The sequence below is a fragment of the Streptomyces sp. NPDC002773 genome (assembly GCF_040295605.1).
Classification (GTDB): domain Bacteria; phylum Actinomycetota; class Actinomycetes; order Streptomycetales; family Streptomycetaceae; genus Streptomyces.
Genome location: NZ_JBEOVO010000001.1, coordinates 227,751 through 588,115, shown reverse-complemented (window position 1 = coordinate 588,115; position 360,365 = coordinate 227,751). Strand labels below are relative to the sequence as shown.

The following is a 360,365-nucleotide window of genomic DNA, read 5'->3' as shown; positions in this document are numbered from 1 at the left end:
CCGGCCGTGCCCGCCCCGGGGGACCGGGCCCGCCCCCCCCGGTCCCGGCACGTGGGGCCCCCCCCCCCCCCGCGGGCGTGGGGGGAGGGGTGGGGGAATCTCCCTCTTCAAGCGGCGCCGCACCCGCCCCGCACCCACCCCCACCTCCACCCCCCTCGTCCTCACCGAAGGCCTCGCCGTCCGCCGCGGCCGCGTAGAGGCCCTCCGCAAGGTGGACCTCCAGGTCCAGGCGGGCGAGACCGTCGCCCTCATGGGCCGTAACGGCGCCGGAAAGTCCACCCTCCTCTCCACCCTCGTGGGGATGATCGCCCCGACCTCCGGCACCGTCCGCGTCGCGGGCCTGGCCCCGCACGACACCGACCCCCGCGAGCTGATCCGCCAGGTCGGCCTGGTCCCGCAGGAGCCGAGGGATCTGCTGTACGCGGACACCGTCGCCGCCGAATGCGCGGCGGCCGACGCGGACGCGGGCGCGGCGCCGGGGACCTGCCGGGCGCTGGTGTCGGAGCTGCTGCCCGGGGTGGCGGACGACACGCACCCCCGGGACCTGTCCGAGGGGCAGCGCCTGGCACTCGCGCTCGCCGTCGTCCTGACCGGCCGCCCGCCCCTGCTCCTCCTGGACGAGCCGACGCGCGGTCTGGACTACGCGGCGAAGGCCCGCCTGGTCTCCCATCTCCGGTCCCTGGCGGCGGACGGGCACGCGATCGTGCTGGCCACGCACGACGTGGAGCTGGCGGCCGAGCTCGCGCACCGGGTGGTGATCATCGCGGACGGCGAGGTGGTGGCGGACGGTCCGACGGCCGAGGTCGTCGTCTCCTCGCCCGCGTTCTCGCCGCAGGTGGCGAAGATCCTCGCCCCGCAGCCGTGGCTCACGGTCGAGCAGGTCCAGGAGGCGCTGTGAGTGCCCGTCCCGTCAGGCTGGGACCACGCTCCGTGACGGCGCTGGTCCTGGTCTCCTTCATCGGGCTCGTCGCCTTCTGCTGGCCCCTCTTCGCCGACGCCGGCTCCGCCGTCACCTCGCACGCCGGGGACGCTCCGTGGCTGTTCGCGGTGATGCTGCCGCTGCTCGTCGCCGTGGTCGTGGCGACGATCGCCGACTGCGGGATGGACGCGAAGGCGGTGGCGATGCTGGGGGTGCTCGCCGCTGTCGGCGCGGCCCTGCGGCCGCTGGGGGCGGGGACGGCCGGCCTTGAGCCGATGTTCTTCCTGATGGTGCTGAGCGGGCGGGTGCTCGGGCCGGGCTTCGGGTTCGTCCTGGGGGCGGTGACGATGTTCGCGTCGGCCCTGCTCACGGGCGGGGTGGGGCCGTGGATGCCGTTCCAGATGCTGTCGATGGGCTGGTTCACGATGGGGGCCGGTCTGCTGCCGGGGGCGGCGGGAGCCCGGCGGAGGCTCCGGGGCAGGGGTGAGCTGCTGATGCTCTCCGCTTACGGGTTCGTGGCGGCGTTCGCGTACGGGACGATCATGAATCTGCAGGGCTGGGTGCTGCTCCAGGGCCTGAGCAGCGGGATCTCGTTCCAGCCGGGCGCGCCGCTCCAGGAGAACCTGGTCCGTTTCCTCGCCTATGTGGTGGCGACCTCCCTCGGCTGGGACCTGGGCCGCGCCGTCCTGACCGTCGTCCTCACCCTCACCATCGGCGGCACGCTCCTGAAGGCGCTGCGGCGGGCCACACGGCGGGCGAACTTCGAGGCCCAGGTCACATTCAGGGGTCCGGAGAGGCCCTCCACGGGTGAGGCGCCCCACAGGACCTACGTCACGTACGACGCGGAATAGTAGACGGGTGGAACCTACCCAAACCACCCATCGCGGGGCATGACCTGCGAAAACCCCGCAGACGCACCCCGCGGGACCTTCCTCCCGGGTCCGAACCTTCCTCGTACAGGGGGTCGTTGCATCGCCGTTCCAGCCCTGCTTCTCTGGAGGACGTCGCCAGGCAGCCGGTGCTCACCACAGCGCCTCGGACGGCCGGTTCCCCCCAGTTCCCGGGTCCCCCGGGCTCTGGTTCCGGCTTGCCGAAACCGCCTGACGCACCCATGTCCCCAACGTTAGGTCGAAACCTTGATCCGCTCGCTCACCACTCGTGTCTCTGCCCGCAAGAAGTCCTTCGCCGCCACCGCAGCCGTGCTGCTCGGCGCGTCGGGTGCGGTGCTCGGCACGACGGGCTCGGCTTCCGCCGCCAGCCCGCAGGAGCTTGCCCGTGACATCGTCCCGGCTTCGCAGTACGCGGCGTTCAGCAAGATCGTCGAGCACGAGTCGCACTGGAACCACACCGCGACCAACTCCTCCAGCGGCGCCTACGGCCTCGTCCAGGCCCTGCCGGCCTCGAAGATGTCCTCGGCCGGTTCCGACTGGAAGACCAACCCCGCCACCCAGATCAAGTGGGGTCTCGACTACATGAACGAGCGCTACGGCTCCCCGAACGCCGCTTGGGCGTTCTGGCAGGCCAACGGCTGGTACTAAGAGTCACCGCCGGAAAACCGCGCTTTCGCAAGGCCCCGCCTCCCGCACAGGGAGGGCGGGGCCTGCGGCGTTTCCGGGCCCGGGGCCCTGGGCCCCAGCCCACAGCCACCCCTACAACCGCTGAATGATCGTCCCGGTCGCCACCGCCCCGCCCGCACACATCGTGATGAGCGCGAACTCCTTGTCCGCCCGCTCCAGCTCGTGCAGGGCGGTCGCGATGAGACGCGCCCCGGTCGCGCCGACGGGGTGGCCGAGGGCGATGGCGCCGCCGTTGACGTTGACCTTCTCCAGGCCGTCCAGGTCCCGTTCGAAGACCTGCGCCCAGCTCAGCACCACCGAGGCGAAGGCCTCGTTGATCTCGACGAGGTCGATGTCCCTGAGCGACATCCCCGCCTTGCCGAGCACCGCGCGCGTGGCGTCGATCGGCCCGTCGAGGTGGAAGTGCGGGTCGGCGCCGACGAGGGCCTGAGCGACGATCCGGGCGCGGGGGCGGAGTTTGAGGGCGCGGGCCATGCGCTTGGAGGCCCACATCAGCGCGGCGGCGCCGTCGGAGATCTGGGAGGAGTTCCCGGCGGTGTGGACGGCGGTCGGCATGACGGGCTTGAGCCGGGCGAGGCCCTCCATGGTGGTGTCGCGCAGGCCCTCGTCGCGGTCGACGAGCCGCCACATGCCCTGCCCGGCGGCCTGCTCCTCCTCGGTGGTGGGGACCTGGACGGCGAAGGTCTCGCGCTTGAAGCGTTCCTCGGCCCAGGCGTGCGCGGCGCGTTCCTGCGAGAGGAGGCCGAGGGCGTCGACGCGTTCGCGGGTGAGGCCGCGGTGGCGGGCGATGCGTTCGGCGGCCTCGAACTGGTTGGGGAGGTCGACGTTCCACTCGTCGGGGAAGGGCTTGCCGGGCCCGTGCTTGGAGCCGGAGCCGAGCGGCACGCGGGACATGGCCTCGACGCCGCAGCTGATCCCGACGTCGATGACGCCGGCCGCGATCATGTTGGCGACCATGTGGCTCGCCTGCTGCGAGGAGCCGCACTGGCAGTCGACGGTGGTGGCGGCCGTCTCGTAGGGGAGGCCCATGGTGAGCCAGGCGGTGCGCGCCGGGTTCATGGACTGTTCGCCGGCGTGGGTGACCGTACCGCCGACGATCTGTTCGACGCAGTCGGCGTGGATGCCGGTGCGGCCGAGGAGTTCGCGGTAGGTCTCGCCCAGGAGGTAGGCGGGATGGAGGTTGGCGAGCGCGCCTCCGCGCTTGCCGATGGGGGTGCGTACGGCTTCGACGATGACGGGTTCCGCGGCCATGGGCTCGTCCTCTCCTCGACCGGACGGGGCGTCCCGGCAGCCCGTCGGTCGGCGTCACGGGGAACTAGTACGCGTTCTAGTTCTCTGTGCAGTCTTATGACTGCTACCGCGGGTACGCAAGGGTCCGGGACGCAACAGTTCCCGTTCCGGCCCTTGCTACTTGTGGAACTCGTTACTAACTTCACCGACGACTCCTGACGGCCCATCAGATGTGGAGTGTGTTGCCGATGCCCTGCCCCCATCTTCCCGAAGGGCTTCTCCCCGAAGGGCTTCTCCCGAAAGGGTTCGACGCCACCGACCCCGATCTGCTCCGCGACCGCATCCCCTTCCCGGAGTTCGCCCGGCTGCGGCAGACCGCGCCCGTGTGGTGGTGCCCCCAGCCGCCCGGCGTCACGGGCTTCGAGGACGACGGGTACTGGGCCGTCACGCGCCACGCGGACGTCAAGTACGTCTCCACCCACCCCGAACTGTTCTCCTCGTACGAGAACACGGCCGTCATCCGCTTCAACGAGCACATCACGCGGGACCAGATCGAGGTCCAGAAGCTGATCATGCTCAACATGGACCCGCCCGAGCACACCCGCGTCCGCCAGATCGTCCAGCGCGGCTTCACCCCCCGCGCGATCCGCAACCTAGAGACCGCGCTGCGCGACCGCGCCCACGCCATCGTCGAGGAGGCGAAACGCGGCGCGGACGCCGCCGCCGACGGCACCTTCGACTTCGTCACCAAGGTCGCCGTCGAGCTCCCCCTCCAGGCCATCGCCGAACTCATCGGCGTCCCCCAGGAGGACCGCTCCCGGATCTTCGACTGGTCGAACAAGATGGTGGCGTACGACGACCCCGAGTACGCCATCACCGAGGAGATCGGCGCCGAGGCCGCCATGGAACTCATCGGCTACTCGATGAACATGGCCGCCGCCCGCAAACAGTGCCCCGCCACCGACATCGTCAGCCAACTCGTCGCCGCCGAGGGCCAGGGCAACCTCTCCTCCGACGAGTTCGGCTTCTTCGTCCTGCTGCTCGCCGTCGCCGGCAACGAGACCACCCGCAACGCCATCAGCCACGGCATGCATGCCTTCCTCACCCATCCCGACGAGTGGGAGCGCTTCAAGCGGGAGCGGCCGGCGACCACCGCCGAGGAGATCGTGCGCTGGGCGACCCCCGTCGTCTCCTTCCAGCGGACCGCGACCCAGAACACCGAACTCGGCGGACAGAAGATCGCCAAGGGCGACCGGGTCGGGCTGTTCTACTCCTCCGCCAACAACGACCCCGAGGTCTTCACCGACCCCGAGCGCTTCGACATCACCCGCGACCCCAACCCGCACCTCGGGTTCGGCGGCGGCGGACCCCACTTCTGCCTGGGCAAGTCCCTCGCGATCAAGGAGATCGAGCTGATCTTCAACGCGGTCGCGGACGCCCTGCCCGACCTCACGCTCGCCGGCGAACCGCGCAGGCTGCGGGCCGCCTGGCTGAACGGCGTGAAGGAGCTCAGGGTCCGCGCGTCAGCCTGACGGGCGCGGCGGTGCACCGCGTGGCACGAAACCCGTTGGCGGAACCACGGCGGCCACTGCTACGTTCCCGGAGGCCGTGCAAGAGAGCGAGGAGGTGGTACCCGTGAACGTATCGACATGGGTGCTCTCCTCCGGGGTCACGGTCGGGCGATAGGTCGTCCGGGAGCGCCGTTCACTGGCACTCCCGAAAGGCACGACCGTGCGATTCACTTCTGAACGGCGTCTCGACGACGCCGTCCTCGAGCGCGAATTCACCCTCGGCGAGATCCCCGGCATCCTGTGGACGCCCGGATCCGCGACCACCTCCGCACCGGCGCCGCTGATCCTGCTCAGCCCCCCTCCTCTCGGGCTGCGCACGATGTACCCCCGACTGGTGACCCGAGCCCGGCACTCCGCGGCGGACGGCTTCGCCACGGCCACCATCGAGCTCCCCGGAAGCGGCGACCGGCCCCGCCTGCCCGCCGCCGAGCAGGCCGTCGCCGACCTGCGCCGGGCTTTGGAGACCGGCGAGCCGGTCAGCGACGAGATCATCGACGCCCTCATCCTCCCCCTGGTCGACAGGGCGGTCCCGGAATGGCAAGCCGCCCTGGACGCCCTCCTGTCGCTGCCCGAGATCGGCGGCCCGGTCGGGTACTCGGGGGGCGTGATCTCCATCGCGACCCGGCTGGCGGTGGTCGAGCCGCGCATCTCGGCCGCTGTTCTGTTCGCCGGGAGTTTCGTCCCTCGCACCATGTTCGAGGAGGCCCGCCGGGTCACCATTCCTCTGCACGTCCTGCTGCAGTGGGACGACGAAGGGAACGACCGGCAGACGGCCCTGGACCTGTTCGACGCCTTCGGCTCCAAGGAGAAGACGCTGCACGCCAATATGGGCGGGCACACCGGCGTCCCGCAGTTCGCGGGGGACGCCGCGGCCCAGTTCTTCACCCGGCACCTGAAGTGACACCGGGCGGTCAGGCCACCAGCAGACGGTAGCCGTGCACGGGCCGGAACCGGATCCGCACCCGGTGCGTCCCACCCCGCATGCGGGGGACCCACAGAATTCTGACCACCATCGTCACGCTGCTCGCGCTGCAGCTCGGCTCGCTCGTCGCACCGGCGTACGCCTGCGGCTGCGGCGCCATGATTCCGTCCCGGTCCGAGCGCATCGGCGTCGACCGGGAGGAGTCGGCCGTCCGCTGGGACGGGCGCACCGAGACCGTCGTCATGCGCTTCGCCGTCCACGGCAACGCCCGGAACGCCGCCTGGATCATGCCGGTGCCGAGCCGGGCCGGCGTGACCCTCGGCGATCCGGAACTCTTCGACGCGCTCGAACGGCTCACCGAGCCCGAGCAGCGCGACCGCTTCTACTTCTGGCCACGCGAGGACGACTGGCCGTTCGACCACGACTACGGCGACGGGGCCGGGGCGCCACCGCCGGGCAAGGGCGCCGGTGTCGGCGTCGTCGGCCGCGAGCGGCTCGGCCCCTTCGACGTCGCCCGGCTGACCGCCACCGACCCCGAGGCCCTCGGCGACTGGCTGCGGGCCAACGGCTTCGAGCTGCCCGACCGGCTGACCGGCGCCCTCCAGCCGTACGTGGAGCGGAAGTGGGAGTACGTCGCCGTCCGTCTCGCGCCCCAGGAGAAGGACGCCGTCCTCCAGGGCGAGCTGACGCCCCTGCGCATCACCTTCGCGTCGCCCGAACTCGTCTACCCCATGCGCCTCTCCCGCCTCGCGGCGAACCCCCAGACGCTCGGGCTCTACGTCCTGGCCGACCACCGGATGGAGCCCCGCTCCTCCATCGGCGGCGACCGCCCCGAGGTGACCTTCGCCGGCCGGATCGAACGCCCGGAGGGCGCCGTGTCCGGGCTGGCCGGGGAGCGGCCGGTCCATCTGACGGCCCTGGAGCAGGAGTTCCCGAACCCGGCCCTGATCGACGACGACCACCATCTGCGGACCGTCGCCGACACCCCGTACCGCCGGGTCGAGTACACCGACCGGCTCCTCACCGTCGGCGGCGGCATCCCCGTGTGGCTCCTGACGGTGGGCGGCGGTCTGCTGCTCGTCGCGGGCACGGCGCTGCTGGTCGTACGGGCGGCAAGGCGCCGCGCCGCGACCGGCACCGGTGTACGTTCGGCCGCATGACGAACCCTCAGTGGACCGCAGTCGACCAGTACTTCGCCGAAACGATCGCCCCTGCCGACGACGCCCTCACGGCCACACTCGCCGACTCCACGGCGGCCGGGCTGCCCGAGATCGCCGTCGCCCCCAACCAGGGCAAGCTGCTCCACCTGCTCGCCGCGACGCAGGGCGCCCGGAACATCCTGGAGATCGGCACCCTCGGCGGCTACAGCACGATCTGGCTGGCCCGCGCCCTGCCCGCCGACGGGCGGCTGATCACCCTGGAGTACGACCCCGCCCACGCGGAGGTCGCCCGCGCCAACGTCGCCCGGGCCGGCCTGGACAAGATCGTCGAGGTCCGCACGGGCGCGGCCCTGGACAGCCTGCCGGGCCTTGAGGCGGAGGGCGCGGGCCCGTTCGACCTGGTCTTCATCGACGCCGACAAGGTCAACAACCCGCGCTATGTGGAGTGGGCCCTGAAGCTCTCCCGGCCCGGCACGATGATCATCGTCGACAACGTGGTGCGCGGCGGGAAGATCACCACCCCGGACCCGGCCGACCCGGCGATCACCGGCACCCGCGAACTGTTCGACCTCGTCGCCCGCGAACCCCGCCTGGACGCGACGGCGTTGCAGACGGTCGGCACGAAGGGCTACGACGGCCTGCTGCTCGCCCGCGTCGTCAGCTGACGGGCCGCGCCGCGCTCGCCCGTACGCTGACCGGCCTTCCGCTTGCCCGCGCCGTCAGCCGGCCGGCCGCGCACTCGCCACGCCGTCAGCCGGCGCCGCCGCCCGCCCGCCCGCCGCGTCGTCAGCCGGCCGGCCGCCCGCTCGCCCGCCAGCCCGTGAACAACGGCACCTCCCCCGTACCGTCGAGGACGACCACCCCGAAAGGCCGGTCGAAGGCGATCCGCTCCACCACCTCACGGCGGGGGCGGGCGGCGCTGCGGGTCATGGCGACCTGGGTGACGGCGGCCGCCTCGACCCCCTCCTCGGCGATCTCGACGACCGCCTCCTGCACGACCTTGGCGATGTACAGGTCCGCCGGGGAAAGGCCCGAGAAGTCAGCCCCGGGCCGCAACGCCCGGGTGAGGCCGAGCGCGGCCAGCTGCTCGTTCGCGTCGGTCTTCGTACGGAGGGTGAAGCGCGGCAGGGCGAGGTCGGCGGAGTCGGCGGCGAGCGGCTGCCGCGCACGTGGCCCGGCCCAGGCGGCGGGCACCACGTCGCCGGGCCCGGCCCCGGGGCCCCCGAGCACGAACCGCACGCGCAGACCCCCGTCCTCCTCCCCCGCACAGGGCAACTCCACGACGGTGACCCCGTCCACGTACCAGACCCACCCGGCCGGGATCCGCTGCCGCATGGTCGGTACGGGCCGGGTGGCGCCGTCCCCGTCGGTGAACGGCTCGTCGCGGGTGAGGTGCCCGGGGAAGGCGGTCAGCCAGGAGGCCTTCAGGGCGAGGGCGTTGAGCAGGACCAGGTCCTCGGACCCGTCGAGTGCGAGCGGCAGCCGCGCGATCCGCCCGCCGGTGGCGGCCCGCACCCAGGCGTCGAGCTCCTCCTGGGCGTCGGGGACGTCCCCGAGGGACATGTCGTCCGTCGCCCCGAAGACGTCGTCGGGCAGCGCGGACCAGACCGCCCCGGGCAGCAGCCCGAACGTCACGTCGGGCAGCCCCCGCCGAAACGCCTCCCGGATCGGCACCGCGCTCCACACCCCGGTCCCCACCGCGACCCCACCGGCCCCACCGGCACCCCCGAGCCACCGCCCGACCCCGGTCACGGCCTCCCCGGCCGCCTCCCCCTCGACCCCGAGCAACTCCCGCAGCTCGTCGGCGGTCGCCCCCCGAGCCCCCGAGGCGACGGCCCCGAGCGCCAGCCACAACCCGACGGGCGACACGACGAAGTCCCCGCCCCCGAGCCGGGGCAGCCAGCGAGCGGCGAGGGTCCGTACCGCGTCGGCCCCGGCTGCCCACTCAAAGCCGACCATGCCCTGCCTCCTGTCCTGGGTGCCTTCATGAGCATCTTGACCGCTCCCCTGCCCGGATACGCGGGGATTCCTGGCCCGGCAGCCTCCCGGCCCGGCAGGCGGGAAGAAAATGCGTCGACAGCGCCCCTCGGCACTGGCAAGGTGACTGTCCGTGACGAGTAGTGAACTGTGGACCCGTGCGACCGCCGACCGCTACGACGCCGAGGAGACCGAACTGTCCTCGGCTGCCGTTCTCGGACCGACTCTCGATTTCCTCGCCAAGCTCGCCGGAGACGGCCGGGCACTGGAGTTCGCCATCGGAACCGGACGCGTGGGAGTCCCGCTCCGCGAACGCGGCGTGCCGGTCGTGGGCATCGAACTGTCCGAGCACATGGCAGCGGTGCTGCGGCGCAAGGTCGACGAGAACACGCTCCCTGTCGTCATCGGGGACATGGCCACCACCGTCGTTCCCGGCGAGTTCACCCTGGTCTATCTCGTCTACAACACCATCACGAATCTGCTCACGCAGGACGAGCAGGTCGAGTGCTTCCGCAACGCCGCACGGCATCTGGAGCCCGGCGGCCGATTCGTCATCGAGCTGGGTGTGCCGCCGCTGCGGTTCCTGCCGCCCGGCCAGGTCGCGGTGCCGTTCGATGTCTCCGAGCGGCATCTCGGCTTCGACACCTTCGACCTGGTCGAGCAGATTCTTGTCTCGCACCACTTCACCCGCGACGGCGACGACGACGGCGAGGACGGCCGCTACCGCCGCGCGAACTCCCGGCACCGGTACGCCTGGCCTGCGGAGCTCGACCTGATGGCACGGCTCGCCGGGCTCGAGCCGGAGCGTCGCGTCGCGGACTGGGACGGGTCTCCGTTCACCCAGGACTCCGCGAAGCACATCTCCGTGTGGCGCAAGCCGGCCTGAGGTCGGCCACCGGTCGGGAGTACTCAGTCCCGGTCCTGACACCGCCCCGACGGGTGGATGTAGGAGACTGCAGGCGCATGATCAAGGCTCGGTGCAGCGCCAGGCCTGTGCTACCGGAGAGGTGTCGTGTGCCCAGCATCGTAAAGATCAACGTCCTGACCGTTCCTGCCGAGCAGCGTGAGGTGCTTGAGCAGCGTTTCGCCTCTCGGGCCGGGGCCGTCGAAGGGTCCGACGGTTTCGAGTGGTTCGAGCTGCTGCGGCCCCTTGAGGGCACCGACCAGTACCTGGTGTACACCCGGTGGCGCAGTGAGGAGGACTTCCAGGCCTGGATGAACGGTTCCATGAAGGCCGCGCACCAGGGCGGCGGCGAGGCTGGTGGCGAGCGGCCGAAGCCCGCCGCGTCCGGGTCCACGCTGTGGTCCTTCGAGGTCGTCCAGCAGGCGTCCCCGAAGAACTGAGCTGCGCCCCAGGTCACGCGCGCCGCACAATGGCGCGCATGACCTGGACTTTCTCCCCCGAGCGCGTCGACACCCCGGAGGCGACCTCGCTGCGCCGCGACTACTACGACGACGTCGCCAGCCGCTACTGGAAGCGCCCCGCGACCGGGACGGAGATCGATGACGGGCTCACGAACGACGGGGTCGAGCTGCTGACCCCGCCGACCGGGCGGTTCCTGGTCGCGCGGTACGAGGGCAAGCCGGCCGGCTGCGGCGGAGTGCTCCTGCTCGACGAGGAGCGCGCCGAGCTGACCCGGGTCTTCCTGCGCCACGCCTTCCGTGGCCTGGGCGGAGCCGGGGCCCTGATCGGCGAGTTGGAGGACGCGGCACGGGGCCTCGGCGCGCGCCGGATGGTCCTCAACACCCGCCTTGACCTCGTCGAGGCGCGCGCCCTGTACACACGGCACGGATACGCGGAGATACCGGCGTACTGCTCCGGGCCGTACATGGACATCTGGTACGGCAAGGAGCTCTGACCCCCCGATCCCGCCCCGGCCGGCGTGCGAGTCGACGCGCGGCGAGCACACCGTCGGCGTGCGTCAGGCGTGGTGGTCGCGGGGCGGGTCCGGGTTGTGCGGGCGTTCCCCGTCCGAGCCGCACAGCTCCGCCGTCAACTCCTCCACCAGCTGCACGAGGTCGGTGGGCCGGTCCGGTCCCCACCAGTCGCCGAGGAGTTCGGCGAGGGACTCCTCCCGCGCCTTCGCCAGCTTCGTCGCCGCCTGTACGCCCTCCTCGGTGAGGATCAGCTGCAGCCCCTCCCTGGTGACCAGACGGCGCTCCTCCACCTGCCGGGACGCCTCCGTGATCGCCCGCAGCGGTACGGGCACGGTCTCGGCGAGCCGAGCGGGTTCGACGGTGCCGTGGCGGCGGACCCGGAGCAGCAGCCAGCTCGCGGCGGGCAGCAGGTCGAGCCCGGCGCGGGCGGTGATCTTCTCGTAGATCGCCTTGCGTCCCTCGCGGGAGCCGAGGACGGACAGGGCACGGGCGCACTCGTCGTACGAGGAGCGTTCGACGGGGTTGGACGCGAGCGTCTGGCTGGTGTCGGGCGCGGTGACGGAGGCCCGCAGCTTGTCCTCCTTGAGGAACCAGGCGACGACGAAGGCCACGAGGACGACGGGCGCCGCGTACAGGAAGACGTCGGTGATGGAGGTGGCGTACGCGTGGAGGACGGAGGGGCGCAGCTCGGCCGGCAGCTCGGTGAGGGTGCGCGGGTCGGCGGCGACCTGGTCGGGGCCGATGCCGGGCGGCAGGTCCTGCCCGGAGGCGGCGGCTCCGGCGAACACGTCGTCGAGCTTGCGGGTGAGCCGGTTGGTGAAGATCGTGCCGAAGACGGCGACGCCGAAGGAGGCTCCGATGGAGCGGAAGAAGGTCGCTCCCGAGGTGGCGACGCCGAGGTCCTCGTACGAGACGGCGTTCTGCACGACCAGGACGAGGACCTGCATGACGAGGCCGAGTCCGGCGCCGAAGACGAAGAAGTAGACGCTCATCTCCCAGGTGGAGCTGGTCTCCGTGAGCTCGTTGAGCAGGAGCAGTCCGAGGGCGGTGAGGGCGGTGCCGGTGATCGGGAAGACCTTCCAGCGGCCCGTGCGGGAGACGATCTGGCCGGAGGCGGTCGAGGTGATCAGCATGCCGGCGACCATGGGCAGCATGTGGACGCCGGACATGGTCGGGGTGACGCCCTGGACGACCTGGAGGAAGGTCGGCAGATAGGTCATGGCGCCGAACATCGCGAAGCCGATGACGAAGCTGATGACCGAGACGAGGCTGAAGGTCCGGATCCGGAAGAGTTTGAGGGGGAGGACGGGTTCGGCTGCCCGTCGTTCGACCCGGACGAACCAGACGAGGAGTACGGCTCCGAGGACGGCGAGGCCGATGATCTGCGCCGATCCCCACGCCCAGGTGGTGCCGCCGAGTGAGGCCACGAGGACCAGGCAGGTGGCGACGGAGGCGATGAGGAAGGTGCCGAGGTAGTCGATGGTGTGGCGGGTGGAACGTACCGGGATGTGCAGCACGGCGGCGATCACGAAGAGGGCGACGATCCCGATCGGCAGGTTGATGTAGAAGACCCAGCGCCAGGAGAGGTGCTCGGTGAAGAGGCCTCCGAGCAGCGGGCCGAGGACGCTGGTGGCGCCGAAGACGGCGCCGAACAGGCCCTGGTACTTGCCGCGCTCCCGGGGGGACACGAGGTCGCCGACGATCGCCATCGAGAGGACCATGAGGCCGCCGCCGCCGAGGCCCTGAATCGCGCGGAAGGCGATGAGCTGCGGCATGTTCTGGGCGATGCCGCAGAGGGCGGAGCCGATGAGGAAGAGGACGATGGCCGCCTGGAAGAGCTTCTTGCGCCCGTACTGGTCGCCGAGCTTGCCCCAGAGCGGGGTCGCGGCCGTGGACGCCAGCATGTAGGCGGTGACCACCCAGGAGAGGTGCTCCATGCCGCCGAGTTCGCTGACGATCGTCGGCAGCGCGGTCGAGACGATGGTCTGGTCGAGCGCGGCGAGCAGCATGCCGAGCAGCAGGGCGCCGATCGCGACGAGGACGGTGCGGTGGCTCCGCCCCTGCCCCGGCGCGGGGGCGCCGCCGCCGAGCTGGGAGGGGCTTGTTTCCTGGGCCATGGGCGTCTCCTCGGGCGGCTCGTCGGGCGTCCCGCCGGACGACCCATGGGACGACCTCTCCATCCTGGTCCGATTGTCCGGTTATGGCCTCCGGAGGGGCACGGCTGTTCGCCCGCCGGTACGGGACGGGCTGCATAATCGCTCGCAGTTGTCTCGGGGAGGGGACCCATCATGACCGGACGCATCTGTCCTGAATGCGGTGTACACAGACCTGGCTGCGCCTGCGCCCGGGCGGAGGTCGCGGCGGCCGAGGATTTCGATCCGCTACGGATCAGGCCGTACGTGACGCTGGATTCTTCGGGGAATCCGCCGGGGGATTCGCCGGGCGGTTCATCGGGGGATTCGCTGGGGGGCGGGATCTCGTCGTACGGGGACGGCTCGTCGTACGGGAGCGGCTCGTCGTACGGGGACGGCTCGTCGGACGGCGACGACGATCCGCCGACCGCCCAGCTGGCGGTGATCCGGCCGGCCGAGGGTGCCGTCGCCGCGCCTGGACCGGGGGCGTACGCGGCGGGGGCGTACGGCGCGGAGTCGTTTGGCGACCCCTCCGAGACCATGCCGCTGCTGCTACGCGGCGTCGGGGACGTGCCGCCGCCGCTCGGTCAGGAGCGGGAGGGGGGTCGGGGGCGCCGGCGGGGCATGGTGGTCGCGGCGGTGGCCGCCGTCGCCGTGGCGGGCACGGCGGCCCTGGCTGCGGCCGTGCTCGGCGGGAGCGAGGCCGAGGACCGGGCGGCGGTACCCGAGGTGACCACGAGCGCGTCCCTGAACATCGCCGTGTCCGAGGAGCCGTCCCCGTCCCCGTCCTCCTCGTCGGCGAGCCCGGAGCCGACCTCGTCCTCCCCCACCCCGCGCCGGACGTCCGCGTCGCCGACGCCCACCCCCTCCGCGAGCCGCACCACCGCGTCGCCCAGCGCCTCGGCGCGTACGACGGGCGCCGCGGCGCCCCCGTCGGCGTCACCCTCGGCGGCTCCGACGACCGCACCGCCGACGACGGCTCCGGTCACGACGGCACCCCCGGCGGCCTCGCCGGAGGACGGCGGGGAAGAGGAGGAGGCGACCCTGAGCGTCGGCTCCACCGGGCACGAGGTGCGCGAGCTCCAGCGGCGACTGTCCGCCGTGTACGCCTACCGCGGCCGGATCGACGGGAAGTACGACGACGACGTCCGGGAGGCGGTGGCCGAATATCAGGACTGGAAGTACATCCGGAGCGATCCGGAGGGCGTGTACGGCCCTGACACGCGCCGCGCTCTGGAGGGCGAGACCTCCGACGACTGAGGCCCCTGGACCCGGCCTGCGGACCGGCTGTCCGAACCGGCTGTGCGGACGGCTGCGCAGACAACTGTGCGGACCGGCTGGCCAAGACCGCCCTCGGTTTTGTATCGTAGAAAAACAAAGTGGCCCCGCCCGCGAAACCCTGACCGGTGGGCGGGACCGCTTCGTTCTCCGCGCCACCCCCTCTGGAGACCCGATGGCTGCCACCACCCCGGCAACGCTCACCGCCCGCGCCCTCCTCCTCGACATGGACGGCACCCTCGTCAACTCGGACGCCGTCGTCGAGCGCTGCTGGCGGCGCTGGGCGGAACGGCAGGGCCTCGACACGGACGCCGTGCTCCGGGTGGTCCACGGCCGCCAGGGGTACGCGACGATGGCCGTCCTCCTCCCGGACCGGCCCATGGAGGAGAACTACGCCGACAACCGGGTCATGCTCGCCGAGGAGACCGCCGACCTCGACGGCGTCGTGCCCGTCCCCGGCGCCCCCGCCTTCATGGCCGCGCTCGCGACGCTTCCGCACGCCCTGGTGACCTCGGCGGACGAGGCCCTCGCACAGGCACGGATGGGCGCCGCGGCGCTGCCGATGCCGGAGACCCGGGTCACCGCCGAGTGCGTCGGGGCCAGCAAGCCCGACCCCGAGGGCTTCCTCAAGGGCGCGGCCGAGCTGGGCTTCGACCCGGCGGACTGCGTCGTCTTCGAGGACTCCGAGGCCGGCATCCAGGCGGGCCGCGCGGCCGGCATGCGGATCGTGGGCGTGGGCCCGCGGGCGGCGGCCTTCGCGCCGGACGTGCACGTCGCCGACCTCACGCAGCTGCGGGTCGAGGCCGCCGCCGACGGATCGATCCTCCTGACGGTCCTCCCGTAGGACCTCACCCCTGGTAGGGCCTCACCACCAGGCGGCAGCTTCACAGACGACGAGACCCCGGGCCCGGGAAGGGCCCGGGGTCTCGTCGTACAGCCTCGCCGCACAACCTCGTCGTACGGGACCGTCGTACAGGACCGCCGTACAGCCTCGTCGTACACGAACCTCGGAGCGCCGGGCGGAACCTGGCGCTCCATCAGGACACGTCACACCCCTTGATGTGACGTGTCCATGTCGCCACTCTGTTACCTGGCGCACCCCCCACCGAAACCTGGCGCCGCCACGATGACCGGGCCACCGCCCGGCACCCAGCGGGGACAGCAACCAGCCAAGGTCCCCCCACCTCAAGGGAGTTCACATGCCCATCCGCATGATCTACGCGCGTCGACTCGCCGTTCTCGCCACCTCCGCCGCCCTCACCGTCACCGGCCTCCTCGCCACCGCCCCGGCCGCCCAGGCCGCGATGCCCACCCCCGTCAGCGCCGCCACGGCGCGCACCTACCTGGCCTCCCTCACCGTGAAGGCGGAAGGTTCCTCCACCGGCTACAGCCGGGATCTGTTCCCGCACTGGATCACCCAGTCCGGCGCCTGCAACACCCGCGAGACCGTCCTCAAGCGCGACGGCGTGAACGTCGTCACGGACTCCAGCTGCGCCTCCGTCAGCGGCAGCTGGTACTCCGAGTACGACGGCGCCACCTGGACCGTCGCCTCCGACCTCGACATCGACCACGTCGTCGCCCTCTCCGAGGCGTGGCGCTCGGGCGCCAGCTCCTGGACCACCTCGCAGCGCCAGGCCTTCGCGAACGACCTGACCCGCCCGCAGCTCATAGCCGTGACGGACAACGTCAACCAGTCGAAGGGCGACCTCGACCCGGCGGAGTGGCTGCCCTCCAGGACCGCCTACCGCTGTACGTACGCCCGCGCCTGGGTGCACGTGAAGTACCACTGGAACCTCAGCATCGACTCGGCCGAGAAGAGCGCCCTCCAGTCGGTGCTCAACGGCTGCTGAGCACAGGACTTCTGAGGGCGCGTCAGCATCGGCCGCCGGGGAGTGGGCCTCGCCGCACACTCCCCGGGAGCCGAATGTTGAACTTGCAAGTACTAGTGAGGGGTGCCTAACCTACGGCTATCGGTTTCCGTCCCCACAGGCCGAAGGAGTCCCCCCATGAACACCAACCCGACCGCCGAAAGCCGTACGAGCAGCCTCGCCGGCCGTCTGAACGAGGCCCAGCCGTACGCCCTCGGTCTCTTCCGCATCGTCATCGGCCTGCTCTTCGCCTGCCACGGCGCCGCCTCGCTCTTCGGCGTCCTCGGCGGCAGCGCCGTCCCGGCCGGCACCTGGCCGAACTGGTACGCGGCGGTGATACAGCTCGTCGCCGGCGGCCTGGTCCTGGCGGGCCTCGGCACCCGCAGCGCCGCCTTCCTCGCCTCGGGCTCGATGGCGTACGCGTACTTCACGGTCCACCAGCCGGAGTCCCTCTTCCCGATGCAGAACGGCGGCGAGACCCCCGCCCTGTTCTGCTGGTCCTTCGCCCTGCTCGTGTTCACGGGCCCGGGCGCGCTGGCCCTCGACCGGCTCTTCGGGAGCCGGGGCGGCGCGGGCACGACGCCGCGCGAGACGGGCGGGGACCGCGAGGAGCAGGGCGCGTCGCCGGTCGCGGCCTGAGCCCTCGCCGTACGGGCTGCGAGGGCTGCCCTCCCCGTACGGGCCGTGAAGGCTGCACAAGGCCCCCACCCGGGCGGCGGCGTGTCGCCCCCGCGTAGGCTCTGGCCCTGTGAATCTGCTCGACAGCCTGGGATCGCTGCGGTCGCTCACTGCCGGCCCTTGGATCTACCCGGTGGTGGCGACGTCGATCCTGCTCGATGTCTTCCTGCCCGTGCTGCCGAGCGGCTTCCTGGTGGTCACCGCCGCGACGGCGGCGGCGACGGCCACCGCGGCCACCCCCGACGTACCGTCGCTCCTCCCCCTGCTCCTCTGCGCGGCCACGGCCTCGGTCCTCGGCGACTTCCTGGCGTACCGGCTCGCGCGGCGGGGCGGCGCCAGGCTCGACCGGGCGATCGCCCGGTCGAGGCGCCTGTCCGTGGCGCAGGAACGTCTCGGCACCGCGCTGACGCGGGGCGGCGGCCTGCTCGTGGTCCTCGCGCGCTTCGCCCCGGCGGGCCGGTCCGTGGTCTCGCTCGGCGCGGGCGCGGCGAAGCGACGGGTGGAGGAGTTCCTGCCGTGGTCGGCGCTCGCGGGCGTGACCTGGGCCTCGTACAGCGTGGGGCTCGGCTGGCTCGGCGGTCAGTGGCTGGGCGCGACCTGGTTCAGCGCGGGGGTGTCGACCCTCGCGCTCTTCCTGGCGGGCGGTCTCGCCGCCTACCTCATACGGCGTCCGGCTGCGGCTCCCGCTCCTGCCTCCTGACACCGGGGTGCGCGCCGCGCACCTCCAGGTCGTCGAGGAGTCTCGCGGTCGCGTCGGCGATCTCGTCCACGGCCCGCTCGAAGACCTCGCGGTTGTGGGCGGCGGGGGCGCGGAACCCGGAGACCTTGCGGACGTACTGCAGGGCGGCGGCGCGGATGTCGTCCTCGGACGCCTCCTCGGGCAGCGCGGGCGGTCGGAGAGTCTTGATGCTGCGGCACATGCCTCCAGTGTGGCGCGCGCCACTGACAACGGCCGGAAACGGCCGCCTCGCCGCCCTCCCGCAACCGTCTCCCGCCCTCCCACGGCCGTATCCCCGCCCTCCTCCCCCGGCCGTCTCAGGCCCCGAGCCCTCGTCGGCTACGCGCGTTGATCTCGGCGGCGCGGGCCCGCAGCTCGCGCAGGGGCGTGGCGAGCTGTACGTCGGCGGGCTCGGCCTCCCACTCGCCGCTGGCGCCGCCGGGGTGGACGGGCCGGATCAGAAAGCGCCCGGAGACGCTCTCCACATAGAAACCGACGCGCCCGGTGGCGGTGTCGCGGACGAGGTCACCGACCTCGGGCAATGGCTGCACGTGTCCCCTCCGTCCCGGTCACCTGAAGCATGGGGACCCCCAGAGAAGCCCCGCGCTCCCGCCCTGTCAACGTATCTCTAGAGATGTCCCCCGATGGATGGATCGACCGGGCGGGGCGGCGTACACGTGTGCACCCTCGCCTCGGGGTGCGCCGTAGGGTGTCCCGCAGATGAAGGGAGTGGTCCACCCGTGACTGACCAGGACAGCGTTCGCCGCCCCAAGTACCAGCGCATCGCTGATGAGTTGAGGACGGCGATCCACTCGGGCGCGTTCGCGCCCGGCGACCGGCTCCCGGGCGAGAACGACCTCATGACGACGTACGCGGTGGCCCGGATGACGGCGCGGCAGGCGCTCTCCGTGCTGCGCGGCGAGGGTCTCGCCGAGGCCCGCAAGGGCGCCGGGGTCTTCGTCCGCGTCTTCCGGCCGCTGCGCCGGCGGGGCATCCCCCGGCTGTCCGGCGAGCAGTGGGGCAACGGGCGTTCGGTCTGGTCGGCGGACGTGGAGGACCGGGACCTGGTCGTCGACCAGGTCGAGGTGGGCGAGACGGAGGCCGGCGCGCGGGTCGCGGGGTCGCTGGGCCTTACGGCGGACGCGCCCGTCTGCGTGCGCAGCCGCCGCTTCGTCCTGGACGGCAAGCCGGTGCTGCTCTCCGTCTCGTACCTCTCCGCCGAGCTGGTGCGCGGGACGCCGATCACCGAGGCGGACACGGGGCCGGGCGGGACCTACGCGCGGCTCGCCGAGCTGGGCCACCGGCCGGTGCGGTTCCGTGAGGAGATCCGCTGCCGGATGCCGTCGGCGGACGAGGCGGACCGGCTGGCCCTGGGGTTCGGGACGCCGGTGGTCCTCATCGGGCGGACGGCGTTCACGGAGCGGGGGACGGCCGTGGAACTCAACGAGATGACGCTGGACTCGTCGTCGTACGTCCTGGAGTACGACTTCGACGCGTGACCTCGAACCGGCGTCCGGGATCGGCGTGGGCGACCTCCCCGGGGAACTCCGACGCGGCCCGCGCGACGGCGTCCTCCGGCCGAAGACCCGACCCGACATGGGTCACGACGAGGCGGCGCGCGCCGGCCAGGGCCGCGCTCCGGCCGGCCTGCTCGGCGGAGTGATGACCGGGCGTGCCACCGTCCGCCTCACATACGAACAGGTCGCAGTCCCGGGCCAGTTCGACGAGCGGAGGGCAGGGTTCGCAGTCGCCGGAGTAGGCGAGCGAGCGCCCGGCCCCGTCCTCCACGCGCAGCGCGAAGGACGGCGGGCCGTGGGTGACGGACCGGGACCGCAGGGTGAGCCCCCCGATCGGTACGACGTGCCCGTCGTGCAACTCCTCCACGGCGAACGCCCGCTCCACGGGGCTGCGGTCGGGGCCGTTGGTGAGGAACGCGGCGAGCCGGTCGGCGATGCCGGGCGGCCCGAACAGGGGCACCGGCAGCGGAACCTCCAGGTCCGCGTACAGCAGCGCGTAGAAGGCGGTGAGGAGGTCGGCGGAGTGGTCGGCGTGCAGATGGGAGATCCACACGGCGTCGACGTCACCGAGAGCGACGTACCGCTGGAGCTCGGCGAGGGTCCCGCTCCCGGCGTCGACCCAGACACGGGCCCCGCCGCCCTCGACGAGCAGGCCCGAACAGGCGTTGCCGGGGCGGGCGAAGGGCGTGGCGGAGCCGAGGACGGTGAGACTCAGGGACTCGTCGAACATAAGACAATCCTAAACAAGCCTCCGCCAACTCCTCGGATTCTGTGCGTGCGAGGTGAAGGGCGTGCATATTCTGTGTGCTCGTCGGGCCCCATCGGCGGGCGCCCGACAGAAACTGAGGGACATTCATGCTTCGCGCACGCACGTTCGCGGCCGTGACCGCGGCCGCCGCCTCCGGCATCCTGCTGCTGCCCACGCAGGCGCAGGCCGCCGGCTCTGTGCACCTGTACAAGATCTACTACGACAGCCCCGGCGCGGACTACCGCTCGAACACGAGCCTCAACGCCGAGTACGTGCAGATACGCAACACGACCGGGGCGGCGGTCAACCTCCGCGGCTGGACGCTCACGGACGTGGCGAACCACAAGTACACCTTCGGCAACTACGTCCTCGGCAAGGGCCAGATCGTGACGGTCCGCACGGGCCGCGGCACGAACACCGCCGCGAACGTCTACCAGAACCGCGCCGCGTACGTCTGGAACAACGACCGCGACACGGCGACGCTGAAGAAGTCGAACGGCACGCGGGTCGACGTGTGCTCGTACAACTCGACGCGGGTCGACTACGCCTGGTGCTGACCCCGCACGGCAGGTGACAAGGACGGGCCCCGGAAAACCTCCGGGGCCCGCTCACGCTAGCGCGGGCTGGGCCCAGTACTCGGACCCGGATCAGCACCCGGACCCGGGCTCGACTCCGGTGACACCCGCGGCGAAGGTATCCCCTGCGGCGGCTGCTGCACGTCGGTGCCGACCTGCCCGCCGAGCGTCATCACGTTCAGGGTCGCGGAGTTCTCGTTGGCGATGGCCTTCTCGACCCGGGCGACCAGCGTCGAGAACGCGTCCCGCTTCGACAACTGGTGGTACGGCCCCACCTTGGCCTCGAAGTAGACCCGCTCGTGCCCGAGGAGCTGCTCGGTCGACCGGTAGTTCTTCCACTGCTCCCGGTACCGGTAGACGCTCTCCAGCGACACCGCCGCGACGACGACCACACTGAGCACCGTGGCCGTGACCCGCGCGAAAGCCAGATCCAGGTTCACGAACACCGGCACGAGCGCCGCACCGACGACGGACACGGTCCGCATCCGCAGATGCATCGCCTTCATCCGGGTCGCCTTGGCGTCGTACCACTCCTGGTACTGCGAGAGCCGCGTCTCGATGTACCGCTGCGGCGTCATCTCACCACCGCGCACCCCGGCTTCGGGCGCGTCCCCCACCTCATCCATACGGGGAGTACACCGCCCCACCAACCCCCCGTCAACCGAACCAGGACACTCACCCGAGCGCGTGCCGAGGCCAGGGGAGAAAGCTGCGCCATGATGGTCCGCGTGAGTGAAGAGACTACGTTTGAGGCCGTATCAGGCCAGTACCAAGAGTTCATGAAACTGCCGTTTCCTCCCCGACTGGCTGGAGCGGACCGGGCCGGCTTCGACCTGGTGATGCTGGACTCGGACACCGCAGGCTGCGTTTTCACATGGATCAAGAACGGCGGCGAACTCGAAGCGCGGAGTCGAAGCACTCTGCTCCGCTGCATCGCCCGCCTGGACCGGGTCATACCTGTGCTCGGCGAAGCGGACGCCCCTGAGTACTGGCACCACCTGCGCGAGATGGCTCAACTCGTCGCGGATTCCCCACACGTGGCCACCGAATGAGATGACCCCTCGGCTCAGCCAAACGAACAAGGCCCAGGCCCCCGGTTCAGCACCGGTGACCTGGGCCTTTGTCTATCTACCTGCTGGTGGGCGCGGACGGTTTCGAACCGCCGACATCTGCTTTGTAAGCCTGGCGCTGATCACGTAATCGCTTGGCTGGCCAGCAGGCGTAGAACGATGATGTTCGCCCTGCGCTTGCCCGTACCGCTGCGGGCCGTGATTGACCGTAGCTGGCTGCTCGATCTGGCACTGATCTGGCACGGACCCTGGAGCCGCCACCCTGCCTTGCCAGTTCGTCCACTCACTCTCTGCTTCCACCCTTGCCCTGTCGGCTCAAATAATAGTAAGGCGTACGTAACCATTACTGTCCGTCACCGTTGACGTCAGACCCGGATGCCAGCTCCTGCGGTAGCCGACAGCCGGGCTCCATCACCGTCCAGGGCGGTGAGGTCCTGAGTGAGGCGAATCAGGGCGACCCGTCCCTACTTAGGAGCCAAGCCAGCAGTCTCCGCATGGGCCCGAACACAGAACATAGGAGTGTGAAGGCCGGCGCGTGGTTGACGGCTCACTCACTCAGTACCTGGTCAGCGGGGGGGACGAAGCATGTGCACTGGAGCGGCTTGACAGTGATCATGACTTGATCAGGTCGCGATACGTTAGGGTGGCGCGGTGAACCATGAGCTTCCTGTAATCAGTCTCTTCTCCGGTGCTGGAGGCCTCGACTGCGCTGTTGAGAGCTGTGCTGAACCACCACTGGTGCAGGACGGCTCCGGATCGCCGCTGAGCGTTGCCGTCGCCACCGACTATGAACAGACGGCTCTGGACACGCTAACGGCCAACTTCCCGCACACCAAGACCGTGTGCGGGGACATCCAAAAGATCTCGACCGCAGAGTTGCTGGAAGTAGGCGGGCTGAAGGCTGGGGATCCGACCCTGGTCATCGGCGGCCCTCCTTGCACCCCTTTTAGCAAGTCCGGTTTTTGGATCGAAGAGAAGCGTAATAGCGCTGACCCTAATGCCTCACTCCTCGACGAATACGTTCGCGTAGTACGCGAAAGTCGGCCCGAAGCTTTCATCTTGGAGAACGTACAAGGCCTGACATATAAGACTCACAAGGCCCAGTTCGATCGGCTTATTTCGGGACTCAGGGATGCCGGTTATAATCCGAGCTTCCAGGTGCTCCTTGCAGCGGAGTACGGAGTCCCGCAGCTTCGTAGGCGAGTTTTCGTAGTTGGGCGACGCGACGGAAAGGCTTTTCACTTCCCAAAGACCACGCACTCTGGCGAGTCCGAGAGGGATCGGGTGATTGATCGCACTAAGATCCCATTCACGAGCCTTCGTCAGGCCTTTGCGGGACTTCCTGAACTCCCCGACCCGGGAGAGATCGTTGAGGGAACATACGCAGACCTCGCCGCGGAAGTCCCTCCAGGCCAGAACTATTTGTGGCACACCGATCGGTATGGCGGCCGTAATGAGTTCAAGTGGCGTAGCCGCTATTGGACCTTCCTTTTGAAGTCGGACCCAGACCGCCCGTCTACAACACTGCAAGCTCAACCAGGTCCGTGGGTCGGCCCGTTCCATTGGGAGAACGTCAAGAACGCAAATGGGGAACAGCGGGCTCGCAGATTTCGCGTTGCCGAGATGAAGCGAATCATGACTTTCCCTGATGAGTTCGTTTTCACCGGCGGGAAGCGAGAGGTGCAGCGGCAAATTGGTAACGCTGTCCCGGTGGAGCTGGGGAAGGTCGTCGTGCGCGCCCTAATGGAGCAGCTCGGACATCTTGATTCCGACGGCAGCAAGTTTTCTAACCAGACTGACCATGAGCAGCTTGAACTGATCTAGAGCTATATGGGGGGGCAGTGGGTATAACCATCGTAAAGGCCGAAGCAGAGAAGATTTTGCAGGCGGCGCACGATATAGCTAGCTCGGACGTAGCGGATCCCTTGGAGGATTGGACGCTTCTTGCGACATCACTGCGCGAAGCAGATGCTCCGAGAACGTACACTGCTGCACTCGTAACAGCACTGCTCGCACGTTCATGCGATGCGCGCGTTGATCCTTTGTCCATCAAAGAGAAGTACGACGAGCGAGCCTTCTCTCTACGCAACCTTTGCCACAGCGTAGTCGTCCCGATTTCCATTAAACTCGGATTCGACCTGGGCGCAACAGGCCGCGAACCCATAAACAATCAACCATTCTTTCGATACGACCATTACAGCGAGATCGTCAGAGTTAGAGCCAAGGCGCGTCCCTACCTTGATCGACTAAGTAACGCTCTCACTAAAGTAGATGAAGAGAATTTTTCCACGGAAGATGCCTTCCGTGCACTTGCTGCTGTCCTGACAGTGTGCATCGCCGTAGCGAAAAAGAAGCGTATCGTCCCAGTTGGAAGTGCCATTGTCGAGGCGAGCCTGATTGCCGAGACGCAAAATTTTGTCACCACTGGCTACGATATTCCACGTAAGCTCCAGGCCTGCGTTGCCGCCGGTCTCGACATGGCTTACGAGGAAGTCATTTCTCGAAGGATCAACGACCCCTCCCGTGATCTTCCCGGTGATGTCCAAGTCATATTGGACGGCGAGCCCCTGTTGACCGTAGAAGTGCGGGGGAAAAGTGTGACAGGGGAAGGTCTCGAGCAGTTCGTTCGCAGCGCAGCGGATGCCGGCTTCCGTCGAGTCGCTCTCATGGTTGACGCGGCATCACATGTATCGCTCATGTCAGCCAACGAAGCAACAGTGGAACTCGAACGAGAGTATGGCTGCATTATAAAGGTAAATGAGAGTACATCGAGTTTTCTGCGTGATGTATTTGTGTGGTCGCCTCGAGACACCCATTCGATTCTGTCGACCTTTCCCGAGGCAATGTATCGACGGATGACAGAGATCGAGGTACGGGAATCCGAGATAGAACGTTGGATCAAGCTATTCCCTGATACTTAACCTTGGCCCTGAAGCAAGCTTAAGGCTTTGTAGATGTCTAAGGCACCCCTCGCTGAGGATTGCATCGATGAATTAAGGGATGCCCATAGATGCCAACTCGGCAAATCCGCAGGCCGTCTAGGGGTGCCCGCCAGCGACTTGAAGCGTTGACGCAGAGGATGAGGGAGGATGAGGCGGCGGCAGCAAGAGGCCGCACGCCTCAGAGTACACGCCGAAGAATTCTCGCTTTCGCCGTCCTAAAAATCTCAAGAGAGTCACGTAGGATGCTGCCAAGCTGCGGCGGAATCGGTATCCGACGAACCTCCTCCGTCGACCGATTTCGAAACCGTAGTGGTCGTGGGTCTCGCCAGAGTCTGCACGCTGTCTTCCTGCACTCGGGCGCGTACGGTGAAGCAGTATCACACCCCAGCCGGACGCGGACAGCTTGGGATCTGACTCAGCGAGGCCCACGCCCTCAGTAGAGCCGTAACCACTTTAAGTCGTCATGAGCGGCACGATACCTCTGTGCATCGAGGTTCTAGCTAGCGCTGCCGCCCATTAACCCAGCTCTCATCCCGTCTGCCGTCGACCCACACGTACGTGGAGCGGGCACGGGCCCTGGCGTCCAGGTGGAGCGCGCCACTGTACGAACGACCTGGACGCCAGGGCCCGTGTCTGCTCGGCTTTGCCTGGGTCGACGGCAGACGGGATGGGAGCCCCTACCGCAACAACCCACAGCCGGCGCCCGCCTACGGAGCCCCCTCCATCCCGGAGTCGGAGCGCCCTCGCCGGAGGCATCATTTTGAACCTGCGGCTGCCCTGCTGCGTCGCGCTTCGCATAGTCCATCGAGCTGTCCACCCTGGTACGTGATGGATTCTCGACTGCCTGCTGCACGTGGCGGCCCCGCCGTAAAGGCGGCGCGCTCCCGCGCAGTGCGCGGGCCTTGATGAAGTAGAGAAAGTCTCACCGCACCTGCGCCCTGTCCCCGCCACCGGGTGCCCCACTAGTGTTGTGCCGGTCGGCACAACAGACGCAAGGGGGCGTGCTCACAGGATGGGACCGAAGTCGGAGCGGGTGTACCGCACGATTTGCGAATGGATCGCCGCGGGCAAGTACCCCCCAGGCTCCAAGATCCCTTCCGAGCGCACGCTCGCCCAGGATCTGGAGATCGGACGGACACAGCTTCGGCAGGTGCTCGCCAAGCTCGTCTCCGAGGGCGTCATTGAGGTTCACGATCGCAGCTCGTACCGCGTGCCGAACCGCACCGTAAGCGTCCAGGCACCGACAGATCTTGAGCCGTGGCAGATTCACGGTGAACGCACTCTCTACGACAACCGATGGGTGAAGCTCGAACTCGTCGATGTCGAGCCGCCTGGTGTTGAGCGGTTCGAGCATCACGTAGTCCGTCTCCAGCACGTCGCCATCGCTGCCGTCATCGACGATCAAGACCGCGTCCTCATGCTCTGGCGCTACCGCTTCGTCCCGAAGTCGTTCGGTTGGGAGCTTCCCGGTGGAATCGTGGACGCGGGAGAGTCTCCCTCTGCGACGGCACTCCGCGAGGTAGAGGAAGAGACCGGCTGGCGACCGGATGCCCTTGAGCACGTCGTGACGTACCAGCCCATGGTGGGCATGGTCGACTCCCCGCACGAGATTTTCGTGGGCAATGGCGCGACGCTTGTTGGTGAACCGACCGACCTTGAAGAAGCCGGCCACGTCGCTTGGGTGCCACTCGCAGACATCCCTGAGCTGATGGCCCGCGGGGAACTGGTGGGGTCTGGGACGCTCGTCGCGCTCCTTCACGTGCTGGCGTCCCGCACGGCGAAGAAATCCACTACAGGCGCTGCGTAAGCTGCTCGATTCGCCGGCGCTGGCGTACCGACCCGGTGCGGTTCGCAAGCAGGCGAGCCTGGCGGAGCTGATCGAGAGCCTGGTCATACTCGCCACGTGCCAGGTGGGCTTGCGCAAGATCGGATCGGAGACCTGCCGACGCTCGTATGGACGTCGGATCGATCGCGTCAAGAGCCTCGTAGAGACTCTGCATCGCCTCGTCATCGCCGATCAGGGCTAGCGCGTTGCCTCGCCACCGTGTCAGGTGTCCGTGATTAAGGAAGATGCTAAGCATGTCCGGGTCCCGCGCCTCCTCGCCCTGGGGAAGGTGCCGCATCGCCCTGTCCAGTGCACGACGACAATCGTCGGGCAACCCTGCCTTGGCACAGATCTCAGCTTCCGCCGCGTAGAGCCAAGCGGTGAGCCTCGGCGACATCGCCGCGCCGCCGGCTCGCTGAGCATTTCGGATCAGTTCGACTGCCGTCTCTGGACGACCGGCATCACAAAGTACGTATGCCTGCTCAGCCATCGCGTGAGCGAGATACATCGGCTCATCGGCTTCCTTGGCGGCGTGTTTCCCCAGCTCGTAGTGCCGCCATGCCCGTTCAATGGCTCCTACATCGAGGGCCTGCCATGCAGCCAGGGTTGCGGCTCCAGCCAGTGCGCGAGCCACTGGACGCCTCGTCTCCGGTAGCACAGCAAACGTGAGGGCGTCCTTCAAGGGTCGCTAGGTGCCCTGTCATCTGGTCGACGAGACCGGCGGCTCCCATCTGCCGGTCCATGGTTCGCAACAGTTCCGTCTGGTCCATGAACGTGTTGACCATGGTGAGGCTTACGTTCCGAGCCGCATCAATACGGCTCACGAGTTCGTCATAGCCGTTCGCCTCGATGGAGGGGACAGCGATACCGGCGGCCCCGCCCTGCAACTCATCGTCGGTGACCCCAAGTAGCACACGGATGATCTTCGCGTAGCGCTCCGATATGGATCGCCGGCCGTTCTCCCACTCGGACACATAGACACGCAGGCTGGCGGTCGAGGCGACTGCGAGCATGTGCTGCTTCGCATGTCGCTCGATCTCGCGAACCAGACGCTCTTGTGACCACTCTCGCGCGTTCCTTGCTGCCTTCAGCCCATTCGTCACGTGCACCGCCCTGCATGTGAAGCCTGATCCGTAGCGTCAGCATGCCGCACGTTGACGCAGGTCGTGAGGGGTTAACCAGTCAGCTGTTAACTCCTGTCAGCTACCGGTCTGTTGAGCCAAAGGGTTCTCTAGAGGCAAGGCAGACAAGCGGGTTGAAAAGTCACCCCGACCGAACCACTTGACATCTGGTGCGCACCAGATACAACCTACTGGTGCGCACCAGTTGAGGAACAGAGGCCCGCAGGGCCTCCCAACCGGCCGACGACAACTCGCGGGAGCGGCGCCCTACCGCCAAGCAAGTACGCCGCTCCCACCCCTCCGAAAGGGAGTTCCATCATGCGTCAGATCCCCGTCAACACCTCCACGGCCATGGTGATGGTGGCTCAGCCCCCGGCCCCGAAGATCGCGAACCGGCAGACCGGAGAGGTCGCCACCGACCGCGAGACCGGCGCCACGATGATGACGATCGACGTCATGTTCGTCATGGACGGCAACGCCGAGATCCTGAACCTGACCGTCCCCGAGACCGGCATCTCCGGCGAGCTGACCATGGGCACCCCGGTCGCCCTGACCGGCGTCGTCGCCCGGCCCTGGGAGAACGAGTTCAACGGCCAGAAGCGCCACGGCATCAGCTTCCGCGCCGTCGCCGTCACCTCCCTCGCCGCCACGAAGGCGGCCTGACCATGACCGCGTTAATGGTCGTCCTCGCCCTGGTCGCCACGGTCGCGCTGCTGCTGCGGTGGCAGCGTCCGGCCTGGTACTGGATGTCCTTCGGCATCGGCTTCGCGATCATGCGGGTCCTGGTCCGGTACTCGTCCGTCATGGACGCGTGCGGGCTGACCGTCCCGCCCCCGCGCTGGCGCCTCACCCTGGCCCGCCTCACCGGCCGGCCGATTCCGGAATCTCGGTCCCCCCGGATTCTGCGGCTGCGGCCGACGCGGACGGGCCTGGTGCTTCGGGTGAAACTCCGCCCGGGTCAGGACGCGTTCGTCATGGCGCGGCTCAAGCTCGGACGCTCCACCGTCTACGACCTGATCCGTTCGCGCCGTCTGGTCTCCATCACCATCGGCCGGTCGCGCCGCGTCCCCGCCGACGCCGTCCGGGACTTCATCGACAACCAGATTGAGAAGGACGCCTGATGGCCACTCAGCGCAAGCGCAACCCGAACGGCGCCGGCACCATCACCCAGCGGAAGGACGGCCGCTACCAGGCCGCCGTCTACGTCCTCCAGCCCGACGGCACACGCGCCCGCAAGTTCGCGTACGGCAAGACCTGGGCCGAGTGCGACGCCAAGCGCCGCGCGCTCCTCGACAAGGTCGACAACGGCGTCCCCGTGCCGACCCGTTCGATGAAACTCTCCGAGTGGCTGCCGTACTGGCTCGACAACATCGTCAAGCCGCGCCGGAAAAAGACCACCGCCGCCAAGTACGAGGTTCACATCCGGCTCTATCTCGTTCCGATGATCGTCTCCAAGCGGCTGGAGTCCCTCAGCGTCGCCGATGTCCGCCGCTTCCTCGTCCAGCTGGAGAAGAAATCCAGCGCCGCCACAGCCAAGGAGTCGCACCGCGTCCTGCGTACGGCCCTCACCGCGGCCTGTCGTGAGGAGCTGGTTACCCGGAACGTCGCGTCGCTCGTCGAGCCCCCCACCGTCACCGCGCGGGAACTCTCCCCCTGGTCCTTGGACGAGACCCTCGACTTCCTCGCCGCCGCCCGGAAGGACCCGCTGTATGCCGCCTTCGTGCTCGCCATCGCCCTCGGCTTCCGCCGCGGTGAGGTCGTGGGCCTTCGCTGGGAGAACGTTGACCTCGACAAGCGAGAGATCCGGGACAGGACGCAGCGTCAGAGGGTCGGCGGTGAGGTGTACGAGGACGATCCCAAGGGTCGCCGGCGCAAGCAGACGCTTCCGCTCCCCGCCATCTGCGTCGCGCCCCTGCGGTGGCGGCGTCTCAAGCAGGATGCTGCCCGCGAGCGTGCCGGGGAGAAGTGGACGGAGACCGGGTACGTCTTCACCACCCGCACCGGCCAGCCCATCGAGCCGCGCAACCTCTACCGCTCGTTCACCCGCGTCGCGAAGAACGCCGGCCTCCGGGTCGTTCGGCTGCACGATGCCCGGCACGGCACGGCGACGCTCCTCACCGCCGCCAGCGTCCCGCCCCGCGTCGTGATGGAGATCCTTGGGCACAGCCAGATCGCGGTGACGATGAACGTGTACACCCACGTCGTCCAGGACACGCAGCGCGAGGCCGTGAGTCACATGGACCGGCTGCTCAGGAGCCGTCCCCGATCGTGATCGGCCGCTCGCGTTGATGTCAGAAGTAGATGTCAAAGGCCCCCAGCCATGATCGGCTGGGGGCCTTTGCACTGGTGGGCGCGGACGGTTTCGAACCGCCGACATCTGCTTTGTAAGAGCAGCGCTCTACCCCTGAGCTACGCACCCGTGGAAGAGGCAACAGCCTACATGGCGCACCGGTGGGTCCTGCAAACGGATACCCGTGCCCTCGGCGGGGTGCGGAGGGTGATTCGATCATTACCTGGGGCGACGGCAGGCGACGGCGTCGTCCTCGGGGCGAACTGACCGGCCCGTGTGCGCGTCCCTACCGGGTGGGAGAATGAACCAGACCGGGCACGGCGGACACAGCACGGGAGAGGTACGTGGCGGCGAGCGACGCGAGGGGGGCGAGCGGCGTTCGGCGTCGTGACGCGCCGAGCCGGGGAGAGACGCGTACGGGGACGGGGCCCGGCGGGGCCGGGACGGTGCTCCGGCCGAAGAGCGGAGGCTCGGTTTCCGGGGTGCGGCTCGCTCTCGCGTTGCCCCTGCTGCTCGGCGCCCTGCTGCCGCACGCCTTCGCCGGCGGGGGGACCCGTCGCTGGTTCGGTGGGCGGGGGGAGGGGCAGCGGGCCGAGGCCCAGGCCGCCAAGGACGCCGCCGCCTCCGCGTTCTACGAGCTCGACACCGCCCAGCGCGGACTGCGGATCTCCGTCGAGACCATCACCGCCGTCGACAGCTCCCCCGAGGCGCGCCGCGCCGTCGAGGGCTTCGAAGCCCTCGGGCGCCGTATCGACGAGGTCAGCCTCATCTACATCAGCGCCGTCGACGCCCATGACCTCGACCGCGACGAGCTCGACGCGGCGACGGCCGGCCGGGCCCGCGCCGAACTGACCCGCGCCAAGGACGAACTGGACCGGGTCAAGGGCGAGCTCGACCGGTACGAGCAGGGCCTCGGGCCGCTCCTCGACCGTGCCGAGACACAGCTCGCCCGCCTCGCCCCCGCCGTCGAGCGCGCCCGGCAAGCGCTGCGCGGCGCGAGCGGCGCCCTCGACGCCGTACGGGAGAGCGGGCTGCGCGCCGACGACCTCGCGCTGCGGCTCGCCCAGCTCGGGCCCGAGCTGACCCGGCTCAACGAGGGCGCGGGCCGGCACGGCGTCCCCGAGACCCTCCAGCGCGCCGACCGGGTCCTGCGCGACGCCGAAGCCGTACGGGCCGAGGCGGAGCGTCTGCCCGAGCGGGCCGCCGAGATCGACCGGCGCCTCGTGTCCCTCCGTACCCGCACCGAGGCGCTCACCACCCGCGCCGGGGGCGTCGAGCCGGTCCTCTCGGAGCTGCGGCGGCGTTTCACCGCGTCCTGCTGGCAGGACCTCCAGCACGTGCCGGAGCACGCCGCCGACACGCTCCGGCAGGCCGAGGAGCGGCTCGCCGAGGCGGGGAAGGCGCGGACCGAGCAGCGCTGGCCCGACGCGACGTCGATGCTCTCGACCGTCCGCGCGCTCCTCGACGCCACCGACGAGGCCGTCTCCGCCGCCGGAGACCGGCTGCGCCGTCTCAACTCCGTCGCGAAGGACCCGAAGGCGGAGATCGACCGGACCCGGTTCGCCGTACGGGACGCCCAGCGGCTCGCGATGGACGGGCGCAGCACCCCCGAGCCCCGTCACGCCCGGCCCCTCGACGAGGCCGTCGCCCGGCTCGACCGCGCGGTCGACACCCTGGAGGGCCGCCACCCGGACTACTGGCACTTCCTCACCGAGCTGGAGGGCGTACGGGCCACGGCCGCGCACGTCGTCGGGCAGATCCGGGAGGAGCGGGGCGCCGGTCACTGAGCCGGGGCGGGAGCGGCCCCAGTCCCGTAATGACCGGCCCCGTGCCCACGAGCGGGCCGGCCCCCTGCCCCCCGCCAAGCGCAGGCTCTAGCCTGTTCCCATGCCTCGTTACGAATTCCGCTGCCGCACCTGCGGCGACACCTTCGAGCTCAGCCGTCCCATGGCCGAGTCCTCCGATCCCGCCTCCTGCCCCGCCGGGCACGGCGACACCGTGAAGCTGCTCTCGGCCGTGGCCGTCGGCGGTTCCGGCGGCTCCGCCCCCGCGCCGAGTGGCGGCGGGGGCGGCTGCTGCGGTGGGGGCTGCTGCGGCTGACCCACCGGAGACGGCGGCTACACGGCTGCGGCCGCCCGGAAGCGGCGCAGGATCTCCTCCCCCGCCGCGACCCCGCGTTCCACGAGGACATCGAGGTGGGGGGCCGTCCAGTCGCTGTCGGCCAGTTCGCCGTGGCCGGGGCGCCAGGCCCGGTCCGCGGCGAGCAGCAGGTCGGCGTCGAGCAGGGAGTCGCCGGCGGCCAGCGTGAGCGTGGCGCCGGTGCGGCGGGCGACCTCGCGGACGGCCGCGCCCTTGGTGAGCGGCTTCGGTACGGCGTACACCTTGCGGCCCTGGAGCGAGACCGTCCAGCCCCGCTCCCCCGCCCAGGCGCCGAAGCGCCCCAGCCAGTCCGCGGGGAGCCGTTCCCGCTCGACGACGAGGTAGGCGAACAGGTCCTCGGCGACGCGGTGCTTGCGTACCCAGGACAGGTCCGTGGTGGCCGTCAGGTACGCGCGGATCTCGGAGAGCGGCGCGCACTCGTCGGCGAGCCGCCGCAGGACGGAGTCGTGCCAGTCCTGGTCGGTGACGCCGTCGACGAGGATGTGGCCGCCGTTGGCGCAGATCGCGTACTTCGGTGCGGTGCCGGGGAGTTGGATGCGCTGGTACTGCTTCCGCGTCCGTGTCGTCGTCGGGACGAAGACGGCTTCGTCGGACAGCTGGGCGAGGAGCCCGGCCGCGTCCTCGGTCATGTAGGAGAGCGGTCTCGCCTCGTGGACCTCGACGCAGAGCAGCCGGGGCGCCTGGGCGTCGGGCATGCCGAGGGCGAGCGCCGCGGACGAGTAGATGAGGGTCCGGTCGAGGTCGCTCGCGACCAGCGTCGTACTCACTGGGACACCACCGCCTTGCCGTCGGCGCCTGTCGCACCCTTGGTGTAATGAGGGTGTATCAGACCCACGCAGCTGTACGGAAGTTCGTCGACCTCCTCGACCGGGACCCCGCGCTGCTCCGCGAGCAGGCGGACGTGGGCGAGGTCGGCGTCGGCGCCCCGCTTGGCGAGGATCTTCCAGGGGACGCGGCGGAGCAGGACTCGGGTGGTCTCGCCGACGCCCGGCTTGACCAGGTTGACGTCGTGGATGCCGTACTCCTCGCTGATCCGCTCCACGGCGGCCCAGCCCTCCCAGGTGGGCGTGCGGTCGGTGGTCAGGAGTTCCTTGACGTCGGTGTCGACGGTGTCGGCGACCTCGTCGAAGTGGGCGGCGACGGCGTCGAGGAAGTCGTTCGAGACGTCGGCGGCGGCCAGTTCGCGGTAGAACTTGCCGCCGTGGAAGTCGTCGGGGCCGACGAGGTCGGCGCGGAGGACCGTGCGCGATATCAGGCCGGAGACCGTGGAGTTGAGACACGCGGAGGGGATGAGGAAGTCCTCGCGGGTGCCGTAGGTCCGGACGCAGGAGCCGGGGTCCGCGAGGACCGCGATCTCCGGGTCGAAGCCCGTGACGCCCTCGGTCGCCTCGAACACCCTGATCGCCTCGGCGAGTTCGCGGGTGATGGCGCCCTTGCCGGTCCAGCCGTCGACGAACACGACGTCGGCCGGGTCGTGGTGGGCGGCGAGCCAGCGCAGCGCGTTGGCGTCGATGCCGCGGCCGCGGACGATGGACACGGCGTAGTGGGGCAGGTCGAGGCCGTGGCGGGCGGCCGCCCAGCGGCGCATGAGGACACCGACGGGGGTGCCGGCCCGCGCGAGCGAGACGAGGACGGGGCTGCGGCCGGGCCGCTCGGCGAGGACGGTCTCGGTGACGGTGCCGACGGCGCGGGCGATCCGGGCGGCGGAGCCCTCCAGGGCGCTGTGGAAGAGCTCCTGGTAGCGGGCGCTGGGCTGGTACTCGACCGGGAGCGACTCGGCGTAGTGCGCGCCGCCGCTCTGGATGGCTTCCTCGCGTTCCTCGGTGGGCGCCTCCAGTTCGACGTCCGAGAGGTCCTGGAGCAGCCAGCCGACCTCCTCGGGCGCGTACGAGGAGAAGGCGGGGCCGCGGAGGGGCTCGGGCAGCATGGAGCTCCTTTCGGGAGCTTCGGAGTCGGAGAGCTGGGGGGTGTACGGCGCGTACGAGGGGACGACGGCCAGCACCACGCGCGGGATGTGCGCGGCGAGCTGGGCGAGGAGGCCGTCAGGGGCGTGCAGGGCCGGGGTGTCGGCGGTGGAGTCGATGACGACGACGGCGGCGTCGAAGCCCGCGCCGGCCACGTTGTAGGCGTAGCGCTCGCCGGGTCCGTCGGCGGGGTCGTCGTGGGCGGGGAAGACGAGCCGGGTGCGTATCGCGTAGCCGGGGTCGTCGACGGCGAGGACGGGCGAGCGGGTGGTGGTGGAGTACCGGACGTCGTGTCCGGCGTCCTCCAGGGCGGTGCCGAGTCGGAGCGGCGCGTACATCAGCTCCTCGAACCCGAGCACGAGCACGCGGGGCCCTGCGGGCGGCTGGGCGGGGGCGGGGAGCGCCTCGGCGGACGCTTCTTCCTCCGTCGGGGTGCCCAGTGCCTCCGCGATCCTGTCCGCCATGGCCGGCAGGGCCGCCTCCAAGGCGGCTCGGTGTTCCGGCGTGAAGCCGTGGCGTCCGCCGTCGGGTATGCCGTGGGGCCAGCCGAGCGCGATCCGTACGGAGGCCGGGTGGGCGGACGGGCCGGGCGCCGGCTCGTACGGGCTCTCGTGTTCCGTCACCAGGGCCTGGCCCTTTTCCAGTACGCCCTCCGGGAGGCGAACCGTTCCCGCGGCGCCGGATATCAGGTCGACGCGGGCGCCTATCTCCGCCGCGAAGGCGTCCAGGCGGCCCAGGTCGGAGGCGGAGCGCATGTCGACGAGGGCGACGACGACGTACCGGTCGCGCGGGTAGCGCTCGTGGAGGGCGCGGACCGTGTTGAGGACCGTGTTGCCGGTGGAGAACTCGTCGTCGACGAGGACCAGCGGCCCGTCGCCCGCGAGCAGCTTCGGGTCCTCGGGCAGCAGCAGGTGCGAGGTGGCGTGCGAGTGCGACTCCTCGAAGCCGCCCGCGCGGGCGACGCCGGCCACCGGTCGCCGGGTGGAGTGGAGGTACGGGGCGAGGCCGAGGCCGTCGGCGACGGCGTGGCCGAGGGCGGTGGCCGTCTCCGCGTACCCGAGGACGACGGACCGCGCGGCCTCCTCGTCGCCGAGGAGCGCGCGGACGCGCCGGCCGAGGTCGAGGCCGGAGCCGTACACCACGGACGGCCGCTGGGGCACGTGCTTGCCGAGCACGCTGGAGACCAGCAGATGCGCCCGCTTGGGGTTGCGACGCAGTGCGAGGCCCAACAGGGCCGGTAGCTCCTCGTCGCCGATCAGTTCGACGCCAAGTCGCTCCGCGACCCACGTTCCGGTCCACACCACGTCGTCGACGTCCCTTCGTCAGCCGGCAAGTCCGGCGGTGAGCAGATCCACGAAGCCGACGTCCTCCTTGGCGACGCCGAACAGTTCGGCGCGCAACAGGGTCCGTTCGGCCCACGCGCGATGCGGCTTCACTTCGTTCATCTTGTTCGTGTAGGCGGAGCGGAGCACTCCGCCGCCGCCCCGTTCGGGCCGCAGGATGTCCTGGGCGTCGCTCCACTCCTCGTGGCTGACCACGGAGAGCGCGTGCACCGGCACCACATGGGTGGGGTGGATGCAGGTCTTGCCGAGGAGTCCGTTGGCGCGGTCGAGTTCGATCTCGCGCAGCAGGCCGTCCAGGTCGTGCTCGATAAGGGCCGTGCGCAGGTCCTCGGCGCTGCCTTCGAGGAAGGGGCTGCGGCGCAGCTGGGGCTTGAACATGCGCTCGCCGGGCCGGAAGTACTCCCAGACGGGGCCGGTGACGGTGAAGCCGGTGCCGTCGGAGCGGCCGAAGACGTTGACGACGTCGGAGATGACATGGGCGACGATCTTGACGTCGTAGGCGGTCATGTCGGGCGAGCGGCGCAGCCCGTAGGCGGAGCAGAAGTCGGTGACCCCGAGGCGGAGGGCGAGGACGCGGTCGCGGTACTTGTCGGTGATCGCGGCGATGCCGGCGAGGGTCTCGGCCCGGGTCTCCAGGTGGAGGAGCTCGGGGGACTCCAGGACGGGCATGGCGAAGAGGCGCCGGCCGCTGGTCCGCTCGGCCTGGGCGAGCGCTTCGAGGAAGTCGCGGCCGCGGGCCTCGGTGAACTTGGGCAGTACGAATCCGGACAGCAGGCGGACCGTTTCGCCCAGTCGGGTGACGAGGTCGGTGATCTGGTGCGGTTCGCGGACCCGGATGAAGAGCAGGGGCACGTCCGTGGCGGTGTCGGCGTCCGTCACGGGGGTGTCGGCGAGGTCGGCGAACTGGCGTACGAGGTTGTCCTCGCCGGCTTCGACGTCGGCGTCGCTGATGGAGTCCTCCAGGCAGAGCACCATGGAGACCACTCCGCGGGCTGCCTGCTTGCGCACGTCGTCGGCGAGCCGCGGCCGGGTGGCGGGGCTGTAGAGCGTGGCGCCCAGGGCCGTGGCGAGCGTGCGGGCGGGCGAGTCGGCCGTGAAGGCGGCCGGCTCGCGGTGGAACAGCGCAGCCCGTGTCATGGACGGGATGTGCCCGAAATGACGCATATAAGTCCCCCGTCTGCCTTTCTGGACCTGATGACATGTGGCCGGTAATAGTACGTAGGTGCGGGTGTCCACAGTTCCCTTTGTGCATGAAATCCAGGTAACTCGTCAGCATCCGTCACCCCGTCCCCGTATCGGTACCGCCCCCGCGTTGTCCGCGGGTCGGCCGGGAAGGCAGGATTACGGTCATGACGCACGCGATGCTGAAGGGCTCCAACGTCCCTCTCGACACCGTGGCCGTACGGGCCGTGCTCCGCTGGACCCCGGGCCCCGAGGTCCCCGACGTGGATGCCTCGGCCCTGCTGCTCGGGCCCGGCGGCCGCGTGCGGTCCGACGAGGACTTCGTCTTCTACAACCAGCCGCGCCACCCCTCGGGGCTGGTGCGGCGGCTGCCGAAGAAGCGGGACTCCAAGGGCCTCACGGACACCGTGGAGGCCGATCTGGGCGCGCTCGACGCCTCGGTCGACCGGGTGGTGATCGCGGCCTCCTCCGACGGGGGCACCTTCCGGTCCGTCTCCGACCTGCGGATCCTGCTGTACGACGCGGCGCCCGGGCCCGAGCGCGAGCCGCTCGCCCTGTTCTCCGTGACGGCGGAGACCGGCGAGGAGACGGCGGTCATCTGCGGCGAGCTGTACCGCCGCGGGGACGGCTGGAAGTTCCGCGCGGTGGGGCAGGGCTACCCGACCGGCCTCGTCGGCCTCGCCACCGACTTCGGCATCTCGGTCGACGAGGACGCCGAGGACGGGCTGGATGGCCAGGACGGTCAGGACGGGCTGGAAGGGCAGCGCGGCCCCGGCGGACGGCAGGACGGCCTCGGCGGGCGGCAGGACGCCCAGGAGGGCCCCCGCGAGGCCCAGGAGGGCGCCACGGCCGCCGTCAGCTCCCCCGCCTCCCCCGACCTCGACCTGACGCTGGTCCACGCCCCCGTGCCCCCGCAGCCGGCGACGCCGCCGCCCGTGCCCGACCGGGCGCCCGCCTACGGCTACCCGCAGCCGCCGCTGAACGCCCCGGTCCCCGCGTACGGCTATCCGCAGCCGGTGACCGCCCCCGAGCAGAACCCGTCGCCGGAGTTCCGGATGCCGCCGATGGGCCCCCAGTTCGTCCGGTCGTAAGCACCCGGTCAAGGGTCACGCCTTCGTCTTGTAGCCGCGGCCCCACTGGAGACCCCAGCCGTACAGCCGGTCCAGTTCGGCCTGGAAGCCGTAGACGAAGCGCACCTCGCGGCGGACCGTGAGCTCGCCCTTGGTGTTGTCCACGGAGAACACCGCGCAGGAGCGCGCCTGCGGGGCGCGCTCGTCGAGCTCGATCTCGATCCGGGGGCCGTTGCTCGGATAGAGCGTGATCTTGGCGTGCGTACGGTCGAAGGCCGGCGTCTGGTCGTAGATGTACACGAAGAACAGCAGGCGCTTGATCTCGGCCTTCTGGTCCAGGTTGACGAAGATCGTCTCCCCGGAGGACCCGCCGAAGCGGTCGTCGCCGCTGAGCTTCACGTACGGGGCGGTGTTCAGGTCGCCGAAGAAGCCGCCGAGCGGCTGCACCACGCCCTTGCTGCCGTCGGTGAGCTCGTAGAGGCAGCCCAGGTCCAGGTCGACGTTGACCATGCCCTGGGTGTGGGCCTGGACGACCTCGGGCTTGAAGAGCTTGGAGGGGTTGCGCAGGAGCCGTCCGCTCTGGCGGGAGCGGCCCTCGATGTCGGAGGTCCGCATCCGCCAGGAGAGGTTCACCCGCAGGTTGCCGGTGGCGGCGCCCTGCTTGGTCAGCGAGACGGACGGGCGCCGTTTCGTCAGGTCGATCGAGTGGGACGCGGAGCCGCCCGAGTCGAACTGCGCCGCCGCCCTCCCCGTAAACAGGTTGTCCCAGAAGGCCATGCCGCCTTCACCCCCCACTGCTCGTCACCACCGCGCACATGCCTGCGGGGCGGCCGGGTGCACCGACCGCCCCGCAGTGAAGCGTTCCTCATCGCCAGGGGTGTCACACCCCGGACGACACCTCGGTCTTGTCCCCCGAGGAACCGGACCCGCCCTCGGCCGCCGCGAGTGCCCTGTTGCGGCGGACGGAGGACCAGAAGGAGAGGGCGATCAGGATCACGCCGATGGAACCGGTGATGAGCTCGCTGATCTCGTGCTGGATGGTGATGAGCAGGATGACGGCGAGCGCGCCGATCGCGTAGTGCGCGCCGTGCTCCAGGTAGACGTAGTCGTCCAGGGTGCCCTCGCGGACCAGGTAGACCGTGAGCGAACGGACGTACATGGCGCCGATGCCGAGGCCGAGCGCCATCCAGAAGATGTGGTTGGTGATGGCGAAGGCGCCGATGACACCGTCGAAGGAGAACGAGGCGTCGAGCACTTCCAGGTACAGGAAGAGGAAGAACGCTGCCTTGCCGGCGAGGCCGACCGCGGAGACCGGCTTGCCCTGGGCCTTGGCCTTCTCCTCCTCCTCGTGCTCGCGCTCCTCCTCTTCCTCCAGCTTGCCCTCGAAGAAGCCGGAGAGACCGCCGACGATCAGGTACGTGACCAGGCCGGCGACGCCGGCGAGCAGCACGGTCGCGGACTTGTCCGCGACGCCGGTGCTGGTGTGCGCGTGGGTCGCGAAGGTCATCGCCGTGACGAGCAGGGCGATGAGCGCGACGCAGGCCGACAGCATGTCGACCTTGCCGAGCTTGGCCAGCGGGCGCTCCAGCCAGCCGAGCCACTTGATGTCACGGTCCTCGAAAATGAAGTCGAGGAAGATCATCAGGAGGAACATTCCACCGAAGGCGGCGATCGCCGGGTGGGCGTCCGTGACCAGGGCCTCGTACCGCTCGGGATTGTCCAGCGCCAGTTCGATGGCCTCGATCGGGCCGACCTTGGCGCTGATGGCGACGATCGCGACGGGGAAGACCAGCCGCATACCGAATACCGCGATCAGGATGCCGATGGTGAGGAAGATCTTCTGCCAGAAGGCGTTCATCTTCTTCAGGATTCCGGCGTTGACAACCGCGTTGTCGAAGGACAGTGAGATTTCGAGGATCGACAGGATCAGTACGATCCCGAACGCCTCCCACCCCCACTGCCAAGCGGCGAAGGCCAGGCCGAGCGCCGTGATGGCGAACGACCAGCCGAAGGTTTTCAGAACCACTGTCTACCCCATCGTGAAACTGCTTGGCTTTACGAAACGTTGACCCCGAAGTCTAGAGCGATGCCCCGAAGCCCGGACGCGTACCCCTGGCCGACCGCGCGGAACTTCCATTCGCCGTGGTACCGGTACAGCTCGCCGAAGATCATCGCGGTCTCCGTGGAAGCGTCCTCGGAGAGGTCGTACCGGGCGAGTTCCTGCCCGTCCAGCTGGTTCACCACCCGGATGAACGCGTTGTTCACCTGGCCGAAGCTCTGGCCGCGGTTGTCGGCGTCATGGATCGACACCGGGAAGACGATCTTGTCGCAGTGGGCCGGCACCATCGAGAGGTCCACGATGAGGGACTCGTCGTCCCCGTCACCCTCGCCGGTGAGGTTGTCCCCGGTGTGCTCGACGGAGCCCTCGGGGCTGCGGAGCTGGTTGTAGAAGACGAAGTACTCGTCCCCGAGGACCCGCCCGGCCTGGCACAGCAGGGCGCTGGCGTCGAGGTCGAAGGGGGCTCCGGTGGTGGAGCGCGCGTCCCAGCCGAGCCCCACGAGGACCTTGGTCAGGTTGGGTGCGGCCTTGGAGAGGGAGACATTGCCTCCCTTGGCGAGCGTGACGCCCATGATTCGGTTCCTCCCCGGTTGATGAGGCACGTCCGGCGCCGCACGAGAGGTGCGGCGCCGGACGGTTCGAACGGTTCGGCTCAGACGTTGACGCCGAAGTCCTGCGCGATGCCGCGCAGGCCCGAGGCGTAGCCCTGGCCGACGGCGCGGAACTTCCACTCGGCACCGTGGCGGTACAGCTCGCCGAAGACCATGGCGGTCTCGGTCGAGGCGTCCTCGGAGAGGTCGTACCGGGCGATCTCGGCGCCGCCGGTCTGGTTCACGACGCGGATGAACGCGTTGCGCACCTGGCCGAAGGACTGCTGGCGGTTCTCGGCGTCGTAGATCGAGACCGGGAAGACGATCTTGGCGACTTCGGCCGGCACGGTGGCCAGGCTGACCTTGACCTGCTCGTCGTCACCCTCGCCCTCACCGGTCGTGTTGTCGCCGGTGTGCTCGACGGAGCCGTCGCCACTCTTCAGGTTGTTGAAGAAGACGAAGTCCTGCTCGTTACGGACCTTGCCCTCCTCGGTCACCAGGATGGCGCTGGCGTCGAGGTCGAAGTCCGTACCGGTGGTGGTCCGGACGTCCCAGCCCAGACCGACGGTCACGGCGGTGAGGCCAGGGGCCTCCTTGGTCAGCGAGACGTTGCCGCCCTTGCTGAGGCTGACTCCCACGAGTCCCTCCATAGGTTTTCAGGGGCAGCGCCCCCGGTCGTGCGTTGGCATTCGGATCAACGACTGGATCCTAGTGACGGGTTCCCGGTCGAAACAGTCGATTCGCCCCGCGAATCGGAGATGTCGCCGTCGAATGCGGAGATGTGGGGCGACGGAGGCGGATGTACGGGCCGACGGAGGGCGGGATTGCCGGCCGCGGCGGAGGGCGGGATGTCGGGCGGCGGCCGGTCAGATGGCGTCGAGCGCCTTGACGTACTCGCCGAGGTCGCGGGCGTCCGGCAGGGCGTTGACGACGGTCCAGCGGACGACGCCCTCCTTGTCGATGATGAAGGTGCCGCGCACCGCGCAGCCCTTCTCCTCGTCGAAGACGCCGTACGCGCGGGAGGCCTCGCCGTGCTTCCAGAAGTCGGAGAGCAGCGGGTACTCCAGGGACTCCTGCTCGGCGAAGACGCGCAGGGTGTGGATGGAGTCGTTGGAGACGGCGAGGAGCTGGGTGTCGTCGTTGACGAAGGTCGGCAGGTTGTCGCGCAGCTCGCCCAGCTCACCGGCGCAGACGCCGGTGAAGGCGAAGGGGTAGAAGAGCAGCACCACGTTCTTCTCGCCGCGGAAGTCGGACAGCTTCACGGTGCGCCCGTGGTTGTCCTTCAGCTCGAAATCCGGGGCCCTGGTGCCGACCTCGATCGCCATCGCGTACGCATCCCTTCGCCGGGCCCTGCCCTTGGGCCGTATCGGTGAACCCCACCCTACGGCCCCTGCACGAAAGCCCCCGCCGGCGTAACGGGCGGGGGCTTGTCGCAGCGTGGTGATCAGCGCTTGGGGGCCGTCAGGCGGGTGCCCGTCCAGTCCTTGGCGACGCTGATGCTCTTGGTCTGGGAGAGACCAGCTGTCTGCGCGGCATCGTTGATGTCGCTCGGCTCGATGTAGCCGTCGCGGCCGGTCTTCGGCGTCAGCAGCCAGATGGTGCCGCCGTCCTCCAGAAGACCGATGGCGTCCACCAGGGCATCGGTGAGATCGCCGTCCTCGTCGCGGAACCACAGCACGACGGCGTCGGCGACGTCGTCGTACTCCTCGTCCACGAGCTCGGCCCCGATGATGGACTCGATGCCTTCACGGAGATCCTGGTCGACGTCGTCGTCGTAGCCGATCTCCTGGACCACCTGTCCGGGCTCGAACCCCAGCCTGCCGGCCGGGTTGGTCCGCTCCTCCGCGTGGTCCGCGGTCGCGCTCACGGCTTGCCTCCTGCTCATTCGGTAAATGCTTGTGGCCGCGCGTGGGCGCGCGGTGCTGGCCGTAGTCCACACGTGCCGGGGTGGATCGCGCAAGTGCCCGGCCGTGGAGACCGCCGAAACGGTGACGTTTGGGGCCGTCTCGCCGCAACTTCCGGCATCGTAGGTCCCCGCTCCGTGATCAGGCACACATGGTTCATCCCGTTTTACTGACTTCTGCGGTTTCAGTCTGCCGAACGCCCGGACGAAACGCATGCGCGAGTTGGGCGTAAGGTTGCGATTTGAGCGCACCCAGACCCATGGACAGCCCTCCGAGACACCCCCTGGGGGTTACCTCTCGGTAAATGTGACGTCTGGCGTCGGCGGGGTACACGATGGACATCCCGACCACTCCGTGGCCCCGTGGGCACCACCGACAGCGAAGGAAGAGCGTGGCTCCCGGATCCGATCGCAACCCGATCATCATTGGCGGCCTTCCCAGCCAGGTCCCGGATTTCGACCCGGAAGAGACCCAGGAATGGCTCGACTCCCTCGACGCGGCCGTCGACGAGCGGGGCCGTGAGCGGGCCCGCTACCTCATGCTCCGCCTCATCGAACGGGCCCGCGAGAAGCGCGTGGCCGTGCCCGAGATGCGCAGCTCGGACTACGTCAACACGATCGCCACCAAGGACGAGCCCTTCTTCCCCGGCAACGAGGAGATCGAGCGCAAGGTCCTCAACGCCACCCGGTGGAACGCGGCCGTGATGGTGTCGCGCGCCCAGCGTCCCGGCATCGGCGTCGGCGGCCACATCGCGACCTTCGCGTCCTCGGCCTCGCTGTACGACGTCGGCTTCAACCACTTCTTCCGCGGCAAGGACGAGGGCGACGGCGGCGACCAGATCTTCTTCCAGGGGCACGCCTCCCCCGGCATCTACGCCCGCGCGTACCTCCTGGACCGGCTGAACGACACCCAGCTCGACGGGTTCCGCCAGGAGAAGTCGAAGTCCCCGAACGGCCTGTCGTCGTACCCGCACCCGCGGCTGATGCCGGACTTCTGGGAGTTCCCGACCGTGTCGATGGGCCTCGGCCCGCTCGGCGCGATCTACCAGGCCCGGATGAACCGCTACATGGAGGCGCGCGGGATCGCCGACACCTCCAAGTCGCACGTCTGGGCGTTCCTCGGGGACGGCGAGATGGACGAGGTCGAGTCGGTCGGCCAGCTCTCCATCGCCGCCCGTGAGGGCCTGGACAACCTGACGTTCGTCGTCAACTGCAACCTCCAGCGGCTCGACGGCCCGGTGCGCGGCAACGGCAAGATCATCCAGGAGCTGGAGTCGATCTTCCGGGGCAACGGCTGGAACGTCATCAAGCTGATCTGGGACCGCTCCTGGGACCCGCTGCTCGCGCAGGACCGCGACGGCATCCTGGTCAACAAGTTCAACACCACCCCGGACGGCCAGTTCCAGACGTACGCCACGGAGACCGGCGGCTACATCCGGGACCACTTCTTCGGCGACGACCACCGGCTGCGGGCGATGGTCGAGGGCATGTCGGACCAGCAGATCCTGCACCTGGGCCGCGGTGGTCACGACCACAAGAAGATCTACGCGGCCTACGCGGCGGCGAAGGCCCACACGGGCCAGCCGACGGTGATCCTCGCGCAGACCGTCAAGGGCTGGACGCTCGGCCCGAACTTCGAGGGCCGCAACGCGACCCACCAGATGAAGAAGCTGACGGTCGACGACCTCAAGCGCTTCCGTGACCGGCTGCACATTCCGGTGACCGACCGGCAGTTGGAGGACGGCCTGCCGCCGTACTACCACCCCGGGCGGGACTCCGAGGAGATCCAGTACATGCACGACCGCCGCAGCGCGCTCGGCGGGTACGTCCCGACCCGCGTCGTGCGGGCGAAGCCGCTGGCCCTCCCCGAGGACAAGACCTACGCGGCCGCCAGGAAGGGTTCGGGGCAGCAGTCGATCGCCACCACCATGGCCTTCGTCCGCATCCTGAAGGACCTCATGCGGGACAAGGAGATCGGCAAGCGCTTCGTGCTGATCGCCCCCGACGAGTACCGCACCTTCGGCATGGACGCCTTCTTCCCGAGCGCCAAGATCTACAACCCGCTCGGCCAGCAGTACGAGGCGGTGGACCGCGAACTCCTCCTCGCCTACAAGGAGTCGCCGACCGGCCAGATGCTGCACGACGGCATCTCCGAGGCCGGTTGCACGGCCTCGCTGATCGCCGCCGGTTCCGCGTACGCCACCCATGGCGAACCCCTCATCCCCGTCTACGTCTTCTACTCGATGTTCGGTTTCCAGCGGACCGGCGACCAGTTCTGGCAGATGGCCGACCAGCTGGCGCGCGGTTTCGTGCTCGGCGCCACCGCCGGCCGGACCACGCTGACCGGTGAGGGCCTCCAGCACGCCGACGGCCACTCGCACCTCCTCGCCTCGACCAACCCGGCCTGCATCGCCTACGACCCGGCCTTCGGCTTCGAGATCGCGCACATCGTCAAGGACGGTCTGCGGCGCATGTACGGCCCCGAGGCCGAGGATGTCTTCTACTACCTGACCGTCTACAACGAGCCGATCCAGCACCCGGCGGAGCCCGAGGACGTGGACGTGGAGGGCATCCTCCGGGGCATCCACCGCTTCCGGCCGGCCGACGCGGGCTCGATCCCGGCGCAGATCATGGCCTCCGGTGTCGCCGTGCCGTGGGCGGTCGAGGCTCAGCGGATCCTCGCCGAGGAGTGGAACGTACGGGCCGACGTCTGGTCCGCGACCTCCTGGACCGAGCTGCGCCGCGAGGCCGTGGCCGTCGAGGAGCACAACCTCCTCCACCCGGACGAGGAGCAGCGCGTCCCGTACGTGACACGCAAGCTCCAGGGCTCCGAGGGCCCGTTCGTGGCGGTCTCGGACTGGATGAAGGCGGTGCCGGACCAGATCTCCCGCTGGGTGCCGGGCACGTACGGCTCGCTCGGCGCGGACGGCTTCGGCTTCGCGGACACGCGTGGCGCGGCCCGCCGCTACTTCCACATCGACGCCCCGTCGATCGTGCTCGCGGTGCTGACCGAGCTCGCCCGGGAGGGCAAGGTCGAGCGGTCGGTCCTGAAGCAGGCCGTGGACCGCTACCAGCTGCTCGACGTGGCCGCGGCCGACCCCGGCCCCGCGGGCGGCGACGCCTGATCGGCACGGCACCCGTAGCACGGAGCTCCTGCTGAGGGGCGGTGGGACCCTGGTCCCGCCGCCCTTCGGCGTTCTCTACGATTCCCCGCATGAAGGGCATGAAGGATCGCTGGGAAGAACGCACACAGGCGCCGCTGCTCGTGCTCGCCGTGGCGTTCGGCGTCGCGTACGCCGTGCCGATCGTGGCTCCCGGCGCCGCCCCCTGGGTGCACCGGCTGTGCACCCACGTCGAGTGGGCGGTCTGGGCGGTCTTCGCCGTCGACTATCTGGTCCGGTTCGTCCTCGCCCCGGCCCGCTGGGCCTTCGTCCGCTCCCACCCCCTGGATCTGCTCGCGGTCCTGCTGCCGCTGGTGCAGCCGCTGCGGCTGCTGCGGGTCGTGTCCACGCTCCTCCTCGTGGGCCGGCGGGCCCGGATGGCCCCGCAGATAACGCTCACCACCTATGTGGCGGGCGCGGTCGTCGGGCTGATGATGTTCGGCTCGCTGGCCGTGCTGCACGTCGAGCGGGACGCCCCCGACGGCAACATCAAGACCCTCGGGGACGCGGTCTGGTGGTCGTTCACCACGATGACCACCGTCGGTTACGGCGACCACGCCCCGACCACGGGTCTCGGCCGGGTGCTCGCGGTGGGCCTGATGCTCTCGGGCATCGCCCTGCTCGGTGTCGTCACCGCCAACATCGCGGCCTGGTTCATCTCCCGCTTCGAGCGGGACGACGCGGCGGAGCGCCGGCAGACCGAACTCCTGGAGACGCTGACCCGTGAGGTCCGCGAACTGCGCGCCGAGGTGTCCCGGCTCTCGGCCCCGGCGCCGGTGACCGCTCCGGTGACGGTGACCGACCCGGTGACGGTGACGGTGTCCGTGCCCGACGGGACGCCCGCGCCGGACGTCCCCGCGCCTACCGCTCCCAGAGCTTGAACGCTCTGACCTCGTAGGGCGTCTGCGGCACCCACGTCCCGCGCCCCGGATACGTCTCGAACTCGCCCTCCTCCGCGCACTCCGCCGACTGGTACGTGGTGACCGGCCGGGCGGTGCGGTTGGCGAGGGACTGTGCCGAGGTGCCCGGTGGCAGGGCGACACAGCTGTCGATGTCGGTGGTGGCCAGCTCGTGCGTCTGGGCCCGGCCCCGGAAGTCGGGCTTGGACCAGAGGCAGAGCCGACCGGGCCCGCAGGTCCCGAGGACGGTCCCGGACGGCACCGGCACGGCCGCCGCCGGCACCGCCACCGCCGACACTGCCGCCGCCGGCGTGGCAGGCAAGGCAGCGAGGAAGGCGGTCAGGACGGCCGCGATGGCGAGAGCGGTCTTCTTGTACATACTGATGAACCCCCGTTTCGTCACTCTCTGTAATCACGAGAATGGCGGAGGTCGTGCGGCAACGGAAGGGGGGCCGCCCCCGTTCACGCGAACGGGTGACGGCCCCCTACGGGAACCCTGACGGCCCCTGACGGACCTCGTCGGACCGGACGTCAGATGTGACCGCCCATGCCGCCCGCCTCCGCGTTCTCGCCGCGCTTGGTGAGCGTGGCGACGAGGGCCGCGACGACGGCGACGACTCCGGCGACGGTGAAGGCCAGGCCCATGCCGTCGAGGAAGGTGTCGTGGATGACGCCGGTGATCTGCTGGAAGACGTCGGGGGTCATCCCCGGCGCCTGCGCCAGCTCCGGCGGGGCCATGCCGAACTCGGCGGCCTGCTCCAGCTCCGGGTTCACCGGGGCCGGGATCCCGGCCTCCTTCCAGTTGTCCTCGAAGGCGCCCGCGACCTTGGAGGACATGACGGCGCCGAGCACGGCCGTACCGAGCGCGCCGCCGACCTGCATCGCGGCCTGCTGCAGACCGCCGGCCACGCCGGAGAGTTCGAGCGGCGCGTTGCCGACGATGACCTCGGTGGCGCCGACCATGACCGGGGCGAGCCCGAGGCCGAGCAGGGCGAACCAGAGGGACATGGCGAACGTGCCGGTCCCGGACGAGAGCGTGATCATGCCGAACATCGCGACGGCCGTGCAGACCATGCCGCCGACCAGCGGGACGCGCGGGCCGAACTTGGTGATCAGGGCGCCCGCCAGCGGCGAGGAGACGATCATCATCGCCGTCAGCGGCAGCAGGCGCAGACCGCTGTCGACCGGGCTGAGCCCCTTCACGCCCTGGAGGTAGAAGGTCACGAAGAACAGGCCGCCCATGAAGGCGAAGGCCATGAGGACCATGAGCACCACACCGGCCGAGAGCGGCACGGAGCGGAACATGGCCAGCGGGATCAGCGGCTCCTTGACCTTGGTCTCCCAGAAGGCGAAGACCGCGAAGAGGAGCACCGCGCCGAGCAGGCAGCCCCAGGTCTTGCCGCCGGTCCAGCCCCAGGACTCGCCGGCCTTGATCAGGCCCCAGACGAGGGAGGCCATGGCGCCGGAGAGCAGCAGGATGCCGACGACGTCGAAGGAGCGCGGCGCGTTCTGGGCGCGGTGGTCCTTGAGGATGACCAGGCCGAGGACGAGCGCGACGACGCCGACCGGCACGTTGATGAAGAAGACGGACTGCCAGCTGACGTGCTCGACGAGCAGGCCGCCGACGATCGGGCCGCCGGCCGTGGAGGCGCCGATGACCATGCCCCAGATGCCGATGGCCATGTTCAGCTTCTCGGCGGGGAAGGTGGCGCGCAGCAGGCCGAGCGCGGCCGGCATCAGCAGGGCGCCGAAGAGGCCCTGGAGGACACGGAAGGCGATCACGGCCCCGATGCTGTCGGAGAGGCCGATCGCGCCGGAGGCCAGGGCGAAGCCGGCGATGCCTATGAGGAAGGTCTGCCGGTGGCCGAAGCGGTCACCGAGCTTGCCCGCGGTGATCAGGGCGACGGCCAGCGCGAGCAGGTAGCCGTTGGTGATCCACTGGACCTGGGCGAGGGAGGCGCCGAGGTCGTTCTTGATGGCGGGGTTGGCGATGGCGACGATCGTGCCGTCGAGCGCGACCATCATCACGCCGACCGCAACGCCGATGAGGGTCAACCACGGGTGTCCGCGCAGTCCCTTCGCCGGGCCCGGTGCGGGTTCCCGGACGCCCCCCTGACCCTGCGGGGCCTTTTCCACGGTGGTCTGACTATTCATGCGAACGAGGCTAATGACAGTCACTGACAATTGACAAAGCGATTCACACGCCGGTAACTGTCACGTAGCTCACAGGTACGCTGAGCAGACGAAATGCCTGAAAAGAGGACCCTGACGTGACCCTGCCCGGCCTGCGCGAGCGGAAGAAGCAACGCACGCGCGACGCGCTGACCCGGGTGGCCCTCGAACTCTTCACCACGCAGGGGTACGAGCGGACCACCGTCGACGAGATCGTCGACGCCGTCGAGGTCTCCCAGCGCACCTTCTTCCGGTACTTCTCCTCCAAGGAGGAGGTCGCCTTCGCCGTCCAGCACATGGTGGAGGAGCGTTTCGTCGAGGCACTCCGACAGCGTCCGCCGGCCGAAGGCCCCTTCGACGCCATGCGGAACGCGGTGCTCTGCGCCTGGGACACCATCGGCGACGCCATCACCGAGGTCGTGCCGGTCGAGCTGTACCTGCGCAGCTTCCAGATGATCGAGTCGACACCCGCCCTGCTCGCCGTCCATCTGCGCCGCTCCACCGAGATGGAGGAGACCATCGCCGGGATCATCGCCGGCCGCGAGGGCCTCGACGTGGACGAGGACCCGCGCCCCCGGATCGCGGTGGCGGCGTTCAGCGGCGTGATGCGCGTGACGGCCCAGCTGTGGGGCCGGGGTACGGACCAGAGCCTGGAGGCCATCCGCGACCTCACCGAGACGTACCTCGACCACCTCGGCCCGGCCCTCGCCCCCAGCTGGCGGGACCGGGGGGACGCGGGACCGGGCGGCGCTCCGTAGCACCGGATCCGCGAGCGTTCACTCCCGCCCCGTAGGGTGGCGGCCCGTGACCTCAGCCGAAGCCGCCTCGCCCACCCTGACCGTCGTGCGCGCCCTCCTCGCGCTCGCCGTCGTGTTCGTGCTCCTCGCGATCACCGGGTGGACCACGATCCGGCACCGCCCCGAGCCCGGCCCGTCGCGCGATACCGCGCTCTCCGCCTGGGCGCGGGACCGGATCGACCACCGCCCGCTGCCGGGACCCGGCGCCCCCTCGCGTACCGTCGCCGCGTTCTTCGCCGGACTCGACCACGCGGGCGCGGTCCGGCTCGCCGACCGGCACCCGCTCGTCGTCGGCAACCTCGACGGCGCCCCGGTCGCCCTCCGCTACCGCGCCAACCGCGTCACCCTCGGCCATGCGCGCGCCGTCGAGCGGGGCAGGGTCGACGACACCCGGCTGTCCGCCGAGGGGCGGCACGAGGCGCGGCGCAGGTTCGACCGCTTCACCTCGCTGATGCGGCCCGGCCGGCAGATCCTCGCCTTCGACCCGACCGGTGCGGGGCGGACGGCCGAGGTCCTCGGGGACCTGGAGCGGGCCCGGCGGGTCTCCGTGATCGTGCCCGGCGTCGACACCAACCTCCTCACCTTCCAGAAGTCCCACGGCCGGTACGGGGCTCCCGCCGGCATGGCCGAGGCCCTCCACGCCGCCGAGCGGCGGTCGGCGCCCGGCGCCCGGACCGCGGTGATCGCCTGGGCCGACTACACCGCGCCCGCCGGGGTCGGCGTCGACGCGATGACCGGCCGGCTCGCCGAGGCGGGTGCCGTACGGCTCGGGAAGCTGACCCGGGCGCTGCCCGGCGACGCGCGCGTGGTGCTGTTCTGCCACAGCTACGGCTCCGTGCTCTGCGGGGTCGCCGCGCCCCGGCTGCCCGACCGGGTGACGGACCTGGCCGTGGCCGGAAGCCCCGGGATGCGGGTGGACCGGGCGGCCGAACTCGCCACCCACGCGCGCGTGTGGGCCATGCGGGACGCCGACGACTGGATCGCGGACGTGCCGCACATGGAGGTCGGCGGCATCGGGCACGGCGCCGACCCGGTGGCCCCGGAGTTCGGCGCCCGGCTCCTCTCGGCGCGGGGGGCGATCGGCCACAGCGGCTATTTCGAGCCGGGCACCGAGAGCCTCGGCAACTTCGCCGCGATAGGCGTCGGCTCCTACCGGAGCCTGGTGTGCGCACGTGCCGACGGCGCTTGCCACGACGGAATATCCGGTGCGGAAGGGCGCTGACGCGCGTAGATCACGTAATTTCCGGACCTTTCGCAGGGGCGACGCGCGGGCACGTGCCGCATACGATGTGGCGTATGGGTGATGTGCTGGCCGGAAATCAAGCCACCTGGGAGTTCGAGAGCGACGCCCTCGTCATCCGCTTCGACCGGGGGAACCGCACGCCGAGGCTCTTCAGCGTCCTGCGCGAACGACGCGTACCGCACGAGGCCTTGGCGTCCGTGACGCTCACGCCCGGCAAGCGGGGCACCGTCGTGCTGCACGCCGTCCCGAGGCCGGGCGCCGATCCCCTGATGGAGGCGGCCGCGGGGCAGCTCGCGGAGCACTGCGATCCGTACCGTCTGGTGCTGCCGGCGGACCGGGAGACGCTCGCCGAGTACTACCGGGACGAGCTGCGGTCGGTGCTCGCACGGCGCGTGCCGAGCGTCTGGGGCGCCTCCCACGCCCCGGACGCCGACATGACACCCACCGCCGACATGACGCCCGGCGCCGACGCGATGCCGGCCGCCGCCGCCGAAGTCACGGCCGACGCCGACATGACGCCCACCGAGCGTTTCCTGGTGGCGCCCCCCGCGGGCCCGCAGTCCTTCAAGGCGTACGACGGGAAGGCGAGCTTCGACGGGCACGGGGAGGTCGCGTTCCGCTGGTCCTGGACGGGAGCGTCCTCCGAGAAGTGGAAGGCGGGCGACCAGACCTTCCAGGTACGGGACCTCTGCGGGGTCGAGTGGCGCTCGCCCGACGTCCTCGACGGGCACCTGCGGCTGCTGCCCCGGGGCGGCGAGCCCCGGGCGTCGCAGCCGGACCGGGACCCCGCCTCCGTCGTCTTCGGTCTCGGCTACGGGCCGGTGCACCTGTCGCTCCCCTTCGCGGCGGCGGTCCTCGCGGCGATCCGGACCTCGGACCGCGTCCCGGCCCGCGTGGCCGCCCCCGGGGCGGTCGCTGAAAGGATTCGCCACCTGGGTGAACTGCACCAGGCGGGTCTGGTGACGGACGAGGAGTTCTCGGCGAAGAAGGCGGAACTCCTGGCGGAGCTGTAGCCCTCCGGCGGGCGCCGACGTCATACCCCGGTATCAGGCCGGAGCCCGGTCCCCGGTATGACGTCGGGGGCCGGGGGCCCTGCCTACCCTGGGCGGGCCATGACTACCGAACCGCGGCACGACCCGCCTCCCTCCCCCCACCTCAGGCAGCTCAGGCAGCTCAGCACCCGGACGCGCGAATTCTTCCAGGGGCTCGGAGCCGCGCTCACCACCCCCGCCGCGCCCGGGGCGCCGCTCCTCTCCGACGCCTCCTCCCGCTGGGTGCGGCTGCTGCCGTACGCCGTCGCCGTCGCCCTCGTCGCCTCCCTGCTCCCCACCACGGTCCACCTCCTCGCCGGGGACTACGGCGTCAACGGCGCGCTCGCCGGGGCCCTCGGCACCGCCCAGACCGCGCCGCTGCTGCTCGCCGTCGCCCGCCCCCTCCAGGCCTGGTGGATCGTCTTCGCCGGCTTCGTGCTCGGCGCGCTCGTCCTGCTCGCCGCGGACGGCCCCCGCGCCGACCTCTGGCCCTGGACCCCGCCGGCCGTCGTCGGCTACTGCGCGCTGATGATCGCGCTCGGCCTCCGCGAGTCCCGCCGGGCCCTGTTCGGGGTCTGGCTCGCGACGGGCGCGGCCGGATACGCCCTGGAGGCCTTCCAGCCCGCCGGGTACACCAGCGTCCACACCCTGCTGCTCGTCCTCAGCGGCGTCCTGCTGCTCCTCACCTCGGCCATACGCGCGCGTGGCGACGCCCAGCGGCGCCTGGTGGAGCAGGAGACCATCAGCGAGGCCGAGCGGGCCCGCCGCACCCTCCTGGAGGAGCGGGCCAGGATCGCGCGCGAGCTGCACGACGTGGTGGCCCACCACATGTCCATGATCACCGTGCAGGCCGACTCGGCCCCGTACCGCATCCCGGAGCTCCCGGACGCGGCCCGCGAGGAGTTCACCTCGATCGCGGCGAGCGCGCGCGAGTCGCTGGCGGAAATGCGCCGGCTCCTGTCCGTGCTGCGCAGCGACGGCAGTGAGGGCGAGCGGGCCCCGCAGCCGGGCCTCGACCGGGTCCAGCAGCTGGTGGAGGCGACGGTACGGGCCGGGGTGCCGGCCGAGCTGCGGCTCGCCGCCGACCTCGGGGACGTACCGCAGGCGGTGGACCTGTCCGCGTACCGGATCGTGCAGGAGGCCCTGGCCAACATCGTCCGGCACGCGCCGGGGGCGTCCACCCGGGTGTCGGTGCGGGCGGAGGGGGGCTGGCTGACGGTCCTCGTGGTCAACGGGCCCTCCACCGAGCCGGGTTCCTCGGTCGAGCGGGGCGCGTCCGGTACCGGGCACGGGCTCGTCGGCATGCGGGAGCGCGTACGGTTGACGGGCGGCTCGCTCGACACCGGGCCGCTGCCGGACGGCGGCTTCCGGGTCGCCGCGCGGATGCCCCTGACCCCGGACCCGCTCCTCGCGGCGACGACGCCCTCCACCGCCACAGCCAAGGACCCCGAGTGACCATCCGCGTGATCATCGTCGACGACCAGGCCATGGTGCGGGCCGGATTCGCCGCACTGCTCGCCGCCCAGCCCGACATCGACGTGGTGGGCGAGGCCCCCGACGGGCGGCAGGGCGTGGACGTGGCACGGTCGACGCACCCGGACGTCGTGCTGATGGACGTACGGATGCCGGAGCTGGACGGGCTCGCCGCCGCCCGGGAGATCCTGCACCCGCCGATGGGTGTCACGCACCTGCCGAAGGTGCTGATGCTGACCACCTTCGACGTGGACGACTACGTGTACGAGGCGCTACGCGCGGGTGCTTCCGGTTTTCTCCTGAAGGACGCGCCGCCGGCCGATCTGATCGCGGCGGTACGGGTCGTGGCGGCGGGCGAGGCCCTGCTCGCCCCGTCCGTGACGCGACGGCTCATCGCCGACTTCGCCGCGTCCCGGCCCGCGCCGCGCCGGGACACCACGGCGCTGCGGTTGAACGGTCTCACCCCGCGCGAGACGGAGGTCCTGGAGCTGATCGCCCGGGGCCTGTCGAACCAGGAGATCGCGGACCACCTCGTCCTCGCCGAACAGACGGTGAAGACCCACATCGGCCGGGTCCTCGCCAAGCTGGACCTGCGCGACCGGGCGCAGGCGGTGGTCTTCGCGTACGAGTCGGGGCTTGTGACGCCGGGCGCCCCCTGACACCGGTCCTCGGTCCTCGGTCCTCGGTCCTCGGTCCCGGCCCGACCCGCCGTACCCCCCGGCCTCCCCCCGGGGGAAATCCCCACCCCCGCCCTGGTGTTGCCTGCTCCTCCACCCCCTACCCCGGTATCAACCGAGGGTTGGCTCCCCAGTGTGACGTGCCGTCACCCGTCGTCTTCCTACCTTCCTCTCGCCGACGAACGAGCGAGAACCGGAGAGGGAGGGCGAGCCCATGCGCCGCTTTGCGAGGACCCTGACCACCGTGGCCCTGGTGGCCACCGTGATCGCCGGGACGGCCGGCTGGGCGTCCGGGAACGCCCAGGTGGCCGTCACCGGTGGGCCGGTCGGGACTGCGGGGTGGTTGGGTGCGGGGCTGCCGGACGCCGAGCGGGTGGGGCCGGACGGGATCGCGCGGTTCTTCGCGGGACTCGACCCCGTACAAAAGGAAGAACTGGCCCGCACCCACCCCGCCGTCGTCGGGAACCTCGACGGGGTGCCGCTGGAGCTGCGGTACGCGGCCAACGCCCGCTCCACCCGAGGGCAGTTCGGCGGGGCGCGGGTCCTGGCGCACGATCCGCGCGGCCGGGGTCAGGTCGCCCTCGTGTACGGGGACCTGGCGCGGGCCGAGCACGTGGCGGTGATCGTGCCCGGCTCCGACATCGACGCGGAGCACGTACGGCCGCTCGCGGACATGGCGACCGCCCTGCGGCGGGCGACCGGCGGCCGTACCGCGGTCGTCGCCTGGGCCGGGTACACCACCCCCGTCGGCGTCGGCATCGACGCGGCCACCGGTCGGCTCGCCGAGGCCGGGGCGGACCGGCTCACCCGCTTCGTCGACGGGCTCGCGGCCGTCGGGACGGCCGAGCCGTCCCTGTTCTGCCACAGCTACGGCTCCGTGGTCTGCGGCCTCGCCGCCCGCGACCTGAAGGCCAAGGACCTGGTCGTGTTCGGCTCCCCCGGGATGCGCGCCGAGAACGTCGGCGCGCTCGGCACCTCCGCCCGCGTCTGGGCCGCGAAGGATCCCACCGACTGGATCGACCGGGTCCCGAACGTCGAGTTCGCGGGTCTCGGCCACGGCGCCGACCCGGCCGACCCGGCCTTCGGCGCCCGCCGGATCCCGGCCGAGGACGCCGCCGGCCACGGGGGCTACTTCGCACCCGGCACCGCCTCGCTCCGGACGTTCGCCGCGATCGCCGAGGGGGACGTCCGATGAACAAGCTCGTCGAGAGGATCGAGTCCTCCACCCCTCTCCACCGCGACCGGGCGATCGACGGGCTCCGCGCCCTCGCCCTGCTCGCCGTGCCCACCGGCCACTGGCTGCTCGGCGGGTTCACGCTCTCCGCCGACGGCGCGATCCACAACGCGAGCCCGCTGGGCGCCTTCGCCGGGCTTGCTCCCGTCAGCTGGGTCCTCCAGATGCTGGGCATCTTCTTCCTCGTCGGCGGCTACGCCTCCGTCCTGTCGTACCGGCGGCGGAAGGGTTCCACGGGTGAGTGGCTGAAGGGCCGCCTCGCCCGCCTCGGCCGTCCCGTCCTCGGGGTCACCGCCGTGTGGGCGGCGCTCCTGCCGCTGCTGCACTTCGGCGTCGGGGTGCCCGTGGACACCCTGCGGACGGCGTCCACGCTGGTGATCCAGCCGCTCTGGTTCGTCGGGGTGTACACGGCCGTCACCGCGCTCACCCCGCTGTGCGTACGGGCGGCCCGCCGCCTCGGGGTGTGGGCCGCGGCCCCGCTGCTCGGCTCGGTCGCCGTCGTCGACCTCCTGCGGTACGGGCCGTACGCCGACGCCGTGCCGTCCTGGCTGAGCCTCCTCAACATCCTGCCCGGCTGGCTCTTCGCCTATCAGCTCGGCGTCTCCTGGGGCGAGGGCCGGGTCACCCGGCGGCACGCGTGGGGGCTGCTCGTCGGCGGGGCCGCGCTGTTCGCCGCCCTCCTGCTCGTCTTCGGCTACCCGGCGTCGATGGTCGGCGTCCCCGGCGAGGCCCGCACCAACTCGCACCCGCCGTCGCTGCTCGTCCTCGCCCTCGCCGCCGCGCAGAGCGGTGCGGCGATCCTGCTCCGCGACCGGCTCGGCGGGCTCCTCAAGCGGCCCGCGCTGTGGGCCCCGGTCGTGGTCGTCAACCTGTCCGCGATGACGATCCTGTGCTGGCACCAGACGGCGATGCTCACCGCCGCGATCCCCGCCTCGTACCTCGGGGAGGTCCCCGGCCTCGTCGGCGCACCGGACTCGGTCGGCTGGATCCTCGCCCGGCTGGCGTGGATGCCGGTCTTCGCCGGGCTGCTCGTCCTCATCGGCCGGTACGCCCGGGGCTTCGAGTCCCCCTGGACGAGCACCGGCCCGGCCCGCCGCACCCTGGCGGGGGTGCTGGCGGCGGGGTTCGCGGTGTTCGCGCTGGGGCTTGCGTGACTCGCGGGGCCCGTCAGACCTCGCGCCCCACGGACGTGAACCGCATGTCCGGGTAGCGGTCGCCCGCCACCAGGCCCGCGATCGGCTCCAGTTCGGCGAGTTCCGACGGGGAGAGGGTGATACGGGTGGCGGCCGCGTTCTGCTCCAGGCGGGCGCGCTTGCGGGTGCCCGGGATCGGGACGACCGTCAGGCCGTGGACGGAGGCCCGCTGCTGCACCCAGGCGAGGGCGATCTGCGCCGGCGTCGCCCCGTGCGCGGCGGCGATCCTGCGGACCGGGTCGAGCAGGGCGGCGTTGCGCTCGGCGTTCTCGCCGGTGAACCGGGGCTGGTACTGGCGGAAGTCGCCACCCGACAGGTCCTTGGCGGCGTCCGCGAACGTCCCGGTCAGAAAGCCCCGGCCGAGCGGCGAGTACGGGACGAAGGTGACACCGAGTTCGGCGGCGGCGCCGACGGCGCTGCGCTCCACGTCACGGGAGAAGAGCGACCACTCCGACTGGAGGGCGGCGATCGGGTGCACGGCGTGCGCCTCGCGCAGTTCGGGTCCTGTGACCTCGCTGAGGCCGAGGTGGCGGACCTTGCCCTCCTTGACGAGTTCGGCCATCGCGCCGACGGACTCGGCGAACGGGACCTCCGGGTCGCGGCGGTGCATGTAGTAGAGGTCGATGGTCTCGACGCCGAGGCGGCGCAGGCTGTCCTCCGCGGCCTTCTTGATGTACGCGGGGTCGTTGCGGATGCCCCGGTACGCCGGGTCGTCGGCGCGCCGCTCGATGGCGAACTTGGTCGCGAGGACGACCTCGTCGCGGTGGGCGGCGAGGAAGGGGGCGAGGAACTCCTCGTTGGTGCCGTTGCCGTAGATGTCGGCGGTGTCGATCAGGGTGACGCCGGCCTCGAGGGCCGCGTCGAGGGTGTCACGGGCGGCGGCCTCGTCGGTGTCGCCGTAGAACTCGCTGATGCCCATGGCGCCGAAGCCCTGGACGCCGACCTCGGGTCCGTCCTGGCCGCCGAGACGTACGGTGTCGATGGTGGTCGCGCTGGTCATGAAGATGTGCCTCCGCATGCGGTCCCGTAATGACTGATCTTGATGTCGAGCACGGCGAGCGTGTCCTGGAGTTCGGTGATCCGGGAGAGCACGTCACGCCTGGTGTTCTCCAGGAGTTCCCGGCGTGCGTCGCGGGTGTGGTCGCCCTCGCGGACCAGCTCGGCGTACCGGACCATGTCGGCGACCGGCATCCCGGTCAGCCGCAGTTTGCCGACGAAGCCCAGCCAGCCCAGGTCCCCTTCGGTGAAGCGGCGCTGGCCCGTGTGCGAGCGGTCGACGTGCGGCATCAGGCCGATCCGCTCGTACCAGCGCAGGGTGTGCGCCGAGAGGCCGGTCAGGGCGGCGACCTCGCTGATGGTGTAGTACGCCCTGGTGCCGTTCGTACTCGTCGCCGTGCTCGCGATCACGCTCATGACCCCACGCTAAAACGTTGGAGTGCACTCCAAGCAAGTAGGCTCGGCCGCATGCAGAGCAGCGTGCCGAGCCTGGCGTCGATCGAGAACTGGCCCGTCCCCACCGCGGCGGCCGCCGTCGTCCGTGCGGACGGCACCCTGGCCGGGTCCCACGGCCCCACCGGGCAGCGGTTCCCGCTCGCCTCGGTCACCAAGCCGCTCGCGGCGTACGCCGTCCTCGTCGCGTACGAGGAGGGGGCGATCGACCTCGACGAGCCGGCCGGGCCCGAGGGCGCGACGGTCCGCCATCTCCTCGCCCACACCTCGGGGCTCGCCTTCGACGAGAGCCGGGTCATGGCCGCGCCCGGCACCCGCCGGATCTACTCGAACACCGGCTTCGAGGCGCTCGGCGACCATGTCGCCAAGGCGACCGACATCCCGTTCGCCGAGTACCTGCGGCAGGCCGTCCTGGAGCCGCTCGGCATGACGTCCACGTCCCTGGAGGGCTCGCCCGCCAAGGACGGCGTGTCGACCGTGGACGACCTGGTGCGGTTCGCCGCCGAGGTGCAGGCGCCGCGACTGCTCGACCCGCGGACGGTCCTGGACGCGATGAGCGTTACGTACCCCGGCCTGACCGGGATCCTGCCCGGTTACGGGCACCAGCGGCCGAACGACTGGGGTCTCGGCTTCGAGATCCGCGACGGCAAGTCCCCGCACTGGACGGGCGCCACCTCCTCGCCGCGCACCTTCGGGCACTTCGGGCAGTCCGGCACGTTCCTGTGGATCGACCCGGACGCGCGGGCGGCCTGTGTGGCGCTCACCGACCGGCCCTTCGGGCCCTGGGCGATCGAGGCCTGGCCGGCGTTCACGGACGCGGTGCTCGCGGAGCTCCGTACGTAGTACCGGGGTCAGCGTGCTCAGCCGTCGCAGCGGGCGGCCGGCAGCAGGCCGTCCTCGCCGCTGACGGACACCTCGGCCAGGCCGGCCGGGTGCACCGCGTAGGCGGCCGTGCACACCAGCTGGCGGACGGCCGCCTCCGAAAGCCCCGTGACGGGGAAGGGGGCCCGCAGCCGGATCAGCAGGCTCCCCTCCGCCGTGGCCCCGAGCGTCTCGACGTGCGGCATCCGGTCGCTCTCCGGCAGGGCGGTGGTGATGCCGACGTCGGCCTCGGTGGGCCTGGGCCCCGAGACGAGGGCGGCGAGGATCTTGTCGGTCAGGAGCCCCCGTACCCCCAGGTCACCGGCGGACGCCTCGTACCCCGGACCGAACTCGTCGTAGGGGACCCGGGTGTCGCCCTGGACGCCCGGTGCGGTGGGGGTGGGTTCGGGCCCGGCGGGCCCGGCCTCGCGGACCACCGGCATCGGCAGGCCGTCGGGGCCGAGGAAGAAGAGCACCATCCGGTCCTCGGGGATCGGGGCGATGACGACCGTCGCGGCCCCGCCCGCCTCGACGACGTCGCTCTTCTGTATGCCGCAGCCGGCCAGCGCCGGCAGGCCGGCGAGTGCCAGCAGGCCGGTGGCCAGGGCCGCGCAGGCCTTGCGGCGCCTCACAGGGGCATCCGTACGGTGAAGACCGCCCCGCCCTCGGGATGGTTGGCGGCGGTGACGGTGCCTCCGTGCAGCCGTACGTTCTCCAGGGTGATCGCGAGGCCCAGGCCGCTGCCGGCCGAGCGGGTGCGGGCCTTGTCCGCCTTGTAGAAGCGGTCGAAGACGTGCGGCAGGACGTCCGGGTGGATGCCGGGGCCCCGGTCGGCGACCTCCGTCACCAGCTCGTCCCCCTCCGCGTACAGCCGGACCGTCACCGGCGCGCCGCCGTGCCGCAGCGCGTTGCCGACGAGGTTGGCGACGACGACGTCGAAGCGGCGCGGGTCGAGCCGGGCCCTGATCCCCTCGGTGAGATAGGGGACGACCTGGTGCGGATCGGTCCAGTACCGGTGCTGGAGGGTCTTGCGGACGCAGTCGGCGGCGTCGACCTCGTCCGTGTGGAGTTCGGCGGCCCGCGCGTCGAACCGGGAGATCTCCATGAGGTCCTCGACGAGCACGGCGAGCTTCCCCGTCTCCGCGCTGATCAGCCGGACCGCGCGGGCGGTGTCGCTGTCGAGGGTCCCCGCGTCCTCGTCGAGGACCTCGGTGACGGCGAGCATCCCGGCGAGCGGGGTGCGGAGTTCGTGCGAGACGTCGGAGGCGAAGCGGCGGGCGCGGGCCTCGGCGTTGCGGAGTTCCGCGACGGAACGTTCCAGCTCGGCGGCGGACTCGTTGAACGTCCGGGCGAGGTCGGCGAGTTCGTCGCTGCCCTTGGCGTGGATACGGGTGTCGAGGCGGCCGCGGCCCATGCTGTGGGCCGCGTGGCGCAGCTCCCGCACGGGGCGGAGCACGCCCCGGGCGGCGATGAGCGCGGGGATCAGGGCGATGGCGAGGGCGGGAAGGGCGCCGTCGCGGGCGGCGGTGACCATGGCCTCGATGTTCGCCTCCTCCTCGGCGAGTTCCATCACCGCGTAGACGACGAGACCGGTGCGCTGGGGCGGACCCGCGGCCGAACGGGCGTGGAAGACGGCGGGCACGGCGATGGTGAGGTACGGGGTGCCGCCCTTGACGACCCGCTGGAAGCTGCCGTGCGGGGTGGTCTGGTCGGTGGCGCGGTCCCGCAGCTCCGGGGTGATGACGGAGGAGGTGGGGCGGTCGGTGGAGGAGATGCGGAAGGTGCCGTACTCGGCGTAGACCCGCCAGGCGCGGGGCTTGCCCTGGCGGGCGATCTGGAGGAGCGAGGACCGCAGGTGGTCCGCTTCGACGGGCAGGGTGATGTTGAGGTTGTCGACCTGCTCGCGGAAGGCCGAGACGGCGGTGTCCTGGGTCTGCTCCAGGATGGCGTTGCGGGCGGCCCGGTAGGTGAGGGCGGCGGTGGTGCCGCAGCCGACGGCGGCGACGAGCAGGAACGCGAGGACGAGACGGGTGCGGAGGCCGAAGGGGTGGGGGCGGAGGCGGGGGGCGCGGGGCTTGCGGCGGGGCGCGGGGCGGGGGGCGGTGGGGCTGGGGGGTTCCGCCTCCGTGTCGGCCCCGGGCCCGGGCGCGGTGTCCGGGTCCGCGCTCACGCAGGCCTTCACAGCAGCGGTCCGAAGCGGTAGCCGAAGCCGCGCAGGGTCTGGATGTAGCGGGGCTCGCCCGGGGTGTCCTCGATCTTGTTCCGCAGGCGCCGGACACAGGCGTCGACCAGTCGGGCGTCGCCGTGGTAGCTGTGCTCCCAGACGTGTTCGAGGAGTTGCTGGCGGCTGAAGACCTGCTCGGGCGCGGCCGTCAGGTGCAGCAGCAGCTTCAGCTCGGAGGGGGCGAGGGCGATGCGCTCGCCCGCCTTCGCGACGGTGAGACCGGCGCGGTCGATGGCCAGCTCCCCGTGGAACTCGACGGCCGACCGGGGGCCGGTGGGCTCCTCGATGCGCCGGAGCACGGCCCGTATGCGGGCCTCGATGACCTCGGTACGGGCGGGCTTGACGATGTAGTCGTCGGCGCCGGCCTCCAGGCCGATGACGACGTCGAAGTCGTCGCCGCGGGCGGTCAGCATGATGATCGGCAGCTGGCTGCTCTCGCGGACACGGCGGCAGACCTGGACGCCGTTCATTCCGGGCAGCATCAGGTCGAGCAGCAGCAGATCGGGCCGGAACTCGCCGAGTGCGTCGAGTCCGGCTTCCCCGGTGGGTGCGGTGCGCACCTCGTGGCCGCGGCGGCGGAGGCCGAGTTCGACGCCTTCGCGGACGGAGGGGTCGTCTTCTATCAGGAGCACGCGGGGCATGTGTGGAGTATCCCAAGGTCGGGGTGGGGGGCGGGGGGGGCGGGGTTGTGGGCAACTGTTCCGCTGGGGCGGAACGGGTGGGCACAACCCACGACGGCGCCGCACCCGTGGTGCACGTCCAGGCCCGGAAGCCTAGGCCCGGCAAGGGGGCGCCGTCCCGTGTGCCCACCCGTCCCGCCCTGCGAGACGATTGCCCACACGGGGGGGCCGGGCGGGCGGGCGCGAGCCCGGGCGGGTGGGGCCAGCGGGGCGGGTGCCCACACGGGGGTGGGCGGGCGCGAGCCCGGGCGGGTGGGGCCCAGCGGGGCGGGTGCCCACACTGCGGGCGGCGTTCGTCAGCGGTGGCGGGTCAGGCGGGATTTGGTGGTGGTGAGGAGGGACTGGAGTTCCGTCAGGTGGAGGGGGTGGGCCAGGGTCGCGAAGGTGACCAGGACCGTCAGTGCCCCCGCAAGGCCCGCCGGGACCGCGCCCGCCGGTCCTGTGAGGTCGGTGACGAGGAGCCCGTACCCCGCGGCGGGCACGGCCGCGACGAGGAGCCGCGCGAGGGCGGGGACGGAGCCCCCGGCCGACGTTCCGCCCAGACGGCGCCGCAGCACGTACGCCGTGAGCCCCCAGCCGACCCACAGCGCCAGCGAGTACCCCGCCGCCATGCCCGCGACCGCCCACCGCGTGGGCAGGTAGTGGTACGCGGCGACCGAGAGGGACGCGTTCAGGGCGGCGATCACCAGGTTCAGCAGGAACGGCGTGCGGGTGTCCCGCAGCGCGTAGAAGGCCCGGGTGCACACGTACTGACCGGAGAGGGCGACCAGGCCGGGCGCGAAGGCCATCAGGATCCAGGACATCGCCCGGATGTCGCCGGCGCTGGTCGCCCCGTACCGGAAGACCACCGTCATCAGCGGTACGGCGAGCGCGAGCAGCGCGCAGGCCGCGGGGACGACCGCCGCCGCGCTGGTCCGCAGCGCGTAGGAGACGTCCCGCCGGATCCCCGCGAGGTCGCCGTCGGCGGCCGCGCCGCTCATCCGGGGCAGCAGCGCGGTGACGAGGGAGACGGTGATGATGCCGTGCGGGACCGTCCACAGGAGGTAGGCGTTGTTGTACGCGGCGAGGCCCGAGCCGCCGTCGACGCCGGGGGCGGAGCCCGCCGAGGTCGCGAGCAGGGTCGTCACCCAGTACGCCCCCTGGTTGGTGAGGACGAGCAGCACCAGCCAGCCCGCCGAGCGCAGCGGCTCGGCGAGGCCGCTGCCGCGCCAGTCGAAGCGGGGCCGCCAGCGGAAGCCGGCCGCGCGCAGCGAGGGCACGAGGGCGAGGGCCTGGAGCGCGATGCCGGCGGTGGTGCCCCAGCCGAGGAGCGCGGTCTCGGCGGGGGTGAGGGTGCCGCCGTCGCTCACCGCGAGGAAGAGGCCGAAGACGGCGACGACGACCACGTTGTTGAGGACGGGGGTCCACATCATCGCGCCGAACCGGCCGCGGGCGTTGAGGACCTGTCCGAGGAGGGTGAAGAGCCCGAGGAAGAAGATCTGCGGCAGGCACGCGCGCGCGAAGGCGACCGTCATCTCCCGTCGCTCGCCCGTGTAGTCGGTGTACATGTCGACGATCTGGGGCGAGGCGAGGACCGCGCCGGCCGTGATCACGGTGAGGGCGAGCGCGCAGAGGGTCAGCAGCCGGTCGGTGTAGGCGACGCCGCCGTCGGCGTGTTCCTTGGCGGCCTTGACCAGTTCGGGGACGAACACGGCGTTGAGGGCGCCGCCGAGGAGCAGTGTGTAGACGATGGTGGGGACGGAGTTGCCGACCGCGTAGCCGTCGGCGACGTAACCCGCGCCGAGCGCCGCCGCGACGACGGCGGCCCGGACGAAGCCGGTGGCGCGGGAGACGAGCGACCCGGCGGCCATCAGCGCACCGCTGCGGAGCGCGGACGGCGCGGCCTTCGGCTCGGGTCGTCCGGTGGTGAGCGTGGCTGCCGGGGCCGTCATCGGCGGGCCAGGTACGCCTGGAAGGCGCGGTACAGCGCGTGGTTGGTCGTGCCTCGCATCGGTGTCTCCCACTCCCCCAGCGTCTCGACGACCTGCCCGCCCGTGCCGAGCTTCCAGCGGAGGAGCCCGTGCGCGCGGTCGTCAGGATCGAGGGTGGAGGGTACCCCGCGCAGGTCGTAGACGGCGGCGCCGAGGGCCTGCGCGTCGAGCAGCATGCGCCACTGGAGGGCGTTGGAGGGGCGGACTTCGCGGCGGTGGTCGGCGGACGCGCCGGTCTGGTACCAGACGCGGCCGCCGACGGTGACCATGGTGTGGGCGGCGAGGATCTCGCCCTCGTGGCGGGCGAGGTAGAGCCTCATGCGGCCGGGCTGTTCGGCGTTGAGGACGGCGTACTGGCGCTCGTAGTACGCGAGGGAGCGGCCGAGCCGGAAGCCGTCGCGCTCCTCGGTGATGCGGAGCAGCCGGTAGAACTCGGGCAGGTCGGCGGCCGATCCGACGGTGATCTCGACGCCGGACTTCCGGGCCTTGCGGACGTTGCGCCGCCATTCCTGGTTGAGGCCGCTCCACAGGTCGTCGGGGGTGCGCCCGGTCAGCGGCACCTGGAAGACGTGCCGGGGCTGGGCGTCGGCGCCGTCCTCTGACTCGCCGCCGCAGCGGCGCCAACCGCGGGCCCGCAGGCGTTCGGCGACGACGGTGCCGAGCGGGTCGACCTCGTCGGCGAGGACGTCGGCGAGACGGCGGCGGGGGCCGGTGCCCGCCTTGACGGTGGCGGCGTTCCACCGCCGGTGGGCGGGCCCCGGACCGATGCGTACGGCGAAGGCGCCCGAGGCGCGCAGATGCCCGAGCAGCGGGTCGAGCCAGCCGTCGACGTCGGGGTCGGCCCAGTCGGCGACGGGCCCTTCGGGCAGGTAGGCGAAGTACTTGCGGGTGCCCGGGAAGGGCCGGAGCAGTACGAGGGCGACACCGGTCAGCTCACCGGACTCGGGTCCCCAGCCGACGAGTTGGTGGCACCAACCGTCCTTCACCTGCGCCCAGGAGGGGACTTGGAGGAAGCTGGGCCCGTCGGCTCCGGTGCGGGTGGCGAGGAAGGCGCGGTAGGCCTCGGGCGTCACGGGGCCGAGCCGCAGGGAGCGGTGGTCGGTGGGTGCGGCCGTCACGAGCAGCGCTGACACAACGGGAGCCTCCTTGTTCCGCCCCTCGGTGGTGGGGCGCACAGCAGGCTCACAGCCGAATTCGACGGGTGCGCGCGTCGAATGTGACCGGACCATGACCGTTCCGTCGCAGGGCTCGTCACATGGGCTCCGGGCGGCCATCGGGGGCCGCCGCCGACCTACAGTCCGGAACATCCCACTCGTACTCCTCATCCCTGCGGAGGTCTTCGGTGCCGCGCACGCACATACGCATCCCCCGTCCCGTTCTCGCGGCCGTAGCGCTGAGCGTCTCCCTCACGGCCTGCTCGGCGCAGGCGGCGAGCGGGCCCGCGCGGGACGAGGGGCCCGCGGGGTCGGCGGCGGGGGCCTCGCAGGCTCCGCCGGCGAAGGTCACGGTCGTGGACCCGGCGGCCGGCCGGCCGGTGACGGTGACCGCGACGGGCGGCACGATCGCCGGGGTGAAGGTGGTCGACGCGGACGGCGGGTCCCTCACCGGCCGTACCGGCGCGGGCGGCAGCCGCTGGGTCTCGGACCGCAGGGCGGCGCCCGGTTCCTCGTACACGGTGGAGGTGATCTCCCGTACCGCCGACGGCAGGCAGTCGACGACCCGGTCGTCCTTCACCACCCCGGAACCGGAGCGGGTCAACAAGCTGACCCTGGCGCCCGGCAAGAACACCACGGTGGGCATCGGGCATCCGCTGTCGATCGTCTTCGACCTGCCGGTGACGCGGAAGGCCGACGTGGAGCGGCAGTTGAAGGTGACCACGTCGAACGCCACCGAGGGTTCCTGGGGCTGGGTCAAGGACCACTCGGGCCGCGACAGGGCCGACTGGCGGCCCCGGGAGTACTGGAAGCCCGGCACGAAGGTCACCCTGGAAGCGGACCTGAACGGTACGGACTCGGGCGGCGGCGGCTGGTTCGTACGGGACTACCGCACCGGCTTCACGATCGGCGCCGCGCAGATCGTCAAGGTCGACCTGGACCGGCACACGCTGACCGTGAACCGGGACGGCCGCACCGTCCGTACGATCCCGGTCTCCGGCGGCACCCCTGGCGGCGACAAGCGGTCCTGGCGGGGCACGGCCGTCCTGATGGCGAAGGAGGGCACCATCAACATGAACTCGGAGACGGTGGGCCTCGGCGACGCGTACGACAAGGACGTCGACTATTCGATGCGGCTGACGTGGTCGGGGATGTACGCGCATGCGGCGCCCTGGAACGCGGCGTATTTCGGGAAGGCCAACAAGAGTTCCGGGTGCATCGGGATGAGTGACGGGGATGCGGCGGCGTTCTACGCGTCGGTGAATGTCGGGGATCCGTTCGAGATCACCGGGCGCGATACGAAGGGGGTTGTGGCGGAGGGGAACGGTTATGGGGCGTGGAATGTCGGCTGGGCGGACTGGCAGCGTAAGAGTGCGGTGCGCTGAGGGCGGGGGCGGGGGCGGGGGCGCCCGCCGGGGCGCCGTGTCTATCACGCGCGCATCTCCCATACGAGGAGTTCCGCCGTCGTCTGCGCCGTCAGGTTCTCGCCGTCCGTGGCTGTCAGTCGGGCCGCGTCGCCCGGGCCCAGGTTCTCGTCGGCCAGGCGTACCGTGCCGCGTACGACGTGGACGTACGCGAAGTCGGCCGGCGGTACGGGGGTCCCCTCTCCCGCCTCCAGGCGGTGGACGTGCAGCACCGCCCCCGCCGCCGGGAGGTGGTACGTGTCCCCGACCCCCCGCACCACCTCGTACGACGGCTCCCCGCCCGGTGACAGCGGTGCCAGCCACATCTGTACGAAGACCAGCGGCACGTCGGCGTCGTTGCGTTCGACGTGGCGGACGCCGCCGGCCGAGCTGAGCCGCTGGAGGTCGCCGGGGCGGACGACCGTGGTGTGGCCGGCCGTGTCGTGGTGGGTGAGTTCGCCCTCGACGACCCAGGTCACGATCTCGGTGTGGCTGTGCGGATGCTCGTCGAAACCGGCGCCGGGCGCGAGCCGTTCCTCGTTGCAGGCGAGGAGGGCGCCGAAGCGCAGGTTGTCGGGGTCGTAGTGCGGCCCGAAGGACAGGGCGTGCCGGGTCTCGATCCCGGCCGCGGGGTCGCCCCCGGGGTACCGCTCGGCAGCGCGCTGGATACGTGTCACGGGCCCCACGGTAGTGCCGCCCCCGGAGGCGGACCCGCCCCGACCCCGCACGCCGCCGTCCCGATAAGGCAGTCTTGTCCCCGTGCCAGAACCCACGAACGTCCCTCACTCGCACGCAGCGACCCTGAAGCGCCTCGAACAGTCCTCGGGGCGGCTCGCCGCCGGTGCCATCGCCCGCATGGACGAGACGCTTCCGTGGTACCGGGCGATGCCGCCCGAGAACCGGTCGTGGATCGGTCTGGTCGCCCAGGCCGGCATCGCCGCGTTCACCGAGTGGTTCCGGCACCCCGAGACCCCGCAGGCGATCTCGACGGACGTCTTCGGCACGGCGCCCCGCGAGCTGACCCGGGCGATCACCCTGCGCCAGACCGTGGAGATGGTCCGCACCACGATCGAGGTCATGGAGTCGGCGATCGAGGAGGTCGCCGCCCCCGGCGACGAGTCGGTGCTCCGTGAGGCGCTGCTCGTCTACGCCCGGGAGATCGCGTTCGCGACCGCCCAGGTGTACGCGCAGGCCGCCGAGGCCCGGGGCGCCTGGGACGCGCGCCTCGAATCGCTCGTGGTGAACGCGGTCCTCTCCGGCGAGGCCGACGAGGGCGCCGTCTCCCGCGCGGCGGCGCTCGGCTGGAACTCCCCGGACCACGTGTGCGTGATCCTCGGCACCGCCCCCGACGGTGACAGCGAGCTGACGGTGGAGGCGATCCGGCGGGCCGCCCGGCACGCCAAGCTCCAGGTCCTCACCGGCGTGCTCGGCAACCGCCTGGTCGTCATCGCGGGCGGCAACGACAACCCGCTGGCCGTGGCGAAGGCCCTGATCGGCCCGTACGCGGCGGGCCCGGTCGTCGCGGGCCCCGTCGTCCCCGACCTGCTGGCCGCGACCCGCTCCGCGCAGGCGGCGGCCGCCGGCCTCAAGGCGTGCACGGCGTGGCAGGACGCCCCCCGGCCGGTCCTCGCGGACGATCTGCTGCCGGAGCGCGCCATCGCCTCCGACCCTTCGGCGCGCGAGCAGCTGGTGGAGGAGATCTACAGACCGCTGGAGGAAGCGGGCTCGGCGCTCCTGGAAACTCTCAGTGTCTATCTGGAACAGGCCAGTAGCCTGGAAGGCGCGGCCCGGATGCTCTTCGTCCACCCGAACACCGTGCGCTACCGGCTTCGACGTGTGACCGACGTCACCGGCTGGTCACCCTCCGATGTCCGCTCCGCGTTCACACTGCGGATCGCGCTCATCCTGGGACGCTTGGCCGACGGAGATCCGCAGTCCTAGACTTTTGTCGAACACCAACAATTACCCCGACGGTTCTTCGTCCCTGTCCCCACGGGTGCTCGGAGCCGTCCCCAAGAGAGAGTGTGAGGGTGCTCGTACTCGTCGCTCCCGGCCAAGGCGCCCAGACGCCCGGCTTCCTGACCCCCTGGCTCGAACTCCCCGGTGCCGCCGACCGCATCGCGGCCTGGTCCGACGCCATCGGGCTCGACCTCGCCCACTACGGCACGAAGGCGGACGCGGACGAGATCCGTGACACCGCCGTGGCACAGCCGCTCCTCGTCGCCGCCGGCCTGCTGTCCGCCGCCGCGCTCGGCACGGGGACATCAGCCGCTGCCGCGGCGTGGTCGCCCGGCGTCGTCGCCGGACACAGCGTCGGCGAGTTCACCGCCGCCGCGTTCGCCGGTGTGCTCGACGACACCGCCGCGCTGCGTCTCGTACGGACCCGTGGGCTCGCCATGGCCGAGGCCGCGGCGATCACCCCGACCGGTATGTCGGCGCTGCTCGGCGGCGAGCCCGAGGTGACCGTCCCGCACCTGGAGAAGCTCGGCCTGACCCCGGCCAACGTGAACGGCGCCGGCCAGATCGTGGCCGCCGGCACCCTGGAGCAGCTGGCCGCCCTGGAGGCCGACAAGCCCGAGGGTGTCCGCCGGGTCGTCGCGCTGAAGGTCGCCGGCGCCTTCCACACCCACCACATGGCCCCGGCCGTGGCGAAGCTGGAGGAGGCGGCGCGGGCGCTGACCCCGGCCGCCCCGACCACCCGCTACGTCTCCAACAAGGACGGGCAGGTCGTCACCGACGGCGCCGAGGTCGTGGCCCGCCTCGTCGGCCAGGTCGCCAACCCGGTCCGCTGGGACCTGTGCATGGAGACGTTCCAGGAGCTGGGCGCGACCGCGATGATCGAGGTGTGCCCCGGCGGCACCCTCACCGGCATCGCCAAGCGGGCCCTGAAGGGCGTCGCCACGGTCGCCCTCAAGACTCCGGACGACCTCGACGCGGCCCGTACGCTCATCGCTGAGCACGCGGCCGTCTGACAAGGAGTGTCGAGAAGCATGTCGAAGATCAAGCCCAGCAAGGGCGCCCCGTACGCACGGATCCTCGGTGTGGGCGGCTACCGCCCCGTCCGGGTCGTGCCGAACGAGGTGATCCTCGAGACGATCGACTCGTCCGACGAGTGGATCCGCTCGCGCTCCGGTATCGCCACCCGCCACTGGGCCTCTCCCGAGGAGACCGTCGCCGCGATGTCGGTGGAGGCCTCGGGCAAGGCCATCGCCGACGCGGGGATCGACCCCGGGCAGATCGGCGCCGTGATCGTCTCCACGGTCTCGCACTTCAAGCAGACCCCGGCCGTCGCCACCGAGATCGCCGACAAGATCGGCGCCGGGAAGCCGGCCGCGTTCGACATCTCCGCCGGCTGCGCGGGCTTCGGCTACGGCCTGACCCTCGCCAAGGGCATGATCGTCGAGGGTTCCGCGGAGTACGTCCTCGTCATCGGCGTCGAGCGGCTCAGCGATCTGACGGACCTGGAGGACCGCGCCACGGCCTTCCTGTTCGGTGACGGCGCCGGCGCCGTGGTCGTCGGCCCCTCCGACGAGCCGCACATCGGCCCCACCGTCTGGGGTTCCGAGGGCGACAAGTCCGAGACGATCAAGCAGACCGTGCCGTGGAACGAGTTCCACATCGGCGACGTCTCGAAGCTGCCGCTCAACGAGAAGGGCGACATCAAGTTCCCCGCCATCACGCAGGAGGGCCAGGCGGTCTTCCGCTGGGCCGTCTTCGAGATGGCTAAGGTCGCCCAGCAGGCCCTGGACGCCGCCGGCATCTCGGCGGACGACCTTGACGTCTTCATCCCGCACCAGGCCAACATGCGGATCATCGACTCGATGGTGAAGACGCTGAAGCTGCCGGAGCACGTCACGGTCGCCCGTGACGTGGAGACCACCGGCAACACCTCGGCCGCCTCGATCCCGCTCGCGATGGAGCGGCTCCTGGCGACCGGGCAGGCGAAGAGCGGCGACACCGCGCTCGTCATCGGCTTCGGGGCGGGTCTCGTCTACGCCGCGACGGTCGTTACCCTCCCCTAGGCACACCGGAATCTCCGGAAGCCCCGGAACATCCCGGAAGCCCCCCTTACCGAAGTAACCGCAAGAAGGAGCGCCACTATGGCTCACACCCAGGACGAGATCGTCAAGGGCCTCGCCGAGATCGTCAACGAGATCGCCGGCATCCCGGTCGAGGACGTCCAGCTGGACAAGTCCTTCACCGACGACCTGGACGTCGACTCGCTGTCCATGGTCGAGGTCGTCGTCGCCGCCGAAGAGCGCTTCGACGTCAAGATCCCGGACGAGGACGTCAAGAACCTCAAGACGGTCGGCGACGCTGCCGACTACATCCTGAAGCACCAGGACGGCGGCATCTCGAAGGGCTGACCCGGCCCCTGCTGACTCGGTCCGCCACCCGGCGGTGGCGCCGTAATTCCGACCATCACACACATGGAGAACGAATTCCTGTGAGCTCGACCAATCGCACCGTGGTCGTCACCGGTATCGGCGCAACCACACCGCTGGGTGGCGACTCCGCGTCGACCTGGGAAGGTCTTCTCGCGGGGCGCTCCGGCGTCAGGCCCCTGGAGGGCGAGCGCTTCGCCGAACTGCCCGTCCAGATCGCCGCGACGGCCGCCGTCGACCCCGGTGACGTCCTTCCCCGCCCGCTCGCCCGCAAGCTGGACCGCTCGGCGCAGTTCGCCGTGATCGCGGCCCGCGAGGCCTGGGCCGACGCGGGCTACACCGCCCCGGCCGGCGAAGACGAAACGATCGTTCCCGAGCGGCTCGGCTCCGTCATCGCCTCCGGCATCGGCGGTGTCACCACGCTGCTCGACCAGTACGACGTGCTGAAGGACAAGGGCGTCCGCCGCGTGTCCCCGCACACCGTGCCCATGCTCATGCCGAACAGCCCCTCCGCCAACGTCGGCCTCGAGGTGAACGCCCGGGCGGGCGTCCACACCCCGGTCTCGGCGTGCGCGTCGGGTGCCGAGGCGATCGGTTACGCCGTCGAGATGATCCGTACCGGCCGTGCCGACGTGGTCGTCGCCGGCGGTACCGAGGCCGCGATCCACCCGCTGCCGATCGCCGCCTTCGCCAACATGATGGCGATGTCCAAGAACAACGACGAGCCGACGAAGGCCTCGCGTCCCTACGACACCGGCCGTGACGGCTTCGTGCTCGGCGAGGGCGCGGGCGTCGTGATCCTGGAGTCCGAGGAACACGCGAAGGCGCGCGGCGCGCGTGTCTACTGCGAGGTCCTCGGCCAGGGCCTGTCGGCCGACAGCCACCACATCGCGCAGCCCGAGCCGACCGGCCGGGGCATCGCCGCCGCGATGCAGAACCTGCTCGACGCGACGGACCTCAAGCCGTCGGAGGTCGTCCACCTCAACGCGCACGCCACGTCGACGCCGCAGGGTGACGTCGCCGAGATCAAGGCGCTGCGGAAGGTCCTCGGCGACGACCTCGACCACGTCGCGATCTCCGCGACGAAGTCGATGACCGGCCACCTCCTCGGCGGTGCGGGCGGCATCGAGACCGTCGCGACGGTCCTGGCGCTGCACCACCGTCTGGCCCCGCCGACGATCAACATCGACGAGCTGGACGAGGCGGTCGACGCGGACATCGTCCGCGACGAGCCCCGCGAACTCCCGCAGGGCACGATCGCCGCGATCAACAACTCGTTCGGCTTCGGCGGTCACAACGTGGTCCTGGCGTTCCGTACGGTCTGACGGTCGCCACGCGTGACCTGACGGAGGCCCACCCCCTGCACGGGGGTGGGCCTTTCGCGTGGGCCGGCTCGCTCGGGTCGGCTCGAGTGGGTCAGCGCAGGGCGTAGGCCGCCGGTTCCGTGCCCATGTAGATGTGGTTGACGACGACGCGGCCGCCGGTGACGGGGAGCAGTTCGGGGTGGATGGAGATCTCGGCCCCCTCGGCCGCTCCGCCCTCCAGCTTCGTCGTGACCTTGCCCGTGGCGCCGTCGAGGAGGACGATCTCGCCCGCCCCGTGGCCCTCCAGGACGGCGATGCGGCCGTCCGGCTCCGGCGCGATGTCCGACGTCAGGTTCTCGGAGCGGTACTCCCATGCCTTGCGGCCGTCCTTCAGGGAGTAGGCGACGACCTTGTCGGGTACGAGGTCGCGCTCGGCAAGCGTGACGAGGAGCCCGTCCCGTACGAGCGGCCTGGTGGGTTGGCCGTCGCCGACGCCCCCGGCGGCGGAGAGCATGCCCTCGGGCCCGGTGAGCGGCACGGTGGCGGTCTGCGCGCCCTTGCCGTCGAAGCCTAGGAAGGCCTGGGTGCCGCGGGCGTCCGCCTCGTCGACGGCGATGACGGGCGGGGAGACGGAGACCACGGACGCCACCGCCTCCGACTCGACGGGCAGGTCCCGGGCCCACCGCTGTGCTCCGGTACGGGTGTCCAGGGCGAGGAGCCGGGCGGGCTTGCCGCACTGTTCGACGAGGAGGGTGCGGTCGGCGTCGGCGTCGAGGGCCCGGATCGCGCAGCCCTTGCCGAGGGGCCGCTCCCAGCGCTGCTCGCCGGTCTCGCCGGAGCGGGCGCGTACGGTGCGGTCCTCCGCGGTCACGGCGGTGCCGCCGCCCACGGCGAGGGCGCCCTCGGTCAGGCCCTGACCACCGAGGCTCCGCTTCCACAGGACCTTGCCGTCGGCCGCGCGGACGGCGAGGAGGGTCGCGCAGGGTTTGCCGTGCCGGCCGTGGGCGATCAGGCCCACGCCCTGTCCGACGGCGGGGGACATGGCGCAGAGGCCCTCACGGGCCGGGGCGGGCACGCTCCAGCGGACGTGGCCGTCGGCGGAGTCGTAGGCGAAGAGCCCGTCGAGGCGCCCCTGCGCGAGGGTGGCGCCGAGCGGCCAGGCCCCGACGCCCCTGTCGTGCTTCTGGCCGACGGCGGGGACGGACCAGACCACGTCGGCCTTGTCGGGAGCCCGGGAAGCGGTGGGCGTCGCGGTCGCGGGACTCTTGGCCGTGTCGCCCGGACCGTCGTCCCCGGCCGCGAACGCCCAGATACCGCCGGCGAGCAGAGCGAGGACCCAGACGACCGCGGCGACGACGAGCGAGGACCGGCCCGCGCCCGGCCCGGTGCCGGTGCCGGAGCCGCGCTCCGCCGGGGCCGGGCCGCCGGGCGCGTCGGCGGTCTTGGCCAGGCGCGGGCCGCCCGCCGAGGCCGGGGACGTCGGGGCTGAGGCGGGGGCCGACGTCGGGGCCGTGCCCGGAACCGCGTCCGCCGGTTCCGCCGGCCGCTCGGTCGCCGTGGCCGAGTTCGCGTTCGGGGCCGCGGCCGGGGCGAGAGCCGTCGCCGTACGGTTTCGGCCGGTCGCGCGGAACGTCGCCCCCGCCGCCGTGAGGAGCAGCGCGCACGCCAGTGCCGCCCAGCCCGTCGGCCAGGCTCCGCCGGTGACGCCCGCCCCCAGGAAGGCCGCCGCCGCGCCGAACGCGGCGCCCGCTATGCCGTCACGTGTCACTTCGCTCCCGCCCGGCGTGCCCCCTGCCCGCCCAGGACAGAATCTACAGCGCGCTGGTGAAGCCCCGTCAGACGACCTGGTGGAGCCAGCGGACGGGCGCGCCCTCGCCCGCGTACCGGAAGGGCTCCAGTTCGTCGTCCCAGGGCTTGCCGAGGAGCTTGGCGATCTCGGCCTCCAGCTGGGTCTCGCCCTGCGCGGAGCGCGCGAGGGCGGCCCGCAGCCGGTCCTCGGGGATCAGGATGTCGCCGTGCATGCCGGTGACGGCGTGGAAGATGCCCAGGTCGGGGGTGGCGCTGTAGCGCTCGCCCTCGGCCGTGGGGCAGGGCTCCGCGGTGACCTCGAAGCGGAGCATCTGCCAGCCGCGCAGCGCGGAGGCGAGCTCGGAGGCCGTGCCGGTGCGGCCCTGCCAGGAGAACTCGGCTCTCCAGGTGCCGGGGGACGCCGGCTGGCGGATCCAGTCGAGCTGGACCCTCGCACCGAGGACACCCGCGACCGCCCATTCGACGTGCGGGCACAGCGCGCGCGGGGCGGAGTGAACGTACAGGACTCCACGTGTCGTCACCGGGACCTCCAGTGTGGGACGAGGTTCGCCTTTCCCAGCGGCCTCAGTAAACATCATCAGAATCAAAACATCGCAAACCCTCAAAAAGGGGACAGCATGTGACGTGATGTAATTTACCGGAGCCGGTCGGCAAAGGTGCCTCTGGTTCGACGGGGGAAAAGCTACCGTGCCGCACCGTCATCGGTGTGACGTACGGTCGGTCCGGGGCGGGGTGAACACGAAGCTTTCACTCGCCAGGACGCCGAAGGAGGGGCCGGGGATGCACGGCCGACGCCGATTCCGTACGACTGTCTCCACCACTGTCGCCGCCGCGACGGCCGCTCTGCTGTGCGCGGGAGTGCTGACCGGCTGTACCTCGGAAGAGCCCACCCCCACGCCCACCACCACCTCCACGCCCACGACCGGACCCGCCACGGCGCGCCCGACGCCGAAGCCCGCTCCGGAGCGGGAGCCCGCGTGGGACGTCTCCCCCGCCTCGGTCGCCGCCGTCGGCGACTCCGTCACCCGGGCCTTCGACGCCTGCGAGGTCCTCGCGGACTGTCCCGAGGTGTCCTGGGCGACCGGCACCGACGCCGCGGTGAACAGTCTGGCGCTGCGCCTCCTCGGCCCGGCGGAGGTGGCCACCCGCAGCTGGAACCTGGCGCGGACCGGTGCGCGGATGGCGGAGCTGCCGGAGCAGATGGCCGCGGCGGCGGCCGAGAAGCCCGAGCTCGTGACGGTGATGATGGGCGCGAACGACGCCTGCCGGCCCACCCCGGACCTGATGACCCCGGTCGCCGACTTCCGCGTCTTCTTCGAGGCGGCGCTCGCCCGGCTGCGGAAGGACGCCCCGAAGGCGCAGGTGTACGTGGCGAGCGTGCCCGACCTCAAGCACCTGTGGTCGACGGGGCGGCTGATCCCGGAGGGGCTCGAGGTGTGGAAGCTGGGGATCTGCGGCTCGATGCTGGCGGACGCGACGGACCTGGGTCCGGCGGCCGAGCGGCGGCGGTCGACGGTCCATGAGCGGGTGGTCGCGTACAACGCGGTCCTGAGGGACGTCTGTGCGAAGGACGCACGCTGCCGGTACGACGGCGGGGCGGTCTTCGGGTTCCGCTTCGACGGCGGGCAGTTGAGCCCCTGGGACTGGTTCCATCCGAGCAAGGACGGGCAGGCGCGGCTCGCGGAGCTCGCGTACCGGCGGATCACGGAGGAGTGAGGGGCCCCGGGGCGGTTGTCAGGTCCCGCCCCGGGGCCGTTCTGGGGGCTCCCCCGGAGGTCAGACCTCCAGGGTCGCGGTCAGGCGGGTGTCGCTGAGGGAGTGGGCGGCCCTTACCTCGTATGCCCCGGACACGAGGGTCCAGTCGTTCTTCTCCTCGTCCCAGATCTCGAAGGCGCGGCGGGGCAGCGCGATCTCCGTCTCGACGGTCTCGCCGGGGCCGGCGTCGACGGATCCGAAGCCGGCCAGCCAGCGGTCGGGGCGGTCGGGGCCGTGGGTGCGCGGGGCCAGGTAGATCTGGACGACCTCGCGGCCGGGCCGGTCGCCGGTGTTGGTGAGCCGCACGGTGACCGCGTCCGGCTTCGCGACGAGGGAGTCGTACGACCAGGTGGTGTAGCCGAGGCCGTGGCCGAAGGCGTACGCGGGGGCTTCCTGGAGCCGGTCCCAGGCGCGGTATCCGATGAAGAGGCCTTCGCCGTAGGCGAGTTCGCCCTCGACGGGGGTGACGTCGGTGACGGGGACGTCGGCGAGGGCGACGGGCCAGGTGGTGGGGAGGCGGCCGCCGGGCTCCTCGGCGCCGGTGAGGACGTCGGCGAGGGCGGCGCCGCCCTCCTGGCCGGGGAACCAGCTGAGCAGGATCGCGGCGACGTCCTCGCGCCAGGGCAGCTCGACCGGGGAGCCGGCGTTGACGACGACCACGGTGTTCGGGTTGACGGCGGCGACGGCCCGTACGAGCTCGTCCTGCCGTCCGGGGAGGGCGAGGTCCGTGCGGTCGAAGCCCTCGGACTCGACGCGTTCGGTGGTGGCGACGACCACGACGGCGGTGTCGGCGGTGCGGGCGGCTTCGACGGCCTCGCGGATCAGTTCGTCGGGGTCCCGGCGCGGACCGAGGTGGACGAAGGAGAACATGACGGCGGGCAGCGGGGCCGCGAACTCCTTGTCCAGGGTGTGGAGCAGGGACACCTCGACGGTCTCGCCGGCGGTGAGCGCGACCTGGGCGCGCTCGACCGGGGAGCCGAAGAAGGCCTCGAAGGGGTCGGTCTCGGGGCCCATCGCCTGGACGCCGTCGAAGACGGTCTCGCCGGCGACGGTGAGGGTGTAGGCGCCGAGGCCCCGGGTGCCGAAGGAGTGCGTGCCCGTCTCGCGCGGGGTGAAGGTGCCGACGACCTCGATGGAGGCGAGGGCGTCGTGGGTGACGCCGGCGGGCAGGTCGTCGCCGATCCACTGGACCTGCCCGTTGGGCAGGGAGCCCTCGCCGAGGAGCCGTCCTTCGGCGTCGCGGCAGCGGGCGCGGAGGGTGAATCCCTGGTCGGCGGGGGTGAGTTCGTCGCTGGGGTCGGCGCCGACGGTGTAGGTCAGGGCGCCCTCCGGGAGGGCGGCGGTGAGGCCGTCGAGCGGGGAGACGACGTGCTCGGGGAAGACCTGGGCCGAGCCGCCGCCGAGGACGCGGGCGTCGCGGGCGGCGGCGCCGGAGAGGGCGACGGTCCCGGGCTTCATGGGGAGGGCGCCGTTCTCGTTCCGTACGAGGACGAAGCCGCGGCGGGCGATCTCGCGGGCGAGGGCGTCGCCGTCGATCGCGGCGGGGGGCTCGGTGACGACGGGCGGGGCGCCTTCGAGGGCGCCGACGCGGGCGGCGAGCCGCAGGACGTTGCGTACGGCCGCGTCGACGGCGGACTCCTCGACCTCCCCGGCGCGGACGGCGGCGGCGAGGGCCTCGCCGTAGACGGTGACGGGGCCGGGCATGGCGACGTCGAGGCCGCCGTCGATGTCGCCGGTGGTGGAGCGGGCGGCCATCCAGTCGGAGACGTTGAAGCCGTCGAAGCCCCATTCGCCGCGCAGGACGCCGTTCACCAGGTGGCGGTTCTCGGTCATCGTCACGCCGTTGACCCGGTTGTAGGCGGTCATGATGCCCCAGGGGTGGGCGTTCTTGACGATGGCCTCGAAGGGGGCGAGGTAGAGCTCGCGGAGCGGGCGGGGGTCGATCCTGTTGTCGACGGTGAAGCGGTCGGTCTCGGCGTCGTTGGCGACGAAGTGCTTGACGGTGGTGCCGACGCCGCCGTCCTGGACGCCCTGGACGTAGCCGGTGCCGATGGCGCCGGTGAGCAGGGGGTCCTCGCTGTACGCCTCGAAGTGCCGTCCGCCGAGCGGGGTGCGGTGCAGGTTGACGGTGGGGGCGAGCAGGACGTGGACGCCCTTGCGGCGGGCCTCCTGGGCCAGGAGCCGGCCGGCGCGGCGGGCGAGCGCGGGGTCCCAGGCGGCGGCGAGCGCGGTCGGGGACGGCAGGGCGACGGACGGGTCGTCGGCGGTCCAGCGGACGCCGCGGACGCCGATGGGTCCATCGGACATGACCAGGGGCTTCAGGCCGATCTCGGGCAGGGCGGGCAGGGACCACATGTCCTGGCCGCCGAGCAGCCGGGCCTTGGTGTCCAGGTCGAGCTTGGCGAGCGCCGCGTCGACGACCTCTTCGCGTGCCGTGTCCGTCATGGCCGTACCTCCTCGTTGACGTACTGGTGACCCCGATGCGGCCATCGTGCACCCATCCACCTGTAGATCGGTAGGTAACGTTATTGTTTTGTTATTTACGGAGGGGGTACGGTCCTGTCGGAAGCGAGGAACCGGAAGGGGGCCACGGCGATGGCGCGGGCCAGGAGCGAGGAACGGCGGACGGACATCCTCCGCGCCGCCCTCGAAGTGATCGCCGAGCGCGGCTACCGGGGCGCCACCCTGGGCTCCGTCGCCGAACGGGTCGGGCTGACCCAGCAGGGGCTCCTGCACTACTTCCCGACGAAGGAGGCACTGCTCGTCGCCGTCCTGGAGGAGCGTGACCGCTGGGACACGAGCGGCGGCCGTGACCGCGAGGGCTGGCGGCTCGACCTGCTCGAATCCCTCGTCGAGTACAACGCGATGCGGCCGGGGATCGTGCAGACCTTCTCCGCGCTGCTCGGCGAGAGCGTGACGGACGGGCACCCGGCGCGCGCCTTCTTCACCGAGCGGTACGCGCTGGTGCGGGCCAACATGGTGCAGGTGCTGCGCCTGGAGTTCGGCGAGCGGCTGCCGGGCGGGCTCACCCCGGAGCGGGCGGCGCCCCTGCTCACGGCGGTGATGGACGGGCTCCAGTACCAGTGGCTGCTTGACCCGGCGGCGGTGGACATGCCGGCCGCCTTCCGTGACTTCCTGCGCCTGCTTCACGGGGGCGAGGAGCCGGGCTAGGAGCTCCGGGGGACGGGCGGCATGATGGCGCCATGATCGTCGCAGCCACCCAGTTCGCCCCGGTCGCCGGGGACATCGACGCCAACGTCCGTGCGGTCGCCGGTCTGGTCCGGGCCGCCGGGGCCGAGGGGGCCCGCGTGGCCGTCTTCGCCGAGCTCTGCCTGAGCGGGTACGAGCCGTCGCTGATCAGGGGCACCCCGGGGCTCGTACTCACCGAGGACGACCCGCGGCTCGAACCCGTACGGGAGGCCTGCCGCGCGGTGTCGGCGGTGGCCGTCGTCAACGGTCCCGTACGTACGGCCGGTTCGCGGCCGGGGGTCACCACCCTGGTGATCGGCCCGGACGGCTCGCTCCTCACCCGCTACGACAAGCGGCACCTGTACGGGATCGAGGAGGAGGTCTTCGAACCGGGCACCACCGACGGGCGGTTCGCTCTCGACGGGCTCCGGTTCGCGCTCGCCACCTGCTACGACAACCGCTTCCCCGAGCTGGCCGAGCGGGCCGCCGCCGACGACTGCGCGGTCTACCTGGCGAGTTCGGTGCTCTCCGCCGACAACGACTCGTTCGAGAAGGTGTATCCGGTACGGGCCCGGGACTTCGGCCTGTACGTGGTGCTCGGCAACGTCCTCGGGGCCAACGAGGACGGGGTCGGCGCCGGGCGGGCCGGTGCCTGGGGCCCGGACGGCGAGCGGATCGCGGACGCGGGGAGCGACGGGCCGGGCTTCGTGCTCGCCGAGGTCGGCTGAGCGGGGCCGGACGGGGCGCCCGGCCCGCGAGGGCCGGGGGCCGGGCGCCCACGGACGTCAGTCGTAGGAGAGGTCCCCGGCCGAGTAGCGGCAGGTGGTGCCGTCGGGGCCGGAGCCGATCTCCTTGGGCTCCTTGCCGGTGTTGTTGCCGGTGAAGCGGGTGCACGGCTTGATCTTCTTCTTGGTGTCGCCGTGGATGCGGACGTTCCGCAGGGACGCGGTGTCGCCGTAGTTGGCGTTGACGCCGACGATCGACGTGCCCGGCGCGGTGATGTCGACGTCGTTGATCAGGATCGTGCGCGGGTACTGCTTCTTGCAGTTGCCGCAGGAACGGACCAGCTTTCCGAAGTCGGAGACCTGGAACTTGTTCACGACCAGCTTGCCCGCGCCGTTGAACTGGAAGACCTTGTCGGACGCGCTCTTCGCGCCGCCGCCGTGGACCGCGTACACGGAGGACGCCGAGGTGCCCTTGAAGGTGGCGGCGTCCTCGCCGACGTTCTCCCACCAGACGTTCTGCAGGGTGCAGCTGCCGAGGCAGTGGACGCCGTCGGCGGCCGGAGAACCGATGATCACGTTCTTGAGGACGGCGCCGTCCTTGAGGACGAAGACGGGCTTCTGGCTCTCGTCCTGGCCGTCGGAGCCGAGTTCACCGGTGCCGTAGTGGCGCTTGAGCTTGCCGTCGTAGGTGCCGGAGACCTCGATGCTCGCGGGGACCGGCTTGCTGCCCTTCGCCTGCGGCCAGGCGGCCACCGCGCTCGCGGCGCCCGCCGGGGCGAGCAGGGTGGCGGTGACGACGGCCGCCCCGGTGATGCCGAGGGCGCTCAGGCCGCCGATGACCGCGCGCCGGCGGCCCGTCTTCCGCTTGTGTGACGTCATGGGTGCTTCTTCCTTCAGTGGGGGAGGTGGTGCACCCCCTGGTCGCCGCCGGAGGAAGGAAGGTTGCCGCGTTCTTGATCGTTTTTCCGGAGGCTGACGGCCCCGTCGTCGCCGGACGTCTCGCCCCGCAGGTCCCGGGCCATCAGGGTGGCGCCCGCGACGGCTCCCGGCATCAGGAGGACGGCGACGAAGGGCACCAGGAAGGAGAGCGTCAGCGGCACGCCGAAGCCCAGGACGGCCGTCCTGCGCCCGCGCAGCAGCCCGAGGCGCTCCTTGAACTCGACGCCCCGGCGCTGGAGCGCGACGGACGTCAGCTCCTGGGTGAGGAAGAAGCCGGAGACGCAGAAGCCGATGACGGGGACGACGGTCTGGCCGATCACCGGGATGAAACCGCAGGCGAAGAGCAGGATGCCGTAGCAGGCGACCCGCAGCAGGACCCGCAGGCTGTCACGGGCCGAGATCCACAGCTCGCGCCAGAGCGGCAGCCCCGACTCGGGCACGTCGCCGCCCTCGCTGCGGTCGACCGCCTCCGAGAGGGACTCGTAGAACGGCTGGCCGACGAGCAGGGTGACGGCGGTGAAGGTGATGACCGCGAGGAAGAGCCCGAAGACGAAGACCAGAGCGGTCAGGGTGCCCCGGAGGGCGCCGAGCCAGGGCGAGGACCAGTCGTCGGCGAACGGCGTCGCCCAGGCGGCCAGGTCGTCGGCGCCGTAGCCGAGGCCGACGAGCGCGCCCGCGTAGAGCACGAGGGTCACGAGTCCGGGCAAAAGGCCGAATCCGAACCACCGTCCGTGCCGGCCCACCCACTTCTGGCCCTGAACCAGGTATCCGAAACCCACCCCGAGATCGCGCATGGGGCCCACTTTATCGGTGACGGGCAGGTCAGCCGCCGGGCGTCCGGGGTCCGGCGTCCGGCGTCCGGGCCGCGGTATGCGGCGAGGACCGCACCCCCGGCGGGGATGCGGTCCTCGTGCGGTCCTGCGGGGCCGGACTCAGACGGCGAGCTCGACCGTGATGTTGCCGCGGGTCGCCTTGGAGTACGGGCAGACCTGGTGGGCCTTCTCGATCAGGCTCTTGGCGGTCTCGACGTCCACGTTCGGAATGGTGGCCGAGATCTTCACGATGATGCCGAAGCCGTCGTCGTTCTTGCCGATGCCGACCTCGGCGGTGACCGTCGAGCCGGAGATGTCGGCCTTCTCGTTGCGGGCGACGACGCCGAGGGCGCCCTGGAAGCAGGCGCTGTAGCCCGCCGCGAAGAGCTGCTCGGGGTTGGTGCCCGCGCCGGAGCCGCCCATGGCCTTCGGCGGGTTGACGACGACGTCGAGCTGGCCGTCGTCGGTGGCGACGCGGCCGTCACGGCCGTTCTCGGCGGTGGCGACAGCGGTGTAGACGACGTCGGAGTGCTGGATCGACATGCGAGGTACTTCCTTCATGGGTTCGCCGCGACTCGCGCCCACGATCGCGACGGCTGAGGGAAGCCTAGCGGGTCGTCGAAACGATCATCTTTCCGGTGTTGTCGCCGCGGAGCAGTCCGAGGAAGGCCTCCACGCCGTTCTCGATGCCCTCGACGAAGGTCTCGCGGTGCTTCAGCTCGCCGGAGCCGAGCCAGCCGCCGACCTCCTGGACGAACTGCTGCTGGAGGCCGTAGTGGTCGCCGACGAGGACGCCCTGGAGGCGCAGCCGCTTGCCGATGATCATCGCCATGTTGCGCGGGCCGGGGACCGGCTCGGTGTCGTTGTACTGGGCGATCATGCCGCAGATGGTGGCGCGGCCGTGCACGTTGAGCGAGGAGATCGCGGCTTCGAGGTGGTCCCCTCCGACGTTGTCGAAGTAGACGTCGATGCCGTCCGGGGCGGCCTCGCGGAGCTGGTCCTTGACCGGGCCGTCCTTGTAGTTGAAGGCGGCGTCGAAGCCGAGCTCCTCGACGAGCCACTTGACCTTCTCGTCGGATCCGGCGGAACCGATGATCCGGGAGGCGCCCTTGAGCCGCGCCATCTGGCCGACCTGGCTGCCGACGGCCCCGGCGGCGCCGGAGACGAAGACCGCGTCGCCCTCCTTGAAGGAGGCGACGTCGAAGAGGCCGGCGTAGGCCGTGAGGCCGGTCATGCCGAGCACGCCGAGGTAGGCGGAGAGGGGGGCGAGGTCCGGGTCGACCTTGGTCGCGCGCTGGGCCGGGACGTCGGCGTACTCACGCCAGCCGAGGCCGTGCAGGACGTGGTCGCCGACGGCGAAGCCCTCGGCGTTCGACGCGATGACCTCGCCGACCGCGCCGCCGTCCATGGGGTGGTCGAGCTTGAACGGCGGGATGTACGACTTCACGTCGTTCATCCGGCCGCGCATGTACGGATCGACCGAGAAGTGCAGGTTGCGCACGAGGACGCGGCCCTCGGCGGGCTCGGTGACCGGGGTCTCGCGCAGGGCGAAGTCCGTGGGGGCGGGCCAGCCGTGCGGACGGGCGACGAGGTGCCACTCACGGCTGGACGCGGGAAGAACGGACATGAGCACAGCCTCCAGTAAAGCTTGAGATCACAAAAGGTTCACTACCTGAAACAACCATGCACCTTGATATTTCATGTTGTCAAGTATCCGGGTAGGATGTGACCCATGGCCCCCTCACACACGGATCCGCTGACCGTCGAAGTCGTCGAGCTGATCGGCTCGGTCGTGGCGCGCTACTACGAGGAGTACGAGCAGGCCGCCGCGCAGCACTCGCTGACCGGCGCCCAGGCCCGGGTCCTCGGCCTGCTCTCGCTCGACCCGCTGCCGATGCGCCGCATCGCCCAGAAGCTGAAGTGCGAGCCGTCCAACATCACCGGGATCGTGGACCGCCTGGAGGCCCGGGGCCTGGTCGAGCGGCGCCCCGACCCGGCCGACCGCCGCGTCAAGCTGGCCGTCCCCACGGAGCAGGGCCGCGACACGGCCCGCCGGCTGCGCGAGTCCCTCGGTTTCGCCCGCGAACCCCTCGGCGAGCTGACCGAGGTCGAGCGCACCCTGCTGCGGGACCTGCTGAAGCGGATGCTGGGCGAGGACACCCCGTAGGGCCTGCCTTCCGGGGCCGCCCCTAGACGCACCAGAAGAGGAAATAGGTGCAGGTCGGCGTCGGCTTCGGCGTGGGGGTCGTGGTCGGCGTCGGGGCGGTGGTCACCGGGGCGGGGCCGCCGGTCGTCGCCGTGGGAGACGGGGTCGCCTCGCCCTCCGTGGCGGTCGCCGTCGCGGTGGGGTCGGCGGGCGGAGTCGCCGGGTCGGTGGGCGTCGACGTCGACGTCGGCATCGGTGACTCCCCGGAGGCGCCCTCGCCCCCGTTCCCCGTACCGGATCCGGAACCCGTGCCCGCGCCCGTACCCGATCCCGATCCCGATCCCGTACCGGATCCCGAACCCGAGCCTTCGCCGGAGCCCGATCCGGAACCGGAACCCGAACCTCCGACCGCGCCCGTACCCTCCCCCGTGCCCGATTCCGCGCTCACCTGGCGGGGGCGCGTCGGCGCCTCCGAAACGGGGGACGGGCCCGAGCCGTCCGGCAGGTCGGCGCTCTCGACGGGTTCGGGGGAGGTCGTGACCTCGGGGACCTCCTGCTCCTCGACGGCCGTGGCGGCGCCCAGCGGCTCCGGCTCCTCCAGGGCCATGCGCGCCAGGGTCAGCGAGCCGGCGGCGAGCACCAGACCCAGCGTCCCGACCAGGACCGTACGGCCCCGGCGGCCGCGCGCCCGTCTGTTCCCCCGCGCGACGGAGCGGCCACCGGCGGCGCGGTGCCCCTCCTCGGCGGAGGCGGAGCGGCCCCGGGCGGCGCGGCGGCCACCGGCGCGGGGTGGCGGCTCGACCACGTCGAGTTCGTAGACGTGCTCGCCGGAACCGGCGGGCTCGATCGGCTCCACCGGCGACACGGGCTGCACGGGCTGCACAGGCTGCACGGGCTCAAGCGGCGGCACCGGCTCGTACGCCCCATACGGCTGGTACGGCTCATACGCCTGGTACGGCTCATACGGCTGCGCCGACGCGTACGGATCGACCGGCGGGGCCTGCTGGACGGGTATGTGGGGGGTCTCGTACCGCAGTTCCTCGACGGGAGTCCCGCACCCGGCACAGGCGAGGGCCCCGTTGAGATGCCGCCGGCACGCGTGGCAGTAGTCCATGGGGCCCGCAGGCTATGCGGCCCGGTGCGGCCTCAGGTAGGCGCGGAAGTGAGGATCCTGTGAGGAAGCCGCAGGTCGGCGGCGGTGCGTCGTGATTCTCCCGCTTCGGTACGACCCGGGCGGCGCACCGGGCCCGGCCCCGGGCGGCGCAGCCCAGCGCGCGCCGCGCCCCGGACGGCCCGACGATTCCATCAGGACCGCGAAAACACCTCGCCCGTGCCAGCACCGCACTCCGGAGGATCCGCCGTGACCGTCAGCCTTGAGCAGCTGCGTCGTTGCCATGTCGCCGTCGACCTGGGTGCCGCCCGCACCCGGGTCTTCGTCAAGGGCGCCGGACTCGTCGTCGACGAGCCGAGCGTCGCCGCCGTCAACACCCGGACCGGAGCGCTGATCGCCGTCGGCGCGCTGGCCGAGAAGATGACCGGCCGCACCCCCGACTACATCCGGGTCGTCAGACCCGTCTCGGGCGGCACCGTCGTCGACATCGAGATGGCGCAGCGGATGCTCCGTCACCTCCTCGGCGAGAAGCTCCGCCGCCAGCTGCGCCGCAAGCCCCGGCTGCGCGCCGCCGCCTGCACCCCGCACGACAGCGATCCGCTCGCGCAGCGTGCCGCCGTGGAGACCCTCGTCGGTCTCGGCGCGCGCCGGGTCGAGCTGGTCGACACGCTGATCGCGGCGGCCGTCGGCTGCGGTCTGCCGGTCGAGCAGCCCACCGCGACGATGATCATGGTGTGCGGGGCGGCGACCACGCAGGTCGCCGTGCTCTCGCTCGGCGCGATCGTCACGGCGGAGCGGATGCCGGTCGGCGGCGACGCCATCGACCACGCCGTCATCCAGCACCTGCGCCACCACCACGAGCTGATGCTGCCGAGCCAGTCGGTGCGTCCGCTGCAACTGGCGCTCAGCGGCAACGGCCTGACGCCCCACGGCCCGGCCTGGACCGAGATCCACGGCCGGGACGTCGCCACGGGCCTGGCCCGCTCGGTGACCGTCGACACCGCCGCCGTACGGGAGGCGATCCACACCCCGCTGACGGCGGTCCTCGACGGGATCGGGAAGGTGCTGCGGGACTGCCCGCCGGATCTGGTGGCCGACCTCGCGGACCGCGGGATCATGATGGTGGGCGGAAGCGCGCTGCTGCCGGGGCTCGACCACATGCTGCGCGCGGCGACCGGGATGCCGGTGCACATCGCCGAACGCCCCGACATCTGCGCGGTCCTGGGTCTCGGCGCGATGCTGGAGGGCAAGGTCCAGCCGATGGTCCTCGACCCGCTGACGGAGCGTGACCCGCTCGCCGAGGACGAAATCGCCTGATTCGTATGATAATGAAACCATGACGATCATGGGTGAGGACAGGGCCGAGTACGCGGGCGAGGACACGGACGAGGACGCTCCCCGGCTGCCCATGCTGCTCGAAGCGGTCCTCAGCGTCGGCACCGACCTCGAACTCCGCACCACCCTCCAGCACATCGTGGACTCCGCCACCGAGCTGACCGGGGCCCGCTACGGCGCGCTCGGGGTCGTCGACCCCGAGCGCCGCCGCCTCACCGAACTCTTCACCTCCGGCATGACGGACGAGGAGCGGCAGCGGATCGGCCGCCTCCCCGACGGCCACGCCGGGCTGCTCGGCGTCCCCATCCGGGTCCACACCGAGGTCTTCGGCCATCTGTACCTCGCCGAGAAGCGCGGGAGCCCCTTCGCCGACGAGGACCTCACCCTGCTCCGCGTCCTCGCCTCGCAGGCCGGGATCGCCATCGGCAACGCCCGTCTCTACGAGACCGCGCGCCAGCGGGAGCGCTGGATCGAGGGCGCGGCGGCGGTGACCACGGCCCTGCTCACCGGCGCGTCCGCCGAGAACGCCCTGATGACCGTCGCCGAGCGGGCCCGTATCCTCGCCGGCGCCTCGGCCGGGGTGGTGCTCCAGCCCACCACGGAGGGAGGGATGGAGATCGTCGCCGCGTCGACCACGGACGACCCGGGCGACCTGGTCGGCACCGCGATCGCGCCGGGCTCCCCCGTCCTGGTGCAGCTGCTCGGCGGGGAGCCGGTGTTCGTGGAGGACTCGGCGACCGACCCGCGGATGACCACCCATGTCCGGTCCCGTTTCGGCCCCTCGATGATGCTGCCGCTGCAGAGCGGCGGGAAGCTCATCGGCACCCTCGCCCTCCCCCGGCGGCGCGGCGGCCCGCCGTACACGGCGGTGGACCGGCTGCTCGCCTCGCAGTTCGCCTCGCAGGCGGCACTCGCGCTCGTCCTCGCGGACGCGCGGCACGACCGGGAGCGGCTCGCGGTGTACGAGGACCGGGACCGGATCGCGCGCGACCTGCACGACCTGGTCGTCCAGCGGCTGTTCGCCACGGAGATGATGCTGGAGTCCACCCGGCGGCGGGCGGGCGGCTCCTCCGACGAGAACGCGTTGCTCGAACGGGCGGTGGACGAGCTGGACTCGACGATCCAGGAGGTCCGTACGACCATCTTCGCGCTCCAGCAGCCGCCCGCCGACGCGCCGACCTCCTTCCGGGGGAAGGTGCTGCGGGAGACCGGCGGGGCCGCGGCCCTGCTCGGTTTCCAGCCGTCCGTGCACTTCGCCGGCGCGGTCGACACGCTCGTGGACGAGGAGACGGCGGGGCGGCTCCTCGCCACGCTGCGCGGGGCGCTCGCGGCGGCGCACCGGCGGTCCGGGATCGGCGCGATCACGGTCGAGGTGTCGGCCGGGGACGAGGGCGGCGCCCGGCTGCGGGTGGAGGACGACGGGACGCCGCCGACCGTCGTGACCTGGCCGTAGCAGTAGGGCGACCGCCCCGTACGGAGCAGTCCGGCGCGCCGCGTCCCCCGGGCCGATCTTCACTGGAGTGGTGATCCCCGAGACAGAGCCGCCGACAGCGGCCGCCTACCGCAACCTGGCGATGGCCACCATCGGCTTCACGCTCACCTTCTGGGCGTGGAACCTGATCGCGCCGCTCGCGAGCTGGTACGGAGACCGGCTCGCCCTCAGCTCGTTCCAGCAGTCGCTGCTCGTGGCGGTGCCCGTGCTCGTCGGCTCGATCGGCCGCGTCCCGGCGGGCGCGCTCACGGACCGGTACGGGGCGAAGGTGATGTTCCCGCTGGTCTCGGCGCTGACGATCGTCCCGGTGCTGCTGCTGATGGTGGTCAAGGACAACTACGGTCTGCTGCTGGTCGTCGGCTTCCTCCTGGGCCTGGGCGGCACCACGTTCGCGATCGGCATCCCGCTGGTCAACTCCTGGTTCCCGCCCGCCAAGCGCGGTCTGGCGCTCGGGGTGTTCGGCATGGGCATGGGCGGTGTGGCGCTCTCCGGCTACTTCACGCCCCGGATCGCGAAGCACGGCGAGAACCTGCCGTTCCTCGTGGTGGCGCTCGCGCTCGCCGCGTTCGCGGTGCTCGCCTTCTTCCTCATCACCGACCGGCCCGACCGGCCGGTGCCCACCGCGTCCCTCGCGACCCGGCTGGGCTCGGCGGCGCGGCTGCGGGTGACGTGGGAGCTGTCGGCGCTGTACGCGATCGGGTTCGGCGGAATCGTCGCGTTCGGTGTCTACCTGCCGACGTACCTGAAGACCTGGTACGAGCTGGACCCGACGGACGCGGGCACCAAGGCCGCCGGGTTCGCCCTGGTCACCGTCGTCTTCCGGCCGATCGGCGGCTGGCTGTCGGACCGGTTCCACCCGGCTCTCGTCACGGCCGCCGCCCTCGGCACGGCCGCCCTCTTCGCCATCGTCCAGGCCTTCGACCCGCCGCTGAACCCGGGCGGCACGATCGCCCTCCTCGTCATGGCGGCCGGGCTCGGCACGGCGAGCGGCTCCGTCTTCGCCCTGGTCTCCCAGGTGACCCCGCAGGCCAAGGTGGGCAGCGTGACCGGCATCGTCGGCGCGATGGGAGGGCTCGGCGGGTTCCTGCCGCCGCTGGTGATGGGCGCGATCTACAGCGCCAAGGACTCGTACTCGATCGGCTTCATGCTCCTGTCCGACCTGGCGCTCGCGGGGTGTGTGTACGCGTACGGGCGGATGCGGGGGATCCGGCCGGGGGGCGGGGAGCCGACCCCGGAGGCGACCGAGGTCACGGCCGGCAGACCCTGACCGCCGGGCAGAATGCCTCCGGCAACCCTCGACCCCGACCCGAGGAGTACGACCGGTGAGTGCGCTCTTCCCGGCCCTTGCGGCCCCGTCCGACCGGCCCGCACTGCGCTGCGGCGCCGACAGCCTGACCTACGAGGAACTGGCGCGGGCCGCCGGCGCCCTGGCGGCCCGGATCGGGGACGCGGGGCGGGTCGCCGTCTGGGCGACACCCACCGCGCACACGGCCGTCGCCGTGGTCGGCGCCCTGCTCGCGGGCGTGCCCGCCGTACCGCTCAACCCGCGCACCGGCGAGCGGGAACTGGCGCACATCCTCGGTGACAGCGCGCCCGGCGCGGTCCTCGCCGCGCCCGGCGACGAGTTGCCGCCCGGACTCGCGCGCCTCCCCCGGATCGACGTGGAACTCACCGCGAGCGGCGGCCCGGCGCCCGGAGGACCGGCCGATCCCGAGTCCCCCGCCCTCATCGTCTACACCTCCGGCACCACCGGCCCCCCGAAGGGCGTCCTGCTCTCCCACCGGGCGATCGCCGCCTCCCTCGACGCGCTCGCCAATGCCTGGTCCTGGACGGCCGACGACGTCCTCGTGCACGCGCTGCCGCTGTTCCACGTCCACGGGCTGATCCTCGGGATCCTGGGGCCGCTGCGGCGGGGCGGCGAGGTCCGGCACCTGGGCGGGTTCACGGTGGAGGGCGTGGCACGGGAGCTGGGTGCCGGCGGCGGCACCATGTTGTTCGGCGTACCGACCATGTACCACCGGCTCGCGGACGCGCTCGCCCACGATCCGGCGCTGGTCGCGGCGATGAGGGGGGCGCGGCTCCTCGTCTCGGGGTCGGCGGCGCTGCCGGTCCACGACCACGAGCGGATCGCGGCGGCGACGGGTCGGACGGTCGTGGAGCGGTACGGGATGACGGAGACGCTCATGAACACCAGCGTGCGGCCGGGCACCGGGCCGCGCCCGGGGACGGTCGGGGTGCCGCTCGCGGGGGTGGAGCTGCGGCTCGTGGACGAGGACGGCTCCGTACGGGAGGAGTGCGACGGGGAGACCGTCGGTGAAGTGCAGGTGCGCGGCCCGAACCTGTTCTCCGGCTATCTGAACCGGCCCGAGGCCACGGCGGAGGCCTTCGACGGCGACTGGTTCCGCACCGGCGACGTGGCGGTCCGTGAGCTTGGCGGAACGATACGCCTGGTGGGCCGCAAGGCCACCGACCTGATCAAGAGCGGCGGTTACAAGATCGGGGCGGGTGAGATCGAGAACGCCCTCCTCGACCACCCCGGGGTACGCGAGGCGGCCGTCACCGGCGAGCCCGACCCCGACCTGGGCGAGCGGATCGTGGCCTGGGTGGTGCCGGCGGACGCCGTGTCGCCCCCGCCGGCAGCGGAGCTCGCCGACCACGTGGCGCGCCTGCTCGCCCCGCACAAGCGGCCCCGGGTGGTGCGCTATCTCGACGCGCTCCCCCGTAACGACATGGGGAAGGTTCTGAAGAAGGCGCTGCGACAGCCGGCCTGAGGTGAGGAGGCCGGGCGGCCCCGGAGAGGGGCGCCCGGCCTCGTGTTCTTCCGGCTACTTCACGCCGACCGCGCGGATCAGCTCCTGCTTCACGGAGCCGCCCCGGTCGTCGCTCGCGCCGGCCCGCAGGGAGACGGAGTCCGCGCCGGACGGGATCCGCAGCTCGCCGTCCCAGGCGGCGCCGTGCCGCGCCTTCCTGAGGGCGACCTTCGTCCAGGTCGCGCCCTCGTCGTAGGAGACCTCCAGGCTGCCGCCGCCGATGGTGCCGGTGCCGGTCGCGCCCTCGACGTACTCGGCGAAGATCCCGACGGGCAGCCTGCTCCCGGCGCGGACGTCACCGTGCAGGTCGGTGTCCACGTCGAAGCCGAGGTTGAGCATCGGCAGGTACGTGATCCGGTCGTGCGGGGTCTCGGCGGAGCGGAAGGTCCACTCGCTGCGGCCCTTGGTCCCGAGCCGCCAGCGGTCCTGGTCGAGCGCGGTCTCGGTGACGACCTTGTACGCGGCCTCCGCCGCCGGGGCGTCCCAGGCGTAGGCACCGGAGCTCATCTTCCGGTCGACGCGGACGCCGTCGACGTACACCTCGGTGAACTGGGTCATCGAGTCGTCGTTCCACACGTTGCCGAAGCCGGTGTGGTCGGTGCCGGAGTCGCCCCAGCCCGGGGTGTTGAAGCGCAGGTCGTTGCCGGTGCGCTGCTGGCCCCAGCCGAGGCCGGTGCCCAGCCACGGGTGCCAGACGGGGCCGAACCAGTCGAGGTTCACCCGGGTGCCGCCCCGGTAGGACGGGGTGCCGCCGCGCTGCTCCAGGGAGTCGCCGAGGTCGACGGACTCGTGCCAGCGCTGGCCAGTGCGGGTGGAGACGTACTCGGTGCGCTCGGTCGGGAAGGAGATCCACTCCTTGAAGCCGAACCCGATGGGGAAGGTGTCGGTGATCGAGTAGCGGAACTCGCCGCCCAGTTCCTCGCGCTTGGTGGGCGCGTGGAAGGTGGAGCGGACGGTGGCGAGTTCGTCCTCGTCGGGACGGAACACGAGGTCCTTGCCGATGGCGCCGGGGTGGCCCTCGGAGAGGTCGTACGTGAACGGGGTGAAGCGGGTGCCGGTCAGGTCGACGCGCAGGCCTCGCGCCGCGCCGGCCGCGAGGCGCCGGGCGTCGGCGGTGCCGACGGTGGCGACGGCGAGCGGCCGGTCCTCGTAGTCGGCGGTGCCGAACCACTTCATGAGGCGACCCGGCCGGTCGTCGGTGACGAACAGGGCCTTGGCGCCCGCGTCCTGGGCGGTCTGGGCGAGCTCCGTCGGGTCGGCGCCGCCGGTCAGCCGGACGAGGACGGCCTTGCCGGTGGCGTTCTTCCCCGTGTACTCGGCGGGGGTGCCGGTGCCCGCGTCGACGAGGCCGAGGCGGTGGCGGCCCTCCAGGAGGGTGGCGCCGGCCTGCGGGGTGGCGCCGGAGAGCAGGCGGCCGTCGACGGTCGACTCCAGCATGGGCTTGCCGAGGCGCCAGACGGTCCGGTACTCGAAGGTGCCGGTGGCGGGCTTGGCGGTGGGCGCCGCGAAGATCGAGTCGTACAGCGGCGGGACTTGTACGGCTCCGCCGTAGGAGGCGCCGTTGGCGTCCCGGTCGAACTCCATAAGGAGTTGCCGGGTCTCGGTGCGCTTGTCGACCTCGGCGCGGATCTCGCGCAGCTGCCGTCCGTCGAGGGTGATCTCGCGGTCGCGGTCGAGGGTGATCTCCGGCTCGGTGAGGAAGCCGAGGCCGAGGGAGTCCTCGCCGTGGGAGCCACGCACGTCGAGGAAGGTGTCGACGGTGTACGTGCCGGGCTTGAGGCGCAGTTCGAGGGTGCCGGACTCGCCGACCGCGGCCGGGAACGGGTCCTCACCCTGCGCGAGCTTCTGCACGCCGAGGTGGGCGGGGGCGGGGGCGCCGTCGCGGTCCTTGACGTGGACCGTGAGGGTGTGGCGCTCCTCCTCCTTCACCAGGCCGAGCGCGGTGTGCGCGACGGGCGCGCCGGCGGCGGTCGCGGTGATCCGGCCGGAGGACTGGCCGACGGGGGCCTTGGATCCGTCGCCGGTGACGGTGGTGCTCGCGGAGCCGTGGGCGGGGACGGTGAGGGTGGTGTCGGCGAGGGTGGCGACCCCGGCCGGTATGCCCTCCACGGCCAGGTTCAACTCGACCGCGGTGTCGGAGGAGTTGGTGTACGTGACGGTCTTGGTGACCGGCTTGTTCGACGCGTACGGCCAGGCGACGAAGCCGAGGTCGGCGGAGCCGGTCGCGGTGATGTTCGCGGAGATCGCGGCGGCCACGTCGACCCGCCCGGCGCCGAGCGCGTACGACGAGGCGTCGAGCGTCTTCGACGAGGACATCAGCGCGTCCTTGAGCCGGGCGCCGGTCCAGTCGGGGTGCTTCTCGGCGAGCAGGGCGGCGACACCGGCGATGTGCGGGGTCGCCATCGACGTACCGCTCATGGAGGTGTAGAGGCCGCTGCCCTCGGCGAGCTGGGAGCGGGCCGCGAGGATGCCGACGCCGGGGGCCGACAGGTCGGGCTTGAGGGCCTGGTCGCCGTGGCGGGGGCCCTGGCTGGTGAAGTACGCGGCCTCGTCGGCGGAGTCGACGGCGCCGACGGTGAGCGCGGAGTCGGCGGCGCCGGGCGAGCCGATGGAGCCGGGGGCGCCGGAGTTGCCGGCGGCGATGACGAAGAGGGCGCCGGTCTCGGCGGACAGCGTGTTCACGGCCTGGGCCATCGGGTCGGTGCCGTCGCTCGGCTCGCGGGAGCCGAGGCTCATCGAGACGATCTTCGCGTCGATGTCCTTGGCGGCCCACTCCATGCCGGCGATGATCTGCGACTCGGAGCCAGAGCCCTCGTCGCTGAGGACCTTGCCGACGGCGAGGACGGCGCCGGGGGCGACGCCCTTCTCCTTGCCGTCGGAGGCCGCGCCGCTGCCGCCGACGGTGGAGGCGACGTGCGTGCCGTGGCCGTCGCGGTCGGCGACCTCCTGGCCCTCGATGAAGGACCTGGACTCGGTGACCCGGCCCGCGAGGTCGGGGTGGCCGAGGTCGGCGCCGGTGTCGAGGACGGCGACCTTGACGCCCTTGCCGGTGAGCCCGGCCTCCCATGCCTTCGGGGTGCCGATCTGGGCGTTGGACTCGGCCATGGCGGCCTCGACCCGGCCGTCGAGCCAGACCTTGGCGGGGGTGGCGGCGGCGCGGGTGGTGCCGCGGCCGGTGAAGCCCTGCCAGAAGGCGGCGGGGTCGGTGGCGGTGACCGCGGCGCCGCCGATGCTGGGCAGCGGGCGGACGGTCTCGGTGCCGCGCGGGGTCGGCGCGGCGGTACGGGCGCCCTTGCCGCCGTACGTGACGATCAGGGGGAGTTCGCCGGTGACGCCCTGCTCGACGAGGCCGGTGACGTCGAAGAGGCGCGGGTCGAGCGCGCCGGAGGCGAGGTGGGGGCGGGCCTCGTCGGGGACGACGGTGACCCGGCCGTCGACGATCCGGCTGCGTACGGCGCCGGTGGCGCCCTTCGCCCGGTCGACGGTGACGGTCTGCTGTCCGCCGCCGAGGTCGGTGAGGGTCACGCGGTCGCCCGTGACGAGGGTGACGGTGGCGCTCGCCGTCGCCTTGAAGGTGTCCGGTACGGCGGAGGGGGTGGTGGTGGTCCCGGCGGCGGCGGTCTGCCCGGCCGAGAGCATCACGAGGGAGACGCCCGCGGCGAGCAGCGCGGCCCTTCCTCTGTCGAAGGGTGTGGGCCTCGACGTCATCGTTCGAACTCCTCGCGGACCCGGGGTCGGGGGTGTTTCCGGGTGCCGCGAGGAGTCTTGGCCCTGGGGACGGGAGTTGACTCCGGTTGCTCCTGGCGGTTATGTGCCGTGGCGGTCAACCGCCAGGTCAGGACGTGCCGTTCGGGGCGAATCGCTCACGGAGTCGGGGCGAGTTGCGCACGGAGTCGGGGCGAATCGCTCACGGAGTCGGGTCGAGCGCGTCGTACCGGCGGAAACCGCGCCCGTAGAAGGCGAGGGCGCCGACCGCGAGGACGCAGGCGATGCCGCCGCCCGTGATGGCGACGGCGGGTGAGGTCAGGTCGGCGACCGAGCCCGCGAGGAAGTCCCCGAGCCGGGGTCCGCCCGCGACGACGACGATGAACACGCCTTGCAGCCGGCCGCGCATCTCGTCCGGGGCGGCGACCTGCATCATCGTGTTCCGGAAGATCATCGAGACGGTGTCGGAGTAGCCCGCGAGGGCGAGCAGGAGCAGCCCGAGCCACAGGTTCCGGGTCAGCCCGAAGACGGCGATGGCGGTGCCCCAGCAGGCGACGGCGACGAGGATCGCCTGCCCGTGGTGGCGGATACGGCCCTGCCAGCCGGACAGCACCCCGCCGAGGAGCGCCCCGAACGCGGGCGCCGCCACCAGGAGTCCGGCGGTCTTCGCGTCACCGCCGTACCAGAGGACGGCGACGGCCGGGAACAGCGCCCGGGGGTGGGCGAGGATCATCGCGCAGAAGTCGGAGAAGAACGTCATGCGCAGATTGGGGCGGGTGGCGAGGAACCGCAGCCCGTCGAGGACCGAGGCCCGCTTGCCGCCGGTCCGGTCCGGGAGCATCGACGGGAGGCGCCACATGGCGTAGAGGCTCGCGGAGAAGGCGAGGGCGTCGATCAGGTACGCGGTCTGGAAGCCGGCGAATCCGACGATCAGGCCGCCGAGGCTCGGTCCGACGAGCATGCCGAAGGTCGTGACCATCGAGTTGAGCGCGTTCGCGGCGCGCAGCTGCTCGGGCGGCAGGAGCCGGGGGATCATCGAGGAGCGGGCGGGTGAGTTGAGGGCGGCGCAGACGGCCTGGAGGGCGACGATCCCGTACAGGAACCAGACGCGGTGGAAGCCGGCGAACGCGGCGGCGGCGAGCGCGATCGACAGGGCGGCGGAGCCGCAGGCGCTGTAGAGGCCGAGCTTGCGGCGGTCGACGGTGTCGGCGATGGCGCCGCCGTACAGGCCGAAGACGACGAGCGGGACGAGGGAGAAGAGCCCGACGAGCCCGACGGAGAACGGCGAGCGGGTGATGTCGTACACCTGGAGGGAGACGGCGAGGGTCGTCATGCCCTGCCCGACCCAGGACACGGTGCTGCCGAACCAGAGGCGACGGTAGTGCGGGGAGGTCCGCAGGGGGGTGAGGTCGGCGAAGAGCCTGCGGCGGCCTTGCGGCTCGTCGCGGTCTTCGCCCTCTTCCCGCTTCTTCTGGGTGGTGGTCACGCGACGTCGTACCGCAGCTCGGGGCGGTCCCAGTGGATGTGGCCGGTGGGTGGCACGGTGCCGGTGCGGACGGCGCCGGTCCGCAGGTAGAACTCCTCGGACGGCGGATGCGAGACGACCCGCACGGCGTGCAGCCCGGCGGCCCTCGCCTGCTCGGTCATGTGCCGCATGAGGAGCCGTCCGATGCCGAGGCCCTGGGCGCCGTCGGCGACGAAGGCGAGGTCGAGTTCGGCCTCGTCGACGAGGAGCGCGTAGAACCCGAGGACGCGGTCGCTCGCGTCGACGGCGACGAAGACGAGGTGGTGCTCGATGTACGAACCGCCGACCTGGTATCCGGCGACCATGGCGGCATAGTCCCCCTGGTAGGCCCTGGAGGCCCGCACGAGCCGGGTGAGCCGCTTGGAGTCGTCGGCGGTGGCACGCCGGATGGTGATGTCGTCGGGCATGGGGAGAGTATAGGGGTGGGGTGGGTTTGTGGTCCTTACGGTTTGGGGGGAGGGGAGGCAGGGCGCCGCCAGGGGGGGCCGCAAGGCAGGCGGGCGCCGCAAGGCAGGCGGGCGCCGCAAGGCAGGCGGGCGCCGCAAGGCGGGTCCGTCCTTCAGGCCGGGCCCGCCGCTCGCAGGGTTGCCGCCTCCCTTGCCGCCGACTCGGGGGCCAGGGTCGTCCCGTAGGTGAAGGCCGTCGTGTAGGCCTGGGTGCCCAGGATCGTACGGGCCGCCTCCTCCGTACGGTCGACGTCCGCGCGTTCCGCCGCGGCCAGCGGCGCGCCCGTCGCGGCGCGCAGCGCGGTCGCCGCGCCCAGGAGGACCGCCGCCTCCCTGGCCCGCCCGGCCGGGGCGTGCGCCGAGGCCAGGCCCTCCAGGGCGAGCGCGAGGGCCCGGGGGTCGCCGGAGGCCGACGCGGTCTCGTACCCCTCCTCCTGGAGCCTCAGGGCCTCCGCCACCTCGCCGCGCGCGAGCGCCGAGAAGCCCAGCTCGGCCAGGATCAGCGCGTTGGCGCTGTCGAGGCCGACCGCACGGTGCCAGTCGAGGACCTCCCGCATGTGCCGCTCGGCCTCCTCGAAGAGGCCCTCGCGCCGGGCGCCCAGGCCGAGGCCGAGGACCGCGTTGATCTCACCGGCGCGGAACCCGACCTCCGCGGCCCGCTCCTTGGCCGCCGCGTGGTAGGCCCGCGCCTCGGCGAGATCGCCCCGGAGCAGGGCCGTACGCCCGATCCCGGCCAGCAGGTCGGGCACCTCGGTCGTCAGGCCGAAGCCCTCCGCCGCCGCCAGGCCCGCCCGCTTGAGCCGGTCGGCCCGCTCGTACTCCCCGCGGATCTCCGCGACCGTCGCCAGCGGGTACACCGACCACAGCCGGCAGCACGCGTCCCCCAGCTCCTCGAACAGCGCGTCCGACCGTGCCGCGTGCTCCTCCGCGCCCGCCACGTCACCGGCGAGCAGCCGCTGCACCGAGCGGTCCGCGAGGGCCGCCGCCTCGCCCCAGCGGTCCCCGTGGGCCCGGAAGCCGTCGAGGGCCTGCCGGGTGAGGTCGCCGCCCTCGCTCTGGCTGCCGGTCCCGCAGAGCGCGTGGGCGAGGAACCAGCGGGCCCAGGGGCGGTGGGGCCCGTCACCGGGTTCACCCGTCGCCGCGTGCCGGGGTGCCCCGGGGCTGCCGGGCGCGTCAACGGTTTCGCCCGTCGCCGCGTCGTACGCCGTGAGTGCCTCGGCGATCCGGCGCCGCCGGTCCGTTCCGTCGCCGCCCATGATCGTGAGGCCCGTGCGCCAGACCTCCACGCGGGCGCGTAGCGCGGCGAGTTCGGGCGCGGCGGCCTCCGCCGGGGTCGGCCGAAGCGCCGCCGTCGCCGAGCGGAGCGCCTCGCCGAGGCGGCCGCGCATGATCCAGTACCAGGCGAGCGCGTCGACGAGACGGAGCGCCACCTCGGCGTTCCGCCCGGTGGCGGGCTCGGCGAGCGCGCGGTCCAGGGCGGCCCGCAGGTTCGGGGTCTCCGCGTCGAGGCGGGCGAGGGCACGGCGCTGGTCAGGGCCGCGCAGTGCGGGCCCGGCGTCCTCGGCGAGGCGGAGGTAGTGGGTGAGGTGGCGCGCGCGTACGGCCTCGGCCTCGCCCGCGTCCCGCAGCCGGTCGAGGCTGTAGGCGGCGACGGACTCCAGAAGCCGGTAGCGGGGCCCGTCCGCCCCTTCGACGGCCACGACGAGCGACCGGTCCACGAGCCGCGCGAGCAGCCCGAGGACGTCGGCGGGGGTGACGGCCGGGGCGGTCTTGCCGGATCCGGCGGCGCCTGGGTCGGTTACGCCGGATCCGGCCGCGCCTGGGACGGCCACGGCGACTCCGGCCGCATGCGAGCCGGCCGCGCCGACTCCGGCCACGCCGGGGGCGGTCACGCCGACTCCGGCCACGAGCGGGGCGGCCACGCCGACTCCGGCCACGAGCGGGGCGGTCACGCCGACTCCCGCCATGCCCGGAGCGGTTACATCAGCTCCGGCCGCTCCTGCGGGGCTCACGCCAACCCCCGGCCCGCCCGCAACGGTTGCGGCGGCTCCGGCCCCGCGCACCCCGGCCCCGGCCCCGGCCCCGGCCCCGGCCCCGGCCCCGGCGAATCCCGCCACGCCCGGGACGGTTACGCCCACCCCGGCCCCGCCGAATCCGGCCGCACCCGGGGCTGCCGGGCCCACTCCCACCCCACCCGGGGCGGCCCCGCCAACCCCCGCCCCGCCCGGGTCCGCGCAGACCTCCTCCGCCGCTCGCAGCGAGCAGCCCTCCGCGTGGACCGCGAGGCGGCGCAGCACCGTTCGTTCGGGTTCGCCGAGGAGTTCCCAGCTCCAGTCGATGACCGCGCGCAGGGTCTGCTGCCGGGCGGGGGCGCCGCGCAGGCCCGCGTCGAGCAGCCGGAAGCGGTCGTCGAGCCGTTCCAGGAGCCCGTGCACGCCGAGCGCGCGGACGCGGGTCGCGGCCAGTTCCAGGGCGAGGGGGATGCCGTCGAGGCGGCGGCAGATGGCCCGGACCGCCTCCTGGGCGGCGGGGTCGAGCCCGGCGCCGGACCCGAACCCGGGTGCGGACGCCGCCGCCCGCGCCGTGAACAGCTCGACCGCCCCCGCTCCGTCGAGCGGCTCCACCGCCCAGAGCGTCTCACCCGCGAGCGCGAGGGGCTCCTGGCTGGTCGTCAGGACGACGAGGCCCGGCGCGGTGCGCAGCAGCAGTTCGGCGAGGGAGGCGGCCTCGTCGACGACGTGTTCGCAGTTGTCGAGGACGAGCAGGGTCCGTCTCCCGCGCAGGACCTCGGCGAGCCGTTCCGCCGTCGTGAGCGGCCGCTCACCCTCCGGCCGCAGCCCCCACACACCGTCGTCGCGGAGTTCGAGCGCCGCGGCGACGACCTCGGCGAGTTCCCCGCGCGCGCCGGCGAACTCGACGAGCCACACCCCGTCCGCGAACTCCTCCCTCAGCTGTCCGGCCGCCTCCACGGCGAGCCGGGTCTTCCCGACGCCGCCGGGCCCGGTGAGGGTGACGAGCCGCCGCTCGGTGAGCAGCCCCCGTACCTCCGCGACGGCCGCGTCCCGGCCGACGATCCCGGTGAGCGGCGCGGTCAGATTGCCCCGTACGGGGCCGACGGCCACCGCCACCGGGCCGGGCGCCGAGAGGGCGGGGTCCTGGCGGAGCATCGCCGCGTGGAGCGCGGCCAGTTCAGGGCTCGGGTCGAGGCCCAGCTCATCGGCGAGAAGGGTGCGCAGCTCCTCGTAACCTGCCAGCGCCTCGCTCTGCCGCCCCGCGCGGTAGAGGGCGCGCAACTGCACGCCCCGCAGGCGCTCCCGCAGCGGATGCCGGTCGACCAGCTCCGCCAACTCCCCTACCAGTACGCCGTGTTCCCCGGCTTCGAGCCGCGCCTCCGCCAAGCTCTCGCGTGCGGCGAGCCGCTCCTCCTCCAGGCGGTCCGCCGCGCCCCGTACGAACGACTCCTCCGCGAAGTCGGCGAAGGCCGGGCCCCGCCACAGCCCGAGCGCCCCGCCGAGCAGCTCCGCCCTGGCCCGAGGGTCGGCCGTCTCCCGCGCCCGGGCGGCGAGTCGGGCGAACTCATGGGCGTCCAGGGCCCCTTCGGGTACGGCGAGGAGGTATCCGGGCGCCTGCGTGACGACGAGGTCCCGCCCGCCGGGCTCGGCCTCCTCCAGGGCGCGGCGCAGCTGGGAGACCTTGGCCTGGAGGGCGCGGAGCGGGTTGCCGGGCGGTTCGTCGCCCCAGAGGTCGTCGACGAGGCGGTACGCGGCGACCGGCCGTCCCGCGTCGACGAGAAGCGCGGCGAGCAGGGCCCGCACCTTGAGCTCCGGGACGCGGACGGGTGTGCCGTCCTCGGTCCGTACGGCCGTCTCCCCCAGCACCGCGAATCGCATACGGCCACCGTAACCCGGCTCCGGTCACCCGCCCCGAGCCGGTCCGAGCAGGCCCGTTCCACACACCCACCCGGCCCGAACCCACCCCGAGCCCCGCCCGAACAGAACCCGAGCCGTTTCCGAACACCCGGCCGCCAGAGTCATCCCCGTCAGCAGGAAGCGCCACACGAAGAAGACACCAAGGAGCAGGACATGAGCAGCACCAAGCCCCTCGCCGGCAAGACCGCCCTCGTCACCGGCGGCAGCCGCGGCATCGGCCGGGCGATCGCCCTCCGCCTCGCCGCGGACGGCGCCCGCGTCGGCGTCCACTACGCCAGCAACGAGACGGCGGCGAAGGAGACGGTCGACGCGATCGAGACGGCCGGCGGCTCCGCCTTCGCCCTCCGCGCCGAGCTGGGCGTCCCCGGCGACGCCGACGCCCTCTGGGCGGCCTTCGACGAGCGGACCGAGGACGGCCACGGGCTCGACATCCTCGTCAACAACGCCGGGATCGCCGGCCCCGGGCTGATCCACGAGGTCGACGAGGCCTCCTACGACCGGGTGTTCGCGGTGAACGCCAAGGCGCCCTTCTTCATCATCCAGAAGGGCCTCGACCGGCTCCGCGACGGCGGCCGGATCATCAACATCAGCTCCGGGGTCACCAAGGTCGCCTTCCCGGGCATGACCTCGTACGCCGCCTCCAAGGGCGCCGTCGAGGTGCTGACCCTGACCCTCGCCCAGACCCTCGGCTCCCGGGGCATCACGGTCAACGCGGTCTCGCCGGGGACGATCGAGACCGACATCCACCCGTGGATGGCCGATCCGGCCGCCAAGGCGCACGCCGCCGGGTTCTCGGTCTTCAACCGGGTGGGTCAGCCGGGTGACGTGGCCGATGTCGTCGGCTTCCTCGCCTCCGACGACGCCCGCTGGGTCACCGGCCAGAACATCGACGCGAGCGGCGGCTCCGGCCTCGGCGTCTGACCGCCCCGTGCAGGCCACCCGCGGGCGGGCCCGCGACCACCCCGGGCCCGCCCCGCCCGCCGCACGCATCCACCCCGCTCCTCCTCCCCCACCCGAAGGAACCCCAGGTCATGGCACCTCACACGCTCCTCGTCCTCGCCCACCCCCGTACCGACTCGCTCACCGCCCAGGTCGCCGAGCGCGTGCACGCCCGGCTCAAGGAGGACGGCGGCACCGTCGACGTACTCGACCTGTACGCCGAGGGGTTCGACCCGGCGCTCCGCCCGGAGGACGAACCGGACTGGGAGGACCGCGAGAAGGTCTACTCCCCCGAGGTCCACGCCCACATGGACCGGATCCTGGCCGCCGACGACATCGTGGTCGTCTTCCCGGTGTGGTGGTTCTCGCCGCCGGCCATCCTCAAGGGCTGGATCGACCGGGTGTGGAACTACGGCTTCGCGTACGGCCGGAGCCGCCCCCGGCTCGCGGGGAAGCGGCTGCTCTGGCTGGCCCTGATGGGCGGTACGGCCGAGGAGATCGAGAAGCTCGGCATGGAGACGGCCCTCCACCTGCTCCTGGTGACCGGCATCTCCGCGTACTGCGGCCTCCCGGACGCCACCCTGCGCGTCCTGCACGGAACGGAACTCTCGGGCATGCCGGTGGAGTTGCGTGCCGCCCGGGTCGCCGAGCTGATCACCGAAGCCGAGAAGACCGTGGACGAGGAGCTGACCCCGTGACGAAGACCCTCGCGGCCGACACCGCGACACCGGAACCCGGTGCGGCGCCCGCATCGACACCGCCCCGGGCCGGCGCCCGCCAGTGGCTCGGCCTCGCCGTCCTCCTCCTGCCCGTCACCCTGATGACCGCCGACCTGGGCGTGCTCTGGCTGGCCACCCCGTACCTCTCGGCGGACCTGCGGCCCAGCGGCGCCCATTTGCTCTGGATCACCGACATCTACGGCTTCCTCACCGCCGCCACCCTCGTGATCATGGGCACGCTAGGGGACCGGCTCGGCCGCCGCAGGCTCCTGATGGCCGGTTCGGCCGGGTTCCTGCTCGCCTCGCTCCTCGCCGCGTACGCGCCGAACGCCGGGACGCTGATCGCGGCCCGCGCCCTCCTCGGAATCGCCGGGGCGGCGGTCCTGCCGTCGACGCTCGCCCTGATCAGCCACATGTTCGCGGACGCCCGGCAGCGGGCCACGGCCATCGCGATGTGGGTGACCGCCCTCTCGGTGGGGCTCGCGGTCGGACCCGTGATCGGCGGGGTGCTGCTCGCCTCCTGGTGGTGGGGCTCGGTCTTCCTGATGGGCCTGCCGGTCATGCTGATCGCCCTGGTCACGGCGCCGCTGCTGCTCCCCGAGTACCGGGACCCGAAGCCCGGCCGGCTCGACCCGGCGAGCGTGCTGCTCTTCCTCCTCGCGATCCTGCCGCTGGTGTACGGCGTGAAGTCGCTTGCCGCGGACGGCCCGACGGCGGGGACGGCGTTCGCCTTCGCCCTGGGTGCGGCCTTCACGACCCTCTTCGTCCGCCGCCAGAACCGGCTGGAGTCCCCCCTCCTCGACCTGCGGCTCTTCCGGAACCGGGCCTTCACGGGCGCGCTGCTCACCCTGCTCCTGGGGATGACCGCGCTCAACGGCGTCGAGTACCTGGTCCCGCAGTACCTCCAGGCGGTGGCGGGGCTCCCGCCGCTCGATGCGGGGCTGTGGCTGCTGCCGGGGGCGGCGGGCCTGATCGCGGGTTCGCAGCTGACCCCGTTCGTGGCGCGCCGGACGCGCCCGGCGTACGTACTCGCCGGCGGGCTCGCCGTCTCACTCGCCGGGTACGCGGTGATCGCGCTGGCCGAAGGGGTGACGGTGATCGCCCTCGGTCTCGCGGTGATCATGTTCGGCGCGGCGCCGATCAGCGTCCTCGGTACGGCGCTCGCGGTCGGCTCCGCCCCGCCCGAGAAGGCGGGCGCGGCGGCGGCGACCGGCCAGACGGCGTACGACCTGGGGCTGGCCCTGGGCATCGCGGTCACCGGGAGCGTGGCGGCGGCCGTCTACCGGGGCGGTGTCCCGGCGGACGCGCCGGCCGCGGCCCACGAGAGCGTGGGCGCGGCGCTCGCCCTGCCGGACGAGGGGCTGCGGGAGCAGGCCCGGGAGGCGTTCACGACGGCCCTGCACTCGGCGTCGGCGCTGAGCGCGGTCTTCGCCCTGGTGACGGCGGCGGTGGTCCTCACCCTCCTCCGCAAGGTCCCCCACGCCTGAGAGCCCCTCCCTCACCCCCGCACCTGAGAGCCCCCTCGCGATCGCGGCCCCGACCGGAAGACTCCGGCCGGGGCCGCGCGCCGTCCGGACGGGCCTGAGCCCCCGGGCCCTGGTGGCCGCCCTAGCCGCAGGATCCGAGGTCGCCGGGGTCGACGCCGTCGAGCCGGTCGGCCAGGGCGTCGAGCCGTTCCCGCAGCTCGCGGATCTCCTCCAGGTCGAGACCCGTGGCGGCGGCGATCCGGCGGGGCACCGCGCGGGCCTTCGCCTTCAGCGCGGCCCCGTCGGCGGTGGGCCGTACGGTGACGGACCGCTCGTCCTCGGGGCTGCGGCGCCGCTCGACGTAACCGGCCGCCTCCAGGCGCTTGAGCAGCGGCGACAGGGTGCCGGAGTCGAGCCGGAGGCGTTCGCCGATGCCCTTCACGGGCAGCTCGCCGTGCTCCCAGAGGACGAGCATGACGAGGTACTGGGGGTAGGTGAGCCCCAGCTCCTTGAGCGCCTCGCGGTAGACGCCGTTGAACGCCCGGGTCGCCGCGTGCAGCGAGAAGCAGATCTGGTGGTCGAGCCGGAGGAACTCCTCGTCCGGGACCGTGTCGAGCGTCTCCATACGCCCAGGATACGCGAGGACAGCTCACGCGCGATTGAGTTGTGCACAACTGAATAGTGCGCTATCAATAGAGGGCAGCAGCAGTACGGCAGCACCCCGGCACCCCGAGGACAGGAACGGAAGAACCATGGACGCGATCTACACCGCCGTCGCCACCGCCAACGGCCGCGAGGGCCGCGCCGTCAGCTCCGACGGCCACATCGACCTCCCCCTCGCCCACCCCCAGGCCCTCGGCGGCAACGGCCAGGGCACCAACCCCGAGCAGCTCTTCGCCGCCGGGTACGCGGCCTGCTTCGCCAGCGCGATGGGCGTGGTCGCCCGCCAGGAGAAGATCGACATCACCGACGCGTCGATCACCGCCGAGGTCTCGATCGGCAAGGACCCGGCGGACGGCGGCTTCGGTCTCGCGGTCATCATGCGCGCCGAGTTCCCGGACCACCTCCAGGGCGAGGCGGGTGCCACGCTCCTGGAGAAGACCCACGCGTTCTGCCCGTACTCGAAGGCGACGCGGGGCAACATCAAGGTCGAGCTCGTGGTCGAGTAGGCACAGCCGCCCTCCCCCTGTGTGTAAGCCCCGGTGCGCCCACGCGCACCGGGGCTTTCGCACAGCGGCACGGGGGGTTCGTCCGCCGTACCGCGGGCAGTCATGGGACGGCCGCCGGGCGGTGACCCGCGGGCGCTGTCCTTGGGGCGCCCGCGGGGAGGCACCCGGCGCCGCACGCACACGCACCGCACCGCACGCGCACCGCACCCGCACCGCACCCGCACCCGTGCCCGTACCCACCGGAGGAGAACCCCCCATGGCCGACCTCGACCGTCGCCGGTTCCTTCAACTCGCAGGCGGTACCGCCGCGTTCGCGATGCTCTCCGAGAGCATCGCGCGCGCCGCCGCCATCCCGGCGCAAGGCGCCACCGGCACGATCCAGGACGTCGAGCACATCGTCGTCCTCATGCAGGAGAACCGTTCCTTCGACCACTACTTCGGGGCGATGAAGGGCGTACGGGGCTTCGGCGACCCGCGTCCGGTCACCCTCCCCAGCGGCAAGTCGGTCTGGAACCAGGCGAACAGCGGAAAGGTCACCCTGCCCTTCCGGCCGCCGAGCGACGACCTCGGCATGGAGTTCCTCCAGGGCCTGAACCACGACTGGGCGGGCGGGCAGAAGGCCTTCAACAAGGGCAAGTACGACCAGTGGATACCGGCGAAGACCCCGGCCACCATGGCGTACCTCACCCGCGAGGACATCCCCTTCCACTACGCGCTCGCCGACGCCTTCACGGTCTGCGACGCGTACCACTGCTCGTTCATCGGCTCGACCGACCCGAACCGCTACTACCTGTGGTCCGGCCACACCGGCAACGACGGCACCGGCGGCGGCCCGGTCCTCAACAACGCCGAGGCGGGATACGGCTGGAAGACGTACCCGGAGCGCCTCGAAGCGGCCGGGATCTCCTGGCGGGTCTACCAGGACATCGGCGACGGCCTGAACGCCGCCGGCCACTGGGGCTGGATCAACGACGCGTACCGGGGCAACTACGGCGACAACTCCCTCCTCTACTTCAACACCTACCGGAACGCCCAGCCCGGCAACCCGCTGTTCGACAAGGCACGCACGGGCACGGACGTGTCGAAGGGCGACAGCTACCTCGCCGACCTCCGGGCCGACGTCCAGGCCGGCCGACTGCCGAAGGTCTCCTGGATCGCGGCCCCCGAGGCCTTCTCCGAGCACTCCAACTGGCCGTCGAACTACGGCGCCTGGTACATCGCGCAGGTCCTGGACGCGCTGACGTCGAACCCGGACGTGTGGGCCCGTACGGCCCTGTTCATCACGTACGACGAGAACGACGGCTTCTTCGACCACGTCGTCCCGCCGTACGTCCCGGCCTCGGCGGCGCAGGGCCTCTCCACGACCCCGACCGCCCTGGACCACTTCCCGGGGAAGACGGGCTACGTGGCCGGCCCCTACGGCCTCGGCCCGCGCGTCCCGATGATCGTCGTCTCGCCCTGGTCGAAGGGCGGCTACGCCTGCTCCGAGACCTTCGACCACACCTCGGTCATCCGCTTCATGGAGCGCCGCTTCGGCGTCCACGAGCCGCAGATCTCGCCGTGGCGCCGGGCCGTGTGCGGCGACCTGACGTCCGCCTTCGACTTCACGCGTACGGACACCCAGGCCGCCCCGCTCCCGCCGACCGACGGCTACTACCCGCCGGACCGCGCCCGCCACCCCGACTTCCTGGCCACCGCCCCGGCCGTCGGCACGATGCCCCGGCAGGAACCGGGCGGCAAGCGCACCCGCCCGCTGAAGTACGCCCCGTACGTGGACGGCGCCGCGGACACCACGGCGGGCACCTTCCGCCTCACGTTCAGCGGCGGCCCGGCGGCGGGCGCCCAGTTCTACGTGACGTCGGCGAACCGCACGGACGCGCCGTGGACGTACACGACCGAAGCGAACAAGTCCCTCACGGACACCTGGAACACGAAGTACTCCAAGGACCTCACCGACCTCACGGTCCACGGCCCCAACGGCTTCCTGCGCCGCTTCCGCTCCCCGGGCAAGACGCAGGTCCCGGAGGTCAAGGCCCGCCACAACGCCACCACGGGCAACCTGGACCTCACGCTCACCAACGCCACGGCTGCTGACGTCACCCTGACGGTGACCAACGCCTACGCGGGCGCCCCCCAGACGGTGTCGGTCCCGAAGGGAGCGACGGTCACCCACACGGTGAACCTCTCCGTCTCCGGCCGCTGGTACGACGTGACGCTCACGACCACCACCTCCCCGGACTTCCTCCGCCGCCTGGCGGGCCACGTGGAGACCGGTACCGCGGGCGTCTCGGACCCGGGCATCCTCACGTACTGACCGCACGCCCCCTGGCTCACCGCCGGCGCGGGGAACCGGCCGCGGCCAGGGGGCGCCGGATCCGGGGCCTGATCGATCGGTACGGCCGCACGGACGCCGGCCCCGGAGGGCCGGTAGGCGAAGATGGGTGCCCCGTCCTCAGCCAGCAAGGAGCGCCCCTCGATGCGAACATCCGGTCCCGGATCGCGGCCACCGACGATCGCGGACGTCGCGCGCGTCGCCGGGGTGTCGCGTACGACGGTGTCCCACGCCCTCAACGGGATCGGCAAGGTCGATCCGCGGACCAGGGAGCGCATCAGGCAGGTCGCCGCCGAGCTCGGATACCGGCCCAACCTGCGGGCCCAGCGGCTGCGCCGGGGGGAGGCGAAGGCCATCGCCCTCGCCTCCTCGATGCCGTTCGCGGTGGCCGGCGGGCCGTCGAGGCTCGGGTTCTACATGGAGATCGCCGCCGCAGCCGCGGAGAGCGCCCTGCTGCACGACTACGCACTGGTGCTCGTCCCGCCCGTGCAGTCGGGGTCCGCGCTGTACTCCGTCGACATCGACGGGGCCATCGTCGTCGAGCCGGACGTGGACGACGCGGCGGCGGCGCAGTTGAGGGAGCGGGGCCTGCCCTACGTCTCGCTCGGCCGACCGGTGTCGCCGGACGACACGTCGCCGTACGTCGATCTGCGCGGCGGTCTCGTCGCCGAGTTGCTCCTCGCTCATCTGCGCGAGCAGGGTGCCGAGCGGCCCGCGTTGATCGTCGGATCCGGTTCCCGCCACTCGTCGGTCGACGCGCTCGCCGCCTACGAGCGGGTCGCCGAGCGGTACGGCTGGGTGCCCGTCGTGGCGAGCGCCCCTGAGGCGGGCGGCGAGCAGGCCGGGTACGAACGCTGTGCCGCCCTGCTCGCCGAGCACCCCGGGACCGACGCGGTCTGCGCGCTGGTGGACGCGTTCGCGGTGGGCGCGGTGCGGGCGATCCGGGACAGCGGACGGTCCGTACCGGGCGACGTCATGGTCGTCACCCGGTACGACGGGCTGCGTGCGCGGACCTGCGAGCCGCCGCTGACCGCCGTGGACCTCCACCTGGACCGGGCGGCGGCCGACGCGGTGGAGCTGCTGATCGGCCGGCTGCGCGGCGAGAGCGCCGCCACCGCGGTGGTGACGGCGCCCGAGCCGCAGGTCATCGCGCGGGCGTCGTCGCTCCGGGTCACAGCCCGAGCATGAGCACGACCCCGGAGACCAGGGCGAAGACGAGTACGCACAGCCGCATCCTGCGCGCGTCGAGCCGGTGGTGCACCAGCCGGCTCAGCCACGCGCCGACCGCGATCACCGGCAGCAGCGCCGCCGCGAGCCCCAGGTCTCCGGGCTCGCCCTCTCCCGTCGCGAACAGCAGTGCCAGCGACGCCACTTCCCCGACGAGGAAGCAGGCCGCGACGGTCGAACGCAGCTCCGCGGGCGGCCGGTGCTGGTAGACGAGCGCGAGCGGGGGGCCGCCGACGCCGGTCGCGGTCTCCGTGAGTCCTGTCACCACGCCCGCGCCGAGGTAGGCCGTCCGGCCGGGCGCGAAGGCGGGTGCGGCAAGACTCACGACGGCGGCCAGCACCGTCGCGATGCCCACGAACAGGCCGATGCTGCGGTCCGGTATCAGCCAGAGCAGCGCGAGCCCGGCGGGTGTGGCGGCCAGCCGTGCCGCGGTGATCCAGCCCGCGCCGCGCAGGTCGATCGAGGCGCGTTCGCGCCAGGCGACGTACAGGTTGAGCGGGATCATGGCCGCCAGGACGAACACCGGGAGCAGACCGGGGTCGAGGATCCCGGCCACGGGCGCGACGATCAGGGCGAAGCCGAGACCGCTGCTGCCCTGGACGAACGCGGCGACGGCCACCGTGACGGCGAGGACGGCGAGTGCTTCCGTACTCACAGTGCGGTGCTCCGCCGCCGTGCCGCCGTGGACGTGGGGTGTACGCGGGTGATGGGCGCCTTCTCGACGGCGGCACGGGCCAGTTCGGCCGCCTGCCGCACGAGCGCGGGGCCGTCCCAGCCGGTGGGGCGGCCGCGCCAGAGGCGCAGCTGTCCGGCGACGAACACGGCGGTGATCTGGTCGCGGTTGCCCCGGCGCACCAGCTCCCACGGCACGTCCCAGGAGAGCGCGGTCTCGGGGGCGGTGAGGTCGACGAGGAGGAAGTCGGCGGCCAGGCCCTCGGCGACGGTGCCGGTGCGCGCGCCGAGGCCGACCGCGTCGGCGCCGCCGGCGGTGGCGTGTTCGAGCCAGGTCCAGCCGGCGCCGCACGACGAGTCGCCGGTGGCGAGACCGTAGGCGATCCGCTGGGCGAACTCGGCCGCGTCCGCGAGCCGGAATCCGTCGCCGCGGGTGCCGTCGGTGCCGAGCCCGAAGCGGATGCCGCGCTCGGCCATGGCGGTGGCCGGTGCGACGGCGTTTCCCTTCCAGGCGCTGGCCACCGGGTTGTAGCTGACGGCGGTCCCGGTGTCGGCGAGCAGGGTCAGTTCGCGGGGGGTGAGCAGGGTGGCGTGGGCGGCGAGCAGTTGGGGGCCGAGCGCGCCGATCCGGTGCAGGTGCTCGAGCGGGCGCAGTCCGTGCCGTACGAGGGAGCGCTCGACACCGGCCAGGTGCTCGTTGACGTGGATCTGGACGATCGCCCCGGCTTCCGCGGCGAGACGTGCGGTGCGGTGAAGCGTCGTGGGAGTGGCCGCTTCGGGGATGGAGACGGCGAGCGAGGGGTGGACCAGGGGGTCGCCGTCGTACCGGGCGAGGTGTTTCTCTGCGTTCTCGAGGACGGCGGTGGTGCGCGCCGTGTCCTCGGTGTCGTCGGCGGCGTCGTTGCAGACGAGGCCGAGCACGCAGCGGATTCCGGCGTCGCGAGCGGCCGACGCGACGACGTCGACGTCCACGGCAGCGCGCGTACCGGCGTCGGTCACGGTGGTGAAGCCGCCGCGCAGGGCCTCCAACGCCGCCAGTTTGGCCGCGACATAGGCCGATTCCTCGTCAAGGGCCCCTTCCAGCGGAACCCAGACCCTGCGGAAGATCTCCGACGGCTCCCCGAAGGCGAGGGCGGAGCCGAAGCTCTGGGTCAGATGATGGTGGGCGTCGACGAAGCCGGGCATCAGGAGATGGCCGGGCAACCGTACGGCGCCGAGCTGAGGATGCGTACGCGCCAGTTCCTCGGCTGGTCCGACGGCGCGGAAGGAGCCGTCGGCGACGACCACCGCGTATCCGTCGGCGGGTCCTTCCGGCAGCAGCACGGCGTCGGGTACGAGGAGGAGCGGGCCGGGGGATTCGAGGGGCTCGCGGGTGAGCTGGTTCATCGGTCGCTTTCCGTGCGGACGGGGGTGGGCCGGGCGGCGACGCGCGGCCTGACGTGGTGGAACAGGATGTTGAGGACGGCGGCGACGAACGCGCCGACGGCGACGCCGCTTTCGAGGAGGATGCGGGCGTTCGGCGGGAAGCCGGCGTACACGCCGGGGATGAGGATCGGCAGCAGGCCGAGCGCCAGGGCGACGGCGCAGATGAACGTGCTGGTGTGCTTGTCGAGGTCGGAGCGGCCGAGCATCTGCACGCCGAGCACGGTGATCACCGCGAAGACGACCATGGCCGTGCCGCCGACCACGGCGGACGGGACGACGCTGATCGCGTGGGTCACCGGGGCGAGGAATCCGATGACGATGAGGACCACACCGGCGGCGGCGGTGACGAAGCGGCTGCGGACGCCGGTGACCCGGACGATGCCGATGTTCTCGCCGCTGGTCACCATCAGCGGCAGTCCGAAGAACCCGCCGAAGAGCGAGGTCAGCGCATCACCGCGGACGGTCTTGGGGACGTCGGTGCGCGGGTCGATCTCCTTGCCGACGGCCTCGGCGTTGATGACCGTCTGGCCGGTGGCCTCCGCCATGGAGGCGAGGCTGTAGAGCATCAGCGGCAGCGCGGCGATCAGGCTGAACTGGGGTGAGCCGAAGGGCATCAGCTGCGGCAGGCTGACCAGACCGCCCTCGCCGCCGTCGAGGGCGAAGCGGCCCAGGAACGCGGCGAGCACGGTGCCGGCGACCAGGCCGAGCATCACGGCGAGCTGCCGCAGGATTCCGGTGAACAGCAGATAGAAGACGACGGTGAACCCGATCGTCGCCATGCCGAGCGCCAGGTTCGTCGTGTCCGCGAACCCGGGCTGGCCGGGCCGGCCGGTGACGAGGACCGCGCCCACCTTCACCAGGTTGACCCCGACGATGACGATCATGGTGCCGATGACCAGGGCGGGGAAGAACCTGAGCAGCCGTGAGAAGACCGGCAGGACGACGAAGTAGAAGGCCGCGGTGAGGATGACCGCGCCGGTGGCGGTGCGCAGGCCGTGCTGCTCGGCGATGGCGATGAACAGGATGAGCGGCGCGCCGCCGGGCAGCATCACGAACGGCAGCCGGGGACCGAACTTCCACGGTCCGAGAGACTGGATCAGCGACCCGACGCCGGAGAGCACGAACGCCGCGGAGAGCAGATTGACCGTCAGGCCGGGGTCGAGGCGGAGGGTGGCACTCATCAGGAAGATCGCCGAGATGGGGGTGGCGGCCATGACGAGGACGTGCTGGATCCCGAAGAGGATGATCCGCCCGAGCGGGCGTGACTCGTCGACGGGGTGGACGGCGGAGTGGCCGACGGGGTGCCGGGCTTCGTCGTGAGCGGCGGGGGGTGGGGTGGGCCCCGGCGTCGGTGGTTGTTCCGTGCCGGGTGCGGGCTGGCGGTGACTGGACACGTTCGAGCTCCATTCGGGCGTGAGGCATGCTCGGACATCAGCCGCGATCCGGCCCCGAACGGAGGGCCAAATCGATTTGGCCAAATCGATTTGGCCGTCAGTATGGAGAGACCTCACGACGTCGTCAAGGGCTGCGGGGCGCCCTGTCCGAGGGCGTCAGGCGGCTCTTGACCTCCCTGACGGCAGCCACTAACTTGCCGTAGACGCCCGACCCATGGCTCTCGAAAGGAGGCGACCAGCCGATGTCCACCCACTCTGATCTTGGTCGCCTCGCCGAGTGCACCGCCTGGGTTCCGGGGCGCATCGCGCACGGTTGCTGAACGCGCCCCTTCTCCTGTGCCCCTCCGCGGCACATTCCGGATTTCCCGGTACTCCGGTTTCCCCTCCGTGGCACATTCCGGCTCTCCCGGTACTCCGGTTTCCCCTCCCCCTCTCGCGGCGCCCCGCTGTGGCGTGCCGCTCTGCGCCCGCTCCTCGCACGTGGCGCGCCTCAACGAAGAGAGCTGTCCGAAAGTGACGAAGATGATGAATCGACGGATCGCGCACCGAAACGAAGGTCTGTCGTGACAGCGGCGCGCATCACGGTCAACGGAAACGAAGCACCGATCGCTCCGGCCGCGGCTCACACCACGGCCCTCGACTTCCTGCGCGAGCGTGGCCTCACCGGTACGAAGGAGGGCTGCGCCGAGGGCGAGTGCGGCGCCTGTTCGGTCCTCGTGGCCCGACCCGGGACGGACAAGCCCACGGACTGGGTGGCGGTCAACGCCTGCCTGATCCCGGTCGCCGCCCTCGACGGTCAGGAGATCGTCACCTCCGAGGGGCTCGCCACCGCCGGCGAAGCCGGTACGCCGGGCACGCTCCACCCGGTACAGGAGGAGATGGCCGTCCGCGGCGGCTCCCAATGCGGTTACTGCACACCGGGATTCGTCTGCAGCATGGCCGCCGAGTACTACCGGCCCGGCCGCTGCGCGCACCAGGACCCGGCCGACGGCACCGACCCCGAGCACGGTCCGAACGGGTTCGATCTGCACGCGCTGAGTGGAAACCTGTGCCGCTGCACCGGCTACCGCCCCATTCGCGATGCCGCGTTCGCCGTCGGTACGCCCACCGAGGACGACCCCCTCGCGCGGCGTCGCGAGCTGTCCCCGCCCGAACCGGCGGCCACCGCGTACTCCCAGGACGGAAGCGTGTTCCTGCGCAGGAGCACCCTGGCCGAGACACTGCGGGTGCTGCGTGAGCGGCCCGAGGCGGTGGTGGTCGCCGGCTCCACCGACTGGGGCGTGGAGGTGAACATCCGCTCCCGCCGGGCGGATTGCGTGATCGCCGTCGACCGGCTGCCCGAACTGCGGGAGCTGCGCGTCGGATCCGACTCCGTCGAGATCGGGGCGGCGCTGACGCTCACCGAGATCGAACGCCGCCTCGACGGCCGGGTCCCGCTCCTCGCCGAGCTGTTCCCGCTGTTCGCGTCACGGCTCATCCGCAACAGCGCGACGCTCGGCGGCAATCTGGGGACCGGTTCCCCCATCGGTGACAGCCCACCGGTGCTGCTCGCCCTTGAGGCGTCGGTGGTGCTCGCCGACGCCGACGGCGAGCGCGAGGTTCCCCTTTCCGACTACTTCACCGGCTACCGGCAGAGCGTGCGCCGTCCCGGCGAGCTGATCCGTGCGGTACGCGTCCCCCTGCCGCTGTCGCCGGTCACGGCCTTCCACAAGATCGCCAAGCGGCGCTTCGACGACATCTCCAGCGTGGCGGTCGCCTTCGCCCTCGACGTCGAGGACGGGATCGTCCGGAAGGCCCGCATCGGCCTGGGCGGCGTGGCCGCCACCCCGATCCGTGCCCTCTCCACCGAGGCGGCCCTGGAGGGCAGGCCGTGGACGGCGGAAACCGCCGAAGCCGCGGCGCCGGTACTGCGGGCGGAGGGCACGCCGATGGACGATCACCGCGCCAGCGCCGCCTACCGCTCCGCGATGCTGGGCCAGAGCCTGCTGAAGCTGTACGCGCGAACCACCGAGGCGGTCTCCTGATGAGCCAGCTGTCCCAGCGCCCCGAGAAGCCCGTCGTCGGCGTCTCGATGCCGCACGAGAGTGCCCACCTGCACGTCACGGGCACCGCGCTCTACACCGACGACCTGGTCCATCGCACCAAGGACGTGCTGCACGCCTACCCGGTCCAGGTCATGAAGGCGCACGGAAGGATCACCAGGCTGGACACCGGCCGCGCGCTCGCCGTCCCCGGTGTGGTCCGCGTGCTGACCGGTGCCGACGTGCCCGGTGTCAACGACGCCGGGATGAAGCACGACGAACCCCTCTTCCCCGACACGGTCATGTTTTACGGCCACGCGGTCGCCTGGGTGCTCGGCGAGACCGTGGAGGCGGCGCGGCTCGGTGCGGCGGCCGTCGAGGTGGAACTCGACGAGCGGCCCTCCCTGATCGCGCTGCGGGACGCGATCGCGGCCGGCAGCTTCCACGGTGCCCGGCCCGTGATGCGGACCGGTGACGTCGATGCCGGCTTCGCCGACTCCGCGCACGTGTTCACGGGCGAGTTCCAGTTCTCCGATCAGGAGCACTTCTATCTCGAGACGCACACGGCGCTGGCCCTCGTCGACGAGAACGGGCAGATGTTCGTCCAGAGCAGTACCCAGCATCCTTCGGAGACTCAGGAGATCGTCGCCCACGTGCTGGGTCTGCGCAGTCACGAGGTGACCGTGCAGTGCCTGCGGATGGGTGGCGGCTTCGGCGGCAAGGAGATGCAGCCGCACGGTTTCGCGGCCGTCGCCGCACTCGGCGCCAGGCTGACCGGCCGGCCGGTCCGGGTACGGCTCAACAGGACCCAGGACCTGACCATGTCCGGCAAGCGGCACGGGTTCCACGCCGAGTGGAAGATCGGTTTCGACACCGACGGCCGCATCCAGGCCCTGGACGCCACCCTGACCGCCGACGGCGGCTGGAGCCTTGACCTGTCCGAGCCGGTGGTCGCCCGTGCGCTGTGCCACATCGACAACACGTACTGGATCCCCAACGCCCGCGTCGCCGGCCGCATCGCCAGGACGAACAAGGTCTCGAACACCGCCTTCCGCGGTTTCGGCGGGCCGCAGGGCATGCTGGTGATCGAGGACATCATGGGCAGGTGCGCGCCGCGGCTCGGCCTGGACCCGATGGAGCTGCGCGAGCGCAACTTCTACCGGCCGGGGCAGGGCCAGACCACGCCGTACGGGCAGCCGGTCACGCACGCCGACCGGATCTCCACCGTCTGGCAGCAGGTCAAGGCCGACGGCGGCCTCGCCGACCGGCAGCGTGAGATCGCGGCGTTCAACGCCGCGCACCCGCACACCAAGCGTGGCCTCGCGCTCACCGGGATCAAGTTCGGCATCTCGTTCAACCTCACCGCCTTCAACCAGGGCGGCGCGCTTGTGCTGATCTACAAGGACGGCTCGGTCCTGATCAACCACGGCGGTACCGAGATGGGCCAGGGCCTGCACACCAAGATGCTGCAGGTGGCCGCGACCACCCTGGGTATCCCGCTGCACAAGGTGCGGCTGGCCCCGACACGTACCGACAAGGTGCCCAACACCTCCGCCACCGCGGCCAGTGCCGGGGCCGACCTCAACGGCGCGGCGGTGAAGAACGCCTGCGAGCAGTTGCGCGAACGGCTGCTGCGGGTGGCCGCGACGCAGCTGGGTGTGAACGCATCGGACGTGCGCGTCGTCGAGGGCGTCGCGCGCGCACTGGGCAGCGACGAGGAGCTGGCCTGGGACGACCTGGTGCGCACCGCGTACTTCCAGCGGGTGCAGTTGTCGGCGGCCGGCTTCTACCGGACCGAGGGTCTGCACTGGGACGCCAAGGCCTTCCAGGGCTCACCGTTCAAGTACTTCTCCTACGGCGCCGCCGCGGCCGAGGTGGAGGTGGACGGCTTCACCGGCGCGTACCGCATCCGGCGGGTCGACATCGTGCACGACGTCGGTGACAGCCTCTCCCCGCTGATCGACATCGGTCAGGTCGAGGGCGGCTTCGTGCAGGGCGCGGGCTGGCTGACGCTCGAGGACCTGCGCTGGGACACCGGTGACGGGCCGCACCGCGGCCGGCTGCTGACCCAGGCGGCGAGTACGTACAAACTGCCGAGCTTCTCGGAGATGCCCGAGGAGTTCCACGTCCGGCTCCTCGAGAACGCCACCGAGGAAGGGGCGGTCTACGGGTCCAAGGCGGTGGGTGAGCCTCCGCTGATGCTGGCGTTCTCGGTACGCGAGGCGCTACGGCAGGCCGCCGCGGCGTTCGGGTCCGCCGGTGTCGGCGTGGAACTCGCCTCGCCCGCCACGCCGGAAGCGGTGTACTGGGCGATCCAGGCGGCTCGCCGGGCCGATCCTTCCCCGAACGGTCACGCTCGCGCAGGGTTCGTCACCGGGGCGGGGACGCGAACCGGGGCAGAAGCGCCGGTCGGTGCCTGACATGACCTGGGTCGGCGCGGTCGCACGGCTGCGGGCACGCCGGGAGGCCGGCGTGCTGGTGACCGTCGCGACCGTGCGCGGCCACGCCCCTCGTGACGCCGGCGCGAAACTCGTCGTGGGGCGGACCGAGACGTGGGGCTCGATCGGCGGCGGCAACGTCGAGGCGGTCGCCATCGACCGGGCCCGGGAGATGATCGTCGCGTCCACGCCCGAACCGGAGCTGATCGATTTCGCCCTGAACGACAAGGTGACCAACCGGCACGGCGTCCAGTGCTGCGGCGGCACGGTCTCGGTGCTGCTCGAACCGCTTCCGGTGGTACGGGCGGTGGCGATCTTCGGCGTCGGACACGTCGGTCTCGAACTGGCGCGCATCCTGGCCCGTCAGGACCTCGACCTCCATCTGGTCGACAGCCGCTCGGACGTCCTCGCCGAGGAGCGGCTCGCCGTCCTCTCGGACGCGGTGGCGGGGGTACGGGTTCACCACACACCGCTGCTGCCCGAGGAGGTCCTGGAGGAGTTGCCGCGCGGTACCCACGTCCTGATCATGACCCATGACCACGCCGAGGACGCCGCTCTGTGCGACGCCGCCCTGCGGACGCCCCACCTCGGCTCCATCGGGCTGATCGGGTCGGCGGCCAAGTGGGGGCGGTTCCGCAAGCGCCTCCTCCTGGAGGGTGGTCACGACGGGGCCGCCGTCGACCGGATCAAGACCCCGATCGGGCTGGCCGACATCACGGGCAAGGAACCCGCGACGATCGCCGTGAGCGTCGCGGCCGACCTGCTGCGTACTTTCGAGAGCGAGGAGGACTGAGGAGAGCGCGGCGATCGAGCGACCCCCGATCCCCATGACCACAACCGGGTCATGGGGACCGACCGGGTGACCTACTTGACGAGGGTCACCCAATAGGGGTCGGTGTCCTGCCACACGCGGTGGACCTGAAGCTTGGGCAGGCCGCAGCTACCGGACCCGAACCAGGCTTCATCGATCCACACGTCCTGGCCGAGGTGGTTGGTCAGGGTGATGTACGAGGCGGAGGTGGGGGATCCGCTGGAGGTGTTGTAGGGCAGGCATCCGCGGAAGCTGTGGCCGCCGGAGTAGGAGCCGCTGTAGGAGATGTGGTGGGTGCGGCCGTTGTTGAGGAGCCGCTGGATCCGCATGGTCTGGTTGAAGCCGGAGCCGGTCTGGTAGCGAGGGGTTTCCGCACTGGGGATGGACGTGTAGTAGTACACGCACACGGTCCCGGGCTTGCAGCCCCAGACGGTGCTGCTGCCTGCCTGAGCGGAGGACGTGAGGCCAAGGGCGAGGGTGGCGGCGGCCAGAGCGGTGCCTATGATGCTGCGCTTGCGCATGGCGAGGGGTGTTTCCTTTCGTGCGGCTCCCGGCGGAGCGTCGGTGTCGTTGCGTCTTCAGGGGCGTGCTCGGGCCGTGACTTCATGGGCGAGTCCTAGATGTCCAGGATGTCGGCCCGGGTCTTGCCGTCGAGCACGAAGCCCCGGACGGCGTGGCCGTCGTCACGGATGCGGTGGCCTTTGAACTCGGCGTCGGGGTCTGCGAACCCGACCCCCGCCTCCGTCGCGGCCCGCCTCGTCTGCGTAGATGAAGAACAAGTTCAGGGGCACCATCGTCGTACCGAGGGCGGCACACCGCTACCTACAACGTTTCAGGTTCCCTACCTCCTCCCACTGAGCGAGGGTCTCCTCGTGGAACTCCGCAGGATCTTCTCGGTCTTGGCTGCCGGGGCCGAGCGACAACGTGGATGGCACGCACTTCCAGAAAGACGTCAGCGGCGCCGGGCTGCACAGCCTCCTGCATCACAGCACGTACTCGCCTCCTGGCACCTCCAAGGAGGTCGACTGTCGTGTCCTCGGCCTCGACATCCCCGAGGGCGATCGCATCGAGTCGTGGTTCGGAGACGAACCGAACTCATCCCGCTTCGACGAGTCGAAGCGCGGCTTCGCCTGACCGGCCACCAGTCCTGAGGGGGACAGCGTACGGCTGTCCCCCTGAGGACCTTTCGCTGCTCGAAGTCAAGCTGATGGAAAGGAGACCGACGGTGAGAAACCGGTCGACAAGACGGGTGAGAGGCCCCGTCCTGGTCGCCGCCGCGAGCCTGCTCGCGGCCGGGCCGCTCATCGAACAGGCCGTGGCGGCGCCGCCGCCGAGCCCGAAGCCGCCGAAGGCCGCCGTCTCCGGCGAGCAGGACCCGGCGCAGAGCACCGGCAAGAACGCGGGGTCGGACCGCATACCCGCGTCCCAGCGGCGCTCCGTCCTCGGCGACGGCTACACCAAGTCGCCCGACCTGGCCTGGGACACCTCGTCCGACGCCGCCGGCTTCCACCTCCTCGTCGCGGACGAGAAGAGCGGATACGCGTGGCGGACCGCCGCCTCCCTGTCCGAACCCGGCATCGACACGGACATGTGGATCGGCAACGCCTGCCTGGCCGACGCCACGCACGCCGTGGTCACCTATGCGCCGCGGACGTTCACCAACGAACCGCGGCTGATGGCCCGGGGCGCCTTCGCCGCCACCGTCGACCTCGGCACCGGCAAGGTGACCAAGCTCGGCCACACCGCGTCCCTGGCGCACTTCTCCCCCGGCTGCGGAGCCGACGGCCAGGCGGTGCTGTCGCAGTTCTCCGACGAGACGACATCGAAGAAGAACGAGACCCGTCTCATCCCGGTCGACGCCCGCACCGGCAAGACGGGGAAGCCGCTCACCCTCGCGGGCCAGGTGACGTCCGCCGTACCGGTCAACGACGGGTGGGTCGCGGCCGACGGCAACCGGCTCGTGAAGATCGACAAGAGGGGTCAGCGGAGGACGGTTGCCGCCACCGGGCAGACTCCCTTCCAGCTCACCGCCGACTCCGACGGCGGCGTGACCTTCCTCGACCGCACCCGGGCCGCCGGCAAGCAGACCGCGAAGGGCCAGGTGAAGCGGATCGGCGCAGACCGGATCAGCGGAAAGTCCCGGTCCACGAGCGAGGCGCCGACACTGGTCGAGGGCGACCTGACCGCCCTCGATCTGTCCCGCACCGCGACCGGCACCGTCGTCGTCACCGGCCGCGCGCAGAGCAAGGGCAAGCTCCCGGCCGCGGTGAAGAACCCTGGCGGGATCGGCAAGGACGCCCGCGTCTCCACCCATGGGCACGCTGCGGTGAACGCGGTGTGGGCCGATGCCGTAGACCCGCGCGGCAAGTCCCCGGAGCAGCTCGGCTCCCGCCCCGCACGGGTCGACCTGACCCACCTCGTCACGGGCGAGAAGACGGTGTTCGAGGTGACGCCGGAAACGGAGGAGGCGACGGGGGAGACGGAGCCGCGGGGTGCTTCGGCCCCCTCGCCCGTCCTGACTCAGCCGCAAGCCAAGACGGCATCGTCGTCGACGGCGGCGGCGGCGGTCCAGACCCTGTCGATCGGCGAACCCGAGTCGGTCCGCACCTGCGCGGTCGAGCGCGGCAATCCGGAACTCCAGGCGATGCAGCCCCGGCCCCGGCAGGTGGAATGGGCGGTCGACCAGGCCATCACCGGCACGCTCGACCAGGGCGCCTCACGCCCGGCCGACTGGAACAACACCGGTCTGCCCGCGTACAGCCCACAGGCCCTCGCCGGCGGGCTCACCGCGATCCGCTCGCCGTTCGCCAACCGGCGCATCCCCTCACAGATCATGCTCGGGATCACCGCGCAGGAGTCGAACATGTGGCAGGCCACCCGGTACGCGGCACCGGGCATGATGGCCAATCCGCTGATCGGCAACTACTACGGCATCGAGTACGACCCGAGCGGTACGACCGAGGACGTCTGGAACATCGACTGGACCAAGGCCGACTGCGGTTACGGCGTCACCCAGGTCACCGACGGCATGCGGCTCCCCGGGAAGGAGAAGCCGGGCGAGACGGCCAAGTCTCCGCTGGCACAGAAGGCGGTCGCGCTCGACTACGCCGCGAACATCGCCTTCGGCGTCAACATCCTCGCCGAGAAGTGGAACCAGGTCTACGCCGCCGGAATGCAGGTCAACAACGGTGACCCGCTGAACATCGAGAACTGGACCATGGCGTTGTGGGCGTACAACAGCGGATTCCATCTGGAGTCGGATGCGGGCGACAACGCCGGCCAGTGGGGGCTGGGCTGGACCAACAACCCGGCGATGCCCTGGTACAAGGCGAACCGGCCGCCGTTCCTGGAGAAGCAGGAGCTGGTCTGCGGCACCATGTCGTGCTCCACCGCCTACAGCGACGACTACTCGCATGCCGCACATCCGCAGGACTGGCCGTACCAGGAGAAGGTGATCGGCTGGGCCGCCCGCCCGCTCTCCGCCATGGACGCGCCCGGCGAGTACATCGCCGGCTACCGTGCCGCGTGGTGGACCACCAGCGAGAACCGGTCCAAGGCGAAGCCGCCGGTGGACACCTTCTGCGACGCCTCGAACTCCTGCGACCCGGCCCTGATCGAGTCGGCGGACGAGCACGACGAATCCACCTCACCCTGCCTGCGCCGCTCCGACTTCCGCTGCTGGTGGACGAAGGACGTGCAGTGGAAGGACTGCTCCAAGAGCGAATGCGGCTATGAGCTGTTGCGGTTCGATCCCGGCTACGCACCGCAGCCGAACGGCGCCGCGCACCCCAACCGCTGCACCGCGGGCCTGCCGAGCGGCACGGTCGTCGTCGACAACCTCGCGCAGGGACAGCAGATAGCGTCCACACCCGAACGCTTCTGCCAGGGCAGCGCCTCCTCCGCCGGGCAGTTCTCCTTCTCCTTCAGCGGCAGCACCGACCCCGCCCGGATGGATGTGCACCAGTTGTCCGGGGGCTATCTGAACCACATCTGGTTCTCCCACACGGCCCCGTCGCACAGTTGGTCCACGGCGGTGACCGGCACCTGGACCGCACCGGACAGCGTGCGGGGCTGGTACCGGGTCCTGGTGCACATGCCGAGCGTCTCCGCCCGCTCCCAGCAGGCGAAGTACACCGTCTACGGGACGAACACCAGCTCGCCGCACCGGGTGGCGCCACAGCCCGTCAAGCGCAACGAGTGGCGTTCCCTGGGCGCGTTCAACTTCACCTCCCGCGCGCAGGTGTCCCTGTCGAACGTGACCTTCGAGGGCTCCGAGAAGAACGTCCCCATCGCCTGGGACGCCGTCGCCTTCCAGCCGCTCGGCGCCAAGCCGTACCACGTGGTCGGCATGGGTGACTCCTACGCCTCCGGAGAGGGCGCGTCGGTGGACGGCGGGTTGAGCTACCTCCCGGAGACGGACTACGAGGAGGAGTGGGGGTCGGGCAAGCTGCGCAACACCTGCCACCGCTCGAAGAACGCGTGGGTCCGGGAGGCGAAGCTCCCGGGCAAGTCGCAGAGCGTCGGTGGGATCACCGACGCCCTCGGCTCCGTCGAGCTGTCCTTCGTCGCCTGCTCCGGTGCCCGCACCTACCACGTGAAGACGGGCGGCCTCTGGCAGGGCACCTCGCTGCCCCAGATGGACCTCGGCTACCTCGACCAGAACACCGACCTGGTCACCTTGTCCATCGGCGGCAACGACGCCCGGTTCTCCGATCTGTTCACGGAGTGCGTGACCGGCGGTACCGCCGTGGAGTGGTTCGAAGGGGATTTCGATCCGGAATCGGCGTGGCACTGCAAGGACGGAGAACTCGACTCGATCAACCCGGACACCGGGAAGCCGATCAAAACGGACACCGGGGACACGGTCCCCACCTCGAACCTGGAGACCTACGTTCCGGCCTGGATCGACGACTCGGTCGGGCCGCGCGTCACGGCGGTCCTGCGGCAGATCAAGGAGCGCGCCCCGAACGCCAGGGTCGTTCTCATGGGCTACCCCGCCCTGCTGTCCCAGAGCGACAAGACCTGCATGGACGGCGGAACCGTGGAGGTGTGGAACCCGGCACTGGGCATCCACGTTCCCATCGAGCTGGGCCTGCACGGCGATGAGCAGGACTGGCTGAACAACACGCTCGCCCCCCGGCTCTCCGACCGTATGCGCCAGGCCGCGCAGGACGCCGGAGCGGATTTCATCAACCCCGACTCGTACTTCACGGGCCGTCGCATCTGTGACACCGACCAGGCGATCTGGGGCCTGGAGGTGCTCAGCGAAGGCGCGGCGCGGGCGGACGGCACGCCCCTGATGAAGTCGTTCCACCCCAAGACCACAGGCGCGGCCCTCTACGCGCGGGCCCTGGAGGACGGACTGAACTCATAGCCATCAGGGACGCAGAGCCTCCGAAGGGGTAGTCCTTCGGAGGCTCTCCCAGGGTCCCTGCCCTGCCCCTGCTCGCCGTGCTCACCGTGCTCACCGCACTGGCGCTCGCGTTCACGCTGCTGGCCACGGCACCCCCGGCGCGTGCGCACGCGGCCAAGGGCAGCTGGGCCGCACTACTTCGGGAGTGCGACCTTCGGGGCCGGCAAGAAGACGAGCCTCTCCTACAACCACTCGACCGGCTACCGGCGATTCTCCGACCACTGCGGTTCCGGCGAATACGTGTACCTCACCCATTCGTGACGTCAAGCAGAAAGAGACACCCATGAGACTCGCCACCGCACGCCGACGGACCGTCGGAATCGCCATCGCGTCGCTCATCGCCCTGACCGGCACCGTCACCGCCACCGGTGAAGCCGAGGCTGCGGCGTACCCGTGCTCCGTCTACCACGACGACACGGGCCGACACTACAGCGGCTACTACACCGGTAGTACCGTTCAGCCGTCCTCGACGCAGGTGACGGCTGCGGGCAAGGAAGCGCAATGCCTGCTCAAGTACTTCGGACACGACCCGGGCACCGTTGACGGGATCTTCGGCAGCAAGTCCCGGGCCGCGGCGAAGAGGGCTCAGGAGATCGCCAACTCCAAGTGCCGCGCCGGTCTCGTCGTGGATGGACTGATCGGTCCGAAGAGCTGGCCGTACCTGCGCTTCGAGGCATGCTCCAGGGCGTGATCTCCAGGACTGTCCTGAACTCCTGACCGCTCGACCGGGGCGTGGCCTCCGAAGGACCGACGGGCCCTTCGGAGGCCGCGCCGCATGCACAAGGGTTCGAACCCGCTCGGCGATGTCACTACGCTTCGACTGATCGATCGACCGAGAGTCGAATCAGGGCAGGGGGAGCGGCTCATGTACAGCATCGTCGTCGTGCCACCACCGGGCACAGCACAGGACGAACAGTTCCGGCTCGCACCGGGCGAACGTCTGCGGTTCGGACGGTCGGTCAACGCGGACGGACGCGACCTCGTCATTGCCCATGAGGGCGTCCCCAGAGTCGCTGGTGAGATCACGGCGTTCCCAGCCTATTGGCTGCTGAGCAACCTCAGCGACGACCAGACGTACGTGGTGGAGAACCCGGAGGGCGCGGGCGAACACCTCAAGGTCGCGCCCGGTCGCGTCGAGGCGCCGGTCCCGTTCGAGTTCTCCCGCATCGTGCTGCCCGCGGCCGGCGACCTGCTCGCGTTCGACGTGTGGGCACCACGCCACACCTTCCGCAACGCCGGCCGAGACGGGCTGTCCGGCGCCGCCACCGCGCCGGCCTTCGCCCTCGACCACACCAAGCGCTACTTCGCGGTACTGGTCGCCCTCTGCGAACCCCGCCTGCGCGGCGAACCTCACGCCGTCCTGCCCGGGGTGGAGCAGCTCGTGGAACGGCTGAGCCCCGTCTGGCCGGGCGTCACCCGTTCAGCCGTCTACTGGAACATCGACTACCTCGCCGTCAAGCTGCGGCTGCGGCCCGCCCCTCACGAGACGGAGGTCGGGCGCAGAACCAACGGCAAGAAGGAAACGCTGGTATCGCTGGCTCTCAGGTTCGACCTGGTTCGCGAAGACGATCTCGTGGTCCTCGCCGCAGCCCCCAAGAGGTCGGCCCGATGACCGGACACCCCGAAGGCGCGGACCCGATCACCGTCGACAAGGGCTACCGCATCGGGCCGTGGCAGGTGCGTGAACGACTGGCGTCCGGGGCCTTCGCCACGGTCTACGCGGCCCGCAGGACCTTGGGAGACGCGCCAGATACGCCGGGCGGGGACAACGTTCCGCGGCAGGTGGCGCTGAAGATCCTGCCCACCGGCACCCGTACTCCGCGCCAGCTGCGCCACCTTCGCGAACTGGCCGAGCGTGAGGTCGACGTACTCAAGCGACTCCGCACCCCGCGGCTGATCCGCATGTTCGACACGCTGACCGTCGACGACGCGGACCACCCCGAACTGGATGGCGCGACCGTCCTCGTACTCGAACGGGCCGACACATCCCTGGCCGCGCTCCTGGAACGTACGCCCGTCCCGGCCACGGGACCCGCCCTCCTCGCCCAGATCTGCGAAGGGCTGCACCAGCTCCACCACGCGGGCTGGGTGCACGGCGATCTGAAGCCGGCGAACGTGCTGCTGATGGACGACGGATCGGTCAGGCTGGCCGATTTCAACATGGCTGCCGAGATGGAGGGGACACACGCCTACGCCCCTGCCTTCTCGACGCCCGACTACACCCCGCCCGAACTGCTCTGGCCCGAGCTCACCGAGCGGGGCACACTGATCCGGCCGACCGCCGACATCTGGGCCTTCGGCGTCCTGGCCCACCAGGTGCTCACCGGCTGCCACCCTCTGCCCGGCACGACTCCCCAGGCGCGCAGCGAGGCCGCGGAACGCTACGCCCGGGGTACGGAGGAACTGAGGCTGGCCCCTGAACTGCCACCGCTCTGGCGAAAGATCATCACAACGTGTCTGGCCCGCGCCCAAAGCCGGCGGGGCACCGCTAAGGCACTGCTCCGCGAAGTCGAGGAGGCCGCAGGCGCCGCCCGATCCGCCCGCCTGCCACGCCTGCGCCCCAGCCTTGCTCAACGGCACCCGGCCGCCGCGGCACTGCTCGCCGTCACCCTCCTCCTCACCACGGCCACAGCCGTCAGCGCTCATCGCCACGTCACGCGCCACGACGGCACGCCCGTGTACGAGGCTCTGCCCCGCGACAAGGCCTTCCCTACCGGGCCCGACGGGCAAGTCGTCTACGGCTACCACCGCTGCCCGGAGGACGCCCTCTGCTTCTTCAGCGGGCACAACGGCACCGGTGACCTATGCGTCTGGCACGGAGACGACCCCGACTGGCAGGCCGGCGAGGACATCTGCTCCTGGGCCGGCACCAACCCCGTGCGGTCGATCTTCAACAACATCGGCGGTGACCGAAGCGCCGTGGCCTACTTCCGGGGCGCTGACTACCAGCCCGCCGACGCGGACCGACGCCGACTGGCACAACGTACCGGCTGCAGCCCCGAGAACAGCATGGGCAACCTGGCGGGAACCTACGCCCCCCGGTCGCACAGGCTGATCAAGAGCTGCTCCTCCTTCACGACACTCAAGGAATTCTTCGTTCCCTGGTGACGGGCGCGCCGGGGACCGTCGAGGCCCTGGCGCGTCTTCCCGGTCCACGGCTGAGGATCAGGGTCCGGGACCGGCTCACCCGCCGCTTGCCCCGGCCGATGATCTCCATGGCGAGACCGCCGAGGCTGCCGAAAGACCGAACAACGCTGTCGCAGGATCCTCGCGTCTGGCCCCCTACCTGCCCCGAAAGGAAAAGGTCCGCCGACTCCGTCGGCGGACCCTCCCGCAAGATCCAGACCAAGCCACGGACCAGGTCGTTACCGCCGCGTCAAGGGCGCTGCCTGGTCATGTACCCCCAGATTCCCGATCCGATCCCGACCAGTGCGAGCAGGGCTCCGAAGGCCACCAGTGCCCACAGCGCCAGCGGCACGGCCCCTTCGGCTCGGACACGGCCGCGCACGTCGGAGGCCGCGACGCTGCCCGACTGCTCATCGAGGAAGTAGCGCGAGTCGTTCGCGACGGGCCGATTGTCGCCCAGCAGGAACAAGCGTTCCTCCGGCACGGTCACGTCGTACGGTGAGCCTGTCGGACCGAGCGGGTCACGCATCACGTACGGCTCGTCGATCCGCTTGCCGTTCACCGCGACCCGCACACCGTCGCGGGACTCCACGTGGTCCCCGCCCAGGCCGATCACCCGCTGCAGGGCCGGCGCGTTCCCGTACCGACCGGGCACGCTGACGAGGACGACGTCGCCCCGGCGTATCTCCCCTTCACCGACCCGCATGACGGTCACCCGCTCGCCAGGACTGTATGTGGGTCGCATCGCGTCGCCCCTGACAGTGATCCGCTCGCCTTCCAGGCCACCGCCGCGCACGATCCCTCCCCCGGCGCCCAACACCAGGACCAGCCCCAGAGGAACCAGCATCCATGCGGCGATTCTCAGTCCGCGGCCCGCGCTTTGCTGCTGCGTCGACACCCTCCTTGCTCCCGTCAGCCGCCGTGAGCCTCGGGGCCCGGCTGGAACGTCGGATCGAGGCCGTACCGGGCGATGCCGAACGGCTGGAAATCCTTGTCCGCCAGGACTCTGTAGAGAAATTCCGACGTCGACATGTCGTACTCGCACCACTCGCCGGCTTCGCCCCGCGCGAGGACAGGGTATGCACTGGGCTGCTGCGCGTCGACAAGCCAGCAGTATTCAGTGCCCCATTCTGTCGAGGCCCATTTGATGTACCCCTTTCCGCCCGGCGTGTACTCCTGGTACTGACCGCTTTCCGCAGGAAGGGGAAGGGGCGCTTGCCACGGCAGGAGAAAATTGAAATGAGACCCCTCCGTCCTGCCGTAGAAAGCGACGGAGTCACAGAAGGTTCCCCCGCCGAAACCTTCACACAGTTGCTTGAAGTCCACCGGCAGAGGAATGCGAAGCTCCTCCTCTACCGCTGCCCAGTCGACGGAGTGCGCCGACGGCTCCCAGCCGGTGAGTTCGAGTATACGTTGCACCCACATGTAAAAGACCTTTCCCAGAAGGGCAGGGTGCAGGCGGACATCAGGATCGATGTCCGCCTGCACCTCCGGTGATCCAGTTTACCGACCTACGGCTTGAGCCCCGTCGGTGTGTTCCAGATCGTGATGGGATCGCGTGGCATTTCTCCTGTGTCCAGGTTCACCCACTTGATGGTCAGGCTGTCGGGAACGGCGTTCTTCCCCGTGTAGTTGGCGGTCACCTCGTAGTAGACCGTCTGCCCCTTGGCCACCATGCCGGCAACCTGGTTCTCGTACGCCGCCATCACCTTCTGATTGGGCCTGGCGTACAAGCTGACGAGATTCCGCATCTCGGTACCGCTACCACCCAGCTGGTTTCCCAACAGGTGACCGCGGTTCATGTCCTGACCGGGCTTGAAACCAGGGGTCACTGTCTCGGGAAAGTTCCGCATGGGCCGCGGGACCTGAGTTCCATTGATCATGGAGTCGGGATTTCCCTTGACGACCTTGTCCTCTCCACTCTCCCAGCTGAAGTCGCCGGAGTTGAGGCAGGCCCGCGCTCCCTGTGCCCGATCGTACTTGTCGAGAGCCTGATAGAAGACCACGCTTTCGTCGTCTTCGCAGTAGTTCTGCTGGAACGGGAAAAGCGTGTCTCCCCCGACCCAGTCCCACTGCCCGTCGGGCTCGACGAGTCGTCCCTTGCTGCGGTTGCCCGTGTACTCGGACTCGTACCCGTTGGGGGCCGTCTCGTTGTACCAGCCGATACCCGTGAGGAAGGTGTCGGCGACGGTCTTCCAGCCGCCCCCCGCCTTCTTCACCGTGCCGGTGGCGACGTCCCCGAGCGTGTCGAGGGCGTCGCCGCACCAGTCACAGCCGAATATGTGGCCGTCCAGCTCGACGAAGCTCGTGGGGTTTCCGCCGGTGAAGGCGTAACGGTTTCCGGTGTACGGATCGGAACCGAGCCCCATGTCCGCGAGGGCACCGTTGTACATGTCCCGGCTGGTGAACCGGTTGAGACCGGGGTTGTAGTCCCGGAAGCCCATGTCGTAGGTACCGGCGTGGGAGTCCCACCGCTTCGAGTTGTAGCGGTAGGGGTTGTAGGTCTCCTTGGTCGGGTCGCCGGCGTCGGGCTTGTCGATACCGGTGAACTCGGATTCGTCGTTCGACCCGTAGGCGGTGTAGCCGTAGGTGGCCTTGGAGTTGCCGTCCTTGTCGGTCAGCGTCTCGACGTCGGTGTGCGAGTTGTAGCCGTAGTAGCCGTCCTCGCTGGTGCCGTCGGTGTTGTGCTTGACCTGGGAAAGACGCTCGCCCCACGGGCTGTACTGGTACGACTTCGCCAGCTCACCGACGACTTCTTCACTGAGCACCTCGGACGACAGGCCGAGGTAGGTGAAGTCGGTGGTCTTGCCGTCGGCCGTCTTGGACGCCGTGCGGTCGAGCGGGTCGAAGGTGTACGTGGTGGACTTCAGCGAGCCCGCGTCGTCCATCTTCTGGGACTCGACGACATGGTCGAAGCCGTCGTACACCGATCGTTCGATGACCCGGCCACCGCCGGTGACGGACTCCTGACGGCCGAACGGGTCGTAGTTGTACGTGGCCGCCGAACCGCCGGCGGTCGCGGAGACCAGCCGGTTGCGGTCGTAGGTGTACGTCGTGGACGTTCCCTTGACCGTCTGGCTGACGACGTTCGCGTTGTCGTCGTGGACGTACGTCTCGGTGCCCGCACCGTTACCGGTCTTGACCGACTTGGTGAGCCGGTTCGCGGGGTCGTAGGTGTAGTCGGTGGTCGACTCGAGATAGGCCGAGGTGCTGTCGGCGTTCATCTTCTTCGCGACGTCCTGCGCCTTGTTCCCGTTGGGGTCGTAGGCGTAGGTGTGCGAGGAGACGAGGGTGCCGTTCGGCTTCTTCTCGATGCTCGTCTTGACGGCACCGTTGAGGTAATAGGTGTAGTCGACCGTGTTCTTGTTGTTCTTGGTCTCCTGGAGCTTCAGACCACGGTCGGTGTACGTGTACGAGGTCACCTTCGGCGAGGCGTCCGTGGACGACTTGCCGACCGAGACGGTCTTGATCAGATCCCGAAGGTCGTAGGTGTACTTGGAGAACTGGTCGGGGTGGGTGATGGTCTCCGGCTTGCCGTTGGCGTCGTACGAGTACGACGTGGACTTCTTCTCCGTCCCGGCGAGCGCTTCGGTGACCTTGGCAACCTGGTTCAGGCCGCTGTAGACCATGGTGTAGGCGTCGACCCTGGCGCCCGACGAGGTGTCGTCGATCGAGGTCAGGTTGCCGTTCACGTCGTAGGCGTAGGCGAAGGACTTCTTCTCGGAGTCCGTCTCGCCGGACGTGTCACGCACCAGCTTCACACCGTCGGCGACCACGACGCCGCCGCTGTTCTGCTCGAGCTTCAACTTAGCGTCGTTGCCCTGCTTGAGGGTGTACGAGCCGAGCTGGACCCAGGTGCCGGTCGCGGCGTTCTGGTCCTTGGTCACCGCGGGATTCGTGGTGGCACCCTGCGACAGGGTGTACCTCGCCGTGGTCGCGGCACCCGTCACCTTCGGGTACTTCACGTACGCGGTGTACGTGCCGTCCTTGGGGACGTTGAGCGTCCACGTGAAGGCGTCCGTCCCCGTACCGGCCGCGTGCGTGCGGTGGTCGTAGCCCTGCTGCCCGGTGACGTCGCCCTTGGCCCACGTACCGGTGGCCGAGGTGTGCTGGCTGTCGGAGTTGTCCACCAGGACCACCGACTTGCCCACCGGTACGCCGTCGTCCGCCTTGGACTTGAGCTTGCCGTCGGGGTAGTACGACCAGGTCATGGTGCGGTCGGAGGAGCCGCCCGCCGACGTCAGCGTGCGGGCCTTCTGCTGCCCGAGCTCGGTGTAGTCGTACGTGGTCGCGATGTCCCACGGGTCGGTGGACTTCCGCGTCCAGCCGTTGTCGAAGTATTCGATGACCGTGTCGTTGCGGACCGTCTGGCCCTCCGACGGGGGCATCGACTTCTTCGTCACGCGGCCCACGGCGTCGTACACGGTCTGCGTGTAGACGTTGGGGTCGTTGTAGCGGGAGTCCGCTGGGTCGTACGGCTGGTACTGCTTGACCGGACGGTTCAGCGCGTCGTACTCGGTGCGCGAGGTGAAGTCGTCGGCGGTGGCCGTGGCCGCACCACGGGGGGCGACGACCTTGGTGGTGTTGCCGACCTGGTCGTACTCGTACTGGGTCTTGCGGAACGTGGTCCCCTCGTAGGGGGTCCGGACCTCCTTCTGCTTCCCTCGCTCGTCGTAGTCGACGTAGGTGATGTTGCCCTCGGCGTCCTTGGTCTGGATGACCAGGGAGTCCTTGTCGTAGGTCGTCGTGACGGACTTGCCGACGGGGTCCGTGACCGTGGTGACCCGGTGGTTCAGGTCGTAGGCGGTCTTGGACAGGTAGTCGGTCGTGTCCGCGGTGGCGTTCCTCTTCGGATCGACGATCCGGACGACGTTGCCGACGTTGTCGTACTCGTACGAAATCTTCTGCTGCGCGGAATTCACCACGGCAGTCAGCTGGTAGATCTCGTCGAACGTGTTGCTGATGACGTGATCGGTGGCGTCGCCCGTGGTGAGTACACCCTTGGGCTCGACCTTCGTCCGGAGATTGCCAACCTTGTCGTAGGTGTAGACCGTCTTCCGCTCGGCGGAGGTGGCCGTGTCCTTCGGCACGGTGTCCGAGGCGATCTGGTCGGCCGCGTCGAAGACCGCGGTGGAGACGGCGCCGTTGGGCGCGGTCGCCTTGGTGACGTTGTCGTTGGCGTCGTACTCAGGCGCCGACAACGTGATCAGGTCTCCGGCCGCCTGGTCCTTCGGCACGACCTTGGTCAGCGGACGTCCGAAGGTGTCGTACGTCTGCGTGGTCTTCTTGCCCAGCGCGTCGGTGGTCTCGCGGACCTGACCGCGCTCGTCGTAGACGAACGACGTGGCCTTGCCCAACGCGTCGGTGATCTTGGCCGGGTAACCCGTCGGACCGAACTCGCTGTTGGTCGTCGGGTTGCCGTTGGCGTCGATCGCCTTGGTCAGCTGACCGTACGCGTCGTATTCGTACGTGGTGGCGTAGTCGCCCGCTGTCGTGGTCGCGACGCCCTTGGGGTCGGTGACCGTCTTCAGGTTGCCGAACGCGTCATAGTCGAACTGCCACTTGCGGCCCTCGGGAGAGGTCTTGGTGAACAGGTCGGCGGAGAAGCCGTCCAGGCGGGTCTGGTACGTGTACTGCTGCGAGTTCGCCGGGTAGGTGCCCGGGGCGCAGTCCGAGGACGGCGGGACGCCTGCCTTGTTGTTCTCCGCGTCGCGCGACCAGAGGGGGTAGCCCGTCTTCTGGTCGTAGCAGTACGCGGCCTTGGCCCCGTTGGCCTCCTCCGCGTACGTGACGTTGTTGTCGGCGTCCCACGCCATCTTGGCAACCTGGGACTTGGCGTTGGTCGTCTGGACCGGGCGTCCGAAGTCGTCCGTCACGTAGTCGGTGGCGTGTGCCTCGGCGTCCGTGACCTTGGTGTCGGTGAACTTGGGATTCGCCGTGTTCGCCTTGTACGCGAAGCCGGTGGGGAAACCGAGACGGTCGGTGATCGTCTTGGTCCACCAGTGGTACTTCGGGTCGTCACCGGCCTGCGGCGCGTAGTACGCGAACTGCGTGTTGCTCCCGCGGGGGTCGGTGGCCCTGACCAGCTTGACGTTCTTGTTGCCCTGCGTGGCGTCGTAGGTGAACTTGAACACCTTCGGCTGCGTCGAGCCCACACCGTCGGTGAACTGCCCGAGCAGGCCCTTGGCGGTGTAGTGGAACTCGATCTTCCGGCCGGAGACATCGGTCACCGAGCGGACGTGGTCGTAAATCTTCGAGTTGTTCAGCGAACCGGCGTCGGTGGTGAGTACGCCGGAGTCATTGACGTACTGGTAGCCGGACTGGCCCTTGGTCCAGTAGTCGACGGTGAGGGTCTGCCGGCCGGCCGGGTCGGTGATGTACTTGAGGAACTTGGTCGGCTTGTTGTTGGACTTGCGCTCCTCGTAGGTGAACGTCTGCGTGTTGCCGTTCTTGTCGACGGTCGACGTCAGGTAGCCGTCGCAGCCGAAGAGGAAGCGGGTGCCGTCGGGGCGGGTGAGCGTCCAGGCGTCGGGGACCGGGTCCTTGGTGGGCTTGCAGTCCAGGCCCGCCTTCATGGCGACCTTGTAGTGGACGCCCGCCGGGGCCTTCCACGTACCGTCCGGCTGCTTGCGGAAGACGTGCGTGGTGCCGTCGCCGTCCGGGAGGCGGATCTCGGTCGGGTTGGGGTTGGGGTGGAAGTCCAGCGGCGCGCCGAGCCGGATGGGGCCCGAGAGCTGGAACGACCAGCCGTGGCCGGCGACCGTGTCCGAGGTGTCCTGGCTGTTGTAGGCGAAGCGGGCGAAGGTGCTCAGTCCGCGGCCGGGGTTGGTGATCGCGTTGTACTGCCACACGCCGTTGCCGGAGGCCAGGTTGTTCATGAAGTTCGACCCGGCGCCGGTGTTCTTGCCGGTGTAGGAGTAGAACTTCTCCATGCCCAGCGCGTTGGAGGTGGGGTCCTCCACCGCGAGGTTCTGCTTCAGCGACGGGATGCCGCCGGTGCCGGCGGACAGCCAGCTGCCGTCGGCGATCTTGCGGACGTCCCAGCCGAGCACGTACTCGTTGCGCTTGTTGCCGTTGTCGGAGTTGATCGGCGTCTTGACCTGTGCCTGGATCGTCGCCGACTTGCCCGGCAGCAGGGCCGGGATCGCGGTGGACAGCTGGTTGCCGCCCGTCGTCACGTCCGTGCCGTCGGGCAGCTTCCAGGTGTACGACAGCTGCCGCTCACCGGCCGCCCACGCCGCGGAGGTGGTGTTGGTGACCGTGAACTCCACCGTGTACGTGGTGTTCGGGGTCATCCGGGCCGGGGTGGTCGGCGCGTAGTACGTGTCCTCGGTCGTCGAGTCGACGTAGATGACCTGCATGTACGGCCGCAGCTGCGGGTCCGAGGCCTCGGCGGACAGGAACAGCGTGCGCTCCTGCGGGCCGGTGGTGGTCTCGTCCTTCAGCTTGACCAAAACGCCCTTGTTGTTGGTGGGGGTCTTGACCCAGGACTGCATGAGTCCGGTGGCGTCCCACCAGTGGCGGCCGACCTCGTCGGTGATCTGCGGGACGGTGTCGGAGACGGCGGCGGAGAAGTCACCGCCGGCGGTGGTCCACGGCGTGGTCGAGTCGGCGTTGTTCCACGTGGCCTGGGTCTCGGTGAAGTCCCGGGTCAGGGAGTGGAGTTCGTAGATCGCGCCGTTGGTGGTGCTGGTGGTCTCCGCGCCCCACATGTACATCTTGTTCTCCAGCACCGTGGCGGTGGTGGGGATGGATGTGGTGGGGAACTTCAGGGCGGCGCGGGTCTTGCCGTAGGTGCCGGAGTTGTTGCCGACGCTCAGCCAGGTCTGGGCCTTGCCGGAGAGCAGGCCGTCGTGGTTGACGGTCGGCTGCTGCGAGGAGAGCGTGGTGTCGACCTGGCCCGCCTGGATGATCCTCATCGTCCGGCCGGCCTTGGGGATGCCCACGATGCGGGTCGGAGACCCGAGCAGCTGCCCGTTCTTGGTCTTGACCGCGAGCTGGTAGTAGTACGACTTGCCGATCTCGCTGGAGGAGGAGTCGGGGGTCGGCACGGCCGTGGTGTCCGTGTAGGCGGTCGTGGTCGATGCGATCGGGGCGATCAGCGTCGCCGCAGACGGCGTGAAGACCTGCTGCGTGGAGCGGTGCAGCTGGTACTCCACGATGTCCAGGCCGGTGTTCCCGCTGCCGTTGGCGTACGCCGGCCACGAGAGCTCCGGACCGGTGGAGTGGACCACGGTCGGCGAGTTCAGCGAGGTGCCGACGGCGCCGTAGGTCACCGTCAGGCGCGGGTACGTGGACGTCTCACCGCCGTAGGCGTTGCCGTCGGCGGCCTCGTAGCGCGGGCCGCCCTGCGGGGCGGTGGCCGTCTCGTCCTTGGCCTTGAGTACGAAGCCGTGGTTGGTCGCCGTGCCCGAGACCCACTTCTGGACCGTGTCGGCGACCGGGAAATCGTGCCACTTGTTGTAGTCCCAGGCGGCCTTGGTGATCTCGGCGGGGTTCACAAGCCGCACCGAGTCGGCCAGCGTACGGGTCGTGGCCGAGCCGGTGTCACCCAGGACGATCTTGCCGGCGTTGCCCTTGGCGAAGCTCAGCTCGGTCGCGTCGAGAGTCTTCCAGACGCCGCCGGTGCCGGTCTGGTTGACCGTGTAGTTCTTGGTGCCGCCGTTGTGGGTGACCGTGTACGGGGCGGCCGTGGCCGCGTCCGCCGCGGCCGGGTAGTGCGCGTCCACCCGGTAGGTGTCGGTCTCCGGGACCCTCGGCTGCCAGGTGTACGACTCGCCCGTGAGCGCGTTCTTGTTGAAGGCGTAGTCGTCGTTGGTCGCCGCACCACCGGTGGTGGTGCCCCGCGGCCATTCGCCGACCGCCGCCGTACCGGTGTCACCGTCGTCCAGGGAGACCGTGGTGCCGGACAGCTCACCCACCAGGGCGCTGGTGTTGGACCAGGTCGCGGGCGTCGTGCCCGCCTCGCTCCACGCCCCGGTGGCCCGGTGCGCCTCGAGTGCGACGACATTGCCGTTGGTGGTGTGCGACTGGTCGTAGTACAGGCTCAGCCGGGCCGCGTCGACCTTCACCCCCGCCGGGATCTCGCTCAGCGGGAACTTGATCAGCGAACGGGCGATGCCGGTGTCGGTCTTGCCGACCGACAGCTTCCAGGTGTTGTTGAAGTTCACCGCCGGCTGGTCCGACAGCACCATCGTGTCCTCGGAGACCGAGGCGATCGGCGTGATCGTGATCGTCGGGTCGATGACGACCGGATACTGCCGCTCCTTCGCCGCGAGCCACTCGGCGTCCGGCGTGACGGTCAGCTTCCAGCCCTTGCCGTCCGTGTCCCGGACGAGCTTCTGGGTGACCTCGGTGCTGTACGTGCCGCCGGTGACCGACTGCGGATCCTTCTTGGCGTCCGTCATGTACGGAGCCGGGATCACCATCACCGGAGTACCGGGGGCCTCGCCGAAGAAGGCGATCGAGCCGTCCTTGCGGGCCTTCGGCGTCAGACCGCCCTCGGTGTCCAGAGTGAAGGTGAACGACACCGGACCGGCCGGGCGCTCGGTGAGGACGATGTCCTCCTTCACCTGACCGTTGCCGACCCGGTACGACAGGTCCGCGCCGGCAACGGCGTCCTTGTAGAGGACCCGGTCACCGTTCGCCTCCGGCTTGAGCGCGCCGGCACCGGCCAGGCCGAACGTGACCGCCCCGCCGCTCTCCGCCTCGAAGCGCATGAACTTCTGCGCGTCGGAGCCGAACCAGCTCTTGCCGGCGTTCGCGGTGTTGGCGAAGTCGAAGCCCTTGTCCCGGGTGGCGCGCACGGTGGTCTCGACCGGCTTCCAGGACGTGCCGGACCTGTACGAGGTCGGCACCGCCGTCAGCTCGGCCTCGATCCGGCCGTCCGACAGCTGCCAGAAACGCGCCTGCGAGGTGCGCTTGTCCGTCAGCTCCTTGACCCGCTTCGCCTTCGGAAGCTTCTCGCCCTCAGGGAGCCTCTCCCGGCTGGGTATCTCCAGCGCCCCGCCGACCGAGGGCTTCTTCGCCTCCTCGCCGTCGTCCGAGAACCAGCCCGCGACCGTGTCGAAGACACCGGTGTCGTCACCCGCGGGTGGCGAAGGAGGAGCCGCATAGGCGGCCTGAGGCAGTAGCGTGCCCGCCACCGCCGACACGACCAGACAGGAGATGAATCTCCTGCGTGGAAATTTCACCACGATACCTTTCGGTATCGGCGCACCCGCGTCGCTGCACGCGAAATGGGCACGCCGAACGAGCCGGAGCGAATGTTTCCGCCCGGCTTGAAGCAACGCGAACTGACCGCGAGAAGCAGAAAAACACGAGCTCGCGGAGCCGCAGGGGGCTTTCTAACCAGCCTTGTGACGCCGAGTCAACCGTGCTGACATAGCGGACAATCGCACTTCGAGAGAGGCACTGTTCGCCCGTTTTTTCCGCTTGCTCGCGCCTGACCGATGGGATGGTGTATAACCGCCCGGTTCATCTGTCGGTCCATCGAAAGCCGGGCTCTTCCATGTCATCCAGCGAAATCGCGGAAAGCTCCGCACAACAGGAGAGCGAACACGAAAACGGCGAGGGCTCCCCGGACCGGCGGGGGTTGCTGGTCGCCGGGATCGTCCTGCTCGCCTGCCTCGGTCTCGTCGGCTACGGCGTGCTCGACACCGATGAGCAGCCGAAACCGCAGGTGGCGCCGACGGCCGAGGTGACGTACGAGGTCACGGGGACGGGGACCGCCGAGATCTCCTACCTCGCCCGCAGCGAGGACGGCACGGCCACGGTCGAGAAGGGCGTCACTCTGCCCTGGAAGAAATCGGTCCAGGCACCTCTCGGCGAGGCCCCCACCGTCGCCGTCGTCCTCGACGGAAAGGGCGGACAGGCAGCCTGCACACTGGCGATCCGCGGCAAGCACGTCCAGCGCGCCACTGCCATGGGCGAGTTCGGGCGTGCCACGTGTTCCGGCGATCTGCTTTCCGGCGACGGCGAGGGGTGACACGTCACCTTTCGGAACACCCCGCTGTCCGGTTTGCGTGCTCGGGTGTGTCGGAGGTGGCACATCGTGTATAACCGCTGCGCTGTGCGGCGGGAATACGGGGCACGAACTCCCAGAATTCGAAGAGCGGTTGGAACCGAATAGTTTCCGAAACCGCACTGCCCCTCGCTTCCCGTCCCACGACATGTACAGCCGACGGCGATCGGCCGCGGGTACTGATCAGCTGCGCACGAGGGATGGGACATGAGTCCGAGAGGAACCCGCGCCAGGCGGGCGAGCGGTAAGAAGCACGCGACGTGGCTCGCGGCAGGGGTCGTCGTCCTGGGAGGCACGGCTGTGACCGCCGTCGCCGCCTCGACGGGCGGCGAGGAGACCGGTCCCGGTGACGGGACACGGCCGGCGAAGGCGCACGTGCTGGCCCTGGACGGCAAGGACCCGAAGAAGCGCGTGCTCCCGCGCACCGGGACACAGACGTTCTCGCTCATCGGCGCCTCGTGGGAGGACAGCGGCGACACCTTCGAGGGCACCGCTCAAATCCGTACCCGCGAGGCCGCCACCGGCCAGTGGAGCGAATGGCGCGACCTCGACTTCGGCGTACGGGCGCCGGAGTCCACCGAGGGCGAAGAGCCGGACGTGCGGGGCGCCTCGGAGCCGCTGTGGGTCGGCCCGTCGGACGGGGTCGAGGCGCGGGTCGTCGCGGACGGCGAGGAAACCGCGGTGCCCGACGCGCTCCGCCTCGACATGATCGACCCAGGCGAGACCGTCAAGGCCAAGGGCAACGGTGGCATCAAGGGGAGCGGAAAGGGGGGCGCCAAGCCCACCGCCTCCCCCGACGCCACGCAGACCACCCCGGCCGGCCCCGTGCCGCAGCCCTCCGATCCCACGCCGACCGACGCGCCCACGACGGCCGCGCCCAGCGCCGATCCGGGCGACACGACAGAGGACCCCGGCAGCGGCGAGGCATCACAGCCTCCGACCGAGGAGCCGACGACTTCGACGGACCCGGCTCCTTCCGCCACCCCGACCGAGTCCGCCCCGGGCACGGACCCGACGGCAGCACCGACGGACGAGCCCACCGGGACTCCGACCGACGACCCCACCGACGCACCCACGACCGAGCCTCCCACCAGCGAAGCCCCCGCGGACCCGGCCCCCGGTACGGTGCCCACGCGGGAGCCCACCGGACCCGCTCCCACCACCGAGCCGAGCCAAACCCACGAACCCAGCACCACCACTCCGACAGCTCCGACGGCTCCCGCCATCGTCAGCCGTGCCGGCTGGGGCGCGGACGAGTCGCTCGTCCAGAACCCGCCCTCGTACCTGAACAAGGTCGACGCCGTCTTCGTCCACCACACCGCCGGAACGAACGACTACACCTGCGCCGACTCCCCGGCCATCATCCGCGCGATCCTCACCTACCACGTGCGGACCAACGGCTGGAACGACATCGGCTACAACTTCTTCGTAGACAAGTGCGGCACGGTCTTCGAGGGCCGCGCGGGCGGCGTCGACCGACCCGTCCTCGGCGCGCACACCTATGGCTTCAACAGCTACTCCTCGGGCATCTCCCTGCTCGGCGACTACGAGAACGGCGGCACCCCGACGGCCGCGGCCAAGCAGGCCATCGCCGACCTCGCCGCCTGGAAGCTCGGTCTGCACGGCGTCGACCCGCAGGCGAAGGTGACACTCACCGCCGCCGCCGACACCGGCGTGTGGACGAAGGGCCAGGCCGCCACGCTGAACACCGTCTCCGGACACCGCGACGGATACGCCACGCTCTGCCCCGGCGCGACCCTCTACTCCGCGCTCCCCGGAATCCGTACGGCCGCGGGCGGTTCCCCGTACGCCACCGGAAACTGACGAGCACGACCACCACGAACACACCAGCGGCCGGGACCCTCCACAGGGTCCCGGCCGCCTGCCGTCACACGGCGCGACTCAGCCGATGGCTATCCGCGGGTTCGCCGACGGCTCGACCCAGCCCATGAACCGGTCCATCGTCGCCCGCGGCACCCCTCCGGACTCGGTGAGCGGGAAGTCCGCGCCCTCCGCCGTGTGCATCCGGTTGTAGAACTTCGACTCCGGGTCCTGCACCCACCAGTGACGGTCGTGGAACCGACGCGTCCGGCGCTCGTGGAGAACTGCGCCTTCCAGCCGGAGGAGCCCTTCTGCCACGCGGTGACGGTGGCATACGAGCCGCCGGCCTTGACCGTGATGACCTGCTGGGCGTTGCCGATGTCCCCGGGCACGGGGAAGGTCGGCGCCGGGCGCGACGGAAGCCGCGGAGGCGGCGGGCTCCTTCTGGCCGCCGCAGGCCGACACGAGGGCCATCGTCCCGATGACGCCAGACGTGAACCGTGGGCTGGGTGATCTACCGGAAGACGGTCCGCGCCAGGCACCGACCACAGCGACAGGTCCACGCGTGGGATCACAGCAAGCACGCAGGATTCGGCACGATGTGCGGCGCGTCATACCCGAGAGCCGTGGGTCGCCGTGGGATCATCGACGTGGCTTCGCACCCACGCTCCACCCGAAACCGCAGGCCAAGAAGGTACGACCCCTGCGAGACATGCCGGGGACGCCCGTTTCGCCGCACCAACGCGAGGCGACCACTGCACGCGGAAACACCCCTCCAGGGGCGTTTCCGCAGGTCAGATCGTTTTTCCGTGGTGGGGCGGGTGGGACTCGAACCCACGGCCGACGGATTATGAGTCCGCTGCTCTAACCGGCTGAGCTACCGCCCCGATCGGTGAGGCGCGTACATGTGTGCGCGCCGTCTGCCGCAGCATAGCCGCTCATACGATCTCCTGCTCCGGAAGATCGGCTCTGCTGACCATGAAGACCGCGGGGCGCTCCGTATGGTTCCCGGAGACGCGAAAAAGGACCCCGAAGGGTCCTCTTCCGTTCCGCTCCCCCGGCTGGACTCGAACCAGCAACCCTCCGGTTAACAGCCGAATGCTCTGCCAATTGAGCTACAGGGGATCGCGCTCCCCCGACTGGACTCGAACCAGTAACCTGCCGGTTAACAGCCGGCTGCTCTGCCAATTGAGCTACAGGGGATTGCTGCGTTGCACCGAACGTACCCACTCCGGATGCTCCGGGCGGGCGGTTGCTCGCTGCGACACATACATTAGCGCAAGCAGGGGGGTGCTCCGCCAATCGGTATCGCCGTGGGCACCAGCGATGCATCAGGGAAGCTCTCCAGGGAAGGTGGTGGCCATGCGATACAAGCTGACGTTCGTCATGGGACTCGCCCTCGGTTACGTGGTCGGCACGCGTGCGGGCCGCGAGCGCTACGAGCAGTTGAGGAAGTCCGCCAAGCAGGTCGCCCAGAACCCGGCCGTGCGCAACGCCGCCGAGTCCGCCGCCCAGACCGGGCGGCAGGTCGCGGGGAAGGCCATGCACGTGGTCGGGGACAAGGTGGGCGACCGGCTGCCGTCCTCCGTGACCGACCGGGTCCACGCGCTGCGCGAGCGGAGCATGGGCAACGGAAAGGTCGAGGAGGACGAGTGGGGCACCAGTAACACCTGAACCGCCCCGCGTGCGGCAGAATCAAGTGTCATGGGGATAGTCGCCGGACTCGACAGCTCAGCTGAGTTCACACGCATCGTCGTCTGTGACACGGACACGGGTGCCGTACTGCGGCAGGGATACGCCCCTCATCCGGGCGAACCCAAGGCCGTCGACGTCGACCCGCAGACCTGGCTGCTCTCCCTCGGGGAGGCCGCGACCGGCGGCCTCCTGGAGGGCGTGCAGGCCATCGGCGTGTCCGCGCAGCAGCACGGGCTCGTGCCGCTGGACGCGCAGGGCGGCCTGGTGCGGCCCGCGCTCGTCCGCAACGACAAGCGGGCGCAGGTCGCCGCCGCCGATCTCGTGGAGTCGCTCGGCGGGCGCCAGGCCTGGGCCGAGGCCGTCGGCTCCGTGCCCGGCGCCGGGCAGCCCGTCGCCAAACTGCGCTGGCTGGCCCGTACCGAGCCCGAGCACGCCCGGCGGATCTCCATGGTCCTCCAGCCGCACGACTGGCTGGTCTGGCAGCTCCTCGGCCGACCGGCCCGGCGCACCACCGACCGCGGCGCCGCCTCCGCCACCGGCTACTGGTCGGCCCGCACCGGCGCGTACCGCCCCGACCTCGTCGAGCTGGCCCTCGGCCACCAGGCCGTGCTGCCCGAGGTCCTCGGGCCCGCCGAGGCGGCCGGCACCACGCCCGAGGGGCTGCTCATCTCCGCCGGTACGGGCGAGACGATGGCCGCCGCGCTCGGCCTCGGCCTCGGCCCCGGCGACGCCGTGGTCTCGCTCGGCGCCTCCGGCTCCGTGATGGCCGTCCACCACGAGGCGCTCGCCGACCCCAGCGGCATGATCACCTCCTTCGCCGACGCCACCGGCATGCACCTGCCCGTCGTCCACACCTCCAACGCGGTACGGGCCCTGCGCGGCACCGCCGAGATGCTGGGTGTGGAATCGCTGGAGGAACTGTCGGCGCTCGCGCTGAAGTCGACGCCCGGTGCCTCCGGGCTCGTCCTGCTGCCCTATCTGGAGGGCGAGCGGACCCCGAGCCTGCCGCACTCCGCGGGCACGCTCAGCGGGCTGCGCCGCGAGTCGATGAAGCCCGAGCACCTGGCGCGGGCCGCGTTCGAGGGAATGCTCTGCGCGCTCACCGACGCCATGGACGTGCTGCGCGGCCGGGGCGTCGAGGTACGGCGGGTCTTCCTGCTCGGCGCGGCGGCCGCGCTTCCGGCCGTGCAGGCACTCGCCCCCGCGCTGTTCGGCGCGCAGGTCGTCGTCCCCCAGCCGGCCGATTACGCGGCGCTCGGTGCGGCCCGGCAGGCCGCCTGGGCCCTCGGGGTGGCCCGGGGCACGCTGTCCCCCTCCACTCCCCCGGCCTGGCAGGGCGCCTCCGCGCAGATCCTGGAGCCGGGCGAGGAGCTGTCTGCGGGGCAGGCCGTGCGGCAGCAGTACGTGGCGACGCGGGAGCAGATCCACCCGGGATCGTTCGCCTCGTAGGACGCCGGACCTCGCGGAAGCGGCGCCGGACCTCCCGGGAGCGGCGCCGGACCTCGCGGGAGCGTGCGCCCGGACGTAGCGGAAGTCTTCGCCGGCCCTCGCGGGAGCGGCCCCAGACCTCGCGGAAGTCTTCGCCGGACCTCGCGGAAGTTCGCCGGAGCCCGCCACGCCCCTCAAACCTAGTCGTCACGTCCGGGGGCTCGGGCGATAGTAGGAGCCGTGCTCATAAGACTTCTCCGAATCCAGCTCAGGCCCTATCGAAAACCCATCGCCCTGCTCGTGCTGCTGCAGTTCCTCCAGACCTGCGCGAGCCTCTACCTGCCGACCCTGAACGCGGACATCATCGACAACGGTGTCGTCGAGGGGGACACCGGATACATCCTGCGGTTCGGCGCCCTGATGGTCGGCATCTCCGTCGTCCAGGTCGTCTGCAACATCGGCGCCGTGTTCTACGGTGCCCGGACGGCGTCCGCCCTGGGCCGGGACGTGCGCGGCGCGGTCTTCGACCGGGTGCAGTCCTTCTCCGCGCGGGAGCTGGGGCACTTCGGCGCGCCCTCGCTGATCACCCGTACGACCAATGACGTGCAGCAGATCCAGATGCTGGTGCTGATGGCGTTCACCCTGATGGTCTCCGCGCCCATCATGTGTGTCGGCGGCATCGTGATGGCCCTCGGCCAGGACGTGCCGCTGTCGGGTGTGCTGCTCGCCGTGGTGCCGATCCTCGGGATCTCCGTCTCGCTGATCGTGCGGAGGATGCGGCCGCTCTTCCGGACGATGCAGGAGCGGCTCGACACGGTGAACCGGGTGCTGCGCGAGCAGATCACCGGCAACCGGGTGATCCGGGCGTTCGTGAAGGACTCGTACGAGGAGGAGCGGTTCCGCGGGGCGAACGCCGAGCTGACCGACGTGTCGATGGCGACCGGCCGGCTGATGGCGCTGATGTTCCCGGTGGTGATGACGGTCGTGAACATCTCCAGCGTGGCCGTCGTCTGGTTCGGCGCGCACCGCATCGACAGCGGCGGGATGCAGATCGGCGCGCTGACCGCGTTCCTCGCCTATCTGATGCAGATCGTGATGGCGGTCATGATGGCCACCTTCATGTTCATGATGGTGCCGCGGGCCGAGGTCTGCGCGGAGCGCGTCCAGGAGGTTCTGGCGACCGAGTCCAGCGTGGTGCCGCCGTCGGAGCCGGTGAAGACCCTGGACCGACGGGGGCATCTGGAGGTCAAGGGCGCCGACTTCCGGTATCCGGGCGCGGAGGAGTCCGTCCTCAAGGACGTCGGGCTCGTCGCCCGGCCCGGGGAGACCACCGCGATCATCGGCTCCACCGGCAGCGGCAAGTCGACCCTCCTCGGCCTCGTACCCCGGCTGTTCGACGCCACCGGCGGCGAGGTCCTCGTCGACGGCGTCGACGTACGGAAGCTCGACCCCGAGCTGATGGCGAAGACCGTCGGGCTCGTCCCCCAGAAGCCGTACCTCTTCTCCGGGACCGTGGCCACCAACCTCCGTTACGGCAAGCCCGACGCGACCGACGAGGAACTCTGGCACGCCCTCGACGTCGCCCAGGCCGCCGACTTCGTACGGAAGCTGGAGGCCGGGCTCAACGCCCCCATCGCGCAGGGCGGCACCAATGTGTCCGGTGGGCAGCGGCAGCGGCTCGCCATCGCGCGGACGCTGGTGCAGCGGCCGGAGATCTATCTGTTCGACGACTCGTTCTCCGCGCTCGACTACGAGACGGACGCCCTGCTCCGGGCGGCGCTCGCCCGGGAGACGGCGGACTCGACCGTCGTGATCGTCGCCCAGCGGGTCTCCACCATCCGGGACGCCGACCGGATCGTCGTCCTCGACGAGGGCCGGGTCGTCGGCACCGGACGGCACCGGGAGCTGATGGCGGACAACGAGACGTACCGGGAGATCGTCCTCTCCCAGCTCACCGAGGCGGAGGCAGCCTGATGGCCGGTCCTGGCGGACGCATGATGGCCGGTGGCGGCCCCGACCAGCGGTCGATGGACTTCAAGGGCTCGGGGAAGCGGCTGCTCAAGCAGCTGGCGCCCGAGCGGAGCGCGCTCTGGGTGATGCTGATCGCCGGTGTGCTGTCGGTGGCGGCCTCGGTGGTCGGTCCGAAGATCCTCGGCAAGGCGACCGACCTCGTCTTCGCGGGCGTGATCGGGAACCAGATCGAGGGCGGGACGAAGGCGGAGGCGATCGCGCGCCTGCGCGCCGCGGGCGACTCCGGCATGGCGGACATGCTGACCGGGGTCGACTTCACGCCGGGGCGGGGGATCGACTTCTCCGCCGTCGGCGAGGTGCTGCTCGTGGTCCTCGGCGTCTACGTGGCGGCGGGCCTGCTGATGCTGGTCTCCACCCGTATGTCGATCAAGGTGATCAACCGGACGGTCTACCGGATGCGGGAGGACGTCCAGACGAAGCTGGCGCGGCTTCCCCTGTCGTACTTCGACAAGGCGAAGCGCGGCGAGGTGCTGTCCCGGGCGACCAACGACATCGACAACATCTCGCAGACGCTCCAGCAGTCGATGGGGCAGCTGATCAACTCGCTGCTCACGATCGTCGGCGTGCTCGCGATGATGTTCTGGATCTCGCCGCTGCTCGCCCTGGTGGCGCTCGTGACGGTGCCGGTCTCGGTCTTCGTCGCGGCGAGGATCGGCAAGCGGTCGCAACCGCACTTCGTCCAGCAGTGGAAGTCCACGGGCGCGCTCAACGCGCACGTGGAGGAGATGTACAGCGGGCACACCCTGGTGAAGGTCTTCGGCCGGCAGGCGGAGTCCGCGGCGGACTTCCGCGAGCAGAACGAAGCCCTGTACGAGGCCGGGTTCAAGGCGCAGTTCAACAGCGGCGTCATGCAGCCGGTGATGTTCTTCATCTCGAACATCAACTACGTCCTGGTGGCCGTGGTCGGCGGTCTGCGGGTGGCGAGCGGCACGCTGTCCATCGGTGACGTGCAGGCCTTCATCCAGTACTCGCGGCAGTTCTCCATGCCGCTGACGCAGGTCGCGTCGATGGCGAACCTCGTGCAGTCGGGCGTGGCGTCGGCCGAGCGGATCTTCGAGCTGCTCGACGCCGAGGAGCAGGAGCCGGACGCCCCGAAGAGCGGGAGCGAGACGCCCGCGGACCTCAGGCCGGACCTCAAGGGCAAGGTGGCCCTTGAGGGCGTCTCCTTCCGTTACGAGGCGGAGAAGCCGCTCATCGAGGACCTGTCACTCACGGTGGAGCCGGGCCAGACGGTGGCGATCGTCGGCCCGACCGGCGCCGGCAAAACGACCCTGGTGAACCTGCTCATGCGGTTCTACGAGGTGACGGGCGGCCGGATCACCCTGGACGGCGCGGACATCGCGAAGATGTCCCGGGAGGAGCTGCGGGCCGGGATCGGCATGGTCCTCCAGGACACCTGGCTGTTCGGCGGCAGCATCGCGGACAACATCGCGTACGGCGCGACCCGCGAGGTGACCCGGGCGGAGATCGAGGAGGCGGCGCGGGCCGCGCACGCCGACCGGTTCGTCCGCACGCTGCCCGAGGGGTACGACACGGTCATCGACGACGACGGGGCGGGAGTCAGCGCGGGCGAGAAGCAGCTGATCACCATCGCGCGGGCGTTCCTGTCCGACCCGGTGATCCTCGTCCTCGACGAGGCCACCAGCTCGGTCGACACCCGCACCGAGGTCCTCATCCAGAAGGCGATGGCCCGACTGGCCCACGGGCGTACGTCGTTCGTGATCGCGCACCGGCTCTCCACGATCCGGGACGCGGACGTGATCCTGGTGATGGAGAACGGCTCGATCGTCGAACAGGGCACGCACGAGGAGCTGTTGTCGTCGGGCGGCGCCTATGCCCGGTTGTACGCGGCGCAGTTCGCCGAGGCGGTCGCCGAGGTCGACTGATCCGGCGGCCGGCGCGGCTCAGTCCAGGTAGCCCCTGAGCTGGTCCGCGTAGGCGTGGTCCCGGAGTTTGGTGAGGGTCTTGGACTCGATCTGGCGGATGCGTTCGCGGGTCACGCCGAAGAGGCGTCCTATCTCCTCCAGGGTGCGGGGGCGTCCGTCGTCGAGGCCGTAGCGGAGTTGGACGACCTTCCGTTCGCGTTCGCCGAGGGTGGAGAGGACGTCCTCCAGGTGGCGGCGCAGGAGGAGGAAGGCCGCGGACTCCACGGGTGAGGCGGCGTCGCCGTCCTCGATGAGGTCGCCGAGGGCGACGTCGTCCTCCTCGCCGACGGGGGCGTGCAGGGAGACCGGTTCCTGGGCGAGGCGGAGGACCTCGCCGACCCGTTCGGGGGCCAGGTCGAGCTGGGCGGCGACCTCCTCGGCGGTGGGTTCGCAGCCGCGTTCCTGGAGCATGCGGCGCTGGACGCGGATGACCCGGTTGATGAGTTCGACGACGTGCACGGGGACGCGGATGGTCCGGGCCTGGTCGGCGAGGGCCCGGGACATCGCCTGGCGGATCCACCAGGTGGCGTACGTGGAGAACTTGTAGCCCCGCGCGTAGTCGAACTTCTCGACGGCCCGGATGAGTCCGAGGTTGCCCTCCTGGACGAGGTCCAGCATGGTCAGGCCGCGGCCCACGTACCGTTTGGCGACGGAGACGACGAGGCGGAGGTTGGCCTCGATCAGTCTGCGCTTGGCGATGCGGCCGAGGACGACGAGCCGGTCCAGGTCGCCCGCGAGCCGGGAGTCCAGGTCGGGGGTGCCGGCGAGTTTCTCCTCGGCGAAGAGTCCGGCCTCGACCCGGCGGGCGAGGTCGACCTCCTCCTCGGCGGTGAGCAGCGGGATGCGGCCGATCTCGCGGAGGTACTGGCGGAAGAGGTCGGAGGAGGGCCCGTTCCCGCCGGGGTCGGGGCGGCGGCGCGGGACCTCCGGTGGCTCGTCCGGTTCGCCGGGGGACGGCTCCTGCGACACGGTCCGGGTCTCGGTCTGCACGACGGGCGACCTCCAGGCGGGGCGGAACGGCTCCGTCACCCAGTGTGGGGTACGACACATCGCCGCCACGAGGGGTGTGCGGTGACTTTTTGAGACCGCCGGGTCACCGAACGTCAGAGCGCGGCGGCGCCGTTGTTCCTCAGGGACTGGCCGTACTGGGTGAGGACCCACAGTTCGTTCTGGACGGCCGCGAGCTGCTCGGGGTCGCCGTTCGCGCCGAGCCGGGCGAGGGTGCCCTGGACGTCGCGGATGCGGCGGTCGACGGCGCGGAGCCGGACGGTGACGAGCTGGTCGCCCGCGTAGGCCTCGTCGACGGTCTTGGCGAAGATCGTCTCGACGGCGAGTTCGGTGACGAGGGCGCGGACGGTGTCGTTGGGCGCGGCCTCGCGGACGGTGGCGAGGTAGTCGGAGGGGGCTCCGGTGGCGCCGCCGGCGTCCTGGACGCACTGGCGGACGGCCGCGTACGGCGGGGCGGTGAACTCGTCGGCCCCGTAGGCGTCGAAGGCCGGGGAGACGAGTTCGGGCCGCTGGAGGGCGAGCTTGAGGAGTTCGCGCTCGGTGCGGTGGGCGGGGCTGCGCAGGTTCAGCGCGGGCCCCGAGGGGGCCGTGGCCGGGGCGGGGGTGTCGTAACCGCGCTGGGTGTTCTGCTGCGCGGGGCCCTTGCCGCCGCGGTCGCGGGCCCAGCGGGCGAGCTGGGCGACCCGCTTGACGACGAACTGGGTGTCGAGGATGCCGAGCATGCCGGCGAGCTGCACGGCGACCTCGTGCTGGGCGCCGATGTTCTTGATGCGGGCGACGACGGGGGCGGCCTCGTCGAGGGCGGCGGCCCGGCCCGCGGGGGTCTCCAGGTCGTACCGCTTCACGATCTGGCGGAGGGCGAACTCGAACAGCGGGGTACGGGGCTGAGCCAGCTCCTTGACCGCCTCGTCGCCCTTCGCAAGGCGCAGATCGCAGGGGTCCATGCCGTCGGGGGCGATGGCGATGTACGTCTCGGCGGCGAACTTCTGGTCGTCCTCGAAGGCGCGCAGGGCGGCCTTCTGACCGGCGGCGTCGCCGTCGAAGGTGAAGATGACGCGGGCCGAGCCGTTGTCCATGAGGAGGCGGCGGAGGATCTTGATGTGGTCGCCGCCGAAGGCGGTGCCGCAGGTGGCGATGGCGGTGGTGACGCCTGCGAGGTGGCAGGCCATGACGTCGGTGTAGCCCTCGACGACGACGGCCCGGCTGACCTTGGCGATGTCCTTCTTGGCCAGGTCGATGCCGTAGAGCACCTGGGACTTCTTGTAGATCGGGGTCTCGGGGGTGTTGAGGTACTTGGGCCCGTTGTCGTCGTCGCGGAGCTTGCGGGCGCCGAAGCCGACGATCTCGCCGCCGACGTCCCTGATCGGCCACATGAGGCGGCCGCGGAAGCGGTCGATGGGGCCGCGGCGGCCGTCCTGGGAGAGGCCGGAGAGGGTCAGTTCCTTGTCGGAGAAGCCCTTGCCGCGCAGGTAGCGGGTGAGGTGGTCCCAGCCGGCCGGGGAGTAGCCGACGCCGAAGTGGCCGGCGGCGGCCTGGTCGAAGCCGCGCTCGGCGAGGAACTTCCGGCCGATCTCGGCCTCGGGCGAGTCGAGTTGCTCGATGTAGAACTGGGCGGCGGCCTTGTGCGCCTCGACCAGGCGGATGCGTTCGCCGCGCTGGTGGCCGGGGTTGTAGCCGCCTTCCTCGTACCGCAGGGTGATGCCCGCCTTGGCGGCGAGGCGCTCGACCGTCTCCGAGAAGGAGAGGTGGTCGATCTTCATCACGAAGGCGATGGTGTCGCCGCCCTCCTGGCAGCCGAAGCAGTGGAAGAGTCCCTTGCTGGGGCTGACCTGGAAGGAGGGCGACTTCTCGTCGTGGAAGGGGCAGAGGCCCTTGAGGTTGCCGCCGCCCGCGTTGCGGAGCTGGAGGTATTCGGACACGACGGCGTCGATCGGGACCGCGTCCCGGACCGCCTTCACGTCGTCATCGTTGATCCTGCCTGCCACGTCTGAAGTGTACGGGGGTGCGAGGGGGTCCCCTGCGGAGTCGGGCCCTACGGGATCAGGGTCTCCAGGGGTACGGAGGGATCGGCGAGGGCGTCGGGGTGTACGGCCGCCCGGGAGCGGATGAGCCGCTGGATCGGGTCTGTGACGTCCCACACGTTCACGTTCATCCCGGCGAGGACGCGGCCGTCCTTGAGCCAGAAGGCGATGAACTCGCGCTTTCCGGTGTCGCCGCGGACCACGACCTGGTCGTACGTGCCCGGGGGCGCCCAGCCGGAGTACTCCATGCCCAGGTCGTACTGGTCGGAGAAGAAGTAGGGGACGCGGTCGTAGGAGACGAGCTGCCCGAGCATGGCGCGGGCGGCGGCCGGTCCGCCGTTGAGCGCGTTGGCCCAGTGCTCGACGCGGAGCCGGGTGTGGAGCAGCGGGTGGTGGGCGGCGGCCACGTCCCCGGCGGCGTAGATGTCGGGGTCGGAGGTGCGCAGCGACTCGTCGACGGCGACGCCGCCGCCGTCGGCGCGGTCGACGAGGGCGAGCCCGGAGTTCTCGGCGAGGGCGGTGCGGGGGGCGGCGCCGATCGCGGCGAGCACGGCGTGCGCCGGGTGCTCCTCGCCGTCGTCGGTGCGGACGGCGAGGACCATGCCGTCCTGGCCGACGATCTCGGTGAGCCGGGCGCCGAAGTGGAAGCGGACGCCGTGGTCGGTGTGGAGGTCGGCGAAGAGCTGGCCGAGCTCGGGGCCGAGGACCCGGTGGAGCGGGGTGGGGTCGGATTCGACGACGGTGACCTCGGCGCCGTAGCCGCGGGCGGCGGCGGCGACTTCGAGGCCGATCCAGCCGGCGCCGGCGATCACCAGGTGGCCGTTGTCGCGGCCGAGGCCGGCGAGGACCTGGCGGAGCCGGTCGGCGTGGGCGAGCCGGCGCAGGTGGTGGACGCCGGCGAGTCCGGTGCCGGGGACGTCGAGGCGGCGCGGCTCGGAGCCGGTGGCGAGGAGCAGCTTGTCGTAGCGGATGACGGTGTTGTCGCCGAGGCGGACGGTGCGGTTCTCGCGGTCGACGGTGGTGACGGGCTGCCCGAGGTGGAGCTCGATGTCGTTCGCCGCGTACCAGGCGGCGTCGTGGACGAAGGCGCCGTCGCGTTCCTTGGCGCCCGTGAGGTAGCCCTTGGAGAGGGGTGGGCGCTCGTAGGGGTGGTCGCGCTCGTCGCCGATGAGGATCACCCGGCCGTTGAACCCCTCGGCGCGGAGTGTCTCCGCCGCCTTGGCTCCGGCCAGGCCCCCTCCGACGATGACAAAGGTCTGATCCGCATCGACCACGTCGTTTCCTCCTCGTTGCGACCGATTCCAACCTACGCCCCCGGGCGTTCGTCCGGCCGTACCGCCCCGGGGGGTGCATGCGAGCGTCCCGCACGGAGGGGTGCGGCGGAAGAGGGCCCTCAGGCGTGGTGGGGGCGGAGGTGGGCGTGGAGGGCGCGGGCGGAGGCGTCGGTGAGGGAGGCGATCTGGTCGACGATGACGCGCTTGCGGGCCCGGTCGTCGCGCGCGGTGTCGAACAGGGACCGGAACTGCGGTTCGAGGCCGTCGGGGGCGCGGGCGACGAGGGCCTCGGCGAGTTCGGCGACGACGACGCGCTGGTCGGCGCGGAGGGCCTCCTGCTGGGGGCGCTGCATCACGTACCGGTCGGCGACGGCCTTGAGGACGGCGCATTCGTTGCGGGCCTCGCGGGGGACGACGAGCTCGGCGCCGTAGCGGGTGAGGCGGCCGGAACCGTACGCCTGGCGTGTGGCGCCCTCGGCGGCGAGGCAGAAGCGGCCGATGAGCTGGCTGGTGGCGTCCTTGAGGCGGGACTGCGCGACGGCCGAGCCGTCGTAGCCGTGCGGCCACCACTCCTGGTCGACGAGCCGGTCGAGGGCGTCGGCGAGCTCCTGCGGGTCGGTGTCCTCGGGTACGTAGCGGCCGACGGCGACCGAGAAGATGTCGGCGCGCTCGGGCTCGGCGAGCAGGAGGTTGGGGTCGATGTGCCCGGCGTGCAGGCCGTCCTCGAAGTCGTGCACCGAGTAGGCCACGTCGTCGGACCAGTCCATGACCTGGGCCTCGAAGCACTTGCGGTCGGCGGGGGCGCCCTGCCGGATCCACTCGAAGACCGGCAGGTCGTCCTCGTAGGCGCCGAACTTGGACGAGCCGGGGTCCTCGGGGTGGTCGCCGCGCGCCCAGGGGTACTTGGTGGCGGCGTCGAGGGTGGCCCGGGTGAGGTTGAGTCCGACGCTGACGAGTTCGCCGTCGGCGTCCTTGTCCGTGGACTTCACGAAGCGCTTGGGTTCGATGCGGGTGAGGAGGCGGAGCGACTGGGCGTTCCCCTCGAAGCCGCCGCAGTCCTTGGCGACGTCGTTGAGCGCCTGCTCGCCGTTGTGCCCGAAGGGCGGGTGGCCCATGTCGTGGGAGAGGCAGGCGGCCTCGACGAGGTCGGGGTCGCAGCCGAGGGCGGCGCCGAGCTCCCGGCCGACCTGGGCGCACTCCAGGGAGTGGGTGAGCCGGGTGCGGGGGCTTGCGTCCCAGGCGTGGCCCCGGGTGCCGGGGGTGACGACCTGGGTCTTGCCGGCGAGCCTGCGGAGCGCGGCGGAGTGCAGCACGCGGGCGCGGTCGCGCTGGAAGGCGGTGCGTCCGGGGCGTTTGTCGGGCTCGGCGGCCCAGCGCTCGGTCGCGGCGGAGTCGTAGCCGGGGGTGTCGGTGAGGTCGCTGATGCCGTCGGTGCCGTCTTTGCCTTCGATGCCTTCCATCTCTCGAAGGTAACCGGAGGGACCGACAGAAGGGCTCAGACGGCGGCGAGTTCCCTCAGGGGGAGGGTCGTGCGGACCCGGTCGTAGCGGTGGAGGACGAGCCGGGCGAGGGCCGGGTGGGCGCCGAGGGGGGCGGCGGCTATCCAGGGGGCGTCGGCGGTGGCGCGGGTGGCGAAGAGGCCGGGGGCGGTGAAGCAGGAGGCGACGGCGACGCGGTGGCGGCCCCGGGCGGCGAGGTGGCGGACGGCCTCGGGGACGGTGGGCGCGGCGGCGGAGGCGTAGGCGGGGACGACGGGGGTGCCGCCGAGCCGCTCGCTGAGGAGCGCGGCGATACGGCGGATCTCGGCGCCCGAGCGGGCGTCGCGGGATCCGGCGGAGGCGAGGACGACGCCGGTACTGGGGGAGGTCCCGTCCTCGGGGGCCCAGCCGGCCTGGGCGAGCCGGTCGGCGAGGGCCTCGACGAGGAGCGGGTGCGCGCCGAGGGGCTCGGCGACGCGGGCGCGGAGGGCGGGCGCGGCGGCGACGGCGGCGGGCAGGTCGTGGGTGACGTGGTAGCCGGGGGCGAAGAGCAGGGGTACGAGCACGGCGTCCCGGCCTTCGGCGGCGAGGGTGGCGAGGGTGGCGTCGAGGAGCGGGGCGTTCAGCTCGATGTGGGCGAGCCGCACGTCGAGCCCGGGGCGCAGCTCACGGACCCGGTCGAGCAGCCGCTCCAGGGTGGCGCGGGCGCGGGGGTTCCGGCTGCCGTGACCGACGGCGACGAGGGTGGGGGCGGCGCCGGTGTCGGACGTGGCCTTCGGCTGCTGGGTCATGCGGTCGATCCTGCCGGGGGCGCGTTGCCTGGCCGTTTCGGGCGGGTGACGGGTCTTTGCGCGCGCCTCACAGCGCCGCGGGCCCGCGCCTCAGGCTGCCGGGCGCCACTCGTACCGGACGTCCGGTTCTCGTTCCTCGTTGCGGTGGCCGTCGGTGTGTTCGGTGGCGGTGAAGCCGTGTCGTTCGTAGAAGCGGCGCGCCGGGGCGTTGGCCTGGAACGTCCACAGCGACAGGCCGGCCGCGCGGCGCTGTTTGGCCAGTTCCACGAGACGGTCGCCGATGCCGTGGCCGCGCCACGGCGGGTCGATGTAGAGCTGGTCCAGCTCCTCCTCGTCCAGCACCATCATGGCGACGACGGAGTCCTCGACCGTCGCCACCCACGTCTCAAGGCCGGGCACGACCACGTACCGGAACCAGGACCGGACCTCTTCGTCGGTGTGGGCCCGGCGCACGTCCGGGAGGGCCGCCGTGTAGGAGCGGAGCCACACGTCGGCCACCGCGCCCGCGTCGGAGTCGACCGCACGGCGGACGATCAGTTCGTCGATCTTCACAGCGCGGATCGTACGGGTCCACACACCTTTCCCTCTCCTCTTTTTTCCTTCCGAATCACGGAATATCTTTTCCACTATGAGAATGTCCCCGCCCGCGCTCCCCCGGCGCGTCGCCGCCGAGTTCATCGGGACCGGCGCCCTCGTCGCCGTGATCGTCGGCTCCGGCATCCGCGCCGACTCCCTGAGCCAGGACATCGGCGTCCGGCTGATCGCCAACGCCGCCGCTTCCGCCCTCGGCCTCGGGCTGCTCATCGCCCTCATCGGGCCGCTCTCCGGGGCCCACTTCAACCCCGTCGTGACCCTGTCGGAGTGGTGGTCCCGGCGCCCCGCGCGCGGGGGCGGGCGCGAGGCGCTCGCCTACATCGGCGCCCAGCTCGCCGGGGCCGTCGCGGGGGCCCTGCTCGCCGAGGCCATGTTCGGGCGGGTGCTCGGCGCCTGGGCCACCGAGGCGCGTTCGGCGCCGCACCTGCTGCTCGGCGAGGCCGTCGCCACCGCCGGGCTCGTCCTCGTCGTGCAGGGGCTGCGCCACATCGGCAGGCCCGGACTCGCCCCCGTCGCGGTCGCCGGCTACATCGGCGCGGCGATCTGGTTCACCTCCTCCGGCTCCTTCGCCAACCCGGCCGCCACCGTCGGCCGCGCCTTCTCCGACTCCTTCACCGGGATCGCCCCCGCCTCCGTGCCCGCCTTCGCCGCCGCCCAGTTGCTCGGCATGCTGCTCGGGATGGTCCTCGCCGGTGTGTTGTACGGAACAGACCGGGGCGCCGGCGAACCGAATCCCGCCGAACCGCGTCGGACGGGGTGACAGACCGACACCCGACCCGCCACCCACGGAGGTTCCCGCATGCCGGCACGGCTCACCCGGTTCGTCCCCCGCACCACCCGGGCCCGCCGCCGTACCGTCCAGGCCCTGATGCTGGGCGCCGTCCTCGCGCTCACCCCCGTCACCTGGATGCACACCGCCGCCGCCGGGAAGCTCCGTACCACCGCCGACGTGCCCGCCCGGGACGTCGCCGTCGTCTTCGGCGCCGGACTGTGGAACGGGCAGCCCACCCCGTACCTCGCGCACCGGCTCGACACGGCCGCCGAGCTGTACCGGACGGGCAAGGTCCGGGTCCTGCTCGTCACCGGCGACAACAGCAGGACCGCGTACGACGAACCCAGCGCCATGCGCGCGTACCTCACCGCGCGCGGGGTGCCCGACGGCCGGATCGTCAGCGACTACGCGGGCTTCGACACCTGGGACTCCTGCGTCAGGGCCCGGAAGGTCTTCGGGGTCGACCGGGCCGTGCTCGTCACCCAGGACTTCCACATCAAGCGGGCCGTCGCGCTGTGCGGGCGCGCGGGCGTCGACGCGTACGGCGTCGGGGTCCCCGAACCCCACGACCGCACCTGGTACTACGGCACCACCCGCGAGCTGTTCGCGGCGGGCAAGGCCGCCCTCGACGCCGGTCTCCGCCCCGACCCGCACTTCCTCGGCCCGGAGGAGCAGGGCGTCACCGAGGCGCTCGCCTCGCCCCGGGACCAGGGGTGACCGACGCTCCGGTCCCGCCCGGACCCGGGGTGACCGACGCTCCGGCCTCACCTTCCGACCGGCCGTGAGCTGAGCGGAGAGCACCGCGCCCGTAATACGCGGCGCCGCCCCGCGTAACACGCCTGACGCACGCTTGCCGCATGTCCGAGGTCACCGCCGTTCCCACCCACTGCCCCTACTGCGCCCTGCAGTGCGGCATGTCGCTCCGCCCCACCGGCACCCCGGAGCTGCCCGCCGAGGTGGTCGACCGGACCGACTTCCCCGTCAACCGGGGCGCGCTCTGCGGCAAGGGCCGCACCGCCCCCTCCGTACTCTCCTCCCGGGTCAGGCTCACCGAGCCCCTGGTCCGATGCCCTGACACGGGGGCCCTGGCACCCGCGACCTGGGAGGAGGCACTCGCCGCCGTCGCCGACGGGCTGCGCCGGACCCGCGCCGACCACGGCTCCGACGCCGTGGGGGTCTTCGGCGGCGGCGGCCTCACCAACGAGAAGGCGTACACCCTCGGGAAGTTCGCCCGGCTCGTCCTCGGCACCTCGCAGATCGACTACAACGGCCGCTTCTGCATGTCGTCGGCCGCCGCCGCGCACGGCAGGGCCTTCGGGCTCGACCGGGGGCTGCCCTTCCCCCTGGAGGACATCCCGAAGACGGGATGCGTGATCCTCGTCGGCTCCAACCTCGCCGAGACCATGCCGCCCGCCCTCCGCTACCTCACCGAGCTGAAGGAGAACGGCGGCAAGCTCGTCGTCATCGACCCGCGCCGCACCCGGACCGCCGAACAGGCCGACCTGCACCTCGCACCGCGCCCCGGCACCGACCTCGCGCTCGCCCTCGGCATGCTGCACCTCGTCGTCGCCGAGGGCCGGGTGGACGAGGAGTTCGTCGCCGAGCGCACCTCCGGCTGGGAGGCCGCCCGCGCCGGGGCCATGTCCCACTGGCCCGAGCAGGTCGAGCGGATCACCGGCGTGTCGGTGCCGCAGCTCCGGGAGGCCGTCGCGATGTTCTCCGACGCCGCCACCGGCATGGTCCTCACCGCGCGCGGCCCCGAGCAGCAGTCCAAGGGCACCGACACCGTCGGCGCCTGGATCAACCTCTGCCTGGCCACGGGCAAGGCGGGCCGGCCGCTCAGCGGCTACGGCTGCCTCACCGGCCAGGGCAACGGCCAGGGCGGCCGCGAACACGGCCAGAAGGCCGACCAGCTGCCCGGCTACCGCAAGCTCGACGACCCCGCCGCACGCGCGCACGTGGCCGGGGTGTGGGGCGTGGATCCGGAGTCGCTGCCGGGGCCGGGGCGGAGCGCGTACGAGCTCCTCGACGCGCTCGGCGGCGACGTGAAGGCGCTGCTCCTCATGGGCTCCAACCCGGTGGTCTCCGCGCCGCGCGCCGCGCACGTCGAGGGGCGGCTGCGCTCGCTCGACTTCCTCGCCGTCGCCGACGTCGTGCTCTCCGAGACCGCCGCGCTCGCCGACGTCGTCCTGCCCGTCACCCAGTGGGCGGAGGAGACCGGCACCATGACCAACCTGGAGGGGCGGGTACTGCTCCGCCGCCGCGCCCTCACCCCGCCCGCCGGGGTACGCAGCGACCTGGAGGTGCTGCACGCGCTCGCCGGGCTCCTCGGCTGGGAGAAGGGTTTCTCCGCCGAACCCGAGGAGGTCTTCGACGAGCTGCGGCGCGCCTCGGCCGGCGGCCCCGCCGACTACTCGGGCATCAGCTACCGCCGGATCGAGGAGGAGCAGGGCGTCTTCTGGCCCTGCCCGGAGACCGGCACGGGCGAGGCCGACCACGCGGGCACGCCCCGGCTCTTCCTCGACCGGTTCGCGACCCCCGACGGGCGGGCCCGGTTCGTGCCGGTGGTGCACCGGGCGGCGGCCGAGGAGACGGACGCCGAGTACCCGGTCGTCCTCACCACCGGCCGGGTCGTGTCCCAGTACCAGTCGGGCGCGCAGACCCGGCGGGTCCCCGAGCTGAACGCGGCGGCGCCCGGCCCCTTCGTGGAGCTCCACCCCCGGCTCGCCGAGCGGCTCGGGGTGTCCGAGGGCGAGCGGCTCGCGGTGGTCTCGCGGCGCGGGCGGGCCGTCGCCCCGGCCCGGATCACCACGGCCATCCGGCCCGACACCGTCTTCATGCCGTTCCACTGGGCGGGTGAGGGCCGGGCCAACACCCTGGTGAACCCGGCGCTCGACCCGATCTCCCGGATGCCCGAGTTCAAGGTGTGCGCGGTACGGCTTGAGCGGGCGGAGACCGCTGAGACCGCGGCGGCTACGGCCGGTTGAACCAGTCGCCGCTCTCGATGACCGGGCCGAGGGGCGCGTCCGGCGCCGCCAGGAACACCCAGGCGGACACCCGCGTCCCGTCCCGTACCCGTACGACGTCCATCGCCACCCGCTCGTACCCGACGGGCAGCTCAAGGCGGTCGAGCAGGCCGAACAGCTCGCCGTAGGCGCCGGGCGCGGGCGTGAGCAGGGTGCCGACGACCCGGCCGTCGCCCTCCGCCGGGAGGACGTACGGATAGCCCGGCCCGTCGTACAGGACCGCGCCGTGCAGCACGGCGTCCGCCTCCGTACCGATCCGGCCGGCGAGGAACCGGTCGTGGTTGTACGCGCCCGGGCGCAGCGTCCCGTACACGAAGAACGGCCGCTCGTCGGGTGCCGGGGTCTCGATCATCGCGGCCGCCGCGGTCTCCCGCTCGACCCAGCGGGCGTAGTCCTCGCTGACCCGGTTGACCCGGGTGGCGAGGATCTCGGGCGTCCCGTAGTCGTGGGCGGCGAGGAGGTGCGCCTCGAGGGCCGGGTAGCGGGCCTCGGTGGTCTTGAGCACCACCTGCCACTCCTCGGCGGTCTCGATCGCGCCCCGCCAGTGGTAGACGGAGGTGACGGGCCCGACGATCTGCGCGCAGGCGGCGAGCCGGGCCTCGACGGCGCCGCGCGCCAGGGCATCGGCCTTGGCGCGTGCGTCGGTGGTGGTGGTGACGGTGACGATCACGTCTCCACCGTAAGGGCGAACTGGGCCGCGTGCAGGCGGGCGTACGCCCCGCCGGCGGCGAGCAGCTCCTCGTGGGTGCCCTGTTCGGCGATCGAGCCGCTCTCCATGACCAGGATCGTGTCGGCGTCCCGGATCGTGGAGAGCCGGTGGGCGACGACGAAGCTGGTCCGCCCGGCGCGCAGGGAGGACATCGCCTGCTGCACGAGGAGCTCGGTGCGGGTGTCGACGGAGCTGGTGGCCTCGTCGAGGACGAGGATCACCGGGTCGGAGAGGAAGGCGCGGGCGAGGGTGATCAGCTGCTTCTCGCCGACGCTGAGGCCGCCGCCGTCCTCGTCGAGGACCGTGTCGTACCCGGCGGGCAGGGTGCGGACGAACCGGTCGGCGTGCGCGGCCCGCGCCGCCTCCACGATCCGCTCCCGCGAGACCTCGCCGGGCACCCCGTAGGCGATGTTGTCGGCGATGGTGCCGCCGAAGAGCCAGGTGTCCTGGAGGACCATGCCGGTGCCGGAGCGCAGTTCCTCCCGGGTCATCGCGGCCGTGTCGACGCCGTCGAGGGTGATTCGGCCGCCGGTGACCTCGTGGAACCGCAGGAGCAGGTTGACCAGGGTCGTCTTGCCGGCGCCGGTGGGGCCGACGATGGCGACGGTCCTGCCGGGCTCGACGGTGAGGGACAGGTCCTCGATGAGCGGCTTGCCGTCCTCGTAGCGGAAGGCGACCTTCTCGAAGGTGACCCGGCCGCGGAGTTCGGCGGGGCGCTGCGGGTCCTTCGGCTCCGGGGACTCCTCCTCGGCGTCGAGGAGGTCGAAGACCCGCTCGGCGGAGGCGACCCCGGACTGGAGGAGGTTGGCCATGGCGGCGACCTGGGTGATGGGGCCGTTGAAGTCGTACGAGTACTGGATGAAGGCCTGTACGTCGCCGACGGAGAGGGTGCCGCTCGCCACGCGGAGGCCGCCGACCACGGCGATGGCGACGTAGTTCAGGTTGCCGACGAGGGTCAGCGCGGGCTGGATGAACCCGGACACGAACTGGGCGCGGAAGCTCGCCCGGTACAGCTCCTCGCCCAGCTCGTCGAAGCGGCGGACGGCCTCGGCGCGGCGCCCGAAGGCGACGACCTCGGTGTGGCCGGTGATCATCTCCTCGACGTGGCTGCCGAGCCGGCCGGTGACCGCCCACTGCTTCACGAACTGCGGCTGGGCGCGCCGCCCGACGAAGGCGGCGACGGCGACCGAGACGGGCACGGTGGCGAGGGCGACGAGCGCGAGCAGCGGGGAGATCCAGAACATCATCGCGAGGACGCCGATGAGGGAGAGCAGGGCGCGCGTCATCTGGCTGAAGGCCTGCTGGAGGGTCTGGACGATGTTGTCGATGTCGTTGGTGGTGCGGGAGAGGACCTCGCCGCGCGGCTGCTTGTCGAGGTAGGTCAGGGGCAGCTTCGCCAGCTTGTGCTGGGTCCGCTCCCGCAGCCGGTGTCCAGCCCGCTGGACGACGGTGGTGGCGATCCGCAGCTGGACCCAGGTGAGGAGGGACGAGCCGGCGACGACCACGACGGAGAGGGCGAGGATCCGGCCGACGGCCGCGAAGTCGACCCCGGCGGGGCCGGTGGCGCCGGTGACGACGAGGTCGGTGGCACGGCCGAGGAGGAGCGGGCCGAGGACGGAGAGGGAGACGGCGGCGGCGCCGGCGGCGAGCACGGCGAAGAGGCGGGCCCGGTCGGGGGCGAGGGTGCGGAGGAGGCGGAGGCCGGAGGAGCGGAAGGAGAGGGAGCGTTCGAGGGCGGGGGCGGGGAGGCCGGGGCCGCGCTGGGGGGCGGTGGGGGTGGTGCGGGCGGGGGCGGTGGGGGCTTCCGCCGTGTCGTCCGTGCGGCTCGCCGTGGCGGTGCTCATGCGGCTTCCTCCTCGGTGAGCTGGGAGAGGACGATCTCCCGGTAGGTGGCGTTGCCCTCCATGAGGGACGTGTGGGTGCCGGTGCCGACGCTGCGGCCCCGGTCGAGGACGACGATCCGGTCGGCGTCCCGGATGGTGGAGACCCGCTGGGCGACGATCACGACGGTCGAGTCGGCCGTCTCCTCCCGCAGGGCGGCGCGGAGCCGGGCGTCCGTGCGGGGGTCGAGGGCGGAGAAGGAGTCGTCGAAGAGGTAGAGGCGGGGGCGGGCGACGAGGACCCGGGCGATGGCGAGCCGCTGGCGCTGGCCGCCGGAGAAGTTGGTGCCGCCCTGGGAGACGGGCGCGTCGAGGCCGTCGTCGAGCTTCCGTACGAAGTCGGCGGCCTGGGCGACGTCGAGGGCGTGCCAGAGTTCCTCGTCGGTGGCGTCGGGCCTGCCGTACCGGAGGTTGGTGGCGACGGTCCCGGAGAAGAGGTAGGGCTTCTGGGGGACGAGGCCGACGGTCTTCGCCATCAGCTCGGGGTCGAGTCTGCGGACGTCGACGCCGTCGACGAGGACCTCGCCGCCGGTGGCGTCGAACAGCCGGGGTACGAGGCCGAGGAGGGTGGACTTGCCGCTGCCGGTGGAGCCGATGATCGCGGTGGTCTCCCCGGGCCGGGCGACGAGCCCGACGTCCTTGAGGACGGACTCCTCGGCGCCCGGGTAGCGGAAGTCGGCGCCCTTGACCTCCAGATGCCCCCGCCGGTCCAGCGTGCGCACCGGATCGGTCGGCGGCACCACGCTGGACTCGGTCGCCAGGATCTCGCCGACGCGCTCCGCGCCCGCCTCCGCCCTGGGCATGTGCATGAGCAGGAAGAGGACCATCATCACGGACATCGAGGTCTGGAGGAGGTAGCCGAGGAAGGCGAAGAGCTCGCCCGGCTGGAGGGCGCCGGCGTCGATGCGGTGGGCGCCGACGTACACGAGGGCGACGGTCGTCAGCTGCCAGACGATGAGGACCGTGGGGAACATGAGCGCCTGGAGCCGGCCGGCCCGGAGGCCGACGGAGAGGAGTTCGTCGTTGGCGGCGGCGAACCGTTCCCGCTCGTGCCGGTCGCGGACGAAGGCGCGGACCACCCGGACGCCGGTGATCTGCTCGCGCAGTACCCGGTTGGCGCCGTCGATGCGCTCCTGCATGCCGCGGAACAGGGGCCGCATGCGCAGGACGACGGTGCCGACGGCCCCGGCCATCACCGGCACGAAGAGGAGCAGGACCAGGGCGAGCGGCACGTCCTGGCGCAGAGCCATGGCGATGCCGCCGAAGCAGAGGAGCGGTGCGGCGACCAGCATGGTCAGGACGAGGACGGCGAACGTCTGGACCTGCTGGACGTCGTTGGTGGTACGGGTGATGAGGGAGGCGGCGCCGAAGCGGCCCCGCTCCCGTGCGGAGAAGTCCTGGACCCGGCGGAAGACCTCGGAGCGCAGGTCGCGGGCGACGCCCATGGCGATCCGGGCGCCGGTGTAGGTGGCGGCGGCCGCGGCCGCGGCCTGGAGGAGGGTGACGGCGATCATCGCGGCGCCGCCGCCGAGGACACGGCCGGTGTCCCCGCGCAGGACGCCCTGGTCGATGACGCCGGCGTTGAGGGTGGGCAGGGCGAGGGAGGCCAGGGTCTGGACGAGCTGGAGGGCGACGAGGAGGACGAGGAGGGCCCGGTAGGGCCTGAGGCGGGGGACGAGGAGACTCATCAGCATGGTGACGGGACCTCACTTGCCGTACGGGGTGGCCGACTTGGCGTCCTTGAGGGCGCGGCCCCACCAGCCGATCTGGTCGAGGAGGGCCTGAGCCGCCATGTCGGCGCCGGCGGGGTCCTTGTGCTGTCCGTTCTCGTCGAACTGCCCGTGGGCGTTGTGGAAGGAGACGGTCTCGCGGACGGTGACGGCGTGCATCTCGGCGTAGACCTGGCGGAGCTGCTCGACGGCCCGCAGGCCGCCGGACAGGCCGCCGTAGGAGACGAAGCCGACGGGCTTGGCCTGCCATTCGGTGTAGTGCCGGTCGATCAGGTTCTTGAGGGAGGCGGGGAAGGAGTGGTTGTACTCGGGGGTGATGACGACGAAGGCGTCCGCCGCCTCCAACACCGGTGTCACCTTGGCGAGTTCGGCTCTGACGGCTGGGGACGGGTCGTAGGAGAGGGAGGTGGGGAGGTCGACCTCGGCGAGGTCGACGACGGAGACGGTGAAGTCCTCGCGCCCGGCGAGGCGGGAGCGGAACCAGTCGGTGATGACGGGGGCGAAGCGGCCGTCGCGGTCGCTGGCGACGACGAGGGCGAGGGAGAGGGGACGGGTCTTCGTGGAGTTCGTGAGGTCCATGCGGATGATCGTGGTACCTCAATCTTAGTTGAGGTCAAGCGGTGTTCCGGCGGGGCCTCCAAGGCCCTTTCCCCGGACGTACGGTGAGGCCATGACGACCCCGCCCCCGCACATCGAGATCGACGGCGTCCCCGCCACCGACCCGGCGCTGCTCGCCGCCCTCATGACCGGCTTCGGCCACTTCACGGCGATGCAGGTGCGGGACGGGCGCGTGAAGGGCCTCGACCTGCACCTCGCCCGCCTGGACCGCTCCACCCGTGAGCTCTTCGGCCGGGAACTGGACGGGAAGCGGATCCGGACGCTGATCGGCGGCGCCCTGGAGGCGGCCGGGGTGCGGGACGCCTCGGTGCGGGTGTACGTGTACCCGGACGTCCGCGTCGCGGTGACCGTCGCCCCACCGGCCCCGGACGGCCCCGGGGCCCCGCAGCGGCTGACGACCGTCGAGTACTGGCGCCCCGCGCCGCACATCAAGCACCTGGGTGGCTTCGGCCAGAGCTACCACCGCGAGGCGGCCGTGCGGGCCGGCTGGGACGAGGCCGCGCTGATCTCCCCGTACGGCGAGATCGCCGAGGGCGCCGTCACCAACATCGCCTTCTGGGACGGCACGTCGCTGGTCTGGCCGTCGGCGCCCTGCCTGGAGGGGATCACCATGGTCCTCCTGGAGACCCGCCTGGAGTCGGTCCGGCGCCCGGTCACCCTGGCCGACCTGTCCGGCTACCGGGCCGCGCTCGTGACCAACTCCCGGTCCATCGCGCCGGTGACGGCGATCGGCGAGGTGGCGTTCGCCGTGGACGAGGAGCTGATGGGACGGGTGTACGCGGCGTACGACTCGGTGGAGCCGGACGCGCTGTAGGGCGGTACGGGGGAGTGTCGGGGAGGGACGCGAGGTACTCGGGATGGTCGCGAGGCACGGCGTCCCGCCGCGCAGTGGTCGTCGCGCGCCACGCCCCGGTCACCCATTCGGCACGGGGTGTCAGCTGACGCCATGTAACCCGCTCTGACCTGCGTAAACCTTCGGAATCCAGGCGACACACCGTATCGGACGGCCCAATCCTGATGCCTCATCAGCAGGCGCGGGGCGCGCGGCGGCTCTTATCTCGGTCACAGAAGGCCGTTCCGGGAAGTCCCTCCCGGGAGGACCGCACCGCTCGACCGCTCGCGCGCCCCGGAGGCCCCCATGCGCACCACTGTCCGCCTGTTCACCGGTACCGCGCTGACGGTCGCCGCCCTCGGAGCCCTGGCCGCCCCCGCGGCGTTCGCCGGGAACTCCGAGTCGCTCGAGGTCTACCCCTCCGAGGCCTCCCCCGGCACCACCATCACCGTCAACACCCTCGCCTGCGGCAAGAACGGCCGCGGCGTCGGGGACGCGAACTCGCTCGGCGCGGGCGAGTTCCACCTCAGTCCGAGCACGCACAAAGAGGTCGTGGTCGGACAGTTCACCGTGCCGGAGCACGCCAAGCCCGGCACCTACGGCATCAGTGTGGCCTGCGACAACGGGAAGACGGCCCGGGGTGACCTGACGGTCAAGCACCGGCGTCCCAGCGGCCACGTCCAGACCGGTGTCGGGGGCAGCGTGGGCCCCGACACCGCCCAGGTCACGGCGGGCGCGGCGGTGCTGGCCGCGGCTGCCGTGGGCGGGGTCTGGCTTCTGCGCCGCCGGGCGAGCGGCGCGCAGGGGCACTGAGACCACCCGCCTGTCCTGCCCCCGCCGCGCGCCCGAAACCGGCCCGGCGGGGGCAGGGCCACATCCCGCCCCACCAGGGGACGGCCGCCTCGCCACGTACCGAGGACCCCCCCCGCCACGCACCGACCGAGGGAACCCCGTGAGCAACAGGAGCAAGGGCTGGGGCATAGCCGTGGCCGCCTGCGTCGGTATCTGGCTCGTCCAGAACGGCTCGGAGCACGTCACCCCGCCCGTACCGTCGGCCGCGCAGGCCTTCGCCGCCGGGCCGAGCGTGCACACCGACGCGGCCGCCGATCCCCTGCCGCCCTCGGCCCCGGTCCGGCTGCGCATCCCCGAGACCGACGTGGACACCCCGATGATGCGGCTCGGTCTGGCCACGGACGGTTCGCTCGACGTACCGCCGGCCGGGAACCGGAACATGGCCGGCTGGTACGCGGACGGCACGCCGCCCGGCGCGAAGGGCACGGCGATCGTCGCGGGCCACGTCGACAACGCCGAGGGGCCCGCCGTGTTCTACACGCTCGGCGCGCTGAAGAAGGGCCACCGGATCGAGGTGGACCGGCAGGACGGCAGGACCGCCGTGTTCACGGTCGACGCGGTCGAGGTGTACGGGAACGAGGACTTCCCGGACCGGAAGGTGTACGACGAGACGGACCGCGCGGAGATCCGGGTGATCACCTGCGGCGGCGGCTTCTCGAAGAAGAACGGCTACCAGGGGAACGTGGTCGCCTTCGGCCACCTCATCGGGGTGAGGTAGCCGCGCCGGTATCGGGGTGAGGTGACCGCGCCGGTCACGCCCACTGGTCGAAGGCGAGCTTCGCGACCAGCGAGAGCACCACGACGAGCAGCACCCCGCGCACGAACTCGGCGCCCTTGCTCAGCGCCATCCGCGCCCCGACCATGCCACCCGCGAGGTTGAAGACCGCCATGAGGGCCGCGAGCTGCCAGTACACGCTGCCCTGGTAGGCGAACATGGCGAGCGCGCCCGCGTTGGTGCAGACGTTGACGATCTTGGCGGTGGCGGAGGCCGTCACAAGATCGAGGTGGAGCACGGCGGTCAGGGCGAGGACCAGGAAGGTGCCGGTGCCCGGCCCGAACAGGCCGTCGTAGAGACCGAGACCGCCGCCGACCACGACGATCGCGGTCACGATCCGGGCCCGGGTCAGCGGCGCCCGCTCCTCCCCCGCGGGCTTCGCGCCGAACGACGGCCGCAGCACGACGAAGGCCGCCACCGCGAGCAGCACCACCATGATGACCGGGCGCAGGACGTCGCTGCTGATCCCGGCCGCGAAGAAGGCGCCGCCCATGGAGCCCGCGAGGGCCGCGAGCCCGATGCGTACCGCCGTCCAGACCTGGACGGGCGCCTTGCGGACATAGGTGACGGCGGCCCCGGTGGTGCCGACGATCGCGACGGCCTTGTTGGTGCCGAGGACGTGCGCGGCGGGGACATTGGGGAGGCCGAGCAGCAGGGCGGGTATCAGGAGCAGTCCGCCACCGCCGACCACGGCGTCGATCCAGCCGGCCACGAGCGCGGCGAGGCAGAGCAGGACAACGGTGGTCAGCGTGATCTCAGGCATGACCGTGAGCCTAGGGAGGTGATCGTTGGCCCGTCCATCGATCGCCTGATCGTTGAGCTGTCTCTGAGGTTGTGTATACGGGAATCCGCAGCTCCGGCCCCGCCGGCCGGATCCGCACCGCGGGCGTGGGCCGAGGCCCACGCCGGGTTGTTCCCGCCCGGGCCTCACAGCGCGCCGGGCCGGGGGCGGAGATCAGCGTTCCGTACGGGAAACAGTCGGGATGCCGTCGGGTAACACCGGCCGCGCACGCTTCCCTGTATGAGTACACGGATCGTGGTGGTCGGGGGCGGAACGGCGGGCGCCCGGCTCGCCCAGCGCCTGCCCGTCACCCTCCTCGGCGAGGAGCCGCACGCCCCTTACAACAGGGTGCTGCTCGCCGACGTCCTCGCCGGGCGGTACGCCCCCGAGGTGATCGCCCTGCCCGAGACCCGGGAGCCGGTACGGCTCGGGGTGCGGGCGGTGCGGATCGACCGGGCGGCGCGGACGGTGGAGTGCGCGGACGGCTCGCTCGTCGGCTACGACCGGCTGGTCCTGGCCACGGGCTCCAACCCGGTGCTGCCGCCGTTGCGCGGACTGCGCGGGGCGGAGCTGCCGGAGGGCGTCCACGCCTTCCGTACGCTCGACGACTGCCTGGCGCTGCGCGACCGGGTCCGGCCCGGGGTGCGGGCGGTGGTCATCGGCGGCGGCCTCCTCGGGGTCTCGGCGGCGCGGGCCCTCGCGGCCCTCGGCGCGGAGGTGGTCCTCACGCAGCAGGGCGAGCGCCTGATGGAACGGCAACTCGACGCGTACGCATCGGAGCTGCTGCGCGAGCACATGGAGGCGCTCGGGGTCGAGGTGCACACCGAGTGCCGGGTGAGCGGGCTGCGGCAGCGGGACGGGGCGGTGACGGCGGTCGAACTGGCCGACGGCTTCGTCCTCGACGCGCAGGTCGTGGTGCTCGCGTGCGGGGTGCGGCCGCGGGTCGCCCTCGCCCGAGAGGCGGGGCTTGACGTCGGCCGGGGGATCCTGGTCGACGGCGAGCTGCGGACCTCGGATCCGTACATCCACGCGGTCGGCGACTGCGCGGAGCACGGTGGCCGCGTCTACGGCCTGGCAGGCCCGGCCCTGGAACAGGCAGACCACTTGGCGGCCGTTCTCCAGGCCGAAACGGCAACGGCCGGCGCCGGTGCCCCGGACGCCGCCTACACCGGCACCCGCGCCCTCACCCGGCTCACTCTCGGCGGTGCCCAGCCCCTCGACCTCGCCGCGTTCGGCGAGGCCACCCCGCAGCCGGGCGACGACGTCGTCCAGCTCACCGACGCCACGCGCAGCGCGTACCGGAAGGTCGTCGTCCGCGGGGACCGGCTCGTCGGGGGCGTCCTCCTCGGCGATCTGGCCGCGGTCGGCTCGCTCGCCCAGGCGTGGGAGGGCGACGAGGCCCTCCCCGACGCCCCCCTGCTCCACCTGCTCACCCACGACGGAGGCTCCTGACATGAGCGCTGACATGACGGCCGCACACACCCCCACGATCGTCCTGGTCGGCCACGGAATGGTCGGGCAGCGCTTCCTGGAGTCGCTCGCCGACCGTGGCGTCACCGAGCGGGCCAGGGTCGTGGTCCTCTGCGAGGAGCCGCGCCCGGCCTACGACCGCGTCCAGCTGACCTCGTACTTCTCCGGCAAGACGCCCGACGACCTGTCGATGGTCGAGGCCGGCTTCATGGAGAAGCACGGCATCGAGCTGTACGTCGGTGACGCGGCGGAGTCGGTGGACCGGGAGGCCCGTACGGTCACCGCCCGGTCCGGCCGGGTCTTCGCGTACGACTCGCTCGTCCTGGCCACCGGCTCGTTCCCGTTCGTGCCGCCGGTCCCCGGCAAGGACGCCCGCGGCTGTTTCGTGTACCGCACGATCGAGGACCTGCTCGCGATCGAGGAGTACGCGAAGACGGCGACGACAGGCGCGGTCGTCGGTGGTGGTCTGCTGGGTCTTGAGGCGGCGGGCGCGCTGAAGGGCCTCGGGCTCGACACCCACGTCGTGGAGTTCGCGCCGCGCCTGATGCCGGTGCAGGTCGACGAGGGCGGCGGTGCCGCGCTGCTCCGCACGATCGAGCGGATGGGTCTGACCGTCCACACCGGGACGGGCACGCAGGAGGTCGTGACGACGGACGGCGCCGTGACCGGCATGAAGCTGTCCGACGGCTCCGAGCTGGCCACGGACATGGTGGTGTTCTCGGCGGGCGTACGCCCCCGGGACCAGCTGGCCCGCGACTGCGGCCTCACCGTCGGGGAGCGCGGCGGCATCGCGGTCGACGAGCAGTGCCGTACCTCCGACCCGGCGGTGTTCGCGATCGGCGAGTGCGCGCTGGCCTCGGACGGCCGGGTGTACGGCCTGGTGGCGCCGGGCTACGAGATGGCGCTGACGGTGGCCGCGACCCTGGCGGACGAGGTCGGGACCAGCTTCACCGGCGCCGACCTGTCGACGAAGCTGAAGTTGCTCGGTGTGGACGTGGCCTCCTTCGGCGACGCGCACGGCACGGCCGAGGGCTGCCTCGACGTCGTGTACTCGGACTCCCGCTCGGGTGTCTACAAGAAGCTGGTGATCTCCGGTGACGGGGTGCTGCTCGGCGGCGTCCTCGTCGGTGACGCCGAGCAGTACGGGCTGCTCCGGCCGCTGACCGGCTCCGTGCCGCCCGTCTCCCCCGAGCAGCTGGTGCTCCCGGCGGGGGTCGGCGCGCCGGTCGCGCTCGGTCCCTCGGCGCTGCCGGACGACGCGGTGATCTGCTCCTGCCACAACGTGACGAAGCACGCGATCGGCCAGTGCGAATCGCTCGCCGAGGTGAAGAAGTGCACCAAGGCCGGTACGGGCTGCGGCAGTTGCGTCAAGACCATCGAGAAGCTGCTGCCGGCGGCCAAGGACAAGGGCCTCTGCGGCTGCTTCTCGTACACCCGGAGCGAGCTGTACGAGATCGCCCGCACCCTGCGGATCACCTCGTTCGCTGCGCTGCTCGACTCGCACGGACGGGACGGGGCCAAGGGCGGGGAGGGCTGCGAGGTCTGCAAGCCGACCGTCGGCTCGATCCTGGCCAGCCTGGCCCCGACGATCGGCTTGGGCGGCTACATCCTCGACGGCGAGCAGGCCTCCCTCCAGGACACCAACGACCACTTCCTCGCCAACATGCAGCGCAACGGCTCCTACTCGGTCGTGCCGCGCATCCCCGGCGGCGAGATCACCCCGGACAAGCTGATCGTGATCGGCGAGGTGGCCCGCGACTACGGCCTCTACACGAAGATCACGGGCGGCCAGCGGATCGACCTCTTCGGCGCCCGGGTGGACCAGCTCCCGGCGATCTGGACCCGGCTCGTGGACGCGGGCTTCGAGTCGGGGCACGCGTACGGCAAGTCGCTGCGCACGGTGAAGTCCTGCGTCGGGCAGACCTGGTGCCGGTACGGCGTCCAGGACTCGGTGAAGATGGCGATCCAGCTCGAACTGCGCTACCGGGGCCTGCGCGCCCCGCACAAGCTCAAGTCGGCGGTCTCGGGCTGCGCCCGCGAGTGCGCCGAGGCCCAGTCGAAGGACTTCGGGATCATCGCGACGGCCAACGGCTGGAACCTGTACGTCGGCGGGAACGGCGGCGCGACCCCGCGCCACGCGGACCTGCTCGCGCAGGACCTGTCGGACGCCGAACTGATCCGGCTCATCGACCGGTTCCTGATGTTCTACATCCGGACGGCGGACCGTCTTGAGCGGACGTCGACGTGGCTGGAGCGCCTGGAGGGCGGGCTCGACCACCTCAAGGAGGTGGTGGTGCGCGACTCGCTCGGGCTCTGCGACGAGCTGGAGGCCCTCATGGCGGCGCACGTCGAGGACTACCGGGACGAGTGGGCGCAGACCCTGGACGACCCGGAGCGGCTGCGGCGCTTCGTCTCCTTCGTGAACGCGCCGGAGTCGCCGGACCCGACGGTCCAGTTCGTGCCGGAGCGCGACCAGATCAAGCCGGACCTCACGATCCTGACGCTCGGCAGGACGAACAGCACTCTGGAAGGGGCTTCCTCCCGATGACGACGACTCTCACCTCCCTCACCACCACGACGCTCGAAGTCTCCCCCTCCCCCGACGCGTGGGTGGAAGTCTGCGAGGAGTCCCGGCTGACCCCGGGCCGGGGTGTGGCGGCGCTGCTGCCGGACGGCCGGCAGGTGGCGGTCTTCCGGGACCGGTCGGGGCGGCTCTACGCGATCGACAACCGCGACCCGTTCTCCGGGGCGCAGGTGCTGTCCCGGGGGCTCGTCGGCTCGGCGGACGGACGTCCGTTCGTGGCCTCGCCCCTCCTGAAGCAGCGGTTCGACCTGGAGACGGGGCGGTGCCTGGACGACGACGAGGTCGCGGTGGCGGTCTATCCCGTCCGCACCACGTGAGTCGACCGAGACTGCTTGACCGATCGTTCCAGAAAGTCGTACGGTCATCTCGTGGCCAGGACCAAGGAATTCGATCCGGACGCCGCGCTCCAGGGCGCACTTGAGCTGTTCTGGGCGCGCGGCTACGAGGCGACGGCGATGTCGGACCTCGTGGAGCACCTCGGCATCGGCCGGGCCAGCCTCTACGCGACCTTCGGGAACAAGCACGAGCTGTACCTGAAGGCCATGGACCGCTACCTGGAGACCCGCGATCCGCGGCTCGTCGAGGAGCTGTCCGCGCCGGGACCCGCCCTGCCGGCCGTCCGGACGCTCGTCCGCCGCTTCGCGGCCGAGGCGACGACGGAGGGGGAGCGCCTGAACGGCTGCTTCGTCACCAACTCGGCGGCGGAACTCGGGCCGCACGACCCGGTGGTGGCGCGCCGGGTCGAGCTCAGCTGGGAGCAGGTCGAGACGCTCCTGTACGCGGCGCTCACCCGGGCCCGCGCCGGGGGCGAGCTCCCGGCCGGGCGCGATCCGCGGGCCCTGGCCCGGATGCTCCTGGTACTACTCCAGGGCATCCGCGTGGTCGGCAAGGCGTCGAGCGACCCGGCGAGGGTCCGGGACGCGGCGGAACAGGCACTGAGCCTGCTGGACCACTGAGCCGGCTGGACTGAGGAACGGGCGCCCTCGGGGCGCCCTCTCTTCGGGCTTCATATTGGAACGTACGGTCAAGTTCAAGAGGTCGAGGGGGAGACGGAATGGCCGACACGAAGGCTGGTCCGGCGCGGGCCGCAGGGAGCCGCCGGAGCGCCGTGACGAGGGCATCGCCCCGGTACGGCTTCGCCCTGCTCGGCGGTGTGCAGATGACACTGATCTTCACGCTCGCCTCCCTCGCCGTCCCCCTCCCCCGCATCGGCGCCGAATTCCGGCTCGAACGCGCCGAGTTGATCCTGCTGAGCGCCGCCTACGGGCTGACCTTCGCCGGGCTGCTCCTCCTCGGCGGGCGGCTCGCCGACCGTTACGGCGGGCGCCGGATCCTCACCACAGGACTCCTGGTCTTCGGCGCCGCCTCCACCCTCGCCCCGCTCACCCCGGGGTACGAGTCGCTGCTCGCCGCCCGGTTCGGCCAGGGCGTGGGCGCGGCGCTCGTCGCCCCCGCCGCGATGGCCGTGCTCCGGCACCTGCTCCCCGAACCGGCCGCGTACGGCAGGGCGATGGCCACCTGGGGCGGTCTCTCCGTGTTCGGCGCGACCGCGGGGAACCTGCTCTCCGGGGTGATCGCGGCCGCCACCTCCTGGCGCGGCACCTTCGCCGTCCCCGTCGCGGTGGCCCTCGCCGCCCTCCTCCTCGCGCCCAGGCTGCTGCCGGCGACGCCGCCGGGCCGGGGCCGGTCACTCGACCTGCCGGGCGCCCTGCTCGCCACCACGGGCATCACGCTCGCCAGCTACGGGCTCGTCCTCACCGACGCCCACCCCTGGGGCTCCGTGCCGGTCCTGCTCCCCCTCGTCGCCGGGCTCGCCCTGCTCGTCGCCTTCGGGGCCCTGGAGCGGCGGACCGCCGACCCGCTGCTGCCCCCGGACTTCCTGCGCGACGGCCGCCGGGTCCTGGGCCTCGCGGCGATCGGCCTCACGGCCGCCGGCACGGCCACGGTCTTCGTCCTGCTCTCCCTCTCCCTCCAGGAGCGGCCCGGCTGGGACGAACTGCTCACCTCCGCCGCCTTCGTGCCCTTCGCGGCCGTCCTGCTCGGCTCGGGGCGCCTCGCCGGCCCCCTGATCGGGCGGTACGGCCCCGGCCGGGTGACCGCGACCGGACTCGGAGCGGCGGCGCTGGGCCTCGGGCTCCTCGCCGCGACGGGCTTCGACGCCTCCGTCCCGTACGCGTACGGGCTGCTGCCGGGGCTGCTCCTGCTGCCGGCCGGCGGCGCCCTGTCCTTCGCGGGCGCCGCCGTCCTGGCCACCGACGGCGTCCCGGCGCACCGGGCGGGGCTCGCGGGCGGCGTCCTGAACACGGCGATGGAACTCGGGCCGACCGTGCTCTTCGCCGCGCTGCTCACCCTGGGCGGCGACGCGGTGTCGGTGGCGGCCGCCGCCGCCCTCTTCGCCGCGCTGGCCACTGCCGTTCTCCGCGCCAAGTGACCACCTCACCCATCCACGTTCCTCAAGGGAGTCGAACCATGTCCGCACGCTTCACCGACCGTGTCGTCCTCGTCACCGGGGCCGGTTCCGGTCTCGGCCGGGCCATCGCGCTCGCCTTCGCCGCCGAGGGCGCGAAGGTCGTCGCCGCCGGCCGCACGGCCGAGCCGCTCGACGCGACGGTCGCCCTGATCGAGGCCGCCGGGGGGACCGCCGCGGCCGTCACCGCCGACGTGGCCGGGGCCGAGTCCACCCGGGAGCTGGTCCGGCGTACGGTCGAGGTCTTCGGCGGTCTCGACGTGGCCGTCAACAACGCGGGGGTCTTCCGGGGCGGTCACAGCGCCGCCGACTTCCCCCTGGACGACTGGCGGACGCTGCTCGACATCAACGTCACGGGGGTGCTGCACGCCCTCCAGGCCGAGATCGCGCACATGCGGGCGCACGGCGGCGGGGCGATCGTGAACATCTCCTCGAACCTGGGCCCGCACGTCCGCATCCCCGGGGTCTTCGGCTACCAGGTGTCGAAGGCGGCCGTCTCGGCGATGACCCGGGCGGCGGCCCTGGACCACATCGCCGACGGGGTCCGTATCAACGCGGTCAGCCCGGGTGCGTCGGAGTCGACGATGTCGCTGCTGCCCGGCGAGACCGAGGCCGAGCGGGAGGTCCGGATGAAGGAGCAGTCGCCCCTGGGGCGCATCTCGTCCGCCGCCGAGGTGGCGGCCGCGGTGCTCTACCTCGCGTCGGACGCGGCGGGCTCCGCCGTCGGCACCGACCTGGTGATCGACGGCGGCGTCTCCGCCTGACATCCGTGGGACCCGTGGGACCCGTGGGTCCCGTGGGGCTCGTGGGGCTCGTGGGGCTCAGCCCTGGGTGGCCGCCGGGTCCATCCAGAACAGCTCCCAGTGGTGGCCGTCCAGGTCGGTGAAGGACCGGCCGTACATGAAGCCGAGGTCCATCGGCTCCTTCGCCGGGGTGGCGCCCGCGGCGAGGGCGGCGTCCGCCAGCTCGTCGCACTTCTCGCGGCTCTCGGTGCTCAGGGTGAGCAGGACCTCGGTGGTCCTGGTCGCGTCGGAGATCTCCTTGCCGGGGGCCGTGAAGGAGGCGAACTTCTCCTCGGTGAGGAGCATCGCGAAGATCGTGTCGCTGATGACGATGCACGCGGCGGTCTCGTCGCTGAACTGGGGGTTGGCGGAGTAGCCGAGCTTCTCGAAGAAGGCCTTGCTCGCGTCGAGGTCCTTCACGGGCAGGTTCACGAAGATCATCTGCGGGGCCATGGCGTGCTCTCTTCCTTCGGTCCGGCCCGCTCGGTGCGTTCCGGCGCTGTCAGAAGTAGGACGGGTGCCCCGCCCGGAACTCATCGCTCTCCCGAGGATTCTTCGAAAATTCCCTCGCTCAGGCCACCGAGCGCAGCTCCAGTGCCGCCAAGGGGACGAATCCCCCGCTCCCGCCGCCGGTCTCCGCCCCGGGGCCGGCCAGGCGCCGCAGCAGGGCGAGGGCGATCCGCTCGCCCTGCTCCTTGGCCCGCTCGGCCCGGGGACCGGCGTGGAGGCCGTCGACGGTGGCGTGCCAGAGCTGGACCCAGCGGCCGAAGTGGGCGGCGGTCAGCGGCCGGGCGGAGTGGAGGGCGGCGTGCGGGGCGAACGCGTCGCGCCCGTAGGCGGCGGTACGGAAGAGGGCGCGCTCCCAGAAGTCGGTGATCCGCGGCAGGTGGACCTCCAGGTCGGTGCCGGCGATCTCGGTGAAGAAGGGGCCGATGAGCGGGTCGGCGAAGGCCGCCGTGTAGAAGCGGCGCAGAGTGACGTCGAGGTCGTCGCGGTCGCTGATGTCCCGGGTGGCGCGCATGCCCCCAGTGTCCCCGCCGGGCCCGCCTCCCCCAAGTGCCGAAGGTCCTCCCCCCGCGCCCACCGCCGTCTTCGCCCACGCCCGCCGCTTCCGTCGTCTTTGCCCGCCGCCCGCCGCTTCCGCTTCACCGCTTGTTGATGCACAGTCAACTCCGTACTCCTAGGTTCCGGAAGCGCGACCCTGCCGCCGACCGGTGCGGCGGGGCGGTTCACCACCCTTCTCAGGAGTGAGACGTGGAGCGACGCAGTTTCCTGCGTGGAGCGGTCATCGGCTCGTCGGCCGCCGCCTTCGGCGGCAGCCTGTGGCACGGCGCGGCGTTCGCCGCCCCCGCCCAGCCGGGCGCGGGCCCCTACGGGGCGCTCGGCCCGGCGGACTCGAACGGCATCCTGCTGCCCGCCGGGTTCACCAGCCGGGTGATCGCCCGGTCCGGCCAGACCGTGGCCGGCACCTCGTACACCTGGCACAACGCCCCCGACGGCGGTGCCTGTTTCGTCGACGGCACGGGCTGGATCTACGTGTCCAACTCGGAGATCAACCCGGGCGGCGGCGCGAGCGCGGTGAAGTTCAACTCGGCGGGCGCCATCACCGGCGCGTACCGCATCCTCTCCAACACCCGGCAGAACTGCGCGGGCGGCGCCACCCCGTGGAACACCTGGCTGTCCTGCGAGGAGGTCTCCCTCGGCTACGTCTACGAGTCGAACCCGTGGGGCGGCACCAGCTACCGCCGTGACGCGATGGGCCGGTTCAAGCACGAGGCCGCCGCGGCCGACCCGGTCCGCAAGGCGATCTACCTGACCGAGGACGAGACGGACGGCTGCTTCTACCGGTTCCTCCCGACCACCTGGGGCAACCTCTCCTCCGGCACCCTCCAGGTCCTCAAGGCCGGCACGGCCACCTCCGGCACGTTCACCTGGCAGAACGTGCCGGACCCGGACGGCTCCCCGACCACCACCCGCAACCAGGTCTCCGGCGCCAAGCGCTTCAGCGGCGGCGAGGGCTGCTACTACGCGAACGACACCGTCTGGTTCACCACCAAGGGCGACAACCGGGTCTGGCAGGTCAACCTCGCCGCCGGCACCTACGAGCTGGCCTACGACGACTCGCTCGTCTCCGGCGGCGGCGCCCCGCTCACCGGTGTCGACAACGTCACCGGCACCACCTCCGGCGACCTGTTCGTCTCCGAGGACGGCGGCAACATGGAGATCTGCGTGATCACCCCGGCCGACGTCGTGGCGCCGTTCCTGCGGATCAACGGCCAGTCCTCCTCCGAGATCTGCGGCCCCGCCTTCTCCCCCGACGGCAAGCGGCTGTACTTCTCCAGCCAGCGGGGTACGAGCGGCAGCTCCTCCGGCGGCATCACCTACGAGGTGACGGGCCCGTTCCGCGCGTAGCACCGCAGGTCCACCGTCCGTTGGGCGCCGCCGAGCAGGGCGGCGCCCAACGGCGTGAGCGTGTGCAGGACCGCGTTGCCGTGGCGCAGGGTCGCGATGAGCCCCGCCTCGCGCAGGACGCCCGCGTGCTGACTGGCCGAGGCGAGCGACACCCCGGCCCTGCGGGCCAGTTCGCTCGTCGTACCGCCGTCGCCGATGGCGTGCAGGACCGCCGAGCGGGTCTGGCCGACCAGCTTGGCGAGCGAGGAGCCCCCGGGCGCCCGGACGGTCGGCGCCTCGCCGTGGGTGACCGGGTAGACGAGGACCGGCGGCAGCGCGGGGTCGCGCAGCACGACCGGCGTCCCCCGGCAGAAGTACGAAGGCTGGAGCAGCAGCCCCCGCCCGTCGAGATGGACGTCCCGGTCGACCGGGTAGTCGGCCTCCAGGACGGGCGCGCGCCAGCGCAGCATCGGCGGCAGCGAGGCGAGCAGTTCGTCCGCGCCGCCGTCGAGGAGCGCCCGGCCGCGGCAGGCCCGGTCGGCTTCGACCCGGGCGCGGATGTGCGGCCAGTACGGCTCGACGGCCGCCCGGTGGTAGCTCCGCAGGGCCCCCACGAGCCGGTCGAAGGGCTCCGCGCCGCCGTCGGCGAGGGCACGGAGCGAGTGGGGTACGGTCCGGCCGCCCGACCGGTCCGCGGCCAGCAGCGAGAGCTCGGCGCGCAGCCGGCCGGAGCCGGTCGCGCGGATCGCCTGGAGGCCCTCGTCGAGCCCGTGGACGCCCTCCGCGGGCGTCAGGAAGTCCGGGAAATAACCGCGGCTGGGGACGAGCGCGGCGAGCAGCCGGGTCTCACCGCCGAGCCGCGTCCGCGTTTCGGAGCGCCATTCTCCGTAGACCACGGAGCCGCGCCGGTCCCTTAAACGGTGAAAACTCAGAATTGTTTCCCACAGAACATCCGGACGGGCTGCCGTCCGCACCCCCGCCAGGTCGTTTCCGGTGAAATGAATCCGCAGCATGACGTCCCCACCTGTGCACTCGCAACCACCCCCGACGACGAGTATGCACAGCATCACAGCACGTTACCAGGGTGTTTCAGCCACAGTTGAAAAGCATCGCGGCAATCGGGGCCGAAACGAAAAGCTGTGCGGGTCGGGCAGGAAACCTTCAGGACCGAGGTGACGTGATGAAGACCGTGGGGGGCTTTGCGCGTCCGGCGGCGGTCGGCGAGGGTTGCGGCTCACCTGCCCGGCATCGGTAAAGGGCGCGGCCTCCGGGTGGGGATCCGGGGGTCGCGCCCGCTCCGTTCTTTGCCGGAGAAACCAAAAGTTTAATGGCCAATAATTCAATCAGGGGCAATTGAACAACCGCCCACATCCGCTCAACAAACAAACGACGGGACGGACACCTCCGCACAAAGGTGTCCGTCCCGTCACTGTGATTCCGGAGCCGCCGCCCGCCGGTGAGGGTGGTGAGGTGACCGACGGCGCCCCCGGCCGTACCGGAGTGGTTCCGTGGATTCCCGCTGCTGAACGGGGGTTCAGGAGGGCCCGACCGCCGCTCCTGACCCCCCGTTCAGCAGGGCTCAGCGGCTGTCGCTGCCCTTGGACTCGGCCGCCGCGCGGCCGGCCTCCAGACGCGCCACCGGGATCCGGAAGGGCGAGCAGGAGACGTAGTCGAGGCCCACCTCGTGGAAGAAGTGCACCGACTCCGGGTCACCGCCGTGCTCGCCGCAGACACCGAGCTTGATGTCGGGGCGGGTGGCCCGGCCGGCCTGGACGGCGCTGCGCACGAGCGCGCCGACACCGTCCTTGTCGATGGTCTCGAAGGGGCTGACGCCGAAGATGCCCTTCTCCAGGTACGCGGTGAAGAACGAGGCCTCCACGTCGTCGCGGGAGAAGCCCCACACCGTCTGGGTCAGGTCGTTGGTGCCGAAGGAGAAGAACTCCGCGGCCTCGGCGATCTGACCGGCGGTCACGGCGGCGCGCGGCAGCTCGATCATGGTGCCGAGCGCCAGCTTGAGCTCCACCCCGGTACGGGCCTGGACCTCCGCGATGACCTGCTCGGCCTCCTCGCGGACGATCTCCAGCTCCTGGACGGTGCCGACGAGCGGGATCATGATCTCGACGCGCGGGTCGCCCTTGGCGTCGATGCGCTGCGCCGCGGCCTCGGCGATCGCCCGGACCTGCATGGTGAACAGGCCGGGGATGACCAGACCGAGACGGACACCGCGCAGACCCAGCATCGGGTTCTGCTCGTGCAGCCGGTGCACGGCCTGGAGCAGGCGCAGGTCGTTCTCGTGCGGCTCCTTGCGGGACTCCGCGAGGGCGACGCGCACCGAGAGCTCGGTGATGTCGGGCAGGAACTCGTGCAGCGGCGGGTCGAGCAGCCGGACCGTGACGGGCAGCCCGTCCATGGCCTCGAAGAGCTCGACGAAGTCCGTCTGCTGGAGCGGCAGCAGGGCGTCCAGGGCCTGGTCGCGCTCGGCGTCGGTGTCCGCGAGGATCAGCCGCTCGACGTACTGGCGGCGCTCGCCGAGGAACATGTGCTCCGTGCGGCAGAGGCCGATGCCCTGGGCGCCGAAGCGGCGGGCGCGGTTGGCGTCCTCGGCGTTGTCGGCGTTGGCGCGGACCCGGAGACGGCGGACGCGGTCCGCGTAGGCCATGATCCGGTGGACGGCGGCGACGAGCTCGTCGGCGTCGTCGGCGCCGGCGTGCATCCGGCCCTCGAAGTACTCGACGACCGGAGACGGCACGACGGGTACCTCACCGAGGTAGACCTTGCCGGTGGAGCCGTCGACGGAGACGACGTCACCCTCCTCGACGACCTGGCCGTCGGCCGTGGTCATCCGGCGCCGCTTGGTGTCGACCTCCAGCTCCTCGGCGCCGCAGACACAGGTCTTGCCCATGCCGCGGGCGACGACGGCCGCGTGTGAGGTCTTGCCGCCGCGCGAGGTGAGGATGCCCTCGGCCGCGATCATGCCGTCCAGGTCGTCCGGGTTGGTCTCACGGCGGATCAGGATGACCTTCTCGCCGGACCGGGACCACTTGACGGCGGTGTACGAGTCGAAGACGGCCTTGCCGACGGCGGCACCCGGGGAGGCGGCGATGCCGCGCCCGATCTGCTCGGCCTTCGCGTCCTCGTCGAACTTGGGGAACATCAGCTGGGCGAGCTGCGCGCCGTTGACCCGCTGGAGCGCCTCGGCCTCGTCGATCAGGCCCTGGTCCACGAGCTGGGTGGCGATGCGGAAGGCGGCACCGGCGGTGCGCTTGCCGACACGGGTCTGGAGCATCCAGAGCTGGCCGCGCTCGATGGTGAACTCGATGTCGCAGAGATCCTTGTAGTGGGTCTCCAGGGTCTCCATGATGTGCATCAGCTGGTCGTACGACGTCTTGTCGATCGACTCGAGGTCGGCCAGCGGCACGGTGTTGCGGATACCGGCGACGACGTCCTCGCCCTGCGCGTTCTGCAGGTAGTCGCCGTAGACGCCCTGGTGGCCGGAGGCCGGGTCGCGGGTGAAGGCGACACCGGTGCCGGAGTCCGGGCCGAGGTTGCCGAAGACCATCGAGCAGACGTTGACGGCGGTGCCGAGGTCGCCGGGGATGCGCTCCTGGCGGCGGTACAGCTTCGCGCGGTCGGTGTTCCAGGAGTTGAAGACGGCCTCGATGGCGAGGTCCATCTGCTCACGCGGGTCCTGGGGGAAGTCGCGGCCGGTCCCGGCCTTCACGATCTTCTTGAACTGCTTGACGACCTTCTTGAGGTCGGCGGCGTCGAGGTCGGTGTCGCTGGCGACCTTCTTCGCGGTCTTGACCTCGTCGAGGGCGTCCTCGAAGAGCTCGCCGTCGACACCGAGGACGGTCTTGCCGAACATCTGGATGAGCCGGCGGTACGAGTCCCACGCGAAGCGCTCGTTGTCGGCCTGGCGGGCGAGGCCGGCCACGGACTCGTCGGAGAGCCCGATGTTGAGGACCGTGTCCATCATGCCCGGCATGGAGAACTTGGCGCCCGAGCGCACGGAGACGAGCAGCGGGTCGTCGGCCTGGCCGAGCTTCTTGCCCATCTTCTTCTCGAGAGCGTCGAGGTGGGCGGACACCTCGTCGCGGAGCGCCACGGGCTCCGAGCCGCTCTCGAGGTAGACCTTGCACGCCTCGGTGGTGATCGTGAACCCGGGGGGGACCGGCAGACCGAGGTTGGTCATCTCGGCCAGGTTCGCGCCCTTGCCACCGAGCAGGTCCTTCAGGTCCCTGTTGCCCTCGGTGAAGTCGTACACGAACTTCTGATCATTGTTTTCCGACACGGGTCCCGACTCCTCGATGACTCGGTTGGCTGCCCTGACGGCGAGGAACATACCCAGATCGAAGGCTTCTGGGGAGGTACGCCTAGCGGTCACGTGGCCGTAACCACCCGTCCGCCAGCACTTCGAAAGTAACCGAGAAGTAGCTTCCGCTTTCACGGCCCGAAGGCGACATGACCGAAAGCAGAGGCAACACGCTCACATGAGCGCGCATCCGAGCACTTGCGTTCAAGTCTTGAACGCAGAAAGGGTGGCACCCAGTGCCACCCTTTCAGGCAGTGCAGCCGCTCGTAACCTGCTCGTTTGAGCACCCACCCCCTCAAGGGTGGCGAGGATCACTCCTCAGGGGAGGCCGAATCTCAGCCGCCGGACGTGTCCAGCTCGGCGTCCTCGCCCACTCCCGCGCAGTCGTAGGGGTCCTTCAACCAGCCGTCCGGCAGGACAACCCGGTTGTTTCCGGACGTACGACCCCGAGGGCCGTCGGCACCCACCGGCCACGGCTGATCCAGGTCCAGCTCGCTCAACTGAGCGCGCAGCTCGTCCAGGGACGAGGTGATCGCCAGCTTCTTGCGCATCTCGGAACCCACCGCGAAGCCCTTCAGGTACCAGGCCACATGCTTGCGGAAGTCGATGACACCACGGGCCTCGTCGCCCAGCCATTCGCCAAGGAGTCGCGCGTGCCGCACCATCGCGTCCGCGACCTCCCGCAGACCGGGCTGGGCATAGGAACCGGTGCCCTCGAAGCCCGCCACCAGGTCCCCGAAGAGCCAGGGGCGGCCCAGGCAGCCGCGCCCGACGACCACGCCGTCGCAGCCCGTCTCCCGCATCATCCGCAGGGCGTCGTCGGCCGACCAGATGTCGCCGTTGCCAAGTACCGGGATCTCGGGCACGTGCTCCTTGAGGCGCGCGATCGCGTCCCAGTCGGCGGTGCCTCCGTAGTGCTGGGCGGCGGTCCTGCCGTGCAGGGCGATCGCCGTGACGCCCTCCTCGACCGCGATCCGGCCCGCGTCCAGGTACGTGATGTGGTCGTCGTCGATGCCCTTGCGCATCTTCATCGTGACCGGCAGGTCGCCCGCGTTGGTCACGGCCTCGTTCAGGATCGCCCGCAGCAGCGGCCGCTTGTAGGGCAGGGCCGAGCCGCCGCCCTTCCGCGTCACCTTGGGGACCGGGCAGCCGAAGTTCAGGTCGATGTGGTCGGCGAGGTCCTCGTCGACGATCATCCGCACGGCCTTGCCGACGGTCACGGGGTCCACCCCGTAGAGCTGGATCGAGCGCGGCCTCTCGGTCTCGTCGAACCGGATGAGCTGCATCGTCTTCTCGTTGCGCTCGACCAGGGCGCGCGTCGTGATCATCTCGCTCACGAACAGTCCCTTGCCGCCGCTGTACTCGCGGCAGAGGGTACGGAAGGGGGCGTTGGTGATGCCGGCCATGGGGGCGAGCACCACCGGAGGCTGCACGATGTGCGGGCCGATGGCGAGAGGGGTGAACGCGGTCATGGACCCATTGTCGCGCACCCCGGAGGTCTTTAGTTAGCCGTACTATCCGCGCATGGCCGAGCTCACAGTCGCAAGGGCCGCCTGTTCCCGGACCACGAGGTCGAGGAGGCGGGCGACGCCGGCCCGGGTCTCCTCGTCGGCGGGGACGTAGGTGACGAGGTGCGGCCCGGCGGTCGGACCGAGCCAGAGGTTGGTGTGCTCGAACCTGAGCAGACCCACGCGCGCGTTGCGGACGACTTTGGTGCGGCCGCCCGGGGCGACCACGTCGTGCCGGGCCCAGATCTCCCGGAACTCCGGCGAGGCCTCTTCGAGCCGCCGTACGAGCGCCTTCCAGGCGGGCTCGGCCAGGTGCTCGGCCATGGAGGCACGCAGCTTCCCCGCGAGCAGCGGGAGGAGCTCCGGCAGATCGGTGGCGGCGGCCCGGAAGTCGTCGTCGGTGAAGGCCAGCCAGAGGGTGTTGCGGTCCTCGCGGGGCAGGGCGTCCAGGTCGCAGAAGAGCCGCCCGAAGGTCCGGTTGTGGGCGAGGAAGTCGAAGCGGCTGTTCTGGACGGCGGCGGGGACGGGCTCCAGCTGCTCAAGGAGCGCCCGCAGCGCGGGGGTGACGGCCGGGCAGGGCGCACCGGGGTGCGGGTCGGACTGCCCGGCCAGGGAGAAGAGGTGACCGCGCTCGGTCGGGTCGAGGAGCAGGGCGTCGGCGAGGGCGTCGAGGACCTGGGGGGAGACCTGGATGTCCCGGGCCTGTTCGAGCCAGGTGTACCAGGTGACGCCGACGGCGGAGAGGTGGGCGACCTCCTCGCGGCGCAGACCGGGGGTGCGGCGGCGGCGCCCCCGGGGCAGGCCGACCTGCTCGGGGGTGATGCGCTCGCGGCGGCTGCGCAGGAAGGCGGCGAGCTCGTGTCGCCGGGTCTCGGGTTCGGCGGTCATCGCTGTCGTCACGCTCCCAGGGTGCGGGGGCGGGCGGCCCCGTGCCAGGTAGTGGCGGTACCAGGATAAAGAGGCTCTGGTACCAGGCTGAGCGGCGGCGGATCGTCGAACCCGTGACTTCGACTTCGACCTCAACTTCTCCCCGGGCCGACGCCCCGGGTACCACCCCCACCGGCCCCGCCTCCCCCACCCCCGCCCTCGGCCCGCTCGGTCTGTTCACCGTCCTGCTCGGTGCCTCGCTGCCCCTGATCGACTTCTCCGTCGTCAACGTCGCCCTGCCGTCGATCGACCACGACCTCGCCGCGGGCCCGGCCCTGCTCGAACTCGTGGTCGCCGGGTACGGCCTGTCGTACGCCGTGCTCCTCGTCCTCGGCGGGCGGCTCGGCGACCTCGCCGGCCGCCGGCGGCTGTTCCTCGCCGGCATGGCGGCCTTCGGTCTGACCTCCCTCGCCTGCGGCCTCGCGCCCGACGCCTGGACGCTGGTCGCGGCCCGGGTGGCGCAGGGCGCCGCGGCGGCGCTGATGCTGCCGCAGGTCCTCGCCACCATCCACGCCTCGACGTCGGGCCCGCGGCGGGCGAAGGCGCTCAGCCTGTACGGGGCGACCGTCGGGCTCTCGATGATGGTGGGCCAGATCCTGGGCGGCGTGCTGGTCACCGCCGATCTCGCGGGCACCGGCTGGCGGTCCGTGTTCCTGGTGAACGTGCCGGTGGCGGTGGCGGGCCTCGTCCTCGCCCTCCGTACCGTCCCGGAGACCCGGTCCGAACGGCCCGCCCCGGTGGACGTGCCGGGCACCCTGCTGCTCGGTCTCGCGCTGCTCGCCCTGCTCGTCCCGCTGACGGAGGGCAGGGCGGCCGGCTGGCCGCTGTGGACGTGGCTCGCCCTCGCCGTGTTCCCGTTCGCGGTGTGGGCGTTCTGGCGGGTGGAGCTGCGGGCCGACCGCGCCGGGCGTACGCCCCTGGTCCCGCCGAGCCTGCTCGATCTGGTGTCGCTGCGGCGCGGGCTCGTCCTGATCCTGCCGCTCGCGATGGGCTTCGGCGGTTTCGTGTTCGTGATCGCGGTGGCGCTCCAGCAGGGCCTGGGGCTGAGCGCGGTGGTCTCGGGCCTGGCGCTCGCCCCGATGGCGGTGGCGTTCTTCGCGGCCTCGCTCGCGGGTCCCCGGCTCGTACGGCGCTGGGGCACGCGCGTGGTGGCGGCGGGCGGCCTGGTCCAGGCCCTCGGCATCGGGCTGCTCGCCGTGGCGGTCTGGCGTGCCTGGCCGGACCTGTCGGTCTGGCTCCTGCTGCCCGGCATGGCGGTCGCGGGCCTGGGGCAGGGCCTCCAGCTGCCGGTCCTCTTCCGGGTGGTGCTCTCGGAGGTCCCGCCGGAGCGGGCGGGGGTGGGCAGCGGCGTCATGGTGACGGCCCAGCAGTCGGCCCTGGCCCTGGGCGTCGCCACGCTCGGCTCGCTCTTCCTGAGCCTGGCGGCCTCCGCCCCGGCGGGATCGGGGACGGCCCTGACGGTGACGCTCCTGGTCCAGCTCGCGCTGATCCTGCTCACGGCGGCGCTGTCGTTGCGCCTGCCGAGGACGGTGGGGTGACCGCCCCCGTACGTCGGTCACCCCAGTCCCCGGTCCGTCGGCCCGCGCCCCCTGTGCGTCGACTCCGGACCCGCTACCAGCGGACCGGCGCGAGCCTGGGGCCGTTGAAGGTGGTGTCGCCCCGGCCGGTCCAGATCTTCAGGGTCCCGTTGGCGTCCCGGGCGATGATGTCGGCCCTGCCGTCCTCGGTGAAGTCCCCGACGGCGGTCTCGGTGAGGGTCCAGCCCTGGGTGACGGGCTTCTTCGGCTGGAAGGAACCGTCGGGGTTGCGGACCCACATCGTGAGGACGTTGCCGGCGTCCGTCGCCAGGATGTCGGCCCCGCCGTCCCCGTCGAAGTCCCCGGCGACGGTCTGGGAGAACGTCCAGCCGTCCATGACGTCCCGCGGGCGCTCGAAGTCGGCGGTGGTGGGGCCCGTGCCCGCCCAGATCCTGAGCCGGCGGGTGCCTTCCTCGGCGGCGATGATGTCCGTCTCGCCGTCGCGGTCGAAGTCGGCGACCGCCACCTCGTCGTAGTTCCAGCCCAGCGTGACGCGTGCGCGGGCTCCGAAGTGGCCGTTCCCCCGGCCGGGCCACACCCACAGCTCGGGCGCGGTCGACCCCTCGGAGACCGGCGGCGTCCTGGCCAGGATGTCGGACCTGCCGTCGCCGTCGAAGTCGGCCGCGACGGTCTGGGTGTGGTTCCAGTCGTCGGTGACGTGCAGCGAGCGGTCGAACGAGCCGTCGCCCCGGCCGTACCAGAGCCTCATCGTCGACGAGGTGGCGTCACGGGCGAGGAAGTCGGTCAGTCCGTCGCCGTCGAAGTCGGCGGCCGCGGTCTGCGAGAGGTGCCTGGACGTCCCGGTGACGGCCGCGGCCAGCGTCTCGGCGAGGCGCTGGGTGCCGGCGGCGTTGAAGTGCAGGTCGTCCACGGGCGACTTGTACGCGGGGTCGAGCCGGGTCGGTACGTCGTCCCGGGTGGCACGGTCGAAGTCGACGTGGTCGTCCAGGGTCCGGATGTGGGCGTTGACGCTCCGCCTGACCTGTTCGTGGGAGGGGTTCGCGGCGCAGGGGGTGCTGCCCTCCGTGGCGGCGGGGCAGCCGAACGGGGGGATGGTCGCGACGGTGATCCCGATGCCGCGGGCCCGGACGCTCGCCACGAGCTTGTCGATGCCCGCGATGAGATCGGGTGCGCTCGCGCCCCCGGTCCTGATGTCGTTGACGCCCTCGTAGAGCACCACCCGGCGGACGCCGGGCTGGGCGAACACATCGCGGTCCAGGCGGTTCAGGGCGCTCGGGCCCGCGATGTCGAGGAGGTTCCGCGTCTGGCCGGGCTCGACGGTGACCGGGCTGACGTGGTCGGTGAGGACCCGGTTGCTGTTCAGGCCCATGTTCAGGATGCCCGGCGCGGCCGGGTCGTTGTTCAGGATCCTGGCGAACGCGTCGGGCCAGCGCTGGTTCATGTCCGCGGTGGTGTGGGAGCCGTCGGTCTGGGAGTCACCGAGGGCGACGACGGTCCCCGGGGAGCCCGCGGTCTCCACGTCGACACCGCCCAGCAGGGTCCACCGGTGAGGGCCGGTCGCGAATCCGGCCGCGGTGGTCTGCCGCGTGAGATCGCCCGCTCCCACGTAGGTCGGAGCCAGGGCGTAGGAGTGCACGGGGGCACCCTTGACCTCGCCCGGAAGGTGGACGCTGACCAGAAGGTCGTGGCCGGCGGTCACGGGGAGCGCGACCTTGTCGCTGACCAGCTCGCCTCCCGCCGGGATCGTCCGGCTGCCGGTGAACGCCACCTCGTGTACGGCTCCGGTCGCCGCGCCCGTCTTCGCCGAGCGGGCGGCGAGGGTGACGCGGCCGAAGGTGACGGGCTGGGAGCCGAAGGTGTTCGCGAAGCGGAGCCGGGTGCTTGTACCGCTCTTGTGCGGGTGGACGACCATGCGCAGGGTCTGGTTCTTCCAGACGGGCACCGTGGTGAGCCCTTCCGGCGGCGCGAGGGCCGCGCCCCAGCTTCCCGTCCAGGTCGTGCTCGGGGACGCGGTGGTCGTGTCCCGTACGGCGACGGAGAAGACGTGCAGGTTCGGGGCCGTCGGCAGCGTGACGGTCCTGACCGTCCTGTCGCGGTCGAGGGGGACGGTGACCGCGTAGACGTTCTTGCCGCCTGTCCGGTCCGGTCGGCCCGAGGAGAAGAACGTGTCGGTCACGGTCACCGCGGGAGCCGACTGGTCGGCGGCGTTCCAGATCCAGTCCTTCACGCCGAGGCGGTACGTCGACGTGGTGCCGTCGGTGTAGGTGACCGTGCCGTCCCCCTCCGCGGGCCCGTGCTCGGCGGCGGCCAGGAAACCGAGGGCGTCGCCCTTGCCGGACAGGGCGAAGGTCTGCCCCTCGGCCTTCGCGTTGTCCCCGGCCGGGGTCGCGGCGGGCCAGGTGTGGACCGTGCCGTTGACGGTGATCCGCGCGCCCGGGTCCCATCCTGCGGCGCTGAGCCGGGCGCCGGAGTAACTGCCGCCCGCCCCGTCGAAGTCGGCCGCGGAGGGCGGGTCGTCCCGGGTGACGGCCGTGTTGTTGAAGGCGTCCTCGAAGGACTCGAGGACAACGTTCCCGGCGGCCCCGGTGGCCCCGACGGCCCCGGCACGGGCGGCGCCACCGGTCGGTCCGGCGGTGGCCAGCGCGAGAACGAGAGCGGTCGCACCCGCTCTCACCCACCCGTGACCAGGTCTCCTGGGTCTCTTGTACGGCAAGAGCGTGCTTCCTCTCTCGATCGCGAGAAGGGCCCGCGGTGACGAACACCCCGGGCCCTCCGTCGTACGGTGACAGCTACTGCTGACCAGCCTCGCCGGTCGCAGCGCTCTCGGCACTCTCAGGGCTCTCGGTGTTCTCCGCTCCCTGGGCGCGCTCGCGCATCTTCCTCAGGAGTTCCTGCTTCTGCTCGTCGGCGGTGCGGCGGGCGGCGCTGCCGCCCTGGACGGCGCCGTGCTGGTCGGCGCGGGACAGCTTCTTGCGCTGTCCGCCGACGCCGAGGAGGTTGTTGCGCTTGGCCATGGGGTTCTTCCCGTCAGTGAGGTGGGCAGTGGTGGAGCTCGATCAGCCGGGGCCGGTGCTCACTCGTAGATCTGGGAGAACGCGTACATGCCGGGAACGCTACCCCGGCGCCACTGCCCCGGCACGTGATTTTCCGGGGGCGCTGCGGGCCCGACCCGTACGGGAAAGCCCCCGGTTCCGCGTTCCGGAACCGGGGGCTTCGCCGACGTACGAGCAGACTCAGCAGCCCAGCAGACGGCTGCCCAGGTAGCCCTGGATCTGGTCGAGGGAGACGCGCTCCTGCTTCATGGTGTCGCGCTCGCGGACGGTCACCGCGTTGTCGTCGAGGGTGTCGAAGTCGACGGTGACGCAGTACGGGGTGCCGATCTCGTCCTGGCGACGGTAGCGGCGGCCGATGGCGCCGGCGTCGTCGAACTCGATGTTCCAGTTCTGGCGCAGGTCCGCCGCGAGGCCCTTGGCCTTCGGGGAGAGCTGCGGGTTGCGGGAGAGCGGCAGGACCGCGGCCTTGACCGGGGCCAGGCGGTGGTCGAGGCGCAGCACGACGCGCTTCTCCATGACGCCCTTGGCGTTGGGGGCCTCGTCCTCGGTGTACGCGTCGAGGAGGAAGGCGAGCATGGCGCGGCCGACACCGGCCGCGGGCTCGATGACGTACGGCGTGTACGTCTCGCCGGACTCCTGGTCCAGGTAGGACAGGTTGGCGCCGGAAGCCTGGGCGTGGGCGTTCAGGTCGTAGTCCGTGCGGTTCGCGACGCCCTCGAGCTCGCCCCACTCGCTGCCGCCGAACGAGAAGCGGTACTCGATGTCGGCGGTGCGCTTCGAGTAGTGGGAGAGCTTCTCCTTCGGGTGCTCGAACCAGCGCATGTTCTCCTCACGGAGACCCAGGCCCGTGTACCAGTTCCAGCGCTGCTCCATCCAGTATTCCTGCCACTGCTCGTCCTCGCCCGGCTTGACGAAGAACTCCATCTCCATCTGCTCGAACTCGCGGGTGCGGAAGATGAAGTTGCCCGGAGTGATCTCGTTCCGGAAGGACTTGCCCATCTGCCCGATGCCGAACGGGGGCTTCTTGCGCGCGGTGGTCTTCACCTGGGCGAAGTTGGTGAAGATGCCCTGGGCGGTCTCGGGACGCAGGTAGGCGACGGAGCCGCTGTCCTGGGTCGGGCCGAGGTGGGTGGAGAGCAGACCGGAGAAGTTCTTCGGCTCGGTGAAGGTGCCCTTGTTGCCGCAGTTGGGGCAGTTGAGGTCGGCGAGGCCGTTCTCGGGGAGGCGGCCGTGCTTCTCCTCGTACGCCTCCTCCAGGTGGTCCGCGCGGTAACGCTTGTGGCAGGAGGTGCACTCGGTCAGCGGGTCGGTGAAGGTGGCGACGTGACCGGAGGCCGCCCAGACCTCGGTGGCCAGGATGACCGACGAGTCGATGCCGACGACGTCCTCACGCGCGGTGACCATGTAACGCCACCACTGGCGCTTGATGTTCTCCTTGAGTTCGACACCCAGCGGTCCGTAGTCCCAGGCGGCCTTCTGGCCGCCGTAGATCTCACTGCACGGGTAGACGAAGCCACGGCGCTTGCTCAGGCTGACGATGGTGTCGATCTTGTCGGCGGCCACGGTGCTCTCTTCATTACGACGACGAAGTGCGAATGCCACAGGTTACCGGCGCGCGCACCCCCCGTATCAAATCGGTTCGGAGAGGGGATCGCGCGAGGGACCGCCCGCGGGCCGGGTGGGCGGGGCCACACGTACGACAATTGACAATCGTTTCCAGTTTTGTTGAAAATGAGTGTCATGAACGTACGTCGCCGCATACCCAGCACCGCCCTCGCCGGAGCCGTCGCGCTCGGCCTCGTCTCCCTCTCCGCCTGCGCCGGGACCTCCGACGCCGCCGACGGGGGCAGCGGCGGCAAGCTGGACGTGGTGGCGTCCTTCTACCCCATGCAGTACCTGGCCGAGCAGATAGGCGGCGGTCACGTCGCCGTCAACACGCTCACCAAGCCCGGCGTCGAACCCCACGACCTGGAGCTCAAGCCGAAGCAGATCGGCGAGCTCGGCGAGGCCGACGTCGTCCTCTACCTCAAGGGCATCCAGCCCGCCGTCGACGAGGCGATCTCCCAGGCCGGCGTCAAGAACACCGTCGACGCCGCCACCCTCACGAAGCTCGAGACCCACGCCACCGGCGCCGGCCACGAGGGCCACGCCCACGAGGGCGAGGGACACGAGGGCGAGGAGCACGCCGCCGGTGACCACGCCGCTGGCGAAGAGGGCCACGACCACGGCTCCGAGGCCGGCGCCGACCCGCACATCTGGCTCGACCCCGTGAAGTACGCCGAGGTCGCCAAGGGTGTCGGCAGCGCCCTGGAGAAGGCGGACCCGGACCACGCCGCCGACTACAAGAAGAACACCGACGCCCTGGTGAAGAAGCTCGGCGACCTGGACACGGCCTTCGAGACCGGTCTGAAGAACACCGCGACGAAGACCTTCATCACCACCCACTCCGCCTTCGGCTACCTCGCCGAGCGGTACGGCCTCGACCAGGAGGGCATCTCCGGCGTCGACCCCGAGTCCGAGCCGAGCCCCGCCCGGATCAAGGAACTCCAGGACATCGCGAAGCAGGACAAGGTCTCCACCGTCTTCTTCGAGACCCTCGCGAGCGACAAGACCGCCAAGACCCTGGCCTCCGACGCCGGTCTGAAGACCGACGTGCTCGACCCCCTCGAGGGAATCACGGACGCCTCCAAGGGCGATGACTACATCGAGGTCATGCGGTCCAACCTCGCCGCGCTGCAGAAGGCCCTCGGCGCCAAGTGATCACCGCACCACAGGAGGTACGAGCCATGGCAGCCCCGGAAGCGGAACCCGTCATCTCCGTCCGCGGAGCCACCGCCGCCCTCGGCGCCCGGCCCGTCCTCCGCGGCGTCGACCTCACCGTCCACCGCGGTGAGGTCGTCGCGCTGCTCGGCGCCAACGGCTCCGGCAAGTCCACCGCGGTCCGCGCCGTCATCGGCCAGGTGCCGCTGACCAGCGGCACGATCGAGCTGTTCGGCACGGAGCGCAGGCGCTTCCGCGACTGGGCCCGGGTCGGCTACGTGCCGCAGCGCACCACCGCCGCGAGCGGCGTCCCCGCCACCATCCGCGAAGTCGTCTCCTCCGGCCGGCTCTCCCGCCGCAGGTTCGGCTGGCTGACCAGGGCCGACAAGGACGCCGTCGAGCGGGCCATCGACCTCGTCGGCCTCGCCGACCGCGCCAAGGACTCCGTCTCCGCCCTCTCCGGCGGCCAGCACCAGCGCGTCCTGATCGCCCGCGCGCTCGCCTCCGAACCCGAGCTCCTGATCATGGACGAGCCGATGGCCGGGGTCGACCTCGCGAGCCAGGAGATCCTGGCGTCGACCCTGCGCGAGCAGGTCGCCGACGGCACCTCCGTCCTCCTCGTCCTGCACGAGCTGGGCCCCCTGGAGCCGCTGATCGACCGCGCGGTCGTCCTCCGCGACGGCTGTGTCGTCCACGACGGCCCGCCGCCGAAGGCCGTCGGCCAGCACGCGCTGCCCGGCCACGACCACGTCCACCCCCACGCGGCCGATGAGCCGATCCGCACCGGATTGCTGACCTGATCATGGACATCCTCCAGCTCGCCTTCATGCAGCGCGCGCTCCTCGCGGCCGTGCTCGTCGGCATCACCGCCCCCGCCGTCGGCATCTACCTCGTCCAGCGCCGCCAGGCGCTGATGGGCGACGGCATCGGCCACGTCGCCATGACCGGCGTCGGCCTCGGCTTCCTGCTGAACTCCAGCCCCGTCTGGATGGCGACCGCCGTCGCCGTCGTCGGCTCGGTCGCGATGGAACTGATCCGGGCGTACGGGAAGACCCGCGGCGACCTGGCGCTCGCGCTGCTCTTCTACGGCGGCATGGCCGGCGGCGTCCTGCTGATCAACCTCTCGCCGACCGGCTCCAACGCCAACCTCAGCTCGTACCTCTTCGGCTCGCTCTCCACCGTCTCGACCGAGGACATCACCGCGATCGGCGTCCTGGCCGCCTTCGTGGTCCTCGTCACGGTCGGCCTGCGCCGCCAGCTCTTCGCCGTCAGCCAGGACGAGGAGTTCGCCCGGGTCACCGGCCTGCCGGTGCGCGCCCTGAACCTGCTGATCGCCGTCACGGCCGCGGTGACCGTCACGGTCGCCATGCGGGTCGTCGGCCTGCTGCTCGTCAGCGCGCTCATGGTGGTGCCGGTGGCGGCGGCCCAGCAGCTGTCGAAGTCCTTCCGCGCGACCTTCGTCCTCGCGGTGGCGACCGGGGTCACGGTCACCCTGGCCGGCACGGTCACCTCGTACTACCAGGACGTGCCGCCCGGCGCGACGATCGTGCTGTACGCGATCGGGGTCTTCGTCCTCCTGACCCTCCTGGCGACGCCGCTCGCGAGGCGGCGGGCACGGGCGGCCGAGGCCGGCGCGGAGAGCTGCGACGCACCGCTTCCGGCGACCCGGCGGCCGACGGACGACGTGACGATCTGATCCACTCGGATCCGGTCAGCGAGGAGTGACACGGGGGACTGGCAGAATGGCGGGGGCAGACAAGCATCCAAGGAGGCCCCCGTGGTGACGGCAGGACCCCCCGTACGAGGGCGCTCGACCAAGCAGCGGGCCGCCGTGTCGGCGGCGCTGAACGAGGTGGACGAGTTCCGCAGCGCTCAGGAGCTGCACGACATGCTGAAGCACCGCGGCGACTCCGTCGGCCTCACCACCGTCTACCGCACGCTCCAGTCCCTCGCGGACGCGGGCGAGGTCGACGCGCTGCGCACCAGCGACGGCGAGACGGTGTACCGCCGCTGCTCGACCGGCGACCACCACCACCATCTGGTCTGCCGGCTCTGCGGCAAGGCCGTCGAGGTGGAGGGCCCGATGGTGGAGCAGTGGGCCGAGGCGGTCGCCTCGGAGCACGGCTTCGTGAACGTGGCGCACACGGTCGAGATCTTCGGCACGTGCGCGGAGTGCGCCGAGAAGTAGCCCGTGCGCGCACATGGGCGTACGAGAGGGCCCGCACCGGTTCGATCGGTGCGGGCCCTCTCGTACGTCTCAGACCTTGCTGGTGTTCCGGTCCAGGATCGCCCGCAGCCGGTCCGCGTCAGCTGGCTCCGCGAGGCCCCGTTTGGGCAGGTACGCGAGGCCGGTGCCGGACGTGCGGTCCGTGAAGAGGACGAAGAGCCGGGGCGTCTCCGCGTACCGGGACAGCAGCGCCCACCTGATCGTCGTGTCGGTGTCCCGTGACGTCCACCGCCCGCCGTCCTCGTCCACGACCGCCCGCGCCTCCCCCTGGGAGCCGATCAGCCGGAAGAGGCTGTACGCCGTCACCCGCGGCAGCGACTCCGCGCAGCCCACGGCCACCGCACCGAGGGCGACCAGTACGGCGGCCGTCGCCGGATCCGGGTCCCTCGGCAGGAACAGCACGACTCCCGCGGCCAGGAGCGCCAGCGCACCGGCCGCCCAGGCCGCCCACCGCAGCAGCCGCCACCAGACGGTGGCCCGCAGCCGTACCCGTACCGCCTCGTTCACCTCGGCGAACTCGGCCGAGTAGACGAGCTCCACCTTCTCCCCCACCGCCACGGCTCAGGCCTTGTCGAGTACGGCCAGGTCGGCCGGGTCGACGCCGCCGAAGCGCCGGTCGCGCTCGGCGTACTCGACGCAGGCGCGCCAGAGGTCGCGCCGGTCGAAGTCCGGCCACAGCACGTCCTGGAAGACCATCTCGGCGTACGCGCTCTGCCAGATCAGGTAGTTGGAGGTGCGCTGCTCGCCGCTGGGCCGCAGGAAGAGGTCCACGTCCGGCATGTCCGGGTAGTAGAGGTACTTCTGGATGGTCTTCTCGGTGATCTTCGCCGGGTCGAGCCGGCCCGCCTTCACGTCCTCGGCCAGCGCCTGCGCCGCGTCCGTGAGCTCGGCGCGACCGCCGTAGTTCATGCAGAAGTAGAGCGTGAGCTTCGTGTTGTCCTTGGTCTGCTCCTGTGCGACCTGGAGCTCCTTGGCGACCGACTTCCACAGCTTGGGCATCCGGCCGACCCAGCGCACCCGCACGCCGAGCGCGTCGAGCTGGTCGCGGGACTTGCGGATGAAGTCGCGGTTGAAGTTCATCAGGAAGCGCACCTCCTCGGGCGAGCGCTTCCAGTTCTCGGTGGAGAAGGCGTACAGCGAGATCGACCCCACGCCCATCTCGATCGCGCCCTGGAGCACGTCGAGCACCTGCTCGGCGCCGACCTTGTGCCCCTCGGTGCGGGGCAGGCCGCGCTCCTTGGCCCAGCGGCCGTTGCCGTCCATGACGATCGCGACGTGCTCCGGGACGAACTCGGGCTGGAGCTTCGGCGGGCGGGCACCGGACGGGTGGGGCTCGGGAGTCGTGTACTCCCGCCGCTGGCGCCCGAGGAGTCGTGCGATGGCCATGGCGTGGTCTCTCTCCTACCTAGTTCTTCTCTACGTACCGCAGCGAGCGCAGGCCGCGCTCCAGGTGCCAGTGGAGATAGGCGGACACGAGTCCGCTGCCCTCCCTGACGTGACGCGGCTCGCACGCGTCCGCCGTCGCCCAGTCGCCGGTGAGGAGCGCGCTGAGCAGGCCGATGGCCTCCGCAGAGGGTACGACGCTTCCGGGGACCCGGCAGTCGCCGCAGATGACTCCGCCCGCCCCGACCGAGAAGAACCGGTTGGGCCCGTGGATCCCGCATTTCGCGCAGTCGTCGAAGCTGGGCGCGTAGCCGTTCACGGCGAGGGAGCGGAGGAGGAAGGCGTCGAGGATCAGATGGGGGGCGTGCTCGCCGCGGGCGAGGGTCCGCAGGCCGCCCACGAGCAACAGGTACTGCTGGACGGCGGGCTCGCCCTCGTGGTCGGTGAAGCGTTCGGCCGTCTCCAGCATGGCGGTGCCGGCGGTGTAGCGGGCGTAGTCGGTGACGATCCCGCCGCCGTACGGGGCGATGGTCTCGCTCTGCGTGCAGAGCGGCAGGCCGCGCCCGACCAGCTCGCTCCCCCGGGCGAAGAACTGCACGTCCACGTGCGAGAACGGTTCGAGCCGCGCGCCGAACTTCGACTTGGTCCGCCGCACCCCGCGCGCGACAGCGCGTACGCGTCCGTGACCGCGCGTGAGGAGGGTGATGATGCGGTCCGCTTCACCCAGCTTCTGGGTGCGCAGCACGATGCCGTCGTCGCGGAACAGACTCATGCGGCCATTCTCCCGTACGGAAAGAGCATCGTAGCCGGGGTCAGGGCACCTCGCCCCGGCTCCGGGCGTTGACGTGCGCCGTGGCGGCGCTCAGCCGCTCGGACCAGGTCGCCTCCCGTACGTCCTCGGGCTCCACGTCCCACTCCCGCCCGCCACCGAGCGGGCGGATCTGGACGTACGGCCCCTCGTGCCCCATCACTCTCCCGACCCGTCCGGTGCGGATCTCCACGACGTACGCCCCGATGGGCAGTGTCATGACCGGCCCTCCTCCCGCGGCGAAAGGGCGGCGGCGATCAGCCGTGCCGTTTCCGCCGTGCAGCATCCCAGTTCGACGAGCGGCCTCGGGGGATCGGCGGCGAGGGTGACGACGTCGATCCCGAGCGAGGGAAGTCTGATTCCCGCCCTCGCGAGTGCCTCACGCAATTCCGTCACTGCCTCTTGTGCGGCTTCGATCGTCCCCGTGGTCGTCTTCATGGTGTCTTCCTTCACCAACGTATGCCTTTCTGAATCCATTTCCTGCTTCGCCTCACCAGAGTGGGCCCGGATCCGTAGAATCGGCAGACGCGCAGGCCCGACAACTGCGGCGTGGGGTTGGGGAGTTAATCCATGGCCAAAAGCAAGCAGCAGGACGCGTGGGTGTTCTTCGGCGACCTCCTGTAAGGAGAAACGGGAGGAGGCGGGGCTCTCGCAGAGCGAGCTTGGCGCACGGGTGTTCGTGTCCGGCGGATACATCGGACTGTTCGAGCAGGGAATTCGAAAGCCACAGCTGGACGTGGCGCAGAGAATCGACGAAATCCTACAAACCGGCGGTATTTTCGAACACACCTGGACGCCCCCGTGGGCGGTCCTGCGGGGCGGCGGCGGGGGCTACGGCATCGGCTGGCTCGTCGTCACGACGGTGAAGGGCTGACCGCCCGGGCCACGCCGTCACGCCCCTTCACCGGCCACCACCCCGCCTCTACGATCACGCCATGTCGATCACCTCGCCCATACCGGCCCTCCACGCCGACGGGGACACCGTCGTCCTCCCGGAGGGCGACGCGCTGCTCCTGCGCCGCCCGCACGAGCAGGCGCGCATCCCGCTGGTGGCCATCAGCCGCGTGCTCGTCGACGGGCGGACCGTCTCGATCGAGCTGACCGCCTCGCCGACCGCGGAGAAGACGCACGTCCACCGGATCTGGGACGTGGCGGACGAGGCCGCGGCCGTCGCCTTCGCCGAGGCCGTGAACGCCGCACTCCCCGAGCGCACGGAGGCGATCGCCGGCGCCGACCTCGTCACCGGCGAGCGCCTCTACCAGCCGAGCTACCGGAGGTGGCTCCGCGGGGTGAGGCGGGGCGCGCTCATCGCGGCCCTCGTGGTCATCGGGCTGTGCGTGCTCGCGCGCTCATCAGGGCACCCCGGCGCCCTCGTCGTCTTCACCTTCGGGTTCTTCGCGGTCCCGACCCTCGCGCTCGCCGCATGGCTCATGTTCGAGCCGGTCGAGGAGCGGTACCTGCGGAAGCACGGCGTCCGGACGACCGCCGTCCGGCTCCAGAGCGAGCCCGGCCGGTACGAGTACGTCGATCCGGCCGGCGTGTTCCGCGGCGTGCGACACTCCGTCCAGACGTGGAGCATCGAGGCGATGTACGACCCGCGCGACCCCGGCCGCGTGGGCCCGGTCAAGTCGCGGGGCCAGCGGATCCGGTTCGCGGCCCTCATCCTGTTCATCGCCGTCATCGGCCTCTTCTTCACGGCCGGAACGGTCGCGGGCGTGGTCTACGCCTTCCTCGGCACGTTCGAAGGCCACCTGTGAGATCCCGCAGGCAGGCTTATGGAACTCATAAGTCCGACTTATGAGCCCATAGACCGGGGGCGGGTACCACTGCGCCCGAGGCGTTATTTAGGGTGACCTAAGTGTCGGCGGCTTCGTCGCCACGTCGCTTGCGAAGGGAACCCAGTCATGCCCCGCCCCCTCCGGGTCGCGATCGTCGGCGCCGGCCCCGCCGGAATCTATGCCGCCGATGCGCTGCTGAAGTCCGAGGCCGCCGCCGAGCCGGGTGTGTCCATCGACCTCTTCGAGCGGATGCCCGCCCCCTTCGGCCTCATCCGCTACGGCGTCGCCCCCGACCACCCGCGCATCAAGGGCATCATCACCGCCCTCCACCAGGTCCTCGACAAGCCGCAGGTCCGCCTCTTCGGCAACATCGACTACGGCACCGACGTGCACCTCGACGACCTGCGCGCCTTCTACGACGCGGTGGTCTTCTCGACCGGCGCCATGGCCGACCGCCCGCTGGACATCCAGGGCGTCGAGCTCGACGGTTCGTACGGCGCCGCCGACTTCGCCTCCTGGTACGACGGCCACCCGGACGTCCCGCGCACCTGGCCGCTCGAAGCGGAGAAGGTCGCCGTCCTCGGCGTCGGCAACGTGGCCCTCGACATCGCCCGCATCCTCGCCAAGACCGGCGACGAGCTGCTGCCGACCGAGATCCCGGCCAACGTGTACGAGGGCCTCAAGGCCAACAAGGCCCTGGAGATCCACGTCTTCGGGCGCCGCGGCCCGGCCCAGGCCAAGTTCAGCCCGATGGAGCTGCGCGAGCTGGACCACTCCCCCACCATCGAGGTCATCGTCAACCCCGAGGACATCGACTACGACGAGGGCTCGATCGCCGAGCGGCGCAAGAACAAGCAGACCGACATGGTCGCCAAGACCCTGGAGAACTGGGCGATCCGCGACGTCGGCGACCGCCCGCACAAGCTCTTCCTGCACTTCTTCGAGTCGCCCGTCGAGATCCTCGGCGAGGACGGCCGGGTCGTCGGCCTGCGCACCGAGCGCACCGAGCTGGACGGCACCGGGAACGTCAAGGGCACGGGCGCGACCACGGACTGGGACGTCCAGGCCGTCTACCGCGCGGTCGGCTACCTCTCCGACGAGCTGCCCAAGCTCCCCTGGGACACCGCGAGCGGCACCGTGCCGGACGAGGGCGGCCGGGTGGTCGAGGAGACCGGCGAGCACATGGCCTCCACCTACGTCACCGGCTGGATCCGGCGCGGCCCCGTCGGCCTCATCGGCCACACCAAGGGCGACGCCAACGAGACCGTGAAGAACCTCCTGGAGGACTTCGCCGAGGGTCGCCTGCTGACCCCCGACGCCCCGGAGGAGGACGCGGTCGTGTCCTTCCTCGAGGGCAAGGGCCTCACGTACACGACGTGGGACGGCTGGTACGCCCTGGACGCCGCCGAGAAGGCGCTCGGCGAGCCGCAGGGCCGCGAGCGCGTGAAGATCGTGGAGCGCGAGGACATGCTGCGCGCGAGCGGCGCGATCGAGTAGGACCTTCCGCGGGCCGGCCCTCACCGGCCGACCCTCCTGCGTCGGCCTCGCGGGCGGGCCCCCGCCTCTTCCCCGTCCTACCCTGAAAGGACCGGGAAGAGGCGAGCGCCATGTCCGCACCCACGATCCACACCCGTCCCAGCGCGGAGGCCGACGTCCTGGAGCGCGCCAGGGACGCCGCCGCCCGTGAGTCCTGGGCCGAGGCGTACGCACTGCTCCACGCCCACGACCTGCACCCCTCGCGCGCACTGACCGCCGACGACCTCTCCGTCCTCGCCGACGCCGCCTGGTGGTCGGGGCACGTCGACGAGTCCGTCACCGCCCGGCTCAGGGCGCACGCCGCCTATCTCGCGGCCGGCGACCACCGGGGCGCCGGGCTCGCCTCCTGGTGGCTGCACTACGAGTACCTGGGCCTCGGGCGGCCCGCGGCGGCCGCCGGCTGGCTCCACCGGGCCCGACACCACCTGGAGGACCTGCCGGACTGCCCCGAGCAGTGCTTCCTGGCCTGGAGCGACGCCGAGGAGGCCCAGGCCCACGGCGACCACGAGGCCGCCCTCGCCGCCGCCCACCGGATGACCGGCCTCGCCCTCGGCTCCGGCAGCCCCGACCTCCTCGCCCTCAGCCGCCAGGCCGAATCCCGCGTCCTCCTCGCGGCCGGCCGCAGGACCGAGGCCGTCGCGCTCCTCGACGACGCGATGTGCGCGGTGTCGGCGGGCGAGCTGAGCGGTATGTTCACGGGCTGGCTGTACTGCCTGGCCCTGACCCAGTGCATGGAGGCGGCCGACTTCGGCCGGGCGGTGGAGTGGACGAACGCGGCGATGGAGTGGTGCGCCCCGCCCTGGCCGGTCCACCCGCCGACGGACGGCCCCGAAGCCCGTACGGAACAGGCGGACGCCCCTACGGGCTCCGGCCCCGGGCAGCTCCCCATGGCCGTACCGTCCGGCGAGAACCCGTTCCGGGGCGTCTGCCGGGCCCACCGGGTCGAGGTCCTCGACCTCCTCGGGGTCTGGGCGCTCGCGGAGGCGGAGGCCCGGCAGGCCTGCCGTGAGGTGCCGGTGGACTGCCTGGAGTCGGCCGCCGCCGCCTACTACGCCGCCGGTGACGTCCAGCGGCGCCAGGGCCGCCTCGACGCCGCCGCCGTCTCGTACGGGCACGCCCACGAGCTCGGCCGGATCCCGCAGCCGGGCCTCGCACTCCTCCGCCTCGCACAGGGCCGGGCCGACGCGGCGGTCGCGGGCATCGAGCTGGCCCTGGCCTGCCGCAGCGACCCGCGGCACGACCTCCTGGGCCGGGCCCGGCTGCTCGCCGCCCGCGCCGAGGTGGCCCTCGCGGTCCGTGACGTACCCGGAGCGGCGGACTCGGCGGCGGACCTCGACGCCCTGGCCGGGGACGTACCGCTGCTCCGGGCCCTGGCCGACACGGCGCTCGGTGCGGTGGCCCTGGCGCGGAGGAGCGGCGACGCGCCGCGCCTGCTGCGGCGGGCGCTCGCCGGGTGGCTGGAGCTCCGGGTGCCGTACGAGGCCGCGCAGGTACGGATGCTGCTCGCGGCCGCCGGGCGCACGGCGGGCGACGAGGAGACCGCCCGGCTCGAACTGGGGACCGCGCGGGCCGTGTTCGAGCGCCTCGGGGCGGTGCCGGACGCCCGGCGCGCGGCGGCGCTGCTCTCCGCCGGGGCGCGGCGGCGGCTGCCGGGCGGGCTGACCGCGCGGGAGGCGGAGGTGATGCGGCTCGTCGCCTCGGGCGGGACGAACAAGGGCATCGCCCGTGCCCTGGTGATCAGCGAGCACACGGTCGCCCGCCACCTGAACAACATCTTCGCCAAACTGGGCGTCGGCTCCCGCGCCGCCGCCACGGCCTACGCGTACGCGCACGGGCTGGTGTGAACGGCCTGGCGATCGGCCCGGGAATCGGCCTCGTGAACGGCCTGGTGTGAACGGCCCATGCGGGCCGTCGCCGGATATGGGCGATTTGGGCGATGCCCGCCCCGGGCGCCCGGGGCTACACCGGAACCATGACCACCATCACCGATCCCCTGGACACGCTCCGCGGTGCCGTGCGCGGCACCGTCGTGACCCGTGGCGACCCGTCGTACGACGTGTCCCGCCGGGTCTACAACGCCCTGCACGACCGCCGCCCCGCCGTCGTCGTCCACGCCGTGGACGCCGCCGACGTGATCGCGGCGGTGCTGTACGCCCGGGAGCACGCCCTGCCGCTCGCCGTGCGCGGCGGCTCCCACTCCGTGGCCGGTTTCGGCACCGTCGACGACGGTCTCGTCGTCGACCTGTCCCGGATGCGGGGTGTCCGGGTCGACCCGGAGGCCCGTATCGCGCGGGCCGAGGGCGGCGCCACCTGGGGCGACTTCAACCACGCCACCCACGCCTTCGGGCTCGCCACCACCGGCGGGGTGGTCTCCACGACCGGCGTCGGCGGCCTGACGCTCGGCGGCGGCATGGGTCACCTCTCCCGCCGCTACGGTCTGAGCTGCGACAACCTGGTCGCGGCGGACGTGGTGACCGCCGAGGGCACGCTGGTGTCCTGTGACGCCGAGCGGCATCCGGACCTGTTCTGGGCGCTGCGGGGCGGCGGCGGCAACTTCGGGATCGCGACCTCGCTCGCGTTCCGGGTGCACCCCGTCGCGGACATCTTCGGCGGCCTGAGCTGCTATCCGCTGGACGGGGGCGTGGCACGCGCCTGGCAGGAGATGATCGCCGCGGCACCCGAGGAGTTGAACTCGCTCCTGGTCGTGGCGCTCGGACCCGAGGAACCGTTCCTGCCGGAGCGCTGGCACGGCCGTCCGATCTGCGCCTCGCTCACCTGCTTCAGCGGCCCGGAGGCGGAGGACGAGAAGGTCCTCACGCTCCTGGACGGACTCGGACCGGTGATCGGCCGGTTCATGGAGCGGATGCCGTACCCGGCGATCAACACCCTCTTCGACGAGCAGCTGCCACCGGGACTCTTCCACTACTGGAAGGGCAACTTCAGCCGCGAACTCTCGGACGGCGCGATCGCGGCGCACATGGAGTACGGCGCCACGATGCCGTCCCTGGAGACCGACACGGCGATCTTCCCGATCGACGGCGCCTGCCACCGGGTGGGCCCGGAGGAGACCGCGTTCGCCTACCGGGACGCCCGCTTCTCGCACTCCTTCGGCGGCAGCTGGACCGACGCGGCGGACTCGGAGCGGAACATCGCCTGGACCCGCGCCTACGACACGGCCCTGCGCCCGCACACCCAGGAGGGCGGGTACGTCAACTTCATGGACACCGACGACCAGGACCGGGTGCGGGTCAACTACCGGCAGAACTGGGACCGGCTGCGGGACGTGAAGCGCCGGTACGACCCGGACAACGTGTTCCGGCTCAACCAGAACATCGCGCCGTGACCGAGAGGGATCACCCCACGGTCCTCGCCGAGGCGAGCAGCCGGAGGGTGTCGTCGGGAGCGAGCGCGAGCGCGTTCCCGACGGTCCCGAGGACCTCCCGCTCGGCCGGGCTGTAGGGCCCGTCGGCGAGCGCGATCCGGGCGGCCTGGACCAGGATCGACTCCCGGCCTGCGACCGCCAGGTGCGGGGTGAGCGGCTCCAGGGCCTCGTGCAGCTCGATCGCGAGGAGCGTCCCCTCGGGGTTCACCTCGGGCATGAAGCGTCCGGTGTCGGCCTCCAGGGCCTCGACGAGGTCGACCAGCTGGACGGCGGTGCACTCGGCGAAGCCGGCGGAGCGGACGGCGCTCACGGCCCGGTCGAGGACCTCGCGGGAGTCCGTGCCGCCGGCCGCGAGCACGGCCAGGGCGACGGTGTGCACGGCGTCCCGCAGCATCGCGGAGAAGCGGCTCGTCGTCGGGTGGTCGAGCACCTCCGTACCGAAGTGCGTGTGGCAGGCCGCGCACTCGACGACGGGGCCCGTACAGCCCCGGGGCAGGACCGGGACGCCCAGGACGGCGAACCTGCGGCGGCCGGTGCGCCGCCGGTAGTTCCGGTCGCCGCCGCACTCCTCGCAGAAGAACTCGCCGTCCCCGACCGTGTTCCAGGAGGTGCGGATTCCGCAGATGCCCACTTTCCCACCACGTGAATTCCGGGCAGAACGCATACGCACCTCCTCAACGGCCCGGCTGCACTGCCGGCGTTGGCGTGATGTTAGCCACATCCTTGATGTGGCGTCAGCACCCCGTCACGACTTCGCCGCGGAGTTGGCCGAGACACGTCACCGCTCAGGAGGCGCGGCGACGACGCTTTGCGAAGGCCAGGAAGCCTCCACCGACGAGGACGGCGGCCACGGCGGCACCGATCGCGCCCGGACCGATGGCCGAACCGGTCGTCGCGAGATCACCCTCCGGGGTGGCGGACGGGGCCGTCGTCGGCGTCGCGGCCGGGGCGGTGGTGGTCTCGCCGGGGCCGGCGGGGGTGGAGGGCGAAGCGGACTCCCCCGGCGCCGTGGGCGCGGCCGACGTCGTCGGGGCCGTCGGCGTGGAGCCGCCCTCGCTGGGGGTGGACTCCGGGGTGGTCTCCGGGGTCGCCGAGGGGGTCGCCGGTGGCGTGGGGACGGGCGTCTCGGTCGGCGCCGGGGTCTCCGGGGTGACGACCGGGCCCGGCTCCGTCTCCTTCGGGAGGCAGCCGGAGAAGTTCATCCGGTGGGTCTCGGCGCCGGGGACGGTGTCCAGGCTCTCGGCGATGACGGAGCCGTTGACGTGGCCGGGGCCGATGTTCTTGCCGCCCATCTCGACCTTGGCGTTCGGGGCGAGGATGGTGCCGGGCCAGGAGGTGTAGTTCTTCTTCACGCTCTCGGCCTGCGGGAAGTTCCAGAGCAGCTGGGAGCGGATCTGCCGGAAGCCGTCGCTCGCCAGGGCGTAGTCGTCGATCACGGGGGCCGTACCGTCCGCGCCCTGGTAGTAGACGCCGTAGGTGGCGGACTTGTTCATGTCGTACGAGGCGCCGAGGACGTTCACCAGGGTCGAGGAGCCCACCGGGACCTTCAGGGTGATCGCGCGGGCCTTCTCCAGGTCGGCGGCGTTCACGGCGAAGACGTTGAGCTTCGCGTCCCCGCCGGTGAGGAAGAGGCCGTCGCCGGAGCCGGCGACCGTGCCGTTCGGGTCGATGCCCGCCCAGCCCGTGGACCGCGCGCGCAGCTGGGTGAACTCCTTCGCGAAGTCGACCGGGGAGGCCGGGGAGGCGCCCTCCTTCACCTTGCCGCCGTCGACGCCGAAGCCCTGGCCGGGCGTGGAGAGGTCGACGACCTTGCCGGCGATGCCGCTGCCGTTGTCGAGGACGACCTGGTTCGCGTACAGGGTGCCGCCGACGACGAGGCTGTGGCCGCCGGGCAGCTTCGCGAGGTCGGCGCCGGTGAGCTTGTGGCCGATGGAGAAGCCGGAGGGCTGCTTCGGGTCGCCGAAGCGGGCGTCACCGCCGACCGCGACCGCGCCCTCGGAGTCCGAGTGGCGGGTGGAGTCCTTCTCGACGAACTCGGCGTACAGACCGGCCGTACCGAGCGGCTGCGTCACGCACTCCGTGGTGGTGGCGGACGCGGCGGGGGCCCAGGCGAGGGCGGCGCCGGTCACCGCGAGAACAGTGGCCACGGCAGCGGTCGTGCGCATGCGGAACTCCAGGTCAGGGAGGTGCGAAGGGGGCGCGTGGGGGGCGTGTCCGAAGGGACGGGCCGACCTTCCGCCATTCCCCGATGTACCGTCAACTCACCTGATATGACGCCGATTCCGACATGCAGTGACGATCTTCCTTAAGCCAACCTGAAACCGTGACGCGGCTCACACGCACCTCTGCCCCGCACCTCTCGACGAGGGGTGCGGGGCAGAGGTCGTGGTGCGCGTCAGCGGGCGGCGCGGTTGACCGCCGAGATGACCGCCTTCAGGGAGGCGCGGGTCGTGTTGGCGTCGATGCCGATGCCCCACAGGACCTGGCCGTCGATGGCGCACTCGATGTACGAGGCGGCCTGCGCGGAGGCGCCCTCGCTCATCGTGTGCTCCTGGTAGTCCAGCAGGCGGGCGTCCACGCCGATCTCCTGCAGCGCGGCGAAGAAGGCGGAGATCGGACCGTTGCCGGAGCCGGACAGGACGGTGTCGGCGCCGTCCACGACCGCCTCGACGGTCAGCGTGTCCGTGCCGTCCGTGTCGGAGGTGGTCTGGCCGGAGCGCAGCTGGATGCGGCCCCAGCGGGCACCGGCGTCGTCCGGGTTGGGCAGGTACTCGTCCTGGAAGACGGCCCAGATCGCGGCCGGCGTGACCTCGCCGCCCTCGGTGTCCGTCTTCTGCTGGATGATCTTCGAGAACTCGATCTGCATCCGGCGGGGCAGGTCCAGCTTGTGGTCGTTCTTCAGGACGTACGCGATGCCGCCCTTGCCGGACTGCGAGTTGACCCGGATGACGGCCTCGTAGGAGCGGCCGACGTCCTTCGGGTCGATGGGCAGGTACGGAACCGCCCACTCGATGTCGTCGACGGTGACGCCCTTGGCGGCCGCGTCGGCCTCCATCGCGTCGAAGCCCTTCTTGATGGCGTCCTGGTGGGAGCCGGAGAAGGCGGTGTAGACCAGGTCGCCCGCGTAGGGGTGGCGCGGGTGGACCTCCATCTGGTTGCAGTACTCGGACGTCCGGCGGATCTCGTCGATCTGCGAGAAGTCGATCTGCGGGTCGACGCCCTGGCTGAACAGGTTCATGCCCAGGGTCACCAGGTCGACGTTGCCGGTGCGCTCGCCCTGGCCGAACAGGCAGCCCTCGATGCGGTCGGCGCCGGCCATGATGGCCAGCTCGGCCGCCGCGACGGCCGTACCGCGGTCGTTGTGGGGGTGGACGGACAGGCAGACGTGCTCGCGGCGGGTCAGGTTCCGGGACATCCACTCGAACCGGTCCGCGTGCGTGGACGGCGTCGAACGCTCCACGGTGGCGGGCAGGTTGAGGATGATCTCGCGGCCCGGGCCCGGCTGCCAGACGTCGCAGACCGCCTCGCAGACCTCCAGGGCGAAGTCCAGCTCGGTGTCGGTGAAGATCTCGGGGCTGTACTGGTAGCCGAAGGTGGTGCGCTCGTCCAGCAGCTTCTCCGCGTACTCCATGACCAGGCGCGTGCCGTCCACGGCGATCTGCTTGATCTGCTCCTTCGAGCCGCGGAAGACGACCCGGCGGAAGGTGGGCGCGGTCGCGTTGTACAGGTGGACGGTGGCGCGCTTCGCGCCGACCAGGGACTCCACGGTCCGCTCGATCAGGTCCTCGCGGGCCTGGGTCAGTACGGAGATGGTGACGTCGTCCGGGATGGCGCCGTCCTCGATGATGGAGCGCACGAACGCGAAGTCGGTCTCGCCGGAGGACGGGAAGCCGACCTCGATCTCCTTGTAGCCCATGCGCACCAGCAGGTCGAACATCTCGCGCTTGCGGGCCGGGGACATCGGATCGATCAGGGCCTGGTTGCCGTCGCGCAGGTCGGTGGACAGCCAGCGGGGGGCCTTGGTGATCCGCTGCTCGGGCCAGGTGCGGTCGGGGATCTCGACGGCCTCGTAGCGGCCGTACTTGTGGATCGGCATCCCGGACGGCTTCTGCAGCTGCGTCGCGTTGGTGACGGGCGTGGGGCGGCCTACGAAGGGGGACTGGCTCATTGCGTTGGGCTCCTCGAAATCCTGCGAGAGGGAGGGACGGCCGACTGTCGAACGCAACACCAGGTCCCGCGGGGAGGGGGTCGGCCTACGACTACAGGCCCTCGCCGCGGCAGCTAAGGAGAAGCAGCCCGAAACGCATGATGTGCCGCAGCCTAGCTCAGGGACGTCACTGACGGACGTCCTGTTCCAGTATGCGGGACGGGTCGCGCGTCAAGACTGATCAGTGACGCATCACTCCATTTCGCCAATCCTCGTCGCTTCCCGTGACAGGAGGCTCACGCAGTGCCACATTGCGGGCATGACCTCGCATGCGCCTGCCTTCTGCTCGATCGTCCCCCCGCACCTCCTGGAGCACCTCGCCCGCTCCTCGAACCCGGCCGTCGCCGCCGCCGCCCGCCGCACCCTCATCGCGGACGCCTCGGCCCGTACGTTCCGGGTGCTGCCGCTGCCCGGCGCCACGCCCACGCTCGCCCCCGCCGAGGCCGGCCGGCCGCACCGCACCGTCTACGACTGCCGGCAGGGGACGGACCTGCCGGGCGAGCGGGTCCGCGCCGAGGGCGAGGAGGCGACCGGGGACGCCACCGTCAACCGGGCGTACGCGGGTCTCGGCGCCACCTTCGACCTCTTCCTGAACGCCTTCGGGCACGACTCGATCGACGGCGCCGGGCTGCCGCTGCACGCCTCCGTCCACTACGACGAGAACTACGGCAACGCCTTCTGGAACGGCGAGCAGATGGTGTTCGGCGACGGCGACGACGAGATCTTCCTCGACTTCACCCTGCCCGTGGACGTCATCGGCCACGAGCTGGCCCACGGCTTCACCCAGTACTCGGCGAACCTGGAGTACTTCAGCCAGTCCGGCGCGCTCAACGAGTCCGTGTCCGACGTCTTCGGCTCGCTCGTCAAGCAGTACACGCTCGGGCAGAGCGCCGAGCAGGCCGACTGGCTCATCGGCGAGGGCCTCTTCCACCCGAACGTGGAGGGGACGGCGCTGCGCTCCATGAAGGCCCCGGGGACCGCGTACGACGACGACGTCCTCGGCAAGGACCCGCAGCCCGCCCACATGGACGACTACGTCCGCACCGGCCGCGACAACGGCGGGGTGCACATCAACTCCGGCATCCCCAACCACGCCTTCTACCTGGCCGCGACCGAGCTCGGCGGTAACGCGTGGGAGCGGGCGGGCCGGATCTGGTACGACGTGATGACCGGCGGCACGCTCACCCCCGAGGCCCGCTTCTCCGAGTTCGCGGCGGCGACGGTCGCGGCGGCGAAGGCGCGGTACGGCGACGGGGAGGAGATCCAGGCCGTCCTGAAGGCCTGGGCGGCGGTGGGGGTGCCCACCGACTGACCGGCTGGTAGACAGGGGCCCATGCGGATTCGAGTGCGGCGCACGGGCGGTTTCGCGGGCATCGAGCGGTCGGCGGAGGTGGAGGTCTCGGACCCCGAGTGGGAGTCCCTGGCCTCCGCCGTCCTCGCGGAGGGCGCCGGCGACGAGGAGGCGCGGGGCGTCCCGGACGGCTTCTCGTACGAGATCACCATCGACGGCCGGACGGTGCACTGCGCCGACCCACGCCTCACGGACGGGCAGAGGACCCTCATCAAGAGGGTCCTCAAGGAAGGCGCGTAGGCCCGGGAGGACGACGGTCCTCAAGGAAGGCGCGGAGCCCGGGGCCCGGCTTCCGGCCCCGGGCTCCGGCTCCGCGTCCGGCCCTCGGCCGCTAGAACCCCAGCTTCCTGAGCTGCTTGGGATCGCGCTGCCAGTCCTTCGCGACCTTCACGTGGAGGTCGAGGAAGACCGGCGTGCCGAGCAGGGCCTCGATGTGCTTGCGGGACTTCATGCCGACCTCCTTGAGGCGGCTGCCCTTGGGGCCGATGATGATGCCCTTCTGGCTGGGGCGCTCGATGTACACGTTGGCGTGGATGTCGAGCAGCGGCCGGTCCGCCGGGCGGTTCTCGCGCGGGATCATCTCCTCGACGACCACCGCGATCGAGTGCGGCAGCTCGTCCCTTACGCCTTCGAGCGCGGCCTCGCGGATCAGTTCCGCGACCATGACCTGCTCCGGCTCGTCCGTGAGGTCGCCCTCCGGGTAGAGCGGCGGGGACTCGGGGAGCAGCGGGACCAGGAGGTCGGCGACGAGCTGGACCTGCTTGTCGCCGACGGCCGAGACCGGGACGATCTCCGCCCACTCGAAGCCCAGCTCCTTGCCGAGCTGGTCGACCGCGATGAGCTGTTCGGCGAGCGTCTTGGAGTCGACCAGGTCGGTCTTGGTGATGATCGCGACCTTGGGGGTCTTCTTGATCCCGGCGAGTTCCTTGGCGATGAACCGGTCGCCGGGGCCGAGCTTCTGGTCGGCGGGCAGGCAGAAGCCGATGACGTCGACCTCGGCCCAGGTGGTGCGCACGACGTCGTTGAGCCGCTCACCGAGGAGGGTGCGCGGCTTGTGGAGGCCGGGGGTGTCCACCAGGATCAGCTGGGCCTCGGGCCGGTGCACGATGCCGCGGACGGTGTGCCGGGTGGTCTGCGGCCGGTTCGAGGTGATGGCCACCTTCTGGCCGACCAGAGCGTTCGTGAGGGTGGACTTGCCCGCGTTGGGGCGGCCGACGAAGCAGGCGAAGCCGGCCCGGTGGACGGCTTCGGTTTCTTGGTTGCGAGCGCTCATGGGGGCCATTGTCCCCGATGAGCGCCCACCTCACGTACCTCAGTGCGGATCCGGGGCCGTACGGGCCGTCCGGCGCCGCCGAATCCACAGGCCGAAGAGGCCCGCCGCGGCTCCGGCGAGGAGGGTCGCGGCGGCGAGCCAGGGCAGGGCGAGGAAGGACACCGCGCCGGTCTCCCGCACGTCCTTGGCGGTGGCGGTGAGGGTGATGTCGCCCCAGTCGAACTGCGGGGAGCCGGTCCACCGCTCGGTGAGCCGGATCTTCTGGCGGGGCAGCAGCTCGGACGGCACCTTGGCGAGGTCGCGGGCGAGGAGGGTGCGGCCGAAGAGGCCTTCGGCGCGGAGGACGACCTTGGGGTTGAGGGTGACGTTGCCCCGGTTGTGCAGGGTGTACGTGACGACGGCGCTGCTCGTACGGGTGCCGGGGACCACCGGCCGGTCCTGGTCGAGGGTGACGTCCTCGACGCCGAGGGCGGGCACGGTCGGCCCGTTGACCCGCAGGTAGAGGCGGGCGGCGACGGCACGCTGGACGCCGACGGCCACGGAGCCCTTCGCGCCGGGGCTGATCCGCTCGTCGAGGGCGACGAGGGCCCCGGGGTGGTCCCCGGGGTCGGCGTCGGCGGGGACGGTCAGGGTGTACGGGACGGTGACGGCGGAGCGGGCCGGGACGGTGATCCGGGTCCTCTCGGGCCTGATCCAGGCACCGGCGCCGGTCTGCTTCTCGCCCTGGGTGCGGACGGCGAAACCGCCGTCGCGCTCGGTGTTGTAGGCGTCGGCGCCGTAGAGCCGGAAGGTGAGCGGGGCGGCCGTCTTGTTGGTGACGGTGACCCGGTCGGTGAGGGTGCTGCCGGGGTCGGCGGAGAGGAAGAAGTAGGGGCGGCCGGCCGGCTGGGCCGCGGCCGGGTAGACGGCCCACTCGCCGTTCTCGGCGGCCCGGGCGTGCGGGGCGGGGCCCAGGAGCAGGGCGCTCAGGAGGAGGACGTACAGCGTGCGCACGAGTCGGAAACCCCCGGGGTGCGGAGCGGGCGGGGCGGGTGCGCGCCCGGCCCGCCGGGTGGTCAGGACAGGGTCGGGGTCAGGACAGGGTCAGGGTCAGCACGCCCGCGTACGCGCCGGGCGGGGTGAACGCCGGGACGTCGAGGGAGAGCCCGGCGCCGATGGTGAACTCGCCGCCCGTGAGGGCGCCGTTCGGGGTGGAGGCGAGGGTCGCGCCACCGCTGCCGACCGGCCCTGACGAGCCGGCGGCGCAGGTGCTGGGGCTGCCTTCCTTGGCGGTGCAGGCAGGGGTCCAGCTGAGGTTCCCCGCGCCGATGGAGCCGCCGGGGCCGGTGAAGTCGGTGACCTTGCCGGTGAGGGACCAGCCCGCGGGGCCGCCGCGGAAGTCCTTCACGGTCACCGTGTGGAGGTCGCCGGTGGCGGCGCCGCCCTGGCCGAAGTCGACCGAGGACAGCTGGACGGCGTCCCCGGCCTGGGTCATGGACAGTTCGCCCGCCGTGACGGCCGCGGTGATCTTCTGGCTGTCCGGTGGCTGCGGGGTGTCGTCGACAACGGTGTACGCGGCGGGCCCGGCGCCCTTGTCGGCGTTCCAGGCGGTCCCCTCGTACGCCACGATCCCGGTGGTCGCCTTGTCGTTGACCTTGAGGCGCGCGGCGAAGGAGCCTTCGCTGTCCGTGGTGACGGTCATGCGGTCGGCGGTCTCGGCCGCTCCGGCGCGGCCGGCGACGGTGACCTCGGTGAGCGGGCTGAACTTCGAGCCGTTGACGGTCACCCGGACGCCGGGGGCGCCCGAGGTGGTGTCGAGCTGGAGCGCGCGGGTGTTGGGGCTGGTCACGGGGCTCGCGACGACCGTCTCGGAGACCGGGGCGGGCGGGTTGAGCACCGTACAGGGGGTGTCGAGCTCCATGAGGTAGCTGGTGTGGATGTTGTAGTCGCCGGGCGAGAGGGTGATCGATCCGGCCTGGGCGACCTTGAACGTGCCGGTCATGGAGAAGGCGGGGAAGGAGCCCTTGCCGGGGACCGGCGGGTTCTTCTTGGGTCCCGTGACGCTGATCGCGCCGGTCTGGGCGCCGCCGAGGACGACCTTGCCGCTGGGCGTCATGATGTCGGCCGGGAGCGCGAGGTCGACGGGGTTGGACGCGGCGGGCTTGGTGACCGTGTAGGTGACGGTCACGGTGTCGCCGACCTTGGGACTGCTCTTGTCGACCGTGATCCTGGCGGTCGTGGTGCCCTCGATGGGCGGGATGCCGGCGATCGGCGGCGGGACGCAGCGCGTGGGGAACTGCACCTCCGTTGAGGTGCTGGTCGCGCCGGCCGGGGCGGCGAGCGCGCCGCCGCCGGCGACCGCGAGAGCGGTGGCGCCGAGGACGGCGGTCCAGCGCCGTCTTCGGGCCGCCGCCCGGGATCGGGTGAGTGCCATGGATGTGCCCCCTCCTGAGGATGAGTGGGCGCCATTGACGGCTCCGGGCTTCGATAAGTCAATGCCGACGAGAGCCATCGACTGATGACCCATCAGATTCTGTCAAGATCGGCGATCCGGGGACGTTTCCGCAGGTCACGACGGAGACCGGTGCCGCCGACGGCGACACCGGTCAAGGGTGGGGCAGGGCTCAGCCGACGACTCGCTCAACTGAAGACGAACGGGCCCGGCGACTGGGAGGTCACCGCGTCGCAGTTCACCGTGACCCCGAAGATCACCATCTTGAGGGCGACACCCGCGAAGTACGAGTTGAGGCTGTCGCCCGAGGCCACGGTCCCGCTCAGGGGGCCGATGACGACGGACTGCCCGGCACCGAGCGCCGGGTTCTTCTTGCCGGTGAAGACCCGGGTGCCGCCGCCCGCCTTGGCCATCGTCAGCGTGGCGCTGATCTGGTTCGCGCCGACCGCGATCGGCGTCGTGACGGCCGAGGTGACGGTGATGGTCGCGGCCGTGCCGCTCTGCGTGGCGGCGAGGGTGGCCGTACCGCCGCCCCAACTGCCGCAGTCGTACGTCGCCGTGGCCGATCCGGGCGAGACGGCGGCGGCCGTCGGCGCGAAGGCGAGTGCGGAGGCGGCGAGGCCTCCGGCGAGGACCGCGACGGTCCCCAAGGTGCTTCTGCTTCTCATGGCGAGTTCGTACCCCTTCCGATGACGAACGCAGGGGGTGCGGACACTGCGTGAACGCGGAGATCTGACGGTCCGTCGGGCGAACCGCTGTTCATTGAGACGCAGACCGCCGGGGAAGGCAAGAGAAGTTGCGGTGATCCTTCACAAACGCGCAAGGGCCCGGCGCCGTGGCGCCGGGCCCTCCTCACGCGTACGCGGCTCAGCCCGCGGTGACGGCCGCCCGCAGCTGCCCGTCGGGACCGGCGAGCAGCACCGGCGTCCCGGGCCCGCCGAGGTCCCGTACCGCCGCCCGGTCCTCGTCTGTGGCGGCCTCGGCGTTCGACACGACGGCCGCCGCCTCCAGGGACTGGGCGCCGCTGGCCACCGCCATCGCGACCGCGGTCCGCAGCGCGCTCAGCTTGAGCGACTCCAGCTCCACGGTCCCGGCCACGTACGTGCGGCCGGTCTCGTCCCGTACGGCCGCGCCCTCGGGCACACCGTTACGGGCGCGGGCGCTCCGCGCCAAGGTGATGATCTTGAGGTCCTCGGCGCCGAGGTCGCCGTGCTCGCTGCTGAGTGTCATGCCCCTGAGCATAGGCCGGGGCACCGGGTCAGCCCTTGGCGCCCTTGGCGAACTTCTCGACGGCGAGCTTGGCGAAGCCGTCGAAGTCCTTGTGGCCGGTGGCGTCGGCCGGGACGTGGGCGAGGCGGGTCAGGCCGGTGCCCTGGGCGGCGACGAGCATGTTCGACTCGACGTCCATGCCGAGGTCCGCGATGTTCATCTTGATCCGGAAGGCGTGCGCCTGCTCGGTGCCCTGGGGGGCCGTGAGCTTCTGCAGCGTGATCTTCATCTTCATGCCCTCCATCTCGGCGGTGAAGCCGGTGCAGGTGCCCAGGGCGGTGCCGATGGCGGTGGCGTAGTCGGCGGCGCCGGTACCCGGGAAGGTCATGACCTGGTGGCTCAGCAGCGACTCGGAGTTGCCGCGCTCGAAGTCCACGGTGCCGCCGATGGTGGCCCCGGCGACCTTGTCCTCCATGAGGGTGGCGATCGGCTTGCAGGCCGCGGTGTCGGCCTTGTAGGTGGTGGTGTCCGGCTCGGCCTTGCTCGTCTTCCAGCCCGTGGGCAGGTCCTTGAGCTCCAGCACGCCGGCCTTCATCTGGGCGGCGGTCAGCGGAGTGGGGGCCGGCGCGGCGGAGGTCTTCTCGGTGGCCTTGCCGCCCTTCGCGGCGCCGTCGGCCTTGTCGTCGGAACCGCCGCCGCACGCGGCGGTCAGCGAGAGCGCGGAGACGGCGAGGGCGGCGGCCAGGCCGCGGCTGAAGCGAGTACGCATGGTGAAGAAGCCTCTTGAGGGTGCGAAGTGAGCGGAGAACCGGACGTGCGCCCACAGGGCGGGACCGGCGGCTCGGAGGATATACGGCACCTCTGACACAACGGCGGTGCGGTCCACGCGAGGCGCCGGCGCCGGGCTCGGCCCGCGCCTCGGTCTCCGGATCAGCCCGCGCTTCGGCCTCGGTCTCGGCTTCGGCCCCGGTCTCGCCCGCGCCTCGGCCCCGGTCTCGGCCTCCGGATCAGCCCGCGACCGGGTACATCGCCCCGCGGCGCCCCTCGGGAGACACCAGCCACTCCAGCTTCTCCGCCGTGTCCGCCTCCGGCAGCGGCGTGTGCATCACGATCACCAGGTCAGGGCGGGCCGGGACCCTCAACTGCGTCGCCTCGACGACCAGCGTGCCGACCAGCGGATGCTCCATCTCCTTGCGGTTCTGGCCGCCGGGCAGGATGTCCCGCCGCTCCCACAGCTCCGCGAACTCCGGGCTCGCCTCCTTGGCCTCCTCGACCACCGCCCGGAACCCCTCGTCGTCCGGGCACTCCGAGCACGCCGAACGGAACTGCGCGACGACCTTCGGCGCCAGCTCCTCCCAGTGCCCCATCCGCGAGCGGTACAGCGGGTCGGTGAAGAAGTCCACCAGGCAGTTCTGCGAGATCTCCGGCCGCATCCCGAGCACGATCGCCGCCGCGTCGTTGTACAGGACCGTGTTCCAGTACACGTCCATGATGTGCGCGGGGAACGGCATCCACGCGTCGATGAGGCGCCGCAGCCCGTCGCACATGTCCCGGTCCTCCGGAGCCGCCTCGAGGGCCGGCGGGTTCAGCGCCGCCAGGACGTACAGATGGCGCCGCTCCGCAGGACTCAGCCGCAGCACCCGCGCCACCGAGTCGAGCACCTGCGGCGAGACCGTGATGTCCCGGCCCTGCTCCAGCCACTGGTACCAGGAGACCCCGACCCCCGCGAGGACCGCGACCTCCTCCCGGCGCAGCCCCGGCGTGCGGCGCCGCGCGCCACCGTCGGGGAGCCCCACCTCGGCCGGGCTCACCCGGGCCCGACGGCTCATCAGGAACTCACGCAGCTCGCCGAGTCGGTGCTGCTTCATCGTGGTGCTCTCAAGAGCGGTGGCCACGTGCGCTTCCTCCCCCTGGACGCCCGGTGCAAATGGCTGGTGGTGCGACCAACAGGATAAGTTCCCGCTCCCCAGCCTTGTTCCCGCGCGCCGAGGGTGGGGCCATGACAACCCTCACCCCGCCCTCCACCGACCGCGCCGCCCCGGCCGCTCCCCCCACCCTCACCGGCCGCACCCGGCTCATCCTCTTCGTGCTGTGCGCCGCCCAGTTCATGGTCGCGCTCGACTTCTCCGTACTGAACGTGGCCCTGCCCGTCCTCGGCGCCGACCTCGGCCTCGGCCGGTCCGCCCTCCAGTGGGCCGTCACCGCCTTCGCGCTGCCCTCAGGCGGCTTCCTGCTCCTCTTCGGACGCGTCGGCGACCTCTACGGACGCAAGAAGCTGTTCCTCGCCGGACTCGCCCTCTTCGGCGCGGCCTCGCTGCTCGCCACGTTCGCCTGGAACCCGGCCGCGTTCCTCACCGCACGCGCCCTCCAGGGCGTCGCCGCCGCCGCGATCGTGCCCACCGGCATGTCCCTGCTGACCACCACGTTCCCCGAAGGGCCGCTGCGCGACCGGGCCCTCGGCATCTCCGGCACGCTGCTCTCGCTCGGCTTCACCGTCGGCATGATCCTCGGCGGCGTCATGACCGACGCCCTCGGCTGGCGCTCCACCATGGGCCTGCTCGCCCTCTTCAGCGTGATCGTGCTGCCGCTCGCCCCGGGCCTGCTCCCCGAGTCCCGCACCCCGGAGCGGCCCCGGCTCGACGTGCCCGGCGCGGTGACCGTCACCGGTGGACTGCTCGCCCTGATCTACGCCCTGTCGACGGCGGCCGAGCGCGGCTTCGGCGGCACGGACGTGCTGGTCACCCTGGTGGCGGGCGTCCTGCTGCTCGCGGTGTTCGTACGGGTCGAGTCCCGGCACGCGGCCCCGCTGGTCTCGCTGCCGATGCTGCGGCGCGCCACGGTCGCCTTCGGCAACCTGGGCGGTCTGATCACCTTCTCGATGATGTCGACGGTCGTCTTCGTCCTGACCCTGTACCTCCAGGAGACCCTGGACCTGTCGGCCTCCGCGACCGGCCTCGTCTTCGGTGTGCAGGGTGCGGCGTCGGTCGTCGCGGGCATGTTCGCGCCGAAGGTGATCGGCCGGATCGGTGCCCGCCGCACGCTCGTCGGCTCGCTCGTCGGACAGGGTCTGCTCACGGCCGGGCTGCTCGGCGCGGGCGCGGAGTCGGGCGCGGTCCTGGCGACCGTGCTGGTCTCGCTGGCCTCCATGTGCCACCTGGGCGCGATCATCTCGTACGGACTGACCGTCACCTCGGGTGTCCCCGACGAGGAGCAGGGCCTGGCGACCGGCCTCGTGACCACCACCCAGCAGGTCGGCCTCACCGTCGGCATCCCGCTGCTCGGGGTGCTCGCGACGACGGGCGGGGATCTGTTCGGCGGTGTCCGCACGGTGCTTGCCCTGGACGCGGCGATCGTGCTCGGCACGGCGCTCGTCGTCGGCCTCGGCCTGCGGCGACGCTCCTGAGCCCCGCGCCGGCGGCCCCCGCCTCGGCGGCCCTGGATCAGGGCCGGTCGAGGCGGAGCCGTACGGCCTTCGGCAGACCCGCGACCACCAGGTCGTACGAGTCCTCGACGAGCTCCCGGACCATCCGGTCCGGGAGTTCCGCGACGGTCACCGTGTTCCAGTGCCGCTTGCTCATGTGGTAGCCGGGCTCGATCGCCGGATGCTCCTCGCGGAGGCGTACCGCCTCGTCCGGGTCGCACTTGAGGTTGACCCGCAGCGGCTCGGAGTCGAGCGCCGACAGCGCGAACAGCTTCCCCGCGACCTTGAAGACGGAGGTCTCCGGGCCGAACGGGAACTCCTCCGACGCGTCGTTGAAGCCCAGGCAGAAGGCGCGCAGTTCGTCGGGGTTCATCCCGTCCTCTCCTCAGGTTCCAGCGGCTCCACGAGCACGGTGACGATCTTGTTCCGCCGGCCGGCCGGGGACTCGGCCGTCAGCCGCAGCGACCGCCCGTCCGGCAGCTCCACCACCGCCTTCGCGCCCGCGATCGGCACCCGGCCCAGCGCCTTCGCGAGCAGCCCTCCGACGGTCTCCACGTCCTCGTCGTCGTACTCGTCGGGGCCGAACCCGTACAGCTTGCCCAGGTCTCCGATGTCGAGGCGGGCGGTGACCCGGTGACGGTCCCCGCCGAGGTCCTGGACCGGCGGCAGCTCACGGTCGTACTCGTCGGTGATCTCGCCGACGATCTCCTCCAGGATGTCCTCGATGGTGACGATCCCGGCGGTGCCGCCGTACTCGTCGATGACGACGGCGACGTGGGTGCGCTCCTGCTGCATCTCGCGCAGCAGGTCGCCGGCGTTCTTGGTGTCGGGCACGAAGGTGGCGGACCGCATCGCGGTCGCCACCAGGTCGCCCTCGGCGTCCCGGTTGATGTGCGTCCTGCGGACCAGGTCCTTCAGGTACACGACGCCGACGATGTCGTCCTCGTTCTCGCCGGTGACCGGGATCCGGGAGAAACCGGAGCGCAGCGCGAGCGTGAGGGCCTGACGGATCGTCTTGAACCGCTCGATGGAGACCAGATCCGTACGGGGCACCATCACCTCCCGTACGAGCGTGTCGCCCAGCTCGAAGACGGAGTGCACCATCCGGCGCTCGTCGTCCTCGATCAGCGACTCCTGCTCGGCGAGGTCCACCATGGCCCGCAGCTCCGCCTCGGAGGCGAAGGGGCCCTTCCGGAAGCCCTTGCCGGGTGTCAGCGCGTTGCCGATGAGGATGAGCAGCTGCGGGATCGGCCCCATGATCCGGGCCAGCGGAAGCAGGACGTACGCGGCGGCCGTCGCGGTGTTCAGCGGGTGCTGGCGGCCGATCGTACGGGGGGAGACGCCGACGGCCACGTACGAGACGAGGACCATGACGGCGATGGCGATGAGCAGCGCCTCCCAGGTCTCGGGGAAGGCTTCGAGGCAGGCGTACGTGACGAGGACGCCGGCCGCCATCTCGCACGCGACGCGCACGAGCAGCGCCACGTTGAGATAGCGGGTCGGGTCGGAGGCGATCTGGGCCAGCTTCCCCGCCCCGCGCCGCCCGGACCGTACGGCCTCGGCGGCGCGGAAGCTGGTGACACGGGCCAGACCGGCCTCGGCGCAGGCGGCGAGCCAGGCCACGACGACCAGGGCCACGGCGCCGAGGATCAGTGACATGTCCATCGGGTCAGGAGACGGTCGGCGCGGGAGACGGGCCGGTGAGGCCCTTCTCCTCGCGCCAGCCGTCGACGATCGCCGCCTGGAGGCCGAACATCTCGGCCTTCTCGTCGGGCTCCTCGTGGTCGTACCCGAGGAGGTGCAGCACGCCGTGGACGGTGAGGAGCTGGAGCTCCTCGTCCATGGAGTGCTCCGTCGGCGCGTCCTTGCCCTGCTGGGTGGCGACCTCGGGGCAGAGCACGATGTCGCCGAGGAGCCCCTGCGGGGGCTCGTCGTCGTCCTTGACCGGCGGCCGCAGCTCGTCCATCGGGAAGGACATGACGTCCGTCGGCCCCGGCAGGTCCATCCACTGGATGTGGAGCTGCTCCATCGCCTCCGCGTCCACGACGATCACCGAGAGCTCGGAGAGCGGGTGGATGCGCATGCGCGCGAGCGCGTACCGGGCGATGTCGAGGATCGCCTGCTCGTCGACCTCGGTACCGGACTCGTTGTTGACGTCGATCGACATGGTGCTCGTGTACTTCTCTCGTCTAATGTCGCAGCCCGTTGCGGCTGTCGTACTGCTCGTACGCGTCGACGATACGGCCGACGAGCTTGTGCCGGACGACATCCTGCGACGTGAGCGTCGAGAAGTGGACGTCCTGGACGCCGTCCAGGATGTCGCGCACCTGCCGCAGACCGCTCTTCGTCCCGTTCGGCAGGTCGACCTGGGTGACGTCACCGGTGATGACGATCTTCGAGTCGAAGCCGAGGCGGGTGAGGAACATCTTCATCTGCTCGGGATTCGTGTTCTGCGCCTCGTCGAGGATGATGAACGCGTCGTTGAGCGTGCGGCCGCGCATGTACGCCAGGGGCGCGACCTCGATCGTGCCCGCCGCCATCAGCTTGGGGATCGAGTCCGGGTCGAGCATGTCGTGCAGGGCGTCGTACAGCGGGCGCAGGTACGGGTCGATCTTCTCGTAGAGCGTGCCGGGCAGGAAGCCGAGGCGCTCGCCGGCCTCGACGGCGGGGCGGGTCAGGATGATCCGGGTGACCTGCTTGGACTGCAGGGCCTGGACCGCCTTGGCCATGGCGAGGTAGGTCTTGCCCGTGCCGGCGGGGCCGATGCCGAAGACGATCGTGTGCTTGTCGATCGCGTCGACGTACCGCTTCTGGTTGAGCGTCTTGGGGCGGATCGTGCGACCCCGGTTGGACAGGATGTTCTGCGTGAGGACCTCGGCGGGGGTCTCCTCGCCGCCCTCCGCCGATCCGTTCCCGCTCGCCCTGAGCATGGCGATCGAGCGTTCCACCGCGTCCTCCGTCATCGGCTGTCCGGTGCGGAGCACCAGCATCATCTCGTCGAACAGGCGCTGGATCATAGCGACTTCCGCCGCGTCGCCGACCGCGCTGACCTGGTTGCCCCGGACGTGGATGTCGGTCCCGGGGAACGACCGCTCGATCACGCGGAGCAGCGAGTCACCGGATCCGAGGATGGTCACCATCGGGTGCTTGGCGGGGACGGTGAAGTGGGCGCGGGCTTCGCCGGGCGCGCCGTTGGGGGATGTGGGTGTCTGAGTCATGGGCCGGCACTGTGGCCTGCACACACCTCCCGTTGCAGGGCTGTCGCCACTCGACGGCCTCTGGGCTACCAAGCCTACGACTCCGGTCCGACAAGGCCGTAGCGGTTTACGGGGCGACCGCGCGGAAGCCGATCGTGGGCACCGCGCGGCGCAGCGGCCAGGGGCGGGCGGGGGCCGGCAGGAGCCGTTCCAGGAAGGCGTAGCGGGCGCGCAGGGCCTCGGGGTCCTGCATGGCGTGGCCCTGTGCCCGCTGCCACCAGGCGGCGATCTCGTCCCAGGTGGGGGCGGAGAGGGAACCGCCGAACTCCTGGACGGAGAGGGCGGCGGTGAGGCCGGCGAAGGCGAGCCGGTCGGCGAGGGGCCAGTCGGCGAGGGTGCCGGTGACGAAGCCGGCGACGAAGACGTCCCCCGCGCCGGTCGGGTCGAGGGCGGAGACCTGGATGGCGGGCACCTCCGCGGTCTCGCCGGTGCCGCCGTCGACGGCGTAGGCGCCTTCGGAACCGAGGGTGACGACGGCGTAACGGACCTTGTCGGCGAGGGCGCGGGCGGCGGCCCGGGGGCAGTCGGTGCGGGTGTAGCGCATCGCCTCCGTGGCGTTGGGCAGGAAGGCCTCGCAGTGTTCCAGGTCGGTGAGGCCGGCCAGGTCCCAGCGGCCGGTGTCGTCCCAGCCGACGTCCGCGAAGACCTTGGCGCCGCCGCGGGCGGCCTGGGCGACCCACTCCTCGCCGCGGCCGGGGACCAGGGAGGCGACGGCAGCGCGCGCGTGGGGCGGGTAGGCGGGCAGGGCGCCGGCGGCGTCGTCGGGTGGGGCCTCGTGGCCGTGGGAGACCATCGTGCGCTCGCCCTCGTAGGCCATGGAGACGGTGACCGGGGAGTGCCAGCCGGGGACGGTGCGGGAGAGGGAGAGGTCGATGCCCTCGCCCTGTTCCAGGGCGTCCCAGCAGTACTCGCCGTAGTGGTCGTCGCCGAAGGCGGCGGCGAGGGAGGTGTGCAGGCCGAGGCGGGCGAGGGCGGTGGCCATGTTGGCGACGCCGCCGGGGCTCGATCCCATGCCGCGGGCCCAGGACTCGGTGCCGCGGACGGGTGCGCTGTCGAGGCCGGTGAAGATGATGTCGAGGAAGACGGTCCCGGTCAGGAAGACGTCGCAGGCGGGGTCGGTGGGCTCGCGCAGGCACACCAACGGGTCGACCCCGGCGTCGTGTTGCGGCTGGTCTCCCCTTGCTGTGGTCACGGCGGACTCCCCGGTCGTGGTGCGGCGGATCGGCACCGTGGTGCTGATCTGGACAGTGTGCCCGATGGGGGTGGGGAGGCGGGGGCGACGCAGCGCGGCCGTCGCGCTTTGCCCCGTCGCACCGACCCCAAACCAATCGTGACCCATATCACAGGCCGAATCGGGGAATACCGCCTTCTCCGCCCACTCCGATGCTTGATACACATGGTGCCGCGACCCGTGGATCACCGGGCGCGCGTCTCATTTCCCTGTTCAGTTCCTGGAACGCCCATGTCGTCGCGCCCGCGCGTCCCGGGGGCTCTCGTGGCCCTCGTCGCCCTCTTCACGGCCGGTTACCTCGCCCCGTACCTGCTGCCGACCGTCGTCGGCCGGCTCTCCGCCGGCCTCGGCCTGACCGCCGCGCAGGCGGGCCTGGTCGGCTCCGTGCTGCTGCTCGGCTCCTCGTCCGCCGGCTTCGCGCTCGCCGGGCGCGGCGAGCGGATCGGGCCGCGCCTGGCGGCCCGCGCGGGCCTGCTCGCGATGGCGGTCGGGTACGGCTCCGCCGCCGCGACCGGTGCCGTGCCCCTGGTGGTCGCGGGCTGCGTCCTCGGCGGCGTCGGCTCGGGTACGGCGACGGCGGTGGCCGCCGCCGGGATCGCAGGTCAGCGGGACCCGCACCGGGCCTCCACGCTCGGCCTGCTGACGGTCTCGGCCACCGCGGGCGCCCTCTATCTGACCCTTCCGCATCTGGCCGGCGGGCACGCGCCGCCGCTGCTCGCCATCGCGTGCGCGGCGGCCCTGGTGTGGCCCCTGACGAGCCGCCTGCCCGGCGTCACGCGCGCGGTGCGGGAGGCCCCGGCGGTCTCGGGTCCCCTCCCCCACCGCCGGGCCGGCCTGGTCCTCGCCGCCGGCATCCTGTGCTGGTCCCTCGCGCAGAACGCGCTGTGGGGCGTGAGCGGCCGCATCGGGCTCACCCAGGCAGGTCTCTCCGAGGTCACCGTCGGCGCGGTCTTCGCGGCGGCGCTCGGCGCGGGGCTCGCCGGGGTCACGGCGGCGGGGGCGCTCGGCTCGCGCCTGGGCCGGGCGGTGCCGATCGGCGCGGGCACGGTCCTCATCGCGGGCTGCGTCCTGCTCAGCTCGGCGGCCGGCGGCCTGGCCTCCTTCGCGACCGGCGAGATCCTGTGGAACGCCCTCTACCCGGTCGTCCTGTCGTACCTCCTGGGCCTGGCCGCCTCGCTCGACCCGCGCGGCCGCTGGGCCGTCCTGGTCGGCTCGGCGTCCTCCCTGGGCGTGGCCTGCGGCCCGGTGACCGGAAGCCTCCTGTCGGAGGGCGCCGGCTACACGGGCATGGGCGTCGTCCTGTGCGCCCTCCTCCTCGTGGTCGCGGTCCCGATGACAGCGGTGGCCCGCCACGCCTCGGGCCGCCCCCTGGTCCCGGGCTCGATCCACCGCCGCGGCGGCGCACCGGCGGCGGTCCTGGCAGGCACGGCGTCGGCGACCCCGGCACTCGTCCCCCAGATGGGCGCGCCGGAACAGGAGGTCACCCCGATCCGGGTATCGGCAGGACGCCGAGGCCTCGCGAAGTCGGCCTTCCGCCTGGCGAGGCCGAGCGACCGGGGGTGAGGGGGCGCCTGCGGCGGGCTCAAACGCCGGCGGGGCTGAATTTTCAGCCCGTCCGGCGTTTGAGGACACGGCCGAAGGCCGTACGGGGGTCTGGGGGCTTGCCCCCAGTCCGGGAAGGGGCGGGGTGGGGAACAGGCCCGCCCCAGGCGCCCGCCCTACCCCCCGAACTCGTACGCCTCCACCTCCGCGAGGTACCGCGCCCTCCGAGGCTCGTCGTCCTCCAGGAACGAGGCCGCGAAGGAGTTCCGAGCCAGCTCGCGGAGCTGCTCCGGCGTGAGCCCGAGCGCCTCCCGCACCCCCTCGAAGTTGTCCCCCACGTACCCCCCGAAGTACGCCGGATCGTCCGAGTTCACGGTCACCACCAGCCCCGCCGCCATCATCGCGGGCAGCGGGTGGTCGGCGAGGGTGTCGATGACTTGGAGCCGGACGTTCGACAGGGGGCAGAGCGTGAGCGGCACCCGTTCGCGGGCCAGTCGGGAGACGAGCTCCGGGTCCTCCATGCAGCGCAGGCCGTGGTCGATCCGCTCCGCCCCGAGGACGTCCAGGGCCTCGCGGACGTACGCGGCCGGGCCCTCCTCGCCCGCGTGGGCGACGCGCCGCAGCCCGAGCCGGGCGGCCTCCTCGTACACCTCGCGGAACTTCGCCGGCGGGTGGCCGACCTCCGCCGAGTCCAGGCCGACACCGGTGATCCGGTCCAGGTACGGCTTCGCGGCCTCCAGGGTGGCGAGGGCCGACTCCGCCGACTCGTCGCGCAGGAAGCACATGATGAGCCGGGTGGAGATCCCGTACCGCTCCTCGGAGCGGCTCAGGGAGGCGCTCAGTCCCTCGATCACGGTGCCGATCGGGACTCCGCGGGCGGTGTGCGCCTGCGGGTCGAAGAAGATCTCGGCGTGCCGGACGCCCTGGGCCGCGGCCCGCTCCAGATACGCGTCGGTGAGTTCGGTGAAGTCCTCGGCGGTGCGCAGCACGGCCATCAGGCCGTAGTAGAGGTCGAGGAAGGACTGGAGGTCGCTGAAGCGGTACGCCCGGCGCAGTTCCTCGGTGTCCGCGTACGGCAGGGTGACGCCGTTGCGCGCGGCGAGCGCGAAGGCCAGCTCGGGTTCGAGGGTGCCTTCGATGTGGAGGTGCAGTTCGGCCTTGGGCAGGCCGGTGGGGAGGGTCATCATCACGTTCGTTTCGGTACGGGGACCCTCATGAGGTCCTGGGCAATGCTCAGTTCGCCGTCGAAACCGGCGGCCCGCGCCTGCCGCTCGAACTCGGCCGGGTCGGAGTAGCGCTGCGAGAAGTGGGTGAGGACGAGGTGCCGTACGCCCGCGTCCCGGGCGACCGCCGCGGCCTGTCCGGCCGTCAGATGGCCGTGGTCGGTGGCGAGGCGGACGTCCTCGTCGAGGAAGGTCGACTCGATGACGAGCATGTCGGCGCCCTCGGCGAGGGCGTGCACGCCGTCGCAGAGCCGGGTGTCCATGACGAAGGCGAAGCGCTGCCCGCGCCGGATCTCGCTGACCTCGTCGAGGGTGACGCCGTCCAGGACGCCGTCGCGCTGGATCCGGCCCACGTCGGGGCCCTTGATGCCGTGCGCGGCCAGCTTCTCGGGGAGTATGCGGCGCCCGTCGGGCTCGGTGAGCCGGTAGCCGTACGACTCGACGGGGTGGGAGAGCAGGCACGCGTCGAGGGTGTACGCCTCGGTGACGGCGAGCGGCCCGTCGGCGGCGACGGGCGCCTCGGTCAGCTTCACGGTCTCGCGGTAGGCCGTGGCGTACCGCAGGCGCTCGAAGAAGCGCTGCCCGCTCGCCGGGTAGTGCGCGGTGACCGGGTGCGGGACCTGGTCGAGGTTGATCCGCTGGATCACCCCGGCCAGGCCGAGCGAGTGGTCGCCGTGGAAGTGCGTCACGCAGATCCGGTGGAGGTCGTGCGCGGCGACCCCGGCCCGCAGCATCTGGCGCTGGGTGCCCTCACCGGGGTCGAAGAGGATGCCCTGCCCGTCCCAGCGGAGCAGGTAGCCGTTGTGGTTGCGGTGCCGGGTCGGGACCTGGCTCGCGGTCCCGAGGACGACCAGTTCGCGTACGGACACGGGTTATCCGGGGGGCCAGTTGAGGCCGCGGCCGCCGAGCACGTGCGCGTGGGCGTGGAAGACGGTCTGCCCGGCTCCCGCGCCCGTGTTGAGCACGATGCGGTAGCCGCTCTCCGCGGTCTTCTCCTGGGCGGCGATCTCTCCGGCTTCGCGCAGCACGTCGGCGGCGACGGTCGGGGCGCCGACGGCGAGCGACGCGGCGTCCGGGTAGTGGAGACGGGGGATCACGAGGACGTGGGTGGGCGCCTGCGGGTTGATGTCGCGGAACGCGACCGTCGTCTCCGTCTCGCGCACGATCGTCGCGGGCACCTCGCCCGCCACGATCTTGCAGAACAGGCAGTCGCTCTGCGGCTCTCCGGCCATGGCCCTACGCCTCCTCGCCTCGTCGGTCACTCCACGCGCATGCTATCCGCCGCCTCCGACATCCCCGCGCCCCAGGCCATCAGTCCTTGGGGGCGCGCCGGTTCAGGGCGGAGCGGCTCACCCAGTACGTGATGATCACGGCCCAGAACAGCGGCGTCCCGAGCCCGCCGACGACGCCCGCGTCGAACGACCACAGGGCCATCGTCACCACCGAGTAGAGACCGAGCAGGCCCACGGCCGTGGCCATCGCGATCACCGGCCGGCAGGAGCGCGCCACCAGGAACATCGGTCGGCGCAGCCGGGGCGGCACCCGGCGGCCCATCCACAACGCCCAGCCGCCCCAGGCGCCGAGGAGCACGGCCGCGCCGATCGCGAAGGGGACGAGGGCGTCGGCGCCGGTGGCTCCGGAGCGGAGCGGGGCGGAGCCGAAGGTGGAGGCGATGAAGCCGACGAGGGCCACCCAGCGGGATCCCGCGACGGTGTTCCAGGCCATGGCCTCCAGGTTGTAGCGGGCCTTGCGGTCCTCCAGGTCGAGCGCGGCGGAGGCGACGAAGCCCTCGGCGGCCTGCGTCCAGGCCCCGCGCCGGAACCAGCGGCGGCGCAGCCGCAGCAGCGACAGGTTGTTGTGGGCCTCGCTGCTCTGGGGGTTGAGCCGCAGCGCCGTCTCGTACGCCCGCTGCGCGGTGGCGTGGTCGCCCCGGCGCTGGGCGGTGAGCCCCACCAGGAAGTGGGCGCCGTCCTCCTCGGGGGCGAGGCTGACGGCGGCCCGCGCCGCCTCGTACGCCTCGACGGCACGCGCGGGCGTGGGCGCGTGCTCCCCGAACTGGGCGAGGGCGGTGCCGAGGGCGTAGTGGGTGCCCCAGAACTGCGGGCCGAGTCGGACGGAGTACCGGGCGGCGGTCTCGGCGTCCTGGAACCGCCGCAGGCTCAGCAGGATCTGGACGCGCATCAGCCAGGCCATGAGCAGCTCGGGTTCGGCGCTCAGGGCCCGGTCCACCGCGTCCAGGGCGGCCGGGTGGTCGCCGGCCCGGTCGTGGCAGCGGGCGAGCAGGACCAGCGCCTCCGCGTCCTCCGGTTCGGTCGCCAGGTGCTGGGCGACGAGCTCGCCGGCCTGCGCGTACCGCCCGGCGTCGTACAGGGCGTCGGCCCGCAGGAGAGCGGTCGGTGTGGTCGGCGTCGGCGGCGTGGGCGGCGCGGTCACAGCTTGCGCTTCCGCTTGAGGTGGGCGAGGAGGTCGTCGTACAGGCCGCCCTCGTTGGCGAACATGGCGACGTTCCTGGCGGCGGCGAACCACGGCTCCGTGGACGGCTTGATCTGCTTGGCCGCGCCGAGCAGGTCCTTGGTGGAGATCAGGCGTACGGAGCCGCTGCGGGCGGAGTCGAGGAGCGCGGCCTCGGCGGCCGTCTCGCAGACGTGGGCGAGGTCGGCGCCCGAGAAGTCCTCGGTGGCCTTGACCAGCTTGCCGAGGTCGACGGCCTCGATGGGGCGCTCGCGCAGGTGGTAGCGGAGGATCGCGTCGCGGGCGGTGGCGTCCGGCGGCAGCACGAGGAGGGTGCGGTCGAGGCGGCCGGGGCGGCGGAGCGCGATGTCCACGTCCCAGGGCACGTTGGTGGCGGCGAGCACGAAGACGCCCTCGTTGCCTGCGCCGCTCGCGATGCCGTCGAGCTCGGTGAGCAGCTGGTTGACGACGTTGCGCAGGCCGCTGTGGGCGGTGCGGGAGCGCTTGGCCCCGAGGGCGTCCAGCTCGTCGAGGAAGACGACGCAGGGGGCCTGGCGGCGGGCCGTCTCGAAGATGTCGTGGATGTTCTTCTCGGAGGCGCCGATCCACATGTCGAGGACGTCGGAGAGCGAGACGGTGAGGAAGTTCGCGCCGAGTTCGCCCGCGACGGCCCGCGCGATGAACGTCTTGCCGCAGCCGGGCGGCCCGTAGAGGAGCAGTCCGCCGCGGAGCGACTTGCCGTAGAGGCGGCGCAGTTCGGGGTTGCGCATGGGCGCGAGGAACGCGGCTTCCAGCCGGTCCTTGACCTCTTCCATGCCGCCGACGTCGGCGAGGCGTACGGCACCGGGGGCGTCGACGTCCCAGGCGGCGGCGTCCCCGGCGGCCCCCTCGCCGTCGGCGGCCAGCGGGGCCTCCAGGAAACGGGGCCCGACGAGGTCCTGGACCTGCTGCTCGGCGGCGTCCCAGTCGAAGGAGGGACGGTCGACGTCGGGGGGCGTGTCGGCGGGCTTGGCGGGGGGCGGCTCGACGGGCGGGGTGGCGGGCTTGTCGACAGGCGGCTCGACGTGCTGCTCTACGGGCTCCGCGACCGGCGCCACCCCCATCGCCCGCATCATCAGGCCGCGCGCCTCCGCGTCCCCCGGCGCGTGCTGGAGCGCGACCGCCGCTTCCGTGACGGCCTCGTCGTTCCGGCCCTCGGCGAGGAGGAGTTCGGCGAAGTGAAGACGCAGGGGTACGTCACCGGGGGCGGCTGCCACGGCGGCGCGCAGACTGCGGATCAGGGGGGACTCGTCGGCCATGCGGTCAGCCTAAGGACCGCCCGGCGGCGGCCGTCCACCGGGTTCCGCCGTACACAACCCGGACGAGACACCGCGCCCTAGCTCCAGCGCCCCGTGCGCCCCAGGACGAGCGCCGTCGCCGCCGTGCCGGCCGTGGAGGTGCGCAGCACGCTGCGGCCCAGTCGGTACGGCTTCGCGCCGGCCTCCTCGAACGCCGCGAGCTCCTGCGGCGAGACCCCGCCCTCGGGGCCGACGATCAGCACGATCGAGCCCTTCTCGGGGAGTTCGGCGGTGGCGAGCGCGCCGCTCGGATGGTCGCGGTCCTCGTGCAGGACGGCCGCGAAGTCGGCGCCCGCGAGGAGCGCGGCGACCTGCTTGGTCGTCATCAGGTCGGTGACCTCGGGGAACCGGGTGCGGCGGGACTGCTTGCCGGCCTCGCGCGCGGTGGACCGCCACTTGGCGAGCGCCTTGAGGCCCCGGTCGCCCTTCCACTGGGTGATGCAGCGGGAGGCGGCCCAGGGCACGACGGCGTCCACCCCGGTCTCCGTCATGGTCTCGACGGCGAGTTCACCCCGGTCGCCCTTGGGGAGGGCCTGGACCACGGTGATCCGGGGCTGCTCCTCGGTGTCCTCGTGGTCGGCGGACACCTGGACGGTCAGCCGGTCCTTGCCCTCGGCCGTGAGCACCACGCAGTCGGCCCAGCGGCCCCGGCCGTCGGTGAGGACGACGTCCTCCCCGCCCTGGAGGCGCTTCACGGAGACGGCGTGCCGCCCCTCGGACCCTTCGAGGACGAAGGTGCCGGTACCGGGCACGGTGTCGACGACGAAGACGGGTGCGGTCATGAGGCGCTCCTGTGGGCGGACCCGGAGAGGTCGGAGAGGGCGGTGTCGAGTTCGGCGGCCAGCACCTCGACCAGCTGCCCGGCGGGGAGTTCGCGGGCGAGCCGGTGGCCCTGGCCGGCCCACAGGGCCATGCCCTGGGCGTCACCCGCGGCGGCCGCTGCCTTGCGGATGGGGGCGGTGAGGTGGTGGATCTCCGGATAGGCGGAGGGGGCGTACGGCCCGTGCTCGCGCATGAAGCGGTTGACGAGGCCGCGGGCCGGGCGCCCGGTGAAGGCCCGGGTGAACTCGGTCCGGGTGAACAGCGGGTCGGTCAGGGCCCGCTTGTGCAGCGGGTGGGCGCCGGACTCGGGGCAGCAGAGGAAGGCGGTGCCGAGCTGGGCGGCGTCGGCGCCCGCGGCGAGGACGGCGGCGATCTGGGCGCCGCGCATGATCCCGCCGGTGGCGACGATCGGCAGGGCGACACTCTCGCGGATCCGGGTGAGGAGGGCGAGGAGGCCGGTGCCCTGGGCGCCCTCGTCGGCCGGGTCGTCGCGGTACGTGCCCTGGTGCCCGCCGGCCTCGACGCCCTGGACGCAGACGGCATCGGCGCCGGCCCGCTGGGCGGCGAGGGCCTCGTCGGCGGAAGTGACGGTGACGATCGTGAACGTACCGGCGCGGGCGAAGGCGGCGAGCGTCTCGGGCGCCGGGCAGCCGAAGGTGAAGGAGACGACGCGGACCGGGTCCTCCAGGAGGATGGCCAGTTTGGCGTCGTAGCCGTCGTCGCGGCAGTCGTCGGCCTCGCCGAGCGGGGTGTCGTACCAGGTGGCCTCGCCGGCGAGCTGGTGACGGTAGACCTCGACGGCGGCGGGGTCGGCGGACGGTCCGCTCTGCGGCAGGAAGAGGTTGACACCGAAGGGGCGTGCGGTGAGCCCGCGTACCTGCTTGATCTCCTGGTACAGGCCTCCGGCCGTCTTGTACCCGCCGGCCAGGAACCCGAGCGCCCCGGCCTCGCAGACGGCTCCGACCAGCTCGGGACAGGAGGCGCCACCCGCCATGGGGGCCTGCACGATCGGATGCCGAGAGAGATCGTTCAGTGCGGTGGTGGACATATGGGCATCGTGCCATGCCCCTGCGGCGGCGCCGAATTCGTACGTCAGGTACGGAAGGGGCGGGACGGCTCTACGCCGCCCCGCCCCTACTCTCCGTCTCCGGGTCGGATCAGGTCCGCCCGTTGAACGCGTCCTTCAGCCGCGAGAACAACCCCTGCTGACCGGGCTGACCGTGCTGACCCGGGGGACGACCCCCGGACCCCCAGCAGCGTCAGGTCCGCCCGTTGAACGCGTCCTTCAGCCGCGAGAACAACCCCTGCTGACCGGGCTGGAACTGGCCGGTGGGCCGTTCCTCGCCGCGCAGCTTGGCCAGTTCGCGCAGGAGCCGTTCCTGCTCCGCGTCGAGCTTGCCGGGGGTCTGCACCTCGACGTGCACGATCAGGTCGCCCCGGCCGTTGCCGCGCAGATGGGTGATGCCGCGGCCGTGCAGCGGGATCGACTGGCCGGACTGGGTGCCCGGCCGGACATCGATCTCCTCCAGGCCGTCGAGGGTCTGCAGCTGCACCTTGGTACCGAGCGCGGCCGCCGTCATCGGGAGCGTGACCGTGCAGTGCAGGTCGTCGCCGCGCCGCTGGAAGGTGTCGTGCGGGGTCTCGTGGATCTCGACGTACAGGTCGCCGGCGGGGCCGCCGCCGGGGCCGACCTCGCCCTCGCCCGCGAGCTGGATCCGGGTGCCGTTGTCGACACCGGCCGGGATCTTGACCGTCAGCGTCCGGCGCGAGCGCACGCGCCCGTCACCGGCGCACTCCGGGCACGGCGTCGGGACGACCGTGCCGAAGCCCTGGCACTGCGGGCAGGGGCGGGAGGTCATGACCTGGCCGAGGAACGACCGGGTGACCTGGGAAACCTCGCCGCGGCCGCGGCACATGTCACAGGTCTGCGCGGAGGTACCGGGTGCGGCACCCTCGCCCGAGCAGGTCGTACAGACGACCGCGGTGTCGACCTGGATGTCCTTGGTGGTGCCGAAGGCCGCCTCGTTGAGGTCGATCTCCAGCCGGATCATGGCGTCCTGGCCGCGGCGGGTCCGCGAGCGCGGGCCGCGCTGCGAGGCCGTACCGAAGAAGGCGTCCATGATGTCGGAGAAGTTGCCGAAGCCACCGGCCCCGAAGCCGCCCGCGCCGCCTCCGCCGGAGGCCGAGAGGGGGTCGCCACCCAGGTCGTAGACCTGCTTCTTCTGCGGGTCCGAGAGGACCTCGTAGGCGGCGTTGATCTCCTTGAAGCGTTCCTGCGTCTTCGGATCGGGATTGACGTCCGGGTGCAACTCGCGGGCGAGCCTCCGGAAAGCCTTCTTGATCTCGTCCTGGGAAGCGTCGCGGCGCACGCCGAGTACGGCGTAGTAGTCCGTGGCCACTTACGACTCCGCCAGGATCTGTCCGACGTAACGTGCCACTGCGCGTACCGCTCCCATCGTTCCGGGGTAGTCCATGCGGGTCGGTCCGACCACGCCGAGTTTGGCGACTGCCTCGCCGCCCGAACCGTAGCCGACCGAGACGACGGACGTGGAGCTCAGCCCCTCGTGGGCGTTCTCGTGCCCGATGCGTACGGTCATGCCCGATTCCTTGGCCTCGCCGAGCAGCTTGAGGAGGACGACCTGCTCCTCCAGGGCTTCAAGGACAGGCCTGATCATCAGGGGGAAGTCGGGTCCGAAGCGGGTGAGATTGGCGGTGCCGCCGATCATCAGCCGCTCCTCGTGCTCCTCGACCAGGGATTCGAGGAGGGTCGCGAGCACGGTGGTGACCGTGGCGCGGTCCTCGGTCTCCTCGAAGGACTCGGGGAGGTCCTGCACCAGCTGCGGCACGTCGGCGAACCGACGGCCCACCACCCGGCTGTTGAGCCGGGCCCGCAGATCGGCGAGGGAGGTCTCGCCGAAGGGCGCCGGGCAGTCGATGACACGCTGCTCGACGCGGCCGGTGTCGGTGATGAGCACCAGCATCAGGCGGGCGGGAGCCAGCGCGAGCAGCTCCACGTGCCGGACGGTCGAACGGGTCAGCGAGGGGTACTGGACGACGGCGACCTGACGGGTCAGCTGCGCGAGCAGCCGCACCGTGCGGCCGACGACGTCGTCCAGGTCCACCGCGCCGTCGAGGAAGTTGTGGATGGCCCGGCGCTCGGGCGTCGACAGCGGCTTGACGCCGGCGAGCCGGTCGACGAAGAGCCGGTAGCCCTTGTCGGTCGGGATGCGGCCGGCGCTGGTGTGAGGCTGGGCGATGAAGCCCTCCTCCTCGAGCACGGCCATGTCGTTGCGCACGGTGGCGGGCGAGACGCCGAGCTTGTGGCGCTCGGTGAGCGCCTTGGAGCCGACGGGCTCCTCCGTCCCGACGTAGTCCTGGACGATGGCGCGCAGGACCTCGAGTCTGCGTTCGCTGAGCATCGTGCGCACCTCCAGCTGTCGACGTCGTTCCGGTTGCTCCGCTTTTGGCACTCACCCTGCCCGAGTGCCAGCGATCCCCCGGCCAGTGTACGGCGGCGGGCGACGCTCCTGGCAAGGAGGCGGCGCCCCCACCGGCTAGCGTCGCCGTATGGACGTGGATTGGGAAGCGTACGGATGGGAGCGGCTCGCGAACGGGGTGGGCCGGCGACGGCTGCCCGGCTGGGACGCCACGGTCGGACTGGTACTGGGCGAACGGGCGGTGCTGCTGTACGACACGGGCTCCTCGCTCGCGGAGGGCGCCGAGCTGCGGACCCGGATCGCGGAGCTGACGGGCGGCCGGAGAGTGACGCACATCGCACTGAGCCACCCCCATTTCGACCATGTGCTGGGCACGGCGGCCTTCGCGGGCGCCGAGGTCTTCGGAGCGGTCGGCTCGGACGCGCTGCTCGGCGGGGCGCGGGCCCGCGAGGAGCTGCGCGGGGACGCGGTACGGCACGGGCTCGACGCGGCGGCGGCCGCGGAGGCGGCGGACGTCCTGGTGGCGCCCCGGCACGTGGTCTCCGGCGAGTGGACGCTCGACCTGGGCGGCCGGCAGGTCCTCCTGGCGAACGTCGGCCCCGGCCACACGGGCCACGACCTGGTGCTCCTGGTGCCGGGAGAGCGGGAGGTGGTCTTCTGCGGCGACCTGGTGGAGGAGTCGGGCGAGCCGCAGGCGGGCCCGGACGCGATCCCCTCCCGCTGGCCGGACGCCCTGGACCGGCTGCTGCGGCTCGGAGGCGAGGACGCGGTGTACGTACCGGGGCACGGGGCGGTGGTGGACGCCGCGTTCGTACGACTCCAACGGGAGGAGCTGGCAACGCGCTTCTCCGTCGCATAACGTCGCCCGAATGCGCAGCTACGACCCCGATCTCACGCCCGCCTGGAAGCGCTCGGCTCCCGTCCCGGAGGTGCCGGCCGACCGTGACCTGGTCGTCGAGGAGGTCACGACGGGCTTCTGCGGGGCGGTCATCCGCTGCGAGGCGGGCACGGTGACCCTGGAGGACCGCTTCGGCAAGCACCGGGTCTTCCCGCTGGACCCGCGCGGTTTCCTCCTGGAGGGCAGGGTGGTGACCCTGGTCCGCCCGTCCGCGGCCCCCACCCGTCCGACCCGCACGGCGTCGGGCTCGGTGGCGGTCCCTGGCGCACGCGCGCGCGTGGCGCGGGCGGGCCGGATCTATGTGGAGGGCCGCCACGACGCCGAGCTGGTGGAGCGGGTCTGGGGCGACGACCTGCGCATCGAGGGCGTGGTCGTGGAGTACCTGGAGGGCGTCGACGACCTGCCGGCGATCGTGGCGGAGTTCGCCCCGGCGCCGGACGCGCGCCTGGGGGTCCTGGTGGACCACCTGGTGCCGGGTTCGAAGGAGTCGAGGATCGCCGCCCAGGTGACCTCGCCCCACGTGTTGGTCGTGGGCCACCCGTACATCGACGTCTGGGAGGCGGTGAAGCCGTCGTCCCTGGGCATCCCGTCCTGGCCACGGATCCCGAGGGGCCAGGACTGGAAAACGGGCGTGTGCGAGGCCCTGGGCTGGCCGGAGAACACGGGAGCGGCCTGGCAGCACATCCTGTCGAGGGTCACCTCGTACAAGGACTTGGAACCGGCCCTCCTGGGCCGAGTAGAAGAACTGATCGACTTCGTGACGGCCCCATAGGCCCCCCCGTTGTGGGCAATCGTTCCGCTGGGGCGTGGGGGTCCCCCCGGACGGAGTCCGGGGGAGGGTGGGCACAACGGAACGGCGCCCTGGGCGGCGCCTCGCCCCCCGCGCCCGAACCTCAGTCCACCAGATCCCGCACGACCGCATCGGCGAGCAACCGCCCCCGCAGCGTCAGGACCGCGCGCCCGGCCTCGTACGGCTCGGGCGCGAGAAGCCCGTCCCCCAGCGCCCGCCCAGCCGCAGCAAGCCCCGCCGGCCGCAGCAGCGACAACTCGACACCCTCCCGAAGCCGCAACTCCAACAGCACCCGCTCCACCCGCCGGTCCTCCCCGGAGAGCAGCTCCCGCCCGGCACCCGGCGACCGCCCCCCGGCAAGCGCGGCCGCATACGCGCCAGGATGCTTCACGTTCCACCACCGCACGCCCCCCACGTGGCTGTGCGCCCCGGGACCGGCCCCCCACCAGTCCGCCCCGCGCCAGTACAGCTCGTTGTGGAGGCAGCGCCCGGCCTCCGAGGTGGCCCAGTTGGACACCTCGTACCACTCGAACCCGGCCTCGGCGAGCACGGAGTCCGCGATCAGATACCGGTCGGCGTGCACGTCGTCGTCGGTCATCGGCACTTCGCCGCGCCGGATCCGGCGGGCGAGCTGCGTCCCCTCCTCGACGATCAGGGCGTACGCGCTGACGTGGTCCGGCCCGGCGCCGATCACCGCGTCGAGCGAGGCCCGCCAGTCGTCGTCGGACTCCCCGGGCGTCCCGTAGATCAGGTCGAGGTTCACGTGCTCGAACCCGGCGGCCCGCGCCTCGGCGACGCACGCCTCGGGGCGCCCGGGCGTGTGCGTCCGGTCGAGGATCTTGAGGACGTGCTGCTTGGCGCTCTGCATGCCGAAGGAGATCCGGTTGAAGCCGCCGGCCCGGAGCTCCTCCAGGTACGCCGGGTTCACGGACTCCGGATTCGCCTCGGTAGTCACCTCGGCGTCGTCCGCGAGCCCGAACTCGTCGCGTACGGCCGCCAGCATCCGTACGAGATCACCGGCGGCGAGCAGCGTCGGCGTACCCCCGCCGACGAAGACGGTCCGCACCGGTCTGGGGTCGTCGCCGAGCACCTTCCGGGCGAGCCGGACCTCCTCGGCGACCTGCTCGGCGTAGTTGTCCCGGGAGGCGAGCACGCCCCCGGTCCCCCGCAGCTCGCTGGCCGTGTAGGTGTTGAAGTCGCAGTAGCCGCAGCGCGTGGCGCAGTACGGCACGTGCAGATAGAACCCGAGGGGCCGCTCGGCCGCCCCCTCCAGGGCGTGCGCGGGCAGCGCCCCGGTCTCGGGCACGGACTCACCATCGGGCAGTACGGAAGGCATGAGCCCCATTGTCCCGTACTGCCCGAGGTGCGCGTCCGGCCTGTGGACAACTTCTCCACAGGGTCGGGGTCAGGACTCCCGCGACCCGTTGTACATCTCCTCGATGAGGTGCTTGTACTCGCGCTCCACCACCGGTCGCTTCAGCTTCAGCGACGGCGTCAGCTCGCCGTGCTCGATGTCGAGGTCCCGGGGCAGCAGTCGGAACTTCTTGATCGTCTGCCAGCGCTGGAGGCCTTCGTTGAGGCGGTCGACGTAACCCTGGATCATCGCCACGGTCTGCGGGGCGGCGACGATCTCGGCGTACGGCTTGCCCGCGAGGTCGTGCTCGGCGGCCCAGCCGAGGAGGGAGGGCTCGTCGAGGGCGATCAGGGCGGTGCAGAAGTTCCGGTCGGCGCCGTGGACCAGGATGTTGGAGACGAACGGGCAGACGGCCTTGAACTGGCCCTCGACCTCGGCCGGCGCGATGTACTTGCCGCCGGACGTCTTGATCAGGTCCTTCTTGCGGTCGGTGATCCGGAGGTAGCCGTCGGCGGACAGCTCGCCGATGTCACCGGTGTGGAACCAGCCGTCGGACTCCAGGACCTCGACCGTCTTCTCGGGCAGGCCGTGGTAGCCCTCCATGATGCCGGGGCCGCGCAGCAGGATCTCGCCGTCATCGGCGATCCGGACCTCGGTGCCGGGGAGCGGCTTGCCGACGGTGCCGGTGCGGTAGGCCTCGCCCGGGTTGACGAAGGAGGCGGCGGAGGTCTCCGTGAGGCCGTAGCCCTCCAGGATGTGGATGCCGGCGCCGGAGAAGAAGTAGCCGATCTCGGGGGCGAGCGCGGCGGAGCCCGAGACGCAGGCGCGCAGGTTGCCGCCGAAGGCTTCGCGGATCTTGCTGTAGACGAGCGCGTCGGCGACCTTGTGCTTGGCGGTGAGGCCGAAGGGCGCGGAGGCGGTGCCCGTGCGGCGGAAGTTGTCCTGGCTGGCCTTGGCGTACTCGCGGGCGACGCCGGCCGCCCACTGGAAGATCTTGTACTTGGCTCCGCCGGCGGCGCGGGCCTTGGCGGCGACGCCGTTGTAGACCTTCTCGAAGATGCGGGGCACCGCGGCCATGTAGGTCGGCTGGACCACCGGCAGGTTCTCGATGATCTTCTCGACGCGGCCGTCGAGGGCGGTGACGTGCCCGACCTCGATCTGGCCGGAGGTGAGGACCTTGCCGAAGACGTGCGCGAGGGGCAGCCACAGGTACTGGACGTCGTCCTGGGTGACGAGGCCGGTGGCGGCGATGGCCTTGGCCATGTACGACCAGTTGTCGTGCGGGAGGCGGACGCCCTTGGGGCGGCCCGTGGTGCCGGAGGTGTAGATGAGGGTCGCGAGCTGGGTGGAGGTGATCGCCGCGACCCGCTCCTTGACGGCCTCGGGGTGCTTCTCCAGGTACGCCTTGCCGCGCGCCTCGAGCTCGGCGAGGGAGAGGACGAACTCACCGTCGCTCTCCACACCGGTGGCGTCGATGACGACCACGTGGTGGAGGTTCGGCAGGTCGGCGCGGCGCTCCACGGCCTTGGCGAGCTGGGCCGCGTCCTCGGCGATGAGGACCTTCGACTCGGAGTCGGAGAGGATGAACGCCGACTCCTCGGCGTTGGTCTGCGGGTAGACCGTGGTGGTCGCGGCTCCGGCGCACATCACGCCGAGGTCGGCGAGGACCCACTCGACGCGGGTGGAGGAGGCGAGGGCGACCCGCTCCTCGGACTGGACGCCGAGGTCGACGAGGCCGGCGGCGATCGCGTAGACCCGCTCGGCGGCCTGGCCCCAGCTGAGCGACTTCCAGTCGTCCGGGCCGGCGCCGGAGGCGGCGGGGACCGGGTACCGGTAGGCCTCCGCGTCCGGGGTCCGCTCGACGCGGTCAAGGAAGAGGGTCGCCACGGAGGGCGGCCGGTTCTCGATCTGGGTCTGTGTGTCGCTCACGACGTCCTCCGGGCGGCGGCGGTGCCTGCTGGTGGTTCGTAACTAACTGGCGAGTAACCTTCGAGCCGGGATCAGAGTAAAGCGCCGAGGTCCGGCGCGTAAGGGGCTGCAGGGCGTCGCTTCACGTCGCTTCAATAACGAACGGGCCCACGCGCGCGTGACGCGTGGACCCGTTCATTGCGCAGGGCAGCTACTCCGGCCCGTAGCCGCTCCTGGCGTTTCTTCCCTACTTCTTCTTGCCGGAGGACTCGTCGCTCGACAGGACGGCGATGAACGCCTCCTGCGGCACCTCCACCGAACCGACCATCTTCATGCGCTTCTTGCCTTCCTTCTGCTTCTCCAGCAGCTTCCGCTTACGGGAGATGTCACCGCCGTAGCACTTGGCGAGGACGTCCTTGCGGATGGCGCGGATGGTCTCGCGGGCGATGACCCGGGAGCCGATCGCGGCCTGGATCGGCACCTCGAAGGCCTGCCGCGGGATGAGCTCGCGCAGCTTCGCGACGAGCCGCACACCGTAGGCGTACGCGGCGTCCTTGTGGGTGACGGCGGAGAACGCGTCGACCTTGTCGCCGTGCAGCAGGATGTCGACCTTGACCAGGCTGGAGGCCTGCTCGCCGGTGGGCTCGTAGTCCAGGGAGGCGTAACCGCGCGTCTTGGACTTCAGCTGGTCGAAGAAGTCGAAGACGATCTCCGCGAGGGGCAGGGTGTAGCGGATCTCGACCCGGTCCTCGGAGAGGTAGTCCATGCCGATCAGCGTGCCGCGGCGGGTCTGGCAGAGCTCCATGATCGCGCCGATGAACTCGCTGGGGGCGAGGATCGTGGCGCGTACGACGGGCTCGTACACGTCGTCGATCTTGCCCTCGGGGAACTCGCTCGGGTTGGTGACGGTGTGCTCGCTGCCGTCCTCCATGACCACGCGGTAGACCACGTTGGGCGCGGTGGCGATGAGATCGAGCCCGAACTCGCGCTCGAGCCGCTCGCGGATCACGTCGAGGTGGAGCAGCCCCAGGAATCCGACGCGGAAGCCGAAGCCGAGCGCGGCGGAGGTCTCCGGCTCGTAGACGAGGGCGGCGTCGTTGAGCTGGAGCTTGTCGAGAGCCTCGCGGAGATCCGGGTACTCCGAGCCGTCCAGCGGGTAGAGGCCCGAGAACACCATCGGCTTCGGGTCCTTGTAGCCGCCGAGCGCCTCGGTGGCCCCCTTGTGCAGAGAGGTGATCGTGTCACCGACCTTGGACTGGCGGACGTCCTTCACACCGGTGATGAGGTAGCCGACCTCGCCGACGCCGAGACCGTCCGACGGCGTCATCTCCGGGGACGAGACGCCGATCTCCAGGAGCTCGTGGGTCGCGCCGGTCGACATCATCTTGATGCGCTCGCGCTTGTTGAGCTGGCCGTCGATGACTCGTACGTACGTCACCACACCCCGGTACGAGTCGTACACGGAGTCGAAGATCATCGCGCGGGCGGGGGCGTCGGCGACACCGACCGGCGCCGGAACGTCCCGGACGACACGGTCGAGCAGCGCCTCGACACCCATGCCGGTCTTCGCGGAGACCTTGAGGACGTCCTCGGGCTGGCAGCCGATGAGGTTGGCGAGCTCCTCGGAGAACTTCTCCGGCTGGGCGGCCGGCAGGTCGATCTTGTTCAGTACGGGAACGATGGTGAGGTCGTTCTCCATCGCCAGGTACAGGTTGGCCAGCGTCTGCGCCTCGATGCCCTGCGCCGCGTCGACCAGCAGGATCGTGCCCTCACAGGCGGCGAGCGACCGGGACACCTCATAGGTGAAGTCGACGTGCCCGGGGGTGTCGATCATGTTCAGGATGTGCGTGTCGCCCTGACCCGGCCCCTCGGTCGGCGCCCACGGCAGCCGGACCGCCTGGGACTTGATCGTGATGCCCCGCTCCCGCTCGATGTCCATGCGGTCGAGGTACTGGGCACGCATCTGCCGCTGGTCGACCACACCGGTCAGCTGGAGCATCCGGTCGGCGAGCGTGGACTTGCCGTGGTCGATGTGCGCGATGATGCAGAAGTTGCGGATCAGAGCCGGGGCGGTACGGCTCGGCTCGGGCACGTGGGGAGGAGTCGCGGGCACGCAGGGTCTCGTCTCGGGGCGATGTCGGATCGATACGTAGGCTCCATGGTCCCATGCCCGCCGCCCTGCGCCCGGTTTGGGCGGGCACGACGGTCGCTGATAGTGTGGACAGCTGTGTCTCGTGTGCCCTCTCAGCTGCGAGACGCATCCAGAAGGAACATCGAACCTGTAAAGGCTCTTTTCGTGGCGAACATCAAGTCCCAGATCAAGCGGAACAAGACGAACGAGAAGGCGCGCCTGCGCAACAAGGCCGTCAAGTCCTCGCTCAAGACCGCGATCCGCAAGGCCCGCGAGGCCGTCGCCGCGGGTGACGTCGAGAAGGCCACCGTGGCTTCTCGCGCCGCCTCCCGCGCGCTCGACAAGGCTGTCTCGAAGGGTGTCATCCACAAGAACGCCGCCGCCAACAAGAAGTCGGCGCTGGCCACCAAGGTTGCCGCTCTCCAGGGCTGAGCTCTGATGTAACCGGCCGTACGGGACCCAGCGGGCCCTCTCTCCCGCTCCCGCCCGGCCACCCAGGACTCGCACGCGGACGCGTTCGCCACGCGGGTGCGAGCCCACCCAGCTTGTACGACGAAGGCCCCGACAGCTCCTTCCCCAGGAGCTCCGGGGCCTTCGTCGTACGCCGGACCGGAGGGCACCGGCGGGGCCAGGCGCCCGAGAGGAGGGGCCCCGGGCAGGGCCGGACCGGCGCCAGCCGCCGCGCCCCGCGCGCGCCGCCCCGGCAATCCGCCCCCTACCGCCGCAACCGCGCCGCCCGCGCCACCGCGACCACCGCCTTCTCCAGGGCGTACTCCGGGTCGTCCCCGCCGCCCTTCACCCCCGCGTCCGCCTCCGCGATCGCGCGCAGCGCCAGCGACACCCCGTCCGGGGTCCAGCCCCGCATCTGCTGCCGCACACGGTCGATCTTCCAGGGCGGCATGCCCAGCTCCCGCGCGAGGTCCGCGGGCCGGCCGCCCCGCGCCGACGACAGCTTGCCGATCGCCCGTACGCCCTGCGCGAGCGCGCTCGTGACGAGCACCGGCGCGACCCCGGTCGAGAGCGACCAGCGCAGGGCCTCCAGGGCCTCCGCCGCCCGGCCCTCGACCGCGCGGTCCGCGATGTTGAAGGAGGAGGCCTCGGCGCGGCCCGTGTAGTACCGCCCGACGACGGCCTCGTCGATCGTCCCGTCGACGTCGGACGTGAGCTGCGCGACCGCGGACGCGAGCTCCCGCAGATCGCTGCCGATCGAGTCGACGAGCGCCTGGCAGGCCTCCGGCGTGGCCGCCCGGCCGAGAGCGCGGAACTCCTGCCGTACGAAGGTCAGCCGCTCCGCCGGCTTCGTGGTCTTCGGGCAGGCCACCTCCCGCGCCCCCGCCTTGCGCGCGGCGTCGAGCAGCCCCTTGCCCTTGGCACCGCCCGCGTGGAGCAGGACCAGCGAGATGTCCTCGATCGGGTCGTCCAGGTAGGCCTTGACGTCCTTGATCGTGTCGGCGGAGAGGTCCTGGGCGTTCCGCACGACCAGCACCTTGCGCTCGGCGAAGAGCGAGGGGCTGGTGAGCTCCGCCAGCGAGCCGGGCTGGAGCTGGTCGGACGTGAGGTCGCGCACGTCCGTGTCGGCGTCGGCGGCGCGGGCGGCCGCCACCACCTCCTGGACGACGCGGTCGAGGAGCAGGTCCTCCTGCCCCACGGCGAGCGTCACGGGGCCGAGGAGGTCGTCGGGGGAAGTCTTTCTGGTGGCCATCGCGATCCAGCATCCCACGGGCCACTGACAGCGATGCCCGAGAATGGCGGGGTGAGCGAACGACACGTACTCGTACTTCCCGACCGCGACGCCGCCGAGGAGATCGCCGGCGAGCTCCCCGACCGTTTCGGCGTGGCCGAGGAACCGCAGCTCCTACGGGACGCCCTGGCCGGCGAGGACGACGCCGAGGACGCCCAGTGGCTGGTGGTCGTCGAGGACCCGGAGGGCCGCCTGGACCCGGCGGCCCTTGACGGCCTCGCCGCCGAGTACGACGGCTGGCTGGAGGCGCAGTAGCGTCGCCGCAACGGGCGCCGGGGGCGCCTCCGGCCGACTACCCGACGGCCGTCGTCTCCCCTTCCCGCGTGGGCAGTTCCCGCATGCGCGGCAGCGGCGAGGGCAGCAGCCACAGCACCGCGAGGACAGCGCCCCCGGTGGCGATCCACAGGGTCGGGCGCAGCCCGATCGTGGTGCCGAGCAGACCGCCGACGAGCGCGCCGATCGGACGGAACCCGTGGTTGAGTGTCCGGAACGCGCCCATGACCCGGGCCCGGATCTTGTCCGGGATCAGCGCCATCTGGATCGATCCCGCGGCGATGTCCAGGATCATCACGCCCACGCAGGACAGGAACTCCGCCAGGAACATCACGGACACCACCAGCGGGAGCGGCCCGCCGGCCAGGGGTATCAGCAGCAGGGGCAGCGCGAATCCGACGTAGCCGACGACGAGTGAGGCGCCGATGCCGATCCTTCGGACGACCGCCCCGCTGCACGCCGCCCCGAGGAGACCGCCCACAGCTCCGGCGCCGAGGATCAGCCCGAGCAGCCCGGCGCCGATGCCGAGTTCGGTGGTCACGTAGAGCACGAAGAGGGTGTGGAACATGTAGTTGAAGAACTGGACCGTTCCCGCGGAGGCGAACAGCGCCCGCATCGAGGGCTCCCGCAGCAGCCACCGCAGCCCCTCGGTGAAGTGGCCCTTGACCACGGGGGCGGGCGCGGGTTCGACCGGCTTGATCCGGGCCAGGTATCCGGCCGACACCAGATAGGTGAGGGCGTCCGCGAGCAGGGCGAAGGGTGCGGTGAGGAACTGCACCAGGAGGCCGCCGATCCCGGGCCCCGCCAGCCAGGCCGTCGAGCGGCTGCCGTTGACCAGCGCGTTCGCCTGCACATAGCTCTCGGTGGGCACGAGCGCCACGAACAGCGTCGCGTTGCACACCTCGAAGAGCACGGTGAGCGCGCCGACCCCGAAGGCCACCACGTACAGCTGGGTGAGCGTCAGCGCGTCCAGGACGTAGGCCACGGGCAGCGTCAGGACCAGCGCGGCCCTGCCGAGGTCGGCCACGATCATGGCGCGTCTGCGGCTCGCCTGCCGGTCGGCCCAGGCTCCGAGCGGCAGGTTGAGCAGGAGGGCGGGCAGGAGTTCGATGGCCTTGAGCCAGCCCATCGCCGCGGCGTCGGCGCCGAGGACCAGGACGGCCGCGAGCGGGATCGCCATCAGCGATATCTGGTCGCCTGCGAGCGAGATGGTCTGCCCGGTCCAGTAGCGCCGGAAAGACCGCTCGCGCAGCAGCGGCGGTACGCGTTCCACGAGAGCCACCGTCTCTACTCCTCTTCGCTGTCGGGGATGTCCTGGTCCAGGTAGGCGATCCGCAGGACGGTGACGGGCCTGGCGCCCTCGGGCCGCAGGGACGGGTCGGCCGCGCGTGCCTCGTAGGGCCGGAGCAGCGCGTCGATCCGCTCTCCGAGGCCGGTCAGCTCCTCGGGGGTGAGGTGGAGCAGCGAGTCGCCGAACTCCTCTGCCTCCCGCCACTCCCTCGGCAGCCGGTGCCGGTTCTCCATGGCCCGGGTGACCCGCTCGAAGTACCGCTCGGCGACGGCCGCGCCCAGCGCGTCGGCCGCCTCCGCGACCGTCGCGTCCTCGCTGTACTCCGGCCACTCCGTGTACCGGGCCGTGGCCCGCCAGGGCTTCTCCCGCCCCCGGCCGCCCGGCGCCTCCTCCACCAGCCCGTACTTGGCGAGTATCCGCAGGTGGTAGGAGCAGCTGGCCACGGACTCCCCGGTCAGCTCGGCGGCGCGGGTGGCGGTGAAGGGTCCGCTGCTGCGCAGCAGGCCCACCAGGGACATCCGCAGGGGGTGGGCGTAGGCCCGCAGGGCTCGCGGGTCGGTGAGTCGGATGCTGCGGGGCTGCTGCTCACCCTCGGATGACGCGTCACTGATCTCCGGCATGTTGAAAAGATATCTTTAGAAAGACTCCTTTACAAGGGTTCCTTTACACGCGCCCCTGCCCAGCACCCGCCCTCGTCCTCACCCCCCTCCCGGTACGGCCACCAGCCCGCGCCCCGCCCCCGCCACCGCGATCGCCCCGTCACGATCGGTCCGCAGCACCCGCGCCCCTCCGGCCCGCAACGACTCCACGGTCCGGGGCGAGGGGTGTCCATATGGGTTGTCGCTCCCCGTGGACACCAGCGCGAGCCGCGGCCGTACGGCCCGTATCAGCGCGGGATCCTGGTGGGCCGACCCATGGTGAGCCACCTTGAGCACATCCACCGGACCGAGCCCCGGATGGGCCTGCAGCAGGGCCCGCTGGGCCGGTGGTTCCAGATCGCCGAGCAGCAGCAGGGTCACCCCTCCGGCGGTCCGGGCGAGCAGCGTGACACTGGCGTCGTTCGGCCCGGCGGAACTCTCTCCTCCCTCCGCCTCCGGCCAGAGCACCCGCCATTCCAGCGCCCCGGCTCTCCGCTCCTCTCCTGCCTCCGCCCGGATCAGCGGCACCCGCGCGGCCGCCGCCGTCCGCCGTACGAACCGGGCCTGGGCGGGCGGCTCTTCAAGACCCGTCGTCTGGATCGCCCCCACCGACCGCCCCCGCAAGACCCCCGGCAGTCCGGCCACGTGGTCGGCGTGGAAATGGGTCAGCATCAGCAACGGCACCCGCCGCACCCCCAGTTCACGCAGGCACCGGTCCACGGCTACGGGGTCGGGGCCCGCGTCCACCACGACAGCCGCGTCCCCGCCCGCCGCCAGCACCGTCGCATCGCCCTGCCCCACCTGGCACATCGCGAACACCCAGCCCGGCGGCGGCCACCCGGTGACCCACCGGGCAATCGGCACCGGTCTCGCCACCACGAGCAGGAGCGCGACGGCGACGAGCACGCCGACCGGCCCCCGGTGCGGCAGCTTGCGCACCCCGAGCACCACCAGAGCGGTGAGCAGCGCGAGGGCGAGACCGCCCCACCACCCGCCGGGCCAGGACAACTCCGCCCCCGGCAGGGCCGCTCCGGTACGGGCCACCCACGCGATCCACCCGGCCGGCCACCCCGCCACCCACGCCAGGCCCTCCGCGACCGGCTCCCAGATCGCCGCGAGGGCGAGCGCGGCGAAGCCGAACACCGTCGCGGGCGCCACCGCGAGCTCGGCGAACAGGTTCGCCGGAATCGCCACCAGGCTCACCCGGGCGGCGAACACCACCACGACGGGAGCGCACACCGCCTGCGCCGCAAGGGAGGCGGCCAGCGCCTCCGCCAGTCCGCCCGGCACCCGGCGCCGCCGCAGCGCCTCGCTCCACCGCGGGGCGACCGTGAGCAGGGCGCCGGTGGCGAGGACCGACAGCAGGAAGCCGTAACTCCGTGCGAGCCAGGGGTCGTAGAGCACCAGGAGGAGGACCGCGGCGGCCAGGGCGGGAATCAGCGATCTGCGGCGCCCGGTACCGATCGCGAGGAGCACGATCAGCCCGCAGGCGGCGGCGCGCAGCACGCTGGGGTCGGGTCGGCAGACGACCACGAAGGCGAGTGTCAGCGCTCCTCCGGCCAGGGCGGTGGCCCGCAGCGACATCCCCAGCCGGGGCGCGAGCCCGCCCCGTTCCACCTGATGGGCCCTCCCCGGCCGGCCGACGAGCAGGAGCAGGACGATCGAAAGGTTGCTCCCTGAGACGGCGAGGAGGTGCGTGAGATCGGTGGCCTCGAAGGCGTCCCGCAGCTCGGGCCCGATCCGGGAGGTGTCCCCGACCACCAGGCCGGGCAGCAGGGCCCGCGCGTCCGGGTCGAGCCCCTCGGTCGCCCGCCGCAGCCCGGCACGGAGTTCCCCCGCCGTCCGTTGGAGCGCGCTCGGAGGGCCGAGGATGCGAGGCGGCCCTGCCCCGTCGACCTTGAGCACCGCGGCGAAGGGTTCGCCGGAGCGGAACGGCGGCGCGAGCCGGGCGCCGACCCTCAGCCGGGTGGAGGGCAGGAGCCGCAACCACTCCTCCCGCCCCTCCCCGGGCGGCACGATCAGCAGAACCGGCGCCCGCGTCCGGTGCACCGATCCGTCCCGGCTCTCGGCCCGGGTCACCTCTCCGTCCAGGACGACGGAGACCGGAACCGTCTCACTGCCCCGCACGCGCGGCCGGGTGAGCCGGGGATCGGACCTCACCGTCACTTCCAACTGCGCCCGCGCGTACTCCCGTGCCAGGGCCGGCACGGGACCCCGCCGCAGGTCCGCCGCGTGCAGCCCCGCCGAGGCGGCCCCCGCCGCGGCACACAGCAGGACCCCCGCGCAGGCCGTCGCCCGCAACCGCCACCCGGGCACCCCTCGCACGACTTCCTGGCCGCCGAACCATCGGGCCGAAGCCGGCGTCGACAAGGCGGCGGCTCCCACCAGGCAGACCGCGACACCGGCCACCGTCCACCAGCCGGTGGCACCCACCGCACAGGCCGCCGCCACCCAGGCCGCCACCGCGAGCGGAACGAGCCGGAGATCCATGGGACCCTCCTCCCACGGGCGTTCCGGGGCCTCCCGCTCCTCGGCCGTCGTCTCGCCGCGGCTCATGGCCGGACCAGCGGTTGGAGGTCCGCGAACCTGCGCTCGCCGATGCCGTTGACCTCACGCAACTCCCCGACCGACCGGAAGCCGCCGTGTGCCGCGCGATGGTCGACGATGTGCCGGGCGAGGACCGGGCCGACACCCGGAAGGGTGTCGAGCTGCTCCACCGTGGCCGTGTTGAGGCTCAACGGCACCCCGGACCCACCACCGCCGCCCGCTCCGCCCGCCGGCCCGGAGCCGGATCCGGAGCCGCCGGCCGGCGCCCCCGGAAGGCCGACGAGAACCTGCTCACCGTCGAACAGGACACGGGCCCGGTTGATCCCGGTGAGATCGGCGTCGGGCTTCGCCCCGCCCGCGGCGCGCAGGGCGTCCGCCACCCGCGAGCCGGCGGGCAGGGTCAGCACCCCCGGCCTGCGTACCTTGCCGCCGACGTCGACGATCACCCGCGCGCCGCCCGCCGCGGATCCCGCACCGGGGCCGGGCCCGGCCCGCGTCGCGGGCGCCGCCGCCACGGGGACGGCACGGACGAGTTCCGGCGCACGCACCGGCTCCGGCCGCCCCGCCCAGAAGTAGCCGCCCGCGAGCCCCGCCGCCACGACCAGGATCACCGTCAGCGCGGCCAGCGCCCTCGGTTCGAGCCCGCACCGCGTCTGCACCCACACCGGGGCCCGTTCCCGCAGCGCCGCCGCCAGCCGCTCCCGCACCCCACCCGGGGAACCACGCTCCGGCGCCTCGGGGACTTCCGGCGCCTCCCGGACCTCCGGCGGTTCCGGCAGCCACGGCTCGGCGGCCGCCGACGCCGAGCGCGGGAACAGGGCGTCCCCCCGACGCCGTACGACCGCCTCGGGAACCGCGGCGGCCCTCCTGATCCGCGTCCGCGTCCTGGCCCGCCCAGAAGGCGCGCCCCGCGCCCCGGTGCGGCTCCGCCCGTCGGAACCCCGCGCCCTGCCGGGTCCGCTGGACGGAGCGCCCGCCGTGCCCAGGACGTCGGGGGTGGTCGATGCGATACGTGTACGAAGAGTCATGCGGCTGACGGTAGGGATCACCGCGGTCCCGTGCGGAACTCACTCACGTTCCGTGGATGGCGGCCACCCTGTGGAAAACTCCGTCACCCTCACGGGGGACGGCCCCGTTCAGCGCGGCGACACGACGACCGCGAGCAGTCCAGGCCCGGTGTGCGCGCCGATGACCGCACCCACCTCGCTGACCTGGAGGTCCACCATGCCCGGTACCCGCTCCTCCAGCCGTTCGGCGAGAGCCGCGGCCCGTTCGGGTGCGGAGAGGTGGTGGACGGCGATGTCGACGGCGCCGGAACCGGCGCGCTCCACGGCGATCTCCTCAAGCCGTGCGATGGCCTTCGAGGCCGTCCGCACCTTCTCCCGCAGTTCGATGCGCCCGCCGCCGAGTTCGAGGAGCGGCTTCACCGCGAACGCGGAGCCGAGCAGCGCCTGCGCCGCCCCGATACGCCCACCGCGACGCAGATGGTCCAGGGTGTCGACGTAGAAGTAGGCGGAGGTCCCGGCCGCGCGTTTCTCGGCAGCCGCGACCGCCTCGTCCAGCGAGCCGCCCGCCTCCGCGGCCTGCGCCGCGGCCAGCACACAGAAGCCGAGCGCCATGCCCATCATGCGGGTGTCCACGACCCGCACGGGCACAGGAGCGTCCTTCGCGGCCAGTACGGCCGCGTCGTAGGTCCCGGAGACCTCGGCGGACAGATGGAGCGAGACGACACCCCGCGCCCCGGCCTCGGCGGCCGCGCGGTAGGCCTCGGCGAAGATCTCGGGGCTCGGCCGTGAGGTGGTGACGGACCGCTTCTTCTGGAGGGCCTCGACGAGGGCCCTGGCCGAGATCTCAGTGCCTTCCTCAAGGGCTCGGTCGCCGATGACGACGGTCAGCGGGACCGCGGTGATGGCGTGCCGCTCCCTCACCTGACGTGGCAGGTAGGCCGTGGAATCGGTGACGATCGCGACATGCCGGGACATGAGCGGGAGGTTACCCGTCAGGGGCCCCGCACGGCAGCCCGGCCCCCCGTCGGCCGGCCCCCGTCAGGTGGTGGTCTCCGGGCGGGCCGACTTCTCCCAGGGATAGGCGGTCCGCCGCGGATCGGGCGGCGTGATCGCGGGCGTCTCCCCGCCGGCCCCCGGGCTCGCCTGCTCCGACTGCCCGGCCGACCCCACGGGGCCCCAGGCCTCAGCGGGCCCGGGAACGGCTCCGGAGGCGGTCCCCTGCCCCTGCGTGGTCTCCGGACCGGTCCAGTGGCGCAGCGCACCCGCCTCGACGTCGATCTGGGCGCTGAGCGCCGACAGGTCGTCCTCGGCGAACTTCAGGGCCCGGTCCCGCGCGGCACGGCGCAGTGCGTCGGCGGAGCTCGTGATCCGCTCGGTCCGCGCGGCGAGATCGGGGAGCTGGCCGGAGACGTACGCCCGGTCGGGCTCCCGCTCAAGGCGCTTGAGGTCCTCGTCCAGTTCGAGCCCGTGCCCGCTGAGCCGGTGGAACAGGTCGAGCGACTCCCTCAGGGAGGCGTCCTCGCCGACGCCGGCCTGCAGCGCCTCCTGGGTGGCCCGCATCGAGGTGCGCAGCGAGAGGCGCAGTCTGGCCAGCTCGCCGGCGACACCGGCCTGGCCGAAGCTCTTGGCCCGCAGCGTGGTGTCCTCGACCGTGCGACGCGCCTGGTTCAGGGTGCGGTCGACCCCCCGCTTGGTGGCCTTGACCGCCTTCACGGTGACGTACGCGCCGAGCGCCACGAAAGCCAAGAAGAGCAGCGCCATGATCGTGATAATCGCGGCTTCCATGTGCGCCCCTCCGGCGTCCGTCGAGTCCCCACGGATGTGGTTCCTCCAAGGTAAACGGAACGGGCAGGCCGAGGGTTCCATCGGAACCCCCAACCTGCCCGTAGGGGAAACCCCTATGTGCCACCGGCCGGTGTCGCTAGCCGGCGACGATGTTGACCAGCTTCGGTGCCCGCACGATCACCTTGCGGATCTCCGCGCCGCCCAGCGCCGCGACCACGTGCGGGTCGCCGAGCGCCAGGGTCTCCAGCTCGGCGTCCGTGATCGAAGGCGAGACCTCCAGGCGGGCCTTGACCTTGCCCTTGATCTGCACGACGCAGGTCACGGTCTCGTCGACGACGTACGCCGGGTCGGCGACCGGGAAGCCCTGGTGGACGACGGAGTCGGTGTGGCCCAGCCTGCGCCACAGCTCCTCGGCGATGTGCGGCGCCAGCGGGGCGACCAGCAGCACCAGCTGCTCGGCGACCGAACGGGAGAGCGCGCCACCGGACTTGGTCAGGTGGTTGTTCAGCTCGGTGACCTTGGCGATGGCGGTGTTGAAGCGCATGGCCGCCATGTCCTGCGAGACGCCGTCGATCGCCTTGTGCAGGGCGCGCAGCGTGTCCTCGCCGGCCTCGGTGTCGACGACGGTGACCTCGCCGGTCGACTCGTCGACGATGTTGCGCCAGAGCCGCTGCAGCAGCCGGTACTGGCCGACCACCGCGCGCGTGTCCCAGGGACGCGACACGTCCAGCGGGCCCATCGCCATCTCGTACAGGCGCAGGGTGTCGGCGCCGAACTCGGCGCAGATCTCGTCAGGCGTCACGGCGTTCTTCAGGGACTTGCCCATCTTGCCCAGGACGCGGCTGACCTCCTCGCCCTGGTACCAGAAGCCGCCGTCGCGCTCCTCGACCTCGGCCGCCGGCACGGCGATCCCGCGCGCGTCCCGGTAGACGAAGGCCTGGATCATGCCCTGGTTGTACAGCTTGTGGAACGGCTCGGCCGAGGAGATGTGCCCCAGGTCGAACAGCATCTTGGACCAGAAGCGCGCGTACAGCAGGTGCAGCACGGCGTGCTCGGCGCCGCCGACGTACAGGTCGACGCCACCGGTCGGCATGCCCTCGCGGGGGCCCATCCAGTACTGCTCGACGGCGGGGTCGACCAGCTTCTCGGCGTTGTGCGGGTCGAGGTAGCGCAGCTCGTACCAGCAGGAACCGGCCCAGTTGGGCATGGTGTTGGTCTCGCGGCGGTAGCGGCGCGGGCCGGCGCCGTCGCCGAGGTCCAGGGTGACGTTCACCCAGTCCTCGTTGCGGGACAGCGGGGTCTCCGGCTGGGTGTCCGCGTCCTCGGGGTCGAAGGTGCGCGGCGAGTAGTCCTCGACCTCCGGCAGCTCCAGCGGCAGCATCGACTCGGGCAGCGAGTGGGCGACGCCGTCCTCGTCGTAGACGATCGGGAAGGGCTCGCCCCAGTACCGCTGGCGGCTGAACAGCCAGTCGCGCAGACGGAAGTTGACGGTGCCCTCGCCGATGCCGCGGTCGGCCAGCCAGGCGGTGATCTTCGCCTTGGCGTCGACGACGCCGAGGCCGTCCAGGGAGATCTCGTCGTTCGTGGAGTTGACCAGCGCGGCCTCGTACGAGGAGAAGGCCTCGTCCCACGTGGACGGGTCGGTGCCGCGGTCGTCGCTCGGTTCCACGACGCAGCGCATCGGCAGCTCGAAGGCGCGCGCGAAGGCGAAGTCGCGGCTGTCGTGCGCGGGGACGGCCATGATGGCGCCGGTGCCGTAGCCCATCAGGACGTAGTCGGCGATGAAGACGGGGACCTGCTCGCCGCTGACCGGGTTGGTCGCGTACGCGCCGGTGAAGACGCCGGTCTTCTCCTTGGCGTCGGCCTGCCGCTCGACGTCGGACTTGGAGGCGGCCTGCTTGCGGTAGGCGTCGACGGCCTCGGACGGGGTGGCGTGGCCGCCGGTCCACACGTCGTGGGTGCCCTCGGGCCAGGCCGCCGGGACGATCTGCTCGACCAGGTCGTGCTCGGGCGCCAGGACCATGTAGGTGGCGCCGAACAGGGTGTCCTGGCGGGTGGTGAAGACGGTGATCGCACCGGTGTCGCCGACCCGGAAGTCGACGCGGGCGCCCTCGGAGCGGCCGATCCAGTTCCGCTGTTGCAGCTTGATGGCCTCGGGCCAGTCCAGCGCGTCCAGGTCGTCGAGCAGACGGTCCGCGTAGGCGGTGATCCGCATGTTCCACTGGCGCAGCTTGGACTTGAAGACGGGGAAGTTGCCGCGCTCGGAGCGTCCGTCGGCGGTGACCTCCTCGTTGGCCAGGACCGTGCCCAGGCCGGGGCACCAGTTGACGGGCGCGTCGGAGGCGTACGCCAGGCGGTACTCGCCCAGGACGTCGGAGCGCTCGGCGGCGCTCAGCTCGCTCCACGCGCGCGTGGTGCCCGGAACCTCACGCGTGCCGTTCTCGAACTGCGCGATCAGCTCGGCGATCGGACGGGCCTTCTGGGCCTCGTCGTCGTACCAGGAGTTGAAGATCTGCAGGAAGATCCACTGGGTCCACTTGTAGTACTCCGGGTCGATCGTGGCGAACGACCGGCGCTTGTCGTGACCCAGGCCCAGCCGGCGCAGCTGGACCTTCATGTTCTCCATGTTGGCCTCGGTGGACACACGCGGGTGCGTGCCCGTCTGCACGGCGTACTGCTCGGCCGGCAGGCCGAAGGCGTCGAAGCCCAGGGTGTGCAGCACGTTGTGGCCGGTCATGCGCGCGTGGCGGGCGAAGACGTCCGTGGCGATGTAGCCGAGCGGGTGGCCGACGTGCAGGCCCGCACCCGAGGGGTACGGGAACATGTCCATGATGAACTTCTTGGGCCGGGCGGCGACCGCGGGGTCGCCCGCCAGGTCACCGGTGGGGTTCGGGGCATCGTAGGTGCCCTCGGCGTCCCAGAAGTCCTGCCAGCGTGCCTCGATGTCGGCGGCCATGGCCGCCGTGTAGCGATGCGGGGCCGCCGTCTCGGCGGCCGTATTGATCTCGGTCATGGTCCTTGAAGCTCCATCGATCGTCTCTGCCCACTGCCACGGACTGCCGTGAAATGAAAAAACCCCTCGCACAGGAGGGGACGCCGCGCCGACTCCGACAGGATGTCTGTCATCCGTCGGGACTGATCAGCGCGGCTCGGTAAGCAGAAGGCGTACGGCACGCATGGCGCCAGGGTACAGCAGGGCACGGCGTGCCCAGTAGCAGGATACGAAGAAGCGGGCCACCCGATCCGGGTGACCCGCTTCTCTTCTGTGGAGCTAAGGAGAATTGAACTCCTGACCTCCTGCATGCCATGCAGGCGCTCTACCAACTGAGCTATAGCCCCTTGCTTGTTCCCGTCTCCGTTTTGGTTTCCCTCGCGGCGACAGACAGAACATTAACCGGCCGCCCGGCAGATCTCCAAATCGATTCTCCGGGCCCTTCTGACCTGCCCGGTAGGGTCGCCGACTGTGTCCGTCTCCGTGCTCTCGAAAACCCGCGCCCGGCCGTGGCCCCTTGCCACCGCCGCGGCGGTCTGCCTGCTCTCGTTCGCGGCCTTCTGGGTGGCGCAACGCCTCGCCCACGTGAACATGCTCGACGTGATGGTCTACCGGGCCGAGGGCGAGACGGTCCGGGCCGGCGGCGACCTGTACGCGATGCGCGCCACCTCGGCGAACCTCGGTATGACCTACCCGCCCTTCGCGGCCCTGCTGTTCGTCCCGCTGACCCTGGTGAGCGTCCCGCTGATGCGGACGCTCTCGACGGCGGGGAACCTGCTCCTCGTGGTCGCCCTGGTCCAGCTGTCGCTCCAGCTGGTCCGCCCGTCGCTGTCCCGTACGGACCTGTGGCGTACGACCTTGTGGGTCGCCGCGGTCGTGGTCTGGTGCGAGCCGGTGTGGACGACCCTGCGGTACGGGCAGATCAACCTGCTCATAGCGGTGGCGGTGCTCTGGGACCTCACGCGCGCGCGGGGCAGCCGCTGGGCGGGCCTCGGCATCGGCCTGGCGACCGCGGTAAAACTCACACCGGGTCTCTTCGTCGTGCTGCTGCTCGTCGCGGGGCTGCTCCTGTGGCGCCGGGACCGGACCTGGAACACGTGGCTGCGCACGGCGGTGACGGCGACGGGCGTGTTCCTGGGGACGACGCTGGCCGTGGTGCTGGTGCTGCCGGCGGACTCGAAGCGGTTCTGGACGGAGACCCTGTTCGAGACGGGCCGGGTCGGCTTCGCGGAGGAGACCGCCAACCAGTCGATCCGCGGGGTCCTGGCCCGGCTGATGCACACCGACGACCCGGGCATGTGGTGGGCGGTGGCCGCGGCGCTCCTGGGCGGTGCGGCGATGGTGCTCGCGGTGCGGGCCGCGCTGCGTGGCGACAAGGCGGTGGCGGTGGTCGTCTGCGCGTTCACGGCGCTGATGATCAGCCCGATCTCCTGGTCCCACCACTGGGTCTGGTGCGTTCCCCTACTGATCCTGCTCGCGGACCGCGCCACGCGCGCGTGGCCGGTGACGGGGGCGGTGGCCCTGGCCTTCGCCTCGTTCGCGCTGTGGTGGGTTCCGCACGACCCGGGCCGGCCGGAGCTGGACCAGAACGCCGGTCAGATGGTGCTGTCCGCGATCTATCCGCTGACGGCGACGGCGCTGCTCGTGGGGTACGCGCTGACCCTGCGACGTCAGTCCCGACAGGCCCCTCAGGCCGTGGCGAAGGAGTAGAACCGCTTGAGGGTGCAGTGCTCGTCGAGGAGCCGGCCGTAGATCGGCTCCCCTTCCAGCTCGCGGTACGTCTCGATGGGGTCGCCTTTTATGATCAGCGCCCGCGCGCACTCCTCGCACCAGTACTGGAACCCTGGGTTGACGGGATCCATGTCACGCACGATGGGCGTACCGCTGCCGCACCAGTCGCACTTCCGCCTGTGTGCACCCATCAGTCAGCTCCAGCTGTGGCCGCAGGCCGTGCACCCATAGGACACCCCGCAGTTGTCGCCGAGCACTAGGGCCACCCTCCCGTCCGGATTCCTCGTCCCCCTCCGGCCGTCCGATTCTGCCATGGCCCCGCAAGAGGGCGGCGTGCTCGGCGTGGCGGCCCTGCGGCGGCGCCGATGATCGTGGCGAGGGCGGGAGGGGCGAGGGTGGTGCGCGTCCCCGACGAGGTGACGGAACGACAAATCCCGCCCCCTACTGGGGACGGGATCCGGTGATTGTGGAGCTAAGGAGAATTGAACTCCTGACCTCCTGCATGCCATGCAGGCGCTCTACCAACTGAGCTATAGCCCCTCGTGTTCTTCGCGCTCCGCGCTGCGAACAAGAAGAACTCTAGCCTGTGACCTGCCGGAAAGTGAAATCCGGGCCCGGCAGGCCGACCGCGGGACTCAGTCGTCGTCGCCGAGGACCGGCTCGGGCAGCGTGCCCGCGTTGTGCTCCATCAGACGCCAGCCGCGGGCGCCCTCGCCGAGGACCGACCAGCAGCAGTTCGAGAGGCCACCCAGGCTCTCCCAGTGCTGGGACTCCAGCTCCAGGAGACGGCCGATGGTGGTGCGGATCGTGCCGCCGTGGCTCACCACGACGAGGGTGCCGTCGTCGGGGAGCTTGTCGGCGTGGCCCAGGACCACCGGGGCAGCCCGGTCGGCTACCTCGGTCTCCAGCTCGCCGCCGCCCCGGCGCACGGGCTCGCCGCGCTTCCAGGCGGCGTACTGCTCGCCGTACCGCGCCACGATCTCGTCATGGGTCAGCCCCTGCCACTCCCCCGCGTACGTCTCGCGCAGCGCGGAGTCGTGGGCGACGGCGTGCCCGGTGAGCACGGCCAGCTCGGCGGCGGTGGCCGCCGCCCGCTTCAGGTCGGAGGCGACGATGGCGTCCGGCTTCAGCGCGGCGAGCAGCCGGGCGGCCCGGCGCGCCTGGGCGACACCGGTCTCCGTCAGCTCGATGTCGGTCGAGCCCTGGAAGCGGCGCTCCAGGTTCCAGGAGGTCTGGCCGTGGCGCCAGAGGACGATGCGGCGGCCTCTGCCGCCTTTGGTGGCGCTCAGCGCAGCTCACCGTCCACTTCGTCGGGGAGCCCGGCGGCGTGGTCGTTGAGGTCGACACCGGTCAGCTCGGCGTGCTCGGCGCCCTTGCCGCGGGTCTTCTGCGCGTCCTCGGGCAGCGGCAGCTCGGGGCAGTCCTTCCACAGCCGCTCCAGGGCGTAGAAGACCCGCTCCTCGCTGTGCTGGACGTGGACGACGATGTCGACGTAGTCCAGGAGGATCCAGCGGGCGTCGCGGTCGCCCTCGCGGCGGACCGGCTTGGCGCCGAGGTCCTTGTTCAGGCGCTCCTCGATCTCGTCGACGATCGACTTGACCTGGCGGTCGTTGGGCGCGGAGGCGAGCAGGAAGGCGTCGGTGATCGACAGCACATCACTGACGTCGTACGCGATGATGTCGTGCGCGAGCCGGTCGGCGGCCGCCTGAGCGGCGGCGTTGACGAGTTCGATGGAGCGATCCGTGGCGGTCACATGCAGGCTTTCGTCGGCGGTCCAGTACCCCTCCAGGGTCTCACGGACCGCCGACGCCCCCGCCAACGTTTTCCGGAGCGGCGCTACCGGGGGCCCTGCGGCTTGTAGTCCTGGCCCAGGACCACGGTGACCGCGGCGGCGTTCGAGGTCTCGCCCTTGGTGACCGCGCCGGCCGGCAGACCCAGTGTCTTGGCCACCTCAGCCGCCGTGATCTTCTGGGCGTCGTCGCCGTACAGGACCTGCGACGCCTCCCGGGCGGGCGCCTCGGCGCCGCCCACGAAGGCGTAGCCGCCGTTGATCAGGACGATCCTGGCGGTCTCGGTCGCGTTCTTGCCGGAACCGTCCCGCACCGAGACCCGGGGCACGTCGCCCGCCTCGGGGGCGGTGACCTTGCCGCCGAGGATGTCCTTCACCACACTCCCGCCGGCTTCGTCGGTCAGCGTGCCGGCCTCGCCGACCGGCAGCAGGGCCGTCTTGTGGTCGCCGATCTTGGCGTGCTCGGCGAGCCTGGCCAGGGAGGCGGCCAGGTCCTTCTCCGGGAGCGAGGGGTCGAGGATCTGCTGGAGGGTCTGGATGGTGACCGTGGCGGCCTCGGGGTCGGAGGAGATCTTCCGCAGCACGCCGTACATGACCTGTCCGAAGCGCTGGAGCTGCTTGGCCTCGGCCTCGCCGGGCGCCCGGTAGGTGGCGTACGCGACGGCGGCGCGGCCGTTCAGTGTCTGCTTCTCGCCCTTCCTGACCAGCGGCTCGGCGCCCTTCTTGGCGTCGGGCACGTCCGTGTCGGTGTCCGTCTCGATGCCGCTGACGGTCTCGACGAGGTTCTCCAGGTACGGGGTGTCCAGACGCCAGGTTCCGGTGATCTTGGTCCCGAGGAGGTTGCCGATGGCCTCCCGCGTCCCGCCGGCGCCGTCGTCCTCGACCGACTTGCCGAGGGTGGTCACGGCACCCTCCTCGTCGGCGACGACGACGGAGTTGGGGAGCAGGACCGTGGTGCCCTGGCGGGTGGTCGCGTTGTTCACGAGGAGGGCGGTGGAGGTGCCGCCGTTCTTGAGGTCGTGGAGGTGCACGACGATCGTGTCGCGCTTCTGCGGGCCGGTCGCGGTGGTCGCCTTCTGTTCCTCGCCGGACGAGCCGGGGAGCAGGCCGGCGGACCAGAGGTAGCCGACGCCTCCCGCGACCGCGAGGACGAGCACGACGACGAGCGCGACGATCCGGTTGCGGCCGCGCCGTCGGGCCTCCTCTCGGCGCTCCGAACGGCTCTCGGTGAACTTCAGCCAGTCGATGACGTCCTCGGAGTCCTCGTCCGGCTCCTCGATGAACGAGAACTGCTCGGTCCGGTACTCACGGTCGTCGTCCCCGGCCGGCCGGGCCGGGGCGGACCGCTCGGACGCGGGGCGCTGCCCGGGGACGCCGGCCGGGGCCGCGACGGTCGCCGCCGGAGCCTCGGGGGCGACCGGTGCGGCCTGCGCCGCGGGGGCGGGGGCGGGCTCGGCCTGGGCGGCCCACTGCTGCCCGGTGTCGTACGAGGGGTAGGCGTAGCCCTGCTGCCCGTACGGGTCGTACTGCGGTTCCTGCGGCTGCTGTTGCTGCGGGGGCGACTGCTGCTGCTGGGCGTAGGGATCGTAGCCGTACCCCTGCTGCGGCTGCTGTTGCTGCTGTGCCTGGTGCTGTTGGCCGCCGTACGGGTCGTAGTGCTGCCCCTGCGCCTGCTGGGGCGTCTGCGGCTGCTGGTACACCGGCTGCCCGTACTCGTCGTAGCCGATGATCTGCGGCTGCGGATAGTACGGGTCGTACGGATGCTGCTGATCGTTCACCGGTGCCCCTCCCCGAAGCTCACTCGCCGCGGTACAGCTGGCGCTTGTCGATGTAGCGCACCACGCCGTCAGGCACCAGGTACCAGACGGGATCCCCCTGCGCGACCCTCGCCCGGCAGTCGGTGGAGGAGATGGCGAGCGCGGGAACCTCGACCAGCGAGACGCCGCCCTTGGGCAGTCCGTCGTCGGTGAGGTCGTGGCCCGGCCGGGTGACGCCGATGAAGTGCGCGAGCGAGAAGAGCTCCTCGGCGTCGCGCCAGGTGAGGATCTGCGCCAGCGCGTCGGCCCCGGTGATGAAGAAGAGGTCCGAGTCCGTGTTGAGGGAACTCAGGTCCCGCAGGGTGTCGATGGTGTAGGTCGCGCCGCCGCGGTCGATGTCGATGCGGCTGACCGAGAACTGCGGGTTGGACGCCGTCGCGATGACCGTCATCAGATAGCGGTCCTCGGGCGCCGACACGGCCCGGTCGCTCTTCTGCCACGGCTGCCCGGTCGGTACGAACACCACCTCGTCCAGGTGGAAGAGGGCGGCGACCTCGCTGGCCGCCACCAGGTGTCCGTGGTGGATCGGGTCGAAGGTTCCACCCATCACGCCGAGTCGGCGCTTCCCGCGCCCGCCAGTAGGCATTTCCTGCTCTCCCATGCGTGCAGAGCCTACTGGCACGGCAACGGACGCCTGATCAGGGTCGCCGGTTCAGCGGTCGCGGTTGAAGCGGGTGGTGATCCACAGCAGCAGCATCAGGGCCCCGAAGGCGCCGATGCCGGTGAGGTAGGGGCTGAGGCTTTCGTGGTTGCCGCCGTGCTCGGCGCCCTCGGCGAGAGAGACCAGGTTGGCGGCGGTGCTGTGGAGGCTCATCTTCGGCAGACCTATCGATCGGGGATGGGAGCGGAGACTTCGCGCACATCGTATGCGGGCCGTGCCGACGCGCTCACGCCGACTCAGGCGTTGGCGCCGAGGTCCGCGTCGCGGCCCTGTGCCCGAGTTATCCACAGGCCCCGGCACGCCGTGGCGCCAGCGCCTAGGCTGGACTTCGTCAGGGGGACGAGCACCGACTCGTACGAACAGGGGGCATCCATGACCGAGAACGACCAGGGGAACGTGCCGAGCAGGCAGCGCAAGCGGTTCCCCGGCATCTCCTCGAGGGCCTACGAGCATCCCGCCGACCGCTCGGCGCTGGTGGCACTGCGCAAGCTCAGCGGCTTCGACACGGTCTTCAAGGCGCTCAGCGGACTGCTGCCCGAGCGCAGCCTGCGGCTCCTCTTCCTCTCGGACTCCGTCCGGGTGAGCGACGCGCAGTTCAACCATCTCAACGAGATGCTGCGGGACGCCTGTTACATCCTGGACCTGGAGAAGGTCCCGCCGATGTACGTGACGCAGGACCCGAAGCCCAACGCCATGTGTATCGGTCTGGACGAGCCGATCATCGTCGTCACCACCGGTCTTGTGGAGCTCCTCGACGAGGAGGAGATGCGGGCGGTCGTCGGCCACGAGGTCGGGCACGCCCTCTCCGGGCACTCCGTGTACCGCACGGTGCTGCTCTTCCTCACCGGCCTCGCACTGAAGATCGCCTGGATCCCGCTGGGGAACGTGGCGATCATGGCCATCGTGACGGCGCTGCGCGAGTGGTTCCGCAAGTCGGAGCTCTCCGCCGACCGGGCCGGGCTCCTCGTGGGGCAGGACGTGCAGGCCTCGATGCGGGGTCTGATGAAGATCGCCGGCGGCAACCACCTCCACGAGATGAACGTGGACGCGTTCCTCGCCCAGGCCGACGAGTACGAGAAGGCCGGGGACCTGCGGGACTCGGTCCTGAAGATCCTCAACGTGCTGCCGCGGACGCACCCCTTCACCACCGTCCGGGCGGCGGAGCTGAAGAAGTGGTCCGAGAGCCGCGACTTCCAGCGGATCATGGACGGTCACTACCCGAAGCGCTCGGAGGACAAGGACACCTCGGTCACGGACTCCTTCCGCGAGTCGGCAGGGCACTACGCCGACACCGTGCGGACCAGCAAGGATCCGCTGATGAAGCTGGTCGGCGACATAGCCGGAGGCGCCGGAGACCTGGCGGGCGACCTGGGCGGGCGGCTGCGCAACCGGTTCAGCGGCGGCCAGGGGCCGAAGCAGTCGGACGACGGCGGAGCGGCCGGGGACGACAAGGGCGGCGAGGGTGGCCCTGGCAGCGGTTCCGGGGACGGTCAGAGGGAGGGCTGAGCCCCGGGCGCCAGCGCTCCGCACAGCGAGGGGGCGGTCGGCCTGCCCGTGGCGTACGGGTCGGTGACCGCAGGGCCGCCACCGGTCTCGGGGGCCCGTCCTCCCGCCAGGATCGGCTTCAGGGCCCCGGTGGTGTCCGCGCCGCAGGCCTGCGGACCCGCCTCGACAGTGCTGGTCACCAGCTCGGCCCGGTGCATCCGCAGGTCCTCGCGGTCGAAGCGGAAGTGCAGCTCGCGGTGGACGGTGAAGAGGGACGCCTCGGCGACCGGCCCCGCGCCCTGGACGACCGGGCGCAGGGCGTAGGTGTACGTGTGGTCCGCGGTGACGTCCAGGCTGTCGGGGCCCGTCTCCTCGAAGCGGAGGGTGCCCTGGACGCGGACGGCGGGGTCCGCGAGGGTCACCTGCCGCGGGTCGAAGCGGACGAGCCAGCCGGCGAGGGCGTGCCGGCCGTCGTCGGCCGGTGACTCGACGCTCCGGTCGAACTGGTCCAGCTGGTCCGGGTCGATCAGCAGCCGGGCGGGCCGCACGGTCGCCCCGGACAGGACGTCCGGCTCCAAGGAGGAGGCCACCAGATAGTCCTTGGCGATGCTGAGGGCGGTGACGACCTGGCTCTCGGCGAAGTGGGTGGTGCGTCCGGTGACGGGCAGGTTGATGCCGGCGGCGCCGGTGCGGTACTCGGCGGCGGGGCTGTGGTCGAAGAGCCGGGCGGGCACACCGCCCGCGACGGGGCCCTGGGGGGCGAGGGGGACCACGGTGGTCCGCAGGGGCTCTGCCCGCTGGTCGACGGGGGGAAGGTACGGGTTGCGGACGCCCAGGTAGATGGCGGTTCCGAAGGCGAGGAGGATCAGCAGGACCAGCAGGATCGCCTGGTGGGAGCCGCTCCGGCCCTCTCGGGACGCACGGCTTCGGACGGCCAGGGCGTGCTCGCCCATCCGCTCCTGGGCGGAGTACTCCTGGAGGTGGGCAGCGCGGACGAACGCCTCGTCGAAGACGACGGATCGGTATTCGTCCTCACCACCGCCGGGGAACCCCTGGGGCGTCCCCTCAGGCGGGTCGCCACGCCCTGCCATACCTTCAGGGTAGGTCGGCGGGAGCTTCGGTAAACGCCCAGGTACACGACAAGTTCGGAAGAATTCCGCCGAGGGCCCGGGTGCGGGCCGAGCAGGGCAGGAGCGGCCTGTTCGGCCTCTCGGTGGACGCCGGGCGCCATCCGGGGGACGCCGTACGCCGACGGCGGGACGCCGTACGCCGACGGGAGGGCGTCGACGCTAGCCGGGGGATGCCGACCGGGCCGCGGGGGCGTGGGCCGCGGGTGGGGCGGGGTTCGGCTTGGGCGTGTCGACGCCGGTGGTGGCCGGCGGGGGGATCTGGTCCTGGCGGTTGGCGGCCGCGCCCCGGTAGACGGCGCTGAACGCCAGGGCGACCATGCCGATCCCCATGAGGAGGGCGAGGAGCCAGGCGACGGGGCGGTGCCAGCGGGCGCTGCCCCGGTAGGGGCGCAGGGCGCCGCCGTGGCGGCCGTAGGGGCTGGCGTCGTCGCCGATGTCGTCGGGCTCGTAGGTGTGTCCGGTGGGGTCGTGGAGGCCCTCGTAGGGGTCGTCGTCGGCAGGGCCGCCACCGGCGCGGGCGCGGGCCGCCTCGGCCTCGGCGCGGGCCTGGGCGGCGGCGAGGAGCCGCTCGACCGCGGTCGGCTCGTGGACGGTCGCGGCCCGTACGAAGTCCTCGTCGAACACCACGTCGGCGTAGACCTCGTCAGCGCCTCCGCGGTCGACAGAGTCCTCGGGGTCCCCGCCGTCCTGGAACGGCCTGCCCCCCATGTCGTCCGGCACGGATTCAGAGTAGACCCGGAAGGTGGTTTTGGGCAGGGAGAGTGCGAACCCTCCCCGCCCGTACCCGCCCGTACCGAAAGGAGGTGTTACCGCACGTGACCGTCACCGGTGACGATGTACTTGGTCGAGGTCAGCTCCGGAAGGCCCATGGGGCCCCGGGCGTGCAGTTTCTGGGTGGAGATGCCGATCTCCGCGCCGAAGCCGAACTCGCCGCCGTCCGTGAAGCGGGTGGAGGCGTTCACGGCGACCGTGGTGGAGTCGACCAGCTGGGTGAAGCGGCGGGCCGCGGCCTGCGAGGTGGTGACGATCGCCTCGGTGTGGCCGGAGGACCACGTGCGGATGTGCTCGACGGCCTTGTCGAGGGAGTCGACGACGGCGGCGGCGATGTCGTACGAGAGGTACTCGGTCTCCCAGTCCTCGGCCGTGGCCGGTACGACGGTGGCCTTGGAGCCCTCGGCGAGGGCGAGGACCCGCTCGTCGGCGTGGACGGTGACGCCGGCCTCCGCGAGGGCGTCGAGGGCCCTGGGCAGGAAGGCGTCGGCGACGTCCTGGTGGACGAGGAGGGTCTCGGCCGCGTTGCAGACGCTGACCCGGTGGGCCTTGGAGTTGAGCAGGATGTCGACGGCCATGTCGAGGTCGGTCTGCGCGTCGACGTAGACGTGGCAGTTGCCGGTGCCGGTCTCGATGACCGGGACGGTGGACTCCTCGACGACCGTCCGGATCAGGGAGGCGCCGCCGCGCGGGATGAGGACGTCGACGAGGCCGCGGGCGCGCATCAGCTCGCGGACCGACTCGCGGGACTCGCCGGGGACGAGCTGGATGGCGTCGGCGGGCAGTCCGGCGCCGCCGACGGCGTCCCGCAGGACCTTCACCAAGGCGGTGTTGGAGGCGTAGGCGGAGGACGAGCCGCGGAGCAGGACGGCGTTGCCGGACTTGAGGCAGAGGGCGGCGGCGTCGACGGTGACGTTGGGGCGGGCCTCGTAGATGATGCCGACGACGCCGAGGGGCACGCGGACCTGGCGCAGGTCGATGCCGTTGGGGAGGGTGGAGCCGCGGACGACCTCGCCGACGGGGTCGGGCAGCGCGGCCACGTCGCGGACGTCGGCGGCGATGGCCCGGACGCGCTCCGGGGTGAGGGTGAGCCGGTCGATGATCGCCTCGCTGGTCCCGGCTTCGCGGGCCTTGGCGATGTCCTCGGCGTTGGCCTCGACGATCTCCGCGGTGCGGACTTCGAGGGCGTCCGCGATCGCCAGCAGGGCGTCGTCCTTGGCCGCGCGCGGGAGTGGCGCGATTTCGGCGGCGGCGCCACGGGCCCGGTAGGCGGCCCGGGTGACCGGGGAGAGGTTGTCGAGGGGCGTGAGCGAGGTCATGCCCGCAGGGTACTGGCACCCCTGCGGACATCCCTCACGTATCCCGCACTCCGAGACGTACGTCCCCACCCGCGAGACGCCCGCCGCCACCGAGACGCCCGCAGCCTTTGGGACGTACGCGCCGGGGACGCGTCCGCGCCGCTCAGTACGGGTGGACGCCGACCGGGGCCGCTGGGGGCGGGCCGTAGCCCTCCGCGATCCGCTGGTGGTAGGTCTCGCGGTCGATGACCTCCAGGCCGACGATCTCCCACGGCGGCAGCTTGGCGGTCTGCCGGTGCTCGCCCCACAGGCGCAGGGCGACGGCCGCGGCGTCGTGCAGGTCGCGGGCCTCCTCCCAGTACCGGATCTCGGCGTGGTCGTTGGCGTACCGGCTGGTCAGCAGGAAGGGGTGGTCGTGGGCCAGCTGTTCGAGCCCGCGTCGCACCTCCTTCAGCGGCGACTCCACACCCGAAACGCTGAGGGTGATGTGCCAGAGTTTGGACACGGGCTGTTCCCTGGCGCGTACCTCACGCGTCTCGCGAACCTCTCGTGCCTCGATGGTGGTCTCGGTCTTCCTGTCCGTGGACCTGTCCCGTGCCTCGTCGAAGTCGGCTCCGGCCTCGACACTGGTCAGGGCGCGTTCGGCAGTCCCTCGGGGCAGTGCCCCTGGGCGCGCTCGTCTCACCGGCGGCCTCCTGTGTGATGCGTGTGGTGCTGTACCCCGCCCTGCTCTTACCCCCGAGACAAAGTTGACCAGCCCGAGGCGGCACGTGGGGCGGTTTTGGGGAACGTCCCTTCCGGATGGCCGCACTTTCAGCCGTTTCGGGTGGGGCGCGAGGGTCAGCGGATGACGACCAGGTCGTCCCGGTGGACGACCTCGCGCTCGTACTCCGGCCCGAGGTCCTTGGCGAGCTCGTGGGTGGAGCGCCCGAGCATCCGGGGAATCTCCTTGGCGTCGAAGTTGACGAGTCCACGGGCGACGGCCCGGCCCGCGGTGTCGCGGAGTTCGACGGGGTCGCCGGCCACGAAGTCGCCCTCGATTCCCGCGACTCCGGCCGCGAGCAGGGACTTCTTGCCCTCGACGACGGCTCGTACGGCCCCGTCGTCAAGGGTCAGGGAGCCCTGCGGGGTGGAGGCGTGGGCGAGCCAGAGCAGCCGGTCGGCGGAGCGGCGGCCGGTGCGGTGGAAGTACGTGCCGGTGTCACGGCCGCTGAGGGCGTCGGCGGCGCGGCTCGCGGAGGTGAGGACGACGGGGATGCCCGCGGCGGCGGCGATGCGGGCGGCCTCCACCTTGGTGACCATGCCTCCGGTGCCGACGCCCGCCTTGCCGGCCGAGCCGATCTCCACGTGGGCGATGGACTCCGGTCCTGTGACCTCGGCGATCCTCGACGTGCCGGGCTTGGCCGGGTCCCCGTCGTAGAGGCCGTCGACGTCGGAGAGCAGGACGAGCAGGTCGGCGCGGACGAGATGGGCGACGAGGGCGGCGAGCCGGTCGTTGTCGCCGAAGCGGATCTCGTCCGTGGCGACGGTGTCGTTCTCGTTGACGACGGGCAGCGCGCCCATGGCGAGGAGCTGGTCGAGGGTCCGGTACGCGTTGCGGTAGTGGGCGCGGCGGCTGGTGTCGTCGGTGGTGAGGAGGACCTGGCCGACGCGGACGCCGTAGCGGGCGAAGGAGGCGGTGTAGCGGGCGACGAGGAGGCCCTGGCCGACGCTGGCGGCGGCCTGCTGACGGGCGAGGTCCTTGGGCCGGCGGGTGAGGCCGAGCGGTGCGAGGCCGGCGGCGATGGCACCGGACGAGACGAGGACGATCTCCTTCTCGCCGCCGCTGCGGACCTTGGCGAGCACGTCGACGAGGGCGTCGACGCGGTCGGCGTCGAGGCCCCCGGAGGCCGTGGTGAGTGAGGAGGAGCCGACCTTGACGACGATCCTGCGGGCCTCCGTCACGTACTGCCTCGCCACGTCCGTCCGTCCCGTCACCTGCGTCGTCACCTGCGTCGTCCTCACTCGGCTGTCCCGCGCGCCGCGTGCTCCCCGCCGCGGCTGCGAGGCAATCTACGCGAGCCGGGACGGCTGCCGCTCGTCCGTTTCGGTCCCTGGACCTGAGGCGGCGGGATCCTGCCCGGCGTTCCGGGGGACCAGGATCCGCTGCGAGATCAGGTAGGTGAACGGGATGGCGACGACGGCCGCGACGAGTGGCGCGATCCTGTCGTCCATGTGTGCCCAGGTGACGAGCGCGTACAGACCGACACTCTGCACCAGGTAGTTGGTGACGTTGGTGAGGGGGAAGAGGGCGAACTTCTTCCAGGTCGGCCGGGTCCGGTAGGTGAAGTAGGTGTTGAGGAAGAAGGAGCCGACCATGCTGAGGAGGAAGGCGAGGGAGTAGGCGGCGAAGTACGGCATCCACGGGTGGAGGAGCAGGTAACACCCGAAGAACGTGCCGGTGTTGACCCCGCCGACCAGCGCGAAGCGGAAGATCTGCGCGAGTCGCGCCCGACGCCCGCGCGTCCCTTCGTCGAGGCCTTCCTCCCCGCCCATCAGTGCTCCCGCTCGGAGGCGGCCACGCCGATGCGCTCGGCGGTGGCGTGGTCGGCGGCCGTGTGGCCGAAGGAGCGGTGCGTCTCCTTCACGAGGAAGTGGGGACGGCGCTTGGTCTCGTAGTAGATGCGGCCGATGTACTCGCCGATCAGCCCGAGCATCGTCATCTGCACGCCGCCGAGCCCCACGATGATCGCGACCAGGGTGACGTAACCGGGAGCGGTGACGCCCTGGGTGAAGGCGGTGACGGTCACCCAGATCGCGTACACGGCGGCGAGGCCGGTCAGCATCATGCCGCCCCAGAGCGCGATGCGCAGCGGGCGGTTGTTGAAGGAGATCAGCCCGTCCATGCCGTAGTTGACCAGGGAGCTGAACTTCCACTTCGTCTCACCGCCCTCGCGTGCGGCGTTCTGGTAGTCGAAGGTGACGGTGTCGAAGCCGATCCAGGAGAAGAGCCCCTTGGAGAAGCGGTTGTACTCGGGCAGCGAGAGCAGGGCGTCGACGGCGGGGCGGGAGAGCAGACGGAAGTCTCCGACGCCGTCGGTGAGCTCCACGTCCACCCAGCGGTTGACGGCCTTGTAGTACGTGCGGCTCAGAGCGCTGCGGAGCTTCTTGTCCCCTTCGCGCGTGCGTCGCGCTATCACCTGGTCGTGGCCCTGGTGGTGGAGGTCGAGCATGCGCCCGAGCAGCTCCGGCGGGTGCTGGAGGTCGGCGTCCATGATCACCACGGCGTCGCCCACGGACTTGCGCAGGCCCGCGAGCATGGCGGCCTCCTTGCCGAAGTTCCGGCTGAAGGAGGCGTACTGCGTGCGGTTCGGGTGCTGGGCGGCGATCTCGCGGAGCTTGCCCAGCGTCCCGTCGGAGCTGCCGTCGTCCACGTAGCAGATCTCGTAGTCGACCGAGAGGGTGTCGAGCACCTGACGCATCCGGGCGTCGAAGAACTCGACGACGTCTTCCTCGTTGAAGCAGGGGACGACGACGGAAAGTTTGGTCATGGAACGGTCACTCCAGAGGAATGGGCAAGCACGCTCTGAGGGGCCGCCACCGGACTTTTCTCCAAGTGGCGCAAGGTGGCAAAAGGTGGTGACGGCCGTACGGCGTGCCCCACGTGGCCGCGCCTGTCGGCATGTCGTCCACACAATAAGGCATGCGGGAAAGATCTTGGATCTGTGTGGCATTTCACCCATTTGTCACCTACCGAGACGCACCCGAAACAGCAGGAGCTACCACCGGTGAGCAGGACCACCATTTCAGAGCGCGGCAAGGTACCGGCGACCGAGGACGAAGCGGAGAGCGACACCCCCGGCGGCAAGGGGTTCTCCCGGGCGCTGAGCGGGGTCGCGCTCGTCGTCGCCGTCGGATCGGGGGCGCTGCTCGCGGTCGGCGCGTTCCTCGGCCTCTACGTCCGCCCCACGTCCGACGACTGGTGCGCCCTCTGGAAGGCCCGGGACCTGGGCGTCCTGGGGATCAGCGCGGACTTCTACACCACCCAGAACGGCCGCGTCACCAACGCCTTCCTCACCGGTCTCGTCTACACCGACGGCATGCGGGGGGCGAAGCTGATGCCCGCCTTCCTGGTGGTCGCGCTCGGCGCCGTCCTCTTCTTCCTCGCCCGCGCCGCGCTGCGCGCCCTGGGCTGCCCCCAGCCCCCCGCGGTGCTCCTCGTGGCCGCCGTGGCGCTCTTCGAGGCGCTCCTGTTCTTCGCCGGCACCCGCTCGTACCAGGTACTGCTCTGGGCCCCGGCCACGATCTCCCACACCCTGCCGAGCCTGATCGGCCTCGCGGCCGTGCTCGGCGCCGTCGCCGCGGCCCGCTCCCGGCGCCCGTGGGCCCGGAACGCCGCCGTGGCCACGGCGGTCCTGACGGGCCTGGCGGTCGGCATGCTCAGCGAACCGTTCACCATGGTGGCCGGGATCTTCGCGCTCGCCGCCGGACTCGTCTGCCTCCCCCGCCTCGGCCGGGCGAAGGACTGGTACGTCACCACCTGGTGCGCCGCGGCCTGTGTCGGGCTCGCCGGGGGCCTCGCGCTCCTGTACACCTCCCCCGGGGCGCGGTGGCGGCGCTCCCAGAACCCGGAGAAGCCGCTGACGCTCGCGGAGCTGGGGGAAACGTTCCGCGACTGGTGGCGCATCTGGCAGACGATCATCGACCAGTGGGCGTACCTGGGCGTCGTCGCCGTCGGCGTCCTCCTCGGTCTGGGCATCGCCTTCGCCGGGCCGTCCGGTGCCCGCGACGCCTTCGCCGGAGCGGGCCGGCCGCGTCGGGTGCCGTGGATCGCGGCGCTCCTGCCGGTGCCGCTGATCGCCGTGGCGAGCCTCGGCGTCACCTACGGTCTGCGCAGCGGTTACGGGCCGGCCGGCTGGACGTACGGCCGGACCTGGACGAACTTCCTCGTCCCGCTGCTGCTCCTGCTCTGCGCGTACGGCACCTGGGCCGGCCACCGGCTCGGGCGACTGCTCCGGGCCCCGGGCCGCCCCGCCGCCCGCGCCGCCACGCTGGTCGCGGTGGGCACGCTCGCCCTGGGCAGCGCGACCGCGCTGGTGCAGCCGGTGTACACGCTGACCAGGCAGACGGTCCACCGCAGCATCGCCTGGGACCTCCAGAGCGCCCGGATCCGCGCGGAGGTGGCGAACGGGGCCACGGAGGTGACGTACCGCCCGCTGCCCATCGCCTCGCTCGCGGAACCCTTCTTCACCCGGGTGTACGCGCGGGACTGGGTGGCGCAGTGCGCGTCCCGGTACTACGGAGTGGAACGGATCCGCCGCCCCTGACCGCCCGCCCGACCGCGCGCGATACGGTCGGATCCGACCGCCCCGTGGCAGTCGCGTCCGCCGTCCGCCGCAGCCGACGCCCCTCTTCCCCGTTTCCGCCCCGCGGAACCTGGAAAGAGGTGTGTTTCCCGTCACTGCGCGCGCTCGGCCGCGAGGAGCGCTCGGGGCACCGGCTGGGCACGCGTGACCTGCGTGGAGGTCGTCGAACTGGAAACGCCCGTACGGGCGACTCCCGACACGCCCGGATGGTTGCCCTCACGGGTACGGTTCGCTCCGTCACGATCGGGTCACGGCGCGCGCCGTATCGTCGGAACGCACGACGAACCGGACGGGAAACACCAGGTAGCTTGGGTGTGCCTGGAGGAAAGACAAGTGGATCGAGGTGCAAGTGCCTGACGTCTCCGTGGTCGTCATCGCGTACAACGACGCAGAGCGTCTCCCGACGGCCGTTCAGTCGGTACTGGATCAGACTCTGCACGGCGTCGAAGTGGTGATCGTCGACGACTGCAGCAAGGACAGCACCTTCGAGGTCGCCCAGGCGCTCGCCGCCGCGCATCCTGACCGGGTCAGGGCCTTCCAACTGCCGCAGAACAGCGGCGGCTGCGGCGCGCCCCGCAACCACGGCATCCAGCAGTGCGCCGGCGACTACGTCATGTTCCTCGACAGTGACGACGTGCTCGAGCGCAACGCCTGCCGCAACATGCTGGACGCCGCGGAGAGCACCGGCTCCGACATCGTCGCCGGCCTCTGCGTCCGCGTGCACCTGGACAGCCGCAACCAGAAGAAGACCACCTGGTACCCCTGGCTGTACTCCAAGACCCGGACGATCGAGTCGATCACCGAGCTGCCGGACCTGCTGACCTTCGACACGCTGTCGACGAACAAGTGCTACCGCCGCGAGTTCCTCCTGGAGTCCGGGCTCGAGTTCCCGGTCGGCATCCACTACGAGGACCTGCTCTTCTCGGCCCAGGCCTACGTCGCCGCGCGCCGGATCACGCTCATCCCGAACACGGTCTACTACTGGAACGTGCAGGAGAGCGCCGCCGCCAAGTCGATCAGCAACCGGCGCCACGAGATCGCCAACTTCGTGCACCGCATGGAGATCCACCGCCGTGTGGACGCCCTGCTGGAAAGCAAGGGCTACGACGAGCTCAAGTACCGCAAGGACATCAAGTTCCTCAAGCACGACCTGGTCCTCCACTTCCGTGACCTGGCGCTGCTCGACGAGGACTACCGGCGCGAGTTCGCCGAGCTGGCCAACGGCTACCTCGACGAGATCGCCCCGCAGGCGTACGAGGAAGTGCAGCCGCTGCACGCCATCTGCGCCTACCTGCTGAGCAAGGAGGACTGGGACAACCTGCTCCCGGCCACCGAGGCGCTCACCAACCCGGGCCGCCTCACCTCCCCGCTCGCCGAGGTCGACGGCCAGATCTACTGGTGCGACCGGCACCTGGACACCGAGCAGGGCCGTCAGATCCTCGACGTCACCCCGCGCGGCTTCCACACCCGCCCGCTCAGGGCGCTCGCCCTCGGCAACAAGCTGACGTCGTACGAGAGCACCGACGGCGTCGTCAAGCTCGCCGGCCGGGTGGTCAACCCGCTGGGGCGGATCGCCCCGGACGCCGACATCAGCGCCGCCCTCGAGTTCTCGGCCCGCCGCAGCGTCGGCGGCAAGACCGCCCACATCCCGGTGACGTCGATCCGGCACGCCGGCCAGTGGATCGAGTGGGAGGGCACGGCGGACATCGCCCGGACCGTCCGCCCGCTCGGCATCATCGACGCCGTCTGGGACGTCCGCCTGATCCTCATGGTCGACGGCCAGCGGCTGCGCACCCGGGTCTCCGTCGGCGCCACGTCCCTCGACAACGCCCGCGCCCTGAAGGTCCGCCCGCGGCTGACGACGCTGGTCTCCGACCGCCTCGTCCCCGAGATCACGAAGAAGGGCAACCTCTCCTACGTGCTCTCCGCCGAGGGCAAGGCGGCCGTGCACACCTCCTCGATGATCGAGGGCGCCATGCACGGGCGCACCGCCCAGCTGGCGAAGACGAGCCTGCGCCGCCTGCTCAAGGCGAAGAAGGACCTGAACTCGGGCGAGACGAAGCTCCGCGTCTACCACGACTTCTACAGCAAGCTGCCGATCCGCAAGGGCCTCGTGGTCTTCGAGAGCCACCTCGGCAAGCAGTACAGCGACAGCCCCAAGGCGATCTACGAGGAGATGCGCCGTCAGGGCGTCCCCTTCGACGCCGTGTGGTCCTACGCGGGCGCGAAGCCGACCGGCTTCCCCGAGGACGCCACCCTGGTGCAGCGCTGGAGCTGGCAGTACCTGCGGGCGCTCGCCCAGGCCGAGTTCTGGATCGACAACCAGGGCTTCCCGCTGCGCCTCACCAAGCGCCCGGGCACCACGTACATCCAGACCTGGCACGGAACCGCCCTCAAGCGGATGGGCTTCGACGAGCCCAACACCAAGGCACGCGGGCTCGCCGCCCAGGCCTCCTTCCAGAAGTCCCTGGACCGCTTCGACCACTTCCTGATCAGGGGCGAGCACGACCGGCGCACCCTCGCGAAGGGCTTCCGGCTCCGCGACGAGGTACTGCTGCCCGTCGGCTACCCGCGCAACGACGATCTCGCCGAGGCGCGCCGCCAGGAGACCGAGACCGGTGTCAGGGAGCGCGGCCCGCTCGCGGCCGAGCTGGGCATCGACCCGGAGAAGAAGGTGCTGCTGTACGCGCCGACCTTCCGGGCCGCCCCCGGCGGCAAGGTGCGAGCCTTCCAGCCCCCGTTCGACATCGAGGAGTTCGCCGAGCGCTTCGGCGACACCCACACCCTGCTGATCAGGACGCACTACCTGAACAGCGTGAGCCTGCCGCCGTCGGTCAGCGGACGGGTCGTCGACGTCTCCCGTCACCACGACATCACCCCGATCCTCGCCCTCGCGGACGGGCTGATCACCGACTACTCGTCCGTGATGTTCGACTACGGGCTGCTCGACCGCCCGATGATCTTCTTCACGTACGACTACGACGAGTACGCCAAGGAGAACCGGGGCACCTACTTCGACCTGAAGGAGCGCGCGCCGGGCCCGGTCGTGGCCACGGAGGAGGAGCTCTTCGGAGTGATCGCCAACTTCAAGGACGAGGCCGACACCAAGTACGCGGCGGCCCGTCAGCGGTTCAACGCCGAGTTCAGCGAGTACGACCGGGGCGACGCGGCCCGTCAGATCGTCGCCAAGTTCTTCACCAGGAGCGGGAAGTGACCAACCAGACCCTCGTGTCCGGCGGCCGCGACATCTTCATCGTCTCCAACAGCGTGGACGAGATGGGCGGTGTGACCACCTGGACGCACCAGATGGCCCGGGAGTTCACCGACCGTGGCCACAAGGTCCACGTCATCGGCATCACTCCCGCCCCGGCCGGCCGGCAGCACGAGTTCCCGGAGCCGCTGCCGTACGACACCACCACGCTGTACGACGCGCACCCGCCGCAGGCGAAGCCGCTGCGCGGTCTCAAGGGCAAGCTCAACGCGGCGGAGCGGCGGCGCAACGCCGCCCGTGCCGCCGGGATGCGGGAGCGCGCGGACCGGATGACGGCGCTCTTCGCCGCCGCCCGGCCGGGCGCGGTCGTCATCGTGACCCAGGTGTGGGCGATGGAGTGGGTCTCCCTCGCCGACACCAAGGGCCACGTGCTGATCGGCATGAGCCACGAGTCGTACGCGGCCAGCGCCGGGTCCTCCCGGCTCGCCCGTGTGAAGCGCTTCTACAAGGACGTCGACCGGCTCCTCGTCCTCACCCCCGGCGACGCGGACCAGTGGATCCGCGCCGGCATGGACAACGTCGGCCACATGCCGAACGCCCTGCCGTTCATGCCCTCGGCCCCGGCGCCGCGCAGCGAGAAGGTCGTCGTCTCGATCGGCCGCCTCTCGCACGAGAAGGGCGTCGACATGCTGCTCGACAGCTGGGCCGAGATCGCCTCCCGTCACCCCGACTGGAAGCTGCGGATCTACGGCGCCGGCGACGAGGAGCAGCCTCTTCGGCAGCGGACCACCGCTCTGGGCCTCGACGGGTCCGTGGAGTGGATGGGCCGTACCAACGACGTGCTCGGGGCGCTCTCCCAGGGCTCCGTGTTCGCGCAGGCGTCCCGTGCCGAGGGCTTCCCCATCACGCTCCTGGAGGCGATGGCGGCGGGCGTGCCCTGTGCCGCGTTCGACTGCGCTCCCGGCGTCCGGGAGATCATCAGGGACGGCGAGGACGGGCTGCTCGCGCGGCTCGGCAACGCGATGGAACTCGGCGCGCACATCAGCACGCTGATCTCCGACAAGGAGCTGCGCGACCGGATGGGCGACGCCGCCTTCGAGAACGTGAAGCGGTACTCGGCCGACGAGATCACCGACCGCTGGGAAGCGCTGTTCACCTTCCTGGAGCGCTGACGGTCCGCACCGCAGCACCTGCTGTACCCGCTGTACCTACGGGAACGGGCCGGGGAGATGTCTCCCCGGCCCGTTCCCGTACGCCCGTTCCGGTACGCCCTCTTCGGGTCAGACGGTGGCGCCGCGGCGGGCGACCCAGCCGGCCCACGCCGAACCGATCATGTCGCGCACGTCGTAGCGGGCCTTCCAGCCCAGCTCGGTGGCGATGCGGTCGGCGGAGGCGACGACCCGGGCGGGGTCGCCGGCGCGGCGCGGGGTGACGAGCGGCTCGGCCGTGTGGCCGGTGATCTCGTTGATCAGCGCGACCATCTCGGTGACGGAGACGCCCTCACCGCGGCCGATGTTGACGGTCAGGTCGCGCGGCTCGCCCGCCTCGGCCCACTCCGCGAGCTTGCGCGCCGCGACGAGGTGGGCGTCGGCCAGGTCCTCGACGTGGATGTAGTCGCGGATGCAGGTGCCGTCGGGAGTGTCGTAGTCGTCGCCGAAGACGCGCGGGGACTCCCCGGCGTCGAGGCGCTCGAAGACCATCGGGACCAGGTTGAAGACGCCGGTGTCGGCGAGCTCGGGGGTCGCCGCGCCGGCCACGTTGAAGTAGCGCAGGCAGGCGGTGGAGATGCCGTGGGCGGCGCCCGCGGCGCGGACCAGCCACTCACCGGCGAGCTTGGTCTCGCCGTACGGGCTCAGCGGCAGGCAGGGGGTCTCCTCGGTGACGAGGGCGACGTCCGGCATGCCGTAGACGGCGGCCGAGGAGGAGAAGAGGAAGTTGCGCACGCCCGCGGCGGCGACCGCCTCAAGGAGGACGGTGAGGCCGATGATGTTCTCGCGGTAGTAGTGCAGCGGCAGTTCGACGGACTCGCCGACCTGCTTCTTGGCCGCGAGGTGGACGACGCCCGTCACACCGTGTTCGGCGATCGTCCGGTCCAGGACCTCGCGGTCGAGGGTGGAGCCGACCACCAGGGGGACGCCTTCGGGCACCCGCTCCTCGTACCCCGTGGACAGGTCGTCGAGGACGACGACCCGCTCGCCCGCCTGCGTCATGGCGCGGACCACGTGTGAGCCGATGTATCCGGCACCGCCGGTGATCAGATAAGTCATAGCGCCCCAAACCCTTTCACTGAGAACTGCGGACAAGCCGACGGAGCCGGGCTCCGACCGCGCGGAGCCCGTCGCGGGCGCCGGGGGCGATCCGCACCGCCAGCGACCCGTTCGCCGTGTCGTACTCCTGCACAAGGAGTACACCGTACCGGGTGCTCGGAAGCACCGAGCGCCGCGGGGAAGCGTCCTGCGGGCGGAGCGAAGTGGTGTACGACTCACCATTCGCACAGGTCACCGTGACGGTGATGTCCCACAGCTGGACGCCCTGACGGCCGCGGCGGCGGCCCTCGTCGGCCAGTCCGGTGAACCGGACCGGGACGCGGGCGCTCCAGCGGCCCTCCGCTCCCTCGGCTCCCCCGGCTCCCTCGGCCCCTTCCGTCCCCTCCGCTCCGTCCGCCCCGGCGCCGGCGCGCAGCTCGACCCGTTCGGTACGGGCGGGCTCGGCGTCGCCGCGCGGCAGGAACGCGAGTTCGGCGGTGCGGGGGCCGGCCTCGGCGAGCCGTCCGTACAGGTCCCGCACCGTGAAGTGCAGGAAGCCGCCGCCGGCGCGCGAGACGGCGTCCACGACGAGCGGCAGTTCGTCGAGCGGCGACCGGTCCATGCCGTCGAGGCGGGCCTCCGGCAGGTCCTCGGCCCAGACGGCCGCGGCGGGGGTGCCGGCGTACGGCGGGAGCAGCCGAGCCGGGTTCGCGCACAGCCGGGACAGCCGGAGCAGGTCCCGCGGCTCCTCCGCGGCCAGCAGGAAACGGGCCGTCCAGCGGGCGGGTGCGGCGGCGGCGGCGATCTCCGGCTCCTGGAAGCCGGCCAGGTGCTCGCGGGTGGCCGCCCACCACGCGGCGCGGTGGGCGGCGTCGCGCAGCCGCAGGTCCCTGGCGTACATCCGCAGGTCGTGTTCGAGGAACTTGGTGCGGCAGGCGGCGGCGAGTTCCTCGCGGCCCGCCTCGGCGAAGGTCGCGACGGCAGCGCGATGGGCGGCGATCCGGTCCTGCCAGTTGGAGACGCCCTGTCGGTCGAGGGAGATCGACAACTGGGCGGCGGCCCGGCGGACGTGCCAGACGTAGACGGTGTCCGGGATCACGGCGACGCGGGGGGCGGCGGCGTACACCCGGGCGGTGAAGAGGAAGTCCTCGTAGACGAAACGGCCGTCGGGGAAGCGGATGCCGTGCTCTTCGAGGAAGGCGCGGTCGTACACCTTGTTGACGCAGAGGGTGTCGTGGAGGAGGGGGCGCAGCTCCTCGGGCGACTCCAGGACGGCCGGCTCCCGGTAGAGCTCGGGCTGCCAGCGGACGTCCCTGCCCTCGGGGAGTTCACGCCGTACGCACACGCCGACGGCCACCGGGGCGCGGTGCCGCTCCGCGGCGGCGACCAGGGCCTCGGCGGCGCCGGCGGGCAGGACGTCGTCACTGTCGAGGAACATGACGTACGGGGCGGTGGCGGCGCGGATGCCGTCGTTGCGCGGGGTGCCGCAGCCCCCGCTGTTCTCCGTGCGGCGCACCACCCGCAGCCGGGGGTGCAGGGCGGCCAGCTCGTCGAGCACCCGCGCCGTCCCGTCACCGGAGCAGTCGTCGACCGCCACGACCTCGGCGACCACGGGCCCCTGGTCGAGCGCCGACCTGATGGCCTCACCGACCAGTGCCTCGTCGTTGTAGGCGATGACGACGACGCTGAGCCTGGCTGCGGTCTCGGTCGTGGGGGCGGTACTCACACCAGGATCCTACGGGAGCGCCCCGCCCCGGCCGTCGGCCGACCGAGGCGCCCCCGCTCCGCTAGAACGGGTCGAACTAGAACGGGTCGAACTCGTCGAACTCGCGCTGGGGGTCGTCCCGCTCCGCGTCGCGGTCGCGGCGGCGCTGGGCCGCCGGGCGCGGGGCCTCCAGGCGATGGTCCTCGCCGCGGCGGCCGAGCATCTCGGCGCCGGCCATCATCGACGGCTCCCAGTCGAAGACGACCGCGTTCTCCAGGGAGCCGATCGCGACGCCGTCGCCCGCGCGGGCGCCCGCCTTCATCAGCTGGTCCTCGACGCCGAGGCGGTTGAGGCGGTCGGCCAGGTAGCCCACGGCCTCGTCGTTGTTGAAGTCGGTCTGGCGGACCCAGCGCTCCGGCTTCTCGCCGCGCACCCGGTACACCTCCTCGGCCTCGTCGTACGTGACCGTGAAGCCCGCGTCGTCGACGGCCTTCGGGCGGATGACGATACGGGTCGCCTCCTCCTGCGGCTTGGCCGCGCGCGCCTCCGCGACGATGCCGGCGAGCGCGAAGGAGAGCTCCTTGAGGCCGAGACGGGCCACGGCGGAGACCTCGAACACCTGGTAGCCGCGCTCCTCCAGGTCCGGGCGGATCATGTCCGCGAGGTCCTGGCCGTCCGGGATGTCGACCTTGTTGAGCACGACGATGCGGGGCCGGTCCTCCAGGCCGCCGTACTGCCGGAGCTCCTCCTCGATGATGTCGAGGTCGGTCACCGGGTCACGGTCGGACTCGAGGGTCGCGGTGTCCAGGACGTGCACGAGGACCGAGCAGCGCTCCACGTGGCGCAGGAACTCCAGGCCCAGACCGCGGCCCTGGCTGGCGCCCGGGATCAGACCCGGCACGTCGGCGATCGTGTAGACGGTCGAACCGGCCGTGACGACGCCCAGGTTCGGGACGAGCGTGGTGAAGGGGTAGTCCGCGATCTTCGGCTTGGCAGCCGAGAGGACCGAGATGAGCGAGGACTTGCCGGCGCTGGGGTAGCCGACGAGCGCCACGTCGGCGACGGTCTTCAGCTCCAGGACGATGTCCCGCGACTCGCCGGGCTCGCCGAGGAGCGCGAAGCCGGGGGCCTTGCGGCGCGCGGAGGACAGAGCCGCGTTGCCGAGGCCGCCGCGGCCGCCCTGGCCCGCGACGAAGGTGGTGCCCTGGCCGACCAGGTCGGCGAGCACGTTGCCCTGCTTGTCGAGGACGACGGTGCCGTCGGGCACGGTCAGGACCAGGTCCTGGCCGTCCTTGCCGGAGCGGTTGTCACCGGCGCCGGGCTGCCCGTTGGTCGCCTTGCGGTGGGGCGAGTGGTGGTACTCGAGGAGCGTGGTGACCGCCTGGTCGACGACCAGGGTCACATCGCCGCCGCGGCCGCCGTTGCCGCCGTCGGGTCCGCCGAGCGGCTTGAACTTCTCCCGGTGAACGGAGGCGCAGCCGTGGCCCCCGTTACCCGCGGCGACATGCAGCTCGACGCGGTCCACGAAGGTGGTCATGGTTCTGTGCCTCCAGTTACTTCTGGGTGGAATGTCTATCTAGTAACACGCGAAAGGCGGACCCGCTTCCCGTACGGGAAGTGAGGTCCGCCTCCGCAAAGATCCGATCAGGCGACCGGAACGATGTTCACGACCTTGCGGCCACGGTGGGTGCCGAACTGCACCGAACCGGCCTGCAGGGCGAACAGCGTGTCGTCGCCGCCACGGCCGACGCCGGAGCCCGGGTGGAAGTGGGTGCCACGCTGGCGGATCAGGATCTCACCCGCGTTGACGACCTGACCGCCGAAGCGCTTCACGCCGAGCCGCTGGGCATTCGAGTCGCGCCCGTTCCGGGTGGACGATGCGCCCTTCTTGTGTGCCATGTCTCAGTCCCTCTTACTTCGCAGCCGCGGGGATACCGGTGACCTTGATCGCCGTGTACTGCTGGCGGTGACCCTGGCGACGGCGGTAGCCGGTCTTGTTCTTGTAGCGCAGGATGTCGATCTTGGCGCCCTTGTGGTGGTCCACGACCTCGGCCGTGACCTTGATGCCGGCCAGGACCCACGGGTCGCTGGTCACGGCGTCGCCGTCGACAACGAGCAGGGTCGAGAGCTCGACCGTGTCGCCAACCTTGGCAGTGGAAATCTTGTCAACCTCAACGATGTCGCCGACAGCAACCTTGTGCTGGCGACCACCGCTGCGCACGATGGCGTACACGCGGATCTCTCTCTCACTCGGGATCGAAACCTCTGAAGCCAGCCGCTCACACGGACCCGAGGGCCCGCGGCGTTCCGGAATCGGACGAGCGGCCTCTCCCGACGAGCGGGAGGGAGTTGCTCAGAGGCGCGGCGCGTCGATAGACACGCCGACGGTCTAGGTTACGGGCGGCTGCCTGCGAGGGTCAAATTCGCCCGGGCGGTACGGGCCGCCCCCGTGTCACGGAGGCGGCCCGTACCCCGCCGGTCAGTCCTGGGAAGGGGCGGCGGTCTTCTCCGCCGCCTTCTTCGCCGGGGCCTTCTTGGCGGTGGTGGTCTTCTTCGCCGCGGTCTTCTTGGTCGCCGCCGTCTTCTTGGTGGCGGCCTTCTTGGCCGTGGTCTTCTTCGCCGCGGTCTTGCGCGCCGCCGTCTTCTTGACGGGGGCGGACTCGGCCTCGGCATCGGCGGACACGTCAGCGGCCTCGGTGGCTTCGGGGGCCTCGGCCGGAACCGTGGTCACCACGACGACGGCGGCCTCCTCGGCGCCCGAGGGCGAACCGGCGGGAGCGGTGGCCTTACGGACCACCCGGCGGCGGGCACGCGGCGGGGCGGCCACGGGGGCCTCCTCGACGACGGGCTCGACGACGGCCTCGGCGACGGGCTCGCTGACCTGCTCCACGACCGGCTCCGGCGCGGCCTCGGCGACCGGCTCGGCCACCACGGGCTCGGCGGCGGCCGGCTCGGCAGCGGTCGGCTCGGCGGCCGGCTCCGTGGTCGAGACGACCGGGGAGGTCGCCCGGCGCGTGGCACGGCGACGGCCGCGCGGCGCCGGGGCGGTCTCCTCGACCACCGGCTCGGCGACGGGCTCGACGACAGCCTCGGCGACCGGCTCCACGACGGGTTCCGGCGCCGCGGCCCGCTCCGGCCTCGCCTCGTACTCGACCGTCTCGGTCTCCACGACCGGCCGGGGGGCGACCGGCGCGGACACCCTGCGGGTGGCGCGACGGCGGCCACGACCGCGCGTGGCGGCGGCCTCGGCCTCGGCGACGGAGCCGTACAGCTCCTCGTCGGGGGCGATCGGCTCGGGCAGGGCCACCGGGGCGGCCAGCTCGGCGGCGACCTCGGCCTCGGTCTCGACCAGGGTCTCGACGTCGGTCTCCACGGCCTCGGCGTGCTCGTGCTCGTGGACGTGCTCGGCGCCGCCGCGGCCGCGCTTCTTCGAGCGCTTGCCGCCGCCACCGCCACCGGCGGTGGTCGGCTGCTCCATGTGCACGATGACACCGCGGCCGTTGCAGTGGACGCAGGTCTCGGAGAAGGACTCCAGGAGGCCCTGGCCGACCCGCTTGCGGGTCATCTGGACCAGGCCCAGCGAGGTGACCTCGGCCACCTGGTGCTTGGTCCGGTCCCGGCCCAGGCACTCCAGGAGGCGGCGGAGCACCAGGTCGCGGTTGGACTCCAGGACCATGTCGATGAAGTCGATGACGACGATGCCGCCGAGGTCGCGCAGCCGCAGCTGGCGCACGATCTCCTCGGCCGCTTCGAGGTTGTTCCTCGTCACGGTCTCTTCGAGGTTGCCGCCCTGGCCGGTGAACTTGCCGGTGTTGACGTCGACGACGATCATCGCCTCGGTCTTGTCGATCACCAGCGAGCCGCCGCTCGGCAGCCAGACCTTGCGGTCGAGCGCCTTCATGAGCTGCTCGTCGATCCGGTACGTCGCGAAGACGTCGACCTCGCTCGTCCACCGGGACAGGCGGTCGGTCAGGTCGGGCGCGACGTGGTGGACGTACCCGTGGATGGTCTCCCACGCCTCGTCACCGCTGACGATGACCTTGGAGAAGTCCTCGTTGAAGATGTCGCGGACGACCCGGACGGTCATGTCCGGCTCACCGTAGAGCAGCGTCGGCGCGTTGCCGCTCTTCGCCTTCTTCTGGATGTCCTCCCACTGCGCCTGGAGCCGCTCGACGTCACGGCGCAGCTCGTCCTCGCTCGCGCCCTCGGCGGCGGTGCGCACGATGACGCCCGCGTCCTCGGGGACGATCTTCTTGAGGATGGTCTTGAGGCGGGCGCGCTCGGTGTCCGGGAGCTTGCGGCTGATGCCGGTCATCGAGCCTTCGGGCACGTACACGAGGTAGCGGCCGGGCAGCGAGACCTGGCTGGTCAGGCGGGCGCCCTTGTGGCCGATCGGGTCCTTCGTGACCTGTACGAGGACCGACTGGCCTGACTTGAGGGCGGTCTCGATGCGGCGCGGGCCGTTGCCCATGCCGAGCGCCTCGAAGTTGACCTCACCGGCGTACAGGACGGCGTTGCGGCCCTTGCCGATGTCGACGAAGGCGGCCTCCATGGACGGCAGCACGTTCTGGACCTTGCCCAGGTAGACGTTGCCGACGTACGAGGTGGCCTGCTCCTTGTTGACGTAGTGCTCGACGAGCACGTTGTCCTCGAGGACGCCGATCTGGGTGCGCTCGCCGTTCTGGCGGACGACCATGACGCGCTCGACGGCCTCGCGGCGGGCGAGGAACTCGGCCTCGGTGATGATCGGGACGCGGCGGCGGCCCTGCTCGCGGCCCTCGCGGCGGCGCTGCTTCTTGGCTTCCAGGCGGGTCGAGCCCTTGATGGACTGGACCTCGTCGGCGCCGGTGCCGGGCTCGGCCTTCTCGCGGGCCGGGCGGGGCTCGCGGACCTTGACGACCGTACGGACGCCGTCCTCTTCGGCGCCCTCGGCGTCGGCGGAGGCGTCACCGCTGCGACGGCGGCGGCGACGGCGACGGCGGGAGCTGCTGGAACCGCCGGCGAAGCCGTCGGCCTCGTCGTGCTCCTCGTCCTGCTCCTCCTCGGAGTCCTCGGACTCGTCGGAGCGCGGCTCCTCGCCCTCCTCGGCCTCCTCGACCTCGGTGAGCTCTCCGCGGCGGCGGCGACGGCCACCACGGCGGCGACGGCGCGACGGGCGGTCCTCGTACTCGTCCGAGTCGTCGGCCTCCTCGGCCTCGTCGATCTCGTCGGCCACGGCCTCGACCTCGGGCTCGTCGGCGACGGTGGCCGGGACGGGCTCGACGGCGACGGGCTCGCCACGGCGGCGACGGCGGCGGCGGGAGCCGGTCTCGGCGCGCTCGGCGGGCTCGGGGGCCTCCACGACCTCGGCCTCGACGGTCTCCTCGGCCTCGACCAGCTCCTCGTCCTCCGGCTCCGCCACGCCGGCGGCGGCGGCCGCGGCGGCGGTCTCCGGGGTCTGGAACATCGGCTCGGTGAAGACCGGGGCCTGGAAGACGGCGACGGAGGGACGCGCGGCTCGGCGCGGCTCGCGGGCCGGGGCCGGCTCGGCGGTGAACTGCGGGGAGGACGCGCGACGGCGGCCGCGGCCACGGGTGGCGGCGGTCTCGGCGGCGGTGACCTCGGCCTCGTCGGCGGCGATCTGCGCGACGGCGGCCGGGGGAAGCGACTCGCCGGTGGCGGTCTCGGCGGCCGCGGGGGTCTCGGCGGCTGCGGGGGTCTCGGAGCTCGCCTCGGGCGAGGTGACCCTACGGGTGGCACGGCGGCGGGCACGCGGGGCGGGCGCGGCGGCCTCCTCCGCGACCTCGGCGGGGGCCTCGACGGGCTCGGCCGCGGGGGCCGAGGCCACCGTCTCCTCGACGGCCGGAGCGCCGGCCGGGGCGGTGGCCTTACGGGTGGCCCGGCGGCGGGTACGGGCCGGCGGAGCGGCCTCGGGGGCCTCCTCCGCGACGGCCTCGACGACCTCGGCCTGGGCGGGCTCCGGGGTCTCGGCGGGGCTCTCGGCGGCGGCCGTGGAGGTCACCGGCGACGTGGCCTTGCGGGTGGCGCGGCGGCGGGTCCGCGGCGCGGGTGCGGCCTCGGCGGCCTCCCCTGCGGAGGCCTCGACGGCCGGCGCCTCGGCGGTCGCCGGGGTGTCGGTCGCGGTGGTCGCGTCCGTCACCGGCGGGCCGGCGGGGCGGGAAGCGGCGCGGCGCCTGCGGCGCGGCGGCAGCTTGTCACCGGGGGCAGTGGTGTCTTCGTTGGACTCGAGCATGCGGGGTTCTCCCGTCACGCTCCCGGGCGCCGCGCCTGGTTCCGGTCCGGCGGCACGGTCGCGCCTGTGGCGCGGTGCCGTCGTCCGGGGCGCGGTCGCCGCACGGGAGCTCTATGTCTGGCTCGCCGGTTCCGTACGCCCTGTGCGGACGGCCTGGCGAAAGTCTTCTGGTCAGTGCGCGGCCCGACCCAGGTGGCTCCCGAGTACCAGGGCTGCGCTACGACGACCGCTCCCTACGCGATGCCTGCACCCGGCGCCGTCGCAGAGGCGGTCGCGGCGGCCGTGGTTGATGCGGCCGTGACTGCCTCGCGGTCGGGCGCGAGCGGGTCGGTCACCGTGCCGGACTCCTCGTCGAAGAGCCCCTGCGCCAGCCTGGTCACCGCAGCGGGGACCGGCGGCGCCAGGTCGGCCACAGCTCGGAGACCGGACAGGACGTCGTCGGGTCGCACGGCAGGTGTCACGTGCCGAACAACCAGCCGCAGTATCGCACAGGCGCTGTCCAGCGGCCCATCACCCTGGGGATCACCCGGGGGGCGGGTCGCCGTCAGCTCGGTGACCGCGGAACGCGCGTCGAAGGTGCGGACGCCGTTCTTGGTCTTGCGCTGTACTTCCACGGTCTCGGCCGCGAGAAACACGTCGGTCGCCTTCTGGGCGTCCTCGACGGTGACGCCTTCGAGACGCAGCTCCCACACGGAGGCGGTGAGCCGGTCGGCGAGGCCCGAGGTCCGGGCCTCGACGGCGTCGGTGATGTCGAGGCCGGCCGGGAGGGACTCGTCGAGCAGGACCCGCAGGGTCTCCGGGTCGCGCGTCTCGGTGAGGGCGATCTCCAGGTACTCGGCCTCGGAGCCCGTTCCCGTCGGGGCGGCGTTGGCGTACGACACCTTGGGGTGCGGGGTGAAGCCGGCCGAGTACGCCATGGGCACCTCGGCACGGCGCAGGGCACGCTCGAAAGCGCGCTGGAAGTCACGGTGGCTGGTGAACCGGAGGCGGCCGCGCTTGGTGTAGCGCAGTCGGATGCGCTGCACCGCCGGTGCGGGCGGCGGGCCTTCGGGCTGTCGCTTGCCCAGTGGTTCTTCTCCTCGGTGCGGGGCGACGCGGGTGGCGCCGCCCACGAGATGTACGGGTCGTCCTGGGGGTCCCGCCCGGTTCACCCCCGCTTTCGCGGGGAGATCTCGGGGGCGGGCGCCGCGCCGGGAACGTTCGTTGTACTACCCAGAGTACGCGCCCGAGCCACCTCCGGTTCCCCGGGCCGGTCCGTCCGTGCCGCGCCGCCCAGGGCGCGCCAGGTGTCCCGGCGGGCCTGGCGGACGGCGGCGCGGGCGGCGGCGAGGGCGTCCTTGGCGGCCCGCCCGGTCTCGACGGCGACTCTGCGGGCCGGGGCCCAGAGGCTGTCGCGCACCCACCGCGCGGCCGGCCGGACGGTGTCGCGGACCCACCGCCCGGTCGGCCGGACGACGGAGACCCAGACCCACACGACGGGCACCACCACGAGGATCCGGGCGAGCCGTGCGAGGACGCGGCCGACGGCGCGGGACACGAAGCCGGCGGCGCGCCAGCAGAGGGCGAGCGCGTCCCGGACCTCCCGCCCGACGGGGGCGAGGACCCGGTTCCAGAGCCAGCCGAGCGGCCGGACGAGCCCGTACACGACGACCGGCACGAGCACGTACCGCCAGAGCCCCACCCACGGCCACACGAACAGGACCCCCGCCAGGATCCGGCCGAACCGGGGAAGGAACCACCCGAGCCCCTCGCCGACCGGCGTCAGCACGTACCGGTCGAACCAGCGGACGGGCACGACCACGCCGTACCGGAACAGGGGCGCCAGGACGTACCGGAAGAGCGCGGCGAGGGGTACGAGGACCAGCTTCTCAAGCAGGAACAGGACCCCGCGGCCGAGCGGGACGAGGACCCGCCGGTACAGCCAGACGCTGGGTACGGCGATCCCGTACCGGCAGCCGGGCACGACCACGTACCGCCAGAGCCCGAGCCACGGCCACACGAACAGCGCGTTCCCCAGGAAACGGGCCCCGGCCCCAACCCCGCTGAGCACCCACCCGAGGCCCCGGCCCGTCGGCCGGAGGACCGTGCGGTCGAGGAGGCGGGCCGTCGCCGTGAGGACGTCCCAGACCACGCGGACCGGGAGGACGACGACCAGCACGACGATCCGGACCGGGATGCGGATCAGCGCGGGCGGCGGCGGGTTCTCCATGCTCATGCCGGAGATGACGCGACGGCCCGGCCGAGGGTTTCCCCTCGCGCCGGGCCGTCGCCGGAGTGTTACCCGAACGGGCCTACTTCACGACCGTCAGCGGCAGCAGCTTCTTGCCGGTGGGGCCGATCTGGATGTGGGTGTCCATCTGCGGGCAGACGCCGCAGTCGAAGCACGGGGTCCAGCGGCAGTCCTCGACCTCGGTCTCGTCGAGCGAGTCCTGCCAGTCCTCCCAGAGCCAGTCCTTGTCGAGGCCCGAGTCCAGGTGGTCCCAGGGCAGGACCTCCTCGTAGGTGCGCTCGCGGGTGGTGTACCAGGCGACGTCGACGCCCACGGACGGCAGCGTCTTCTCGGCGCAGGCCATCCAGCGGTCGTACGAGAAGTGCTCGCGCCAGCCGTCGAAGCGGCCGCCGTCCTCGTACACCGCGCGGATGACCGCGCCGAGGCGGCGGTCGCCGCGGGAGAGGAGGCCCTCGACGATGCCGGGCTTGCCGTCGTGGTAGCGGAAGCCGATGGAGCGGCCGTACTTCTTGTCGCCGCGGATCTTGTCGCGGAGCTTCCGCAGGCGCTCGTCGGTCTCCTCGGCGGAGAGCTGCGGGGCCCACTGGAAGGGGGTGTGCGGCTTGGGGACGAAGCCGCCGATGGAGACGGTGCAGCGGATGTCGTTCTGGCCCGAGACCTTGCGGCCCTCGGCGATCACGTTCATCGCCATGTCGGCGATCTGGAGGACGTCCTCGTCGGTCTCCGTCGGCAGGCCGCACATGAAGTACAGCTTCACCTGGCGCCAGCCGTTGCCGTACGCGGTGGAGACGGTCCGGATGAGGTCCTCCTCCGAGACCATCTTGTTGATGACCTTGCGCATGCGCTCGGAGCCGCCCTCGGGGGCGAAGGTGAGGCCGGAGCGGCGGCCGTTGCGCGTGAGCTCGTTCGCCAGGTCGACGTTGAACGCGTCGACGCGGGTCGAGGGCAGGGACAGGCCCACCTTGTCGTCCGTGTAGCGGTCGGCGAGGCCCTTCGCGATCTCACCGATCTCGGTGTGGTCCGCGGAGGAGAGGGAGAGGAGGCCGACCTCCTCGAAGCCCGTCGCCTTGAGACCCTTCTCGACCATCTCGCCGATGCCGGTGATGCTTCGCTCCCGCACGGGGCGCGTGATCATGCCGGCCTGGCAGAAACGGCAGCCGCGGGTGCAGCCGCGGAAGATCTCGACGGACATGCGCTCGTGGACGGTCTCCGCGAGCGGTACGAGGGGCTGCTTGGGGTACGGCCACTCGTCGAGGTCCATGACGGTGTGCTTCGAGACGCGCCACGGCACGCCGGACCTGTTGGGGACGACACGGCCGATGCGGCCGTCCGGGAGGTACTCGACGTCGTAGAAGCGCGGGATGTAGACGTTCCCGGTCTTCGCGAGGCGGAAGAGGACCTCCTCGCGGCCGCCCGGGCGGCCCTCGGCCTTCCAGGTCCGAATGATCTCGGTCATGTCGAGGACGGCCTGCTCGCCGTCGCCGATGACCGCCGCGTCGATGAAGTCCGCGATCGGCTCGGGGTTGAAGGCGGCGTGGCCGCCGGCGAGCACGATGGGGTGGTCGACGGTCCGGTCCTTCGCCTCCAGCGGGATGCCGGCGAGGTCGAGGGCGGTGAGCATGTTCGTGTAGCCGAGCTCGGTGGAGAAGCTCAGGCCGAAGACGTCGAAGGCGCCGACGGGGCGGTGCGAGTCGACGGTGAACTGGGGCACGCCGTGCTCGCGCATCAGCTCTTCGAGGTCCGGCCAGACGCTGTACGTGCGCTCGGCCAGGACGCCCTCCCGCTCGTTCAGCACCTCGTACAGGATCATGACGCCCTGGTTGGGCAGGCCGACCTCGTACGCGTCCGGGTACATCAGCGCCCAGCGGACGTCGGCGGACTCCCACGGCTTGACCGTGGAGTTCAGCTCTCCACCGACGTACTGAATCGGCTTCTGCACGTGCGGGAGCAGAGCTTCGAGCTGCGGGAAGACAGACTCGGCAGCAGACATCTCGAACCTTCGTGAGCTGGCAGGGGGGCGACTCTCAAGCGTACCCCGGTGCTCAGCGGGTCAGAGCCGCCCCGAGTCCGGGGGCCGAGGCACCGGCCCAGACCGCCGGGAGCTCCCGCTCGGCCGCCGCGGCGGCGGCTTCCTCGCGTCCGTACAGAAGGCCCCAGGTGAAGGCCGATTCGCCGACGCCGTGGGCCTGGAGTCCGAGTTCGCGCAGGGCCGTGCGGGCGACGACGGCGTCCTGGTGCTCGCCGAGCACGGTCTGGACGGCCTTCACTCGTTTCGCCAGGCGCTTGGCGGGTTTTCCGAGGGTGGGGCGGGCCGCGTCGGCCGCGTACCGGGCGCGTTTGGCGGCCTTGCGGGCCTCGTGGAGGGCGAGGTCGCGCTCGTGGCCGGGGGCGAGGGCCAGGGCGTGCTCGACGCGGCCCGCGAGGCGGTCGCGGTCCTTGCGGACGGCGCGGGCGAGGACCTTCGGGGCGTCGCGGCGGGCGGCCTCGCGCACGGGCGGGTCGGTGAGGAGCGCGTCGAGGTCGTCGAGGAGGGTGAGGTAGCGGGGGGAGTCGAGGGCGGCGAGGGCCTGGCGCCGGGCGTGGCTGCCGCGGGCGGCGTCGCGGCGGCGCAGCCGGGCCTTGACCGGGCCGAGGACGAGGGCCTCGGGCAGGTCCGCGACGTGGGCGCGGAGTCGTTTGTCGAGGACTTCCTGGTCGCGGGCGACGCCGAGCTCGCCGGCGAGCCATTTCAGTTCCTCGCCGAGGGCGTCGGTGGTGTTCCGGTCGAGGACGCGCCGGTGCGTCTTGAAGGTGCTGCGCAGCCGGCGGCAGGCGACCCGCATCTGGTGGACGGCGTCGGGCAGCTCGCGTCGTACGGCCGGGTCGTGGGCGACGATCGCGTCGACCTGTTCGCGTACGTAGGTGAGGACGGCGGCTCCGGCGGTGCCGGGTTTCCCGGGGGTGGCCGCCGGGCGGGGTTCCGCGCCGGTGTCCGTGAGGGCCTTGGCCAGTTTGGACGGGGCCGTGGAGGGGCGGATGCCGGCTTTGCGGAGGCGTTTCTCGACGGCGTCGAGGACGGCCGGGTCGGTGTGGTCGGCGAGTTCCACCTCGATCTCGGTCCAGGTGGCCTTCCCGCCCTTCGGCAGCCGTTCGGCGTGGACGGTGTCGACGGACAGTTCGGCGAGGAGGGTGCCGTCATCGGTGAGGAGGTGGCGGACGTCCCGTGCGGAGCGGAGCCGGACGACGGGGACCACCTCGTCGCCGCGGACCCGGGAACGCAGCAGCCCCGCCAGCTCACCCGGGAGGGTGTCGGCCAGCGGGGCCCTGATCTCGTCGCGGATGCCGGAGGTGACGGGGAACTTGATGTGCCAGCCCTCGTCGTCGCCTCCGGTGCGGCGGCGGAGGGTGAGTGCGTCGGCGGCGAGGCGCAGGTCGGGGGTGTCGTAGTAGACGGCGTCGAGTTCCATGACGCCCCGGTCCACGACCGCGGAGACTCCGGAGACCCGTGTCAGGTCCGGTACCGGAGTCTCTCCCGTGGCTTCGTACTTCCGCTCGATCTCGCGTTTCGTCTCGGCCATACCTCGAATCTAGCCGTCGTCACGCCGTCATGGGTCGCTGTGCCTTGATCGACTGGAGGAGTCCGATCGCCACCCACACCGCGAACATCGACGAGCCGCCGTACGAGACGAAGGGCAGGGGCAGGCCCGCGACCGGCATGATGCCGAGGGTCATGCCGATGTTCTCGAAGGACTGGAAGGCGAACCAGGCGATGATGCCGGCGGCGACGACCGTGCCGTAGAGCTCGGTGGTCTCGCGGGCGATGCGGCAGGCGCGCCAGAGGACGACGCCGAGGAGGACGAGGATGAGTCCGGCGCCGACGAAGCCGAGTTCCTCGCCGGCGACGGTGAAGATGAAGTCGGTCTGCTGTTCGGGCACGAACTGGCCGGTGGTCTGGTGGCCCTTGAACAGGCCGGCGCCGGTGAGGCCGCCGGAGCCGATCGCGATGCGTGCCTGGTTGGTGTTGTAGCCGACGCCGGCGGGGTCGAGTTCGGGGTTGGCGAAGGCGGCGAAGCGGTTGAGCTGGTACTCGTCGAGCATGCCGAGCGCGGTGACGAGGACGGCGCCGCCGACGCCGGCGCCGATCAGGCCGAGGACCCAGCGGTTGGAGGCGCCGGAGGCGAGCAGGACCCCGAGCACGATGACGGCCATGACCATGACGGAGCCGAGGTCGGGCATCAGCATGACGATGCCCATGGGCAGGGCGGCCAGGACGAGGGCCTTGGCGACGGTGCCGTGGTCGGGGTGGAGCTGGTCGCCGGCGTCGACCTTGGCGGCGAGCAGGACCGCCATGACCAGGATGATGGTGATCTTCACGAACTCGCTGGGCTGGAGCGAGAAGCCGCCGCCGATGACGATCCACGCGTGGGCGCCGTTGATGGTGGCGCCGAGCGGGGTGAGGACGGCGAGGATCAGCAGGATCGAGATGCCGTAGAGGACGGGGACCGCGCCGCGCAGGGTGCGGTGGCCGAGCCAGATCGTGCCGATCATCAGGACGAGCCCGATGCCGGTGTTGAGCAGGTGGCGGAAGAGGAAGTAGTACGGGTCGCCCTGGTTCAGCTCGGTGCGGCCCCGGGTGGCGGACCAGACGAGCAGGGCGCCGACGAGGGAGAGCGTGAGCGCCGAGAGGAGCATCGGCCAGTCGAGCCTGCGCAGCACCGAGTCGCGGGCGGTGAGCCGCCCGACGGGGCCGCGGTCCGGGGAGTACCGGGAGACGGAGAAGCGCTTGCGGAACGCCATCGGTCAGTCCCTCCAGACGGGCGGCGGGCCCGCGAGCGGGGGCGTCGCGCCGCCGTTCGCGGCGGGGTCGACCAGCTGCGACTTGGGGTCGTACGGCTTGATGTCGGGGGCGTCGATGGTGCCGTCGGCGTTGACCTTGGGCAGGGTCTTCTGCGGCTTCGGCAGCAGGGCCCGCTTGAGGTCCTGGTTGCCCGCGTCGTCAAGGCCGTAGAGGGCGTCGTAGATGTTGCGTACGGCGGGTCCCGAGGCTCCGGAGCCGGTGCCGCCCTGGGAGATCGTCATGACGATGGTGTAGTCGTCGGTGTAGGTCGCCAGCCAGGAGGTGGTCTGCTTGCCGTAGACCTGGGCGGTTCCGGTCTTGGCGCGCATCGGGATCTTGTCCTGGGGCCAGGCGCCGAAGCGCCAGGCGGCGGTGCCGCCGGGTTCGACGACGGAGCGCAGGCCCTTGTCGAGGTCGCGTACGGTCTGGGCGCTGACGGGCAGCTTGCCGTGGGCGGTGGGCTTGATCTCCCGGATCGACTTGCCGTCGGGGCTGATCACGGCCTTGCCGACGGTGGGGTCGTAGAGGGTGCCGCCGTTGCTGATGGCGGAGTAGGCGGTGGCCATCTGGATGGGGGTGACGAGGACGTCGCCCTGGCCGATGGCGAAGTTGATGCTGTCGTACGCCTTCAGCTGGTTGCCTTCGAGGCAGCTCTCGTACGCGATCTGCTCGACGTAGCTGCCGCCCTTCTTGCCCTGCTTGCACCAGGAGTCCTTGTTGGCCTCCCAGAAGTTCTGCTTCCACTTGCGGTCGGGGATCCGGCCGGTGACCTCGTTGGGCAGGTCGATGCCGGTCTCGGAGCCGAATCCGAAGTCGCGTGCGGTCGTGTAGAACCAGTCGTGGGCGTCCTTGTTGGGCTTGATCCCGCCGTCGCGCTGCCACTCCTTGTGGCCGAGGGCGTAGAAGACGGTGTTGCAGGAGAACTTGAGGGCTTCGCCGAGGGTGATGGGGCCGTGGCCCTTGGACTCGAAGTTGGCGAAGGTGCGGCCGCCGAGGCTGTACGAGCTGCTGCAGTTGTACGTGTCGTTGAAGTCGTAGCCGGCGCGTACGGCGGCGCTCGCCGACACGACCTTGAAGATGGAGCCGGCGGGGGCCTGGCCCTGGATGGCCCGGTTGAGCAGCGGGTAGTTGGAGCCCTTGCTGGTCATCGCGGCGTAGTCCGTGGCGGAGATGCCGCCGACCCAGGCGTTGGGGTCGTAGTCGGGCTGGGAGGCCATCGCGACGACGCGGCCGGTCTTGGCCTCCATGACGACGACGGCGCCGGCGTCGGCCTCGTACTTGCGGCCGGTGATCTTGTCGGTCTCGCCGCGGACGAGTTTCATCGCCGCGTTGAGCTCGTACTCGGCGACGGACTGGACCCGGGCGTCGATGCTGGTGACGAGGGTGGAGCCGGCCACTCCCGGGTCGGACTTCGTCTGGCCCATGACGCGGCCGAGCTTGTCGACCTCGTAGCGGGTCACGCCCGCCTTGCCGCGCAGTTCCTTGTCGTACGTGCGCTCGATGCCGGAGCGGCCGACCTGGTCGGAGCGGAGGAACGGCGAGTCGGTGTCCTTGGCCTTCTCGATCTCCCCGTCGGTGACGGGCGAGAGGTAGCCGAGCACCTGCGACGTGCGGGCCTTGGCGGGCGCGGGGTAGCGGCGGACGGCGGTGGGTTCGGCGGTGATGCCGGGGAAGTCCTCGGAGCTCTCACGGATGGTCAGCGCCTGCTGGGTGGTGGCCTCGTCGGTGACCGGGATCGGCTGGTAGGGCGAACCGTTCCAGCAGGGCTTCGGGGTCTCGGAGTCGCAGAGCCTGATCTTGTTGATGACGTCTTCGGGCTTCATCTCGAGGACGCCGGCGAGCCGGGTGAGGACGGCCTTGCCCCGGTCCTTCATCTTCATCATCTCGGTGCGGGACGCGGAGACCACGAGCCGGGTCTCGTTGTCGGCGAGCGGCACGCCGCGGGCGTCCAGGATGGAGCCGCGGACGGCGGGCTGCACGACCTGCTGGACGTGGTTGTTCTTCGCCTCGTCCGTGTACTCCTTGCCCTGGCGGATCTGGAGGTACCAGAGCCGGCCCCCCAGGGTCAGCAGCAGCGAGAAGACGAGGATCTGGATGACGACGAGCCGGATCTGGACCCGGGGGGTCCGCCCAGTCTCGGGGATGTTGCTCATACCGCCGGTGCCCCCTCGGTCACAGTCGCTTGACTCCCTTGATGCGTCCGGCCCGTGAGGCTCGGCTCTTCGCGGCCTTCACCCGCAGGCCGCCGCGCTGGGTACCGATGCTCAGGCCGGTGCCGGAGGCGAGCCAGCCGGAGGCGACGTCGGTGCCGCTGCCCCCGCCGGCGTCGGCGAGCGGGTCGTTCTCCGCGCGGCGGGCCAGCGCCATGATGAGCGGCACCGTGAACGGCGCGAGGAGCAGGTCGTACACGGCCGCCGTGAAGAGCAGGGAGCCCAGGCCGACATGGCGGGCCGCGGTGTCGCCGACGAGGGCGCCGACGCCCGCGTACAGGAGGGTGGAGCCGACCGCAGCCACGGCGACGACGGCCATGGGGCCGGTCGCGGAGGTCAGTCGGCCGTTCTCCGGGCGGGCCAGGCCGACGAGGTAGCCGACGACGCAGAGCACGAGGGCGTAGCGGCCGGCGGCGTGGTCGGCGGGCGGGGCGAGGTCGGCGAGGAGCCCCGCGCTGAAGCCGATGAGGGCGCCGCTGACGTGTCCGTAGACGAGGGCAAGGGCGATGACGGTGAGGAGGACCAGGTCGGGGACGGCGCCGGGGAGCTGGAGGCGGGCGAGGACGGAGACCTGGACGACGAGGGCGACGACGATCAGCGTCGCGGAGAGGAGGATGCGGTTGAACTTCACGGTGTCGCGTCCCCCTGGTCCTGGCCCTGGTTCTGACCCTGGTTCTGGCCCTGCTCGTCCTGGTCCTGCTGGTTCTGGCCCTGGTCCGGCTTCTGGCCCTGGCCCTGCTGGTTCTGCTGGTCGGCGTTCGGCTGCTGTCCGTCGGCGGCCTGCTGCCCGACCGCCGGCGGCGGCGTGGCCGTGACCGTGACGGTCGGCGCCGGCTTGGGCTTCTGCGGCAGGACCATGTCGCGCGGGTCGGATGCGGGTGCCTGGACGACGACGCCGACGATGTCGAGCTTGGTGAAGCCGACGTACGGGCGGACGTAGACGTTACGGGTCAGGCCGCCGCCCGCCGGGTCGACGCGGACGATCTCGCCGACCGGCACGCCGGGCACGAAGGGCTTGTCGCCGCTGGACCCGAAGGTGACGAGCCGGTCGCCCGGCTTCACCTTGGCCTTGCCGTTGAGGAGCTGCACGAGCAGCGGCCGGTCGCCCTGGCCGGTGGCGAAGCCGAGTTCGTCGGTCTTCTCCATCCGGGTGCCGACGGTGAAGTCGGGGTCGTTGGCGAGGAGGACCGTGGACGTCGACGGGCCGACGGTGGTCACGCGGCCGACGAGTCCCGCGCCGTTGAGGACGGTCATGTCCCGCTTGACGCCGTCCCGCGCGCCGATGTCGATGGTGACCGTCCAGGAGAAGCCCTGGGCCGCTCCTATGGCGACGACCTGGGCGCCCTTGATGCCGTACTGTCCGGCGCCGGCGGTCTTGAGGATGGAGTCGAGCTCGCGCAGCCGGCTGCGGTTGCGGTCGTCGCTGCCGAGCTCGGCCTTGAGTTCGGCGTTCTCCTTCTCCAGGGCGGCGATCCGGGTGTGCCGCTCGCCGGAGTCCCGGACCGCGCCTATGGCGTTGCCCACGGGATCGACCGCGGCCGCCACACCGTTCTCGACCGGCCCGAAGACCGCCGCTGCGGCCTGCCGGGCACCGTCGACGGGTGACTCCTGACCGCCGCGGATGTCCACCGTGATCAGTGCGAACGCGATGGCGATCAGCAGCACCAGGAGCAGCCGGCTCTCTCGTGTGTCCCTCACGTGCGGCGGCCGTGCCTTTCCTCGTGGTTCGGTTGTTCGGCTGTACGGGTGGTGCTAGCGGCGCGGCTGGGAGTCCAGCACCTGCTGGAGGGCCTCGAACTCCTCCACGCACTTGCCGGCGCCGAGCGCCACCGAGTCCAGCGGGTCCTCCGCGATGTGGATCGGCATGCCGGTCTCCCGGCGGAGGCGTTCGTCGAGGCCGCGCAGCAGGGCGCCGCCACCCGTGAGAACGATGCCGCGGTCCATGACGTCACCGGAGAGCTCCGGCGGGCACTTGTCGAGGGTGGTCTTCACGGCGTCGACGATCGAGTTGACCGGCTCCTCGATGGCCTTGCGGACCTCGGCGGCGGAGATGACGACGGTCTTGGGGAGGCCGGAGACGAGGTCGCGGCCGCGGATCTCGGTGTGCTCGTCCTTGTCGAGGTCGTACGCGGAGCCGATGGTGATCTTGATCTGCTCGGCGGTGCGCTCACCGAGGAGGAGCGAGTACTCCTTCTTGATGTGCTGGATGATCGCGTTGTCCAGCTCGTCGCCGGCGACCCGGATCGACTGTGCCGTGACGATTCCGCCGAGGGAGATGACGGCGACCTCGGTGGTGCCGCCGCCGATGTCGACGACCATGTTGCCGGTGGCCTCGTGGACGGGGAGGCCCGAGCCGATGGCCGCCGCCATGGGCTCCTCGATGATGTGCACCTGGCGGGCGCCGGCCTGCGTGGAGGCCTCGATCACGGCGCGGCGCTCGACCCCGGTGATGCCGGAGGGGACGCAGACGACGACGCGGGGGCGGGCCAGGTAGCGACGCTTGTGGATCTTGAGGATGAAGTAGCGGAGCATCCGCTCGGTGATCTCGAAGTCGGCGATGACGCCGTCCTTCAGAGGCCGGACGGCGACGATGTTGCCGGGGGTCCGGCCGATCATCTTCTTCGCCTCCGCGCCGACCGCGAGGATGCCGCCGGTGTTGGTGTTGATGGCGACGACGGACGGCTCGTTCAGAACGATGCCTCGACCCCTCACGTACACCAGCGTGTTGGCGGTCCCGAGGTCGACAGCCATGTCACGGCCGATGAACGACATAGAGTTCCCCTTGATTCCCATGGCTGAGGGTGGTGCGGCGTGGAGTTTTCCATCGTAGTGCCGCCCGCCCGGATACCGCGCGGTGGTCCACCTCTGTACAGGTGACGGCAGGACGCGGCGATCCGTTCCCGCGATCGGCGTTCATATGCCTGGGGGCGACCGAAATTCCTTCGGTCGCCCCACAGGGTCCTACGTTCGGCTGACGCGGGGTCAGCAGACGGCTCAGGCGAGACCCGGGAAGAAGATCTTGAGCTCGCGGAGGGCGGACTCCTCCGAGTCGGAGGCGTGGATCAGGTTCTCCCGGACGATCGTGCCGAAGTCGCCCCGGATGGAGCCGGGCGCGGCGGCGATCGGGTCGGTCGGGCCGGCCAGCTGGCGCACGCCCTCGATGACCCGCTCGCCCTCGACGACGAGCGCGACGACGGGGCCGGAGGACATGAAGCCCATCAGCGGCTCGTAGAAGGGCTTGCCCTTGTGCTCGCCGTAGTGCTGCTCCAGGGTGTCCTGGTCCAGCTCCCGGAGTTCCAGGGCCGCCAGGGTCCAGCCGGCCTTGCGCTCGATACGGCCGATGATCTCGCCGACCAGGCCACGGCGGACGGCGTCGGGCTTGAGCAGGACGAGCGTGCGCTGGCTCACGGGGGAACTCCTTCGGAAAAGCGGTGTGCGGGACCTCCGAGGCTACAGGCCCCGCACCCCCCTCGATTACGCAGCGTCAGGCCCTGCCGAGGCCCCGGCGGTCTGCTGTTCGGCCCACTGGGCCTTGATCTCGTCGATCCGCCGCCCGTAGTGCACCGAGGCCCACCACAGACCGGCGAAGACCGCGCCGAGGAAGAACATGGTCGGGACGACGAAGCCGCTGAGGATCAGGCCGATCTGCAGGGCCCAGCCGAGCTGCACCCCGCCGGGGCGGGTGACCATCCCGCACAGCAGCACCGAGAGGACCATCGCGACACCGCAGACCCACCACACGGTGGACATCGCGAGGCTGTCGTCCTTCATGGCGACGAGCCCGGCGAAACCGATCACGAAGAACTCGCCGATGAGCGTCGACGAACAGAGCGTACGCATGCTGGTTCAGCCCCTTCGCAGCAGCAGCCGGGCGTCGCCGACCGTGAAGATCGAACCGGTCACGAGGACACCCGCGCCGCCGTACTCGGCCTCTTCCTCCGCGAGGGTGATGGCCGCCTCGATCGCGTCGGGCAGCCGCGGCTCGACGACGACCCGGTCCTCGCCGAAGACCTCGACCGCGATCGCGGCGAGCGCGTCGACGTCCGTGGCCCGCGGGTTGGAGTTCGCGGTGATCACGACCTCCGCGAAGATCGGCTCGAAGGCCTCAAGGAGACCGCGGGCGTCCTTGTCGCCGCTCGTGGAGACCACGCCGATGAGCCGCGAGAAGCCGAAGGCCTCACTGACGCCCTCCGCCGTCGCCCGCGCACCGTGCGGGTTGTGCGCGGCGTCCAGGAGCACCGTCGGGGAGGAGCGGACGATCTCCAGGCGGCCGGGCGAGGCGACCTGGGCGAAGGCCGTGCGGATGGTGTCCAGGTCCAGGGTCCTGGCGTGGTCGGCGCCGATCCCGAAGAAGGCCTCGACCGCCGCGAGGGCCACCGCCGCGTTGTGCGCCTGGTAGGCGCCGTGCAGCGGCAGGAAGATGTTGTCGTACTCGCCGCCGAGGCCGCGCAGGGTGAGGAGCTGGCCGCCGACCGCGACCTCGCGGGAGACGATGCCGAACTCCATGCCCTCGCGGGCGACGGTGGCGTCCGTCTCGACGGCCTTCTTGAGCAGCACCTGCGCCGCGTCCACCGGCTGTTGGGCCAGGATCACGGTCGCGCCCGGCTTGATGATCCCGGACTTCTCACCGGCGATCTCGGCGGTCGTCCCGCCGAGCCGGTCGGTGTGGTCGAGGTCGATCGGGGTGACGACGGCGACGGACGCGTCGATGACGTTCGTCGCGTCCCACGTGCCGCCCATGCCGACCTCGACGACGGCCACGTCGACCGGGGCGTCGGCGAACGCCGCGTACGCCATTCCGGTGAGGACCTCGAAGAAGGAGAGCCGGTACTCCTCGCGGGCGTCGACGAGCTCCACGTACGGCTTGACGTCCTGGTACGTCTCGATGAACCGCTCGGCGGAGATCGGGGCGCCGTCCAGGCTGATCCGCTCGGTGATGGTCTGCACGTGCGGCGAGGTGTACCGCCCGGTGCGCAGCTCGAAGGCGCCGAGCAGGGCCTCGATCATGCGGGCCGTGGACGTCTTGCCGTTGGTGCCGGTGATGTGGATCGAGGGGTACGCGCGCTGCGGATCGCCGAGGACGTCCATCAGGGCCGCGATCCGGGTGACGGAGGGCTCCAGCTTGGTCTCGCCCCAGCGGGTGGACAGCTCGGTCTCGACCTCGCGCAGCGCCTTGTCCAGCTCCGGGTCCTGGGGGCGGCTCGGCACGGGGTCGCCCTGGGGCGGACCGCCCTGCGTGCGCAGGGTGCGGCTGCCGGCCTCGATCACCGCCAGGTCGGGGTCGCGGACTGTCTCGGCGTCGACGATGTCGTCGAACTGGTCACTCGGGTCGCTCGGGTCGCTCGGCTCACTCACAGGCCCAGTCTACGGACGGGTACCGACAGGACGACCGACAGGACCGTGGACCCGCCTTTTCGGAGCCGAGCGGTGGACGGTTCGTACGGCCTTCCGCCCCGACACGTTCTCCCCCCGGCTCGCGCACCGGCGTTCACGAGACGTCCACATATGATAAGCATCTGAGTTTCGGCCCCGTGGGGCGGCCGGACACGACCACCACGGGACCACTTCACCATGACCGCTCCGATAGACACTGCTGCGGGCACACACATCCCGCAGCAGCAGGGCAGGGCCTCCGCGGCGGGCGGGCGACGGATCGTCGACCGCCTGCGGGGAAGCGAGAAGGCGGCGGCGCTCTCCGCCGCGATCCTGTCCATGACGGCCTTCTGCGTGGGCATGGCCGCCCACGGCACGTACCCCTTCGGGCCGAGCACGCGCGCGATGAACGACCTGCGCCACCAGTACGTGCCGTTCCACGCGCATCTGTGGGACCTTCAGCACGGAGCGGCCAAGGGTGACCTGCTGTTCAACTGGCAGAGCGGCTTCGGCAACGGGTTCCTCGCGGAGTTCTTCACCTATCTGAGCAATCCGCTGTCCTGGATCACCGGGCTCTTCCCCCGCCAGTACGTCGACTTCCCGGTCTTCCTCGTCTCCCTCCTCAGCATCGGCCTCGCCGCGGCCGCCATGACGGCCTTCCTCGGCCGCCTGCGCCCCGGCTCCCCCTGGCTGCGGGCCCTGCTGGCCACCGGTTACGCCGTCTGCGGCTGGACCGTGCTGGACGCGAGCATCGTTCCCATGTGGATGACCGGCCTCGTCGCGCTGCCGCTGCTCTGCATCGCCGTCGACGACTGCCTGGCCGGACGCCGCTGGGTGCTCGGCACCGTCATCTTCGCCGTCTGCTGGTTCGCGAACTTCTACAGCGCCGCGATGGCGACCCTCGGCGCGGCGCTCGTCCTGCTGCTCCGGTTGTTCCTGAGCGACACCGCCTGGCGTGACCGCGCCCGCGCCATGGGCCGGGCCGCCGGCATGGCGGCCACCGGACTCCTGCTCGCCGCCCCCGCCGTCATCGTCCCCGCCCTGGCCAACAAGCAGTCGCAGCCGACCACGAGTTACATCGTCGACGTCACCACCGGCCCCCTCACCTATCTGGGGCTCCTCCTCCCCGGCAGCGTCCCCGAGCCCGCCGCGCCCAACGTCTTCACCGGCGTCCTCGTCCTGCTGCTCGTGCTCGCCCTCCCGTTCCAGTCCAGGATCCGGGGCCGGGACCGCGCCGCCTGGCTCACGCTGATCGTCCTGACGGCGCTCTCCTTCCTCTTCTCGCCCACCGCCAAGGTGTGGCAGGGCTTCACGCTCCCCCACGGCGCGCCCTTCCGGGAGAGCTTCGTCCTCAGCGGGCTGCTGGTCATGGCCGCGTGGATCTGCCTCGCCCACTCCCCCAGGCCGCGGGCGCTGCTCGGCGGCGGGGCGCTCCTGACCGGCCTGGTGCTCCTCACGTACTCGGCCCAGCCCGTCAGTTCGTACGCCCTCACGGGCACGGTGATCGGCGGCCTGGTCGTCGGGGCGCTCCTCCTGCTCCACGCCCGCGGCCTGGGGCGCAGGGGCCGGGCCCTCGTCGTCTCGGCACTCGCCCTGTCGGTCCTCGTGACCACCGCGTACGCGGTCTACGGCGTCCAGGTGGTCTTCGACACGGCCCGCCGTTCGTACAACACGACCACCACGATGAGCATGCTGACGACGAACGTGCACCGCGCGGCCGTCGAGAACGACGACTGGCCGCAGTCCCGCGTCGGCGTCGCCCCCTCGCTCTACGTCACCAACAACGACCCCCTGCTCCTCGGCGTCCAGAGCGGCGGCTACTACAGCAGCTACCTCACCAAGGAGGCCGTCACCGGCCTGCGCGAGCTGGGCATCGGGTACGCGATGGGCGGCCGCAACCTGTGGATCCCCCGGGACCCGTTCCTCAACGCCCTGATGAGCGTGGGCACCCTCCTGGAGCCGACGAGCGGTCCGCGGGTCGCCGCGCGTTCCGTCCCCAGCGTGCCGCTGGTCAGCCTCCGCGCCCCCGGCAGCGACCAGGCGTACGGCGCGCCGGCCGGTTCGGTCTGGGCCAACCGGCAGGCGGCGCTGGGCGCGCAGGTGTACACGGTGCCCGAGATCCACTACGTCAAGGGCCCGTCGGCCGTGCGCGGCGCGAACGGCTGGCAGCTGAGCCCGCGCGAGGCGGGGAAGGCCTGGACCGGTTTCACAGCGCGCTGCGCCCCCGGTGACCAGGCCTATCTGTACGCGCCCGCCCTCTCCGGCCTGTCCGTGGCCACCGGCTCCAAGCCCATGAGCAGCAGCGGCCGGCCGCCGGTCGTCATGAGTCCGGTCAATCCGCTGGGCACGGTCCCCTCGGACGGGAAGCTGCAGTTCGCGATCGGTGCCTCGCAGCCGAACCAGGTGCTGCCGTACGACGCCGTCGGCTGCATGGCCCCGAAGAAGTTCCAGGACGCCGTCCAGGCCCTGCGTGCCACGGCGCCCACGCGCCTCGACGTCGGTGGGCACACGGTCGAGGCGGAGCTGCCGAAGGGCTCCAGCGGAACCGCCGTCGTGGCGACGCCCGCCATCCAGGGCTGGTCCTGCTCCGTCGACGGCGGCGCGTCGCGGGCGCCGGTCTCCTACCGGGGTCTGCTCGGCGTACCGCTCGGAGCGGGCGCCGACCGCATCGCCTGCTCGTACTCCCCGCCGGGTCTGAAGGCGGGCCTCGCCGGCACCGGCGCGGGTGTCCTTGCCCTCGCCGGGGTGCTGATCGCCGGCATCGTCCGGCGGCGCCGGGCCTGACCCGTCGCCAGGCCGCACGAAGAAGGCTCCCGCCCCGGAAGTTCCGGAGCGGGAGCCTTTCCCGTGGTGCCGTGCCGGGCCGTCAGGCCTGCGGCAGGTTCGCCAGCTGGGCCTCGATGCGGGCGATGTCCTCGTCCGCCTTGGCGAGGCGGGTGCGGATCTTGTCGACCACGTTGTCCGGGGCCTTGGCGAGGAACGCCTCGTTGTTGAGCTTCCCGTTCGCCTGGGCCTTCTCCTTCTCCGCGGCCGCGAGGTCCTTCGCGAGGCGCTTGCGTTCGGCGGCCACGTCGATGGTGCCGGACAGGTCGAGCGCGACCGTGGCGCCCGCGACCGGCAGGGAGGCGGTGGCGGCGAAGCCCTCGCCCTCCGGCTGGAGGCGCAGCAGCTGGCGGATGGCCGCCTCGTGCGGGGCGAGCGCGGTGCCGGTCACGTCCAGGCGGGCCGGGACCTTCTGACCGGGCTGGAGCCCCTGGTCGGAGCGGAACCGGCGGACCTCGGTGACGACCTGCTGGACGAGCTCGATCTCCTGCTCGGCGGCCTCGTCGCGGAAGCCACTGTCCTTGGGCCAGTCGGCGACGACGAGGGACTCGCCGCCGGTGAGGGTGGTCCACAGGGTGTCGGTGACGAAGGGGACGATCGGGTGCAGCAGGCGCAGGGTGACGTCGAGGACCTCACCGAGAACGCGGGCCGAGACCTTCGCCTGCTCGCCGCCCGCGAAGAACGTCGTCTTCGACAGCTCGACGTACCAGTCGAAGACCTCGTCCCACGCGAAGTGGTAGAGGGCGTCGGCGAGCTTGGCGAACTGGTAGTCGTCGTAGTAGGCGTCCGCCTCGGAGACGACCTTGTTCAGCCGCGAGAGGATCCAGCGGTCGGTCGCTGTCATCTCGGAGGCGTCCGGCAGCGGGCCCTCGACGGTGGCGCCGTTCATCATCGCGAAACGGGTCGCGTTCCAGATCTTGTTGGCGAAGTTCCGGGACGCCTGGACCCAGTCCTCACCGATCGGGACGTCGACGCCCGGGTTGGCGCCCTTGGCCAGGGTGAAGCGCAGGGCGTCGGAGCCGTACTTGTCCATCCAGTCCAGCGGGTTGACCGTGTTCCCGAACGACTTCGACATCTTCTTGCCGAACTCGTCGCGGACCATGCCGTGGAAGGCGATCGTGCGGAACGGCGGCTGGCCGTCCATCGCGTACAGGCCGAACATCATCATCCGGGCGACCCAGAAGAACATGAGGTCGTAGCCGGTGACCAGGACGGAGTTCGGGTAGAACTTCTCCAGGTCCGGGGTCTGCTCCGGCCAGCCGAGCGTGGAGAACGGCCACAGGCCGGACGAGAACCACGTGTCGAGGACGTCGGTGTCCTGCGTCCAGCCCTCGCCCGTCGGCGGCTCCTCGTCGGGGCCGACGCAGACCAGCTCGCCGTCGGGGCCGTGCCAGACCGGGATGCGGTGGCCCCACCACAGCTGACGCGAGATGCACCAGTCGTTGAGGTTGTCGACCCAGTCGAAGTAGCGCTGGGACATCTCGGCCGGGTGGATGTCGACCCGGCCGTCGCGGACCGCGTCACCGGCGGCCTTGGCCAGCGTCTCGACCTTGACCCACCACTGCAGGGACAGACGCGGCTCCAGCGTCGTCTTGCAGCGCGAGCAGTGCCCGACGGAGTGGACGTACGGACGCTTCTCGGCGACGATCCGGCCCTCGGCGCGCAGGGCGGCGACGATCGCGGAGCGTGCCTCGAAGCGGTCGAGGCCCTGGAAGGGGCCGTGGACGGTGATGACACCGCGCTCGTCGAGGACCTCGATGGAAGCCAGGTCGTGACGCTGGCCGATGGCGAAGTCGTTCGGGTCGTGCGCCGGGGTCACCTTGACGGCGCCGGTGCCGAACTCGGGGTCGACGTGGGTGTCGGCGACGACCGGGATCGTACGGTTCGTCAGCGGCAGCTTGATCTGCTTGCCGATCAGATGGGCGTAGCGCTCGTCGTCGGGGTGGACGGCGACGGCGGTGTCGCCGAGCATCGTCTCGGCACGGGTCGTGGCGACGACGATGGTGTCGTCACCCTCGCCGTACTTCATCGAGACGAGCTCGCCGTCGTCGTCCTGGTAGTCGACCTCGATGTCGGAGATGGCGGTCAGACAGCGCGGGCACCAGTTGATGATGCGCTCGGCGCGGTAGATCAGCCCGTCGTCGAACATCTTCTTGAAGACGGTCTGGACGGCCCGGGACAGGCCCTCGTCCATGGTGAAGCGGTCCCGGCTCCACGCCAGGCCCTCGCCGAGGCGCCGCATCTGGCCGGCGATCTGCCCACCCGACTCGGCCTTCCACTCCCAGACGCGCTCGACGAAGGCCTCACGGCCCAGGTCGTGGCGGGACTTGCCCTCCTTGGCGAGCTCGCGCTCGACGACGTTCTGGGTGGCGATGCCGGCGTGGTCCATGCCCGGCTGCCACAGCGTCTCGAAGCCCTGCATGCGCTTGCGGCGGGTGAGGGCGTCGATCAGCGTGTGCTCGAAGGCGTGGCCCAGGTGCAGCGAGCCGGTGACGTTCGGCGGCGGGATGACGATCGTGTACGCGGGCTTCTCGCTCTTCGCGTCGGCCTCGAAGTACCCGCGCTCTACCCAGCGCTCGTACAGCTCCCCCTCTACCTCGGCCGGCGCGTACTGGGTCGGCAGTTCGGTGGTGGGCGCTGTCTGCTGCTGAGTGTTCTCGGTCACGGGGCCAGTTTAGGGGTGTCCTCGCCTTGTCCTGAAACGCTTTGGTTCGGTAACGGTGTGGCCCCCGCCGCACTTACCGGTCGGCGGTTCCGTCAGGATGTTCGGGAGGCATAAACATCCTGTGAGGGGAACCTGTCGATGAGCTACAACCAGCCCGGCCCGTACGGTGGCCAGCCGCCCCAGCAGCCCGGCCCCTACGGCCAGCCGGGTCCGTACGGCCAGCAGCCGCAGCAGCCGGGCCCGTACGGCCAGCCGCAGGCTCCGCAGCCGGGTTACGGCTACCCCCAGCAGGCCCCGCAGGGCGTCCCGCCGCAGCAGCCGCCCTACGGCTACCCGCAGCAGCAGCCGGGCCCCTACGGCCAGCAGCCCCCGTACGGCGCCCCCCAGGGCCCCGGCGGCTACGTCCCCCACCCGCCGGCCCCGAAGAAGTCCAAGGCGGGCTGGATCATCGGCGCGGTCGCGGTGGTGGCGGCGCTCGGCGTGGGCGCGTACTTCGTGTTCGGGGGCGGTGGCGGCTCGTCGGTCGCGAACGACGGCCCGCACAAGCTGACCACGCCGGAGACGGTGCTGGGCGAGTACAAGAAGTCCGCCGACAAGGGCTCCCAGAGCGACGACGACGACTTCGTCAAGGACGCCGAGAAGTTCGGCGTGAAGAACCCGCAGCGCGTCAACGCGCAGTGGGAGGTCAAGAACGACGCCAACCCGCTGGGCGCCAAGCTCCTGCAGTTCGGCGGCGCGTACGGCCAGATCGACGATCCGGAGAAGACCCTCGACGCCGTCTTCGCGGACATGCGCTCCGAGGCCGCGAAGGAGAAGGACGGCAAGACCCAGCTGGTCGGCGAGCCGAAGGAGTTCACGCCCGAGGGGCTCGACGGAGCGCTCCTGAAGTGCCAGGAGATCAAGTCCAATACGGACACCGGAGCCGACACCGGCGGTCTCGGCCCCAAGGAGATCGTCATGCCGGTCTGCGTCTGGAGCGACCACAGCACGCTCGGTTACGTCCTGCCCATGAACGTCGCCGATCTGATGGCCGGCAAGAGCACCTCGATCGAGGACGCCGCCGCCACCGCCGCCAAGCTCCGCAAGGAAGTCCGCGTCAAGATCTGACGCGACGGGCGCGCCGCACGCGGAAGGGGCGCCCCACCGGTTCGGTGGGGCGCCCCTTCCATGCTCGTACGGCTCAGGCCGACTTCTCGTGCCTGCCGTCGTTCTTCACGATGCGCGGGACCAGCGTCGGGTTCACGTTGTTGCGGACGACGTCCGCCGTGATGACGACGCGGGCCACGTCCTTGCGGGACGGGACCTCGTACATCACCGACTGGAGGACCTCCTCCATGATGGCGCGCAGGCCGCGCGCGCCGGTGCCGCGGAGGATCGCCTGGTCGGCGATGGCCTCCAGGGCCGGGCGGTCGAAGTCCAGTTCCACGCCGTCGAGTTCGAAGAGGCGCTGGTACTGCTTCACCAGCGCGTTCCGCGGCTCGACCAGGATCTGGAGGAGCGCCTCGCGGTCCAGGTTGTGGACGGAGGTGAGGACCGGGAGGCGGCCGATGAACTCGGGGATCATCCCGAACTTCACCAGGTCCTCCGGCATGACCTCCTGGAACTGGTCGCTCGCCTCGATCTCGCGCTTGGAGCGGATGGTCGCCCCGAAGCCGATGCCCTTGGCGCCCGCACGCGACTCGATGATCTTCTCCAGGCCGGCGAAGGCGCCGCCCACGATGAAGAGCACGTTCGTCGTGTCGATCTGGATGAACTCCTGGTGCGGGTGCTTCCGTCCGCCCTGCGGGGGGACCGACGCCGTGGTCCCCTCCAGGATCTTCAGGAGGGCCTGCTGCACGCCCTCACCGGAGACATCGCGCGTGATCGACGGGTTTTCGCTCTTACGGGCGACCTTGTCGATCTCGTCGATGTAGATGATCCCGGTCTCGGCCTTCTTGACGTCGTAGTCGGCGGCCTGGATCAGCTTCAGCAGGATGTTCTCGACGTCCTCGCCGACATAGCCGGCCTCCGTCAGCGCCGTCGCGTCGGCGATGGCGAACGGGACGTTCAGCATGCGGGCCAGCGTCTGGGCCAGCAGCGTCTTGCCGGAGCCCGTGGGGCCCAGCAGCAGGATGTTGGACTTCGCCAGCTCGATGGCGTCGTCACGGCCCGCCCCGCCGCCGTTCTCCCCGGCCTGGACCCGCTTGTAGTGGTTGTACACCGCGACCGAGAGGGCCTTCTTCGCGGGCTCCTGCCCGACGACGTACCCCTCGAGGAACTCGTAGATCTCGCGGGGCTTGGGAAGTTCCTCCCAGCGCACCTCGCTCGTCTCCGCGAGTTCTTCCTCGATGATCTCGTTGCAGAGGTCGATGCACTCGTCGCAGATGTACACACCGGGTCCCGCGATGAGCTTCTTCACCTGCTTCTGGCTCTTTCCGCAGAACGAGCACTTGAGCAGGTCGCCGCCATCACCGATGCGTGCCACGAGGTGCTTCCCCTTCGCCTGGGAGCGCTTGGTTCAGCGACTCCTGGTGCCTCATATTCGACGGTACCTTGCCGGGCCCCCCGTTCGGGCCCCCCTTGGCACGGTTCACATGGTCGTGATTCGGCCACGTGCTCCGTGCCAGGGGAAGGTCGGGCGTCAGTGCCCCGCGGCGGACGTGCTCTTACGGGTCGAGACGATCTGGTCGACGAGGCCGTACGCCAGGGCGTCCTCGGCCGTCAGGATCTTGTCGCGCTCGATGTCGTCGCGGATCTTCTCGATCGGCGTCGAGGAGTGCTTGGCCAGCATCTCCTCCAGCTGGCTGCGCATGCGCAGGATCTCCCGGGCCGCGATCTCCAGGTCGGAGAGCTGCTCACGGCCGGTGCCGCCGGACGGCTGGTGGATCAGGATGCGGGCGTTCGGCAGGGCCATCCGCTTGCCGGGTGTACCGGCGGCGAGCAGCACGGCCGCGGCGGAGGCCGCCTGGCCCATGCAGACCGTCTGGATGTCCGGCTTCACGAACTGCATCGTGTCGTAGATGGCGGTCAGCGCGGTGAAGGAGCCACCGGGGCTGTTGATGTAGATCGAGATGTCGCGGTCCGGGTCCATCGACTCCAGGCACAGCAGCTGCGCCATGACGTCGTTGGCGGAGGCGTCGTCGATCTGCACGCCGAGGAAGATCACGCGCTCCTCGAACAGCTTCGCGTAGGGGTCGTACTCGCGGATGCCTTGCGAGGTGCGCTCGACGAAGCGCGGCACGACGTAGCGGTTGTCGATCGGCGCGCCGGTGTAGAGGCCGCTCGCGGAGAGGTTGTTCTGCATCTGGGTGTTCACCGTCCTGGTGGCGTTCGGTGGGCTGGGGCTCGTGAGCGGACTGCCGGGGCTCAGGCGCCCGTGCCGCCGCCGCCGGGAACACCCGCGGCGTGCGTGATGATGTCGTCGATGAGGCCGTAGTTCTTGGCCTCGTCCGCGGTGAACCAGCGGTCGCGGTCACCGTCGCGGATGATCGCCTCGACGGTCTGGCCGGAGTGGTGCGCGGTGATCTCGGCCATGCGCTTCTTCGTGCGGAGAAGGTACTCGGCCTGGATCTTGATGTCGGAGGCGGTGCCGCCGATGCCGGCGGAGCCCTGGTGCATCAGGATGTCGGTGTTCGGCAGGGCGAAGCGCTTGCCGGGGGTGCCGCCGGTGAGCAGGAACTGGCCCATCGAGGCCGCCATGCCCATACCGATGGTCACGACGTCGTTGGGGATGTACTGCATGGTGTCGTAGACGGCCATGCCGGCCGTCACGGAGCCACCGGGGCTGTTGATGTACAGGAAGATGTCCTTGTCCGGCTCGGCGGCCAGGAGGAGCATCTGGGCGGTGATCTTGTTGGCGATGTCGTCGTCGACCTGCTGGCCGAGGAAGATGATGCGCTCGCCGAGCAGCCGGTTGTAGACATGGTCGCCGAGGCCGCCACCGATGGACGGCTCACCCGCGGCGTAAGGCTTCAGATTCGTCACGTATCCACCTGCTCGTCTCCGACGGCCGGGGGCCGTCTCAGCGTCTCGTTCCGAGGGCACTGCCCTCGTATTCATGGACCCTAACGCGCAGGTGGGACAGAGCCATCCCGGTTCCCGAACTGTTCGCTGGGAGCGCAAGGTAGTTGGGGGCGCCGGGCGGGTCCGCGTACGTCCACGGGCCCGTACGCACAGGAGTGCGTACGGGCCCGTGGAACGGGGTCCGCGCGGGGCGGGGGCCCCTTACTTGTCCTCGGAGACCTCGGCCTCGCCGGCGGCCGCCTCGACGGCGTCGGCGGCGGTCTCGGTCTCGTCCTCGTCGTCCGAGAGGTCGACGACCTCACCGTTGGTGTCGGTGACCTTGGCGGCCTCGACGACGACCGCGAGGGCCTTGCCGCGGGCGACCTCGCCGACGAGCATCGGCACCTGGCCCTGCTGGGCCACGGCCTGGGCGAACTGGTCGGGGCTCATGCCGGAGGAGGCGGCACGGCGGAACAGGTGCTCGGTGAGCTCCTCGCGGGAGACGTCGAGCTTCTCCTTGTTGACGAGCTCATCGAGGATGAACTGCGTCTTGATGCCCTTCTCGGCCTGCTCCTTGGTCTCGGCCAGGAACTCTTCCTCGGTCTTGCCCTGGAGCTCCAGGTACTTCGCGAGGTCGATGCCCATCTGGCCGAGCTGGTGGTGCTCCAGGTTGTGCTTGCGGGTGTTGATCTCGTCCTCGAGAAGCTTCTCGGGCATCGGGACCTCGACCAGCTTGAGGAGCTCGTCGAGGACGCGCTCCTGGGCCTGGGTGGCCTGGTCGAACTGCTTCATGTTCTCGAGGCGCTTGCGGCTGTCGGCCTTGAGCTCGTCGAGGGTGTCGAACTCCGACGCCATCTGCGCGAACTCGTCGTCGAGCTCGGGGAGCTCACGGGCGGCGACGGTGGTGACCTTGACGGTGACCTCGGCGTCCTTGCCCTCGGCGGAGCCGCCCTTCAGCTGCGAGGTGAAGGTGGCCTCGCCACCGGCCTCCAGGCCCTTGACGGCCTCGTCGATGCCGTCGAGCAGCTCGCCGGAGCCGATGGTGTACGAGACACCGTCGGCGACACCGTCGGGCAGGATCTCGCCGTCGACCTTGGCTTCGAGGTCGATGGTGACGACGTCGCCGTCCTGGGCGGCACGCTCGACCGGGGAGGTCGAGGCGAAGCGCTCGCGGAGCTGCTCCACGGACTTCTCGATGTCCTCGTCGGTGACCTCGATGGAGTCGACGGTGACCTCGATGCCGGAGTAGTCCGGGATCTCGATCGTCGGGCGGATGTCGACCTCGGCGGTGAAGGCCAGCACCTCGCCGTCCTTCAGCTCGGTGATGTCCACCTCGGGCTGACCCAGCGGGTTGACCTCGGCCTCGTTGACGGCCTCGGTGTAGAACTTCGGGAGCGCGTCGTTGACGGCCTCTTCCAGCACGGCGCCGCGGCCGAACCGCTGGTCGATCACGCGAGCCGGGATCTTGCCCTTACGGAAGCCCTTGACCGTGACCTGCTGGTTGATCTTCTTGTACGCCGCGTCGAGGCTGTCCTTGAGCTCCTCGAAGGGCACCTCGACAGTGAGCCGAACCCGGGTCGGGTTCAGGGTCTCCACGGCGCTCTTCACGGTTCGGTCTCCTTGTGGCTGATTCCTGGAATCCACCGGCGCCGCGTGTGGCGGTTCCGGTGGCTCGGCCCGGTCAGAAAGACACACGGGCACGCAGCTTGCATAGTAACCGCAAGCGGGATGACGCCCACAACGTGATCAAGAGCGCGCATGGGGGGCGCGTGATCGTCATGGTCGGGGTGGCGGGATTTGAACCCACGGCCTTCCGCTCCCAAAGCGGACGCGCTACCAAGCTGCGCCACACCCCGTCGGTGCGACACGTAGGGTACATGGACGGGGACTGTACGGCGCCCCCTCTTTTACGGGTGTGCGCGAACGGCCCTCGAACCGCTACCATGCTCTTCGTGCCGCGGTCCGTGTGACCTGCGGCGCGATGCTGTGCGGGCGTAGCTCAATGGTAGAGCACTAGTCTTCCAAACTAGCTACGCGGGTTCGATTCCCGTCGCCCGCTCTCAATGAAGAAAACCCCAGGTCACCTGGGGTTTTCTTCGTTTTCGGGCCGCCGCCGCTCAGAACTTGATGGAGGCGACCGTCTGCGTTATCGAGTCCAGGAAGCGCTGGATGTCGTCGGCCATCCCGGTGGAGGCGAGGAAGAAGCCGAAGAGCACCGCGACCACGGCCGGGCCGCCCTTGAGGTTCCCCCCTCGGATCAGCACCACCAGGATGATTGCCAACAGCAACACCACAGACAGCGAAATGGCCACAACTGATCACACCCTCGGTCGGTCCCGCCTTGCCGGCCAGGGGTCGCGCGTCACCCGCGCCCCCGCTGCTCCCATGGTGCCATCAACCCCCTTGCCCACGCTGCTCGGTGACGAACCGTGAATCCGCCGGGACGGGGGCGCCTCCGGGCGGCGGGGGAAGAGGAGAGAAAAAGCACAACCACACAACCAAGCCCGTTTCACCCTGATATGGGGCGCATTGGGCGGGAACATTAGAGCGACTAAAGGGTGATTTGCTCCGAATATCCTCTCCGGTGAGCAAGGTTTAACCGAAGTAAATGCGCGGTTAAGGTCCTCCGATGTCCTCCCCTACACAGAACAGCGCCAGGACTCCGTCCTCCGAGCAGCGGGAAGCGGAGAAGACACCGGCCACCCCGGTGCCGGCGCCGCAGAACGGGGCCACGCGCGCGGCCACCGCACGCGATCCGTACTTCGACAACGCGAAGTACCTCGCGATCCTGCTCGTCGTCATGGGCCACCTCTGGCCCGCGGTGATCGAGGGAAGCCGGGCCACCCGCGGGCTGTACATGCTGGTGTACGCCTTCCACATGCCGGTGTTCATCCTGATATCCGGCTATCTGTCCCGCAGCTACACGGGCCGGCCGGACCAGCTCAAGCGCCTGCTCACCGGCGTCGCCGTGCCGTACGTCGTCTTCGAGGTCGCGTACACGCTGTTCACCCGGTGGGGCACGGGCGGTTTCCGGCCCATCAGCCTGCTCCACCCCACGTATCTGATGTGGTTCCTGATCGCGCTGTTCATCTGGCGGCTGACCACCCCGTTCTGGCGGGTCGTGCGGTGGCCGGTGACGACCTCCCTGGTGATCGCCGGGCTCGCGTCGGTCACTCCGGCCATCGGCGCGGCCCTGGACCTGACCCGGGTGCTCCAGCTCCTGCCGTTCTTCGTGATCGGGCTGAGCATGAAGCCCGAGCACTTCGCCCTCCTGCGGCGGCGGCCCGTGCGGATCGCCTCGGCCGTCGTGCTCGTCGCCGCGGTGCCGTTCTTCTACTGGCAGGCGCCGGCCTTCTACCTCAACTGGTTCTACCGCTCCCGCAGCGTGCAGGAGTTGGGCGCCGGAGTCGGATGGGGCATGTTCCTGGTCGCGCTCCTCTTCGTCGGCACGCTGGTGCTGGCCGCGGCGTTCCTCTCCCTCGTCCCGGGCACCCGGCGCTGGTTCACGGCCCTCGGGGCCGGCACCATCTGCGGCTACGTCCTGCACGGCTTCCTGATCCGGGGCGCCACCTACCTGGGCTTCTTCGAGGACTACCCGTGGCTCTCCACGGCGACCGGCCGGGTGGCGGTCACCGTGATCGCCATGGCGGCGATCACCCTGCTCTGCACGCCTCCGGTGCGCAAGGCGCTGAAGTGGGTGACGGAACCCGAGATGTCCTGGGCCTTCCGCAAGGAAACCCCCGCGGCGAAGCAGGCCTGACGACGGCCGAGCGGGCCTGACGCCCTGCGGCCCCGGCCGCCTCAGTGCGAGGGGCGGCTGATCAGGAGCAGGGCGCGGTCGTCGTTGACGTCCTTGGCGACGGCTTCGATCAGGTGCCAGGCGACGCCCTCGAAGCCCTCGGCGACGCAGCGGTCCGCCTCGCCGGTGAGCCGGTCGATGCCCTCGGCGATGTCCCGGTCCGCGGCCTCGACCAGGCCGTCGGTGAAGAGCATCAGGACGTCGCCGGGGCGCAGCGCGCCCTTGACCGGGTGGAACTCGGCGCCGTCGTAGACGCCGAGGAGGGGGCCTTCGGCGGCCTTCTCCTCCCAGCGGCCGCTGCCCGCGTGGAGCTGGAGGGCGGGCAGGTGGCCGGCCGAGAACAGCTCGTAGTCCCCGGACTCCAGGTCGAGTACGAGGTGGATGGAGGTGGCGAAGCCCTCGTCCCAGTTCTGCCGCAGCAGATAGCCGTTGGCCGCGGGGAGGAAGCCGTGCGGCGGCAGCGAGCCGAGGAGTCCGCCGAAGGCGCCCGAGAGCAGCAGGGACCGGGAGGCGGCGTCCATGCCCTTGCCGGAGACGTCGGTGAGGACGACCTCCAGGGTGCGTCCGCCGTGGGTCCGGGCCGCGACGACGAAGTCGCCGGAGAAGGACTGGCCGCCGGCCGGGCGCAGCGCCATCTCGCGGTGCCAGCCCTGCGGGAGGCGGGGCAGGGCGCTCTGGACGCGGATGCGTTCGCGCAGGTCGAAGAGCATGGTGCCGCCGCGCCGCCAGGGCACCCCGACCCGGGCCCTGAACTGGGCGATGAGCAGTCCGAAGAGGCCGCAGGCGGCGACGACCAGGACGGTGCCGGGGGTGACCCGGGCGGCGCCCTGGGTGTACGGGCCGAGGACGACGGACTCGACGATGAGGGCGCCGGCCGCCGCCGCGTACAGACCGAGGAGGCTGGCGGGGCGCAGCAGCAGTCCGCCGGCGACGATGGGCAGGACGAGCGCGGCGGGTGCGCACCAGACGGGGTCGAGGAGGGTTCCGCAGGCGATGGCCGGAATCATCAGGAAGAGTCCGGCGAAGGCGAGCCAGTCGGAGCCGTCCCCGCGGAAGTAGTCGACGCCGGATCTGCGCAGCGCGGTGCGGGCCCGGCGGGCGCGTCTGCGCAGCCTGGCCGCGGTCGTGTTCACTCCGGCGCGGTGTCCCATTGGCCTGGACCCTATCCATCCCGTCCGACATCGCGCAGGGGTACCCCGGTGACAATGTGCGTGAAATCGGGTCGCCCCGGGCGGGCGCCGCTGATATCGATGGCATATGACGACTGAACTGCGGGTTCTCGACCCGGACGAATGGGACCGCTGGTACGGGGTGTTGGAGCTTGCGTTCGGGGGTGTGCCGGAGGAGCCGGAGGAGCGGCGGCTCTGGCAGGACCTGACCGAGCACGAGCGGTTCCTCGGTACCTGGGACGGGGAACTGCCGGTGGGTACGGCGGGGGCGTTCTCGTTCGGTCTCACGGTGCCGGGCGGGGCGACGGTGCCGGCGGCCGGGGTGACGATGGTGAGCGTGGCCGGCACGCACCGCCGGCGCGGGATCCTGACCGCGATGATGCGGCGGCAGCTGGAGGACGTCCGGGCGTGGGGCGAGCCGCTGGCCGTCCTGACGGCCTCGGAGGCGGAGATCTACGGGCGGTTCGGGTACGGCGCGGCGTCGTACACGGCGCACGCGACGATCCACACGGACCGGGTGCGGCTGACGGTCCCGGAGGGCACGGACGCGGTGGGGCTGCGGGCCGCCGACCCGGTGGAGGTCTCGGGGGCGTGCGAGGCGGTGTACGCGCGGCTCGTGCCGTCCCGGCCGGGGATGCTCGCCCGGCGACCGGGGTGGGAGCGGCTGCCGCTGCTCGATCCGGCGGGGAGCCGGGAGGGCGCGTCGCCCCGGCAGTGCGTGGTGGCGGAGCGGGACGGGGAGGTCGTGGGCTTCGTGCGCTACGCGATCAAGCCGGACTGGTCGTTCGCCGGGGCCGACGGGACGGTGGTGGTGCACGAGCTGATGGGGCTCGACCCGGCGGCGGAGGCGGCGCTGTGGCGGTTCGTGTGCTCGGTGGACCTGACCACGAAGGTACGGATCCACAGTCGTCCCGTGGACGACGCGTGGCTGGGCCTCGTGTCGGACGTGCGGCGGTGCGAGCCGACGCTGCGGGAGGCGTTGTTCCTGCGGCTCGTGGAGGTGGGCGGGGCGCTCGAGGCGCGGTCGTACCAGGCGCCGGTGGACGTGGTGTTCGAGGTCGAGGACGCGTTCTGTCCGTGGAACGAGGGGCGTTGGCGGTTGACGGGGGACGCGAAGGGCGCGATCTGTACCCGTACGGAGGACCCGGCGGACGTCGCTCTGTCCGTACGGGAGTTGGGCGCGGCGTACCTGGGCGGGACCTCGCTGGTGTCGCTGGCGGCGGCCGGGCGGGTGCGGGAGCTGCGGGAGGGGGCGCTCGTCGAGGCGTCGGTGGCGTTCGGGTCGCCGGTCGCGCCGTGGCTGCCGCACGGGTTCTAGAGAGGCGCGGCCCCTAGGACTGCTGGCAGGTGGGGCACCAGAAGAGGTTGCGGGCGGCGAGGTCCGCCGTGCGGATCTCCGTCGTGCAGAGGTGGCAGGGCATCGTCGCGCGGCGGTAGACGTACACCTCGCCGCCGTGGTCGTCGACGCGCGGGGGGCGGCCCATGGCCTCGGGGGTGTGCTCGGGGCGGACCGTGTCGATGCGGTTGAGGCGGACGCCCTCGCGCATCAGCGCCTTCAGGTCGGTCCAGATCGCGTCCCACTCCCCCGGCGTGAGGTCCTTGCCGGGGCGGTACGGGTCGATGCCGTGCCGGAAGAGGACCTCGGCGCGGTAGACGTTGCCGACGCCGGCGATGACCTTCTGGTCCATCAGCAGGGCGGCGATCGTCGTACGGGACGTCGAGATCCGGCGCCAGGCCTTGGCGGGGTCGTCGCCGTCGCGGAGCGGGTCCGGGCCGAGGCGGTCGTGTATCGCGCGCTTCTCGGGGTCGGTGATCAGCGCGCAGGTGGTCGGGCCGCGCAGGTCGGCGTAGTGCTCGTCGTCGACGAGGCGCAGCCGGACCGTGTCCGTGGGCGGCGGCGCCGGAGCCGTACCGAAGCCGAGCTTGCCGAAGAGGCCCAGGTGGACGTGGACCCAGCCGGTGTCCTCGAAGCCGAGGAAGAGGTGCTTGCCGTGGGCCTCCGCGGTCTTGAGGACGGCGCCGTCGAGCAGCGCCGCCGAGTCCGCGAACTTGCCCTGCGGGCTGGTCACCCGCACGGACCGGCCGCCGAACCGTTCCCGGTGGTCGGCGGCCAGTCGGTGGATCGTGTGCCCCTCGGGCATCAGGCGGTCGGCTCCTGCGGGTGGTGGGCCGGGATCGGGGGGAGCTCGCCGGTGGTCTCGTACGCGCTGAGCATGTCGATCCGGCGGGTGTGACGCTCGTCACCGGAGTACGGGGTGTTCAGGAAGATCTCGACGAACTTGGTCGCCTCTTCCCGGGTGTGCATGCGGCCGCCGACGGAGATCACGTTGGCGTTGTTGTGCTCGCGGCCGAGGGCGGCGGTCTGCTCGCTCCAGGCGAGGGCGGCGCGCACCCCCTTCACCTTGTTCGCGGCGATCTGCTCGCCGTTGCCGGAACCGCCGATGACGATGCCCAGGCTGTCCGCGTCCGCGGCCGTCTTCTCGGCGGCGCGCAGGCAGAACGGCGGGTAGTCGTCCAGGGCGTCGTAGATGTGGGGACCGCAGTCGACGGGCTCGTGGCCGTGTGCGGTGAGCCACTCGACGAGGTGGTTCTTGAGTTCGTATCCGGCGTGGTCGGAACCGATGTAGACGCGCATGGTGCCGAGTGTGGCACGTCAGGGCCCGGGTAGCAGGCATCGGGGTCGGGACCTTCACCCGGCCTGGTACGGACCTTCGGCCCGCGCGAGGTCGCCCGTACAACGATACGGAATGAGGTCTTCCGATCATCTCCGTTCACGGGGTTCAATGCTCGGGCTCGCGATCCGAGCAGCCCCCACACACGAGGAAGCGTTCATGAACACGCAACCGACCCTGACGAAGGACGGCGAGGAGACCGGTACCCCCGGGACACCGCACTCCTCCGACGGCCTCAAGGCCGGACTCAAGAACCGTCACCTGTCGATGATCGCCATCGGCGGCGTCATCGGCGCCGGCCTGTTCGTCGGCTCCGGCTCCGGCATCGCCGCGGCCGGCCCCGCGATCCTGCTCTCCTACGCACTCGTCGGCACCATGGTCGTCTTCGTGATGCGGATGCTCGGCGAGATGGCCGCCGCCCGGCCGTCCTCCGGCTCCTTCTCCTCCTACGCCGACCAGGCCCTCGGCCGCTGGGCCGGTTTCAGCATCGGCTGGCTCTACTGGTTCTTCTGGGTCGTCGTCCTCGCCGTCGAGGCGACCGCCGGCGCGGTCATCCTGGAGAGCTGGATCCCGGCCGTCCCGCAGTGGGCCTGGGCGCTCATCGTGATGGTCGTGCTCACCGCCACCAACCTGGCCTCGGTCGCCTCGTACGGCGAGTTCGAGTTCTGGTTCGCCGGGATCAAGGTCGTGGCCATCGCCGCGTTCGTCGCCATCGGCATGCTCGCGGTCTTCGGCGTGCTGCCCGGCTCCGACAACCCGGGCGCCGGATTCGCGCACCTCACCGACAGCGGGGGCTTCTTCCCCATGGGCGCGGGAGCGATCCTCACCGGTGTGCTGATGGTCGTCTTCTCCTTCATGGGCAGCGAGATCGTCACCCTGGCCGCCGGTGAGTCCGAGGACCCGCAGAAGGCGGTCACCAAGGCCACCAACAGCGTGATCTGGCGGATCGGCGTCTTCTACCTGGGCTCGATCTTCGTCGTCCTCACCCTGCTGCCGTGGAACGACAAGTCGATCGTCGAAAAGGGCTCGTACGTCGCCGCCCTCGACTCCATCGGCATCCCGCACGCCGGCCAGGTCATGAACGTGATCGTCCTGACGGCCGTGCTGTCCTGCCTGAACTCGGGCCTCTACACCGCCTCCCGCATGGCGTTCTCGCTCGGGCAGCGCGGTGACGCCCCGAAGGCCTTCGCCAAGGTCAACAAGCGGGGCGTGCCGACGGCGGCGATCCTCGGCTCGGTCGTCTTCGGCTTCGTCGCGGTCTTCTTCAACTACAAGTGGCCCGACACCGTCTTCGCCTTCCTGCTGAACTCCTCCGGCGCGGTCGCGCTCTTCGTGTGGCTGGTCATCTGCGTGACCCAGCTGAAGATGCGCGGCATCATCCTGCGCGAGACGCCTTCGATGCTGGTCGTGAAGATGTGGCTCTTCCCGTACCTGACCTGGGCGACGATCGCCATGATCGTCTTCGTCCTCGGCTACATGCTGTACGACGGCGGCAGCGCCCGCGAACAGGTCGTGCTCTCGCTCCTGGTGGCCGCGCTCGTGATCGTGGTCGCGCTGGTCAAGGAGCGGTTCAAGAAGGCCTCCGAGCGCGTGTAGCGCCCGGGGCTCCCACGCGGGAGGGCCCGCCGTTCCTCGGGGAACGGCGGGCCCTCCTCGTGTGTGCGCCGGGCTCAGCCCTTGGTGCCGAGCAGCTTCCAGGCAGCCGGCAGGGCGCCCATCGCGAGGGCGGCCTTGAGGGCGTCGCCGATGAGGAACGGGGTGAGGCCCGCGGCCACGGCCTGGCCGAGGCTCATGCCGGTGGCCAGCGCCAGGTAGGGCACGCCGACCGCGTAGATGATCGCGGAGCCGAGGACCATCACGCCGGCCGTGCGGAGCACCGAGCGGTCGGCGCCGCGGCGGGCGAGGGCGCCGACGACGGTCGCGGCGAGGAGCATGCCGAGGATGTAGCCGAAGGACGGCATGCCGTAGCCGGAGGTGGCCTGCGCGAACCACGGCACACCCGCCATGCCGACGACCGCGTACAGGGCGAGGGCGAGGAAGCCGCGGCGGGCGCCGAGGGCGGTGCCGACGAGCAGGGCGGCGAAGGTCTGGCCGGAGACCGGGACCGGGGAGCCGGGGACCGGGACCGAGAGCTGCGCGGCGAGGCCGGTGAGGGCGGCGCCGCCGACGACGAGGGCGATGTCGCGGGTGCGGCTCGCCGGAAGCAGGTCGGCGAGGACGGTGCCCGCACGGAGGGTACGGGCGGGGGCTGCGGCGGTGCTCATCGGTACTCCGCGAGGGTGAGGGTGGGTGGGACTGATTGACGGTATGCCAGGAGTGAACGCGCGATCACCGTCAGCGGCCGACAAAGCGGCGGCCGGACGGTTCGTGGAGATCAAACAAATCCCTCCGCCTACACCTCGCGCCACGTGACGCTTGTCACTGGGCACTCCTGCACGGAGGTCCCTTTTGCGCCAAGGGGCGTTCACTGGAGAGACTGTGGGGTCTCCATAAACCGCCAGAGAGCACGAGCCCCCACATGCACGACTCCCTCACCCCCGAACCGGAGCCCCTCTCCCACGGTCTGAAGCAGCGTCATCTGACGATGCTGGGGCTCGGCGGTGTGATCGGCGCCGGACTCTTCGTCGGCTCGGGTGCGGGCATCGCCGTCGCCGGGCCCGGGATCGTGGTCTCGTATCTGATCGCCGGCGCGCTCGCGATGCTGGTCATGCGGATGCTCGGTGAGATGTCGGCGGCGATGCCGGCGTCGGGGGCCTTCTCGGTCCACGCGGAGCGGGCGCTCGGCCGGTGGGCGGGCTTCTCGGTGGGCTGGCTGTACTGGTTCCTGCTCGTGGTGGTCCTCGCCGTGGAGGCGACGGGCGCGGCGCGCATCGCGCACGGCTGGGTGCCGGGGGTCCCGCAGTGGGGCTGGGTGCTGGTCTTCATGATCGTGTTCACCGTCGCCAACCTCGCGGCGGTGAAGAACTTCGGCGAGTTCGAGTTCTGGTTCGCGGCCCTGAAGGTCGGCGCGATCGTGCTCTTCCTGATCCTCGGGACGCTCGCGATCGTCGGCTGGCTTCCGGAGACCGACCCGGTGGGGACGGCCAATCTGACCGGGCAGGGCGGTTTCCTGCCGAACGGCTGGGAGGGGGTCGTCTCCGGGGTCCTCGCCGTCGTCTTCGCCTTCGGCGGTCTGGAAGTCGTCACGATCGCGGCGGCCGAGTCCGACGACCCGGCGCGGAACGTGGCACGGGCGGTCCGCAGCGCGGTGTGGCGGATCCTCCTCTTCTACGTGGGCTCGATGCTCGTCATCGTGACGCTGCTGCCGTGGACGTCGATAAAGCCGGGCGAGTCGCCGTACGTGGCCGTCCTGGACGCGATCGGGGTGCCGGGGGCGGGGCAGATCATGAACGTGGTGGTGTTCGTGGCGCTGCTCTCGGCGCTCAACGCGAACCTGTACGGCTCCTCCCGGATGGTGTTCTCGCTCGCGGAGCGCGGGGAGGCGCCGAAGGGCCTGCTCACGGTCTCGGGCGGCGGGGTGCCCCGCCGGGCGGTCCTCGCCTCGGTGGCCTTCGGCTTCGTCTCCGTACTCCTCAATCTGAAGTGGCCTGATTCCGTCTTCCTGTACATGCTCAACGCGGTCGGGGCGGTGCTGCTCTTCGTCTGGGCGCTGATCGCGGTCTCGCAGCTGCGGCTGCGGCGCCGGATCGAGCGGGAGGCACCGGAGACGCTCACGCTCAGGATGTGGGGATTCCCCTGGCTGACCTGGGTCGCGCTCGCCGGAATGGCGGCGGTACTTGTCCTGATGTTGACGGACGACGCCGCGCGCCCGCAGGTGCTGTGGTCGGGGGCGGCGACCGCCGCGGTGCTCCTTGTGGCCGGGGTGCGAGAATTGCGCACGAAGCGGAAGTAGATCTTCACCTTGTGTGAGGCTGGTGCCCGTATAGCGGACATCTGTTCCCTGTAAGCGGTGCGCCCGCCCAGACTGTGGCCCGTTCCCCGTCTCAGCCAATGAACAGGGCGGCCCATGTCCCGGACCACCGCGCCCGAGCCCGTCGACCGCAAGGACGACGTGGCGACCTCCTCGAACGGCCCGTCGAACGGCCTCTCGCACGGCCTCAAGCAGCGCCATCTCTCGATGATCGCCCTCGGCGGTGTCATCGGTGCCGGGCTCTTCGTCGGCTCCGGCGCCGGCATCGCCGCCGCGGGCCCGTCGATCGTGATCGCGTACGCCATCTCCGGCATCCTCGTGATGCTGGTGATGCGCATGCTCGGCGAGATGTCCGCGGCGAACCCGGCCTCCGGCTCGTTCTCCGTCCACGCCGAGCGGGCCCTCGGCCCCTGGGCGGGCTTCACCGCCGGGTGGGCCTTCTGGTTCCTGCTCTGCGTCGCCGTCGGCCTCGAGGGCATCGGCGCGGCGAAGATCATGACGGGCTGGTTCCCCGGCAGCCCCGAGTGGGCCTGGGTCGCGCTCTTCATGCTGGTCTTCTGCGCCACCAACCTGGCGGCCGTGAGGAACTTCGGCGAGTTCGAGTTCTGGTTCGCCGCGCTCAAGGTCGGCGCGATCGTCCTCTTCCTCGGCATCGGCGTACTCGCCATCGCCGGAGTCCTGCCCGGCACGGACGCCCCCGGCACCGCGAACCTCACCGGCGACGGCGGCTTCTTCCCGAACGGCTCCGAGGGCCTGATCGTGGGTCTGCTCGCCTCCGTCTTCGCGTACGGCGGTCTGGAGACGGTCACCATCGCCGCCGCCGAGTCGGAGCACCCGGTGCAGGGCGTCGCCAAGGCCGTGCGGACCGCGATGTGGCGGATCGCGCTCTTCTACATCGGCTCGATGGCGGTCATCGTCACCCTCGTGCCGTGGGACGACAAGACGGTCGTCGAGAAGGGGCCGTACGTCGCCACCCTCGACCACCTGGGCATCCCGGCGGCCGGCGAGATCATGAACGTGGTCGTGCTCGTCGCCCTGCTGTCGGCGATGAACGCCAACATCTACGGCGCCTCCCGCATGGCCGGCTCGCTCGTCGCACGCGGCCAGGGCCCGAAGGCGCTCGGCCGCACCTACGGCGGGGTGCCCCGCGCGGCGGTGCTCGTCTCCTCCGTCTTCGGCTTCGCCTGTGTGCTGCTCAGCTACTGGCGTCCCGACGACATCTTCATCTGGCTGCTCAACACGATCGGCGCGATCATCCTGGTCGTCTGGTTCTTCATCGCCGCCTCCCAGTTGGTGCTGCGCCGCCGCACCGAGCGCGAGGCGCCCGAGAAGCTCGTCGTGCGGATGTGGGCCTTCCCGGTGCTGACCTGGGTGGCGCTCGCCGGCATGGCGGCGATCTTCGTCCTGATGGCCCGCGAGGAGGGCACGCGGGTGCAGCTGTACTCGACGGGTGGCCTGACGCTGCTGCTCGCCGTCGCCGGCTACGTACGCCAGAGGACGGCGGAGAAGGCGGCGGAGAAGGCAGCGGAAAAGGCGACGGACCGCGCTTCCTGACGCCCCCTCCGCTCCCGCTTCCCCGAAGCCCCCGGACCGCCGCTCGGTCCGGGGGTTTCGTCCGTCCGGGGGTTTCGTCCGTCCGGAGGAGGGGCCGGGGCGGGACGCGGGACCTAGGACGAAGGGCTGATCACCTACGAGGAGTACCTACTGTTAGCCTGCACTTGCATATAGGTTGCAATAAGCAGGAGCCGTTGAAGGAGCCGGGCATGGCGATCTACACACTTCCGGAGCTGCCGTACGACTACGCGGCGCTGGAGCCGGTGATCAATCCCCAGATCATCGAGCTGCACCACGACAAGCACCACGCCGCGTACGTCAAGGGAGCCAACGACACCCTGGAGCAGCTGGAGGAGGCTCGCGACAAGGACCAGTGGGGCGCGATCAACGGCCTGGAGAAGAGCCTGGCCTTCCACCTCTCCGGCCACATCCTCCACTCCATCTACTGGAACAACATGGACAGCCCGAAGGGCGGGGGCGGCGGCGAGCCGCTGGCCGCCGACGGCGTCGGTGACCTCGCGGACGCGATCACCGAGTCCTTCGGCTCCTTCGCGAAGTTCAAGGCCCAGCTGACGAAGGCCGCCGCGACCACCCAGGGTTCCGGCTGGGGTGTCCTCGCGTACGAGCCCATCAGCGGCCGTCTCATCGTCGAGCAGGTCTACGACCACCAGGGCAACGTCGGCCAGGGCTCGGTCCCGGTCCTGGTCTTCGACGCCTGGGAGCACGCCTTCTACCTCCAGTACAAGAACCAGAAGGTCGACTTCATCGAGGCCATGTGGCAGGTCGTCAACTGGCAGGACGTGAGCAAGCGCTACCACGCCGCCAAGACCTCGGTCCCGCTGATCTCCTTCTGACCGGCGGCACCACCCAGTCGTCCTGCTCGTGATCGTCTTCTCAACCTTCACGTGTGGGCGGAATGACGAAGAACCCCCGTGATGACGTGAATCACGGGGGTTCTTCCGTACTGCCGGGGGCGGACTACTCGAAGCTGGGCGCCGCCGTCCGGGTGCGCTTGATCTCGTAGAAGCCGGGCGTCGACGCCACGAGCAGCGTGCCGTCCCACAGCCGGGCCGCCGCCTCGCCGCGCGGGGTCGGCGTGACGACGGGACCGAAGAAGGCGACCTCGTCGCCCTCGGGGCCCGGGACCGCGATGACCGGGGTGCCGACGTCCTGGCCGACCTTGTCTATGCCCTCCTGGTGGGAGGAGCGCAGCTCCGCGTCGTACGTGTCCTTGTCGGCGTAGTCCGCCAGGTCCTCGGGCAGGCCGACGTCCGTCAGGGCCGCGACGATCGCCTCGCGGGTCGGGCCCTCGCCGCCGTTGTGGAAGCGGGTGCCGAGCGCGGTGTAGAGCTTGCCCACGACCTCGTCGCCGTGCAGCTGCTGGGCGGCGACGACGACCCGGACCGGGCCCCACGCCTGGGTCTCCAGCATCTCCCGGTACTCGGCCGGGAGCTCGTCGAGCCTGTTCTCGTTGAGCACGGCCAGGCTCATGACCTTCCAGCTGACGTCGACCGGCCGTACCTTCTCGACCTCCAGCATCCAGCGGGAGGTCATCCAGGCCCACGGGCACAGCGGGTCGAAGAAGAACTCGGCGGTGGTCCTGCTCTCGGACATGTCACTCCTCGGTACGGCCGTCGAAAGGTGGTGCGTCGGAAGGTGGTGCGCCGAAAGGAGCCAACGCCACGGGCCGGTGACCGCATTCCCGTGCGCCGGGTGACAGTGGCACATGGGAGGATCGGTGCTGTTTCGAACGCGCCACGAAGGAGTGACCGTGCCCGGTGAGAATCTGTCCCGCGACGAGGCCCACGAGCGGGCGGCCCTGCTGTCCGTCGACGGGTACGAGGTCGTCCTCGACCTGCGGTCGGCGGTCGGCGACTGTGCCGAGGCGGTCCGCACGTTCCGTTCGGAGACGACGATCCGCTTCCGCCGCACCGGCGAGGGCACGAGCACGTTCGTCGACCTGATCGCCCCGGCCGTCGAAGCGGTCACGCTCAACGGGCGGTCCCTCGACCCGGCGGTCGTCTTCGACGGCTCGCGGATCGCGCTCGACGGCCTCGCCGACGAGAACACGCTCGTGGTGGACGCGCGCTGCGCCTACAGCCGGACCGGCGAGGGCCTGCACCGCTTCGTCGACCCGGAGGACGGCGAGGTCTACCTCTACACGCAGTACGAGCCGGCCGACGCCCGCCGGGTGTACGCCAACTTCGAGCAGCCCGACCTGAAGGCCCCGTACCGCTTCTCGGTGACCGCGCCCGAGGGCTGGACGGTCTGGTCGAACGGCGCGGGCGAGCAGGACGCCGAGGGTGTGTGGCGGTTCGCGGAGACGGCGCCGATCTCCACGTACATCACCTGTGTCGTGGCGGGGCCGTACCACTACGTCACGGACACCTACAAGCGCACGCTGGCCGACGGCACCGACCTGGAGATCCCGCTCGGCGCGATGTGCCGCAAGGGCCTCGCCCGGCACTTCGACGCGGACGACGTCTTCCTGATCACCAAGCAGGGATTCGACTTCTTCCACGACAACTTCGACTACCCGTACCCCTTCGGGAAGTACGACCAGGCCTTCGTCCCCGAGTACAACCTCGGCGCGATGGAGAACCCGGGCATGGTGACCTTCCGCGAGGAGTACATCTACCGGGGCAAGGTGACCCAGGCCGCCTACGAGAGCCGGGCCAACGTCATCCTGCACGAGATGGCGCACATGTGGTTCGGCGACCTCGTCACCATGGTGTGGTGGGACGACCTGTGGCTGAAGGAGTCCTTCGCCGACTTCATGGGCTCCTTCGCGAACGCCGAGGCGACCCGCTTCACCAACAGCTGGGTGACCTTCGCCAACAACCGCAAGGCCTGGGCGTACCGCGCCGACCAGCTGCCGTCCACCCACCCGATCACGGCCGACATCCGTGACCTGGAGGACGCCAAGCTCAACTTCGACGGCATCACGTACGCCAAGGGCGCGTCGGTGCTCAAGCAGCTCGTGGCGTACGCCGGCCGGGACGCGTTCATGGAGGGCGCGCGCCGCTACTTCAAGCGCCACGCCTACGGGAACACCCGGCTCGGGGACCTCCTCACCATCCTGGAGGAGACCTCGGGCCGCGACATGAAGGCCTGGTCGAAGTCCTGGCTCCAGACCTCCGGGGTGAACACCCTGACGCCCGCCGTCACCTACGACGCGGAGGGCCGGATCACCGAGCTCGCCGTCGTCCAGGAGGGCGACGAGCTTCGTCCGCACCGGGCCGCCGTCGGCCTCTACCGGCTCTCCGGCGGGGAGCTCGTCCGGTACGCGCGGGCCGAGGCCGACATCACCGGCGCCCGGACCGTCGTCACCGAACTCGCGGGCGAGGAGAGGCCCGACCTCGTCCTCGTCAACGACGACGACCTCACCTACTGCAAGATCCGCTTCGACGAGGGCTCGCTCACCACCCTGCGGGCGCACCTCGGTGACATCACCGACCCGCTGGCCCGTGCCCTGTGCTGGTCGGCGCTGTGGAACCTGACCCGCGACGGGCTGATGCCCGCCCGGGACTTCGTCGCCGTGGCGCTCGCCTTCGCGGGCCGCGAGACCGACATCGGCGTCCTCCAGATGGTGCACGCCTGGACGAAGTCGGCCGTCACCCTGTACGCGGCGCCCGAGTGGCGCGAGCGGGGCGGGCGGCTGCTCGCCGAGGGCGGGCTTCGCGAGCTGCGCGTCGCCGAGCCGGGCAGCGAACACCAGCTGACGTGGGCGCGGTTCCTCGCGGCGACGGCCTCCGCCGACGCCGACTTCCAGCTCATCGAAGGGCTGCTCGACGGTACGGCGAGGATCGACGGGCTCGACGTCGACCAGGAGCTGCGCTGGGCGCTGCTCTCCGCGCTCGCGGCGCACGGCCGGGCGGACGAGGCCCGGATCGGTGCGGAGCTGGCGCGGGACGACACCGCGACGGGCAAGCGCCACCAGGTCCGGCTGCTGGCCTCGCGGCCGTCGGCGGCCGTCAAGGCGCAGGCGTGGGCGCAGGTCGTCGAGTCGGACACCCTGTCGAACGCGCTGGTGGAGGCGACGATCGCGGGCTTCACGCAGCCCTCGCAGCGTGAGCTGATCGCCCCGTACGCGGAGAAGTACTTCGCGGCGATCGAGCGGCTGTGGGCCGAGCGGTCCATCCAGATCGGCATCCATGTGGTCCGGGGCCTGTTCCCGGGGCTCCAGGACGACGAGGCGACGCTGACCGCGACGGACGCCTGGCTCGCGGACCACGAGTCGGCGGCGCCGGCGCTGCGGCGCCTCGTCCTGGAGGCACGGGACGACCTGGCGCGGGCGCTGCGGGCGCAGGCGTGTGACGGCCTGGCGGTGTAGCTCTCCCCCGGTGGGGGTCGTGCGCCTCGGCGCGCGGCCCCCATCGGTGTGCGTGCCTCCCGCGGCCCGCGGCGCCGGGGCCGGGGTGCGGCGCGGCCCCTTCATCGGCAGTCGAACGCGCGTACTTTAGGGCGGGCTTGTCCCTGATTGTCGACGAGCGTGTAACAGGGGTTAGGGGAGCCTTCGGAAGCGGAAGACCCCCGGCATGAACCACAACACCCCCATCACCCCCCGCCCCCTCCCCCTCGCCTCCCGCACCGGTCGCCCCGAACGCCTCGCGGCCGCAGACCAGTTGAGGGCGCTCGGCATCCCGGCCGGCGAGGTCGCCGCGCGCTGCCGGCCCGGCGGCTGGCAGCAGCTGCTGCCCGGTGTCTTCCTGCTCCAGCCCGGCCCGCCCACCAGCGAGGACCGGCTCCGCGCCGCGCTCCTCTACGCCCGCAGGACCGGGGCCGTCCCCGCGCAGGGGCCCGACGCGATGATCACCGGGCTCGCCGCGCTGACCCTGCACCGCTTCTCCTCCGCTCCCCCGCTCACCGCGCTTGACCGGATCGACGTCCTGGTGCCCCGCACCCGGCGGCTGCGCTCCACCGGCTGGGTGCGGGTGGTGCGCGCCGCCCCCGAGCCGCCGGAGCCGGTGGAGCTGACCGGGGTGCCCGTCGCGCCGGTCGCCCGCGCCGTCGCCGACGCGGTGTCGGGGCTCTCGGACGCGGAGACGGTACGCCGGCTGCTCACCGAGGCGGTCCGCGGCGGTCACTGCGAACCGGGCGCGGTGGTACGCGAGTTGAGCCGGGCCCGGCTGCTCACCCGCCCGCACGTGGTGGACGCGGTGGACGCGCTGCTCGCCGAGGGGCGGTCGCTCTCCGAGGAGCGCCTGTACGAGATGGTGCGGGAGTTCGCCCTGCCGGACCCGCTGTGGAACGTGGACCTGCGGCTGCCGGGCGGCCCGCACCTGGGCGGGGTGGACGCCTACTGGCCCGACCAGGCCGTCGCCGTCGAGCTGGACACCCGGGCCCCGCGGCAGGACGACGACGCGCTCTGGTCCGAGTACACCCGCAAGCGGGAGCATCTGGAGCGGCTCGGCATCACGGTCGTCCATATCACCCCGCGCAAGCTGCGCGAGGCGATGGACCAGCAGGCCACCGTGGTCCGTACGGCCCTGATGGCCGCGTCCGACCGGCAGCCCGCCGCGTATGTCGTCGTCCTGCCCCGGTGAGGGGCCGGGGTGCGGGTCAGCTCTTGGGCGTGACGCCGCAGAACTCGGCCTCCAGGACGGGCATGGGGTCGCCGGTCCAGTCGGCGTTGAAGTTCAGCGCGAGCGAGTGGCGGCCGTCCTTGGTGACCGCGGCGGCCGAGCCGGAGCCGTGGATGCCGCCGCCGTGGCCCCAGACCTCCTTGCCGCAGCTCAGCTCGGTCTGCGTCAGGCCGAGTCCGTACCCGGCCCCGGGGGCGGTGGTCGTCATCTCCGTCAGCTCGGCCTTCGGGAGCAGCCGGCCGCCGAGCAGGGCACGGTAGAAGGTCTGGAGGTCCTTCGAGTCGGAGATCACCTCGCCGGCCGCGTAGGCGATGGTGGGGCTGAGTTCGCTGAGGTCGTGGACCGGGGCGTCCGGGTCGGCGGAGAGCTTGGACCAGGCGGGGGAGCTCGGGTTCGGCATCGTGACGTCGGTGCCGGGGACGCTGGTGGCGCGGAGCTTGAGCGGCTTGATGATGCGGTTCTCGACCGCCTTGCCGTAGGGGCGTCCGGTGACCTTCTCGATGACCAGGCCGGCGAGGACGTAGTTGGTGTTGGAGTAGTTCCAGCCGGTGCCGGGGGCGAAGTCCGGCTCGTGGGTCATGGCGATGGCGACGAGCTGGCGCGGGGTCCACCGGTCGTAGCGGTGCTCCAGGAAGGCCGGGCCGAAGACCTTCTCCTGGAAGCCGGGGTCGGCGGTGACGCTGTAGATGCCGCTGGTGTGGTTGAGCAGCTGGCGGAGGGTGATCTTCCGGCCGTCGTGGCCGTTGCCCTTGACGACGCCGGGCAGCCACTTCTCGACCGGGTCGTCGAGGTCGAGGCGGCCTTCGGCCTGGAGCTGGAGGAGGACGGTGGCGGTGAAGGTCTTGGTGATGGAACCGACCCGGTAGCGGTCGTTGCCCTTGCGGTCGCCCGCGGTGCCGGTCCAGCGGCCGTGCCCGTCGCGGGCCCCGGCGACGACACCGGGCACACCGGCGTCGGCCGCCGCCTGGAGCGCCTGCTGGGTGGCCGTGTGGTCCCCCTTCACCGGTGCGGGTGCGGCGAGGGCGGGAGTGGCGAGCGCCGTGGCGGTGAGTCCCGCGACCAGGGCGGTGGCGAGGACGGTGCGGGTCGTGCGTACGGCTGGCATGCGGGCTCCCCTGTGATTCTGCTGTGCGTACTGCGGTCGGCGGGGAGGACCGCGGGGCCGGCGGGATGGTTGAGCGGGAAGGGAACGGTTGAGCGTTTTTCAGCCTTCTGGCGGAGGAGTCAGCCGTTCGCCGGATCGGCGAGCCGGGAGCGTCCGACCGGGGGCCGCTCGCGCCACAGGTCGAGGCCGATGTCGACGAGTTCGACCCGGGGCAGGCCGGGTACGGCGTCGAGCGGATGCCAGGCGGCGAGGTCGGTGGAGCCGCCCGTCTCGTTGCGCAGCGCACCGCCGGTGACCTGGGCCTCGTAGATGATCCGCAGGCCCTGGAAGTCCCCGGGGCCCGCGAGGCGGCGCAGCCAGCCGCGCCGGATGGAGTCGATCCCGAGGAGGGCGGTGGGCTCGGTGAGGTAGCCGGTCTCCTCCTCCACCTCGCGGACCACGGTCTGTACGGGCTCCTCGCCGTGGTCCATGCCACCGCCCGGCAGGGTCCACCGCTTGGTGCCGTCGCCCGCCACCCACCGGGCGAGGAGCACCTCCCCGTCCCGTACGCACACGGCGTAGGCCGCCACCCTCAACTCCTGTTTCATGAGGAGAGGTTAGAACCAGTAGACGGGATACGTCCGGCCCGAGGCACGGGCCGCTCCGAGGCCGACGGCGACCAGGAGGAGGGAGGCGAGGGCGAGTAGGCCGAGAAACGACCAGAACGGCGGGGCCTGGAGGGCGACGATCACGGCGGTCGCGGCGGCGGGCGAGTGCGGGGTACGGGCCAGCATCATCACGCCGAGGGCGAGGCCGCCCGCGACGGCGGCGCCCCAAAGGCCGGGACCCGCCACGGCCAGGACGGCGAAGCCGGTGAGGGCGGAGAGCAGTTGGCCGCCGACGACGGAACGCGGCTGGGACAGCGGGAGGTCGGGGGCGCCCGCCACGAGCGCCATGCTCGCCGCGAGCGGCGGGACGAGCAGGGGCTGGTCGAGCACGGTGCCGACGGCGACCAGGAGCACGAGCGCGGCGACGCTGCCGGCGGTGGAGGCAAGCAGGATCCGGGGCCGGGGGCGCGGCGGCGGACCGGGGCGGGGGGAGGCAGTTGCGGGGGGTGCGGTGGCGGCGGGGGCCGGGGTGGTGGTCATGGGCGGTCCTCGGGGTCGCGGGGGTACGGGCCCTGGCGCGGGGGGCGCGTTCGGGTTGTGCCCACCCGTTCCGCCCCAGCGGAACGAATGCCCACAACCAGGGAGGTGCAGATCTAACCTCTTAGCGAGACTTTAAGGGTTAGATTCAAGGGCGGTCAACCGTTCACGTACCCTTGAAGGGTTAGCCCACCAGGAGGGTGCCGCCATGACCGCCATCGATCCACGGCCGCTCACCGGCGAACCCGTCTCCCTCGACCTCCTCAACACCCGGTGGAACGAGGAGGGCGTCCGTCAGGACCTGCTCACCGGGGTCGAGGGGCTCGCCGTCTGGCTCGCCGCCAACGGCCTCGACCGGGGGTTCGCCGCCGACGACGCCACCCTGCGCCACACCCTCGCCGCCCGGGACGCGCTCGCCGCGCTCGTCGACCACCCCGGCGACCCCGCCGCCACCGCCCGGGTCGACGCCGTCCTCGACCACGGCCGCATCCGGGCCACACTCACCGCCGAGGGCCCCGGGGAACGGGCCGAGTTCGCGGACCCCGCCCGCGGCCCCGGCTGGACGGCCGCCCGCGACTACCTCGACCTCCTGCGCACCGCGCCCGACCGGATCCGGGCCTGCGCGCACGAGGCGTGCATCCTGCACTTCTTCGACACCTCGCGGAACGGCACCCGCCGCTGGTGCTCGATGGCGGCCTGCGGCAACCGGGCCAAGGCCTCGCGCCACTACGCCCGTACGAAGGACCACTGACACCCCGCCCACTCGCCCCGGTTGAGGGTGATTCATCCCCGATGGCGTGTCGTCCGCAGTGGCGGATGTACGCCATCGACGCATTCCGTCACCCGTCAACTCTCCACAAATCCCTGTCGTTTACGAAAGGCTGAGCGGTCATCCGGTACCGAAATCCGGACCCTCTCTTTCATAACCAGGGATGTACATGACCCCCCAGAGCTCCATACCCGGGCGCTCGCCCTCCGGGAGACGCGCGGCCCGCATCGCGGCCGCCGCAGGACTCGTCGCCGCGCTCGTCGCGGCCGGTGCCGCCCCGGTCCTGGCCGTCGACGACCCGGCGACCACTCCCCCGGTGAAGGCAAGCGAACCTACCGACAAGCTCGGCGCCACCGACGCCCAGCGCCTCACCGAGGCCGAGGTGAGCGGCGACAGGAACGTCACGATCCTCGTCGCCACCGTCCCCGGCGCCACCGAGCAGGTCGCCGACCAGCTCGACGCCGTCGCGGGCGCCTCCGTCGGCAAGCAGCAGGACGCGCTCGGCTACGTCCGCGCGACCCTGCCCACCGCCAAGGCCGAGGCGGCCATCAAGGCCGCGGCGAAGCTCTCCTCCGTCCAGTCGATCGACCTCCAGGCCGAGATCAAGCTGGACGACCCGACCCCGGACGCCGGCGCGACGACGGGCGCCGTCGAGGGCACGACCGTCACCACGACGTACCCGGCCCCGAGCCGGACCACCCCGGCGAAGAACCCGTACAACCCGTCCCACGAGACGGGCGCGGTCGAGTTCGTCGAGGACCACCCGCGGGCCGACGGCCGCGGCGTGACCATCGGCGTCCTCGACTCCGGTGTCGACCTGGGCCACCCGGCGCTGCGGAAGACCACCACCGGCGAGCGCAAGATCGTCGACTGGGTCACCGCCACCGACCCGCTGACCGAGGGCGACGCCACCTGGCGCGCCCAGATCACCCCGGTCACGGGCCCCGTCTTCACCGCGGCCACCCAGAGCTGGAAGGCGCCCGAGGGCTCCTACCAGTGGAGCCGCTTCAGCGAGTCGATCACCGCGGGCGGCGACCCGGCCGGTGACATCAACCGCAACGGCGACACCACCGACGTCTTCGGCATGCTGTACGACCCGGCCGCCGGCACCGTCCGCGTGGACACCGACCAGAACAACGACTTCACGGACAACGCGCCGATGAAGCCGTACAAGGACGGGTACCAGATCGGCTACTTCGGTACCGACGACCCGGCCACCGAGGTCGTCGAGAAGACGCCGTTCGTCGTCGAGATCCGCAAGGACGTCGCGATGGACCCGCTGGGCGGGACCTGGGTCGGCCAGAAGCGCGACTTCGTCAACGTCGGTCTCGTCGAGTCCTCCCACGGGACCCACGTCGCCGGCATCACCGCCGCCCACGGCCTCTTCGGCGGCCGGATGAACGGCGCGGCGCCGGGCGCGAAGATCGTCTCCTCGCGCGCGTGCACCTGGACCGGCGGCTGCACCAACACCGCCCTCACCGAGGGCATGACGGACCTCGTCGTCAACCGCGGCGTCGACATCGTCAACATGTCGATCGGCGGCCTGCCCGCGCAGAACGACGGCGACAACGTCCGCTCGCGCCTCTACACCCGTCTGATCGACCAGTACGGCGTGCAGCTGATCATCTCGGCCGGCAACTCCGGCCCGGGCATCAACACGATCGGCGACCCCGGCCTGGCCGACAAGGTCGTCTCGGTCGGCGCGGCGATCTCGAAGTCGACCTGGGCCGCCAACTACGGCTCGGCCGTCTCCAAGTCGTACGCCATGTTCCCCTTCTCCTCGCGTGGCCCGCGTGAGGACGGCGGCTTCACCCCGACCATTACCGGTCCGGGCTCGGCCGTGAACACCATCCCGACCTGGCTGGCCGGCGCCGGCGTCGCCGAGTCCGGCTACGCGCTGCCCGCCGGTTACGGGATGCTCAACGGCACCTCGATGTCCTCCCCGCAGGTCGCGGGCGCGAGCGCGCTGCTGCTCTCCGCCGCGAAGCAGCGGGGCATCGAGCTCTCCCCGCTCACCCTGCGCACCGCGCTCACCTCGACCGCCAAGCAGATCTCCGGTGTCAAGGCGCACGAGCAGGGCTCGGGTCTGATCGACATCAACGAGGCCTGGGACTCGATCAAGGACGGCGCGACCGCCCACGACTACAAGGTCGAGGCCCCGGTCGACACCGCAATCTTCCCGGCCCCGCACACCGGCACCGGTGTGTACGACCGTGAGGGCGGCCTCAAGGTCGGCCAGAAGAAGGTCTACGACGTCACCGTCACGCGCACGAGCGGCCCGGACCGTGCCATCGAGCACGAGCTGGACCTCAAGTACAACGACGGCACCTTCCGCATCCTCGGCGACGACGAGATCGACCTGCCGCTGAACAAGCCGGTCACCGTCAAGGTCCAGGCCCGGCCGACCACCGCCGGTGTGCACAGCGTGATCCTGGAGGCCGACGACGAGCGCACCGAGGGCGTGGACAAGCAGATCCTCGCCACCTCGGTCGTCGCGAGCGACCTGGTCGCGCCCGGCTACGGCTTCTCCGCCGCCGGCACCGTCCAGCGCAACAGCCACACGTCGTACTTCGTGACCGTGCCGGAGGGCGCCAAGACCCTTGAGGTCGCCATCGGCGGTCTGAAGGCGAAGAGCCAGACCCGGTTCATCGCGATCCACCCGTACGGCGTGGCCATCGAGTCCACCGCCTCCACCGCGTGCTACCCGCACTACAACCCGGCGAACACCTGCCGTCCGGACCTGCGGTCGTACGCGAACCCGACGCCGGGCGTCTGGGAGATCGAGGTCGAGTCGCGCCGCACCTCGCCCGACCTGGACAACCCGTTCACGCTGGACGCCAAGGTGCTCGGCGCCGACTTCGACCCGGCCGTCCAGACCGTGGCCGAGGCGAAGGTCGGCACCCCGGCCGCCGTCGAGTGGACCGTCACCAACAAGTTCGCCGGCATCGACGGCAAGCTGAAGGGCGGCTCGCTGGGCTCGCAGAAGACCGAGACCCCGACCATCCAGCACCACGAGAAGCAGACGAAGACCGTCACGGTCGGTGAGGGCGTCGAGCGGCTCGACATCGCGATCGGCAACACCTCCGACAAGGCCGCCGACCTCGACCTCACCGTCCTCCTGAACGGCAAGCAGGTCGGCCAGGCGGCGGACGGCGACTCGGAGGAGTCCGTCTCCCTCGTGAAGCCGGCCCCGGGCACGTACACCGTCGTCATCGACGGCTACGCGGTCCACGCCGAGGGCGGCACGACCTACGACTACAAGGACGTGTACTACTCCGCCGCGCTCGGCAGCGTCCAGGTCGACAACGCCACGACCTACCCGCTGGCCCACGGTGCGAGCACCAAGGTCGCGGCCCAGGTCCTGGTCGCCGGCGCGGCCCCCGAGGGCCGCCAGTTCTTCGGCGAGGTCCAGCTGCTCAACGCACGCGGCACCGTCGCGGGCTCCGGCAGCGTCCTGATCGGCAGCGTCACCCCGTAACACCGCGAGACAGTGAGGGGCGGGCACCGGAACCGGTGCCCGCCCCTCTCCCGTTCTTCCGCGCGCCGGTCAGCCGGGGTGCGAGCAGTCGACTCCGGCGGACCCCGGAAGCGCCTTCTCCACCCATGCGCGTCCGTACTCCAGATCGTCACGCCCCGCTCCGACGTCCGTGCCGAGATTCCCGGGCGGGCGGTCCCCCTCCCGGTAGGTGAGCGGTCCCTCTCCGGGGAAGCGCGAGACGATGACGAGCATGCGCGTGCCCACCCGGAAGTAGGGATCGGCTGACTCTTCGGCAGGGGCCTCCCCGGCCGTGAAGACGAGCCGGGGCTCCCCGGCCGCCGTCCCCGCCGTCCTGGCCTCCTTGTACCTCCGCTCCACGCTCAGGGTGACGCGGACCCCCTGGTCCCCGCCCAGCCGCTCGACCCGGGCCACCGTTCCCTCGGCGATGTCCGCGGCGCACGCGACCAGGCCCTCTGCGGTAAGCGCCGCGCCCCCCGCCCTACCGTCCAGCTCCCCGTTGCGGGCCATGAGGTACGACCCCCCGGTCCCCAGAAGGCCCAGCACGGCCACCGCCGCGACCGCGGCGAGCACCCACCGCGGAGCACGCCGGCGGCGGGGGCCCGGCGCCGCGGGCGGGGGCGGCTCGGGGGCGGGTCCGGCCACCGCCGTGGCGATGAGCGCCAGCTGCTCGCGCAGGGTCTCCACGTCGGCCAGCACGGCCCGTACCTCGGGGTCCCGCTCGGCCCACTCGGGCAGCGGCCCGTCGGACACCGCCAGTCGTACCGGGTCCCGCTCGTCCCTCTCCACCCTCACACCACCTCGTCCGTGTGGAGCCGGGCGCGCAGCGCGCGCACGGCGGCGTGCAGCCGGCTCTTGACCGTTCCCTCGGGGATCTCCAGCGCCTCCGCGATCTCGGCCACCGGCAGGTCGGCGTAGAAGCGCAGCACCACGACCTGCCGCTGCGGCAGGGGCAGTGCGTCGAGCCCCTGCGCGACCGACAGGGTCAGGACCCGTGCCTCCTCGACGCCCGGCTGCTCCGTGCCCCACGGCCGCAGCGCGGTCAGCCGCTCGTCGAGCCGCTCCCGGCGGCGCCGGTCCCGGTGCCAGTCCACGGCGATGTTCGAGGCCACCACCGCGCACCACGCGGCGGTGGACCGCAGGGGCTCCCGTCCCTTCGCCCGGGACTCCAGGAGCTTCAGCCGCACCTGCTGCACGCCGTCCTGGAGCTCCGCGTACGGCACCCCGCCCAGTGCCAGGACCGCTCTCACCCGGTCCACGAGGGCCGCGTCCAGCGGATCGTCCGCCGCCGGGCGCCGGGCCTTCCTCACTACCGCCACCGTGCCTCCTTCCCTTCCGCGTCCCCCCTGTGACGCGGAAGCGGCACGAAACGTTCGATCCGGCCCCGGCCCCACGTCCCGACCAATGGACAATGGATTGGACAAGGCGCCCCAGGTCATACGCATCATGGACCGGCAGCACCCTGCACATACGTACGGAGGAGTCCCCGTGAAGGTCGGAATCGTCGGAGCCACCGGTCAGGTCGGCACAGTCATGCGCAGCATCCTGGCCGAGCGCAACTTCCCGGTCGACGAGCTGCGGCTCTTCGCCTCCGCCCGTTCCGCCGGCACCGTCGTGGACGGCGTCACGGTCGAGGACGCCTCCACCGCCGACTACACCGGCCTGGACATCGTGCTCTTCTCCGCCGGCGGCGCCACCTCCAAGGCCCTCGCCGAGAAGGTCGCCTCCCAGGGCGCCGTCGTGATCGACAACTCCTCCGCCTGGCGCCGTGACCCCGAGGTCCCGCTGGTCGTCTCCGAGGTCAACCCGCACGCGATCAAGGACCGCCCCAAGGGCATCATCGCCAACCCGAACTGCACCACGATGGCCGCCATGCCGGTCCTCAAGCCGCTCCACCAGGAGGCCGGCCTCACCGCGCTGGTCGCCACCACCTACCAGGCCGTCTCCGGCTCGGGCGTGGCCGGTGTCGCCGAGCTGCGCACCCAGGCGTGTGCCGTGGCCGAGACCGCCGACCAGCTGGCGTTCGACGGCGAGGCCGTCGAGTTCCCCGAGCCCGCCGTCTACAAGCGCCCGATCGCGTTCAACGTGGTCCCGCTGGCCGGGTCGATCGTCGACGACGGCTCCTTCGAGACCGACGAGGAGCAGAAGCTCCGCAACGAGTCCCGCAAGATCCTGGAGATCCCCGAGCTGAAGGTCTCCGGCACCTGCGTACGTGTCCCGGTCTTCTCCGGCCACTCCCTCCAGGTCAACGTCCGCTTCGATCGTCCGATCAGCGTCGAGCGCGCCTACGAGCTGCTCAAGGACGCCGAGGGCGTCGTGCTCTCCGAGATCCCGACGCCGCTCCAGGCCGCCGGCAAGGACGCCTCGTACGTCGGCCGCATCCGCGTGGACGAGACCGTCGACAACGGCCTCGCGCTCTTCCTCTCCAACGACAACCTGCGCAAGGGCGCGGCCCTCAACGCCGTGCAGATCGCGGAGCTGGTCGCGGCCGAGCTCAAGGGCTGACACCGGCCGGTCCGTACGACCCCCAGGAGGGGCGGCGCCCGTTACGGGCGCCGCCCCTCCGGCGTTCGGGCGGGTCGTGGAAATGTGCCGTGCGCCACGGCGGCGGCCCGTGGAAGGATGAGCCAAACGTCACGAAACCTAGGAGTTGACCGGGTGCCTGGCACGAACCTGACCCGTGAAGAGGCTCAGCAGCGGGCGGCGCTGCTGACCGTGGACGCGTACGAGGTCGAACTCGACCTCTCCGGTGCGCAGGAGGGCGGCACCTACCGGTCCGTCACCACCGTCCGCTTCGATTCCGCCGAGGCCGGCGCCTCGACCTTCATCGACCTCGTCGCGCCCGCCGTCCACGAGGCCGTCCTGAACGGGCACTCGCTGGACGTCGCCGCCGTCTTCCGCGACTCGCGGATCGCGCTGGCCCACCTCAAGGAGGGCCGCAACGAGCTCAAGGTCGTCGCCGACTGCGCGTACACCAACACCGGTGAGGGCCTGCACCGCTTCGTCGACCCGGTCGACGACCAGGCCTATCTGTACACGCAGTTCGAGGTCCCGGACGCGCGCCGCGTCTTCGCCTCGTTCGAGCAGCCCGACCTGAAGGCGACCTTCCAGTTCACCGTGAAGGCGCCGGCGGGGTGGAAGGTCATCTCCAACAGCCCCACCCCGGAGCCGAAGGACGACCTGTGGGTCTTCGAGCCCACGCCCCGCATCTCCACGTACATCACCGCGCTGATCGTCGGCCCGTACCACTCGGTGCACTCGACGTACGAGAAGGACGGCCAGACCGTCCCGCTGGGCATCTACTGCCGGCCCTCGCTCGCCGAGTTCCTCGACGCCGACCACATCTTCGACGTCACGCGGCAGGGCTTCGACTGGTTCCAGGAGAAGTTCGCGTACGACTACCCGTTCGCGAAGTACGACCAGCTCTTCGTGCCGGAGTTCAACGCGGGCGCGATGGAGAACGCGGGCGCGGTCACCATCCGCGACCAGTACGTGTTCCGCTCGAAGGTGACGGACGCGGCGTACGAGCGGCGTGCCGAGACGATCCTGCACGAGCTCGCCCACATGTGGTTCGGCGACCTCGTCACCATGGAGTGGTGGAACGACCTGTGGCTGAACGAGTCGTTCGCCACCTACACCTCCGTCGCCTGCCAGGCCTCCGTGAAGGGCACCCGCTGGCCGGGCGCCTGGACCACCTTCGCCAACGCGGAGAAGACCTGGGCCTACCGCCAGGACCAGCTGCCGTCGACGCACCCGATCATGGCCGAGATCAACGACCTGGAGGACGTCCTCGTCAACTTCGACGGGATCACGTACGCCAAGGGCGCGAGCGTCCTGAAGCAGCTCGTCGCCTACGTCGGCGAGGACGAGTTCTTCAAGGGCGTCCAGGCCTACTTCCAGGCGCACGCCTTCGGCAACACCCGCCTCTCCGATCTGCTCGGCGCCCTTGAGGAGACCTCCGGGCGCGACCTCAAGACCTGGTCGAAGGCGTGGCTGGAGACGGCCGGCATCAACATCCTCCGCCCGGAGATCGAGACCGACGAGAGCGGTGCCATCACCTCCTTCGCCGTCCGGCAGGAGGCTCCCGCGCTGCCCGCCGGCGCCAAGGGCGAGGCCGTCCTGCGTCCGCACCGGATCGCGATCGGCTTCTACGACCTGGACGAGGCCGGCAAGCTGGTCCGTACCGAGCGCCTCGAACTCGACCTCGCGGCCGCCGAGCTGACCTCGGTGCCGAAGCTGGAGGGCAAGGCCCGTCCGGCGGTCGTCCTCCTCAACGACGACGACCTGTCGTACGCCAAGGTCCGCCTCGACGAGGTGTCCCTCGCCAACGTCACCTCGCACCTCGGCGACTTCGCCGAGTCGCTGCCGCGCGCCCTGTGCTGGGCCTCGGCGTGGGACATGACCCGCGACGGCGAACTGGCCACCCGCGACTACCTGGAGCTCGTGCTCTCCGGTGTCGCCAAGGAGTCCGACATCGGCGTGGTCCAGTCGCTCCAGGGCCAGGTCAAGGCGGCCATCGAGCTGTACGCGGCGCCGGAGTGGCGGGAGGCCGGCCTCACCCGCTGGACCGAGGCCACGCTCGCGCACCTCCAGGCGGCCGAGCCGGGCAGCGACCACCAGCTGGCGTGGGCGCGGGCCTTCGCCGCGACCGCCCGCACCCCGCAGCAGCTCGACCTGCTCGCCGCGCTCCTGGAGGGCCGCGAGTCGATCGAGGGCCTGGCCGTCGACACCGAGCTGCGCTGGGCGTTCGTCCAGCGGCTCGCGGCGACCGGGGTCTACGACGAGCCGGAGATCGCCGGCGAGCTGGAGCGCGACCGCACGGCGGCGGGCGAGCGGCACGCGGCGACCGCGCGCGCGGCCCGCCCGTCGGAGGCGGCGAAGGCGGAGGCCTGGGCCTCGGTCGTCGAGGACGACAAGCTGGCGAACGCCGTGCAGGAGGCCGTCATCGGCGGCTTCGTGCAGTCCGACCAGCGTGAGCTGCTCGCCCCGTACACGGCGAAGTACTTCGCGTCGATCAAGGGCGTCTCGGAGACCCGCAGCCACGAGATGATCCAGCAGATCGTGGTCGGTCTCTACCCGACGCTCCAGGTCTCGCAGGAGACCCTGGACGCGACGGACGCGTGGATCGCCGAGCACGACCCGGCGCCGGCGCTGCGGCGCCTGGTGACGGAGTGCCGCGCGGGCGTCGAGCGCGCGCTCAGGGCGCGGGCGGCGGACGCGGCCGCGGCCTGACCGTGCCTGAGAGGTGAGGAAGGGCCCCCGGACCGATGGTCCGGGGGCCCTTCCGACGTGCGGGGAATCAGCCGAGGGAGTCGATCCACTGCCAGCCGCCGGTGCCGACGGTCTCGGCGGGTGCGAAGCCGGTGGACGTGCCCGGCAGGAACTCCAGGTTCTCGGCGGTGCCCGCGGTACGGGTCGACCACAGGTCGGGGACCTTGTCGCCGTTCGCGTCGCCGGCCGTCAGCAGCAGGCGGCGGTCGGCGACGGCCGCTCCGGCGCCGCCGAGGATGGTCGGGGAGATGCCGAGGTGCTGGGTTCCCCGGCTCGGGTACTGCTCGATCTCGCCGGTCGCGCGGTCCCGGGCCCACACGTCGGCCTTCTTGTCGCCGTTGACGTCGCCCGGCGTCAGCACGTCGTAGCCGGCCCACTCCTCGTACCCGATCCGGACGGCGGCCCTGGGCGCGAAGGTGGGTTGCCCGGCCGTGGGCTCACCACCGCGGTGCAGCCACAGGCCGGTGCCGCTGCGGACGAGGACGTCGGGCAGGCCGTCGCCGTCGACATCGCCCGCCGCGAGCGGCGTGAGACCGCTCCAGCCGGTGGGTCGGCCGCCCATGGCGACGCGCGGGCCGAGCTCGCCGCCGCCGGTGTTGGGATAGACCCACAGGTCGTTGCCGATGCGGGCCAGCACGTCCGGATGGCCGTCGCCGGTCCAGTCGCCGCGGTGGCTGACGACGGCGCCGGCCCAGCCACCGGTGCCGATCAGGCGCTGGCTGCCGAGGATGCCGTCGCCCGTGCCCGGGTACAGCCGCAGATTGCCGTCGTCCTTCACCGCGAGGAGGTCGGGGCGGCCGTCGCCGGTCAGATCGGTGTCGGCGCCGGAGCCCAGGCGGGCGGCGGCGCGGAGCAGCTTGTGGTCGGAGAACGGCTTGACGCCGGGCGACTCGGGTTCGAAGGCGTCGGCCCGCACGGTGTGGAAGTCGCGCGCGCTGAGGAAGACGTGGTCGAACTTCCTGCCGCTCGCGACGGTCGGCTCACCGGTGTGGCAGAAGGTGGCGCCGCTCGTGAGGCACGACTCGGTGAAGAAGTCGCGGTCGTTCCCGTCGGCCTCGGCGAACGGTCCGGTGCCGGGCGTGCCGGTGCGGATCGGGTTCAGGGCGGGGTCGTAGACCGCTTCCGTGCCCGCGTTGAGGTCGGTACCGAGGATCACCGGGGCTCCGGCGGCCCAGGTGTCGATGTGCGCCATCACCTGCGCGGAGCCGTTGTCCGGCTTGATGTACTGGGCGAGGTGGGTGGTGCAGGCGAGCATGGTGCGGCCGTCGACCGGGCCGCGCGCGCAGAGCACCGAGCGGGCCTCCTCGTTCGTCGGCACGGTCAGGTTCGCCGTGTACCGCTCCACGGCCGGTGCCTTGACGAAGACGCCGAGGCCGAACCGGGTGTCGGTCGCGGACCACTTGGCGCAGTCGGAGTCGGTCGTGGTGGAGGTCCACACGCCGCTGTAGCCGGGGAGGGCGCCGCGCAGGGCGGCCCACTGGCCGAAGCACAGCTCCTGGAGCATGAGGGCGTCGGTGTTCCAGGCCAGAGTCTGCTCGACGAGCTCGGCCGTCCAGGCCGTCAGGTCGAGGTCGGTCTGGCAGGTGTGCGCGCCGCAGACGTTGTACGTGATCACGCGGACGGGCGGCGCGGTGGCCGGGTCGACGACATCCTCGGCGAAGGCCGGGGCCATGAGGCCGGAGAGCAGCGCCGCGGCGAGGGCGAGCGCGGCCGCCGACCGGGCCACGCCTCTTCTCGCTGCCGAACTCACTGCCGAACTCACTGCCGATCGGAAACGTTTCATCGGTCCCCCAGATGCTCGATGGTCGCGCCCAGCCGGATGATCTTCGCAGGTGTTCGACGCGACGGCGAAGGGGCACCCTCCCCCGCGGAGGTGCCCCTTCGCCGCGTCTGGAGTCCGCCCGGCGGGCGGGCGTCGGCGCGCTGCCGCTGCCGCCGGGCGGAGGTTCTCGGGTGTCAGCCGCCGAGCGCCGCGAACCGGGCGCGCAGGTCGGCCGCGCCCTGGTCCGTCAGGACTCCGTGCAGCCGCATCCGGGCGACGCCGCCGTCGGGGAAGGCGTCGAGGCGGACGTGGGTGACGACGGCCTGGGCGGGGAGCTTGAAGCGGTGGAGGGTGTCGGGCTGGAGCCTGGTCCTGGGGATGATCTCGAACCATTCCGCGCCTGCCGAGGGATCGCCGTTGCAGCCCTGGAGGGCGATCCAGCCCGCCGAGTTGCCCTTCAGGTAGGCGGTGTCGATCTCCACGGCGCGGACGGCGCCCTGCGCGGCGAGCCGGAACCGCACCCAGTCGTTGGTGCCGCGGACCCGGCGGCGGCGGTTCTCCCAGCCGTCGTCCATCTTGCGGGAGGTGCCGGGCAGGATGATCTGGGTGGGCGAGGAGTAGAACCTGTCCGATGCGTCCTCGTACGAGCCTCCGTTGAGTACGGAGATCAGGTCGAGGGTCCCGAGCAGCTCCAGCCACTCGGGGTCGGGCACAACCTCGCCGTGGACGCGGAGGCGGGCGATGCCTCCGTCGGGGTGCTGGCAGACCCGGAGGTGGGTAAAGCGGCGTTCGGCGGTGATCGCGAAGCCGTTGGCGGCGTGGCCGCGGACCGGCGTCGGCGGGACGAGCTCCTCCCACGTGGCGTCGAGCAGCTCCCCGGGGCTGGGCGTGCCCTCCACGGCGGTGGCCTGGATGCTCACCCGCTGCGGGTAGTTGCCCCGGAAGTGGGCGGTGTCGACGACGATCCCCCGGATCACACCGGGGGCGCCGAGCCGGACGATCGCCCAGTCGTGGTCCTCGGGGGCGGGGAAGACGTTCTCGGCGTCGGCGCCCCGGCGGCGGCGGGTCTCCCAGCCGTCCATGATCTTGCCCTTGTGGCCGAAGTGCTCGGGGTCGAAGACGGCCCGCTCGCGGACGAGGAGGTTCTCGCGCTCCGCGAAGAACTCGTCGTTCGCGGCGACGACGCCGGCGCCGAGGCGGCGGTCGGCGAGGTCGACCAGGTCGGTGAAGGGCAAGTCACCGGTGCGGTAGTCGGCGTACGGGTCGCCTCCGGAGTACGGGGCGGCGTCGTTGGCGTGCGGGTCGGCGTTCTCGTCGAAGCTCATGGAGCGAGCTTCCTCCCGCCCGGGCGCCCGGGTCCATCGAATGTTTTCGACAGGTCTGTTCAGCTCTGCTGAACGGTTTCCCGGGCCGCAGCCGCCTGCCTCAGCGCGGTCAGGACGCGTGCCACCGCCGGGCCCTCCTCCGCCCCGCGCCGTACCGCCGCGACGACATGGCGGCGCGGCTGGTCGGCGGAGAGGACGCGCATGACGACCCCGGTGCCGCCCCGGCGTTCCGCGGAGGCCATCCGGGGGACGAGGGCGATGCCCATCCCGGCCTCGACCATGGCGAGGATCGCGGTCCAGCCGGAGGCGCTGTGGGCCTGCTCGGGCACGAAGCCGGCGGCCTCGCAGGCGGCCGTGGTGATCTCGGACCAGGGCCCCGAACCGCCGAAGATCCACGGCTCGGCCGCCAGGTCCGCGAGCCGGAGTCCGGGGGCGTCGGCGCGCGGGTGCCCGGCGGGCAGCGCGACGTCGAGCGGATCGGCGAGCAGCGGCACCCGGCTGAACTTGGGGTCGCGCGCGGAGGGCGCGTGGGCGGCGAGCGAGAGCGCCAGGTCGACCTCGCCGGCCGAGAGCAGCTCGTACGCCTCCGCCGCCTCGGCCTCCCGGATCCGGACGTCGAGCCCCGGGTGGGCGGTCCGCAACTGCCGTACGGCGGGCACGAGAAGCGCGGGCACCGACGTCGAGAACGCCGCCACCCGCACCTGCCCCGCCTCGCCCCGCAGATAGCCGTCGAGTTCGGCGTCGGCGCGCTCCAGCTGGGCGAAGACCACCTCCGCGTGCCGCAGCACCAGATGGGCGGCGTCGGTGAGCCGGACCCGGCGGCCCTGGGCCTCGAGGAGCCGTACGCCGAGCTGTTTCGCGAGGTTGGTGAGCTGCTGCGACACGGCCGAGGGGGTCATGAGCAGCGCCTCCGCGGTCGCGGTGACGGTGCCGCGGTCGCGGAGGGTGCGGAGGATCTGGAGCTTCTTGATGTCCCACTCGGTCATGGGCCGCAACCTATCCGGCCTTCCGCGCCCCGGTGGCGGAGGCCAGGGCGACCCCGCCGAGGATGAGCGCCATGCACGCGACGCCGAGGACTCCGAGCCGTTCGCCGAGGAGCGCGTACGACAGGAGGGCGACGCAGACGGGCTGGAGGTAGTAGACGACGCCCGCGCGTGCCGCGCCGATGAGGGCGATGGCCTTGTTCCAGGCGAAGAAGGCGACGGCGGAGGAGAAGACCCCGACGTACAGGAGGGGGCCGACGGTCGCGGCGCCGACGGTGAAGCCGCCCTGGACGGCGACGGAGACGGCGTACGCGGGCGCGAGCATCAGCGCGCCGAGGAGGAAGGTGGTGAAGAGGAAGGCGAGTCCGTCGATCTCGGCGGGCTTGCGCTTGAGCAGGGCGCTGTACGAGGCGAAGGACAGGGCCGCGGCGAACATCCACAGGTCGCCGGCGGAGAGGTCCACGGCGAGCGAGCCCTTTCCGACGAGCAGGAGCACTCCGAGGGCGGCGGTCAGCATCCCGAGGACGCGGCGGGCGCCGAGGCGTTCGCCGCCGAGCCGGGCGTAGACCGTCATGATCACCGGCGATGCGGCCATGATCATGCCCATGTTGGAGGCGGAGGTGGTCAGGCCTGCCTGGTGCACGAGGGTGTTGTAGAGGGCGACGCCGAACAGCGAGGCGAGGGCGACGAAGCCGAGGTGACGGCGGATCGTCCGCCACTGGCGCAGGAACGGGCGGGCGGCGAACGGCGCGACGGCGAGCAGCGCGATGATCCAGCGCCAGAAGACGGCCTGGACGGGCGGGACGGTGTCGGCCATGTCGCGGGTGGCGACGAAGCTGCCGGACCAGACGACGGTGGCGAGCAGGGCGAGGAGCACGCCGAGGCCGGCGCCCCGTGCGAGCTTCCTCGCGGGCGCCGGCTTCTCGGTGTCGGTCGTGGTGGCAGTGGGGGTGGTTTCGGTGGGGGCGGTGGTCCCGGTGGTGGTCGGGTGGCGGGGGGCGGTGATCGGGTTCATGCCGCCTACCGTCGCACTCCCGAAACCTCCAGGTCCATCGAAACTTCCTGACCATTCCGTTCAGTTGAGCTGAACGATCCTTCGACCGCCGGAGCGGCCTTCTTCGGGGTACGGGGTGCCAGCTGGCCCGCCAGGGTGGCGCCGAAGGCGATGACCATGCCGAGCACCTGCACCGGGCCGAGCGCCTGACCGAGCGCCACCCAGCCGATGATCGCGGCGGTGATCGGCGACAGCGGGCCGAGGAGGGTGACCGAGGAGGCGCTGAGCCGCTCGATGCCGCGGAACCAGAGGAAGTAGGAGATCGCGGTGTTGCCGAGGGCGAGGTAGGCGTAGCCGGCCAGGTTCGTGCCGGTGAGGGCGGGCGGGGCGCCCTCGATCAGGAAGGCGATCGGCAGGATGACCAGGCCGCCCGCGGTGAGCTGCCAGCCGGTGAGCGCGAGGGCCCCGATGCCTTCCGGTCGGCCCCAGCGCTTGGTGAGGACGACGCCCACCGACATCGACAGGGCGGAGAGTAGTCCGGCGACCACCCCGACGAGGTCGAGCGCGGCCCCGGCCTTGAGGACCACGAGGCTGACGCCGAAGGCGGCGGCGACGGCCGTGACCAGGGACTTCACGGTGGGCTTGTCGCCCAGGAAGAGGGCGGCGAGGCCGACGACGAAGAGCGGGCCGACGGAGCCGACGACGGCGGCGACCCCGCCGGGGAGGCGGTAGGCGGCGAGGAAGAGGAGCGGGAAGAAGGCGCCGATGTTGAGCGCGCCGAGGACGGCGGACTTCCACCACCAGGCGCCCCTCGGGAGCTTGCGGGTGAGGGCGAGGAGCAGGAGTCCGGCGGGCAGGGCGCGCATGAGGCCGGTGAAGAGCGGCCGGTCGGGCGGCAGGAACTCCGTGGTGACGAAGTAGGTGGAGCCCCAGGAGATCGGGGCGAGGGCGGTGAGCGCGACGACGGCTGCCTTGCGGGACATGCGGGTTCCCCCTCGATGCGGATGCCGGACTGGCTTGGCGGTAATTAACTTACCACTAAGCTACTCACTTGCAAGTGGCTTAGTCAGAAGTGGCTTAGTTGCCATCGAGGAGGAGGGAAGGGAACACTGGAACCATGGACACGCAGAGCCCCGCCCATGACGCCGTCGACGCGATCACCGACCAGTGGGCGGCCGTCCGCCCCGACCTGGACACCGTCCCCATGGCGGTCTTCGGGCGGATCTACCGGCTGGCCAACGCCATGCGGGGCAGGGTGGACAAGGCGTACGCGCCCTACGGCATGGCGCTCGGGGAGTTCGACGTGCTCGCGACGCTGCGCCGCTCCGGGGAGCCGTACACGCTCTCACCGCGCGAGCTGACCGCCACGCTGATGATCACCACCGGTGGGATGACGGGCCGGCTGGACAAGCTGGAGAAGGCCGGGCTGCTCACCCGCAGCCCCGACCCGAACGACCGGCGCGCGCTGCGGGTCACCCTCAGCGAGCGCGGCAAGGAGCTGGTGGACCAGGCCGTCGGGGCAGGGCTCGCGGAACAGCGGGCGGCACTGGAGGGCGCACTCAGCGAGGAGGAGGCGGAGCAGCTCGCGGCGCTGCTGCGGAAGCTGCTCGGCACCACGGCGTGAAGGACGCGCACGCACGCGAGGGCGCCGCACCGTACGTCGTACCGTGCGGCGCCCTCGGCGGAGCGTACGAGGAGGCGGTCAGGCCTTCTTGGACTTGTCGAGCACCATCACCAGGCCGGCGATCACCAGGAACAGCACCAGCGGGGCGACTACGAACAGACCGAGGGTCTCGATGACCTCCAGCTTGGGGGCCGGGTCGTCGCCGTCGTCGCGGGTGAGCGCGAGCGCGGGGGACGACATGAGCAGCATCATCAGCGTCGTACCGGCCGCGAGCGAGCCGGCGCGCAGAGCGTTCTTCTTGTCCACGGTGCAAACGTAGCGAACACCTAAACGGGCCGCGCGCCCGGGGGTGCCGTACGGGCGCCCGCGGCCGTACGCGCGTGCAGTTCGCGCAGCAGGGCGTGCGCCCGGGGGGAGGCGGCCAGCTGCTCCAGGGTGAGCGGCTGGCCGTCAGGACCCGCGAGCGGCAGCCGCCAGTTGGGGTACTCGTCCCAGGTGCCCGGCAGGTTCTGCGGTCTGCGGTCCCCCACCGCGTCCGGCAGCCACACCCCCACCATGCGGGCGGGGGTGCCGAGCAGGAACCGGTGGACGGCCCTGATCTCGGATTCCTCGTCCCCGGGGCCCTCCGGGAGCAGCCCGAGGCGCTGGAACAGGCCCAGCCACTCGGCGGTGTCGGCCCGGTCCACCGCCCGCTCGCGCTCCAGGTCGCCGGCGAGCAGGCCGAGCCGGTGCCGCAGCGTGACGTGGTCGCCGGAGAGCCGGGCGGCCGTCGGCGGCAGGTCGTGGGTGGTGGCCGTGGCCACGCACTCGGCGCGCCACTCGTCCGGGGCCAGCGGGCGGCCGGTGCCCGCCCAGTCCCGCTCGAACCAGAGCACGGAGGTGCCGAACACCCCGCTGCGGGCCAGCTCCTCCCGTACGCCGGGTTCGACCGTGCCGAGGTCCTCGCCGATCACGAGGGCCCCCGCGCGGTGGGCTTCGAGGACGAGGACGGCGAGCATCGCCTCGGCGTCGTACCGGACATATGTGCCCTGGGTGGGCTCGTGGCCCTCCGGCACCCACCAGAGCCGGAACAGGCCCATCACATGGTCGATGCGCAGCGCGCCCGCGTGGCGCAGGAGTTCCTGGAGGAGCCCCCGGTACGGGGCGTAGCCGGAGGCGGCGAGGGCGTCGGGGCGCCACGGGGGCAGGCCCCAGTCCTGGCCGCGGGAGTTGAAGGCGTCGGGCGGCGCGCCGACCGACATGCCGGCCGCGAAGGCCTCCTGCTGGGCCCAGGCGTCCGAGCCCTCGGGGTGGACGCCGACGGCCAGGTCGTGGACGATCCCGACCTCCATCCCGGCCTCGCGGGCGGCTTCGGCGGCGGCGGCCAGCTGCCGGTCCGTCAGCCAGGCGAGCCGGCAGTGGAAGTCGACCCGGGTGGCGAGGGCGGGGTCGCCGCACACGGCGGCCTCGGCCGTGCGCGGCTCGCGCAGCTCCTCGGGCCAGTCCCGCCAGTGGTGGCCGTGCCGCTCGGCGAGGGCCTGGTAGGTGGCGTGGTCCTCCAGGGCGCGGCCCCGCGCGGCGAGGAAGTCGTGGAAGTCGGCGCGCCGGCCGGGGCCGAGCTCCACGCTCTCGACGACGAGCTCGAGGGCCCGCCGCTTGAGCTCCCACACCGCGTCCCGGTCGATCGCCGCGCCCTTGCCGAGGACCCGCTCGCGCAGCTCGGCCGCCTCGGCGAGGATCCGGTCCAGTTCCTCGCGGTGCTCGGGGCTGACCAGGGCGTACTCGGGGATCTCCTCGATCCGCAGATGGACGGGGTCGGGGAAGCGGCGTGAGGAGGGGCGGTACGGGGACGGGTCGCTCGGCGCGCCCGGCACGCCCGCGTGGAGCGGGTTGACCTGGACGAAACCGGCGCCGTGGACGCGGCCCGCCCAGGTGGCGAGTTCCCGCAGGTCGCCGAGGTCGCCCATGCCCCAGGAGCGGTGGGAGAGCAGCGAGTAGAGCTGGACGAGGAGCCCGTACGCGCGGTGCTCGGGGCCGGGCACGCGCGCGGGGCTCACGATCAGGGTGCTGGTGGCGGCGCGCCCGTCGGGGGCGTGCGCCTCGACCCTGTGGACGCCGAGGGGCAGCCGCGCCCAGTCCTCACCGGTGACGACGGCGCCGTCCTCGGTGGTGACCCGGAGCCGGGTGCCGGGCGGCAGGTCGCGGGGCGGCAGGTGGCCGGGCGGGTGCGCGGGCGTCTCTCCGAGCGGCAGGTGGCCGGGCGGGTGCCCGGGCGTCTCTCCGAGCGGGTGCGCGGGTGCCTCGCCGGACTCGCCGCGCCGCAGGACGAGCGTCGGGGGCAGCAGGCGCTCCCGGTCGGCCCGGTCCGCCGCGTCGAGAGCGGCGGTGACCGCTTCCGGCGTGGCCGCGTCGACGCCGAGGGCGCCGAGGACGGCCACGACGGTCGCCTCCGGCACGGGCACGGTGACACCTTCGGAGGGGCTGTACGCGGTGGCTACGCCGTGACGGGCGGCGAGACGGGCCAGGGTCACTTCACACTCCGGGGGACTCCGTGCCGCCCGCGCTGCCGGGGGCGGTGGGTTCGCTGGTGAGGGGGGCCGCCTCGGTCAGGGGCGGTTCGCTGGTGAGGGGTGCCGCGTCGGGCAGGGGCGGTTCGCTGGTCAGCGGTTCGCCGGTACGGGCCGGCTGCTCCGGCATCCGTATCCGTCCGAAGTGGTGGGGGGTGGTCATCACGGGGGTCTCCCGGGTTTCGTCTCGACAGGTGGGACCAGGGGTAACGACTGAGGCCTACCCACCGCACCTCGTTTTACCGGCGGAAAGTGAGGGAGTGACGTCACCTCGCCGACGGCTCGCCGGGCAAAGGCGACACATCGGCCACGCACATTGACACCTCAGTGCGACGGGTGGTGGGCTCGTGACCCACTCGTGACCAACCGGCGGAGCGGCCGGCCCCGCCGAAGGGAGACCCCGTGCACCTCGGGCGCAGGAAGCGCACCGCGACGGCCGTGGCCGCCGCCGTCATCGGCGGCCTCCTCGGCGGCGTGGCCCCGGGCCCGGCCCAGGCGGCCCCGAGGGGGCCGCTGGCGCCGGCCGTGCCGCTCGCTCCGGTGGACCCGTCGGCCGCCTCGCCCGACCGCGCGCCCGCCGCCCTCCCCGCCGTCTGGCCCCGGCCGCAGTCCCTGGCCGCCGCCGGGCCCGCCGTACGTCTCGGGGACGAGGTGACGCTGGTCGCGGACGACGACGCCGATCCGTACGCCCTCGCCGCGCTGCGCGAGCTGCTGCGGGCCGCCGGGGTACGGACCGTCCACACCGGGCTCCCGGGCCGCGGGCCCGTCCTCCGGGCCTCGGGGCCCTCGGGCGAGGCCGCGGGGGAGGCGCTGGCCGCCCTGCGCGTGCCCGACCGGATCGATCTGCCGCACGGCGGCTACCGGCTCGCCACGGGCCGCCTCCAGGGCCGGGACACCGTCGTCCTCGACGGCGTGGGCGAGGACGGTCTGTTCCACGCCGTGCAGACGCTGCGTCAGCTCGTCGGGACCGGCCGGGAGGTCCCCGGGGTCGTCGTGCGCGACTGGCCGGGCACCGCCGAGCGCGGGATCACCGAGGGCTTCTACGGCCGCCCCTGGACCGCGGAGCAGCGGCTCGCCCAGATCGACTTCCTCGGCCGGACCAAGCAGAACCGTTACCTGTACGCGCCCGGCGACGACCCGTACCGCGGGGTGCAGTGGCGCGAGCCCTACCCGGCCGCCCAGCAGGCCGAGTTCCGCGCGCTCGCCGAGCGGGCCCGCGCGAACCGCGTGACGCTCGGCTGGGCGGTGGCGCCCGCCCAGTCCATGTGCCTGTCGTCGGCCGCCGACATGAAGGCGCTGACCGGGAAGCTCGACGCCATGTGGGAACTCGGGGTGCGCGCCTTCCAGCTCCAGTTCCAGGACGCCTCGTACGACGAGTGGCACTGCGACCGGGACGCCGACACCTTCGGCCGCGGCCCCGAGTCCGCTGCCGCCGCCCACGCGCGCGTGGCGAACACGGTCGCCCGCCACCTCGCCGAACGGCACCCGGACACCGAGCCGCTGACCGTGATGCCGACGGAGTACTACCAGGACGGCGCGACCGCGTACCGCACCAAGCTCGCCGAGACCCTCGACGCGGACGTACGGGTGGCGTGGACGGGCGTCGGGGTCGTGCCGCGCACCATCACCGGCGGCGAACTGGCCGGGGCCCGCGGCGCCCTGCGCCACCCGCTGGTCACCATGGACAACTACCCGGTCAACGACTACGCGCAGGACCGGCTGTTCCTCGGCCCCGCCACCGGCCGGGAGCCGGGCGTGGCCGCCGGCTCCGCCGCCTTCCTCGCCCTCGCCATGGAGCAGCCCGCGGCCTCCCGCATCCCGCTCTTCACCGCCGCCGACTACGCCTGGAACCCGCGCGGCTACCGGCCCCAGGAGTCCTGGCGGGCGGCCGTCGACGACCTGGCGGGCCCGGAGCCGGCCGCCCGCGAGGCGCTGCGGGCACTCGCCGGGAACGACGCCTCCTCGGTCCTCGACCCGGCGGGCGAGTCGGCCTACCTGAAGCCGCTCCTGGCGGCGTTCTGGTCCTCCCGGACGGGCGGCGACGACACGGGCCGGGAGAAGGCGGCGCGCGAGCTGCGGGCCGCGTTCACCGTGATGCGCGAGGCCCCCGGGCGGCTCGCCGGCACCGCCGACGGCACCCTCGACGACGAGACCGGCCCCTGGCTGGACCAGCTCTCCCGGTACGGCCTGGCGGGCGAGACGGCCGTCGACATGCTCCTCGCCCAGACGGCCGGTGACGGGGCGGCGGCCTGGCGGGCGCAGCTGCGCCTCGAAGGGTTGCGCAAGGAGCTGAAGGCGAGCCGGGTGACGGTCGGCGCCGGGGTGCTCGACCCGTTCCTCACGCGCGCGGTGGACCGGGCCGCGGCCTGGACCGGAGCCGACCGCACCCCCGCTGCCACCGCCGACCGCGACACCGGCTCGTACACCGTGCGGCTGGACCGGGCGCGGCCCGTGGAGACCCTGACGGTGATGACCGAGCCGGACGCGGCGGGCGCGGGCGCCGGGAGCACGCACGCGCGTGTGGAGGCGTACGTCCCGGGCGCGGGCTGGCGGTCGCTCGGCCCGCTGTCGGCGTCCGGCTGGACGCAAACCGGGCTCAAGGGGCTCAAGGCCGAGGCGCTGCGGGTGGTGTGGAGCGGTGAGGGCCCGGCTCCCGAGGTGCGCTCCCTGGTGCCGTGGTTCGCGGACGGTCCGCGGGCGGGCCTCGACCTGGCCCGTACGGAGACGGACGCGGAGATCGGCGGCCCGGCCCAGCGGGTGGACGCGGAGCTTTCGGGTCTGCGCGCCGGCGAGGTGCGCGGGCCGCTGGTGGCGAAGGCCCCGAAGGGGATCACGGTCCGGCTGCCGAAGGAGGCGGCGGTGGCGCGCGGCGCGCGGACGACCGTCCCCCTCGAGGTGTCGGTGGCGCCGGGCACCCCCGCGGGCGCGTACCGGGTGCCGGTGTCCTTCGCGGGCGAGGAGCGGGTCCTGACGGTACGGGCCTTTCCCCGTACGGCGGGCCCGGACCTGGCGCGGACGGCGGTGGTCTCCTCCTCGGGCGACGAGACGGCGGACTTCCCCGCGTCCGCGGCGGCGGACGGCGATCCGGCCACCCGCTGGTCCTCCCCGGCGGAGGACGGCGCCTGGTGGCAGCTGGAGCTGCCGGAGCCGGCCCGGATAGGGCAGGTGGTGCTGCACTGGCAGGACGCGTACGCCTCGCGCTACCGGGTCCAGGTCTCGGCCGACGGGCGCGTCTGGCGGACGGCGGCGACGGTCGCGGAGGGCCGGGGCGGCCGGGAGTCGGTCCGGATGGACGCGGCGGACACGCGGTTCCTGCGGGTGCAGGGGGAGACGCGGGCGACCGAGTACGGCTACTCGCTGTGGTCGGTGGAGACCTACGCGGTGGCGCGGGAACCGGCGAAGCCGTCGCCGCCGCGGGAGAAGAAGCAGCCGGGCACGCCGGAGAAGCAGCCGGACGCTCCGGCGGGGACACCGGAGGAGCAGCCGGGCACGCCCGAGGAGCGGCCCGCCCCCTGAGGGGTGCGCCGCTCCGAGCCGCGCGGCCCCCGCGTACGGAAGGGTCCCGGTCCGCACCCGGCCGGACCCGGCCCCCGTACGCGAAAGGCCCGGCTCAACCCGTCGTCAGCGCCCTCACGGGGGCGTCGGCGACGGAGTCGATCCGGGCCATCACGTCCTCGGCGCCGTACGGCGTGAGGTACGGCAGCCAGCGGGGGTCCCGGTGTCCGGTCCCGATGATCCGCCAGGCCAGGCCGGTCGGCGGGGCCGGTTGGTGGCGCAGCCTCCAGCCGATCTCGCGCAGGTGCCGGTCGGCCTTGACGTGGTTGCAGCGGCGGCATGCCGCCACCACGTTGTCCCAGGCGTGCGTGCCCCCGCGGCTGCGCGGGATGACGTGGTCGACGCTGGTCGCGACGGCCCCGCAGTACATGCAGCGCCCGCCGTCACGGGCGAAGAGGGCTCTGCGGGTCAAGGGAACGGGCCCCCGGTAGGGGACCCGCACGAAGCGTTTCAGTCGCACCACGCTGGGCGCGGGGACGACTTGGGTCTCGCTGTGCAGGAAGGCGCCGGATTCCTCGAGGCAGAGAGCCTTGTTCTCCAGTACGAGGACGAGTGCGCGGCGGAGCGGTACGACGCCGAGCGGCTCGTACGACGCGTTGAGGACCAGGACATGCGGCACGGATGCCTCCTATGACGCCGGCGGCGCGTGGCTCGCGCCGGGACGAACTGCTCTCAGTCTCTCCTCATGCCTGGTCGGAACGCCACCACGTATCAGGACCGGGGTGACGGGCCGGGGGGTGTTCTCGACCACATCGGCATGTCTTTCCTCTCCTCTCTGCCCGGGTGAGGTCCGTCTCTCCCTCGAACAGGACGACGGGTCCGTGCCTGGCGCCCCGTTACTGTGGATGACTTGCGTACGCGATGCCTGGAGGTCTTCCGTGTCCTGGTCCGCCCTGGCGGCTGCCACCGAGCCCGAACCCCTTCCGACGACCCTGGACGAGGCGGCGGAGAAGGCGACGAGCGCGGCGAGCTGGGTGGAGCAGAACTGGTCCACCTGGCTGAACACCGGGTTGCGGATCCTGCTGATCCTGGTCGTCGCGCTGCTGCTCCGGATGGCCGTCCGGCGCGCCCTGACGAAGCTGATCGAGCGGATGAACCGTTCGGCGCAGGCCGTGGAGGGCACGGCCCTCGGCGGTCTCCTCGTCAACACCGAGCGGCGGCGGCAGCGCTCGGAGGCGATCGGCTCGGTGCTGCGTTCGGTGGCGTCGTTCCTGATCCTGGGCACGGCCGGACTGATGATCCTCGGCGCGTTCAAGATCGATCTCGCGCCGCTGCTCGCCTCGGCCGGTGTGGCCGGTGTCGCGATCGGTTTCGGCGCGCGGAACCTCGTGACGGACTTCCTGTCGGGTGTCTTCATGATCCTGGAGGACCAGTACGGCGTCGGTGACTCCGTCGACGCGGGCGTGGCCTCCGGCGAGGTCGTCGAGGTGGGTCTGCGGGTGACCAAGCTGCGCGGTGTGGACGGCGAGATCTGGTACGTGCGCAACGGCGAGATCAAGCGGATAGGGAACCTGAGCCAGGGCTGGGCGACGGCGGGTGTCGACGTGACGGTCCGGCCGACGGAGGACCTGGACGAGGTGCGCTCCGTGATCATGGAGGCTGCGGAGGCCCTGGCGAAGGAAGAGCCGTGGAACGAGCGCCTGTGGGGTCCGGTGGAGGTGCTCGGTCTGAACGAGGTGCTCCTGGACTCGATGACCGTGCGGGTCTCGGCGAAGACGATGCCGGGCCAGGCGCTGGGTGTGGAGCGCGAGCTGCGCTGGCGGATCAAGAAGGGCCTGGACGAGGCCGGCATCCGGATCGTGGGCGGGCTTCCGGCGCAGGCCGAGGAGGCGGCGGCCGATCCGACCGCGGGCATGGCGGCGCCGTCGGCGTTCTCCTCGGCGACCTCGCCGCAGTCGGCGGCGGCGACCCCGCTGCCGAGGACTGACCTCAACAAGTAGGAAGCCGGTCTCCTCCGGCCCGGCGTACGGGCTGACGGACGCCCCCGTGGGTCACACTTCTGTTGCCTTCGGGGGCGTCTCGCGTTCCCGGGTATTGACGCCCCGGCGACGGTCGTCTTACCTTCCTCCCATCAAATAGGAAACTTTCCTAACAGTGTGGCAGGAAGGCAGGTGCGACCGACATGGCCGGAACGACCCCGGGAACCCCCGGTACACCCCGTGTACTGCGCGCCATGAACGACCGCGCCGCCCTGGACCTGCTCCTGGAGCACGGCCCGCTCTCCCGCACCCGGATCGGCAAGCTCACCGGCCTGTCCAAGCCGACCGCCTCCCAGCTGCTCGCCCGCCTCGAAGCGGCCGGGCTCGTCGTCGCCACCGGCACCACCGAAGGCCGGCCGGGGCCCAACGCCCAGCTCTACACGGTGAACGCGCGGGCCGCGTACGCCGCGGGACTCGACGTCAACCAGTTCCGCATCCACGCCGCCGTCGCCGACATCACGGGCGAGATCGTCGGCGAGTACGAGCTCCGCACCCCCGGCCGCGGCGCCTCCGGCGTCGTCCGCCAGGTCACCGAGGCCCTCGACGGGGCCGTCAAGGCTGCCGGGATCACCCGCGCGGACGTCCGGCGCCTGGTCATCGGCACCCCCGGCGCCTTCGACCCGGCCACCGGGCGTCTGCGGTACGCCTCCCACCTGCCCGGCTGGCACTCCTCCACGCTCCTGGAGGAGCTGGCCGCCGTGCTGCCCATGCCGTTCGAGTACGAGAACGACGTCAACCTCGTCGCCGTCGCCGAACAGCGCGTGGGCGCCGCCCGCGGCCACGACGACTTCGCCCTGCTGTGGAACGAGGAGGGCCTCGGCGCCGCCCTCGTCCTCGGCGGACGGCTCCACCGCGGCTTCACCGGCGGCGCCGGAGAGGTCGGCTTCCTGCCCGTACCCGGCACCCCGCTCGTACGGCAGGTCACCAAGGCCAACTCCGGCGGCTACCAGGAACTCGCCGGCGTCCAGGCCGTACCCCGGATCGCCCGCGCCCTCGGGATCGAGACGCCCGAGCAGCCGTACGTCCCGGTCGCGTCCTCCCTGCTCAGCCACGCCGCCGAGGCCCACGGCGAGGACGCCAGGTACGCGGAGCTGCTCGACCGGTACGCCGAGCGGGTCGCCACCGGGCTCGCCTCGATCGTCGCCGTCCTCGACCCCGAGCTGATCGTGCTCTCCGGTGACGTCTTCGTCGCCGGCGGCGAACCCCTGCGCGCCCGCGTGCAGTCCGAACTCGCCGACCTCGCCGCCTCCCGGCCCCGGCTCGTCCTCAGCGCCGTGCCCGTGCGGCCCGTCCTGCGCGGCGCCCTCGAAAGCGCCCTCGCCACCACGCGCGACGAGGTCTTCGACACGTCGCGCTGACCCACTCGCTCCGTCCTTCCGCCGTAAACCCTTCGCCACAGGGAGACACCGCCATGCCCGTACGCCCCCGCAGAGCCGCCGCCGCGCTCGCCGCCACCGCCTCGATCGCCCTCTTCGCCTCCGCCTGTACGGGCTCCGCGAACAACGCGGCCTCCGACGACCCCAAGGCCGAGACCACCCTCACCTTCTGGCACGGCTGGTCGGCGCCGTCCGAGGTCAAGGCCATCAAGGACAACGTCGCCCGGTTCGAGAAGGCCCACCCGAACATCAAGGTGAAGGTGGTCGGCGACATCAACGACGCCAAGCTCGGCCAGGCCCTGCGCGCGGGCGGTTCCAACGGGCCGGACGTGGCCGCCTCCTTCACCACGTCCAACGTCGGCAAGTTCTGCCACACCGGCGCCTTCGCCGACCTGAAGCCCTTCCTGGAGAAGGACAAGGTGGACCTGGACAAGACCTTCTCGAAAGTCCTCCAGGACTACACCCAGTTCGAGGGCAAGCGCTGCTCCCTGCCGCTGCTCTCCGACGCGTACGGCCTCTACTACAACAAGGACGCCTTCCGGAAGGCCGGTCTCGACCCGGAGGCCCCGCCGAAGACCTGGTCGGAGTTCGCGACGGTCGCGAAGAAGCTGACCAAGGAGAAGGGCGGCAGCTACGAGCAGCTCGGCTTCATGCCGAACTACCTCGGCTACGAGACCACCCCGAGCCACTACATGTCCCAGTGGGACCACACGTACTTCGACCAGAGCGGCAAGTCGCTCCTCGCCAAGGACCCCGGCTTCGCCGAGATGCTGACCTACCAGAAGTCTCTGGTCGACGGCCTGGGCGGGTTCGCGAAGCTGGACAAGTACCGCACCACCTTCGGTGACGAGTGGGGCGCCAAGCACCCCTTCCACACCGGCCAGGTCGCGATGCAGCTGGACGGCGAGTGGCGGCTCAACTTCATCAAGGACGCCGGCGTGAAGCTCGACGTCGGTGTCGCGCCGCTGCCCGTCGCCGACGACGAGGTCGCCGAGTACGGCAAGGGCTACCTCTCCGGCACGATCATCGGCATCGCGCCGCAGAGCAAGAAGCAGAACGCGGCCTGGGAACTCGTCAAGTACATGACGATGAACACCGAGGCCGTGGTGAACTTCGCCAACGACATCGGCAACGTCCCCTCCACCCTGGAGGCGCTGAAGTCGCCGAACCTGAAGTTCGACGCGCGCTTCAAGACCTTCCTGGACATCGCCCAGCACCCGCAGTCCACCACCTCCGACGGCGCGGTGAACGGCTCCACGTACCAGGACACCTTCCAGGACTTCGCCCAGAAGTACGAGAGGGGCCAGGTCCCGGACCTGAAGAAGGGTCTCGCGGACACCGCCGCCCAGATCGACCGCGACATCGCCCAGGCGAAGTAAGACCCGGGACCGGTATCTCATGTCCGACACCCTCGCCGGGCGTCAGGCGGCGCTGCGGTCGAAGCGCGTGCGCAACGCGCTTCGCACCGCGGCGTTCATGTCGCCCTGGCTGATCGGCTTCAGCGTCTTCTTCGCGTACCCGCTCGTCTCGACCGTCTACTTCTCCTTCATGAAGTACGACGGGCTCAACCCGCCGACCTGGCGGGGCCTGGAGAACTGGGACTACGTCTTCTCCGACCTGCCGAAGTTCTGGCCGGCGATGCAGAACACCCTCTGGCTCGCGGTCGTCATGGTCGCCTGCCGGGTCGCGTTCGGCCTCGGCATCGGTCTGCTCATCACCAGGATAAAGACCGGCGCCGGGGTCTTCCGGACCCTGTTCTACCTGCCGTACCTGGCCCCGCCGGTGGCCGCGACCCTCGCGTTCGTCTTCCTGCTCAACCCGGGCACGGGACCGGTCAACTCGCTCCTGGAGGCCGTCGGGATCCCCGCGCCCTCCTGGTTCAACGACACCGCCTGGGCCAAGCCGGCCCTGACCGTCCTCGCCGTGTGGGGCGTCGGGGACCTCATGGTCATCTTCATGGCCGCGCTGCTCGACGTACCGAAGGAGCAGTACGAGGCGGCGGAGCTGGACGGGGCCTCGGCCTGGCAGCGGTTCCGCTACGTCACCCTGCCGAACATCTCGCCGATCATCCTCTTCGCGGTGGTCACCGGGATCATCGGCGCGATGCAGTACTACACCCAGCCGATCGTGGCGGCGAAGGTCGCCTCGGGCGTGATGGGCGGCTCCGGCCAGACCTTCGAACCGGGCCATCCCGACGACGCGACGCTCACGCTGCCGCAGCTGGTCTACGACCTCGGCTTCGGCCGCTTCGACTACGGCGCGGCCAGCGTCGTGGCCCTCGTCCTGTTCGCCCTCTCCATGGCCTTCACCGCGCTGCTCATGCGCCGGCGGGGCGGCCTGATCGGCTCGGGTGACTGATCCATGACCTCCGCATCCACCCTCGACCGGCCCGTCCGCGCGAACGCCCCGAGCGCCGCCGAACGGACCGCCCGCCGCAAGGCGCTCCTGCACTGGATCGCCGTGCACTCCCTCGGGATAGCCGCGGCCCTGTTCTTCGTGCTGCCGTTCGTCTTCGTCTTCCTGACGTCCCTGATGAGCGACCAGCAGGCACTCACCCCCGACCTCACGCCGAACAGCTGGCACTGGGACAACTACGTCCGGGTCTTCGAGACCCCGGGCTTCCTGGACTGGTGGAAGAACTCCCTGCTGTACGCGGGACTCGGCACCGTCCTCGTCGTGGTGTCCTCGATACCCGTGGCGTACGCGCTCGCCAAGTTCCGCTTCCGCGGCCGGCACCTGTCGCTGCTGCTCGTCATCTCGATGATGATGCTGCCGCCGCAGGTCGTCATCATCCCGATGTACCTGTTCTGGGCGAAGCAGATGGACCTGTCCGGCACGCTGTGGCCGCTGATCATCCCGATGGCCTTCGGCGACGCCTTCGCCATCTTCCTGCTGCGCCAGTTCCTGCTGACCATCCCGAACGAGTACATCGAGGCGGCGAGGATCGACGGCTGCGGGGAGTTCCGCACCCTGCTCCGGGTCGTTCTCCCGATGGCGAAGCCCGGCATCGCCGCCGTCGCGCTGTTCCAGTTCTTCTACTGCTGGAACGACTACTTCGGACCGCAGATCTACACCTCGGAGAACCCGGCGGCGTACACCCTGAGTTACGGCCTGGAGTCCTTCAAGGGCGCGCACCACACCGACTGGAATCTGACCATGGCCGCGACCGTGCTGGTCATGGCCCCCGTGATCCTCGTCTTCTTCTTCGCCCAGAAGGCGTTCGTCGAGGGAGTCACACTGACCGGAGTGAAGGGCTGAGTCACACCATGAAGCTCACTGTCGTGGGGGGCGGTTCCACCTACACCCCCGAACTGATCGACGGATTCGCGCGGCTGCGCGACACCCTGCCCATCACCGAACTCGTCCTCGTCGACCCCGCCGCCGAGCGGCTGGACCTTGTCGGCGGTCTCGCCCGGCGGATCTTCGCCAAGCAGGACCACGCGGGGAGGATCACCACCACCACCGACCTCGACGCCGGGACCGAGGGCGCCGACGCCGTCCTGCTCCAGCTACGGGTCGGCGGGCAGGCCGCCCGCCAACAGGACGAGACCTGGCCGCTGGAGTGCGGCTGCGTCGGCCAGGAGACCACCGGCGCCGGCGGCCTCGCCAAGGCACTGCGCACGGTCCCCGTGGTCCTGGACATCGCCGAGCGGGTCCGGCGCGCCAACCCGGACGCCTGGATCATCGACTTCACCAACCCCGTCGGCATCGTCACGCGCGCGTTGCTCCAGGCCGGGCACAAGGCCGTCGGCCTGTGCAACGTGGCCATCGGCTTCCAGCGCAAGTTCGCGGGGCTCCTCGGCGTGGCCCCGTCCGAGATCCACCTGGACCACGTCGGGCTCAACCACCTGACCTGGGAGACGGCGGTACGGATCGGGGGCCCCGAGGGCGAGAACGCGCTGCCCCGGCTGCTCGCCGAGCACGGCGACGCGGTCGCGGACGACCTGCGCCTTCCGCGCCCGGTCCTCGACCGGCTCGGCGTCGTCCCCTCGTACTACCTGCGCTACTTCTACGCACACGACGAGGTGGTACGGGAGCTCGGCACGAAGCCCTCGCGGGCCGCCGAGGTCGCCGCGATGGAGAAGGAACTCCTGGACATGTACGGGGACCCGGCCCTGGACGAGAAGCCGGCGCTGCTCGGCAAGCGCGGCGGCGCCTTCTACTCGGAGGCGGCCGTGGACCTGGCCGCGTCCCTCCTGGGCGGCGGGGGATCGCCGTACCAGGTGGTGAACACGTACAACAACGGCACGCTGCCGTTCCTGCCGGACGACGCCGTCATCGAGACGCAGGCCGCGGTGGGCGCCCAGGGTGCCTCGCCGCTGCCGGTCGCGCCGGTGGACCCGCTGTACGCGGGACTGATCGCGAACGTCACCGCCTACGAGGACCTGGCTCTCGAGGCGGCGCTGCGCGGGGGCCGCGACCGGGTGTTCAAGACGCTGCTCGCGCACCCGCTGGTGGGTCAGTACGCGTACGCCGACGGGCTCACCGACCGGCTGATCGCGCACAACCGGGAGCACCTCGCGTGGGCCTGACCGGAGCCGTGCTCGCCATCGACGCCGGCAACAGCAAGACCGACGTCGCGGTCCTCGGCGCGGACGGCACCGTCCTCGGCGCGGCCCGCGGCGGCGGGTTCCAACCGCCCCTGGTGGGGGTGGAGGCGGCGGTCGACGTGCTGGCGGAGATCGTCGGCCGGGCGAGCGCCGAGGCCGGCGGCCCGGCCGGGTTCGCCCATGTGTCGGCCTGTCTCGCCAACGCCGACCTGCCCGTCGAGGAGACCGCGCTCCGCGCCGAACTCCTCGGCAGGGGCTGGAGCCGGTCGGTGCGGGTGCACAACGACACCTTCGCGATCCTGCGAGCGGGGCTCGACGAGCCGCGCGGGGTGGCGGTGGTGTGCGGGGCCGGGATCAACTGCGTCGGGATGACCCCGGACGGGCGGACCGCGCGCTTCCCCGCGATCGGGAAGATCTCCGGGGACTGGGGCGGCGGCAGCGGTCTCGCCGAGGAGGCGCTCTGGTTCGCGGCGCGCGCCGAGGACGGGCGCGGCGAACCGACCGAGCTGGCGCGGGCGCTGCCGGCGCACTTCGGTCTGGAGACGATGTACGCGCTGATCGAGGCGCTGCACCTGGGCCGGGTGCCGTTCGCACGGCGCCACGAGCTGACGCCCGTGCTGTTCCGGGTGAGCGCGGCCGGGGACCCGGTCGCCCTGTCGCTCGTGCACCGGCTCGCCGAGGAGGTCGTCGCCCTGTCGGCGGTCGCCCTGGGGCGGCTCGGCCTGCTCGACGAGGAGGCTCCGGTGATGCTGGGCGGCAGCGTGCTCGCGGCGCGGCACCCGCAGTTGGAGCGGCGGATCCTCGAACTCCTCGCGGAGCGGGCGCCGAAGGCCGTCGTCGACTTCGTGACGGCGCCGCCGGTCCTCGGCGCGGGGCTGCTCGCCCTGGACGAGACGGCGGCGGGCCCGGAGGCGGCGGCCCGGCTGCGGGGGCACTACGGAGCCTGAGCGGGGTGGGCGGCGGGGCGTTCCTTCTTCGCGAAAGGGGCGCCCCGCAGGCATGTTCACCTGTTCGAGCGACGGGCGATACGGAACCGATCACGGCCGGGGGACGTATTCAAGGTGGGGGGATCGGGAGGGGGGCGTGAGGGGGTTCGCCCTCGGACGTGCCGGAGGCATACGGCAGGATAAGAACAAGATCGAGTCAATACCGGTGTGCGGACGGCCCCCTGAGGCCATACTGCTGGCCGGGCCGACGTCAGCGACCGAGGGGGAGGTCAAGTGACACACCCGCCGAACGTGCCCGCCGCCTCGGCGGCGCGGGGCACGGCGCCCGCGCCCGCGCGCCCGGCCGGCGTGCCCGCGCAGCCGTCGTCGCCCGCCCCGCCGTCGCCCGCGCCCGGCGCCGCCCCGCCCGCGGGGCGCGGGGCGCTCGCCGTGGGACGGGAGCGGCTGCGGGTCGCCACGACGACCGAGCCCGGCCGGCTCCAGATCCTCGGCGCCGTCCTCGCGCTGCTCGTGGTCGCGTTCGGGGCCGTCACCGCCCTCCAGGTCGACGACCGGGCCTCCGCCGCCGACGACGTCGTCAGCCGCAGTCAGCCGCTGTCCGCCGACGCCGCCGCGATCTACCGCTCCCTCGCCGACGCCGACACCACCGCCGCCAGCGGCTTCCTCGCGGGCACTCTGGAGCCCGCGGACTCCCGCGCGCGCTACGACCGGGACATCGCGACCGCCGCCCGGCTCCTCGTCAAGGCCGCCTCGGCCACCGCCGGTTCGAGCGAGTCGGCCCGCGAGATCGCCACCCTCAACCAGCAACTCCCGCGGTACACGGGCCTGATCGAGCGCGCGCGGGCCGCCAACCGGCAGGGCCTGCCCCTGGGCGGGGCCTATCTGCGGTACGCCAACCAGCAGATGACCAGCACCCTGCTGCCGGCCGCCGAGCGGCTGTACGCGGCGGAGACGGTACGGCTCCAGGAGGACGACGAGTCGGCCCGCACCTGGCCGTTCCTCGCCCTCGGCCTCGGTGTCCTCACCCTCGCCGCCCTCGTCTGGGCCCAGCGCCGCAACTACGCGCGGACGCACCGGGTCTTCAACCACGGACTGCTCGCCGCTACCGCCGCCACGGTCGTCGTCGTGCTCTGGCTCCTCGCCGCGCACACGGTCGCGCGCAGCGGGCTCGACAGCGCGCGGGCGCACGGGCAGGAGTCCCTCCAGGTCCTCAACGCCGCCCGGATCAGCTCGCTCACGGCCCGCGCCAACGAGAACCTGACCCTGGTCGCCCGGGGCGCCGTCCTCACCGAGGACGGCAAGAACGACAAGTACGAGGCCGAGTACACGGCGAGCATGGACGCCCTGACGACCGCGCTCGCCACCGCGCGCGAGCGGGCCGACGACGACGCGGGCCGCGGCCCGGTCGACGAGGCCGCCTCCCACACGGCCGAGTGGCAGAAGCGCCACAAGGACGCCCGCGCGAAGGACGAGGCCGGTGACTTCGACGGCGCGCTGGGCCGCATCGTGGGTTCCGAGGATTCGGACCGGTCGACGGGGCAGTCCTTCGACCAGGTCGACGCGGCCCTGGAGCGGGCCCTCGCACACGAGCAGACCGAGTTCACCCGCTCCGCGGGCGACGCACGGGACGCGCTGACGGCGCTGCCCCTGGGCGCGGCGGCCCTCGGTGTCCTGGGCGCGGCGGGCGCCGTGCTCGGCATCAACCGCAGACTGTCGGAGTACCGGTGAGAGGGGGCGGGATGCCGAGCGGCACGTACCCGCTGGTGCGGCGGACGGCGCAGCGGTTCCGGGGCTGGGGCGGGGTGGCCGCCATGGCCGTGGCCTGCGGGCTCACCGCCTCGCTCACCCTGCTTCCGCTGACCCACGACGGCGGCGACGCGGCGGCCACCTCCGGCACCCGCGGGGCCGGGCCCGGCGTCGGCACCGGGATCCAGGTCAAGGCGGACACCTGCAAGGACCCGGCGGCGTCCCTGCGGCCCTCGACGGCGGACGGCCCGTCGATCCAGGCGATCAAGGCCCGCGGGAAGCTGATCGTGGGCGTCGACCAGTCCAGCTACCGCTGGGGCTACCGGAACCCGGAGAAGGGCACCCTGGAGGGCTTCGACATCGATCTGGCCCGTGCCATCGCGCGGGACGTCCTGGGCGACGAGAACGCCGTCATCTTCCGGGCGATCCCGACGAACCAGCGGATCGCCGCCCTGGACAGCGGCAAGGTCGACCTCGTCGTGCGCACGATGACGATCAACTGCAAGCGGATCCAGCAGGTCGCCTTCTCCACCGCCTACTTCCAGGCCGGACAGCAGGTCCTCGCGCCCAAGCTCGCCGAGGACATCACCGGTTACGACTCCTCCCTGAGCGGCAAGCGGATCTGCACCGCCGAGGGCTCCACCGCCTACGAGGCCCTGGAGGAGAAGTCCTTCGGCGCGCTCTTCAAGGACGAGGCCGACGGCACCAAGGACGACAAGGACCTGCTGACCGTCCCCAACCAGCTGGACTGCCTGGCCAGGCTCCAGCTGGGCGAGGTCGACGCCGTCGTCACCGACAACGCCCTCGCGGCCGGCCAGGCCGCCCAGGACCCCGCGGTCGAGCTGAAGGGCCGGCCGTTCACCACCGAGTTCTACGGGGTGGCCGCCAAGCTCGGCAACGACGACCTGGTCCGCCGGGTCAACCAGGTCCTCGTGGACTACCGGCAGGGCCCCTGGCAGCAGGCGTACAAGAACTGGCTGGAGAAGGACCTGCCCGGGATATCCGGCCCGCCCACTCCCCTGTACAAGTAGCCCGCCCCGCACGAGAGCCCGGTACACGGAGAGGAAGAGGTGATCGATGGGCGTCACGGGACCCCCTGGGCCGGTGATGGACCGGGACGAGGTGGACCGTGCGCTGGCGCGGCTCGGCGCCGAGCACAAGGCGGTCGAGGACTCGCTCTTCGCGCTCCAGGACCACGCGGGCCGCAGGCTGCTCGAAGGGGCCGAGCTGACCGGGACGACCCGAGACCGCTGGGCCGCCACCGAGCGGACCATCACCCTGCTCTGGACCTGCTTCGACGTGTACACCGGCGCCCTGCGGGACGCCCGCGAGGTGCGCGCCCGGCGGCGCTGGCCCGGCCGTGACGAGCTGGTGGAGCTGACCGACCGGCTGCGCGGCGAGAGCGTGGTCGTCGCGGGCGGGGCGGGTGAACAGGGGCTGCTCTCCGAGCGGTTCACCCTGGAGGGCCTCGTCCGGCGGATGAACGAGCTGTACGCGTCCTCGCTGGACCTGGTGGTCACCGCCGACGCCGTCTGGTCGGCGCTGCCCGCCCGGATAGACCTGCTCGCCGCCGAGCTGCGCCGTACCCGTTCGCTCGCCCACTCGGTCGGCGTGCGGCCCGGGGAGCATCCGGCGGGGGACGACCTCGACGACATCACGGCCGAGCTGACCCGGCTGCGCTCCCAGGTGGTGACCGATCCGTTGGCGTTCTGGCGCCCCGCGGCGGGCAGTTCGGCGCCCGGTGGCGGCCGGCCCGACACCGAGCGGTACGACAGGGCGGCCCTGGCCCTCGAGGACGTCCGGCGGGAGATCGAGGCGGTGCTCGCGGTCCGGCAGGACTCCGAGGACCGGCTGCTCCGGCTGCGTGACGTGCTCTCGCGGGCGGACCGTACGCTCGCCGAGGCGCGGGCCGCGCGCGGCGAGGTCCTCGCGAAGATCGCCGCCTCCGAGGTCCCGGCCGTCAGCGGGCCGCCGACGGTGCTCCAGGAGCGGCTCGCCGCGGCCGCGGAGTACCGCAGGCACGCCCAGTGGCACCGGCTCTCGCCGCTCCTGGAGTCCCTGGAGCGGGAGGCGGAGGACGAACTGCTGCGGGCCCGGGAGTCGCTGACCGCCGTCACGGCGCCGCTCGCGGTCCGGGCCGAACTGCGCGGCCGGCTCGACGCGTACAAGGCGAAGGTGGCACGGCTCGGCGGGGCGGAGGACCCGCTGCTCGTGGAGCGGTACGACGCGGCCCGGCGGATGCTGTGGAGCGCGCCCTGCGATCTGCGGGTCGCGGAACAGGCCGTGCTGCGCTACCAGCAGGCGGCGGCGGACGTACTGTCCGGCCCGAGAGACGCGGGAGGACGACAGTGAGCGGGGAGACGGGCGTGGGGAGCTGTCAGCGTCCTTCGTGCGAGGGTTCGTACGAGGACATGGGAGGCGGCGAGCTGTACTGCGACACCTGCGGCCTCGCGCCGGTGGTCGCGCCCGGAGGGCTCATCGGCTCGACGCCGACGGGGATGGCCGTGCCCGGCAAGGGCACGGGCAGGGGCGGCACGGGTACGGGTTCGGGTTCGGGGGCGGGAGCAGGGGTCGGCGGGGCGGACTCCAGCTCCTCGCGGAGCAGTTCGCGGGCGTCCTCGCGGGCCTCCTCGCGCTCCTCGACCTCCCGGCGTTCGGTCTCCGGGCGGCTCTCGCGTTCGCTCTCCGGGCCCTCCGCGTCCCGCTCGGTGTCGGTGCGCAGCTCGGGCTCGTCGACCGGCCAGTCCGCCAGGAACCGGCTGGGCGCGGGCCTGGTGTCGATCCCTGAGGTGCCGCGCCCGGACCCGCGGGGCGCGGTGATGGAGAACCCCGAGGTTCCCGAGCGGAAGCGATTCTGCTCGCGCTCCGACTGCGGTGGGCCCGTGGGGCGTTCGCGGGGTGACCGGCCGGGGCGTACGGAGGGTTTCTGCACCAAGTGCGGGCACCCGTACTCCTTCGTGCCGAAGCTGCGCGGCGGGGACATCGTGCACGGCCAGTACGAGGTGGCGGGCTGCCTCGCGCACGGCGGTCTCGGCTGGGTCTACCTCGCCGTCGACCGGGCCGTGTCCGACCGGTGGGTCGTCCTCAAGGGCCTCCTCGACACCGGCGACCAGGACGCCATGGCCGCGGCGATCTCCGAGCGCCGCTTCCTCGCCGAGATCGAGCACTCCAACATCGTCCGCATCTACAACTTCGTCGAGCACCTCGACCAGCGCACCGGCTCCCTGGACGGCTACATCGTCATGGAGTACGTCGGCGGCAAGTCGCTCAAGGAGATCGCCAACGACCGGCGCACCCCGGACGGCCGGCGCGACCCGCTGCCGGTCGAGCAGGCCTGCGCGTACGGGATCGAGGCCCTGGAGGCGCTCGGGCACCTGCACAGCCGGAACCTGCTGTACTGCGACTTCAAGGTCGACAACGCCATCCAGACCGAGGACCAGCTGAAGCTGATCGACATGGGCGCGGTCCGGCGGATGGACGACGACGAGTCCGCGATCTACGGCACGGTCGGCTACCAGGCTCCGGAGGTGGCCGAGGTCGGCCCGTCGGTGGCGAGCGACCTGTACACGGTGGCGCGCACGCTCGCCGTGATGACCTTCGACTTCCAGGGCTACACGAACGTCTTCGTGGACTCGCTGCCCGACCCGGACAACATCGCGGTCTTCCGGACGTACGAGTCGTTCTACCGCTTCCTGGTCCGCGCCACCGACCCGGACCCGGCCCGCCGGTTCGCCTCCGCGCAGGAGATGGCGGAGCAGCTGACGGGTGTGCTGCGGGAGGTGGTGGCGCTCCAGTCGGGGCGGCCACGGCCCGCGCTCTCGACGCTGTTCGGCACGGAGGTCCGGGTCACGGACACAGCACTCTTCGCGGAGCTGACGGAGGACGTGTCGCTGCTGGGGGCCCGGAGGACGGGGCGCAGGCAGCGGACGGGGGCGGGTGTGGGGGCCGGGGCCGGGGCCGTTCCGGGTGCGGCGCCGAATGTCGGTGGCGCCGGGGCCGCTGGGGCCTCGCCCGGGGCCGGGGTCGCCGCCGGGCCCGCGCTCGGGCTCGGGGAGTTGCTCGCGGCGCTCGACACGCCCGCCACCGCGCTCGCGCTGCCCGTGCCCCGGGTCCACCCGGGCGACCCCAACGCCGGCTTCCTCGCCGGTCTCGCCGCCGCCGCTCCGGGTGAGCTGCTCGGCGCGCTCCATGCCGCGCCCGTCCACTCCGCCGAGCTGTGGCTGCGCACCCTGCGGGCGCAGCTGGAGCTGGGCGACCTGGCATCGGCCGTACGGACCCTCGCCGGGATCGAGGAGCGCGACCCGGACGACTGGCGGGTCGTCTGGTACCGGGGCGTCACCTCCCTCGTGACCGGGGACCACCAGCACGCGGCGCTCGCCTTCGACGCGATCTACGACGCCTTCCCCGGGGAGCCGGCGCCGAAGCTGGCCCTCGGGATCTGCGCCGAGGTGCTCGGCCAGCTGGACAACGCCGCCGAGTACTACCGCCTGGTGTGGGCCACCGACCCCAGCTTCGTCAGCGCGGCCTTCGGCCTCGCCCGGGTGCAGCTCGCGGCGGGGGACCGTACCGGTGCCGTCGCGACACTGGAATCCGTACCGGAGGCCTCGATCCACTACACGGCGGCCCGCGTCGCGACCGTACGGGCGCGGCTGCGGCGGCGCCCGGCGTGGGAGCCGATCGGCGCCGATCTGACGGCGTCGGCGGCGCAGGTCTCCGCGCTCCAGGGCTTCGGCCTCGACGCGGTGCGCCGGGAGCAGTTGTCGACGGAGGTCCTCGGAGCGGCCCTCGACTGGGTACTCTCCGGTAGTCCCGGTGCGGAACCGGGCGGCGGGGCTCTGCTGCTCGGAAGTGAACTGGACGAGCGCGGACTGCGCTTCGGCCTCGAACGCTCGTACCGGGTACTGGCCCGGCTCGCCCAGCGGGGCGAGGAGAGGATCGAACTGGTGGAGCGGGCCAACCGCTTCCGCCCCAGGACGTGGGTGTGAGGATGTCCCAGAAGCCGAAGCCGTCGCACGGACTCGCGGTCTGCCCGGACTGCGCGGAGCCGCTGGAGTCGGGTGACCGGTTCTGCGGGGCGTGCGGTCACGACCTGATGGCCGTGCCGGCCGCCGGGGTGGAGCCGGACCGCCCGACCGTGGCGATCGGCACCCCCGTGGACTGGCCGGACGCCCCGCCGAGGGAGCCCGGTTCGCTGTCGACCATGACCCAGCACCCGGGCGACCTCCCGGGCACCGACTCCGGCGGCCGCGACCTGCCGACGATGCCGGTGCGTACGGACGGTCCGGTGCCGGCCCGTACGGACGGTCCGGTGCTGCCCGCCGGGCACACCACGGCGGGCAGCGGGGACTTCGAGCTGGCCGCGCCCGACCCGCGTACGGCGGTACAGGTGCCCCCGGTCCCGGCCGCTCCTCCCGCGCCCGCCGCTCCTCCTGTCCCCGCAGCGCCCCCCGCGCCCCCCGCCGCCCCCTCCCCCGCGCCCACCGCCACCGTGTGTGTGGCCTGCCGGGCCGGGCGGGTCGACACCGACGGGTACTGCGAGAACTGCGGGCACGCGCAGCCCCGCGAGCGCGACCACATGGAGCGGGAGCTCGGCGGTGTCGCCGCCGTCAGCGACCGCGGGCTGCGCCATCACCGCAACGAGGACGCGTTCGCCGTATCGGCGACCACGCTCCCCGACGGCTCACCCGCCACCGTCGCGATCGTCTGCGACGGCGTGTCCTCCGCGACCCGGCCCGACGAGGCCTCCGCCGCCGCCGCGGAGGCGGCCGGTGCCTCGCTGCTCGCGGCGCTCCCCCGGGGCACCCACCCGCAGCAGGCGATGCACGAGGCGATCGTGGCCGCCGCCGAGGCCGTCAACTCCCTCGCCGAGGAGCCGGACCAGGACGGGGCCGAGCAGGACCCGCACCGCCACCGCAACGCCCCGGCCTGCACCATCGTGGGCTCCGTCGTCGCCGACGGCCTGCTCGTGGTGGGCTGGGTCGGGGACAGCCGTGTCTACTGGGTGCCGGACGACCGCGCCACCCCGCCCGCC

The 360,365-nt window shown here is 71.6% G+C and carries 296 protein-coding genes, 8 tRNA genes and 5 pseudogenes (1 of these 309 only partly in view); 136 read left to right on the top strand and 173 right to left on the bottom strand.

The genetic code is table 11. From position 1 onward, the window contains the following. The 3 genes from ABT034_RS02555 to ABT034_RS02545 form a co-directional block, all read left to right on the top strand. Positions 1-898, top strand: an 898-nt coding sequence (locus ABT034_RS02555; RefSeq protein WP_351210395.1) for an ABC transporter ATP-binding protein, incomplete at its 5' end; no start/stop codon positions are given. Beyond that, positions 895-1,770: an ECF transporter S component gene (locus tag ABT034_RS02550; RefSeq protein ID WP_351210393.1), complete on the top strand. Its 876-nt coding sequence runs from the start codon at positions 895-897 to the stop codon at positions 1,768-1,770. The genes ABT034_RS02555 and ABT034_RS02550, both read left to right, overlap by 4 nt. A gap of 285 nt (positions 1,771-2,055) precedes the next feature. Further along, on the top strand, positions 2,056-2,457 hold the full coding sequence (locus tag ABT034_RS02545; RefSeq protein ID WP_351210391.1) for an aggregation-promoting factor C-terminal-like domain-containing protein: 402 nt from the start codon (positions 2,056-2,058) through the stop codon (positions 2,455-2,457). Between the two features lie 111 nt (positions 2,458-2,568). Here ABT034_RS02545 and ABT034_RS02540 read toward each other — a convergent pair whose 3' ends face one another. After that, complete coding sequence (locus tag ABT034_RS02540) at positions 2,569-3,747, bottom strand: steroid 3-ketoacyl-CoA thiolase (protein ID WP_351210389.1); 1,179 nt, start codon at positions 3,745-3,747, stop codon at positions 2,569-2,571. Positions 3,748-3,974: 227 nt separating this feature from the next. On the opposite strand from ABT034_RS02540, the gene ABT034_RS02535 reads away from it, so the two are divergent. From ABT034_RS02535 to ABT034_RS02520, 4 genes are all read left to right on the top strand, one after another. Next, positions 3,975-5,258 (top strand): cytochrome P450, encoded by a 1,284-nt coding sequence (locus tag ABT034_RS02535; protein WP_351210387.1) that lies wholly within the window; start codon positions 3,975-3,977, stop codon positions 5,256-5,258. A gap of 199 nt (positions 5,259-5,457) precedes the next feature. Then, the gene (locus tag ABT034_RS02530; RefSeq protein WP_351210385.1) at positions 5,458-6,198 is read left to right on the top strand and encodes a dienelactone hydrolase family protein; all 741 of its coding nucleotides are present in this window, start codon (positions 5,458-5,460) and stop codon (positions 6,196-6,198) included. 80 nt (positions 6,199-6,278) lie between these two features. Further along, positions 6,279-7,379 (top strand): DUF2330 domain-containing protein, encoded by a 1,101-nt coding sequence (locus tag ABT034_RS02525; RefSeq protein WP_351210383.1) that lies wholly within the window; start codon positions 6,279-6,281, stop codon positions 7,377-7,379. Further along, a complete protein-coding gene (locus ABT034_RS02520; RefSeq protein WP_351210381.1) occupies positions 7,376-8,044 on the top strand; it encodes an O-methyltransferase in 669 nt (222 codons plus the stop codon). The genes ABT034_RS02525 and ABT034_RS02520 overlap by 4 nt, the downstream gene beginning before the upstream one ends. 121 nt (positions 8,045-8,165) lie before the next feature. Here the strand turns inward: ABT034_RS02520 and ABT034_RS02515 are convergent, their stop codons facing one another. Next, positions 8,166-9,338, bottom strand: a complete 1,173-nt coding sequence (locus ABT034_RS02515) for a serpin family protein (protein ID WP_351210379.1) — start codon at positions 9,336-9,338, stop codon at positions 8,166-8,168. A gap of 151 nt (positions 9,339-9,489) precedes the next feature. Here ABT034_RS02515 and ABT034_RS02510 point away from each other — a divergent pair, with 151 nt between their 5' ends. From ABT034_RS02510 to ABT034_RS02500, 3 genes are all read left to right on the top strand, one after another. Continuing rightward, positions 9,490-10,242, top strand: a complete 753-nt coding sequence (locus tag ABT034_RS02510) for a class I SAM-dependent DNA methyltransferase (protein WP_351210377.1) — start codon at positions 9,490-9,492, stop codon at positions 10,240-10,242. Positions 10,243-10,370: 128 nt separating this feature from the next. After that, the gene (locus tag ABT034_RS02505) at positions 10,371-10,700 is read left to right on the top strand and encodes an antibiotic biosynthesis monooxygenase family protein (RefSeq protein ID WP_351210375.1); all 330 of its coding nucleotides are present in this window, start codon (positions 10,371-10,373) and stop codon (positions 10,698-10,700) included. Positions 10,701-10,729: 29 nt separating this feature from the next. After that, positions 10,730-11,215, top strand: a complete 486-nt coding sequence (locus ABT034_RS02500) for a GNAT family N-acetyltransferase (protein ID WP_502972779.1) — start codon at positions 10,730-10,732, stop codon at positions 11,213-11,215. Between the two features lie 63 nt (positions 11,216-11,278). Here the strand turns inward: ABT034_RS02500 and ABT034_RS02495 are convergent, their stop codons facing one another. Next, positions 11,279-13,351 carry an MDR family MFS transporter gene (locus ABT034_RS02495; RefSeq protein WP_351210371.1) on the bottom strand — a complete coding sequence of 691 codons (2,073 nt, stop codon included), beginning with the start codon at positions 13,349-13,351 and terminating at the stop codon, positions 11,279-11,281. 282 nt (positions 13,352-13,633) lie between these two features. On the opposite strand from ABT034_RS02495, the gene ABT034_RS02490 reads away from it, so the two are divergent. The 5 genes from ABT034_RS02490 to ABT034_RS02470 all read left to right on the top strand — a co-directional run bounded on the left by ABT034_RS02490 (position 13,634) and on the right by ABT034_RS02470 (position 17,890). Beyond that, positions 13,634-14,626 carry a peptidoglycan-binding domain-containing protein gene (locus tag ABT034_RS02490; protein WP_351210369.1) on the top strand — a complete coding sequence of 331 codons (993 nt, stop codon included), beginning with the start codon at positions 13,634-13,636 and terminating at the stop codon, positions 14,624-14,626. 193 nt (positions 14,627-14,819) lie between these two features. Further along, entirely contained in the window at positions 14,820-15,488 is a 669-nt protein-coding gene (locus ABT034_RS02485; protein ID WP_351210367.1) for an HAD-IA family hydrolase, read from the top strand. Between the two features lie 361 nt (positions 15,489-15,849). Continuing rightward, complete coding sequence (locus ABT034_RS02480; RefSeq protein WP_351210449.1) at positions 15,850-16,494, top strand: HNH endonuclease family protein; 645 nt, start codon at positions 15,850-15,852, stop codon at positions 16,492-16,494. A gap of 156 nt (positions 16,495-16,650) precedes the next feature. Then, positions 16,651-17,151: a DoxX family protein gene (locus tag ABT034_RS02475; RefSeq protein WP_351210365.1), complete on the top strand. Its 501-nt coding sequence runs from the start codon at positions 16,651-16,653 to the stop codon at positions 17,149-17,151. 109 nt (positions 17,152-17,260) lie between these two features. Beyond that, on the top strand, positions 17,261-17,890 hold the full coding sequence (locus ABT034_RS02470) for a DedA family protein (protein WP_502972778.1): 630 nt from the start codon (positions 17,261-17,263) through the stop codon (positions 17,888-17,890). Here ABT034_RS02470 and ABT034_RS02465 read toward each other — a convergent pair. Both ABT034_RS02465 and ABT034_RS02460 read right to left on the bottom strand, forming a co-directional pair. Continuing rightward, positions 17,850-18,110, bottom strand: coding sequence for a DUF2277 domain-containing protein (locus ABT034_RS02465; protein WP_351210363.1), 261 nt, complete (start codon positions 18,108-18,110; stop codon positions 17,850-17,852). The genes ABT034_RS02470 and ABT034_RS02465 overlap by 41 nt on opposite strands. 115 nt (positions 18,111-18,225) lie before the next feature. Continuing rightward, the gene (locus tag ABT034_RS02460; RefSeq protein ID WP_351210361.1) at positions 18,226-18,459 is read right to left on the bottom strand and encodes a hypothetical protein; all 234 of its coding nucleotides are present in this window, start codon (positions 18,457-18,459) and stop codon (positions 18,226-18,228) included. A gap of 189 nt (positions 18,460-18,648) precedes the next feature. Here ABT034_RS02460 and ABT034_RS02455 point away from each other — a divergent pair, with 189 nt between their 5' ends. Continuing rightward, complete coding sequence (locus ABT034_RS02455) at positions 18,649-19,407, top strand: GntR family transcriptional regulator (RefSeq protein WP_351210359.1); 759 nt, start codon at positions 18,649-18,651, stop codon at positions 19,405-19,407. Here the strand turns inward: ABT034_RS02455 and ABT034_RS02450 are convergent. Next, positions 19,349-20,155, bottom strand: coding sequence for an MBL fold metallo-hydrolase (locus ABT034_RS02450; RefSeq protein ID WP_351210357.1), 807 nt, complete (start codon positions 20,153-20,155; stop codon positions 19,349-19,351). The two genes, ABT034_RS02455 and ABT034_RS02450, sit on opposite strands and share 59 nt — an antisense overlap. A 125-nt stretch (positions 20,156-20,280) precedes the next feature. Between ABT034_RS02450 and ABT034_RS02445 the strand changes: the two genes are divergently transcribed. After that, complete coding sequence (locus ABT034_RS02445; protein WP_351210355.1) at positions 20,281-20,730, top strand: lamin tail domain-containing protein; 450 nt, start codon at positions 20,281-20,283, stop codon at positions 20,728-20,730. Positions 20,731-20,786: 56 nt separating this feature from the next. On the opposite strand, the gene ABT034_RS02440 is transcribed toward ABT034_RS02445, so the two are convergent. Continuing rightward, a complete protein-coding gene (locus ABT034_RS02440) occupies positions 20,787-21,374 on the bottom strand; it encodes a DUF4231 domain-containing protein (protein ID WP_351210353.1) in 588 nt (195 codons plus the stop codon). A gap of 102 nt (positions 21,375-21,476) precedes the next feature. On the opposite strand from ABT034_RS02440, the gene ABT034_RS02435 reads away from it, so the two are divergent. The 4 genes from ABT034_RS02435 to ABT034_RS02420 all read left to right on the top strand — a co-directional run bounded on the left by ABT034_RS02435 (position 21,477) and on the right by ABT034_RS02420 (position 26,567). Next, positions 21,477-21,800 (top strand): hypothetical protein, encoded by a 324-nt coding sequence (locus ABT034_RS02435; RefSeq protein ID WP_351210351.1) that lies wholly within the window; start codon positions 21,477-21,479, stop codon positions 21,798-21,800. A 669-nt stretch (positions 21,801-22,469) separates the two neighbouring features. Further along, positions 22,470-23,642 carry a DNA cytosine methyltransferase gene (locus ABT034_RS02430; protein ID WP_351210349.1) on the top strand — a complete coding sequence of 391 codons (1,173 nt, stop codon included), beginning with the start codon at positions 22,470-22,472 and terminating at the stop codon, positions 23,640-23,642. Positions 23,643-23,659: 17 nt separating this feature from the next. Then, the gene (locus ABT034_RS02425) at positions 23,660-24,739 is read left to right on the top strand and encodes a restriction endonuclease, SacI family (protein ID WP_351210347.1); all 1,080 of its coding nucleotides are present in this window, start codon (positions 23,660-23,662) and stop codon (positions 24,737-24,739) included. Between the two features lie 1,033 nt (positions 24,740-25,772). Continuing rightward, positions 25,773-26,567, top strand: a complete 795-nt coding sequence (locus ABT034_RS02420; RefSeq protein WP_351210345.1) for an NUDIX domain-containing protein — start codon at positions 25,773-25,775, stop codon at positions 26,565-26,567. Here ABT034_RS02420 and ABT034_RS02415 read toward each other — a convergent pair. Continuing rightward, positions 26,551-27,598, bottom strand: a pseudogene (locus tag ABT034_RS02415) (NsdA family TPR-like regulatory protein). The gene ABT034_RS02420 and the pseudogene ABT034_RS02415 overlap by 17 nt on opposite strands. Before the next feature lie 426 nt (positions 27,599-28,024). Here ABT034_RS02415 and ABT034_RS02410 point away from each other — a divergent pair. The 3 genes from ABT034_RS02410 to ABT034_RS02400 are packed head-to-tail and all read left to right on the top strand — an operon-like array spanning position 28,025 to position 29,978. Beyond that, positions 28,025-28,369: an SCO3933 family regulatory protein gene (locus ABT034_RS02410; protein WP_351210343.1), complete on the top strand. Its 345-nt coding sequence runs from the start codon at positions 28,025-28,027 to the stop codon at positions 28,367-28,369. Positions 28,370-28,371: 2 nt separating this feature from the next. Continuing rightward, positions 28,372-28,827 (top strand): helix-turn-helix domain-containing protein, encoded by a 456-nt coding sequence (locus tag ABT034_RS02405; RefSeq protein WP_502972777.1) that lies wholly within the window; start codon positions 28,372-28,374, stop codon positions 28,825-28,827. Beyond that, a complete protein-coding gene (locus ABT034_RS02400) occupies positions 28,827-29,978 on the top strand; it encodes a site-specific integrase (protein ID WP_351210341.1) in 1,152 nt (383 codons plus the stop codon). The genes ABT034_RS02405 and ABT034_RS02400 overlap by 1 nt, the downstream gene beginning before the upstream one ends. Before the next feature lie 72 nt (positions 29,979-30,050). On the opposite strand, the gene ABT034_RS02395 is transcribed toward ABT034_RS02400, so the two are convergent. Next, positions 30,051-30,125, bottom strand: a tRNA-Val gene (locus ABT034_RS02395). Between the two features lie 317 nt (positions 30,126-30,442). On the opposite strand from ABT034_RS02395, the gene ABT034_RS02390 reads away from it, so the two are divergent. Next, a complete protein-coding gene (locus ABT034_RS02390) occupies positions 30,443-31,783 on the top strand; it encodes a hypothetical protein (protein ID WP_502972776.1) in 1,341 nt (446 codons plus the stop codon). A gap of 100 nt (positions 31,784-31,883) precedes the next feature. Continuing rightward, positions 31,884-32,096, top strand: coding sequence for an FmdB family zinc ribbon protein (locus ABT034_RS02385; RefSeq protein ID WP_351210338.1), 213 nt, complete (start codon positions 31,884-31,886; stop codon positions 32,094-32,096). A gap of 17 nt (positions 32,097-32,113) precedes the next feature. On the opposite strand, the gene ABT034_RS02380 is transcribed toward ABT034_RS02385, so the two are convergent. Genes ABT034_RS02380 through ABT034_RS02370 form a run of 3 tightly spaced genes read right to left on the bottom strand, consistent with a single transcriptional unit; the run spans position 32,114 to position 36,627 of the window. Continuing rightward, positions 32,114-32,923, bottom strand: coding sequence for an HAD family hydrolase (locus ABT034_RS02380; RefSeq protein WP_351210336.1), 810 nt, complete (start codon positions 32,921-32,923; stop codon positions 32,114-32,116). Then, positions 32,920-35,424, bottom strand: coding sequence for a phosphoribosyltransferase (locus ABT034_RS02375; protein ID WP_351210334.1), 2,505 nt, complete (start codon positions 35,422-35,424; stop codon positions 32,920-32,922). Before ABT034_RS02375 ends, ABT034_RS02380 begins: the two co-directional genes overlap by 4 nt. 18 nt (positions 35,425-35,442) lie before the next feature. Beyond that, positions 35,443-36,627, bottom strand: a complete 1,185-nt coding sequence (locus ABT034_RS02370) for an HpcH/HpaI aldolase/citrate lyase family protein (protein WP_351210332.1) — start codon at positions 36,625-36,627, stop codon at positions 35,443-35,445. A 185-nt stretch (positions 36,628-36,812) separates the two neighbouring features. On the opposite strand from ABT034_RS02370, the gene ABT034_RS02365 reads away from it, so the two are divergent. Then, positions 36,813-37,736: a TerD family protein gene (locus ABT034_RS02365; protein ID WP_351210330.1), complete on the top strand. Its 924-nt coding sequence runs from the start codon at positions 36,813-36,815 to the stop codon at positions 37,734-37,736. A gap of 15 nt (positions 37,737-37,751) precedes the next feature. Here the strand turns inward: ABT034_RS02365 and ABT034_RS02360 are convergent, their stop codons facing one another. The 6 genes from ABT034_RS02360 to ABT034_RS02335 form a co-directional block, all read right to left on the bottom strand. Continuing rightward, positions 37,752-38,492, bottom strand: a complete 741-nt coding sequence (locus ABT034_RS02360) for a TerD family protein (RefSeq protein WP_351210328.1) — start codon at positions 38,490-38,492, stop codon at positions 37,752-37,754. A 103-nt stretch (positions 38,493-38,595) separates the two neighbouring features. Next, on the bottom strand, positions 38,596-39,741 hold the full coding sequence (locus ABT034_RS02355; protein WP_351210326.1) for a DUF475 domain-containing protein: 1,146 nt from the start codon (positions 39,739-39,741) through the stop codon (positions 38,596-38,598). A gap of 29 nt (positions 39,742-39,770) precedes the next feature. Beyond that, positions 39,771-40,346 carry a TerD family protein gene (locus ABT034_RS02350; RefSeq protein ID WP_351210324.1) on the bottom strand — a complete coding sequence of 192 codons (576 nt, stop codon included), beginning with the start codon at positions 40,344-40,346 and terminating at the stop codon, positions 39,771-39,773. An 80-nt stretch (positions 40,347-40,426) separates the two neighbouring features. After that, a complete protein-coding gene (locus ABT034_RS02345; protein ID WP_351210322.1) occupies positions 40,427-41,002 on the bottom strand; it encodes a TerD family protein in 576 nt (191 codons plus the stop codon). Between the two features lie 228 nt (positions 41,003-41,230). After that, entirely contained in the window at positions 41,231-41,689 is a 459-nt protein-coding gene (locus ABT034_RS02340) for a peroxiredoxin (protein ID WP_351210320.1), read from the bottom strand. Positions 41,690-41,808: 119 nt separating this feature from the next. Then, on the bottom strand, positions 41,809-42,231 hold the full coding sequence (locus ABT034_RS02335) for a DUF3052 domain-containing protein (RefSeq protein WP_189829444.1): 423 nt from the start codon (positions 42,229-42,231) through the stop codon (positions 41,809-41,811). 428 nt (positions 42,232-42,659) lie between these two features. Here ABT034_RS02335 and aceE point away from each other — a divergent pair, with 428 nt between their 5' ends. Then, a complete protein-coding gene (aceE, locus tag ABT034_RS02330) occupies positions 42,660-45,392 on the top strand; it encodes a pyruvate dehydrogenase (acetyl-transferring), homodimeric type (RefSeq protein ID WP_351210317.1) in 2,733 nt (910 codons plus the stop codon). A gap of 89 nt (positions 45,393-45,481) precedes the next feature. Next, a complete protein-coding gene (locus ABT034_RS02325) occupies positions 45,482-46,309 on the top strand; it encodes a potassium channel family protein (protein WP_351210315.1) in 828 nt (275 codons plus the stop codon). Here the strand turns inward: ABT034_RS02325 and ABT034_RS02320 are convergent. Both ABT034_RS02320 and ABT034_RS02315 read right to left on the bottom strand, forming a co-directional pair. Further along, positions 46,290-46,706: a peptidase inhibitor family I36 protein gene (locus ABT034_RS02320; protein ID WP_351210313.1), complete on the bottom strand. Its 417-nt coding sequence runs from the start codon at positions 46,704-46,706 to the stop codon at positions 46,290-46,292. The genes ABT034_RS02325 and ABT034_RS02320 overlap by 20 nt on opposite strands. A 152-nt stretch (positions 46,707-46,858) precedes the next feature. Beyond that, positions 46,859-48,481 (bottom strand): MFS transporter, encoded by a 1,623-nt coding sequence (locus tag ABT034_RS02315; protein ID WP_351210311.1) that lies wholly within the window; start codon positions 48,479-48,481, stop codon positions 46,859-46,861. A gap of 116 nt (positions 48,482-48,597) precedes the next feature. Between ABT034_RS02315 and ABT034_RS02310 the strand changes: the two genes are divergently transcribed. The 7 genes from ABT034_RS02310 to ABT034_RS02280 all read left to right on the top strand — a co-directional run bounded on the left by ABT034_RS02310 (position 48,598) and on the right by ABT034_RS02280 (position 56,108). Then, positions 48,598-49,257 (top strand): TetR/AcrR family transcriptional regulator, encoded by a 660-nt coding sequence (locus ABT034_RS02310; RefSeq protein WP_351210309.1) that lies wholly within the window; start codon positions 48,598-48,600, stop codon positions 49,255-49,257. A gap of 46 nt (positions 49,258-49,303) precedes the next feature. Then, positions 49,304-50,518 (top strand): alpha/beta hydrolase, encoded by a 1,215-nt coding sequence (locus ABT034_RS02305; protein ID WP_351210307.1) that lies wholly within the window; start codon positions 49,304-49,306, stop codon positions 50,516-50,518. A gap of 74 nt (positions 50,519-50,592) precedes the next feature. Beyond that, entirely contained in the window at positions 50,593-51,552 is a 960-nt protein-coding gene (locus tag ABT034_RS02300; protein WP_351210305.1) for a DUF4429 domain-containing protein, read from the top strand. Between the two features lie 99 nt (positions 51,553-51,651). After that, positions 51,652-53,025, top strand: coding sequence for a sensor histidine kinase (locus ABT034_RS02295; RefSeq protein WP_351210303.1), 1,374 nt, complete (start codon positions 51,652-51,654; stop codon positions 53,023-53,025). Continuing rightward, complete coding sequence (locus ABT034_RS02290; RefSeq protein WP_351210301.1) at positions 53,022-53,702, top strand: response regulator; 681 nt, start codon at positions 53,022-53,024, stop codon at positions 53,700-53,702. The genes ABT034_RS02295 and ABT034_RS02290 overlap by 4 nt, the downstream gene beginning before the upstream one ends. A 232-nt stretch (positions 53,703-53,934) precedes the next feature. Further along, positions 53,935-54,915: an alpha/beta hydrolase gene (locus tag ABT034_RS02285; protein ID WP_351210299.1), complete on the top strand. Its 981-nt coding sequence runs from the start codon at positions 53,935-53,937 to the stop codon at positions 54,913-54,915. Further along, the gene (locus ABT034_RS02280) at positions 54,912-56,108 is read left to right on the top strand and encodes an acyltransferase family protein (RefSeq protein WP_351210297.1); all 1,197 of its coding nucleotides are present in this window, start codon (positions 54,912-54,914) and stop codon (positions 56,106-56,108) included. Before ABT034_RS02285 ends, ABT034_RS02280 begins: the two co-directional genes overlap by 4 nt. A 13-nt stretch (positions 56,109-56,121) precedes the next feature. Here ABT034_RS02280 and ABT034_RS02275 read toward each other — a convergent pair whose 3' ends face one another. Both ABT034_RS02275 and ABT034_RS02270 read right to left on the bottom strand, forming a co-directional pair. Next, positions 56,122-57,147 (bottom strand): aldo/keto reductase, encoded by a 1,026-nt coding sequence (locus ABT034_RS02275; RefSeq protein ID WP_351210295.1) that lies wholly within the window; start codon positions 57,145-57,147, stop codon positions 56,122-56,124. Then, positions 57,144-57,560 (bottom strand): MerR family transcriptional regulator, encoded by a 417-nt coding sequence (locus ABT034_RS02270; protein WP_351210293.1) that lies wholly within the window; start codon positions 57,558-57,560, stop codon positions 57,144-57,146. Before ABT034_RS02270 ends, ABT034_RS02275 begins: the two co-directional genes overlap by 4 nt. Positions 57,561-57,611: 51 nt before the next feature. Between ABT034_RS02270 and ABT034_RS02265 the strand changes: the two genes are divergently transcribed. After that, a complete protein-coding gene (locus ABT034_RS02265; protein WP_351210291.1) occupies positions 57,612-58,439 on the top strand; it encodes a serine hydrolase domain-containing protein in 828 nt (275 codons plus the stop codon). A gap of 17 nt (positions 58,440-58,456) precedes the next feature. Here the strand turns inward: ABT034_RS02265 and ABT034_RS02260 are convergent, their stop codons facing one another. The 5 genes from ABT034_RS02260 to ABT034_RS02240 form a co-directional block, all read right to left on the bottom strand. Next, positions 58,457-59,089, bottom strand: a complete 633-nt coding sequence (locus tag ABT034_RS02260) for a hypothetical protein (protein WP_351210289.1) — start codon at positions 59,087-59,089, stop codon at positions 58,457-58,459. Continuing rightward, positions 59,086-60,627: a sensor histidine kinase gene (locus ABT034_RS02255; protein ID WP_502972775.1), complete on the bottom strand. Its 1,542-nt coding sequence runs from the start codon at positions 60,625-60,627 to the stop codon at positions 59,086-59,088. Before ABT034_RS02255 ends, ABT034_RS02260 begins: the two co-directional genes overlap by 4 nt. An 8-nt stretch (positions 60,628-60,635) precedes the next feature. Then, positions 60,636-61,322 (bottom strand): response regulator, encoded by a 687-nt coding sequence (locus ABT034_RS02250; RefSeq protein ID WP_351210287.1) that lies wholly within the window; start codon positions 61,320-61,322, stop codon positions 60,636-60,638. 335 nt (positions 61,323-61,657) lie between these two features. Next, positions 61,658-63,292 carry a murein biosynthesis integral membrane protein MurJ gene (gene murJ, locus ABT034_RS02245; RefSeq protein WP_351210285.1) on the bottom strand — a complete coding sequence of 545 codons (1,635 nt, stop codon included), beginning with the start codon at positions 63,290-63,292 and terminating at the stop codon, positions 61,658-61,660. Further along, the gene (locus tag ABT034_RS02240) at positions 63,289-64,464 is read right to left on the bottom strand and encodes a lipid II:glycine glycyltransferase FemX (protein WP_351210283.1); all 1,176 of its coding nucleotides are present in this window, start codon (positions 64,462-64,464) and stop codon (positions 63,289-63,291) included. Before ABT034_RS02240 ends, murJ begins: the two co-directional genes overlap by 4 nt. 209 nt (positions 64,465-64,673) lie before the next feature. Here ABT034_RS02240 and ABT034_RS02235 point away from each other — a divergent pair, with 209 nt between their 5' ends. Beyond that, positions 64,674-65,870: a L,D-transpeptidase family protein gene (locus ABT034_RS02235; RefSeq protein WP_351210281.1), complete on the top strand. Its 1,197-nt coding sequence runs from the start codon at positions 64,674-64,676 to the stop codon at positions 65,868-65,870. Between the two features lie 44 nt (positions 65,871-65,914). On the opposite strand, the gene ABT034_RS02230 is transcribed toward ABT034_RS02235, so the two are convergent. After that, positions 65,915-66,565 (bottom strand): pirin family protein, encoded by a 651-nt coding sequence (locus tag ABT034_RS02230; protein WP_351210279.1) that lies wholly within the window; start codon positions 66,563-66,565, stop codon positions 65,915-65,917. Between the two features lie 82 nt (positions 66,566-66,647). Here ABT034_RS02230 and fasR point away from each other — a divergent pair, with 82 nt between their 5' ends. From fasR to fabF, 5 genes are all read left to right on the top strand, one after another. After that, entirely contained in the window at positions 66,648-67,829 is a 1,182-nt protein-coding gene (gene fasR / locus ABT034_RS02225; protein ID WP_351210277.1) for a fatty acid biosynthesis transcriptional regulator FasR, read from the top strand. Positions 67,830-67,918: 89 nt separating this feature from the next. Further along, positions 67,919-68,860 (top strand): ACP S-malonyltransferase, encoded by a 942-nt coding sequence (locus tag ABT034_RS02220; protein ID WP_351210275.1) that lies wholly within the window; start codon positions 67,919-67,921, stop codon positions 68,858-68,860. Positions 68,861-68,878: 18 nt separating this feature from the next. Then, positions 68,879-69,910, top strand: coding sequence for a ketoacyl-ACP synthase III (locus ABT034_RS02215; RefSeq protein WP_351210273.1), 1,032 nt, complete (start codon positions 68,879-68,881; stop codon positions 69,908-69,910). Positions 69,911-69,988: 78 nt separating this feature from the next. Then, positions 69,989-70,255, top strand: coding sequence for an acyl carrier protein (locus tag ABT034_RS02210; RefSeq protein ID WP_351210271.1), 267 nt, complete (start codon positions 69,989-69,991; stop codon positions 70,253-70,255). 80 nt (positions 70,256-70,335) lie between these two features. Next, positions 70,336-71,598: a beta-ketoacyl-ACP synthase II gene (gene fabF, locus ABT034_RS02205; RefSeq protein WP_351210269.1), complete on the top strand. Its 1,263-nt coding sequence runs from the start codon at positions 70,336-70,338 to the stop codon at positions 71,596-71,598. 91 nt (positions 71,599-71,689) lie between these two features. Here the strand turns inward: fabF and ABT034_RS02200 are convergent, their stop codons facing one another. After that, positions 71,690-73,345, bottom strand: coding sequence for an outer membrane protein assembly factor BamB family protein (locus ABT034_RS02200; protein ID WP_351210267.1), 1,656 nt, complete (start codon positions 73,343-73,345; stop codon positions 71,690-71,692). 67 nt (positions 73,346-73,412) lie between these two features. Further along, the gene (locus ABT034_RS02195) at positions 73,413-73,907 is read right to left on the bottom strand and encodes a DUF3145 domain-containing protein (RefSeq protein WP_015033415.1); all 495 of its coding nucleotides are present in this window, start codon (positions 73,905-73,907) and stop codon (positions 73,413-73,415) included. A 259-nt stretch (positions 73,908-74,166) separates the two neighbouring features. Between ABT034_RS02195 and ABT034_RS02190 the strand changes: the two genes are divergently transcribed. Beyond that, positions 74,167-75,102 (top strand): SGNH/GDSL hydrolase family protein, encoded by a 936-nt coding sequence (locus ABT034_RS02190; RefSeq protein WP_351210264.1) that lies wholly within the window; start codon positions 74,167-74,169, stop codon positions 75,100-75,102. A 60-nt stretch (positions 75,103-75,162) separates the two neighbouring features. Here ABT034_RS02190 and ABT034_RS02185 read toward each other — a convergent pair whose 3' ends face one another. Further along, positions 75,163-77,586, bottom strand: coding sequence for a glycoside hydrolase family 3 protein (locus ABT034_RS02185; RefSeq protein WP_351210262.1), 2,424 nt, complete (start codon positions 77,584-77,586; stop codon positions 75,163-75,165). Positions 77,587-77,736: 150 nt separating this feature from the next. On the opposite strand from ABT034_RS02185, the gene ABT034_RS02180 reads away from it, so the two are divergent. Together ABT034_RS02180 and ABT034_RS02175 are read left to right on the top strand one after the other, a co-directional pair. Further along, positions 77,737-78,312 (top strand): TetR/AcrR family transcriptional regulator, encoded by a 576-nt coding sequence (locus tag ABT034_RS02180; RefSeq protein ID WP_351210260.1) that lies wholly within the window; start codon positions 77,737-77,739, stop codon positions 78,310-78,312. A gap of 32 nt (positions 78,313-78,344) precedes the next feature. Next, entirely contained in the window at positions 78,345-79,058 is a 714-nt protein-coding gene (locus tag ABT034_RS02175; RefSeq protein ID WP_351210258.1) for a carbon-nitrogen hydrolase family protein, read from the top strand. Positions 79,059-79,115: 57 nt separating this feature from the next. Here ABT034_RS02175 and ABT034_RS02170 read toward each other — a convergent pair whose 3' ends face one another. From ABT034_RS02170 to ABT034_RS02155, 4 genes are all read right to left on the bottom strand, one after another. Further along, positions 79,116-79,934, bottom strand: a complete 819-nt coding sequence (locus ABT034_RS02170) for a pectate lyase (RefSeq protein WP_351210256.1) — start codon at positions 79,932-79,934, stop codon at positions 79,116-79,118. A 14-nt stretch (positions 79,935-79,948) separates the two neighbouring features. Further along, complete coding sequence (locus tag ABT034_RS02165; RefSeq protein ID WP_351210254.1) at positions 79,949-80,788, bottom strand: EI24 domain-containing protein; 840 nt, start codon at positions 80,786-80,788, stop codon at positions 79,949-79,951. A gap of 138 nt (positions 80,789-80,926) precedes the next feature. Beyond that, positions 80,927-81,349, bottom strand: a complete 423-nt coding sequence (locus tag ABT034_RS02160; protein WP_351210252.1) for an organic hydroperoxide resistance protein — start codon at positions 81,347-81,349, stop codon at positions 80,927-80,929. A 64-nt stretch (positions 81,350-81,413) separates the two neighbouring features. Beyond that, on the bottom strand, positions 81,414-82,433 hold the full coding sequence (locus ABT034_RS02155) for an NADP-dependent oxidoreductase (protein ID WP_351210250.1): 1,020 nt from the start codon (positions 82,431-82,433) through the stop codon (positions 81,414-81,416). Between the two features lie 105 nt (positions 82,434-82,538). Between ABT034_RS02155 and ABT034_RS02150 the strand changes: the two genes are divergently transcribed. Next, complete coding sequence (locus ABT034_RS02150; RefSeq protein WP_351210248.1) at positions 82,539-82,973, top strand: MarR family winged helix-turn-helix transcriptional regulator; 435 nt, start codon at positions 82,539-82,541, stop codon at positions 82,971-82,973. A gap of 22 nt (positions 82,974-82,995) precedes the next feature. Here ABT034_RS02150 and ABT034_RS02145 read toward each other — a convergent pair whose 3' ends face one another. Beyond that, complete coding sequence (locus tag ABT034_RS02145; protein ID WP_351210246.1) at positions 82,996-84,066, bottom strand: SCO2400 family protein; 1,071 nt, start codon at positions 84,064-84,066, stop codon at positions 82,996-82,998. Between the two features lie 246 nt (positions 84,067-84,312). Between ABT034_RS02145 and ABT034_RS02140 the strand changes: the two genes are divergently transcribed. The 4 genes from ABT034_RS02140 (at position 84,313) to ABT034_RS02125 (ending at position 89,661) form a co-directional block, all read left to right on the top strand. Next, positions 84,313-85,380 (top strand): rod shape-determining protein, encoded by a 1,068-nt coding sequence (locus ABT034_RS02140; protein WP_351210244.1) that lies wholly within the window; start codon positions 84,313-84,315, stop codon positions 85,378-85,380. Between the two features lie 28 nt (positions 85,381-85,408). Beyond that, on the top strand, positions 85,409-86,851 hold the full coding sequence (locus ABT034_RS02135; protein WP_351210443.1) for a GAF domain-containing sensor histidine kinase: 1,443 nt from the start codon (positions 85,409-85,411) through the stop codon (positions 86,849-86,851). 121 nt (positions 86,852-86,972) lie between these two features. Continuing rightward, positions 86,973-88,157 carry an MFS transporter gene (locus tag ABT034_RS02130; RefSeq protein ID WP_351210441.1) on the top strand — a complete coding sequence of 395 codons (1,185 nt, stop codon included), beginning with the start codon at positions 86,973-86,975 and terminating at the stop codon, positions 88,155-88,157. A 55-nt stretch (positions 88,158-88,212) separates the two neighbouring features. Further along, positions 88,213-89,661, top strand: coding sequence for an acyl-CoA synthetase (locus ABT034_RS02125; RefSeq protein ID WP_351210242.1), 1,449 nt, complete (start codon positions 88,213-88,215; stop codon positions 89,659-89,661). Between the two features lie 54 nt (positions 89,662-89,715). Here ABT034_RS02125 and ABT034_RS02120 read toward each other — a convergent pair whose 3' ends face one another. From ABT034_RS02120 to ABT034_RS02105, 4 genes are all read right to left on the bottom strand, one after another. Continuing rightward, positions 89,716-93,408, bottom strand: a complete 3,693-nt coding sequence (locus ABT034_RS02120; protein ID WP_351210240.1) for a S8 family serine peptidase — start codon at positions 93,406-93,408, stop codon at positions 89,716-89,718. Between the two features lie 199 nt (positions 93,409-93,607). Continuing rightward, on the bottom strand, positions 93,608-94,891 hold the full coding sequence (locus ABT034_RS02115; protein ID WP_351210238.1) for an MFS transporter: 1,284 nt from the start codon (positions 94,889-94,891) through the stop codon (positions 93,608-93,610). Further along, entirely contained in the window at positions 94,888-95,337 is a 450-nt protein-coding gene (locus ABT034_RS02110; protein WP_351210236.1) for a GNAT family N-acetyltransferase, read from the bottom strand. Before ABT034_RS02110 ends, ABT034_RS02115 begins: the two co-directional genes overlap by 4 nt. 152 nt (positions 95,338-95,489) lie before the next feature. Then, a complete protein-coding gene (locus ABT034_RS02105; RefSeq protein WP_351210234.1) occupies positions 95,490-99,266 on the bottom strand; it encodes an ATP-binding protein in 3,777 nt (1,258 codons plus the stop codon). Positions 99,267-99,458: 192 nt separating this feature from the next. Here ABT034_RS02105 and ABT034_RS02100 point away from each other — a divergent pair, with 192 nt between their 5' ends. The 3 genes from ABT034_RS02100 (at position 99,459) to ABT034_RS02090 (ending at position 102,450) form a co-directional block, all read left to right on the top strand. Beyond that, complete coding sequence (locus tag ABT034_RS02100; protein WP_351210232.1) at positions 99,459-100,226, top strand: SDR family oxidoreductase; 768 nt, start codon at positions 99,459-99,461, stop codon at positions 100,224-100,226. 110 nt (positions 100,227-100,336) lie between these two features. Then, positions 100,337-100,942: an NAD(P)H oxidoreductase gene (locus tag ABT034_RS02095; RefSeq protein WP_351210230.1), complete on the top strand. Its 606-nt coding sequence runs from the start codon at positions 100,337-100,339 to the stop codon at positions 100,940-100,942. Next, positions 100,939-102,450 (top strand): MFS transporter, encoded by a 1,512-nt coding sequence (locus tag ABT034_RS02090; RefSeq protein WP_502972774.1) that lies wholly within the window; start codon positions 100,939-100,941, stop codon positions 102,448-102,450. The genes ABT034_RS02095 and ABT034_RS02090 overlap by 4 nt, the downstream gene beginning before the upstream one ends. Positions 102,451-102,571: 121 nt before the next feature. On the opposite strand, the gene ABT034_RS02085 is transcribed toward ABT034_RS02090, so the two are convergent. Then, positions 102,572-103,054: a MarR family winged helix-turn-helix transcriptional regulator gene (locus ABT034_RS02085; protein ID WP_351210228.1), complete on the bottom strand. Its 483-nt coding sequence runs from the start codon at positions 103,052-103,054 to the stop codon at positions 102,572-102,574. Positions 103,055-103,181: 127 nt separating this feature from the next. Here ABT034_RS02085 and ABT034_RS02080 point away from each other — a divergent pair, with 127 nt between their 5' ends. The 3 genes from ABT034_RS02080 (at position 103,182) to ABT034_RS02070 (ending at position 107,118) form a co-directional block, all read left to right on the top strand. Next, a complete protein-coding gene (locus ABT034_RS02080) occupies positions 103,182-103,598 on the top strand; it encodes an organic hydroperoxide resistance protein (RefSeq protein WP_351210226.1) in 417 nt (138 codons plus the stop codon). 256 nt (positions 103,599-103,854) lie between these two features. Then, positions 103,855-105,912, top strand: coding sequence for a phosphocholine-specific phospholipase C (locus ABT034_RS02075; RefSeq protein ID WP_351210224.1), 2,058 nt, complete (start codon positions 103,855-103,857; stop codon positions 105,910-105,912). Positions 105,913-106,074: 162 nt separating this feature from the next. Further along, positions 106,075-107,118, top strand: a complete 1,044-nt coding sequence (locus ABT034_RS02070; RefSeq protein ID WP_351210222.1) for a LacI family DNA-binding transcriptional regulator — start codon at positions 106,075-106,077, stop codon at positions 107,116-107,118. Here the strand turns inward: ABT034_RS02070 and ABT034_RS02065 are convergent. From ABT034_RS02065 to ABT034_RS02055, 3 genes are read right to left on the bottom strand one after another with little or no spacing between them, the layout of a single operon-like run. Next, on the bottom strand, positions 107,102-107,812 hold the full coding sequence (locus ABT034_RS02065; RefSeq protein WP_351210220.1) for a sulfite exporter TauE/SafE family protein: 711 nt from the start codon (positions 107,810-107,812) through the stop codon (positions 107,102-107,104). The genes ABT034_RS02070 and ABT034_RS02065 overlap by 17 nt on opposite strands. Next, entirely contained in the window at positions 107,809-109,215 is a 1,407-nt protein-coding gene (locus ABT034_RS02060; RefSeq protein WP_351210218.1) for an amidohydrolase family protein, read from the bottom strand. Before ABT034_RS02060 ends, ABT034_RS02065 begins: the two co-directional genes overlap by 4 nt. Beyond that, positions 109,212-110,648, bottom strand: a complete 1,437-nt coding sequence (locus tag ABT034_RS02055) for a uracil-xanthine permease family protein (protein ID WP_502972773.1) — start codon at positions 110,646-110,648, stop codon at positions 109,212-109,214. Before ABT034_RS02055 ends, ABT034_RS02060 begins: the two co-directional genes overlap by 4 nt. A 563-nt stretch (positions 110,649-111,211) precedes the next feature. On the opposite strand from ABT034_RS02055, the gene ABT034_RS02050 reads away from it, so the two are divergent. The 3 genes from ABT034_RS02050 to xdhC are packed head-to-tail and all read left to right on the top strand — an operon-like array spanning position 111,212 to position 115,900. Beyond that, positions 111,212-112,672 (top strand): xanthine dehydrogenase small subunit, encoded by a 1,461-nt coding sequence (locus tag ABT034_RS02050; RefSeq protein ID WP_351210216.1) that lies wholly within the window; start codon positions 111,212-111,214, stop codon positions 112,670-112,672. Beyond that, positions 112,672-115,089, top strand: coding sequence for a xanthine dehydrogenase molybdopterin binding subunit (xdhB, locus tag ABT034_RS02045; protein WP_351210214.1), 2,418 nt, complete (start codon positions 112,672-112,674; stop codon positions 115,087-115,089). Before ABT034_RS02050 ends, xdhB begins: the two co-directional genes overlap by 1 nt. Position 115,090: 1 nt before the next feature. After that, the gene (xdhC, locus tag ABT034_RS02040; RefSeq protein WP_351210435.1) at positions 115,091-115,900 is read left to right on the top strand and encodes a xanthine dehydrogenase accessory protein XdhC; all 810 of its coding nucleotides are present in this window, start codon (positions 115,091-115,093) and stop codon (positions 115,898-115,900) included. Positions 115,901-115,971: 71 nt separating this feature from the next. On the opposite strand, the gene ABT034_RS02035 is transcribed toward xdhC, so the two are convergent. Further along, complete coding sequence (locus tag ABT034_RS02035; RefSeq protein ID WP_351210212.1) at positions 115,972-116,439, bottom strand: hypothetical protein; 468 nt, start codon at positions 116,437-116,439, stop codon at positions 115,972-115,974. 403 nt (positions 116,440-116,842) lie between these two features. Here ABT034_RS02035 and ABT034_RS02030 point away from each other — a divergent pair, with 403 nt between their 5' ends. The 5 genes from ABT034_RS02030 to ABT034_RS02010 all read left to right on the top strand — a co-directional run bounded on the left by ABT034_RS02030 (position 116,843) and on the right by ABT034_RS02010 (position 124,439). Continuing rightward, positions 116,843-117,052, top strand: a complete 210-nt coding sequence (locus ABT034_RS02030; RefSeq protein ID WP_351210210.1) for a hypothetical protein — start codon at positions 116,843-116,845, stop codon at positions 117,050-117,052. Between the two features lie 115 nt (positions 117,053-117,167). Then, entirely contained in the window at positions 117,168-121,292 is a 4,125-nt protein-coding gene (locus tag ABT034_RS02025) for a GDSL-type esterase/lipase family protein (RefSeq protein ID WP_351210208.1), read from the top strand. 322 nt (positions 121,293-121,614) lie between these two features. Continuing rightward, positions 121,615-122,022 carry a peptidoglycan-binding domain-containing protein gene (locus tag ABT034_RS02020; RefSeq protein ID WP_351210206.1) on the top strand — a complete coding sequence of 136 codons (408 nt, stop codon included), beginning with the start codon at positions 121,615-121,617 and terminating at the stop codon, positions 122,020-122,022. Between the two features lie 174 nt (positions 122,023-122,196). Next, on the top strand, positions 122,197-122,943 hold the full coding sequence (locus ABT034_RS02015; protein WP_351210433.1) for an FHA domain-containing protein: 747 nt from the start codon (positions 122,197-122,199) through the stop codon (positions 122,941-122,943). Then, a complete protein-coding gene (locus ABT034_RS02010; protein WP_351210204.1) occupies positions 122,940-124,439 on the top strand; it encodes a protein kinase domain-containing protein in 1,500 nt (499 codons plus the stop codon). The genes ABT034_RS02015 and ABT034_RS02010 overlap by 4 nt, the downstream gene beginning before the upstream one ends. Before the next feature lie 268 nt (positions 124,440-124,707). Here ABT034_RS02010 and lepB read toward each other — a convergent pair whose 3' ends face one another. From lepB to ABT034_RS01995, 3 genes are read right to left on the bottom strand one after another with little or no spacing between them, the layout of a single operon-like run. Further along, positions 124,708-125,355, bottom strand: a complete 648-nt coding sequence (lepB, locus tag ABT034_RS02005; RefSeq protein ID WP_351210202.1) for a signal peptidase I — start codon at positions 125,353-125,355, stop codon at positions 124,708-124,710. A 14-nt stretch (positions 125,356-125,369) separates the two neighbouring features. Next, complete coding sequence (locus ABT034_RS02000) at positions 125,370-125,945, bottom strand: SMI1/KNR4 family protein (RefSeq protein WP_351210200.1); 576 nt, start codon at positions 125,943-125,945, stop codon at positions 125,370-125,372. Positions 125,946-125,968: 23 nt separating this feature from the next. Next, complete coding sequence (locus ABT034_RS01995) at positions 125,969-133,651, bottom strand: golvesin C-terminal-like domain-containing protein (RefSeq protein ID WP_351210431.1); 7,683 nt, start codon at positions 133,649-133,651, stop codon at positions 125,969-125,971. 1,316 nt (positions 133,652-134,967) lie between these two features. On the opposite strand from ABT034_RS01995, the gene ABT034_RS01990 reads away from it, so the two are divergent. Continuing rightward, positions 134,968-135,444 (top strand): MmpS family transport accessory protein, encoded by a 477-nt coding sequence (locus tag ABT034_RS01990; RefSeq protein WP_351210198.1) that lies wholly within the window; start codon positions 134,968-134,970, stop codon positions 135,442-135,444. A 243-nt stretch (positions 135,445-135,687) separates the two neighbouring features. After that, positions 135,688-137,304 (top strand): peptidoglycan recognition protein family protein, encoded by a 1,617-nt coding sequence (locus ABT034_RS01985; RefSeq protein ID WP_351210196.1) that lies wholly within the window; start codon positions 135,688-135,690, stop codon positions 137,302-137,304. A gap of 78 nt (positions 137,305-137,382) precedes the next feature. Here the strand turns inward: ABT034_RS01985 and ABT034_RS01980 are convergent, their stop codons facing one another. The 4 genes from ABT034_RS01980 to ABT034_RS01965 form a co-directional block, all read right to left on the bottom strand. Then, a complete protein-coding gene (locus tag ABT034_RS01980) occupies positions 137,383-137,619 on the bottom strand; it encodes a hypothetical protein (protein WP_351210194.1) in 237 nt (78 codons plus the stop codon). Between the two features lie 492 nt (positions 137,620-138,111). After that, positions 138,112-138,188: transfer RNA gene (locus ABT034_RS01975), tRNA-Ile, on the bottom strand. Between the two features lie 165 nt (positions 138,189-138,353). After that, a tRNA-Asn gene (locus tag ABT034_RS01970) sits at positions 138,354-138,426 on the bottom strand. Between the two features lie 5 nt (positions 138,427-138,431). Beyond that, a tRNA-Asn gene (locus ABT034_RS01965) sits at positions 138,432-138,504 on the bottom strand. A gap of 159 nt (positions 138,505-138,663) precedes the next feature. Between ABT034_RS01965 and ABT034_RS01960 the strand changes: the two genes are divergently transcribed. The 4 genes from ABT034_RS01960 to ABT034_RS01945 all read left to right on the top strand — a co-directional run bounded on the left by ABT034_RS01960 (position 138,664) and on the right by ABT034_RS01945 (position 144,341). Then, a complete protein-coding gene (locus ABT034_RS01960; protein WP_351210192.1) occupies positions 138,664-138,975 on the top strand; it encodes a YtxH domain-containing protein in 312 nt (103 codons plus the stop codon). A 30-nt stretch (positions 138,976-139,005) separates the two neighbouring features. Then, complete coding sequence (locus ABT034_RS01955) at positions 139,006-140,445, top strand: FGGY family carbohydrate kinase (RefSeq protein ID WP_351210190.1); 1,440 nt, start codon at positions 139,006-139,008, stop codon at positions 140,443-140,445. 219 nt (positions 140,446-140,664) lie between these two features. Then, positions 140,665-142,398, top strand: coding sequence for an ABC transporter ATP-binding protein (locus tag ABT034_RS01950; protein WP_351210188.1), 1,734 nt, complete (start codon positions 140,665-140,667; stop codon positions 142,396-142,398). After that, entirely contained in the window at positions 142,398-144,341 is a 1,944-nt protein-coding gene (locus ABT034_RS01945; protein ID WP_351210186.1) for an ABC transporter ATP-binding protein, read from the top strand. Before ABT034_RS01950 ends, ABT034_RS01945 begins: the two co-directional genes overlap by 1 nt. A gap of 18 nt (positions 144,342-144,359) precedes the next feature. Here ABT034_RS01945 and ABT034_RS01940 read toward each other — a convergent pair. The 6 genes and pseudogenes from ABT034_RS01940 to ABT034_RS01915 all read right to left on the bottom strand — a co-directional run. After that, positions 144,360-145,337: pseudogene (locus ABT034_RS01940) on the bottom strand (RNA polymerase sigma factor); the annotation flags it as partial. Between the two features lie 146 nt (positions 145,338-145,483). Continuing rightward, positions 145,484-147,373, bottom strand: coding sequence for a DNA primase (gene dnaG, locus ABT034_RS01935; RefSeq protein ID WP_351210184.1), 1,890 nt, complete (start codon positions 147,371-147,373; stop codon positions 145,484-145,486). 47 nt (positions 147,374-147,420) lie between these two features. After that, on the bottom strand, positions 147,421-148,683 hold the full coding sequence (locus tag ABT034_RS01930; protein WP_351210182.1) for an NAD(P)/FAD-dependent oxidoreductase: 1,263 nt from the start codon (positions 148,681-148,683) through the stop codon (positions 147,421-147,423). A 119-nt stretch (positions 148,684-148,802) separates the two neighbouring features. After that, the gene (locus ABT034_RS01925) at positions 148,803-150,143 is read right to left on the bottom strand and encodes a deoxyguanosinetriphosphate triphosphohydrolase (RefSeq protein ID WP_351210180.1); all 1,341 of its coding nucleotides are present in this window, start codon (positions 150,141-150,143) and stop codon (positions 148,803-148,805) included. 35 nt (positions 150,144-150,178) lie between these two features. Further along, positions 150,179-150,952: a sirohydrochlorin chelatase gene (locus tag ABT034_RS01920; RefSeq protein WP_351210178.1), complete on the bottom strand. Its 774-nt coding sequence runs from the start codon at positions 150,950-150,952 to the stop codon at positions 150,179-150,181. A 90-nt stretch (positions 150,953-151,042) separates the two neighbouring features. Next, on the bottom strand, positions 151,043-151,504 hold the full coding sequence (locus ABT034_RS01915) for a GNAT family N-acetyltransferase (RefSeq protein WP_351210176.1): 462 nt from the start codon (positions 151,502-151,504) through the stop codon (positions 151,043-151,045). Between the two features lie 76 nt (positions 151,505-151,580). Between ABT034_RS01915 and ABT034_RS01910 the strand changes: the two genes are divergently transcribed. The 3 genes from ABT034_RS01910 to ABT034_RS01900 all read left to right on the top strand — a co-directional run bounded on the left by ABT034_RS01910 (position 151,581) and on the right by ABT034_RS01900 (position 155,305). After that, positions 151,581-152,306: an aquaporin gene (locus ABT034_RS01910; protein ID WP_351210174.1), complete on the top strand. Its 726-nt coding sequence runs from the start codon at positions 151,581-151,583 to the stop codon at positions 152,304-152,306. 39 nt (positions 152,307-152,345) lie between these two features. Next, positions 152,346-153,035: a SanA/YdcF family protein gene (locus ABT034_RS01905; RefSeq protein ID WP_351210172.1), complete on the top strand. Its 690-nt coding sequence runs from the start codon at positions 152,346-152,348 to the stop codon at positions 153,033-153,035. Positions 153,036-153,175: 140 nt separating this feature from the next. Beyond that, positions 153,176-155,305 carry a molybdopterin oxidoreductase family protein gene (locus ABT034_RS01900; RefSeq protein WP_351210170.1) on the top strand — a complete coding sequence of 710 codons (2,130 nt, stop codon included), beginning with the start codon at positions 153,176-153,178 and terminating at the stop codon, positions 155,303-155,305. Here ABT034_RS01900 and ABT034_RS01895 read toward each other — a convergent pair. The 5 genes and pseudogenes from ABT034_RS01895 to ABT034_RS01875 form a co-directional block, all read right to left on the bottom strand. Further along, positions 155,292-155,651 (bottom strand): annotated as a pseudogene (locus ABT034_RS01895) (gamma-glutamylcyclotransferase family protein); the annotation flags it as partial. The gene ABT034_RS01900 and the pseudogene ABT034_RS01895 overlap by 14 nt on opposite strands. Positions 155,652-155,696: 45 nt before the next feature. After that, positions 155,697-156,014: pseudogene (cutA, locus tag ABT034_RS01890) on the bottom strand (divalent-cation tolerance protein CutA); the annotation flags it as partial. Next, entirely contained in the window at positions 156,011-157,897 is a 1,887-nt protein-coding gene (locus ABT034_RS01885; protein ID WP_351210168.1) for an ABC transporter ATP-binding protein, read from the bottom strand. The pseudogene cutA and the gene ABT034_RS01885, both read right to left, overlap by 4 nt. Beyond that, the gene (locus tag ABT034_RS01880; RefSeq protein ID WP_351210166.1) at positions 157,894-159,627 is read right to left on the bottom strand and encodes an ABC transporter ATP-binding protein; all 1,734 of its coding nucleotides are present in this window, start codon (positions 159,625-159,627) and stop codon (positions 157,894-157,896) included. The genes ABT034_RS01885 and ABT034_RS01880 overlap by 4 nt, the downstream gene beginning before the upstream one ends. Positions 159,628-159,639: 12 nt before the next feature. Further along, positions 159,640-160,242, bottom strand: coding sequence for an NADPH-dependent FMN reductase (locus tag ABT034_RS01875; protein WP_351210165.1), 603 nt, complete (start codon positions 160,240-160,242; stop codon positions 159,640-159,642). 91 nt (positions 160,243-160,333) lie between these two features. Between ABT034_RS01875 and ABT034_RS01870 the strand changes: the two genes are divergently transcribed. From ABT034_RS01870 to ABT034_RS01860, 3 genes are all read left to right on the top strand, one after another. Next, positions 160,334-161,095 carry an aminotransferase class IV gene (locus ABT034_RS01870; protein WP_351210163.1) on the top strand — a complete coding sequence of 254 codons (762 nt, stop codon included), beginning with the start codon at positions 160,334-160,336 and terminating at the stop codon, positions 161,093-161,095. 324 nt (positions 161,096-161,419) lie between these two features. Beyond that, positions 161,420-161,926: a GVDTG sorting domain-containing protein gene (locus ABT034_RS01865; RefSeq protein WP_351210161.1), complete on the top strand. Its 507-nt coding sequence runs from the start codon at positions 161,420-161,422 to the stop codon at positions 161,924-161,926. 139 nt (positions 161,927-162,065) lie between these two features. Beyond that, complete coding sequence (locus tag ABT034_RS01860; RefSeq protein ID WP_351210159.1) at positions 162,066-162,683, top strand: class F sortase; 618 nt, start codon at positions 162,066-162,068, stop codon at positions 162,681-162,683. A 34-nt stretch (positions 162,684-162,717) separates the two neighbouring features. Here the strand turns inward: ABT034_RS01860 and ABT034_RS01855 are convergent, their stop codons facing one another. Beyond that, positions 162,718-163,503: a sulfite exporter TauE/SafE family protein gene (locus ABT034_RS01855; protein ID WP_351210157.1), complete on the bottom strand. Its 786-nt coding sequence runs from the start codon at positions 163,501-163,503 to the stop codon at positions 162,718-162,720. A gap of 258 nt (positions 163,504-163,761) precedes the next feature. Here ABT034_RS01855 and ABT034_RS01850 point away from each other — a divergent pair, with 258 nt between their 5' ends. The 6 genes from ABT034_RS01850 (at position 163,762) to ABT034_RS01825 (ending at position 170,806) form a co-directional block, all read left to right on the top strand. Continuing rightward, positions 163,762-164,973, top strand: a complete 1,212-nt coding sequence (locus ABT034_RS01850) for an NAD(P)/FAD-dependent oxidoreductase (RefSeq protein ID WP_351210155.1) — start codon at positions 163,762-163,764, stop codon at positions 164,971-164,973. Between the two features lies 1 nt (position 164,974). Then, positions 164,975-167,539, top strand: a complete 2,565-nt coding sequence (gene nirB / locus ABT034_RS01845; protein WP_351210153.1) for a nitrite reductase large subunit NirB — start codon at positions 164,975-164,977, stop codon at positions 167,537-167,539. Further along, positions 167,536-167,892, top strand: coding sequence for a nitrite reductase small subunit NirD (gene nirD / locus ABT034_RS01840; protein ID WP_351210151.1), 357 nt, complete (start codon positions 167,536-167,538; stop codon positions 167,890-167,892). Before nirB ends, nirD begins: the two co-directional genes overlap by 4 nt. Positions 167,893-167,943: 51 nt before the next feature. Then, entirely contained in the window at positions 167,944-168,531 is a 588-nt protein-coding gene (locus ABT034_RS01835; protein WP_351210149.1) for a TetR/AcrR family transcriptional regulator, read from the top strand. Between the two features lie 98 nt (positions 168,532-168,629). Further along, positions 168,630-170,006: an MFS transporter gene (locus ABT034_RS01830; RefSeq protein ID WP_502972772.1), complete on the top strand. Its 1,377-nt coding sequence runs from the start codon at positions 168,630-168,632 to the stop codon at positions 170,004-170,006. Positions 170,007-170,044: 38 nt separating this feature from the next. Next, on the top strand, positions 170,045-170,806 hold the full coding sequence (locus tag ABT034_RS01825; RefSeq protein ID WP_351210145.1) for an SDR family NAD(P)-dependent oxidoreductase: 762 nt from the start codon (positions 170,045-170,047) through the stop codon (positions 170,804-170,806). 57 nt (positions 170,807-170,863) lie between these two features. On the opposite strand, the gene ABT034_RS01820 is transcribed toward ABT034_RS01825, so the two are convergent. Together ABT034_RS01820 and ABT034_RS01815 are read right to left on the bottom strand one after the other, a co-directional pair. Beyond that, positions 170,864-171,277 carry a VOC family protein gene (locus ABT034_RS01820; RefSeq protein ID WP_351210143.1) on the bottom strand — a complete coding sequence of 138 codons (414 nt, stop codon included), beginning with the start codon at positions 171,275-171,277 and terminating at the stop codon, positions 170,864-170,866. Positions 171,278-171,395: 118 nt separating this feature from the next. Further along, a complete protein-coding gene (locus tag ABT034_RS01815) occupies positions 171,396-171,845 on the bottom strand; it encodes a group III truncated hemoglobin (RefSeq protein ID WP_351210141.1) in 450 nt (149 codons plus the stop codon). 233 nt (positions 171,846-172,078) lie between these two features. On the opposite strand from ABT034_RS01815, the gene ABT034_RS01810 reads away from it, so the two are divergent. Further along, positions 172,079-173,236 (top strand): alkaline phosphatase PhoX, encoded by a 1,158-nt coding sequence (locus ABT034_RS01810; RefSeq protein WP_351210139.1) that lies wholly within the window; start codon positions 172,079-172,081, stop codon positions 173,234-173,236. Here ABT034_RS01810 and ABT034_RS01805 read toward each other — a convergent pair. The 4 genes from ABT034_RS01805 to ABT034_RS01790 form a co-directional block, all read right to left on the bottom strand. After that, a complete protein-coding gene (locus ABT034_RS01805; RefSeq protein WP_351210137.1) occupies positions 173,206-174,228 on the bottom strand; it encodes an ArsR/SmtB family transcription factor in 1,023 nt (340 codons plus the stop codon). The genes ABT034_RS01810 and ABT034_RS01805 overlap by 31 nt on opposite strands. Positions 174,229-174,794: 566 nt before the next feature. After that, positions 174,795-177,506 carry a pyruvate, phosphate dikinase gene (gene ppdK, locus ABT034_RS01800; protein ID WP_351210135.1) on the bottom strand — a complete coding sequence of 904 codons (2,712 nt, stop codon included), beginning with the start codon at positions 177,504-177,506 and terminating at the stop codon, positions 174,795-174,797. A 356-nt stretch (positions 177,507-177,862) separates the two neighbouring features. Then, positions 177,863-178,999: a tRNA dihydrouridine synthase DusB gene (dusB, locus tag ABT034_RS01795; RefSeq protein ID WP_351210133.1), complete on the bottom strand. Its 1,137-nt coding sequence runs from the start codon at positions 178,997-178,999 to the stop codon at positions 177,863-177,865. A 42-nt stretch (positions 179,000-179,041) separates the two neighbouring features. Then, complete coding sequence (locus ABT034_RS01790) at positions 179,042-179,923, bottom strand: MmyB family transcriptional regulator (protein ID WP_351210429.1); 882 nt, start codon at positions 179,921-179,923, stop codon at positions 179,042-179,044. A 113-nt stretch (positions 179,924-180,036) separates the two neighbouring features. Here ABT034_RS01790 and ABT034_RS01785 point away from each other — a divergent pair, with 113 nt between their 5' ends. Then, positions 180,037-181,500, top strand: a complete 1,464-nt coding sequence (locus ABT034_RS01785; protein WP_502972771.1) for an MFS transporter — start codon at positions 180,037-180,039, stop codon at positions 181,498-181,500. Positions 181,501-181,573: 73 nt separating this feature from the next. On the opposite strand, the gene ABT034_RS01780 is transcribed toward ABT034_RS01785, so the two are convergent. From ABT034_RS01780 to ABT034_RS01770, 3 genes are all read right to left on the bottom strand, one after another. Next, a complete protein-coding gene (locus tag ABT034_RS01780; protein WP_351210131.1) occupies positions 181,574-184,174 on the bottom strand; it encodes an FG-GAP-like repeat-containing protein in 2,601 nt (866 codons plus the stop codon). Positions 184,175-184,289: 115 nt separating this feature from the next. Then, positions 184,290-184,514 (bottom strand): DUF6243 family protein, encoded by a 225-nt coding sequence (locus tag ABT034_RS01775; RefSeq protein WP_351210129.1) that lies wholly within the window; start codon positions 184,512-184,514, stop codon positions 184,290-184,292. A gap of 219 nt (positions 184,515-184,733) precedes the next feature. After that, the gene (locus ABT034_RS01770; RefSeq protein WP_351210127.1) at positions 184,734-186,116 is read right to left on the bottom strand and encodes a glycine--tRNA ligase; all 1,383 of its coding nucleotides are present in this window, start codon (positions 186,114-186,116) and stop codon (positions 184,734-184,736) included. A gap of 177 nt (positions 186,117-186,293) precedes the next feature. On the opposite strand from ABT034_RS01770, the gene ABT034_RS01765 reads away from it, so the two are divergent. The 4 genes from ABT034_RS01765 (at position 186,294) to ABT034_RS01750 (ending at position 189,501) form a co-directional block, all read left to right on the top strand. Continuing rightward, positions 186,294-187,313 carry a metal ABC transporter substrate-binding protein gene (locus ABT034_RS01765; RefSeq protein ID WP_351210125.1) on the top strand — a complete coding sequence of 340 codons (1,020 nt, stop codon included), beginning with the start codon at positions 186,294-186,296 and terminating at the stop codon, positions 187,311-187,313. Between the two features lie 26 nt (positions 187,314-187,339). After that, positions 187,340-188,113, top strand: coding sequence for a metal ABC transporter ATP-binding protein (locus ABT034_RS01760; RefSeq protein ID WP_351210122.1), 774 nt, complete (start codon positions 187,340-187,342; stop codon positions 188,111-188,113). 2 nt (positions 188,114-188,115) lie between these two features. Beyond that, positions 188,116-189,009: a metal ABC transporter permease gene (locus tag ABT034_RS01755; protein WP_351210120.1), complete on the top strand. Its 894-nt coding sequence runs from the start codon at positions 188,116-188,118 to the stop codon at positions 189,007-189,009. 81 nt (positions 189,010-189,090) lie between these two features. After that, positions 189,091-189,501, top strand: coding sequence for a Fur family transcriptional regulator (locus ABT034_RS01750; protein WP_351210118.1), 411 nt, complete (start codon positions 189,091-189,093; stop codon positions 189,499-189,501). Positions 189,502-189,570: 69 nt separating this feature from the next. Here ABT034_RS01750 and ABT034_RS01745 read toward each other — a convergent pair whose 3' ends face one another. The 5 genes from ABT034_RS01745 to ABT034_RS01725 are packed head-to-tail and all read right to left on the bottom strand — an operon-like array spanning position 189,571 to position 192,169. Next, complete coding sequence (locus ABT034_RS01745; protein ID WP_351210116.1) at positions 189,571-190,098, bottom strand: YcxB family protein; 528 nt, start codon at positions 190,096-190,098, stop codon at positions 189,571-189,573. Positions 190,099-190,101: 3 nt separating this feature from the next. Continuing rightward, positions 190,102-190,926 carry an isoprenyl transferase gene (locus ABT034_RS01740; protein ID WP_351210114.1) on the bottom strand — a complete coding sequence of 275 codons (825 nt, stop codon included), beginning with the start codon at positions 190,924-190,926 and terminating at the stop codon, positions 190,102-190,104. Positions 190,927-190,945: 19 nt separating this feature from the next. Beyond that, positions 190,946-191,695 (bottom strand): DNA repair protein RecO, encoded by a 750-nt coding sequence (gene recO / locus ABT034_RS01735; RefSeq protein ID WP_351210112.1) that lies wholly within the window; start codon positions 191,693-191,695, stop codon positions 190,946-190,948. A 40-nt stretch (positions 191,696-191,735) separates the two neighbouring features. Beyond that, on the bottom strand, positions 191,736-191,951 hold the full coding sequence (locus ABT034_RS01730; protein ID WP_351210110.1) for a hypothetical protein: 216 nt from the start codon (positions 191,949-191,951) through the stop codon (positions 191,736-191,738). After that, complete coding sequence (locus ABT034_RS01725; protein ID WP_351210108.1) at positions 191,948-192,169, bottom strand: hypothetical protein; 222 nt, start codon at positions 192,167-192,169, stop codon at positions 191,948-191,950. Before ABT034_RS01725 ends, ABT034_RS01730 begins: the two co-directional genes overlap by 4 nt. A 132-nt stretch (positions 192,170-192,301) precedes the next feature. Here ABT034_RS01725 and ABT034_RS01720 point away from each other — a divergent pair. The 5 genes and pseudogenes from ABT034_RS01720 to ABT034_RS01700 form a co-directional block, all read left to right on the top strand. Continuing rightward, positions 192,302-192,515: pseudogene (locus ABT034_RS01720) on the top strand (helix-turn-helix domain-containing protein); the annotation flags it as partial. A 151-nt stretch (positions 192,516-192,666) separates the two neighbouring features. Next, the gene (locus ABT034_RS01715; RefSeq protein ID WP_351210106.1) at positions 192,667-193,488 is read left to right on the top strand and encodes a hypothetical protein; all 822 of its coding nucleotides are present in this window, start codon (positions 192,667-192,669) and stop codon (positions 193,486-193,488) included. Between the two features lie 147 nt (positions 193,489-193,635). Next, positions 193,636-195,006 carry an FAD-dependent oxidoreductase gene (locus ABT034_RS01710; RefSeq protein WP_351210104.1) on the top strand — a complete coding sequence of 457 codons (1,371 nt, stop codon included), beginning with the start codon at positions 193,636-193,638 and terminating at the stop codon, positions 195,004-195,006. Between the two features lie 110 nt (positions 195,007-195,116). Continuing rightward, positions 195,117-196,889, top strand: coding sequence for a LuxR C-terminal-related transcriptional regulator (locus ABT034_RS01705; protein ID WP_351210102.1), 1,773 nt, complete (start codon positions 195,117-195,119; stop codon positions 196,887-196,889). Between the two features lie 128 nt (positions 196,890-197,017). After that, the gene (locus ABT034_RS01700) at positions 197,018-198,388 is read left to right on the top strand and encodes an FAD-binding oxidoreductase (protein ID WP_351210100.1); all 1,371 of its coding nucleotides are present in this window, start codon (positions 197,018-197,020) and stop codon (positions 198,386-198,388) included. Positions 198,389-198,398: 10 nt separating this feature from the next. Here the strand turns inward: ABT034_RS01700 and ABT034_RS01695 are convergent, their stop codons facing one another. The 3 genes from ABT034_RS01695 to leuA form a co-directional block, all read right to left on the bottom strand. Next, the gene (locus ABT034_RS01695; RefSeq protein ID WP_351210098.1) at positions 198,399-199,091 is read right to left on the bottom strand and encodes a TerB family tellurite resistance protein; all 693 of its coding nucleotides are present in this window, start codon (positions 199,089-199,091) and stop codon (positions 198,399-198,401) included. Between the two features lie 121 nt (positions 199,092-199,212). Next, positions 199,213-200,592 carry a choice-of-anchor A family protein gene (locus ABT034_RS01690; RefSeq protein ID WP_351210096.1) on the bottom strand — a complete coding sequence of 460 codons (1,380 nt, stop codon included), beginning with the start codon at positions 200,590-200,592 and terminating at the stop codon, positions 199,213-199,215. A 230-nt stretch (positions 200,593-200,822) separates the two neighbouring features. Further along, complete coding sequence (gene leuA, locus ABT034_RS01685; protein ID WP_351210094.1) at positions 200,823-202,595, bottom strand: 2-isopropylmalate synthase; 1,773 nt, start codon at positions 202,593-202,595, stop codon at positions 200,823-200,825. Between the two features lie 298 nt (positions 202,596-202,893). On the opposite strand from leuA, the gene ABT034_RS01680 reads away from it, so the two are divergent. Both ABT034_RS01680 and ABT034_RS01675 read left to right on the top strand, forming a co-directional pair. Then, on the top strand, positions 202,894-203,946 hold the full coding sequence (locus ABT034_RS01680; RefSeq protein ID WP_351210092.1) for a M4 family metallopeptidase: 1,053 nt from the start codon (positions 202,894-202,896) through the stop codon (positions 203,944-203,946). A gap of 21 nt (positions 203,947-203,967) precedes the next feature. Then, positions 203,968-204,225, top strand: a complete 258-nt coding sequence (locus tag ABT034_RS01675) for a protealysin inhibitor emfourin (protein ID WP_351210090.1) — start codon at positions 203,968-203,970, stop codon at positions 204,223-204,225. Positions 204,226-204,316: 91 nt separating this feature from the next. Here ABT034_RS01675 and era read toward each other — a convergent pair whose 3' ends face one another. The 7 genes from era to ABT034_RS01640 form a co-directional block, all read right to left on the bottom strand. Next, positions 204,317-205,267 carry a GTPase Era gene (era, locus tag ABT034_RS01670; protein ID WP_502972770.1) on the bottom strand — a complete coding sequence of 317 codons (951 nt, stop codon included), beginning with the start codon at positions 205,265-205,267 and terminating at the stop codon, positions 204,317-204,319. Positions 205,268-205,297: 30 nt separating this feature from the next. Continuing rightward, positions 205,298-206,251: a WxL protein peptidoglycan domain-containing protein gene (locus ABT034_RS01665; RefSeq protein ID WP_351210086.1), complete on the bottom strand. Its 954-nt coding sequence runs from the start codon at positions 206,249-206,251 to the stop codon at positions 205,298-205,300. A gap of 79 nt (positions 206,252-206,330) precedes the next feature. After that, positions 206,331-207,671, bottom strand: a complete 1,341-nt coding sequence (locus ABT034_RS01660; protein WP_351210084.1) for a beta-xylosidase — start codon at positions 207,669-207,671, stop codon at positions 206,331-206,333. A gap of 206 nt (positions 207,672-207,877) precedes the next feature. Further along, positions 207,878-208,357, bottom strand: a complete 480-nt coding sequence (locus tag ABT034_RS01655) for a hypothetical protein (RefSeq protein WP_351210082.1) — start codon at positions 208,355-208,357, stop codon at positions 207,878-207,880. Positions 208,358-208,556: 199 nt separating this feature from the next. Beyond that, the gene (locus ABT034_RS01650) at positions 208,557-208,919 is read right to left on the bottom strand and encodes a cytidine deaminase-like protein (RefSeq protein ID WP_351210080.1); all 363 of its coding nucleotides are present in this window, start codon (positions 208,917-208,919) and stop codon (positions 208,557-208,559) included. A 28-nt stretch (positions 208,920-208,947) separates the two neighbouring features. Continuing rightward, entirely contained in the window at positions 208,948-209,667 is a 720-nt protein-coding gene (locus ABT034_RS01645; protein WP_351210078.1) for a hypothetical protein, read from the bottom strand. A 238-nt stretch (positions 209,668-209,905) separates the two neighbouring features. Beyond that, positions 209,906-210,766, bottom strand: a complete 861-nt coding sequence (locus tag ABT034_RS01640) for a helix-turn-helix transcriptional regulator (RefSeq protein ID WP_351210426.1) — start codon at positions 210,764-210,766, stop codon at positions 209,906-209,908. A 131-nt stretch (positions 210,767-210,897) separates the two neighbouring features. On the opposite strand from ABT034_RS01640, the gene ABT034_RS01635 reads away from it, so the two are divergent. Next, positions 210,898-212,301: an MFS transporter gene (locus ABT034_RS01635; protein WP_351210076.1), complete on the top strand. Its 1,404-nt coding sequence runs from the start codon at positions 210,898-210,900 to the stop codon at positions 212,299-212,301. A 37-nt stretch (positions 212,302-212,338) separates the two neighbouring features. Here the strand turns inward: ABT034_RS01635 and ABT034_RS01630 are convergent, their stop codons facing one another. The 5 genes from ABT034_RS01630 to ABT034_RS01610 form a co-directional block, all read right to left on the bottom strand. Then, positions 212,339-212,692, bottom strand: a complete 354-nt coding sequence (locus tag ABT034_RS01630; RefSeq protein ID WP_351210074.1) for an MmcQ/YjbR family DNA-binding protein — start codon at positions 212,690-212,692, stop codon at positions 212,339-212,341. Next, positions 212,689-213,984 (bottom strand): hemolysin family protein, encoded by a 1,296-nt coding sequence (locus ABT034_RS01625; RefSeq protein WP_351210072.1) that lies wholly within the window; start codon positions 213,982-213,984, stop codon positions 212,689-212,691. The genes ABT034_RS01630 and ABT034_RS01625 overlap by 4 nt, the downstream gene beginning before the upstream one ends. A gap of 4 nt (positions 213,985-213,988) precedes the next feature. Beyond that, positions 213,989-214,486, bottom strand: coding sequence for an rRNA maturation RNase YbeY (gene ybeY / locus ABT034_RS01620; protein ID WP_351210070.1), 498 nt, complete (start codon positions 214,484-214,486; stop codon positions 213,989-213,991). Between the two features lie 22 nt (positions 214,487-214,508). Next, positions 214,509-215,537 (bottom strand): PhoH family protein, encoded by a 1,029-nt coding sequence (locus tag ABT034_RS01615; RefSeq protein WP_351210068.1) that lies wholly within the window; start codon positions 215,535-215,537, stop codon positions 214,509-214,511. Positions 215,538-215,643: 106 nt separating this feature from the next. After that, entirely contained in the window at positions 215,644-216,768 is a 1,125-nt protein-coding gene (locus tag ABT034_RS01610; protein WP_351210066.1) for a carbohydrate kinase family protein, read from the bottom strand. A gap of 270 nt (positions 216,769-217,038) precedes the next feature. Between ABT034_RS01610 and ABT034_RS01605 the strand changes: the two genes are divergently transcribed. After that, complete coding sequence (locus ABT034_RS01605; protein WP_351210064.1) at positions 217,039-218,370, top strand: MFS transporter; 1,332 nt, start codon at positions 217,039-217,041, stop codon at positions 218,368-218,370. Between the two features lie 155 nt (positions 218,371-218,525). Here the strand turns inward: ABT034_RS01605 and ABT034_RS01600 are convergent, their stop codons facing one another. The 9 genes from ABT034_RS01600 to hrcA all read right to left on the bottom strand — a co-directional run bounded on the left by ABT034_RS01600 (position 218,526) and on the right by hrcA (position 227,601). Next, a complete protein-coding gene (locus ABT034_RS01600) occupies positions 218,526-219,533 on the bottom strand; it encodes an adenosine deaminase (RefSeq protein ID WP_351210424.1) in 1,008 nt (335 codons plus the stop codon). 2 nt (positions 219,534-219,535) lie between these two features. Then, entirely contained in the window at positions 219,536-220,441 is a 906-nt protein-coding gene (locus ABT034_RS01595) for a ribonuclease Z (protein ID WP_351210062.1), read from the bottom strand. A gap of 3 nt (positions 220,442-220,444) precedes the next feature. After that, positions 220,445-220,804 (bottom strand): histidine triad nucleotide-binding protein, encoded by a 360-nt coding sequence (locus tag ABT034_RS01590; RefSeq protein WP_351210060.1) that lies wholly within the window; start codon positions 220,802-220,804, stop codon positions 220,445-220,447. A gap of 79 nt (positions 220,805-220,883) precedes the next feature. Further along, the gene (locus ABT034_RS01585; protein WP_351210058.1) at positions 220,884-222,005 is read right to left on the bottom strand and encodes a tetratricopeptide repeat protein; all 1,122 of its coding nucleotides are present in this window, start codon (positions 222,003-222,005) and stop codon (positions 220,884-220,886) included. Beyond that, positions 222,002-223,321, bottom strand: coding sequence for an ATP-binding protein (locus ABT034_RS01580; protein ID WP_351210056.1), 1,320 nt, complete (start codon positions 223,319-223,321; stop codon positions 222,002-222,004). The genes ABT034_RS01585 and ABT034_RS01580 overlap by 4 nt, the downstream gene beginning before the upstream one ends. A gap of 77 nt (positions 223,322-223,398) precedes the next feature. Continuing rightward, positions 223,399-224,142, bottom strand: coding sequence for a 16S rRNA (uracil(1498)-N(3))-methyltransferase (locus ABT034_RS01575; RefSeq protein WP_351210054.1), 744 nt, complete (start codon positions 224,140-224,142; stop codon positions 223,399-223,401). Next, positions 224,139-225,230: a nitronate monooxygenase gene (locus ABT034_RS01570; protein WP_351210052.1), complete on the bottom strand. Its 1,092-nt coding sequence runs from the start codon at positions 225,228-225,230 to the stop codon at positions 224,139-224,141. Before ABT034_RS01570 ends, ABT034_RS01575 begins: the two co-directional genes overlap by 4 nt. A gap of 211 nt (positions 225,231-225,441) precedes the next feature. Next, positions 225,442-226,581, bottom strand: coding sequence for a molecular chaperone DnaJ (dnaJ, locus tag ABT034_RS01565; RefSeq protein ID WP_351210050.1), 1,140 nt, complete (start codon positions 226,579-226,581; stop codon positions 225,442-225,444). Continuing rightward, positions 226,582-227,601: a heat-inducible transcriptional repressor HrcA gene (gene hrcA / locus ABT034_RS01560; RefSeq protein WP_351210048.1), complete on the bottom strand. Its 1,020-nt coding sequence runs from the start codon at positions 227,599-227,601 to the stop codon at positions 226,582-226,584. It abuts the gene before it with no gap. Between the two features lie 148 nt (positions 227,602-227,749). Between hrcA and ABT034_RS01555 the strand changes: the two genes are divergently transcribed. Beyond that, positions 227,750-228,478 (top strand): MBL fold metallo-hydrolase, encoded by a 729-nt coding sequence (locus ABT034_RS01555; RefSeq protein ID WP_351210046.1) that lies wholly within the window; start codon positions 227,750-227,752, stop codon positions 228,476-228,478. A gap of 10 nt (positions 228,479-228,488) precedes the next feature. After that, the gene (locus tag ABT034_RS01550; protein ID WP_351210044.1) at positions 228,489-229,289 is read left to right on the top strand and encodes a DUF3097 domain-containing protein; all 801 of its coding nucleotides are present in this window, start codon (positions 228,489-228,491) and stop codon (positions 229,287-229,289) included. Positions 229,290-229,410: 121 nt separating this feature from the next. Here ABT034_RS01550 and hemW read toward each other — a convergent pair whose 3' ends face one another. The 3 genes from hemW to lepA form a co-directional block, all read right to left on the bottom strand. Next, positions 229,411-230,652, bottom strand: coding sequence for a radical SAM family heme chaperone HemW (gene hemW / locus ABT034_RS01545; RefSeq protein WP_351210042.1), 1,242 nt, complete (start codon positions 230,650-230,652; stop codon positions 229,411-229,413). A 60-nt stretch (positions 230,653-230,712) separates the two neighbouring features. Next, positions 230,713-232,590: an AMP-dependent synthetase/ligase gene (locus tag ABT034_RS01540; protein ID WP_351210040.1), complete on the bottom strand. Its 1,878-nt coding sequence runs from the start codon at positions 232,588-232,590 to the stop codon at positions 230,713-230,715. A gap of 226 nt (positions 232,591-232,816) precedes the next feature. Then, positions 232,817-234,682: a translation elongation factor 4 gene (lepA, locus tag ABT034_RS01535; RefSeq protein ID WP_351210038.1), complete on the bottom strand. Its 1,866-nt coding sequence runs from the start codon at positions 234,680-234,682 to the stop codon at positions 232,817-232,819. 183 nt (positions 234,683-234,865) lie between these two features. Between lepA and rpsT the strand changes: the two genes are divergently transcribed. Beyond that, positions 234,866-235,132 (top strand): 30S ribosomal protein S20, encoded by a 267-nt coding sequence (gene rpsT / locus ABT034_RS01530; protein WP_030317512.1) that lies wholly within the window; start codon positions 234,866-234,868, stop codon positions 235,130-235,132. Positions 235,133-235,415: 283 nt separating this feature from the next. Here rpsT and holA read toward each other — a convergent pair whose 3' ends face one another. Then, positions 235,416-236,402, bottom strand: coding sequence for a DNA polymerase III subunit delta (gene holA, locus ABT034_RS01525; RefSeq protein ID WP_351210035.1), 987 nt, complete (start codon positions 236,400-236,402; stop codon positions 235,416-235,418). Between the two features lie 33 nt (positions 236,403-236,435). Between holA and ABT034_RS01520 the strand changes: the two genes are divergently transcribed. After that, positions 236,436-236,696 (top strand): hypothetical protein, encoded by a 261-nt coding sequence (locus tag ABT034_RS01520; RefSeq protein ID WP_502972768.1) that lies wholly within the window; start codon positions 236,436-236,438, stop codon positions 236,694-236,696. A gap of 37 nt (positions 236,697-236,733) precedes the next feature. On the opposite strand, the gene ABT034_RS01515 is transcribed toward ABT034_RS01520, so the two are convergent. The 8 genes from ABT034_RS01515 to ABT034_RS01480 form a co-directional block, all read right to left on the bottom strand. Further along, positions 236,734-237,996, bottom strand: coding sequence for an MFS transporter (locus ABT034_RS01515; RefSeq protein ID WP_351210031.1), 1,263 nt, complete (start codon positions 237,994-237,996; stop codon positions 236,734-236,736). Positions 237,997-238,001: 5 nt separating this feature from the next. Beyond that, positions 238,002-238,625 carry a winged helix-turn-helix domain-containing protein gene (locus tag ABT034_RS01510; protein ID WP_351210029.1) on the bottom strand — a complete coding sequence of 208 codons (624 nt, stop codon included), beginning with the start codon at positions 238,623-238,625 and terminating at the stop codon, positions 238,002-238,004. Positions 238,626-238,703: 78 nt separating this feature from the next. Next, the gene (locus ABT034_RS01505; protein WP_351210027.1) at positions 238,704-241,199 is read right to left on the bottom strand and encodes a ComEC/Rec2 family competence protein; all 2,496 of its coding nucleotides are present in this window, start codon (positions 241,197-241,199) and stop codon (positions 238,704-238,706) included. Continuing rightward, positions 241,196-242,218, bottom strand: coding sequence for a ComEA family DNA-binding protein (locus ABT034_RS01500; protein ID WP_351210025.1), 1,023 nt, complete (start codon positions 242,216-242,218; stop codon positions 241,196-241,198). Before ABT034_RS01500 ends, ABT034_RS01505 begins: the two co-directional genes overlap by 4 nt. 108 nt (positions 242,219-242,326) lie before the next feature. Further along, the gene (locus ABT034_RS01495; protein ID WP_351210023.1) at positions 242,327-243,172 is read right to left on the bottom strand and encodes a DegV family protein; all 846 of its coding nucleotides are present in this window, start codon (positions 243,170-243,172) and stop codon (positions 242,327-242,329) included. A 63-nt stretch (positions 243,173-243,235) separates the two neighbouring features. Further along, positions 243,236-243,982, bottom strand: coding sequence for a hypothetical protein (locus tag ABT034_RS01490; protein WP_351210021.1), 747 nt, complete (start codon positions 243,980-243,982; stop codon positions 243,236-243,238). 136 nt (positions 243,983-244,118) lie between these two features. Continuing rightward, the gene (gene leuS / locus ABT034_RS01485; protein ID WP_351210019.1) at positions 244,119-246,995 is read right to left on the bottom strand and encodes a leucine--tRNA ligase; all 2,877 of its coding nucleotides are present in this window, start codon (positions 246,993-246,995) and stop codon (positions 244,119-244,121) included. 253 nt (positions 246,996-247,248) lie between these two features. Further along, positions 247,249-247,321: transfer RNA gene (locus ABT034_RS01480), tRNA-Ala, on the bottom strand. 124 nt (positions 247,322-247,445) lie between these two features. Between ABT034_RS01480 and ABT034_RS01475 the strand changes: the two genes are divergently transcribed. Next, entirely contained in the window at positions 247,446-248,684 is a 1,239-nt protein-coding gene (locus ABT034_RS01475) for a glycosyltransferase 87 family protein (RefSeq protein WP_351210017.1), read from the top strand. Here the strand turns inward: ABT034_RS01475 and ABT034_RS01470 are convergent. The 8 genes from ABT034_RS01470 to ABT034_RS01440 all read right to left on the bottom strand — a co-directional run bounded on the left by ABT034_RS01470 (position 248,663) and on the right by ABT034_RS01440 (position 253,125). Beyond that, positions 248,663-248,896 (bottom strand): hypothetical protein, encoded by a 234-nt coding sequence (locus ABT034_RS01470; RefSeq protein ID WP_015033559.1) that lies wholly within the window; start codon positions 248,894-248,896, stop codon positions 248,663-248,665. The genes ABT034_RS01475 and ABT034_RS01470 overlap by 22 nt on opposite strands. A gap of 3 nt (positions 248,897-248,899) precedes the next feature. Next, entirely contained in the window at positions 248,900-249,136 is a 237-nt protein-coding gene (locus tag ABT034_RS35280; protein ID WP_502972767.1) for a hypothetical protein, read from the bottom strand. A gap of 36 nt (positions 249,137-249,172) precedes the next feature. Continuing rightward, positions 249,173-249,245: transfer RNA gene (locus tag ABT034_RS01465), tRNA-Ala, on the bottom strand. Positions 249,246-249,340: 95 nt separating this feature from the next. Next, positions 249,341-249,994, bottom strand: coding sequence for a histidine phosphatase family protein (locus ABT034_RS01460; RefSeq protein ID WP_351210422.1), 654 nt, complete (start codon positions 249,992-249,994; stop codon positions 249,341-249,343). Further along, positions 249,991-250,458, bottom strand: a complete 468-nt coding sequence (gene rsfS, locus ABT034_RS01455) for a ribosome silencing factor (protein WP_351210015.1) — start codon at positions 250,456-250,458, stop codon at positions 249,991-249,993. Before rsfS ends, ABT034_RS01460 begins: the two co-directional genes overlap by 4 nt. Before the next feature lie 83 nt (positions 250,459-250,541). Then, on the bottom strand, positions 250,542-252,272 hold the full coding sequence (locus tag ABT034_RS01450; RefSeq protein ID WP_351210013.1) for an LCP family protein: 1,731 nt from the start codon (positions 252,270-252,272) through the stop codon (positions 250,542-250,544). Between the two features lie 19 nt (positions 252,273-252,291). Next, the gene (gene nadD / locus ABT034_RS01445) at positions 252,292-252,912 is read right to left on the bottom strand and encodes a nicotinate-nucleotide adenylyltransferase (protein WP_351210011.1); all 621 of its coding nucleotides are present in this window, start codon (positions 252,910-252,912) and stop codon (positions 252,292-252,294) included. A gap of 51 nt (positions 252,913-252,963) precedes the next feature. Then, complete coding sequence (locus tag ABT034_RS01440) at positions 252,964-253,125, bottom strand: hypothetical protein (RefSeq protein ID WP_351210009.1); 162 nt, start codon at positions 253,123-253,125, stop codon at positions 252,964-252,966. A gap of 219 nt (positions 253,126-253,344) precedes the next feature. Here ABT034_RS01440 and ABT034_RS01435 point away from each other — a divergent pair, with 219 nt between their 5' ends. Next, the gene (locus ABT034_RS01435) at positions 253,345-254,478 is read left to right on the top strand and encodes a M48 family metallopeptidase (RefSeq protein ID WP_351210007.1); all 1,134 of its coding nucleotides are present in this window, start codon (positions 253,345-253,347) and stop codon (positions 254,476-254,478) included. On the opposite strand, the gene ABT034_RS01430 is transcribed toward ABT034_RS01435, so the two are convergent. From ABT034_RS01430 to ABT034_RS01400, 7 genes are all read right to left on the bottom strand, one after another. Beyond that, positions 254,463-255,548 carry an SCO2583 family membrane protein gene (locus ABT034_RS01430; protein ID WP_351210005.1) on the bottom strand — a complete coding sequence of 362 codons (1,086 nt, stop codon included), beginning with the start codon at positions 255,546-255,548 and terminating at the stop codon, positions 254,463-254,465. The genes ABT034_RS01435 and ABT034_RS01430 overlap by 16 nt on opposite strands. A 198-nt stretch (positions 255,549-255,746) precedes the next feature. Continuing rightward, entirely contained in the window at positions 255,747-256,307 is a 561-nt protein-coding gene (locus ABT034_RS01425) for an SCO2584 family spore wall biosynthesis protein (protein ID WP_351210003.1), read from the bottom strand. 86 nt (positions 256,308-256,393) lie between these two features. After that, positions 256,394-257,677, bottom strand: a complete 1,284-nt coding sequence (locus ABT034_RS01420; protein ID WP_351210001.1) for a glutamate-5-semialdehyde dehydrogenase — start codon at positions 257,675-257,677, stop codon at positions 256,394-256,396. A 142-nt stretch (positions 257,678-257,819) separates the two neighbouring features. After that, complete coding sequence (locus tag ABT034_RS01415; protein ID WP_351209999.1) at positions 257,820-258,341, bottom strand: DUF8830 family protein; 522 nt, start codon at positions 258,339-258,341, stop codon at positions 257,820-257,822. A 155-nt stretch (positions 258,342-258,496) separates the two neighbouring features. Continuing rightward, positions 258,497-259,600, bottom strand: a complete 1,104-nt coding sequence (proB, locus tag ABT034_RS01410; protein ID WP_351210421.1) for a glutamate 5-kinase — start codon at positions 259,598-259,600, stop codon at positions 258,497-258,499. A gap of 108 nt (positions 259,601-259,708) precedes the next feature. After that, positions 259,709-260,191 (bottom strand): GtrA family protein, encoded by a 483-nt coding sequence (locus tag ABT034_RS01405; RefSeq protein WP_351209997.1) that lies wholly within the window; start codon positions 260,189-260,191, stop codon positions 259,709-259,711. Beyond that, complete coding sequence (locus ABT034_RS01400; RefSeq protein WP_351209995.1) at positions 260,191-261,186, bottom strand: glycosyltransferase family 2 protein; 996 nt, start codon at positions 261,184-261,186, stop codon at positions 260,191-260,193. Before ABT034_RS01400 ends, ABT034_RS01405 begins: the two co-directional genes overlap by 1 nt. A 237-nt stretch (positions 261,187-261,423) precedes the next feature. On the opposite strand from ABT034_RS01400, the gene ABT034_RS01395 reads away from it, so the two are divergent. From ABT034_RS01395 to ABT034_RS01385, 3 genes are all read left to right on the top strand, one after another. After that, entirely contained in the window at positions 261,424-262,962 is a 1,539-nt protein-coding gene (locus tag ABT034_RS01395; RefSeq protein ID WP_351209993.1) for a DUF6056 family protein, read from the top strand. Positions 262,963-263,344: 382 nt separating this feature from the next. Next, positions 263,345-266,215, top strand: coding sequence for a bifunctional glycosyltransferase/CDP-glycerol:glycerophosphate glycerophosphotransferase (locus tag ABT034_RS01390; protein WP_351209991.1), 2,871 nt, complete (start codon positions 263,345-263,347; stop codon positions 266,213-266,215). 62 nt (positions 266,216-266,277) lie between these two features. After that, positions 266,278-267,384, top strand: a complete 1,107-nt coding sequence (locus ABT034_RS01385; protein WP_351210419.1) for a glycosyltransferase — start codon at positions 266,278-266,280, stop codon at positions 267,382-267,384. 108 nt (positions 267,385-267,492) lie between these two features. On the opposite strand, the gene galE is transcribed toward ABT034_RS01385, so the two are convergent. The 18 genes from galE to folC all read right to left on the bottom strand — a co-directional run bounded on the left by galE (position 267,493) and on the right by folC (position 291,006). Continuing rightward, on the bottom strand, positions 267,493-268,479 hold the full coding sequence (gene galE, locus ABT034_RS01380) for a UDP-glucose 4-epimerase GalE (protein ID WP_351209990.1): 987 nt from the start codon (positions 268,477-268,479) through the stop codon (positions 267,493-267,495). 16 nt (positions 268,480-268,495) lie between these two features. After that, entirely contained in the window at positions 268,496-270,184 is a 1,689-nt protein-coding gene (locus ABT034_RS01375) for a glycosyltransferase family 2 protein (RefSeq protein WP_351209989.1), read from the bottom strand. A gap of 76 nt (positions 270,185-270,260) precedes the next feature. After that, positions 270,261-271,700: a GTPase ObgE gene (gene obgE / locus ABT034_RS01370; protein ID WP_351209987.1), complete on the bottom strand. Its 1,440-nt coding sequence runs from the start codon at positions 271,698-271,700 to the stop codon at positions 270,261-270,263. Between the two features lie 107 nt (positions 271,701-271,807). Then, a complete protein-coding gene (gene rpmA / locus ABT034_RS01365; protein ID WP_030317577.1) occupies positions 271,808-272,062 on the bottom strand; it encodes a 50S ribosomal protein L27 in 255 nt (84 codons plus the stop codon). A gap of 13 nt (positions 272,063-272,075) precedes the next feature. Continuing rightward, positions 272,076-272,396, bottom strand: coding sequence for a 50S ribosomal protein L21 (gene rplU, locus ABT034_RS01360; RefSeq protein ID WP_015033583.1), 321 nt, complete (start codon positions 272,394-272,396; stop codon positions 272,076-272,078). A gap of 246 nt (positions 272,397-272,642) precedes the next feature. Then, positions 272,643-276,395 carry an Rne/Rng family ribonuclease gene (locus ABT034_RS01355; protein ID WP_351209985.1) on the bottom strand — a complete coding sequence of 1,251 codons (3,753 nt, stop codon included), beginning with the start codon at positions 276,393-276,395 and terminating at the stop codon, positions 272,643-272,645. 233 nt (positions 276,396-276,628) lie between these two features. Further along, positions 276,629-277,420, bottom strand: a complete 792-nt coding sequence (locus ABT034_RS01350; RefSeq protein WP_351209983.1) for a TIGR03936 family radical SAM-associated protein — start codon at positions 277,418-277,420, stop codon at positions 276,629-276,631. A gap of 122 nt (positions 277,421-277,542) precedes the next feature. After that, positions 277,543-278,610: a hypothetical protein gene (locus ABT034_RS01345; RefSeq protein ID WP_351209981.1), complete on the bottom strand. Its 1,068-nt coding sequence runs from the start codon at positions 278,608-278,610 to the stop codon at positions 277,543-277,545. A gap of 76 nt (positions 278,611-278,686) precedes the next feature. Further along, the gene (locus ABT034_RS01340) at positions 278,687-280,615 is read right to left on the bottom strand and encodes a TIGR03960 family B12-binding radical SAM protein (RefSeq protein ID WP_351209979.1); all 1,929 of its coding nucleotides are present in this window, start codon (positions 280,613-280,615) and stop codon (positions 278,687-278,689) included. A 52-nt stretch (positions 280,616-280,667) separates the two neighbouring features. Further along, positions 280,668-282,182: a CYTH and CHAD domain-containing protein gene (locus ABT034_RS01335; protein WP_351209977.1), complete on the bottom strand. Its 1,515-nt coding sequence runs from the start codon at positions 282,180-282,182 to the stop codon at positions 280,668-280,670. Positions 282,183-282,201: 19 nt separating this feature from the next. Continuing rightward, complete coding sequence (gene rodA, locus ABT034_RS01330; RefSeq protein WP_351209975.1) at positions 282,202-283,401, bottom strand: rod shape-determining protein RodA; 1,200 nt, start codon at positions 283,399-283,401, stop codon at positions 282,202-282,204. A 3-nt stretch (positions 283,402-283,404) separates the two neighbouring features. Beyond that, a complete protein-coding gene (gene mrdA, locus ABT034_RS01325) occupies positions 283,405-285,594 on the bottom strand; it encodes a penicillin-binding protein 2 (protein ID WP_351209973.1) in 2,190 nt (729 codons plus the stop codon). Positions 285,595-285,613: 19 nt separating this feature from the next. Then, positions 285,614-286,282 carry a rod shape-determining protein MreD gene (gene mreD, locus ABT034_RS01320; RefSeq protein WP_351209971.1) on the bottom strand — a complete coding sequence of 223 codons (669 nt, stop codon included), beginning with the start codon at positions 286,280-286,282 and terminating at the stop codon, positions 285,614-285,616. Beyond that, positions 286,279-287,349 (bottom strand): rod shape-determining protein MreC, encoded by a 1,071-nt coding sequence (gene mreC, locus ABT034_RS01315; RefSeq protein ID WP_351209969.1) that lies wholly within the window; start codon positions 287,347-287,349, stop codon positions 286,279-286,281. Before mreC ends, mreD begins: the two co-directional genes overlap by 4 nt. Before the next feature lie 54 nt (positions 287,350-287,403). Continuing rightward, entirely contained in the window at positions 287,404-288,423 is a 1,020-nt protein-coding gene (locus ABT034_RS01310) for a rod shape-determining protein (protein ID WP_351209967.1), read from the bottom strand. Positions 288,424-288,645: 222 nt separating this feature from the next. Then, positions 288,646-289,059 (bottom strand): nucleoside-diphosphate kinase, encoded by a 414-nt coding sequence (gene ndk, locus ABT034_RS01305; protein WP_351209965.1) that lies wholly within the window; start codon positions 289,057-289,059, stop codon positions 288,646-288,648. A 66-nt stretch (positions 289,060-289,125) separates the two neighbouring features. Then, a complete protein-coding gene (locus tag ABT034_RS01300; protein WP_351209963.1) occupies positions 289,126-289,491 on the bottom strand; it encodes a DUF4233 domain-containing protein in 366 nt (121 codons plus the stop codon). 6 nt (positions 289,492-289,497) lie between these two features. Then, the gene (folC, locus tag ABT034_RS01295) at positions 289,498-291,006 is read right to left on the bottom strand and encodes a bifunctional tetrahydrofolate synthase/dihydrofolate synthase (protein ID WP_351209961.1); all 1,509 of its coding nucleotides are present in this window, start codon (positions 291,004-291,006) and stop codon (positions 289,498-289,500) included. Positions 291,007-291,222: 216 nt separating this feature from the next. Here folC and ABT034_RS01290 point away from each other — a divergent pair, with 216 nt between their 5' ends. After that, positions 291,223-293,808 (top strand): YfhO family protein, encoded by a 2,586-nt coding sequence (locus tag ABT034_RS01290; protein ID WP_351209959.1) that lies wholly within the window; start codon positions 291,223-291,225, stop codon positions 293,806-293,808. A gap of 82 nt (positions 293,809-293,890) precedes the next feature. Here the strand turns inward: ABT034_RS01290 and ABT034_RS01285 are convergent, their stop codons facing one another. After that, entirely contained in the window at positions 293,891-296,512 is a 2,622-nt protein-coding gene (locus tag ABT034_RS01285; protein ID WP_351209957.1) for a valine--tRNA ligase, read from the bottom strand. A 138-nt stretch (positions 296,513-296,650) separates the two neighbouring features. Between ABT034_RS01285 and ABT034_RS01280 the strand changes: the two genes are divergently transcribed. Then, on the top strand, positions 296,651-297,619 hold the full coding sequence (locus tag ABT034_RS01280; protein WP_351209955.1) for a hypothetical protein: 969 nt from the start codon (positions 296,651-296,653) through the stop codon (positions 297,617-297,619). A gap of 73 nt (positions 297,620-297,692) precedes the next feature. Here the strand turns inward: ABT034_RS01280 and clpX are convergent, their stop codons facing one another. The 5 genes from clpX to ABT034_RS01255 form a co-directional block, all read right to left on the bottom strand. Further along, positions 297,693-298,976, bottom strand: a complete 1,284-nt coding sequence (gene clpX / locus ABT034_RS01275; RefSeq protein ID WP_024755522.1) for an ATP-dependent Clp protease ATP-binding subunit ClpX — start codon at positions 298,974-298,976, stop codon at positions 297,693-297,695. A 156-nt stretch (positions 298,977-299,132) separates the two neighbouring features. Beyond that, positions 299,133-299,795, bottom strand: coding sequence for an ATP-dependent Clp protease proteolytic subunit (locus ABT034_RS01270; RefSeq protein WP_351210417.1), 663 nt, complete (start codon positions 299,793-299,795; stop codon positions 299,133-299,135). A 62-nt stretch (positions 299,796-299,857) separates the two neighbouring features. After that, positions 299,858-300,475 (bottom strand): ATP-dependent Clp protease proteolytic subunit, encoded by a 618-nt coding sequence (locus ABT034_RS01265; RefSeq protein ID WP_351209952.1) that lies wholly within the window; start codon positions 300,473-300,475, stop codon positions 299,858-299,860. Between the two features lie 240 nt (positions 300,476-300,715). Continuing rightward, positions 300,716-302,101 carry a trigger factor gene (tig, locus tag ABT034_RS01260; protein ID WP_351209950.1) on the bottom strand — a complete coding sequence of 462 codons (1,386 nt, stop codon included), beginning with the start codon at positions 302,099-302,101 and terminating at the stop codon, positions 300,716-300,718. A gap of 171 nt (positions 302,102-302,272) precedes the next feature. Next, a tRNA-Pro gene (locus ABT034_RS01255) sits at positions 302,273-302,349 on the bottom strand. Positions 302,350-302,481: 132 nt separating this feature from the next. Between ABT034_RS01255 and ABT034_RS01250 the strand changes: the two genes are divergently transcribed. Next, positions 302,482-302,552 (top strand) — tRNA-Gly (locus ABT034_RS01250). Positions 302,553-302,610: 58 nt separating this feature from the next. Here ABT034_RS01250 and ABT034_RS01245 read toward each other — a convergent pair. Further along, positions 302,611-302,805, bottom strand: a complete 195-nt coding sequence (locus ABT034_RS01245; protein WP_015033610.1) for a hypothetical protein — start codon at positions 302,803-302,805, stop codon at positions 302,611-302,613. Positions 302,806-303,122: 317 nt separating this feature from the next. On the opposite strand from ABT034_RS01245, the gene ABT034_RS01240 reads away from it, so the two are divergent. Then, positions 303,123-304,253, top strand: coding sequence for an acyltransferase family protein (locus ABT034_RS01240; RefSeq protein ID WP_351209948.1), 1,131 nt, complete (start codon positions 303,123-303,125; stop codon positions 304,251-304,253). A gap of 41 nt (positions 304,254-304,294) precedes the next feature. Here ABT034_RS01240 and ABT034_RS01235 read toward each other — a convergent pair whose 3' ends face one another. Then, a complete protein-coding gene (locus tag ABT034_RS01235; protein ID WP_351209946.1) occupies positions 304,295-305,443 on the bottom strand; it encodes a PP2C family protein-serine/threonine phosphatase in 1,149 nt (382 codons plus the stop codon). 106 nt (positions 305,444-305,549) lie between these two features. Between ABT034_RS01235 and ABT034_RS01230 the strand changes: the two genes are divergently transcribed. Next, positions 305,550-306,779, top strand: a complete 1,230-nt coding sequence (locus ABT034_RS01230) for a GNAT family N-acetyltransferase (protein ID WP_351209944.1) — start codon at positions 305,550-305,552, stop codon at positions 306,777-306,779. A 13-nt stretch (positions 306,780-306,792) separates the two neighbouring features. Here ABT034_RS01230 and ABT034_RS01225 read toward each other — a convergent pair whose 3' ends face one another. Together ABT034_RS01225 and ABT034_RS01220 are read right to left on the bottom strand one after the other, a co-directional pair. Then, entirely contained in the window at positions 306,793-307,602 is an 810-nt protein-coding gene (locus tag ABT034_RS01225) for an Fpg/Nei family DNA glycosylase (protein ID WP_351209942.1), read from the bottom strand. Then, entirely contained in the window at positions 307,602-308,096 is a 495-nt protein-coding gene (locus ABT034_RS01220; protein ID WP_351209940.1) for a ribose-5-phosphate isomerase, read from the bottom strand. The genes ABT034_RS01225 and ABT034_RS01220 overlap by 1 nt, the downstream gene beginning before the upstream one ends. 196 nt (positions 308,097-308,292) lie before the next feature. On the opposite strand from ABT034_RS01220, the gene ABT034_RS01215 reads away from it, so the two are divergent. Then, complete coding sequence (locus ABT034_RS01215; RefSeq protein ID WP_351209938.1) at positions 308,293-309,729, top strand: amino acid permease; 1,437 nt, start codon at positions 308,293-308,295, stop codon at positions 309,727-309,729. A 74-nt stretch (positions 309,730-309,803) separates the two neighbouring features. Here ABT034_RS01215 and ABT034_RS01210 read toward each other — a convergent pair whose 3' ends face one another. After that, entirely contained in the window at positions 309,804-310,397 is a 594-nt protein-coding gene (locus ABT034_RS01210; protein ID WP_351209936.1) for a biotin transporter BioY, read from the bottom strand. A gap of 254 nt (positions 310,398-310,651) precedes the next feature. Here ABT034_RS01210 and ABT034_RS01205 point away from each other — a divergent pair, with 254 nt between their 5' ends. The 3 genes from ABT034_RS01205 to ABT034_RS01195 all read left to right on the top strand — a co-directional run bounded on the left by ABT034_RS01205 (position 310,652) and on the right by ABT034_RS01195 (position 314,451). Then, positions 310,652-312,025, top strand: a complete 1,374-nt coding sequence (locus ABT034_RS01205; protein ID WP_351209934.1) for an amino acid permease — start codon at positions 310,652-310,654, stop codon at positions 312,023-312,025. Positions 312,026-312,139: 114 nt separating this feature from the next. Next, the gene (locus tag ABT034_RS01200) at positions 312,140-313,597 is read left to right on the top strand and encodes an amino acid permease (RefSeq protein WP_351209932.1); all 1,458 of its coding nucleotides are present in this window, start codon (positions 312,140-312,142) and stop codon (positions 313,595-313,597) included. 209 nt (positions 313,598-313,806) lie between these two features. Then, positions 313,807-314,451 (top strand): superoxide dismutase, encoded by a 645-nt coding sequence (locus tag ABT034_RS01195; RefSeq protein WP_351209930.1) that lies wholly within the window; start codon positions 313,807-313,809, stop codon positions 314,449-314,451. 124 nt (positions 314,452-314,575) lie between these two features. Here ABT034_RS01195 and ABT034_RS01190 read toward each other — a convergent pair whose 3' ends face one another. Next, positions 314,576-315,211, bottom strand: a complete 636-nt coding sequence (locus tag ABT034_RS01190; RefSeq protein WP_351209928.1) for a mycothiol-dependent nitroreductase Rv2466c family protein — start codon at positions 315,209-315,211, stop codon at positions 314,576-314,578. A gap of 157 nt (positions 315,212-315,368) precedes the next feature. On the opposite strand from ABT034_RS01190, the gene pepN (ABT034_RS01185) reads away from it, so the two are divergent. Continuing rightward, complete coding sequence (gene pepN, locus ABT034_RS01185; protein WP_351209926.1) at positions 315,369-317,930, top strand: aminopeptidase N; 2,562 nt, start codon at positions 315,369-315,371, stop codon at positions 317,928-317,930. A 205-nt stretch (positions 317,931-318,135) separates the two neighbouring features. Beyond that, positions 318,136-319,143: a hypothetical protein gene (locus ABT034_RS01180; protein ID WP_351209924.1), complete on the top strand. Its 1,008-nt coding sequence runs from the start codon at positions 318,136-318,138 to the stop codon at positions 319,141-319,143. Between the two features lie 16 nt (positions 319,144-319,159). Here ABT034_RS01180 and ABT034_RS01175 read toward each other — a convergent pair whose 3' ends face one another. The 3 genes from ABT034_RS01175 to ABT034_RS01165 form a co-directional block, all read right to left on the bottom strand. Further along, on the bottom strand, positions 319,160-320,287 hold the full coding sequence (locus ABT034_RS01175; protein ID WP_351209922.1) for a serine hydrolase domain-containing protein: 1,128 nt from the start codon (positions 320,285-320,287) through the stop codon (positions 319,160-319,162). A 119-nt stretch (positions 320,288-320,406) separates the two neighbouring features. After that, a complete protein-coding gene (locus tag ABT034_RS01170) occupies positions 320,407-320,874 on the bottom strand; it encodes an NUDIX hydrolase (RefSeq protein WP_351209920.1) in 468 nt (155 codons plus the stop codon). 9 nt (positions 320,875-320,883) lie between these two features. Further along, the gene (locus ABT034_RS01165) at positions 320,884-321,414 is read right to left on the bottom strand and encodes an HPP family protein (protein ID WP_351209918.1); all 531 of its coding nucleotides are present in this window, start codon (positions 321,412-321,414) and stop codon (positions 320,884-320,886) included. A 205-nt stretch (positions 321,415-321,619) separates the two neighbouring features. On the opposite strand from ABT034_RS01165, the gene ABT034_RS01160 reads away from it, so the two are divergent. Both ABT034_RS01160 and ABT034_RS01155 read left to right on the top strand, forming a co-directional pair. Further along, positions 321,620-322,162: a CGNR zinc finger domain-containing protein gene (locus tag ABT034_RS01160; protein WP_351209916.1), complete on the top strand. Its 543-nt coding sequence runs from the start codon at positions 321,620-321,622 to the stop codon at positions 322,160-322,162. 181 nt (positions 322,163-322,343) lie between these two features. Continuing rightward, positions 322,344-325,658, top strand: a complete 3,315-nt coding sequence (locus ABT034_RS01155; protein ID WP_351209914.1) for a S8 family serine peptidase — start codon at positions 322,344-322,346, stop codon at positions 325,656-325,658. A gap of 69 nt (positions 325,659-325,727) precedes the next feature. Here the strand turns inward: ABT034_RS01155 and ABT034_RS01150 are convergent, their stop codons facing one another. Both ABT034_RS01150 and ABT034_RS01145 read right to left on the bottom strand, forming a co-directional pair. Beyond that, entirely contained in the window at positions 325,728-326,465 is a 738-nt protein-coding gene (locus tag ABT034_RS01150; RefSeq protein WP_351209912.1) for a hypothetical protein, read from the bottom strand. 2 nt (positions 326,466-326,467) lie between these two features. Then, complete coding sequence (locus ABT034_RS01145; RefSeq protein WP_351209910.1) at positions 326,468-326,995, bottom strand: RNA polymerase sigma factor; 528 nt, start codon at positions 326,993-326,995, stop codon at positions 326,468-326,470. Between the two features lie 169 nt (positions 326,996-327,164). Here ABT034_RS01145 and ABT034_RS01140 point away from each other — a divergent pair, with 169 nt between their 5' ends. Both ABT034_RS01140 and pepN (ABT034_RS01135) read left to right on the top strand, forming a co-directional pair. After that, positions 327,165-328,181: an aspartate-semialdehyde dehydrogenase gene (locus ABT034_RS01140; RefSeq protein WP_351209908.1), complete on the top strand. Its 1,017-nt coding sequence runs from the start codon at positions 327,165-327,167 to the stop codon at positions 328,179-328,181. Positions 328,182-328,334: 153 nt separating this feature from the next. Then, a complete protein-coding gene (gene pepN, locus ABT034_RS01135) occupies positions 328,335-330,908 on the top strand; it encodes an aminopeptidase N (RefSeq protein WP_351209906.1) in 2,574 nt (857 codons plus the stop codon). Between the two features lie 67 nt (positions 330,909-330,975). Here pepN (ABT034_RS01135) and ABT034_RS01130 read toward each other — a convergent pair whose 3' ends face one another. The 5 genes from ABT034_RS01130 to ABT034_RS01110 form a co-directional block, all read right to left on the bottom strand. Beyond that, positions 330,976-332,673 (bottom strand): FG-GAP-like repeat-containing protein, encoded by a 1,698-nt coding sequence (locus ABT034_RS01130; RefSeq protein WP_351209904.1) that lies wholly within the window; start codon positions 332,671-332,673, stop codon positions 330,976-330,978. Positions 332,674-332,903: 230 nt separating this feature from the next. Continuing rightward, entirely contained in the window at positions 332,904-334,034 is a 1,131-nt protein-coding gene (alc, locus tag ABT034_RS01125; RefSeq protein ID WP_351209902.1) for an allantoicase, read from the bottom strand. A 59-nt stretch (positions 334,035-334,093) separates the two neighbouring features. Beyond that, positions 334,094-335,020 (bottom strand): LysR family transcriptional regulator, encoded by a 927-nt coding sequence (locus ABT034_RS01120; protein ID WP_351209900.1) that lies wholly within the window; start codon positions 335,018-335,020, stop codon positions 334,094-334,096. A gap of 10 nt (positions 335,021-335,030) precedes the next feature. Beyond that, positions 335,031-336,032: a DMT family transporter gene (locus tag ABT034_RS01115; protein ID WP_351209898.1), complete on the bottom strand. Its 1,002-nt coding sequence runs from the start codon at positions 336,030-336,032 to the stop codon at positions 335,031-335,033. A 5-nt stretch (positions 336,033-336,037) separates the two neighbouring features. Next, complete coding sequence (locus ABT034_RS01110; protein ID WP_351209896.1) at positions 336,038-336,994, bottom strand: EamA family transporter; 957 nt, start codon at positions 336,992-336,994, stop codon at positions 336,038-336,040. 134 nt (positions 336,995-337,128) lie between these two features. Here ABT034_RS01110 and ABT034_RS01105 point away from each other — a divergent pair, with 134 nt between their 5' ends. Beyond that, positions 337,129-337,635: a MarR family winged helix-turn-helix transcriptional regulator gene (locus ABT034_RS01105; protein WP_351209894.1), complete on the top strand. Its 507-nt coding sequence runs from the start codon at positions 337,129-337,131 to the stop codon at positions 337,633-337,635. 78 nt (positions 337,636-337,713) lie between these two features. Here ABT034_RS01105 and ABT034_RS01100 read toward each other — a convergent pair whose 3' ends face one another. Genes ABT034_RS01100 through ABT034_RS01090 form a run of 3 tightly spaced genes read right to left on the bottom strand, consistent with a single transcriptional unit; the run spans position 337,714 to position 340,344 of the window. Then, on the bottom strand, positions 337,714-337,941 hold the full coding sequence (locus ABT034_RS01100; protein ID WP_351209892.1) for a hypothetical protein: 228 nt from the start codon (positions 337,939-337,941) through the stop codon (positions 337,714-337,716). Positions 337,942-337,961: 20 nt separating this feature from the next. After that, positions 337,962-340,145, bottom strand: coding sequence for a 4-alpha-glucanotransferase (malQ, locus tag ABT034_RS01095; protein ID WP_351209890.1), 2,184 nt, complete (start codon positions 340,143-340,145; stop codon positions 337,962-337,964). A gap of 1 nt (position 340,146) precedes the next feature. Continuing rightward, the gene (locus ABT034_RS01090) at positions 340,147-340,344 is read right to left on the bottom strand and encodes a hypothetical protein (RefSeq protein WP_502972783.1); all 198 of its coding nucleotides are present in this window, start codon (positions 340,342-340,344) and stop codon (positions 340,147-340,149) included. 239 nt (positions 340,345-340,583) lie between these two features. Here ABT034_RS01090 and ABT034_RS01085 point away from each other — a divergent pair, with 239 nt between their 5' ends. After that, entirely contained in the window at positions 340,584-343,697 is a 3,114-nt protein-coding gene (locus ABT034_RS01085) for a glycoside hydrolase family 84 protein (RefSeq protein ID WP_351209888.1), read from the top strand. Between the two features lie 94 nt (positions 343,698-343,791). Here ABT034_RS01085 and ABT034_RS01080 read toward each other — a convergent pair whose 3' ends face one another. Next, entirely contained in the window at positions 343,792-344,355 is a 564-nt protein-coding gene (locus ABT034_RS01080) for an HNH endonuclease (protein ID WP_351209886.1), read from the bottom strand. A gap of 259 nt (positions 344,356-344,614) precedes the next feature. Here ABT034_RS01080 and ABT034_RS01075 point away from each other — a divergent pair, with 259 nt between their 5' ends. The 12 genes from ABT034_RS01075 to ABT034_RS01020 all read left to right on the top strand — a co-directional run. After that, the gene (locus tag ABT034_RS01075) at positions 344,615-345,676 is read left to right on the top strand and encodes a mechanosensitive ion channel family protein (protein ID WP_351209884.1); all 1,062 of its coding nucleotides are present in this window, start codon (positions 344,615-344,617) and stop codon (positions 345,674-345,676) included. Positions 345,677-345,858: 182 nt separating this feature from the next. Beyond that, positions 345,859-347,073, top strand: a complete 1,215-nt coding sequence (locus ABT034_RS01070) for an ROK family transcriptional regulator (protein ID WP_351209883.1) — start codon at positions 345,859-345,861, stop codon at positions 347,071-347,073. A 53-nt stretch (positions 347,074-347,126) separates the two neighbouring features. Continuing rightward, positions 347,127-348,470 carry an ABC transporter substrate-binding protein gene (locus ABT034_RS01065; protein ID WP_351209881.1) on the top strand — a complete coding sequence of 448 codons (1,344 nt, stop codon included), beginning with the start codon at positions 347,127-347,129 and terminating at the stop codon, positions 348,468-348,470. A 19-nt stretch (positions 348,471-348,489) separates the two neighbouring features. Further along, positions 348,490-349,449: a carbohydrate ABC transporter permease gene (locus ABT034_RS01060; protein ID WP_351209880.1), complete on the top strand. Its 960-nt coding sequence runs from the start codon at positions 348,490-348,492 to the stop codon at positions 349,447-349,449. Between the two features lie 3 nt (positions 349,450-349,452). Beyond that, positions 349,453-350,349, top strand: a complete 897-nt coding sequence (locus ABT034_RS01055) for a carbohydrate ABC transporter permease (RefSeq protein WP_351209879.1) — start codon at positions 349,453-349,455, stop codon at positions 350,347-350,349. A gap of 8 nt (positions 350,350-350,357) precedes the next feature. Next, the gene (locus tag ABT034_RS01050) at positions 350,358-351,623 is read left to right on the top strand and encodes a 6-phospho-beta-glucosidase (protein ID WP_351209877.1); all 1,266 of its coding nucleotides are present in this window, start codon (positions 350,358-350,360) and stop codon (positions 351,621-351,623) included. Next, a complete protein-coding gene (locus ABT034_RS01045; protein ID WP_351209875.1) occupies positions 351,614-352,588 on the top strand; it encodes an N-acetylglucosamine kinase in 975 nt (324 codons plus the stop codon). Before ABT034_RS01050 ends, ABT034_RS01045 begins: the two co-directional genes overlap by 10 nt. Before the next feature lie 273 nt (positions 352,589-352,861). Beyond that, complete coding sequence (locus ABT034_RS01040; protein ID WP_351209873.1) at positions 352,862-354,316, top strand: GlnX family signal transduction membrane protein; 1,455 nt, start codon at positions 352,862-352,864, stop codon at positions 354,314-354,316. An 11-nt stretch (positions 354,317-354,327) separates the two neighbouring features. After that, a complete protein-coding gene (locus ABT034_RS01035; RefSeq protein ID WP_351209871.1) occupies positions 354,328-355,365 on the top strand; it encodes a glutamate ABC transporter substrate-binding protein in 1,038 nt (345 codons plus the stop codon). A 46-nt stretch (positions 355,366-355,411) separates the two neighbouring features. Continuing rightward, positions 355,412-356,686, top strand: a complete 1,275-nt coding sequence (locus ABT034_RS01030) for a coiled-coil domain-containing protein (RefSeq protein WP_351209869.1) — start codon at positions 355,412-355,414, stop codon at positions 356,684-356,686. 59 nt (positions 356,687-356,745) lie between these two features. Further along, positions 356,746-359,319, top strand: a complete 2,574-nt coding sequence (locus tag ABT034_RS01025) for a serine/threonine-protein kinase (protein WP_351210415.1) — start codon at positions 356,746-356,748, stop codon at positions 359,317-359,319. Positions 359,320-359,321: 2 nt separating this feature from the next. After that, on the top strand, positions 359,322-360,365 hold the 5' portion of the coding sequence (locus ABT034_RS01020) for a PP2C family protein-serine/threonine phosphatase (RefSeq protein WP_351209867.1). It continues 375 nt past the right edge of the window; the window shows 1,044 of its 1,419 coding nt (coding positions 1-1,044); it begins with the start codon at positions 359,322-359,324; its stop codon lies off the right edge, out of view.

Bases quoted from the DNA above. Each gene is read 5' to 3' on its own strand.
- ABT034_RS02540 (WP_351210389.1), bottom strand. From the start codon at position 3,747: ATGGCCGCGGAACCCGTCATCGTCGAAGCCGTACGCACCCCCATCGGC.
- ABT034_RS02535 (WP_351210387.1), top strand. From the start codon at position 3,975: ATGCCCTGCCCCCATCTTCCCGAAGGGCTTCTCCCCGAAGGGCTTCTC.
- ABT034_RS02525 (WP_351210383.1), top strand. From the start codon at position 6,279: ATGCGGGGGACCCACAGAATTCTGACCACCATCGTCACGCTGCTCGCG.
- ABT034_RS02520 (WP_351210381.1), top strand. From the start codon at position 7,376: ATGACGAACCCTCAGTGGACCGCAGTCGACCAGTACTTCGCCGAAACG.
- ABT034_RS02515 (WP_351210379.1), bottom strand. From the start codon at position 9,338: ATGGTCGGCTTTGAGTGGGCAGCCGGGGCCGACGCGGTACGGACCCTC.
- ABT034_RS02500 (WP_502972779.1), top strand. From the start codon at position 10,730: ATGGCGCGCATGACCTGGACTTTCTCCCCCGAGCGCGTCGACACCCCG.
- ABT034_RS02495 (WP_351210371.1), bottom strand. From the start codon at position 13,351: ATGGCCCAGGAAACAAGCCCCTCCCAGCTCGGCGGCGGCGCCCCCGCG.
- ABT034_RS02485 (WP_351210367.1), top strand. From the start codon at position 14,820: ATGGCTGCCACCACCCCGGCAACGCTCACCGCCCGCGCCCTCCTCCTC.
- ABT034_RS02475 (WP_351210365.1), top strand. From the start codon at position 16,651: ATGAACACCAACCCGACCGCCGAAAGCCGTACGAGCAGCCTCGCCGGC.
- ABT034_RS02465 (WP_351210363.1), bottom strand. From the start codon at position 18,110: ATGTGCCGCAGCATCAAGACTCTCCGACCGCCCGCGCTGCCCGAGGAG.
- ABT034_RS02450 (WP_351210357.1), bottom strand. From the start codon at position 20,155: ATGTTCGACGAGTCCCTGAGTCTCACCGTCCTCGGCTCCGCCACGCCC.
- ABT034_RS02445 (WP_351210355.1), top strand. From the start codon at position 20,281: ATGCTTCGCGCACGCACGTTCGCGGCCGTGACCGCGGCCGCCGCCTCC.
- ABT034_RS02440 (WP_351210353.1), bottom strand. From the start codon at position 21,374: ATGGATGAGGTGGGGGACGCGCCCGAAGCCGGGGTGCGCGGTGGTGAG.
- ABT034_RS02420 (WP_351210345.1), top strand. From the start codon at position 25,773: ATGGGACCGAAGTCGGAGCGGGTGTACCGCACGATTTGCGAATGGATC.
- ABT034_RS02410 (WP_351210343.1), top strand. From the start codon at position 28,025: ATGCGTCAGATCCCCGTCAACACCTCCACGGCCATGGTGATGGTGGCT.
- ABT034_RS02405 (WP_502972777.1), top strand. From the start codon at position 28,372: ATGACCGCGTTAATGGTCGTCCTCGCCCTGGTCGCCACGGTCGCGCTG.
- ABT034_RS02400 (WP_351210341.1), top strand. From the start codon at position 28,827: ATGGCCACTCAGCGCAAGCGCAACCCGAACGGCGCCGGCACCATCACC.
- ABT034_RS02385 (WP_351210338.1), top strand. From the start codon at position 31,884: ATGCCTCGTTACGAATTCCGCTGCCGCACCTGCGGCGACACCTTCGAG.
- ABT034_RS02370 (WP_351210332.1), bottom strand. From the start codon at position 36,627: ATGCGTCATTTCGGGCACATCCCGTCCATGACACGGGCTGCGCTGTTC.
- ABT034_RS02365 (WP_351210330.1), top strand. From the start codon at position 36,813: ATGACGCACGCGATGCTGAAGGGCTCCAACGTCCCTCTCGACACCGTG.
- ABT034_RS02360 (WP_351210328.1), bottom strand. From the start codon at position 38,492: ATGGCCTTCTGGGACAACCTGTTTACGGGGAGGGCGGCGGCGCAGTTC.
- ABT034_RS02350 (WP_351210324.1), bottom strand. From the start codon at position 40,346: ATGGGCGTCACGCTCGCCAAGGGAGGCAATGTCTCCCTCTCCAAGGCC.
- ABT034_RS02340 (WP_351210320.1), bottom strand. From the start codon at position 41,689: ATGGCGATCGAGGTCGGCACCAGGGCCCCGGATTTCGAGCTGAAGGAC.
- ABT034_RS02325 (WP_351210315.1), top strand. From the start codon at position 45,482: ATGAAGGGCATGAAGGATCGCTGGGAAGAACGCACACAGGCGCCGCTG.
- ABT034_RS02320 (WP_351210313.1), bottom strand. From the start codon at position 46,706: ATGTACAAGAAGACCGCTCTCGCCATCGCGGCCGTCCTGACCGCCTTC.
- ABT034_RS02315 (WP_351210311.1), bottom strand. From the start codon at position 48,481: ATGAATAGTCAGACCACCGTGGAAAAGGCCCCGCAGGGTCAGGGGGGC.
- ABT034_RS02300 (WP_351210305.1), top strand. From the start codon at position 50,593: ATGGGTGATGTGCTGGCCGGAAATCAAGCCACCTGGGAGTTCGAGAGC.
- ABT034_RS02295 (WP_351210303.1), top strand. From the start codon at position 51,652: ATGACTACCGAACCGCGGCACGACCCGCCTCCCTCCCCCCACCTCAGG.
- ABT034_RS02285 (WP_351210299.1), top strand. From the start codon at position 53,935: ATGCGCCGCTTTGCGAGGACCCTGACCACCGTGGCCCTGGTGGCCACC.
- ABT034_RS02280 (WP_351210297.1), top strand. From the start codon at position 54,912: ATGAACAAGCTCGTCGAGAGGATCGAGTCCTCCACCCCTCTCCACCGC.
- ABT034_RS02275 (WP_351210295.1), bottom strand. From the start codon at position 57,147: ATGACCAGCGCGACCACCATCGACACCGTACGTCTCGGCGGCCAGGAC.
- ABT034_RS02270 (WP_351210293.1), bottom strand. From the start codon at position 57,560: ATGAGCGTGATCGCGAGCACGGCGACGAGTACGAACGGCACCAGGGCG.
- ABT034_RS02265 (WP_351210291.1), top strand. From the start codon at position 57,612: ATGCAGAGCAGCGTGCCGAGCCTGGCGTCGATCGAGAACTGGCCCGTC.
- ABT034_RS02250 (WP_351210287.1), bottom strand. From the start codon at position 61,322: ATGCCCCGCGTGCTCCTGATAGAAGACGACCCCTCCGTCCGCGAAGGC.
- murJ (WP_351210285.1), bottom strand. From the start codon at position 63,292: ATGACGGCCCCGGCAGCCACGCTCACCACCGGACGACCCGAGCCGAAG.
- ABT034_RS02215 (WP_351210273.1), top strand. From the start codon at position 68,879: ATGTCGAAGATCAAGCCCAGCAAGGGCGCCCCGTACGCACGGATCCTC.
- ABT034_RS02210 (WP_351210271.1), top strand. From the start codon at position 69,989: ATGGCTCACACCCAGGACGAGATCGTCAAGGGCCTCGCCGAGATCGTC.
- ABT034_RS02190 (WP_351210264.1), top strand. From the start codon at position 74,167: ATGCACGGCCGACGCCGATTCCGTACGACTGTCTCCACCACTGTCGCC.
- ABT034_RS02185 (WP_351210262.1), bottom strand. From the start codon at position 77,586: ATGACGGACACGGCACGCGAAGAGGTCGTCGACGCGGCGCTCGCCAAG.
- ABT034_RS02180 (WP_351210260.1), top strand. From the start codon at position 77,737: ATGGCGCGGGCCAGGAGCGAGGAACGGCGGACGGACATCCTCCGCGCC.
- ABT034_RS02175 (WP_351210258.1), top strand. From the start codon at position 78,345: ATGATCGTCGCAGCCACCCAGTTCGCCCCGGTCGCCGGGGACATCGAC.
- ABT034_RS02170 (WP_351210256.1), bottom strand. From the start codon at position 79,934: ATGACGTCACACAAGCGGAAGACGGGCCGCCGGCGCGCGGTCATCGGC.
- ABT034_RS02165 (WP_351210254.1), bottom strand. From the start codon at position 80,788: ATGCGCGATCTCGGGGTGGGTTTCGGATACCTGGTTCAGGGCCAGAAG.
- ABT034_RS02160 (WP_351210252.1), bottom strand. From the start codon at position 81,349: ATGTCGATCCAGCACTCCGACGTCGTCTACACCGCTGTCGCCACCGCC.
- ABT034_RS02155 (WP_351210250.1), bottom strand. From the start codon at position 82,433: ATGTCCGTTCTTCCCGCGTCCAGCCGTGAGTGGCACCTCGTCGCCCGT.
- ABT034_RS02150 (WP_351210248.1), top strand. From the start codon at position 82,539: ATGGCCCCCTCACACACGGATCCGCTGACCGTCGAAGTCGTCGAGCTG.
- ABT034_RS02145 (WP_351210246.1), bottom strand. From the start codon at position 84,066: ATGGACTACTGCCACGCGTGCCGGCGGCATCTCAACGGGGCCCTCGCC.
- ABT034_RS02135 (WP_351210443.1), top strand. From the start codon at position 85,409: ATGGGTGAGGACAGGGCCGAGTACGCGGGCGAGGACACGGACGAGGAC.
- ABT034_RS02130 (WP_351210441.1), top strand. From the start codon at position 86,973: ATGGCCACCATCGGCTTCACGCTCACCTTCTGGGCGTGGAACCTGATC.
- ABT034_RS02120 (WP_351210240.1), bottom strand. From the start codon at position 93,408: ATGACGTCGAGGCCCACACCCTTCGACAGAGGAAGGGCCGCGCTGCTC.
- ABT034_RS02110 (WP_351210236.1), bottom strand. From the start codon at position 95,337: ATGCCCGACGACATCACCATCCGGCGTGCCACCGCCGACGACTCCAAG.
- ABT034_RS02105 (WP_351210234.1), bottom strand. From the start codon at position 99,266: ATGCGATTCGCGGTGCTGGGGGAGACGGCCGTACGGACCGAGGACGGC.
- ABT034_RS02100 (WP_351210232.1), top strand. From the start codon at position 99,459: ATGAGCAGCACCAAGCCCCTCGCCGGCAAGACCGCCCTCGTCACCGGC.
- ABT034_RS02095 (WP_351210230.1), top strand. From the start codon at position 100,337: ATGGCACCTCACACGCTCCTCGTCCTCGCCCACCCCCGTACCGACTCG.
- ABT034_RS02085 (WP_351210228.1), bottom strand. From the start codon at position 103,054: ATGGAGACGCTCGACACGGTCCCGGACGAGGAGTTCCTCCGGCTCGAC.
- ABT034_RS02080 (WP_351210226.1), top strand. From the start codon at position 103,182: ATGGACGCGATCTACACCGCCGTCGCCACCGCCAACGGCCGCGAGGGC.
- ABT034_RS02075 (WP_351210224.1), top strand. From the start codon at position 103,855: ATGGCCGACCTCGACCGTCGCCGGTTCCTTCAACTCGCAGGCGGTACC.
- ABT034_RS02070 (WP_351210222.1), top strand. From the start codon at position 106,075: ATGCGAACATCCGGTCCCGGATCGCGGCCACCGACGATCGCGGACGTC.
- ABT034_RS02060 (WP_351210218.1), bottom strand. From the start codon at position 109,215: ATGAACCAGCTCACCCGCGAGCCCCTCGAATCCCCCGGCCCGCTCCTC.
- xdhB (WP_351210214.1), top strand. From the start codon at position 112,672: ATGAGCCAGCTGTCCCAGCGCCCCGAGAAGCCCGTCGTCGGCGTCTCG.
- xdhC (WP_351210435.1), top strand. From the start codon at position 115,091: ATGACCTGGGTCGGCGCGGTCGCACGGCTGCGGGCACGCCGGGAGGCC.
- ABT034_RS02035 (WP_351210212.1), bottom strand. From the start codon at position 116,439: ATGCGCAAGCGCAGCATCATAGGCACCGCTCTGGCCGCCGCCACCCTC.
- ABT034_RS02020 (WP_351210206.1), top strand. From the start codon at position 121,615: ATGAGACTCGCCACCGCACGCCGACGGACCGTCGGAATCGCCATCGCG.
- ABT034_RS02015 (WP_351210433.1), top strand. From the start codon at position 122,197: ATGTACAGCATCGTCGTCGTGCCACCACCGGGCACAGCACAGGACGAA.
- ABT034_RS02010 (WP_351210204.1), top strand. From the start codon at position 122,940: ATGACCGGACACCCCGAAGGCGCGGACCCGATCACCGTCGACAAGGGC.
- ABT034_RS01995 (WP_351210431.1), bottom strand. From the start codon at position 133,651: ATGGTGCTGTCGGACCAGCCGGCGGTGAACTTCAACAACACCTGGAAG.
- ABT034_RS01990 (WP_351210198.1), top strand. From the start codon at position 134,968: ATGTCATCCAGCGAAATCGCGGAAAGCTCCGCACAACAGGAGAGCGAA.
- ABT034_RS01985 (WP_351210196.1), top strand. From the start codon at position 135,688: ATGAGTCCGAGAGGAACCCGCGCCAGGCGGGCGAGCGGTAAGAAGCAC.
- ABT034_RS01960 (WP_351210192.1), top strand. From the start codon at position 138,664: ATGCGATACAAGCTGACGTTCGTCATGGGACTCGCCCTCGGTTACGTG.
- ABT034_RS01955 (WP_351210190.1), top strand. From the start codon at position 139,006: ATGGGGATAGTCGCCGGACTCGACAGCTCAGCTGAGTTCACACGCATC.
- ABT034_RS01945 (WP_351210186.1), top strand. From the start codon at position 142,398: ATGGCCGGTCCTGGCGGACGCATGATGGCCGGTGGCGGCCCCGACCAG.
- ABT034_RS01925 (WP_351210180.1), bottom strand. From the start codon at position 150,143: ATGGAAGGCATCGAAGGCAAAGACGGCACCGACGGCATCAGCGACCTC.
- ABT034_RS01920 (WP_351210178.1), bottom strand. From the start codon at position 150,952: ATGACCCAGCAGCCGAAGGCCACGTCCGACACCGGCGCCGCCCCCACC.
- ABT034_RS01910 (WP_351210174.1), top strand. From the start codon at position 151,581: ATGAGAATGTCCCCGCCCGCGCTCCCCCGGCGCGTCGCCGCCGAGTTC.
- ABT034_RS01905 (WP_351210172.1), top strand. From the start codon at position 152,346: ATGCCGGCACGGCTCACCCGGTTCGTCCCCCGCACCACCCGGGCCCGC.
- ABT034_RS01900 (WP_351210170.1), top strand. From the start codon at position 153,176: ATGTCCGAGGTCACCGCCGTTCCCACCCACTGCCCCTACTGCGCCCTG.
- ABT034_RS01885 (WP_351210168.1), bottom strand. From the start codon at position 157,897: ATGAGCACCGCCACGGCGAGCCGCACGGACGACACGGCGGAAGCCCCC.
- ABT034_RS01880 (WP_351210166.1), bottom strand. From the start codon at position 159,627: ATGCTGATGAGTCTCCTCGTCCCCCGCCTCAGGCCCTACCGGGCCCTC.
- ABT034_RS01875 (WP_351210165.1), bottom strand. From the start codon at position 160,242: ATGGACCTCACGAACTCCACGAAGACCCGTCCCCTCTCCCTCGCCCTC.
- ABT034_RS01870 (WP_351210163.1), top strand. From the start codon at position 160,334: ATGACGACCCCGCCCCCGCACATCGAGATCGACGGCGTCCCCGCCACC.
- ABT034_RS01865 (WP_351210161.1), top strand. From the start codon at position 161,420: ATGCGCACCACTGTCCGCCTGTTCACCGGTACCGCGCTGACGGTCGCC.
- ABT034_RS01855 (WP_351210157.1), bottom strand. From the start codon at position 163,503: ATGCCTGAGATCACGCTGACCACCGTTGTCCTGCTCTGCCTCGCCGCG.
- ABT034_RS01850 (WP_351210155.1), top strand. From the start codon at position 163,762: ATGAGTACACGGATCGTGGTGGTCGGGGGCGGAACGGCGGGCGCCCGG.
- nirB (WP_351210153.1), top strand. From the start codon at position 164,975: ATGAGCGCTGACATGACGGCCGCACACACCCCCACGATCGTCCTGGTC.
- nirD (WP_351210151.1), top strand. From the start codon at position 167,536: ATGACGACGACTCTCACCTCCCTCACCACCACGACGCTCGAAGTCTCC.
- ABT034_RS01830 (WP_502972772.1), top strand. From the start codon at position 168,630: ATGGCCGACACGAAGGCTGGTCCGGCGCGGGCCGCAGGGAGCCGCCGG.
- ABT034_RS01825 (WP_351210145.1), top strand. From the start codon at position 170,045: ATGTCCGCACGCTTCACCGACCGTGTCGTCCTCGTCACCGGGGCCGGT.
- ABT034_RS01820 (WP_351210143.1), bottom strand. From the start codon at position 171,277: ATGGCCCCGCAGATGATCTTCGTGAACCTGCCCGTGAAGGACCTCGAC.
- ABT034_RS01815 (WP_351210141.1), bottom strand. From the start codon at position 171,845: ATGCGCGCCACCCGGGACATCAGCGACCGCGACGACCTCGACGTCACT.
- ABT034_RS01805 (WP_351210137.1), bottom strand. From the start codon at position 174,228: ATGCTGCGGATTCATTTCACCGGAAACGACCTGGCGGGGGTGCGGACG.
- dusB (WP_351210133.1), bottom strand. From the start codon at position 178,999: ATGACCGCGTTCACCCCTCTCGCCATCGGCCCGCACATCGTGCAGCCT.
- ABT034_RS01790 (WP_351210429.1), bottom strand. From the start codon at position 179,923: ATGACCGCCGAACCCGAGACCCGGCGACACGAGCTCGCCGCCTTCCTG.
- ABT034_RS01775 (WP_351210129.1), bottom strand. From the start codon at position 184,514: ATGGCCAAGCGCAACAACCTCCTCGGCGTCGGCGGACAGCGCAAGAAG.
- ABT034_RS01765 (WP_351210125.1), top strand. From the start codon at position 186,294: ATGAACGTACGTCGCCGCATACCCAGCACCGCCCTCGCCGGAGCCGTC.
- ABT034_RS01760 (WP_351210122.1), top strand. From the start codon at position 187,340: ATGGCAGCCCCGGAAGCGGAACCCGTCATCTCCGTCCGCGGAGCCACC.
- ABT034_RS01755 (WP_351210120.1), top strand. From the start codon at position 188,116: ATGGACATCCTCCAGCTCGCCTTCATGCAGCGCGCGCTCCTCGCGGCC.
- ABT034_RS01740 (WP_351210114.1), bottom strand. From the start codon at position 190,926: ATGGCCATCGCACGACTCCTCGGGCGCCAGCGGCGGGAGTACACGACT.
- recO (WP_351210112.1), bottom strand. From the start codon at position 191,695: ATGAGTCTGTTCCGCGACGACGGCATCGTGCTGCGCACCCAGAAGCTG.
- ABT034_RS01730 (WP_351210110.1), bottom strand. From the start codon at position 191,951: ATGACACTGCCCATCGGGGCGTACGTCGTGGAGATCCGCACCGGACGG.
- ABT034_RS01725 (WP_351210108.1), bottom strand. From the start codon at position 192,169: ATGAAGACGACCACGGGGACGATCGAAGCCGCACAAGAGGCAGTGACG.
- ABT034_RS01715 (WP_351210106.1), top strand. From the start codon at position 192,667: ATGTCGATCACCTCGCCCATACCGGCCCTCCACGCCGACGGGGACACC.
- ABT034_RS01710 (WP_351210104.1), top strand. From the start codon at position 193,636: ATGCCCCGCCCCCTCCGGGTCGCGATCGTCGGCGCCGGCCCCGCCGGA.
- ABT034_RS01705 (WP_351210102.1), top strand. From the start codon at position 195,117: ATGTCCGCACCCACGATCCACACCCGTCCCAGCGCGGAGGCCGACGTC.
- ABT034_RS01700 (WP_351210100.1), top strand. From the start codon at position 197,018: ATGACCACCATCACCGATCCCCTGGACACGCTCCGCGGTGCCGTGCGC.
- ABT034_RS01695 (WP_351210098.1), bottom strand. From the start codon at position 199,091: ATGCGTTCTGCCCGGAATTCACGTGGTGGGAAAGTGGGCATCTGCGGA.
- ABT034_RS01690 (WP_351210096.1), bottom strand. From the start codon at position 200,592: ATGCGCACGACCGCTGCCGTGGCCACTGTTCTCGCGGTGACCGGCGCC.
- leuA (WP_351210094.1), bottom strand. From the start codon at position 202,595: ATGAGCCAGTCCCCCTTCGTAGGCCGCCCCACGCCCGTCACCAACGCG.
- ABT034_RS01680 (WP_351210092.1), top strand. From the start codon at position 202,894: ATGACCTCGCATGCGCCTGCCTTCTGCTCGATCGTCCCCCCGCACCTC.
- ABT034_RS01675 (WP_351210090.1), top strand. From the start codon at position 203,968: ATGCGGATTCGAGTGCGGCGCACGGGCGGTTTCGCGGGCATCGAGCGG.
- era (WP_502972770.1), bottom strand. From the start codon at position 205,267: ATGGCCCCCATGAGCGCTCGCAACCAAGAAACCGAAGCCGTCCACCGG.
- ABT034_RS01660 (WP_351210084.1), bottom strand. From the start codon at position 207,671: ATGGCACTCACCCGATCCCGGGCGGCGGCCCGAAGACGGCGCTGGACC.
- ABT034_RS01655 (WP_351210082.1), bottom strand. From the start codon at position 208,357: ATGAGAAGCAGAAGCACCTTGGGGACCGTCGCGGTCCTCGCCGGAGGC.
- ABT034_RS01650 (WP_351210080.1), bottom strand. From the start codon at position 208,919: ATGACACTCAGCAGCGAGCACGGCGACCTCGGCGCCGAGGACCTCAAG.
- ABT034_RS01645 (WP_351210078.1), bottom strand. From the start codon at position 209,667: ATGCGTACTCGCTTCAGCCGCGGCCTGGCCGCCGCCCTCGCCGTCTCC.
- ABT034_RS01640 (WP_351210426.1), bottom strand. From the start codon at position 210,766: ATGAAGCAGCACCGACTCGGCGAGCTGCGTGAGTTCCTGATGAGCCGT.
- ABT034_RS01635 (WP_351210076.1), top strand. From the start codon at position 210,898: ATGACAACCCTCACCCCGCCCTCCACCGACCGCGCCGCCCCGGCCGCT.
- ABT034_RS01630 (WP_351210074.1), bottom strand. From the start codon at position 212,692: ATGAACCCCGACGAACTGCGCGCCTTCTGCCTGGGCTTCAACGACGCG.
- ABT034_RS01625 (WP_351210072.1), bottom strand. From the start codon at position 213,984: ATGGACATGTCACTGATCCTCGGCGCCGTGGCCCTGGTCGTCGTGGCC.
- ybeY (WP_351210070.1), bottom strand. From the start codon at position 214,486: ATGTCGATCGACGTCAACAACGAGTCCGGTACCGAGGTCGACGAGCAG.
- ABT034_RS01615 (WP_351210068.1), bottom strand. From the start codon at position 215,537: ATGACTCAGACACCCACATCCCCCAACGGCGCGCCCGGCGAAGCCCGC.
- ABT034_RS01605 (WP_351210064.1), top strand. From the start codon at position 217,039: ATGTCGTCGCGCCCGCGCGTCCCGGGGGCTCTCGTGGCCCTCGTCGCC.
- ABT034_RS01600 (WP_351210424.1), bottom strand. From the start codon at position 219,533: ATGACCCTCCCCACCGGCCTGCCCAAGGCCGAACTGCACCTCCACATC.
- ABT034_RS01590 (WP_351210060.1), bottom strand. From the start codon at position 220,804: ATGGCCGGAGAGCCGCAGAGCGACTGCCTGTTCTGCAAGATCGTGGCG.
- ABT034_RS01580 (WP_351210056.1), bottom strand. From the start codon at position 223,321: ATGGCCGACGAGTCCCCCCTGATCCGCAGTCTGCGCGCCGCCGTGGCA.
- ABT034_RS01575 (WP_351210054.1), bottom strand. From the start codon at position 224,142: ATGACCGCACCCGTCTTCGTCGTCGACACCGTGCCCGGTACCGGCACC.
- ABT034_RS01570 (WP_351210052.1), bottom strand. From the start codon at position 225,230: ATGTCCACCACCGCACTGAACGATCTCTCTCGGCATCCGATCGTGCAG.
- hrcA (WP_351210048.1), bottom strand. From the start codon at position 227,601: ATGCTCAGCGAACGCAGACTCGAGGTCCTGCGCGCCATCGTCCAGGAC.
- ABT034_RS01555 (WP_351210046.1), top strand. From the start codon at position 227,750: ATGGACGTGGATTGGGAAGCGTACGGATGGGAGCGGCTCGCGAACGGG.
- ABT034_RS01550 (WP_351210044.1), top strand. From the start codon at position 228,489: ATGCGCAGCTACGACCCCGATCTCACGCCCGCCTGGAAGCGCTCGGCT.
- hemW (WP_351210042.1), bottom strand. From the start codon at position 230,652: ATGGGGCTCATGCCTTCCGTACTGCCCGATGGTGAGTCCGTGCCCGAG.
- holA (WP_351210035.1), bottom strand. From the start codon at position 236,402: ATGGCCACCAGAAAGACTTCCCCCGACGACCTCCTCGGCCCCGTGACG.
- ABT034_RS01520 (WP_502972768.1), top strand. From the start codon at position 236,436: ATGCCCGAGAATGGCGGGGTGAGCGAACGACACGTACTCGTACTTCCC.
- ABT034_RS01510 (WP_351210029.1), bottom strand. From the start codon at position 238,625: ATGCCGGAGATCAGTGACGCGTCATCCGAGGGTGAGCAGCAGCCCCGC.
- ABT034_RS01505 (WP_351210027.1), bottom strand. From the start codon at position 241,199: ATGAGCCGCGGCGAGACGACGGCCGAGGAGCGGGAGGCCCCGGAACGC.
- ABT034_RS01500 (WP_351210025.1), bottom strand. From the start codon at position 242,218: ATGACTCTTCGTACACGTATCGCATCGACCACCCCCGACGTCCTGGGC.
- ABT034_RS01495 (WP_351210023.1), bottom strand. From the start codon at position 243,172: ATGTCCCGGCATGTCGCGATCGTCACCGATTCCACGGCCTACCTGCCA.
- ABT034_RS01490 (WP_351210021.1), bottom strand. From the start codon at position 243,982: ATGGAAGCCGCGATTATCACGATCATGGCGCTGCTCTTCTTGGCTTTC.
- leuS (WP_351210019.1), bottom strand. From the start codon at position 246,995: ATGACCGAGATCAATACGGCCGCCGAGACGGCGGCCCCGCATCGCTAC.
- ABT034_RS01470 (WP_015033559.1), bottom strand. From the start codon at position 248,896: ATGGGTGCACACAGGCGGAAGTGCGACTGGTGCGGCAGCGGTACGCCC.
- nadD (WP_351210011.1), bottom strand. From the start codon at position 252,912: ATGGGAGAGCAGGAAATGCCTACTGGCGGGCGCGGGAAGCGCCGACTC.
- ABT034_RS01440 (WP_351210009.1), bottom strand. From the start codon at position 253,125: ATGAGCCTCCACAGCACCGCCGCCAACCTGGTCTCTCTCGCCGAGGGC.
- ABT034_RS01435 (WP_351210007.1), top strand. From the start codon at position 253,345: ATGACCGAGAACGACCAGGGGAACGTGCCGAGCAGGCAGCGCAAGCGG.
- ABT034_RS01430 (WP_351210005.1), bottom strand. From the start codon at position 255,548: ATGGCAGGGCGTGGCGACCCGCCTGAGGGGACGCCCCAGGGGTTCCCC.
- ABT034_RS01420 (WP_351210001.1), bottom strand. From the start codon at position 257,677: ATGACCTCGCTCACGCCCCTCGACAACCTCTCCCCGGTCACCCGGGCC.
- ABT034_RS01405 (WP_351209997.1), bottom strand. From the start codon at position 260,191: ATGGGCGGGGAGGAAGGCCTCGACGAAGGGACGCGCGGGCGTCGGGCG.
- ABT034_RS01400 (WP_351209995.1), bottom strand. From the start codon at position 261,186: ATGACCAAACTTTCCGTCGTCGTCCCCTGCTTCAACGAGGAAGACGTC.
- ABT034_RS01385 (WP_351210419.1), top strand. From the start codon at position 266,278: ATGGGCGGTGTGACCACCTGGACGCACCAGATGGCCCGGGAGTTCACC.
- galE (WP_351209990.1), bottom strand. From the start codon at position 268,479: ATGACTTATCTGATCACCGGCGGTGCCGGATACATCGGCTCACACGTG.
- obgE (WP_351209987.1), bottom strand. From the start codon at position 271,700: ATGACCACCTTCGTGGACCGCGTCGAGCTGCATGTCGCCGCGGGTAAC.
- rpmA (WP_030317577.1), bottom strand. From the start codon at position 272,062: ATGGCACACAAGAAGGGCGCATCGTCCACCCGGAACGGGCGCGACTCG.
- ABT034_RS01355 (WP_351209985.1), bottom strand. From the start codon at position 276,395: ATGCTCGAGTCCAACGAAGACACCACTGCCCCCGGTGACAAGCTGCCG.
- ABT034_RS01345 (WP_351209981.1), bottom strand. From the start codon at position 278,610: ATGAGCATGGAGAACCCGCCGCCGCCCGCGCTGATCCGCATCCCGGTC.
- ABT034_RS01340 (WP_351209979.1), bottom strand. From the start codon at position 280,615: ATGTCTGCTGCCGAGTCTGTCTTCCCGCAGCTCGAAGCTCTGCTCCCG.
- ABT034_RS01335 (WP_351209977.1), bottom strand. From the start codon at position 282,182: ATGGCCGAGACGAAACGCGAGATCGAGCGGAAGTACGAAGCCACGGGA.
- rodA (WP_351209975.1), bottom strand. From the start codon at position 283,401: ATGGCGTTCCGCAAGCGCTTCTCCGTCTCCCGGTACTCCCCGGACCGC.
- mrdA (WP_351209973.1), bottom strand. From the start codon at position 285,594: ATGAGCAACATCCCCGAGACTGGGCGGACCCCCCGGGTCCAGATCCGG.
- ABT034_RS01310 (WP_351209967.1), bottom strand. From the start codon at position 288,423: ATGTCGTTCATCGGCCGTGACATGGCTGTCGACCTCGGGACCGCCAAC.
- ABT034_RS01300 (WP_351209963.1), bottom strand. From the start codon at position 289,491: ATGCGTACGCTCTGTTCGTCGACGCTCATCGGCGAGTTCTTCGTGATC.
- ABT034_RS01290 (WP_351209959.1), top strand. From the start codon at position 291,223: ATGACCGCTCCGATAGACACTGCTGCGGGCACACACATCCCGCAGCAG.
- ABT034_RS01280 (WP_351209955.1), top strand. From the start codon at position 296,651: ATGAGCTACAACCAGCCCGGCCCGTACGGTGGCCAGCCGCCCCAGCAG.
- ABT034_RS01270 (WP_351210417.1), bottom strand. From the start codon at position 299,795: ATGCAGAACAACCTCTCCGCGAGCGGCCTCTACACCGGCGCGCCGATC.
- ABT034_RS01240 (WP_351209948.1), top strand. From the start codon at position 303,123: ATGTCCTCCCCTACACAGAACAGCGCCAGGACTCCGTCCTCCGAGCAG.
- ABT034_RS01235 (WP_351209946.1), bottom strand. From the start codon at position 305,443: ATGGGACACCGCGCCGGAGTGAACACGACCGCGGCCAGGCTGCGCAGA.
- ABT034_RS01230 (WP_351209944.1), top strand. From the start codon at position 305,550: ATGACGACTGAACTGCGGGTTCTCGACCCGGACGAATGGGACCGCTGG.
- ABT034_RS01225 (WP_351209942.1), bottom strand. From the start codon at position 307,602: ATGCCCGAGGGGCACACGATCCACCGACTGGCCGCCGACCACCGGGAA.
- ABT034_RS01220 (WP_351209940.1), bottom strand. From the start codon at position 308,096: ATGCGCGTCTACATCGGTTCCGACCACGCCGGATACGAACTCAAGAAC.
- ABT034_RS01215 (WP_351209938.1), top strand. From the start codon at position 308,293: ATGAACACGCAACCGACCCTGACGAAGGACGGCGAGGAGACCGGTACC.
- ABT034_RS01210 (WP_351209936.1), bottom strand. From the start codon at position 310,397: ATGAGCACCGCCGCAGCCCCCGCCCGTACCCTCCGTGCGGGCACCGTC.
- ABT034_RS01205 (WP_351209934.1), top strand. From the start codon at position 310,652: ATGCACGACTCCCTCACCCCCGAACCGGAGCCCCTCTCCCACGGTCTG.
- ABT034_RS01200 (WP_351209932.1), top strand. From the start codon at position 312,140: ATGTCCCGGACCACCGCGCCCGAGCCCGTCGACCGCAAGGACGACGTG.
- ABT034_RS01195 (WP_351209930.1), top strand. From the start codon at position 313,807: ATGGCGATCTACACACTTCCGGAGCTGCCGTACGACTACGCGGCGCTG.
- ABT034_RS01190 (WP_351209928.1), bottom strand. From the start codon at position 315,211: ATGTCCGAGAGCAGGACCACCGCCGAGTTCTTCTTCGACCCGCTGTGC.
- ABT034_RS01180 (WP_351209924.1), top strand. From the start codon at position 318,136: ATGAACCACAACACCCCCATCACCCCCCGCCCCCTCCCCCTCGCCTCC.
- ABT034_RS01175 (WP_351209922.1), bottom strand. From the start codon at position 320,287: ATGCCAGCCGTACGCACGACCCGCACCGTCCTCGCCACCGCCCTGGTC.
- ABT034_RS01170 (WP_351209920.1), bottom strand. From the start codon at position 320,874: ATGAAACAGGAGTTGAGGGTGGCGGCCTACGCCGTGTGCGTACGGGAC.
- ABT034_RS01165 (WP_351209918.1), bottom strand. From the start codon at position 321,414: ATGACCACCACCCCGGCCCCCGCCGCCACCGCACCCCCCGCAACTGCC.
- ABT034_RS01160 (WP_351209916.1), top strand. From the start codon at position 321,620: ATGACCGCCATCGATCCACGGCCGCTCACCGGCGAACCCGTCTCCCTC.
- ABT034_RS01155 (WP_351209914.1), top strand. From the start codon at position 322,344: ATGTACATGACCCCCCAGAGCTCCATACCCGGGCGCTCGCCCTCCGGG.
- alc (WP_351209902.1), bottom strand. From the start codon at position 334,034: ATGAGCTTCGACGAGAACGCCGACCCGCACGCCAACGACGCCGCCCCG.
- ABT034_RS01120 (WP_351209900.1), bottom strand. From the start codon at position 335,020: ATGACCGAGTGGGACATCAAGAAGCTCCAGATCCTCCGCACCCTCCGC.
- ABT034_RS01115 (WP_351209898.1), bottom strand. From the start codon at position 336,032: ATGAACCCGATCACCGCCCCCCGCCACCCGACCACCACCGGGACCACC.
- ABT034_RS01110 (WP_351209896.1), bottom strand. From the start codon at position 336,994: ATGTCCCGCAAGGCAGCCGTCGTCGCGCTCACCGCCCTCGCCCCGATC.
- ABT034_RS01105 (WP_351209894.1), top strand. From the start codon at position 337,129: ATGGACACGCAGAGCCCCGCCCATGACGCCGTCGACGCGATCACCGAC.
- ABT034_RS01090 (WP_502972783.1), bottom strand. From the start codon at position 340,344: ATGACCACCCCCCACCACTTCGGACGGATACGGATGCCGGAGCAGCCG.
- ABT034_RS01070 (WP_351209883.1), top strand. From the start codon at position 345,859: ATGGCCGGAACGACCCCGGGAACCCCCGGTACACCCCGTGTACTGCGC.
- ABT034_RS01065 (WP_351209881.1), top strand. From the start codon at position 347,127: ATGCCCGTACGCCCCCGCAGAGCCGCCGCCGCGCTCGCCGCCACCGCC.
- ABT034_RS01060 (WP_351209880.1), top strand. From the start codon at position 348,490: ATGTCCGACACCCTCGCCGGGCGTCAGGCGGCGCTGCGGTCGAAGCGC.
- ABT034_RS01055 (WP_351209879.1), top strand. From the start codon at position 349,453: ATGACCTCCGCATCCACCCTCGACCGGCCCGTCCGCGCGAACGCCCCG.
- ABT034_RS01050 (WP_351209877.1), top strand. From the start codon at position 350,358: ATGAAGCTCACTGTCGTGGGGGGCGGTTCCACCTACACCCCCGAACTG.
- ABT034_RS01035 (WP_351209871.1), top strand. From the start codon at position 354,328: ATGCCGAGCGGCACGTACCCGCTGGTGCGGCGGACGGCGCAGCGGTTC.
- ABT034_RS01030 (WP_351209869.1), top strand. From the start codon at position 355,412: ATGGGCGTCACGGGACCCCCTGGGCCGGTGATGGACCGGGACGAGGTG.
- ABT034_RS01025 (WP_351210415.1), top strand. From the start codon at position 356,746: ATGGGAGGCGGCGAGCTGTACTGCGACACCTGCGGCCTCGCGCCGGTG.